Origin of the sequence: Janthinobacterium sp. NKUCC08_JDC (genome assembly GCF_019345575.1) — a bacterium.
Lineage (GTDB): Bacteria > Pseudomonadota > Gammaproteobacteria > Burkholderiales > Burkholderiaceae_D > Janthinobacterium > Janthinobacterium aestuarii.
Map to the genome: position 1 here is coordinate 1 of NZ_JAHKQW010000002.1, position 461,373 is coordinate 461,373.

The 461,373-nt window shown below is 63.0% G+C and carries 413 protein-coding genes, 4 tRNA genes and 2 pseudogenes (1 of these 419 only partly in view); 188 read left to right on the forward strand and 231 right to left on the reverse strand.

What is annotated here, in order from left to right:
- The 9 genes from KO538_RS06010 to KO538_RS06050 form a co-directional block, all read right to left on the reverse strand.
- The coding region (locus tag KO538_RS06010) for a bifunctional diguanylate cyclase/phosphodiesterase (protein ID WP_219327751.1) at positions 1–1,690 on the reverse strand (1,690 nt) is incomplete at its 3' end.
- Positions 1,691–1,858: 168 nt separating this feature from the next.
- Positions 1,859–3,487, reverse strand: coding sequence for a methyl-accepting chemotaxis protein (locus KO538_RS06015; protein ID WP_219327752.1), 1,629 nt, complete (start codon positions 3,485–3,487; stop codon positions 1,859–1,861).
- 231 nt (positions 3,488–3,718) lie between these two features.
- Positions 3,719–5,188 carry a xylulokinase gene (xylB, locus tag KO538_RS06020; RefSeq protein ID WP_219327753.1) on the reverse strand — a complete coding sequence of 490 codons (1,470 nt, stop codon included), beginning with the start codon at positions 5,186–5,188 and terminating at the stop codon, positions 3,719–3,721.
- 17 nt (positions 5,189–5,205) lie between these two features.
- Complete coding sequence (locus KO538_RS06025; RefSeq protein WP_046686044.1) at positions 5,206–6,096, reverse strand: AraC family transcriptional regulator; 891 nt, start codon at positions 6,094–6,096, stop codon at positions 5,206–5,208.
- A gap of 35 nt (positions 6,097–6,131) precedes the next feature.
- Positions 6,132–7,256, reverse strand: coding sequence for an ABC transporter ATP-binding protein (locus KO538_RS06030; protein WP_219327754.1), 1,125 nt, complete (start codon positions 7,254–7,256; stop codon positions 6,132–6,134).
- Positions 7,257–7,258: 2 nt separating this feature from the next.
- Complete coding sequence (locus tag KO538_RS06035) at positions 7,259–8,299, reverse strand: NAD(P)-dependent alcohol dehydrogenase (protein ID WP_219327755.1); 1,041 nt, start codon at positions 8,297–8,299, stop codon at positions 7,259–7,261.
- A gap of 11 nt (positions 8,300–8,310) precedes the next feature.
- Complete coding sequence (locus tag KO538_RS06040; RefSeq protein ID WP_034747914.1) at positions 8,311–9,129, reverse strand: carbohydrate ABC transporter permease; 819 nt, start codon at positions 9,127–9,129, stop codon at positions 8,311–8,313.
- 134 nt (positions 9,130–9,263) lie between these two features.
- Positions 9,264–10,154, reverse strand: coding sequence for a carbohydrate ABC transporter permease (locus tag KO538_RS06045; RefSeq protein WP_219327756.1), 891 nt, complete (start codon positions 10,152–10,154; stop codon positions 9,264–9,266).
- A 119-nt stretch (positions 10,155–10,273) separates the two neighbouring features.
- Entirely contained in the window at positions 10,274–11,545 is a 1,272-nt protein-coding gene (locus tag KO538_RS06050) for a sugar ABC transporter substrate-binding protein (protein WP_070301390.1), read from the reverse strand.
- 293 nt (positions 11,546–11,838) lie between these two features.
- Between KO538_RS06050 and KO538_RS06055 the strand changes: the two genes are divergently transcribed.
- The 8 genes and pseudogenes from KO538_RS06055 (at position 11,839) to KO538_RS06090 (ending at position 20,376) form a co-directional block, all read left to right on the forward strand.
- Complete coding sequence (locus KO538_RS06055) at positions 11,839–12,831, forward strand: sugar ABC transporter substrate-binding protein (protein ID WP_219327757.1); 993 nt, start codon at positions 11,839–11,841, stop codon at positions 12,829–12,831.
- Between the two features lie 96 nt (positions 12,832–12,927).
- Positions 12,928–13,887 (forward strand): ABC transporter permease, encoded by a 960-nt coding sequence (locus tag KO538_RS06060; RefSeq protein ID WP_257620198.1) that lies wholly within the window; start codon positions 12,928–12,930, stop codon positions 13,885–13,887.
- Positions 13,887–14,684, forward strand: coding sequence for an ATP-binding cassette domain-containing protein (locus KO538_RS06065; RefSeq protein ID WP_219327758.1), 798 nt, complete (start codon positions 13,887–13,889; stop codon positions 14,682–14,684). Before KO538_RS06060 ends, KO538_RS06065 begins: the two co-directional genes overlap by 1 nt.
- The gene (locus tag KO538_RS06070; protein WP_219327759.1) at positions 14,677–15,132 is read left to right on the forward strand and encodes an RbsD/FucU family protein; all 456 of its coding nucleotides are present in this window, start codon (positions 14,677–14,679) and stop codon (positions 15,130–15,132) included. Before KO538_RS06065 ends, KO538_RS06070 begins: the two co-directional genes overlap by 8 nt.
- A gap of 44 nt (positions 15,133–15,176) precedes the next feature.
- Entirely contained in the window at positions 15,177–17,804 is a 2,628-nt protein-coding gene (locus tag KO538_RS06075) for a glycoside hydrolase family 32 protein (RefSeq protein WP_219327760.1), read from the forward strand.
- A gap of 103 nt (positions 17,805–17,907) precedes the next feature.
- Positions 17,908–19,155, forward strand: a complete 1,248-nt coding sequence (locus tag KO538_RS06080; RefSeq protein ID WP_219327761.1) for an ROK family transcriptional regulator — start codon at positions 17,908–17,910, stop codon at positions 19,153–19,155.
- Between the two features lie 101 nt (positions 19,156–19,256).
- Positions 19,257–19,427: pseudogene (locus KO538_RS06085) on the forward strand (IS110 family transposase); the annotation flags it as partial.
- Positions 19,428–19,452: 25 nt separating this feature from the next.
- On the forward strand, positions 19,453–20,376 hold the full coding sequence (locus KO538_RS06090; RefSeq protein WP_219327762.1) for a hypothetical protein: 924 nt from the start codon (positions 19,453–19,455) through the stop codon (positions 20,374–20,376).
- Here the strand turns inward: KO538_RS06090 and KO538_RS06095 are convergent.
- From KO538_RS06095 to KO538_RS06105, 3 genes are read right to left on the reverse strand one after another with little or no spacing between them, the layout of a single operon-like run.
- Positions 20,373–20,897, reverse strand: coding sequence for a GNAT family N-acetyltransferase (locus KO538_RS06095; RefSeq protein ID WP_219327763.1), 525 nt, complete (start codon positions 20,895–20,897; stop codon positions 20,373–20,375). The two genes, KO538_RS06090 and KO538_RS06095, sit on opposite strands and share 4 nt — an antisense overlap.
- Positions 20,894–21,412, reverse strand: a complete 519-nt coding sequence (locus KO538_RS06100; RefSeq protein ID WP_034747283.1) for a GNAT family N-acetyltransferase — start codon at positions 21,410–21,412, stop codon at positions 20,894–20,896. The genes KO538_RS06095 and KO538_RS06100 overlap by 4 nt, the downstream gene beginning before the upstream one ends.
- A gap of 36 nt (positions 21,413–21,448) precedes the next feature.
- Positions 21,449–22,723, reverse strand: a complete 1,275-nt coding sequence (locus tag KO538_RS06105; protein WP_219327764.1) for an amidohydrolase family protein — start codon at positions 22,721–22,723, stop codon at positions 21,449–21,451.
- Between the two features lie 380 nt (positions 22,724–23,103).
- Here KO538_RS06105 and phaP point away from each other — a divergent pair, with 380 nt between their 5' ends.
- From phaP to KO538_RS06125, 4 genes are all read left to right on the forward strand, one after another.
- Complete coding sequence (gene phaP, locus KO538_RS06110; RefSeq protein ID WP_219327765.1) at positions 23,104–23,958, forward strand: phasin family protein; 855 nt, start codon at positions 23,104–23,106, stop codon at positions 23,956–23,958.
- Between the two features lie 166 nt (positions 23,959–24,124).
- On the forward strand, positions 24,125–25,876 hold the full coding sequence (locus tag KO538_RS06115) for an ABC transporter ATP-binding protein (protein WP_219327766.1): 1,752 nt from the start codon (positions 24,125–24,127) through the stop codon (positions 25,874–25,876).
- The gene (locus KO538_RS06120; RefSeq protein ID WP_219327767.1) at positions 25,866–27,674 is read left to right on the forward strand and encodes an ABC transporter ATP-binding protein; all 1,809 of its coding nucleotides are present in this window, start codon (positions 25,866–25,868) and stop codon (positions 27,672–27,674) included. Before KO538_RS06115 ends, KO538_RS06120 begins: the two co-directional genes overlap by 11 nt.
- Positions 27,675–27,857: 183 nt before the next feature.
- Positions 27,858–29,906: a GGDEF domain-containing protein gene (locus KO538_RS06125; RefSeq protein WP_257620199.1), complete on the forward strand. Its 2,049-nt coding sequence runs from the start codon at positions 27,858–27,860 to the stop codon at positions 29,904–29,906.
- A gap of 30 nt (positions 29,907–29,936) precedes the next feature.
- Here KO538_RS06125 and KO538_RS06130 read toward each other — a convergent pair whose 3' ends face one another.
- Positions 29,937–30,269, reverse strand: coding sequence for a hypothetical protein (locus KO538_RS06130; protein ID WP_034747273.1), 333 nt, complete (start codon positions 30,267–30,269; stop codon positions 29,937–29,939).
- Positions 30,270–30,406: 137 nt separating this feature from the next.
- Positions 30,407–31,678 carry a cytochrome-c peroxidase gene (locus tag KO538_RS06135; RefSeq protein WP_257620200.1) on the reverse strand — a complete coding sequence of 424 codons (1,272 nt, stop codon included), beginning with the start codon at positions 31,676–31,678 and terminating at the stop codon, positions 30,407–30,409.
- Between the two features lie 163 nt (positions 31,679–31,841).
- Between KO538_RS06135 and acpA the strand changes: the two genes are divergently transcribed.
- Positions 31,842–33,962, forward strand: a complete 2,121-nt coding sequence (gene acpA, locus KO538_RS06140; protein ID WP_219327769.1) for an acid phosphatase — start codon at positions 31,842–31,844, stop codon at positions 33,960–33,962.
- A gap of 66 nt (positions 33,963–34,028) precedes the next feature.
- Here the strand turns inward: acpA and KO538_RS06145 are convergent, their stop codons facing one another.
- A complete protein-coding gene (locus tag KO538_RS06145) occupies positions 34,029–34,922 on the reverse strand; it encodes a hypothetical protein (protein ID WP_070301378.1) in 894 nt (297 codons plus the stop codon).
- A 180-nt stretch (positions 34,923–35,102) separates the two neighbouring features.
- Here KO538_RS06145 and KO538_RS06150 point away from each other — a divergent pair, with 180 nt between their 5' ends.
- On the forward strand, positions 35,103–35,987 hold the full coding sequence (locus KO538_RS06150) for a hypothetical protein (protein ID WP_070301377.1): 885 nt from the start codon (positions 35,103–35,105) through the stop codon (positions 35,985–35,987).
- Positions 35,984–37,486 (forward strand): hypothetical protein, encoded by a 1,503-nt coding sequence (locus tag KO538_RS06155; protein WP_219327770.1) that lies wholly within the window; start codon positions 35,984–35,986, stop codon positions 37,484–37,486. Before KO538_RS06150 ends, KO538_RS06155 begins: the two co-directional genes overlap by 4 nt.
- Before the next feature lie 155 nt (positions 37,487–37,641).
- Here KO538_RS06155 and KO538_RS06160 read toward each other — a convergent pair whose 3' ends face one another.
- A complete protein-coding gene (locus KO538_RS06160) occupies positions 37,642–38,061 on the reverse strand; it encodes a hypothetical protein (protein WP_219328133.1) in 420 nt (139 codons plus the stop codon).
- A 291-nt stretch (positions 38,062–38,352) separates the two neighbouring features.
- Between KO538_RS06160 and KO538_RS06165 the strand changes: the two genes are divergently transcribed.
- Entirely contained in the window at positions 38,353–39,423 is a 1,071-nt protein-coding gene (locus KO538_RS06165) for a hypothetical protein (RefSeq protein ID WP_219327771.1), read from the forward strand.
- Here the strand turns inward: KO538_RS06165 and KO538_RS06170 are convergent.
- Complete coding sequence (locus KO538_RS06170) at positions 39,416–40,375, reverse strand: LysR family transcriptional regulator (protein WP_257620202.1); 960 nt, start codon at positions 40,373–40,375, stop codon at positions 39,416–39,418. The two genes, KO538_RS06165 and KO538_RS06170, sit on opposite strands and share 8 nt — an antisense overlap.
- A 109-nt stretch (positions 40,376–40,484) precedes the next feature.
- Between KO538_RS06170 and KO538_RS06175 the strand changes: the two genes are divergently transcribed.
- Together KO538_RS06175 and KO538_RS06180 are read left to right on the forward strand one after the other, a co-directional pair.
- Complete coding sequence (locus KO538_RS06175) at positions 40,485–41,324, forward strand: phytanoyl-CoA dioxygenase family protein (RefSeq protein ID WP_219327772.1); 840 nt, start codon at positions 40,485–40,487, stop codon at positions 41,322–41,324.
- On the forward strand, positions 41,324–42,145 hold the full coding sequence (locus tag KO538_RS06180; RefSeq protein WP_219327773.1) for a sugar phosphate isomerase/epimerase: 822 nt from the start codon (positions 41,324–41,326) through the stop codon (positions 42,143–42,145). Before KO538_RS06175 ends, KO538_RS06180 begins: the two co-directional genes overlap by 1 nt.
- Here the strand turns inward: KO538_RS06180 and KO538_RS06185 are convergent.
- Positions 42,142–43,059: a LysR family transcriptional regulator gene (locus KO538_RS06185; RefSeq protein ID WP_219327774.1), complete on the reverse strand. Its 918-nt coding sequence runs from the start codon at positions 43,057–43,059 to the stop codon at positions 42,142–42,144. The genes KO538_RS06180 and KO538_RS06185 overlap by 4 nt on opposite strands.
- Before the next feature lie 120 nt (positions 43,060–43,179).
- Between KO538_RS06185 and KO538_RS06190 the strand changes: the two genes are divergently transcribed.
- From KO538_RS06190 to KO538_RS06245, 12 genes are all read left to right on the forward strand, one after another.
- Positions 43,180–44,055 carry an oxidoreductase gene (locus KO538_RS06190; protein WP_219327775.1) on the forward strand — a complete coding sequence of 292 codons (876 nt, stop codon included), beginning with the start codon at positions 43,180–43,182 and terminating at the stop codon, positions 44,053–44,055.
- 21 nt (positions 44,056–44,076) lie between these two features.
- A complete protein-coding gene (locus KO538_RS06195; protein ID WP_219327776.1) occupies positions 44,077–44,538 on the forward strand; it encodes a MarR family winged helix-turn-helix transcriptional regulator in 462 nt (153 codons plus the stop codon).
- 165 nt (positions 44,539–44,703) lie between these two features.
- Positions 44,704–47,079 carry a M1 family metallopeptidase gene (locus KO538_RS06200; protein WP_219327777.1) on the forward strand — a complete coding sequence of 792 codons (2,376 nt, stop codon included), beginning with the start codon at positions 44,704–44,706 and terminating at the stop codon, positions 47,077–47,079.
- Positions 47,076–47,564: a DUF6702 family protein gene (locus KO538_RS06205; RefSeq protein WP_219327778.1), complete on the forward strand. Its 489-nt coding sequence runs from the start codon at positions 47,076–47,078 to the stop codon at positions 47,562–47,564. Before KO538_RS06200 ends, KO538_RS06205 begins: the two co-directional genes overlap by 4 nt.
- 21 nt (positions 47,565–47,585) lie before the next feature.
- A complete protein-coding gene (locus tag KO538_RS06210; protein ID WP_219327779.1) occupies positions 47,586–49,622 on the forward strand; it encodes a TonB-dependent receptor in 2,037 nt (678 codons plus the stop codon).
- 102 nt (positions 49,623–49,724) lie between these two features.
- The gene (locus KO538_RS06215; RefSeq protein ID WP_219327780.1) at positions 49,725–50,459 is read left to right on the forward strand and encodes a 2OG-Fe dioxygenase family protein; all 735 of its coding nucleotides are present in this window, start codon (positions 49,725–49,727) and stop codon (positions 50,457–50,459) included.
- Between the two features lie 142 nt (positions 50,460–50,601).
- A complete protein-coding gene (locus KO538_RS06220; protein ID WP_219327781.1) occupies positions 50,602–51,963 on the forward strand; it encodes a response regulator in 1,362 nt (453 codons plus the stop codon).
- A 264-nt stretch (positions 51,964–52,227) separates the two neighbouring features.
- On the forward strand, positions 52,228–52,956 hold the full coding sequence (locus KO538_RS06225; protein WP_219327782.1) for a CerR family C-terminal domain-containing protein: 729 nt from the start codon (positions 52,228–52,230) through the stop codon (positions 52,954–52,956).
- Positions 52,953–54,365: an efflux transporter outer membrane subunit gene (locus KO538_RS06230; protein ID WP_257620203.1), complete on the forward strand. Its 1,413-nt coding sequence runs from the start codon at positions 52,953–52,955 to the stop codon at positions 54,363–54,365. The genes KO538_RS06225 and KO538_RS06230 overlap by 4 nt, the downstream gene beginning before the upstream one ends.
- Before the next feature lie 12 nt (positions 54,366–54,377).
- Complete coding sequence (locus tag KO538_RS06235) at positions 54,378–55,544, forward strand: efflux RND transporter periplasmic adaptor subunit (RefSeq protein ID WP_219327783.1); 1,167 nt, start codon at positions 54,378–54,380, stop codon at positions 55,542–55,544.
- Positions 55,545–55,553: 9 nt separating this feature from the next.
- A complete protein-coding gene (locus KO538_RS06240) occupies positions 55,554–58,670 on the forward strand; it encodes an efflux RND transporter permease subunit (RefSeq protein WP_072455630.1) in 3,117 nt (1,038 codons plus the stop codon).
- A gap of 131 nt (positions 58,671–58,801) precedes the next feature.
- A complete protein-coding gene (locus tag KO538_RS06245) occupies positions 58,802–59,779 on the forward strand; it encodes a hypothetical protein (protein ID WP_219327784.1) in 978 nt (325 codons plus the stop codon).
- A gap of 39 nt (positions 59,780–59,818) precedes the next feature.
- Here the strand turns inward: KO538_RS06245 and KO538_RS06250 are convergent, their stop codons facing one another.
- The 9 genes from KO538_RS06250 to KO538_RS06290 form a co-directional block, all read right to left on the reverse strand.
- Entirely contained in the window at positions 59,819–60,559 is a 741-nt protein-coding gene (locus KO538_RS06250; RefSeq protein WP_034747202.1) for a tetratricopeptide repeat protein, read from the reverse strand.
- A 91-nt stretch (positions 60,560–60,650) separates the two neighbouring features.
- Positions 60,651–62,045: an efflux transporter outer membrane subunit gene (locus tag KO538_RS06255; RefSeq protein WP_219327785.1), complete on the reverse strand. Its 1,395-nt coding sequence runs from the start codon at positions 62,043–62,045 to the stop codon at positions 60,651–60,653.
- Positions 62,042–63,223: an HlyD family secretion protein gene (locus KO538_RS06260; protein WP_070301358.1), complete on the reverse strand. Its 1,182-nt coding sequence runs from the start codon at positions 63,221–63,223 to the stop codon at positions 62,042–62,044. The genes KO538_RS06255 and KO538_RS06260 overlap by 4 nt, the downstream gene beginning before the upstream one ends.
- Positions 63,210–64,904: an MFS transporter gene (locus KO538_RS06265; protein ID WP_219327786.1), complete on the reverse strand. Its 1,695-nt coding sequence runs from the start codon at positions 64,902–64,904 to the stop codon at positions 63,210–63,212. The genes KO538_RS06260 and KO538_RS06265 overlap by 14 nt, the downstream gene beginning before the upstream one ends.
- Before the next feature lie 197 nt (positions 64,905–65,101).
- Entirely contained in the window at positions 65,102–67,513 is a 2,412-nt protein-coding gene (locus KO538_RS06270) for a catalase (RefSeq protein ID WP_307788867.1), read from the reverse strand.
- Positions 67,514–67,761: 248 nt separating this feature from the next.
- Positions 67,762–68,115 (reverse strand): YqjD family protein, encoded by a 354-nt coding sequence (locus KO538_RS06275; RefSeq protein ID WP_219327787.1) that lies wholly within the window; start codon positions 68,113–68,115, stop codon positions 67,762–67,764.
- Positions 68,116–68,549: 434 nt separating this feature from the next.
- Positions 68,550–68,954 (reverse strand): energy transducer TonB, encoded by a 405-nt coding sequence (locus KO538_RS06280; protein ID WP_219327788.1) that lies wholly within the window; start codon positions 68,952–68,954, stop codon positions 68,550–68,552.
- 19 nt (positions 68,955–68,973) lie between these two features.
- Complete coding sequence (locus tag KO538_RS06285; RefSeq protein WP_219327789.1) at positions 68,974–69,360, reverse strand: hypothetical protein; 387 nt, start codon at positions 69,358–69,360, stop codon at positions 68,974–68,976.
- Positions 69,361–69,758: 398 nt separating this feature from the next.
- The gene (locus tag KO538_RS06290) at positions 69,759–70,178 is read right to left on the reverse strand and encodes a DoxX family protein (protein WP_217653682.1); all 420 of its coding nucleotides are present in this window, start codon (positions 70,176–70,178) and stop codon (positions 69,759–69,761) included.
- Positions 70,179–70,365: 187 nt separating this feature from the next.
- Between KO538_RS06290 and KO538_RS06295 the strand changes: the two genes are divergently transcribed.
- Positions 70,366–71,343 (forward strand): alpha/beta fold hydrolase, encoded by a 978-nt coding sequence (locus KO538_RS06295; protein ID WP_219327790.1) that lies wholly within the window; start codon positions 70,366–70,368, stop codon positions 71,341–71,343.
- Here the strand turns inward: KO538_RS06295 and KO538_RS06300 are convergent.
- Positions 71,333–71,518, reverse strand: a complete 186-nt coding sequence (locus KO538_RS06300; protein WP_219327791.1) for a hypothetical protein — start codon at positions 71,516–71,518, stop codon at positions 71,333–71,335. The two genes, KO538_RS06295 and KO538_RS06300, sit on opposite strands and share 11 nt — an antisense overlap.
- Between KO538_RS06300 and KO538_RS06305 the strand changes: the two genes are divergently transcribed.
- Both KO538_RS06305 and KO538_RS06310 read left to right on the forward strand, forming a co-directional pair.
- Positions 71,508–72,251 carry a sensor histidine kinase gene (locus KO538_RS06305; protein ID WP_219327792.1) on the forward strand — a complete coding sequence of 248 codons (744 nt, stop codon included), beginning with the start codon at positions 71,508–71,510 and terminating at the stop codon, positions 72,249–72,251. The two genes, KO538_RS06300 and KO538_RS06305, sit on opposite strands and share 11 nt — an antisense overlap.
- Positions 72,252–72,265: 14 nt before the next feature.
- On the forward strand, positions 72,266–72,907 hold the full coding sequence (locus KO538_RS06310; protein ID WP_219327793.1) for a response regulator transcription factor: 642 nt from the start codon (positions 72,266–72,268) through the stop codon (positions 72,905–72,907).
- A 44-nt stretch (positions 72,908–72,951) separates the two neighbouring features.
- Here KO538_RS06310 and KO538_RS06315 read toward each other — a convergent pair whose 3' ends face one another.
- Both KO538_RS06315 and KO538_RS06320 read right to left on the reverse strand, forming a co-directional pair.
- On the reverse strand, positions 72,952–73,230 hold the full coding sequence (locus tag KO538_RS06315; RefSeq protein WP_034747181.1) for a XapX domain-containing protein: 279 nt from the start codon (positions 73,228–73,230) through the stop codon (positions 72,952–72,954).
- A 73-nt stretch (positions 73,231–73,303) separates the two neighbouring features.
- Positions 73,304–73,990, reverse strand: coding sequence for a hydrolase (locus tag KO538_RS06320; RefSeq protein WP_034747885.1), 687 nt, complete (start codon positions 73,988–73,990; stop codon positions 73,304–73,306).
- Positions 73,991–74,200: 210 nt separating this feature from the next.
- Between KO538_RS06320 and KO538_RS06325 the strand changes: the two genes are divergently transcribed.
- A complete protein-coding gene (locus KO538_RS06325) occupies positions 74,201–74,833 on the forward strand; it encodes a response regulator transcription factor (RefSeq protein WP_070301487.1) in 633 nt (210 codons plus the stop codon).
- Here KO538_RS06325 and KO538_RS06330 read toward each other — a convergent pair.
- Together KO538_RS06330 and KO538_RS06335 are read right to left on the reverse strand one after the other, a co-directional pair.
- Positions 74,807–77,887, reverse strand: a complete 3,081-nt coding sequence (locus KO538_RS06330) for a sensor histidine kinase (RefSeq protein WP_219327794.1) — start codon at positions 77,885–77,887, stop codon at positions 74,807–74,809. The genes KO538_RS06325 and KO538_RS06330 overlap by 27 nt on opposite strands.
- Before the next feature lie 6 nt (positions 77,888–77,893).
- Positions 77,894–78,592 carry a YoaK family protein gene (locus KO538_RS06335; RefSeq protein ID WP_070301353.1) on the reverse strand — a complete coding sequence of 233 codons (699 nt, stop codon included), beginning with the start codon at positions 78,590–78,592 and terminating at the stop codon, positions 77,894–77,896.
- Positions 78,593–78,837: 245 nt separating this feature from the next.
- Between KO538_RS06335 and KO538_RS06340 the strand changes: the two genes are divergently transcribed.
- The 4 genes from KO538_RS06340 to KO538_RS06355 all read left to right on the forward strand — a co-directional run bounded on the left by KO538_RS06340 (position 78,838) and on the right by KO538_RS06355 (position 83,219).
- A complete protein-coding gene (locus KO538_RS06340; RefSeq protein ID WP_219327795.1) occupies positions 78,838–80,712 on the forward strand; it encodes an amidohydrolase in 1,875 nt (624 codons plus the stop codon).
- A 7-nt stretch (positions 80,713–80,719) separates the two neighbouring features.
- Positions 80,720–81,811, forward strand: coding sequence for a porin (locus KO538_RS06345; protein WP_219327796.1), 1,092 nt, complete (start codon positions 80,720–80,722; stop codon positions 81,809–81,811).
- A gap of 83 nt (positions 81,812–81,894) precedes the next feature.
- Positions 81,895–82,722 (forward strand): AraC family transcriptional regulator, encoded by an 828-nt coding sequence (locus KO538_RS06350; protein ID WP_219327797.1) that lies wholly within the window; start codon positions 81,895–81,897, stop codon positions 82,720–82,722.
- 77 nt (positions 82,723–82,799) lie between these two features.
- The gene (locus tag KO538_RS06355) at positions 82,800–83,219 is read left to right on the forward strand and encodes a cupin domain-containing protein (RefSeq protein WP_219327798.1); all 420 of its coding nucleotides are present in this window, start codon (positions 82,800–82,802) and stop codon (positions 83,217–83,219) included.
- Between the two features lie 68 nt (positions 83,220–83,287).
- Here the strand turns inward: KO538_RS06355 and KO538_RS06360 are convergent.
- The 3 genes from KO538_RS06360 to pepN form a co-directional block, all read right to left on the reverse strand.
- A tRNA-Thr gene (locus KO538_RS06360) sits at positions 83,288–83,363 on the reverse strand.
- Positions 83,364–83,480: 117 nt separating this feature from the next.
- A complete protein-coding gene (locus tag KO538_RS06365) occupies positions 83,481–84,482 on the reverse strand; it encodes a class 1 fructose-bisphosphatase (protein ID WP_034747152.1) in 1,002 nt (333 codons plus the stop codon).
- Between the two features lie 144 nt (positions 84,483–84,626).
- The gene (gene pepN, locus KO538_RS06370; protein WP_219327799.1) at positions 84,627–87,281 is read right to left on the reverse strand and encodes an aminopeptidase N; all 2,655 of its coding nucleotides are present in this window, start codon (positions 87,279–87,281) and stop codon (positions 84,627–84,629) included.
- A gap of 197 nt (positions 87,282–87,478) precedes the next feature.
- On the opposite strand from pepN, the gene KO538_RS06375 reads away from it, so the two are divergent.
- A complete protein-coding gene (locus KO538_RS06375) occupies positions 87,479–88,108 on the forward strand; it encodes a DUF4136 domain-containing protein (protein WP_219327800.1) in 630 nt (209 codons plus the stop codon).
- Between the two features lie 310 nt (positions 88,109–88,418).
- On the opposite strand, the gene KO538_RS06380 is transcribed toward KO538_RS06375, so the two are convergent.
- The 4 genes from KO538_RS06380 to KO538_RS06395 all read right to left on the reverse strand — a co-directional run bounded on the left by KO538_RS06380 (position 88,419) and on the right by KO538_RS06395 (position 93,512).
- Entirely contained in the window at positions 88,419–89,408 is a 990-nt protein-coding gene (locus tag KO538_RS06380; RefSeq protein ID WP_034747141.1) for a quinone oxidoreductase, read from the reverse strand.
- A 23-nt stretch (positions 89,409–89,431) separates the two neighbouring features.
- Complete coding sequence (locus tag KO538_RS06385; protein WP_092608131.1) at positions 89,432–89,821, reverse strand: methylglyoxal synthase; 390 nt, start codon at positions 89,819–89,821, stop codon at positions 89,432–89,434.
- A 28-nt stretch (positions 89,822–89,849) separates the two neighbouring features.
- Positions 89,850–90,770 carry a DMT family transporter gene (locus KO538_RS06390; RefSeq protein ID WP_034747136.1) on the reverse strand — a complete coding sequence of 307 codons (921 nt, stop codon included), beginning with the start codon at positions 90,768–90,770 and terminating at the stop codon, positions 89,850–89,852.
- Between the two features lie 258 nt (positions 90,771–91,028).
- A complete protein-coding gene (locus tag KO538_RS06395) occupies positions 91,029–93,512 on the reverse strand; it encodes an alkaline phosphatase (RefSeq protein ID WP_257620204.1) in 2,484 nt (827 codons plus the stop codon).
- A gap of 143 nt (positions 93,513–93,655) precedes the next feature.
- On the opposite strand from KO538_RS06395, the gene KO538_RS06400 reads away from it, so the two are divergent.
- From KO538_RS06400 to KO538_RS06455, 12 genes are all read left to right on the forward strand, one after another.
- Entirely contained in the window at positions 93,656–94,381 is a 726-nt protein-coding gene (locus tag KO538_RS06400) for a YebC/PmpR family DNA-binding transcriptional regulator (protein WP_034747129.1), read from the forward strand.
- 60 nt (positions 94,382–94,441) lie between these two features.
- Positions 94,442–95,710, forward strand: coding sequence for a phosphoribosylamine--glycine ligase (gene purD, locus KO538_RS06405; protein WP_046686096.1), 1,269 nt, complete (start codon positions 94,442–94,444; stop codon positions 95,708–95,710).
- 125 nt (positions 95,711–95,835) lie between these two features.
- Positions 95,836–96,609 carry a hypothetical protein gene (locus KO538_RS06410; protein WP_219327801.1) on the forward strand — a complete coding sequence of 258 codons (774 nt, stop codon included), beginning with the start codon at positions 95,836–95,838 and terminating at the stop codon, positions 96,607–96,609.
- Positions 96,610–96,679: 70 nt separating this feature from the next.
- Complete coding sequence (locus KO538_RS06415; RefSeq protein ID WP_219327802.1) at positions 96,680–98,230, forward strand: class I SAM-dependent methyltransferase; 1,551 nt, start codon at positions 96,680–96,682, stop codon at positions 98,228–98,230.
- Positions 98,231–98,337: 107 nt separating this feature from the next.
- Positions 98,338–99,252: an oxygen-dependent coproporphyrinogen oxidase gene (gene hemF, locus KO538_RS06420; protein ID WP_219327803.1), complete on the forward strand. Its 915-nt coding sequence runs from the start codon at positions 98,338–98,340 to the stop codon at positions 99,250–99,252.
- Positions 99,249–99,920 (forward strand): nicotinate-nucleotide adenylyltransferase, encoded by a 672-nt coding sequence (nadD, locus tag KO538_RS06425; protein WP_302622640.1) that lies wholly within the window; start codon positions 99,249–99,251, stop codon positions 99,918–99,920. Before hemF ends, nadD begins: the two co-directional genes overlap by 4 nt.
- Complete coding sequence (gene rsfS / locus KO538_RS06430; RefSeq protein WP_219327804.1) at positions 99,921–100,610, forward strand: ribosome silencing factor; 690 nt, start codon at positions 99,921–99,923, stop codon at positions 100,608–100,610.
- 6 nt (positions 100,611–100,616) lie between these two features.
- Positions 100,617–101,087 carry a 23S rRNA (pseudouridine(1915)-N(3))-methyltransferase RlmH gene (gene rlmH / locus KO538_RS06435; RefSeq protein WP_034747108.1) on the forward strand — a complete coding sequence of 157 codons (471 nt, stop codon included), beginning with the start codon at positions 100,617–100,619 and terminating at the stop codon, positions 101,085–101,087.
- An 8-nt stretch (positions 101,088–101,095) separates the two neighbouring features.
- Positions 101,096–101,716 carry a nucleoside triphosphate pyrophosphatase gene (locus KO538_RS06440; protein WP_219327805.1) on the forward strand — a complete coding sequence of 207 codons (621 nt, stop codon included), beginning with the start codon at positions 101,096–101,098 and terminating at the stop codon, positions 101,714–101,716.
- A 43-nt stretch (positions 101,717–101,759) separates the two neighbouring features.
- Positions 101,760–103,223 carry a ribonuclease G gene (gene rng / locus KO538_RS06445; RefSeq protein WP_034747098.1) on the forward strand — a complete coding sequence of 488 codons (1,464 nt, stop codon included), beginning with the start codon at positions 101,760–101,762 and terminating at the stop codon, positions 103,221–103,223.
- Positions 103,224–103,225: 2 nt separating this feature from the next.
- Positions 103,226–104,002 (forward strand): AraC family transcriptional regulator, encoded by a 777-nt coding sequence (locus KO538_RS06450; RefSeq protein ID WP_072455680.1) that lies wholly within the window; start codon positions 103,226–103,228, stop codon positions 104,000–104,002.
- A gap of 75 nt (positions 104,003–104,077) precedes the next feature.
- Entirely contained in the window at positions 104,078–104,701 is a 624-nt protein-coding gene (locus KO538_RS06455) for a LysE family translocator (RefSeq protein WP_219327806.1), read from the forward strand.
- Here the strand turns inward: KO538_RS06455 and KO538_RS06460 are convergent.
- The 3 genes from KO538_RS06460 to KO538_RS06470 all read right to left on the reverse strand — a co-directional run bounded on the left by KO538_RS06460 (position 104,677) and on the right by KO538_RS06470 (position 106,897).
- Entirely contained in the window at positions 104,677–105,216 is a 540-nt protein-coding gene (locus tag KO538_RS06460; RefSeq protein ID WP_230518487.1) for a hypothetical protein, read from the reverse strand. The genes KO538_RS06455 and KO538_RS06460 overlap by 25 nt on opposite strands.
- A 66-nt stretch (positions 105,217–105,282) precedes the next feature.
- A complete protein-coding gene (locus tag KO538_RS06465; protein ID WP_219327807.1) occupies positions 105,283–105,762 on the reverse strand; it encodes a hypothetical protein in 480 nt (159 codons plus the stop codon).
- Between the two features lie 109 nt (positions 105,763–105,871).
- On the reverse strand, positions 105,872–106,897 hold the full coding sequence (locus tag KO538_RS06470) for a LacI family DNA-binding transcriptional regulator (protein WP_219327808.1): 1,026 nt from the start codon (positions 106,895–106,897) through the stop codon (positions 105,872–105,874).
- Between the two features lie 207 nt (positions 106,898–107,104).
- Between KO538_RS06470 and KO538_RS06475 the strand changes: the two are divergent.
- The 4 genes and pseudogenes from KO538_RS06475 to KO538_RS06490 form a co-directional block, all read left to right on the forward strand.
- Positions 107,105–108,343, forward strand: a pseudogene (locus tag KO538_RS06475) (malic enzyme-like NAD(P)-binding protein); the annotation flags it as partial.
- Positions 108,344–108,595: 252 nt separating this feature from the next.
- A complete protein-coding gene (locus tag KO538_RS06480) occupies positions 108,596–109,807 on the forward strand; it encodes an O-antigen ligase (RefSeq protein ID WP_219327810.1) in 1,212 nt (403 codons plus the stop codon).
- A gap of 50 nt (positions 109,808–109,857) precedes the next feature.
- The gene (gene msbA / locus KO538_RS06485; protein WP_072455687.1) at positions 109,858–111,591 is read left to right on the forward strand and encodes a lipid A export permease/ATP-binding protein MsbA; all 1,734 of its coding nucleotides are present in this window, start codon (positions 109,858–109,860) and stop codon (positions 111,589–111,591) included.
- A gap of 35 nt (positions 111,592–111,626) precedes the next feature.
- Entirely contained in the window at positions 111,627–112,727 is a 1,101-nt protein-coding gene (locus tag KO538_RS06490; protein ID WP_070301322.1) for a glycosyltransferase family 9 protein, read from the forward strand.
- 15 nt (positions 112,728–112,742) lie between these two features.
- Here the strand turns inward: KO538_RS06490 and KO538_RS06495 are convergent, their stop codons facing one another.
- The 4 genes from KO538_RS06495 to KO538_RS06510 all read right to left on the reverse strand — a co-directional run bounded on the left by KO538_RS06495 (position 112,743) and on the right by KO538_RS06510 (position 117,127).
- On the reverse strand, positions 112,743–113,354 hold the full coding sequence (locus KO538_RS06495; protein ID WP_034747069.1) for a response regulator transcription factor: 612 nt from the start codon (positions 113,352–113,354) through the stop codon (positions 112,743–112,745).
- Positions 113,341–114,936, reverse strand: coding sequence for an ATP-binding protein (locus KO538_RS06500; RefSeq protein ID WP_219327811.1), 1,596 nt, complete (start codon positions 114,934–114,936; stop codon positions 113,341–113,343). Before KO538_RS06500 ends, KO538_RS06495 begins: the two co-directional genes overlap by 14 nt.
- A gap of 119 nt (positions 114,937–115,055) precedes the next feature.
- Entirely contained in the window at positions 115,056–116,444 is a 1,389-nt protein-coding gene (locus tag KO538_RS06505; RefSeq protein WP_219327812.1) for a HAMP domain-containing sensor histidine kinase, read from the reverse strand.
- Positions 116,441–117,127: a response regulator gene (locus KO538_RS06510; RefSeq protein WP_034747063.1), complete on the reverse strand. Its 687-nt coding sequence runs from the start codon at positions 117,125–117,127 to the stop codon at positions 116,441–116,443. The genes KO538_RS06505 and KO538_RS06510 overlap by 4 nt, the downstream gene beginning before the upstream one ends.
- Before the next feature lie 157 nt (positions 117,128–117,284).
- Between KO538_RS06510 and KO538_RS06515 the strand changes: the two genes are divergently transcribed.
- From KO538_RS06515 to KO538_RS06525, 3 genes are all read left to right on the forward strand, one after another.
- Positions 117,285–118,106, forward strand: coding sequence for a MipA/OmpV family protein (locus tag KO538_RS06515; protein ID WP_219327813.1), 822 nt, complete (start codon positions 117,285–117,287; stop codon positions 118,104–118,106).
- A gap of 142 nt (positions 118,107–118,248) precedes the next feature.
- The gene (locus KO538_RS06520; protein WP_219327814.1) at positions 118,249–119,250 is read left to right on the forward strand and encodes a VirK/YbjX family protein; all 1,002 of its coding nucleotides are present in this window, start codon (positions 118,249–118,251) and stop codon (positions 119,248–119,250) included.
- A 117-nt stretch (positions 119,251–119,367) separates the two neighbouring features.
- Positions 119,368–119,598, forward strand: coding sequence for a DUF6139 family protein (locus tag KO538_RS06525; protein WP_034747058.1), 231 nt, complete (start codon positions 119,368–119,370; stop codon positions 119,596–119,598).
- Between the two features lie 63 nt (positions 119,599–119,661).
- Here KO538_RS06525 and dnaE read toward each other — a convergent pair whose 3' ends face one another.
- Positions 119,662–123,201: a DNA polymerase III subunit alpha gene (gene dnaE, locus KO538_RS06530; protein WP_257620205.1), complete on the reverse strand. Its 3,540-nt coding sequence runs from the start codon at positions 123,199–123,201 to the stop codon at positions 119,662–119,664.
- Between the two features lie 137 nt (positions 123,202–123,338).
- Here dnaE and KO538_RS06535 point away from each other — a divergent pair, with 137 nt between their 5' ends.
- From KO538_RS06535 to KO538_RS06600, 14 genes are all read left to right on the forward strand, one after another.
- A complete protein-coding gene (locus tag KO538_RS06535; RefSeq protein WP_219327815.1) occupies positions 123,339–124,226 on the forward strand; it encodes a sulfurtransferase in 888 nt (295 codons plus the stop codon).
- 151 nt (positions 124,227–124,377) lie between these two features.
- Positions 124,378–125,739 carry an oligosaccharide repeat unit polymerase gene (locus KO538_RS06540; protein ID WP_219327816.1) on the forward strand — a complete coding sequence of 454 codons (1,362 nt, stop codon included), beginning with the start codon at positions 124,378–124,380 and terminating at the stop codon, positions 125,737–125,739.
- Positions 125,740–125,810: 71 nt separating this feature from the next.
- A complete protein-coding gene (locus tag KO538_RS29745) occupies positions 125,811–126,980 on the forward strand; it encodes a glycosyltransferase (protein ID WP_219327817.1) in 1,170 nt (389 codons plus the stop codon).
- Positions 126,980–128,176: a hypothetical protein gene (locus tag KO538_RS06550; RefSeq protein WP_219327818.1), complete on the forward strand. Its 1,197-nt coding sequence runs from the start codon at positions 126,980–126,982 to the stop codon at positions 128,174–128,176. The genes KO538_RS29745 and KO538_RS06550 overlap by 1 nt, the downstream gene beginning before the upstream one ends.
- A 406-nt stretch (positions 128,177–128,582) precedes the next feature.
- Positions 128,583–129,752: a glycosyltransferase gene (locus KO538_RS06555; RefSeq protein WP_219327819.1), complete on the forward strand. Its 1,170-nt coding sequence runs from the start codon at positions 128,583–128,585 to the stop codon at positions 129,750–129,752.
- A gap of 84 nt (positions 129,753–129,836) precedes the next feature.
- Entirely contained in the window at positions 129,837–130,871 is a 1,035-nt protein-coding gene (locus KO538_RS06560) for a polysaccharide biosynthesis protein (RefSeq protein WP_219327820.1), read from the forward strand.
- 4 nt (positions 130,872–130,875) lie between these two features.
- Positions 130,876–131,985: an NAD-dependent epimerase/dehydratase family protein gene (locus tag KO538_RS06565; protein WP_219327821.1), complete on the forward strand. Its 1,110-nt coding sequence runs from the start codon at positions 130,876–130,878 to the stop codon at positions 131,983–131,985.
- A 3-nt stretch (positions 131,986–131,988) separates the two neighbouring features.
- Entirely contained in the window at positions 131,989–133,119 is a 1,131-nt protein-coding gene (gene wecB / locus KO538_RS06570) for a non-hydrolyzing UDP-N-acetylglucosamine 2-epimerase (RefSeq protein WP_219327822.1), read from the forward strand.
- Positions 133,120–133,144: 25 nt separating this feature from the next.
- Positions 133,145–134,383 carry a glycosyltransferase family 4 protein gene (locus tag KO538_RS06575; RefSeq protein ID WP_257620206.1) on the forward strand — a complete coding sequence of 413 codons (1,239 nt, stop codon included), beginning with the start codon at positions 133,145–133,147 and terminating at the stop codon, positions 134,381–134,383.
- Between the two features lie 2 nt (positions 134,384–134,385).
- Positions 134,386–134,988: a sugar transferase gene (locus tag KO538_RS06580; protein WP_219327823.1), complete on the forward strand. Its 603-nt coding sequence runs from the start codon at positions 134,386–134,388 to the stop codon at positions 134,986–134,988.
- Positions 134,988–135,668 (forward strand): acetyltransferase, encoded by a 681-nt coding sequence (locus tag KO538_RS06585; RefSeq protein ID WP_219327824.1) that lies wholly within the window; start codon positions 134,988–134,990, stop codon positions 135,666–135,668. The genes KO538_RS06580 and KO538_RS06585 overlap by 1 nt, the downstream gene beginning before the upstream one ends.
- Before the next feature lie 4 nt (positions 135,669–135,672).
- Entirely contained in the window at positions 135,673–136,857 is a 1,185-nt protein-coding gene (locus tag KO538_RS06590) for a DegT/DnrJ/EryC1/StrS aminotransferase family protein (protein ID WP_219327825.1), read from the forward strand.
- A 97-nt stretch (positions 136,858–136,954) separates the two neighbouring features.
- Entirely contained in the window at positions 136,955–138,964 is a 2,010-nt protein-coding gene (locus tag KO538_RS06595; protein WP_219327826.1) for a nucleoside-diphosphate sugar epimerase/dehydratase, read from the forward strand.
- 188 nt (positions 138,965–139,152) lie between these two features.
- Positions 139,153–140,388 (forward strand): lipopolysaccharide biosynthesis protein, encoded by a 1,236-nt coding sequence (locus tag KO538_RS06600; RefSeq protein WP_219327827.1) that lies wholly within the window; start codon positions 139,153–139,155, stop codon positions 140,386–140,388.
- Positions 140,389–140,718: 330 nt separating this feature from the next.
- Here the strand turns inward: KO538_RS06600 and KO538_RS06605 are convergent, their stop codons facing one another.
- Positions 140,719–142,269: a DEAD/DEAH box helicase gene (locus KO538_RS06605; protein WP_219327828.1), complete on the reverse strand. Its 1,551-nt coding sequence runs from the start codon at positions 142,267–142,269 to the stop codon at positions 140,719–140,721.
- Positions 142,270–142,653: 384 nt separating this feature from the next.
- On the opposite strand from KO538_RS06605, the gene KO538_RS06610 reads away from it, so the two are divergent.
- Complete coding sequence (locus KO538_RS06610; RefSeq protein ID WP_083292492.1) at positions 142,654–142,872, forward strand: oxidoreductase-like domain-containing protein; 219 nt, start codon at positions 142,654–142,656, stop codon at positions 142,870–142,872.
- Between the two features lie 10 nt (positions 142,873–142,882).
- On the opposite strand, the gene KO538_RS06615 is transcribed toward KO538_RS06610, so the two are convergent.
- Positions 142,883–144,574: a methyl-accepting chemotaxis protein gene (locus tag KO538_RS06615; RefSeq protein WP_219327829.1), complete on the reverse strand. Its 1,692-nt coding sequence runs from the start codon at positions 144,572–144,574 to the stop codon at positions 142,883–142,885.
- 480 nt (positions 144,575–145,054) lie between these two features.
- Between KO538_RS06615 and KO538_RS06620 the strand changes: the two genes are divergently transcribed.
- The 7 genes from KO538_RS06620 (at position 145,055) to KO538_RS06650 (ending at position 149,651) form a co-directional block, all read left to right on the forward strand.
- On the forward strand, positions 145,055–145,774 hold the full coding sequence (locus KO538_RS06620) for a Crp/Fnr family transcriptional regulator (RefSeq protein ID WP_034747863.1): 720 nt from the start codon (positions 145,055–145,057) through the stop codon (positions 145,772–145,774).
- A gap of 70 nt (positions 145,775–145,844) precedes the next feature.
- Positions 145,845–146,450 carry a glutathione S-transferase gene (locus KO538_RS06625; protein WP_219327830.1) on the forward strand — a complete coding sequence of 202 codons (606 nt, stop codon included), beginning with the start codon at positions 145,845–145,847 and terminating at the stop codon, positions 146,448–146,450.
- 120 nt (positions 146,451–146,570) lie between these two features.
- Complete coding sequence (locus KO538_RS06630) at positions 146,571–147,062, forward strand: DUF4265 domain-containing protein (RefSeq protein ID WP_128142020.1); 492 nt, start codon at positions 146,571–146,573, stop codon at positions 147,060–147,062.
- Positions 147,063–147,325: 263 nt separating this feature from the next.
- Positions 147,326–147,718, forward strand: coding sequence for an STY0301 family protein (locus KO538_RS06635; protein ID WP_139143258.1), 393 nt, complete (start codon positions 147,326–147,328; stop codon positions 147,716–147,718).
- Between the two features lie 158 nt (positions 147,719–147,876).
- Positions 147,877–148,590, forward strand: coding sequence for a YjjG family noncanonical pyrimidine nucleotidase (locus tag KO538_RS06640; RefSeq protein WP_219327831.1), 714 nt, complete (start codon positions 147,877–147,879; stop codon positions 148,588–148,590).
- Between the two features lie 97 nt (positions 148,591–148,687).
- Complete coding sequence (locus KO538_RS06645; protein ID WP_219327832.1) at positions 148,688–148,897, forward strand: hypothetical protein; 210 nt, start codon at positions 148,688–148,690, stop codon at positions 148,895–148,897.
- Positions 148,898–149,246: 349 nt separating this feature from the next.
- Positions 149,247–149,651, forward strand: coding sequence for a hypothetical protein (locus KO538_RS06650; protein WP_176384216.1), 405 nt, complete (start codon positions 149,247–149,249; stop codon positions 149,649–149,651).
- Between the two features lie 46 nt (positions 149,652–149,697).
- Here KO538_RS06650 and KO538_RS06655 read toward each other — a convergent pair whose 3' ends face one another.
- The 3 genes from KO538_RS06655 to KO538_RS06665 are packed head-to-tail and all read right to left on the reverse strand — an operon-like array spanning position 149,698 to position 152,020.
- Complete coding sequence (locus tag KO538_RS06655; protein WP_219327833.1) at positions 149,698–151,260, reverse strand: IS66 family transposase; 1,563 nt, start codon at positions 151,258–151,260, stop codon at positions 149,698–149,700.
- Between the two features lie 29 nt (positions 151,261–151,289).
- Positions 151,290–151,637: an IS66 family insertion sequence element accessory protein TnpB gene (gene tnpB / locus KO538_RS06660; protein WP_219327834.1), complete on the reverse strand. Its 348-nt coding sequence runs from the start codon at positions 151,635–151,637 to the stop codon at positions 151,290–151,292.
- Positions 151,634–152,020, reverse strand: a complete 387-nt coding sequence (locus KO538_RS06665) for a transposase (protein ID WP_219327835.1) — start codon at positions 152,018–152,020, stop codon at positions 151,634–151,636. The genes tnpB and KO538_RS06665 overlap by 4 nt, the downstream gene beginning before the upstream one ends.
- A gap of 101 nt (positions 152,021–152,121) precedes the next feature.
- Here KO538_RS06665 and KO538_RS06670 point away from each other — a divergent pair, with 101 nt between their 5' ends.
- Complete coding sequence (locus KO538_RS06670; RefSeq protein ID WP_219327836.1) at positions 152,122–152,421, forward strand: DUF2726 domain-containing protein; 300 nt, start codon at positions 152,122–152,124, stop codon at positions 152,419–152,421.
- 16 nt (positions 152,422–152,437) lie between these two features.
- On the opposite strand, the gene KO538_RS06675 is transcribed toward KO538_RS06670, so the two are convergent.
- A complete protein-coding gene (locus tag KO538_RS06675) occupies positions 152,438–152,773 on the reverse strand; it encodes an FKBP-type peptidyl-prolyl cis-trans isomerase (protein ID WP_219327837.1) in 336 nt (111 codons plus the stop codon).
- 150 nt (positions 152,774–152,923) lie between these two features.
- On the opposite strand from KO538_RS06675, the gene KO538_RS06680 reads away from it, so the two are divergent.
- A complete protein-coding gene (locus KO538_RS06680; RefSeq protein ID WP_219327838.1) occupies positions 152,924–153,094 on the forward strand; it encodes a hypothetical protein in 171 nt (56 codons plus the stop codon).
- Positions 153,095–153,290: 196 nt separating this feature from the next.
- On the opposite strand, the gene KO538_RS06685 is transcribed toward KO538_RS06680, so the two are convergent.
- From KO538_RS06685 to KO538_RS06740, 12 genes are all read right to left on the reverse strand, one after another.
- Positions 153,291–154,247 (reverse strand): DUF4435 domain-containing protein, encoded by a 957-nt coding sequence (locus KO538_RS06685; RefSeq protein ID WP_219327839.1) that lies wholly within the window; start codon positions 154,245–154,247, stop codon positions 153,291–153,293.
- Positions 154,240–155,784: an AAA family ATPase gene (locus KO538_RS06690; RefSeq protein ID WP_219327840.1), complete on the reverse strand. Its 1,545-nt coding sequence runs from the start codon at positions 155,782–155,784 to the stop codon at positions 154,240–154,242. The genes KO538_RS06685 and KO538_RS06690 overlap by 8 nt, the downstream gene beginning before the upstream one ends.
- A 90-nt stretch (positions 155,785–155,874) precedes the next feature.
- Entirely contained in the window at positions 155,875–156,717 is an 843-nt protein-coding gene (locus KO538_RS06695) for a site-specific integrase (protein ID WP_257620207.1), read from the reverse strand.
- Between the two features lie 92 nt (positions 156,718–156,809).
- Positions 156,810–157,712: a hypothetical protein gene (locus KO538_RS06700; RefSeq protein ID WP_219327841.1), complete on the reverse strand. Its 903-nt coding sequence runs from the start codon at positions 157,710–157,712 to the stop codon at positions 156,810–156,812.
- 218 nt (positions 157,713–157,930) lie between these two features.
- A complete protein-coding gene (locus tag KO538_RS06705; protein WP_139248417.1) occupies positions 157,931–158,200 on the reverse strand; it encodes a hypothetical protein in 270 nt (89 codons plus the stop codon).
- A gap of 237 nt (positions 158,201–158,437) precedes the next feature.
- On the reverse strand, positions 158,438–159,760 hold the full coding sequence (locus tag KO538_RS06710) for a type II secretion system protein GspD (RefSeq protein ID WP_072455138.1): 1,323 nt from the start codon (positions 159,758–159,760) through the stop codon (positions 158,438–158,440).
- Positions 159,757–160,902 (reverse strand): zonular occludens toxin domain-containing protein, encoded by a 1,146-nt coding sequence (locus KO538_RS06715; protein WP_219327842.1) that lies wholly within the window; start codon positions 160,900–160,902, stop codon positions 159,757–159,759. Before KO538_RS06715 ends, KO538_RS06710 begins: the two co-directional genes overlap by 4 nt.
- 9 nt (positions 160,903–160,911) lie before the next feature.
- Positions 160,912–161,247 (reverse strand): hypothetical protein, encoded by a 336-nt coding sequence (locus tag KO538_RS06720; protein WP_139248416.1) that lies wholly within the window; start codon positions 161,245–161,247, stop codon positions 160,912–160,914.
- A 3-nt stretch (positions 161,248–161,250) separates the two neighbouring features.
- Entirely contained in the window at positions 161,251–162,558 is a 1,308-nt protein-coding gene (locus tag KO538_RS06725; RefSeq protein ID WP_219327843.1) for a hypothetical protein, read from the reverse strand.
- A gap of 55 nt (positions 162,559–162,613) precedes the next feature.
- Positions 162,614–162,829 (reverse strand): major coat protein, encoded by a 216-nt coding sequence (locus KO538_RS06730; protein ID WP_072455137.1) that lies wholly within the window; start codon positions 162,827–162,829, stop codon positions 162,614–162,616.
- A gap of 273 nt (positions 162,830–163,102) precedes the next feature.
- Positions 163,103–163,315, reverse strand: a complete 213-nt coding sequence (locus KO538_RS06735) for a hypothetical protein (RefSeq protein WP_139248415.1) — start codon at positions 163,313–163,315, stop codon at positions 163,103–163,105.
- 27 nt (positions 163,316–163,342) lie between these two features.
- Entirely contained in the window at positions 163,343–163,684 is a 342-nt protein-coding gene (locus KO538_RS06740; protein WP_254798541.1) for a hypothetical protein, read from the reverse strand.
- 98 nt (positions 163,685–163,782) lie between these two features.
- Between KO538_RS06740 and KO538_RS06745 the strand changes: the two genes are divergently transcribed.
- The gene (locus KO538_RS06745; protein WP_219327844.1) at positions 163,783–164,259 is read left to right on the forward strand and encodes a DUF2726 domain-containing protein; all 477 of its coding nucleotides are present in this window, start codon (positions 163,783–163,785) and stop codon (positions 164,257–164,259) included.
- Between the two features lie 334 nt (positions 164,260–164,593).
- Here KO538_RS06745 and KO538_RS06750 read toward each other — a convergent pair.
- The 7 genes from KO538_RS06750 to ybiB form a co-directional block, all read right to left on the reverse strand.
- Positions 164,594–164,672 (reverse strand) — tRNA-Ile (locus KO538_RS06750).
- 108 nt (positions 164,673–164,780) lie between these two features.
- Entirely contained in the window at positions 164,781–167,021 is a 2,241-nt protein-coding gene (gene rpoD / locus KO538_RS06755; RefSeq protein ID WP_034746980.1) for an RNA polymerase sigma factor RpoD, read from the reverse strand.
- 464 nt (positions 167,022–167,485) lie between these two features.
- Entirely contained in the window at positions 167,486–169,282 is a 1,797-nt protein-coding gene (gene dnaG / locus KO538_RS06760) for a DNA primase (protein ID WP_034746977.1), read from the reverse strand.
- Positions 169,283–169,411: 129 nt separating this feature from the next.
- Entirely contained in the window at positions 169,412–169,864 is a 453-nt protein-coding gene (locus KO538_RS06765) for a GatB/YqeY domain-containing protein (RefSeq protein WP_034746974.1), read from the reverse strand.
- A 190-nt stretch (positions 169,865–170,054) separates the two neighbouring features.
- Positions 170,055–170,267, reverse strand: coding sequence for a 30S ribosomal protein S21 (rpsU, locus tag KO538_RS06770; protein ID WP_008451879.1), 213 nt, complete (start codon positions 170,265–170,267; stop codon positions 170,055–170,057).
- A 183-nt stretch (positions 170,268–170,450) separates the two neighbouring features.
- Positions 170,451–171,665 carry an NAD(P)/FAD-dependent oxidoreductase gene (locus tag KO538_RS06775; RefSeq protein WP_219327845.1) on the reverse strand — a complete coding sequence of 405 codons (1,215 nt, stop codon included), beginning with the start codon at positions 171,663–171,665 and terminating at the stop codon, positions 170,451–170,453.
- Positions 171,666–171,721: 56 nt separating this feature from the next.
- A complete protein-coding gene (gene ybiB, locus KO538_RS06780; protein ID WP_219327846.1) occupies positions 171,722–172,714 on the reverse strand; it encodes a DNA-binding protein YbiB in 993 nt (330 codons plus the stop codon).
- 159 nt (positions 172,715–172,873) lie between these two features.
- Between ybiB and KO538_RS06785 the strand changes: the two genes are divergently transcribed.
- Together KO538_RS06785 and KO538_RS06790 are read left to right on the forward strand one after the other, a co-directional pair.
- A complete protein-coding gene (locus tag KO538_RS06785) occupies positions 172,874–173,551 on the forward strand; it encodes a hypothetical protein (RefSeq protein ID WP_219327847.1) in 678 nt (225 codons plus the stop codon).
- A 142-nt stretch (positions 173,552–173,693) separates the two neighbouring features.
- Positions 173,694–174,755 carry a 3-deoxy-7-phosphoheptulonate synthase gene (locus KO538_RS06790; protein ID WP_070254320.1) on the forward strand — a complete coding sequence of 354 codons (1,062 nt, stop codon included), beginning with the start codon at positions 173,694–173,696 and terminating at the stop codon, positions 174,753–174,755.
- 117 nt (positions 174,756–174,872) lie between these two features.
- On the opposite strand, the gene KO538_RS06795 is transcribed toward KO538_RS06790, so the two are convergent.
- Positions 174,873–175,280 (reverse strand): nitrite reductase (NAD(P)H) small subunit, encoded by a 408-nt coding sequence (locus tag KO538_RS06795; protein ID WP_219327848.1) that lies wholly within the window; start codon positions 175,278–175,280, stop codon positions 174,873–174,875.
- A 210-nt stretch (positions 175,281–175,490) separates the two neighbouring features.
- Between KO538_RS06795 and tsaD the strand changes: the two genes are divergently transcribed.
- Entirely contained in the window at positions 175,491–176,531 is a 1,041-nt protein-coding gene (gene tsaD, locus KO538_RS06800; RefSeq protein WP_219327849.1) for a tRNA (adenosine(37)-N6)-threonylcarbamoyltransferase complex transferase subunit TsaD, read from the forward strand.
- Here tsaD and eutC read toward each other — a convergent pair whose 3' ends face one another.
- The 21 genes from eutC to ybaK form a co-directional block, all read right to left on the reverse strand.
- Entirely contained in the window at positions 176,532–177,305 is a 774-nt protein-coding gene (gene eutC, locus KO538_RS06805) for an ethanolamine ammonia-lyase subunit EutC (RefSeq protein WP_219327850.1), read from the reverse strand.
- A gap of 8 nt (positions 177,306–177,313) precedes the next feature.
- Complete coding sequence (locus KO538_RS06810) at positions 177,314–178,702, reverse strand: ethanolamine ammonia-lyase subunit EutB (protein WP_219327851.1); 1,389 nt, start codon at positions 178,700–178,702, stop codon at positions 177,314–177,316.
- A gap of 35 nt (positions 178,703–178,737) precedes the next feature.
- Positions 178,738–180,201 (reverse strand): TIGR01777 family oxidoreductase, encoded by a 1,464-nt coding sequence (locus tag KO538_RS06815; protein ID WP_219327852.1) that lies wholly within the window; start codon positions 180,199–180,201, stop codon positions 178,738–178,740.
- Positions 180,198–180,839, reverse strand: a complete 642-nt coding sequence (locus KO538_RS06820) for a DUF4166 domain-containing protein (RefSeq protein ID WP_219327853.1) — start codon at positions 180,837–180,839, stop codon at positions 180,198–180,200. The genes KO538_RS06815 and KO538_RS06820 overlap by 4 nt, the downstream gene beginning before the upstream one ends.
- Complete coding sequence (locus KO538_RS06825) at positions 180,836–181,390, reverse strand: GbsR/MarR family transcriptional regulator (protein WP_034746943.1); 555 nt, start codon at positions 181,388–181,390, stop codon at positions 180,836–180,838. The genes KO538_RS06820 and KO538_RS06825 overlap by 4 nt, the downstream gene beginning before the upstream one ends.
- Before the next feature lie 67 nt (positions 181,391–181,457).
- Positions 181,458–182,576, reverse strand: a complete 1,119-nt coding sequence (locus tag KO538_RS06830; protein WP_374106832.1) for a fatty acid desaturase — start codon at positions 182,574–182,576, stop codon at positions 181,458–181,460.
- Positions 182,573–183,688 (reverse strand): sterol desaturase family protein, encoded by a 1,116-nt coding sequence (locus KO538_RS06835; RefSeq protein WP_219327855.1) that lies wholly within the window; start codon positions 183,686–183,688, stop codon positions 182,573–182,575. The genes KO538_RS06830 and KO538_RS06835 overlap by 4 nt, the downstream gene beginning before the upstream one ends.
- Positions 183,685–184,308, reverse strand: a complete 624-nt coding sequence (locus KO538_RS06840; protein ID WP_219327856.1) for a phosphatase PAP2 family protein — start codon at positions 184,306–184,308, stop codon at positions 183,685–183,687. The genes KO538_RS06835 and KO538_RS06840 overlap by 4 nt, the downstream gene beginning before the upstream one ends.
- Before the next feature lie 14 nt (positions 184,309–184,322).
- Positions 184,323–185,627 (reverse strand): F390 synthetase-related protein, encoded by a 1,305-nt coding sequence (locus KO538_RS06845; protein ID WP_219327857.1) that lies wholly within the window; start codon positions 185,625–185,627, stop codon positions 184,323–184,325.
- Positions 185,624–186,454: an MBL fold metallo-hydrolase gene (locus KO538_RS06850; RefSeq protein ID WP_219327858.1), complete on the reverse strand. Its 831-nt coding sequence runs from the start codon at positions 186,452–186,454 to the stop codon at positions 185,624–185,626. Before KO538_RS06850 ends, KO538_RS06845 begins: the two co-directional genes overlap by 4 nt.
- Complete coding sequence (locus tag KO538_RS06855; protein WP_219327859.1) at positions 186,447–187,484, reverse strand: NAD(P)-dependent oxidoreductase; 1,038 nt, start codon at positions 187,482–187,484, stop codon at positions 186,447–186,449. Before KO538_RS06855 ends, KO538_RS06850 begins: the two co-directional genes overlap by 8 nt.
- A 10-nt stretch (positions 187,485–187,494) precedes the next feature.
- Positions 187,495–188,475 (reverse strand): 3-oxoacyl-[acyl-carrier-protein] synthase III C-terminal domain-containing protein, encoded by a 981-nt coding sequence (locus KO538_RS06860; protein WP_139091182.1) that lies wholly within the window; start codon positions 188,473–188,475, stop codon positions 187,495–187,497.
- A 49-nt stretch (positions 188,476–188,524) separates the two neighbouring features.
- Positions 188,525–189,433 carry an ion transporter gene (locus KO538_RS06865; protein ID WP_070301274.1) on the reverse strand — a complete coding sequence of 303 codons (909 nt, stop codon included), beginning with the start codon at positions 189,431–189,433 and terminating at the stop codon, positions 188,525–188,527.
- An 80-nt stretch (positions 189,434–189,513) separates the two neighbouring features.
- Positions 189,514–191,265, reverse strand: coding sequence for a cation:proton antiporter (locus KO538_RS06870; RefSeq protein WP_034746925.1), 1,752 nt, complete (start codon positions 191,263–191,265; stop codon positions 189,514–189,516).
- 112 nt (positions 191,266–191,377) lie between these two features.
- Positions 191,378–192,610: a metal-dependent hydrolase gene (locus tag KO538_RS06875; RefSeq protein ID WP_070301273.1), complete on the reverse strand. Its 1,233-nt coding sequence runs from the start codon at positions 192,608–192,610 to the stop codon at positions 191,378–191,380.
- A gap of 102 nt (positions 192,611–192,712) precedes the next feature.
- A complete protein-coding gene (locus KO538_RS06880) occupies positions 192,713–194,374 on the reverse strand; it encodes a GDYXXLXY domain-containing protein (protein WP_219327860.1) in 1,662 nt (553 codons plus the stop codon).
- On the reverse strand, positions 194,371–195,330 hold the full coding sequence (locus KO538_RS06885; RefSeq protein WP_219327861.1) for a DUF2157 domain-containing protein: 960 nt from the start codon (positions 195,328–195,330) through the stop codon (positions 194,371–194,373). Before KO538_RS06885 ends, KO538_RS06880 begins: the two co-directional genes overlap by 4 nt.
- A gap of 39 nt (positions 195,331–195,369) precedes the next feature.
- Positions 195,370–195,660: a DUF427 domain-containing protein gene (locus tag KO538_RS06890; RefSeq protein ID WP_219327862.1), complete on the reverse strand. Its 291-nt coding sequence runs from the start codon at positions 195,658–195,660 to the stop codon at positions 195,370–195,372.
- Positions 195,661–195,730: 70 nt separating this feature from the next.
- Positions 195,731–196,390, reverse strand: a complete 660-nt coding sequence (locus KO538_RS06895) for a DsbA family oxidoreductase (RefSeq protein ID WP_219327863.1) — start codon at positions 196,388–196,390, stop codon at positions 195,731–195,733.
- An 89-nt stretch (positions 196,391–196,479) separates the two neighbouring features.
- Complete coding sequence (gene plsY, locus KO538_RS06900) at positions 196,480–197,124, reverse strand: glycerol-3-phosphate 1-O-acyltransferase PlsY (protein WP_257620208.1); 645 nt, start codon at positions 197,122–197,124, stop codon at positions 196,480–196,482.
- Between the two features lie 97 nt (positions 197,125–197,221).
- Entirely contained in the window at positions 197,222–197,713 is a 492-nt protein-coding gene (gene ybaK, locus KO538_RS06905; protein ID WP_219327864.1) for a Cys-tRNA(Pro) deacylase, read from the reverse strand.
- Positions 197,714–197,750: 37 nt separating this feature from the next.
- On the opposite strand from ybaK, the gene KO538_RS06910 reads away from it, so the two are divergent.
- Complete coding sequence (locus tag KO538_RS06910) at positions 197,751–198,722, forward strand: endonuclease/exonuclease/phosphatase family protein (protein WP_219327865.1); 972 nt, start codon at positions 197,751–197,753, stop codon at positions 198,720–198,722.
- Between the two features lie 8 nt (positions 198,723–198,730).
- Here the strand turns inward: KO538_RS06910 and KO538_RS06915 are convergent, their stop codons facing one another.
- On the reverse strand, positions 198,731–201,265 hold the full coding sequence (locus KO538_RS06915; protein ID WP_219327866.1) for an EAL domain-containing protein: 2,535 nt from the start codon (positions 201,263–201,265) through the stop codon (positions 198,731–198,733).
- 392 nt (positions 201,266–201,657) lie between these two features.
- On the opposite strand from KO538_RS06915, the gene KO538_RS06920 reads away from it, so the two are divergent.
- The 4 genes from KO538_RS06920 to KO538_RS06935 all read left to right on the forward strand — a co-directional run bounded on the left by KO538_RS06920 (position 201,658) and on the right by KO538_RS06935 (position 207,405).
- Positions 201,658–202,893 (forward strand): efflux RND transporter periplasmic adaptor subunit, encoded by a 1,236-nt coding sequence (locus KO538_RS06920; RefSeq protein ID WP_219327867.1) that lies wholly within the window; start codon positions 201,658–201,660, stop codon positions 202,891–202,893.
- A gap of 3 nt (positions 202,894–202,896) precedes the next feature.
- Positions 202,897–206,013 (forward strand): efflux RND transporter permease subunit, encoded by a 3,117-nt coding sequence (locus KO538_RS06925; RefSeq protein WP_219327868.1) that lies wholly within the window; start codon positions 202,897–202,899, stop codon positions 206,011–206,013.
- A 358-nt stretch (positions 206,014–206,371) separates the two neighbouring features.
- The gene (locus KO538_RS06930) at positions 206,372–207,094 is read left to right on the forward strand and encodes an MgtC/SapB family protein (protein WP_034779974.1); all 723 of its coding nucleotides are present in this window, start codon (positions 206,372–206,374) and stop codon (positions 207,092–207,094) included.
- 2 nt (positions 207,095–207,096) lie between these two features.
- The gene (locus KO538_RS06935; RefSeq protein WP_139143255.1) at positions 207,097–207,405 is read left to right on the forward strand and encodes a hypothetical protein; all 309 of its coding nucleotides are present in this window, start codon (positions 207,097–207,099) and stop codon (positions 207,403–207,405) included.
- On the opposite strand, the gene KO538_RS06940 is transcribed toward KO538_RS06935, so the two are convergent.
- A complete protein-coding gene (locus KO538_RS06940; protein WP_219327869.1) occupies positions 207,397–208,794 on the reverse strand; it encodes an ATP-binding protein in 1,398 nt (465 codons plus the stop codon). The two genes, KO538_RS06935 and KO538_RS06940, sit on opposite strands and share 9 nt — an antisense overlap.
- Entirely contained in the window at positions 208,787–209,467 is a 681-nt protein-coding gene (locus KO538_RS06945) for a response regulator transcription factor (protein WP_219327870.1), read from the reverse strand. Before KO538_RS06945 ends, KO538_RS06940 begins: the two co-directional genes overlap by 8 nt.
- A gap of 234 nt (positions 209,468–209,701) precedes the next feature.
- Here KO538_RS06945 and KO538_RS06950 point away from each other — a divergent pair, with 234 nt between their 5' ends.
- The 3 genes from KO538_RS06950 to KO538_RS06960 are packed head-to-tail and all read left to right on the forward strand — an operon-like array spanning position 209,702 to position 215,187.
- On the forward strand, positions 209,702–210,826 hold the full coding sequence (locus tag KO538_RS06950; RefSeq protein WP_219327871.1) for an efflux RND transporter periplasmic adaptor subunit: 1,125 nt from the start codon (positions 209,702–209,704) through the stop codon (positions 210,824–210,826).
- Complete coding sequence (locus tag KO538_RS06955) at positions 210,819–213,923, forward strand: efflux RND transporter permease subunit (protein WP_219327872.1); 3,105 nt, start codon at positions 210,819–210,821, stop codon at positions 213,921–213,923. Before KO538_RS06950 ends, KO538_RS06955 begins: the two co-directional genes overlap by 8 nt.
- Positions 213,910–215,187: a TolC family protein gene (locus tag KO538_RS06960; protein WP_219327873.1), complete on the forward strand. Its 1,278-nt coding sequence runs from the start codon at positions 213,910–213,912 to the stop codon at positions 215,185–215,187. The genes KO538_RS06955 and KO538_RS06960 overlap by 14 nt, the downstream gene beginning before the upstream one ends.
- Positions 215,188–215,256: 69 nt before the next feature.
- Here the strand turns inward: KO538_RS06960 and KO538_RS06965 are convergent, their stop codons facing one another.
- The 6 genes from KO538_RS06965 to KO538_RS06990 form a co-directional block, all read right to left on the reverse strand.
- Positions 215,257–215,454: a hypothetical protein gene (locus tag KO538_RS06965; RefSeq protein WP_070301258.1), complete on the reverse strand. Its 198-nt coding sequence runs from the start codon at positions 215,452–215,454 to the stop codon at positions 215,257–215,259.
- An 80-nt stretch (positions 215,455–215,534) separates the two neighbouring features.
- Positions 215,535–216,452, reverse strand: a complete 918-nt coding sequence (gene xerD, locus KO538_RS06970; protein ID WP_225242529.1) for a site-specific tyrosine recombinase XerD — start codon at positions 216,450–216,452, stop codon at positions 215,535–215,537.
- Positions 216,449–216,961 (reverse strand): methylated-DNA--[protein]-cysteine S-methyltransferase, encoded by a 513-nt coding sequence (locus tag KO538_RS06975; RefSeq protein ID WP_219327874.1) that lies wholly within the window; start codon positions 216,959–216,961, stop codon positions 216,449–216,451. Before KO538_RS06975 ends, xerD begins: the two co-directional genes overlap by 4 nt.
- A 425-nt stretch (positions 216,962–217,386) precedes the next feature.
- The gene (locus KO538_RS06980; RefSeq protein WP_070223052.1) at positions 217,387–218,667 is read right to left on the reverse strand and encodes a TRAP transporter large permease; all 1,281 of its coding nucleotides are present in this window, start codon (positions 218,665–218,667) and stop codon (positions 217,387–217,389) included.
- Entirely contained in the window at positions 218,664–219,236 is a 573-nt protein-coding gene (locus KO538_RS06985) for a TRAP transporter small permease (protein ID WP_034746865.1), read from the reverse strand. The genes KO538_RS06980 and KO538_RS06985 overlap by 4 nt, the downstream gene beginning before the upstream one ends.
- Positions 219,237–219,352: 116 nt before the next feature.
- Complete coding sequence (locus KO538_RS06990) at positions 219,353–220,345, reverse strand: TRAP transporter substrate-binding protein (protein WP_374106839.1); 993 nt, start codon at positions 220,343–220,345, stop codon at positions 219,353–219,355.
- 136 nt (positions 220,346–220,481) lie between these two features.
- Between KO538_RS06990 and KO538_RS06995 the strand changes: the two genes are divergently transcribed.
- Both KO538_RS06995 and KO538_RS07000 read left to right on the forward strand, forming a co-directional pair.
- Positions 220,482–222,494, forward strand: a complete 2,013-nt coding sequence (locus tag KO538_RS06995; protein WP_072455110.1) for a PAS domain S-box protein — start codon at positions 220,482–220,484, stop codon at positions 222,492–222,494.
- Positions 222,495–222,533: 39 nt separating this feature from the next.
- Entirely contained in the window at positions 222,534–223,118 is a 585-nt protein-coding gene (locus KO538_RS07000) for a response regulator transcription factor (RefSeq protein WP_070301256.1), read from the forward strand.
- Between the two features lie 168 nt (positions 223,119–223,286).
- Here the strand turns inward: KO538_RS07000 and KO538_RS07005 are convergent, their stop codons facing one another.
- From KO538_RS07005 to KO538_RS07015, 3 genes are all read right to left on the reverse strand, one after another.
- Positions 223,287–223,793 carry a carboxypeptidase-like regulatory domain-containing protein gene (locus KO538_RS07005; protein ID WP_072455108.1) on the reverse strand — a complete coding sequence of 169 codons (507 nt, stop codon included), beginning with the start codon at positions 223,791–223,793 and terminating at the stop codon, positions 223,287–223,289.
- 154 nt (positions 223,794–223,947) lie between these two features.
- Positions 223,948–224,775: a siderophore-interacting protein gene (locus tag KO538_RS07010; RefSeq protein WP_219327875.1), complete on the reverse strand. Its 828-nt coding sequence runs from the start codon at positions 224,773–224,775 to the stop codon at positions 223,948–223,950.
- 22 nt (positions 224,776–224,797) lie between these two features.
- Complete coding sequence (locus tag KO538_RS07015) at positions 224,798–225,346, reverse strand: PadR family transcriptional regulator (protein WP_219327876.1); 549 nt, start codon at positions 225,344–225,346, stop codon at positions 224,798–224,800.
- Between the two features lie 221 nt (positions 225,347–225,567).
- On the opposite strand from KO538_RS07015, the gene KO538_RS07020 reads away from it, so the two are divergent.
- Complete coding sequence (locus KO538_RS07020) at positions 225,568–225,945, forward strand: DUF3052 family protein (protein WP_219327877.1); 378 nt, start codon at positions 225,568–225,570, stop codon at positions 225,943–225,945.
- A 7-nt stretch (positions 225,946–225,952) separates the two neighbouring features.
- Here KO538_RS07020 and queG read toward each other — a convergent pair whose 3' ends face one another.
- Entirely contained in the window at positions 225,953–227,044 is a 1,092-nt protein-coding gene (gene queG / locus KO538_RS07025) for a tRNA epoxyqueuosine(34) reductase QueG (RefSeq protein WP_070301251.1), read from the reverse strand.
- 78 nt (positions 227,045–227,122) lie between these two features.
- Between queG and tsaE the strand changes: the two genes are divergently transcribed.
- Genes tsaE through KO538_RS07040 form a run of 3 tightly spaced genes read left to right on the forward strand, consistent with a single transcriptional unit; the run spans position 227,123 to position 229,823 of the window.
- On the forward strand, positions 227,123–227,611 hold the full coding sequence (gene tsaE, locus KO538_RS07030) for a tRNA (adenosine(37)-N6)-threonylcarbamoyltransferase complex ATPase subunit type 1 TsaE (RefSeq protein WP_034746843.1): 489 nt from the start codon (positions 227,123–227,125) through the stop codon (positions 227,609–227,611).
- Positions 227,575–228,972 (forward strand): N-acetylmuramoyl-L-alanine amidase, encoded by a 1,398-nt coding sequence (locus KO538_RS07035; RefSeq protein WP_070301249.1) that lies wholly within the window; start codon positions 227,575–227,577, stop codon positions 228,970–228,972. The genes tsaE and KO538_RS07035 overlap by 37 nt, the downstream gene beginning before the upstream one ends.
- 14 nt (positions 228,973–228,986) lie before the next feature.
- On the forward strand, positions 228,987–229,823 hold the full coding sequence (locus KO538_RS07040; RefSeq protein ID WP_219327878.1) for a D-hexose-6-phosphate mutarotase: 837 nt from the start codon (positions 228,987–228,989) through the stop codon (positions 229,821–229,823).
- On the opposite strand, the gene KO538_RS07045 is transcribed toward KO538_RS07040, so the two are convergent.
- Together KO538_RS07045 and KO538_RS07050 are read right to left on the reverse strand one after the other, a co-directional pair.
- A complete protein-coding gene (locus KO538_RS07045; protein ID WP_181878015.1) occupies positions 229,820–230,851 on the reverse strand; it encodes a carbonic anhydrase in 1,032 nt (343 codons plus the stop codon). The two genes, KO538_RS07040 and KO538_RS07045, sit on opposite strands and share 4 nt — an antisense overlap.
- A 157-nt stretch (positions 230,852–231,008) precedes the next feature.
- The gene (locus KO538_RS07050) at positions 231,009–231,659 is read right to left on the reverse strand and encodes a VTT domain-containing protein (RefSeq protein ID WP_034746831.1); all 651 of its coding nucleotides are present in this window, start codon (positions 231,657–231,659) and stop codon (positions 231,009–231,011) included.
- Between the two features lie 248 nt (positions 231,660–231,907).
- Between KO538_RS07050 and KO538_RS07055 the strand changes: the two genes are divergently transcribed.
- The 9 genes from KO538_RS07055 (at position 231,908) to KO538_RS07095 (ending at position 242,266) form a co-directional block, all read left to right on the forward strand.
- Positions 231,908–232,846, forward strand: a complete 939-nt coding sequence (locus KO538_RS07055; RefSeq protein WP_219327879.1) for a peptidylprolyl isomerase — start codon at positions 231,908–231,910, stop codon at positions 232,844–232,846.
- A 69-nt stretch (positions 232,847–232,915) separates the two neighbouring features.
- Positions 232,916–234,823: a DNA mismatch repair endonuclease MutL gene (gene mutL, locus KO538_RS07060; protein WP_219327880.1), complete on the forward strand. Its 1,908-nt coding sequence runs from the start codon at positions 232,916–232,918 to the stop codon at positions 234,821–234,823.
- 113 nt (positions 234,824–234,936) lie between these two features.
- The gene (gene miaA / locus KO538_RS07065) at positions 234,937–235,884 is read left to right on the forward strand and encodes a tRNA (adenosine(37)-N6)-dimethylallyltransferase MiaA (protein WP_219327881.1); all 948 of its coding nucleotides are present in this window, start codon (positions 234,937–234,939) and stop codon (positions 235,882–235,884) included.
- A 228-nt stretch (positions 235,885–236,112) separates the two neighbouring features.
- A tRNA-Met gene (locus KO538_RS07070) sits at positions 236,113–236,189 on the forward strand.
- Positions 236,190–236,248: 59 nt separating this feature from the next.
- Positions 236,249–236,325: transfer RNA gene (locus KO538_RS07075), tRNA-Met, on the forward strand.
- Between the two features lie 182 nt (positions 236,326–236,507).
- Positions 236,508–237,035: a sigma-70 family RNA polymerase sigma factor gene (locus KO538_RS07080; protein WP_219327882.1), complete on the forward strand. Its 528-nt coding sequence runs from the start codon at positions 236,508–236,510 to the stop codon at positions 237,033–237,035.
- Positions 237,032–238,018, forward strand: coding sequence for a FecR domain-containing protein (locus KO538_RS07085; protein ID WP_219327883.1), 987 nt, complete (start codon positions 237,032–237,034; stop codon positions 238,016–238,018). The genes KO538_RS07080 and KO538_RS07085 overlap by 4 nt, the downstream gene beginning before the upstream one ends.
- Positions 238,019–238,097: 79 nt before the next feature.
- Positions 238,098–240,578, forward strand: a complete 2,481-nt coding sequence (locus KO538_RS07090) for a TonB-dependent receptor (RefSeq protein ID WP_219327884.1) — start codon at positions 238,098–238,100, stop codon at positions 240,576–240,578.
- Positions 240,579–240,697: 119 nt separating this feature from the next.
- Positions 240,698–242,266, forward strand: coding sequence for a histidine phosphatase family protein (locus KO538_RS07095; RefSeq protein ID WP_257620209.1), 1,569 nt, complete (start codon positions 240,698–240,700; stop codon positions 242,264–242,266).
- A 60-nt stretch (positions 242,267–242,326) separates the two neighbouring features.
- Here KO538_RS07095 and KO538_RS07100 read toward each other — a convergent pair whose 3' ends face one another.
- From KO538_RS07100 to KO538_RS07130, 7 genes are all read right to left on the reverse strand, one after another.
- Positions 242,327–243,613 (reverse strand): MFS transporter, encoded by a 1,287-nt coding sequence (locus tag KO538_RS07100; protein ID WP_034746812.1) that lies wholly within the window; start codon positions 243,611–243,613, stop codon positions 242,327–242,329.
- A 575-nt stretch (positions 243,614–244,188) separates the two neighbouring features.
- Positions 244,189–244,509: a thioredoxin family protein gene (locus KO538_RS07105; RefSeq protein WP_034747840.1), complete on the reverse strand. Its 321-nt coding sequence runs from the start codon at positions 244,507–244,509 to the stop codon at positions 244,189–244,191.
- Between the two features lie 21 nt (positions 244,510–244,530).
- Complete coding sequence (locus KO538_RS07110) at positions 244,531–245,226, reverse strand: fumarylacetoacetate hydrolase family protein (protein ID WP_034746811.1); 696 nt, start codon at positions 245,224–245,226, stop codon at positions 244,531–244,533.
- A gap of 76 nt (positions 245,227–245,302) precedes the next feature.
- On the reverse strand, positions 245,303–246,598 hold the full coding sequence (locus KO538_RS07115; protein WP_219327885.1) for an MFS family transporter: 1,296 nt from the start codon (positions 246,596–246,598) through the stop codon (positions 245,303–245,305).
- Positions 246,599–246,751: 153 nt separating this feature from the next.
- Positions 246,752–247,954 carry a 3-oxoadipyl-CoA thiolase gene (gene pcaF / locus KO538_RS07120; RefSeq protein ID WP_219327886.1) on the reverse strand — a complete coding sequence of 401 codons (1,203 nt, stop codon included), beginning with the start codon at positions 247,952–247,954 and terminating at the stop codon, positions 246,752–246,754.
- A gap of 41 nt (positions 247,955–247,995) precedes the next feature.
- Positions 247,996–248,637: a 3-oxoacid CoA-transferase subunit B gene (locus KO538_RS07125; RefSeq protein WP_219327887.1), complete on the reverse strand. Its 642-nt coding sequence runs from the start codon at positions 248,635–248,637 to the stop codon at positions 247,996–247,998.
- Positions 248,638–248,647: 10 nt separating this feature from the next.
- Entirely contained in the window at positions 248,648–249,346 is a 699-nt protein-coding gene (locus KO538_RS07130; RefSeq protein ID WP_219327888.1) for a 3-oxoacid CoA-transferase subunit A, read from the reverse strand.
- 165 nt (positions 249,347–249,511) lie between these two features.
- Here KO538_RS07130 and KO538_RS07135 point away from each other — a divergent pair, with 165 nt between their 5' ends.
- The gene (locus KO538_RS07135) at positions 249,512–250,339 is read left to right on the forward strand and encodes an IclR family transcriptional regulator C-terminal domain-containing protein (RefSeq protein ID WP_219327889.1); all 828 of its coding nucleotides are present in this window, start codon (positions 249,512–249,514) and stop codon (positions 250,337–250,339) included.
- A 16-nt stretch (positions 250,340–250,355) separates the two neighbouring features.
- Here KO538_RS07135 and KO538_RS07140 read toward each other — a convergent pair whose 3' ends face one another.
- From KO538_RS07140 to KO538_RS07155, 4 genes are read right to left on the reverse strand one after another with little or no spacing between them, the layout of a single operon-like run.
- Complete coding sequence (locus KO538_RS07140) at positions 250,356–251,213, reverse strand: ChaN family lipoprotein (RefSeq protein WP_219327890.1); 858 nt, start codon at positions 251,211–251,213, stop codon at positions 250,356–250,358.
- A gap of 42 nt (positions 251,214–251,255) precedes the next feature.
- Complete coding sequence (locus tag KO538_RS07145; protein ID WP_219327891.1) at positions 251,256–251,687, reverse strand: YeeE/YedE family protein; 432 nt, start codon at positions 251,685–251,687, stop codon at positions 251,256–251,258.
- The gene (locus KO538_RS07150) at positions 251,684–252,109 is read right to left on the reverse strand and encodes a YeeE/YedE family protein (protein ID WP_219327892.1); all 426 of its coding nucleotides are present in this window, start codon (positions 252,107–252,109) and stop codon (positions 251,684–251,686) included. The genes KO538_RS07145 and KO538_RS07150 overlap by 4 nt, the downstream gene beginning before the upstream one ends.
- 7 nt (positions 252,110–252,116) lie before the next feature.
- Positions 252,117–252,470: a helix-turn-helix transcriptional regulator gene (locus tag KO538_RS07155; RefSeq protein WP_034746789.1), complete on the reverse strand. Its 354-nt coding sequence runs from the start codon at positions 252,468–252,470 to the stop codon at positions 252,117–252,119.
- 334 nt (positions 252,471–252,804) lie between these two features.
- Here KO538_RS07155 and KO538_RS07160 point away from each other — a divergent pair, with 334 nt between their 5' ends.
- Positions 252,805–253,212, forward strand: a complete 408-nt coding sequence (locus KO538_RS07160; protein ID WP_152546360.1) for a PEP-CTERM sorting domain-containing protein — start codon at positions 252,805–252,807, stop codon at positions 253,210–253,212.
- A gap of 70 nt (positions 253,213–253,282) precedes the next feature.
- Here the strand turns inward: KO538_RS07160 and KO538_RS07165 are convergent, their stop codons facing one another.
- The 4 genes from KO538_RS07165 to KO538_RS07180 are packed head-to-tail and all read right to left on the reverse strand — an operon-like array spanning position 253,283 to position 256,026.
- Positions 253,283–253,462, reverse strand: coding sequence for a hypothetical protein (locus KO538_RS07165; RefSeq protein ID WP_034746783.1), 180 nt, complete (start codon positions 253,460–253,462; stop codon positions 253,283–253,285).
- Positions 253,459–253,860: a DUF3224 domain-containing protein gene (locus KO538_RS07170; RefSeq protein ID WP_219327893.1), complete on the reverse strand. Its 402-nt coding sequence runs from the start codon at positions 253,858–253,860 to the stop codon at positions 253,459–253,461. Before KO538_RS07170 ends, KO538_RS07165 begins: the two co-directional genes overlap by 4 nt.
- Positions 253,860–254,447, reverse strand: coding sequence for a DUF1697 domain-containing protein (locus tag KO538_RS07175; protein WP_219327894.1), 588 nt, complete (start codon positions 254,445–254,447; stop codon positions 253,860–253,862). Before KO538_RS07175 ends, KO538_RS07170 begins: the two co-directional genes overlap by 1 nt.
- Positions 254,448–254,460: 13 nt before the next feature.
- Positions 254,461–256,026, reverse strand: coding sequence for a sensor histidine kinase (locus KO538_RS07180; RefSeq protein WP_219327895.1), 1,566 nt, complete (start codon positions 256,024–256,026; stop codon positions 254,461–254,463).
- Between the two features lie 207 nt (positions 256,027–256,233).
- Between KO538_RS07180 and KO538_RS07185 the strand changes: the two genes are divergently transcribed.
- Entirely contained in the window at positions 256,234–256,572 is a 339-nt protein-coding gene (locus tag KO538_RS07185; protein ID WP_257620210.1) for a hypothetical protein, read from the forward strand.
- Positions 256,569–257,414, forward strand: coding sequence for an HDOD domain-containing protein (locus tag KO538_RS07190; RefSeq protein WP_219327896.1), 846 nt, complete (start codon positions 256,569–256,571; stop codon positions 257,412–257,414). The genes KO538_RS07185 and KO538_RS07190 overlap by 4 nt, the downstream gene beginning before the upstream one ends.
- Positions 257,415–257,566: 152 nt before the next feature.
- Here the strand turns inward: KO538_RS07190 and KO538_RS07195 are convergent, their stop codons facing one another.
- Complete coding sequence (locus tag KO538_RS07195; protein ID WP_034746769.1) at positions 257,567–257,893, reverse strand: hypothetical protein; 327 nt, start codon at positions 257,891–257,893, stop codon at positions 257,567–257,569.
- Between the two features lie 662 nt (positions 257,894–258,555).
- On the opposite strand from KO538_RS07195, the gene miaB reads away from it, so the two are divergent.
- The 11 genes from miaB to KO538_RS07250 all read left to right on the forward strand — a co-directional run bounded on the left by miaB (position 258,556) and on the right by KO538_RS07250 (position 270,077).
- On the forward strand, positions 258,556–259,923 hold the full coding sequence (gene miaB / locus KO538_RS07200) for a tRNA (N6-isopentenyl adenosine(37)-C2)-methylthiotransferase MiaB (protein ID WP_128141956.1): 1,368 nt from the start codon (positions 258,556–258,558) through the stop codon (positions 259,921–259,923).
- On the forward strand, positions 259,920–260,984 hold the full coding sequence (locus tag KO538_RS07205; protein ID WP_034746759.1) for a PhoH family protein: 1,065 nt from the start codon (positions 259,920–259,922) through the stop codon (positions 260,982–260,984). Before miaB ends, KO538_RS07205 begins: the two co-directional genes overlap by 4 nt.
- The gene (gene ybeY / locus KO538_RS07210) at positions 260,968–261,438 is read left to right on the forward strand and encodes an rRNA maturation RNase YbeY (RefSeq protein WP_219327897.1); all 471 of its coding nucleotides are present in this window, start codon (positions 260,968–260,970) and stop codon (positions 261,436–261,438) included. The genes KO538_RS07205 and ybeY overlap by 17 nt, the downstream gene beginning before the upstream one ends.
- A gap of 104 nt (positions 261,439–261,542) precedes the next feature.
- Entirely contained in the window at positions 261,543–261,965 is a 423-nt protein-coding gene (locus KO538_RS07215) for a DUF4259 domain-containing protein (protein WP_219327898.1), read from the forward strand.
- Positions 261,966–262,082: 117 nt separating this feature from the next.
- On the forward strand, positions 262,083–262,961 hold the full coding sequence (locus KO538_RS07220) for an HlyC/CorC family transporter (protein ID WP_034746750.1): 879 nt from the start codon (positions 262,083–262,085) through the stop codon (positions 262,959–262,961).
- Positions 262,962–262,977: 16 nt separating this feature from the next.
- Positions 262,978–264,558 carry an apolipoprotein N-acyltransferase gene (lnt, locus tag KO538_RS07225; RefSeq protein WP_257620211.1) on the forward strand — a complete coding sequence of 527 codons (1,581 nt, stop codon included), beginning with the start codon at positions 262,978–262,980 and terminating at the stop codon, positions 264,556–264,558.
- Positions 264,559–264,705: 147 nt separating this feature from the next.
- A complete protein-coding gene (glyQ, locus tag KO538_RS07230; protein WP_034746745.1) occupies positions 264,706–265,623 on the forward strand; it encodes a glycine--tRNA ligase subunit alpha in 918 nt (305 codons plus the stop codon).
- 39 nt (positions 265,624–265,662) lie between these two features.
- Positions 265,663–267,765, forward strand: a complete 2,103-nt coding sequence (gene glyS / locus KO538_RS07235; RefSeq protein ID WP_219327899.1) for a glycine--tRNA ligase subunit beta — start codon at positions 265,663–265,665, stop codon at positions 267,763–267,765.
- Positions 267,765–268,352: a D-glycero-beta-D-manno-heptose 1,7-bisphosphate 7-phosphatase gene (gene gmhB, locus KO538_RS07240; protein ID WP_219327900.1), complete on the forward strand. Its 588-nt coding sequence runs from the start codon at positions 267,765–267,767 to the stop codon at positions 268,350–268,352. Before glyS ends, gmhB begins: the two co-directional genes overlap by 1 nt.
- 16 nt (positions 268,353–268,368) lie before the next feature.
- Complete coding sequence (locus tag KO538_RS07245; protein WP_034746739.1) at positions 268,369–269,109, forward strand: 1-acyl-sn-glycerol-3-phosphate acyltransferase; 741 nt, start codon at positions 268,369–268,371, stop codon at positions 269,107–269,109.
- A gap of 44 nt (positions 269,110–269,153) precedes the next feature.
- Positions 269,154–270,077, forward strand: coding sequence for a M48 family metallopeptidase (locus KO538_RS07250; RefSeq protein ID WP_070301222.1), 924 nt, complete (start codon positions 269,154–269,156; stop codon positions 270,075–270,077).
- A gap of 58 nt (positions 270,078–270,135) precedes the next feature.
- On the opposite strand, the gene waaA is transcribed toward KO538_RS07250, so the two are convergent.
- From waaA to KO538_RS07270, 4 genes are all read right to left on the reverse strand, one after another.
- Positions 270,136–271,410: a lipid IV(A) 3-deoxy-D-manno-octulosonic acid transferase gene (gene waaA, locus KO538_RS07255; protein WP_219327901.1), complete on the reverse strand. Its 1,275-nt coding sequence runs from the start codon at positions 271,408–271,410 to the stop codon at positions 270,136–270,138.
- Between the two features lie 18 nt (positions 271,411–271,428).
- The gene (waaC, locus tag KO538_RS07260; protein WP_070301220.1) at positions 271,429–272,451 is read right to left on the reverse strand and encodes a lipopolysaccharide heptosyltransferase I; all 1,023 of its coding nucleotides are present in this window, start codon (positions 272,449–272,451) and stop codon (positions 271,429–271,431) included.
- Between the two features lie 4 nt (positions 272,452–272,455).
- The gene (locus KO538_RS07265; protein ID WP_219327902.1) at positions 272,456–273,838 is read right to left on the reverse strand and encodes a phosphomannomutase/phosphoglucomutase; all 1,383 of its coding nucleotides are present in this window, start codon (positions 273,836–273,838) and stop codon (positions 272,456–272,458) included.
- A gap of 103 nt (positions 273,839–273,941) precedes the next feature.
- Positions 273,942–274,250 (reverse strand): H-NS family nucleoid-associated regulatory protein, encoded by a 309-nt coding sequence (locus tag KO538_RS07270; RefSeq protein ID WP_070301219.1) that lies wholly within the window; start codon positions 274,248–274,250, stop codon positions 273,942–273,944.
- Between the two features lie 181 nt (positions 274,251–274,431).
- On the opposite strand from KO538_RS07270, the gene KO538_RS29325 reads away from it, so the two are divergent.
- From KO538_RS29325 to KO538_RS07305, 8 genes are all read left to right on the forward strand, one after another.
- Complete coding sequence (locus KO538_RS29325; protein WP_257620212.1) at positions 274,432–274,566, forward strand: hypothetical protein; 135 nt, start codon at positions 274,432–274,434, stop codon at positions 274,564–274,566.
- Between the two features lie 124 nt (positions 274,567–274,690).
- Positions 274,691–275,530, forward strand: coding sequence for a symmetrical bis(5'-nucleosyl)-tetraphosphatase (locus tag KO538_RS07275; protein WP_219327903.1), 840 nt, complete (start codon positions 274,691–274,693; stop codon positions 275,528–275,530).
- 93 nt (positions 275,531–275,623) lie between these two features.
- On the forward strand, positions 275,624–276,544 hold the full coding sequence (locus tag KO538_RS07280) for an AraC family transcriptional regulator (protein WP_139090772.1): 921 nt from the start codon (positions 275,624–275,626) through the stop codon (positions 276,542–276,544).
- 129 nt (positions 276,545–276,673) lie between these two features.
- Positions 276,674–277,228, forward strand: a complete 555-nt coding sequence (locus KO538_RS07285; RefSeq protein WP_219327904.1) for a carboxymuconolactone decarboxylase family protein — start codon at positions 276,674–276,676, stop codon at positions 277,226–277,228.
- Between the two features lies 1 nt (position 277,229).
- Positions 277,230–278,315 (forward strand): acyl-CoA dehydrogenase family protein, encoded by a 1,086-nt coding sequence (locus tag KO538_RS07290; RefSeq protein ID WP_219327905.1) that lies wholly within the window; start codon positions 277,230–277,232, stop codon positions 278,313–278,315.
- Positions 278,312–279,106, forward strand: coding sequence for an ABC transporter ATP-binding protein (locus KO538_RS07295; protein WP_219327906.1), 795 nt, complete (start codon positions 278,312–278,314; stop codon positions 279,104–279,106). Before KO538_RS07290 ends, KO538_RS07295 begins: the two co-directional genes overlap by 4 nt.
- A 17-nt stretch (positions 279,107–279,123) precedes the next feature.
- Positions 279,124–280,368 (forward strand): ABC transporter substrate-binding protein, encoded by a 1,245-nt coding sequence (locus KO538_RS07300; protein ID WP_034746706.1) that lies wholly within the window; start codon positions 279,124–279,126, stop codon positions 280,366–280,368.
- Positions 280,369–280,370: 2 nt separating this feature from the next.
- Positions 280,371–281,135, forward strand: a complete 765-nt coding sequence (locus KO538_RS07305) for an ABC transporter permease (protein WP_035822080.1) — start codon at positions 280,371–280,373, stop codon at positions 281,133–281,135.
- Here the strand turns inward: KO538_RS07305 and KO538_RS07310 are convergent.
- From KO538_RS07310 to KO538_RS07335, 6 genes are all read right to left on the reverse strand, one after another.
- Positions 281,132–281,878, reverse strand: a complete 747-nt coding sequence (locus tag KO538_RS07310) for a 1-acyl-sn-glycerol-3-phosphate acyltransferase (protein ID WP_219327907.1) — start codon at positions 281,876–281,878, stop codon at positions 281,132–281,134. The genes KO538_RS07305 and KO538_RS07310 overlap by 4 nt on opposite strands.
- A 139-nt stretch (positions 281,879–282,017) precedes the next feature.
- Positions 282,018–283,319 (reverse strand): dihydroorotase, encoded by a 1,302-nt coding sequence (locus KO538_RS07315; protein WP_034746698.1) that lies wholly within the window; start codon positions 283,317–283,319, stop codon positions 282,018–282,020.
- 24 nt (positions 283,320–283,343) lie between these two features.
- Positions 283,344–284,309 (reverse strand): aspartate carbamoyltransferase catalytic subunit, encoded by a 966-nt coding sequence (locus tag KO538_RS07320; protein WP_034746695.1) that lies wholly within the window; start codon positions 284,307–284,309, stop codon positions 283,344–283,346.
- Positions 284,302–284,826 (reverse strand): bifunctional pyr operon transcriptional regulator/uracil phosphoribosyltransferase PyrR, encoded by a 525-nt coding sequence (gene pyrR / locus KO538_RS07325; RefSeq protein WP_034746692.1) that lies wholly within the window; start codon positions 284,824–284,826, stop codon positions 284,302–284,304. Before pyrR ends, KO538_RS07320 begins: the two co-directional genes overlap by 8 nt.
- A gap of 39 nt (positions 284,827–284,865) precedes the next feature.
- Positions 284,866–285,264 (reverse strand): Holliday junction resolvase RuvX, encoded by a 399-nt coding sequence (ruvX, locus tag KO538_RS07330; protein WP_257620213.1) that lies wholly within the window; start codon positions 285,262–285,264, stop codon positions 284,866–284,868.
- The gene (locus KO538_RS07335) at positions 285,261–285,863 is read right to left on the reverse strand and encodes a YqgE/AlgH family protein (protein ID WP_034746689.1); all 603 of its coding nucleotides are present in this window, start codon (positions 285,861–285,863) and stop codon (positions 285,261–285,263) included. The genes ruvX and KO538_RS07335 overlap by 4 nt, the downstream gene beginning before the upstream one ends.
- A 386-nt stretch (positions 285,864–286,249) precedes the next feature.
- Here KO538_RS07335 and KO538_RS07340 point away from each other — a divergent pair, with 386 nt between their 5' ends.
- Entirely contained in the window at positions 286,250–287,713 is a 1,464-nt protein-coding gene (locus KO538_RS07340; protein WP_219327908.1) for a deoxyribodipyrimidine photo-lyase, read from the forward strand.
- Between the two features lie 139 nt (positions 287,714–287,852).
- Here KO538_RS07340 and KO538_RS07345 read toward each other — a convergent pair whose 3' ends face one another.
- From KO538_RS07345 to KO538_RS07370, 6 genes are all read right to left on the reverse strand, one after another.
- Positions 287,853–293,129, reverse strand: a complete 5,277-nt coding sequence (locus tag KO538_RS07345; protein WP_219327909.1) for an Hpt domain-containing protein — start codon at positions 293,127–293,129, stop codon at positions 287,853–287,855.
- Positions 293,130–293,170: 41 nt separating this feature from the next.
- A complete protein-coding gene (locus tag KO538_RS07350; protein ID WP_219327910.1) occupies positions 293,171–295,408 on the reverse strand; it encodes a methyl-accepting chemotaxis protein in 2,238 nt (745 codons plus the stop codon).
- Complete coding sequence (locus KO538_RS07355) at positions 295,408–295,989, reverse strand: chemotaxis protein CheW (RefSeq protein ID WP_257620214.1); 582 nt, start codon at positions 295,987–295,989, stop codon at positions 295,408–295,410. Before KO538_RS07355 ends, KO538_RS07350 begins: the two co-directional genes overlap by 1 nt.
- A gap of 62 nt (positions 295,990–296,051) precedes the next feature.
- Positions 296,052–296,417 carry a response regulator transcription factor gene (locus tag KO538_RS07360; RefSeq protein WP_034746677.1) on the reverse strand — a complete coding sequence of 122 codons (366 nt, stop codon included), beginning with the start codon at positions 296,415–296,417 and terminating at the stop codon, positions 296,052–296,054.
- Between the two features lie 34 nt (positions 296,418–296,451).
- The gene (locus KO538_RS07365; protein WP_307788870.1) at positions 296,452–296,874 is read right to left on the reverse strand and encodes a response regulator; all 423 of its coding nucleotides are present in this window, start codon (positions 296,872–296,874) and stop codon (positions 296,452–296,454) included.
- 84 nt (positions 296,875–296,958) lie between these two features.
- On the reverse strand, positions 296,959–297,111 hold the full coding sequence (locus KO538_RS07370) for a rubredoxin (protein ID WP_010401308.1): 153 nt from the start codon (positions 297,109–297,111) through the stop codon (positions 296,959–296,961).
- 96 nt (positions 297,112–297,207) lie between these two features.
- Between KO538_RS07370 and KO538_RS07375 the strand changes: the two genes are divergently transcribed.
- Positions 297,208–298,065 carry a hydroxymethylpyrimidine/phosphomethylpyrimidine kinase gene (locus KO538_RS07375; protein ID WP_034746671.1) on the forward strand — a complete coding sequence of 286 codons (858 nt, stop codon included), beginning with the start codon at positions 297,208–297,210 and terminating at the stop codon, positions 298,063–298,065.
- 61 nt (positions 298,066–298,126) lie between these two features.
- Complete coding sequence (gene hemL, locus KO538_RS07380; protein ID WP_219327912.1) at positions 298,127–299,416, forward strand: glutamate-1-semialdehyde 2,1-aminomutase; 1,290 nt, start codon at positions 298,127–298,129, stop codon at positions 299,414–299,416.
- Positions 299,417–299,422: 6 nt separating this feature from the next.
- On the opposite strand, the gene KO538_RS07385 is transcribed toward hemL, so the two are convergent.
- The 9 genes from KO538_RS07385 to mpl form a co-directional block, all read right to left on the reverse strand.
- Complete coding sequence (locus KO538_RS07385) at positions 299,423–300,139, reverse strand: HAD family phosphatase (protein ID WP_070301206.1); 717 nt, start codon at positions 300,137–300,139, stop codon at positions 299,423–299,425.
- Positions 300,140–300,411: 272 nt separating this feature from the next.
- Complete coding sequence (gene corA, locus KO538_RS07390) at positions 300,412–301,377, reverse strand: magnesium/cobalt transporter CorA (RefSeq protein WP_034746658.1); 966 nt, start codon at positions 301,375–301,377, stop codon at positions 300,412–300,414.
- Between the two features lie 222 nt (positions 301,378–301,599).
- Positions 301,600–302,325 carry a monofunctional biosynthetic peptidoglycan transglycosylase gene (gene mtgA, locus KO538_RS07395; RefSeq protein WP_128141928.1) on the reverse strand — a complete coding sequence of 242 codons (726 nt, stop codon included), beginning with the start codon at positions 302,323–302,325 and terminating at the stop codon, positions 301,600–301,602.
- Complete coding sequence (gene aroE, locus KO538_RS07400; RefSeq protein ID WP_219327913.1) at positions 302,322–303,149, reverse strand: shikimate dehydrogenase; 828 nt, start codon at positions 303,147–303,149, stop codon at positions 302,322–302,324. Before aroE ends, mtgA begins: the two co-directional genes overlap by 4 nt.
- Positions 303,150–303,160: 11 nt before the next feature.
- The gene (locus KO538_RS07405; protein WP_219328147.1) at positions 303,161–304,018 is read right to left on the reverse strand and encodes an energy transducer TonB; all 858 of its coding nucleotides are present in this window, start codon (positions 304,016–304,018) and stop codon (positions 303,161–303,163) included.
- 138 nt (positions 304,019–304,156) lie between these two features.
- Positions 304,157–306,244, reverse strand: a complete 2,088-nt coding sequence (locus KO538_RS07410) for a ribonuclease catalytic domain-containing protein (RefSeq protein WP_219327914.1) — start codon at positions 306,242–306,244, stop codon at positions 304,157–304,159.
- Between the two features lie 2 nt (positions 306,245–306,246).
- Positions 306,247–306,861 carry a chorismate lyase gene (locus tag KO538_RS07415; protein ID WP_034746643.1) on the reverse strand — a complete coding sequence of 205 codons (615 nt, stop codon included), beginning with the start codon at positions 306,859–306,861 and terminating at the stop codon, positions 306,247–306,249.
- On the reverse strand, positions 306,858–307,442 hold the full coding sequence (locus KO538_RS07420) for a YqiA/YcfP family alpha/beta fold hydrolase (RefSeq protein ID WP_034746640.1): 585 nt from the start codon (positions 307,440–307,442) through the stop codon (positions 306,858–306,860). The genes KO538_RS07415 and KO538_RS07420 overlap by 4 nt, the downstream gene beginning before the upstream one ends.
- The gene (gene mpl, locus KO538_RS07425; RefSeq protein ID WP_080698410.1) at positions 307,439–308,815 is read right to left on the reverse strand and encodes a UDP-N-acetylmuramate:L-alanyl-gamma-D-glutamyl-meso-diaminopimelate ligase; all 1,377 of its coding nucleotides are present in this window, start codon (positions 308,813–308,815) and stop codon (positions 307,439–307,441) included. Before mpl ends, KO538_RS07420 begins: the two co-directional genes overlap by 4 nt.
- A 115-nt stretch (positions 308,816–308,930) precedes the next feature.
- Between mpl and KO538_RS07430 the strand changes: the two genes are divergently transcribed.
- From KO538_RS07430 to KO538_RS07465, 8 genes are all read left to right on the forward strand, one after another.
- Positions 308,931–309,569: a hypothetical protein gene (locus KO538_RS07430; RefSeq protein ID WP_072455056.1), complete on the forward strand. Its 639-nt coding sequence runs from the start codon at positions 308,931–308,933 to the stop codon at positions 309,567–309,569.
- Positions 309,570–309,588: 19 nt separating this feature from the next.
- The gene (locus tag KO538_RS07435) at positions 309,589–310,143 is read left to right on the forward strand and encodes a TlpA disulfide reductase family protein (protein WP_034746631.1); all 555 of its coding nucleotides are present in this window, start codon (positions 309,589–309,591) and stop codon (positions 310,141–310,143) included.
- An 82-nt stretch (positions 310,144–310,225) separates the two neighbouring features.
- The gene (gene aroQ / locus KO538_RS07440; RefSeq protein WP_034746628.1) at positions 310,226–310,663 is read left to right on the forward strand and encodes a type II 3-dehydroquinate dehydratase; all 438 of its coding nucleotides are present in this window, start codon (positions 310,226–310,228) and stop codon (positions 310,661–310,663) included.
- 91 nt (positions 310,664–310,754) lie between these two features.
- Positions 310,755–311,219, forward strand: a complete 465-nt coding sequence (gene accB, locus KO538_RS07445) for an acetyl-CoA carboxylase biotin carboxyl carrier protein (protein WP_046684231.1) — start codon at positions 310,755–310,757, stop codon at positions 311,217–311,219.
- A 101-nt stretch (positions 311,220–311,320) separates the two neighbouring features.
- Complete coding sequence (accC, locus tag KO538_RS07450) at positions 311,321–312,736, forward strand: acetyl-CoA carboxylase biotin carboxylase subunit (protein ID WP_034746622.1); 1,416 nt, start codon at positions 311,321–311,323, stop codon at positions 312,734–312,736.
- Positions 312,733–313,677, forward strand: a complete 945-nt coding sequence (prmA, locus tag KO538_RS07455; RefSeq protein ID WP_058048306.1) for a 50S ribosomal protein L11 methyltransferase — start codon at positions 312,733–312,735, stop codon at positions 313,675–313,677. Before accC ends, prmA begins: the two co-directional genes overlap by 4 nt.
- A gap of 8 nt (positions 313,678–313,685) precedes the next feature.
- Positions 313,686–314,927, forward strand: a complete 1,242-nt coding sequence (locus KO538_RS07460; RefSeq protein ID WP_219327915.1) for a DUF3426 domain-containing protein — start codon at positions 313,686–313,688, stop codon at positions 314,925–314,927.
- Between the two features lie 11 nt (positions 314,928–314,938).
- Entirely contained in the window at positions 314,939–315,877 is a 939-nt protein-coding gene (locus KO538_RS07465) for a carbohydrate kinase family protein (RefSeq protein ID WP_034746615.1), read from the forward strand.
- Positions 315,878–315,984: 107 nt separating this feature from the next.
- Here KO538_RS07465 and KO538_RS07470 read toward each other — a convergent pair whose 3' ends face one another.
- Positions 315,985–316,518 carry a YggT family protein gene (locus tag KO538_RS07470; protein ID WP_034746613.1) on the reverse strand — a complete coding sequence of 178 codons (534 nt, stop codon included), beginning with the start codon at positions 316,516–316,518 and terminating at the stop codon, positions 315,985–315,987.
- A gap of 253 nt (positions 316,519–316,771) precedes the next feature.
- Between KO538_RS07470 and KO538_RS07475 the strand changes: the two genes are divergently transcribed.
- Both KO538_RS07475 and KO538_RS07480 read left to right on the forward strand, forming a co-directional pair.
- Entirely contained in the window at positions 316,772–317,116 is a 345-nt protein-coding gene (locus tag KO538_RS07475; RefSeq protein WP_051990791.1) for a hypothetical protein, read from the forward strand.
- The gene (locus KO538_RS07480) at positions 317,101–317,907 is read left to right on the forward strand and encodes a hypothetical protein (protein WP_219327916.1); all 807 of its coding nucleotides are present in this window, start codon (positions 317,101–317,103) and stop codon (positions 317,905–317,907) included. Before KO538_RS07475 ends, KO538_RS07480 begins: the two co-directional genes overlap by 16 nt.
- A gap of 762 nt (positions 317,908–318,669) precedes the next feature.
- Here the strand turns inward: KO538_RS07480 and KO538_RS07485 are convergent.
- Positions 318,670–319,581: a LysR family transcriptional regulator gene (locus KO538_RS07485; RefSeq protein ID WP_219327917.1), complete on the reverse strand. Its 912-nt coding sequence runs from the start codon at positions 319,579–319,581 to the stop codon at positions 318,670–318,672.
- A gap of 121 nt (positions 319,582–319,702) precedes the next feature.
- Between KO538_RS07485 and KO538_RS07490 the strand changes: the two genes are divergently transcribed.
- Positions 319,703–320,032, forward strand: a complete 330-nt coding sequence (locus KO538_RS07490; protein WP_219327918.1) for a nuclear transport factor 2 family protein — start codon at positions 319,703–319,705, stop codon at positions 320,030–320,032.
- A gap of 147 nt (positions 320,033–320,179) precedes the next feature.
- On the opposite strand, the gene KO538_RS07495 is transcribed toward KO538_RS07490, so the two are convergent.
- The 7 genes from KO538_RS07495 to KO538_RS07525 all read right to left on the reverse strand — a co-directional run bounded on the left by KO538_RS07495 (position 320,180) and on the right by KO538_RS07525 (position 328,082).
- Entirely contained in the window at positions 320,180–321,331 is a 1,152-nt protein-coding gene (locus KO538_RS07495; RefSeq protein ID WP_034746600.1) for a ribonucleotide-diphosphate reductase subunit beta, read from the reverse strand.
- A 224-nt stretch (positions 321,332–321,555) separates the two neighbouring features.
- The gene (locus KO538_RS07500; RefSeq protein ID WP_034746597.1) at positions 321,556–324,507 is read right to left on the reverse strand and encodes a ribonucleoside-diphosphate reductase subunit alpha; all 2,952 of its coding nucleotides are present in this window, start codon (positions 324,505–324,507) and stop codon (positions 321,556–321,558) included.
- Positions 324,508–324,899: 392 nt separating this feature from the next.
- Positions 324,900–325,511 (reverse strand): 1,6-anhydro-N-acetylmuramyl-L-alanine amidase AmpD, encoded by a 612-nt coding sequence (gene ampD, locus KO538_RS07505; protein WP_034746594.1) that lies wholly within the window; start codon positions 325,509–325,511, stop codon positions 324,900–324,902.
- Positions 325,489–326,568, reverse strand: coding sequence for a sigma-54-dependent Fis family transcriptional regulator (locus KO538_RS07510; protein WP_051990789.1), 1,080 nt, complete (start codon positions 326,566–326,568; stop codon positions 325,489–325,491). The genes ampD and KO538_RS07510 overlap by 23 nt, the downstream gene beginning before the upstream one ends.
- A 119-nt stretch (positions 326,569–326,687) precedes the next feature.
- Complete coding sequence (locus tag KO538_RS07515) at positions 326,688–326,948, reverse strand: PP0621 family protein (protein WP_034746591.1); 261 nt, start codon at positions 326,946–326,948, stop codon at positions 326,688–326,690.
- Positions 326,945–327,748 (reverse strand): inner membrane protein YpjD, encoded by an 804-nt coding sequence (locus KO538_RS07520; RefSeq protein ID WP_034746588.1) that lies wholly within the window; start codon positions 327,746–327,748, stop codon positions 326,945–326,947. The genes KO538_RS07515 and KO538_RS07520 overlap by 4 nt, the downstream gene beginning before the upstream one ends.
- 34 nt (positions 327,749–327,782) lie before the next feature.
- A complete protein-coding gene (locus KO538_RS07525; protein ID WP_034746585.1) occupies positions 327,783–328,082 on the reverse strand; it encodes a hypothetical protein in 300 nt (99 codons plus the stop codon).
- Here KO538_RS07525 and KO538_RS07530 point away from each other — a divergent pair.
- Complete coding sequence (locus KO538_RS07530; RefSeq protein ID WP_034746582.1) at positions 328,081–328,620, forward strand: hypothetical protein; 540 nt, start codon at positions 328,081–328,083, stop codon at positions 328,618–328,620. The genes KO538_RS07525 and KO538_RS07530 overlap by 2 nt on opposite strands.
- 68 nt (positions 328,621–328,688) lie before the next feature.
- Here the strand turns inward: KO538_RS07530 and KO538_RS07535 are convergent, their stop codons facing one another.
- The 9 genes from KO538_RS07535 to KO538_RS07575 all read right to left on the reverse strand — a co-directional run bounded on the left by KO538_RS07535 (position 328,689) and on the right by KO538_RS07575 (position 339,321).
- Positions 328,689–329,672, reverse strand: coding sequence for an ABC transporter substrate-binding protein (locus tag KO538_RS07535; RefSeq protein ID WP_034746579.1), 984 nt, complete (start codon positions 329,670–329,672; stop codon positions 328,689–328,691).
- Between the two features lie 133 nt (positions 329,673–329,805).
- Positions 329,806–331,800 carry a MacB family efflux pump subunit gene (locus KO538_RS07540; RefSeq protein WP_219328148.1) on the reverse strand — a complete coding sequence of 665 codons (1,995 nt, stop codon included), beginning with the start codon at positions 331,798–331,800 and terminating at the stop codon, positions 329,806–329,808.
- Positions 331,801–331,805: 5 nt separating this feature from the next.
- Positions 331,806–332,993, reverse strand: coding sequence for an efflux RND transporter periplasmic adaptor subunit (locus tag KO538_RS07545; protein WP_219327919.1), 1,188 nt, complete (start codon positions 332,991–332,993; stop codon positions 331,806–331,808).
- Positions 332,994–333,084: 91 nt separating this feature from the next.
- On the reverse strand, positions 333,085–333,426 hold the full coding sequence (locus tag KO538_RS07550) for a DUF3325 domain-containing protein (protein WP_034746576.1): 342 nt from the start codon (positions 333,424–333,426) through the stop codon (positions 333,085–333,087).
- Positions 333,423–335,126 (reverse strand): PepSY domain-containing protein, encoded by a 1,704-nt coding sequence (locus KO538_RS07555; protein WP_219327920.1) that lies wholly within the window; start codon positions 335,124–335,126, stop codon positions 333,423–333,425. Before KO538_RS07555 ends, KO538_RS07550 begins: the two co-directional genes overlap by 4 nt.
- A complete protein-coding gene (locus KO538_RS07560; protein ID WP_080698408.1) occupies positions 335,123–335,404 on the reverse strand; it encodes a hypothetical protein in 282 nt (93 codons plus the stop codon). The genes KO538_RS07555 and KO538_RS07560 overlap by 4 nt, the downstream gene beginning before the upstream one ends.
- Before the next feature lie 110 nt (positions 335,405–335,514).
- Positions 335,515–337,713: a TonB-dependent siderophore receptor gene (locus KO538_RS07565; protein WP_219327921.1), complete on the reverse strand. Its 2,199-nt coding sequence runs from the start codon at positions 337,711–337,713 to the stop codon at positions 335,515–335,517.
- Between the two features lie 94 nt (positions 337,714–337,807).
- On the reverse strand, positions 337,808–338,815 hold the full coding sequence (locus KO538_RS07570; RefSeq protein ID WP_219327922.1) for a FecR domain-containing protein: 1,008 nt from the start codon (positions 338,813–338,815) through the stop codon (positions 337,808–337,810).
- On the reverse strand, positions 338,812–339,321 hold the full coding sequence (locus tag KO538_RS07575) for a sigma-70 family RNA polymerase sigma factor (RefSeq protein WP_219327923.1): 510 nt from the start codon (positions 339,319–339,321) through the stop codon (positions 338,812–338,814). Before KO538_RS07575 ends, KO538_RS07570 begins: the two co-directional genes overlap by 4 nt.
- Before the next feature lie 239 nt (positions 339,322–339,560).
- Between KO538_RS07575 and ffh the strand changes: the two genes are divergently transcribed.
- Together ffh and KO538_RS07585 are read left to right on the forward strand one after the other, a co-directional pair.
- Positions 339,561–340,928: a signal recognition particle protein gene (gene ffh / locus KO538_RS07580; RefSeq protein WP_034746567.1), complete on the forward strand. Its 1,368-nt coding sequence runs from the start codon at positions 339,561–339,563 to the stop codon at positions 340,926–340,928.
- Positions 340,929–341,359: 431 nt separating this feature from the next.
- Positions 341,360–341,755 carry an SWIB/MDM2 domain-containing protein gene (locus KO538_RS07585; RefSeq protein ID WP_071650146.1) on the forward strand — a complete coding sequence of 132 codons (396 nt, stop codon included), beginning with the start codon at positions 341,360–341,362 and terminating at the stop codon, positions 341,753–341,755.
- A 147-nt stretch (positions 341,756–341,902) separates the two neighbouring features.
- Here the strand turns inward: KO538_RS07585 and KO538_RS07590 are convergent, their stop codons facing one another.
- Both KO538_RS07590 and KO538_RS07595 read right to left on the reverse strand, forming a co-directional pair.
- Complete coding sequence (locus KO538_RS07590; RefSeq protein WP_219327924.1) at positions 341,903–342,520, reverse strand: lytic transglycosylase domain-containing protein; 618 nt, start codon at positions 342,518–342,520, stop codon at positions 341,903–341,905.
- Positions 342,517–344,256 (reverse strand): proline--tRNA ligase, encoded by a 1,740-nt coding sequence (locus tag KO538_RS07595; protein ID WP_219327925.1) that lies wholly within the window; start codon positions 344,254–344,256, stop codon positions 342,517–342,519. Before KO538_RS07595 ends, KO538_RS07590 begins: the two co-directional genes overlap by 4 nt.
- Positions 344,257–344,460: 204 nt before the next feature.
- Here KO538_RS07595 and KO538_RS07600 point away from each other — a divergent pair, with 204 nt between their 5' ends.
- Entirely contained in the window at positions 344,461–345,093 is a 633-nt protein-coding gene (locus KO538_RS07600) for an RNA pyrophosphohydrolase (RefSeq protein WP_219327926.1), read from the forward strand.
- A 100-nt stretch (positions 345,094–345,193) separates the two neighbouring features.
- On the opposite strand, the gene mqo is transcribed toward KO538_RS07600, so the two are convergent.
- Positions 345,194–346,792: a malate dehydrogenase (quinone) gene (mqo, locus tag KO538_RS07605; protein ID WP_257620215.1), complete on the reverse strand. Its 1,599-nt coding sequence runs from the start codon at positions 346,790–346,792 to the stop codon at positions 345,194–345,196.
- Between the two features lie 442 nt (positions 346,793–347,234).
- On the opposite strand from mqo, the gene KO538_RS07610 reads away from it, so the two are divergent.
- Complete coding sequence (locus tag KO538_RS07610; RefSeq protein WP_034746547.1) at positions 347,235–347,657, forward strand: DUF1841 family protein; 423 nt, start codon at positions 347,235–347,237, stop codon at positions 347,655–347,657.
- Here the strand turns inward: KO538_RS07610 and KO538_RS07615 are convergent.
- The 3 genes from KO538_RS07615 to nirK are packed head-to-tail and all read right to left on the reverse strand — an operon-like array spanning position 347,654 to position 352,136.
- The gene (locus KO538_RS07615) at positions 347,654–349,933 is read right to left on the reverse strand and encodes a nitric-oxide reductase large subunit (RefSeq protein WP_219327927.1); all 2,280 of its coding nucleotides are present in this window, start codon (positions 349,931–349,933) and stop codon (positions 347,654–347,656) included. The genes KO538_RS07610 and KO538_RS07615 overlap by 4 nt on opposite strands.
- Positions 349,934–349,947: 14 nt before the next feature.
- Positions 349,948–350,625, reverse strand: a complete 678-nt coding sequence (gene ytfE, locus KO538_RS07620) for an iron-sulfur cluster repair protein YtfE (RefSeq protein WP_219327928.1) — start codon at positions 350,623–350,625, stop codon at positions 349,948–349,950.
- A 26-nt stretch (positions 350,626–350,651) separates the two neighbouring features.
- Positions 350,652–352,136 carry a copper-containing nitrite reductase gene (gene nirK / locus KO538_RS07625; RefSeq protein WP_219327929.1) on the reverse strand — a complete coding sequence of 495 codons (1,485 nt, stop codon included), beginning with the start codon at positions 352,134–352,136 and terminating at the stop codon, positions 350,652–350,654.
- A gap of 150 nt (positions 352,137–352,286) precedes the next feature.
- Between nirK and norR the strand changes: the two genes are divergently transcribed.
- On the forward strand, positions 352,287–353,843 hold the full coding sequence (gene norR, locus KO538_RS07630; RefSeq protein ID WP_219327930.1) for a nitric oxide reductase transcriptional regulator NorR: 1,557 nt from the start codon (positions 352,287–352,289) through the stop codon (positions 353,841–353,843).
- A 14-nt stretch (positions 353,844–353,857) separates the two neighbouring features.
- Here norR and KO538_RS07635 read toward each other — a convergent pair whose 3' ends face one another.
- Positions 353,858–354,199, reverse strand: coding sequence for a cytochrome c (locus KO538_RS07635; protein ID WP_219327931.1), 342 nt, complete (start codon positions 354,197–354,199; stop codon positions 353,858–353,860).
- An 11-nt stretch (positions 354,200–354,210) separates the two neighbouring features.
- Positions 354,211–354,540 carry a cytochrome c gene (locus tag KO538_RS07640; protein WP_034746524.1) on the reverse strand — a complete coding sequence of 110 codons (330 nt, stop codon included), beginning with the start codon at positions 354,538–354,540 and terminating at the stop codon, positions 354,211–354,213.
- Between the two features lie 233 nt (positions 354,541–354,773).
- On the opposite strand from KO538_RS07640, the gene KO538_RS07645 reads away from it, so the two are divergent.
- The 5 genes from KO538_RS07645 (at position 354,774) to KO538_RS07665 (ending at position 360,086) form a co-directional block, all read left to right on the forward strand.
- Positions 354,774–355,643, forward strand: a complete 870-nt coding sequence (locus tag KO538_RS07645; protein WP_219327932.1) for a MoxR family ATPase — start codon at positions 354,774–354,776, stop codon at positions 355,641–355,643.
- Positions 355,644–355,652: 9 nt separating this feature from the next.
- Positions 355,653–356,291, forward strand: coding sequence for a GNAT family N-acetyltransferase (locus KO538_RS07650; RefSeq protein ID WP_034746520.1), 639 nt, complete (start codon positions 355,653–355,655; stop codon positions 356,289–356,291).
- A complete protein-coding gene (locus KO538_RS07655; protein ID WP_034746518.1) occupies positions 356,285–357,454 on the forward strand; it encodes a VWA domain-containing protein in 1,170 nt (389 codons plus the stop codon). The genes KO538_RS07650 and KO538_RS07655 overlap by 7 nt, the downstream gene beginning before the upstream one ends.
- A gap of 313 nt (positions 357,455–357,767) precedes the next feature.
- Entirely contained in the window at positions 357,768–358,955 is a 1,188-nt protein-coding gene (locus tag KO538_RS07660) for a cation:proton antiporter (protein ID WP_034746513.1), read from the forward strand.
- Positions 358,956–360,086, forward strand: coding sequence for a YbdK family carboxylate-amine ligase (locus KO538_RS07665; RefSeq protein WP_219327933.1), 1,131 nt, complete (start codon positions 358,956–358,958; stop codon positions 360,084–360,086).
- A gap of 274 nt (positions 360,087–360,360) precedes the next feature.
- Here KO538_RS07665 and KO538_RS07670 read toward each other — a convergent pair whose 3' ends face one another.
- A complete protein-coding gene (locus KO538_RS07670) occupies positions 360,361–361,440 on the reverse strand; it encodes an alginate lyase family protein (protein ID WP_219327934.1) in 1,080 nt (359 codons plus the stop codon).
- Entirely contained in the window at positions 361,437–362,444 is a 1,008-nt protein-coding gene (locus tag KO538_RS07675) for a gamma-glutamyl-gamma-aminobutyrate hydrolase family protein (protein WP_219327935.1), read from the reverse strand. Before KO538_RS07675 ends, KO538_RS07670 begins: the two co-directional genes overlap by 4 nt.
- Before the next feature lie 219 nt (positions 362,445–362,663).
- Between KO538_RS07675 and KO538_RS07680 the strand changes: the two genes are divergently transcribed.
- The 3 genes from KO538_RS07680 to KO538_RS07690 are packed head-to-tail and all read left to right on the forward strand — an operon-like array spanning position 362,664 to position 364,517.
- Positions 362,664–362,963, forward strand: a complete 300-nt coding sequence (locus KO538_RS07680; protein ID WP_257620216.1) for a hypothetical protein — start codon at positions 362,664–362,666, stop codon at positions 362,961–362,963.
- The gene (dapA, locus tag KO538_RS07685; protein ID WP_219327936.1) at positions 362,960–363,997 is read left to right on the forward strand and encodes a 4-hydroxy-tetrahydrodipicolinate synthase; all 1,038 of its coding nucleotides are present in this window, start codon (positions 362,960–362,962) and stop codon (positions 363,995–363,997) included. Before KO538_RS07680 ends, dapA begins: the two co-directional genes overlap by 4 nt.
- Positions 363,975–364,517 carry a ParA family protein gene (locus tag KO538_RS07690; RefSeq protein WP_219327937.1) on the forward strand — a complete coding sequence of 181 codons (543 nt, stop codon included), beginning with the start codon at positions 363,975–363,977 and terminating at the stop codon, positions 364,515–364,517. The genes dapA and KO538_RS07690 overlap by 23 nt, the downstream gene beginning before the upstream one ends.
- Before the next feature lie 198 nt (positions 364,518–364,715).
- Here the strand turns inward: KO538_RS07690 and KO538_RS07695 are convergent, their stop codons facing one another.
- The 7 genes from KO538_RS07695 to kdpF form a co-directional block, all read right to left on the reverse strand.
- Complete coding sequence (locus KO538_RS07695; protein ID WP_219327938.1) at positions 364,716–365,465, reverse strand: TorF family putative porin; 750 nt, start codon at positions 365,463–365,465, stop codon at positions 364,716–364,718.
- Positions 365,466–365,610: 145 nt separating this feature from the next.
- Positions 365,611–366,309, reverse strand: a complete 699-nt coding sequence (kdpE, locus tag KO538_RS07700; RefSeq protein ID WP_034746496.1) for a two-component system response regulator KdpE — start codon at positions 366,307–366,309, stop codon at positions 365,611–365,613.
- Positions 366,306–369,047, reverse strand: a complete 2,742-nt coding sequence (locus KO538_RS07705) for a DUF4118 domain-containing protein (protein WP_219327939.1) — start codon at positions 369,045–369,047, stop codon at positions 366,306–366,308. Before KO538_RS07705 ends, kdpE begins: the two co-directional genes overlap by 4 nt.
- A 76-nt stretch (positions 369,048–369,123) precedes the next feature.
- On the reverse strand, positions 369,124–369,699 hold the full coding sequence (kdpC, locus tag KO538_RS07710) for a potassium-transporting ATPase subunit KdpC (RefSeq protein ID WP_219327940.1): 576 nt from the start codon (positions 369,697–369,699) through the stop codon (positions 369,124–369,126).
- A 10-nt stretch (positions 369,700–369,709) separates the two neighbouring features.
- Positions 369,710–371,794: a potassium-transporting ATPase subunit KdpB gene (kdpB, locus tag KO538_RS07715; RefSeq protein WP_219327941.1), complete on the reverse strand. Its 2,085-nt coding sequence runs from the start codon at positions 371,792–371,794 to the stop codon at positions 369,710–369,712.
- A 9-nt stretch (positions 371,795–371,803) separates the two neighbouring features.
- The gene (gene kdpA, locus KO538_RS07720; protein WP_219327942.1) at positions 371,804–373,609 is read right to left on the reverse strand and encodes a potassium-transporting ATPase subunit KdpA; all 1,806 of its coding nucleotides are present in this window, start codon (positions 373,607–373,609) and stop codon (positions 371,804–371,806) included.
- Positions 373,609–373,698, reverse strand: coding sequence for a K(+)-transporting ATPase subunit F (gene kdpF, locus KO538_RS07725; protein WP_034746483.1), 90 nt, complete (start codon positions 373,696–373,698; stop codon positions 373,609–373,611). The genes kdpA and kdpF overlap by 1 nt, the downstream gene beginning before the upstream one ends.
- Before the next feature lie 462 nt (positions 373,699–374,160).
- On the opposite strand from kdpF, the gene KO538_RS07730 reads away from it, so the two are divergent.
- The 5 genes from KO538_RS07730 (at position 374,161) to KO538_RS07750 (ending at position 382,459) form a co-directional block, all read left to right on the forward strand.
- Positions 374,161–376,158 (forward strand): DNA topoisomerase IV subunit B, encoded by a 1,998-nt coding sequence (locus KO538_RS07730; protein ID WP_139090723.1) that lies wholly within the window; start codon positions 374,161–374,163, stop codon positions 376,156–376,158.
- Positions 376,158–377,867, forward strand: a complete 1,710-nt coding sequence (locus KO538_RS07735) for a molecular chaperone HscC (protein WP_070301169.1) — start codon at positions 376,158–376,160, stop codon at positions 377,865–377,867. The genes KO538_RS07730 and KO538_RS07735 overlap by 1 nt, the downstream gene beginning before the upstream one ends.
- A gap of 12 nt (positions 377,868–377,879) precedes the next feature.
- A complete protein-coding gene (locus KO538_RS07740) occupies positions 377,880–379,679 on the forward strand; it encodes a J domain-containing protein (protein WP_219327943.1) in 1,800 nt (599 codons plus the stop codon).
- 48 nt (positions 379,680–379,727) lie between these two features.
- Positions 379,728–382,082 carry a DNA topoisomerase IV subunit A gene (parC, locus tag KO538_RS07745; RefSeq protein ID WP_219327944.1) on the forward strand — a complete coding sequence of 785 codons (2,355 nt, stop codon included), beginning with the start codon at positions 379,728–379,730 and terminating at the stop codon, positions 382,080–382,082.
- A 188-nt stretch (positions 382,083–382,270) separates the two neighbouring features.
- A complete protein-coding gene (locus tag KO538_RS07750; RefSeq protein WP_034746472.1) occupies positions 382,271–382,459 on the forward strand; it encodes a helix-turn-helix transcriptional regulator in 189 nt (62 codons plus the stop codon).
- Here the strand turns inward: KO538_RS07750 and KO538_RS07755 are convergent.
- The 13 genes from KO538_RS07755 to KO538_RS07815 form a co-directional block, all read right to left on the reverse strand.
- Positions 382,456–382,803, reverse strand: coding sequence for a hypothetical protein (locus KO538_RS07755; protein WP_128141885.1), 348 nt, complete (start codon positions 382,801–382,803; stop codon positions 382,456–382,458). The genes KO538_RS07750 and KO538_RS07755 overlap by 4 nt on opposite strands.
- Positions 382,804–382,816: 13 nt before the next feature.
- Positions 382,817–385,114, reverse strand: coding sequence for a M43 family zinc metalloprotease (locus tag KO538_RS07760; protein WP_219327945.1), 2,298 nt, complete (start codon positions 385,112–385,114; stop codon positions 382,817–382,819).
- A gap of 164 nt (positions 385,115–385,278) precedes the next feature.
- Positions 385,279–385,755, reverse strand: coding sequence for a hypothetical protein (locus tag KO538_RS07765; RefSeq protein ID WP_072455019.1), 477 nt, complete (start codon positions 385,753–385,755; stop codon positions 385,279–385,281).
- A gap of 214 nt (positions 385,756–385,969) precedes the next feature.
- Positions 385,970–387,187 (reverse strand): acetate/propionate family kinase, encoded by a 1,218-nt coding sequence (locus KO538_RS07770; protein ID WP_219327946.1) that lies wholly within the window; start codon positions 387,185–387,187, stop codon positions 385,970–385,972.
- Positions 387,184–388,599, reverse strand: a complete 1,416-nt coding sequence (locus tag KO538_RS07775; RefSeq protein ID WP_219327947.1) for a bifunctional enoyl-CoA hydratase/phosphate acetyltransferase — start codon at positions 388,597–388,599, stop codon at positions 387,184–387,186. The genes KO538_RS07770 and KO538_RS07775 overlap by 4 nt, the downstream gene beginning before the upstream one ends.
- 9 nt (positions 388,600–388,608) lie before the next feature.
- Positions 388,609–390,873, reverse strand: coding sequence for a DUF3141 domain-containing protein (locus KO538_RS07780; protein WP_219327948.1), 2,265 nt, complete (start codon positions 390,871–390,873; stop codon positions 388,609–388,611).
- 47 nt (positions 390,874–390,920) lie between these two features.
- Entirely contained in the window at positions 390,921–392,045 is a 1,125-nt protein-coding gene (locus KO538_RS07785; RefSeq protein ID WP_219327949.1) for an ABC transporter permease, read from the reverse strand.
- 1 nt (position 392,046) lies between these two features.
- The gene (gene rbbA, locus KO538_RS07790) at positions 392,047–394,791 is read right to left on the reverse strand and encodes a ribosome-associated ATPase/putative transporter RbbA (RefSeq protein ID WP_219327950.1); all 2,745 of its coding nucleotides are present in this window, start codon (positions 394,789–394,791) and stop codon (positions 392,047–392,049) included.
- A gap of 2 nt (positions 394,792–394,793) precedes the next feature.
- Positions 394,794–395,867 (reverse strand): HlyD family secretion protein, encoded by a 1,074-nt coding sequence (locus KO538_RS07795; protein WP_219327951.1) that lies wholly within the window; start codon positions 395,865–395,867, stop codon positions 394,794–394,796.
- An 18-nt stretch (positions 395,868–395,885) separates the two neighbouring features.
- Positions 395,886–397,334 (reverse strand): efflux transporter outer membrane subunit, encoded by a 1,449-nt coding sequence (locus tag KO538_RS07800; RefSeq protein WP_219328151.1) that lies wholly within the window; start codon positions 397,332–397,334, stop codon positions 395,886–395,888.
- Between the two features lie 10 nt (positions 397,335–397,344).
- Complete coding sequence (fabI, locus tag KO538_RS07805; protein ID WP_219327952.1) at positions 397,345–398,127, reverse strand: enoyl-ACP reductase FabI; 783 nt, start codon at positions 398,125–398,127, stop codon at positions 397,345–397,347.
- On the reverse strand, positions 398,124–398,309 hold the full coding sequence (locus KO538_RS07810) for a hypothetical protein (protein WP_128141876.1): 186 nt from the start codon (positions 398,307–398,309) through the stop codon (positions 398,124–398,126). The genes fabI and KO538_RS07810 overlap by 4 nt, the downstream gene beginning before the upstream one ends.
- Positions 398,310–398,735: 426 nt before the next feature.
- Positions 398,736–400,178, reverse strand: a complete 1,443-nt coding sequence (locus KO538_RS07815) for an IgA Peptidase M64 (protein WP_219327953.1) — start codon at positions 400,176–400,178, stop codon at positions 398,736–398,738.
- Between the two features lie 195 nt (positions 400,179–400,373).
- Here KO538_RS07815 and KO538_RS07820 point away from each other — a divergent pair, with 195 nt between their 5' ends.
- Both KO538_RS07820 and KO538_RS07825 read left to right on the forward strand, forming a co-directional pair.
- Positions 400,374–400,976, forward strand: coding sequence for a TetR/AcrR family transcriptional regulator (locus KO538_RS07820; RefSeq protein ID WP_034746440.1), 603 nt, complete (start codon positions 400,374–400,376; stop codon positions 400,974–400,976).
- 8 nt (positions 400,977–400,984) lie between these two features.
- The gene (locus KO538_RS07825) at positions 400,985–402,181 is read left to right on the forward strand and encodes a DUF418 domain-containing protein (RefSeq protein ID WP_257620218.1); all 1,197 of its coding nucleotides are present in this window, start codon (positions 400,985–400,987) and stop codon (positions 402,179–402,181) included.
- Positions 402,182–402,189: 8 nt separating this feature from the next.
- Here the strand turns inward: KO538_RS07825 and KO538_RS07830 are convergent, their stop codons facing one another.
- The 3 genes from KO538_RS07830 to KO538_RS07840 form a co-directional block, all read right to left on the reverse strand.
- Positions 402,190–403,443: a cyanophycinase gene (locus tag KO538_RS07830; RefSeq protein WP_070301465.1), complete on the reverse strand. Its 1,254-nt coding sequence runs from the start codon at positions 403,441–403,443 to the stop codon at positions 402,190–402,192.
- A gap of 149 nt (positions 403,444–403,592) precedes the next feature.
- On the reverse strand, positions 403,593–406,382 hold the full coding sequence (locus tag KO538_RS07835; RefSeq protein WP_219327955.1) for a TonB-dependent receptor: 2,790 nt from the start codon (positions 406,380–406,382) through the stop codon (positions 403,593–403,595).
- Positions 406,383–406,415: 33 nt separating this feature from the next.
- Positions 406,416–407,378: a MurR/RpiR family transcriptional regulator gene (locus KO538_RS07840; RefSeq protein ID WP_219327956.1), complete on the reverse strand. Its 963-nt coding sequence runs from the start codon at positions 407,376–407,378 to the stop codon at positions 406,416–406,418.
- Between the two features lie 238 nt (positions 407,379–407,616).
- Here KO538_RS07840 and KO538_RS07845 point away from each other — a divergent pair, with 238 nt between their 5' ends.
- Positions 407,617–408,753, forward strand: coding sequence for a succinylglutamate desuccinylase/aspartoacylase family protein (locus tag KO538_RS07845; protein ID WP_219327957.1), 1,137 nt, complete (start codon positions 407,617–407,619; stop codon positions 408,751–408,753).
- A gap of 9 nt (positions 408,754–408,762) precedes the next feature.
- Positions 408,763–410,151 carry a YfcC family protein gene (locus tag KO538_RS07850; RefSeq protein ID WP_034746426.1) on the forward strand — a complete coding sequence of 463 codons (1,389 nt, stop codon included), beginning with the start codon at positions 408,763–408,765 and terminating at the stop codon, positions 410,149–410,151.
- 132 nt (positions 410,152–410,283) lie between these two features.
- On the opposite strand, the gene KO538_RS07855 is transcribed toward KO538_RS07850, so the two are convergent.
- Positions 410,284–411,234, reverse strand: a complete 951-nt coding sequence (locus KO538_RS07855) for a GSU2403 family nucleotidyltransferase fold protein (protein WP_219327958.1) — start codon at positions 411,232–411,234, stop codon at positions 410,284–410,286.
- A 344-nt stretch (positions 411,235–411,578) separates the two neighbouring features.
- Positions 411,579–411,785, reverse strand: a complete 207-nt coding sequence (locus tag KO538_RS07860; RefSeq protein WP_034746421.1) for a hypothetical protein — start codon at positions 411,783–411,785, stop codon at positions 411,579–411,581.
- Between the two features lie 265 nt (positions 411,786–412,050).
- Here KO538_RS07860 and argH point away from each other — a divergent pair, with 265 nt between their 5' ends.
- Positions 412,051–413,448 carry an argininosuccinate lyase gene (gene argH, locus KO538_RS07865; RefSeq protein WP_099376466.1) on the forward strand — a complete coding sequence of 466 codons (1,398 nt, stop codon included), beginning with the start codon at positions 412,051–412,053 and terminating at the stop codon, positions 413,446–413,448.
- Between the two features lie 58 nt (positions 413,449–413,506).
- On the opposite strand, the gene KO538_RS07870 is transcribed toward argH, so the two are convergent.
- Both KO538_RS07870 and KO538_RS07875 read right to left on the reverse strand, forming a co-directional pair.
- Positions 413,507–414,475, reverse strand: coding sequence for an IS1595 family transposase (locus KO538_RS07870; RefSeq protein ID WP_219327959.1), 969 nt, complete (start codon positions 414,473–414,475; stop codon positions 413,507–413,509).
- 93 nt (positions 414,476–414,568) lie between these two features.
- Complete coding sequence (locus tag KO538_RS07875) at positions 414,569–415,225, reverse strand: hypothetical protein (protein WP_219327960.1); 657 nt, start codon at positions 415,223–415,225, stop codon at positions 414,569–414,571.
- Between the two features lie 673 nt (positions 415,226–415,898).
- On the opposite strand from KO538_RS07875, the gene KO538_RS07880 reads away from it, so the two are divergent.
- The 12 genes from KO538_RS07880 to KO538_RS07935 all read left to right on the forward strand — a co-directional run bounded on the left by KO538_RS07880 (position 415,899) and on the right by KO538_RS07935 (position 428,581).
- Positions 415,899–418,430, forward strand: coding sequence for a M4 family metallopeptidase (locus KO538_RS07880; protein ID WP_219327961.1), 2,532 nt, complete (start codon positions 415,899–415,901; stop codon positions 418,428–418,430).
- A 248-nt stretch (positions 418,431–418,678) separates the two neighbouring features.
- Positions 418,679–419,875, forward strand: a complete 1,197-nt coding sequence (locus tag KO538_RS07885; protein ID WP_070301150.1) for a type II secretion system F family protein — start codon at positions 418,679–418,681, stop codon at positions 419,873–419,875.
- A gap of 10 nt (positions 419,876–419,885) precedes the next feature.
- Positions 419,886–421,583, forward strand: coding sequence for a GspE/PulE family protein (locus tag KO538_RS07890; protein ID WP_219327962.1), 1,698 nt, complete (start codon positions 419,886–419,888; stop codon positions 421,581–421,583).
- Complete coding sequence (locus KO538_RS07895; RefSeq protein ID WP_219327963.1) at positions 421,570–422,358, forward strand: hypothetical protein; 789 nt, start codon at positions 421,570–421,572, stop codon at positions 422,356–422,358. Before KO538_RS07890 ends, KO538_RS07895 begins: the two co-directional genes overlap by 14 nt.
- Positions 422,349–422,891, forward strand: coding sequence for a hypothetical protein (locus tag KO538_RS07900; protein WP_070301147.1), 543 nt, complete (start codon positions 422,349–422,351; stop codon positions 422,889–422,891). Before KO538_RS07895 ends, KO538_RS07900 begins: the two co-directional genes overlap by 10 nt.
- Complete coding sequence (gene pilO / locus KO538_RS07905; protein WP_219327964.1) at positions 422,879–423,499, forward strand: type 4a pilus biogenesis protein PilO; 621 nt, start codon at positions 422,879–422,881, stop codon at positions 423,497–423,499. Before KO538_RS07900 ends, pilO begins: the two co-directional genes overlap by 13 nt.
- The gene (locus KO538_RS07910) at positions 423,496–424,035 is read left to right on the forward strand and encodes a hypothetical protein (protein ID WP_219327965.1); all 540 of its coding nucleotides are present in this window, start codon (positions 423,496–423,498) and stop codon (positions 424,033–424,035) included. The genes pilO and KO538_RS07910 overlap by 4 nt, the downstream gene beginning before the upstream one ends.
- A gap of 17 nt (positions 424,036–424,052) precedes the next feature.
- Positions 424,053–425,933 carry a secretin and TonB N-terminal domain-containing protein gene (locus tag KO538_RS07915; protein WP_219327966.1) on the forward strand — a complete coding sequence of 627 codons (1,881 nt, stop codon included), beginning with the start codon at positions 424,053–424,055 and terminating at the stop codon, positions 425,931–425,933.
- A complete protein-coding gene (locus KO538_RS07920) occupies positions 425,930–426,400 on the forward strand; it encodes a type II secretion system protein (protein ID WP_268748768.1) in 471 nt (156 codons plus the stop codon). Before KO538_RS07915 ends, KO538_RS07920 begins: the two co-directional genes overlap by 4 nt.
- Before the next feature lie 5 nt (positions 426,401–426,405).
- A complete protein-coding gene (locus tag KO538_RS07925; protein ID WP_219327967.1) occupies positions 426,406–426,789 on the forward strand; it encodes a type IV pilin protein in 384 nt (127 codons plus the stop codon).
- Positions 426,776–427,312 (forward strand): type II secretion system protein, encoded by a 537-nt coding sequence (locus KO538_RS07930; protein WP_257620219.1) that lies wholly within the window; start codon positions 426,776–426,778, stop codon positions 427,310–427,312. Before KO538_RS07925 ends, KO538_RS07930 begins: the two co-directional genes overlap by 14 nt.
- Positions 427,313–427,357: 45 nt before the next feature.
- Positions 427,358–428,581 (forward strand): Xaa-Pro peptidase family protein, encoded by a 1,224-nt coding sequence (locus KO538_RS07935; protein WP_219327968.1) that lies wholly within the window; start codon positions 427,358–427,360, stop codon positions 428,579–428,581.
- A gap of 40 nt (positions 428,582–428,621) precedes the next feature.
- On the opposite strand, the gene KO538_RS07940 is transcribed toward KO538_RS07935, so the two are convergent.
- The 20 genes from KO538_RS07940 to paaA form a co-directional block, all read right to left on the reverse strand.
- Positions 428,622–430,190 carry a methyl-accepting chemotaxis protein gene (locus tag KO538_RS07940; protein ID WP_219327969.1) on the reverse strand — a complete coding sequence of 523 codons (1,569 nt, stop codon included), beginning with the start codon at positions 430,188–430,190 and terminating at the stop codon, positions 428,622–428,624.
- A gap of 59 nt (positions 430,191–430,249) precedes the next feature.
- Entirely contained in the window at positions 430,250–430,654 is a 405-nt protein-coding gene (locus tag KO538_RS07945) for a hypothetical protein (RefSeq protein ID WP_219327970.1), read from the reverse strand.
- Positions 430,655–430,664: 10 nt separating this feature from the next.
- Positions 430,665–431,927: a hypothetical protein gene (locus KO538_RS07950; RefSeq protein WP_219327971.1), complete on the reverse strand. Its 1,263-nt coding sequence runs from the start codon at positions 431,925–431,927 to the stop codon at positions 430,665–430,667.
- Between the two features lie 389 nt (positions 431,928–432,316).
- The gene (paaZ, locus tag KO538_RS07955; protein WP_219327972.1) at positions 432,317–434,368 is read right to left on the reverse strand and encodes a phenylacetic acid degradation bifunctional protein PaaZ; all 2,052 of its coding nucleotides are present in this window, start codon (positions 434,366–434,368) and stop codon (positions 432,317–432,319) included.
- Between the two features lie 81 nt (positions 434,369–434,449).
- Positions 434,450–435,064, reverse strand: a complete 615-nt coding sequence (gene paaY / locus KO538_RS07960; RefSeq protein ID WP_219327973.1) for a phenylacetic acid degradation protein PaaY — start codon at positions 435,062–435,064, stop codon at positions 434,450–434,452.
- Between the two features lie 77 nt (positions 435,065–435,141).
- A complete protein-coding gene (locus KO538_RS07965) occupies positions 435,142–435,873 on the reverse strand; it encodes an ABC transporter ATP-binding protein (protein ID WP_080698401.1) in 732 nt (243 codons plus the stop codon).
- Positions 435,873–436,628: an ABC transporter ATP-binding protein gene (locus KO538_RS07970; protein WP_072454989.1), complete on the reverse strand. Its 756-nt coding sequence runs from the start codon at positions 436,626–436,628 to the stop codon at positions 435,873–435,875. Before KO538_RS07970 ends, KO538_RS07965 begins: the two co-directional genes overlap by 1 nt.
- A 1-nt stretch (position 436,629) precedes the next feature.
- Positions 436,630–437,613 (reverse strand): branched-chain amino acid ABC transporter permease, encoded by a 984-nt coding sequence (locus KO538_RS07975; RefSeq protein ID WP_219327974.1) that lies wholly within the window; start codon positions 437,611–437,613, stop codon positions 436,630–436,632.
- Positions 437,610–438,488, reverse strand: coding sequence for a branched-chain amino acid ABC transporter permease (locus KO538_RS07980; protein ID WP_034780386.1), 879 nt, complete (start codon positions 438,486–438,488; stop codon positions 437,610–437,612). Before KO538_RS07980 ends, KO538_RS07975 begins: the two co-directional genes overlap by 4 nt.
- 85 nt (positions 438,489–438,573) lie before the next feature.
- Positions 438,574–439,725 carry an ABC transporter substrate-binding protein gene (locus KO538_RS07985; protein ID WP_219327975.1) on the reverse strand — a complete coding sequence of 384 codons (1,152 nt, stop codon included), beginning with the start codon at positions 439,723–439,725 and terminating at the stop codon, positions 438,574–438,576.
- Between the two features lie 79 nt (positions 439,726–439,804).
- Positions 439,805–441,010 carry a 3-oxoadipyl-CoA thiolase gene (pcaF, locus tag KO538_RS07990; protein WP_219327976.1) on the reverse strand — a complete coding sequence of 402 codons (1,206 nt, stop codon included), beginning with the start codon at positions 441,008–441,010 and terminating at the stop codon, positions 439,805–439,807.
- 22 nt (positions 441,011–441,032) lie between these two features.
- On the reverse strand, positions 441,033–442,361 hold the full coding sequence (gene paaK / locus KO538_RS07995; protein ID WP_034746368.1) for a phenylacetate--CoA ligase PaaK: 1,329 nt from the start codon (positions 442,359–442,361) through the stop codon (positions 441,033–441,035).
- A gap of 68 nt (positions 442,362–442,429) precedes the next feature.
- Positions 442,430–442,855 carry a hydroxyphenylacetyl-CoA thioesterase PaaI gene (gene paaI, locus KO538_RS08000; protein WP_374106833.1) on the reverse strand — a complete coding sequence of 142 codons (426 nt, stop codon included), beginning with the start codon at positions 442,853–442,855 and terminating at the stop codon, positions 442,430–442,432.
- 22 nt (positions 442,856–442,877) lie between these two features.
- On the reverse strand, positions 442,878–444,446 hold the full coding sequence (gene paaH / locus KO538_RS08005; protein ID WP_219327978.1) for a 3-hydroxyacyl-CoA dehydrogenase PaaH: 1,569 nt from the start codon (positions 444,444–444,446) through the stop codon (positions 442,878–442,880).
- Position 444,447: 1 nt separating this feature from the next.
- Positions 444,448–445,239, reverse strand: a complete 792-nt coding sequence (paaG, locus tag KO538_RS08010) for a 2-(1,2-epoxy-1,2-dihydrophenyl)acetyl-CoA isomerase PaaG (RefSeq protein ID WP_034746364.1) — start codon at positions 445,237–445,239, stop codon at positions 444,448–444,450.
- Between the two features lie 92 nt (positions 445,240–445,331).
- Positions 445,332–446,411, reverse strand: a complete 1,080-nt coding sequence (paaE, locus tag KO538_RS08015) for a 1,2-phenylacetyl-CoA epoxidase subunit PaaE (RefSeq protein WP_219327979.1) — start codon at positions 446,409–446,411, stop codon at positions 445,332–445,334.
- A gap of 40 nt (positions 446,412–446,451) precedes the next feature.
- Complete coding sequence (paaD, locus tag KO538_RS08020; protein WP_070301128.1) at positions 446,452–446,985, reverse strand: 1,2-phenylacetyl-CoA epoxidase subunit PaaD; 534 nt, start codon at positions 446,983–446,985, stop codon at positions 446,452–446,454.
- Entirely contained in the window at positions 446,985–447,737 is a 753-nt protein-coding gene (gene paaC / locus KO538_RS08025; protein WP_034746358.1) for a 1,2-phenylacetyl-CoA epoxidase subunit PaaC, read from the reverse strand. The genes paaD and paaC overlap by 1 nt, the downstream gene beginning before the upstream one ends.
- A gap of 14 nt (positions 447,738–447,751) precedes the next feature.
- Positions 447,752–448,036 (reverse strand): 1,2-phenylacetyl-CoA epoxidase subunit PaaB, encoded by a 285-nt coding sequence (gene paaB, locus KO538_RS08030; protein WP_034746356.1) that lies wholly within the window; start codon positions 448,034–448,036, stop codon positions 447,752–447,754.
- A 28-nt stretch (positions 448,037–448,064) separates the two neighbouring features.
- Positions 448,065–449,054, reverse strand: coding sequence for a 1,2-phenylacetyl-CoA epoxidase subunit PaaA (gene paaA, locus KO538_RS08035; protein WP_034746354.1), 990 nt, complete (start codon positions 449,052–449,054; stop codon positions 448,065–448,067).
- Positions 449,055–449,321: 267 nt separating this feature from the next.
- Between paaA and paaX the strand changes: the two genes are divergently transcribed.
- Positions 449,322–450,251, forward strand: a complete 930-nt coding sequence (paaX, locus tag KO538_RS08040; protein WP_219327980.1) for a phenylacetic acid degradation operon negative regulatory protein PaaX — start codon at positions 449,322–449,324, stop codon at positions 450,249–450,251.
- 110 nt (positions 450,252–450,361) lie between these two features.
- On the opposite strand, the gene KO538_RS08045 is transcribed toward paaX, so the two are convergent.
- Entirely contained in the window at positions 450,362–450,616 is a 255-nt protein-coding gene (locus KO538_RS08045; RefSeq protein ID WP_034746349.1) for a hypothetical protein, read from the reverse strand.
- A gap of 141 nt (positions 450,617–450,757) precedes the next feature.
- Between KO538_RS08045 and KO538_RS08050 the strand changes: the two genes are divergently transcribed.
- Entirely contained in the window at positions 450,758–451,882 is a 1,125-nt protein-coding gene (locus KO538_RS08050) for a M14-type cytosolic carboxypeptidase (RefSeq protein WP_219327981.1), read from the forward strand.
- 377 nt (positions 451,883–452,259) lie between these two features.
- Entirely contained in the window at positions 452,260–453,963 is a 1,704-nt protein-coding gene (locus KO538_RS08055) for a methyl-accepting chemotaxis protein (RefSeq protein WP_219327982.1), read from the forward strand.
- Between the two features lie 37 nt (positions 453,964–454,000).
- Here the strand turns inward: KO538_RS08055 and pmbA are convergent, their stop codons facing one another.
- Positions 454,001–455,353 carry a metalloprotease PmbA gene (gene pmbA, locus KO538_RS08060; protein WP_219327983.1) on the reverse strand — a complete coding sequence of 451 codons (1,353 nt, stop codon included), beginning with the start codon at positions 455,351–455,353 and terminating at the stop codon, positions 454,001–454,003.
- A 95-nt stretch (positions 455,354–455,448) separates the two neighbouring features.
- Here pmbA and yjgA point away from each other — a divergent pair, with 95 nt between their 5' ends.
- From yjgA to KO538_RS08075, 3 genes are all read left to right on the forward strand, one after another.
- Entirely contained in the window at positions 455,449–456,048 is a 600-nt protein-coding gene (gene yjgA / locus KO538_RS08065; RefSeq protein ID WP_034746337.1) for a ribosome biogenesis factor YjgA, read from the forward strand.
- 76 nt (positions 456,049–456,124) lie between these two features.
- Positions 456,125–456,754, forward strand: a complete 630-nt coding sequence (gene mog / locus KO538_RS08070; protein ID WP_219327984.1) for a molybdopterin adenylyltransferase — start codon at positions 456,125–456,127, stop codon at positions 456,752–456,754.
- Positions 456,751–457,419 (forward strand): alpha/beta hydrolase, encoded by a 669-nt coding sequence (locus KO538_RS08075; protein ID WP_219327985.1) that lies wholly within the window; start codon positions 456,751–456,753, stop codon positions 457,417–457,419. The genes mog and KO538_RS08075 overlap by 4 nt, the downstream gene beginning before the upstream one ends.
- Before the next feature lie 56 nt (positions 457,420–457,475).
- Here the strand turns inward: KO538_RS08075 and KO538_RS08080 are convergent, their stop codons facing one another.
- From KO538_RS08080 to KO538_RS08095, 4 genes are all read right to left on the reverse strand, one after another.
- Positions 457,476–459,029 carry a S1C family serine protease gene (locus KO538_RS08080; protein ID WP_257620221.1) on the reverse strand — a complete coding sequence of 518 codons (1,554 nt, stop codon included), beginning with the start codon at positions 459,027–459,029 and terminating at the stop codon, positions 457,476–457,478.
- A gap of 104 nt (positions 459,030–459,133) precedes the next feature.
- Positions 459,134–459,700 (reverse strand): carboxymuconolactone decarboxylase family protein, encoded by a 567-nt coding sequence (locus KO538_RS08085; protein WP_219327986.1) that lies wholly within the window; start codon positions 459,698–459,700, stop codon positions 459,134–459,136.
- The gene (locus KO538_RS08090; RefSeq protein WP_046684323.1) at positions 459,700–460,548 is read right to left on the reverse strand and encodes a fumarylacetoacetate hydrolase family protein; all 849 of its coding nucleotides are present in this window, start codon (positions 460,546–460,548) and stop codon (positions 459,700–459,702) included. The genes KO538_RS08085 and KO538_RS08090 overlap by 1 nt, the downstream gene beginning before the upstream one ends.
- Positions 460,493–461,373, reverse strand: partial view of an MFS transporter gene (locus tag KO538_RS08095; protein ID WP_219327987.1) — the 3' portion only. The gene runs 460 nt beyond the window's last position; 881 of the gene's 1,341 nt are visible here — the last part of the coding sequence; the start codon falls outside the window, past its right edge — the gene reads right to left on this strand; it ends in the stop codon at positions 460,493–460,495. The genes KO538_RS08090 and KO538_RS08095 overlap by 56 nt, the downstream gene beginning before the upstream one ends.

Sequence of the window (461,373 nt, forward strand, 5' to 3'; positions counted from 1 at the left end):
GCGCGCGCGTTGCCACCCCGGCGGGTTTGGGGCCGAGGCCCCGGGGGCCCCCCAGCCCCACGATGGCGCGCACCACGGCGCTATCGCCGCCCGGCTTGCCCAGGTCGTCGACGAAGCACTTTTCGATCTTCACAGCATCCGTGGGAAAGCGTTTCAGGTAAGTGAGCGAAGCGTCGCCCGTGCCGAAATCGCTGATGGCGATCGCCATGCCCAACTGGCGGAACTGGCGCAGTATCAGTTCGCAGTTCTGGTTGCTGTCGATCAGGATGCCGGCGGCGATTTCCAGTTCGATGCAATGGCCCGGCACGCCGGCCGCCTCGAGCGCGGCGGCGAAATTGCGCGCGATATCGCGCTGGTAGAACTGGCGCGCCGACAGGCTGACGGACACCGTCAGCATCTGCCCCTGCGCGATCCAGCTGCGCGCCTGCTCCACGGCCGTGGCCAGCACCCAGGCACCGACCGGCAGAATCAAGGCGCTTTCCTCGAGCACCGGCAAAAAGTCGAGCGGCATCATCAGGCCCAGTTCCGGATGCTTCCAGCGCAGCAGCGCCTTCACGCCCGTGATCCTGCGCGTCTTCAAGTCCATGCGCGGCTGGTAGTACAGCACGAATTCATTGCGTTCGAGCGCGTGGCGCAGGGCCGTCTCGAGGATGGTGCGCGAATACGACTGCGTCTGCATGCGCGGCGCATAGCGCTGGCAGGTACCGGGCGCGTGGCGCTTGGCCGCATACATGGCCAGGTCGGCCTTTTCAATCAGCGCATTGACGTCGTCATCGTCGTCCGGGTACAGGGCCACGCCCACGCTGGCCGCCACCGACAGGCTGTATTCGCCGATGACGAAGGGGGCGGCGATGGCGCGGACGATTTTCTCGGCTACCCGCTCGGCATCGTGCGCCGTGCGCAATTCCGTCAGCAGGATGATGAATTCGTCGCCGCCCTGGCGCGCCACCGTATCGACCTTGCGTACGCACTGCTGCACCCGTCGCGCGAACTCCGTCAGCACCTGGTCGCCCACGTCGTGCCCCAGGCTGTCGTTGATGGATTTGAAGCGGTCGATGTCGACGAACAGCACGGCCAGCAGCCCCTGGTGGCGGCGCGCGTAGGCGATGCCGTGCTCGAAGCGGATCTGGAAATGCAAACGGTTCGGCAAACCCGTCAAGCCGTCGTGGTGGGCGATGAATTCCAGCTGCTGCTCGGCGCGCCGGCGGGCCGACACATCGTGCAGCAGCAGCACCGCGCCGCCCTGCGCCAGCGGCGCGCAGCTGTACTGCACGTCGATGCGCTTGCCGTCGAGATGGCGCAGCAGCACGGCGCCGCGCGCCACTTCCAGCACTTCCTGCCGCGCCACGCAGTCGCGCACCTGGCGCGCCGCATCGATGGGCGTGCCATCATGAAAAAGCGGCAGCAGCTGCGTCACGGCCTGGCCCGGGCCATCGTCGCTCTGCAAGCCGCCCATGGCGCTGGCGCGGGGATTCAGGTACCGCACCACGCCATCGTGGTCGGTGCCGATGACGGCCGCCGGCAGCGCATGCAGCAGCGCCAGCGCATCTGCCATGCGTTGCGCCTGCGCCGCCTGCAGCACCACGCCCGTCGCATGGCGCATGCGCCACATGCGCGCCGCCCGCCACTGGCAGGCCAGCAGCACGGCGAGCACCATGGCCAGGCACAGCGCCAGCAGCAGCGCCGTCATGCGTCACCCGGCAGGCGGAAAGTACGGAACATGGTTTTCCTTTGCAACGTGCGCCATGCGGCCGGGCGCAGATACATGCTGAAAGGAAATAATATAAGAATTTTGGCGCGATATTTGCCTGATCGGGCGCCGCTTGACTGGCATCAAGCGGCGCGTGGCACGCCCGCTTCAGGCCAGCGACAGCGTCCGGGCCGGGGCGGCGCCCGCCGCTGCGGCCACGCCGGTCGTGCCGTGCAGCTTGAAGATGCTGACGGCGTCGGCCAGGCTGGCCGCCTGCTGCTGCAGCGCGTCCGCGGCGGCGGCGGCCTGCTCCACCAGGGCCGCGTTCTGCTGCGTCACGCCATCCATCTGGCTGATGGCGATGCTGATCTGCTCGATGCCGTCGCGCTGCTCCACGCTGGCCACGGCGATCTCGCCGATGATGGCGTTTACGCGCTGCACGCTGCTCACCACGTCATCCATCGTGCGCCCCGCCTGGCCGGCCAGCACGCTGCCCTCTTCCACCGTGCGCACGGATTCGCCGATCAGCTGCTTGATTTCCATGGCCGCCGCGGCCGAGCGGTGCGCCAGGCTGCGCACTTCCGTCGCCACTACGGCAAAGCCGCGCCCCTGCTCGCCCGCGCGCGCCGCTTCCACAGCCGCATTCAGGGCCAGGATATTCGTCTGGAAAGCGATGCCGTCGATGACGGCGATGATGTCGACGATACGCTTGGACGAAGCATTGATATGGCTCATGGTCTGCACCACCTGCGCCACGGCTGCGCCGCCGCGCTGCGCCACGTCGGACGCGCCGCCGGCCAGCTGGCGCGCCTGGTCGGCGTTGTCGTTATTCTGCCGCACGGTGGACGTCAGCTCGATCATCGAGGCGGCCGTTTCTTCCAGCGAACTGGCTTGTTCTTCCGTGCGCGAGGACAGGTCCATATTGCCGCTGGCGATTTCCGCCGAGGCCGTGGCGATGGCGTCCGTGCCGGTGCGCACCCGTCCCACGATGGCGGCCAGGTTGCCACTCATCGCTTTCAGGGCCCGCAGCAGGTCGCCGATTTCATCGCGGCTGCCATCGGCCACCACGGCGCGCAGGTCGCCGGCCGCCACTTGCTGGGCGATGCCGACAGCCGCACCCAGCGGCACCGTGATGCTGCGGATCAGCCACCACACGGTGACGCTGCCGACGACCAGGGTCACCAGCACGGTGGCCAGCATGGCGATGCTGGCGCTGCGGTGCGCGGCCGCGTCCTGCTCCTTCATCTGCGCCATCAGGCTGTGCGACTGTTTGCCGATGGTCGTCACGATGGCGTCGATCTGGCGCGTCGGTTCGCGGTCCATGCCCTTGACCAGCGCATCGACCACGTGGGCGCTGTCGGCGCGCGCGCCATCGAATTTTTGTAGGGCCGCCAGGTAGCTCACGCCCAGCGCATCGTGCGCCTGCAGCGCCTGCACCACGGGCGCCGTGTCGAGCCCCAGCGCCGCCATCATCGATTGCAGGCTTTTCAATTCCTTGCGCGTCTGCGCGCCGCTGGCGACAAACGCTTCACGGTAACGCTGGAAGGCGGCCGCATCGCCGCCGCGCAGCAAAATGTTTTTCCACTCCTGCACCTGGATCTTGAATTCCACCTGCGCGCTGCGCGCCGCATCGACCGCTTCCGTCAGGGCCACGGAGTGCTGCATGGCGTCCGCGCTGCGCGCACTGGCCGCGTCGAGCGCGCTCCAGCCACGCGCACCGACGAACACCAGCGCAAGAAAGAAGAAGGCGCCCAACAGACCGAGGCGGATGGAGATTTTCAGATTCGCGAGTTGCATGGGTTTCTCCCGGCGGCAAGAACAGGATGGCAACAAAGGCGCCGCCAAAACTATCCAATTCTCACCAATGGGGAAATCATGCGGTGCGCCCCGTGAAAAACCAAGTAACGCTTTCGTTAGAGAAACACTTTCAACATAGAAACAACAAATTACAAGGAAAGGTTGACTGCCTGGCCATAGTGACGCGCTCGCAGCATGGTCAGGCCGGCAATCTTGCCGGTCGCTTCAGCGCTACACCGCGGCCGCTCCCGCAAACTCCGCGCGCAGCAGCGGATACAAACGCCGGTAGCGCGCCAGCCGTTCGTCCAGCATGGCCGACGCTTGCGGCGCGATTGTCTCCTGCGCGGCCGGCCGCGTGCACACCTGCGCGGGCGGCAAGCCCGTCACGGCCATCTGCGCCAGGCGCGCAGCACCCATGGTGCCGCCAGCCGCGCCGTGGTCGTGACGCAGCACGTTCAAGCCCGAGGCATTCGCGCACAGCTGCGCCCAGAAGCGGCTGCGCGAACCGCCGCCCACGAACGACGCTTCTTCCAGCTGTGTGCCGGCGCTGCGCAGGGCCGCATTGCCGTCGGCCATGGCAAAGGCCACGCCTTCCATCACGCTGTACGCCAGCTCCGCGCGCCCGTGTTCCGTCGACAGGCCGAAAAACACGCCGCGCGCGGAAGCGTCGTTGTGCGGCGTGCGCTCGCCGCTCAAATACGGCAGGAAGACGGGCGCCGTGCGCGCCTCGACGTTTTCCGCCAGGTTGACCAATTCGCCGATGTCGCCCGACTGCGTCAGCCGCGCCACCCAGCTGAGGCTGGACGCGGCGCTGAGGATCACGCTCATCTGGTGCCAGCGCTCGGGCAGGCAATGGCAGAACGCGTGCACGCCCTGGCCCGGATTCGGTGCAAAACCGTCGCTGCCGGCAAACAGCACGCCGGACGTCCCCAGCGACAGCAGGCCGGCGCCCGGCTCCACCACGCCCAGGCCGACAGCCGCCGCCGCATTGTCGCCCGCGCCACCGGCCAGCAACACCGGGTGCGCGATGCCCCATTCCTGGCACAGCGAGGGCCGCACCTGCGCGGCGGCGGCGCTGCCTTCGACCAGGCGCGGCATGTGCTCGCGCGTCAAACCGGTGGCGGCCAGCATGCGCTCGGACCAGTCGCGTTTGGCCACGTCCAGCCACAGGGTGCCGGAAGCGTCGGACATGTCGGACACATACTCGCCCGTCAAGCGCAGGGCCACGTAATCCTTGGGCAGCAAGACCTTGGCCGTGGCGCGGAACAGCGATGGCTCGTACTTTTGCAGCCACAGCAGCTTGGGCGCCGTGAAGCCGGGCATGGCCTGGTTGCCCGTGATGGCGCGCGACTCGGGCACCAGCGCCTCGAGTTCCACGCATTCGGCAAAGGCGCGCGTGTCGTTCCACAGGATGGCTGCGCGCAGCACGTGCTGCTGCTTGTCGAGCAGGGTGGCGCCATGCATCTGGCCCGACAGGGCGATGCCGCGCAAGCCGGAAAACGCCACCGGCTGGGCGGCGCGGATGGCGGCGATGACGTCCAGGGTGGCGTGCCACCAGTCTTCGGGATTCTGTTCCGACCAGCCGGGATGGGGGCTGGACACGCGCAGGGTCACGCCGGCGCTGGCAACGATGGTTTGCGCGTCATCGGTGAGGATGGCCTTGACTTCGGAAGTGCCGATATCGATACCGAGATAAGTCATTTGATTCCAGAATAAAGTTAAGAATGGCCGTCGCCGGACGGATCGGGCATGTTCATCAGCAGGCAGGAACGGAACTTCGACGGCGACATCTGCTTGTGAGCCAAAAACTGGCGGTTGAAATTGGAAAGGTTGTTGAAGCCCGTGCGGTAGCAGATATCGGTGACCTTCATGTCCGTGTTCATCAGCAGCTCGCAAGCGAGCGCGATGCGCTCCTGGTTCACGTACTGGATGAACGAGGTGCCCGTATGCTTGCGGAAGAAACGCGTGAATTTCAAGGTATTCATTTCCGCCACGTCGGCCACGTCCTGCTCGCAAAAATCGAGCGTGATGTTCTGCTTGATATACGCCAGCACCAGGTTGATGGTCGACGACATGTAGCGGCCCGCCTGCGCCAAATAGGTGACGCTGGCCAGGGGTCGCCGCTCGCGGCACTCGCACAGCTCGCCGAACAGGCGCGTAAACAGTTCGACCCGGCGCAAGCCCTGCGCCGTCGTCAATTCCTTCATCAGCGGCACCAGGCGCAGGCCCAGCGCATCGGGAAATTGCAAGCCCCTGCCAGCCTCGCCCAGCAGGGCTTTCAGGGGCGCCATTTCAGGGAACAGCAGCGCACAGCGTTCGATGAAATCGCTGGAAAACTGCAGCACCAGGTCGCGCTCGGGCAGCACCACGCCTTCCGGCAATTCGCTGACCCAGTTATGCGGAAGGTTCGGCCCCGTCAGGATCAGATTGCCCGCCCCGTAGCTGCCGATATGGTCGCCAATGAAAAATTTGCCGTTTGACGTGATGATGAAGTGCAGTTCGTACTCGGGATGAAAATGCCATTTCGCCACCGTATGCGGAAAGCCGTGCGCCCACGCGCGAAACGATTCATGGATCGGTTTGTGGATCAGTTCCAGGTCAGGCGTCACGGCAGTTCCCTTGCGCGGTCTCGTTGCCAGCTATTCTAACCACTTACCTGGGCATTGAGCGCCAAAGCCAGACCGCTGTCGGCGTCAAACAGGTGCATGTGCTCTTCATCGAAGGCCAGCGCCAGGGTCTGGCCCACCTGCGCCGCGCTGTTGGCCGCGTTCGCCGGCAGCAGCGCCGACAGGCTCAGGGCGCCGCACTGGAAACTGATCAGCGCTTCGGCACCCAGCAGCTCGACCAGGTCGATCACGCACGCCAGGCCATGCGTGCCTGCCTGCTCCTGCGGCAGCGCCGCGCGCAAGTGATTCGGCCGCAAGCCGAACACCACGCGCGTGCCCTCGGCCAGCGCGGTGAAGCGGGGCGATATCAATGGCCAGCGGTAGCCGGCGCACACGAGCACCGTTTGCCAGCCATCCTTCTCGACGACGCCATCGATGAAGTTCATGGCAGGGGTGCCAATGAACCCTGCCGCGAACAGGGTGCGCGGATGGTTGTACAGTTCCGCCGGCGTGCCGATCTGCTCGATATGCCCGCCCTTCATCAGCACCACCCTGTCGGCCAGGGTCATGGCTTCGAGCTGGTCGTGCGTGACGTACAGGGTGGTGGTGCGCAGGCGGCGGTGCAGGCGCTTGATGTCGGCGCGCAGCTGCGCGCGCAGCTTGGCGTCCAGGTTCGACAGCGGTTCGTCGAACAGGAACACTTGCGGCGTCTTGATCATGGCGCGCGCAATGGCCGTGCGCTGCTGCTGGCCGCCCGACATGGCACGCGGCTTGCGTTCCAGCAGGCTGTCCAGGCTGAGAATGGCCGCCACTTCGCGCACACGGCGCTCGATCTCGTCGTTCGGCACCTTCAGGCGGCGCAGGCCGAAGGCGATGTTGTCGTACACCGTCATGTGCGGATACAGCGCGTAGTTCTGGAACACCATCGCCACGTTGCGCGCGCGGGGCGGCAAATCGTTGACGATGGCGCCGCCGATGTGCAGCTCGCCGCCGCTGATGTCTTCCAGGCCCGCGATCATGCGCAGCAAGGTCGATTTGCCGCAGCCCGATGGCCCCAGCAGGACGATGAATTCGCCGTCGGCTATCTCCAGGTCGAACGGCTGCAGCACGGCCGTCTTCTCGTCATAAGTCTTGTGCAGCTGCCTGCAGGCGATGTTTGCCATGATTAATCTCCTGCCAGTTCAATCTGGATCTTGACGTCGCGCGGATGGCCCTTGGCCGCTTCCTCGAACGCCTGCACACCGTCGGCAAAACCGAAGGTGCGCGAAATGAAGGGTTTGACGTCGATCTTGCCCGAAGCCAGCAAGGCGATGGCGCGCGGGAAGATGTTCGCGTAGCGGAAGACCGACTCGATGCGCACTTCCTTGGCCTGGATGGCGACAATATCGAAAGGGACGTTCTCGGGCGGCATACCGACCAGTACCAGGCAGCCGTTCGGGCACAGCAGGTCGACGATGTTGTCGTAGGCGCGCATACTGCCGCTGGCCTCGAAAACGATGTCGGCGCCCCAGCCATCCGTCAGTTCGCGCACCGTATCGGCCAGGCTGGCGTGGCGCACGTCGACCGTGGTCACGGCGGGATTGCCGGCGAACAGGGCCAGCTTTTCCGGCACCAGGTCGGCCAGGATCACGCGCGAGCAGCCGCCCGCCAGCGCGGCCAGCGCATTCATGGCACCGATGGTGCCGGCGCCGATTACCACGGCCACGTCGCCCGGCTTGATGGCCGCCTTCTTGGCCGCCTGCAGGCCGATGGCCAGCGGTTCAACGATGGCGCCTTCGCCGAAGCTGACGTTGTCGGGCAGCTTGAAGGTAAAGGCGGCCGGATGCACGACATACGGCGTGAGGCAGCCGTGGATCGGCGGCGTGGCCCAAAAGCGTACGGCGGGGTCCAGGTTGTACAGGCCGCGCATGGTGGCTGGCGAATCGAACTGCGGCACGCCCGGCTCCATGCAGACCCTGTCGCCCACCTTCAGGTGCGTCACCTCATCGCCCACTTCCGCCACCACGCCGGACGCCTCGTGGCCGAGCACCATCGGCGCTTCAACGGCGAAGGGGCCGATCTTGCCATGTTTGAAGTAGTGCACGTCGCTGCCGCAGATGCCCACGGTGTGAATCTTGATTTTCACGTCGCGCGGGCCGACGGCCAGCGGCAAATCGATATCGCGCAGGGTGATGGAATGCGCTTGTTCCAGTACGAGTGCTTGCATGATGGATTTCCTTATTTATGTTTGAGCATGGAGTTGAGCAGCCGTCCCAGGATGCCGACGAACAGCAGCGGCGGCAGCGCCAGCAGTACGGTGGAAGCGTTCACCACGCCCCACGGCACTTCCTGGCCCATCGAGGTAAAGGCCGACGCCACCACGGGCAGGGTCATGCTTTTCGACGAGGTGAGCGCCAGCGCGATCATCAGTTCATTCCAGACCAGCACGAAGCTGAAGACGATGCCGCCCATCAGGGTTTTCGACGCCACCGGCAGGGCCACGTACCAGAACACCTGGTAAGGGCCGTAGCCATCGAGCGCGGCCGCTTCCTCGATCTCTTTCGGGATGCGGGCAAACGCGGGAATCGACAGCCAGATGATGGTCGACAAGGTCACCAGCAGATAGGTCACCACCATCGACAGGCGCGAGTCGTACAGGCCCAGGTCGATCCAGATCGAGATCAAGGGAATGGCGACGGCGACAGGTGGCAAAAAGCGCAGCGACAGCAGGAAGAACTGGATATCCTTCTTGGCCGGGATCGGATAGCGGGCGATCGCATACGCGGCCGGCACGCCCAACACAGCCCCCAGCAGCACGGCGACGCCGACGATGGCCACGCTGTTGCCCAGTCCCGTCAGCACTTCGGGGCTGGCCAGCACCTGCTTGTAATTGGCCAGGGTCGGGCTGAAGAAAAAGCGCGGCACGGGCGTGACGATGTCCATCAGCTCCTTGAAGGAATTGAGCACGGCCCACAGGATGGGGAACAGCGCCACCAGGATAATCACGGTGGTAATGGCGGTGGTGGTGATGGCGCCAATGCCGCCCGGGGTGCGCAGCACCCTAAGACACCTGACAAAACCGTTGCGAGCAGATGTGAGTTGTGGCTGAGAAGCGGAGCTGTGCGCATGCACAGTGAGCATCGGAGGCCGCAAATCGCGCTGCGCAGTAGGTTTGGTTAGGGTGTTCTTAGTCAGTTTTCCCATTTGGCGACCCGCTTCCAGAGTAAGGTGAAGATGACAGTCGTGGCCAGCATCATCAGCACGGCCATGCTCGATGCGTACGACACCTTGCCCATCAGGCCGATGCCTTGCGCATACGCATACATGTCCAGGGTTTCGGTGGAGATGCCGGGGCCGCCCTTGGTCATCACGTAGATCAGGTCGAACGAACGCAGCGACTCGACCATCTTGATGAACACGAGGCTCATGATGGGTACCTTCAGCATGGGCAGCGCGATGTAGGCATACACCTGGAGCGTGCTGGCATAGTCGAGGCGCGCCGCTTCCAGCGGTTCGGCGGGCAGGGTTTCCAGCAGCTTCAGGATGACGGCGCCGAAGAACAGGCCCCACTGCCAGATGTCGACCAGCGCCACCGCGTACAGGGCCGTGGCGGGGTCGGACAGCAAGGCCGTGCCGCCCAGGCCCACGCATTCGAGCATCCAGTTGAGGATGCCCATCAACGGCGAATACATGAACTTCCAGATGAAGGCGGCCGACACGCGCGGCAGCAGCACGGGCACGATCAGGAGCAGCGCGATGATGTCACGCGTGCGTCCCTTGACTTTCTCGAACAGGAACACGGCCAGCAGCACGCCGACGATCAGCGAACCGGCCACGGTCACCACTTCCCAGATGGCCGACACCTGCACGGCATTGAGGAAGCGGCGGTCGCCGAACAGGCGGAGAAAATTGGCAAAGCCGACGTAATCGCTGTCGCTGTAGCGCAGCACGCGGTTTTGCAGGGCCAGGTTGATGGCGGCGATGCTGGGCACCAGGCCCAGTACCAGCAGGACCAGCAGCGGCAAAGTCAGGAAGACGGCCGGCAGCCAGGTGTGGCGTTTTTTATGGATGGAGTGTGGCATAGGATGGCTTTCAGACGTGAAGATGCAAGCGCTGGCTTTACCCCAAAAGCAAGAACTGGGGTCGGACCCGCCGGGTCTGACCCCAGATTTAAGCTAGCGGAGTCGTCGGCGATACGGGCTTACTGACGTTTCTTAGCCCGTTGCATCACTTCCGTCGCATACTCATTCGCCTCATCCAACGCGCTTTGCACGTCGCCGCGCGTGCCCGTAAACACTTCCTCCAAAACTACACCCAGGTTGTCGCCAATGTCCGGCCACTCGGGGCTAGGCCAGATGGTGACGCGCGAGACGGGCGTGGTGTCCGTCAGGCCCGCCTGGATCTGCGGCTTGACGTGCTTGCGGAAGTAGTCGCTGTTGATGGTGCTGGTGCGGTTATAGTCGCTGAAGACGTTGTCCTTCAGGCGCGCCTGCTCCTGCTCCTTGCCCGTGGCGAAGGCGATGAACTTGCCGGCCGCCTGGCGCGTGCATTCATCTTTCGCGCCCGTGGCGGAGATGGCCAGGCCGTGGCCATATGCGGCCGATGGCAGCGGCGCTGGCGGGCGCACATAGCCGACCTTGTCGACCACCGAGGATTTTTTCGGGTCTTCCATCCAGTCGGCAAACGGCGTCGACTCGATCATGAAGGCCACCTTGCCCGACCTGAACGCTTCGAGCGCGTTGCTCCAGTCGTAGGTGGCGCCGCCCGGCGGCGAATACTTGAACAGCTCGCGGTACAGGGTGGTGGCCTTGACGGCCTGCGGCGAATTGAAGGCGGGCACGCCGTTGTTTTCCCACTTGCCGCCGGCGGCCAGCATGAACGGCGCCCAGCGCCACACATTCATGCCCGAGCCGCGCTGGCCCCGCGCGGCCCAGCCATACACATTCGGCGGATTATTCATTTTCTTGACGGCGGCGACCAGTTCATCGAGCGTCTTCGGCACGGCGATGCCGGCTTTTTCCAGCAGGTCGCGGCGGTAGAACAGGAAATCGCTGCCGCCGATCAGGGGCGCGAAATACGCCACGCCCTTGTACGAGGCGACGGCGCGGCGGCCCGGCAGAAAGTCGTCGTAGTCGGCGTCCTTGGGCAGGTATTTGAGCAGCGGGACGACCCAGCCGGCCGTGGCGAATTCGGCCACGTTGGCTTCGTCGATGTAATAGATCTGGTAGGAGCCGGCCTTGGTGGAAGCATCGAGGCGGGCTTTCGAGCGGCGGTCGTTTTCGCCGAAATAGCTGATTTGTACCTTGGTGCCGCTTTTCTTTTCATACTCGGCGAGGGTCTTTTCCATCACCGTCAGGCCCAGGCTTTTTTGCGCCAGCACCTTGATCACGGGCACCGAGCAGCTTTGCGCCGAGGCGTCTGCAAACCCGGCGGACATGAGGGTGCCCCATGCAACAGCAGTCATGATTTTCATAACACGTCTCCATTTTTATAGTCCGGCGGTTTTCCACCGGTATGCCAACTATAAAAACAAAGTCCATCTGCCACCACTGCAAAAGCGGCGAGTTTTCAAATACTATTTTTCAGCAAAACGGCCTCCATGCCGGCCGCGATGGGCTGGTCTTTTTTACCACACACAATATATAAAGCCGCTTGATTTATTAATTAGCCGAGCGTATATTTGGCTCGGGCACCGCATTGACGGCCGCCCCCAGGCCGAGGCAATCGCCTCCCGGTAAAAAATAAATAGATTCTGGAGACAACACAATGAACGTCAAACAATGCATCGCACTGGCTGTCCTGACGGCAGCCGGCGGCGCCGCCATGGCCGAGGAAGCAATCGTCGGCCTGATCACCAAGACCGATACCAACCCCTTCTTCGTGAAGATGAAAGAAGGCGCGCAGCAACGCGCGAAACTGAAGGGCGCTAAGCTGTTGACGGCGGCCGGGCGCGCCGACGGCGACAACGCCGGCCAGGTGACGGCGATCGAGAACATGGTGGCCGCCGGTGCCAAGGCGATCATGATCACCCCGAGCGATTCGAAAGCCATCGTGCCCGCCATCAAGAAGGCGCGCGCGGCCGGCGTGCTGGTGATCGCCCTCGACAGCCCGACCGAGCCGCAGGACGCCACCGATGCGCTGTTCGCCACCGACAACTACAAGGCTGGCTTGCTGATCGGCCAATATGCGAAAGCCGCCTTCGCCGGCAAGCCCGTCAAGATCGCCATGCTGGACTTGTTCCCCGGCCATCCGGTGGGCATAGCCCGCCACAACGGTTTCCTGGCTGGCTTTGGAGCGCCGGGCATCAGCGCCAAGACGGTCGGGCCGGCGAAAACCGCCGACGTGGTGTGCATGGCCGACAGTTTCGGCGACCAGGGCAAGGGCCAGACGGCGATGGAAAACTGCCTGCAGAAAAATCCCGACATCAATCTGGTGTACACCATCAACGAGCCGGCCGCCGCCGGCGCCTACAAGGCACTCAAGGCCCTGGGCAAGGAAAAGAACGTGATGATCGTTTCGGTCGACGGCGGCTGCGCCGGCGTGCGCGACGTCAAGGCCGGCGTCATCGCGGCGACCTCGCAGCAGTATCCGCTGAACATGGCAGGCCTGGGCGTCGAAGCGGGCGTCGAGTACGCCAAGAACGGGAAGAAGGCCAGCGGCTACGTCGATACCGGCGTCACCCTGATCAGCGACAAGCAGCAAGCGGGCGTCGAGAGCCGCGACACGGCGTTCGGCCTGAACTCCTGCTGGGGTAAATAAATCCACGCAGGCGGCCACGTTCGGCAAGGCGATCTGCCTTGCCGGCGCGCGGCCGCCTGCGCGCCTCCTTTTTCCCCTCTTGAATATGGATAACAGATGCGTTCCACCGTTCCGACATTTATGCCGCCGCTCTCTAAACTGGGCCCGGTCATTGCCCTGCTCGCCGCCTGCGTCTTCTTTGCGTCGCAAAGCGACCGCTTCCTCAGCAGCCAGAATTTTTCCCTGATCTTGCAGCAAGTCATGGTCGTCGGCATCATCGCCATCGGCCAGACCCTGATCATCCTGACCGCCGGCATCGACCTGTCCTGCGGCATGGCCATGGCCCTGGGCTCGGTCATCATGACCAAATTCGCCGTCGACCTCGGCATGAACCCCTATCTCGCGATCGGGTGCGGCATTGCCGTCACCGTGCTGATCGGCTTTATCAACGGCGCGCTGGTGACCTCGATCAAGCTGCCGGCGTTTATCGTCACGCTGGGCACGATGAACATTGCCTTCGCCGTCACGCAGCTGTACTCGCAGGCCCAGACGGTCACCGGCCTGCCGGAAGCAATGGGATATTTCGGCAACACCTTCCAGCTCGGCCAGGCCACCTTCACCTACGGCACCGTGCTGATGCTGGGCATGTACGTGCTGACCTGGCTGTACTTGCGCGAGACCGCGCCCGGCCGCCATCTCTACGCGGTCGGCAACAATCCGGAAGCGGCCCGCCTGACCGGCATCGCCACGAATAAAGTCTTGTTGGGCGTCTACATGATCGCCGGGATGTGCTACGGCATCGCCGCGCTGATGTCGGTGGCGCGCATGGGCGTGGGCGACCCGCAGGGCGGCCAGACCGACAACCTCGACAGCATCACCGCCGTCGTGCTCGGCGGCACCAGCCTGTTCGGCGGGCGCGGCTCGATCATGGGCACGCTCGTCGGCGTGCTGATCGTCGGCGTGTTCCGCAACGGCCTGACCCTGATGGGCGTGTCCTCGGTGTACCAGATCCTGGTGACGGGCATCCTGGTCATCCTGGCCGTGGCCACCGATCAACTGACACACAAGAAAGGTTGATGAGCATGACGACGCATGTGCAACCGGTATTCCAGGCCCGCGGCCTGGTCAAGCGCTACGGCAGCGTGACCGCCCTCGACGGCACCGATTTTGACTTGTTACCGGGAGAAATACTCGCCGTGATCGGCGACAACGGCGCCGGCAAGTCCTCGCTGATCAAGGCCCTGTCGGGCGCCCTCGTCCCGGACGAAGGCGAGATGCTGCTCGATGGCAAGCCGATCCATCTGAAGTCACCAATCGACGCCCGCCGCTACGGTATCGAGACGGTGTACCAGGACCTGGCCGTGGCGCCGGCCATGACAATCGCCGAGAACCTGTTCCTCGGCCGTGAACTGCTGCGCAAGGGCATGTTGTCGCGCTTCCTGCGCTGCATCGACAAGAAGCAGATGCTGGCCGAGGCGGAAGCCCATATGCGCGACCTGAAAATCGGCATCCGTTCGATGAAGCAAGCCGTCGGCACCCTGTCTGGCGGCCAGCGCCAGGGCGTGGCCGTGGCGCGCAGCACGGCGTTTGCCAGGCATGTCGTGATTCTCGATGAACCAACCGCCGCACTCGGCGTAAAGGAGGGCAATATGGTACTGGAACTGATACGCAATGTGCGCGAGCGCGGCCTGCCGGTGATTTTGATCAGCCACAACATGCCGCACGTGTTCGAGATCGCCGACCGCATCCACGTGCAACGCCTGGGCAAGCGCGTCGCCGTCCTGAACCCCAAGCACATCAGCATGTCCGACACCGTGGCGGTCATGACGGGCGCGAAGAGCGCCGAAGAATTTCCGGAGGAAGCCCATGCTTAAGGGAATCGATCCGCTGCTCAGCCCGGAATTGCTGAAGATCCTGTGCGAAATGGGCCATGGCGAGGAAGTCGTGCTGGTCGACGCCAACTTCACCAGCCAGACTTTGGGCCAGGGCAAGCCGCTGGTGCGCCTGCCCGGCATCGACCTGCAGCGCGCCAGCGCGGCGCTGCTGTCGGTGTTTCCGCTCGACGCCATGGTGGAACAGCCGGTCGCCTTCATGAAGGTATGCAACACCGCCGACGGCTACCTGTCGGCGCTGCAGCGCGCCATGCTCGAGCAGATCACCGCCACCGGCGCCGCCACGCCCGAGCAATGCGAGGCGGTCGAGCGCTTCGCCTTCTACGAACGCGTCAAGGGCGCCTACGCCATCGTGCAGACCGGCGAAATGCAGCCGTACGCCAATTTCCTGTTCAAGAAAGGTGTGATCAGCGATCCGCTGGCGGGCTGAGGAGCGTGCAGCTGGCATAAAACATACAATATAAGGAGATAACCATGTCAAAGCACTTCCCTGTTCTCGCCTCTTGCCTTGCCACCCTGCTGGTGGGCTGCGGCAGCGATAGCGACAGCACCAGCGGGCCGCCCCAGTCCAGCCACCTGGAAACCTACCGCCCCCAGCTCTCGTACACCGCCGCAAAAAACTGGCTGAACGATCCCAACGGACTGGTCTACCACGACGGCGAATACCACCTGTTCTACCAGTACAACCCGAACGGCAATACCTGGGGCGACATGTCCTGGGGCCACGCCGTCAGCACCGACCTGCTGCACTGGAACGAGCTGCCCGTCGCCCTGACGGCGGAAAAAGACGCTGGCGGCAAGCTCACGCAAATGTTCTTCTCCGGCAGCGTGGTGGTCGACACCAACAATACCAGCGGCCTTGGCAGCACCGGCAAGCCTGCCATGGTGGCCATCTATACCAGTGTGTACCCGCAAGGAAAAACGCTGGCCAACGGACAGGTGCTCGCCCCCAACACCCAGTCCCAGTCCATCGCCTACAGCCTGGACCGGGGACGCACGTGGACGCAGTACGCCGCCAACCCGGTGATTGCCGCGCCACCGGCGCCGTTTGAAACCGAAGGGCAAAATTTCCGCGATCCAAAAGTCTTCTGGTATGCACCGGAGCAAAAATGGGTCATGGTTGCCGTGGCCTCGGAGAAGCACCAGGCGCTGCTGTTCTCGTCCAAAAACCTGCGCGACTGGACCTACATGAGCGCCTTTGGCCCGGCCAACGCGGTCGGTGGCATCTGGGAATGTCCCGACCTGTTCGAACTGCCCGTCGATGGCGACGCCAGCAAACGCAAATGGGTGATGAACATCAACATCAACCCCGGCTCGGTGGCCGGTGGTTCCGGGGCACATTATTTTGTGGGGAAATTCGACGGCACGCGCTTTGTGGCCGACGCCAACAGCGTGATCGACAAGAAGCCGCCCACGGGCACCGTCTACCAGGACTTTGAAGCGGCCAGCTTCGATGCCACCGGCTGGACCTCCACAGGCGACTTTGCCGGCAAGACGCCCGTGGCCCCCTCGCATGGCGTGGCCGACAACCAGGGCAGCCAGCTGCTCGACACCTACCGGCTGGGCAAGGATGACGGCGCCACGGGCACGCTCACCTCGCCCGCCTTTACCGTGTCCAGCAAGTACATCAATCTGATGGTCGGCGGCGGGCGCCATCCGCGCCTGGCCGGTGCGGGCGACGGCACGGTCCCTGCGGGAACCTTGCTGTTCCCGGGCGCCGGTTTTGAAGGCCCGGCCAATGCCACCTACGCCGACCTGGGCTGGACGCCCGCCGGCGACCTCGTGGGGCAAAAGGTTGCCACCGGAAGCGACGCCGACCGGCAAGCGGCAGCCGGCAAGCTGGGCGCGGGTGTGTTCAATTCCTTCTTCGGTGCCGGCGACACGCCCAAGGGCAGCCTGACATCGCCCACCTTCACCATTTCCAGGGCCTATATCAACTTCCTCGTCGGGGGCGGCAACCATCCCTATGACAGCCCGAATCCTGTGGCGGTAGTGCTCAAGGTCAACGGCAAGGTCGTGCGCAGCGCCACCGGGGCGGACTCCGAACTGAACTGGACAAACTGGGACGTGCGCGAGTTCGCCGGACAGCAGGCCCAGATCGTCATCATCGACGACAACGACGGCGCCTGGGGACACATCCTTGCCGACGTGTTCGAGGCATCGGACCAGCCGGCCAAGCCCGTCAGCGATGAAACGACGGTGAACCTGCTGGTGAACGGCCAGGTGGTAAAGAGCGCAACCGGCGCCAATGCCGAAACCCTGAACTGGCGCAGCTGGAACGTGGACGCCTACCGGGGCAAGAGCGCACAGATCCAGGTGGTGGACAACAACACGGGCGGCTGGGGCCATATCCTGGTCGACCATATCGTCTTTTCAGACAGCGCCAAGGAAGAGGCCAACTGGCTCGACTACGGCGCCGACTTCTATGCCGCCGTGACCTGGAACGGCATACTCGATGGCAAGCGCATCGGCCTGGGCTGGATGAGCAACTGGGACTACGCCGGCAACACGCCCACCACCCCATGGCGCAGCGCGCAGACCTTCGCCCGGGAATTCACGCTGCGCACCATAGCCGGCCAGGTGCGGCTGGTGCAGCAGCCGGTGGACAACTTCAGCACACTGCGCAGCAAAGCGCTGTACAGCGCCCAGGACCGTTCCGTGGCCGCCGGCGTGCAAGCACTCGATATCGCCCCCGTCCCGGGTCAGGCCCTGGACATCGTGGCCAAATTCCAGCCGGGCAGTGCCACCGGTTTTGGCCTGAAGGTGCGCACCGGCACGAATGGCGAAGAAACCGTCATCGGCTATGACGCGGTAGCGGGCGAGGTCTACATCGACCGCAGCAAATCGGGCGACGCCAACTTCAACGCCAGCTTTGCCGCCCGCCATACCGCCCCGCTGCCGCTGCGCACCGGCACGGTGGACCTGCGCATCGTGGTCGATACCTCGTCGGTAATGGTATTTGCGGGCAACGAGGTGGTGTTGACCGACCAGATCTTTCCGCAACCGTCCAGCAACGGTGTCGCGCTGTTCGCCGTGGGCGGCGCGGCAACACTGAAAGAGCTGACCATCTGGCCTTTGAAGTCGATCTGGGCCAAGCGCTAAAGCTGCACGGAAGCTCCAGCCATCTGGAGCTTCACTGGCGGGGCGGTGGATATGTAATAAAATGTCCTTCTTTTACGCCTGTAGAAACCGGACCCGCCCCGCCATGTCAGACAGCTTTACCGAAGAGGCGTGCGCGCCGCAAGCAGCCATCGACGATGTTCCATGGCTGCAGCCGCGCGGCTCGAACCAGATGGGCATGAGCCAGTTCAACGAGCGGGTGGTGCTGCAGGCCGTACGCTTGCACGGCAGCATGCCGAAGGCCGACCTGGCCCGGCTGACCAATCTGAGCACGCAAACGGTTTCCCTGATCATCAACCGCCTGCTGGACGACGGCCTGGTCAGCAAGCGCGCGCCCGTGCGCGGCAAGGTCGGCCAGCCGTCGGTGCCCATCATGCTCAATCCGGACGGCGCCTTCTCGATCGGCATCAAGATCGGCCGGCGCAGCCTCGACGTGTTGCTGGTCGATTTCGTCGGCAAGACGCGCGAGCGCCTGTCGTTCCCCTACTCCTTTCCCGTCCCCGACACCGTGTTCGGCCAGATCGAGTCGGCGCTGAAAAGCATGGCCGTGCTGCTGGGACCGAAGTTGCTGCCGCGCCTGTGCGGCGTCGGCATCGCCGCGCCGCTGGGCTTGGGCGGCTGGCAGAATCTGCTCGAGATGGCGCCGGAGCAGGCCAACGCGTGGGACAGCATCGACATCGGCCAGCGCGTGCAGGCGATGACGGCGTTGCCGGTCGAGTTCGCCAAGGATACGGCCGCCGCCTGCGTCGCCGAGCTGGTGCTGGGGCGCGGGCGCAGCATCAAGAACTTCCTGTACATCTTCGTCGACATCTTCATCGGTGGCGGCCTGGTCATCAACAGCCATTTGCACAGCGGCCTGCACGGCAACGCCGGCGCGGTCGGCTCCTTGCCGCTCGGCATGGCCACGGCCGGCGCCAGGAACCCGCCGGGCCAGTTGCTGGGCGACGCTTCCCTGTTCAACCTCGAGCAGTTGTACACCCTGGCCGGGCTGGACCCGGCCGCCGCCCACGACGGGCGCGCGCTGCAGGAACCGTTCGTCACGCACACCGCGGCCTGGCTCGACGACGCGGCGCGGGCCATCGCGCTGAGCATCACCAGCGCCACCTGCCTGCTCGACCTGGAGGGGGTGATTATCGACGGCTCCTTCGACCGCGGCCTGCTCGAACAATTGCTGGCCCAGGTCGAGCGCGCGCTGGAATGCTATAGCTGGGAGGGCATCGCCCGGCCGCAGGTGCTCGGCGGCACCGTCGGCTCCGACGCGCGCGCCGTTGGCGGCGCCTTCCTGCCGCTGTACGCGCATTTCGCGCCGGACCGCGACCTGTTTCTCAAGTAAATGTTCTAATGGACCGGACGCCCTCCTTCAAACGGTATTGAGGTGCCCAAACAGGGGGCGTATCCGGCTCCAAACGAAAGAAGCGGCTACCATGAAGATGGAAGCTGATGGCGCCGCAATTCGTCAAGCCGCACGTCAAGACGAACAATGCTGCCGATGCGCAAGCGATCTGCGAAGCGGTGACCCGGCCCGGCATGCGGTTTGTACCGATCAAGACGGACGCGGTGCTGTCACGCCACCGAGTCCGTCAAGGTTTCGTGAAAGCAAGAACTTAATTACTCATATCAGGAGACCAACATGAACTCTCGAGACCCGCGATTCAGCGGACTCAGCATTGGTACCGGAGTCGTTCGCTACTCAGACCTCGGCTATTTGATTACCACGGACGACCTCTCTATCAGCGAGGGTTACACTGGTTCGTTACTGATTTCTCTGGATTGTGGAACCTGGGGCGCCGGCACAGTGCCATGGCTCGCCTGTTCCGGAACAGTCTGCCATGTGCCGGCCGAACGTTACCTGGCGCTGGGGACCGATGGGTCAGTAGAAGCCAGTGGTGGCGGCACTGTACTGGAAGAATCCATTGCCAGCTGCGGCGCAGACCCCAAAAAACGCGGCCCGCTGCGTGAAATCCGCGGCATCGCCAACGGTCGGGCCTATGCCGTGGGCACCTGCCGGCAGGCCTATGTGCGCGAAGGCGAAGACCAGTGGAAATGCATCGACCAGAGCGCCCAGGTCGGCGACACCCCGATCACCGACACCAGCTTCGAATCCATCGATGGCTACAGCGAACAGGAAATCTACACCGTCGGCTGGGAAGGCGAAATCTGGCAATACGACGGCGCCCTCTTCACCCGGCAGAACAGCCCGACCCAGCTCGCTCTCCACAAGGTTCGCTGCGCACCCGATGGCTTTGTCTACGCCTGCGGACAGCTGGGCACCTTGCTACGCGGACGCCATGACCAATGGGAAATGATCGAACATGAAAGCACGCAGGAAGACCTCTGGGGCATGGAGGTGTTCAATGGACAGCTTTATGTGTCTTCCACCCATTGCGTCTACCGGCTCGAGGACGGCAAGCTCAAGCCCGTCGACTTCGGCGACGACGTGCCGCTGACCTGTTATCACCTGAGCGCGGCCGACGGCATCATGTGGTCCATCGGAGCCAAGGATGTCATGCAGTTCGATGGTTCGACTTGGACGCGATGCCTGAGAATTGACTAAGAAAAACTCTTGCGATAGATATTGATGTCCTTGCCGACGATGGGCTGGCGCGAAAAGCGTTCGAAGCGCAAACCGAGCTTGTTGATCAAGTTGATCGAAGGCTGGTTCTGCGGCGACACGAGGCCATACACGGCCGGCAGGCACAGCACGTCGCGCGCATGGCGCAGCACGCTAGCTGCAGCCTCCCAGGCCAGGCCCTGGCCGCAATACGCGGGCAGCAGCGCGTAGCCGATGTCGGGACCCGGCATGGTGGCGCGCTTGATCAGGCCGCACATGCCGATCGCCACGTTGTCAGCGCGGTGCTCGACGATATAGAAAGAGTAGCCGAGTTCCTGCTGCTGCGCGATCGGGCCCGTTTCCAGCGCCGCGCGCGCCGCGTCCACGGTATGGATCTGACGGTCGCCGATGGTCGCCAGCCAGGTCGGCTCGTTCACCAGCCCGAGGAAAAACGCCCCATCATCGACGCTGGCGGTACGCAGGCGCAGGCGGGGCGTCTCGATCACGGTGACGGCGCCGCTCATGCCGGCCACTGCATCGGGTCGGTCAGCAGCTGGTACATCACGTAGGCGTCGACATAGCCGAGCTGCGCGTGGCGGTAGGCCAGCGGCAAGGTGGCGACCACCGTGAAGCCCAGTTTTTTCCACAAGGTGACGGCGGCCAGATTGGTGCTAACGACGAAGTTGAACTGCATCGCCAGGTAGCCCGCGCGGCGCGCTTCTTCCATGCAGTGCACGCCCAGCAGGCGGCCCACGCCCACGCCCTGCGCGGCCGGGTCGACCATGAACGAGGCATTGGCCACGTGCGATCCATGGCCAGGCTGGTTCGCCACCAACTTGTACATGCCCAGCAGGCGCTCCGTGCCCATGGTGGCGACAAAGCTTTGTACGCCGGGGCCGAACCAGTAGGCGTGGCATGCTTCGCGCGTGGTATCGGCGGGGAAGGAATACGTGTCGCCGCCGGCCACCAAGGTCTGGAAGATCGGCCACATGGCGTCGAAATCGGCTTCGCTGGCCGGGCGGATATCAATTTCTTTCAAGTCGGTGCTCCCGATAACAAGTGATGGCTGATTGTATCAGCGGCCCAGGCGGAAGTTCACGCTGTCCGGACGCCCCGGCAGGTGCAGGCGCGATTGCGCGCGCGGCGCTTCGCTGACGATTTTCCCGCGCCGCAGCACCAGGCGCCGCGCCGCGCGCAGGCGCAGCGCTTCCACGGTACTGCCGCAATCGAGGATCAGCAAATCCGCATGGCAGCCGGGCGCAATGCCGTAGCCATCGAGGCCCAGGATGCGCGCCGGCGTTTCCGTCACGGCCAGGAAGCAGTCGTGCATCGCTTGCTGGCCCGTCATCTGCGCCACGTGCAAACCCATGTGCGCCACTTCCAGCATGTCGCCCGAACCGAGGCTGTACCACGGGTCCATCACGCAGTCGTGGCCAAAGGCGACGGGGATGCCGGCGGCCAGCATCTCGGGCACGCGCGTCATGCCGCGCCGCTTCGGATACGTATCGTGGCGCGCCTGCAAGGTGATGTTGATGAGGGGATTGGCGATGGCCGCCACGCCCGCCTCGCGGATCAGCGGCAGCAGTTTGCTCACATAATAATTGTCCATCGAATGCATGGACGTCAGGTGCGATCCCGTCACCCTGCCCTGCATGCCAAGGCGCTGGCTGTGGAAGGCCAGGGTTTCGATGTGGCGCGACAGCGGGTCGTCCGACTCGTCGCAATGCATGTCGACCATCAGGCCACGTTCGCAGGCGAATTCGCACAGCAGGCGCACGGATTCCGCGCCGTCCGCCATGGTGCGCTCGAAATGCGGGATGCCGCCCACCACGTCGACGCCCATGGCGATGGCCCGCCTCAGATTGTCGAAGGCGCCAGGACTGCGCAAGATGCCGTCCTGCGGGAACGCCACCAGCTGCAAATCGAGATACGGCGCCACCTGCCGCTTGACGTCGAGCAGCGCTTCGACGGCCAGCAGGCGCGGGTCGCAGATATCGACATGCGAACGGATGGCCAGCAAGCCGCGCGCCACGGCCCAGTCGCAATACTGCAGGGCGCGGTCCACCAGCGCCTGCTGCGTCAATTGCGGCTTCAGCTCGCCCCACAGGGCGATGCCTTCGAGCAGGGTGCCGGACGCGTTCACGCGCGGCAAGCCATAGCTGAGCGTGGCGTCCATGTGGAAGTGGGCGTCGACGAACGGCGGCGTGACGAGGTCGCCCTCGGCGTCGATCTCTTGCGCGCCCGTCACGGGCAAGGCGGTGCCGACGGCGGCGATGCGGCCGCCCTCGATGGCGATATCGATGGCGCGGCGCCCGTCGGGCAGGCTGGCATTGCGGATGACAAGGTCCATGCGGACACTCCTTCGGTTGACTACGGTACCTGGTGTTTCGAGTGCATTGCCATCGTATCTTTTCAAGCATGTTGCAGTGCAAGAATAAAGTCACTGGCAAAAGCGTAGCCATAGATTCCCTGACAACGCTTTGCGCACGCGCAAACTTACCGCAAATGCTGCCAGGCGCATGAATGGAGCCGGCACGCGGTACACGCCCTTGAGAAAATAGCTTTCAACTAACTCGAATCACCGCTAGAATATTCATATTGCGTTGCATCATAAAAAGTCTATGATCAGCTGTTTAGCACGCTACCTACTTTACAAAACGCGGCCAACTCTGGTTTTCGGGATTTTGCAGAGCGTTTTGCCAGCATTTTAATCCGTACAAAGGAGTAAATATGTTTCCGCTTCCTGAACAATTTTCCAGCGCCGCCAAGTCGCAACTGGAAAGCCAGCTGCAAATCTTCAGCACCCTCACCAGCAAAGTCTTTGAAAGCGCCGAGAAAATCATCGCGCTGAACCTGAACGCCGGCAAGGCCGCCATCTCGCAGACGGCGGAAACGGCGCAGCAGCTACTGGTAACGCAGGACCCGCGCGACTTCTTCAGCTACAGCACCAGCCAGGCGCAACCGAACATCGAAAGCGTGCTGGCCTACAGCCGCCAGCTGTTCGGCATCGCCTCGAGCACCCAGGCGGAATTGCTGGCTTCGGCCAAGGCCCGCCTCGACGAAGCCGCGCCTGTCGCCGCACCCGCTCCTGCCGCAGCCAAGCCTGCGCTGGCAGCTGTACCTGCGCCTGCCGCTGTGCCTGCACCATCGCCAGCGCCAGCAGCGGCACCAGCGCCCGTTGCCGCCAAGCCTGCCGAAGTAGCCAAGCCTGCCGCCGCGCCGGCGGCCAAACCAGAAGCAGCGCCTGCCAAGGCTGCCGAGAAAGCCGCCGACAAGCCAGCCGTGAAAGCGGTGGAAGCCAAGCCGGCGGCCAAACCGGCAGCCAAGCCGGAAGCGGCCAAGCCCGCACAGGCGCACACCGCCGCAGCACCGGCGAAAGCCGCCGCACCAGCACCGGCCAAGCCTGCCGCAAAACCATTTCCTTCGAGCAAACCGGCCAGCGCCGCCGGCAAGACCGTGGCCAAGGCCGCCGTCAAGCACGCGCCTGCCCCAGCCGCCAAGCCGGCAGCCAAGGCCGCGCCCAAAGGCACGCCATCGAAACAGCTCGACATGCTGGGCGGCGCTAAAGGCAGCGGCCGCAAGTAAGCCTCGCGCGCACCACCGACGCAGCAAAACAACGGGCTACGGCCCGTTTTTTGCGTGCCCGTCCACAGCGCGCTTTTCCGCCTTGTTGTATCCTACGCGTACTTTCCGTCCGCGTGCCCGCCCTTCCGCCCCGCGACACCCCATTACTACAAAACAAAAGGTAACCATGAGTTTATCGAGGCTCATCGCCGGCTTCGTGCGTCAGCATTGGCCGGCGTATGCCGCCGCTGCCGTCATGCTGACAGGCGTGGCAACACTGACCGTCTGGATCCCGCGCCGCGTGGGCGCCATCATCGACGCACTGGCCGCGCACCGCATGACGGCGGCCGAACTGTGGCTTGAGCTGCTGACCCTGCTCGCCGTCGGCGTCGTCATCTACTTCCTGCGCGTGGGCTGGCGCATCACCCTGTTCAAGGCCGCCTACCAGCTGGGCGTGATGCTGCGCACGCGCTTCTACACGCGCATGTCGCAGCAGGGCGCGTCGTTCTACCAGAACCAGCGCACGGGCGACCTGATGGCGCTGGCGACGAACGACATCGACGCCATCGAAATGGCCGCCGGCGAAGCCATGCTGGCCGGCTTCGACGGCACTTTGACCCTGCTGATGGTGCTCGGCATCATGCTGCTGGGCGTGGACTGGCGCTTGGCCTGCATCGCCCTCTTGCCTTTCCCGCTGATGGGACTGGCCTTCTGGCGCATCTCGAGCCATATCCACACGGCGTCGACGGATTCGCTGAAACGCTTTTCCGCGCTGAACGACCATGTGCAAGAGTCCTTGTCGGGCGTGCGCACCTTGCGCGCGCTGGGCCTGGAAGAGCGCAGCAGCAAGCAGTTTTCCACGCTGGCCGGCCACGCAGCCAACGCCAGCCTGACGGCGCAGCGCTGGGAAGCGGCGTACGAACCGGCCGTCGGCCTGACCCTGACGGCCGCCACGGCGCTGACCCTGGGCCTGGGCGGCTACCTCGTGTGGCAAGACCAGCTGACCATCGGCGCGCTGACAAGCTTTTCCATGTACCTGGGCCAGCTGATCTGGCCCATGTTCGCCGCCGGCTGGGTGCTCTCGCTGATCGAACGGGGCCGCGCCGCCTGGCAGCGCTTGCAGCCGATGCTCGATGCGCCGCTGGCCATCGACGACCACGGCACCATCGCCACGCTCACGCCCGGCCCCCTGCAATTGCAGGACGTCGGCTTTGCCTACGCGGGCCAGACGGCGCCGGCCCTGTCCGGCATCTCGCTGCGTTTGCAGCCGGGCCAGACCCTGGGCTTGGTGGGCCCGACGGGCAGCGGCAAGTCGACCCTGCTGCGCGTGCTGCTGCGCCAGGTGACGCCGCAATCAGGCCAAGCCACGTGGAATGGCCAGCCGCTCGACGCCTACACCCTGCATGCGCTGCGCGCTGCCATCAGCTGGGTGCCGCAGGAATCGTTCCTGTTCTCCGCCACCATCGCCGACAATATCGCCCTGGCCCGCCCCGGCGCCACGCGCGAGGAAGTGGAACGGGCGGCGCAGCTGGCCGACATCCATGCCGATATTTTGCAGTTCCCCGATGGCTATCAGACGCACGTGGGCGAGAAAGGCATCACCCTGTCCGGCGGCCAGCGCCAGCGCGTGGCGATTGCACGGGCTCTCCTGGCCGACAACGGCTTGCTGCTATTGGATGATGCGCTGTCCGCCGTCGACACGGGCACGGAAACGCGCATCCTGCAGCACCTGGAAGAACTGCGCGCGCGCCGACCTGAGCGCAGCGCCATCATCGCCAGCCACCGCCTGAGCGCCGTCGTCAACGCGGACCTGATCCTGGTACTGCGCGATGGCCACGTCACGGAAACGGGCAACCACGACGCGCTGATGCAGCGCGACGGCTGGTATGCCAGCCAGTGGCGCTATCAACAACTGGAGGCCAGCCTCGATGCCATCTAAGACAGTACAAACAGATACAGCCACCCAATCCGTGCGCCGCCAGGCCGCGCAAGCGATCGGCCTGCTGCGCCGCGCCGCCGCGCCCGACCTGCGCCATTTGTATTGGGCCACGTTCTGGCTGATCATCGCCGCCGCCCTCGAAGTGACGGGGCCGATCCTGGGCAAGGCCCTGATCGACCAGCACCTGCTGCCGCGCCACCTCGACTGGACGCGCATGTCATTGCTGCTGGGCGGCTGCCTGCTGACGGGCTGGGTCGCGTCCGGCCTGCGCTATCTGCAGCTGGTGCGCCTGTCCGGCCTGGCCATGCGCTCGGTGCAGCGCCTGCGCGAAACCGTCTACCAGCACGTGCTGCGCCTGCCGATGAGTTTTTTCGACCGCGCCATCACGGGGCAGCTGGTCAGCCGCGTCACCAACGACACGGAAGCCGTGAAATCGCTGTACGTGCAGGTGCTGTTCGTCATCCTCGACAGCTCCATCGTTTTGGTCGGTACCATGGCCGCCATGGCTTTCCTCGACTGGCGCTTGATGCTGATCGTGCTGGCCCTGCTGCCGGCCGTGCTGGTCATCGTCTTCCTGTACCAGCGCTGGAGCGCGCCGGCCGTCACGCGCGCGCGCGCCCTGCGCAGCGAGATCAACGGGCAGATCGCCGAATCGATCGGCGGCATGAGCGTGCTGCAGGCGAATAACGCGGAAAAGCGCTTCGGTGCCCGCTTCACGGGCATCAACCAGGACCACTACACGGCGCGCATGCAGGAATTGCGCGCCAACGCCTGGCTGCTGCGCCCCGCGCTCGACATGCTCAATATCGTGCTGCTGGCCGTCGTCATCTTCAGCTTCGGCCGGCGCGAGATGGGCGCCGTGGAAGTGGGCGTGCTGTATGCGTTCATCAGCTACATCGCGCGCGTGATCGAACCGCTGATCCAGATCACCATGCAGTTCAGCCAGCTGCAGCAGTCGGTGGTGGCCACGGCGCGCGTCTCGGCCCTGCTCGACGAAGCACAGGCGCTCGAACATGCGCAGGGGCGGGAAACTCCGGCCCTGCGGCAGGCGCAAACGGGCAGCGAACTGCCCGCCGTCGACATCAGGAAGCTGACGTTCGCCTACGTGGAAAACCAGCCCGTGCTGCACGACCTGTCGCTGACGATACCGCAAGGCGCTTTCTTCGGCATCGTCGGCCACACGGGCAGCGGCAAGTCGACCCTGCTGTCGCTGCTGCTGCGCTTTTACCCCGTCACGCAGGGCAGCATCGCCATCAATGGCGTCGCCCTCGACAGCATCGACAACGAGCACTTCCGCGCCGACGTGGGCCTGGTGCCGCAAGACCCGTTCCTGCTGGCCGCCTCGGCGCGCGAAAACATCGACATGGGCCGCGGCTACACGCAGGCACAGATCGAGACGGCCGCGCGCGCCGCGCATGCGCACGACTTCATCGCGGCGCTGGAACACGGCTACGACACGCCGCTGGGCGAAGGCGGCTCGCGCCTGTCGTCGGGGCAAAAGCAGCTGATCGCCATTGCCCGCGCGCTGGCCGGCCAGCCGCGCATCTTGCTGCTGGACGAAGCGACGTCGCGCATCGATAGCCAGACGGAGCAGATCGTGCAGCTGGCCCTCAACGAATTGCGCGGCAAGGTCACCATCATCGCCATCGCCCACCGCCTGTCGACCATCCGCGAAGCCGACCGTATCATCGTGCTCAATCACGGCCGCATCACGGAAGCGGGGCCGCACGACGCCCTGATGCAGATCGAAGGCGGCCTGTACCAGCGCCTGTACCTGCTGCAGCAGCTGGCCCAGTAGTAGCGCCGTGTCAATGCCGGCCGTGTGCACTTTCGCAAATTTCTGCGGTGCGCATGATATTTCTTGATTGCAACAGAATATAATCTGTTACAGACAGGTGGTCATTGCGGGAGCGGGACGTTGGCAGGCAGACAGAGACGGGCATCATGGCGAAAGGCGCATTGGCTGCTGGTATTGGCCTGCATGCTGCCGCCTGCCGCGCACGCCCAGGCCGGCAGCAACCTCGAGGAGTATCTGACCGCCGTGCGCGACGATGGCCGCTTCGTGCCCGCGCGCGCCCTGCAGCGCCTGCAAGAAGTCGAAACGCAGGCGCGCAGCGCTCCCTTGCCCGTACGCGCGGAATTCCTGACCCAACTGAGCCACGCCCGCATGCGCCTGGGGCAGAACGATATCGCCATGCAGCTGGCCGAAGAGCTGATCGCCTACGCCCGCCAGAACAAGAGCGACGTGGCGCTGGCGAAGGGCATGCTCAACAAGGCCTACATCACGTTTGCCCGGAACGAGCGCCGCGCCTCGCACCTGCTGGCCTTTGAAGCGGAAAAGATCGCCAACCGCACGGACGACCTGCCCGTGCGCGTGCAGGCGACCATCAGCGCAGGCCAATCGTGGGCCGAGGAAGGCAATTTCCCGTTTGCGCTGGCCAAGCTGCAGGCGGCCGTCGACCTGGCGCGCCAGAGCAAATCCCCGTCCAGCCTGGCCGCCGCCCTGAACGCCCTCACCTTGCTGTACACGCAGATGCGCGAATACGACAAGGGTTTCGAGGTGCTCGACGAATTGCTGGCCGTGTCCAGCACCCTGGCGTCGCCGGGCCGCATGGCGCAGGCGAAGAATACGGAGTACGGGCTGGCGCTCGACGCGCGGCAGCCGCGGAGGGGCCAGCGCGCCCTGCTGGCGGCCCTGACGCTGGAACGCCAGCTGGGCGCGCGCGGCATGGTGGCCGTCACCCTCGTCAATCTGTCGGACAGCTACCTGAAGGAAGACGACTACGGGCAAACCTTGCGCTACGCGAATGAAGCCATCACGGCGGCGCGCCTCGTCAACGATGAACAGGTGGAAGCGACGGCGCGGCTCAATATCGGCCAGGCGCTGATCGGCCAGGGACGGTTGCAGGAAGGCAAGCAAAGCGTGGCCACGGGTCTGGCCTACTACGAACGCACGGCCAACCAGCCGGAAATGCAGGCCGTGTTACTGGAATACGGCATGGCGCTGGAAAAGGCGGGCGACCTGCGCGGCGCCGTCACGGCGTACCACCGCGAGCGCGGCATTTCCAACCAGCTGTTCGAAAAGCAGAGGCAAAAGGCCGTGTACGAATTGCAAGAAAAGTATGAGGCGGAAAAGAAACAGCGCCAGATCGAACTGCTGAGCCGCGAAAATCAGCTGAAGAGCACGGAAATCGACAACCGCCGCCTGCAGCAGCGCGTGTGGTGGCTGCTGGCGCTGGTACTGGCCATGGCGTCCGCCATCGTCGGCTTGCTATACCGCAAGGTGCGCCACGCGAATGTGCAGCTGAAGGTGAAAAACCAGGAACTCAAGCGCCAGAGTTCGCGCGACCCGCTGACGGCCCTGTACAACCGCCGCCATTTCCAGGAATTCATGCGCAGCCATGCGGGCAAGCCGCAGCCATCCTATGCCGGCGGCGATGTCGTGGGCGCGCTGTTCCTGCTCGATGTCGACCATTTCAAGCATATCAACGACGGCTACGGCCATGCGGCGGGCGACCTCGTGCTGACGACGATCGCCGAAACCTTGCACGACGTGTTGCGCGAAACGGACATGATCGTGCGCTGGGGCGGCGAGGAATTCCTCGCCTTCCTGCCGGCCGTCGCGCGCGACGGGCTCGACGACATCGCACGGCGCATCCTCAACGGCATGGCGGCGCAAAGCATCGACTACCAGGGGCAGGCCATCCAGGTTCACGTGTCCGTCGGCTTTGCGCCTTATCCGCTGGCGCCGCTGGGACGGCCCCTCACGTGGGAGCGCAGCGTCAACCTGATCGACATGGCGCTGTACCTGGCCAAGGCGCACGGGCGCAACCGGGCGTATGGCTTGCGCGGTTTTCGGCAGGTGGAAAAAACGACACTGGAAGCGGTGGAGCAAGACCTGGAACGCGCATGGCGCGACGGCTTTGTCGATTTGAGCGTGGTGCTGGGGGGAACGGACGGGATGGACAAGACAGGGACGGCCGTATCAGACGGCCAGGCCAAAGGCGTCGCCGCAGCCGCCATCACCTGACGGCAGCTGCGGGGCGCGCTGATGACGTGCTTACTTGTGCGCGGCGTCCTGCATCTTTTCGCCGGCTTTTTCCACTTTCTTGCCCACGGCATCAGCCGCTTCGCTCATTTTCTTGTCGGCGTCAGCAGCGACCTGGTCCATCTTGGCGCCCGTATCGGCAGCGGCCTGGCTCACGGCAGCGTCGGCCTTGGTAGCGGCGTCCTTGATGTCGGCTTCAGCCTTGGCGGCGGCCGCATCGATCTTCTGGCCAGCCTGTTCCGCAGGACCGGCGGCGGCGACATCATCCTTCTTCTGGCAGGCAGCCAGTGCCACAACCATCATGCCGGCGGCGCACACGGTCATCCAATTTTTGCTTGCTTTCATGGTATTCCCTTTCATTGTTATCAAAAGACACAGATCAGTTCGCAATATACACCTGCCTAAAATTTTCTAGCGTGCGCTAACGCACATAAAAACAGGCTTTTGTGGCGTAGTTGTAAGCAATGGTATCTTGATATCTTTTAGCCATGTTTTCCCTGTGCCGGGCGAGGTTCCCGATAGCCATCCGTCAGGGTGTGCAGGAAGGCGATCACGTCGGCGATCTCCCTGTCGTTCAGCGCTGGCGCTTGGCCCGGCTGGCGGTCGAACGGCGCTTCCACGTTCACGTTCGCCGCCAGGCCGGGCGGCAGGTCGTCGTATTTGCGCACCTTGCCGTTCTTATCCACCGGATACCATTTTTGCGGCGCCGTATCGCGCTGCACGTAAAAGCGCAGCACCTGCTCCAGGCTGGTAAAGCTGCCGTTGTGGAAGAACACCTTGCGCAGGGCGACGTTGCGCAGGGACGGCGTCTTGAAGCTGCCGCAGTACTCCTTATGTTCCATCAAGTCGGTGCGGTCCGGACCGCACAAGCCCATGTCGAAGTACGCGGGGTCCGCGTTGACAGGCAGCTTGCCATTGCGCGGCACACCGATATTGATCAAGCCGTAATCGGTAAACTGGGGAAAGGCGCCGCCGGAAGTAATCTGGCTGATATGGCAGGACGCGCAATTGCCCTTGAGCTCATCGTTGAACAGGGCCAGGCCGCGCGCTTCCTGCGGACTCAAAACGGCCTGCTTGCGCAGCACGGCGTCGTACTTGCTCGTATATGGATAGAAGTCCAACGGGCTTTCCTGGAACACTTCCAGCGACATCAACGCCCAGCGCAGCGCCTGGCCCGGCTGCGCGAAGATATCCGCGCCATACGTCTGGCGGAACTGCGCCGCCAGGGGGCCGGCCTGCAATTTGGCGACGACGGCGGCCGCATCGCGGTTGCCCATTTCGCGTTTGGAGAGCAAGGGCGCCAGCGCCTGCTCGTGGCCGGACTGGGCGCGGCCATCCCAGTTGCGCCCGCCCGTGGGCCCCGCGTCGACGCTGTCATCGCCATCGTCGTCGTGATAGTGCTCGGTGAAGGCGGGCGCCGTCTGCAGGTAGCGCAGCGAGGGCGCGGCGCGCGTGCCCGCATCTTTTAACTCTGGTCCCCCCAGCTGCACCGCCAAGCCATTCGGCGGGCCATACGCGTGCTCGGGACTGTGGCAGCTGGCGCACGACATTTTTCCTGAGACAGACAGGCTGGGCTCGAAAAACATGGCCCGTCCCATGGCCGTCATCTGGGCCACGGAAGGCTGGCGTTGCAGGGTGGGCGCGTAGGCGCCCGACAGATAGGCGGGCTTGGCGACGGCTTCTTTTTGCGGCGTGGGCTGGCAGGCGGAAAGCGCGCAAATGGCAAGCAGCAAGGTGGAGTTCGTTTTCATCATGGGCTGGCAGCGTAGCAATGGCATGTGACAGCTGCGTGACAAAACCCTGCAAAACCTAATGTATCAAGTCCGTACATTACGTCATGTAACAGGCGCTGACATGTCACGCAGCTGACATATTGGCTGCCTAGCATGCGACGTTTTCCACCCAAAAGGCATGCACATGAAACCGCACTCCCGCCCCGTCTTACGTCCCCTGCCTATCCTGCTGTCGCTGGGCCTGGCCGCCTGCGGCAGCAACTATGCGATCACGCCCAGCACCACGGGCCAGGTGATCGGCAGCTACTATGAAAACGCCCAGGTATGCCTGGAAAGCGCCAGCGCCAAACTCACGTGCGACAGCGCCTCCAGCCCCGTGCGCACGGCCGCCGACGGCAGCTACACCTTGGACGGCCAGGGCGCCGTGCTGGTGACCATCGGCACGGACGCCATCCGCCATGAAGTCGTCGGCGACGCAGGCACCAAGGTCACGCAAAAACTGCTGCTGCGCGCCCCCGCCGGGCACAGCGCCTTCGTCAGCGCCCTGTCGACGGAACTGGCGCAAGTCATGGATGGCAATGGCGGCGACTTTGCATCCGCCAGCGGCAAGCTGGCCGCGCGCATCGGCGTGTCCGAAGCGGGCCTGGCGTCGGACTTCAACAAGGCCAGCGGCGACGAGCTGGCGAAACTGAAGGCGGAAAACGCCAGCGTGACGGCCTTGATCGCCAGCGCCAGCGCGCAGGCAGCGCCCGCCGATGCGCTGACCGCACTGAATAGCAGCTTGGCGCTGAACAATATCCAGACCATCGTCGTCATCTATGCGGAAAACCGCGGCTTCGACAACCTGTACGGCCTGTTCCCGGGCGCGAACGGCGTACCGGGCGTCAACCCCACGTCAAGCGCCGCCTATGTGCCGCAGAAAGACATCGACGGCAGCACCCTGCCCGTGCTGCCACCCACCTGGGGCGGCATGACGGCGGCCGGCCAGAGCACCGTCATCACGCAGGCGCAATCGGCCAACCTGCCCAACAAGCCATTCCAGATCGACGACGCCAGCAGCCCGCTGTACCTGCCGCAATCGGTGATCACGCGCGACCTCGTGCACCGCTTCTACAACAACCAGATGCAGATCAACGGCGGCGCCAACGATAAGTTCGCCGCCTATTCCGACGCGGGCGGCCTGTCGATGGGCTATTACGACGGCAGCAAGATGCAGCTGTGGGACATCGCGAAACAATATGCGCTGGCCGACAACCTGTTCATCGGCGCCTTCGGCGGCTCCTTCCTCACGCACCAGTACCTGATCTGCGCCTGCGCGCCCACCTACCCGAACGCCGACACTTCGGTGGCGAAAGGCTCGATCGCCAAGATCGACGTCGACGCCAACGGCAACTTTGTGCGCCTGACGCCATCCGCCACGGCGCCAAGCACGGTCTTGAACGGGGCGCCCGCCTATGCCAACGATGGCGCGCTGACGCCGGCCGACAGCACGGGCATGTTCTACGCCGTCAATACCATGCAGCCGCCGTTCCAGCCCAGCAGCAACGCGCCCGCCTCGGGCGACAGCAGCAAGCTGTATGCGGACACGGGCAAGGCCAATACGCTGCCGCCGCAAACGCAGACGAATATCGGCGACCTGCTGTCTGGCAAGAACATCGACTGGGCCTGGTATGCGGGCGCCTGGAAGGACACGACGACCCTGGCCACGGCCAGCGCGCGCGCCAGCAGCTTCCCGAATCCGCCCAACTTCCAGTTCCACCACCAGCCGTTTAACTATTTTGCCAACATGGACCCGGTAAAGGCGCCCGCCTACCGCGCCGCCCACCTGCGCGACTTCGACAGCCAGTTCCTGGCCGACGCGGGTGCCGGCAAGTTGCCGCCCGTGACCTTCTACAAGCCGCAGGGCAATTTGAACCAGCACCCGGGCTACGCCAGCGTGGCCGACGGCGACGCGCACATCGCCAGCGTCATCGCCCAGCTGAAGAAAAGTCCGCAGTGGAAGAACATGCTGGTCATCGTCACCTACGATGAGAACGGCGGCTTTTATGACCACGCGGCGCCGCCGAAGGGCGACCGCTGGGGTCCAGGCACGCGCGTGCCGGCCATCCTTGTCTCGCCGTACGTGAAAAAGGGCTTGGTTGACCATACGCAATACGATTCAGCCTCGATCCTGCGCGCCATCACGCACCGCTTCGCCCTGCCCGTGCTCGATGGCTTGAGCACGCGCGACAAGGCACTGGTGGCCAATGGCGGCAAGCCGATGGGCGACTTCAGCGCCGCGCTGGCGCTGGTGCCGCAAGAGTAAGACTGAGTAAGGCTGAAAAAATTCGCCCGCCCGGTTTGACCGCGGCGGGCGTTTTACCTGTTGGCGCTACTGGCCGGGTGACGCATCGAGCAGCGAGCGTTCGAGCAATTGCGACAGCGCTGTGCGCAGCGCCTGCGTGCGTGCCGCCAGTTCCGGCCGCTTGTAGCGCTCGGCGGCGATCAGGCTGTTTTCCAGGCAGACGCGGTCGCCCCTGGCAAGGCAGGCGTCGGCCAGATCGAGCTGGGCGCTCGCCTGCGCCACTTTCACCTTGGCGTCGAGTTCCAGGGTGTCGGGATCGTCGCCCCAGCGTTTCACGTAGATGGCCAGGCGCGTGGCGGCCAGATCCGGCTTGCCCGCATCGAGCGCCTGCTTGACGCTGTCTTGCAGCGCCGTCCACGCCTGCGCCCGCTGCTGTTGCTTCTCGCAAGTAGCGGCAGACTTGGTGATGCTCGCCTGCAAGCGCTTGATGTGGGCGGCGGGCGCCTTGGCGCTTTTCAGCACGGCCAGCGCGCTGCGCGCCCCATCGAGGTCGCACTGCGCCGCCAGCGCAGTGGCGGCCTCGACCTGTTCCGCCACGCTGGCCGGCTTGTCGGCGGGCTTGTTATAAAACCAGATACCGGTCAGCACCACCGCCGCCGCAATCCATGTGCGCAAGCGCACGGGCGGGCGCGGCGGCGGCACCGAACCCTTGCCGGCAGGCTTGGCGGGCGGCGCCTTGACCGGCGCGGCAGGCGCTGGCGGCAAGGGTACTGGAGGGACAGGCTTGGGAGCAGGCGCGGCAGCGGGCTGCGGCGCGGGCTGCGGCATGGGAATGGGCGGAGCTACGGGCACCGGGGGCGGCGCCACTGCCTTCTCCAGAACAGGCGCTTGCGCCACCTGGCGCGCGCCGCAAAACGGGCAATGCGCCACGCGCAGCGGCAAGGGTTGGCCGCACGCGGCGTTGATGCAAACGTCATTCACTGTTTCAAGCACATTCCAACCTTTTTCTGGAGTCATTCCACTGCGTTCTGCCGCAATATTACCTTACGCAAGCATCACAACGGCGCACCCGCACCGTGTTCCACGGCCTTGATACCGATCAAAAAGCATCGGCCACCGCAGCCTAAGCTGGAAGCACCGGCCAAGGACAAGGAGAACGCCATGCCAGCCCACCTGATCATCGAAGACGGCCAGCCCTGGTGGGACAGCGCCGATATCTGGGTCGTGCCGGGCACTGATCCGAATGGCCCGCCCGGTGCGCCCATCGCCGGCACCAGCAATTACCTGTGGGGCCGCGTGCACAACACGGGCAACAGCGCCTCGAACGGCGTGCGCGTGGATTTTTACTGGGCCGATCCTTCCGGCCAGATCGCCGTCGGCGCCGCCACGCAGGTCGGTTCCGCGTTTGCGGACTTGCCGCCCGGCGCCACGCAGGAAGTGCTGTGTCTGGTGCCGTGGATCCCCGTCATCGTCAATGGCGGCCACGAATGCCTGCTGGCCGTGGCCCATGGCCCGGGCGACGTCAACCCGCTGCCCGATCCCCTTCCCAACGGCTTTCCCTTCCAGCCCAAGCAGCACGAGCAGATCGCCCAGCGCAATGTCACCGTGGTGCTGGCGGCAAGACGCGCGCAATTGCTGAGCATCGCGGTGGCGGCCCTGCCCCGTGCGACGAAAAAAGTGGAGCTGCAGATTGAATATGGCGGCGAGCTGCCCGAGCGCCTGCTGGCCACCCTGGGGCTGGAGCGGTGGCAGCCGGCCAGGGACGCACGCCTGGTAGCGGGCCTGGTGCGCACGCCCCATTGCAATGGCGATGCGCCCGGTGAGCAAAAGCTTGTGCTGGAAGTGCCGCGCGGCCAGGCGCAGGCCGTGTACCTGAGCGTGCGCGCCGAAGCCTTGCCGCCACGCCAGTATGCGCTGCTGCGCGTGCTGGAAACGCGCGACGGCAAGGTCATGGGTGGCGTTACGTATGTCGTCACCGATCTCGAGAACGAGCAAGCTCAAGAGCCCGCGCAAGAACAGCACAGCCCCGAGGAGCAAGCATCATGAGCGATACCCCCCTGCAGGTGCTGACGCGGCCGTTCGCGATCGAGCCCGTCACCAATATCATGCTGCCCGATGGCATCTTCGACAATGCCATCTATGGCTTGCGCATCGCCGCCCACGTCACCAATATGTCCGGCAGCGCCCTGACGAATGTCACCGTGTACCTGGAAAGCGTGGGCGACCCCGGCATCGTTCCCGTGGCGCACACCTTTTTCTTTGCCAGCATTCCCGCCGGCGCGGCCATGCTGGTCATGTGGGATGCCGACTTCCAGCATGCGGCGCCCGGCAAGCGCCTGGTCAGCTTCGTCGCCAAGGCGGACGGCCACACGCCGCACCGCTCGATCCAGCAAATCTTCGTGTCGCAGACGCGCTTCGACAGCGCCACCAACACCTACACGTGCACGGTCGAGGAAGGCACGCTGGAACTGTCCAAGCCGCAAGGCCACCTGCCGGGCAAGCGCTGGGGCAGCACGGGCACGGATGGGAAGGAGTGCCGCTGCCCGCCCGGCCTGGGGCCCATCGTGCCGACCGGCATGACCCTCGTCTGGACGCCGAACCCCGCCTACGCGGGCACGCACGGAGACTTGCCGTTTTCCGATCCGTGGTGGAAGGTGCTCGCCATCATCATTGCCATCATCGCCGCATTGGTGGCCATCATTGCCGCCGCGCTCGGTTCGGGCAAGGCCAGCTTCAGCGTGGGCGGCACCTTCGAGGAAACCGATCCCAGCGTCGATTGCTGCTCGCTCGAAGGGGCCGGCTCGGGCCAGCCCGAATTCACGGTGGCGGGCGTGGCCTCGGCCATCGCCTCGGGCGCCATCGCCGTCGCCTGCTCCGATATCGCGGATCCGTTCTGGCGTGGCCAGGAAGCAACACCACCGGCCGCCGGCGAACTGACCCTGGCCGAGCGCGTGGTGGCGAAATGGGTGTTGCCGGAAGCGCCGAACGCGGGCTTGCCTTACACGGCCGACATCAGCTGGGAATATCAGCGTTTCACGACGGGCGCCACCTATCAGCATGCCGTCACCGAAACGCAAGTCAACATCCACGTGGCGGGGCCCGTGGAGACGGATACGCCCGCCGTCGTGCAGGCCTACGAACCGTTGTGGATACGCGCCAGCTTCAAGCGCGACAATGGTAATGTCTTCCGCGGCACGGAACTGTACGCCTTCGTGCTATTCCAGGCGCCGCAAGGCCTGTATTTCGCCGAATCGCTGACCGACGACGGCCTGGGCTTCGACCCGGGCGCCAACGATGGCGTCTACGCAGGCAGCCTGGACTTGAAGCGCGCTTACCGCACCCTGCTGCAATATGATCAAAAGGTCTATGGCACGTGGCGAGTCTTCGTCTTCGCCCAGGACGTCAACCTGACCAAGCCCGGCACGCCGCCCGAAATCGCCGCCCAGCACATCGGCGGCATGTTCGTCGCCAGCGCCATCGAAATCACCTTCGACGACACCCTGCCCTGCCCGCTCAAGGCGCAGGCGAATATCGTCGTGGTGTAGTAAGAAGCGAGGTCAGGCGTAGGTCGCGTAGGTCGGATTAGCGGGGCAAAGCCCCGCGTAATCCGACAATATTGTTGGCACCGCGCGCACGCGAAAGGCAACAGAGGAAGTATCCTGGGGCAGGCAACATCTCCCCGGCCTCGTATCAGCCACCCTTACACCTTGACGCTTTCAGCCTTGGCAATGACCGTGCGCGGAATAATATCCGTCGCCGGGCAAGTATCCATCGCCTCCGAATACGCGAGCCAGCGTTGCAGGCTTTCCATGCGGCGAATCGTGATGCCCTTGCCATTGATGTAGCCGATCTGCTCGAAATTGGCGGGGCTGGTGGTCAGTTTCGACACGGTGGGCGCATTGTCAACCAGGCGGTCGTAGGCCTTGCGCGCCTTGTGCTCCCACTTGGCCAGCACGGGGTCGTCAAAGCGGTTGCTTTCAAAATACACGGTGATGGTGCGGTCGTGGTTGGCAAAGCCGACGATGGCCGCACCCTTGCGTATGGTCAACAGGACATCTTCCTTGACGCCCGTGACGGGAACGAAGACGGCGGCGCGCCCATCCGTATCCGGCCGCTCCATGGGAATATCTTGTCCGATTATGCTCATCGCATCACACTCTTAGTTCTGGCTTGTCAGCCTGTTGTATTGATATGATTCTGTGGAACCGCGCCGGGCGCAAACGGGCTCTACCGCTGCTTCCCGCTCTGTCCAAGCTCGCCGTCAAGCGGTTTATCAATAATACATTGCCGTGTGGCACTACACAAGATCACCCGCGCCACAGGCAAGCGGCCCTACGCCCGATGGCGAATGGCGGCGCCCGCGGCAATCGCCTTATAATGCCGTGTTTACTTCACGTCCCCCCTTCGCACCATGACGCTTCCCGAGAATGACACCAGCCGGCTCGACGCCATCAGCGCCGCCGCCACCGAAGTGGCCGCGCAAAACGTGGCCGACGTGCTGGCCATGGCCATCTGCCACCGCCCGGACGAACCGTCCCTGATCGTCTGCGACAAGCGCAGCTGGCTCAACGTCGTGCTGACGGAAGCGTATCGCCAGGCCTTGCCGGACGCGGCCTTCATCGATTTCGACGAGGTCACGCCGGAGGCCGTACTGGCCGCGTTTGCCGACCTGCCGGCCGGCAGCCTCGTCGTGCTGATCCAGTCGACCAGCTTCCGCCTGGAAGCGTTCCGCATCCGCATCGAGTTGTTCAAGCGGGGCCTGAAAGTGATCGAGCACGTGCATCTGTCGCGCATGCCCGGCGTGCAGGGGCTGCACTACATCGCCTCGCTGGCCTACGACCCCGCCTACTACCGGGGTGTAGGCCACGCCTTGAAAGCGCGCATCGACGGGGCCCGCCACGGCATGGTCGACAGCGGCGGCGAGCAGCTGGTCTTCGCCTCGCCATTCGAGCGTGCCAAGCTCAATATCGGCGACTACAGCGGCATGAACAATATCGGCGGTCAGTTCCCGCTGGGCGAAGTATTCACGGAAGCGCAGGACCTGGAAGCAGTGAACGGGCGCGTGCGCATCTTTGTTTTCGGCGACACGCACTTCATGGTCAACCGTCCCGACACGCCGATCACCCTGATCATCGACAAGGGCAGAGTCACGGGCACGGAAAACGCCACGCCGGAATTTACCGCCATGCTGGAGATCATCCGCGCGCACGAAGGCGAAGTGTGGGTGCGCGAACTGGGTTTCGGCATGAACCGCGCCTTTTCGCGCGAACAGCTGGTCAACGACATCGGCACGTATGAGCGCATGTGCGGCATCCATCTGTCGCTGGGCGCCAAGCACGGCGTCTACACGAAACCCCAATTCAAGCGCAAGGATGCGCGCTACCACGTCGACATCTTCGCCGTCACCGAGGCCGTCTATCTCGACGACGAGCGCGTGTACGCCGATGGCGCGTGGACGGTGGAACCGGTCGCCTTCAGCTGAAAAAACCCGCCGCTTCCAGCTCGCGGTCCCATGGCGGCACGGGCTGGTATTCGGCCACGAGGAAATCGATCAGCGCGCGCACCTTGGGCGACGGCTGGCGGCTGGCCGGATACAGGGCGCTCAAGTGATTCAGGGGCAGCTCCCAGTCCGTCAGCACGGGCACCAGACTGCCATCGAGCAGATTGCGCCAGGCGAGGAAGGTGGTGCTGTAGACAATGCCAAGCCCCCGCTGCGCCGCCTGGTGCAGCACCAGCCCGTTATTCGCCGTAAAACCCGCCTGCACGCGCACGCTCACTTCTTCGCGCGACTTGCCTTCTCCACGCTGGAAATGCCAGTTCGTGCCATCGGTCAGGTGGCTGAAATGCAGGCACTGGTGCTGCAACAGCTCTTGCGGCGTCTGCGGCACGCCCCATTGCGCCAGGTAGGCGGGACTGGCGCACAGCACGGCGCGGCACGGCGCCAGCGGACGCATGGCCAGCGCGCTGCTGTCCGGGATGCCGCCCACGCGGATGGTCAAATCAAAACCGTGGCGTATCGGGTCGAGCAGTGCATCGTCGACAAACAATTCAGCTTGCACCTGCGGGTGCAGCAAACTGAAACGGGCGACGGCGTCGGCCAGCCACGCGCTGCCGAAACTCGACGGCGCCTGGATGCGCAGCGGCCCGGCCAGCTCCGCCCCCGCTCCCGCCTGCGCCACGTGCGCCACCATGCGCGCCGCTTCCTGCGCCTGGCTGACGGTGGCCATGCACGGCGCCAGATAGGCGCGGCCCGCGTCCGTCAGACTCACTTCGCGCGTGGAGCGGTGCAGCAGGCGCGCATGCAGGCGTTCTTCCAGCTGCATGATGGTCTTGCTGACCATGGCCCGCGTCAGGCCCAGGCGCTGCCCGGCCAGCGTGAAGCTGCGCTGGCGCGCCACCTCGACAAAGATTTCCATCGCTTTTAATTGATCCATATCAAATATTGTCTGTGTTTTGGCGACAATCTGTCAACCGCTGGGCAATTGTTTGCCGCCCTCGCCCATCCTACAATGGCGCTTTCCACTGACTTCAGGAGCCGCCGCCATGCTAACGATCGAACAACAAGAACAGTATCAACGCGACGGCTACATCATCCTGCCCGGTTTCAAGGGTGCGGACGACATCGCCGCCCTGCGCGCGCGTGCCGAGCAGATTGTCAACGAATTCGATCCCAGCCTGAGTCAATCCATCTTCACCACGCGCGACCAGGCGAAGAACACCAACGATTATTTCCTCGCGTCCGACAACACCATCCGCTGCTTCTTTGAGGAAGAAGCGTTCGGTCCGGACGGCCAGTTGAAGCAGGCCAAATCGCTGTCGATCAACAAGATCGGCCACGCCATGCACGACCTGGACCCCGTCTTCCGCGCTTTTTCGGCCGATCCGAAACTGGCCGAAGTGGCGCGCGACCTGGGCCTGGCGGACGCGCAGGTGTGGCAATCGATGTATATCTTCAAGCAGCCCGGCATCGGCGGCGAAGTGCGCTGGCACCAGGACGCCACGTATTTCGAGACCACGCCGATCAGCGTGACCACGTTCTGGTTCGCGCTGGAAGACGCGACCCTGGAAAACGGCTGCCTGTGGGCGGAACCGGGCGGCCACCGCGGCCCTCTGCGCGAACGCTTCATCCGCAACGGCGACCAGGTGCGCGTGGAAAAACTCGATGCCATGCCGTGGCCCGACGACAGCACGGCCGTGCCGCTGGAAGTGAAGGCGGGCGCCCTCGTCTGCTTCCACGGCTTGCTGCCCCATTACAGCGCGCCGAACCGCTCGCCCGTGTCGCGCCACGCCTACACCTTGCACGCCACCGACAGCCGGACGCAATACGCGGCCCACAACTGGATCCAGCGCGACGACGCCTTCCCCGTGCGGGGCTTCGTCTGATGCGCATCGACGTCTTCGCCGCCCACTGGGGTAATAACGACCTGCCGCCCGACGTCTTCATCGACAGGGTAGCGGCGGCCGGCTTCGACGGCATCGAGATGTCGCTGCCGCTGGACGCCGCCCTGCGCGAGGAATGGACGGACCGCATCGCCAAGGCAGGGCTGCAGCTGATCGCCGCGCAGTGGGAAACCGTGTTCCACAGCGACTTCGAACTGCACCGCGCCGCTCTCGCCGAGCTGCTGGAAAACGCCTGCCTGGCGCGCCCCGTGCTGGTCAACACCCACACAGGCAAGGATTTTTATACGCAGGCGCAAAACGCAGAACTGCTCGACCTGGCCGCCGCCATCTCGGCCAGGCACGGCGTGCCCATCGTGCATGAAATCCACCGCAGCCGCTTTTCCGGCCACCCGATGCTGCTGCTGCCGTATCTGCAGCAGTATCCGGAGCTGCCCTTGACGGCCGACCTGTCGCACTGGTGCTGCGCCTGCGAATCGCTGCTGGAAGACCAGCCGCACACGCTGGCGCAAGTGCTGCCGCTGGTGCGCCACGTGCATGCGCGCGTGGGCCATGCGCAGGGGCCGCAAGTAGCCGACTTCCGCGCGCCGGAAGCGAAACCTGCGCTCGACGCCCACCTGGCGTGGTGGGATGCCATCGTCGCCTTGCGCCGCGCGGCCGGCGCCGAACGCATGACGTTCACGCCGGAATTCGGCCCCGCGCCGTACACGCAAACCTTGCCGTGGACGCAGCAGCCCGTGAGCGACGCGTGGGAACAGAATGTCGCGATGCTGCAGCTTTTACGCCAGCGCTATCCGGCGGATTAAGGAAACTGCGCAAAATTGGCCTGCACGAAATCGATGAAGGTGCGCAGCGGCGCTGGCAGATGGCGCCGGCCCGCATAGTATAAAAACGGGCCGGGAAAGGGCATCGCCCAGTCTTCCAGCACGGGCTGCAGCTGGCCCGCATCGATATATGGCTGCAGCCACTCTTCAAACAGATAGACGAGGCCATGGCCGGCGATGGCCATGCTGACCGCAAAATCGGCCGCCGTCGGCGTGACGATCACGGGGCCGTCCGGCTCCACGCTCACTTTTTGCCCGTCCCGCTCGAACTCCCACGGTGGAACCGCGCCACTGAGGAATTTCCCCAGCAGGCAGGCATGCCGCAGCAGGTCGCGCGGATGCACGGGCACGCCGCGCTGCGCCAGGTAGGACGGTGAGCCCGCCACCGCGAAGCGCTGCGTGCGCGGGCCGATGGGGATGGCGATCATGTCCTGCTCCAGCCGTTCGCCATAGCGGATGCCCGCGTCGCAGCCGCTGGCGACGACATCGACAAAATTATTATCGACCACCAGCTCGACCCTGATCTGCGGATAGGCGCGCAGGAACTGGTCGACCATGGGCTGCAAGAAGAAGCGCGCCGCGTTGACCGGCACGTTCAGGCGCAAGGTGCCGCGCGGGCTGTCGCGCAAGTCGTTCAGCACATCGAGCGCGCTGCTCACTTCATCGAGCGCCGGGCGCAAACGCGTCAGCAGCAGCGCACCGGCCGCCGTCGGCGTCACGCTGCGCGTCGTGCGTTCCAGCAGGCGGATGCCCAGCTGCTGTTCCAGCCGCCGCAACGCTTCGCTCATGGCGGACGCGGACTGCCCGCTGGCCCGCGCGGCCTGGCGAAAACCGTGGTGCCGGGCCACTAGGGCAAAAGCGGACAAATCGGCCATGGAAGGATTGTCTGCATGCATGAGTAGCGCTTTCATTGTGCGTAAATGAGTACAGCCTGTGCCGGATTGACCCGATTATCATACAGCGCAATCGGCCTTACGATGGCTGCTCCCTTACTCGACCATCACACAGGAGCTGCCATGCACACGTATTCCGCCGCCCGCGACCAATTCACGCCCGCCCATTGCGACATCGTATTCAACCGCCTCGGCTACGGCGCCATGCAACTGGCCGGCCCGCACGTCTGGGGGCCGCCGAAAGACCGCGCCGCCGCCGTCGCCGTGCTGCGCGAGGCCATCGAACTGGGCGTCAACCATATCGACACGTCGGATTTTTACGGCCCGCACGTCACCAACCAGATCATCCGCGAAGCGCTGCATCCCTACCGCGGCGGCTTGACCATCGTCACCAAGATCGGCTTCATGCGCGGCGCCGACCAGTCCTGGCTGCCGGCCGCGTCGCCACAGCAGCTGCGCGACGCCGTGCACGACAACCTGCGCAACCTGGGCCTGGACGTGCTCGACGTGGTCAACCTGCGCGCACCGGGCATGGCTGGCCCGGACGGCTCGTCGCTTGCCGGGCCGCTGGCCACCTTGGTGCAGCTGCAGCGCGAAGGCCTGGTGCGCCATATCGGCCTGTCCAATGTCGATGCGGCCCAGGTGGCCGAGGCACAGCGCATCAGCCCCATCGTCTGCGTGCAGAACCACTACAACCTGGCGTACCGCGCGGACGATGCGCTGATCGACTCCCTGGCCGCGCAAGGCATCGCCTATGTGCCGTTCTTCCCCCTCGGCGGCTTTTCGCCGCTGCAGTCCGATACCTTGAACCAGGCGGCGGCCGCCCTGCAAGCCACGCCGATGCAGGTGGCGCTGGCCTGGCTGCTGCAGCGCGCGCCGAACATGCTGGTCATTCCCGGCACCTCGTCGGTGGCGCATCTGCGTGAAAACGTCGCGGCCGGCGCGCTCAGGCTCGATGCACAGGCGCTGGCGGCATTGAGGTCGCTTGCAACTAAGTAGCGCACTATATATACTGTGCCCATGGATACCACTACCACTACCAACCCCTTGCACCAGGTGCCGCGCCTGGACGGCCAGCTGTGCTTTGCGCTGTACTCGACCTCGCTTGCCATGAACAAGCTGTACCGCAAGCTGCTGCGCAAGCTCGGCCTCACCTATTCGCAATACCTGGTGATGATGGTGTTGTGGGAGCGCGACGGCTTGACGGTGTCGGAAGTGGGCGAGCGCCTGTTCCTCGACTCGGCCACCCTGACGCCCTTGCTCAAGCGCATGGAACAATCGGGCTTGCTCACGCGCACGCGCGCAGCCAGCGACGAGCGCCAGGTCATCATTTCCCTCACGCCGCAGGGCGACCAGCTGCGCCACGAGGCGGCCCTGCTGCCAGAGGCCATCCTGGCGGCCAGCCACTGCAGCGTGGAGCAGGTTGTGGACATGAAACAACAGCTGAACCAGTTGCGCGACAGCCTGATGAAAAGTGAGTGAAAGCGCCGCTTTCCCGAGCAAAATCAGGCAAAACATCACCCTGACAGCGCCACGCAAAAGCTGGCGCGAAATCCGCCTTTCTTTATTACAAATCGATACATGGATGGCCCCACCCTGCGTATAGAATAGTTGCCACTATTTCCTTACAACAACATCAGGGTGATCATGCGCATACTTTTCGGCTCCGTCGCTTCGCTGGCTCTGTGCTTTACCGTATCGGCCTTTGCCGCCGAGCCATTCGACGACAAGTTCCGCCAGCTCGAAGAAGTGCTGCCCACCCCGAATACCTACCGCACCGCCTCCGGCGCGCCAGGCCACGCCTACTGGCAGCAGCGCGCCGACTACACGATCCGCGCCACCCTCGATGAAGCCAAACGCGAGATCACCGGCAGCGGCACCATCACTTATCACAACCAGTCGCCCGACACACTCGGCTACCTGTGGGTGCAGCTGGACCAGAATATCTACAAGCCCGATTCCGACGCGCGCCGCATGGCCACGGCGCCCTCGCGCCAGGCGTGGGCCAAGACGGCGGGCGAAGACACGATGAAATTCGAAGGCTTGCGCGGCATCCTCGCGCGCGGCGACTTCCAGGGCGGCTTCCATATCCGCCGCTTGACGGGCGCCGATGGCCAGCCTTTGAAGTACGTTATCAACCGCACCATGATGCGCATCGACCTGCCGCAGCCCTTGAAACCGGGCCAGGATTTCGTTTTCCAGATCGACTGGGATTACCGCATCAATGAACAGAAGGTGCTGGGCGGGCGCGCCGGCTATGAAGTCTTCGACGACAAGAACGCCCTGTTCGAAGTGGCGCAGTGGTTCCCCCGCATGGCGGCCTATTACGACGCGGCCGGCTGGCAGCACAAGCAGTTCCTCGGCTCGGGCGAATTCACGCTGGAATTCGGCGACTACGACGTGCAGCTGACGGTGCCCGCCGACCATATCGTCGCCGCCACGGGCCAGCTGCAAAATCCGCAGGACGTGCTGTCTGCCGCGCAGCGCGAGCGCCTGGAAAAAGCGCGCGGCAGCGACAAGCCCGTCGTCATCGTCACGCAAAAGGAAGCGGAAGCGGCCGAGAAATCCGTCAGCCGCGCGCAAAAGACGTGGCACTTCAAGGCGGCCAACGTGCGCGACTTCGCCTGGGCCTCGAGCCGCAAGTTCATCTGGGATGCACAGGGCTACAAGAAGGGCGGCAGCGACGTGATGGCCATGTCCTACTATCCGAAAGAGGGCAATCCGCTGTGGGAAAAGTACAGCACGCAAGCCATCGTGCACACGATCGAGCAGTATAACAAGTACAGCATCGACTATCCGTACCCGACGGCCATTTCCGTCAACGGCCCCGTGGGCGGCATGGAGTATCCGATGATCTCGTTCAACGGCCCCCGTCCGGTGAAAGACAAGAAGACGGGCGAGCTGACCTACTCGAAGCGCACCAAGTATGGCCTGATCGGCGTGATCATCCACGAGGTGGGCCACAACTACTACCCGATGATCATCAACTCGGACGAGCGCCAGTGGACGTGGATGGATGAAGGCCTCAACACCTTCGTGCAATACCTGGCGCAGCAGGCGTGGGAAGAGAACTATCCGGCCTCGCGCGGCGAACCGCGCGAGATCGTCGACTACATGCGCAGCCGCGACCAGGTACCGATCATGACCAATTCCGAATCCCTGCTGCAGTTCGGTAACAACGCCTACGCCAAGCCGGCGGCGGGCCTGAACATCTTGCGCGAAACCATCCTCGGGCGCGAACTGTTCGACTACGCGTTCAAGGAATATGCGCAACGCTGGAAGTTCAAGCGTCCCACGCCGGCCGACTTTTTCCGCACCATGGAGGACGCTTCGGGCACGGACCTCGACTGGTTCTGGCGCGGCTGGTTCTATACGACCGACCCGGTCGACATCAGCATCGACGGCATCAGCAAATACGGCGTGAGCTCAAAAGATCCAGCCACGGAAAAAGCGTGGAAAAAGGCGCAGAAAGAGGCCCAGCCGGAATCCGTCACGAGCCGCGCCAACAAGGGCATGCCGCGCCGCATCGATGCGCATCCGGAGCTCAAAGATTTCTACAACCAGCACGACGATTTCACGGTGACCAACAAAGACCGCAACGCCTACGCCGAAGCGCTGGCCACCCTGGAACCGTGGGAAAAGGACTTGCTGAAACAGGGCAAGCATTTGTACCTGGTCGACCTGTCGAACGTGGGCGGCATGGTCATGCCCCTGATCCTCGAGATCGAACTGAAAAGCGGCAAGAAATACGTCGAGCGCGTGCCGGCCGAAGTGTGGCGCTACTCGCCGAAGAAAATCACCAAGGTCGTCATCACGGACGAGCCGATGGTGGGTCTGGTGCAAGACCCGTACTGGGAAACGGCCGACATCGACACGAGCAACAATAGCTGGCCGCGCAAGATCACGCCATCGCGCCTGGAGCTGTTCAAGAGCGAGAAGTCGCCCAAGGATAACCTGATGCGCGATTTCCATACGCCGCTGAAAGGCCACAACGGCGGCGCGTCCAAGGGCGACGAGGCATGAAGTGCTGGCGCGCGCTGGGCGCTGCCTTGCTGGCCTGCGCCAGCATGGCGGCCGGCGCCCACAACTTCCACATGGGTATCGCCGACATCAGTTACAACGCGGCCAGCGGCAGCACGGAAGTGGTGCACACCTACACGGGCCACGACGTCGAGGCACTGCTGACGAACCTGTACCAGCGCCAGTTCGACCTGGGCCAGGAAGACAGCGAAGCGGCGCTGCGCCGCTATGTGGAAAAACAGTTTTACCTCGTGGGGCCGGATGGCAAACGCTTGCGCCTGAACTGGGTCGGCATGAAGGTCAACGCCGACAATGTGGTCATCTTCCAGGAGCTCGAACGCACGCGCCTGGCCCCCGCCACGCGCATCCACAACCAGTTGCTGATCGACTTCCTGCCCAGCCAGCGCAATACCCTCAACGTGCAGGACAGCGGCGCCATCCAGACGCTGATTTTCGACCGCCAGAACACGGAACTGCCGATCCGCTAAGGCCCGCCCCCTATTACATCCATGACGCCACGCTCTCTTCCCCTGCTCCTCGCCGCCCTGTTTTCAGCCACCGCCGCCCACGCCGACGACATCTTCCAGCGCGTGCTGATCGACGGTTCGCGCCTGAACCAGCTGGGCGTGGCCGATTCGGCCAACGCGGGCAGCGTCACGCAACAGCAGCTCGATGCGCGCACCAGCTACCGGCCCGGCGAATTGCTCGAAGCCGTGCCGGGACTGATCGTCAGCCAGCATAGCGGCGAAGGCAAGGCCAACCAGTTCTACCTGCGCGGTTTCAACCTCGATCATGGCACGGACTTGCGCACCACCGTCGACGAGATGCCTGTCAACCAGCGCAGCCATGGCCACGGGCAGGGCTGGACGGACCTGAACTTTCTGATCCCCGAACTGGCCATGCGCCTCGATTACAAAAAGGGGCCGTATTCGGCGGCCCAAGGCGATTTCTCCTCGGCGGGCGCGGCGTCCGTCGTCTACGCGAACCGCCTGACGCAGGGCATCGCCAGCGTGGGCGTCGGGCAAAACGGCTTTCGCCGTGCCCTGCTGGCCGATACGCTCGATGCGGGCGACGGCAGCCTGCTGTACGCGCTCGAAGCGCAGCGCAACGACGGCCCGTTCACGCAGCCGGACCGCTACCGCAAGCGCAATGGCGTGCTGCGCTACAGCGAAGGCTATGCCAACAACGGCTTCAACGTCACGGCCATGGCGTATGACGCCAGCTGGAACGCCACCGACCAGATTCCGCTGCGCGCCGTGCAGGAAGGCACCCTGGGCCGCTTCGACGCCATCGATGCCAGCGACGGCGGCAAGGCCCAGCGCTACAGCCTGTCGGGCGCCTGGCGCCAGACGACGGACGACATGTCGTCCAAAGTCAGCGCGTATGTGATCGCCAACCGCCTGGCCCTGTTCTCGAATTTTACGTATGCGATGGACGACCCCGATAGCGGCGACCAGTTCGCCCAGCCCGACCGGCGCGTGACGGCCGGCCTCCACGCCAGCCACACCTGGCACCGCCACACGGACAGGGGCAGCAGCGACACCACCATCGGCCTGCAGCTACAGAACGACAATATCCACAATGGCCTGTACAACACGCGGCAGCGCCAGACCGTGTCGACCACGCGGCAAGACCATATTGTCGAATCGAGCATCGGCGTGTATGGCGAAAACAGCACGCGCTGGTCGCGCTGGCTGCGCACCGTGGCCGGCCTGCGCGCGGACGCCTACCGCTTCGACGTACGCAGCGACCGGGCCGCCAATTCGGGCAAGGCCAGCGACCATTTGTTCAGCCCCAGCCTGAGCGTGATCGCCGGACCGTGGCGCGATACGGAAGCGTATATCAACATTGGCAATGGGTTTCATAGCAACGACGCGCGCGGCACGACGATCACGGTCGACCCGAAGACGGGCGAAGCGGCCGACAAGGTCACGCCGCTGGTGCGCTCGCGCGGACTGGAACTGGGCTTGCGCAGCGCCGCCATCGCCGGCCTGCAAACGTCGCTGTCGCTGTACCGGCTGGACTTCGATTCCGAGCTGCTGTTTATCGGCGACGCGGGCGCCACCGAGGCGGGCCGCCCCAGCCGCCGCTACGGCATCGAATTTTCCAGCTACTACAAGGCGGCCAGATGGCTGTCGCTGGACCTGGACCTCGCGTATGCGCGCGCACGCTCGCGCGGCAGCGACCCGGCGGGCGACTTCATCCCCGGCGCCATCGAAGGCGTGGCCCAGCTGGCCATGACGGTGACGCCGCCAGGGCCGTGGTCGGGCTCCTTGCGCCTGCGCTACTTCGGTCCGCGCCCGCTGGTGGAAGACAACAGCGTGCGCTCGTCGGCCAGCGTGGGCTTGAACGGGCGCATCGCCTACCAGATCGACAAGACCTTGCGCGTGGAGGTCGAAGGCTACAACCTGGCCAACCGGCGCGACTCGGCCATCGACTACTACTATGCCTCGCGCCTGCCCGGCGAGGCGCAGCCCGTCGACGACATCCACTTCCATCCGGTGGAATCGCGCTCACTGCGCCTGACCCTGGTAAAGAATTTTTAAGTAAACAAGAATAATTCTTATCGGACTGCACAGGAAACGCCGCGAAGTCGTAGAATGCCAGGCTGGATAAACTGAGACAGGCCGCGTTGCGGCCGCACCGCCATGAGCACTTCCGCACCGATCTTTACCGACCCGTCCCACGTCAAGGAAGCCTTGCGCGATGACGGCTATGCCGTCCTGCGCCCGCAGGACGTGGCCTCGCTGGCCGGCTGCCCGCTGGACGCATTGCGCGCGCTGGAAGGGAGCTGGAATACCCTGGCGCTGGACAATTACCTGAAGGATGGCGGCCGCTATCGCCGCCGGCGCCACTCGTGCTTCGTGCAGGATGGCGAACGCCTGACGCAGACGGCGCACCGTCCGCACTGGCAACCGGTGGAATACAACGCCCTGCACGGCGGCATGCACCGCCTGTTCGAACCGGTCGAAGCGGCTATCGTCGCGCAAGCGGCCTGGCAGCAGTTGATTCGCGCGCTCGGTGACGTCTGCTCGCAAGTCAAGGGCAGCCAGCCGTGGTTCATCGAAGCGCACCAGTTCCGCATCGATACGACCGACGGCATCGGCCGCCCCACGCCGGAAGGCGCGCACCGCGATGGCGTCGATTTCGTCGCCGTGCTGCTGATCGGGCGCGAACAGGTCAAGGGCGGCGAGACGCGCATCTTCGAAGCGGATGGCCCCAACGGCAAGCGTTTTACCCTGACCGAGCCGTGGTCGCTGCTGCTGCTCGACGACGCTGCCGTCATCCACGAATCGACGCCGATACAGCCCGTCGGCGAGCACGGCCACCGCGACACCCTCGTGCTGACCTATCGCGCAGGCCAGTTCCAGGGCGAAAACTGACAGGCGGCCACAGCATTGCCTGTGGCCAAAATAGTTACTTGGAAGTTACTTTTGCAGACCTAAATCCGATATAGTCATACGATGTCGATATTGCGCGCTCACGGCGCCCAGCATCACCACACTGAAATCCTAGGAGAGGTCTGTGGACTCCAACAACCAAATCAAGCCTGACGAAATCGAGATCCTGATCGTCGAGGACAGCCCGACCCAGGCGGAGCGCTTGCGCCGCCTGATCCAGTCGCTGCACTACAACGCGCGCGTGGCGGCGAATGGCCAGCTGGCCCTGGCCGCCATCCGCGAGCGCAAGCCGCACCTGGTGCTGTCCGATATCGTCATGCCTGAAATGAATGGCTACGACCTGTGCCGCGCCATCAAGTCCGATCCGACCCTGCGCGACATCCCCGTGATCCTCGTCACCTCGCTCAACGATCCGAAGGACATCATCCGCGGCATCGAGTGCGGTGCCGACAATTTCATCCGCAAGCCCTACGCGGAAGACTACCTGCTCAACCGCATCAGCCACATGCTGATGAACCAGAAGCTGCGCAAGAACCAGAACGTGGAAATCGGCATCGCCCTGTACCTGGGCGACCAGAAGCATTTCATCAATGCGGAACGCCAGCAAATCCTCGACCTGCTGATCTCCACGTATGAACAGGCGGTGCAGGTCAACGGCGAACTGCAGGCGCGCGAACGCCAGGTGATCGAGCTGAACATGCGCCTGGCGCACCATGCGGCCGAACTGGAAACCATCAACCGCGAAATCGCCCTGAAAAACCTGGAGCTGGCCGAAGCGAGCCGCATGAAGTCCGCCTTCATCGCCAATATGTCGCATGAACTGCGCACGCCGCTCAACGCCATCATCGGATTCACGGGCGCGCTGCTGATGAAACTGCCCGGCCCCCTGACGTCGGACCAGGACAAGCAGCTGAACACCATCCGCGCCAGCGCGCGCCATCTGCTCTCGCTGATCAACGACATCCTCGACGTGGCCAAGATCGAGGCGGGCAAGCTGACCCTGTCGATAGAACCCGTGCACTGCCAGGAACTGATGGCCGACGTGGCCGACACCCTGCGTCCCCTGGCCCAGCAAAAAGGCCTGGCGCTGGAACTCGAACTGGGCGAGCCGGGCCAATCTCCCGCCATCATCGACACGGACCGCCGCGCACTGACACAGATCCTCATCAACCTGCTCAACAACGCCATCAAGTTCACGGAACAGGGCACGGTGCGCATCAGCCTGGCCCAGCGCGACGAAGACGGCGTGCTGGTGACGGAAATGAGCATCGCCGACAGCGGCGCCGGCATCAAGGAAGAAGACCAGGCCAAGCTGTTCCAGGCCTTCTCGCAGCTCGATTCCACCTCCACGCGCCACGTGGAAGGCGCGGGACTGGGCCTGTACCTGTGCCAGAACCTGGCCAACGCCATCGGCGGCGCCCTGTTCTTCAACAGCGACTACGGCTCGGGCAGCACGTTTACCTTGGCCCTGCGCAGCAAGACCTGAGCTTCTGTGCGCCGCAGCATGGAATACGGGCTTTTTGCCATCGAAAAGAGGCCGATACAGTAGTTCTACGGTATTGCACTGCACCATTTTCAGCGCTATAGTAGAACTGTCTCCTCCAATTCGTTCTCCGAACATTGGATTCAGCCCGCGAATACAACCGCGGGCTTTTTTTTGCCTGCGTTTTTCATTATCTTCATCCTTTCTTAACTAAATCAACCGGCTTAGTTATATCAATCGTTTGAGATATATGATTAAATCTCCGGCATGATTGAAAAAAACGCCATCCCCACTTTCCATGCCGACGACGGGCGCAAGCCCCGCTCCGACGGCGAGCAGTCGCGCGAGCGGCTGCTGCATAGCGCCATCCGCCTGTTTGCCGAGCAAGGCTACGCCAAGACGTCCACGCGCGAGCTGGCGCAGGCGGCCGGCACCAACGCCGCCGCCATCAGCTATTATTTTGGCGACAAGGCGGGACTGTACCGCGCCGCCTTTGCGCAGCAGTCAGCGGACCCGCAAGACAATATCGCCCTGTACGAGCAACCGCATTTCACCTTGCGCCAAAGCCTGCAAGGCTTCTATGCGCAATTGCTCGCTCCCATGCAGCAGGGCGACATCGCGCGCGACTGCATGCGCCTGTGGTGCCGCGAAATGCTCGAACCGACGGGCCTGTGGACGCGCGAAATCGACCAGAACATCCGCCCCGAACACGAAGCGCTCACGCGCGTGCTGGCGCGCCACCTGGGCGCGCCCGACAACAGCGACGACATGCACCGGCTGGCGTTTTCCATCGCTTCGCTGGCTCTGCAGCACATGGTGGGCACCGAGGTGCTGCACACCTTGCGCCCGCAACTGCTGGAATCGCCGCATGCGATCGACACCTGGCTCGCGCGCCTGACCGACTATGCGCTGGCTATGGCCGACGTGGAGCGACGGCGCCTGGCCACTCCGCCCTCCTCCTCTACCACTCAACGACAAGCAGAAGGACCAGCATGACGACTATTCGATGCACCGTTCAACGTGCCCTGGCCGCCAGCATCGTGCTGGCGCTGGGCGGTTGCGCCCTGCAAGGGCCGCCCGCAGCGGTGGCCGCCAGCGCGCCCGCGCAGTGGCAGGCGCCGCTGCCGCATAACGGCAAGCTGACGGACCTGGCCAGCTGGTGGCAGGGCCAGGGCGACAGCCTGCTGGTGGAATTGATCAGCGACGCGCAACAGGTCAGCCCGACCATCGCCGCCGCCGGCACGCGCATCGTGCAGGCACGCGCGGACCGCATCGCCAGCGGCGCCGCGCTGGCGCCCATCTTGGACGCGACGGGCAGCGTGGTACGCACCAGCCAGCAATCGGCACAGCCCAGCGGCACCACCTCGCAGGCCGCCTTGCAGGCGTCGTGGGAAATCGACGTGTTCGGCGCCAACCGCGCCACGCGCGACGCGGCCCAGGAGCGCTACGACAGCGCCCGAGCGGGATGGCATGAAGCCCGCGTCTCGGTGGCCGCCGAAGTGGCGAACCAGTACTACGCCTTGCGCACCTGCCAGCAATTGCAGGCCGTGTCCGAACAGGATGCCGTCTCGCGCCGCGACTCGGCGCGCCTGACGGAACTGAGCGCCGGCGCCGGCTTCCAGCCGCCCGCCAATGCGGCGCTGGCACGCGCCAGCGCCGCCGAAGGCGCCAGCCGCGCCATCGAACAGCGCGCCGCCTGCGACGTGAATATCAAGGCGCTGGTGGCCCTGTCGGCCATGCCGGAAGCGTCGCTGCGCGAGAAGCTGGCGGCCAGCCCCGCCATCCTGCCCTCGCCCGTGGCGATTGCGGAACTGCCGGCGCAAACCCTGGGCCAGCGCCCAGACATCTACAGCGCCGAACGCGAAGTGGCGGCCGCCAGCTTCGAAGTACGCGGTGCGCAGGCGCAGCGCTATCCCCGCCTGAGCCTGGCCGGCTCCATCGGCAAGGGCAATATCCGCGCCGGCGGCACCAGCATCACGGCCAGCACCTGGAGCATCGGCCCGCTGGCCGTCAGCCTGCCCATCTTCGACGGCGGCACCCGCCGCGCGCAGATCGATGCGGCCACGGCGCGCTACGACGAAGCCGTGGTGAAATACCGCGCCGGCGTGCGCCAGGCCGTGCGCGAAGTGGAAGAAGCATTGGTCAACCTGGCCAGCACGGACGAGCGCAGCAGCCATGCGAAAACGGCACTGGAAGGCTACCGCGTGTCGTTTGTCGCCACGGAAGACCGCTACAAGAATGGCCTGGCCAGCCTGATCGAACTGGAAGACGCGCGCCGCACGCGCCTGGCCGCTGAAAATACGGTGGTCAACCTCGAGCGCGAACGCAGCGCCGCCTGGGTGGCGCTGTACCGCGCCGCCGGCGGCGGCTGGACCAGCAGCGCCATCGCCAACAACGCCCCCTGACGGATACACAACATGAAAAAAATGACCTTGAAACCGATGGCGCTCGTCCTGGCCGCCCTTTGCGTGATGCTGGGTGCGGGCGTGGCCCTGTACTCCCCTTCCTCCACGGCGGCCGACGACGCCAAGGATAAAAACGCGGCGCAAAAACCGGCGCTCACCGTCACCACGGCCAAGCCGCAGACGGCCAGCCTGCCCATCAAGCTGAAGGCCAACGGCAACGTGGCCGCCTGGCAGGAAGCCGTCATCGGCAGCGAATCGAACGGCTTGCGTCTGACCGACGTGCGCGTGAACGTGGGCGACGTCGTGCGCGCCGGCCAGGTGCTGGCCGTGTTCTCGAACGACACGGTGAACGCCGACGTGGCGCAGGCCAAGGCAGCCGTGCTGGAAGCGCAAGCCAATGCGGCGGAAGCGGCCGCCAACGCGCAGCGCGCCCGCTCGCTGCAAAGCACGGGCGCCATCAGCGCGCAGCAGATCAGCCAGTACCTGACGGCCGAGCAGACGGCCAACGCGCGCATCGCGTCCGCCAAGGCGCAGCTGGCGTCGCAGCAGCTGCGCCTGAAATACACGCAGGTGGCGGCGCCTGACAGCGGCATCATCTCTTCGCGTTCGGCCACCGTCGGTTCCGTCGTGGGCGCCGGCACGGAACTGTTCCGCATGATCCGCCAGGGCCGCCTCGAATGGCGCGCCGAAGTGACGGCCACCGAGCTGCTGAATCTGAAACCAGGCACCCTGGCGCAAGTGAAGGCGGCCAACGGCAGCGTCTTGACAGGCAAGGTGCGCATGATCGCTCCTACCGTCGATCCGCAGACGCGTTCCGCCCTCGTGTACGTGGACCTGCCTGCCGGCACGGGCAGCAATGCGCCGTTCAAGGCCGGCATGTACGCCAGCGGCGAATTCGAACTCGGCACCTCGGGCGCGCTGACCGTGCCACAGCAGGCGATCGCCGTGCGCGATGGTTTCAGCTATGTCTTCCGCCTGAATCCCGACCAGCGGGTCAGCCAGATCAAGGTGCAGGCCGGACGGCGCCTGAGCGACCGCATTGAAATCCTTGGTGGCATCACGGCCGACACGACGATTGTCGTCAGCGGCGCAGGCTTCCTCAATGACGGCGACCTGGTACGCAATGTACAGGCTCCGCCAGCGGCCAAGGCTGCCGTAGCACCGGCCGCGAAAAAGTAAGGAGAGGCCATGAATTTTTCCTCCCTCTCGATCAAGAACCCGATCCCGGCCATCATGCTGTTCGCGCTGCTGACCCTGGCCGGCCTGCTGGCCTACAAGGCCAATCCGGTGCAGGATTTCCCCGACATCGAACTGCCCATCGTCACCGTCAGCGCCGTGCTGCCCGGCGCCGCGCCAGCCCAGCTGGAAACGGAAGTGGCGCGCAAGATCGAAGACTCCGTCGCCACCCTGCAAGGCGTGAAAAACATCTACACCAAGGTGCTCGATGGCGTCGTCACGGTGACCGTCGAATTCATCCTGGAAAAGCAGATCGCCGAAGCCGTCAACGATGTACGCGACGCGGTCGCGCGCGTCAAGGCGGACATGCCGGCAGAGCTGCGCGACCCCACCGTCACCAAGGCTTCCACGGCAGGCAGGGTCGTGCTGACCTTTATCGCCACGGCGAAGCCGGGCGTGGACAACCCGCTCGACGCTCCCGACCTGTCGTGGTTCGTCGACAACACGGTGGCCAAGCGCCTCTTGACCGTGCCCGGCGTGGGTGCCGTCACCAGAGTCGGTGGCGTCTATCGCGAGATCCAGGTGGAACTCGACGAGGCGCGCATGGCCGCATTGAAAGTGTCGGCCCTCGACGTGTCACGCCAGCTGCGCCTGGTGCAGCGCGAAGCGCCTGGCGGCAGGGGCGACATCAGCGGCGCCGAGCAGTCGGTGCGCACCATCGCCACAGTGAAAACGGCCGATGAACTGTCGCGCGTGGAAGTGCCGCTGCCGGACGGGCGCCATGTGCGCCTGGACCAGGTCGCCACCGTGCGCGACACCATCGCCGAACCGCGCGCACTGGCCGAGCAGGATGGCAAGACGGTCGTCGCCTTTGAAGTGTTCCGCACCAAGGGCGCCAGCGAAGTGGCTGTCGCCAAGGGCGCGCGCGACGCCATCGCCGACCTGCAGAAGGAAAACCCGAACGTGGTGCTGCAGCAGTCGATCGACAATGCCTTCCCCGTCGAGGAAAACTTCGACGGCTCGATGGAGCTGCTGTACGAAGGCGCGCTGCTGGCCGTGCTGGTGGTGTGGTGGTTCCTGCGCGACTGGCGCGCCACCCTGGTGGCCGCCGCCGCCCTGCCCCTGTCCGTGATGCCCGCCTTCCTCGGCATCTACTGGTTCGGCTACACGCTCAATACCGTCACCCTGCTGTCGCTGGCCCTGGTCGTCGGCGTGCTGGTCGACGACGCCATCGTGGAAATCGAAAACATCGAGCGCCATCTGCGCATGGGCAAGTCGCCGATGGAAGCGGCCATGGAAGCGGCCGACGAAATCGGCATGGCGGTCATCGCCACCACTTTCGCGCTGGTAGCCGTGTTCCTGCCGACGGCCTTCATGAGCGGCATTCCCGGCCTGTTCTTCAAGCAGTTCGGCTGGACGGCCGTGCTGGCCGTGCTGGCGTCCCTGGTGGTGGCGCGGCTGCTCACGCCGATGATGGCGGCCTATATCCTGAAACCGCTGCCGCACAAGGAAGAGCAGGATGGCTGGCTGATGACGCGCTACCTGACGGTCATGCGCTGGTGCCTGAACCATCGCGGCATCACGGCCATCGCCGCGGCCCTGTTCTTTGTCGGCGCCATTGCGCTCGTGCCGCTGCTGCCGACTGGTTTCGTGCCGGCCGCCGACCGTGCGCAGACGCAGATCAACCTGGAACTGCCACCCGGCTCCACCCTGGGCGAAACGCAGGCCGTGGCAGCCCTGGCGCGCGATGCGGCCATGCGCACACCGGGCATCGAGGGTGTCTTCAGTTCGATCGGCGGCGGCTCCAGCGGCGACGCCTTCGCCCCCGGCGCCGCGGCCGAGGCGCGCCGCGCCGTGCTGACCCTGACCACCGTGCACCGCACGGAGCGCAAGGAATCGATGGCGGACCTGGAAACGCAGCTGCGCCAGAAGCTCGATACCATCCCCGGCGCCCGCTTCACGGTGGGACCGCCCGACACGGGCGTCAAGATGCAGCTGGTGCTGCGCTCGGAAGACCCGGTGGCGCTGATGGCCGCGGCGCAAAAGGTCGAGCGCGAACTGCGTGGCTTGAAAGGCATCGGCAACGTCAATTCCAGCGCCTCGCTGGTGCGCCCGGAAATCATCGTGCGTCCCGATTTCGCCAAGGCGGCCGACCTGGGCGTGACGGCTGCAGCCATCGGCGAGACCGTGCGCGTGGCCACGGCCGGCGACTACGACACGGACCTGACGAAAATGAACCTGCCCGAGCGGCAAGTGCCGATCCGCGTCAAGCTGCCCAACAGCGTGCGCGCAGACCTGGCAGCCATCGAGCGCCTGACCGTGCCCGGCAAGAATGGTCCCGTGCGCCTGGCGAACGTGGCCACGGTGACGATGGAAAGCGGCCCGGCGCAGATTGACCGCCTGAACCGCAGCCGCAACGTGACCCTCGACGTGGAACTCGGTTCGCGCACCCTGGGCGAACTGAATGAAGAGGCGCGCGCGCTGCCGTCGATGAAGAATTTGCCGCCATCCGTGAAGATCGCCGAACTGGGCGACGCGCAGGAAATGGCCTCGCTGTTCGCCAGCTTCGGCCTGGCCATGCTGATCGGCGTGCTGTGCATCTACTGCGTGCTGGTGCTGCTGTTCAAGGACTTCATGCAGCCGGTGACCATCCTGGCGGCGTTGCCGCTGTCGATCGGCGGCGCCTTCGTGGCGCTCCTGATCACGGGCAGCGCCCTGTCGATGCCGTCGATGATCGGCCTGATCATGCTGATGGGGATCGTCACCAAGAACTCGATCCTGCTGGTCGACTATGCGATCCTGGCGCGCCAGGCTGGCATGAACCGCTTCGATGCGCTGGTCGACGCCTGCCACAAGCGCAGCCGCCCCATCCTGATGACGACCATCGCCATGGGTGCCGGCATGATGCCGCTGGCGCTGGGCTGGGGCGCCGACCCCAGCTTCCGTTCGCCGATGGCCATTACCGTCATCGGCGGCCTGATCACGTCAACCCTGTTGAGCCTGCTGGTGGTGCCGGCCGTGTTCACCTACATCGACGATCTCGAGCACCTGCTCAAGCGCGGCATGGCGAAACTGCGCCGCCAGAAGGCGCCGCTGCGGCGCGATGACAAGGTGGCGCTGGAAAAATAAGCGCCACGGCAAATTGCAAAATCGCCCCGTGCGGGCAAGGAAACGAGGGACCGGCCGCCAGGCCGCGCTCCCTCGCTTTCATCTATCTGGCATACTGCGCCCATTCTCCATGAACGCAATCTGCCCTGCCTATGAATTACCGCACCCCGCTCGTCCTGCTGATGGCATCCGCGCTGCTCGGCGCCTGCTCGGACAAGACCGCCCCCGCCAGCGCCGACCTGGCAGCTGACGTGGTCACCGAAGTCCCCGCTGCCGCTGCCGCAGCAGACACCGCATCGGCCGAACACGTGCCGCCGCCATCCGCCACCGCACCGAGGACGGAAGCGATGAACACGCCCCAGGCACGCGAGCGTGAAGTGGGCATGATGCGCGCCGTCTTCGGCAAGGACTACCGCAGCGACAGCGAAGATGCGCTGGCCGACCTGCCTGATCCCGATAACCACATCGACAAGCTCAGTTACGTGGTCAGTGCCGTCAGCCACAAGCTGCTGCCCGATGGCAGCGCCATCCTGGTGGCGAATGCGGAAACGGCCAACACGGAAGGCACGGCCGAATCGGCGCATGCTTCGCCGGGGCTGCTGAATGTCTTTTTCCTGGCGCCCAAGGGCCAGCCGGAAGACGGCCAGTGGCAAGTCGTGAAACGCCTGGAAAACATCGCCGCCCTGGGTTCGTCGGGGCAGCTCGGAGAAGTCCACTGGGTGATGCTGGGCGCGAACAAGCCGGGACTGGCGATCCGCCATGGCTATACGGGCCAGGGCTACACCATCACGCAACTGGCCCTGTTTGAAATCGGCGACGGCAAGGTCACCTCACTCGATGGCGCCATCGACCTGTATTCGGACAATATGGGCGCCTGCGGGCCCGAGACGGACGAGTGCTGGATGGTCAAGGGGAACTGGCGCTTCGCGCCGGCGCGCAATGGCGGCGCCTATGATGACTTGCTGATCGATTTCAAGGGCGCCTCCGAGAAGATCAAGCCTGGCGTCACGGTCAAGCCCGACGAAGACCCGCCGCGCATCGCCACGCCCCTGAACAACCACGCGCGCTACGGCTTCGATGGCAAGGGATATAAACTGATTGAAGGGAAGAACACGGTGCCGGGCGTCTAATGGGGTCAGACCCGCCGGGTCTGACCCCACGTAAGCCAGCTACTTGCGCGCCGCTTCCAGGCGCGCCAGCAGCGGCGCATACATGGCACGCGTATGGCTGCTCCAGCGGGCCATAGCGCTGTCGATATCGAGCAGCAGGCGTTCCGACAATACCTTGTCGCCCTGCCGCAGCGCCCAGATCGCGCACTCCGCGCGGCACTCGAAGCTGTTGTAGCGCGTCAGCGCATCGTCGAATTCCGCCTTTGCTTCCACCTGGCGCCCGCTTTGCGCCAGCGCGCGCGCCGTCAGCAGGGACACCATCTCGGGACGGAAATGCATATCCGTGCGGCGGATGAATTCGAGGTGCGTCAAGGCCTCGGCGCCCCGTTCGCACTCCAGGTAGGCACGCGCCGCACCGAGGCGAATTTCCAGGTCCGATGCAAAAGCTCCCTGCAGGCAGGCTTCGTACGTCGATGCCGCTTCCTTTGCATTGCCCGCTTCGAGCTGCGCGCTGGCCAGACGCATCTGGTTTTGCGCCGTCGGCGTGTACTCAAAGGCCGCTTTCGCCTCGCGCAATTCGCGGTTCGGATCGAGTACCTGCACGGCCACCGACGCAACCTTGCGCGCGCCTTGCGGCAGGCGCGAATTGGGCAGGTAGATGGCGAAGAAATACACCACGCTGCCCAGCAGCGGGAACATGAATAAGATGAGCAGCCAGTACAGCTGCTGCCCGTTGCGCACCACGTGGATCGCAAAAAATACCGCGATCAGGATGTGGATGCCTATGCCAAAAATCGTCATGCTGCGACCTCGTTCGTGATGGGAGCAGCCGGCACCATGCCGCCGCTTTCCCTGCTCAGAATATTACACTGGCCGCGCCGTGCACACGCGCCTATTGCGCCTTGGCCGACCAGCCGCCGCCCATGGCGCGGTACAGGTCGACCGAGGCGACGAGGATGCGCGTCTTCAGCTGCAGCAGCCCCACGTCGGCGCTGTACAGGGTGCGCTGGGCGTCGAGTTCTTCCAGGTAGGAGGCGTAGCCGTTGCGGTAGCGGTTGTGCGCGATGCGCAAAGTGTCGGCCGCCGTGGCGCGGCGCGCATCGTTTTCCACGGCTTGCTGCCGCAGCCGGTAGATGGCGCCCAGGCTGTTCTCCGTTTCGGCGAAGGCATTGCGCACCACGTTTTCATATGTGTACACGAGCTGGTCGCGCTGGGCGCCCGCCGCATCCGTCTGCGCCTGCACCCGGCCGCCATCGAACAGGGGGCCGGCCGCCAGCGCCGTCAGGCGCCACAGGGCGGTCGGTGCATGCAGAAAATCGGTCAGGGTCGTGGCTTGCCCGCCGCCGACGGCCGTCAGCTTGAACGAGGGCAGCAGCTGGTCGCGCGTGGCGGCCAGGCTGGCGTTGGCGGCCGCCAGGTTGTGTTCCGCACGCGCGATGTCGGGCCGCCGGCGCAGCAATTCGGATGGCAGTCCGGCCGGCACGTCGGGCGCCGCCAGCTCGGCCAGCGGCAAGCCGCGCGCGATGGGACCGGGATTGCCGCCGACGAGGATGGCCAGCGCGTTTTCCTGTTCGAAGATCTGCCGCTGCAGCTGCGGCACCTGTTCGGCCGCCGCATGGTATTCCGATTGCGCCTGCAGCCATTCCAGGCGCGAGCTGTAGCCCACTTCGAACTGCTTGCGCGCCAGCTCGCGCGACTGTTCCCGCAGCTGCAGGGTCGATTGCGTGAGCGCCAGCTGCGCGTCGAGTCCCCGCAGATTCAGGTAAGCGGTCGCCACGCTGGCGGCGATCGACAGGGCCGCCGCATCGAGGCTCGCCTGCTCGGCGCGGTAGCTCTCGCCCGCCGCATCGCTCAGGCTCGCCAGCCGGCCCCACACATCGATCTCATAACTGGCCTGCAGTTCCGCCTGGAAGACATTCGTCACATACGGCTTGCCGCTGGACGCCAGGGTGCGCGTACGCGTGGGCGAACCGTCGAAGGCGAGGCTGGGTGCGCGGTTGGCGTCGGCCTGCGCCAGGCGCGCGCGGTATTCCTGCAAGCGGGCGCGCGCCACGCGCAAGTCGCCATTGCGCGCCAGCGCCTCGCCCACCAGGTCACTCAAGACCGGGTCGCCAAAGGCTTGCCACCACAACTGCTCGACATGGGCCTCGGTCGCCGCAGGCGCACCGGCCGCTTGCGCGCGCCAGCCGGATGGCAGCTGCAGTGCCGACGCAGGCTGCGGTGGCGCGTTGGCGGCGCAACCGGCCAGCGCCAGCGCGCCGGCCATCAGCAGGAAACGGCGCTTCATGGCTTGGCCTTCTTCGGCGGCGGTGGCGGCGCCGGATTGTCCGCCGAGTCGTTCAGCACGGCAGACGTATCGACGCTGACCACCACCGACATGCCGGGCACGAGCCGGCGCGCATTCGCCTGCCCCGGATCGATGCGGATACGCACGGGAATGCGCTGGGCGATTTTAAGGTAGTTGCCCGTCGCGTTATCGGCCGGCAGCACGGAAAACTCGGAACCGGTGGCCGGCGAAATGCGCTCCACCTGGCCCGTCAGCACGGCGCCGTCGAGCGCGTCGACGTGGAAAGTGGCGCTTTGCCCTTCCTGCACGCCGTTCATCTGCGTTTCCTTGAAATTGGCGATCACCCACATCTGTCGCGGCACCAGCGCCATCAGCTGCGCGCCCGAATTCACGTATGCGCCCTGGCGCACCGTCACCTGGCCCAGTTGGCCATCGGATGGCGCCACGATGCGCGTGTTATCGAGGTCGATCTTGGCCGCCTTGACGGCCGCCTGCGCATTGGCCACGGCCGCTTCCAGCGCCTGTTTGTTGACCACCACGCTATGCACGCTTTGCTGGGCGATGTCGAGATTGGCGCGCGCCTGCGCCAGCGCCGCCGCCATCTGCGCCTGCGTGGCGCGCGACTGGTCATGTTCGCGCTGCGACAGCGAGCCATCGGCCACCAGCTGTTCCACGCGATTGAGGTCGGCGCTGGCCTTGCGCGCCTGCGCTTCCGCATTCGCCATCACGGCCTCGCTGACGGAAATGCCCGCCTGTGCGCTGGCCTTTTGCTGCGCCCAGTTCGACAGCGCCGCCTGCTGCGCGGCCAGCTGGGCCTGCGCCTGCTCGTAGCGCTGCTGGTAGATGCGGTCGTCGATACGCACCAGCAGCTGGCCTTCCTTGACGTCCATGAAATCCTGCACCGTCACTTCCACCACATAGCCCGACAGCTGTGTGCCGATGATGGTCACCTGTCCGCGCACGGTGGCGTTTTCCGTCGTCACGATGGGACTCGTGAACGGCGGCAGACGCCACGCGTACAGCACGATCAGCACGCCCACCAGGGCCACGGCGGCAAAGGCCAGCGCGGACAGCCACTGGTGGCGCCGGTCCGGCTGCGCCGTGGAAGTGGTTGGCGCCGGCGTGGTCGCGGCTGCGGGCGTTGTCGGTGCTGGTGGCGGAGTATTATTTTCTGTCATTGCTCGGTTCCGAATTGGTAATGGGGACGATGGCCATGGCCGTCTGCGCATCGCGCACGGGGCCGACCAGGCGGCGCGCGCCGGTGGTGATGCGGGTCCAGGACTGGCTGACCAGCATCCAGATCAGGGTGGCAATGGCGACGCCGGCGATCATCAAAAAAACGTCGTTATAGGCCAGCACATTGGCTTCGCGCGTGGCGATGGCGCCCAGGCGCGCCACGCCCTGGGCGCTGCGCAAGGCGGGGTCCATCAGCACGCCGCCATAGCTTGCGGCACCCGACTGCACGCGCGCCGCCACCTGCGGATCCAGCATGCTCAGGTGCTCGACCAGGTAGCTGGAATGGTATTTTTCGCGCGCCGTCTGGATGGTGCCGACGATGGCCGCACCGAGCAGACCGCCCAGGTTCTGCGTCATGGTAAACATCACGGAAAAGCTCACGAGGTTGCGCGGTTCGGCGATCACGGCGCCCATGCCCGCCACCATCGTGGGACCGAGAAAATACGTGCCGCCAAAGGCCAGCAGGAACTGGCTTACATACATGTTGACGGGGCGCGTCTGGCTGGTGGCGTGCGCGTCGATCAGGGCGCCGGCAGCGATCAGCAGCAGCGCGAACATCAGCGAGCGGTTCAGGGTGGCCGGATTGATCGTCAGCGCGCTGACCACCAGGCCCGCCACGCTGCCCAGCAGCACCACGACGAACAGGTTCTGCATCTGGTCCGTGTTCAGGCCCAGCGCCTGCAGAAAGCCGACGGCGCCCGTCGATTCGGACAGCACGATGCGAAACAGCAGCACCGATAAAAACAGCTTGGCGATCTTGCCCGTCGTGAGCCAGCGCGTGTTAAGCAGCGGGCGCGCGCGGTTATGTTCGATGGCCAGCGAGGCGGCGATCAGCACGATGGAGCACGCCAGGCACACGCCCACCCACTCCGACTCCATCCACCACGCCGTGCGCCCCTGCGCCAGCACGGCGCACAGCAGCGCCACGCCGGGCGCGAACAGGATGAAGGTGAGGAAATCGAGCGGCTCGAACGTCTGCACCCGGTCGCCGGGCGGCAGCTTCAGGGCCAGCACGCAGCCCAGCGCCAGCAGGGCCAGTCCCAGTTCGAACAGGTACAAGCCGTGCCATTCGCCGATCTGCAGCAGTTCGGAAGTAAAAATGCGCGCCAGGGGCAGCGCCAGCTGGGCAAAACCCAGGCCCAGTACCACGCCCTTCAGGCGGTGCCGTGCGGGAAACGCCTGCAAGGTGTAGTACAGCCCCAGCACCCCAAGCGCGCCGCCCACCATGCCATGCGCGGCGCGCACGGCGATCGCCGACGGCAAGGTATTGGCATACAAGTGGGCGAACGTCACCAGCGCATACAGCACCAGGAACGCTTCCGTAAACAGGCGCAGGCCGAACTGCTGGCGGAACTTCACCAGCAGCAGATTCATGGAAACGATGGTCATCACATAGGCGGCCGGCAGCCACTGCATCTGGTAGGCATAGGCGGCCAGCGAACCTTGCAGGTTCAGCAAATTGGCCGTCACCAGGCCGTTGCCCAGTCCCCCCGTCAGCGCGACGATCAGGCCGACGATGAAATACGCGACACGCTTGGGCGTCGAATGTTCGGGCATCGATGGCGACCCGGGCAAGGTCGGGCGTTCGCCCGGCCCCCAGGTGCGAGGTGTGTACTTGTCCATGCGGTAATCGCGATCCGGTTTGCTGAAGCCGTTCCTTGCTGCTGTTATAGAAATAGTTGCAAATGAACAGTTCTAGTCAGCAGCATATCACCGCGGGACGTTTTTATTGTTTACATTGTTGCAGGGCGTTGCGCACGAAACGCAAACAGGGTATGCAGCGGGGCCGGCGGATCCGGCCCCTGTGCAGACGCAGTCACTCACACCCGCGGCGGATCCGTCTCGCGCGCAAACGCCCGGTGCGCGGCCAGCGCTTTCTTGAACGCAGCCACGGCTTTCGCTAGGTCGCCGGAAGGCGCGACGATGATGGCGGGATCGGGTTTGCCGTCGGGCAGGGTCACCGGCACGCCCGCCTTGTCCAGCAAGTCCTTGCCAACGCCGATAGCCAGCATCGGCTTGCAGTGGCGGTATTGCAGGCGCAGGAAGTCGAGCGCGTTGGCGTCGCTGCCCAGCTGCTGCACGGCGCCCTGGCCGTCGGGCACCACGACGGCGTCGAACAATACCCCCGGCCCTGCTTCGAGCGAGATTTCCACGTCCAGCGGCGCGCCGCCGCTCGTATCGACTTTGCCCAGGTGGCTGCCTACCAAGCGCGGCGCGGCGCCATCGGCCAGCAGCGAGGCATAGATGCTGCGCACCTGCGCGCCATCGCTGCCCGGCCCCACCAGGATTGCCACGCGCCGGGTATGGATGCCCGTCTTGCCAGGGCGGAAAAAGAGCGACAGGGCTGGCGATGGCGGATACGCGGGCAGCGGATCCAGGGAAGCGCGCGGCATGACGGGCGGTAGCGCCAGGCCCAGGCCATCGGCCAGGCGCTGCGCCAGGGTCTCGTCGACATTGCGCAGCATGGCGACGATGCGCTGGCGGATGGCCACCGTCTGCACCTTGCTCAGTTCAAAGCGGAACGCATGCACAATGTGCTCTTGTTCGATAGGCGTCTGGCTGATCCAGAACAGGCGCGCCTGTCCATAATGCTCGGCGAACTTCTCGGGCTTGCCGCGTACCTTGTCGCCTTCGGCGGACGCAGGAAAACTGTTGAAACCCTTGGTGCCCGCCTGAAACGGACAGCCGCCCGCCAGCGAGTTCGGTTCATACGCGACACGGCCCCGGTTGATGGCCTGGCGGTGCATGCCGTCGCGCTGGTTGTTATGCACGGGCGCCAGCGGCGCATTGATGGGAATCTCGTGGAAATTCGGACCGCCCAAGCGCGTCAGCTGGGTATCGACATAGGAATGGATACGCCCCTGCAGCAGCGGGTCGTTACTGAAATCGATGCCGGGCACGATGTGCGCCGTACAGAAGGCCACCTGCTCCGTCTCGGCAAAAAAATTGTCGGGATTGCGGTTCAGGACCATTTTTCCGACGGGGATCAGAGGGACGACTTCTTCGGGAATCAGCTTGGTCGGGTCGAGCACGTCGAAGGGAAACGCTTCCGCCTGCGCTTCCGTGAAAACCTGGAAGGACAGCTCGTATTCGGGATACTCGCCACACTCGATGGCTTCCCACAGGTCGCGCCGGTGGAAGTCGGAATCGGCGCCGCTGATCTTGACGGCCTCGTCCCACACGAGCGAATGCGTGCCGGCCATCGGCGACCAGTGGAATTTGCAGAACACGGACTGGCCCTTGGCATTGACGAGGCGGAAGGTGTGCACGCCGAAGCCCTGCATCATCCGGTAACTGCGCGGGATGGCGCGGTCCGACATGACCCACATCAGCATGTGCGTGATTTCCGGCGACAGCGACGCAAAATCCCAGAAGGTGTCGTGCGCGCTGGCCGCCTGCGGCATGCCGTGGTGCGGCTCGGGCTTGACGGCGTGCACCACGTCGGGGAATTTCATCGCATCCTGGATGAAGAAGACGGGGATGTTATTGCCTACCAAATCCCAGTTGCCCTCGTCCGTATAAAACTTCACGGCGAAGCCGCGCACGTCGCGCGCCGTATCGGTCGAACCGCGTTCGCCGGCCACCGTGGAAAAGCGCACGAAGACGGGCGTGCGCTTGCCCGCCTTGGCGAACGGCGCGGCGCGCGTCAGCTTGCTTTGTTCCTTGTAGCATTCGAAATAGCCGTGGGCGGCCGAACCGCGCGCATGCACGACGCGCTCGGGGATGCGTTCATGGTCGAAATGCGTGAGCTTTTCACGCAGGATGAAATCTTCCATCAGGGTGGGGCCGCGCAAGCCCGCCTTCAAGGAATTCTGATTGTCGCCCACGGGCACGCCCTGGTTCGTCGTCAGCACGCAGCCGCTGTCGTCGCTGCGGGCGTGATCCAGCGAGCTATTCAGCGCATTGTCACCCAGCGCGGGCTGGCCATCGCCCGTCTTAGGAGACGCTGTCGTTTCTCCCGTGGTGCTGGCCGTGGCCAGCGGTTCGCCCGTTGCCACATGCACGCCTTCGACCGGTGTGCGCGCCGCGTCGCCATACTGGCCATCTTCCTTGGGATTGACCGCCATGGCGGCGGACAACTGCTGGCCGGCGGCCGTCTTTTGCAGCAGCGCACGGGTCACGTCATTGTCCGCGCCCAGGCTGTGCGGCGCATTGCTGTCGGATGGGCCGGACATGCTGCTCAATACGGAACCGGCACCGTCCGTGGACGGCGTTTTCTTGTTGGTAGCCATTACATCTCCTGTGAGTAGTCTGCCCCGGGAAGTAACGCTACAACTCCCTCATTCAGCGCACGAACAGGGCAATCAAAATAATGATGGGAATAGGTATGCCGATCAACCACAACAAAATGGAGCGCATCATCACTCTCCTTTACTGCTTGCTACTACTTTGTACCTTGTGCGCGTGGGCGCCGGCCCGCCCCGCCATGACGGCGAAGGGAACAGCGCCCACGACAGTACCTTCCAGGAAGGCGCAGAACTTATCTACGCGAACCCAGCAATTTCGACAGGCCATAACCGGCCGCTGCCGCGATCAGCAGGGACACGGCCGGGCGTTCGCGCACATAACCGCGGCCCGTTTCGCCGGCACGCTGGCAGGCGGCACCCAATTGCTTGCCGCGTGCCATCAGGCGTTCGGAAGCCTTGTTGACGCTGTCGCTGACCTGGCCGAGGCGTTCACCCACCTGGTCCACGCTGTCATGGGCGCGCGTGGCCACCTTGTCGGCCAGGGGCTGGGCCTGGCTTGCCACCTTGTCGATGGTACGGTGCAAATCCTGGCGAGTATCCTGGGCGGTGCCATTCATATCGGAGCTGGTTTTTTCAATCGCGTTCATGATGGTTTCCTTTAACAGTGAATAATTTCAACCATGCTCGATGCCGTGACCGAATCATGATTCTCCTCGCTTCGGGGAAAAAGAAGCGGCTAAACGCTGCCGGGCTGAGCCATATCAAACAGTGGATCAGCAGCAAGCTGTTGGCACTACCTTAACTGCGTCCGCCCCGCGCCACCGTGCGCTGCCACACCTTGAAGCGCAGACTTAAATGCCTGTCAGAAATAACAATCCCCGCCGGCCTGGTGGGGCGGGCGGGGATGGAGGTGAGTTTGGCAGGCCTGGCCGGCGTGCGCAGCGAAGAGAACGCGTGTTGTGATCCGCATCGTCCTCACCGGCACCAGTCACACGCGCAACGACGGCATCCATCGAAGAAAGAAACCACGGTGCGAACGGCTGCTTCCTATAGCAAGGACGATGGGCCAGGCGTTCCGATATCAGAAACCTGTCTCTTCAAGACTCCATACATATTGGATATAGGACCAAGCCTCAACCGTTTTTCCATCGATGACGGCAGGTTCAAATCGACATTTAGACAAGGAAATCAACGCAGCATCATCCAAATCCGCATTGCCGCTTGATTTTTTCACCTTGGCATCCAAAACCATTCCGTTGACGCCTATCAAAAAGCTCAAAGTGACTGTGCCTTCTGCTTGTTTAAGCTGCGCGGCACGCGGGTAAACTGGTTTCCGGCAACTTGCGCCAATGCTGCCATCGATGCTGGAAGCCTGCTGGCCAAATCCTGTGTCTTTAACAAATTGCGCATTTGCAGGCAGGTTAACGACCCAGCAGGCGCCCCCGGAAACCACCGCTAGCAAAATTTTAAAAAATGGCGTTGACATTGATATAAACCCTTGCCTGTCAAGGTTGCAGGGGAGTGGCAGCGTGCGTCAGACGACGTGGCCGAAGCAAGATGGCTCGAGAAATGACGTGGACCCTGCCGCTAAAATTGAGCTGTTCAACTTGACGAATGACCCGCGTTAAATCCTGTTCGGATGTTACGCCATCGAATTGAATTTCTATCTCAACGCTTCCATGGCTGGTGCTGGAATTGACTTGCGCTACGCGCTCGAGCTTGTAAAAAGACTGTTCAAGCGGAGTCGTGATGAGAGTCATCAACTGCTCGGGCAAACTTTCGCTGACGTTGTACTGAACGGATACGACAGGGGCGCACGGCTGACTTGCGCCAGCGGCTGCAGCGGCGGCAAAGAGCGCCGCGGCCATCGGAAAGAAGGATTTCGACGACACGGTGCACCTCTTCTTATCAAGATAAAAACCACACCATCTGCTCCTGGTAACCAACAACGGTTACTTGCCAGGCAGGCTTTCAGGGAGTTTTTTGGTCGGTTTTCTTCCCTGGCCATATGGCCGAGCATATACCACAAAACACGCCTACAAAGACGGCACGGTGCCAGTCGAATGCATGCGTATCGCTCATCAGGCCTGTATAGAGAAGGCTGCCCGTGGCGGTCCCCAAAGTGGTGATTACAAATGTCTTCATGGTCCGCCAACTCCCATTCATTGAAATAAAGCCCGACGAAATGACAACGGCACCTGAATATTGTATCCAGATAAACGGCATCGTGGCATTAAAAATAAGAAATTATATTTGGACCATGAAACTGGTATGCATGCCAATACCTGAGTCAAGCACGCAGGCGCAACCGCGCATCGAGCGAATAGCGTCCAGCGCCGCTGATGGCAATGGTGCCAAAGACGATGATCAGCAGCCAGCCGAACTGGCCGTCGGCGATGCTCCAGTCCGGGTGCACGAGCAGCATGGACACGCCCAGCAGGAACAGCAATGGCAGGCAGGCCAGGCGTGTCAGCAAGCCGGCGGCGACCAGCAGCGGGCAGACAATTTCCGCGAACAGGGCGCAGTACAGGGTGACGGCGCGGCCCAGGTGCAGCGGGTCGTCGATGTGCGCCAGTTCATCGGAAAAATGCAGCAGCTTGGGCAGCCCGTGCACGTGCAGCACCAGCAGCGCGCCCGTCAGGCGCGCAAACAGCATACCCGCATCGGGTAAAAAGGGGCCGGCCAGCGCCGCCATCCAGTTTTTCTTCATGATCGCTCCAGTGGGAAAGCCAGTCGGCGCGGCGCGCCGCTGCCAGCCATCATAGGCAGGCGGACACGTGGGCGCGACTGGTCTTTTGGCAGAGGCGCCGGCGCGCGCGAAGGCCTAAACTGGCCGATGCCATCACTGGTCCAGGCCGTAACCGGCCTCCCTCCCCCATCCCCGAAGGAAATGCATCATGTCGAAGAAAATCGAAGCCGAAGAAGTCACTTCCCGCCGCAAGCTGCTCGTCAGCGTCGCCGGTGTCGCCGCCGGTGCGGGCCTGCTGGCCGCCGGTGGCGCCAGCGCCGCCGCCAAGCCTGCCGCTGCCGCCACCGCACCGGGCAAGCTCACCGTCAACAGCGTCACCGTCAAGGACGGCACCGTCATCCACTTCAAGGACTGGGGCACGGGCACGCCCGTCGTCTTCAGTCACGGCTGGCCATTGCAGGGCGACGCCTGGGAAGACCAGATGATGTTCCTGGCCAGCCACGGCTACCGCGTGATCGCGCATGACCGCCGCGGCCACGGCCTGTCCAGCCAGCCATGGCAGGGCAATGACATGGATACCTACGCCGACGACCTGGCCACCCTGCTCGACGCGCTCGACATCAAGGGCGCGACCCTGGTCGGCCATTCGACGGGCGGCGGCGAAGTGGCGCGCTATATCGGCCGCCATGGCGAAAAACGCGTGGCCAAGGCCGTGCTGGTGGGCGCCGTGCCGCCGCAGATGGTCAAGTCGGACACCAATCCGGGCGGCTTGCCGATGTCCGTGTTTGACGGCATCCGCGCCGGCGTGCTGGCCGACCGTTCGCAATTCTTCAAGGACCTGACCGTGCCGTTCTTCGGCGCCAACCGTCCCGGCAACAAAGTGTCGCAAGGCATGCGCGACACCTTCTGGCTGCAGGGCATGCAGTGCGGCATCAAGAACGCCTACGATTGCATCAAGCAATTTTCCGAGACGGACTTCACGGCCGACCTGAAGAAAATCTCCGTGCCGACCCTGGTCGTGCACGGAGGCGACGACCAGATCGTGCCGATCGACGCTTCCGGCAAGGCCGCGGCCAAGCTCATCAAGAACGCCAAGCTGGTCATCTATGAAGGTGCGCCGCACGGCTTGCCGGCCACCCACAAGGACCGCCTGAACGAAGACTTGCTGGCCTTTATCAAGTCCTGATCCGTTCTTCGCTCCCCGCACCGCCGGCCTGCCCGGCGGTGTTTATCGCCTCCGCCGCATAAAAAAACCGCCCGCCTCCCCCATTCGTATAACTGCCTTGCCTGACGGCGCGTGCATACTTGTTGCAATGCGGCATACGCCGCGACAGCGACAGGAGCACGGCGATGGCCAGCATGCATTATTTCCCTCAGAAGCAAGACGCCGGCCTGGCGCACGCGCAGCACATGGGCGGCATGGACGGCATGGGTGAATTTGCCGCATCGGTCGCGCACGAGGTGCGCCAGCCGCTGGCGGCCATCGCGCTCAATGCCGATGCCGCCTTGCGCTGGCTCGACCACGATCCGCCCCGCCTCGACGAGGCGCGCGCGGCGCTGGCCCTGGTCGCCAGCGCCGGCAGCCATGCCAGCGCCGTGCTGCGCAGCGTGCATGGCCTGGCCTGCAAGACGCCGGGCAGCCACGATCATTTTGTGGCCGACGACGCTGTGCAGGATCTGCTGCCGCTGCTGCGCGCACCGCTGCAACGCCACGCCATCCACCTGGAAACGCAACTGGCACCTGGCCGCCCGCTGCTGCACGCCGACCCGGTGCAATTCCGCCAAGTCCTCCTGAACCTGCTGATGAACGCCATCGAAGCCCTGCAGGGCGCCAGCGGCAGGCCGCGCACGGTGCTGCTGTCCTCGCGCCTCGATGGGGGCGTGCAGCATTTCAGCATCGCCGACAATGGCGCCGGCATCGCGCCGCAGGCAGCCGGCCGCCTGTACGACGCCCTGTATTCCAGCAAGCCGGACGGCATGGGCATGGGCCTGGCCATCTGCCGCCGCATCGTCGACGCGCATGGCGGGCGCCTGTGGCATGCGCCCGGCGCACCCCACGGCAGCGTCTTCCACTTCACCCTGCCAGCGTTATGAGGACAACCATGGACATGACCACGCCTCCGGCCGATCCGCCGATTACCCTCTTGATCGCCGACGACCACCCGCTGATCCTGGCCGGCCTGGCTTCGCTGATCGCATCACTGCCTGGACTGCGCCTGCTGGGCCAGGCCGGCACGGGCCTCGCCGCCGTGGAGCTGTACCGGGAGCTGCGGCCCGACGTGGTGCTGATGGATTTGAACATGCCGGAGATGCATGGCATCGAGGCGATCGAGCGCATCTGCGCAGACGACGCGCAAGCGAAGATCGTCATCCTCACCAGCTACCAGGGCGAGGACAGCGTGCACCGGGCCTTGCGCGTCGGCGCGCGCGGCTACCTGCTGAAGGATTCCGGCTTCCTGCAACTGACGCAGTGCATCCGCCAGGTGGCCGCCGGCAGGCACTACCTGCCGCCGGAACTGGCGGCGCAGCAGGCCAGCCGCATCGACGCGAACCGCCTGTCGAAACGCGAGCACGACATCCTGCTGCACCTGTCCGCAGGCAAGAGCAACAAGATGATCGCGCGCAGCGCCGGCATCGAGGTGGGCACCGTCAAATTCCACGTGAATAATATTTTGACCAAGCTCAACGTATCAAGCCGCACCGAGGCGGCCACGGTGGCCGCCCGGCGCGGCTTGCTGGGCGCGTTCTAGCTGCCGGGAAACGGGGTCAGACCCGTCGGGTCTGACCCCAGCATTTACGCTGCATCATCATCCAACTTTGCCGCGGCCTTGGCCAGCGTTGGCTTGGCTTCCACGCCGCTGATCTTCGGCACGCATTCACTGCGCAGCCACGATACCGTCACGGCTTCGCCCGCCATCAGGCGCTTGACGCTGGGGACGATCTGTTCGCCGATCAGCATGCCCAGCAGGCCGATCAGGGCAATGGCTGGCGGCGCCGGCGAGCGCACCTGCAAGACGGCGTAGATGATGCCAACCAACAAGCCCACGGCCAGCGAAATCACATATAACTTCATGGCGCATTCCTTTCGATGAAAAAAAACGCCGCGCGCGGTCAGGCGCGCGGCGCATGGCATAGCCGCGCGGCGATTACTTGGCCGGCACCGGCGCCAGGGTCGTGTGTTCGCCATGGATGCGCTGCGGCGCCTTGTGCACCATCGTGTAGGCGTAGTCGACGCCCATGCCGTAGGCGCCCGAGTGTTCGCGCACGATGGCCATGACGGCGTCATAGGTTGCCTTGTGCGCCCAGTCGCGCTGCCATTCCAGCAGCACCTGCTGCCACGTCACCGGCACCACGCCTGCCTGGATCATGCGCTGCATGGCGTAGTCGTGCGCTTCCTTCGAGGTGCCGCCCGAGGCATCGGCCACCATGTAGATTTCGTAGTCGCCTTCGAGCATCGCGCACAGGGCGAAGCTGTTGTTGCACACTTCCGTCCACAGGCCCGACACGACGACTTTCTTCTTGCCGTTGGCGGCCAGTGCATCGCGCACCTTCTGGTCATCCCACGAATTCATCGAGCTGCGCTCGAGGATATCCTTGCCGGGGAAGACGTCGAGCAGTTCCGGGTAGGTGTGGCCCGAGAAGCTTTCCGTTTCCACCGTGGTGATGATGGTGGGGATGTTGAACACCTTGGCGGCCTTGGCCAGGCCCACGGTATTGTTTTTCAGCGCCTGGCGGTCCATCGACTGCACGCCGAACGCCATTTGCGGCTGCTGGTCGATGAAGATGATCTGGCAATTGTCGGGGGTAAGGACTTCCAGTTTCGGATTGGTCATGATGTCATCCATGAAGGTTGGGGTTGAGTGGGTACTGCCGTGCATCGTATGCCTGGCGGCGCGCCCGCACCACTATCTAAATATAGGCTGGCATGTTGATTGCCTCTGGGAAATAGCTCCTACAGGAGGGCGGGCGCTGCGGTAAAATACCTTTTGCTTACCATGTTCCGACGACTCTTGATCGATAACTCTTCTTTGCCAGACAACATCATGCGCAGCGATACGGCACCGATACGCGTCCTCATCGCCGACGACCACCAGTTGCTGCTCGACGGCATCGCGGCCCTGCTGCGCGCCTTTCCCGGCGTGGTACTGGTGGGCCAGGCGACCGATGGCCAGCAGGCGGCACAACAATTTGACGCGCTGCTGCCCGATGTCACGCTGATGGATTTGCAGATGCCGGTCATGAGCGGCCTCGACGCGATCGGCGCCATCCGCACGCGCCATCCGCAGGCGCGCATCATCGTGCTGACCACCTACAAGGGCGACACGCAAGTGCTGCGCGCCATCCGCGCGGGCGCCTGCGGCTATGTGCTGAAAAGCGCGCTGCGCCACGAATTGCTGGCGGCGATACAGAACGTGCACGCGGGGCGGCGCCACATCACGCCCGAGATCGAGGCGGAGCTGGCGCTGTATGCGTGCAGCGACGTGCTGTCGAACCGCGAACTGGACGTACTCAAGCAGGTCGCGCAAGGCAATTCCAACCGCGAAACGGGTGCCCTGCTGCAGATCAAGGAAGAAACCGTCAAGGCGCACATGAGCACCATCCTGGCCAAGCTGGGCGCCAGGGACCGCACCCACGCCGTCACCATCGCGCTACGGCGCGGCATCCTCGACGCCTGAGCGGCGCCAGCGCTGCCACCAGCGGCGCAGCGGGCCCTGCGCCACCGGCCAGGCGCGGCGCGCCGGCACCCGCAGGTGCCACTGCGTGCCGCCCCCGTCGCGCCCGCCCACCGACAGACGCGCGCCGAGCCTGGCGGCGCGCTCGCGCATGCCGGGCATGCCCCAGTGTCCGGGAATCTGTCCATTGGCCGCCACCACGGGCGGCAAGCCCTGGCCATCATCGCGCACGAGCAGTTCAATGCCGCCGCACGCATAGCGCACCGCCACCTCGACCACCTGCGCGCGCGCATGCTGGAAGGCATTGCGCAGCGCTTCGCTGGCGATGCGGTAGATTTCGTGCGCGGCGCGCGCATGCAGCATGCGCGGCTCGCCTTCCTCCGCATAGCGGAACACGATGCCGTGCTGCGCCGCCAGCCGTTCGCCTTCGCGCTGCAGGATAGCGCTCCAGCGCGCGCCGGCATCGTCGCCGGCGCGCAAGTCGTGCACGTGGTCGCGTCCTTCGCCCAGCATGCGGTCGGCGTCGTCGAGCGCGCGCAGCATGGCGGCGCGCGCGGGATCATCCTCGGCGATGGCCATGCTGGCATTGTGAAAGTGCAGAATCATCGCCTGCGTGCCCTGCAGCAGAGTATCGTGCAGTTCGCGCGCGATGCGTTCGCGCTCGGCCTGCTGCGCCTCCATCCGCGCCTGCAGGCGCGCGGCGTGCTGGCCCAGACGCCAGCGGCAAACGCCATACGCGGCCGCCAGCAGCGCCGCCGCGCACAGGCTGCGGAACCACCAGGTCTGGTAAAAGGCGGGCAACACGCGGAACGGCAATTGCGCCACCGCGCTGGCCACGCCATCGCCATTGACGGCCATCACCTGGAAGCGGTAGCTGCCCGGCCCCAGGCCCGTGTATTGCGCCTGGCGCCGCTCGTCCGCATGCTGCCAGTCCCTGTCATACCCTTCCAGCCGGTAGCGGAAGCGCAGGCGCGACGGCGCGCCCAGGCTGCTGGCGTTGTAGGCGAACTGCACGTCGCGCGTGCCGGCCGGCAGGCGCTCATAATCGGCGGCAGCGATGTTCTCGCCATCGACCATCAATGCGCCGATCTCGGCCTGCGGCGCCGGCAGCGGCGGCGCCGGCTGGCGCGGGTCGATCCAGAAGGTCGCGCTCTGGCGCGAAAACCAGATCCTGCCATCATCCGCTTCGGCAATCGAGTCGTTATGCAGCAAACTCATTTTGCCGTTCAAGCCATCGGCGCCATCGTACAACTGCGCCTGCATGGGATGCGACGGATCGCGCAGGGCCTGCGCCACCTCGGCGGCGGCCACACGCACGGCGCCATTGCCCGTATTGAGCCACAGGCTGCCGTCGCGCGCGCGCAGCATGCCGACCACGCCATCGAAAACGCCGGGCGCCGCCGCGCGCAGCGGCACGAAGCGCCCGCCGCGCCATAGCGCCAGGCCATGCTGGCCGCCCGCCAGCAGCTGGCCGCCCGTCTCCAGCAGCGCGGGCACCTTGCCCAAGTCCAGGCCCTGTGCGGGACCATAGCTGGCCAGCCGCCCGTCCTCAAGCACGGCCACGCTGCCGTCCGGATAGGACAGCCACAGGCGGCCCGCCGCATCGGCCAGCAGCGCCAGCGGCACCTTGCGCCCGCCCTCGGGCAAGGCCGGTTCGCGCCGCCATGCGCCGTCGGCGTACTGGAACACGCCGGCGCCGCTGAAAATCGCCCACAGGCTGCCGTCAGGCGCGTTCACGGCCATGCGCACCCGTTTCAAGGCGGCCGCTTCCGGCGGATAGGCAATCGTCTCGAGCACGCGGCCATCGTCGCCATCGAGCCGCAGCAGGCCGGCGCGGGTGCCCACGCGAATGCCGCCCGGCGCCGCCATGATGGCCGTGATCGGCCCCAGCGCGGGCGCGCGCAAGACCTTGCCGTCGGGCGCCGCCAGCATCAGCGGCGCATCGCCTTCGCGCGACAGCCACATGCGCCCGCCGGTGCCGGGCGACAGCTGCTGCGCGCGGAAGGTTTCGGGCGCCTCGGGTCCCGCGCGCGCGCTGAGGATCACGGGCGCGGCCTGGCGAAAGCGGTCCAGGCCCGCATACGTGGCAACCCAGACATTGCCTTCATTGTCGTCGCACAGGGAACCGATCAGCACATTGCTCAAGCCGTCGCGGGGCAGGAACGATTCCGTGTCGCTGCTGATGCCCAGCTGTTGCAGCTCTAGCGCGCCGGCGCTGCGCGTGCGGTGCAGGCCGAACTGGCTGTCGAACCACAAGGTGCCCTGGCGGTCGACCAGCATGCTGCCGCTGGTGCCGCTCGTATCGCGGTAGATCCAGCGATGGTCGAGCTGGTCGTAGCGCTCGAGCGAGTCGATGATGCGGATGCCGCGCAGCTCCAGCAGATACAGGCGGCCGTCCGGTCCCTGCTGCGGCGGCGCGCGCAAGTCGAGGCGGCCCACAGGCGGCGCAAAGCGCGCCTGGCCCGGCTGCCAGATAAACAGGCCCCTTTCGCTGAACACGCCCAGCCTGCCGTCGCGGTCCGCGAACACGGCCGAGGCTTTTTGCGCCGTGTAGCCCTGCGCCGGCCCCATCGCCTGCCAGCGCCGGCCGTCGAAGCGCGACACCCCGGCCACGCCGGCGGCCCACACGGCGCCCGTGGCGTCGATGGCAAAACCCCAGATGGAACCGGGCCGCACGCCCTGCGCCTCGCCGTAATTGCGCACCACGCCATCCCTGACATGGCTGATGCCGCCCACTTGCCAGCCCACCCACATGCCGCCGTCGGCCGCGCGCTTGAGGGCCAGGGTCACCGTATCGGGAAACGCGCCCTGGCGCGCGCGCAAGGGCGCGAAACGCAGGCCGTCAAAACGCACGAGGCCCGAATGAGTGCCCAGCCACAGGAAGCCGTCGCCCCCTTGGGCGATGACGCTGATATCGTCCGGTGCGCCATCCCTGGACGTCCAGCTGGTGTGCTGCAGCTGGTGGATGCCGCGCGCCGCGTCGATGGCCAGCCCGGGCGGGCTGAACAGCAGCAGCAAGGGCAGCCAGCACAGCGCGGCCAGGACGGGCAGGCGCACGGCCGGTCAGGCGGCAGGCACGGCCGCGTGGCCGCTGCGGTGCTGCACGATGATCAGGCCGGCGAGCAGCAGCAAGGGCACGGCCAGCGCCACGAAGCCGAAAGCCAGGTAGGCAAAGGCGGCGGCGATGGCGCCCAGGGCGAAGGCTGCCAGCGGCCAGAAGAACTTGCCGCAGCGCGCATGGGTGGCGGCATCGGCCGCGCCGCGCAGCACGTCGACGGTGTCGATGACGATCTGCGTCACGTTCCCCGTCATCATGGAAGTGGGCGCCAGGTGCGCCAGCAGCAGCCGGCTGGTGGCGCTGTGCACGCCCATGGCGGCCGTGCCCAGCAAGCCCGCCGCCATGGCCATGGAACTGACGTCCTTGCCGATCGGTTCGGCCAGGATGCCAAACACCATGAAGCCGGCCAGCAAGGCCCACTGCAGCAGCATGGCCAGCGTCAGCGACGGGCCGGCGCGGCGCTCGACGGCCAGCACCATCAGGCGCGTGACGGCCACGCCGGCGATAAAGGCGGGAAAAGCGAGAAACTTCAGCAGGATGGAGGCGCGCGATGCGTCCGCCAGGGCGGCGCCGATCAGCACGAAGTTGCCCGTGACATGGGCCGTAAACAGGCCAAACAGGGCAATAAAACCCAGGGTATCGACATACCCGGCTAAAAATCCCAGGCTGGTGCCGAACAAGCGGCTGTGTGGTGGCTGATCCATCGAATGACTCCTGATACCGTGCAATGCACTAAAAAACAAAAAACGCGCCAGGGAAGCGCCCCGGCGCCACTGCCTGCATGGTAAGCCATGCGGCCGGCCTGCGCCCCCGCCATTCGGCCAGTGCGGCCCGCTTCACCTGATCTTTTGGCCCGTGTTCAAGCGCGGAATGCCAGCTACACTGGCCGACGTGACTTTCGCGCCGCGCACGCCGGCCCTCCCCCGCACCGCAACCATGGAGCTGCACCATGCCAGAACACACCCTCCCCGCCGCCGCACCCTTGATACTGCTCAATGGCTGCTTCCATACCGTCGACAAAAGCTGCCCGCAAGCGAGCGCGGTGGCCATCGCCGACGGCAAATTCCTCGCCGTGGGCGACGCAGACGACGTCATGCGCCACCGCGCGCCCGACAGCCGCGTGATCGACCTCGGTGGCCGCACCGTGATTCCCGGCCTGAACGACTCGCACCTGCACCTGATCCGCGGCGGCTTGAACTACAACCTGGAATTGCGCTGGGAAGGCGTGCCGTCGCTGGCCGACGCCCTGCGCATGCTGAAAGAGCAAGCCTTGCGCACGCCGAACCCGCAGTGGGTGCGCGTCGTCGGCGGCTGGAACGAATTCCAGTTCGCAGAAAAGCGCATGCCGACTCTGGACGAGATCAACGCGGCCGCACCGCACACCCCCGTCTTCATCCTGCACCTGTACGACCGCGCCCTGCTGAACCGCGCCGCCCTGCGCGTGGTCGGCTACGATAAAAATACGCCGAACCCGCCCGGCGGCGAAATCGTGCGCGACGCGGCCGGCAACCCCACGGGCATGCTGATCGCGCGTCCGAACGCCATGATTTTATATGCGACCCTGGCCAAGGGTCCAACCCTGCCGCGCGAATTGCAAGTCAATTCCACGCGCCAGTTCATGCGCGAACTGAACCGCCTGGGCCTGACCAGCGCCATCGACGCGGGCGGCGGCTTCCAGAATTATCCGGAAGACTACGCGGTGGTCGAGGAACTGGCGCAAAAAGAGCAGCTGACGATACGCATCGCCTACAACCTGTTCACGCAAAACAAGGGCGCGGAACTGCAAGACTTCCAGAAGTGGACGGAGATGGTCACGCCGGGCCAGGGCGACGATTACTACCGTCATAACGGCGCCGGCGAAATGCTCGTGTTTTCCGCCGCAGACTTCGAGGATTTCCTAGAGCCGCGCCCGGACCTGGCGCCCGGCATGGACGACGAACTGGAAAAGGTCGTGCGCCACCTGGTGTCGAAACGCTGGCCCTTCCGCCTGCACGCCACCTACGATGAATCAATCGAGCGCATGCTGACGGTGTTTGAAAAGGTCAACCGCGATATCCCGTTCGATGGCCTGCACTGGATGTTCGACCACTGCGAAACCATCACGCCGAAAAACATCGACCGGGTCAAGGCGCTGGGCGGCGGCATCGCCATTCAGCACCGCATGGCCTTCCAGGGCGAATATTTTGTCGACCGCTACGGCGCGGAAGCGGCCAAGGCCACGCCGCCCATCGCCCGCATGCTTGCCTCTGGCGTGCCCGTGGGCGGCGGCACGGACGCCACCCGGGTCGCCAGCTACAACCCGTGGACGGCGCTGTACTGGCTGGTGTCGGGCCGCACGGTGGGCGGCTTGCGCCTGTACGACGCGGGCAGCCGTTTGTCGCGCGACACGGCGCTGGAACTGTGGACGGCGGGCAGCGCCTGGTTCTCCAGCGAGCAAGGCAAGAAGGGCCGCATCCAGGAAGGCATGCTGGCCGACCTGGCCGTGCTGAGCGCGGATTTCTTCAGCATCGATGAAGAGGCGATCAAGTCGATTGAGTCCGTGCTCACCATCGTCGGCGGCAAGATCGTCTACGGCCAGGCGGAATTTACCAAGCTGGCGCCGCCTGCCATTCCCGTGCTGCCCGATTGGTCGCCCGTGAAAAACGTGGCCGGCCACTACCGCGCCGCGCCGCCGCAAAAAACCAGCGTCATACAGCAGCACCAGTGCCAGGGCGCCTGCGGCGTGCATGCCCACGCCCACGACGTGGCGCGCAAGAGTTCCGTACCCGTGTCCAGCCACTCCGGCTTCTGGGGCGCGCTGGGGTGCAGCTGCTTTGCGTTCTGAGGTGCGTATGGCGCGCGTGTTTTCATGCGCCGCCGGTGCCTTGGCACTGGCGGCGGCCCTGCCCGCTACGGCACAGGAAAATGTGCAGCTGTACGGCCGCCTGAACGTGGCGCTCGAAGCGCTGCGCTCGTCCGGTAGCGGCGACAGCGTGCAGCGCCTGTCCAACAACCGCTCGGTACTCGGTGTTCGCGGCAGCGAAGACCTGGGCGGCGGCTGGCAGGCGCTGTTCCAGGTCGAGGGCACCCTGTCGCCTGACACGGGCGCGGGTTCCATTGCCGCGCGCGACACGCGCGTCGGCATTGCCGGCCCGTGGGGCACGCTGTTTGCCGGTAACTGGACCCTGCCCTACAACAGCGCCACCTCGGCGCTCGACCCGTTCTACCCCACCACGGCGGGCTACATGAGCTTGATGGGCAATGGCGCGGGCGCCACCGAAAACAATACCAGCAACGCATATTCGTTCGACCGGCGCCAGCAGAACAGCGTCCATTACTGGACGCCGCAGTGGCAGGGCTGGTCGCTGCGCGTGGCGCGCGGCATGGCGGAAGAACGGCCGGCCAACGGTGCGCATCCGTCACTGACGTCGGCCGCCCTGCTCTACGACAGTGGCGACCTGTACGCCAGCCTGGCGCATGAAGAGCACCACGACTACCAGGGACGGGGCTTGAGCGACCGTGGCAGCAAGCTGGCCATCGCGTGGCGGATCGACAGCGCCACGCAACTGGCGTTAGCCTTGGAAAGCCTGCGCTATGCCACAGCGACGGGAGAGCTGCGCCGGCGCACGGTGTATGCCTCCGCCACGCGCCAGTTCGGCCGCCATGGCTTGCGTGTCGGCCTGGCCCACGCGCAAAGCGCCACCGGCAGCGCGCTGGAAACCATCGGCACCGTGCGCGCGGGAGCCGGCACGGGCGCCACCCACGCCACCATCGGCTACGACTACCAGCTGTCGAAACGCAGCAGCCTGTTTGCCTACTACACGCGGCTGGCCAACGGCCGCAACGGCATCGCCGGCTTTGCCATCAACAGCCTCGGACGCGAAACAGGTGCTGCAGGCGCCACCCTGTCGGGCGTGGCGCTGGGCATCAAGCACAACTTCTGAGGCACGGTTTTCATGGACAGCCCTGCGCGCGGCGCGTACAGTCTTCGTTCCGCAACCAGGGCAGGCATCTGCGAACAGACACCATGAAGCGAGCATCAGCGCCGGCGCTTGGCGACTGGGTCAAGTGCGCCGAACCGGTACAGGGAATCGAACGCATCGAGGCGTGGTTCCAGGGCAAGGCCTATGCCATGCACCGCCACGATACCTACGCCATCGGCCGCACGCTGGCCGGCGTGCAGCGTTTCAGCTACCGCCGCGGCCAGCGCGACAGCCTGCCCGGCAATACCATGATCCTGCATCCCGACGAGGCGCACGATGGCCAGGCGGGTACCGACGCCGGCTTCCGTTACCGCATGCTGTATATCGAACCGGCGTTGTTCCAGGACGTGCTGGGCGGCCGCGCGCTGCCCTTCATCGAAGGTGGCGTGTCGACCGATCCCCGCCTGGCGACAGCCACCTGCGCCTTGCTGCCGCACGACGGCCATCCGCTCGAAGCGCTGGAGCAGAGCGAGGCGCTGGCCGAACTGGCGCATGCGCTGGCGGCGGCGGCCGGCACGCCGGCGCAGCGTCCAAAAGGCGACTTCCTGGCGGCGCGGCGCGCGCGCGACTACTTGCAGGCGCACTGCACGCGCGCCGTCACCCTGGAGGAACTGGAAGCGGCAACGGGACGCGACCGCTGGAGCCTGTCGCACGACTTTCGCGTGTTTTATGGCACCAGCCCATACCGCTATCTGACGATGCGGCGTCTGGAGATGGTGCGGTGCCTGCTCTTGGGTGGCGCCACGCTCGCCTCGGCCGCCATGGCGGCAGGCTTTGCCGACCAGAGCCACATGACGCGGCATTTCCTGAAAACCCATGGAATCACCCCCGGCCGCTGGCTGCGCTATGCTGGCGGCGCCAGCACACGCTGAAAACACCCACGATCGTTCAATACGGCCGGCAAGCACCTGCGTATTCTGGCTGCATCGCCACTTGAACGGAGCACAGCATGCCAGACACTACCATTACCACCACCACGCGCGGCCAGGGCCAATCCATCGACCTGGCAGGCAAGATCGACCTGATCGACGGGCACTGGCAACCGCGCGTCATCGCCGAAATGAACGACTACCAATTCAAGGTCGTCAAGGTACTGGGCGAATTCCAGTGGCACCGGCACGCCGACACGGATGAAACCTTCATCGTGCTGGACGGCGAATTGCGCATCGCCGTGCGCGGCCCTGGCTATGCGGAAGGACACGCCATCGTGCTGACTGCCGGCCAGCTGGCCGTGGTGCCCAAGGGTGTCGAACACAAGCCGTGCGCCCTTGCCGAAACGAGGCTGCTGCTGATCGAACCGCGCGGCGTGGTCAACACGGGCGACGGCGGCGCGGGCGAACGCACGGTGGAGAACGACCAGTGGATCTGAAACAGGAAAGCGACAAATAACAAAAAACCCGCTGACTTTTGCAAGTAAGCGGGTTTTCTGATGAAACTTGGTGCCGTTGGCCGGAATCGAACTGGCGACCTTCACATTACGAATGTGCTGCTCTACCAACTGAGCTACAACGGCGAAGACCCACATTCTACAAACAATGCACAAAATTTGCTAGTGTCAACGCGAACTTTTTTGCATTTTTTTAGCGGCCTGGCTGCGCGCCGCTAAAAATCGTGGAAAAGTGCGGTTTTTTTACTCAGCGTGGTAGGCCGTGACGCGGGCCACTTCGTCTTTCGAACCGAGGAAGACGGGCACGCGCTGGTGCAGCTTGTGCGGGGCGATGTCCATGATGCGCTGCTGGCCGTCGGTGGCCGCGCCGCCCGCTTGCTCGACGATGAAGGCCATCGGGTTCGCTTCGTACATCAGGCGCAGCTTGCCCGGCATCGACGTGTCACGCAGGTCGGCCGGGTACATGAAGATGCCGCCGCGGTTCAGGATGCGGTGCACGTCAGCCACCATCGAGGCGATCCAGCGCATGTTGAAATTGGTGCCGCGCGGGCCAGTGTCGCCGGCCAGCAGTTCGTCGACATAGCGCTTCACGGGCGGATGCCAGTGGCGCGCGTTCGACATGTTGATGGCGAATTCCTTCGTCGTCGGCGGAATCTGCATATTGCTTTGCGTGAGGACCCACGAACCCATTTCGCGGTCCAGGGTGAAGCAGTTCACGCCATTGCCGAAGGTCAGCACCAGCATGGTTTGCGGGCCGTACACGGCGTAGCCGGCCGCCACTTGCTTGCTGCCTGCCTGCATGAAGTCCTGCTCGGTCGGCTGACCCATGCCGTCCGGCGCTTTCAGCACGGAGAAGATGGTGCCGATCGAGACGTTGACGTCGATGTTCGACGAACCATCGAGTGGATCGAACAGCAGCATGTATTCGCCCTTCGGATAGCGGTTCGGGATCGGGTGGATCGATTCCATCTCTTCTGACGCCATGGCCGCCAGGTGGCCGCCCCATTCGTTCGCTTCGAGCAGGATCTCGTTGGAGATGATGTCGAGTTTTTTCTGTACTTCGCCCTGCACGTTTTCCGTGTCGGCCGTGCCCAGCACTTCGCCCAGCGCACCCTTGCCGACGGCGTGGCTGATGGTCTTGCAGGCGCGCGCGACGACTTCGATCAGCAGGCGCAGTTCGGCCGGAATGCTGTTGTTCGAGCGCTGCTCTTCAACCAGGTATTGCGTAAGACTGATGCGTTTCATGAAACCCCTTCGTTAGTTTTAAATACGTCTCGTTCGGTGCCTGTCGGCTTACGCGCCCCTGGCGCTAAGCCGACCTACAAAATGATGAATGCCCATGCATGCGCGTAGGTCGGATTAGCCCGCAGGGCGTAATCCGACGTGCAATCAATTGGCCAATGCCTTGCTGACCACTTCCATCACGTCATTCGACAAACTGGCCTGGCCGGCGACTTTTTCCAGCGCGTCGCGCATGGAGCCTTGCAGCGCGGGCACGTAACGGCGCCAGCGGTCCATCGAGCGCGCGAGGCGGGCAGCCACTTGCGGGTTCAGGGCGTCGAGCGCGATGACCTGCTCGGCCCAGAAGGCGTAGCCGCTGCCGTCCTGTGCATGGAACTGCGATGGATTGCCGTTGGTGAAATTGAAGATCAGGCTGCGCGCGCGGTTCGGATTTTTCAAGGTGAAGGCCGGATGCGTCATTAACTGGCGCACGGCTTGCACATCGGTCGTGGGCGCGGCCGCCTGCATGGCGAACCACTTGTCGACCACCAGCGCTTCGTTCTCGAAATCGCTATAGAAGCTGGTCAAAGCCGCCTGCGCATGCGGCTGCGAGCCGGAATGAATCAGCGCCGCCAGCGCTGCTGCCCGGTCCGTCATGTTGCCGGCATTGTCGAACTGCCGCCGCGCCAGGTCCAGCTCCGCCGCTTTAGGCGCGATCAGCAGATACGACAGGGCCAGGTTTTTCAGCGCGCGCTTGCCGGCCGACAGGGCGTCCGGGCTGTACTCGCCCGGCGTCTGGTTGGCGTGGTACTGCGCCAGCAATTCAGGCTTCAGGGCTGCCGCGATGGTGCGGCGCATGAACTGGCGCGCCGCGTGGATCGCTTGCGGGTCGACTTGCGCCATGCGCTCGGCGATGATGGTTTCCGACGGCAGGATCAGGGCCAGCTCGCGGAAGGCGGGATCGAGCGTGTCGTCGGCCAGCAAGGCGCGCTGCGCTGCAATGAAGGTGTCGTCCAGCGCCAGGGTCTCGCCGGCGGCGACGGCGCCCGTCAGTTTCAGCAGCCGCTCCATGGCCAGGCGCTGGCCCGCTTCCCATCGGTTGACGGGATCGCTGTCGTGGCGGAACAGGTGCAGCAGTTCCGCGTCGGTATAGCCGTATTCGAGCACCACGGGCGCGGAAAAATCGCGCAGCAGCGATGGCACAGGTTCTTCCGCCACGTTCGTGAAGCGGAAAGTCTGCGACGCCTGCGTCAATTCCAGCACGACGCTGGTGGCGCCATTGGCTGCCACGCCATCGACGTGCAGCGGCAGGTCGCGGCCATCGGCAGCCAGCAAGCCGACGGTGACGGGAATGTGGAACGGCAGTTTCTTCGCCTGGCCCGGCGTGGCGGGACAGCTTTGCGCCAGGGTCAGCTCGAACGTCCGGCTGGCCGTGTCATAGCGCGTGGAGGCTTTTACTATCGGCGTGCCGGCCTGGCTGTACCAGCGCTCGAATTGCGTGAAGTCGCGGCCATTCGCATCGGCCATGGCGGCACGGAAATCGTCGCACTGGACGGCCTGGCCATCGTGGCGCTCAAAATACAGGTCCATGCCCTTGCGGAAACCGTCGCGGCTCACGAGGGTCTGGTACATGCGCACCACTTCGGCGCCCTTCTCGTAGATGGTGACCGTATAAAAGTTATTGATCTCGACAAAGGAGTCGGGACGCACGGGATGGGCCATCGGGCCCGCATCTTCAGGGAACTGCGCCTGGCGCAGGGTGCGCACCTGGTCGATGCGCGTGACCGCGCGGCCCGTGTCCGTGCCGATCATGTCGGCCGAGAATTCCTGGTCGCGGAACACCGTCAAGCCTTCCTTCAGCGACAGCTGGAACCAGTCGCGGCACGTCACGCGGTTGCCGGTCCAGTTGTGGAAGTATTCATGGCCCACCACCGCTTCGATGCCCGCGTAATCGACGTCGGTCGCCACGCGCGAATTGGCCAGCACATACTTGGTATTGAAAATATTCAGGCCCTTGTTTTCCATGGCGCCCATGTTGAAGTCGCCCACGGCAACGATCATGAAGCGGTCCAGGTCCAGCTCCAGGCCAAAGCGTTCCTCGTCCCAGCGGATCGAGTTTTTCAGCGACTGCATGGCGTAGTCGGTCTTATCGAGGTTGCCGTCTTCCACCCACACTTGCAGCAGCACTTCGCGGCCCGACTTCAGGATATAGCACTCTTCCTGGCACACCAGACGCGCGGCGACGAGGGCAAACAGGTACGATGGCTTCTTGAACGGATCTTCCCACTTGGCGTAATGGCGGCCGTCGCCCAGGTCGCCCTCTTCGATCAGGTTGCCATTCGATAGCAGCACCGGATATTGTTCCTTGTCGGCGCGCAGCATGACCGTGTACTTGGCCATCACGTCCGGACGGTCCGGGAAGAAGGTGATGCGGCGGAAGCCTTCCGCTTCGCACTGCGTGAAGAAATTATGGTTCGATACGTACAGGCCCGACAGCGACGTGTTGTCCTGCGGCGCCAGCACGGTCTCGATATCGAGCAGCACCTCGTCCGGCGCCTTGGGGATGGTCAGCATGCCGGCCGTCAGCTTGTACTGCGACGGCTTCAGCACCTTGCCATTCAGGCGTACCATCACCAGTTCGATATGTTCGCCGTGCAATTCAATGCTGCGGCTGGCGCTGGCCGGGTTGTGGCGCATATGGATCCGGCTCGCCACCACTGTGCGGGCGGGATCAAGATCGAAACCAAGTTCGACGCTGTCGACCAGGAAGCTGGGCGGCGTGTAATCTTTGCGGTAAATCGTCTGAGGGCTGTCTGTGCGCATAGGGATTTGGGTGGGAGCGGAGGCAAAAGCCTATTTTACCAACACCAGCCCCCGATAGTCGCGATTCAGCTCAGGAATGTTGGATTCCCTTACACGCCGACATGCTCGGTAACATTCTGTAATAATGAATAGAAACAAATAGAACTATTCTTATAATACTAAGCGATGAATTGTGTCTACTATCAGGAGGTCATGCAATGAAACGTTATCTCACCATCATGATGGCCGCATTGACCGTGTTGCTGACCGGATGCGCCACCACCATACGCAGCGATGTCACCGTCTTTCATGAGTGGCCTGCGCAATTACAGGACAAATCGTATGCGTTTGAAGCGCCAGCGGCGGAAAACGACACGCTGGAATACCGCAGCTACCAGAACCTGGTGCGCGCGGAACTGGCCAAGCACGGCTTTGGCGAAGCTTCCGGCCCTGCGGCAGCCAATTTGCGCGTGGCGATGCATTTCTCCACCGTCGACTATCCTGAGCGCGTGCTGCAAGCCACCGATCCATTCTGGTATGGTCCAGGCTACTGGCCTGGCCGCTATGGCTACCGCTACGGCGCATGGCCAGGCTATGGCCGCTTCGGCTACAACCCCTACTGGTATGGTCCGCTGGACCTCGAAGAAAGCGTGCGCCATAAATACGAGCGCGAACTGCGCATCACGATCAATGACCGCAACGGCAAGAAACTGTACGACGTGACCGTGCAATCGACCAGCAACAAGCGCGCCACGTCGCAAGTGATGCCGGCCATGGTGGCGAGCGCCTTTGCCGACTTCCCCGGCCAGAGCGGCGTACCCAGGAAAGTCGAAGTCAAGGTGGACTGAGAGCGCCAGCCAAAACCTACTGCGCGTCGCGATCTACGGCCTGCGATGCTCACTGTACCTTCGTACAGTTGCGCTTCTCGACCGCAGCTCCCTTCCGCTCGCTACGGTTTTGTCAGGCGCGGAAAGTCTGAAGTATGCTTAAAAAAACCCGGCTTGTGCATTGCTGCATCAGCCGGGTTTTTCATGTCTGCATTTCATTCCTAAGAATAATACGCCTCGGCCGCAAAGGTCAGCGCGCCGATCAGGGCGACGGCCAATAACAGCACGATCAGCAGGCGGCCAAATTTCGGCGTGCCGTCATTGCCGCCGCTCATGGCACGATGATGGTCGAGCCCGTCGTCTTGCGCGCTTCCAGGTCCGTGTGCGCCTGGGCGATATTATCCAGACTGTAGCGCTGGTTGATCTCGATCTGCACTTCACCGCTACTGACGACGCCGAACAGCGAGGTCGCCATCTCTTCCAGGTTCGTGCGGTTCGATGCATAGCTGAACAGGGCCGGACGCGTGAGGAACAGCGAGCCGCGCGAGGCCAGTTCGCCGAGGGTAAACGCGGGCACGGGACCGGACGCGTTGCCGAAGCTGACCATCATGCCCAGCGGCGCCAGGCAGTCGAGCGAGCCCGTAAACGTATCCTTGCCGATGGAATCGTAAACCACCGAGACTCCCTTGCCGCCCGTGATTTCGCGCACGCGCTCGACGAAGTTTTCCGTGTTGTAGTTGATGACGTGGGCCGCGCCGTGCGCCTTGGCCAGCGCCACCTTTTCATCGGAACCGGCCGTGCCGATCAGGTTCACGCCCAGCACTTTCGCCCACTGGCAGGCGATCAGGCCCACGCCGCCCGCAGCCGCGTGGAACAGGATGGTGTCGCCCGCCTTCAGGGCCACCGTGCGGTGGAACAGGTATTGCACCGTCAAGCCTTGCAGCATCATGGCGGCGGCCGTGTCGAAAGCGATGCGCTCGGGCAGCACCAGCAGCAGGGCCGCCGGCAGGTTGCGCTGCTGCGCATACGCGCCATTGATGCGCGCCGCATACGCCACCCGGTCGCCGACCTTCACTTCCGTGACACCCTCGCCCACCGCCTCGACGATGCCCGCACCCTCGACGCCGAGGCCATTGGGCAGCGGCTGCGGGTACAAGCCCGTGCGGAAATACACGTCGATGAAATTGAGGCCGATGGCCTCGTGCCTGACGCGCGCCTCGCCGGGACCGGGCGGCGGCAGTTCCACGTCCACATATTCCATCACTTCCGGGCCGCCCGTGCGCTGCACACGGATGGCTTTGGTGGTAATCGTTGCACTCATGCTCATCTCCTTGTCTGGGTGAATCAGGCGGCCGCGTTGGCCCGCGCCTGCAGTTGCGACAGCACCAGGTGCGCCGACGACAGATTTGTCGCGCACGCCACGTTGTGCACGTCACAGGCGCGCACCAGCGCATTGATGTCCGGCTCATGCGGCTGCGGCGTCATCGGGTCGCGCAGGAAGATCACGCAATCGATCAAGCCTTCCACCAGCAGGGAACCGATCTGCAAGTCACCGCCGAACGGGCCCGAATGCTTGCGCTCGACTGCCAGCCCCAGCTCGTTGATCAGACGCCCGCCCGTGGTGCCCGTGGCCGACAGTTCGCAGCCCTTCAAAAAATCCAGGTATTCGCCCGCCAGGGTAATCATGTCATCTTTTTTCTTGTCGTGGGCAATCAGGGCGATGCGTGTTTTCATGGTGAGGACTTTTCAGTGGGTGGATGAATTATTTCTTTTTCGACAGCAAGTAAATACCGGCCAATACCAGGCTGGTGCCCGCCAGTTGCCAGTTGGTGATCGGTTCATCGAGAATCATGGCGCCCAGGAACAGGGTCGACACGGGGCCGATCATGCCCGCTTGCGAAGCGACGGGCGCGCCGATGCGCTCGACGGCAATCATCGTCATGAAGACGGGCATCACCGTGCAAAAGATGCCATTCAGCAATGACAAACCATACACGGGCATGGGCTGGATCAGCAGTTCGACGGGGCGCAGGATGAAGAATTGGGCGATGCAGGCAAAGCTGGCCACGCACATCGCGTAGGAAACGAGCCGCATCGAGCCGATGCGTTTCACCAATTCACCCGATCCCAGCAGATACACGGCATACGAGCAGGCCGAGCCCAGCACCAAAGTGGAACCCAGCGCCACATTGCTGGCGCCGCCCTGCAAGTCATGCACGAACACCAGCACGATGCCGCAGTAGGACGTGAACAAGGCCAGCCACTGCAAGCGGCTGATGCTCTGCTTGAAGTACACGGTGGTAATCAGGAGCACAAACGTGGGTGTGAGGAACAGGATCAATCGCTCGAGTCCCACGGAAATGTATTGCAGGCCCAGGAAATCCAGGTAGCTGGACAGGTAGTAGCCGACGAGGCCCAGCCCGACGAGGCGCAGCCGGTCGCTGTTTGATAACGGCGGCTCCGTGCGCATCTTCCACCAGGCGATGACGGCGAACACGGGCAGCGAAAAAATCATCCTGAAGGCGATCAGGGTGACGGCGTCGATCTGGTAGCGGTACAGCAGCTTGGCGACGATGGCCTTGGTGGAAAACAGCACCGCCCCGCCCACGGCGATGGCCAGGCCACCGAGGTAGACGGAACGGGGAAGCGATGCAGGGGTTGCTTGCGGGGAACTGGAGCTCATGCCCAGATTGTAATGGCAAAAGCGAAAGGAAGCTGCAATGCCCATGCCGGTGGCGTAGGTCGGGTTAGCCCAAAGGGCGTAACCCGACAACAGCCACATAGCAAGCAAAGACCACCAGCCGCGCCAACCATGTTGTCGGATTACGCGCGGCTTTGCCGCGCTAATCCGACCTACGTCTACAACGCCTATGCCGTTGGCGCAGTGGCGTAGGTCGGGTTAGCCCAAAGGGCGTAACCCGACAACATCCCAGTGCAGCATTTAGGAGACGACTACCGCCGCCGCACCCGCCGTCACGGTCGCCGTCGTCACCCGTGCAATCACGTTCGCCGGCGCCGCCGTGCCGATCAGTTTATTCACCTGCTTGAACTGCGCCACCAGCTTGCCTGGTGTCAAAGTCACCACCGTGTAGCCTTGCGCATCCGTGTTCAGATGCTTGATCCACGGGTTGTTGCCCAGGCCGGACAATTGCTGCGCCAGGCCCAGCAGGGTCGTGCTGAAGTCAGTGCTCGCTTTCAAGCCAGCCTGCACGGCAGCGACCGTCGCGTCCAGTTGCGCTTCCGGAACGCCCTTGGCGGCCAGGGCGCCGCGCAACTGCACGCGCAATTGCTCGAGCAGGCTGTCGACGGTGGGCGCTGCCTTGCCCATGGTGTAGTCGAGCAGGTTGACGTCGAGATTGACCGTGCCCAGGCCCGTAACGGGAATGGCCAGCGGGTAGCTGACGAGGGTGCCGATATCGCCCATGCTGCCGGCGGCCGACTTCAGGTAGCTGAAGAAGGAGTCCGAGCTGACGCCGGCCGACACCAGGTCCACCATGACGGGCGTGCCGCCGCCTGCCGCGTCGAAATCGTCGCTGACGGTGCCCGCAAAAAACGAGTGGATATCGCCGGTCAGCGCCACCACGTTGCCGATGGCATTGGTTTTCAGGTGCGACATCAGGTTCTTGCGCTCGCTGTTGTAGCCATCCCACTGGTCGCAATTGAGCAGGAAGCGCGTGAAGAACGGCGCCAGCGCCGCTTGCTGGCCCGATGCGGCGACAAAGCTCGATCCGGCGCCCTTGGCCTGCACGTCGGGCTTGATCCAGCCAAAGGCGATCACTTGCGCGGCGGCGGCCGGCGAAGCGCTGTTGTAGGCGGCCACCGTGATGCCGGCCTGAACCGCGCTCAAGCCGGCGCCCACGGCAGCGGCGCCCTGGGCGCTGGCGTTCGCTGCCGCGCCGGCAATGGCCATGGCCGCCGCCTGCGCCACGTTTTGCGCCGCGCCCGCCGTGGAAGCTGCCACGATGGCGGACGCCAGCGGCACGCTGCCGCCCACCAAAGGAAGGGTGCTGGCGATGGCCTGGCCCACCTTGCTCATGGCGCTCAACGCCAGCAAGGTGGCGATCGCATCCGTGCCATTCAAGCCCATGCGCAGCAAGGACACTTCATTGCCCCACAGTTTCCAGGTCGAGGTCGCCGCCTTCATCTTGCTTTTCCACCAGTCGCGCTGCGTGCTGCCCAGCATGCCGACAGCGGCCAGCGGGTCGGCGCCAGCCTTGGTGGCGGCCGCCATTTTCTGCCCTTCCACGCTGTCGAACAGCGCTTGCGGCACCAGGTAGCGGCTGCCGATGCTGCCCAGCGGCTTGCCCGTGGCCGGGTTGATGGTCGACTCGGCGATCGCATGGTCGGCGCGGTACAGGCGCTCGTCCGTCATCACCAGCTGCATCAGTTTGCCGAACCGGAAATCGCGGTAGATCTGGATATTCTGGAACGTGGTCGCGGCGCTATCGAACGTGACGTCGGCCGGCATGTATTCGAACCACGCCTGGTTGGCGCTGCGGCGGCGGGCCGGCTGGTGCAGATCGGAGCCGTCGGCGGCCACGATGCCTTCGTAGGTGGAGGCGTCCTGCCAGGCGTCGTCCGTGAATTCATGGTCGTCCCAGATGGCGATGAAGGCAAAGCGCTCGTGCACGGCCTGCAGGCGCGCATCGGTGCGGTATTTCTTGTACAGGTAGCGGTAATCGGCCACGGTGGTCGCGTATTTGGCGCCGGACGCGCCGCTTTTGAAGGTGCCGTCGGGCAGTTTCAGCTGGTCGTGGCGGCTTTCCACGGCGCCGCTCTGGAACGCTTCGCCCACCGTTTCATAGATGTAGTCGCCCAGGTGGACGATGAAATCGAGGCTTTCATTGGCGGCGATGTGCGACAGCGCACCCCAGTGGTTGATGCTCCAGTCCTGGCACGTCAGGTAGGCGAACTGCAGCTGCGCCACGTCGGCCGTGGCGGCGGGCGCCGTCTTGAAGCGGCCCACGTTCGAGCGCACGTCGCCGGCGATGAACTGGTAAAAATACACCTGGCCCGGCTGCAAGCCCGTCACCTTGTGGCGCAAGGTATTGTCGAAATCGGCTTTCAGGGGCAATTTCGCGTCGACGATGGGCGTGCCCGCCAGGGCCGTGTTGCTGCCCAGGGCGGCCGTATTGTCGCTGGCGCTGACGATCAGGCGCACGGCAACGTCGGACTTGCCGGCAACGGCGGGCGCGACGGCGTCGAAACTGGCGGGCACGACGCGCGTCCACAGCATGGCGCTGTCGGCGCGCGGGTCGCCCGACGCGACGCTTTGCGGGAATTTCCAGTCGCCGCCCGAAGCGAGCGGCACGCCAGGATCGCTGTAATCGGTACTGCCGCAGGCGGCCAGGCCGGCGGTGGCCACGGAGACGGTAATGAAGCCGCCCAATTTCAGAAATTGCCGCCTGTCCATTTGACTTGCCATGATGTCGCGCCCTCGATATGGTGAAAGCGCGTCACTTTAGCAACAGATTATGTCATCCTGATGACGGGGCCATGCCGCTTGCCAGGGGGCCGATATGCTAAAATGTCGGCCACAATTGAACACCCGTCTAAGGAAGATTCGACATGGCAGGACATAGCAAATGGGCCAATATCAAGCATAAAAAGGCTGCCACCGATGCCAAGCGCGGCAAAATCTGGACGCGCCTGATCAAGGAAATCACGGTTGCGGCCCGCATGGGCGGCGCCGACGCCATCACCAATCCGCGCCTGCGCCTGGCCGTCGACAAGGCGGCTGACGCCAATATGCCAAAAGACAACGTCCAGCGCGCGATCAACCGCGGCAGCGGCGGCGTCGATGGCGCCAACTACGAAGAAGTGCGCTACGAAGGCTATGGCGTGGGCGGCGCGGCCGTCATCGTCGAATGCATGACCGACAACAAGGTGCGCACGGTGGCCGAAGTCCGCAACGCCTTCAACAAGAACGGCGGCAACATGGGCAACGAAGGCTCCGTCGCCTTCATGTTCCAGCACTGCGGCCAGCTGCTGTTCGCGCCGGGCACCGACGAAGACAAGCTGATGGAAGCGGCCTTGGAAGCAGGCGCCGACGACGTCATCGCCGATGAAGAAGGCGGCTTCGAAGTAGTGACCCCCGTGCACGATTTCGCCACCGTCAAGGAAGCGCTGGAAGCGGCCGGCTTCAAGGCCGAAGTGGCCGAAGTCATCATGAAACCGGCGACGGAAACCGTGTACTCGGGCGACGACGCCATCAAGATGCAAAAGCTGATCGACGCGCTGGAACTGCTGGACGACGTGCAGGAAGTGTTTACCAACGCGCTGATAGAGAATTAATCACTCTGTACTCAAGGGCGGCACCGCCGCCCTGCAACCCACATTGAACGAACGGTCCCTATGAAAATTCTGGTAGTCGGCTCTGGCGGCCGCGAACACGCCCTGGCCTGGAAACTGGCCCAGTCCGAACGCATACAGATGGTGTATGTCGCGCCGGGCAACGGCGGCACCGCGCGCGATGCGCGCCTGGTCAATCTCGACATCAGCGACCCGCAATTGCTGGCCGACTTCGTTCAGCAGGAACACATCGGCCTGACGGTCGTCGGCCCGGAAGTGCCGCTGGCAGCGGGCATCGTCAACCTGTTCCGCTCGCGCGGCCTGAAAATCTTCGGCCCGACCAAGGAAGCGGCGCAGCTGGAATCGTCGAAGGACTTCGCCAAGGCTTTCATGCAGCGCCACGGCATCCCGACGGCCGCCTACCAGACGTTCTCCGACGTCGCTCCCGCGCATGCCTACATCGACGCCATGGGCGCGCCCATCGTCATCAAGGCCGACGGCCTGGCCGCCGGCAAGGGCGTCGTCGTTGCCATGACTCTGGAAGAAGCGCACCAGGCGGTCGACATGATGCTGTCCGATAACCAGTTCGGCGACGCCGGCGCGCGCATCGTCATCGAGGAATTCCTCGCCGGCGAAGAAGCGAGCTTCATCGTCATGTGCGACGGCAAGAACATCCTGCCGCTGGCCACCAGCCAGGATCACAAGCGCCTGAAGGACCACGACCAGGGTCCGAACACGGGCGGCATGGGCGCGTATTCGCCAGCGCCGATCGTCACGCCGGCCATGCATGCGCGCGTCATGCGCGAGATCATCGTGCCGACCATCCAGGGCATGGCCAAGGATGGCATCACGTTCACGGGCTTCCTGTACGCGGGCCTGATGATCGACGACAAGGGCACGCCGAAGACGCTGGAATTCAACTGCCGCATGGGCGACCCGGAAACGCAGCCGATCATGGCGCGCCTGAAAACCGATCTGGTCACCGTCATGGAACACGCCGTCAACGGCACCTTGGACGCCGTGGAACTGGAATGGGACCGCCGCACGGCCGTTGGCGTCGTCATGGCCGCCGCCGGCTACCCGGACGATCCTGTCAAGGGTACGGCGATCGGCGACATCCCGGCCGAAACGCCGGACTCCGTCACCTTCCATGCGGGCACCCGCATCGACGGCGAACGCCTGGTCACCAATGGCGGGCGCGTGCTGTGCGTGGTCGGCCTGGGCGACAGCATCAAGATGGCGCAGAAGCAGGCGTATGAAACCGTGGAAAAAATCCATTTCGACGGCGCGCAATACCGCCGCGACATCGGCTGGCGCGGCCTGAAACACTGATCAGCCCTTTAGCGGCAAACGGCGGGGCCGGCGCGGAAGTCATCCGCCCCGGCCCCGTTTTAATTGGCGCGCCGGGAAAACGGGCTTTGCGCTAAGATTTTGCCTTTCAGACAAAACTGCCGCCCATGCCCAGCCCCAGCCACATTCATCCCTCACTCGCCCAGGCACGCCAGCTCGGTCTGATCACGGACGATGAACTCGACGACGCCATCGCCGAACTGGAGATCATCGAACTGCAGCGCAAGCATAACGAGGAAGAAGGCATCGACGTGCCGGAACTTGCCGCTGGCGCGGGGCTTGTCGACACCCTGGCATGGCTGCTGCTCACGGACCTGCTGCCACAGGACGACTTTTTGCAGCGGGTGCGCGACCTGCCGCGCCAGCAACTGGCCGCCGACGCGCTGCGGCAAGTCAACCGCCAAGCCATCGACACCCTGTACGACGAAGACCTGATCGACCAGTGGCAGCGCGACGCCGCGCACGCCCGCTTGCCGGCGGACCGCCTGCTCGCCTCGCCGGTCGCCGCCCTGCGCGACATGCTACGGCAAGGCACCTTGTCCGCGCCCCAATTCGAGGCGCTGCGCCTGCGCACCCGCCAGCGCGGCTCGGAACTGGGCCGCATCATCGTCGATGGCGCCGCGCAGCGGGCTCACCGCCCCGCGTATGCGCGCCCGGTGACATGGGTGATGCCAGCACTGCTGCTGGTGGTGGTATTGGCCGTTGCCGGCCGCGCCATCGTGTCCCGGCAGGCTCCCGCCACCATCGCCGAGCAGGGCGTCGAACGGCCTGAGCTGCAGCAGAACGCCGCGCACGCCGTCGAAAGCGCGCGCCTGCCCGGCGCCGGGCCGGACCTGTCCATCACCGTCGTGCAGGACGGCGCCACGCCGCCGGCGCCTTGAACCACAACGCACTTCCCGCGCAGGCGGCCATGATGGCATACTGCCGTTTTGCCACCAATGCGGGGAAGCCATGGCCTGGAATGAAGGATACGTGTCGGATATCGAGTACACCAACGGTTTTTACAGCGACCTGAGTCCGCATCACCTCAATTTCAGCTGCATCCTCAACGGCGTCGAACCGGTGCCCCTGGACCAGCCCTACACCTACTTTGAACTGGGCTTCGGCCGCGGCCAGACGCTCAATGTCCTGGCGGCCGCCAATGCCAACGGCCGGTTCTACGGCAACGATTTCAATCCGGCCCATGTCGCTGGCGCACGCGCCCTGGCGGCCAAGGCCCAGTCGAGCAATCTGACCCTGCTGGAAAACAGCTTTGAAGAATTGGCCCAGGGCCACGTGCCCGATCTGCCGCAGTTCGACTTCATTACCCTGCACGGCATCTACACCTGGGTCAACCGCGAGAATCGCCAGCATATCGTCGACTTCATCGCCCGCTACCTGAAACCGGGCGGCATCGTTTCGCTCAGCTATAACGCCATGCCTGGCTGGAGTTCCGCCCTGCCCCTGCAGCGCCTGCTGCTGGAGTTTGCCGCCAGCTTCCCCGGCCGCAGCGACTTGCAGATGCAGGCTGGCATCGCCTACGTGCAGCAGCTGCAGAACCTGCAGGCCGGCTACATCGCAGACAATCCCGCACTCGCGCCGCGCCTCAATGCGCTCATCAACAGCGATCCCCATTACAGCGTGCATGAATACCTGAACCAGAACTGGGAGCCGTTGTACCACACGGACGTGATGCGCGATGTGGCGCGCGCCAAGCTCGATTTTGCCGGCTCCGCCGACCTGCCTTTTGCCTTTCCCGCGCTGTATCTGAACGCCGACCAGCAAGCCACCATCGACTTGCTGCCCGACGCCGCCATGCGCGAAATGATGAAGGATTATTTTCTCAATACCAGCTTCCGCAAGGATGTGCTGGTGCGGGGCGCGCGCCGCATGGGGGCCGTGCGCCAGGCCGAGTGCCTCGCCAGCGTGCACCTGGCCATGCTGGTGCCGCGTGAAAAAATGGCCTTTACCTTCCAGACCAAGGCGGGCGTCGTGACAGGAAACGAGCAGGTCTACGGCGCCGTCTGCGATGCGCTGGCGACCGGCCCGCATAGTCTGGCCGACCTGGCCGCACTGCCCTCCTTGCCCGGACAGAGCGTGCAAAGCCTGGCGGAGGTGGCGGCCATGCTGGTCACCGGCAGCCAGGTCGTGATGTATTTCCCGGCTGGGGCGCAGGACGGCAGCGGCGACGCGGCCGCGCGCCGCCTGAACCAGGCCATCGGCGCGCAGCTGCGCTACGGCGACGGCAATCGTGTCCTGTGTTCGCCATTGGCAGGCAGCGGCATCGACACGGAATTCATCGACCGGCTGCTGTTTTCGCTGCTCATCCAGGAAGGGGAACAGCCGGATCTGGCCACCTTGCAGGCACAGGCGGCCAGCGCCATGGCGCACTGCGGGCGCCGCCTGCTCAATGAGGGCGCGGCATGCGACGACGAGGCGGCGCACCAGCAGCTGCTCAACGCAGCCATCGAGGAATTCCTGCGTGAGAAACTGCCTGTGCTGCAGCAGTTGCGCATGCTGTAAGGGGCGCTGGCCGCAAAACCACAGCGCCAGCGCCGCCCTATCACAAAAACGCGTAACAGGGTACAATCCGTCCTTACTTTTTTATTTCGGCCTCGTCGGCCCACGCGATGTCGTCAACTCCCTCCCCTTCGGCCGTCAAGGCTTATTTGCTCGATTTGCAAAGCCGTATCGTGCAGGCGCTCGAAGCGCAGGACGGCAAGCCCTTCCTGACCGATACCTGGCAGCGCCCCGAGGGCGGCGGCGGCATTTCGCGGCTGATCGAGGAAGGCAATGTGTTCGAGCGTGGCGGCGTGAATTTTTCGCACGTCACCGGCGCCGCGCTGCCTCCGTCGGCAGCGGCCGCGCGCCCTGAACTCGGTGGCAAGGCATGGGAAGCGATGGGCGTGTCGCTGGTGCTGCATCCGCGCAATCCCTACGCGCCCACGGTGCACATGAATGTACGGTTCTTCACCACCGTGAATGCCGATGGCGCACCCGTATGGTGGTTCGGCGGCGGCATGGATTTGACGCCGTATTACGGCGACGTGGACGACGTGAAGCATTTCCACCAGGTGTGCCACGATGCGCTGGCGCCGTTTGGCGACGAGCTGCATCCGAAATTCAAACAGTGGTGCGACGATTATTTCTACCTGAAGCACCGGCGCGAAGCGCGCGGCGCCGGCGGGATCTTCTTCGACGACTTCAACGCCTTGGGCTTTGACGGCAGTTTCGCCATGATGCGCAGCGCCGGCGACGCCTTCATCGAGGCCTATGTGCCGATCGTGGCGCGCCGCAAGGACACGCCGTACGGCGAACGCGAACGCGATTTCCAGTGCTACCGGCGCGGACGCTATGTCGAGTTCAACCTGGTGTTCGACCGAGGCACCCTGTTCGGCCTGCAGTCGGGCGGACGCACCGAGGCGATCCTGATGTCGATGCCGCCCGTGGTCAAGTGGCGCTACGACTGGCACCCGGAAGCGGGCAGTCCGGAAGCGGCGTTGTATACTGACTTCCTCGTGCATCGCGACTGGCTGCAGGCGTGACCGACGGTAGTACGGCGTGCGTGGCGCTGCTCGGCGGCAGCTACGATCCGGTGCATATGGGCCATGTCGCGCTGGGCACGCATTTTTCCAGCCTGCTGCACGCCGATGAACTGCGCGTGATACCGGCGGGCGCGCCCTGGCAAAAGGGTAGCCTGGGCGCCACCGGCCAGCAGCGCGCCGAGATGGCCGGCCTGGCCTTTGCCGGCCTGCCCCTGCCCGTGGTGATCGACCGCCAGGAAATCGAGCGCAGCGAACATGGCCAGGCCAGCTACACCATCGATACCTTGCGCCAGGTACGCGCCGAGCTGGGACCGCGCGCTTCCATCGTTTTCCTGATGGGCGCCGACCAGCTGCAGCGGCTCGCGACATGGCGCGAATGGCAGCAATTATTTGAATACGCGCATATCTGCGTCGCGGCCCGCCCCGGCTTCGCGCTGAATGACACAGCAGTACCGCAAGTGGTCGCCGACGAATTTTCGCGCCGCCTGGGGTCTCTGGAAAGCATCCGCAACACGCCGCACGGTCTGACTTATCTGGCACAGGACTTCGCGGTGGATATCTCCGCCACCGAAATACGTGCGGCATTACAACGGGGGAATCGGGCAAACTCGCTTGTTTCCCCGCTAGTGCTAGACTATATTGAACAACATAATTTATACAAAAGCTAAATGGACATCAAAAAACTGCAAACCCTCGTCGTTGACGCCCTTGAAGACGTCAAAGGCCAAGACATCGCCGTCTTCGAAACGAGTCACCTGACCAGCCTGTTCGACCGCATCGCGATCGTCTCCGGCACCTCGAACCGTCAAACCAAGGCGCTGGCCGCCTCGGTACGCGACAAGGTCAAGGATGCCGGCGGCCAGATCATCGGCATGGAAGGCGAGGAGACCGGTGAATGGGTGCTGGTCGATCTGGGCGACATGATCGTCCACATCATGCAAGCGCCTATCCGCGCCTACTACCGCCTGGAAGAAATCTGGGGCGACACGCCGGTCAAGCTGGGCGCCGCCAAGCGCGCGCCGAAAAAAGCCGCCGGCGACGAGCCGAAAAAGGTCAGCGGCCATCTGGCGGCAAGCAAGGCCAATGTGGAAGCTTCGCCCGTGATCGAGAAAAAGACACCGGCGAAGAAAGCCACGGCCGCTACCGCCGCAAAGAAAGCCCCGGCGAAAAAAGCCACCGCTTCCAAAGCTGTCGGCAAGACCGTGAAAGTCGCGCCAACCAAGACCGAAGCGGCTGCCGTGAAAGCACTGAAAGCGCTGCCAGAGAAAAAAGTACGCGCCCCACGCGCGGCCAAGCCGGCAGCCGATGCTGCACCGACAAAAACCGTGATCAAGCGTATCAAAAAAGTCGAAGCGTAAGCCTCGATGCAGCTCATCATCGCTGCGGTCGGCCATAAAATGCCGGCCTGGATAGAGACGGGCTTCGCGGAATACGCGAAGCGCATGCCGCCGGAATTGCGCATCGTGCTGAAAGAAATCAAGCCGGTGGAGCGTTCCGGCAGCAAGACCGCCGCCACGGCGATGGCGCTCGAACGCGAACGCATCGAAGCCGTCCTGCCCAAGGGCGTGCGCATCATCGCCCTCGACGAACGCGGCAAGGACCTGACCAGCGTCGGCCTGTCGCAGCAATTGATGGCGTGGCAGCAGGATGGCCGTGATACGGCTTTCCTGATCGGCGGCGCCGACGGCCTCGATCCGCAACTCAAGGCACGTGCCGAAGGCATGCTGCGCATTTCCAGCATGACCCTGCCGCACGGCGTGGTGCGCGTGATCCTCGCCGAGCAGCTCTACCGCGCCTGGTCGATCACGCAAAACCACCCCTATCACCGCGTCTGAACTCCTCCATGAAAACGGCTGATCACAAGATCTACCTCGCTTCCAAAAGCCCGCGCCGGCGCGAACTGCTGCGTCAGATCGGCGTCGATTTCGAATTGCTGCTGCTGCGCAGCGACGGCCCGCGCGGCGCCGACGTCACCGAGGAAGTCCTCCCCGGCGAATCGGCGCTCGACTATGTCGCCCGCGTGTCGAATGAAAAAGCCGCCTTCGCGTGGGACCTCGTGCGCCGCCGCCACCTGACCCCGCGTCCCGTACTGGCGGCCGACACCACCGTCACCATCGACGGCGCCATCCTCGGCAAACCGGCCGACCGCGCCGAAGCAGTGGCCATGCTGGAGCAGCTGTCGGGCCGCACGCACGAGGTACTCACCTCGATCGCCGTGCACTACAAAAACTTCGCCGAGCAGCGCACGCAGGTATCGCAAGTGCGCTTCGGCGTGCTCTCGCCCGCCTCGATCGCCGCCTACTGCGCCACGCCGGAACCGTACGACAAGGCCGGCGCCTACGGCATCCAGGGCAGCGCCGCCCTGTTCGTCGAGCATATCGAAGGCAGCCATTCCGGCATCATGGGCCTGCCCCTGTACGAGACGGCGCAATTGCTGCGTGAAGCAGGTTTGCCCCTGCCCTGATCCCGGGTATGATGTCATTCGTTGCCTCCACTCCCGCGCCTCCATGAACGAAGACATCCTGATCAATATCACGCCGCAAGAAACGCGCGTCGCTCTCATCCTGCAGGGCGCCGTGCAGGAATTGCACATCGAGCGCACGCTCACGCGCGGCCTGGCCGGCAATGTGTATTCCGGCAAAGTGGTGCGCGTATTGCCGGGCATGCAGTCGGCCTTCATCGACATCGGCCTGGAGCGCGCCGCCTTCCTGCACGTGGCCGACATCTGGGAAGCACGCGGCCACGACGGCCAGAACGCCACGCCGGCGCCGATTGAAAAAATTCTCTTTGACGGCCAGGTGCTGACGGTGCAGGTGATCAAGGACCCGATCGGCACCAAGGGCGCGCGCCTGTCGACGCAGATTTCCATCGCCGGGCGCATGCTGGTCTACCTGCCGCAAGACAAGCACATCGGCATCTCGCAGAAGATCGAGAAGGAAGCGGAGCGTGAGCAGTTGCGCGTGCGCCTGCAAAGCCTGCTGCCGCCCGATGAAAAGGGCGGCTACATCGTGCGTACCATGGCCGAGGACGCTTCCGACGCGGACCTGAAGGCGGACGTCGACTACCTGAGAAAAACCTGGAGCACCATCACGCACGGCGCGCGCACGCGCCCCGCCACCAGCCTGCTGCATCAGGACTTGAGCCTGGCGCAGCGTGTGCTGCGCGACTTCGTCGGCGATGAAACGGCCACCATCCAGGTCGATTCGCGCGAAAACTATGTGAAATTGCGCGAATTCGCGGAGATCTACACGCCCAGCGAACTGACACGCTTGCAGCACTACACGGGCGAGCGCCCGCTGTTCGACCTGTATGGCGTGGAAGAAGAGATCCTGCGCGCGCTGGGCCGCAGGGTCGACCTGAAATCGGGCGGCTATCTGATCGTCGATCAGACGGAAGCGATGACCACCATCGACGTCAACACGGGTGGTTTCGTCGGCGGGCGCAATTTTGCCGACACGATTTTCAAGACCAACCTGGAAGCGGCGCACGCGATCGCGCGCCAGCTGCGCCTGCGCAACCTGGGCGGCATCATCATCCTCGACTTCATCGACATGGACAATGCCGAGCACCGCAACGCCGTGCTGGCCGAGCTCAAACGCACCTTGTCGCGCGACCGCACCAAGGTTTCGGTGAGCAATTTCTCCCCGCTGGGCCTGGTGGAAATGACGCGCAAGCGCACGCGCGAATCGCTGGCGCACATCCTGTGCGAACCGTGCCCCGCCTGCGCCGGCAAGGGACAAGTCAAGACGTCGCGCACCATCTGCTATGAAATCCTGCGCGAACTGCTGCGCGAGGCAAAACAGTTCAACCCGCGCGAATTTCGCATCCTCGCGTCGCAGGAAGTCGTGGATTTGTTCCTCGAAGAAGAATCGCAGCACCTGGCCATGCTCGGTGATTTCATTGGCAAGAAGATTTCGCTACAGGTGGAGAATGCCTACCACCAGGAGCAGTACGACGTCATCCTGATGTAGCCATGCCGGGCACCACCGCCTTCTGGCGCGACCCGGCTCTGCCCCACGTGGAAAGCCGGCGCGCCTGCCACAGCCGGGCGTGCTACAAGCCGCACAGTCATCCCACGTTTTCCATCGGCGCCGTCGACGCTGGTGGCAGCGTCTTTACGGGCAGCCAGGACGGCCAGGCCGTGCTCGCCAATGGCAGCCTGGTGCTGGTGCCGGCCGGCTGCGTACATGCCTGCAATCCCCTGCCTGACGCCCTGTGGAGCTACCAGATGCTGCATCTCGATGCACAGTGGCTGCAGGCACACGCGCCGGCGCTCGATGGCGACACGGCGACGGTGCTGCACTGCCCGCTGCTGTATGCGCAGTTTTGCGCCATGAATGCGCTGCTGTTTTCCACGGCCGGTGCGGCGGAGAAAGATGCGGCGCTGCTGGCGTTCCTGGACGCTTGCGCCAGCGCCCGTGCAGACTTGCTGCCTTCGGAACGCAAGCCCGTGCCGCAACGGCTGGCGCCCGTGCTCGCAACGCTGCAGGCGCGACCCTCGGCCAGCCTGCGGCAACTGGCGCAAGTGGCGGGCCTGAGCCCGTATCAATTGATCCGCGCCTTTCGCGCCGCCACGGGCATGACGCCGCATGCCTACCAGTTGAACGCGCACGTGAACCGCGCGCGCAGCCGCTTGCAGGCGGGGACGGCGTTGGCGCAACTGGCGCATGAGCTGGGCTTTGCCGACCAGAGCCATTTTCAGCGCGTGTTCAAAGCCCATACGGGCATCACGCCGGGACGCTACCGCTAAGCTGCAATTTTCTTCAATACAGGCCGCCGCCTGCCCCTGCATACTCGCGCTTCGCCATTGCCCGAGCCAACTCCCATGCAGGATTTCCTCTTCATCGCCGCCGCCCACTTTCTGTCCTTGCTGTCGCCCGGCCCCGATTTTTTCCTGATCGCGCGCACCTCGCTGGCCCTCGGCTGGCGCGCCGCCGCCGGCACGTGCGTGGGCATTACCGTGGCCAATGCCGTGTTTATCGTGGCGGCGTTTGGCGGACTGTCGGTCCTGAAGGCGGGCAGTACGGCATTCATGGTGGTGCGGCTGGCGGGATGCGCCTATCTGCTGTATCTGGGCTGGCTGTTCCTGCGCCATGCGGGCAAGAGCAGCCTGGAAGCCGCGCCCGCCACCGGCAAGGCGCGCTGGCGCGGCGGTATGGTGGTGGGGTTTGTTTCCGCCATCCTGAATCCGAAGAATGCGCTGTTCTACGTCAGCCTGGCCACCGTGCTGGCCGCCAGGCAAACGAGCCCCGCTGCGATGGCGGCGTATGGCGCGTGGATGGTCTTTGCCGTGCTGGCGTGGGATATGGCGGTGGCGCTGGCCATCGGCAGCAGCGTCCTGCGGCAGCGCTTTGCCCGCGCGCTGCCGTTGCTGGAACGGCTGTCGGGCGTGATGCTGATTGCGTTGGCGATAGGGCTACTGGTTCAGGCCGGCAGCGGATCCAGGTAAAACACGGCATACACTTTCAAGGGCGTCGTTTCCGTGGCTTTTTCCGAGCGCACGACGGAGCAGTCGTCGGCGGCCAGGCTGCGCCAGTTCTGAATGCCGGCCTTGGCGAACATGGCGTGCGCGGGGGCATTCGCGGCCAAGTCCAGCACCAGGCAGGCATTGCGCGGGCCGGCGCCGTAGTTGACGGCGCGGATCTCGATACCGAAGGTCGTCATCCATGGTTCCCACAAGCCTTTTTCCTTGCCGGCCGCCATGCGGTCGAGCATCTCGCCAAAGGTCAAACCTTTCTTGACGGTATCGCGCAGTGCTTGCAACGATGGCGCCAGGCGGGGATCGGGCTGCTTGTTACCGGCGCGGATCTCGGCGATCGCCTTCAATTCCTTGATGATGGCTGCATCGCGCTCCGTGTAGTCGCGCATGCGTGCGTAAAACTCGGCGTCGAGGAAGGGATTGACGGTCAGCTTGGCGACGCCCTCTTCGCGGCGTTTTGGGGAAGGCGTGTTGGTTTTGGTCATGGCGGTAGAGGGCAAGAGAAACGATGAGGGGCGCCAGTTTAACATCATGGCGCATCGGCGGCGGCGTTAGCGCCGCTTTAATGTTCCGCCTGGCGGGTGCGGGGCGGCCACCGCGGTGCGCGCGACAGGCCGCATGAAGCCGCGCCGTGGCCCGAACAGGAAGACGGCGCCCGCATACAGTCCCGCCAGGGGGAAGCGCACCTCCCTGAGCAACTGCTGGAAAATGGCGATCGACTGCGCGCGGGTGACGGGAATGTCGGCGCGCCACTGGCACAGCACGTCATGTACGAGGCTGGCATGATAGGTCGCCGGCAAGCCCAGGTGCTGCGCGCCATCGGGCGTGCCCACATAAAACAGGCCGAACACGCTGATACAGGGCGAACAGCCATCCCAGGCATAGCCGGCGCAGATGCGGATCGCCGATTCGCGGATGGTGACCCACTCGTTTTCAAACTCTATGCCGTCGAGCAAGGGCGAACAATAGCCATAGTCGCTGTCCAGCGCATAACGCCAAGCGTTGCCGGACATGCCGAAGTTCTTCGGCATCAGCGGCCTCCCTGCTGTGCTTGCTTGGCTCTCGTCTGCATGGCGTTGCCTTGATCATTATCAATATCAAGATTTAAACATACTCGGCAGAAAGAAGGGCAAGAAGGTGTCAGGCGCGCGGCGCGGCCGTCGATTCGCGCACCACCAGTTCGGGTTTCAGGCGCACGTCAAGCACCGGGGAATCGGGCGAGGCTATCGTTTGCAGGATCAACCGGGCCGCTTCCGTACCGATGCCGTGATGGCGGATGCGGATGGTGGTCAGGGGCGGACGGATCATGTCCATGTAGGGCATGTCGTTGTGGCCCACGACGGAAATATCTTCGGGGCAGCTCAAGCCCAGTTCGCGGATGGCGTCGTAGCAACCGAGGGCCACCAGGTCGCTGCCCGTCACCACGGCCGTCGTTTGCGGCGAATGGCGCAGCAGTTCCAGCAACGCTTCCTTGCCGCATTCGCGCGAATAGCCGCTGCTTTCAAAGACGAACGCTTGCGAGGGAGCGAGTTCGCTGGCCTGGATGGCGGCCAGGAAACCGAGGCGGCGCACGTGGCCGGTGGACAAGTTTTCCGGGCCCGCGATGTGCGCGATATGACGGTGGCCCAGCGCCAGCAAGTGCTCGACGGCCAGGCGCATGCCGACCACGTCGTCGCTGACGACGCAGGACGCCACGCCGTTTTCATCGCTGCGGTTGACAGTCACGACAGGCACATTCTGGTCGATGCACATCTTGATGACGGGATCGTCGCGGCGCGCCGTGGCCAGGATCAGGCCATCGACCTGCTGCCCCAGCAGGCGATTGATGACGAACAGCTGTTCTTCCTCGTCGGCGCCCACATTGGCGACGATGGCCAGGTAGCCATGCTTGCGCAAGCCTTCTTCGATGCCCAGCAGAATCGGTGGGAAAACCGCGTTGGTAATGTCGGGCAAGACCACGCCGATGATGCGCGACTTGCGCGTAACCAAGGTGGAGGCGGCGCGGTTGGGCCGGTAACCGAGCCGGCCCGCCTCGGCCAGCACGCGCGCGGCCACCTCGGCGCTGACCATTTGCCGCGTTGCCGGGTTCATCACGCGCGATACGGTGGAAAAGTGTACGCCGCTGGCCCGCGCAACGTCACTTAAGGTGGGGTTCTTGTTTGTCATGGGCTTCCCGGATCGCAATACCGTGATTTTATCGCAAAAAATGCCCATTCCGTCAAAAACCGAGCAAACGCTTGCATTGAAATAATGCCGCTGGCCAAAGCGGTTTTGTTACGCTTAAGTACAATCCAGCCTTGACAGCGTGCAAACGCTTGCATACCATGGCTCGGACTTACCACTCGGGCCATGCATGCCCTTCCCAGAATTCCTATGTCTACTTCGCACAGCAAGCACGCCGAACAGAACGGCGAAACCTTCAACCTGAAAGAAGCCGCCCTCGCCTATCACGCGGAACCCCGCGCAGGCAAGATTTCCGTGACGCCCACCAAACCGCTGGGCGACGCCCGCGCCCTGACCCTGGCGTACTCGCCGGGCGTGGCCTTCGCCTGCGAAGCCATCGTGGAAGATCCGCGCACGGCCGGTATCTACACATCGCGCAGCAACCTGGTGGCCGTGATCACCAACGGCACGGCCGTGCTGGGCCTGGGCGATATCGGTCCGCTGGCCAGCAAACCGGTCATGGAAGGCAAGGCTTGCCTGTTCAAGCAGTTCGCCGACGTCGACGTGTTCGACATCGAACTGGCCGAGAACGATCCCGACCTGTTCATCGACACCGTGGTGCGCATGGAGCCGACCTTCGGCGGCATCAACCTGGAAGACATCAAGGCGCCAGACTGCTTCTACATCGAACAGCAATTGCGCAAGCGCATGAACATTCCCGTCTTCCACGACGACCAGCACGGCACGGCCATCATCGTCGCGGCCGGCATCCTGAATGGCCTGGAACTGGTGGGCAAGGATATCGGCAACGTCAAGGTAGCCGTGTCGGGCGCGGGCGCGGCTTCGATCGCCTGCCTGGACCTGCTCGTCTCGCTGGGCCTGAACAAGTCGCTGCTGAAAGTGTGCGACAGCCAGGGCGTGATCTACCCGGGCCGCGATGCCAATATGGAAGAGAACAAGGCGCGCTACGCGAACGACACGAGCGACCGCGACCTGGCCGAAGCCATGGCCGGCGCCGACATCTTCATCGGCGTCTCGAAGGGCGGCGTGGTCAGCGCGCAAATGGTCGAATCGATGGCCGCCAAGCCGTTGATCTTCGCCCTGGCCAATCCGCATCCGGAAATCGCCCCGGAAAAAGTGCACGCCGTGCGCGACGACGCCATCGTCGCCACGGGCCGCTCGGATTACCCGAACCAGATCAACAACGTGCTGTGCTTCCCGTACATCTTCCGCGGCGCGCTCGACGTGGGCGCCACCACCATCAACGAAGAAATGAAGCTGGCCTGCGTGCGCGCCATCGCCGCGCTGGCCAAGGAGCCGCTGCCGGGCCACGAGAGCAGCGCCCTGACGCCGCTGCAACTGATCCCGTCGCCGTTCGACGAACGTCTGCGCAGCTGGGTCGCGCCTGCCGTATCGCAAGCGGCCATCGCCACCGGCGTCGCCACGCGCGTGCCAGCCACCGCCTGAGACGTATGACAGGTCTTGCGACCTTAGCAAAATAACAGCAAGTTACCATTGCTTACAAAAAAACCATGGCTAAAAACCATGGTTTTTTTCATTCTTCCCCTTGAGACTGCTTAAATAGTTATCGAAGAGCAAATTCCCCCGCGGGCGTTTTTGCAGTCACCTTCGATTACAATGACGCCTACTTTATGTTGCTACAGTTGCCATAATGGCGACACGTGCGTTACCAAGGATATTATGCTCGGCCTGACCTCTGTTTGTGTTTTTCTCTTTTCGGCATTGGCGCTGGCTGTCAACAGCGGATATTCCCTTGGCGCGCTGGTGCTGCTGCTGGCCAGCAGCTGGCTGCTGTGGAAACGCCCCCGTCTGAACCTGCAGCGCCGCGATTATCTGCTGCTGGGCACACTGCTGCTGTACTTCGCCATCTTTACCGCCAATATGCTGTACCACAGCGATCCGGCACGCGAACTCGACATGCCATTGCGGGCATTGCTGGCGGTGCCCGTGCTGCTGCTGCTGATTGCGTATCCGCCGCGGCCAGAGGCTTGGTGGAGCGGTTTGGCAATCGGTGCTATCGCGGGCGCGGCGCTGGCCTTCCATCAGTTCCATCCAAATATCCCCATCCGCCCGCAAGCGGCAACAAGCAATCCCATCCATTACGGTAATGTCAGCATGTTATTTGGCTTGATGTCACTATGCGGCCTGGAATGGGCCCGCACGCAGCGTCAGCGGCTCGCATGGATTCTCCTGTTGTTGGCCGGTTGCCTGGCCGGAATCTTCGGTTCTATTCTGAGCGGCAGCCGTGGTGGCTGGATTGCCATGCCGGTCTGCCTGATTATTTTGGCGCTACAGCATGCCAGAATTCATGGGAAGCGTTATTTTATTATTACGCTAACGCTGCTGGTCGGCTTGATCGTAGCCGCCTACAACATGCCGCATTCGCCGATACACCAGCGCGCAGCCATCGCTGTATCCGAACTGGAAAAATTTGAAGATACCGGCAATGTCGATACGTCGGTGGGCCAACGGATCGAGATGTGGCGCACCGCGCTGGATATGTCGTCACAAAACATATTGTTGGGCATCGGCCGTACTGGCTACCTTTCACAAAAACAGGTGCTGGTGGACGAAGGCAAGATGAGCAAGGGCGTCGGCGAGTATACCAATGCCCATAACGACTATATTGACGCGCTGGTCAAGCGTGGCATCACCGGTCTGCTGACACTGCTGGTACTCTTCCTCGTTCCTTTGGCCCTGTTTGCCCGCGCCCTGCGCCAGAGTGTCCCCGCAGCCCAGCCTTATGCACTGGCCGGCGTGGTGCTGTGCACTAGCTACATAATCTTTGGTCTGACGACGAGCTCGCTTACCCTGAATATCGGCATCATCATGCTGGTCTTTCCGATGGTGATACTGTGGGCCATGCTGCGCCAGCAAGAGCGCACCGCTTGAACTTGTTTTCCGCCTGACCGTTTTTGCTGTCCCTGCAAGGAACCATATCGATGCTCACGCCCGACCTGAAGCGCCTCACCGCGCTGCACGCGCCCTATAAGAAACACCTGGCCCTGGCCCTGTTGGCGATGGTCGTCACGGCGGCCACGGAGCCGCTGCTGCCGTATGCGCTCAAGTTGCTGCTCGACAATGGTTTTGGCGGCAAGGTGAGTTTTTCCTTCTGGCTCGTGCCGTTGATCGTCATCGGCATCTTTGCCATGCGCGGCGCCTCGACGTTTGCCAGCAGCTACCTGATGAGCTATGTCTCCACGCGCATCCTCAACGAATTGCGGAGCCGGATGTTTGCCAGCATGCTGAACTTGCCCATCGACTTCTACAACACGCACACGGTGGGCAAAGTCATCAACTCCATCATGTTTGAAGTGCAGCAGATCATCGAGATGGTGACCAAGGTGTTTACTTCGATCGTACGCTCCTCGCTCACGGTGCTGGGCCTGCTGGCGTGGCTGCTGTACCTGAACTGGGCACTGACCCTGGTGACCCTGGTGCTGCTGCCCGTGCTGACCATCGTCGTGCGCACGACGGGCAAGCGCCTGAAAAAACTCAACCGCGACTCGCTGGCCGTCAATGCCGAGCTGACCCAGGTCATCGAGGAAACCACGCGCGCCCAGCAAGTGATCAAGATCTTCGGCGGCCAGACCTACGAGAAAGCCCGTTTCGAAGAACGCGCCGAACAATTGCGCCGCTACAGCATGCGCATGACGACGACCTTTTCCGCCACCGTGCCCATCACGCAGGTAATCACGGCCGCGGCCGTGGCCCTGGTCATCGTGATGGCCCTGTTCCAGTCGGAACAGGGGCAAATCACGGTCGGCGGCTTCGTTTCCTTCATCACGGCCATGCTGATGCTGCTGACGCCCTTGAAGCAGCTGGCCGAAGTCAACGGCCCCCTGCAGCGCGGCATGGCCGCCGCCGAGGAAGTCTTCCAGCTGATCGACAAGACACCGGAACGCACGGGCGGCAAGCCGCTCGCTGGCCGCAGCAACGGCCGCATCGAGTTCAAGGACGTGAGCTTCGCCTACCCCGGACATCCGGAGCCGGCCCTGCAACATATCGACCTGAGTATCGCGCCCGGACAAACGGTCGCCTTTGTGGGCATGTCCGGCGGCGGCAAATCGACGCTGGTCAGCCTCCTGCCCGGCTTTTACTCGGCCAGCAGCGGTGAAATCTTGCTCGATGGACAGAATATCGATACCATCGCCCTGACTAGCCTGCGCAGCCAGATCGCCATGGTCAGCCAGCAGGTGGTGTTGTTCGACGATACCCTGGCCGCCAACATCGCGTATGGCGATGCGGCCCCGGACCGGCAGCGCGTCGAAGCGGCCGCCGCGGCCGCCTTTCTGTCGGACGTCATCGACGGTTTGCCCGACGGCCTGGAAACGCGCCTGGGCGATAACGGTTCGCGCCTGTCCGGCGGCCAGCGCCAGCGCGTGGCCATCGCCCGCGCGATCTACAAGGATGCGCCCATCCTGATCCTCGATGAAGCCACCTCGGCACTGGATACGGAGGCGGAACGGGCCGTGCAAGCGGCACTGGAGCACCTTATGCAAGGAAAAACCACCTTAGTTATTGCTCATCGGCTATCAACAATTGAACGTGCGGACCGTATCGTGGTATTGTCACATGGGAAAATAATGGAAACCGGCAGTCACCAGCAATTATTGGATGCCAACGGCGCGTATGCCAATCTGCATCGCCTGCAATTTTCCCAGCAAGTGGTATGACACCATCGAATGAATACCTGAAATCGTACTGATACATGACGCCTTTGATTCCCGCCGAACTTCTACAAAAGTCGGAGAAAATTCTGTTCATCGCCCATCTGGCGCTGGGAGACTTTACCTACCTGCAAAACGGTTTCCGCGCCTTTGCCGCGGCTTACCCGCATATCCAGATCCATCTGTGGGTCGACGAAGTACGGCGCACGTCCGACGCCAAACAATGGGAAAGCTTGCGCACCTATTCGCTGTACGACTGGGTCGAACAGTCGGGCCTGTTTTCCAAGGTATACCGCAAGACCTACAGCCCCGCGCTGTACGAAGAGTCACTGCGCGAAGCCAAGGCGGAGCACTATCCTGTGGTCGTGTCGCTGGCCCACGTACGGCCGCAGCAATATGCGGACCTTGCCCGCGCAATCAGCCCACACGGGCTCGTGATCGGTACGCGCAAGCCGTTCAGTCCGCTTCGCCCCTGGCATTATCTGGCGTACCGCAAGATCGATGCCGTGCTGGCCTCGTATGCGGGACAGGATGCCGGCGAACACCATATCAGCAGCGTGTATGCGGACTGGTTCCATCAATTGACGGGACTCGACATTCCCGTGGCCGAACGCTATCCCTTCGTGCACATTCCCGAGCAAGCGCTGCAGCAGGCGCAGGAGCAACTGGCCAGCTGGGGCTTTGCCCCGCGCCAGGGTCCGCTCGTGCTCTTGAATCCGTTTGCCAAGTCGCACAAGCGTGGCTGGCCCCTGGAACGCATTGCCGAGCTGATCGCGCGCATGCAAGCAATGCCGAAGTGGAAAAATGCCTGCTTCCTGATCAATGCCATGCCGCAGGAATTGGCCAAGGTGAATGCCGTCGTGCAGGCGCACAACTTGCCGCGCACGCAAGCCTTCAGTGCCGTCGACAATTTTTTCCAGCTGCCGGCCATGCTGGCGCAATGCGACCTGATTATTTCGGTGGAAACATCGATCATGCATCTGGCGAACGCCGTGCATGTGCCCGTGGTGGCATTGATGCGCAAGAAGAATCCCGAATGGGCTCCCTTCGACAGCGCCAACAGCACCGTCATCACGGTGGCACGGCGCAGCGACTGGGTCAAGGCGATTTCAAGCGATCAGGTATTGCAGACCATCGCCTAGAGAACGCTTCAGCGGCTAACCGGTGCCCAGCATACTGATGCGCACCAGGTCGGCCACATTATCGACGCCCAGCTTGTCCATCAGGCGCGCCTTGTGCACTTCCACTGTGCGCACGGAAATCCCCAGCGCCGGGGCGATATCGCGGTTGTGCTGGCCCGTTACCACCAGTTGCATCACTTCGCGCTCGCGCGGCGTCAAGGCGCGCAGCAAGGCCAGCCCGTCCACCTGGCGCTGCAACTGGCCGCGCGCATGCGCCTCGTGCGAAAACGCTTCATCGATGGCGGCCAGCAGCTTGTCGTGATCAAATGGTTTTTCCAGGAAATCGCTGGCTTGCGCCTTGAAGGCCTGGCGTGCCAGCGCCACGTCGCCGTGCCCCGTGATGATGATGATGGGCAGCAGGCATCTGCGCTCCAGCAAGCGGCGCTGCAGGCTCAGGCCATCCATGCCCGACATGCGGATATCGATCAGCAGACAGCCGGCCCACTCGGGCCGCCAGCTGTGCAGGAAATCCTCGCCGCAGGAAAACAGGGCCGTGCGGTAGCCGCGTATGCCCAACAGCAAACCCAGCGCATCGCGCACGGCGGGATCGTCGTCCACGATAAACACCGTCAAATTACTTGTCACCATACTCTCCCGTAGTGCCTGCACTGGCGTGCGCCAAGGGCAGGATAAAACGAAACATGCCATGCTTGCCCACTTCGGCCCAGAGCTGGCCGCCATGCGCTTCGACGATGCTGCGGCTGAGCACCAGGCCCAGCCCCAGGCCGCTGGCCTTGGTCGAAACGAACGGTTCGAACAGGCGCGCGGCCAGGCTGCTGGAAATGCCGGGCCCGCTATCTTCCACGGACAGGCGCAGCCGGCCGCCCTCTAGCGGCTCGGCCGAGACCGTGATGCGGCGCTGGCCGCGCGGCTGGCCCATCACCGCATCCTGTGCATTGGCCAGCAGGTTACGCAATACCAGTTCGATTTGCAGGCGGTCCGCGTTGACGGCCAGCGGCGACGGCGGCGCCAGCGCCAGCTCGATACCGTGTTCATGGAACAGCGGCGTGAACTGGCGTGCCAGGCCCTCGATCAGCTCACTCGCCCGCACCGCCTCGAGCTGCATCGCGCCCGTGCGGAAAAAGTCGCGCAGGCGGCGCACCACGTCCGCAGCCCGTCCCGATTCGACGATCATGTGCCCGATGGCGCCTTGCAGCAAGGCGCCGCTCTCGCCCCGTTCCAGCAGGTATTCACACGCCTTGCCATAGGTCGACAAGGCCGTCAGCGGCTGGTTCAGCTCGTGCGCCAGGGCGGCCGCCATTTCGCCGGCGGCGGCCAGGCGCAGCGTGTGTTTCAGTTCGTCGGCCACTTGCCGCATTTCATCGACGACGATACCGATAAAAAAGCCCACCAGCGCCAGCACGGCGTCGAGCAACTGCAATTCATAAAACTGGATATCGACGGCATGCGTCCATTTCACCAGGGTGATGATGCATAGCTGCAATACAAACACGGCCAGCATGGCGCCATGCAAGCCCTGGCGCGAGGCGGCCCAGATCACGGGAAGAAACAGGAAGTAGAAATGCTTGTATTCGGAACGCACGATGGAGCCGAAGAGGCTCCACAGCACGAAGCTGGCCAGGGCCAGGTAAGCCAGGGTTTCCCAGCGCCAGACGGCGGCATGCAGGCGCTCACGCCCGCGCTCGCTGAACAGCACCCAGATCAGCGGCATCGACACCAGCATGCCGACCGTGTCGCCGATGCCGAAACGCCAGACGGCCGTGCCCCATTCACCGGCCGGTATGCGCCCCGTGAGCGACAGCAATGAAATATAGCCGAGCGCATTGAGCGCGGTGCCCAGCAGCACGATGAGGACCCAGGCGCTCAGGCGGCGCCGGTTGTCAAAGATGTCGCTGCTGCTGAAACTGCGGCGCAGGACTGCGCCGATTCCACCATAGCCGAGCACCAGCCACGCCGAACAGAGCAAGGTCAGGGGCAGGCCTGCCGGCATGCCGCGCACCAGCACCTCGCCGGCCACCAGGGCGATGAACCATGGCAGCGCCGCCTTGCGGCCATGGATCAGCCAAAACACGAGGCCCAGCGCGGGATCGGGATTCCACGGGGTAATGTTCAGCCCGTACATCGGGTCGATATACGTGGCCCAGTCAAACAGCAGATACAGGCCGACAAAGACGGGATACGGCAGGTAGCGGGACAGGAATGGACGCATAACGGTGTTTTTTTAACTGTCCCGCATTATGCATCGCAAGCGTGCGCCACGCCATGCCATCTTGCGTTATATGCACATGAAATAATTTTCATGCAATATCGCAAGACCCGTCAACGCAATCAGGCCACGGCCAAGGGCAAGCGCACCTCCACCAGCAAGCCCAGGCCGCCGTTACCGCTGTGCAGCTGAATCGTGCCGCCATGCTGGCGCACGACGGAAGCGACGATGGACAAGCCCAGGCCACTGCCTGGCTGCACCTGCTGCGGGGCGCGGAAAAAGCGGTCGAACACGCGCTCATACAGCGCCGGCGCGATGCCCGGTCCCTGGTCCGCCACATGCAACACGGCCTGGCCTCGTTCCGCATGCAGCGACACCGTCACGCTGCTGCCGCGCGGGCTGTACTTGATGGCGTTTTCCACCAGGTTGTCGATCAGCGAAACGAGGCTCTCGCGCTGTCCTGGCACGCTGAGCGAGACGCTGGCTTGCAACTCAAGCTCGATATCGCCCGCCTGGGCCAGTCCGGACAGGGCCGCCAGGCGGTCTTGCAGCAAGGTATCGAGCGCCTGCCGCCGCGGCAACTCGCCCGCGCCCGCCTGCACTTCGCTGCGCGTCAGCTGCAGCAGCTGGCCCACCAGGCGCGCGGCCCGGTTGCCGCTATTCAAGATACCGTCCAGCAGCTCTTGCTGGCGCGCATCATGTACCTGGCCCTGCAAGGCCTCGACATTCACGCGCATGGCAGCCAGAGGCGTGCGCAGCTCATGCGTGGCATCGGCGATGAAGCTGCGTTCGCGCGCGGCGCTGGCGTCGACCCGCTGCAGCAGTGCATTGATATTGTCGACCAGTGCCGCCAGTTCGCCATGCGGCGGCTTGAACGCCAGCGGCCGCAAATCCTGCGGCCCGCGCGCCGCCACCTCCTGCGCCAGCTTGCGCCACGGTCGCATGGCAAGGCGGATCGAGAGCCAGGCCGGCACCAGCAGGAACGGCAGACTGATCAGCAACGGCAGCAGGTAGTAACCGCGTGAATTGATCGTGATGAACAATTGCCATGCGCCTCCCGCTTCCAGCACCGTCACGCGCGTGTTGCCCTCGGCCAGGCTGCGGCTGCGCCAGGCCTGGCCCTTGATGTACACCACTTCCATCTGCTCCGGGCCGGCGCTGCGGATACCGCTGGGCGCATCGGGCGACTTGTAGACCAGCTTGCCTTCGCGCCAGACCAGGATGCGCGGCGCCAGTTCCGGCACCTGTCCCGTTTCAAACTCTTCGCGCAAGGCTTCGTCGATGGCGCGCAAGCTTTGTTCCTGGCGCTGCGGCTGCTCAGCCAGGTTATCGGCCACGCTGATAATGGCGTGCAGGACGCCGCGGCTCACATTGCTCGCTTCGTCCGCCCCCTCGACCATCACATACGCCACGGCCAGGCTCCACACCATGGTCAGCATCAGCATTTGCGCCATCATCAGGCGGCGCACCAGGGTAGGCCGGCGCAGCATGGCCCAGAAACGCCCCATCATGCGCCAGCACCTGGCGCGGTGGAAGGTTCGCCCTGCTGGTCGATGACATAGCCGACGCCGCGCACGGTACGGATATACCCTTCGCCTATCTTGCGGCGCAGGTTGCCCATGTGCACATCGAGGGTATTGCTGGCATTGGCCAGCCCGCCGGGCAGGATATGTTCTTCCAGCACGCGGCGCGTGATGACCCGGTTGGCGCGCATCAGCAAGGTCTTCAGCAGCGCATATTCACTGGCGGTAAGTTCCACAGGCCGGCCATGCACGCTGACACGGCGCGTGGGTACCTGCAGCAGCAGGCCGCGCAACTCAATGGTGTCGCCGTCAAAGCCATAGCTGCGGCGCGCCAGCGCGCGCACGCGCGACAGCAGCTCGGCCAGCACGAAGGGCTTGACCAGGTAATCGTCGGCGCCGCCGTCCAGGCCGCGCAAGCGCTGTTCCAGCGTGTCGCGGGCGCTGAGGATCAGCACGGGCAGGCGAGCCGCGCGCAGCCGGGCCAGCAAATCGAGGCCATCGCCATCGGGCAAGCCCAGGTCCAGCAGCACCAGCTCGCAACTGTCGTGCTCGATGCTGCGCGCCGCATCCTCGAGGCTGCGCACCCAGACCACTTGCATGCCCTGGTCGCGCAAGGCGATCCGCACGCCGTTGCCCAGGTCCATATCGTCTTCAATCAGCAGTATCTTCATGGTCAGTATTAAACCACCGCAAGCTGAAGAAAGGGTAAAGACGCGCTCTTCATGCAATCTTAATAAAAGGCTCATTTTTCCTTCATGGCAAGGACAGATACTGTCCGCAGTCAATCGAGCCACTCCGGACTCGGTTCTCCACCTGACGGAAAACTCCATGCACGCATCTACAACCTTGTTGACCTCGCTGGCGCTGGCCTGCGGCCTGAGCTTGAATCCCCTGGCTGCCGCGGCGGCCGAACCAGCTGCGGAAAATGTCTTCACCATCGGCGGCGGTGTTGCCGCCGTGTCCAGCTATTCCGGCGCCGACAAGCTGTCGGCCTCGCCGCTGATCATTCTCGATTACGCCATGGCCAATGGCCTGTTCTTCAGCACGTCGCGCGGCATCGGCTATGGCGGCCAGGCAGGCCCCCTCAGCTACAGCGCGGCGCTGGGCTACCGCGGCAACCGCGAAGACCACAAACGCAATGGCGCCAACGGCTGGGGCGGCAGCGATTATCTGAAGGGCATGGGCGAAGTCAAGGGCAACGCCAGCGCCCTGCTCAGCGTGGGCTATTCGCCATTGCCGGGCCTGTCGCTGAGCGTGTCGAGCGACATTCCCCTGTCGAACCGCGAAAACGGTGCGAACGTGCATTTCGAAGCGACGGGCCAGGTCTACGGCAGGTCCGATGCCAAGGGCATGCAGAAGGATAGCGTAACCATCGGCGGCCAGTTGGCCTGGGGCGAGCGCAAATACGTGCAGACCATGTATGGCGTCACGGCCACCCAGGCCGCGAACACCTCGTTCAAGCAATATACGCCCAAGGCCGGTTTCTATGAAGCGCAAGCCACCGTCAACTGGGAGCACCGCTTCGATGCGCGCTGGGGTATCAATACCCTGGTCGGCGTCGAGAGCCGCCTGGGCGACGCGGCCAAGAGCCCCATCGTGCAGCGCAAGACCTCGCCAATCGGCGCCGTGTATGTCACCTACCGCTATTAAAACAGGGCTGGCATAAGGGGAACCCGTACGCTGTTTCGCCAATTTACAGGAGGAGATGGCGTGCATAAGATGACATGGTTTTCCGACCATGACCATCCCTCCCATGCATGCGGCACGCCTTGCCTTGTAACTCCACGCCACGATGATGCCAACTATTACCCTGTCTGACGGCTTGATGGCGATGCCGAGCGGCATGCGCCGCTGGCGCGAACTGCTCAAGCTGCATCTGCGCGCCCGCGTGCAGCAGCGCCAGACCCGCCGCTGGCTACAACTGCTGAACTCGCATCCGGCGTTTCATGATCTGGTACAAGCCTATCCGCACATGATCCACAAGGTCTACCGCCCGTACCTGAGCCTGACCTTGAATTGCCAGCAGCGCGTGGAGTTGCTGGCCGAGCACTACCATTTCATCTTGCAGCAGGGCTGGGGCAAGCTGATGAGCCAAGCGGCGCACGGACCCGTACGCCTGGGCACGGTGGCGGGCAAGTCGGGCGCGCCCTACCATTTGCAACTGTGTTCGCTGCATCCGATGGACCGCGAAGGCGAGATGGTGCTGCAGCTGATGCATGACGACGACGTGCTGTATTCGATCGCCTTTTCCTTCTTCGGCAGCCAGCTGCGCGCCACCCTGGGCATGCGCATCGGCTGCCTGCAAGGCCCGAAGGGCGAGGACAGCGCGCACCGCGTGCGCGAGGCAACGCGCGACTTGCACGGCATGCGTCCCAAGACCCTGATGGTGCGCCTGGTGCGCCAGCTGGGATACGAACACGGCTGCCGCAAGATGCTGCTTGTCGGCAATATCAACCGCGCCGTGCACCATTCCGCCAAGAAAGGCCGTCTGTTCGCCGACTACAATGCGCTATGGCAAGAACTGGGCGCGCAAGTGCGCCAGGATGGCGATTTTGAATTAGCGTGCGAAAACCTGCCCTTGCCTGCGCTGCAAGACATTCCTTCCAAAAAACGCTCGGAAGCACGCAAGCGCCACGAACTGACGCTGGCCATGATCGCCAGCCTGCGCAGCGGCCTCGACGCCCATCGCAGCCCGCTGCAAGCCGCCACCGCAGGCGCGGTTGCCGCCGCCGGCGAGGTGCGGCAATCGGCCATGCTCGGCGAAGACGACGACTACGCTTCCGCCATCGCCTGAGCTCCCCTGCTCCTGCGGCACACGCTACAACCCGTGCACGGCACAATCCTGTTACGCTAGCGCTATCGGCATGCACTGCGGTGCACCGGTTCCCCCAACGCTTACTAGGAGGCATTCATGCGCGTAGACATCTACCGCCGGGCTGAGCACGACGGCATTTTTTCCTACCTCGCCGTGCCGGAAGGAAAGCTCATTCCGGAAGAAGTGACCAATACCGACTGGCAGCTCGAAACACGCGCCAGCGAAGTAGCCGACGATGCCGAGATCTTGCCCGACTACCATATCGAACAGCCGCACCAGCAGATCGCCGCCAAAGGCTATGCGATCACGGGCCTGAAAGACATGTAAACGAAAAAAGCCAAACCAGCATGTCTGCGGTTTGGCTTTGTTGTATGCGCCAGACGGTGCCGGTCAGTATTCGACCGCCACCTCTTGTGCGCCCAGCATTTGCTCGAGCGCCATCTGCAACTCATCCGATGGCGCCACTTTCCACTCATCACCAAACTGCAGCACGCAACTGACGCCTTGCGGGCTGACCCGCGCGGCAATCGGCAAGCCCGTCTCGGCGCGGTGCGGCATGATCACGTCGCGGATGCGCTTGGCGTCCAGGGTGGCCGGCAAGGTCAGGCCCAGCTGGCGGCCATACTGCACGCGCGCGGCGATGATGTCGAAGGCGCTCTCGGCCGTGATACGCAAGCCGCCCGAAAAACGGTCTTCCGACACCTTGCCCACGACGGCCAGGAATTCATCTTCCTTGAAGATTTTCCTGTTCGAGTCGAACAGTTCGCCATACACCGTCACTTCCACCGTGCCGCTCTTGTCGTCCAGGGTGACGATGAGGATCTTGCCGCGTTGCGTCATCTGCGTACGCAAACCCGTGATGACGCCGGCCATCATGCGCGGTTCGCGCGACGGCGACAGTTCCGACAATTTCGTGCGCGCAAAGCGGCGCGCCTCGGGCGCATACGAATCGAACAGGTGGCCGGACAAATAGAAGCCCAGCGCGATCTTTTCTTCCGTCAATCGCTGTTTATCGGTCCACTCGGGCACTTTGACGTACTCGGGCGGCGCCACCATGTCGCTGTCGTCGCCGCCGAACAGGCTCACCTGGTTGGCCGCCTTGGCGGCCTGGTCGGCGCATTCCATGGCGAACGCGACGGATGCGAGCAGGATGGCGCGGTCGACCTTCAGGCAATCGAAGGCGCCGCTGCGGATCAGCGACTCGATGGTGCGACGGTTGATCTGCTTCTTGTCCACGCGCTTGCAGAAGTCGAACAGGCTCGTGAACGGCCCGCCCGCCTCGCGCGCGGCGATGATGGCTTCGATGGCGTTCTGACCCGAGCCCTTCACGGCGCCCAGGCCATAGCGGATCTGCGTGACTTTCTTGCCGCTCACGGACGGCGCCGCGCCGCTCGGCGTGAAGCGGTAATCGGATTCGTTGATATCCGGCGGCAACAAGGTCAGCTTGCAGATTTCCAGCGAGTCTTCCACCAGGATCTTGATCTTGTCCGTGTCATCCATGGCCAGCGACAAGTTGGCGGCCATGAAGGCGGCCGTGTGGTGCGCTTTCAGGTAAGCCGTGTGATACGACAGCAAGGCGTAGGCGGCGGCGTGCGATTTGTTGAAACCGTAGCCGGCGAACTTTTCCATCAAGTCGAAGATCTCGTCGGCCTTTTCCGCCGTCAAGCCATCTTTTGCCGCACCGGCGCGGAAGATCTCGCGGTGCTCGGCCATCTCTTCGGCCTTCTTCTTACCCATGGCGCGGCGCAGCATATCGGCGCCGCCCAGCGAGTAGCCGCCGACGATCTGCGCCATCTGCATCACCTGCTCCTGATACACCATGATGCCGTAGGTTTCGGACAGAATCGATTCCGTGCGCGGATCGGGATAATCGAAACGTTCGCCGTGCTTGCGCTTGCAGAAGTCGGGAATCAGGTCCATCGGGCCAGGACGATACAAGGCCACGAGCGCAATAATGTCTTCGAAACGGTCGGGACGCGCATCTTTCAGCATGCCCTGCATGCCGCGCGACTCAAGCTGGAACACGGCCACGGTCTTGGCCTTGGTCAGCAAGTCGTACGACGGCTTGTCGTTCAGCGGCAAGGTGGCCAGATCAAAATTGGCTTGCGCGGGATCGAGCTGCTTGATGTAGCGCACGGCGCGGTCGAGGATAGTCAGCGTGGTCAGACCCAAGAAGTCGAACTTCACGAGGCCTACGGCCTCCACGTCATCCTTGTCGTACTGCGACACAACGCCGGAATCGCCGCCCTGCGTGTACAGCGGGCAGAAATCCGTCAGCTTGCCGGGAGCAATCAACACGCCCCCCGCGTGCATGCCGATATTGCGCGTGATGCCTTCGACTTGCTGCGCCAGGTCCAGCAGCTGCTTGACCTCTTCCTCGTTTTCCAGGCGCTCCTTGAGCAGCGGTTCTTCCTCGATGGCGTCGGCGATCGACACGGGTTTGCCCGGCTTGAACGGGATCAGCTTCGAGATGCCGTCGCAGAAGTTATAGCCGAAATCCATCACGCGGCCCACGTCGCGGATCGCGCCCTTGGCCGCCATGGTACCGAAGGTGGCGATCTGCGAGACGGCCTCCTTGCCATACAAATCCTTGACGTGCTGGATGACCCGGTCGCGCCCTTCCTGGCAAAAGTCGATATCGAAGTCGGGCATCGAGACGCGTTCGGGATTCAAAAAGCGCTCGAACAGCAAGTTGTACTGCAATGGATCAAGGTCGGTAATGAGCAGCGAATACGCGACCAGCGAACCCGCGCCCGAACCGCGGCCCGGACCGACGGGCACGCCGTTTTCTTTGGCCCACTGGATAAACTCGGCCACAATGAGGAAGTAGCCGGGGAATTTCATGTTGCAAATCGTATCCGTCTCGAATTTCAGGCGCGACTCGTAGCGCGGACGCTCCTTTTCACGGCGCTCGGGATCGGGATACAACTGCAACAAACGCTTTTCCAGGCCCGCTTGCGATTCGGCGACGAGGAACTGGTCGATCGTCATGCCGTCCGGCGTGGGGAAGTTCGGCAACTGCGGCTTGCCCAGGGTCAAGGTCAAATTGCAGCGCTTGGCGATTTCCACGGAATTGGCCAGCGCAGCCGGCAAGTCGGCGAACAGTTCCGCCATGTCGGCCTGCGACAGGAAGCGCTGGCTGTCATTAAACCGTTTCACGCGCTTGGCGTTGGCCAGCATTTCGCCTTCGGCGATACAGGTCCTGGCTTCGTGGGCAATAAATTCTTCAGGGGAAATGAATTGCACGGGATGCGTGGCCACCACGGGCAAGCCCAGCTTGGCCGCCAGCGCCACCGCATGGCGCACCTGCGCTTCCTGGTTGGCCTGGCCGCCGCGCTGGATTTCGATATAGAAATGCCCGGGGAAAATCTCGGCCCAGCGCTGCGCGTTGCGCTCGGCCAGGGCCAGGTTGCCATTCTCGATGGCGGTACCGACATCGCCGAAGTGCGCGCCGGACAGCACGATCAAGCCATTGGCCGCGCTTTCGCCCGGGTACAGGTCGTAGGTATTCGTCGCCAGCGCCTGCAGCCACTCGATGCGCAACTCGGCGCGGCCCTTGTACTGGTTCGTCAGCCAGGCCGTCGACAGCAGTTCGCACAGCTGCAGATAGCCCATGCGGTTCTTCGCCAGCAACAGCAAGCGCGACGGTTTTTCGCGGTTATCGTCATTCGTGATCCACACGTCGACGCCGACGATGGGCTTGATGCCCTTGCCACGCGCTTCCTTGTAGAACTTGACCATGCCAAACAGGTTCGACAGGTCGGTGACGGCCAGCGCCACCTGCTTGTCCTTCGCCGCCGCCTTGACGACGTCGTCGATGCGCACCAAGCCATCGACGATCGAGTACTCCGAGTGCACGCGCAAATGGACGAAAGCAGGACCGGGCTGCATCGCTTGCTGTGAACCTGCCGGAGCGCCGGCCTCTTGCATTACCATTTCCATTCTGTGTACCGTTTCGTGCAAAATTCAATGGGGTCTATTCTACCGCGTCGCGCGTACGGACCGGGTATCCTGCCAGGCCTGTCGGGCTTATAATATCGGCTGTTCAGTCTAAGCCGATCGCCATCATGCAAGCCATCACCCCAGCAACACCCGCCGTTTCCGCCGCCGCCAGCCCGCTGGCCGCCACGTTTGTCAATATCGCCGCGTATAAATTCATCACGCTCGACGATACGGAAGCCATGCGCCCCTTGTATCAGGAGCAATGCCTGGCGCTGGAGCTGAAGGGCACGATCCTGCTGACGCCGGAAGGCATCAACATGTTCCTGTCGGGTACGCGCGAGCATATCGACAGCTTCCTCGCCTGGGTGCGCAGCGATGAGCGTCTGGCCGATCTGGAATGGAAGGAAAGCTTGTCGAACGAGCAATCGCACAAGCGCATGCTGGTCAAGCTGAAAAAAGAAATCATCACCATGCGCATGCCGCTGATCAAGCCGGAACTGGGCCGCGCCCCGTCCGTCGACGCGCACACGCTCAAGCGCTGGTTGGACGCCGGCGTCGACGATACGGGCAAACCCGTGGTCATGATGGAAACGCGCAACGCCTTTGAAGTGGACGTGGGCACGTTCAACAACACGCTCGATTACCGGATCGACAAGTTTACGGAATTCCCGGCCGTGGCCGCCGCCCACAAGGACGAGCTGGAAGGCAAGACCGTCGTCACCTTCTGCACGGGCGGCATCCGCTGCGAAAAGGCCGCGATCCACATGAAGGAAATCGGCTACGACAGCGTGTACCAGCTCGACGGCGGCATCCTCAAGTATTTCGAAGAAGTGGGCGGCGAGCACTACACGGGCGACTGCTTCGTGTTCGACTACCGCACGGCCCTGAACCCGAAACTGGAACCGACGGAAACAGTGCAATGTTTCGTCTGCCGCGCCGTCGTCACCCCGCGCCAGCAACTGGCGCCGGAATATGTGTATGAGGTGTCTTGCCCGCATTGCTATAAGAAATAGAGTATTGAAATATTTTGTTATGCTTCGGTCCAAGACTCATCAACCACCACTTCAAACGTATTGAAGTCATCAGCGCTGAAGCAAGCATGTCATAGGTACCGCCAAGAGCAGCGCCAGCCACCGTGCGATTAACGCAGTCAGAAATAATCATATGAAAACTTCGTCCATCCCAGCCTCACCGATGCCAGTCGGGCTTGGGAAAAATATTCGCACAATACACCGTGGTGCGCGGCGCATCGCCTCCCCATTATTGCTCCTGATAATTTTAATGCAATTAACAACAATTGCTTTATATTACTTTGGCCCGATCGATTATAAGAACATAAAATATGAGGTGGCCGGCTGGATATTGTATTATTTATTCATGCTATTGCTTGGATCATTTTTTGCCAGAAATTTTTATCTAAAAAACAAGTCAGACCTTCCGGGTGAATTCATTGCCAGAAGGAGGAAATTTGTTTTACATTCATTTCTTTTTTCAATGCTTTTCATATTGCCAACCTTTTATGGACGGGTTGGCGGATTTCATTTGGCCGGATCGCTCGGAGAACAATACGCGATGGCAGCGGCGTATAGTGCCGCAAACCAGAGCATCGTTGAATACGTTCGAATGTTTTTTTCCGTCTATCTCTTCGGTTTTTTCCCAACATATCTGTACTTCTATGACAAACTATCACCCAAGCTAAAAAAAATAGGCTTGGTCGTCAGCGTATTAAATTTATTGCTAGCAGTCTTTACTGGCGTAAATAAATACCTGTTCGATTATGCGTTGATTGGCATTGCGATATTCATGTTGAAATATGCAATAAAAAGAAAGAAGAATTACGCCAAGATTTTCTTTTCCGCATGCATATTGGGCGTGGTTTTTTCCGTACTACTATACTTCTTCGCCCTTGGTCAGGCCAGCCGGGAAGGGTCACCTTCGATCAAAGGCATCGATCCAAAAATGGATTCAGTTGCAGCATACAACCTGGATGATGGTTTGTTTCTAATGGGTTATTCCGCCCTGACATCCTATCTCACCCAAGGCTATCGCATTTTTGACATGTCGCTTGACGAAAAATTTGTCTGGACCTATGGCATAGGAAATTCCACATTCCTTTCCAGGCAAGCTGATAAAGTATTAGGCACCAATATCGGGGATCTAACCTATCCGGCAAGATTGGAATACCGAGGGACCGATCGCTATATTAATTGGTCCACATTTTATCTGTGGTGGGTGTCTGACCTTGGTTATCTTGGCGTAGGAATACTAACTTTCCTGGCGGGTTTCCTTTTCCGCATTTCCGAAAATACCGTCTTCAAGACCAGTGATCATGAAGCGCTCATCATCTATGCATATCTCACCATCGGTTTTTTTTACTTGTCCGCGAATAATCAGCTCTTTCAATCCGGCGAAACCGCCGTCGGCTTTTTCTATCTGATGATTAAAATCATGCTGACAAAAAAAATAAGCATATTACCGAGCGGACGACGGGCTGAACAAATCCACGCCAAGCCTTGCATAGCTTGATCATGTTCTCGTGATTATCCCCAGCATTGCTGACGGCAGCAGTAACTTTAACGATAAAAAGGGTATTCCCAGTGGCAGAACCGTTTTCCCAGAAAAATAAAACCGTAAACAAACCTGGTAGAACTTTGTTTATTGGAAATTTAACCTACGATAAAAGACTCTCTGGGCAAGCATACTCGGAAGCCGCGAATCAAGTGCAAATGGAAATTCTTCAGGGTTTGCAACTGGACGAGGCCAAAGCTGCAGTCCAAAGCGCAGCCATGGTACCCATGCCAGCCTTCCCAAATGGAAAGCTAATTTCCAGAAAAAAAACTGAAGATAATGTCACTTACTTGCCATTCTTCAATCTTCCCATCATCAAGCATTTTTCTTACGCACTTGGCCTGCTGCTTTTCATTTTCACCCAAAGGCCAGAGAAAATATTCGTCTACAATAGCTATTTTTTTCAAAATATCGCGCTTTATCTATACAAATTTTTTTTTCGCAGCTCAAAAGTTGCTATTTTTGTCCAGGATGTATTACCTGCTGGAAAAGGGATGCGCTCCTTGCAAACCATGCTGGATCGCTACTCCTTAAAGCTCCTATCGAAGTTTGATCTGATTCTTCCCATCAGCCATTCCATAATTGATGACTTCAATATCCGCACACCGTCCATACTTATCCAGGGCGGTTTGACGGACAACATCATCAGTCTATTCAGTGATAACACAACATACACTGACAAAAAAAGACGCGCGGTTTTTGCCGGCGCACTCGAAGAATACAACGGTATAGGAATTCTGCTAAAACAATGGGCGGATCAGAACCCCGGCGTGGAACTACATATATTCGGCAAAGGCACTCTTGCAAAGCTGTGCCAGGAATATAGCGAGGAAAATTCACAGATCATTTATCATGGTTTTTCCAGCCATGCCGACATTCAAAAATTCATCGCGCAATCGACATATGTCTTCGTGCTACGTTATGACATTGGCATTGAAACAAAATATTTCTTCCCATCCAAATTTTGGGAGTCGATGGCCAGCGACGCGGTAGTACTCTGCAATGAATTTTCAAACTTCCCAGACGATTTGAAGCAATACTGTATGCTGTTGACCGAGGATCTTTCAAATCTACAGGCATCGCTTGCCAACGCACCATCTTCAGCGGCAATAGCAACGATCAAAAAACGTCAACAACACATGCTCCAGAATCATACGTGGAAATCACATATGAAAAAAATCATCCAATACTTAAAATAATGAAGAAGATCTGGCGCGACCCGTATTTTTTGGGAATATTCTATTCCCTTCTATCGATGGCTGTGACATTATCGATCAATGTACTGCTATATCCAATTTACTGGAAAATATTAAGCAAACCAGATTTCGTCACATGGTTTTCCGTTTTTGAGCTGAGTCAATTTTTCCTTCTTCTTGACATAGGTTTTTCCCAGAACTTCATCAAGAATAATGCGACAGGAAATCCAGATTCCATCGAGAAAAACTACCATCGCCTGCGCGGTACATTACTGCTGGTTGCTCTGTTTGCGCTATTAATCCAGCTACCAACCTTTTTCTTTACAACGGAAATAGGCTCGCTGCAGAACTTTTTCCCATATTTCCTGCTAGCTCTCTCAACCGCAATCACCCTCTGGTCCTATGCCGAGACGGCGGCGTTGCGCGTTTTTCTGAGTTTTCAGACCATTTACATCATCAACATTGCAAGCAGCCTGGTATTTCTTGGCATTGTGCTATTTTTCAAGGAGTATGGCATTTATGCCATCGCTATCGGAAGTTTTATCAGAGCTGTTCTGCAAAATGTGGCACAGACCTTGGCCTTATCCTTCCGCCTGCGTATCACCATGAAACTCGTCATGGTTTTTGAAAGTACCATGTCGGCGTTTTTCATGAACTCCGCATATCTTCTGCTTTTCGCTTTCGATGCGATCATTTTTTCAAAGATCGGAATCAAGCCGGACGCGGTCTCGTCATACATGATGAATCGCAAACTCTATGACATATTGCGAGGAGTTTTTGACGTCGCCATGAACATCGTGGCAGTACGCTTGGCAAACAAACGCTCTGCCCGCCTGACGATCGGCAGTAGTACCGTAATCATCATCCTTTTCGGCTCGGCACTCATATTCAGTCCACAAATATACAAACTGGTATTCGGCCAAGACGCCTACAATGGCAATCTTTCTCTTGTGCTAGCTCTGGCAGGTGCCTCCGCATCAATTTTCAGGTTCTATCAAACATCATTGTTCATGTCTAATGCGACATACAGCATTCTATTACTGCTGATAGGCACGATAATTGCAAAATTAATATCTATTATTTCTTTGTATTTCACGGCTTTTCGTGTCGATATTTTCTATTATCTGCAAACCATACTCGTTATCGCCAGCATCTTCGCCGTCGCCTTGCACAACCGCGGCAAAACAATACACACCTGATGCGCAATGACGAGGGGAGCGTGCAAAGAAATATGCAAAGTCTGGGGTACGCCTTCAGTTGTACGCTATCGCAGCTCCCCTCCTGCCATGCTTGGATGCATACACAAAAATTATCAAGTATGAAATATTCCCAGCAAGGTTAGCACTAAAGCAAACGTGGCCCGTATTTTCGTAACTCTCCATGGCGCGCAACATATATAATAAGCGGATGCTCAAAAATGGCGCCTATCGCACACGCGGTCATCATCGGCTTTACCCTCTCCTTCACCACGCATCTTGATCCCGATTATTGGTTGCAGCGTGTTCAAGCAGCCGTCCACGAGTAGTGTTTGATGCAATCAGTCCCCTCAAAGATTGCGCTTCACGCAGTCTATGAAATTTCCATAAAGTACATTATATTAAGAATATGAAAATACTTACCTTTATTCACTTTTACTTACCTGGTTACAAGTCTGGCGGCCCCCTCAAGACGATTGAGAACATGGTTGAGCAACTCGACACGCTTGATTTTTTGATTGTGACCAGTGATCGTGATTTAGGTGATAGCGTTCCTTATGAAGGCGTTCGCATGAACGCCTGGAACAAGATTGGCAACTCGACGGTTTTTTACATTTCCGGCGTCAACAGCAAAATAGGCAAATTCCTGAAATTTATTAAAGTAATAAAAGAAACAGAATATGATGTGGTTTACTTTAATAGTTTTTTTGATGCAACATTTACTTTTTTACCATTGCTTGCGTTGAATTTTTGCTTGCTAAACAAGAAACCCATCATCATCGCGCCAAGGGGAGAATTTTCCGCCGGGGCAATATCTCTCAAGCGCTGGAAGAAAGTGCCTTACTTGTATATTATTGCCAAGTTAGGGCTATTGAAAAATGTGACCTGGCATGCCTCGACGGAGAACGAAGTCCGGGATATCAAGCATATTTACGGAAAATATGATGCCGCCGTGCGGAATGGCAATAACATCCGTATCGCAGCGGACGTGAGCCCGCCGCCACCTGCCATGGTCCACCAAAAACCTGACAATCCCGTCTTCAAGATTATCTTTCTTTCAAGGATTTCGCCAAAGAAGAATCTTGCATACCTGCTGTCATGCTTGGCCAAAGTTGCCACACCGATACAATTCAATATCTACGGCCCCGTGGAAGACCGCGCATACTGGGCCGAATGCAAAGCATTGATGGAGGCACTTCCCGCCCACATAACTGCCACCTATTGCGGACCCAGGGCTCCTTCCGAAGTGCCGGCATTGATGCGTGAACATGATTTATTTTTCTTCCCCACCTTGGGCGAAAACTTCGGGCATGTGATCATCGAGGCGCTCTCGGCCGGCACGCCCGTGCTCATTAGTGACCAAACGCCTTGGGCCAGTGATGCGGATGGGGCCTGCATCACTCTGCCCTTAGAAAATCAGCAACAATTCGTAACAGCGATTGATGAGCATGCGAAAAAAAATTACACTACCAGAAGGCAGATTTCGAATGCGGCATTAAAACTGGCAGTTACTTTCACAAATAATGAATTGACCTTGCAGGACAATCTTAATTTATTTCAGCACGCAAAGGCAGCTTGACATTGCAGTCGCTGCCTTTCAATTATTGCACAAAAATGCAATAAACATATTTTACTTAATATTTTAATTTCGTTTGGAGATGTTATGTTTTCTGGCAAGACACTGTTAATCACGGGCGGCACAGGCTCCTTCGGCAATGCGGTACTTGAGCGTTTTTTGAATACCGATATCGAAGAAATCCGTATTTTTAGCCGTGACGAAAAAAAACAGGACGACATGCGCAAAAAATACCTCAGCCCCAAACTGAAGTTTTATATTGGCGATGTGCGAGACTTCAACAGTGTGCTGAATGCCACGCGCGGCGTCGATTATATTTTCCATGCTGCTGCGCTGAAGCAGGTTCCTTCCTGTGAATTTCATCCGATGGAGGCCGTCAAGACCAATATTCTCGGTACCGACAATCTGCTTGAAGCAGCGATACAGAACAGTGTGCGGCGAGTGGTATGTCTGAGCACGGACAAGGCAGCCTATCCGATCAATGCCATGGGCATCTCCAAAGCCATGATGGAAAAAGTCATGGTTGCCAAGTCGCGCAATCTTGACGATGCCAAGACAGTCATTTGCGGCACTCGCTATGGCAATGTGATGGCCTCGCGTGGTTCCGTCATTCCGCTATTCGTCGAACAGGTCCGCGCAGGCCAGCCGATTACGATTACCGATCCGGAAATGACTCGCTTCATGATGACCTTGGGCGATGCTGTCGACCTGGTGCTGTATGCATTTGAGCATGGTACGAATGGCGACATGTTTGTACAAAAAGCGCCCGCTGCCACAGTAGAAGTACTGGTGCGCGCCCTGCTCGCCATCCTTGAAAAACCGGATCATCAGGTAAATATCATCGGTACCCGCCATGGCGAAAAATTATATGAAACGTTGTTGAGCCGCGAAGAAATGGCCGCTGCCGGTGACCTGGGTGAATATTTCCGTGTACCGCCCGATCTGCGCGACTTAAATTACGGAAAATTTGTCGAACAAGGCGAGCAAAAAATCTCCAATTGCGACGATTACAATTCACACAATACCGAGCGCCTGGATCAGGCCGGCATGCAAAAGCTGCTGATGAAGCTTGACTTCATTCAGGCAATTGTTCGCGGTGAGCAACCAACAGCAGAAGGTTAAGGTCATGAAGGTTTTAGTCACCGGCGCGCAAGGTTTCATCGGCAAAAATTTGATGATACACCTGCGTGAACGCAGCACTATCGAAGTGTTGACCTTCATTAATGGCGAGTCACTCTCTTCGCTAGGCGAAAAAGCGCTGCAGGCAGATTTCATTTTTCATCTGGCGGGAATCAATCGTCCTCAGAATGACGCCGAGTTCGTTGCAGGAAACACCGACCTGACCCAGGCATTGTGCAATACATTGCAGGCCGCTGGACGCGCTACGCCTGTCTTGTACACCTCATCGAGCCAGGCGACGCGCGACAATGCCTATGGCAACAGCAAGCGTGGCGCGGAGCAGGCATTACAGGCCTTCAGTACCGCCACCGGTGCCGCCGTGCACATCTACCGTTTGCCGAATGTATTCGGGAAGTGGTGCAAGCCCAACTACAATTCGGCTGTGGCGACTTTTTGCCACAATATTGCGCAAGGTCTGCCGATTCAAATCAACGATCCTGCCTTCATACTCGATCTGGTGTATATCGATGATGTGATTGCCGAGTTCTTGAGGGCGATGGAAGGCAAACAAGCTGGACAAGAAGCATACGCACAGGTACTGCCAGCCTACCGCATCAGTGTGGGCGATCTGGCAAAGCAACTGCAGCGCTTCAAGGATAGCCGTGCCAACATGGTCACAGAGGCGGTTGGCACAGGACTGACCCGGGCGCTGTATTCCACTTTCATCACATATTTCACGCCAGAGCAATTCTCCTATCCTTTGGTCAAGCACCAGGATCCGCGTGGGGTATTTGTTGAAATGTTAAAGACGCCCGATGCCGGCCAGTTCTCTTTCTTTACGGCCCATCCTGGCATCACCCGCGGCGGCCATTACCACCATACCAAGACCGAGAAATTTCTCGTCATCAAAGGAACAGCGCGGTTCGGCTTCCGCCATATCGAAAGTGACGTGACGCACCAGCTTTGCACCTGCGCGGAGACGCCGCAAGTCGTGGAAACCATTCCAGGCTGGTCGCATGACATTACGAATATCGGTGAAGATGAAATGATCGTCATGCTGTGGGCGAATGAAATCTTCGACCGTCAGCATCCCGATACCATTACTTACAAAGTGTAAAACATGAAAAAATTAAAAGTCATGACTGTGGTCGGTACACGGCCGGAAATTATTCGCCTTTCCCGCGTGCTGGCCAAACTGGATCAACATTGCGATCATGTTATCGTACATACAGGCCAGAATTACGATTATGAGCTCAATGAAATTTTTTTCCAGGATCTGGAAGTCCGGCGCCCTGATCACTTCCTGAATGCGGCCGGAGCGAATGCCGCCGAAACCATAGGCAAGATCATCATCGCAGTCGATGCAGTCATGGATCAGGTCCAGCCAGATGCCGTACTGATCCTGGGTGACACGAACAGCTGCCTGGCAGCGATTCCCGCCAAACGCCGCAAAATTCCAATTTTTCATATGGAAGCGGGAAACCGCTGCTTCGACCAGCGCGTGCCAGAAGAAACCAATCGCAAGATCGTCGACCATACTGCCGATATCAACCTCACCTACAGTGACATCGCGCGCGAGTATCTGCTACGCGAAGGCTTGCTGCCGGACCGCATCATCAAGACCGGTAGCCCCATGTACGAAGTGCTGCATCACTACAAGGCCGGCATCGACGCGTCAGACGTGCTGGCACGGCTGCAATTGAACGCTGGCGGCTATTTCGTTGTCAGCGCGCATCGCGAAGAGAATATCGACTCCGATGTCAATTTCGCCAAACTGGTGGATGTACTGAATACGGTGGCGGAACACTATCAATTGCCGGTTATCGTCTCGACCCATCCTCGCACGCAAAAGCGTATCGACGCCAAGGGTATCGTCTTTCATCCTCTCGTGCGCCTGCTCAAGCCGCTGGGCTTCAAAGACTATGTACACCTGCAGGCGCGCGCCCGCGCGGTCCTCTCCGACAGCGGTACCATTACCGAGGAATCGTCGATTCTCAATTTCCCGGCCCTGAATATTCGCGAGGCCCATGAGCGCCCGGAAGGCATGGAAGAGGCAGCAGTGATGATGACAGGACTGGAAGCGGCGCGCATCCTGCAAGGCTTGGCTATTCTGGAAACACAGGCCCGTGGCGACGTACGCGACTTGCGCCTGATCTCCGACTACAGCATGCCCAATGTATCGGACAAGGTAGTGCGCATCATCCATAGCTATACCGATTACGTCAATCGCGTAGTCTGGAAAAAAGCCTGAGCAATTGCCGAAAATAGGAATTACATTGCGCATTCTCTTGTTAACACAGTGGTTTGACCCCGAGCCCACCGCCAAAGGCATGCTGTTCGCACGCCAATTGCGTGAGCTTGGGCATGAAGTCGAGGTCATCACCGGATTTCCAAACTACCCTGAAGGTCGTATCTACCCAGGTTACCGCCAGTCGTGGCGCCAACGCGAAGTCATCGATGGTGTGCAACTGGTGCGCGTGCCGCTGTACGCCAGCCACGATAGTTCGGCAGTAAAAAGGTTGTTGAATTATTTCAGCTTTGCTCTGACATCATGCCTGTATGGTATCTTCATGTCCCGCAAGGCCGACGTGATTTATGTCTATCATCCGCCAATGACAGTCGGCCTGTCGGGCGCCCTGATCGGCTGGCTGCGGCGTACACCCTTCGTCTACGACGTGCAGGATTTGTGGCCCGACACCCTCCGGGCAACCGGCATGATAGGCAATGCACGCGCATTGAAAATCGTCGGTGCGGTCTGCAACTGGATTTACCGTCGCGCCAGCCATATCGTCGTGCTGTCGCCAGGCTTTCGCAGTTTGCTGGCAGAACGTGGTGTTCCTGCGGAAAAAATATCTCTGATCTATAACTGGTGCGACGAAACGACATTGCGTGCCCCCACCACGGCCACCGGCGACCTGTCCTTCCTAGATGACCGCTTTAACGTGGTTTTTGCTGGCAACATGGGCAAGGCGCAAGCCTTGCAGGCCGTGCTCGCGGCTGCGGCGTTAGTCGCGCGCCAAGACAAGCGTGTGCAATTTGTATTCGTTGGCGGTGGAACCGAAGTGTCGACGCTCCAGCAACAGTGTGCCAGTTCGAACCTTGAGAATGTAAGGTTCGTGCCACGCATGCCAATGGAACAAGTCGGACAGCTGCTAGCGCGCGCCGATGCATTATTAGTGCATCTGCGCGATGATCCGCTCTTCGCCATCACTATTCCGTCCAAGACTCAGGCATATCTTGCCGTGGGCAAGCCGATCATCATGGCCGTACGCGGCGATGCCGCCAATATGGTACGCCAAGCCGGAGCAGGCCTGGAAGCCGAACCGGAAAACCCGGCCTCAATCGCGCAGGCAGTGTTGAGCCTTGCCAGCATGTCCTTGCCACAACGGGAAGCCATGGGTCAGCAAGCCATGCAATATTATCGCGACCATCTCTCCTTGCAAGTCGGCGTGAGCGCTTTCATTAAAGTTTTTACGCAAGTATTGCCCTCAAATAAGCGCAGGAGCCAGGGATAGATATGGTAAAAAGACTATTCGACATAGCAGTGGCAACGCTGTTGCTGATACTGACCTTGCCGTTGCTACTGTTAGTGGCCGTGCTCGTGCGCCTGTTTCTCGGTGCTCCCGTACTCTTCTCCCAGGTTCGCCCTGGCCTCCACGGTCAGCCCTTCACGGTTCACAAGTTTCGCAGCATGAACGACCGCAAGGACGAACAGGGCAAATTATTGTCCGATGATGCACGGCTCACCTCCTTCGGTTTGTTCTTGCGGCGCAGCAGCCTGGATGAATTACCTCAACTTTTCAACGTATTGATGGGGGACATCAGCCTGGTGGGGCCTCGGCCACTGCTGATGGATTATCTGCCGCTGTACTCACCAGAACAGGCACGACGCCATCTTGTGCGGCCTGGCATCACCGGCTGGGCTCAGGTCAATGGCCGCAATGCCATCAGCTGGGAGCGGAAATTTGAACTCGATGTCTGGTATGTCGATCACCAATCATTCTGGCTAGACATGAAAATACTGGCCCTGACAGCGAAAAAGGTACTGATCAAAGAAGGTATCAGCGCACAGGGCGTCGAGACAATGCCGCGATTTTACGGTTCAGACAAGGATAAATAATGAAACAAAACGTGGTGATTTTTGGCTGCGGCGGCTTCGCCCGCGAAGTACATCAAATTATCGAGGACATCAATACCGCTGCAGGTAATGAGTTCCCACTCAATTTTCTCGGTTTCTTGGATGGCAATGCATCCTTGCATGGTACCGAGGTGCATGGCTATCCCGTATTGGGCGGCCTGGAGTGGCTGGATCAGCCGCACGCCGCACCTGTGCACATCAGCGTGGCAGTCGCAAACTGTGCCGCCCGGAAGAAGATCGTGAGCGCCATCGAAACTGGCGGCAAAGCGGCATTTCTGCAGCTGGTCCATCCACGCGCCTGGGTTGGTAATCGCGTCGTTATTGGTGAGGGCGCGATCATTTGCGCCGGCGCCCTGGTGACCACCGACATCGAGCTTGGCCGACATGTCATCATCAATATCGGCGCCACCGTAGGACATGATGCTCGCATTGACGACTTTGTCACCGTTGCTCCCTCCGTGAATGTATCCGGCGCTGTGCTGGTTGGCCCTGGCTGCGACCTGGGCACCGGCAGCGCGATTATTCAAGGAAAAACCATTGGCGCTTGGTCTGTGGTCGGTGCTGGCGCCGTGGTCGTCAAGGACGTCGATCCCAACGTCACCGTCGTCGGCTCACCTGCCAAAATCATCAAAACCCGCCAGCCCGGCTGGCATCAGGAATAAAAACATGACACTTACGATAGCCCGCCCGGCCCCATGGCCTGTGTATCCCGAAGATGAAATCGCAGCCGCGACTGATATCTTGCGTTCTGGCAAAGTTAATTACTGGACTGGCGATGCCGGCCGCGCATTCGAGCGTGAATATGCCGCCTATGTCGGTAGCAAACATGCTGTTGCCGTTGCCAACGGCACCGTGGCGCTGGAATTGGCCCTGTACGCATTGGGCATTGGTGCAGGCGATGAAGTCATCACGACCAGCCGCACCTATATCGCCTCGGCCAGCTGCGCAGTCATGCGTGGCGCGCTGCCAGTGATCGTCGATGTGGACCGCACCACCCAGAACATCTCGCCAGAGGCCATTCGCCTGGCCATTACACCACGTACCAAAGCCATTTTGGTCGTTCACCTGGCAGGCTGGCCATGTGACATGGATCCGATCATGGCTTTGGCCGAGGAGTTTAACCTCAAGGTCATTGAGGATTGCGCGCAGGCGCATGGCGCCACCTACAAAGGGCGCCAGGTAGGGTCGATAGGGCATGCTGCAGCTTTTTCATTTTGCCAGGACAAGATTATTTCGACCGGCGGTGAAGGTGGGATGATGACCACCAGTGACGATACCGTCTGGGAAAAAGCCTGGGCCTACAAGGATATTGGACGCAGTTACGATGCGGTATACCGGCGTGAACATCCACCGGGTTTTCGCTGGCTGACCGAAACCTTCGGCACCAACTGGCGCTTGACGGAAGTGCAATCGGCAATAGGCCGTTTGCAATTGAGCAAGCTGGATGAGTGGGTCGCCGCACGTCGGCACCATGCAGCAATTCTGACCGAGGTGTTTTCCAGCATTCCAGCGGTGCGCCTGACCTTGCCGCCCGCAGGCATTGGCCACGCTTACTATAAATATTACGCCTTTGTAGAAACGGAACACCTGGCACCCGGCTGGAACCGTGACCGTCTTATCGAGGAGCTGAATGCGGCTGGCGTTCCCTGTTTTTCCGGCTCATGCAGTGAAATTCATCTTGAGAAGGCATTCGATACCTTGCCAGTCAAAATACCGCCCGTACACGTCCCCGTCGCGCATGAACTGGGACAGACAAGCTTGATGTTCCTGGTTCATCCAACACTGACTGCCGAGTACCTGGATCAGGTATGCGCAGTGATACGCAAGGTATTCGCACAAGCAAGCGCCTAACGTTCACGCATAACAGGCGGATTTCTTGACTGGCATCCGCACAAATTCGCTCTTGCCCGCGCAATGCGTTGTGTTTTTTTTAGATGAGTAATAATTAATGAATTCTTTATTGAATTTTTCGCGCTGGCAAAAGCAGATCGTCGCAGTCATGGTCGATATGTTTTTTTTACCGTTGACTTTTTGCATCAGTGTTTTGTTGCGTTTTGACGATCTCAGTTTTGCCCTGTTTAAGCCATATTTATGGCTGATCGTGGCAGCACCACTCATCTCAATTCCAATCTTTATCCGCCTGGGACTATACCGTGCGGTAGTTCGCTATATCGACTACAAAATTGCTTATGTCGTCCTGACCGGGGTCACCCTGTCCGTTGTCTTGCTCCTGGCAATAACCGCATTGACCACCGGATTCAATGGCATATCCCGCGGCGTATTCGGTATTTATTGGGTCAATGCCATCCTGTATGTGGCAGCAAGCCGCTTCATGGCCAGAGCATACTTCACGCACATCAGCAGAGCGAGCCACGGTATCGCCGTCGCCATCTACGGCGCGGGTTCCTCCGGCAGCCAATTGGCACAAGCGCTGTCGAACGGCGGAGAATATCGTCCGGTTGTTTTTATCGATGACAAAAAGGAATTGCAAGGTGCAACGCTCGCCGGTATCCGTGTCTATTCCCCCACGGCGCTGCCAGACCTGATTGCAAGCAAAGCGATCCGCAAGATATTGGTGGCAATGCCTTCACTGTCGCAAGCCCAGCATCGACGCATACTCGATACCCTGGAACCACTGAAAATCAAGACCCTCATTACCGCGCCCATTAAAAGCCTGGTAAACGGGGTGGCACGCGTGCAGGATATCCGCGAAATCGAGATTGAAGATCTGCTGGGACGCGACGCGGCGGAAGCGGATCAAGATCTGATGGCAATGTGCATTCTGGGAAAAACCGTGCTGGTTACAGGTGCCGGCGGCTCGATCGGTTCGGAATTGTGCCGGCAAGTCTTGCGCCAGCGGCCGACCCGTCTGATCTTGCTGGAAATGTCCGAATTTGCCCTGTATTCGATTGAACAAGAATTGCAGGCGTTGAGAAAAATGCTGGATGTCGAGGCGGAGATTATTCCCTTCCTTGGATCGGTGCTGGAAACGGATAAGTGCGAACGGATCTTACGGACGTTTAACGTCGAGATGATTTATCACGCAGCCGCATACAAGCATGTTCCGCTCGTTGAACATAACCCCATCGAAGGGGTGCGCAACAATGTCTTCGGCACGCTTAGTATTGCCCAGGCAGCAATGGCCGCAGGCACCAAATGCCTGATGCTCATTTCGACGGACAAAGCAGTACGTCCGACCAATGTCATGGGAACAACCAAGCGCCTCGCTGAACTGATCTTGCAAGCGTTCGCACGTGAGCAAAACACAACACGATTTTGCATGGTTCGCTTTGGCAATGTGCTGGGCTCTTCCGGCTCGGTAGTACCGCTGTTTCACAAACAAATCAAGGCTGGCGGACCAATTACCCTGACCCATCCGGAAATCACGCGTTACTTCATGACCATTCCCGAGGCAGCGCAACTGGTATTACAAGCTGGTGCGATGGGTGTCGGTGGCGACGTGTTCGTACTTGACATGGGCGAACCGGTAAAGATCATGGATCTGGCCGAACGCATGGTTCACCTTAGCGGCCTGGAAGTCAAAAGCAAGTCTACTCCCGATGGCATTGAAATCGTTCAGGTCGGCTTGCGCCCTGGCGAAAAGCTATATGAGGAATTACTCATCGGCGACAATGTTCAAGGTACCGAACATCCGTTGATCATGCGTGCCGAGGAGTCGGAAGTTCCGTGGACGGAATTACAATCGCTGCTTTCTGAAATGGATAAGGCCTGCACGCTTTTCAATTATGAAGAAGTGCGTACCTTGCTGATGCGTGCGGTAAAAGAATATATGCCGCAATGCGGTATCGAGGACCTGATATGGGCTGAAAAAAACCGTACCCAGCTCACCGCATCGTCACACCCGCCATTGCAGGACACGAAGTATTTGTCGACAAATCCGACCGCCATAGGCACTACGGAGCGGGCTGAGTATATGAACGACAAAGGCCCGAACTAAAGCGCGCCCCCTACTTTGCATCCCCCCCAGAAAGGTTACAAGGTAGCGAGAGCAGGACATTTTTAAGGAGTTGCGACTTCTAAAGTGCTCACACTACGACTTGCCTTGCAGTCCCAATTTGAAATTATATTGCCGACCGAAAACGGCCTTGATGAATTAAGATATTCATCTTCTTACTAAAGAAAACTATGGAAAATTCGAAAGACACACAGGACATTAATGAATATATCGATGACGGATTCAATCTCACCGATTTTCTGGCTAGCTTGTGGCATGCACGCCGCTTAATCATCTGCGTTACGGTAGCGACCTCGGTGATCGGTGTTGGTTCGGCGTTATATTCCTCCAGCTACAAGAGCGAAGGCTTCTTCCAGTTCGGCGGCAAGATTCCGGCGCAAGAAATGCTAAAAGACAAAGACAAAGATAAAATTCTGCCCAGTGGTATAGCGATCCCCGATTTCAAACGCTATGCCGCAGCCCTCAACACGAATGAACGCTTTTCTCAATTCGTACGCCAGAACAACATGCAAAATAACCCCGACGCCATGCGTTTGCATCGGGATTTCGCCTCGCGCGAAGGCATCACCAGCCGGATTGAACCAGTCTATCCATTTACCAAACTCGATGCCAAAGAACTTGGCGTCGACAATACCGAAGGCAACAATAATGTCATCGGCTTGCGTATCAATTATGCCGCCAAGAAGCCCGAGGATGCGCAACGCACGGTGGCATTGCTTGGCCGTTACACCATGGATACGATCGTCTATCTGATTTACTCGGATATGCTGCGCTTCAAACGTGCAGAGATTTCGTCGAAGATCATCAAGCTGGACAATGACATCATCCTGAGCAAGGAAAAGCTGGAAAAAACCATGCGGAAGGGCGAGGACTTGAGAAAGATCGTCTCGCGCTATCCCGATGCCGCCAACCAGTCCGCACGTCAAGTGATTTCCGTTACCGAAGACAATGCGCGTTTTTTGTCGCCAGTTAGCCAGTTGATGAGTACCGAAGTGGAAACCAGCGAAATCAAGGAAGACATTTACAAGGCTCAACGCGAGAAACAGCAAAACCTCCTGTTACTTGAATACTACGATGGTGCCAAGATCTTGACTGATGGCTCAAAATCAGGCGAAGCTATCCTGCACGCGCTGGAACCACTCAAGACAGCTGTCTTCAAAAGCAAGAATATGGCGGATGATGCAGTTCAGGAAATTTACAATCGGATCTCCATTGAAAACCAAAATGCAGTCAATCTCTACCTTGAGAAAAGCCGTTTCATTGCTGGCCCTAGCCTGCCAGAAAATCGCTCGGCACGTTTGACCATCACTTTGGCCCTAAGCATACTTGCTGGCTTGGCATTATCTATCTTCTTTGTCACCGTACGTAACTGGTCCCGCAATAACATCCTCAAATTACGAGGCTAAGAGGGTGTAGGCAAAGTCACTACCAAAGCTGTGGCAGGCTATTTCGAAGGGAGCGAAGCATGCCATGGCAACGAAACGTTCACTCGACGGTACTACGTCGCCAAGCAATGCCGGCGGCAGGCCGCCAGCGTTAAATCCTGAGCATATCGCAGTTTTGCACAATGACATGATGAAGTGTGCATGTGCATGTGCATTGCAACCGCCGCGATCTTGTCAATGCGTGTCTCCTACGTACAGAAACCCCGAAAGTTGACAGCAACTTTCGGGGTTTCTCTCAGTTCAAGCCTTTTATTTTTATAGCGCACAAGCAGGGCAACTTGCCGTATCGTATTACTGCTTCAGCAACCCACCCAACAACGCTGCCACCTTCTGCTTCGGCTTGGCTGCGGCAGGCGCCATGCTGGCGGCAGCGGGAGCGGCTGCTTTGGCGGGCTCATATGGCTTCAGGAACCAGGGATCGGCCTTCTCGCGGCGGGCGCCAGGACCAAAGGCGGGACGCGCACCGCGCTCGGCGGAACGGCTGTCGCGGCTCTCGCCGGCATGGCGGCTCTCCGGGGCGCGTGCGGGACGCGCCTCGCCACCTTCGGTGCGGCGCGGTGGGCGGCGCTCGCTGTCGCTGCTGCGGGCAGGAGCGGGATTGAAGCCCGTCAATTCGCCGCGCTTGATGCTTTGCTTGATGAGTTTCTCGATATCGGCCAGCAAGCGCTCGTCTTTATCCGAGTAGATCGAGATGGCGTCGCCCGAGGCGCCGGCACGGCCCGTGCGGCCGATACGGTGCACATAGTCTTCCGCGTTGTACGGCAAGTCGAAGTTGATGACGCAAGGCAGGTCGGAAATATCCAGGCCGCGCGCCGCCACGTCGGTGGCCACCAGCACGTCGATCTCGCCCTTCTTGAACGCTTCCAGCGCCGCCATGCGTTCCTGCTGGCTCTTGTCGCCGTGAATCGCCGTGGCGCTCATGCCTTCCTGCTCCAGCACGCGGGCCAGGCGCGAAGCGCCAATCTTGGTGTTCGAGAAGACGATGACCTGCTTCAGGTCGCGTTGGCGTAGCAGATGGGCGACCAGGGCATGCTTCTGGTCTTCCGTGACCTTGTAGACCACTTGCGTGACCTTGTCGGCCGTCTGATTGCTGCGCGCCACTTCGATCGTCAGCGGATCGTTGAGGAAGGTGGCGGCCAGTTTCTTGATTTCTGGAGAGAACGTGGCCGAGAACATCAGGTTCTGGCGCTGCTTCGGCAGCAAGTTGATGATGCGTTGCAAGTCCGGCAAAAAGCCCATGTCCAGCATGCGGTCCGCTTCATCCATGACCAGCATCTGTACTTGGCTCAGGCTGATGTTCTTTTGCTCGATATGGTCGAGCAGGCGGCCTGGCGTGGCGATGACGATTTCCACGCCGCCGCGCAGGATGACGGTTTGCGGCTTCATGTCCATGCCGCCGAAGACGACGGTCGAACGCAGCGGCGTGTGCTGGGCGTAGGCCTTGACGTTTTCGGCCACCTGCACCGCCAGTTCACGCGTCGGCGTGAGGATCAGCGCACGCACCGGGTGGCGTGCCGGCGACATGCTGCTGCTGGCATGCGCCATCAGCAACTGGATGATCGGCAAGGAAAAACCGGCTGTCTTGCCGGTGCCCGTTTGCGCGGCACCCATCACATCGCGGCCTTGCAGCACGACGGGAATCGCTTGTTCCTGGATCGGTGTCGGATGGGTGTAGCCCTGGTCGGTCAGTGCGCGCTGGATTTCAGGCGCGAGGCCGAAGTCGGCAAAGGTCAGGCTGGGAGCAGCGGATGCGGCAGGTGCTGGTGCAGGCGCAGCGGCGACGGGCGCCGCTTCAGGGGCAATCGCCGGGCTGGGCGTAGGAGTCGATTCGGTTTCAGACATAAATTTTCTGGTGTGCCTCCGCACTGCGGAAGCCATGCTTTCTCAATAAACAACATTTCGGGGCACAGGCAGCTCCGTCTTGCAAGCCATGGATCATTGTTCTTGCGGCACCTCTGTGCTCCGGGACATGCTGGATGGCGTATGCGGGAGCGTCGAAGAGATGTGCTGCGATGGCGGCGGAGATCGCGCCGGCGGAACATCGCGCGCAGAAGATACAATATCAGTGCTGTAAACGATACCCTAATTCACCGCAACTGTACACGGAAACCGTGATTTTTGAGCAAAAAGCATTCCAGCAATGGCCTGCGGGAATGCCGTATGATGCCGTATGATGCCGTTCCAATGCCTGCTCCGATCCCTGCCGCTCCATCCCCTGCCCTCACCATGTCCACCCCGCCCTTAGCCCACGATCCGCAACCGCAGCCACCCAGCAAACCGGGCAATGACGAGTGCTGCCATAGCGGTTGCACCTTTTGCGTGCTGGAAATGTACCAGGAAGACCTGGCCGCCTACGAAGAGGCCCTGAGGGCCTGGCAACAGCGCCAGCAAGCCGCTGCCGCGCCCGCGGCCCCAGGCGTCAAGAAGCCGCGCAAGCGCGCTTGACTTCATTCACTTAAAAGCTTTCCCACTCATCGACTGGTGCCGCGCGACGCGCCGTGCTGGCCAGTTGACGCGGCGCCGGTGCCGGCGTCACGGTTGCCGGCGTCTTGACGGTGACGGTGACGGGTGCGCGCGGCCGGTTCGCGGCGGCGCTGGCCACGTCAAGCTTGAAGACGCTGACGACGGCGCTCAGGCTGGCAGCCTGTTCCTGCATCGATTCGGCTGCCGCGGCCGCCTCTTCCACCAGGGCCGCATTTTGCTGCGTCACCTGGTCCATCTGGGCGATGGCCTGGTTAACTTGCTCAATACCGGCGCTCTGCTCGCTGCTGGCGGCCGTGATCTCGCTCATGATGTCCGTCACGCGGGTGATGCTGGCAACGATGTCATCCATCGTGCGGCCCGCCTGGTCCACCAGTTTCGAGCCCGCCTCGACTTTCTCGACCGAATCGCCGATCAGGACCTTGATATCCTTGGCTGCCGCGGCCGAGCGTTGCGCCAGGTTGCGCACTTCCGTGGCCACGACGGCAAAGCCGCGCCCCTGCTCACCCGCACGCGCCGCCTCGACGGCCGCATTCAGGGCCAGGATATTGGTCTGGAAAGCAATGCCGTCGATGACGGCGATGATGTCGACAATCTTGCGCGACGATTCGTTGATCGACGCCATCGTGCCCACCACTTCGCCGACGACCTTGCCGCCCTCGATGGCGATGCTCGACGAGGTCTGCGCCATGGTGTTGGCCTGGCGCGCATTGTCCGCATTCTGCTTCACGGTCGACGTCAGCTCTTCCATCGACGAAGCTGTTTCTTCCAGCGAACTGGCCTGCTCTTCCGTGCGCGACGACAGATCCTGGTTGCCGGCCGCGATCTGGCTCGACGCCGTGGCGATGGTATCGGTGCCGCTGCGTACCTGGCCCACCAGCTTTTGCAGGCTGGCATTCATGTCTTTCAGGGCCTGCATCAACTGCCCCGTTTCGTCTTGCGATTGCACAACGATCTGTGCGGTCAGATCGCCAGCGGCCACCTGGCGCGCCACGCCGACGGCCTCGATCAGCGGACGCGCCACGCTGCGCGCCACCCACAGCGCCAGCAACATGCCGATGACGACGATACCTACCACCAAGCCGATCAGGCTGGCGCGCGAGGCCGCATAGGTTGCATCGGCGCTGGCGCTCGAGCGCACGCCGCCGTCCGTGTTAATCGACACCAGTTTATCGAGGGCCGCCATCATGTCCGTCATGACCTTGGCCGACGGCCCCACAGCCAGCGCGCGCGCCTCTTCCTTTTTCATCTCGCGCGACAGGCTCAGCATGGTTGCATGCAGACGCATGAATTCATCGTTGAGCGCCAGGAAGCGCTCGAACACTTCCTTCTCGCCCGCTGCGGAAATCAGGCTTCGGTACTTGTCGGCATCGGCCTTCAACTTGGCCTGGGTTTCCGTCATGCGCGTTTCGTTCTGCGCCATGTCGGCATCCTGCGCGGCCAGCATGTGCGCCAGCTCCCAGCGGCGGAAATCGCTGACATCGCTGCGCATATTCATGGCCGTCAGCACGCTGGGCATCCAGTTGTCGGACAGGTCGGTCGACGCGGTATTGATGCGCGCCATGGACAAGATCGCCGACACGCCCAAGGCCGCCGTCAACAGCAGCACGCCGCCAAACGACAAGATCAGCTTGGTGGCAATTTTCAAATCAAAAAACCATTTCATGCGTTGCTTTCCTTCATTAAACAAACGGGACAAAGTGAGCAGTGATGGAGAGCAAGTTCATACCGGCACACAAATCGAATTTCCGCAATGCAACATTTTATCACCGTCGTACTGCAGCGCAGAGTGGTTTGATCGCGACATACGGCCAAAGTTCGCGCATAGCGGGCAGCACGGCATTTTTTGCCCAAACACGTTTGTTTCCACAAGGAAAAATACAGTAGCAGGCGTAGGAGTCGGATGACACGAGGCAATGTTCCTAGCCTACATAAGCACGTCGGCTCATCCGATGCCCGCCGGCGCCCCCTGGTTCTATAGTGGATACAAGATTCAGCACAACGCTAGCAAGCCATAAAAGCAGCGCCATCCAACAAAATCAGAAGACGAGGCCCTACCATGTACAAAGCTTATAGCAACCTGACACCAGCAACGAATGCCCACGCAGCCGCCCAGCACAACTGGCAAGCCGCGCCCGCCACACCGATGATCAGCATCACGGGTGCGCAACAGAACGAATTGCTGCGCGCCTTGTCGCGCGCCGATCTGGAGCGCCTGTTTTGCCAATTGGAATTGGTCGCTTTGCCTGCCGGCAAGCACCTGTTCGATTGCGGCGGCAAGATTGAATACACGTACTTCCCCACCAACGCCATCGTTTCTCTGCTGTATGTGATGGAAGACGGCGCCACCACCGAGATCGCCGTCGTTGGCCGCGAAGGCGTGGCCGGCGTGGTGCTGTACGAAGCCGAGCGCGCCACCTGCACCGCCATCGTGCAAACGGCCGGCTACGGCTACCGCCTGAAAACGGCCTTCCTGCGCGAAGTGTTCAATGAAGGCGGCGCCCTGGCGCAATTACTGATGCGCTACACCAGCGCCATGTTTGCGCAAATGGCGCAGAACGTGGTGGGCGGCCGCCATTGCAGCATCGAACAAAAACTGTGCCGCTGGCTGCTGGACCGCCTCGACCGTTCGCTGTCGAACGAGCTGAAGGTAACGCAAGACACCATGGCCAACATGCTGGGCGTGCGCCGCGAAAGCATCACCGTCACAGCCCGCAAGCTGCAGGACGAAGGCTTGATCCAGTACCGCCGCGGCACGGTCGAAGTACTCGACCGCGAAGGCCTGGAAGCGGCCGCCGGCAATTGCTACAAGGCAGCCCGCGCCGGTTTCGAACAATTCCGCAGCGGCATCAGCGCACACAATTAAGCACCATGCTGGCAAACGGGCAGGCAAGCGGGTATCGTAGACACTCCCGCTGACTTCCCGGAGACTGGCCATGAAACTGATCGGCATGCTCGACTCGCCCTATGTGCGCAGGGTCGCCATCTGTTTGCAACTGCAGGGCATTAACTACGAGCACTTGCCGCTGTCCGTGTTCCGCAACATGGATGCCGTGCGCGAGATCAACCCCGTCATCAAGGTACCGACCCTGGTCCTGGACGACGGGCAAGTGCTGATGGATTCCACCTTGATCCTGCACTATCTGTCGCTGCTGCGCCCCGCCACCTCCATCCCTGACCTCGCCAACAGCGTGCGCGCACTGCGCTTGACAGGCTTGGCGCTGGCCGCCTATGAAAAAGCTGTACAAATCGTCTATGAGCGCAAGCTGCGTCCGCTCGACAAGCAGCACGCGCCGTGGCTGGAACGGGTCAGCATGCAATTGCACGCCGCGTGGAACCTGCTGGAACAGGAATGCGCGCGCCTGCCTCTGCCTGGCGAGACGGGCACCATCGACCAGGCGGGCGTGACCATCGCCGTCGGCTGGAGCTTCGCCCAGCTGGAAACGCCCGATATCGTCAAACCGGCCGACTACCCGGCCATCCACGCCTACACGCGCTCGGCGGAAACCCTGCCTGCCTTCCTGGCCACGCCGCCAGTCTGAACCACCGGGCGAACTGCCTGCGGCAGGTGCGGCCCCAGCAGGCACGCACCCGGTACAATATTGGTATTCCCCTATCTGGCGCGCCCAACAGCGCGGCGCGCCGGCACCATGAAAGAATGAATGGAAGACATCAATTGCGAAGGCTTGCCGCACATCCGCGTACTGGCAGGCGAAAACACCGACGGCCCCGTGTATGAGACCCTGCCGGCACGCCAGATCGACGAGCACGTCTACGAACTGCTGGCCTCGCCCGGCCTGACCCTGAACCTGGCACGCGGCGACATCGTCAGCATCGCCGACCCGCTCGCCCCCGCCGAAGTATTAAAACGCGGCGGCAACTTCTGCATCCAGATCTACGCCGACGACGTGTCGCAAGAGGCAGTGGACCAGCTCGAACGCGACGTGCAAAGCCAGCTGGGCGGCACCATGGACGGCCAGTACAAGGGCAACCTCACCTTCAGCGTGCCGGGGCATCACGGCATCTACAACGTCAACGGTCCCTTCGACGCCTTCCGCGAAGCGACGGGCGTGGAGTGGTACTTCGCCAACATCTACGTCAACCTCGATGACGACGATGATGAAACCTTGCTCAACTGGTGGGTGGATATGTAAGGTTGCCCGTGCGCCAGGCGGGGCCATAACACACGTCAATGCGTCGTATTGCCCTGGCGCACATCAAGATACCGGCCCGCATCTTGCGTACGCTCTCTCTACCGTCAACCACAGAGAGAAACGCTATGCCCTACATTGCGCGTGCCGACTATGCAAAGCAAAAAGAGATCGTAGGAAATGGCGAATGCGTCACCCTCGCCAGGCACCTCACTGGCGCCCGTGCCTCGTCGCTTTGATCGCCCCGAAATCTATTCGGTGGTCGAATGAAGCCGCTCGCACTGCTGGCATTGGCTATCGCGGTCACGACGATGCAGCCAACTGCAGCAGCCCCTTTTTCTTGCCCGCAAGCAGCTCCATTGACCTGGGACCTGCCAGCCGCCAGGCTCGACAGCGTGCGCGTGCTGTCCTATCCGGCGAATCAGCCGCCAGCGAACGGCGCCGCCTTGCCTATCCTGGCACCAGACAGGGAGTGGACACGAGCCGGCACCTTGTATCAACGCTGGAATATCAATTTCGATGCCCCCCACTATCTGTTTCAAGTGGACTGCCTGTATGCCGGTACCGAACGCTACCTGCGCTTGGATTTGCCGGGAGTCAAACAGTGCACCTCAGCTATCCAACAGCGAACGAAAATAATAAGTTTTCAGTGCAAATAGTACGCTGGGCCGAATTTCTCATGCATGCTCATGGGAAAAAACGGAGTGCGTGTGACAAGTCTGGCAGCGGTCGTGGTGGATCGCCAGCGCAGGGCACGGCAAACCGAACTCATCGCTACGTGCTACGATGCAAGACAAGTTCCTTTCAATGACACGCCATGAAATACAAGCTATTCCTGTTTGACCTCGACGATACCCTGCTCGACTTCCGGGCCTCCGAAAAACGCTCGTTCCTGCACACCATGCACGAACTGGGCTTGCGCGACAACATCGACGCGCTGTTTTCCCAATACCAGGCGATCAACGTCGACCTGTGGAGACGTTTCGAAACGGGTGACGTGACCAAAGATTTCCTGAAAGTGGAGCGCTTCCGCAAGACGTTTGCGCTGAACGGCATCGCCATCGATCCGGAACTGGCCAGCCGTTTATATCTGGACTCCCTGCCGGACACGGTCGTGCTCATCGATGGCGCCAAAGAAGTGTGTGAAATGCTGTCGCGTATCGGCGAAGTGGGCATCATCACCAACGGCGTCGACTCCATCCAGAACCGCCGCATCGCCGCCTCCGGCCTGAGCGACTACATCTCCTTCGTCGCCACCTCCGAAGCGTGCGGCCATGCCAAGCCGGACGTGCGCTTCTTCGAATACGCCGCCAACATGGCGCGCGCATTCAGCAAGGATACGACCATCATCATCGGCGACCGCCTGGACGCCGACATCCTGGGCGCCAACCGCTACGGCATAGCCAGCTGCTGGTTCAACCCGGACAGCATGGCCAATACCTCGGCCGCCATTCCCACCTATGAAGTGGCCAGCCTGCATGACATCGTGCCGGCGCTGGACGTGATACCGGTGAACTTGAAACAGGCTTGATCGCCAACAAGCGCACCACCTGAAATACGCTGGCAGCGGCACGAAAACGCGCCGCTACTCGCGTACCATCAGGACTCGTCCATATTGGTGCCAGCTTATGCCTTCCTACACCGTCCTGCTCGCCATCGCGGCCTTGATCCTGTTCTTTGCCATGCTGGTCACGCGTCAGGCGGCCAAGTCCCGCAGGCCATTGAAGCTGCAAAGAAAGCCCGTCATGACGGCGCGCGAGCAGCAGATGTACCATCTGCTGCAGACGGCCTTGCCGGAATGCAGTAAGCGTCTTCCCAGCGCCGTCTGGACTGCCTGACCACCGTCATCCATGATCGAATTTTGGCACAACATTTGTGCCCACAAATTATGATTATGGACACAAATTTTCAACCGATCATTTCGACGAATACGCGCGGCCATTCTCGGCAGCACTCGTTGGAGTTCAAGCGCGCGTTGGTGGCGTTGTCGCTCGAACCGGGCGTCTTGGTCGCTGGCATCGCGCGAACACGGCGTTCAGCTGGCGCAGCCTCTATCAACAAGGACGCTTCGGCGTGCCTGCGTTGATGCGCGACGATGGCCTCTTGTTGGGTAAGCGTCTTCGCAGCACCGTCTCTACTGCTTGGGGCATAATTGGATATCGATTTCAAAATTCACGTTGAGGGAAAATGACAAAACCAGATCGATCTGATGATGATGATTTTTACGACCAGGGCTTTGATAGAAAAGGCTTCGTGTCGGTTTGGGCGGGCAAGATTGAACCACGGCTTGAATCTGAGATCGACGTATTGCAAGACCTTTGTGGCGTCGGATATTACCGACTCAGCGATCAAGAAGGGAACAATTTCGATTTTGAAGAGGTGCCGTTGCAAGCGTTGCTTAAGGACGTTTCCTACTCCAAATCATTTACGGACAATGTTCTACAGGCCGCCGAAAAAAAAGGGGTTTTCCAAGCGCGTTGGGTAGTTCTGCAGTACGATTTTCACTATGATCCTACAAAGGTTACGCGCCAGATTGCAGACGACCCAATATTTATTGGTGCATTTCCTTTTACGACCGAAGACGAAAAGTAAAACGGCTGTCGAAGTTGGCGCCACACCTTTGGAAAGCGCTGTGTTTTCAAGAAGCTGCCAACTGTTCGGCACAATGCCATGGCAGGAACTCGTCAACACGGTTGACGGGATGATCGGCGATGTGGGCTAGCACATGGCGTAACCAAGCCTCGGCGTCGACACCGTTCAGCTTGGCCGTCCCGATCAGCGAGTAGATGGCGGCAGCGCGTTCGCCGCCTGTGCCGGCGCCAGCAAACAGGTAGTTGCGGCGACCGATGGCCACCCCACGCAGAGCGCGTTCTGCGGCGGAGTTGTCGATCTCGATTTGGCCGTCATCGCAGTAGCGCGCCAGCGCGGGCCAAAGATTGAGTGCGTACAGGATTGCCGCCGACGTATCGGACTTGCGTGAGAGCTTCTCAAGCATGCCTCGGAACCATCGTTCCATGTCTTCGATCAGCGGCTTAGCCTTGGCTTGTCGTACCTGCTGTCGCTCGCTCGGTGGCTTGCCACGGATCTTCGCTTCGATCACGTACAGTTCGCCGATGCGGCGTAAGGCTTCGGTCGTCAGTTCGGAAGGTCTGGCTTCGTGCAAGTCGTAGAATTTTCGCCGCGCGTGCGCCCAGCAGGCTGCTTCCTGGATCGTACCATCCTCGTAAAGCGCGTTGAAGCCGGCGTAGGCATCGGCTTGCAGCACGCCTTCGAATTTGGCCAAGTGATTCTGCGGATGGATGCCCTTGCGGTCGGGCGTGTAGGCAAACCAGACCGCTGGCGGTGTCGTATCGCCGGCTGGCCGGTCGTCGCGCACGTAGGTCCATAGACGCGCGGTTTTGATTTTACCGTTACCGGGCGCCAGCACCGGGATCGGGGTATCGTCGGCGTGCAGCTTCGATGCCGCCAGCACATGGCGCCGCACGGCGTCGACCAACGGACGCAGCAATGCGCTGGCCGCGCCGACCCAACTCGCCAGCAACGCACGATCCAAGTCAACGCCTTCGCGGGCGTAAATGACGGACTGGCGATACAGCGGAAGATGATCGGCGAACTTGGCCACCAGGATGTGCGCGAGCAGGCCGGGGCCGGCTATGCCGCGCTCGATTGGACGGCTTGGCGCCGGCGCCTGGACGATGGCGTCGCAGCAGGCGCACGCCAGTTTGGGGCGCACATGACGGATCACGCGGAAGCTGGCCGGCACGAACTCCAGTTGCTCGGCCACGTCCTCGCCCAGCGGCCGCAGGCCGCCACCGCAGGCCGGGCAAGCATCGGCGGGCGCATAGACCTTCTCGTCTCGTGGCAAATGATCGGGCAAAGGACGGCGCACCGACTTCTTGCGCGGTGCCTGGTCGGCCGCCGGCATCTCGCGCGCCGTCTCGGCCTCGTCGGCCTGCAGGTCTTCCAGTTGCAACTCCAGCTGCTCGATTTGATGATCCAGTTTTTCCGACTTGCGGCCGAACTGCATGCGCCGCAATTTGGCGATCTGCAGCTTGAGGTGCTCGATCTCGACGGCGCGCGTGTTCAGTTGTTCGGCCATGCAGGCCAGTTGCTCGTCCCGCTCTTGCAGCAGACGCTCGCTGGCCAACAGCAATGCCTTCAAGGCATCGATATCGTTGGGAAGGTCGGCTGGGCTGAGCATGCGCCAAGTTTACGCGAGGCTTATGACGTTTACAAGGCCGACGTCGGCTTCCAGGTGCGTTCCGGCCGTCGCCAATCTATGCCTTCGAGCAGCATCGACAGCTGCGCTTGCGTCAGCGCCACAGAACCGTTGGTCGCTTGCGGCCAGATGAAGCGGCCCCGCTCAAGCCGTTTGGCCAGTAGACACAGGCCATCGCCGCTCCACCACAGTAATTTGATGAGGTCGCCGCGCCGGCCTCGGAATACAAACACATGGCCGCTGAATGGATCTTCCTTCAGCGCCGTCTGTACTTTCGCCGCCAGGCCATTGAAGCCGGAACGCATGTCGGTGCTTCCGGCGGCAAGCCAAACCTTTGTACCAGCGGGCAGACCGATCATCGCAGCACCCGATCTAACACCTGCGCCAATATGGTCGCATTGGGCTGGCCTTCGATCCGCACGCGGACCTCGCCCAACTCAAGCACGATAACGCCGTCGGCATCGGAGCTGGTGTTGCTTGGTGCAGGCGCTGTTGGCGCCAGCACCACCGGCAACAGGCCATCATCTCGTACCGACGCAGGTACGCCAAGGCGTCCTTGTTGATATAGTCGGCGCCAGCTAAAGACCTGATTGGCATTCACGCAGTGCTCACGCGCGATGCGCGCGACCGAGGCGCCAGGCTCCAGCGACAGCGCCACCAAGGCACGCTTGAACTCCAATGGATGCTGACGATAGTGACCACGTGCATTCGTGGAAATGATCGGTTGAAAATTTGTGTCCATAATCCAAAATTGTGGGCACAAATACCGTGCCAAAATTCGATCATGGATGACGCTGGTCAGGCAGTCCAGACGGTGCTAGGAAGACGCTTACGGAATGCACGGTGCTGGCCCAAGTGGCGTTTTCCGCGCTGGTGACGGCAAAAGGATGGGCAAACAGAAACCGTTTCGACCGCAAGGTGGCCGATTTTGTGCTGTGCAGCCAGCAACTGCACGTCATCGCCGTGATCGAGCTCGATGACCGCAGCCATGCAGGCCGAGAACGCCAGGACAGGGAGCGCGACGCCATGCTCAGGCTAGCCGGCTATGTGACCTTGCGCTATGCAAACTTTCCCACCCAGCAGGCGCTGCGCGCCGACATCGAGCAACTGCTGCTGAAAAAAGCCGGCGTCGTATCTGCCTGATGACACCATCCAGGCATCAATCGCGCGTCAGCACTTCCAGCAATTCAATCTCGAAGATCAAATTGGAATGCGGCGGAATCAACCCCACCTGCCGCTCGCCATACGCCAGCGCCGCCGGCACCCACAGCTTGCGCTTGCCGCCGACCTGCATGCCGTTCAGTCCCAGAATCCAGCCTTGGATGACCTTGTTATTGCTCAACACACAGCGAAAAGGCTCGCCCCGCTTGTGCGACGAGTCAAACTCCGTCCCATCTTCCAGCCAGCCCCGGTAATGCGCAGTCACCAGCGCGCCGCGCGCCGCCGCCTTGCCATCACCCACCACGATATCGTCAATCCTCACTTCAGCCGTCATCTCGTTTCATCCTTCATCAATCGCTATGCCGCGATTGTACGACAGCACGAAAAAAGCCCCGGCAGTCACCTGTCGGGGCTCGTTCTATTCTTGCTAAATTCTGGTGGGCCTCCCGTGAGTCGAACACGGCACCAACGGATTATGAGACCCATGCGTCATCAAGCAAATCGAAAATTTCCACAAAAAATATCATTTCACCAACAAATCGAGCTGACTATTTCGTGGCAACAACTAGACGCCACCGAACGGGTCCCTGCTCTGGACTATGTTGGTGATGATTTTGCGGAGGTAACGGATGAGAAAAAGTTGATACTTCATTAACTCCACAGCCTTCGCAACGGTAGATACCACTGTAAGGAGTAGCAGTCCCAGGAGCATAAAACTGATCGAATGCAGAATGATCAGAATTGATCAGAAAACTCTGATATTTAAAAATAGCCATGAATTTTCACTATAAGGTAAGCCAAGGCCGCGACAACACAATGTTGTCACAGAGACACCGAAACTTGTATAAAAGCTATGCCGCCTCTCTTTCGCATCGAGTCAAAAATTCACCCAACCCGCATGGAGGTAGAGACTTCGCAGCCAAACTATCGAGCGTAGGCGAAGCCGCCCGCGCCTCAGAGAAGTTCATTATGCCAGAAAAATGGTCAGATTCTTCAGCGTTCCGCTCAAAGCAAACGCGCTGGAGCCACCTCATCAAGAAGATGTAAGCAAATTTACCTCTATACCGTTGAGTTGGAGTCAAAGCTTCAAACTCTTCGCGGTAACCCTCCAACTCCTCATCTGTCAGCGGTCGCACTGCTCCGATTGCACTAAACACTGATACATCACAACGCGTTACCTCATCGATTCTTACCTCTACTAGCCGATTGACACTCCCTGTTGGAGTCGCATCAATTCCAATCCTTCTAACAGCAAACAGGTAATGATTATGTTCCTTAGTCACATTCAAAAATTGAGAATAAGCTTTAGAAAACAAATCCACTATAGAACGACGTATTTTTGGTTCAGAATGACAATGTACTTCATGCTTAAGAACTTCATCGACGACACTTTCGCACACAAGATAATTTTCAATCGAATACTGATCCGTCATAAAAATTCTATCTGTCGCTTCGGAGCCCTGCAAGTCATCAAAATCTCTATCAACAAAAAAATACACTTGCTTATCTAGGCCATTTAGATCGCGTTCAAGTATTCCCTTCAACTGCAGAACAAAAAATTTTCCGTTACAAAGAAAATGCTCATAAATCAACCCTGGAGAAAGCTTCCTAATCCAATGCGAATACACTGTCTTATCATCATTCCCTTCAAACGCAAACACAAAACCATCAGGAAGATGTGAACGAAGAGTTACGAATCTTGCCTTCAAAACAGCAGGCTCACCTTTAGAATCTTTCATTCTCTTCAGGTATGCGTCATTCTGATCTTGTAAAATCAAATCCTTTTCCTGCTCTACATCACTACTCATAAGATTCCTCCGCCTCAGAAGGACCTATATCAGAGGACACAACATTATCTATTTTCGTATAGAGAGCACGAGCATAAGGCTCCAAATCATTGTCAAAAATAAAAGGAGAATGAGTTATAGCAATAACTTGAGCACAATTAGGGGCATTAATTACATCAGGCAAAATTCTTTTTTGCCAATCAATAGAAAGCGACAATTCAGGTTCATCTATAAGTATAATTTTTTTTCCGGAATAAAGATAAAGCCGAGCAAATAACGAAATCATCTGCTTCTCCCCCGACGATAAAGCATCTAAATTTATCGGCTTTTTTGTAATCATACTTTTAACACTGACGCTCAAATTTTGGCGATCAAGCGTCAATACTTTTCCATCCTCGACAAAACTAGGACTGCTTCCCTCCCCCTCAGGAAGACGTGTACTCTCATCCTCTGAGGATAAATAATTATTACAATTCCGAATAAACTCCTCAACAACACGCTCAATGTCTTTTGTAGTCTCAATTACGTTATGCAACTTACTTAAATAATAAGTCAAAAACTTATTTGATTCAGTTGGTATATCATTCACTCCACCATATATTTTATCAATATCTGGCACCATTACATGATCAACAACAGGATATACACCTCGCGTATCCGACAATCTGGAAAAGAACAAATTTAATGCTTCTTTTGTTGGCCTTCTTTGCACAACGGCATCATCTTTATCAAATACGCCATTTATTAATTCATTTATAATATTTGCGCTAGCTTCTCTATAACCCTGATTTGACTTGGAAAGTATTTCTTGATTGAGAGAAAATAACTTATCCGAAATATCAGATATACCAAACTGAATATCAGAACCAAATATACTACGCCCAGAAATACCTAAGCGAGAATTAACGCTTTTCTTTCTACCACTACGAGTAGTGGCATCACTTCCTTCCTTATTTAACGGCAACTCAATACGCCTATAAGTCGGGAGATAAACAACCTCAATGCCTTTTAACACAGCACCTATAACATCACTAATTTTATCAATATTAGCATTTCTACCTCTGAGAGACTCAATAGCCCTATCACAGACTCTCACTGCTTCCCTCATGCTATAACCAATTCCTCTCAAAACCTTATCAAAAACTGGATTTTCGTTTAATTCGCCACGCTTACGCAAATGAATATACTCATTATCTAAAAAGTCAACGAATGCAGAAGGGTCAATACTAAATCTACTAGAGGACTTAAAAATTTCCGCATTACCGGAAAATTGAGACATTGAGGCAATATCAGAAGCAAGTAAAATCAACTCTTCCTCATGATCCTTCAACTTACAAACAATTCTATCGAAAGCTAAATCTTGGAGACGAGAAAATTGTCGGGTTAAAAATGAATCTAAGACACCCAGCAGTGTAGTTTTTCCCGATCCGTTTTTTGCAATTAGAACCGTCGCAGCATATTTTGAGAAAAGACTTATTGTTCTATAACCATAAAGTCCTTCTATTGTGAATTTCTCAACAATTGATGGGGCTGCACTTGACACTATTTCCTCATTCATAATTTAATTCTCATATAAAAACAGCACAACTCCAAATTGACATAAAATGCATTCAATCGACTATATTGCATTGCTAAATGATTCAATACACTAAAAATCATTATCTAAAATTAATGAAGGGAGATTGCAAGAGTAAACAGAAAGATGTTCGGCAGAAAAATGTGCGTACCGCCTAACCATTTGCGGACTTTCCCAGCCGCCAAGTTCCTGCAAGACATTCAAAGGTGTGCCATTTTGAACATGCCAACTTGCCCAAGTATGCCGAAGATCATGCCACCGAAAGTCAGCGATATCCGCACTCTTTAATGCATTTTTCCAAGCTGAATTATTAATTCGCGCAATAGAATCCCCTTTTAAAGCAAATACGAATCTCGGATTCCTTCCAACCCGCAAAGCCAAAACTCGCATGGCGTCAGCATTAAGAGGAACTGGAATTGCCCTACGACTCTTTGATTGATCAGGATGTACCCAAGCAAGACCCCGCAACAAATCCACTTGCTCCCATTGCAGACCGGTCACGTTGGATTTTCGCAATCCAGTAGCAAGTGAAAATGCCGCCATCTCAGCTAAGTGTGCAGGTAATTCCTCAAGCAGCCTTTGCGCTTGATCATATGTAAGATAACGGACCCGCCGCGTTGGCTCTCTCAACAAACGCACTCTTGGTACCGAAAAAGACCATTCCCACTCAAGCACCGCACGTCTCAATATAGATCGCAAAAGTGCGAGCATTCTGTTGACTGTACCATTTGCAACACCACTTTGCACTTTTTTCAACGTAAGTGCATCTACGACTGTGCGGTTTATGTGATGCAAAGGCATGCCAGACAAATGGGGCTCCAGCCATTTCAGAATGCATAAATCCGAGTGAAATGACGCCTTATCAGCCTTCTCCAACACCCAACGCCCAACTGCATCATCCCAAGTTTTATACATGACACCATCCACCGGAAAAACCAACTGCGACGACTCCGAAACTCCCATAGCCAGGCGACTCCAAATGTTGCATTGAATAAACTATACAACATTCAAAACGGACACTCATGCACATCATTGGGTAGGCCCGGAGCGGTCGCAAGGTAGACGACGCCAAGGCCGTTGTTACACCAAGTCTGCAAACCATCCATACAATGCCCCTCAATCGCACGAAAAGCGGCCTGTGCGGCACCAAGCATTGACGTGCAGCCCAACAAACGCCATGAGTGGACTTCCGGCACCACAATGCCCTTAGAGCGGAAGTAGCGCTTCTGATCGAGCGCCCTGCACTGCATTTCTTTGCCGCAGTACTTGGCAATGTAGCTGGCGATCTTGTGCGCACCAGTAACGCCAAAGCCGAAGCGATGCGGATCACGGACATTGACCTGCCCCATCTGTTCACCGTTCGGCCCACGGCCCAAGACGCTTTGCCAGATCGAGCGCAGGAGCGCGTACATTTGTCGACCTGCGACCGCCACATGGAAGTGCAGCGCGCCGCGCTCTTGCTCCTCGATGACGGCGACATAGTGAAATTGCTTGTGCTTGCCGAGCTTGCGGCAGAATGCTTTCCAGTGCTTGAGTGCTGTCTCACGATCCACCATATTTTCTCGATACGTCAGCGTGACCATGCGATCAGCGCCGATCTGTTTGCAGCAGTGTTTTACGTTCTTCTTCGCACGGCGGCCAGCATCATCATCGTTTGCCTCGCGGTTCTCGGACTCGCCACGCTTGGCCTTCGTTTTGAGCAGCCTAGCCGGGCCTACAAAGTGCCGTTCCTTAGTTACTGTCACCTCACACTGCCCATCCGGAAAAACGCGCTTACGGGCCGTATAGTTGTCATTCCACGTGTTCTTGATCCCATCATCGTCCCACCACTCCGGGCGATGTTGCGCAGATGGCTCTATAGGCGAGAAATCAATTGACGCTAAAGCGTTTTCATAATCTAATTCGGTCATTCGGTAGTCCTGTAACGGCAGGTTTATCGAAGGCCCCGGGCATTTAGTAGATGCCTGGGGCTTTTTTTTGTCCATCAAAAACTGGTCTGAAATCCTGTACTGTCCATGCCCGTAACTGCGATTTCTACTGCTGTGTTCTTAAGTGTCCCTAATACAAGTTTAGCGGCGCTTCGCGCCGCCACCCGCGCTGCGCGCAGATAGCGGCACCAAGCTTTCCGCTACCGTTTGCGCAGCAATTGCTGACGCAATAATTTCTCTATCACCTGATCCGGCGTAATGTCCTTGAAGCGGATATACGCCTTCAATCCTTCCAGCACCTGCGCATCTACATGTACCGTCAAAAATGCCTTGCCATCGTCACGCAAGCGATCCCTACGCTCTTTTTGCCGCTGTGCACTGGTCTTTGCCGCACCAGTTGCCGGACGCCCCCTGCCGCGTTTAATCGGGCCGAGCAGATCAATCATCTTGTCATCCTCAAGCTGTTTCATGTGCATACTTTCAAAACGGTTTTTCAGAGTGGGCCGTACTGGCCAACGTGCAGCGACACGGTACTGAGCGAGGCAACGGACTACCCGCTAAAACTTTGAAAACGTGTCGCTCCTCGCTCCGATGCGCACAGGCCATCTGGCGCCATTACTTCAAAATCAACCGCCGACTTCGATATGCCCTCAAAGATTTTGCCCTTCGGGCCGCTTGTGCAGCCATCCCGGAATTAATGTGACAAGTCACCGTTTTTCTGACGTACGCGGAACCTGCGCGCTCAAGATCAGCACCAGATCGGTATGCAGCTTCGTCCCTGATCGAGCAGCCCACGAAGATGGCAGAAACGAAAAGCCAGAGGAGCTATCCACGGTTTGCGCATCGTTCAGACCACCGATCAACAGCACCTCACCGTCGTTCACGGTCACGGCTGTTTTGACCTGGCGTTTGATCAACGTGGGCGATCCCGTCACGCCGCTGGCCGTTGGCTTAAAACTGGAAATTTGTCCATCGATGGCGAGATTGATTTTTCCGCTACCGAGTATCTTGGGCAGCACGTCGACAATGACGCCGGAAGGCCGATAGACGATGTTCTGCACGCTGTTGCCGGAATTGTCTTTACCAGTGCTGGCAATCGTCGGCGTTTCATCGCCCACCGTCAGCACCATCTTTTGATAGTCGTCACCCACGATCCGGCTGTTCGATACCTGTTTGAAACGGCCATCGGTATTGAGCGCATCGATCACCAGCTGAAAATTTGTTCCGCGTAAGCTGATCGCAGACGCCGAATTGACGCTCCCCAACGATGCACCGAACTTAGCGCCTAGCACACTGGCCATGATGGAAATGCCGCGGCCCGAGCTGGCGTTATCCGTGACCTCGACCCACGACGCCGACACATCAACCATACGCGGCAACTGATCGAGCGCACCGAGCAAGATGCGCATCTTGTTTAACTCCGACACGCTGCCGGTCAGCACAATTTGATTGCCAGCCGCAACTGCACTACGGGGGCCAAATGCAGCAGCTACAACCTGCACCAAAAAATCAGCCGAACGGCCAGCCGGCGCGTATACCTCGGACTCATCATCACGGCGCCGGCCGGAGGTATTACCTGCGCCACCACTGGCATACCCACCGTCAAAATATCCCTCGTCTGGTTTAAGCCTGTTCAGCGGCGCAAACAAGGCTGCAGCAGACGACGACACGCTTTGTGTAGTGACCTCAGGTGGAGGCGACACGACCGGAGCTTGCGCAAAGCGTGAAGACTGCGCAGCACGCAGGTAGTACACACCGTCGCGCAACTCAGACGAGATACCCTGATCAGCAAGTACGCCTTCAATAAAAACAGGCAATTGCTGGGGCGTCAGCGACCGCACAGAAACCGAAATTTTGCGATCCAACGCCAGCGCATCCGGCGCAATCACAAAATCGCGCTCGAGAAGATTTTTGTACGTCGCCTGCGCAAATGCCACCAGCGGAGCAGAGGACAAATTGATGGCGATGGGCTGGTTATTTGCCATCGCCAAGCAAGGCGAAAGCAACAGGAACAAGAGCCATTTTTTCATGCGACACCTCGCACCCACAAGTCCGGCTCAATCTGCGCTATCCAGCCGCCATCCACGAAGCGGAAGCGCAACGCCTGTATCACGCGCCCGTCAGACAAACTGACAATATATTTATGCCCCTGATTCATGTAGCCGACGCCTGTAATCGTCTTCGAATAAACAAATTCCTCATTTTTCTGCACAACCTCATGTGCAAAAAATGAGCCGCCGAAGTGGTATCCAAAAACACCGAGGGCAGCGCCCAACAGCAGCGAACAGAATAGAAATTTAGACATATGTTTGTGTGGTGGCTTAGGAGGAAGCGCCCTGCGGCGCAACAGTGACAAGGCAGCAGGCGTAGCCTGCAATGGCCCGATGAAATCGGGAGGAACACCCGCCACGGCAGATAGGTGCCATGCCGACAGCAAGGAATGCGTGCCATGGGGATAGCTATCAGAAAAGACTTGCGTGGTGTTATAGGCATTGTTCAAATCATCGCCACGGAAATACCAACGATCCGCCACCAGCCCGTCAGGAGAGGCACCCAAACGCACGACACCGATATGCAAGCGGGGCATGCTGCCTGACGATGCGCCAGCCGTCATTAACGCAATGGCAGGGCTCAGAAGCGGCACTTTCATACGATCAAGACGATTCAGCCGCACGACATACTCTAGAAGCGATTCGCGCAACTGCTTATCGACCTGACTGATGTTCTGCATGATGAAAAAAATGTCCCAGCCATACTTCCGCGCATGGATGGCCCATTCCAGCATTTCCGCCCTGCCCTTGTCCTGAAAATTGCGCGTATTGAGCCAGGAACCGCACTCATCGAGAATGAGCGCGCCATTGTGGTGTTCATCAAATCCCGGCAACAACTTTGGCGATGGCGCAATGGCCGTGATACCAGCGCGGCCATACTGCAAAATTGGCTCAAACTGGATGAACCTGTTTCCGCTACCGACCATGTACAGATCGACCGCTGACGGCTTGTCTGGCACACGTATGACCACGCTTTTATCCGTCGATGGCATCAAGTGCTCAAGGAAGACGTCACAATTCGTCGCCACCCTCTTACCTTCACGTAGGTAACGCCTGATCTGGTCAATTGCCGCCTTACCCTTGCCGCTACCGAGCTTGCCTGTGATTGCGTAAACAGCCATATCAACCGCCTATTTAACAACAATGTTCAGGCTTTTTTTCTGAAACACGTAAATCTGGCAGCAAAGCCATACCGTGACGTAACAAGAAGCAGCCGCCATAGTTGTAGAGTTAAAAGCAATGCCAAGACCAACGGCAAAACTTGGATGCGAATTAGAAATACCGGCAATACCCTGCGCGCACACACCGCGAGCGCATGATCCCATTGCAGTTATAACCACAGCGAAGAACCCCAACATAACCAGCACTGCGGATAGACGAAAAGCCTTTTCAAGCACCATAAATCTACCAAAGAAACTAATCAAAAAAGTGACAATGGATACAAGTAAATTTCCGAGGAGTGGCATGATTTAAGCCTTAGAAGCAGATGCAACTTGTTGAACGGAGCCAATCACGGCGAAGAAACAAATAACACCAGAAATAAATTTTGCAAATATTTCGACATACGTACAGATATTTACTTGATATGCCGCCCCAGTTATAGGGTTAGATACAGTTGGATTTGAACAAGTAGCCGTATTGATCTGCGGAAACCAATCGCCATACATTAATTTCTCTTGCACAAGTGAGCCTATTTGATCCAGTCCACTTTTATTTGCCGACTTAATCTCATCAAGCCATACATCACCCGGCTTTGTATCTAGAGTGGGAGTGCCAGATTCATCGATACGGCATGGGGATTGACCAGGAGCGCCGCAAGGCTGCTTGACAGACCCCGTATCGGTACCTGTTCCTGTTCCTGTTCCTGTTCCTGTTCCTGTGCCGGTACCGGTGCCTGTTCCGGTGCCTGTTCCGGTGCCGGTGCCGGTGCCGGTGCCGGTGCCGGTGCCTGTTCCGGTGCCTGTTCCGGTGCCTGTTCCGGTGCCGGTTCCTGTGCCGGTGCCGGTGCCGGTGCCGGTTCCTGTGCCGGTGCCGGTGCCGGTGCCTGTGCCGGTGCCTGTGCCGGTGCCTGTGCCTGTGCCTGTTCCGGTGCCGGTGCCGGTGCCCGTTCCCGGATTATTGGGATCAGGAGTCTCCGTGCCAGTACCGCTACCATCGCCCGGCCCTACCGAACCATTAAATGGCGGCACATCGGTAGGATCAGCCCAAATTGAGCATTTTTGGCTTGTTTCTTCCATGGCCAAGTTGCAGCTAACCAATGCCAAATTGGGAGAAACAGTACGAGAATCATTGCAAGCGGAAACCGACGTAGTACGAGCTACACAGCCCTCAATGCAAACTTTATAATTTTTCGCATCGCCATCCGACATAATTGCTTGTTTCAGTACAGGCGGAGTAATTTGCCAATAACCTGTTGCAACCTTATAAGACCCAAGCGCATCACCGTCATTGCATTTGAATCTTTCGCATCGCTGGCCGATCGGCTTATCTAAATTGGTATTAAAACGCTTTAAATCACACTCTTCATACGGATGGCCAATTTGGGCAGCATTACCAGTTGAAAACCTGACGGTGTAATTGCCGCCACTATCCGGACCATCACAACTAACTAATTTCGAAGGATCTGAATACGTTTTTTTTACAGCCTCCAAAAAACCAGCACAATCTGGCGAAGATACGACATACCGCGTAGACCCATTGGTAAAAATAATTGTTCCGGCATATGAAGGAGCCATAACGACGAGCAGCATCACAAGAAAACTTAAAATGACAGGCATTGCGGCCTCCTCAAAAAAAAAGGCGACCGAAGTCGCCCGTACCACAGAGCCGGACTTAGCCAGCCTTCGAGAATGCCTTTTTCATCATCTTGATACCCCAGAAACCACCGGCGACCAAGACGGCAACCGCGAACGCTGCCGAGATGTAGGTAGTGGCCGTGGCGGACAATGCAGTGATCGCGGCAACACCTTGATCGTCAGCAGCCGACGCACCAGCCGAAACAGCCACAGCACCTACCAGAGCCAAACCACGCAGAATATTTTTGTTCATGTTCAAGTCCTTAAAATTTGGCCTACGAGTACGATTGACGACGGCCACGCGCCAAAAGAGAGCTAATCCAAAATTTCGATAGAGCGCCGGATAATTCGCTGTATCGAGCCAGCGGCATACCCAATACCAAACGCACCCAAGGCATAGCCAACGACAGCGGCGATAGTCATTATTTGTGCTCCAAAAAACGGGCAATAACGTACTTGGCCAGATACACGCCGCAGACAAACAGGCCAGCCAAAAACAGAACGGGCCAGAGATTTTTAAGCAGCATCATCGTTGCGCCCCCGCTATCCAGCCGAGGACAAAAATAACGACCAAAATCACCGGCAAAAACATATCCTGTAACTCCTGTTGAGCAGCCTGCGCCTCAGCGTATTCACGACCGGTTTGCATGACCCAAGTGCAAGCATTGGGATCATTACGAAAAGGAACAGGAATGTACGGAGAAAGTCCCGGCGTACGAGGCGTCGTGGTGACGGACATTCCTTCAACGCAGACAGGCATAGAAAATTACGCGGAAGTTTGTTGAGCAGGATTCGCCTTAGCGGCAGGGGCCACGACAGCAGATTTTGCTTGCGATGCGGCGGAAGTTGGAGTGATGGAAAAGACCTGCGCACCGACACGCTTGTCTTGCGAGATCGATACTTCAAATTCGACCTCATACATGCCCGGCTGAGTGTCTTTGAAGCGCTCCGGCAAGACCAGTTCACCGATTAACGGCTCGATGACGCCGGTATCGCGGTTTGGCTTGTGAACGATGCATTGCGCCATGCGCATATCGTAGTCATTGCCGGTTTTTTTCGAACGGCCAGCCACTTGGGTGACATGCAAAATTTGGATAGTGTTTTTCATTTTCTTCTCTCTTTAGTAGATTTGCCCGCTAGAGCAATGGAGCACGGCTGTGCTATGGTTTTAACAACTTCACCAACAATGAAACTACCTAAAAACCTATGAGCCAACTTCAATTTTTCGTCGTCGCTATGGCGATCATTTTTATCGTCACCAGCCTCGTAAATGAAAAACGCAAGAAGCCAACGGGGCCATTAACACTGAAGCGAAAACAGCTACTGACAAACCGCGAACAGCAAATGTTTTCCGTGCTGTCTTCGGCCCTCCCTGAATGCATCGTGCTTGCTCAGGTCTCGTTTTCCGCGCTTGTGACTGCCGAAGGCTGGCAATCCCGAAATCGCTTCAACCGAAAAGTGGCCGACTTCGTTTTATGCAGCAAACAAATGAACGTCATCGCAGTGATCGAGCTAGATGACCGCAGCCACATTGGCCGAGAGCATCACGACCGTGAGCGAGACGCCATGCTCAAACAGGCCGGATACACCACCATTCGATATCCGAGCATTCCAACAACAGAACAGATACGACGTGATATCGAAGACCAGCTAATGGCAATGCATAACGCTCGATATGGTTGACGGCAGACGCATCTGTGCTATCGTTAACTTCGTCCAATCGGACAAATTAAAATGTCCGTTCGGACTAACTAAGTGCGATATTAATGTCCATTTGGACTAATTGCAAATGAGAAAATACTATGGAATATCAGGAATTGATAGCAAGAGCGTTGCAAGGTAGAAAAGTGCTGCCTGTAGCGAAGGCGTGGGGCGTGCCTCAGAAGACACTGGATCGCTATGTGAATGGAGAGAGAGTGCCCGACTTCCATACGACTATAAAAATCATTGAAGAGTCGGGCGTCCCTGCAGACGAGGTAGTGCGGATCATAGCTGCCCATGAGCAGCTACGTAAAAATGGTGGGCCTCCCGTGAGTCGAACACGGCACCAACGGATTATGAGTCCGCTGCTCTAACCAAGCATGAGCTAGAGGCCCGGGGACTGCGGTGTGGCGGCGCTGTTGATGCCCGCCTCGCGCGGCCGTTTTGGAAACGGACACGCGAGGATAGGGGTATCAGGGGCGCACGTCAAGCCCTATTGGCTTCTAGTTGCCTTCCAAGAAGCTTTTCAGCTTGTCGGAGCGCGACGGGTGGCGCAGCTTGCGCAGCGCCTTGGCTTCGATCTGGCGGATGCGCTCGCGCGTCACGTCAAATTGCTTGCCCACTTCTTCCAGCGTGTGGTCGGTGGACATCTCGATGCCGAAACGCATGCGCAGCACTTTGGCTTCGCGTGGCGTCAGGGAGTCGAGCACATCCTTGACCACGCCCCGCATGGACGCATGCAGGGCCGCGTCCGCCGGCGCCAGGGTGTTGTTGTCCTCGATGAAGTCGCCCAGGTGCGAATCGTCGTCGTCGCCGATCGGCGTTTCCATCGAGATCGGTTCCTTGGCGATTTTCATGATCTTGCGGATCTTGTCCTCGGGCATTTCCATCTTGATCGCCAGGGTGGCCGGATCGGGTTCCGCGCCCGTTTCCTGCAGGATCTGGCGGGAAATCCGGTTCATCTTGTTGATCGTCTCGATCATGTGCACGGGAATACGGATCGTGCGCGCCTGGTCGGCGATCGAGCGCGTGATGGCCTGGCGAATCCACCAGGTCGCATACGTGGAGAACTTGTAGCCGCGGCGGTACTCGAACTTGTCGACGGCCTTCATCAGGCCGATATTGCCTTCCTGGATCAGGTCGAGGAATTGCAGGCCGCGGTTCGTGTATTTCTTGGCGATCGAAATCACCAGGCGCAAGTTGGCCTCCGTCATTTCGCGCTTGGCCTTGCGCGCCTTCATTTCACCGGCCGCCATCTGGCGGTTGATGTTGCGCAAGTCCGGCAGCGGCAAGACGACCCTCGCCTGCAGGTCGATCAGGCGCTGCTGCAGTTCCTTGACGGTCGGAATGTTGCGGCCCAGGATGGCGCTGTACGCGTGTCCTGCGTTGACTTCGCCATCGACCCAGTCGAGATTGGTTTCATTGCCCGGGAAAACCTTGATGAAGTGGGCGCGCGGCATGCCGCAGCGGTTCACGGCCACGTCGAGGATCTGTTTCTCGATATGGCGCACTTCGTCAACCTGGCCGCGCAGGGTGTCGCAGAGCTTTTCCACGACCTTGGCCGTGAAGCGGATGCCCAGCAACTCTTGCGAAATGGCTTCCTGCGCCTTGGCGTACGGTTTCGAGTTGTAGCCTTCTTTTTCGAAGGCGCGGCGCATCTTGTCGAACTGCTGTGAAATGATGGCGAATTTTTCCAGCGCCGTGCGTTTCAGGGTTTCCAGCTGCTCGGCCGAGAAACCGGCGGCGCCCGAAGCGCTCGCTTCTTCTTCCTCTTCTTCTTCCTCTTCTTCCGCTTCGCCTTCTTCCTCGTCTTCTTCGACGGGCGCGGCCACGACAGGGGCGGCGGCGACCGGTTCGTTTTCATCGACGAGGCCGTCGACGATTTCGTCGATCTTGATCTCTTCGTTGGCGATGCGGTCGGCGGCGGCGATGATCTCGGCGATCGTCACGGGGCAGGCGGAAATGGCCTGGATCATGTCTTTCAAGCCATCTTCGATGCGCTTGGCAATCTCGATCTCGCCTTCGCGCGTCAGCAGCTCGACCGAGCCCATCTCACGCATATACATGCGCACGGGGTCGGTGGTGCGGCCGAAGTCGGAGTCGACGGTCGACAATGCGGCCTCGGCTGCCGCTTCCGCCTCGTCGTCGCTGGTGACGACGGCAACGTTATCGGACAACAACAACGTTTCCGCATCGGGCGCGTGCTCGTAGACGGCGATGCCCATGTCATTGAAGGTACCGATGATGCCTTCGATGGCTTCCGGATCGACGATGTTTTCAGGCAAGTGATCGTTGATTTCCGCGTAGGTCAGGAAACCGCGTTCCTTGCCGAACTTGATCAGGGTCTTGAGTTTCTGGCGCCGGCGCTCAAGTTCTTCCTCGCTCGCTTCCGTATCGGACGAGAACGCATCTTTCAGCAGCGCGCGCTCTTTCGCCTTGCGGTCCTTGGCCTTGGCCTTGTCGACGGCCTTCAGTTCGGCCCGCTCGACGGCGTTCAGGGCGGCGACTTCATCATTTTCTGGCTGGAATTCTTTAGGCTTGCGGCCGCGGCGGCCTGGCACTTTTACCGACGGCAAGACATAACCGGACGTATCGATCGCGGCCAGGGTGGCGGCGTCGGTGGTCTGGCTGACCACAGGCGCGCTGGTGACGCGCGCTTCTGGCCGGTCGAGCGCCTTTTCGGCTTTCGTGGTAACTTTAGTGGGCTTTGCAGCCGCTTTGGATTCGGGTTTCTTGATTGGCACAGGCGCTTTCGATTACACAACGACTTGCTTTACGGTGGATTAGGATAAAGTTTGCTGCCAGTTCCCTGTCTACCTGCGGGAACCACCATCTTCGAACCTGCCGACTACGCAAATTCGACACTGTTACGTTACTTACACCTCATCGGCCACGATCCGCGGGAAGCGCAGCAATTCCTGTCCACCGGCTGTTGCCAGCCGCCTCGGCAAAAATTCCTGCATCGACCGCGTTGGGAGCGAGAGCCTGGCGCGGCTTGCCAGCGTCTGCGAGCCTTGCCCGCAACGCCGAAAGCGCCTGTTGGCCCTGGCTGCCGACACGATCCACCGCGCCGATCAAGAGCCTAACTTACTGAAAACAAATACTATTTACGAAACAGAACTAGCTTGCCAAAGCACACAATACTTAGCATTTAATTATAGCACGCGAAAAATGTTTTTCCAGTGCGCGCCATACCCTCAGAGCAAGGTTAGCGATTCACCAACTCGGCATCGCGCTCACGTTCCAGCGCCCCCTGCTCCTGCATGATTTCGCGGTAGCGTACACCAATTTTCTCCGATGGCAAACCCGACGCAAACAATTGCTGCAATTCCGCCTTCAATGCATTCAATTTGATCTCGCGGATGGTGCTCACCAGCCACGACAATTCGCTGTCGTAATCGGATTCCGTGCCGGCCGCGATCTCGCCGATGATCTCGTCGTATTCGCTGCCCAGCTCCTTCAACTGCTGCGCCAGCGCGGCAAAACTGCCGTGCTCGCCCAACGCCTGGCCCACGGCCACCAGCTGCCCCAGGCTGTGCGCCGCATCGGGCCCCAAGTGCTGGAAGGCGGCCAGGGCGGCCTCGTCGATGCGCATCGTCAGCGGCGGATGCGCCACCAGCATGCGCATGATCTTCAATTCCAGCCCGACAGGCACGGGACGTCCCGATTTCGGCGGCGCCCGGTGCGCCACGGCAACAGGCTTGGCCAGCTCGAACAGGGCTTCGATCTCGGCCGGCGTGGACTGCGTCAGCTGCGCCAGGCCGCGCACGATCTGCAGGCGCAGCGACGACGGCGCCATCAGCTGCAGCAGCGGCTTGGCGTCGAACTGCACGCGGGCGCGCCCTTCAGGTTCCGACAGATCATGCTCGCCCGACACTTCTTTCAGCAAAAATTGCGACAGCGGCATGGCTTCGTGCACTTGCTGTTCAAACCCCTCGGCGCCGAATTCGCGGATATAACTGTCCGGATCGTGTTCCGAGGGCAGGAACAGGAATTTGATCGTTTTATTGTCCGACACGTGGGCCAGACTCGCTTCCAGCGCGCGGCGGGCGGCGCGGCGGCCGGCCTTGTCGCCGTCGAAGCTGAAAATCACGTTATCGGTCTGGCGCAGCAGTTTTTGCACGTGGGTCGGCGTGCACGCCGTGCCCAGGGTCGCCACCGCCTGCGGGAAACCCATCTGCGCCAGCGCCACCACGTCCATATAACCCTCCGTCACCAGCACGTAGCCGGCGTCGCGGATAGCCTGGCGCGCCTCGAACAGACCATATAGTTCGAAACCCTTGGAAAACAAGGGGGTTTCCGGCGAGTTCAGGTATTTCGGTTCGCCATGGTCGAGCACGCGGCCGCCAAAGGCGATCACTTGCCCTTTGGTATTGCGGATCGGGAACATGATGCGTTCGCGGAAACGGTCATAGCGCTTGCGGTTGTTGCCTTCTTCATCGACCTTGTCGATCACGAGGCCGGCCTCGGCCAGGGCCACCACGTCGTATTCAGGGAAGACGGAGCGCAGATTGTCCCAGCCGCCGGGCGCAAAACCCATGCCGAAGCGAGCGGCCACTTCGCCCGTCAAGCCCCGGTTCTTCAGGTAGGCGATGGCTTCGGGCGCATGGCGCAATTGCCCGCGGTAATAATCGCACGCCTGCGTCATGGCGTCGGACAAGGCCAGGCTCTGCGCCTGGATCTGCGCGCGCTGGGCTGGCGGAATCTTGTCGTCCGCTTCCGGCACGACCATGCCCACGTTCTGCGCCAGGTCCTTGACGGCGTCGACAAAGCCCATGCCCGAGTACTCGATCAGGAAGCCGATCGAGGTGCCATGCGCGCCACAGCCGAAGCAGTGATAGAACTGCTTGGTGGGGCTGACGGTAAAGCTGGGCGACTTTTCACTGTGGAACGGGCACAAGCCCATGAAATTGGCGCCACCTTTTTTCAGTTGCACATAGCGCCCCACGACATCGACGATATCGACGCGGTTGAGCAAATCGGAAATGAAGGATTGAGGTATCACTGGCTAGGGCGGGTCTTGTTATAGGTCAGACTATACTACCGCACGTGGCCTGAGGTTGAGCCAGGTCAACGTGTGGGCTGTTAACAGGCTGCCAGCGCGACGGCTGGCAGCCCTTGCTACTATTGTTGCTTACGCTGCCGGCGTCAAGGCTTTCTTGACCAGAGCGGACACCACCGTCATGTCGGCGCGGCCAGCCAGCTTCGGCTTGACGATGGCCATGACCTTGCCCATGTCTTGCGGACCGGCGGCGCCAGAGGCGGCCACGGCGGCAGCCACTTCGGCCGCCACTTCTTCGTCCGACAGGCCGGCAGGCATGTAACCCGTCAGGTGTACCAGCTCGGCTTTTTCGATGTCGGCCAGGTCGGCGCGGCCACCGGCTTCGAACTGGGTGATCGAATCCTTGCGCTGCTTGATCATCTTTTCCACGATGGCCGTCACGTGGGCATCCGTCAGTTCGATGCGCTCGTCGACTTCCTTGCGCTTGATTTCCGCCAGCAACAGGCGAATCGTGCCCAGCTTGCCCGCTTCCTTGGCACGCATGGCGTTTTTCATGTCTTCGGTAATTTGTTCTTTCAAGCTCATGGCAATCCTCGTTGGTCAGTAGGTGGGTGCTCGTGCGCGGCTACCATCAGCGGGCCACAAAAGCGAAAACCCGCTGCGGCGAACCGGAGCGGGTATGCGACTCATCTGAAGTATCACTCCAGGCGAATCAAAACAAAACCCGTGGCGAACAATGCGCCGAACTACCCGGGTTGGTTCTGACTGAACAGTCTTAGAATAATTTTTTCGGCAGTTGTTGGCTGCGGATGCGTTTGTAATGACGCTTGACAGCAGCTGCCAGCTTGCGCTTGCGCTCAGCTGTTGGCTTTTCGTAGAATTCGCGAGCGCGCAATTCGGTCAGCAGACCCGTTTTTTCGATGGTGCGTTTGAAGCGACGCATTGCGACTTCGAACGGCTCGTTTTCTTTAAGGCGAATAGTGGTCATGTAAAATTCAAACCGTTGAGGTGGTGTATAGGAAGAGATAGATAGTAGCAGCTTTTATTCGGAAAGGGAAGCCCCTCCCCCACTTGCGTGCGGCATGCAGCCTGCTATCGCTGCCGGAATGTGGCGTAAACCACGCACCGGGGTGGGCGCACCGGGCGCCAGAACCCCATCTTACAGAGTAGCTTACTGCAAGGCAATACCTGCCGCCACGCCCGAAGCCCAGGCCCACTGGAAGTTGTAGCCGCCCAGCCAGCCCGTCACGTCGACCGACTCGCCGATGAAATACAGGCCCGGCACCTTATTGGCCATCATGGTCTGCTGCGACAACTCGCGCGTATCGATGCCGCCGCGCGTCACTTCGGCCTTGCGGTAGCCTTCGGAACCGTTCGGCACGATGGACCAGGCATTGATGGCCAGCCCCAGCTTGCGCAGCTGCGCATCGGGCATGTCGGCGATGCGCGCATCCGGCGCTAGGCCGTTGACGGCCAGCAAACAGTCGGCCAGGCGCTGCGGCAGCCATTGGGCGACGATATTGCCCAGTTGCTTCTTCAAAGTACCCTTGCCTTCGATCAAGGTCTGCGCCACGTCCACTTCCGGCAGCAGGTTGATGACGATGGGCTCGCCTGGCAGCCAGTAGCTGGAAATCTGCAGAATTGCCGGACCCGACAGGCCACGGTGCGTGAACAGCAAGTCTTCGCGGAAACGCGCGCCCGTCGCCTTGCGGCCTTTCAGGCTACCCGTTTCCACGTCCACTTCCAAGGCGATACCGGACAATTCCGCGAACGGCGCCCAGCTGGCTGCATCGAACGTCAGCGGCACGAGGGCCGGACGCGGCTCGACCATCGTCAAGTCGAATTGTTTGGCGATGCGGTAGGCAAAATCCGTGGCACCGATCTTCGGGATCGACAGGCCGCCCGTGGCGATGACGATGCTGGCCGTCTCGATGTCGCCGCTATCGGTCTGCAGCACGAAGCCGCCATCCGCTTGCTGGACAACATTGTCGATCTTGCACGGCATGCGCCAGTGCACGCCGCCAGCGGCGCACTCGTCCTTGAGCATGTCGATGATCTGCTCGGCCGATTCATTGCAAAACAGCTGGCCCTTGTGCTTCTCGTGGTAGCCGATCCGGTATTTTTTCACGAGCGCGAGGAAATCCTGCGGCGTGTAGCGCGACAGCGCGCTCTTGCAGAAATGCGGGTTTTCCGAGAGGAAGTTCTGCGGGGTGGCGTTGATATTGGTGAAATTACACCGTCCACCACCGGAGATGCGGATCTTTTCGGCCAGCTTGGCCGCGTGATCGATCAACACCACGCGCTTGCCCTGCTGGGCGGCCATAGCCGCACACATCATGCCGGCCGCGCCCGCGCCGATCACTGCCACATCAAATTGTTTTGCCATAAGAATTCCGGTCACCGCTGATTACAAAGACGCCATTGTAAACTGCGGCGACGCGGCTAGCGCGGCCGTGCCGCAATCTGTCGCGATGCCGTCAAGCATTGCGCCACCTGCTCGGCGATCGACGGCGGCACGGGCACCTCGCCGCGCAGCACGGCCGCGATCCAGGACGCCGTGGTGGCCGCATCGCGCTCGGCCGGCAAATGCGGCAACTCTTCCACGAGCAACTGCTTTTCCACCAGCACCGTGCGTTCCACGCCATGGAACCAGTCGATCTGCTGCGCCTTGTTGGCGTTGGCCACCGTCTCGCCCTCCGTGCCACGCATGAGGAAAGCGTCGCCGCGCGCGGGATCAGAGGCGGTGAGGAAATATTCGCCGAGCATTTCCAGATATTCCGGATGCGTGTACGACACCAGACGCAGGGCAGGACAGGCGAACGGCTGCATGATTTTCACCAGGGTATGCGTGGAATTGCGCACGCCCAGCACGCGCCGCAGCGACAGCATCCAGGCCAGGCGCGGCGCCAGGGCCTCGATGGACAGGAAGGCGGCCTCCCCGCGCGCCATGGCGGCCTCGGCTTGCGCGTGGTCCGTGGAAGCGGGCACGCCCAGCGCGGCCAGCACTTCGGCCGTCGTGATGCGGCCCGGGTCGCTGGTCACGCCATGCACGAGCACGGGTGCGCCCGCGCGCGCCAGCAGCAGCGCCAGCAAGGCCGTCAGGTTGGCCATCTTGCGCGCGCCGTTGTAGCTGGGAATGATGATCGGGGCAAATTCACCGGCCGGTGCGGCCAGCGGGGCAAATGAGGCTTCGGCAGCGTCGAGAAAGCCGGCGATCTCGTCCACAGACTCGCCCTTGATGCGCATCGATAACAAAATCCCGCCCAGCTCCAGGTCCGACACGCGGCCCTCGAGCATGGCGCGGTACAGGGCGCAGGCGTCGTCACGCGTCATGCTGCGCGCGCCGTTCTTGCCGCGTCCTATTTCCTTGATGAAACGTGCTGCGGGGAATGGCTCACCGGCCACATCGGTATGGGGTATGGAAACAGTCGTCATGGCGCCAGCTTACACGGATTTTTCCCCTTGCAGACGGGCACGCAGGCGGCTTAGGCGACTATGCAACAGTCTTTCAAGCTCTTTTTTGAATGAATCCGCATCGCGGCTGCATCCAAACGCGCCACCGCTGCGTATAAGACTGCACAGGGGGGACTCATCATGGAACACGCGATCAAACGGGAAACGGCCTTCGTCGGCATCGAAACGAGCAAGCTGCTGCTGAAAGCCGTGCTGCTCTCGGGTAACGAAGTGCTGTGCAAAGTGCTTGAAAACGACGTGGCCGGCTACCGCTGGCTGCGCAGCTGGCTGCAAAGGAACGACGTGCCCGTCATCGGCTTGCGCGTCTGCATGCGCCTCGATATGCCGTACAGCGAGGCGCCAGCCCGCATGCTGGCCGACATGGGCATGGTGGTTTGCGATGCCCAGCCCGCGCAACTGAACGACTATCTGCGCGACCAGGGCTTGCCCGATGACGCGGCGCACAGCGCCGTGGTGCTGGCCAACTACTGTGCGCACAGGCGCCTCGCGCGCTGGACGCCGCCCTCGCCCGCCTACGTGGAATTGCGCCTGTGGCTGCGCCGCCTGCACGCCATCGAAGGCGTGCGCCAGCAGGAATCGGCGCGCCTGAATGTGCATCTGCAGGCTGGCCAGCATGCGCTGCACGCCTTGCTGCGCCAGCAGATCGCCTGCCTCGACGCGCAGATACGCCAGCACGAAAGCGCCATCCTCGAGCATGTGAAGCGCCATCCCGGCCTGCCCCGGCCGCCCGAGCTGGCCGGCAACTACCAGCGCATCGCCCGCTACAGCGTTGGCGCCAGCCTGGCCGGCGGCCATTGAACGCACAGGGCCGGCAGCGTGCCGGCCCTGCCATAAAAACAACTGAACCATTGCCGTTTTGGCCCCATCCCCGCCGCCAGGCCGCATTTCCGCTACACTATTGCCTCTTAAAGAACGCAATCGCGAAAGCCGAGCCAGAATCATGAATACGCCAGACATCGAAAATATCAACGTCACCTCTTTCGCGCCCATGCCGACACCGGCCGAACTGCACGCCAAGCTGCCCCTGTCGGAGAGCGCCTTCGACACCGTCAGCCGCGGCCGCGAAGCGCTGCGCAACATCATCGACCGCAAGGACCAGCGCCTGTTCGTCGTCGTCGGCCCATGCTCGATCCACGACCCCGTCGCCGGCCTCGATTACGCGCGCCGCCTGAAAGCGCTGCAAGAGGAAGTCAAGGACACGATGCTGCTGGTGATGCGCGTGTATTTCGAAAAACCGCGTACCACCACGGGCTGGAAAGGCTATATCAACGACCCGTACATGGACGATTCGTTCAAGGTCAACGAAGGCATGGAAAAGGCGCGCCAGTTCCTGCTCGACGTGTGCGAACTGGGCCTGCCCACCGCCACCGAGGCGCTGGACCCGATCTCGCCGCAATACCTGGGCGACCTGATCGCCTGGACCGCCATCGGCGCGCGCACGACGGAATCGCAGACGCACCGCGAAATGTCGTCGGGCCTGTCGACGCCAGTCGGCTTCAAGAACGGCACCGATGGCGACATCAGCATTGCGGTGAACGCGATTTTGTCGTCGGCGCATCCGCACTCCTTCCTGGGCATCAATGGCGAAGGCAACGTCGCCATCGTGCGCACGCGCGGCAACGCGTACGGCCACGTCGTGCTGCGCGGCGGCGACGGCCGTCCGAACTACGATTCGGTGTCGATCGCCATCGCCGAACAGGCGCTGGCCAAGGCCAAGCTGCCGGCCAACCTGGTGGTCGACTGCTCGCACGCGAACAGCTACAAGAAGCCGGAACTGCAACCGCTGGTGATGGCCGACGTGGTCAACCAGATCCGCCAGGGCAACCGCTCGCTGGTGGGCGTGATGATCGAATCGAACATCGTTGGCGGCAACCAGAAGATCCCGCAAGACCTGTCGCAACTGACCTACGGCTGCTCCGTCACCGACGGCTGCATCGACTGGGACACGACGGCGACCATGCTGCGCGATGCGCATGCGCATCTCGTCAATCGCCCGGCGTAAAATATTACGGCCAACAATGTTGTCGGATTACGGCCCTGTGGGTCTAATCCGACCTACTCGACCGGCCGTAGGTCGGCTTAGCGCACAGCGCGCAAGCCGACACCACCACGAGGCATATCATGCCATCTGCACATGCGGCAGCAGCGCAAACGAGCCGGCCAGCGCCTGCTCGGCCTTGCTGGCCGGGACATTGAGCTCCTTCAAGTCCAGGTAGATGCGCCCGTCCAGGATGCGCACGGCATACATACGCGCCATGCCCTGCACGGGCGCCACCAGGCGGCCCGAATCGAGCTCGATGATCCAGCTGCTCTTCGGCCCCATCAGGTTTTTCTCCATCAGCACCCCATGCGCGAGCGGGCCGCCCAGGCAAGGCACTGTGTCGAGCAGCGCGTACACCATATCGTCAGCCGCGCGAAACAGCGCCACGCCCGGCAAATCCTGCCACGCCAGCCCCCGCTGCACCATGCGCGCGCCCGCCAGCGGCATGTCCTTCAGGCGGCAAATCATTTTCCATTGTTCTGGCATCGCTAGCTCCCTCGAGAAAGGTACACGCTTGCATAAGCAAGAGCGGTGCCAGTGCCGGCACAGGCGGGGAATGGCCAAAATCCAGGGAAAAATGGCACCGCGCCGCACTGCGCAAGTGCACACTGCCGCCGAAATGGTGCGCCTGCCGCACGGTGGACTGCCCGGCTTTCCTTTACAATGGTGGATTACTCCTCCCTATTTAACACCTTCATGATTGTTCTTGGCGTCGAATCCTCCTGTGACGAAACCGGCCTGGCCTTGTACGACACGCAACGCGGCCTGCTGTCGCACGCCCTCTATTCGCAAGTCGCCATGCACGAGCAATATGGCGGCGTGGTGCCGGAACTGGCGTCGCGCGACCATATCCGCCGCGCCATCCCGCTGCTCGAAGAAACCTTGACCAAGGCCGGGATCACCCTGCCCGAGATTGACGCCATCGCCTACACGCAAGGTCCAGGCCTGGCCGGCGCGCTGCTGGTCGGCTCCTCCGTTGCCTGCAGCCTGGGCCTGGCCATCAACAAGCCGGTGCTGGGCATTCACCATCTGGAAGGCCATCTGCTGTCGCCCTTGCTGGCATCCGAGCCGCCGGAATTCCCGTTCATCGCCCTGCTGGTGTCGGGCGGCCACACGCAGCTGATGCGCGTCGATGGCGTGGGCCAGTACACGATGCTGGGCGAAACGCTGGACGATGCTGCCGGCGAAGCGTTCGACAAGTCGGCCAAGCTGCTGGGACTCGGTTATCCGGGTGGCCCCGCCATTTCGCGCCTGGCGGAATTTGGCGACCCGCTCGCGTATAAACTGCCACGCCCCATGCTGCATTCGAAGGATTTCAATTTCAGCTTTTCCGGCCTGAAGACGGCCGTGCTGACGGTGGTGAAAAACCATGAAGAAAAAGTCATCGCGAATATCTGCGAACAGGACAAGGCGAACATCGCGCGCGGCTTCGTCGACGCCATCGTCGACGTGCTGACGGCCAAATGCGTGTCGGCCCTCAAGCACACGGGTTTGAAACGCCTGGTGATCGCCGGCGGCGTGGGCGCCAACGCGCAGTTGCGCGCCTCGCTCAACGCAGCGGCCGCCAAGAAGCGCTTCAAAGTGTATTACCCGGAGCTGGAATTCTGTACCGACAACGGCGCCATGATCGCCTTTGCCGGCGCCATGCGCCTGCAGATCAACCCCGACGCCGCCAAGCACGATTACTCGTTCAACGTGCGCCCGCGCTGGCCGCTGGACGAAATCCGCGAAGTCTGATCATTCCAGCAGGAAGTTGCGCGCCCCCGCCAGGGCCGCGCCCTCTTCCACCGTTTCATCCTTCAATGCCACGCCCGACAACTGCCGGCTGAACGCCTGCGACAGCAAATAGTGCAGCCGGTATGCCGCCTGCGCATACGCCAGCCCCTCGGGACGCACGTTCGAAATGCAGTTGCGGCGCTCGTCCAGCAAGCCCACTGCAGGTGCCCACGTCAGGTACAGGCCCAGGCTGTCCGGAGAAGTCAAGCCGGGCCGCTCGCCGATCAGCACCAGCACGGCGCGCGCCTGCAATAATTCCCCCACCTCGTCGCCGACAGCTACCCTTCCCTGCGCCACAATGTGCAGCGACGACAGCGTCCACGTCTCCAGCGCCAGCCGTTCGCGCAGGGCGGCCAGGAACGGTGCCGCGTGGCGCTGCACGGCCAGCGCCGACAGGCCATCGGCCGCCACCAGCGCCAGGTCAACTCCCGTGGCAGCGGTGGCCAGCCGCGCCCGTGAGCCCTCGTCGAGCCGGCGCCCCAGGTCGGGCCGTTGCAGATAGTCGGCGCGCGTGGCGGCCGCGCTGTGCAGCTGCACGCAGTCTTGCCCCTGCGCGGCCAGGACGCGCGCCAGGCCCTCGCCATCGAGCGCCAGATACACGGCGTCGCGCGCCTGCGCGTGGGCCAGCTGGAACGCCAACTGCGCCTTGGTCGGCACGCTGACGCCACGGCGCCCGAGCGCGATGCGCGCCGCCGTATGCGCGCGCAGGGCCTGCCAAGGGTTGGTTTCGTCCATGCGCCCTCCTAGTCGTCCAGGCGCAGCAGGGCCGCCTGGAAAGCCGGCGCCAGCGCTTCGCTCAAGCGGCCCTGCACATCCGTGATCCGCATGCGCGCCAGCCAGGCTTCGAATTCCGGCGCAGGGCGCAAGCCCAGCACTCGGCGCGCATACAGGGCGTCGTGGAACGAGGTGCTCTGGTAGCCGAGCATGATGTCGTCCGCGCCCGGCACGCCCATGATGAAGTTGCAGCCGGCCACGCCCAGCATGGTCAGCAAGGCATCCATGTCGTCCTGGTCCGCTTCCGCATGGTTGGTGTAGCACACGTCGCAGCCCATGGGCAGACCAAGCAGCTTGGCGCAGAAATGGTCTTCCAGCCCCGCGCGCATGATCTGCTTGCCGTCGTACAGATATTCGGGGCCGATGAAGCCGACGACGGAATTGACCAGCAGCGGCTGATACGCGCGCGCCACCGCATACGCGCGTGCCTCGCACGTCTGCTGGTCCATGCCGTGGTGGGCGCCGGCCGACAGCGCGCTGCCCTGCCCCGTTTCGAAATACATGGCGTTGTTGCCCACCGTGCCGCGCCCCAGCGACAGGGCCGCCGCCCGCCCCTCGGCCAGCAGCGCCAGGTCGATGCCGAAGCTGCGGTTGGCCGCCTGCGTACCCGCCACCGACTGGAACACGAGGTCGACGGGCGCGCCGCGGCGTATCGCCTCGATGGTATTGGTGATGTGCGTGAGCACGCATGACTGCGTGGGAATCCGGTACTGGTCGATGACGGCGTCGAGCAGGTGCAGCAGCGAGACCACCTGTGCCACATTGTCGGTGGCCGGATTGATGCCGATCACGGCGTCGCCGCTGCCCAGCAGCAGGCCATCGACGACGGAGGCGGCAATGCCTGTGGCGTCGTCCGTCGGGTGGTTCGGCTGCAGCCGCGTGGACAAACGGTTTTCCAGGCCCAGGGTATTGCGAAAGGCCGTGACGACCCGGCACTTGCGGGCCACCAGCACCAGGTCCTGCAAGCGCATGATTTTTGAGACGGCGGCCGCCATTTCCGGTGTGATGCCGGCGGCCACTTGCGACAGCGTTTGCGTATCCGTCGCGTCATCGAGCAGCCAGTCGCGAAAGTCGCCCACGCACAGGTGCGCAATGGAGGCAAAGGCGGACCGGTCATGACTATCGATGATCAGGCGCGTGACTTCATCGTCTTCATACGGCACCAGCGCCTCGCTGAGGAAGAGCGGCAGCGGCACGTCCGCCAGCGCCAGCTGCGCCGCCACCCGCTCGCGCGCGCTGACGGCCGCCACACCGGCCAGCACGTCGCCCGAACGCAGCGGCGTGGCCTTGGCCAGCAACTCCTTCAGGCTGGCGAACGCATAGGTATGGCTGTCTATCGTATGGCTGAAGCGGGGCATGGTTCGGTTCCTCCGATACCCCATTCTACGCCAGGCTACAGGCTGCGCAGCGCCCCTTCCAGCTGCGGATGACGGAAGACAAAGCCGTCGGCCAGCAAGCGGCGCGGCGCGACCCTTTGGCCTTCGACCAGCAAATCGGCCTGCTCGCCCAGCAAGGCTTGCATGACGAAGGCCGGCGTGGGCATGAAGCTGGGGCGGTGCAGCACGGCGCCCGCCACCTGGGCGAAGCGGCGCTGCGCTATGGCTTCCGGCGCGCAGAAGTTGTATGCGCCACTGACTGCCTGCTCTTCGCTGCGGCGCGCCAGATGGGCGATGCCGAGGATCACGTCGCGCACATGCACCCACGTGACCCATTGCCTGCCGCTGCCCAGCGGGCCGCCCACGCCAAAGCGGACCGGCAAGAGCATCTGCGGCAGCGAACCCTGGTGGCCAAAGACGAGGCCAAAGCGCATGCAGCCCACCTGCACGCCAAATTTCTCCGCCTGGCGCGCGGCCGCTTCCCACTCCTGGCACAGCTGCGACATGAAGATGGCTTGCGGTGTGCTCTCCTCCGTCAATTCCGTGTCGTCGCCCTGCGGCTGCACGCCGTAGTAGCCGATGGCCGACGCCGACAGCAGCACCCGCGGCTTGTGCTGCGCGCGGGCGATCCACGCCACCAGTGCCTGCGTCAGCGCGACGCGGCTGCGGCGCAAGGCGGCCTTGCGTGCATCCGTCCAGCGCCGCCCGACGATGCGCGCGCCGGCCAGGTTGACGACCATGTCGATACGCTGCGCATCCCCCAATTCGTCGAACGACTGGATACAGCGCACCTGGCCATCAAAGGTCCACGCGGCCTGCTTCGGCTGGCGCGTCAGCACCGTCACGGCATGGCCGTCGGCCAGCAAGGCGGCAACCAGCTGCTGGCCGATGAAACCCGTGGCGCCCGTCACCAGCACGGATTGTGACGTGCTGGCAAAGCGCAGGGGCCCCTCTTGCTCTGCCGTCTCTTGCACCTTGCGCCGTCCCAGCTGCCAAACGGCATACGCGTCGCGCAGGCCGGACAAGCCCACGCCCACGCCGCACAGGGCGAGGAAGACGCTGAGCCAGCCATACGGCTGCCACACGAGGGCCGTCGGCAAGGTCGCCCATTCGCTGCTGTTCAGGGCCAGCAGGGCGATGAAAGCGCCCGCGTTAATCGCCAGCACCGTGTGCGTAACCCGCTCCGTGGCGGGCAAGAGGCGCGTCCGGTCCTCGACGACGAAGTCCCACAGGGTCAGCACGATTTCCACGCCAAAGACGATCACCAGCACCCAGGCCCAGGCGCCATGCCACTCCCAGGCCGCCAGGCCCACGAACAGCAGGCCGTAGATCAGGGCGCGCGTCGCGTGGATCGTCAGCTCCAGGCGCGCCGATGCCTTTTGCGGCAGCGCCTCCGTAATTTCATGGTGGTAGATGGTGTCGAAGGCGCCCAGGCAGCCTTGCGCCGCCATCAGTTGCAGGGCCAGCAGATGCGTATTCATGGTGTCTCCTTCATTTCCGGTGCGGCCGATTCGCGGAACACGCCCGCCTGCGTGAACGTGGTGCCGAACAGCGCGTGGCGAATCTCGATGCGGATGTTGAACTGCTGCGGCGTTTCATTGCGGTGGCACAGAAAGGTTTTTCCGGGCGTGAGCACGCCGGGCAGCGGCAGGCGCCAGCCGAAAAGATCCCAAAAATAGCCGTCGCTGGTAAAGTGGAGATTGCCGTCTTCCACGTGCAGCACCAGCTTCATGCCCAGGCCCATGCCCACGTATTCGAGCACTTCGCCCTTCGCGCTTTCCGCCATATAGGAGGTAAAGCGGATCGGCGCGCGCCCGTGCAGGCGGTAGGTGCGCTGCTTGAAGATGAAGGGGCAGCCGGGGCGCGAATAGACTTCGATATCGACGGGGAAATCGTGATCGTCATGCGGGATCAGGGCGCCGTCAATGAAGGGGCGCGTCAGCCAGCCGAGGAATTTTCCCAGGCGCGAGCTGGTGAGTTCACTGAGCTCACCCCGGTAATACAGGGGCTGGCCCGGCGCGGGATTTTTCTCGAAGCGGCGGCGGATATCGGGGTGCAGGGTCAGCCATTGCGCGCCCATCACCTTCTTGAACAGTTCTCCTTCCGAAGGGCCGTTCATGATTTTGCGCGCTTGCCAGGTTTGTCTTCCGGGCTGAGGAACTTGGCCACCTTGCCGCCCATGGACAGCATACGCTGCAAGGTCGCCGGCGGCAGGTTTTTATAGTCGCTGTAGGTGCTGCTGAGCATTTCCAGAAAGGCCAGCACTTCGCCCATGCGCTCGAGCGTGGCCGGTGGAATGGCCGCATCGTGCTCGCCCTCGATCGCGCATTCGCGCAGCACCGTCAGGGTGGGATCGATCTCGCGCCGCTTGCGCTCCTCCATGATGACGCGGAAGATTTCCCACACATCCTGCAGGGCGACGAAGTGGTCGCGCCGGTCCCCCATCACGTGCGTACTGCGCGCCAGGCCCCAGCTTTGCAATTCCTTCAGGCTGTTGCTGACGTTCGAGCGGGCCACGTTCAGGCTGGCCGCGATGTCTTCCGCCGTCAGCGGTTCATTGGCCAGGAACAGCAGCGCGTGGATTTGCGCCACCGTGCGGTTGACGCCCCAGCGCGTGCCCATTTCGCCCCAGTGCAAAATGTACTTCTGCGTGGTCGGACTCAGTTCCATGATTTTCTCTAATTTCTGTCGTTACAGAAATGTAAGACGGAACGGAAACCGAGTCAAGCACGATTCGTCAGGTGCGAGTGGGCGGCTGGCCCATGGCGCGCAGGAATTGCTGCTGCGACTCTTGCAGCTGGCCGTAACCGAGTTCGCGGTAGACGAGGCCATGGCGCGGCGCCAGTTCGGCCAGGATGCGCGCCAGCGCCGGGTAGTGGCGGTGATTCCAGGTGGGGAACAGGTGGTGCGTGAGGTGCAGGTTCAAGCCGCCCAGCCAATAGCCTAGCCAGCGCAGCGCGCGCGGTTTCGGCGTCCAGTCGCAGGCCGTATAAAACGTGTGCTGGTACCAGTCGTGCGGCAAGGTGCCGTCCGCGCCCGGCTGGAAAAATTCCACTTCGGCCCAGTGCGTGCCGAGGATCAGCGCCACCAGCGCGCACGAGGCGATCATCTGGCCCAGGAAATACGCGCCCAGCACCGCGCCCCAACCTATTCCATGCTGCTGCAGCACCCACATGGGCAGCGCCAGCACCAGCGCCACGTGGCCCAGCTTCCAGCCGAGGAACGACAGCCAGCCGCGCCAGCCCTGCAAGCGGCTATGCGCGGCCACGGGTGTCTTGCCGAAGCGGTCCAGCCAGTCGCCATACCAGTTCAGATACGGCAGCGACAAGGCCGCCACCACGGGCCAGTACAGGTATTGATAGCGGTACTGGGGCGACCAGCTTTGGTACGGCGTCTGGCGCAGGAAGGGGTTCGGCTCCGTGTCGAGGTCATAGCCTTCCACGTTCGCATACGTGTGATGGAAGTGCACGTGGCGGATGGTCCAGAAATCCGTGTCCACGCCCACGGGCAAGCCCACCAGGCGGATCAGCACGCGGTTCAGGAATCCCTGGCGGAAGACGGCGCTGTGGGCCGCGTCGTGCAGGGTATTCATGGCCAGCGCCATGGCCGCGACCAGGCAAGCGACGTAGCTGGCGACAAACGGCCAGGTGCTGCCGGCGTTCAAGGCCAGCGCATACAGCCCCACCGTCAGCGCAGCCAGGAACACGGTTTTCGCATGCAGGCGCGCGTCGCCGAAGCGGTGTTTTCCTTCATCCGCCAGGTAGGCGTCGGCGCGGGCGCGCAATTCGCGGCGGAAGGCGGATTCGCGGGCGGACTGGAAGCGCAGCGGCGGCAGCGAAGGCACAGGCTGCGTCACGCGCGCGTCCCCGCTGCCGCCGGCCACCACAGGCGGCGCGCGCCATCGAGGCCATGCGCCAGCAGCGCGGCCAGGAAGACCATGCCCCACACGTCGCGCACGCCATACCAGCCCATATACAGGGCCGGCATGGCCAGCGCGATGGCGACCCAGGCGATGGCGCCCCAGCGGCGCGCATCCGACAGGCCGCCCAGCGCCAGGGTGCCGCCGAAGATCAGCGCGAACAGGATCGCCTGCTGCGCGCCGGCCAGCACCGCTTCGTGGTTGACGTAATAGATCACGAGGCCAAACAGGATTACGCCGCCGGTGCCGATAAACAGCTCGGGAACGTGGAAGGTGCCGCGCGACTGCCAGTGGGGGAACCGCGCGCGCAGCCATGTAAATAGTTTGCCGTTGCTGGCCAGCAGCGGGTTGTGCGTGGGTGTCATGCCCTTCACGCCATAGCGCATTTCCACGCCCTCGAGTTCGGGCTGGAAGCTGCCGAACAGCCTGTCCCACAGCAGCAGGGTGCCGCCGAAATTGCGGTTGATGTAGCGTTTATCGGTGCCGTGATGCACGCGGTGGTGCGAGGGCGTGACCATGAAACGATCGAGGATGCCGGACTTGTTCACCAGCGCATTGTGGTTATAGAACTGCACCGTGTAATGCAGCGACGAGACGACAAGGAAGATTTCCAGCGGCACGCCCAGCACGGCCAGGATGGCGATGAAGGGGAAATTCGTCAGCGACGAATACCAGGAATTGCGCACGCCCAGCGACAGGTTGAAATGCTCGCCCTGGTGGTGCACCACGTGCACGGCCCACAGCAAAGGAATCTTGTGGTGCAGCCGGTGCATCCAGTAAAAGCACAGGTCCCAGGCAAAAAAAGCGAATATCCATTGCGCCACCACGGGCCACTGGTCGACGATGTGCAGGTTCACATGGCGCAGCAGCAGAGCGAAGGCCGCCACTTCCACGCCGCGGAACACCCACATCAGGATGTGGCCGGAATTGAGATTGAAGATCACGTCCTTCCACGGCACGGGCGTCTTGCGTACCCATTTGAGTATCAGCAGTTCGGCCAGCACGAAGGCCAGCATGATCAGGAACGACAGGGCAAATGGATTCATCATGGTGCGGTTTTGATGGAAACGGCGCGGCGGGCAGCCAAGGATACCTGCATTTTCGCCAGCATGCCGCCAGCGATGCCGACAAACAGGCCGGCGGCCAGGTCGATGCTCACGTGCCGGCGCAGCGCGATGATGGCGTAGCAGATGGCCACGCCCAGCACCAGGGCCAGCGCGGAACGAACCAGGTGGCGTTTGTCGCACAGGGCCCATACGCACAGCAGGGTCAGGGCGCCGTGCAGCGACGGCAGGCAGTTTTGCGTGGAATCCGCCGCCTGCAGCATGCGCAGCGCCTGCGTGCTCCACGCGTTGCCCTCGCCCACGGGCGGGTAGGCGAGCGTGGTCGGATACAGCAGGAAGACCACCCCGCACAGGACGGCGGAAAGCGCCATGGCGCGCGCCAGCCAGCGCACGCGGGCCGCATCGGCCGCCAGGTAGGCGTACGGGATCAGGATGAAGAAGGACAGGTACAGCCAGATGGCAGAGTCGCTGTAGGGGATGGCGCGGTCGATGGCCGTTTCGGGCAAGAGTACCCCCTGCCCTTGCAGCAAATCGCTGGAAAAATACACGAGGCCGACGCTGCCCCAGCCGGCCAGCAAGTGCAGCAGGCGGGAATACAGCGTCATGGTGTCTACAGATTTCATGCGGTGGCAAGACGCCGGATGCGGCGCCGTTTCATGGTGGGGTCAAAAGGAGGCAGTTCGCCGCTCGTCGTCCAGGCCAGGCTATCGACAGCCACGCCCAGGCCCTGCAGCACCGTTGCCAGGTGCGCGCGCAGGGCGGCCAGGCCGGCATCGTCCAGCGCCGCATGCAGCTGCAAGGCGCTATCGCCCGACTGCAACAGGCGGTAATCGGCGTCCGGCGGCAAGGCTTGCGCGAACGCGCGCGTCAGCACGTCGGCAAACACGGCGACCGGTTCACCGCCGTTCGCCGATGGCAAGGATGGCAAGAACAACATATCGTCGCAGCGCCCTTCGATGCCATCGATGGCGCGCGTGGCGCGGCCGCACGGGCATGGCGTGGCGCGCGCGATCAGGATATCGTCCAGGCGGTAGCGCACGATGGGCTGCGTGATGCGCGTAAAGTCCGTAATCACGGGTACGAAGCGGCGTTGTTCCGCATCGAGCCACTGCGGCTCGATGTGCACGTATTCTTCGTTCAAATGCAGCACGCCGTGTTCGCAGCTGCTGGCAAGGAAACCCTCGGTGGCCTGGTAGATTTCATGCACGGCGCCAAACGCCTGCACGATCAGTGCGCGGTCCTGCGCTTCCAGTACTTCGGCCACGGAGATGACTTTTTTCGGCGCCAGCGCGAGGCTGCCGTCGATGACGCGCAGGGCCAGCTGGCGCAGTACCTGGGCCGGCGCGACGATGACGGATGGCCGGTATTGCGCCAGCCGCGCGCACAGTGCGTCGAACGGTTCGAACAGATCGTAAAACGCAAAGGTCAGCCACGGCGAACGCACGGCCGTGTACAGATTGCTGTTCGCGCGCAGGAACAGCGCGACTCTTTCGCCGGAAAACAGGCCGTCGGGCAGCGCCTTGGCCAGCATCACGCCCGCCCATTGGGCTTTTTCGCGGGGGCTGACGGTAAACACGGCGCGCCGCGACGAGGTACCCGACGACAGGCCGACCGTGATGTCGCCGACAGCCGGCGTGAAGTCGCGGCTATGCTCGGCCGCCATGGCCGCATCCATCGCCTGCGCCAAAGTCACCCCTTGCGTGTTCATGGCGTCGAAATGCTCGAGCATCAGCTCCTTGTTCATGGTCGGCCAGGCATCGAGCGGCAAGTTGCGGTATGGGGCAAAGTAGCGGCTGCGCGCGCACAGCACATCGATGAAACGGGCCAGCTGCCGCTGCTGGTAGGCGGCCAGCTGCGTGCGGTCCGCAAAGCGCAGGCGGCGCGTGCGCCAGTACGACAGCAACAGCCAGACGATACGCTTCACGGGCGGCCCGCCACGGCAATGTAGTCGACCGTATCTTCGTGCGTGATGCGGATCTGCGCATTGCCCGAGCGGTGCAGCTGGTGCAGCCGGTTCAGGGTGGCGTAGTACGGCGCGCGCTTGTGCTGGATGATGAACGACAGTTCCGAGGGGCCGCGCAGTTGCTGGAAGCTTTCCGGCACCCAGGCCGCGTCCGACGCCAGCAAGGTCCAGCCACCATCCTGCAGCACGAAGGCGCCCAGATGGCCGATGGCGTGGCCGGGCAAGTCGACGATGTAGATCTCGCCCGTGCCGCTGACGTCGCGCCCGTGCGTGAATGGCAGCAGGGCCGCCGGCAGGGCCGTTTCGGGCACGCTTTCCACGAAATCCAGGCGGTCGGCGATATCGTTCGGCAGCAGCTCGGGCACGAAGGCCTGGCGCACGGCGGCCACGCCGGACAGGCCGCGCACGGCGTCCCAACCGGTTTGGGACGCCATCAGGCGCGCGCCGGGAAAGTCGCGCATGCCGGCGATATGGTCGGCGTGGAAGTGCGACAGCAGCAGGGTGTGGATGTCGCCGGGCGATACGCCATGCGCGCGCAGCTGGCCCTGCAGCGACTCGTTCTCGTCGAAGAAAATCGGCGTCACCCACGCATACATGCGGTACACGCCTTTCGACGTGGCGGCGCGGAAGTGTTCGGCGTAACCGGTGTCCCACAGGTACAGGCCCGCGCGCGTCTCGATCAGGTAGGCGCGCGACGGGAAGCAGCGGCTGGCCAGCCCGCTGCCTTTCAGGACCATGCACGAAGGATGGGTGCAATGGCCGACGCGAAACGCGGTGATGCTAGCCATTGCGCTCCTTGCCCACCTTGTGCGCCGCCGCTTCCTGGCGCATCCACTGCGCCGTGCGGGCGATGCCGTCCTGCAGGCTGACGATGGGGCGGTAGCCGAGCACCTTGCGCGCCTTGGCGTTATCGAGCGTCATGTCGAAACTGAGCGCGCCGATGCTGTAGGGCGTCAGCGATGGCTCGCGGCGCGTGAAGCGCGAGGCGAACTGCATCAGGCGCGCCACCACCGCCAGCACGCGGTAAGGCACGCTGACGATCTCGAACGGCTGCTGCAGATGGTCGCAGAACAGGGTGCGCAAAATGTCGCACAAGCGCGCCGGTTCGCCATTCGTGATGTTGAAGGCGGCGCCCGAAGCGATGGTCTTGTGCACGGTGGCCAGCCACATCGCATGCACGACGTTGTCGACATAGGTGACGTCGATGGTGGCCGCGCCGCCATTGGGCAACGGCAGCTTGCCGCCGCGCTCCTGCAGCACCCTCGCCAGGCGCGGAATCAGGACCTGGTCGTGCGGGCCGAAGATGGCGCGTGGTCGCAGGATCACGCACGTCATGCCGCGCTGGCGGTCGACGCACTCCTGCACCAGTTTTTCCGCCATCGCCTTGCTGCGCGCGTAGGCGTTGACGAAGGCGTCGGGACGGAAGCTTTCCGGCACCTCGTAGCGGTTGCGGTAGTCGAAATAGATGGCCGGCGTGGAGATGTGCACGAAGCGCGCCACGTGCAGGCTGGCGGCCGCGCGCAGCAGCTGGGCCGTGGCCGTGACATTGGCGGCGATGAAGTCGCGTTCCGCGCCCCATGGCGACGACAGCGCGGCGCAGTGCCAGACGGTGTCCATGCCGCGCACGAGTTCGTCGACCTGGCGCGGCGTGGCCTGCGCCAGGTCGAGCGCGACGAATTGCGCGCCCATGCGTTCGAGTTCGCGGCCCACGGCGGCGTTGCGGCCCGTGGCGCGCACTTCCACGCCCTGCGCCAGCAGAGTGCGCACGGCATTGCGCCCCAGCCCGCCCGTCGCTCCCGTGACCAGTATCCGCCTCATCGCCCCACCTTCACAGGTCAAGTATCATGCCGCCGATGGTCAGGCCAGCGGCCGTGCCCATCATCAGCAAACGCTGGCCTGCCACGGCCCGCCCCGTCATCACCGCCTCGTGCAGGGCGGTGGGCAAGGACGCGGCCACCTGGTTGCCATGCGTTTCAAAGATCTTGATGATTTTAGCATCGGGAACGTCGAGGATGCGCGCCGCATGCGCGAGGCCCAGCGGGCTGGCCTGGTGTGGCACGACCACGTCGACTTTATCCAGTCCCGCGCCCGATTCGGCCATCAATTCTGCGAGGAAATCCGGCATCACCTTGACGGCCAGGCGGAACACGGCCTTGCCATCCATGCGGAACAGGTAGTCGCCCGGTTCGCAGCCGTTGCGCGGGTTGCGCTCGGTGCCGCCGCCGCGGATTTCGCAGTAGCGCCGCCCTTCCGGATACGTGCCCATCTTGTAGGCGCGGATGCCAGCGCTGCCGTCGCCCCGCTCGACGATGACGGCGGCGGCGCCGTCGCCAAAGATCATCGACGCTTCCGGCTCGCTCCAGTCGACCCCGCGCGACGCGAGGTCGGACGAGACGATGGCGATGCGCCGATAGGCGCCGCCGGCCAGCATGGACGCGGCCACGCGGAAGGCAGCCATGAAACTGAGGCAGCTGGCGTTGACATCGAAGCTTTGCGTGCCAGGCGGCAAGCCCGCATGTTCGGCCACGAAGCAGGCCGTGTTCGGCAACGCCTGCTCGGGCACGCCGCAGGCGCAGATCAGAAGATCGATGTCGGCCGGACGCAGGCTGGCATTCTTCAGCGCATCGAGCAGGGCGGCGGCGCCCAGCTGGCTTTGCGACTCATCGGGCGCGGCGACAAAGCGCGACAGCACGCCGCTCTTGCGCAAGGTGTAGCCGGCCGGATGGCCCAGTTTCAGGTCCAGGCTGGCGGAGGTAACGCTGTGCGACGGCACGGCTTTGCCCGTCGCGATCAGGCGAACTGGAATCATGTTGGCCTTAAAAAAGTAAAGTAAATACGGTGGATGAAGGATTCAGGCGCTAATCGCGTGCCAGCGGCGGCAATGCGACACCGCAGTTCTTGCAGAAATTGGCATCGTCATCGAGCCCTTCTTTCAGGCACGTGGGGCAGGTACGCGTGGTGACCAGCTTGGAACTGCGCTGTACCGTCATCTCGGCGCTGATAATGCCGGTAGGCACTGCCAGGATGCCCCAGCCCAGCAACATCATCAACGAGGCGATGGTGCGCCCGATGTCGGTCTTCGGCGTGATATCGCCGAAACCCACCGTGGTCATGGTGCTGATGGCCCAGTATATCGACGTGGGGATACTGCTGAAACCGTTTTCCGGCCCTTCCACCACATACATCACTGTGCCCAGCAGAAAGACCACCATCATGACGAACGACAGGAAGATGAGGATCTTGCGCCGGCTGGCCAGCAAGGCCCGCCCCAGCACCGTGTATTCATGCACATACGACGTGAGCTTGAGGATACGGAACATGCGCAGCAGGCGCAAAATGCGCACGTCGATCAGTACGTGCGCGCCCGGCAACAGCAAGCCGATGTAGGTTGGCACGATGGCCAGCAAGTCGATAACGCCGAAGAAACTCTTGGCGTAGCGCACCGGATGCTGCAGGCACGCCAGGCGGGCGAAGTATTCGATGGTGAATAAGATCGTGAAAAACCATTCGAGCGCCGTCAGCCAGGTGCCATAGCGCTCGGCCACGGAGGCGACACTGCTGAGCACGACCACCGTCACGCTGATCAGGATGGCGGCGATCAGCAGCAAATCGAAGGCGCGGCCCGTGCGCGTTTCCGCCTCGAAGATAACGGTGTACACCTTCTCGCGCCAGCCCCGCTCGGGCTTGCCAAATTTTTGCTGCGTTTCCTGCGCCGCCAGCTGCTGCGGCGTCAGGGGCGCCGCTCCGCTTTTCGTCGCGGCTTTCATGTGGTTGATGTGCTCATATACTATTATTGTATAGATAATTGACAAAGCACGGCGACACGCACTGTTGCGCTACGGCAGCACTACGACAGCTTTTTCGCCAGCAGCACGGCATTGCGTCGGTCGCGCTCGGCTTGCACGATGTCCGTCGTGCGCGCTTCCGACAGGCCCACCTCGTGCAATACCGTGGCCGTCAGCTGCAGCGCCGACTCCAGCGCCTCGGGCACGACCAGGGTGGCGCCCGCCAGTATCAGGGCCACGGCATGCGCCTCGTCACGGGCCCGCGCATACACGGGCAGCTGCGGATATTCGCGGCGGATCGATTTCACGGCATGCAGCACGGAGGCCGCATGGTCCATCGTCAGCACGACGGCGGCAGCCCGGTCCGCATTCACCTTTTGCAACAGTTCCGCGCGCGACGCATCGCCGAAATACACGGGGAAACCGCGCGGATGCAGGGTCGTCACCAGGCGCGCGTCGTTTTCAATCGCCACATACGCGATATCCTGCTCCGTCAGCACCTTGGCCAGCAACTGCCCCACCCGGCCGAAACCGGCGATGATGACGGTGCTGCCCTGCGGCGGCAGCGCGCCATGCGCCAGGTCGGCCAGCTGATGGTGGTGGCGCTGTTCCCACCAGTTGCCGAACGCGCGGGCCGCCTTGGCCAAGGCCGGCGTGGCAAACAGGCTCAGGCCCACCACCAGCATGACGAACTGCGCCACCTGCGGGCCGATCAGTTTGGTACCGAGCGCATACGCGACGACGATGAAGGCGAATTCGCCGCCCTGCCCCAGCAGCACGCCCGTTTCCACGGCGCGCCCCCAGTGAAAGCCGCCGATGCGGAAAATCACGCTGATGACCAAGGTCTTCAGCGCAAACAGGCTCAGCACGGCCAAGGGAATCAGCACGGGCGACTTGAGGATTTCACGCACGTCGATCTGCATGCCCACGGACATGAAGAACAGCCCCATCAGCAAGCCCTTGAAGGGCTCGATCGTCACTTCCACTTCGTGGCGAAATTCCGTTTCCGCCAGCAGCAGGCCGGCCAGCAAGGCGCCCAGCGCCATCGACAGGCCCGCCAGATACGTCAGGCCGGCGATGCCCAGGGTACTGAGCAAGGTCAGGGCCATGAACACGTCGGGCTGGTGCTTCTTGACAAAGAACTGGAACAGCGGGCGGATCACGCGGCGTCCCAGCAGATAGATCAGCAGGATGGCACCCGCCGATTTCACGGCCGCAAAGCTGAGCAGATACGCCAGGTCGTCGCTGCGCCCGCTGGCGAAGACGTCGATCAGGATGAACAGCGGCACCACCATCAAATCCTGGAACATCAAGATGGAAAAGCCCGCCTGCCCGGCCGGCGTCTGCAAGGAACGCTGATCGGTCAGCAACTGCATCACGACGGCCGTCGACGACAGCGACAGCACCAGGCCCAGCACGATGGACGCTTCCAGCGACAGGCCAAAATAATACGCCACGCCGCCGATCAGGCAAGCGCTGACGGCCACCTGCCCCACGCCCGCGCCGAACACCCAGCGCCGCAGCGCCCACAGCCGTTCCGTCGACAGCTCCAGGCCGATCATGAACATCAAGAACATCACGCCCAGCTCGGCCAGGCCGCTCACCTGCTCGGCCCGCACGAACGAGAAATACGTCAGCCACGTAAAATCGCCGGCCCACAGGCCGAAGCCGAACGGGCCGAACAGGGCGCCCACGGCCAGGAAGCCCAGCACCTGGTTGACCTTCAGGCGTTGCAATAGCGGGATAAAAATCCCGGCCAGGGCGAGAAACAGCAGGGTTTCTCGCAAATACGGTAAGGCGTGCTGCTCTTCCAAAATAGTCCTAACTTAATGATATCCATGCCGAATTGGCAATTATTGCATGCTGGGTCGTGGCAAAACAGGCGCACCCGCGATATTTTTTGCCTAAAAGCAACACAGCCGTTCTCTATTTCGGCGGCGCCAGCATGTCCGCGCGGGGACGGTCCCAGCCCGGCACGTAGGCGGGGCATGGCCGGCTGCGGAACTGTTGCAATTCGACCGTGGTGAAATTGGGCTGCATGCCAGGATTGAAACGCACGTCCGTCAGCTTGTCGGCATTCAATCTGGGCATGCGCGCAAAGCGGAACCAGGCGTCCACATAGCAATTGTCTTCCTGCAAGGCGCGCAAGGCGGCCAGGCTGCCCGCCGCCCGGGCGGACACGGCGATGCCGGGCGCCAGTTGCTGCTCCTTCTTGCCCGTCTCGGCCAGCCCGGCCGGGCAGGCGGCGGGCGCCAGCGATGCGGGCAGCAGGCTCAGGGTGCCGCGCCGCAGGGTGTACACGTCCGTCTTGCTGTCGAGCGAGACATAGATCCAGCACAGCGGATTGCTGGGGAAGGCCGTCATCGACACGTCCCACACGCGCGTGCCGGGATCGAGCCGCTGCACGGCCGCCTCGATGCGCGTACGGCCGAGGGCCGACGCCACGCCCTGCGTACCGATGAAGGTGGCGGCCAGCGCGAAAGCCAGCAGCAATGGACCGCGTCCCCGTTCGCCGGCCCGTCCCTGCAGCACGGCCAGGATCACGCCCAGCCCCAGCAGCACGGCCAGCGAGGCGGGCGCCAGATAGGTTTTATAGGTGAAGAAACACAGGGCCGCCGCCAGCCCCGCCAGCAGCACGCTTTTGACGATGCCATAGCGCAAGGACATGATCACTGGCACGCCCAGCAGCACCCAGAACATCGGTTCGACAATGAAGACCATGTCGCCATACAGCCAGCGGCTGTCAAACGGATAGAACGGGTGCAAGCCATAGGAATTGAGGAAATCCATGCTCATGTGCAAGCAGAATCCCAGCAGCAGGCAAGCGGCCAGACCGATGCGGGCGGGCACGCTTTCCTTCAGCAGACGGCGCGCGCCCGGCCATAACAGCCACAGCAAGGCCAGCAAGAGCAGCGCCTGGGGCAAGGCCAGCAGCAAGGTGTGCGTGTGGCCACGGTGGTGCAGCATGTAGCCGAAGGGGCGTGGCAACAACTTGGTCAGCACCAGGTCGAGATCGGGCGCGTTGCTGGCAAACCATGCTGTAAAGAGAAACAGCGCACGCCGGGTGCGCTGTGCGGGGGCTTGCGGCTCGGGCGGCAGGCTGCGGTGTACCAGTTCGCCGACCCCGAGGCCGATGACCGAATGCGTAATATTATCCATCGGGCAATTTTACAGGATGCGGCCACCCCAAGAGCAAAGGCTGGGGTCGTACCCTCAGGTTACGACCCCGGATTCTGCCATTGGGTTTGTTCAATCAAGCGGCTACAGCGCCTGTAAATCTTCCCCGCGCATGCCCACCAGCAAGGCGCGGCCATCGGGCAGCACGCGGAACTCGCCATAGCGCGCCTTTTCCCAGCGCGCCGCTTCGCCTTCCTTGAAGAACCAGGCATCGCTGACCAGCACCCAGTTCCCATCCTTCGGCGTCAGCTCGAGCAGGAATTCGCCGGGTGCCAGCGCTTCTTTGGTGTACGGGCGCAGCAGTTCCGCCACGCCGCGCGCATCGCGCCTGGCCACGACAAACGGCCGGCCGGGCGCCCGCTCCACGCTGGCCAACGTGCTCAGCACGCCAAGGTTGACGAAATTGAGGCGCATGTAGTCGCCCTGCATCAGCGAGCGGGGATCGACGGGTTCCAGCGCCACGAAGATTGCTTCCCCCTTGGCAATCAGCTGCTCTTTTTGCCAGATGCCGCCATTGGCGACGAACAACACCAGCAGCAATCCGCCCAGCACGCCCAGGCGCAAGAAGCGGCGTTCGACCGCCACGCCCGCCGGTTTGCTTTCCACCAGGTGCAGCACGGCGCCGCGCGTGGCCAGCCACGACAGGGCGCACAGCACGGCGCCCGCTATCGCCAGCAGCGCCGCCTTGCTGGCCAGCGGCCAGGCCAGTTGGTAATAAAAGCTGCCGATGATCCACGCCGCCGCCAGCGCGGCTGCCACGGCCACGCGCGAACGCCCGCTCGTCACGCAATACGCAAGGATCAGCAGCACCGGACCCAGCGCCGGCATGAACCACGCCAGCACGATCAGCACCAGCGCCACGCCGATGGCGGGCAACTGGCGCAATGCGGGCCAGCGCCACCCCGTCCAGGCAGCGGCCGCCACGGCCAGCACGAGCGACACGCCATTCAAGGCCTGCGCATACCAGGCAATACCCTGATGCCGGGTCACTTCGCGCGCCACTTCGCCGGCAAAGCCACCGCCCAAGGCACCGCCCAGCATGAAGGTCATGCCCGACCAGAAGACCAGCCCCAGCAAGATCGCCAATACCCACCCCGTCGACAGCGATTCCAGGAAAGCGGCGACGGGCGCGCCGCGGCCATCATTGAACGCTTGCTTCTGCAGCCAGTGGGCGGCCAGCCACAGTGCCAGGGCCAGCATCCAGGCGAAATACAGTTGCGTGGGGTCGTTCTCGAAAATCCAGTCGCGCGTGCTATCGACGATGCCCAGCCCCAGCAAGCCGCAGGCGACCAGTCCCAGCAGCACGCGCAGCCAGTCGCGCGGCAAGGCGGCGGCCACCACCAGGCACGCCAGGCACAGCAGCAGCGACGCCGTCTGCGTGGAATAGTCGCGATACAGGGCATAGCCGAGCAAGCCGCCGCCCACGAGCAGACAGGGCACGGCCAGTTGCTCGACAAACAGCGCCACGCCGCGCGTGCGGATCAGCAGCACGGCCACCACCAGCACGATGGCGGCCACAACATACGCGCCGGGACCGTGGCGCACGATGCTTTCCAGGCCCACGCCCAGCGCAATCATCAGGGGAATGGCGGCCAGCCAGGCGCCGAAGGCCGTCATCAGCACCAGCGGCCACGGCCGAACATCCTGCACGGGGCGGGTGGCGTTGGGCGGCAGCAGGCCGGCGCGCGTGGCGTCGTCGATCAAGGTGGCGAGCGCATCGGTTCGTTGAGTATTGATATTGCTCATGCCGCCTCCCGGCGCGTGCGCCACAGTATGCCTTGCACGGTCAGCGCCAGCAGCACGGCGGCCAGCAAGCCCAGCACGGTCAGCGCGCCGACGCCGTCGCCATGGCCGTTGAACAGCACGTGCGTCAGGCCGCCCACCAGCAAGGTGTTGATACCGAGCGCCACGGCGCTCAGGCCGAACACGTCAAAGAACCGGCCCGTGGCCAGCAGGACGCCGGCGACGAGCAGCAAGCCCAGTCCGGCCCAGTACGGCGACTCGATCTCATTGCCGAACAGGGCGCTGACGGCCGTGCCCGTGATGAGGATGGTGGCCAGCACCAGGCCCAGGCGCAGGGCCCAGCTGCCCGCGCCCGTCCAGCGCGCCAGCAGGGGGGAGACAAACGCACAGGCAAGCAGCACGGCCAGCCAGCCGCTGAGGAAAATGCTCAGGTCGGACGAATCGATGCGCCAGCTATGGCGCACATGGGCCTGCATCCACAGCGTGACGGCCGTCGACAGTACCAGCATCCACGGCGTCCACAGCACATCGCTGCGCGCGACAAAACACAGGGGCAAGGCCAGCACGGCCCACAGGGCGAACAGCTGCCACGGATCGGCGCCCGTCTGGTACGTCTGGCCGAAATACGCGAACAGGCCGCCGATGGCCAGCAAGGCCAGCAGCAACAAGGGAACGCGCGCCTTGGGCACGGCAAACGCGCCCACGCAGGCGGCGGCAAACATGCCTTGCAGCAGGGCAAAGCGGCCCATGCGGCCGAAGTCTTCCCAATTGGCGGCCACCCAGCAGATCAGGCCCATGCCCAGCAAGGCGGCGCCCAGCACGGCCACGCCGCGCGGCAGCCAGTGGGCCAGGCGCGCCGGTTCGCGCTGGAAACCGGCCACTTCCTGCAACTGCCTGGTTTGTTGGGCATCGAGCGCATGGGCCGAGGCGAGTTGGTACACGGCGAGGCGTAAATCCATCGTCTGCTTTCTATTGATTTTTAGTATGGAAAGAAAGTGTCAGCGCTCGACGCTGACGCCGCGCCAGAAGGCGACGTGGCCAGCAATTTGCTTGGCGGCATCCTTGGGCTGGGGGTAATACCAGGCCGCGTTGGCATTGACCTGGCCGTCGACGACGAGGTCGTAATAGCTGGCCGTGCCCTTCCACGGGCAGATGCTCGTGTGGCTGCTGGGACGCAGGTAGTCCTGCGTCACGGCCGACAAAGGAAAATATATATTGTTTTCAACGACTTGCACCTGCGCATCGGTCGCTTGCGCGATGACGGCGCCATTCCAGCGGGCTGTTGGCATTTGGCTATCCTCCTTCACTGCGGAGTGTAGCCGAAATTAACCGTCATGGCGCGCGCCATTGGCGCCTCGTTCAGGCGCCGGCGATGATCTGGCGCAAGGCTTGCTCGAACACTTCAGGCGGCTGGCCGCCGGAAATCAAATGGCGCTCGTTGATGATGACGGCCGGCACCGAGTTGATGCCGTTCTGCTGGTAGAACTGTTCCTGCGCGCGCACCTCGTCCGCATAGGCGTTCGATGCCAGCACTTCGGCCGCTTTCACGGTGTCGAGCCCCACCTTGCCGGCCACGGCCAGCAGCACCTCGTGCGACGATGGGTCCTGCCCTTGCGTGAAGTAGGCATCGAACAGCGCCATCTTGAGTTCCTTCTGGCGCCCTTCCAGGGCGGCCCAGTGCAGCAGACGGTGGGCATCAAACGTGTTGTAGATGCGGCCACGCTTGTCCATGGCGAAGGTAAAGCCCAGCTGTTCGCCGCGCGCGCGGATCGCTTCGCGCGATTGCGCCATCTGTTCCGGCGTGGAACCGTATTTGCGGGCGATGTGTTCGCCGATATCCTCGCCTTCGGGCGGCATGTTGGCGTTCAGCTCGAAAGGCTGGAAGTGGATGTCGGCCTGGACGGTGTCTTGCAGCTTGGCCAGTGCCTGCTCCAGCGATTTCAGGCCGACCACGCACCAGGGGCAGGAAACGTCGGAAACGAAATCGATACGGACGGGAGTGGGAGTGGAAACAGTCATGGTGGGCAGCCTTTGCGCGGGTCGGTGGCGGCCGCACCGCGCGGCGCCGCAAGGTTGGGGTCAGACCCGGCGGGTCTGACCCCGGCATTTTACTTTTTCTTGGCGGGCGCCTTAGCCGCATCCTTCTTGCCGCCGATCTTGCTTTCCTTGCCAGAGAGCAAATTCGCGATGTTCTGGCTGTGGCGGTAAGCGAGCAGCACGCTCATAACGATGACGGACAGCAAGATGGGATCGACGCCGAACAGCAAGCCATAGTAAAACGGCGCGAACAGGGCCGCCACCAGGGCTGCCAGCGAGGAATAGCGGAATGCGTAGGCGATGATCAGCCACGTGGCCAGGGTTGCCAGGCCCAGCCATGGATTGATGCCCAGCAGCACGCCGAGCGCCGTCGCCACGCCCTTGCCGCCGACGAAGCGGAAGAACACGGGCCACAAATGGCCGAGGAAGACGGCGATGGCCACCAGGGCCACGGCCATGTCGCCCACGCCCAGCGCGCCGGCAAAATGGTCGGCCAGGAACACGGCCAGCCAGCCCTTGGCGCCATCGCCCAGCAGGGTCATGATGGCCGCGCCCTTGTTGCCGCTGCGCAGCACGTTGGTGGCGCCCGGATTTTTCGAGCCATAGGTGCGCGGGTCGGCAATGCCGTAGACCTTGCTCATCACCACGGCAAACGATATCGAGCCGAGCAAGTAAGCGGCCACTGTCATTGCCACGGTTGTGATTACTGGATTCATTTCTTCCCTTTATTGTGTTTATTACACCAGCATCGAGGCTGGCGCAGCAGAATATACACCAGCGCCCAGTCCAAGGACAGGGCGGGGACTGGTTTTCTTAATCCTGCAAGGCGCACTGCACCGGCTTGGCTTTCAATAAATCCACGAGTACCTGCGGCGCCAGCGAGACGAGAAAACCGCGCCGCCCGCCATTGATGTAGATGCGCGGCAATTCCAGGATCGATTGCTCCACGTACACGGGCATGGCTTTCTTCGTGCCGAACGGCGAGGTGCCGCCGATCATGTAGCCGGAATGGCGCTGCGCCACGTCGGGCTTGCACGGCTCGACGGATTTGCAGCCGATGGAGCGCGCCAGGTTCTTGGTCGACACCTTGCAATCGCCATGCATGAGCACGATCATCGGCTTGGCCGCCTCGTCCTGCATCACCAGGGTCTTGATCACATCGTGCTCGGGCACGCCAAGTTCGCGCGCCGACACGCTGGTGCCGCCGTGCTCTTCGTACGGATACGGGTGTTCTTCGAAGGAAACTTGATGCTTGCGCAGCAACTGCGTCGCCTGGGTTTCGGAAATATGCTCTTTTTTAGCCATGCGTGATACGCTGATCGTTCAGTGAGGAGTGCTAATTATGCAGGAAGAAATCCGCTTTGCCACATTCAATGTCTGCAACCTTGCCCCCGCCGGGGCGAAATTGTATGACAACCTGGAACCGTTGAGCCCGGCGCAATACGCAGCCAAGGCGGAGTGGACGGCGCGGCAGATCGACCTGCTCGACGCCGACGTGATCGGCTTCCAGGAAATTTTCTCGCAAGCGGCCCTGCGCGACGTGCTGTCGCGCACGCGCCATTACCGCGAAGCCACCATGGCCGGCTACGATGCGATGGACCCTGCCGGACGCATGCTGCCCACGGTGGCGCTCGTGTCGCGCCTGCCCCTGGTGGGCGCCGGTGTGGCCTGGTCGGATTTCCCCGCCGGTGTGACCATATCCTCAGATGACAACGCCTGCCGCTTCGCCCGCGCGCCCTTGCACGTGCAGGTCATCTTGCCTGGCGGACAGCTCACGGATGTGGTCGTCGTGCATTTGAAATCGCGCCGGCCCGACTACCGCCATGGCGACGGCAACGATGCGGCCGCCTACGCGCTGGCCAACCTGCGCTCGCTGCAGCGGCGCGGCGCGGAAGCCGTGGCCCTGCGCGTGCTGGCAAGCGAACTGGGCCATAGCGGCCGTCCCCGCATCGTGCTGGGCGACTTCAACGACATCGCCAATGCCGTCACGACGGCCATCGTCATGGGCGCCGGCGCGCCGTGCGAACCGCATGGTGACATGCCGGAAATGCGCGCGCGCCTGTACGACGCCAACGCCATCCAGCTGCGCCAGGATGCCTTGCGCCACGTGGGCTACACGAATATCCACGACAGCGCCTACATGACGATCGACCACATCCTCGTGTCCGAACATTTTCATCCGGCCTCGCCGCGCGCCATCGGCGTGCTGCAGGAAGTGACTTATCTCAACGATCATTTGCTGCTGGGCCTGCCGCACGCATCCGACCATGGCCAGGTGCTGGCGCGCATCAAGCTGCTGGGAAATATCCATTAACTCAGTCACTAATGTAGTAACTTCCCCATAGCACTGCCTTCGACTTGCGCGCTGGCAAAGCGCCCCTGGTATTGCTGGCAGCCCTGCCCCCGCAGATACGCGAGTTGCTGCGCCGTTTCCACGCCTTCGGCGATCACCGTCAATTGCAGCTCGCGCGCCATGGCGATGATGGTGGCGGCCACGGCCGTGTCGGACTCGCCCGCCGCGCCGTCCGCGGCGGCGGGCAGGAACGAGGGGTCGATCTTGAGTTTGTCCACCGGGTAATGGCGCAGATTGGCCAGGCGCGAATAGCCGGTGCCGAAATCGTCGATGGCCAGTCTGGCGCCCAGCGCGCGCAGCTGCGCCAGCACGCCGGCCAGGCGTGCGCCGCCCTTCATCAGCAACGATTCCGTCACTTCCAGTTCCAGGCTGGCGGCAGGCAAACCGGACACGGCCAGCGCTTCTTGTACGCTAAGCAATAAATTATTATGCAGGCATTGCGCCGGCGACAGATTCACGGCCACTCTCCAGGCATGGCCCGCATCGTGCCAGGCGCGTGCGCGCAGGCAGGCGTGGCGCAGCACCCAGTTACCGATCGACACCATCAAGCCGCATTCCTCGGCCACGGCGATGAAGCGCTCGGGCGGCAGCACGCCCAGTTGCGGGTGGCGCCAGCGCAGCAGCGCTTCGGCGCCGAGGATCTGCCCGCTGGCAACATCGAGCGCGGGCTGGAACTCGAGCACGAATTCATCGCGGCCCAAGGCTTCGCGCAAGCCCTGCTCCAGGCTGGCCCGCTCGACGATTTGCGCATTCATTTCGGCATTGAAAAACTGGAAATTGTTACGCCCGTTCTCCTTCGCGTGATACATGGCGATGTCGGCGTTGTGCACGAGGGTATCGATGCCGTCGCCATCGCTGGGAAAGATGGCCACGCCGATCGAGGTCGACACGTGCAGTTCATATTCGCCCAGCTGGTACACCTGCGTCACGGCATGCAGCAGGCTGGCCGCCACGTGGGCCACCTGGTCGATGCCGCCCACCTCGGCCAGGATGATGACGAATTCGTCGCCGCCATGCCGGCTGACCGTGTCGACGCCGCGCACGCAGCGCACGAGGCGCCGCGCCACTTCCTTGAGCAGCAAGTCACCCACGTGGTGGCCCATGCTGTCGTTGATGTGCTTGAAGTGGTCGAGGTCCAGGTACAGGATGGCCAGCATGCTCAGCTTGCGCCGCGCGGCCGCCAGCGCCAGCGACAGCCGGTCCAGCAGCAGCACGCGGTTCGGCAAATCGGTGAGGAAATCGTGCTCGGCCAGGTGGCGCGTGTGTTCCTCGTTCTTCTTGCGCTCGCTGATATCGCTGAGGATGGCCAGGTAATTGCTCAATTGCCCCTGCGGGTCGCGGATGGCCGTCAGCGAAAGCCAGGCCGGGTAGCGCCCGCCCGCCTTGCGCTGGCCCAGGATGTCGCCTTGCCAATAGCCGTTCGCCTCGACCTCATCCCACACATGGTCGAAAAACGCGGGCGCGTCCGGCTCCACGCCGTGCAACACAAAAGGCTTGCCCAACATATCGTCCAGGCTGTAGCCGCTGATCTCGCTGTACGCAGGATTCATGCTGACGACGCGCTGCTGCGGATCCATCACGACGATGGCTTCGCGCGCATGTTCGACCACCTGTGCCGACAGGTACAGGGCCCGCTCGGCCAGTTTGCGCGAAGAAATATCGCGGATCACGGCATAAAACAGATAGGTGTGGTCGAGCGTGACGGACGTGAGCAGCACTTCGCCCCAGAACAGCTCGCCGGTGCACGTCTGATAGCGCCAGTCGTAGCGGCAGTTGCCGTCGGCATGGGCTTGCGCCGCCAGCTGCGTGCCGCGCAACGAGGACAATGCGCCATCGGGCTGGCGCAAGGGCGAAAAGTCGCTGAGGCGGCGCCCCAGCAGCCGTGGCCGGTCTTCGCATTGAAACAGGGCAATGGCGGCAGGATTCGCTTCGGCGATATGTTCGTCGCGCAGCAGCAGGATGGCGTCGGCCGATTTCTCGTACAACTGGCGGAAATTGTCGCCCATTAGCAACAAGGCGCCCTGCGCGGCGCCGTCGTGGCCGCCGGCCGTGATATCGACATCGACACAGACCACTTGCCGCACACGCCCGGATTGGATGACGGGAAACACGGTGGAGCAGATGCAGCGCGGCGCGGCTCCGTCGGCAGCGAGCTTCCACAGGCGCGTACTGCGCGCCTTGCCGCTTTCCCACACGGCTGTCAGTTCGCCCGCCGCCGCCTCGGCCACGCTGGCGGCGCAGGGCAGCGCGGCGGCCACTGTGGCCCACGGCTGGCCCAGCGCCAATTCGGCCGCCACGCCATACAGGCGCGCCGCGCCAGCGCTCCAGTAGCGCACCATGCCGTCGCGGTCGATGCCGCGCACGGCCAGGCCGGGCGCCTGTTCGATGGCGGCAACGATGATCGACAGCAAATCGAGCGCCTTGCCGGCCGGCCCCGCCTGCGGTTCGGCCGCGGCCAGCAAACGGCCCGGCGACGGGGCGGCTCCGGCAATCCGATCAGACATCAGGCCCCCTGTGGCGCGGCCGCGCGGCAACCGGCGGGCGTATGGCCTGTCCGGTGGCGCAACCATCCCGACCATTCTTGCGCGCCGGCGAATCGGCTTCTTGAGGATGCGCAAGCATCGTGACGCGCATGGCGCGCATGCTGGCCGTGGTCTCCGGTCGCCGTTTTTTGCATTCCAGCCCCGATTTTGTGCAATCTGTCGCATGGCGATGGCGGCCCGGCTTGAATCTTCCTAAAGTGGCAACATGCGCATCGCCGTGAACGGGCGCAGCGGCAGGCGTGCTGTCTGCGGCCGCCACGGTGATGCGCTACCCGAATTCCCCCGGCCTGCCGCAGGCCGGCCGCACCGAGACCTGGCGCCGAACCCCTGCGCCGCTCCTGACTAAAAAACCTATGAAAAACGAGACCCTGCCCCCCGCCTCCCCCCTTGCCGCCACGCGCCGCCGGCGCTGGCGCACGCCCGTCTTGATCTTCGTCGTGCTGGGCCTGGCCGGCGGCGGCTGGACGGTGATGCAATCGAAGCAGCAAGCCGCCAAGGCGGCCGAGCAGCAGGCGAGCAAGAAGGAGCAGGAAAAGACGCCCGTGCATGAACTGGCGCAGGGCGACGTCGCCGCCATCGATGCGCGCGCCCTCAGTATCAGCCTGCCCCTGTCCGGCTCGCTGGCGCCCGTGACCCAGGCCACCATCAAGGCCAAGGTTTCCGGCGTGATCGAGGCAACGACCTTGCAGGAAGGCCAGCACGTAGCCAATGGGCAAATCCTCGTGCGCCTGGATGCGGCCGACCAGCGCGCCCGCCTGACGCAGCAGCAAGCCATGCTCGACGAAGCGCAGGCGCGCCTGTCGATGGCCAGCAAGAATGAAGCGAACAGCCAGGCGCTGCTCAAGCAAAAATACATTTCGCAGACGGCTTACGACACGACGCAAAACTCCGTCGACCTGGCGCGCGCCAACGTCAAGTCCGCCGCCGCCATGCTCGACATCGCCCGCATCGCGCTGGCCGACACGGTGATACGCGCACCGATGGCCGGCATCGTCAGCAAGCGCCACCTGCAGGCCGGCGAAAAAGTCTCGCCCGACATGCCCGTCTACACCATCGTCAACCTGGCCCAGCTGACCCTGGAAGCACCCGTGCCCAGCGCGGAAATCCCCCGCATCAAGCTGGGCCAGGACGTGCACTTCAAGGTCGACGGCTTCGGCGCGCGCGACTTCGCCGGCAAGGTCACGCGCATCAACCCCACCACCGAGAGCGGCTCGCGCGCCATGCTCGTCTACATCGCCGTCGACAATGGCGATGGCGCGCTGCGCGGCGGCATGTTCGCCAAGGGCAGCATCGTCACCGAGCGCTCGCCCGTGGCGCCGCTCGTGCCCCTGACGGCCGTGCGCAATGAAAAACAGGGCCCCGTCGTGTATGCGCTGGTCAACAACAAGGTCGTCGCCCAGCCCGTCACCCTGGGCTTGCGCAATGAAGATGAAGGCTATGCGGAAGTGACATCGGGCCTGGTGCCGGGCGCGAAAGTCATCGTCGCCAAGCTCGATGGCGTGAAACCTGGCCACGGCGTGACCTTCGCCGCGCCCGCCGCCGCTCCCGCTCCCGCCGCGCCGGCAGCCGTGCTGGCACGGAAGGACTGAGCCATGTGGATGACCAAAGTCAGTATTCAAAATCCCGTCTTCGCCACCATGGTCATGGTGGCGCTGGTAGTACTGGGCATCTTCTCCTACCGTGGCCTGGGCGTGGAGAGCATGCCCAGCGTGCAGTTCCCGTTCGCCGCCATTGAAGTGAACTACCCGGGCGCCTCGCCCGAAGCCGTGGAAAACGACATCACGCGCCCCATCGAGGACGCCGTCAACACCGTCAGCGGCATCAAGACCATCCGTGCCAACTCGTGGGAAGGACGCGCCGGCGTCTACCTGGAATTCGAGCTGTCGACGAATATGGACAAGGCCATGCAGGACTTGCGCGACAAGGTGGCCCTGGTGCGCCCGCGCTTCCCGAAAGAAGCCAAGGACCCGTTCATCGCCCGCGCCGAGGGCGACAACGAGCGCCCCATCGCCACCATCGTGCTGACCTCCACCGGACATGACCTGCGCGCGCTGTCGACCATGACGGAGCAGATCATCAGCAAGCGCTTCCAGGGCGTGGCCGGCGTGGGGCAAGTCAAGCTGCGCGGCTTGCGCGCGCGCCAGATCCTCATCAGCATGAAGCCGATCGAGCTCAATGCCCAGGGCATCGGCGTCGATGAAGTGATCCGCGCCATCCAGGCCACGAATACGAATTTGCCGGCCGGCTCCATCAGCCATGGCGCGGCCGAGCAATTGGTGCGCGTGGAAGGCAAGATCAAGGATGCGCGCGAATTCGGCAAGATCATCGTTGCGCGCCGCGCCGTCGGCCCCGTCTACCTGGACCAGGTAGCCACCGTCATCGATGGCGAGCAGGAAGAACTGTCGATCTCGCGCATGAACGGCCAGCAGGCCGTGACCATGGAAATCACCAAGGTGCAGGATGCCAACGTAGTCGAAGTGGGCACCGGCATCCTGAAAGTGGCGGCCGACCTGCAAAAGACCTTGCCGCCCGATATCACCCTGCGCGTGCTCGACGACGAATCGGAACGCGTGCAAAGCCAGCTCAATAACGTCAAGCGCACCATCATCGAAGGCGCCGTGCTGACCATGGTGATCGTCTTCCTGTTCCTGCATTCGTGGCGCTCGACCATCATCACGGGCTTGACCCTGCCGATCTCCGTGCTGGCCAGCTTCATCGCCATGAAGGCTTTCGGCTTCACCCTGAACTTTTTGACGCTGATGGCGCTGTCCCTGTGCATCGGCCTGTTGATCGATGACGCCATCGTCGTGCGCGAAAACATCGTGCGCCACCTGGGCATGGGCAAGAACCACTACAAGGCGGCCAACGACGGCACCAATGAAATCGGCCTGGCCGTGATGGCCACCACGTTCGCCATCGTCGCCGTATTCGTCCCCGTCGCCTTCATGGACGGCATCATCGGCCGCTTCTTCCTGCAGTTCGGTATCACCGTGGCGGTCGCCGTGCTCGTGTCGCTGTTCGTCAGCTTCACGCTCGACCCCATGCTGTCGTCCGTCTGGCGCGACCCCGTCAAGGACCGCTTCAAATACGTGCCGTGGCTGGGCCGCTTCATGGCCTGGATCGAGACGGGCATCGACCGTCTGCACGTCTGGTATGGCAAGGTGCTGGCCCTGGCCCTGCGCTGGCGCAAGACGACACTGGCCACGGCCGTGGCCCTGTTCACGGGCAGCCTGATGCTCGTGCCCATGATCGGCGGCGAGATGTTCCCCGAGACGGACCAGGGCTGGGTCAACCTGCGCTTCAAGACGCCCGTCGGCTCCAGCCTCGAATATACGGATAGCAAAGTGCGCCAGATCGAAACGGCCCTGAAGGAATTCCCCGAGATCGACAGCCTGGTGGCCAATATCGGCACGCCCGATGGACGCAATGCGGCCGAGGTGAACCTGAAGCTGACGGACATCAAGACGCACAAGCGCCGCTCGCAGCAGGAACTGGAAAAACTGATCCGCGAGCGCCTGGCGCCGATTGCCGGCATCACCCTGTCCGTCGGCCAGCGTCCCATCTTCATCGCCATCCTCGGCACGGACGAAGGCAAGCTCGATGCGGTGGCGCACACGCTGATGGACAAGATGCGCAACATCAAGGGCCTGGCCGACATGGAATACAGCCAGGAAGGCGCCAATCCGTCGACCACCGTGAAGATCAATAACGAACTGGCCAGCGACCTGGGATTGTCGGTGCAGCAGATCGGCAATGCCCTGCGCCCGTTTGTCGCCGGCGACACGGTCAGCCACTGGCTGGCGTCCGACGGACAGAACTACGACGTCAACGTGCAGCTGCCCAAGTCGGGCCGGCAAAAGGTGGCCGACCTGGCCGACCTGTCGCTGGCGTCGAGCAAGCTTGACGCGAACGGCAAGCCCGTCATGATTCCGCTGCGCCAGGTGGTCGACTTCGTGCCGTCATCGAGCCCGCAAGTGCTCAAACGCCAGGCCTTGCAGCGCCGCGTCGCGATCTATGCGGGCGTGCAGGGCCGTCCCGCCGGCGACGTCGACGCCGATGTGCAAAAGGCGATGCAATCGATCGACCTGCCGCCGGGCGTGCGCTTCGACGTGGCCGGCAATGCGCAGCAGATGGCCGAAACCATGGGCGGCGCGATGATGGCGCTGGGGATCGCCGTGATCTTCATCTACCTGGTGCTGGCCTCGCAATTCGGCAGCTTTTTGCAGCCGATCGCTATCATGGTGTCCTTGCCGCTCTCCTTGATCGGCGTGCTGGCTGCATTGCTCATTACGGGCAGCACCTTGAACATCTTCTCCGTGATCGGCTTCATCATGCTCATGGGCCTCGTCACCAAGAATGCGATTCTGCTGGTCGACTTCACCAACCAGCGCCAGCGCGAAGGTCTGGGGCAGTTCGAGGCGCTGATGGAAGCGGGCCAAGTGCGGCTGCGCCCCATCCTGATGACGACCCTGGCGATGGTCTTCGGCATGCTGCCGATGGCCATCGGCATGGGCGACGGCGGCGAATCGCAGGCGCCGATGGGCCGCGCCGTCATCGGCGGCGTGATCACTTCGACCTTGCTGACCCTGGTGGTGGTGCCCGTCGCCTACACCTACCTCGATAGCCTGGGCAAGCGCGCCGCGCGCTTCTTTGGCGGCGGCGAGCATGCCCACGCCGATGCCGACGACGCCAAGGCACACGCCCACTGATCCACCGGTCGCCTTCACCGTCCCCGCATTGGCGGGGACGACGCGGCGGCTTCCTGAAGAGAGCTTCAGTTGACCAAAGCAGCCCCACTGGCTAGACTGTCCCCGTTATCAATGATATGGAGTGACTCGTGGGTGCTTGTTCCAGTGACAGTAGTCGATTGACCATCGGCGATCGGCCTTAGGCAAGACGCGCGCATTCCGCCCGCCTTGCCCTCGGCAAGGTGCGGTTTTACCAGCGGCAGTATTCTCTCGCCGCCACTTCCCCCTCTTCGTTCCACCGTTGTCGTCTGCTGCCCCAATCCGGGCGGATAGTCTTCGCCTTATGCACTCGCCTGTTCCTCCCCAGCCGGGAGAAATAATGGTGGTATTTGACTTTGCGCTGCGCGTTGCCGCGGCATTGACCCTGGGCGCCATGATCGGCGCCGAACGCCAGCTGCGCCAGCGCATGGCGGGCCTGCGCACGAACGCGCTGGTGTCCGTCGGCGCCTCGCTGTTCGTGATGGTTTCCGTGCTCGAAGGCGATGCCTCTGGCCATATGCGCATCGCCGCGCAGGTGGTGTCAGGCATCGGCTTTCTGGGCGCCGGCGTCATCATGCGCGAAGGCATGACGGTGCGAGGCTTGAACACGGCCGCCACCCTGTGGTGCTCGGCCGCCATCGGCATCCTGTGCGGCCTGGGGTTTGCGCTGGAAGCGGCCATCGGCACGGGCTTCGTGCTGATCGCCAACCTCGTGCTGCGCCACCTGGCGCAGCGCATCAACGCGCACGGCAGCGAAGCGGGCATCGAGACGGAAAGCATCTACCGCGTGACGGCCGTATGCGAGGCGGAGCAGGAAGTCCAGGTGCGCAAGCTGATGCTGCGTTTGATCAGCGGCATGCCGGCCCTGATGCTGCAATCCTTGCACAGCGAGGATGCCGCGCACGCGGGACGCATCGAAGTGCGGGCCGACTTGCTCACGCCCCTGTCCAGCCTGGGATTGCTGGAGCAGATCGTCAGCCAGGTGAGCCTGGAAGGCAGCGTCTCGGCCGTGCGCTGGGCGCTCGTCAACAACGCGGAATTTGTCGCAGAACGGGGAGTGTGATGATGAAAAAATTCTTACATTGGTTTGCCAGACGCGGTCCCGTCGTGGCCACCTATCGCCTGACCGTCACCTGCCCTGCGGCGCAAGCCGACCATGTCGTGCGCCTGCTGCTGGCCGAACTGAAAGGCGCGGGCCTGGCGCCGTCGCAAATGCTGCGCAGCTGGGACGAAGCCAGACAGGTGGTGCAGCTGATCGCCACGGTGCTGTGCCAGGCCGTGCAGCGCGCCGTGCTGGTGCGCTTCGTCAACCGCGCCGGCGCCTGGCCGCAAGTGCGGCAAGTGCGCTGGGAAGGTGTCGCGTCCTCAATCTGACGCCGGCAGCCGCATGAGGAACAGCGCGCCGCCTTGCGGGCGGTTTTGCGCCTCGATACTGCCGCCGTACGCGTGCACGATGGCTTGCGACAGGGCCAGGCCAAGGCCGAAACCGGGCGCCTCGCCCGCGCGCGCCTGCGCGCCCCGGTAAAAGCGCTCGAACAGATGCGGCAAGTCTTCCACGCCGATGCCCGGCCCCGTATCGGCCACGCCGACAATCGCATGCGCGCCATCGCGCGCCACATGCACGGCGATGACGCTGTCGGGCGGCGAAAACTTGACGGCGTTATCGAGCAGATTGGCCAGCACCAGATCCACGGGACCGGCCGCCACGCGCGCCTGCACGGCCACACTGTCATCGAAGACGATGCGGATGCCGCGCTGCGCCGCCGCCTTTTCCAGGCGCTGCGCGGCCGCCCGCACGAGGGGATTGAGCGCGATGGTTTCCACGGCATTGCGCTCCTGGCCCACGTCCAGGCGCGTGAGCATCAACAGTTCTTCCACCAGGGTCGTCAGGCGCTGCACCTCATCGAGGCAGGACGCCAGCGCGTCGACATATTCGGGCGCTTCGCGTGGGCGGCGCAGGGTGATTTCGATTTCCGTGCGCAAGCGCGACAGGGGTGAACGCAATTCGTGCGAGGCGTCGGCCGTGAAGCGGCGCTGCGCATCGTAGCCGTCCTCCAGGCGGTCCAGCATCGCGTTCAGGGTATCGACCAGGCGGCCGATCTCGTCTTGCGTGCCGGGATGGGGCAGGCGCTGGTGCAGGCTGGCTTCACCGATCGAATGGGCCTGGTCCACCACGTCGTCGATGGCGCCCAGCACGCGGCGCGTGAGCATTTCGCCGGCCAGCCCCACGGCCGCCAGCAAGGCCAGCGCCATGGCGCCAAACAGCACGGTGGCCGCGGCAAGCACGTGGTTGGTGTCGTCGAGCGAACCGGCCACCTGCACGGCCAGGCCCGCGCCGGACGAGGGCACGGGGATCGACACCATGCGCAGCGGCTCTTCGCCGAACTTGGGCAGGGTCTCGAAGACGGTCTCGCCGGCCGCCAGGCGCGCCAGCAGGGCGGACGGCGCGGGCAGCTGCGCCGCCTCCAGGTTGCGGCTGCGGGCCAGCACGCGGCCTTCGCCATCGATGATCTGCACCAGGCGGTCGAGCCGTGTCAACGACGGCGGCGCCAGTCCCGGCGCCACCTCGTGCACCTGCACGGGCTGGCGCGGCGCGGCCGGCAGCATGGCCATTTCCGTCTCGCCCAGCGCCAGCAGGGCCGCATCGAGCTGGCCGTGCACGGCGCGCGACAGGCCCCAGTAGCCGGCCAGCGCCGTGCAGGCGACGATGGCGAGGATGACGGCCAGGTGCACCAGCAACAATCGTTTGCGAAAGCTAGCCACCGTTGTTTTCCGCCAGACGGAAACCGCGTCCGCGCACCGTGTGGATCAAGGGCGGCAAACCCGGCGCATCCACTTTTCCCCGCAGGTTGCGCACGTGGACGTCGATCAGGTTATCGATGCCGATCAGGTCCGCCTGCCATATCTGCTCGGCCAGGCGCGCGCGGCTGACCACCTCGCCCGCCTGGCGCAGCAGGATCAACAGAATCGCGTATTCCTTGGGTGTCAGCACCAGAGACGCGCCGGCCCGCGTGGCCTGATGGCTGACGGGATCGAGCGTCAAATCGGCCAGCGCCAGCACCAGCGGGCGGCTGATGTCGGAGCGGCGCAGCAAGGCGCGGATGCGCGCCAGCAGCTCCTCGAATTCGAACGGCTTGGTCAGGTAATCGTCGGCGCCCGTGTTCAGGCCCGCCACCCGGTCGGCCGTGGCGTCGCGCGCCGTGAGCATCAGCACGGGCGTCTGGATGCCGCGCGTGCGCAGGTCGCGGCAAAAGTCGATGCCCTGCTTGCCCGGCAACATCCAGTCCAGCACGATCGCATCGTAGTCGACGGCGTAGCTTTCATCCTCGCCCTCTTCCGCGCTGTGCGCCACATCGACGACAAAACCTTCTTCCTGCAAGCCGCGGGCCAGCAGACGCGCCGCCTTGCGGTCGTCTTCCACCAGGAGGATTCTCATGCCTGCCTTTCGCGTCGCGCCTTGTTTTCCATGCTGGCATTTTACCGCGCCGCAGCGTGCGCACACGGAACCTGAAGAATGATTCAGGCGTTCTTGGGCGCTTCTTCAGGAGCACATTGCTATGCTTTCCCGGCGCTGTAGTGACGCTGCCTGCGCCACCTGCGCCCCTCTCTTGCCCGCCTGGGCACGGCATCCACGCATGCCCCATCACCATCAATAACAAGGAAACACGGGATGAACACGACCACCCGCAACGCCCTGGGCGCCAGCTGCGCCCTCGCTCTCGCCTGTTCGGCCCTGGCCGGCTGCGCCAAGCCGACAGCGGCAGCCACGCCGCCCCCCCAGGCCATGCACCTGGATGATGGCAGCATCGCCGTCGACAAGATGTCGCCGCTGCGCCAGCGCCTGCAGATCGCGCCCGTACAGGAACAGGAGATCGCCACGCAGACGCAGGCGCCCGGCAGCATCGAGGCGATGCCGGAAAAGCTGGTGAAAATCACGCCGCCGCTGGCCGGGCGCATCACGCGCTTGCAGCGCGCGCTGGGCGACAGCGTGAAGGCGGGAGACCCGCTGTTCACGCTCGATTCGGCGGAACTGAGCGCCGCCTACGCGGACGACAGCAAGGCCAAGTCCATCCTGCTGCAGGCGCGCCAGGAACTCGAGCGCCAGAAGACGCTGTTCGATGCGGAAATCGCCGCGCGCAAGGAGTACGAAGCGGCCCAGGCAGCCTACGACCAGGCCGGCAGCGACGCCCGGGCCAGCGCCGACAAGCTGGCCCAGTACGGCGCCGGCGCGCGCGGCACCCGCCGCGACTATGTGCTGCGTTCACCGATCGCCGGCACCGTGATCGCCATGGAAGGCGCCCAGGGCGGCTACTGGAACGATATCAACGCCCCCGTCATGACGGTGGCAGATCTCTCCACCGTGTGGCTGTCGGCCAATGTGGCCGAGCGGGACCTGGCGCAGGTGGCCGTGGGCCAAGCGACCCGCATCACCGTCGACGCCTGGCCCGGCAAGGCTTTCGAGGGCAAGGTCGCGTATGTCGGCGCCGTGCTCGATCCCGAAACGCGCACGGTGAAGGTGCGCGTGGCCATCGACAACCGCGCCGGCGCCTTCAAGCCGGGCATGTTCGCCCACGCGGGATTTGCCGGCGCCAGCCGCCGCGCCCTGCTCGTGCCGGCCGCCGCCGTCCTGCAAAGCGGACCATCGACGCGCGTGATGGTGGAGCGCAGCCCGCTGCATTTCGAACCGCGCACGGTGCAGGTGGGCGCCAGCCATGGCGAGCAAGTGGAAATCGTCTCGGGCTTGCGCGCGGGTGAACGCATCGTCGTCAAGGAAGGAGTGCTGCTCAATGATTGACCGTTTCATCGCCACCTGCTGCCAGCGGCGCGGCATCGTCTGGCTCGTGCTGCTGTTCGTTGCCGCCTATGGCGTCTATTGCTGGAAGCAGCTGCCCATCGAAGCCTATCCCGACATCGCCGACGTCACCTCGCAAATCGTCACGCAGGTGCCGGGACTGGGCGCCGAGGAAATCGAGCAGCAGATCACGATTCCCCTCGAACGCGCGCTGCTGGGCACACCGGGCATGCACGTGCTGCGCACGCGCAGCCTGTTCGCGCTGTCCTTGATCACCGTGGTGTTCGAAGATGGCAGCGACGGCTACTTCACACGCGAGCGGCTGCAGGAGCGCCTGGCCAGCGTGAACCTGCCCTACGATGCCAAGCCGGGGCTCGATCCCTATACCTCGCCCACGGGCGAGATCTTCCGCTACACGCTGGAATCGACAACACGCTCGCTGCGCGAACTGTCCGAGCTGCAGTTCTGGACCGTGATCCCCCGCTTGCAGCAGGTGCGCGGCGTGGCGGACGTCAGCAATTTCGGCGGTCTGACGACGCAGTTCATGCTGGAACTCGATCCCGCAAAGCTGGACAGCTACGGCTTCTCGCTGGCGCAGGTCAAGGACGCCATCAATGCCAACAACATCAGCGGCGGCGGCAGCGTGATCGACCGCGGCCAGCAATCGTACGTGGTGCGCGGCGTGGGCTTGCTCCATACGCTAGCCGACATGGGCAACGTCGTCGTCAGCAGCAAGGATGGCGTGCCCGTGCTGGTGAAGGACCTGGGCAAGCTTGCTTACGGCAACGTGGAACGGCGCGGCATCCTCGGCAAGGACAGCAACCCCGACACCATCGAAGGCATCACCCTGCTGCTCAAGGATTTCAATCCGTCCGAAGCGCTGGCCGGCATCCATGCGGCCGTGGACGACTTGAACGACCATGTGCTGCCGAAGGACGTCAAGGTCGTGCCCTACCTGGACCGCAGCTCGCTGATCGACGCCACCCTGCACACGGTGGGATTTACCTTGGGCGAAGGCATGCTGCTCGTCGCCCTCGTGCTGCTGCTGTACCTGGGCAGCCCCCGCGCGGCCGCCATCGTCGCGCTGACGATTCCGCTGGCCCTGCTGATCGCCTTTATCTTCATGCACCATTTTAGGATTCCCGCCAATTTGCTGTCCTTGGGGGCGATCGACTTCGGCATCCTCGTCGATGGTTCCGTGGTGGTACTGGAAAACATGCTGCGCCGCCGCGAACGGGATCAGGAGCGGCCCCTCAGCCTGCAGGACGCCATCGACGCGACCCTGCAAGTGGCGCGTCCCATCATGTTCGGCATGGCCGTCATCATCGCCGCCTATCTGCCCCTGTTCGCTTTCCAGCGCATCGAATACAAGCTGTTTTCGCCGATGGCGTATGCGGTGGGCGCGGCGCTCGTAGGTGCGCTGGTGGTGGCGCTGGTGCTGATCCCGGGCCTGGCCTGGCTGGCCTTGCGCAAGCCGCGCCGTACCTTCCACAACCGCGTGCTGGACACGCTGGCGGGCGCGTATGGCCGCTTCCTCGAACGCATGGTGGGCAGCAAGCGCTGGGTGGCGATGGTGTGCGCAGGATCGCTCGCAGCGCTTGCCATCCTGGGCGGCAGCATCGGGCGCGACTTTTTACCGTACCTCGATGAGGGCTCCTTGTGGCTGCAGGTGCAGATGCCGCCCGGGATCACCCTCGACAAGGCGTCCGAAATGGCCAGCGAACTGCGGCGCGCCGCGCTGGAATTCCCGGAAGTGTCGACCATCGTCACGCAAACGGGACGCAACGACGACGGCACCGATTACTGGACGCCGTCGCACATCGAGGCGAGCGTAGGACTGCATCCGTACAAAAGCTGGAAGTCGGGCATGAGCAAGCAGCAGCTGATCGCGAAAATGAATGCACGCTTCGCCCGCATGCCGGGCATCACCGTGGCCTTCATGCAGCCGATGATCGATGGCGTGCAGGATAAATTGTCGGGCGCCCACAGCGACCTGACGGTGAAAATCTTCGGCAATGACCTCGATGAAGTGCGCGCCATCGCCGGCAAGGTAGCCAATGTCCTGAAGACTGTCCCCGGCGCCTCCGACGTGGCCGTGGACGTCGAGCCGCCCTTGCCCAACCTGAAGGTGGAGCTGGACCGCGCCAAGGCGGCCCGCTACGGCATCAACGCGGCCGACGTGGCCGACCTGATTTCCACCGGCATCGGCGGCGCGCCCATCGGCCAGGTGTATGTGGGCGAGAAAAGCTACGACATCGCCGTACGCTTCCCGCCCGCCACGCGCTCCAGCCCGGACGCCATCGCCAGCCTGAAGCTCACGGCCGCCAACGGTGCGAAGGTGCCGCTGGCGCAGGTAGCCACCATCAGCACCACCTCGGGCGAAAGCGTGATCGTGCGTGAAATGGGACGGCGCCACATCATCGTGCGCCTCAACGCCCGCGGGCGCGACCTGGCCGGCTTCCTGGCCGAAGCGCGCCCGCTGGTGGCGCAAACCGTAGCAGGCGAGCACCAGCGCATCAGCGTCGAATGGGGCGGCCAGTTCGAAAACCTGCAGCGCGCGCAAAGCCGTTTGGCGCTGATCCTGCCGATGACCCTGGGCGCCATGTTCCTGCTGCTGTTTGGCCAGTTCCGCAACCTGCGCCAGCCCGCGCTGGTCTTGCTGGCCGTGCCGCTGGCCATGCTGGGCGGCCTGGCCGCGCTGCATTTGCGCGGCATGACCTTGAATGTATCGAGCGCCGTCGGCTTCATCGCCCTGTTCGGCGTGGCCGTCCTGAATGCCGTGCTGATGCTGGCGCAGATCAACCGCTTGCGCAGTGAGGAGGGCAAGAGCTTGCGCGACGCCGTGCTCGAAGGCGCGCGCGACCGCATGCGCCCCGTGCTGATGACGGCCACCGTGGCCGCCCTGGGCCTGACGCCGGCCATGCTGGCGACGGGCCTGGGCAGCGATGTGCAGCGCCCGCTGGCCACCGTCGTCGTGGGCGGCCTGGTGACGGCCACCGCCCTCACCCTGCTGCTGTTGCCGGCCCTGTATTACCTGATCGAGGCGCACCTGCAAAAACGCCAGACGCATACCGAAGGAGAGACCCATGACACGTTTTAATGTACTGGTGGCGGCCTGGCTGATCGCGCCCGGCGCCTTTGCCACGCCCTTGAGCTTTGACACTTACCTGTCCGCCGTGGAAAACCACAGCCTGGAACTGCGGGCGCAGCAGGAAGGCATCGTCTCGGCCAAGGCCGGCATCGGCATCGCCGGCCTGCGTCCCGATCCCGAGTTCACTCTGGGTGCCACGCGCGAAACCGTGCGCAACGCCGAACACCGTCCCGTCACGTGGAACCCGGCCATCAGCATGGCCATCGAGACGGGCGGCAAGCGCGCCGCGCGGTTAAAAGCGGCGCACAGCAGTGTCGCGCTGGCCGAGGAAACGGTGGCCGGCTTCAAGAGCGAGCTGTATCACACGGCCGCCACCGCGTTCACGGAAGCGTGCCGCACGCGCGACGTCGCAGCGCGCAAGGAGCAGACCATGGCGGCCTTGTCGAAAGTGGTCGAGGCGAACGCCGTGCGGCGCAAGGCGGGCGACGTGGGCGGCATCGAGCTGCTGCAGTCGCGCGTGGAACGCGACCAGTTCCAGGCCGAGCTGGCGCAGGCGCGCAGCGAGGCGGACAGCGCCATGTTGAATTTGTCGCCGCCCCTGGGGCGCCAGTTCGATGCGCTGTTTCCGGACGCGCAGCTGGCCTGCGACTTCGCTGTATACGAAGACAAGGATGCCAGGGTGCTGGTGCCGCAAGCGCTCGAGGCCCGCAGCGACGTGCGCATCGCCCGCGCCACCGTGGACAATCTGCGCGACGGCGCGGCCCTCGTGCGCGCCAACCGCGCCGTCGACCCGACCGTGACCGTGGGCCTGGCCGCCGCGCGCGGCTACCATGACGGCATCGATGGCAGCGGCAATCCCGTTGAAGGCGCGGCCCGCTCGCGCGCACTGTCCATCTCGCTGGCCATTCCCATCCCCCTGTCGCGGCGCGACACGGGCGACATCGTGCAGGCGGAATCAAGTGTCACGCAGGCGATGCTGGCCTTGCGCCAGGCGGAACTGACGGCGGAAACGCAGGTGCGCACGGCGCAGCGGCAATTGCGTGCGGCGCAGGACAGGCTGGCGCGCTACCGCGACGGCGTGCTGGTCGATGCGCAAAAGGTGGTCGATGGCATGCGCCTGTCTTACGTCAAAGGCAATGCGTCGCTGCTGGAATGGCTGGCGGCGCAGCGTTCGGCCGATGAAGCGTACCAGGGCTATGTGCAGGCGCGCGCCGATGCGGCCATCGCCAGCACGCAGCTGCAACTGGCGATCGGCCAGCGGCCGAGCTTGTAGCGGGGAGAAAGTAGAACGAGGAGATACCGGCGCGGCGATGGTGCCGCACCGGTCGTCAAGCATGGGGAATTACTGGGGCTGGGCAGGCGCGTCGGTAGCGTCGTCCGCATCGTCCGCTTCGGGCTCTTCACCCTCGGCACCCTCTTCACCTTCGGCCGGCTTCGGATTGTTCTTCGCTTCCAGCTTGCGCCTGGCTTTTTCCTCGGCTTTCTTCTTCTTTTCCAGCTCTTTTTGCCGTTTTTCGTATTGGAAATTTGTCTTGGCCATTTACTACCTCTTTAGTTTTTAGATGTTACAGATAAGCATATAAGGCACATTATGACGTAGTTGGAGCAAACACCAAATGTTTAGCCGCGCGGATGATGCTGCGCATGCAGCAGTTTCAGCCGTTCGCGGGCCACATGCGTGTAAATCTGCGTGGTGGAAATATCGGAGTGTCCCAGTAACAATTGCACAACACGCAAGTCCGCCCCATGGTTGAGCAAATGGGTGGCGAACGCATGGCGCAGCGTGTGCGGCGACAGCGGCGCCGTGATGCCGGCGCTCAGCGCATGTTTCTTGATGATGACCCAGAACATTTGCCGCGTCATGGCGCCCCCGCGCCGCGTGACGAACAGCGCGTCGTCCATTTGCCCGTCGAGGATGATGCCGCGCGCCTCCTTCAGGTAGCGCTCGATCCACAGCCGCGCCTGTTCACCGAACGGCACCAGCCGCGTCTTGCTGCCCTTGCCCGTGATGCGCAGCACGCCATCGTTGAGGCTCAGTTCCACGGATTTCAAGTCCACCAGTTCCGACACGCGCAAGCCGCTCGCATACATGAGTTCGAGCATGGTGCGCTCGCGCAGGCCCAGCGGCGTGCTCACGTCGGGCGCCGCCAGCAAGGCTTCCACCTGCGCTTCGCTCAGGGTATGCACGAAGCGCGCGGGCTGCTTGGCCGAGACCATCTTCAGACACGGGTCGGCGGCGATATGCTTGTGCCGCAGGGCCAGCTGGTAAAACCGCTTGAGCACGGACAGGCGCCGGTTCGACGACGTGGCCTTGCTCTCGTCGTGGCGGGCAGCGAAATACGCCTCGATGTCGGCCGTGGAGACTTCGTACAGGCCCTCGCGCCCGGGCCGCGCCACTTCCAGCCAGCGCGCAAACAGCCGCATGTCGCGCCGGTAGGCATCGAGCGAGTTTTTCGACAAGCCGTCTTCCAGCCACAGGCTGTCGCAGAATTCATCGATCAGGGTGGCGTTGTCGGGCGCCAGCAGGCTGTTCATCATCGTGCTGACCACCCCATGCCCGCCACGCCCTCATGCGCCAGCAGCCAGCGCTTGACGCCCAGGTGGAAACCCGTCGCATCGTCGTGATGGGCAAAGCCGCCCAGGCCGCCAGCGGCCGTGACCCGGTGGCAGGGGATCACCACGGGAAACCAGTTGGCGCCGCAAGCCTGGCCCACGGCGCGCGGTGCCGAGCCGATCAGGCGCGCCACGTCGCCATACGTGCGCACCTGGCCGCGCGCAATGCCGCTGATCGCCGTCCACACCCGTTGCTGATAGGCGCTGCCCGAAGCGGCCAGTGGCAAGTCGAAGACGTAATCGGGATCGCGGAAATAGCGCGCCAGTTGCTGGCAGGCCCGCTCGGAGACGGCATCCTGCGCGTCTTTCTCGTCAAAGTGCGGCGGCAGATAGACCAGTTCGCATACCTGGCCATCCTGCGCTCGCACGCCCATGGCGCCGAATGGCGCGGCCACGATGGCGCTGAACAGTTCACTACCCTGTTGTTTTTTCATCTGCTGATCATTATTCAAGTGTGGCATATATGCAACCTGCCGGCGCGGGAAACGGCGCCACGGGAATTATGCACCGACTTTGGGCGTGCCGGCGGACGTTTCCTGCGCACGAAAAAAAAGCGCACCAGTCGGTGCGCTTCAAATATTGCTTCACGTTCCCGGTCGTTTGGGTCCGCCGGTGCCGGCTTGTGGCCGCAGACAGCTATGACTCAACAACTTCTGTGAAACGTGTGTCTCCTCAATATATCCCCGGTATCAATACCGTTTTTATAGACCACTCCCCCACTAACCTTGTTGCCAATTCTGTATTTCAGCCTTGCTACCGGGGCGCATATGCATATACGTGTTCCCCCTTAAGGCTGCCCATCATAGCGCATTTATTCGGCCGTATCGACTTTTTTTGCACCATGACGGGGACAACTGTTTTAGTTGTAAATTAAATTTGGCAGCCACAGCGAGATTTGTGGTACGTAGGTGATCAAGCCCAGGAAGGCCAGCATCGTCAGCAGCCATGGCATCACGGCCACGGTCAGCTCCGAAATGCCCATCTTCGTGATGCCGGACGCCACGTACAGGTTCAAGCCCACGGGCGGATGGCACATGCCCACTTCCATGTTGACCACGATCAGGATGCCGAAGTGCACGGGATCGATGCCCAGCTTCATGGCGACGGGGAACAGAATCGGCGCCATGATCAGCACGATGGACGACGGTTCCATGACATTACCAGCCAACAACAGCAGCACGTTGACCACCAGCAGGAAGCTGATCACGCCCAGGCCCTTGCCCGTGATCCACTCGGCCATCGCTTGCGGGATGTTTTCACTGGTCATCAGGAACGAGAACAGCACGGCATTCGTGATGATGTACAACAGCATCGCCGACATGGCGGCCGAATCGAGCAAGACCTTGCCCACTTGCTTGATCTTCAAGTCCTTGTAGACAAAGACGGCGATGATGAAGGCGTACACGGCAGCCATGGCGGCCGCTTCCGTCGGCGTGAAGGCGCCCGAATAGATGCCGCCCATGACGATGACGATCAGCAGCAAGCCCCAGGCGCTCTTCTTGAACGTGACGAAGCGCTCGCCCCAGCTGGCCTTCTGCATGCGCGGATAGTTGTGCTTGCGCGCCAAAAACCACGTGGTCAGGCCCAGCAGCATGGCCAGCATCATGCCGGGAATCACGCCCGCCATGAACAGTTTACCGACCGAGGTATTCGTGCTGACGGAATACATCACCATCACGATCGATGGCGGTATCAGAATGCCCAGCGCGCCCGAGGTGGTGATGACGCCGGCGCCGAAACCGCGCGGATAGCCCTGCTTGACCATGGCCGGCAGGATGATGGAGCCGATCGCCACCACGGTGGCGGGGCTGGAACCGGACACGGCCGCAAACAGCGCGCACGCCATCACGCCGGCCAGCGCCAGGCCGCCATGCCAGTGACCGACCATGGAGCTGGCGAAGTTGATCATGCGCCGCGCCACCCCGCCATGCGTGAGGAAGTTGCCGGCCAAAATGAAGAACGGGATGGCCATGATCTCGAATTTCTCGATGCCCGTGAAAATCTTCAGGGCCACCGATTCGATGGGCACGCTGGTCATGGTAAACAGGAACGTCAGTACCGTCAGGCCCAGCGAAATGGAAATCGGCATGCCGGTCAGCATCAGCGCCAGCAGCAACACAAAAATGATCAGCGCGTTCATGCCTTGGCTCCTTTTTCTTCAGCCGTCAGTTCGTCTTCCAGCCCCTCGACATGCGAGTGGTCGTGTTTCGGCAAGGCGCCCGTCTTGATGAAATGCACCATCACTTGCAGGAAGCGGAAGCACATCAGGTAGGAACCGAGCGGCACGGCCAGATACACCAGCCACATGGGGATTTCCATGTCGGCAGAGGTCTGGTCCGTGTGGCCGATCGACCACACGAAGCTGGCACCCAGGGTCCCCACGATGCCCGTAAACAGGGCGCCGGCGCCCAGGCCGAAGACGATGAAGCGGTCGCGCCAGCGCGGGTTCATGCGGTTGATCAGCACATCGACGCCCACGTGGATGCCCGTGCGCACGCCATATGCGGCGCCGAACTTGGCCATCCAGACGAACATGTAGATACACAGTTCCTGGGCCCAGCTGGTATTGATTTGAATCAGGAAGTCTTGCAGGCCCGGTATCGGCAGGCCCGCCAGGTAGCGGTGCACGACCGCAACGAAGATGATGAAGGTGGCCGCGCCCATCAGGGTCGCGATCAGCCACTCTTCCAGGTGATCCAGAAATTTCATGGTGGACTTTCAAAGAATGCGGGTACGCTGGCACCCGCGCAGGACGCGCAGGTGCCGTTGCTGCAGAAAGACAGGAATATCCCTGACAGCCGCGCCGGGTGGCGCGGCCAGCGCGCTTACTTCGCGCTTTCCTTGTTGATGGCCGAGATCAGATCCTTGCCGATGCGCGCTTCCATGGCCTTCTGCACGGGCGCCAGCGCCTTGCGCCACTCGGCCTGTTCCTGCACCGTCAGCGTATAGATCTGCGTCTTGCCCGCTTTCTTGATGGCGTCGAGGGCCTGGTCGTTGTCGCGCTGGGCGATGGCTTTTTCAAACGTCGTCGCCTCGCGCATGGCTTTTTCCAGCTGGCCGCGGATATCGGGCGGCAAGCCATCCCAGAATTTCTTGTTGACGATGACGGCATAGCCCAGGTAGCCGTGGTTCGACACGGTCACGTGCTTTTGCACTTCATGCATCTTTTGCGTGTACATATTCGATGGCGGATTTTCCGTGCCGTCGACGACGCCCGTCTGCAGCGCCTGATACACTTCCGAGAAGGCCAGCACTTGCGGATTGGCGCCCAGCGCGCGCATCTGCGCGTCAAGTACCTTCGACGACTGGATGCGCATTTTCAGGCCCTTGAAGTCGGCCGGCATGTGCAGCGGCTTGTTGGCCGACATCACCTTGAAGCCGTTGTCCCAGTAGGCCAGGCCCGTGATACCCTTGGGTTCCAGTTTTTTCAGCAGGCTCTTGCCGATTTCGCCTTCGGTGACGTTGTACAGCGCCGTCTTGGTGGGGAAGATGTAGGGCAGGTCGAATGCTTCGAATTCCTTCACGCCCAGCGGGCCGAACTTGGCCAGCGACGGCGCCAGCATCTGCACGGCGCCCAGCTGCAACGCTTCGAGTTCTTCCTTGTCCTTGTACAGCTGGCTGTTCGGGTACAGTTCGATCTTGACCTTGCCGTTCGTGGCTTTTTCGGCCAGCTGCTTGAAGCGCTCGGCGGCCTGGCCTTTCGGCGTGTCGGTCGCCACGACGTGGCTGAATTTGATGACGATGGGGGCTTGCGCGTAAGCGTGGACGCCGGCGGTGGCGCCGATGGCCGCGCACAGCGCGACGAACATGGTTTTCATCTGCATTTTTGTCTCCTGAGTGGTTTTTAAAAAAACTTTATTATTTGTCTACTTGAATATTGTGCCAAAGAAACTGCTTCGGCTATTGTGGTTAACCACAATAGCCGGTTCCCGATAAGCCGCTACCCTGCCAGCCATGCCGACTCCCCCCACCCTTGCGCGCCGCTTCAAGCTATCGAGCCCGATGCGCTGGCTGCTGCCCGTCATCCTGCTGCTGCTGTTCCTGTCCATCCTGTTCTGGCTGCCCTGGCAGGCGCGCCAGATGGAGAGCAACGAGCGCCAGGAGCAGCTGATCGCCGATACGCTGTGGGTGGAGCAGACCATCCGCTTCCAGCTGGCGCGCAACGAGGAAAGCCTGTTCAACCTGGGCGTGGACATCGCCAGCGGCTCGCTGGGCGCGGAAAAAGTGCACGAACGGCTGCAGCAGATGTTGCGCAATGGCCGCGAATTGCAGCGCGTGCTGTGGCTTGACACCAGCGGCAAGGTGCTGGCCACCAGCGACAACAGTCTGCCGCACGCGCTGTCGTTTTCGCCGGCCTCGCTGACGGCGGCCGACAATGCGCGCCGTTTGCACCGGGGCCAGTATGCCCAGCCTTCGCAGCAGACGGGCTTTCCCGACGCGCCGCCGGGCGCCATGCTGATGGATTACCACCAGCCCCTGTTCGATGGCCAGCGCTATGTGGGCAGTCTGGTCGCCACCTACCAGATCAGCAGCCTGCTCGATGAAATGGTGCCGTGGTGGTTCGCCCAGGATAACCAGATTTCGCTGATCGACCGCGACGACAAGGTGCTGGCGCGGCGCGCCGCCGCCGGCCCCGGTCACGGCGTGTACACGCACAAGCGCGCGCTCGACGTGCCCGGCGCCAGCATCACCCTGTTTACCGACAGCGTGAAAAGCCAGCCCAAGCTGCTGCCCAATCTGCTGGTCGGCTCCGTCATCGCCCTGTCGCTGGGTTTGCTGTGGAGCTTGCTGGCCCTGTGGCGGCATATTTCACGCCGCCTGGTGGCCGAAGGCGCGCTGCGCCAGCAGATGCTGTTTCGCACGGCGATGGAAAACTCGCTGGTGACGGGCATGCGCGCGCGCGACCTGGAAGGCAGGGTCACCTACGTGAATCCCGCGTTTTGCCAGATCGTCGGCTATCCGCCCGAGGAAATCCTCGGGCGCCTGCCGCCCATGCCCTACTGGGTACCCGAAGCGCTGGAGGAATACCAGCAGCGCTTCGTCAAGGCCCTGGCCGGCAATCCCACGCCGCAGTTCGAAACCTATTTCCAGCGCCCGGACGGCACGCGCGTGCCCGTGCTGATCTTCGAGGCGCCCCTGGTGGACAAGAATGGCCAGCAGACGGGATGGATGGGATCCGTGCTCGACATCTCGGACCGCAAGCGGGTCGAGGAACTCAATCGCCAGCAGCAGGAAAAGCTGCAAACGAGCTCGCGCCTGGCCACCATGGGCGAGCTGGCGTCGATGCTGGCGCACGAATTGAACCAGCCGCTGGCGGCCATTTCCAGCTACACGACGGGCGCCTTGAATTTGATCCGCCGCGCCATCGACCATGACGCCCCCGTCGATCCGGGCACCTTGAAGCCGGCGCTGGAACAGGCCAGCGCGCAGGCGCAGCGGGCCGGCCAGATCATCCGCAGCGTGCACGATTTCGTGCGCAAGAGCGAGCCGCAGCGCCAGGATATCGCCATCCGCACCCTGATCGACGGCATCCGCGCGCTGATCGACCTGCAGGCGCGCAAATACTATGTCACCATCCAGGAAGAGCTGCCGCCGGACCTGCCGCTGCTGCGCGCCGATCCCGTGATGATCGAACAAGTGCTGCTGAACCTGACGCGCAACGCCATCGAGGCCATGCAGGATGCGGCGCCGGGACGGCGTATCATGCGCCTGCGGGCCAGCCACGACGCGCAGCAGGGCATGGTGACGGTGGACGTGATCGACCATGGCCATGGCATTCCCCAGGACGTGGCCGAGCGGCTGTTTTCGCCGTTTTTCTCGACCAAGTCCGAAGGCATGGGCATGGGCCTGAACATCTGCCGCACCGCCATCGAATTTCACGGCGGCGCGCTGACCTTCGGCGCCAACCCCGCTGGCGGAACGATCTTTACCTTCAGCGTGCCGGCCGCGCCAAGCGCGCCGCACTAACGAATAACTAATAACGCATAACGACAAGCCGGAGACCCCATGCTACACATCATCGACGACGAAGAGGTCGTACGCGACTCCCTGTCCTGGCTGGCCGCCTCGCGCAGCATCGAGGCGCGCAGCTACGCCAGTGCCCAGCAATTTCTCGATAGCCTCGATGGCAACTTCGACGCCGCCGGCGACTGCGTGCTGCTCGACGTGCGCATGCCCGACATGAACGGCATCGCCATGTTCGACCAGCTGGTCAAGCGCGACCTGACGGCGCGCCTGCCCGTGATCTTCCTCACCGGCCACGGCGACGTGCCGATGGCCGTCGACAGCCTGAAACGGGGCGCCTTCGATTTCTTTGAAAAACCGTTCAACGACAATGACCTGATGGACCGCGTGCAGCAAGGCCTGGCCAACTCGCGCCAGGCGGGCGAACTGGCCGCCGTGCACGCGCGCCTGGCCACGCTGTCGACGCGCGAACGCGAAGTGCTGGACCTGATTTTGGCGGGCAAGATGAACAAGGTGGTGGCCGACAAGCTGGGCATCAGCATGCGCACCGTGGAAGTCCACCGCGCGCATATCTTCGACAAGATGCAGGTCAAGACAGCGGTGGAGCTGGCGGGGTTGTTGAAATGATGACGCTGATGTTGGATTACGCGACGCTGACGCGCCGCTAATTCAACCTACATTGCAATGCAGGTCGGCGTAGGCGTAGGTCTTCTTAGCGCGCAGCGCGTAAGCCGACACCACCACTCAAGACGAAGGTAAAGCGGGCGCGGTTGTTGGCGACAACGGAAACGGGGCTTACCGCGTCAGCATGACCGTCGAGACCTTGCCATCCGCCACCGTCACTTCGGAGGTCAGCGTGCCGCCCTGCTTGCTTTCGACGGGCGTGAAGGCGCCCGGATAGAACACCGACCACGTCACGTTGGTGGTGACGTAATAGGTGCCATCGGGGACTTCCGTAAATTCGAACCGGCCGTCGCTGTCGGCCATGGTCGTGCGGTCATAGTCGCGGATCTTCGGGCTGACGGTGCCGACCACCTGACGCTTGTACAGCGAGGCAGGCAGCATGGCCAGCTTGCGGGCATACTCCGTCTTCGGACGCAAAGTGACCTTCTCGCCACCGGCCTTCTTGAATTCGCCGCCCTTGGTCTTCATGAAGGCCTGGCCCTTGACACCGCCAGTACCGGTTTTTTGCAAGGCGTCATATTCCGCCTGCTGGAATTCCGGCATGACAACGGGTGGACGCGGCGTCGAGCATCCCATCAGCACTGCGGCCAGCACGCTCAAAGACAGTAATTTCAACATTTCCCCCTTGAATATTATTTCTATAAAAAAATATTATATGCAATTGGAAAGTTAAAAACCAGGCAATCGTCTCATGCGCGAAGCGGGCCGCTGGCTGGCGCGGCACATCAGGCGTAGGTCGGCTTAGCGCGCAGCGCGTAAGCCGACACCACCATCACTCATCGTGATGTTCATGATGCTCGGCCGCCCCATGCTTCCAGTAACTGGCCACATGCAGATGCTGCTTCGGCACCCCGCCTTCAATAAAGTGCCCGCGCAAGCCCTGCACCTGCGCATGCTCGCACGCCACCCACACATAGCCGTCGCCCTCTGACGGCAGCTTGACCTGACGCAGCGCGTCCAGCAGCAGCGGTCCCTTGCGGCCATTGCGCGCGACCCAGCGCACCTCCAGCTGCGCCGCGCAATCGAGCGCGATCTGCTCGCCGTCTTCGACGATCTCGATCACGGCAATGGCCCACGCCGTGGCCGGCAGCTGCTCCAGGCGGCGGGCGATGGCCGGCAAGGCCGTCTGGTCGCCCACCAGCACATACCAGTCGAAGTCGAGCGGCACCAGCATCGAGCCGCGCGGACCGCCCACGCCCAGGGTCTGGCCCGGCTGCGCTTGCGCCGCCCAGCTGGCCGCAGGGCCGTCGCCATGCAGCACGAAGTCGATTTCCAGCTCGCGCCGCGCGGCGTCGTAGCGGCGCGGCGTGTAGTTGCGGGCGATGGGGCGCGCGCCTTGCGCGTACTGGATGGGATTCGGGCCATTGCCCAGCACGGGGAACACGGGAGTAGTCTGCCCCGGGGCGGGGAAGAACAGTTTCACGTGGTCGTCGTGCGCCGGCGAGACAAAGCCATCGAGGTCGCCGCCCGCCAGCGTGATGCGGCGCATGTGCGGCGTGATCTGTTCGGTGCGCACGACGGTGAGCACGCGCAGTTTCAAGTCATGCCGCACGCGTTCGATGGCGTGCGGGCGTGGCGCTGTAGTTGATACAGTAGTCATTGGGTATCCTTGTAAAGTGGGCTCAGTGGCCGTCGACGATGGCGTTCGCCGCCTGTTCCAGCACGGCGGAGACGCGCTCGGCTTCCGCGTCGCTCCAATTGGTCTTGTTCAGCAGCAGCGCATGCTTCAAGGTGTGCATGGCCTGGTGCACGCGCTCGGGCAAGGCCTTGCGCGCCTGGACGCGGGCAAACATGTCGAGGCGGGCCAGGATGCCGTCGACCTGGGCGCGGTTCTCGTCGAGATATGCGCGGCCCAGGTCCGTGATCGTGTAGAGCTTCTTGCCGCTGGCGCTTTCGGACGACGTCACGTGGTCCTGCTCTTCCAGCAGGGTCAAGGTGGGATAGACGGCGCCCGGGCTGGGGGCGTACGCGCCGCCGCAACGCTCTTCGATGGCCTTGATGATTTCATAGCCATGGCGGGGGCTGATTTCAATCAGCGCCAGCACGATCAGCGGCAGGTCGCCGCGGCCGAAGACGCGCTCGGCCCGTTCGCCACGTCCGCCGCGCCCGCCAGGACCACCGCCGATGCCGTCACCGCGCTCGTCGAAGCCGCGCGGGCCGCGGCCATGCATGGAGTATTCGTGGCGATGCTCGCCATGATGGTGGTGGTGATGCTGGCCGCAATGGCCGTGATGATGATGGCCGCCGTGGCCGTGTTCTGTATGGTGTGAGTTTCTCATGTTTTCTCTTTAAAGATATATCGTTAGTAGGTATCGCTATTTTATAACGATATATCGATAAGTCAAGGAAAAATTTGTTATGCTCGTCTTTTCCCACTCCACACGCCGATGCCATGCCTGACAAAACCGCCGTTGACAAAATGTATGTGAAAAATGCCACGGCCCTGGCCGTGCTCAATGACGGCGGCGAGCATGAGCAATTGCTGGCGCAGTTGCCGGCCGAGCGGGTGGTACGGGAAGGTCAAAATGCCGACTGGATACTGCTGTTCGCGCGCAGCCGCGCGGAACTGGAGCAGTTCCTGCCGGCGGCGCAAGCGCGCCTGGCGCCGGGCGGCGCCGTCTGGGTGGCGTACCGCAAGGGTGGAATCAAAGCGGGCAGCGATATCCACCGCGACGATATTCGCCTGTATGCACAGGAATCAGGGCTCGACAGCGTGGCGATGGTCGCCATCGACGCGGACTGGTCGGCGCTGCGCCTGAAGCAGGTGTAAGGACGGTCTAGGCGATGCCGTGCAAGGCCAGCGCCCATTCGACGTGTTCGCGCACGATGGCCGACGGGTGCTCGCGGCGCGACAGCAAGGCCGCGACGATGTCGGCCTGGCCTTTGGCCTTGGCGGCCGCATTGCCCATGCCGACGGCCAGGTTGCGCAGCCAGCGCTCGTGGCCGATGCGGCGGATCGCGCTGCCTTCCATGCGGCGGTTGAATTCCTCTTCCGTCCAGGCGAACAGCTCCACCATGCCGGCGCTGCCCAGGCTGTGGCGCTCGTCGAAGTCCGGCACGACGGCGCGCTGGGCGAACTTGTTCCACGGGCAGACGGTCTGGCAATCGTCGCAGCCATACACCTTGTTGCCGATCAGGGGGCGCATCTCGACGGGAATGGCGCCCTTCAATTCGATGGTCAGATACGAGATGCAGCGGCGCGCGTCGAGCTGGTACGGCCCGAGGATGGCTTGCGTCGGGCACACCGTGATGCACGCCGAGCACTGGCCGCAGCGCGGGGTCTCCGGCGGGTCGACGGGCAGCGGCACGTCGATGAGGATCTCGCCGAGGAAAAAGAAGGAGCCGCCCTGGCGGTTGATCAGCAAGGTGTGCTTGCCGCGCCAGCCCAATCCCCCTTTTTGCGCCAGCTCGACTTCCATCACGGGCGCCGAATCGCTGAAGACGCGGTAGCCGAAGTCGCCGATCTCGCCCTTGATGCGGTCGGCCAGCTGCTGCAGGCGCGAACGCATCACCTTGTGATAATCGCGGCCGCGCGCGTACACGGAGATCACGGCCGCTTCGGGATCGGCGTCGCGCGCCGCCTCGCGTTCGCGCCAGTCCGGTCCCAGCGCCGGCGGCAGATAATTCATGCGGGCGCTGATGGCGCGCACCGTGCCCGGCACCAGTTCGGCCGGGCGCGCGCGCTTCATGCCGTGGCTGGCCATGTAATCCATTTCGCCGTGATACCCTGCATCGAGCCAGGCTTGCAAGGGCGCTTCCATGTGCGACAGGTCGACGTCGGCGATGCGCACCTCGGCAAAACCCAGCTCGCGCCCCCATTCCTTGATGGTGCGCGCCAGGACGGCGAGATCGGTGACGGTGGCGGACATAAGGGACTTTACGGAAAACGGCAGGCGCGCGGGCGGTTACAATGACAGCAGCCTCCATTTTATGCGATACCGAAGATAATGACCGAACACTTCAAAGCCCACCTCCACGACGAAGCCGGCACCGCCGCGCTGGGCGCCGCGCTGGCGCGCGCGCTGGCGCCGGGCCTGGCGATCTACCTGCACGGCGACCTCGGTGCCGGCAAGACGGCCCTCACGCGCGCCCTGCTGCACGCGGCCGGCCATGCGGGCCACGTGAAAAGCCCCACCTACACCTTGTCCGAACCGTACACGGTGCAGCTCGATGGCCAGCGCGTCAACGTCATCCACTTCGACCTGTACCGCATGGGCAGCGCCGAGGAATTCCTCGATGCAGGCTTTCGCGAAGACTTCGACGGCCGCAATATCTGCATCGTCGAATGGCCGGAGAAAGCCGAACCGGTACTGCCGCCGGCCGACCTGAATATTTATTTGAACGTTGCGGGTACAGGACGTGATGTAGAATTGCAAGCGTCTTCTGAATTGGGTCTGTCATGCCTTCACCGTCTCAAATTCGCCCCGAACCTTTGATCTCCTCGCCCATCACCCGGCGCACGGTACTCAAGGCCGGCGGCACCCTGCTGTTGTCCGTGTTCGCGCCCATGTCGGCGATGGCGGCGCAAATTCTCGCCGTGCGCGTCTGGCCGGCCGAGGACTACACACGCGTCACCCTGGAAAACGACAGCATCCTCAAGGCGACCCACTTCATCGTCAAGGATCCGGAACGGCTGGTGGTCGACATCGAGGGGCTGGAACTCAATCCCACCTTGAAGGGCCTGGTGGCGAAGATCCAGTCGAACGACCCGTACATCAAGCAGGTGCGCGTGGGCCAGAACCGGCCCAACGTCGTGCGCCTGGTGTTCGACCTGAAAGAGGAAGTCACGCCGCAGCTGTTTACCCTGCCGCCGGCCGGCTCCTATAACCACCGCTTGATCTTCGACCTGTATCCCGTGCGCGAACCGGACCTGATCGCGCAGATGATCGAAAAGGGCGACTGGTCGAGCGACCCGGCCAAGCCACCGATGGCCGACACGCACACACCGCCGCCCGCGCTGCCCCTGCCCGAAAGCGGCAAGCCGCCCGTGGCCACCGTCACGCCGGCAACGCCGATCGTGCCGCCCGTGCCCGACGTGCGTCCGGAACAGCGCCCCGAAGCGCGCCCCCTGCCTGGCCAGAAAGTGGTGCGCATGATTACCATCGCCCTCGATCCCGGCCACGGCGGCGAAGACCCGGGCGCCATGGGCAGCCGGGGCAGCCGCGAAAAAGACGTGGTACTGGCCATCGCCAAGCGCCTCAAGACCAAGCTGGAACTGCAGCCGAACATGCGCGTCATGCTTACGCGCGACGCCGACTTCTTCGTCCCGCTGGGCATGCGCGTGGAAAAAGCGCGCAAGGTGCAGGCCGACCTGTTCGTCTCCATCCACGCCGACGCCTTCATCCAGCCGACGGCGCGCGGTTCGTCCGTCTTCGTGCTGTCCGAAAAGGGCGCTACCTCGACGGCCGCGCGGTGGCTGGCCAACAAGGAAAACCAGGCCGACCTGATCGGCGGCGTGAACGTGAAAAACCACGACAAGCAGCTGGCCAGCGTGCTGCTCGACCTGTCGACGACGGCGCAGATCAATGACAGCATGAAGCTGGGCAAGGCCGTGCTGCGTGAAATCGGCGGCATCAACCGCCTGCACAAGGGTTCCGTCGAACAGGCCGGCTTCGCCGTGCTCAAAGCGCCGGACATCCCTTCCATCCTGATCGAGACGGCTTTTATTTCGAATCCGGAAGAGGAAGCCAAGCTGACCGACAACGGCTATCAGGACCAGATGGCCGACGCCATCGTCACGGGCATCAAGAATTACTTTGCGAAGAATCCGCCGCTGGCGAAAAGCCGCCTGACCTGACATGAAAGCCTAGCATGAGCGAGAGTATCTTTGGCGAGCTGCCGGCCGTGACCATCCGCGCGGCCGATGGTGCGCAGGCGACCGTCACCCTGTACGGCGGCCACCTGGTCTCGTGGCAGACCAGCGATGGCCAGGAGCGCCTGTTCTGCAGCCGCGATTCCGCCCTCGACGGCAGCCGCGCCATCCGCGGTGGCGTACCCGTGATCTTTCCCCAGTTCGGCGCGCGCGGCACGGGCATGCGCCACAGCTTTGCGCGCGTGGCGACGTGGCAGCTGGAATCGAGCGGCGACACCGATGGCGCCGCGTGGGCGCAGTTTGTCCTGACCCAGGCCGACTTGCCCGAAGCGATCGCCGCCAGCTGGCCCTGGGCCTTCACCCTGCGCCTGCGCGTGGCCGTCAAGGCGCAGGCGCTGGAACTGGACCTGTCCGTGCACAACACGGGCGAGCAGGCGTTTCCGTTTTCGGCCGCCCTGCATACGTATTTTTCGATTGATGATTTGAGCGAAGCGCGCATCAAAGGCTTGCAGCGCGTGCGCTATTCGGACGAGACGCCGCAGGATGCCCTGCAGGCGGAAGAAGTGCTGCAATTTTCGGACAAGCTCGACCGCATCTACTACCAGCTGCCGGGCGCCTTGAGCCTGCAGTCTGGCCGCCATACCCTGCGCCTGGAGCAGCAGGGCTTTACGGACGCCGTCGTGTGGAACCCGGGCGCGCAAGACGCGGCCGCCCTGCCCGACCTGGCCGACGACGAGCAGCCGCGCTTCATCTGCATCGAACCTGCCCTGATCCAGCCCGATACGCTGGCCGCCGGCGCCGACTGGACGGGCCGCCAGCGCCTTGAGTTTATTTAATTCGATTCCTTGATGATGCGGCCATTGGTCGGCTGAACCGGGCGCGCATTCAAGGGATACAGGCGGCTGAACAGCGCCATCTGCGCCGGCGATGCCTGCACCGGCTGCTTCATCACCATCCACAGCACGCCTTCGCTGCAAGGCGGCTCCGTCATCGATCCCATATACGTGTAGTAATCGCGCCGCGCCGGCAGCATTTCGGCCGGGTCGAGCAGGATGGTCGGCTGCATGGTCTCGAATTTTTCCAGCGGCAGGTTGTTCCACACGGTCTGGATGGTCGCTTGCGGCGCACCGCGTTCGAGCAGCAGCGCCAGCACGGCTTGCCGGCCTTCCGCGTCGCGGTGCACGAGGTGCACCACCATCTCGAAGGCCTTGCCATTGATACGCTCTTCGGACGGGCGGTGGAAATGGAATTGCTGCAGCTCGAACATGCGGTTCTGCACCGTGATGTAATTGCCGCCGCTCACGCCCACCTGCACCGTGTGGCCATTGTCGACCACATTGAACGACGACGGGCGGTAGTCAAAGCTGATCTGCTCGAGCTCCACCTTCATGCCATCGCGGATATCGATCGGCGACTGGCGGCTGCCATTGCCGCACTTGCCCCAGTCGACGTTGATCTTGCTCCAGTTGGCCGGGCCGCTGTCGCCCTCGTACGACCAGTGCGTGCCGCGCGCCACGGGCGGCGGTGGCGGCGGCGCGGCCTTCACCACGGCGGCGCGCTTGGCGCGGGCGGCGGCGCGGGCCGCCTGGGTGGCGCGCATTTCCGCCAGGCGCGCGGCGATGCGTTCGGACAGGTCGACTTCGGCCGCTTCCTCCTTTTCGCGCGCCGTGGGCGCGACGACGACAGGCGCCTTGGCCTCCTTGCCCTTCACCGATTCGGTCAGGGTTTTCATGGCGGCCGCGCGCGCCGACGCCGACATGGGCGCGGATGCGGTGGCGCTCGCCGGGGCGGGGGCATCTTTGGCGCTTGCCATGGCCGTCATCACGGCAAGGCTGCAAGCTAACAGGGCGCTCAAATGTCGCATGGAAATCCAGAAAGTGAGAATACCTTCTGGTTTACGGCTGTAAAGCAACAAAACTTGAATCAGGGCAGGAGCAAAACAGAAGTACCGAAGAGAAAACGGGATCCAGGGCCAGCTGCGGACGGCGCCGCAGCATGCTTGCCCTGGATCTTTGCAGCAATTACGCCGACTTGCCGACCATGCGCTTGTAGAGTTTCCACATGCCGCCCAGTACCACCGGCACGACGGCGGCGCCGACACCGATCAGCACGATCAAGGTCAGATGGTCGCGGATCCACGGGATATTGCCGAAGAAGTAGCCGGCCGTGACCAGACCGACCACCCACAACAGGGCGCCCGTGATGTTGTACATCTGGAAGCGCACATGCGTCATGTCGGAAATGCCAGCCACGAACGGGGCGAAGGTGCGCACCACCGGCACGAAACGGGCCAGGATGATGGTCTTGCCACCGTGCTTTTCAAAGAATTCATGCGTGCGGCGCATGGCGTCCTTGTTGATCCAGCGGTAATCGTGGGTAAACACCCTCTGTCCGATGGCCTCGCCTATCCAGTAATTGAGCGTATTGCCCGTGATGGCCGCCGTGACGAGCAGGAAGATCAGCAAGCCCAGGTGCATCTGTCCCGTCGCGCAAAACGCGCCGGCGATAAACAGCAAGGTATCTCCAGGGAAGAAAAACAGCACCACGAGGCCTGTCTCGCAAAAAATAATGGCGAACAGCACCGCATACACGAGGGTGCCGTACTGCTCGATCAAGATACCCAACGTCTTGTCGACATGCACGATCATGTCGAGGAATTGCACAAAATCCATATATTTTTCCCTAAAGGTAGCGGCGGAATCATACACCACCCGGCCCGCGCAACGGCAGTCCCCGGGCCGATATTTCTGGATTAATTCTCCGGCGCCCTTGCGCGTGTGGCAATTTAAGTAAAGGTTAAGGAAACACCATATCGGCAGGCAACTCTCAGGATTACGGTATGCAATGTTTTTACGACGAAATATTGCCATTCCGGTATACACTTTCTGCACGACGCAACCCGCGTCGACCAGGAGAAAACATGTATCGACACCCACTGAGCGGCCTGACCATGGCCACCGTACTGGGCCTTGCACAGCTGGCTGCCCACGCGGCGCCCGTCCAGATCAAGGCGCCCGCCGAACTGCCCGCCAAGGCGACCTTGGCCGACGTGATCAAGGCCTCGAAGCCGTCCGACTGGCGTCCGCTGGACCCGGACAACACCCTGTACCTGGACATTCCCGCCGGCCGCGTGGTGATCGAACTGGCACCGGACTTCGCGCCCAAGCACGTGGCCAATATCAAGGCCCTGGTGGCGGGACAGTATTACGACGGCCTGGCCATCACGCGCGCGCAGGACAACTGGGTGGCGCAGTGGGGCGATCCGAACGAGAAGAATCCCAAGCCGATCCAGCATGCGCAGCGCACCCTGCCCGGCGAATTCACGGTACCGCTGAAAAATATCAAGAGCTTCACGCGCCTGCCGGACGTCGACGGCTATGCGCCGCAAGTGGGCCATTCAAACGGTTTCCCGTCCGCGCGCGATCCGAAAACGGGCACGGCCTGGCTCACGCATTGCTATGCCACCGTGGGCGTGGGCCGCGACAGCGCCAGCGACAGCGGCGGCGGCACGGAACTGTACGCCGTCATCGGCCAGTCGCCGCGCCACCTGGACCGCGACATCACCGTCGTCGGCAGGGTCGTCTCCGGCATGCCATTGCTGTCCACCCTGCCGCGCGGCACGGGACCCATGGGCTTTTATGACAGCCCCGAGAAAAACGTGCCGATCAAGGCCATCCGCCTGGCCGCCAGCGTGCCGCCCGAGCAGCGCAGCAAGCTGGAAGTGATGCGCACCGACAGCGCCGCCTACCAGGCCGTACTGGAAGCCCAGCGTCACCGCGGCGGCCCGTGGAGCAAGGTCACGGCCGGCCACGTCGACGTGTGCAATGCGCCGATACCGGTGCGGGAGGTGGGGAAGTAGGCCAACTTTTAGCCCAAGAGCAAGGGCTGGGGTCAGACCCGACGGGTCTGACCCCGGTATAATTGGCGCATGAACGCTCCCATTACGCCCCACCGCCCGATCCAGGCCCTGCCTGACCAGTTGATTTCGCAAATCGCCGCCGGCGAGGTGGTCGAGCGGCCATCGGCCGTCGTCAAGGAACTGCTGGAAAACGCGCTCGACTCGGGCGCCACGCAGATCACGGTGCGGCTGGAAGAAGGGGGCGTGAAACGCATCGCCATTACCGACAACGGCCGCGGAATCGACAAGGATCAGCTACCGCTGGCCCTGGCGCGCCACGCCACGTCGAAGATCGCCTCGCTGCACGACCTGGAAAACGTGGGCACCCTGGGCTTTCGCGGCGAGGCGCTGGCCTCGATCGCCTCGGTGGCCGCCGTCACCGTGACCTCGCGCACGATGGATGCGGCCCATGCGTGGGAAATCGTCGGCTCGCACAATGGCAGCGTCTCGCCGTCGTCGGGCGCGCACGGCACCACGGTCGACGTGCAGGACCTGTATTTCAATACGCCCGCGCGGCGAAAATTCCTCAAATCCGAGCAGACGGAATACGGCCACTGCGCCGAAGTCGTGCGCCGCATCGCGCTGGCGCGGCCCGACGTGTCGTTCTCGCTGTCGCACAATGGCCGCACCATCGACCAGTGGAATATCAGCGAACTGGCCAAGCGCAGCGCGCACATCCTCGGCAATGACTTCGCCGAAGCGCGCCTGGCGCTGGACGAATCGGCCGGCAGCCTGCGCATACACGGCTTTGCCGGCTTGCCGACGGCATCGAAGGCGCGCGCCGATGGCCAGTTCTTTTATGTCAACGGGCGCTTCGTGCGCGACAAGCTGCTGGTGCACGCCGTGCGCATGGCCTACCAGGACGTGCTGCATGGCGACCGTTTTCCATCGTACGTGCTGGCGCTCGACCTCGACCCGGCCCTGGTCGACGTCAACGTGCACCCGTCGAAGATCGAAGTGCGCTTCCGCGACAGCCGTTCCGTGCACCAGTTCGTCTTCCACGCCGTGCAGCGCGCGCTGGCGCAGACGTCGGCCACAGCGTTTGGCAGCGTGCCGGCGCCTTTGCCAGCTGCTTCCAGCCTGGGCGGCGATACCGCCAGCGCGGGCTTGGGTGGCCCCGGCATCTGGCGCCGCGAGCAGACGCAAACGTCGTTCGGCGCGCAATTCACGAATACCTTTGCGCCCGCCTCGCCCGGCGCGAACCTTCCCTTCTTTGCCGACGCGCCGGGCGTGGCCCAGGACACGGCGGCCTATGGCGCCCTGTTCGGCGGCGGTGCTGCATCCTCGCCGATCACGCAGGTGGAGCCGTACATCGCCTCGCCCGAAGCGATGGCGCGCGAAGAGTATCCGCTGGGCTTTGCCCTGGCCCAGCTGCATGGCATCTACATCCTGGCACAGAACACCAAGGGCCTGGTGCTGGTCGACATGCATGCGGCGCACGAGCGCATCCTGTACGAGCAGCTGAAAAACGCGCTGCAGGCGCAGGTCTCCGGCCAGGACATGCAGGTGCAATCCTTGCTGATCCCCGTCACCTTCTATGCGGACGCCATCGAAGTATCGACGGCGAATGAAAACCAGGACACATTGAAAGCGCTGGGCTTCGATATCGCGGCCCTGTCGCCCACCACGCTGGCCGTGCGCAGCGTGCCGACCCTGCTCAAAAACGCGGACGCGCAAACCTTGGCGCGCGACGTGCTGCGCGACGTGCGCGAATACGGCGGCTCGCGCGTGCTGATCGAGCGCCAGAACGAATTGCTGGGCACCCTGGCCTGCCACACGGCCGTGCGCGCCAACCGGATCTTGTCGGTGCAGGAAATGAACGCCCTGCTGCGCCAGATGGAAAGCACGGAACGCGCCGACCAATGCAACCATGGCCGGCCCACGTGGGTGCAGGTCGAGATCAACGCGCTCGATAAACTGTTCCTGCGCGGCCAGTAGACAATAGAGACAGTAGGTCGGATTAGCGCAGCGTAATCCGACACTGCAGCGGCGGCATCACGTCGGATTACGCTTGCGCTAATCCGACCTACGCATCACCTTAAAGAATCAATATGCTAAACACCCCACACCTCCCCCTGGCCGTCGCCATCATGGGCCCCACGGCCAGCGGCAAGACGGCCAGTGCGCTGGCCATCGCGCAAGCGATTCCGTCCGAGATCATCTCCGTCGATTCCGCCCTCGTCTACCGCGGCATGGATATTGGCACGGCCAAGCCGTCGAAGGAAGAACTGGCCCAGGTACCGCATCATCTGATCGACATCATCGACCCGCTGGACGCCTATTCCGTGGCGCAGTTCCGCAACGATACCCTGCGCCTGGTAAGCGAAATTTCCGCGCGCGGTAAGCTGCCGCTGCTCGTCGGCGGCACCATGTTGTACTTCAAGGGCCTGGCCGATGGCCTCGACGATCTGCCCGGCGCCGATCCTGTGCTGCGCGCCCAGCTGGAAGAGGACGCGGCCGCCATCGGCTGGCCCGCCATGCATGCGCGTCTGGCGCAGCAAGATCCCGTCACGGCAGCGCGCCTGGCGCCGCAGGACGCGCAGCGCATCGGCCGCGCGCTGGAAATCATCGCCCTGTCCGGCCAGCCCATGTCAGCCCTGCTGGACCGCCGCGAAAAGACCGTGCTGCCGTTTCAATTGCAATCGTTCGCGCTGGAACCGTCGGACCGCGCCGTGCTGCACGCGCGCATTGCCGCGCGTTTCGACCTGATGCTGAAAAACGACGCCCTGCTCGATGAAGTGGATGGGTTGCGCCGGCGCGGCGACCTGCACCCGGGCCTGCCGTCGATGCGCTGCGTGGGCTACCGCCAGGCATGGGACTACCTCGATGGCCGCATCGACCGCGCCGCCTTGCGCGAGACGGGCATCATCGCCACGCGCCAGCTTGCCAAGCGACAGCTGACCTGGTTACGCTCGATGCCGGAACGCATCGTCATCGATTGCCTGGGCGCTGATCCGGCCTCGGCCATGCTGGCACAAATTGTCCCTTTGCTGAAATAAGCGTCGCCACACAACAACTAGCCAAGCGCTAGGCTCGACTTAGGCTACGCTCAATGTCGGAACGCATCGTCATCGATTGCCTGGGCCCTGATCCGGCCTCGTCCATGCTGGCGCAGATCCAGCCGTTATTGAAATAATCATGCCTGCGCCGGCGCGTGAAAAAACCGCACATTTTTTTGCGTCGGCATTGACAAGGAATTGGGAAGACTGGATAATGCTCGGCTGTTGGGTGATATAGCTCAGTTGGTTAGAGCACAGCATTCATAATGCTGGGGTCGGTGGTTCAAGTCCACCTATCACCACCAAAGAACATCGATCAGGTTTCCCCTGGTCAAAACGAGCATCCGGTCTGACCGGTCTGTTTGGTGATATAGCTCAGTTGGTTAGAGCACAGCATTCATAATGCTGGGGTCGGTGGTTCAAGTCCACCTATCACCACCAAGAATTTGCAGTATGAAGAACCCGCCCCTGCCCCGTGCAGCGGCGGGTTTTTTCATTTCCGGCAGCACCACGCATGCGGCCTGCGCGCAACACCAGCCCCATCCACATGCAATCGGGGATTGTGACAAGTCGCCTCTGCCGCTTACAATGAGAATAATTCTCATTTATATTATTCATCCCCCATGTCCGCCATCCAGCCCAGCCTGCAACAGCAAGTGCACACGCTCTACAGCGAGCATCACGGCTGGCTGGTGGGCTGGCTGCGCAAGAAACTCAGCTGCCCGCATGGCGCGGCCGACGTGGCGCAAGACACTTTTTTACGCATCATCGCCTCGCGCGACGCCCTGTTCGGCATGCGCGAGCCGCGCGCCTATCTGTCGACGACGGCGAAGCGCTTGCTGCTCGACCGCGCGCGCCGGCAAGTACTCGAACGCAGCTACCTGGCGGAACTGGCCCTGCTGGCCGACAGCCTGCCCGGTGCGCCCTCGCCGGACGAGATCCTGATGGCCGTACAGGCGCTCGGGCAGATCGCCACGGCGCTGGACGGAGTATCCGCCAAGGCGCGCGACGCCTTTTTGCTGCACTACCTGGAAGAGCAGCCGCAGGCCGCCGTCGCCGCGCAGCTGAACGTCTCCACGCGCATGGTGCAAAAATACCTGGTGCAAGCCTTGCTGGCCTGCCGCCACGCCTGCCCGGCCATGGCGGCATGAGCGGCACGCGCACCGATATCGCCGCCGAGCAGGCCGCCCGCTGGATCGTGCAGCTGAGCGCCGACGACCCGGCCGAGCGCGACATGGCGCGGGCCGGCTTCGCCGCGTGGAAGGCGGCCGATCCGCTGCACGCGACAGTGGCCGCCGGCATGGAAAACCTGCTGCGTCAATTGCATGCCGTGCGCGAGCCGGCCGGCGGCGACCATCGCCCCGCGCGCGCCGCCCTGGCCGCCATCGCGCCCAAGCGCCAGCGTCTGCGCCAACTGGCCGCCGCCAGCGCCGTGGCCGTGCTGGTACTGACCGGCGCGCTGGTCCTCGGCGAGCGCCCCGCCTACCTGCTGGCCGACCTGCGCAGCCCCACGGGGCAATGGCAGACGCACACCCTGGCCGATGGCAGCCGCCTGACCCTGGCCGGCGGCAGCGCCGTCAACGTGCGCTTCAATGCGGGCGAACGGCATGTGGAGCTGGTGCAGGGCGACATCCTCGTCGATGTGGCCAAGGATGCGCAACGCCCCTTCATCGTCGACAGCAAGCAGGCGGCGATCCGTGCGCTGGGCACGCGCTTTGCCGTGCGCAGGGAAGACGACGCCACCATCCTGAGCATGCTGGAATCCAAGGTGCTGGCGCAGGTGCCGCAGCATCGGGCCGTCGTGGTGCAGGCAGGCCAGCGCACGCGCATCACCGACGATGGCGTCGGGCCACTGACCAGCATCGATGCGGCCAGCGTGCAGCAAGCGTGGCGCGCGCACCAGCTGGTGGTCGACGACTTGCCGCTGGCCGACGTGCTCGACGAGCTGGCGCGCCACCGTCACGGCCAGCTGCATTACGACCGCGCGCAGATCGCCGGCATCCGCGTGGCGGCCGTGCTGCCGCTGGACGACACGGACAAGGCGCTGCAGCTGCTGATCGACAATTTCCCGCAGCTGCGCATCCGCATGCTGACGCGCTACCTGGTGATGGTGGACGCCCCCGCCAAAAAGTAAATATTTTTTGCGTTCGCGGTTCCACTTTGCGCATCTCGTGCGTCAAGGCAGCTGAGATCAATCAAAAAAGGCTGTCACCATGTCCGCTCGTATCCTTACCGTTTCCTCGCCGCGCGCGCTGCGCACGCGGCTCCATCCTCTGGCCCTGGCCGCCCTGCTGCTCGCTGGCGCTGGCATGCACGTCCAGGCAGCCGCCCAGGCGCAGGCCAGCCTTGCCACCGCCAGCTACGCCATCCCCGCCGGTCCGCTGGCCGCCGCCCTGAACCGCTATGCGCAGCAGGCGGGCGTGTCCATCGTCATCGACGCGTCCAAGGTGCAGGGACTGCAGACGGCCGGCCTGCAGGGCAGCTACGCCATCGACGACGGCTTTGCCGTGCTGCTGCGCGGCAGCGGCTATGCCATCGGCAAGACGGCAACCGGCTATGTGCTGGTGGCCGCGCCGGCATCCGCGCCCACGGCAGCGGCAAGCGCCGCCTCGGCGGCCGAGCGCACCATGCCCTCGATTACCATCGTCGGCCAGGCCGAGCAAGGCGCCACCACGGAAGGCAGCGGCTCCTACACGGCGCGCAAGATCACCCTCGGCAAGGGCGAGCAATCGATGAAGGACATGCCGCAATCGGTCAGCGTGCTGACGCGCCAGCGCCTGGACGACCAGGGCATCACGGACTTGCGCGAAGCCGTCAACAACGTCACGGGCGTGGTGGGCGTGCATGGCGTGGGCGCGGGCGTGGTGATCACCTCGCGCGGCTTCCAGATCGACCAGTGGCAGTACGACGGCGTGCCGATCGACCGCAACACCTATGCGCTGGGTAACTGGGGCCAGGAAAACATGGTCATCTACGACCGCCTGGAAGTGCTGCGCGGCGCATCGAGCCTGCTCGAAGGCACGGGCAGCCCGGGCGGCTCCGTCAACCTGGTGCGCAAGCGCCCGCTGGCCACGCGCCAGGTCGCACTCACGGGCCGCGCCGGTTCGTGGGACCACTACGGCGCACAGCTCGACGTCAGCACGCCGCTGAATGCGGAAGGCACTTTGCGTGGGCGCGCCATCATTGATGAAGACGACAGCCATTCCTTCATCGACCAGGTGTGGAGCAAGAACCACACCGTGTATGCGGCGCTCGACTACGACCTCGGCCCCGCCACCACCGTGGGCCTGGCCGTGAGCAACGTCAACGGGCGCGGCCGCCCGATGTTCATCGGCCTGGCGCGCTACGCCGACGGCAGCGAACTGGGATTGCCCCGCTCGACCTATACGGGCGCCGACTGGAACCGCAGCAAGGTGGAACAAACCACCGTCAACCTGGACCTCGAGCACCACTTCAACAGCCGGTGGACCTTCAAGACGGCCGCGCTGGGCGTCAATGAACGCACCAATTCGACCCACCAGCGCATGGCCGGCACCATCAAGGCCGATGGCAGCGGTTCCATGTACGGCGACTTCTCCACCGATTTCAAGAACCAGAAGCGCGGCATCGACGCCTTCGTGCGCGGCAAATTCGATGGCCTGGGCATCGCGCAGGAAGTCGTCATGGGCGCCAGCTATGTGAAGTTCCACTCCGACGACCGCTATGCGCGCGCCTGGACGCAAGGCGCGCAGATCTTCAATATCAACCACCACCGTCCATGGCAGGACTTCGACACCATCGCCGCGCGCGGCGTGAGCTCCAGCAGCACCTACGACATGCGCCAGAAAGGCCTGTACGGCACCTGGAACGGCCAGCTGACCAGCAACCTGAAAGCGCTGCTGGGCGGGCGTTTCAGCTGGTATGACTTCGAGTATGCGCCCAAGGGCGGCACGGCGGACAGCACCAGGGTCACGGCCAAGTTCACGCCATCGGCGGCCCTGATGTATGCGCTGACGCCGCAATGGTCCACTTACGCCAGCTATGCGGGCGTGTTCCAGCCGCAGACGAACCGCAACGCGGCGGGCCAGGTCCTGAAACCGGTCACGGGCGACAGCTATGAAGCTGGCGTCAAGGGCGAGCTGCTGGACGGCAAAGTCAACACCTCGCTGGCCGTCTTCCGCTACGAGCACAAGGACCGCGCCGTCAACGACTACGCCGCCGGTTTCGCCTGCGACGGCTGGTACTGCTCGCGCGCCTCGGGCAAGGTGCGCAGCCAGGGCCTGGAAGCGGAAGTGTCCGGCGAAGTGGCGCGCGGCCTGCAGCTGTCGGCCGGCTATGCCTACACGACGACGACCTACCTCGACGACCCGGACAACAAGGGCGAGGTCTTCTCGACGTGGACGCCCAAGCACATGCTGCGCCTGTGGTCCGGCTATACCCTGCCCGACGAGTGGAGCAAGTTCAGCGTCGGCGCCGGCGTGAACATGCAAAGCCACACGCTGGACTTCGGCCGCTCGTTCGACGTGGCCGGCTTCTCGCTGTGGAACGCGCGCCTGGCCTGGCAAGCCACGCCGCAGCTGTCGCTGGCCGTCAACGTCAACAACCTGTTCGACAAGCGCTACGTGATCCCGTCGTATAACGACACGGGCGGCAATAACCACTTCGGCGACCCGCGCAACGTGCAGCTGACCCTGAAGTACACGCCGAAGTGGTAGGCTGACGCGCTGCGCTGACAGCACAGGCGGGCCGGCATTCAGCCGTGCCCGCCTTTTTTTCCGCTTTTTTTCGTTCAGTGCTAGGCTGGCGTACGAGAAATATTCACCACGAAAAAACCATGCCCTTACTGCTACCCCTGTCCAGCATTGCGCTGACCCTTGCCCTGTACGCCAGTCCCGTCCTGGCCATCGAAGGCCATTACCAAACCAAGACGCCATATGCGCCGCAGCAGGACCCGGCCACCTATGCCGCGCCACCGGCCGGCTTCCAGCCCATCTACACGCAACTGGTGGCGCGCCACGGATCGCGCGGCTTGACCGGCATGAAGAGCGACGCGGCCCTGTATGCGATGTGGCAGCAGGCCGCCGCGCAGGATGCGCTCACGCCGTTGGGGCGCGAACTGGGTCCCGACATCCTGGCCCTGATGAAGGCCAACGCGCTGCTTGGTTATGGCGTGGCCGGCATCGAGAAACCCGGCTACGGCAATCTGTCGCAGACGGGCATCGAGGAACATCGGCAGCTGGCCGTGCGCATGCTGGCGCGCCTGCCCGCCCTGTTTGCACAAGTGGGCCAGGACGCGGCCACGGCGCCGCGCCAGCTCGTCACCATCGATTCCGGCGTGGACCGCGCGCGCGACAGCGCCCGCTTTTTCACGCAGTCGCTGCTCGAGCACGCGCCCGCGCTGGCGCCCTTGCTCTACCTGCCGCCCGCGCCGGCGCCGTATCCGCAGGGACGCAAGGCGGTACCGCAAGCGGATGGCGTCAACCGTTTCCTGCTGTACGCGCACAAGCTGGCGCCGCGGACGGATCTTGTCGCCGATCGCGCCAACCCGTATTACGCCACCTACGCCGCCAGCCAGGCCTACCAGTACTATGAGAGAACCAAGCAGCTGCACGCGCTGATGGATGCTCCCGCCAGGCTGCCTGCGGCGGCTGCGCATGCGCGCCACGTGCTCGAACGCCTGTTTGCACCCGCCTTCCTCGACCAGCTCGAGCGCGGCGCCGCCAGCTATGCGGACACGGGCAGCTACACCTTCACCAGCGCGGACGGCCAGCTCACGCGCACCATGACGGGCAGCGGCAAGACCGCCATCCGCAGCCTGAATGCGGCCGCGACAAAACTATATGAACTGTATGCGATCGCCGCCGGCATGCGCCATGAAGTGCCGGCCGATTTCAGCCGCTACATGCCCGCCGAGGATGCGCGCTACTACGCCGATATCGCCGACCACGAGGATTTTTACCAGAAAGGACCGGGCAGCACGACCAGCGCAGGCGTGACCTGGCGCTTCGCGCTGGCCTTGCGCGACGATTTTTTCAAGGAAGTCGATGCCCTGGCCAGCGGCGATGTGCGCCACGCGGCCAAGCTGCGCTTCACGCACGCCGAAATGATCATCCCGCTCGTTTCGGCCATGGGCTTGAAAGAGGCGCTGGCGCCGCTGCCGGCATCGGCCAGCGACGGCCATGACGGCCCTCGATGGCGCGGCCAGAGCATCTCGCCGCTGGCGGCCAACATGCAGTGGGATGTCTACCGCAACGGCGCAGGACAACTGATCGTACGCCTGCTGTACAACGAAAAGGAAACCGATTTCCAGGCCGCTTGCGACGGCGCGCGCATCGCGCCCGGCAGCGTCTTCTACGACTATGCGGGACTGAAAGCCTGCTACGGCCACGTGGCAACGCCGTAGACACAAAAAAAGCCGCCAGCTTACGCAACTGGCGGCTTTCGAGCATCGTGTAGCAAGCAGCTACTGCCAGGCTTCCTTGCCCGCGCGCGGCTTGCCCACCATCAGCAGCGCGCCCAGGGTCAGCACGGCCGCCAGCGACAGGTAGTAGCCGACGTATTGCAAGCCGTAGTTGGTGGCCAGCCAGGTGGCGATGTACGGCGCCAGCGAGGCACCGAGGATGCCGGCCAGGTTGAACGTCAGCGAAGCGCCCGTGTAGCGCACTTCGGGCGGGAACAGCTCGGACAACATCGTGCCCAGCGGTCCGTAGGTCATGCCCATCAGGCCCAGGCCGACGGCCATGAAGACGGTCACTTCCCACGTCACGCCCGAACCGAACATCGGCGCGAGCACCAGGCCGAAGATGGCGATGGCGACAGAGACCCAGATCAGGGTGGCACGGCGGCCGCGGCGGTCGGCCAGCACGGCCGAGAATGGAATCGTCAGCGCGAAGAACAGCACGGCAAACAGCTGCACGATGAGGAATTCCTTGCGCGTGAAGCCCAGCTTGGTCGTGCCCCAGCTCAGCGCGAACACCGTCATCAGATAGAACAGCACAAAGGTGGCCAGGGCGATGATGGTGCCCAGGAACAGCATGCGGCCATGCTGGCGGAACACGGTGGCCACCGGCAGTTTGACGACTTCGTTCTTGTCGATGACTTTCTGGAAGTCCGGCGTTTCCGTGATCTTCAGTCGCACGTACAGGCCGACGATGACCAGCAGCGCGCTGGCCAGGAAGGGGATGCGCCAGCCGTAGCTGAAGAACTGTTCATCGGTCATGGTTTCGCTCAGCAGCAGGAAGATACCGCCCGACAGGAAGAAGCCGATCGGCGCGCCCAGCTGCGGGAACATGCCGTACCAGGCGCGTTTGCCCGGTGGCGCGTTTTCCGTGGCCAGCAGCACCGCGCCGCCCCACTCGCCGCCCAGGCCCAGGCCCTGGCCGAAACGGCACAGCGCCAGCAGCAGCGGCGCCAGGGTGCCGATGGCGGCATACGTCGGCAGCAAGCCGATGATGACGGTCGAGATACCCATGGTCAGCAAGGCTGCGACCAGGGTGGCCTTGCGGCCGATACGGTCGCCGAAGTGGCCGAACACGGCCGAACCGATGGGGCGGGCGAAGAAGGCGATGGCGAACGTGGCCAGCGACTGCAGCACGGCGGCCGACGGATCGCCGGCGGGGAAGAACAGTTTCGGGAACACCAGCACGGCGGCGGTGGCGTAGATATAAAAGTCGAAGAACTCGATGGTGGTGCCGATCAGGCTGGCGAACAGCACCGTGCCGGGGGAATTTTTCTTGGGGGGGGTGCTCATTTACTGCGCTCCTTGGGGAGGGTGTCTAAAGGCCATTCTCTGGATGTTTTTTCAGGCAGCAGCACAGCACGTTGTCTAGGCGCGCGGTTCACATATCATAGCTGTGCTCGGGCGTAATTGCTGCGAATTTGCTATTAAATTCGCAAACAAATTCCACGCCGCAACACGCCGTTGTTAACGGCAGACAACGGTGTACCAACGCGCGCTATCGCGCCGTGATCAGTGCTGATTTAGAGAAACAACGGTCGTGCGCCATCCGGTTACCCGGGGCGCGGCAGGAAAGGCGTCAGGGGGTGGGCGACGTGTATCAGGCCCGGCGTATCGCCAGGCATTCCGTACCAGACCCGCGCGTCGGCATCGCGGCATCGGTCATTTGTGGTGAGTCCTTGCCTGCGGCCCCTCCGGGTGGAGCGGGCCGGCGATGATCGCGCTGCATCACTCAGGATGCGGTTGATCTTGCTGTAAGCGGCTTATGATACGCGCAGTGGTGCGGTGCGGCAAGAAGTTGTGATGGAGCATGTGCGGTGGTGTCGGCTTACGCTGCGCTAAGCCGACCTACGCCAACCTACGCCGATCTACGCATCAATCAATGCAAAAGCCTGTTCAATTTCGCGGCTGTCGAGCGGGCGCACGAGGCGGGCCACTTCCTGGCCATCCTTGAGGAAAATCAAGGTCGGCCACAGCTTCACCCGGAACGCGCGCCCCAGGACGCGGCCGGGGCCGTCTTCCACGCGGATATGCGGCACCCCGGGGTGCTGCGCAAACGCGGCGGCCAGCGGCGCCTGGGTGGCGCGGCAGTGACCGCACCAGCCCGTGCCGAATTCCAGCAAGGCCGGCCCGGTCAAGGCGTCGATCTCGGCGCGCGTCGGTTGTGTTACGGAATACGTGTCGTTCATCATGTCAGTCTCCTTGAGAACTTAGACCACTTTCACGCGCAAGGTGCCCAGGCCATCGATGGCGCCCACCAGCTCGTCGCCGCGCTGCACGGCCGCCACGCCGGCCGGCGTACCCGTGTAGATCAGATCGCCCGGCTGCAAAGTGAAATAGGTCGACAGGTCGGCGATGGTTTCAGCCACGTTCCAGATCAGCATGTCGATGGTGCTTGCCTGGCGCAGCTCGCCGTTCACGTGCAGGGTGATGGCGGCATGGTTGACGTCGCCCGCCTGCGCGGCCGGGGTGATGGAGCCGATGGGCGCCGAGTGCTCGAAAGCCTTGCCCGTGTCCCATGGACGGCCCAGTTTTTTCGCCGCGCCCTGCACGTCGCGGCGCGTCATATCCAGGCCGATCGCATAGCCCCACACGTGGCTCAGCGCATCGGCCACGCCGATGTCGCTGCCGCCCTTGCCGATGGCCACCACCAGTTCCATCTCGTGCTGGAAATCCTGCGTCTGCGCCGGATACGGCAGTTCGCCCGTCGTGCCGGCAGGCACGGGCAGCACGGCGTCATTTGGTTTCATGAAGAAAAACGGCGCCTCGCGGCCCGTGTGGCCCATTTCCTTGGCGTGGTCGACGTAGTTGCGGCCCACGCAATAGATGCGGTGGACGGGAAAGCTGTCGGCGCTGCCCGTGACGGGAACGCTGGGCTGGATCGGTGCGGGAATGACATACGACATGAAAACTCCTGATCGGCACGATAAAAAGGCGGTGATGAAAAAGGGACACCGCAGTGTCCCTCATTTTACGACAACGTTACTTCAGCAGTCCCGAGCGGCTCGGGTCCGGCATGCGGATAGCAACGATGAAGGAAATCAGGCACATGACGGTCACGTACCAATAGAAATACTCTTCCACGTGCCAGGCCTTGAACTGCAGCGCCACGTACTCAGCCGAACCGCCGAACATGGCGTTGGCGACCGCATACGACAGGCCCACGCCCAGCGCGCGCACTTCGACGGGGAACATTTCCGCCTTGATCAAGCCGCTGATCGACGTGTAGAAACTGATGATGGCCAGCGCAATGACGATCAGGCCAAACGCCGCGTACGGGCTGGTGATGTCTTTCAGGGCATGCATGATGGGCAGCACGCACAAGGTGGCCAGGCCACCGAAGAACAGCATCGAGGTGCGGCGGCCGATGCGGTCGGACAAGGCGCCGAACACCGGTTGCAGAATCATGTAGACGAGCAGAGCGCAGGTCATGACGGCGCTGGCCGTCTTGGTATCCATGCCGGCCGTGTTGACCAGGTATTTCTGCATGTAGGTGGTAAACGTGTAGAACACAAGCGAGCCGCCGGCCGTAAAGCCCAGCACCGTGATGAAGGCGCGCTTGTGCTTGAGCAAGCCGCGCAAGCTGCCCGCATCCTTGTCCTTGCGCTCGCTGGCGGTAGTCGTTTCCGTCAGGGATTTACGCAGGTTCAGCGACACGAGGGCCGCCAGGGCGCCAAAGACGAACGGAATGCGCCAGCCCCAGGCACGCAGCTCTTCCAGGGTCAGCAGTTGCTGCAAGACCACCAGCACCAGCAAGGCCAGCAATTGGCCGCCGATCAGGGTCACGTACTGGAACGAGGCGAAGAAGCCGCGCTTGCCCGACTCCGACACTTCGCTCATGTAGGTGGCGCTGGTGCCGTATTCGCCGCCCACGGACAGGCCCTGGAACAGACGCGCCACGAGCAGCAGGAACGGCGCGAAGGCGCCGATGGTGTCATAGGTCGGCATGACGGCGATCATCAACGAGCCGCCGCACATCATCAGCACGGAAATCATCATCGACTGGCGGCGGCCGTATTTGTCGGCGATGCGGCCGAACAGCCAGCCCCCCACGGGACGCATGAGGAAGCCGGCGGCGAAGATGCCGGCCGTCTGCAGCAGCTGCGTCGTCGGGTTACCGGAGGGGAAGAAGGCGTGCGAGAAGTACAGCGCGCAGAACGAGTAAATGTAGAAGTCGAACCATTCGACCAGGTTACCGGAGGAAGCGCCAATGATGGCCTTGATGCGCTGCTGGGAAGTCAGCTGCGCAACGTCATGCGGAGTATCGTGGGATGTCATATCAGTCTTTTTGTTCGTGTGAAAAAGCCAACGCCAGCCCGGTTGCCCGGACTGGTTTTGCATCATACGCCCTTGATCAGAGTCAAAAAGCCGCCCGGCATACGGGTTAATACGTATCGCCGGCAACTATTTTTCGCCTGCGGGCGTGTGGAATCAGACCCGTTCCAGCACCAATGCAATACCCTGCCCCACGCCGATGCACATGCTGCAGAGCGCATAGCGGCCGCCCGTGCGGTGTAGCTGGTTGACGGCCGTCATGGCCAGGCGCGCACCGGAGGCACCCAGCGGGTGGCCGAGGGCGATGGCGCCGCCGTTCGGATTGACGCGCGCATCGTCGTCGGGTAAACCCAGCTGGCGCAGCACGGCCAGGCCCTGGGCGGCAAACGCTTCGTTCAGTTCGATGACGTCGAAGTCGGCCAGGGTCAAACCCGTCATGGCCAGCACTTTCAGGGTGGCGGGCGCGGGGCCGATGCCCATGATGCGCGGCGCCACGCCGGCCGTCGCCATGGCCACGACACGGGCCCGCGGTGTCAGGCCAAAACGGGCCGCGTTCGCCTCGTCGGCCAGCAGCAGCGCCGCCGCGCCATCGTTGACGCCCGAGGCGTTGCCGGCGGTAATCGTGCCGTCCGCGCGCACGACAGGCTTCAATTTGGCCAGGGTGTCCAGCGTGGTGGCGCGCGGGTGCTCGTCACGGACAACGACGATGGGATCGCCTTTCTTTTGCGCGATGCTGACGGGACAGATTTCACTGTCGAACACGCCCGCCTGCTGCGCCGCCAGCGCCTTGACCTGGCTGGCCAGCGCGAACGCATCCTGGTCCGCGCGGCTGATACCGAATTCGGACGCCACGTTTTCCGCCGTTTCCGGCATCGAATCGACACCGTACTGCGCCTTCATCAACGGATTGATGAAGCGCCAGCCGATGGTCGTGTCTTCCATTTTCATGCCGCGCGAAAAAGCGCTGTCGGCCTTGCCCATGACGAATGGCGCGCGGCTCATGCTTTCCACGCCGCCGGCAATCATCAATCCCGCTTCGCCGCTCTTGATAAAGCGGGCGGCGCTGCCGATGGCGTCCAGGCCCGAGCCGCACAGGCGGTTCAGGGTGGCGCCCGGCACGCTGTCGGGCAAGCCGGCCAGCAGGGCGGCCATGCGCGCCACGTTGCGGTTGTCCTCGCCCGCCTGGTTGGCGCAGCCGTACAGCACGTCGGTAACGGCAGTCCAGTCCACGTCGGGATTGCGCGCCATCAAGGCACGGATGGGCACGGCGCCCAGGTCGTCGGCGCGCACGCCGGCAAGTCCGCCGCCATAGCGGCCAAACGGCGTACGCTGGGCGTCGCAGATATAAGCGTGAGTCATGTTCTTTCCTCCAAGAAAGTCGTTTGCGTATTGATGGTGAATTAACGTCCGTCCGTCAGCGGCACGGCCGTCAACGCTTGCAGCTGTTCAAAACTCAAGCCATCGACCAGTTCGACCACCACGGCCCCGGTGGGCGACAAATCGAGCACGGCCAGGTCGCTATAGATGCGGCTGACGCACCCGATACCCGTGAGCGGATAGGTGCAGGCCTGCACCAGCTTGCTTTCACCGGTCTTGGTCAGCAATTCCATCATGACCCAGGTTTTTTTCGCGCCGATGGCCAGGTCCATGGCCCCGCCCACGGCGGGAATGGCGTCGGGCGCGCCCGTGTGCCAGTTGGCCAGGTCGCCCGTGGCGGACACTTGAAACGCGCCCAGCACGCAAATGTCGAGGTGGCCGCCACGCATCATGGCGAAGCTGTCGGCATGGTGAAAATAGCTGCCACCGGGCAGCAGGGTGACGGGCTGCTTGCCTGCGTTGATCAGGTCGTAGTCTTCCTCGCCGGGCGCCGGTGCGGGGCCCATGCCGATCACGCCGTTTTCGCTGTGCAGGATGATGTCCGCGCCAGCCGGCAAGTGGTTCGCCACCAGGGTCGGCAAGCCGATACCGAGGTTGACGACGCTGCCTTCATGGATGTCGGCCGCCACACGGGCCGCCATCTGGTCTCGATCCCATTTGTTCATTTGATACTCCTCAGGCTGCTTTGAAGCCGGCGGGGCCGGTGGCAGTGCGCGGCACTTGCACGATGCGCTGCACGAACAGGCCCGGCGTGACGACGTGCTCGGGGTCGATGCTGCCCAAGTCAAGCACCTCGTGCACGGAAGCAATGCTGACCTTGGCGGCCATGGCCATGATCGGGCCGAAGTTGCGCGCCGTCTTGCGGTAAGTCAGGTTGCCCCAGCGGTCGCCCTGCTCCGCCTTGATCAGCGCGAAATCGGCGTGGATCGGCGACTCGAACACATACATGCGGCCATCGATCTCGCGCGTTTCCTTGCCCTTGGCCAAGTCCGTGCCATAACCGGTCGGCGTAAAAAAGCCGCCGATGCCGGCGCCGGCGGCGCGGATGCGCTCGGCCAGATTCCCCTGCGGCACCAGTTCCAGCTCCAGCTTGCCCGCGCGGTACAGGGCGTCGAACACGTGCGAATCGGCCTGGCGCGGGAACGAGCAGATGATCTTGCGCACTTGCCCGTTTTTCAGCAGGGCGGCCAGGCCCGTGTCGCCATTGCCCGCATTGTTGTTGACGATGACGAGGTCGCGCGCGCCCTGGGCGATCAAGCCGTCGATCAGCTCGGCCGGCTGGCCCGCGCCGCCAAAGCCGCCAATCATGACGGTGGCGCCATCGTGGATATCGGCCAGCGCATCAAGCACGCTGGAACGCAGTTTGTCGATCATTGCGGTCTCCTCCCAGTCAAACCCATCGGTCATTTGTTCGCATAAAGAACAAATATTCGTATTTAGAACTTATTCGTGAGAATATGCCTGATCGAGGCGCTTGTCAATTTGCCGTTTTCGCCAGCGCCATGGCTATAATTGCCACCTTGACCAATTGGAATTGCCATGACCGCACGCAGCAGCACCTCCGTTCCCGCCGAAGAAATCCCTGATGCCGACGGCGCGCCCCGCCCCGGCGACAGCTATGTGCAATCGTTCGCGCGGGGCCTGGCCGTGCTGCGCAGCTTTGGCGCGGACGCGCCGCAGCAGACCTTGAGCGAAGTGGCGGAACGGGCGCAGCTGACGCGCGCCGGCGCGCGGCGCATCCTGCACACCTTGCTGCATCTCGGTTATGTGGAAGCGGATGGGCGGCTGTTCCGTTTGACGCCGAAGGTACTCGACCTCGGCTACGCCTACCTGTCGTCACTGCCCGTGTGGACGCAGGCGCAGCCGCTGCTGGAAGAATTGATGCAGACCTTGCGCCAGTCGTGCTCGGCCACAGTGCTCGACGGCGACGACATCGTGTATGTCGTGCGCCTGTCCGCGCACCGCACCATGTCGATCAACCTGGGCATCGGCAGCCGCCTGCCCGCCTACTGCACCTCGATGGGCAGAGTGTTGCTATCGGGCCTGACGCCGGACGTGCTGCGCGAACGGCTGTCGAAGATGGCGCTGCTGAAAATCACGCCGGCGACCAAGGTCGATATCGACGCCTTGATGGAAGAGATTGCGCAAGTGCGGCGCCAGGGCTGGTGCCTGGTGCAGGAAGAGCTGGAACAGGGCTTGATCGCCTTGGCCGCCCCCGTGTTCGACCGGGCCGGCAAGGTGGTGGCGGCGATCAACGTGAGCGGCCAGACGGCGGGGCCGTCCGTGGCGCACCTGCTGGAACACAGCTTGCCGAAACTGCTCGATACGGCAAGCCGGGTCAGCGCCCTGGTGCGGGTGCAGCAGTAGGCTTATTTCTTGAACCTTATTTCTTGAACTTGGCGCAAGGGTCCGGGCGCGGCTGCGCCGGCATTGTTTGCGTCAGGTCGAACGTGCCCTTGTAGCCGGTGGTACCCTGCTCCAGGTAGCCGATGCTGCGCACGTTCAGTTGCGGGTCGGCCAGCTTCAGCCAGCGGGGCACACCGATATCCTTGCGCACATGTTCATTGCCGGCGATCAGCACCACGTCGCGCGGCGCCTGGTCGCGGATCAGCTTGGCCATCCAGATATCGCGCGCCACTTGCGCGTTGACGACGCCGCCCACCATCATGTCGGGCAGCATATTGCAGCGGGCCGCCTGCACTTCCTTCTTTTGCCCTTCCAGGATATCGGCCGGCACGGGCGCGGCCAGGTACGTGGCCACCATGGCGGGCGGCATCGACCACTGGATGCCGTCGCGCACGATGCGCGAGGCATCGGCCGGCGACAAATTGCCGGCGACCAAGGTCAGCTGGTAGCTGATGACGAGGTCCAGCACGGGACGGTACACGCTCCAGTCCCAGCGCGGCTGTTCCATCACGCGGATGATGCAATCGGGGTCGGCGCATTCGCGCGCGGCGCGCGTCAGCAAGGCCTGGTTTTCGCGGTCGAACTGCTCCATGACGATCACGGGACGCCAGCCGGCCGCCAGCCGGCGGCGCAATTCCTCGACCCGCAGGCGCTGGCCTTGCGCATTGTCAGGGACTTCACCGAGCAGCAGCACTTGCGGATTGGGCAAGGCGTCAGCCACGGGCGGGGGTGGGGGCGGCGCTTCCTTCTTCAGCAGGCTGCCGCAGGCGGCCAGCGCCAGCATGCTGCACAGCAGGGCGGCGCGCGCGCCGGCACGGAAAATCACGGTTGTCATGTAAGCGGTATCCAAAGTGGCGATGCGCCAGATTGTACCGTCTCAGGCCGGCGCGGGCAGCTTGCGGCGCTCCAGCACTTCAAACACGGCCATGCCTGCCAGCATGGCGCCGGCAAACATCCACGCCTTCGGCTGGCCCGCCAGCAGCGACACGAGGGCGGGACCGGGACAGAAACCGGCGATGCCCCAGCCCGCGCCAAAGGCCAGGCTGCCCAGCAGCAAGCGCCGGTCGATGCGCCGCGATGCCGGCAACTGCATGGGCTCGCCCAGCAGCGACCTGATTCTCCGCCGCGCCAGCCAGAAGGCCGGCAAGGCCACGCCGATGGCGCCGCCCATCACCAGCGCCAGCGACGGATCCCAGGCGCCGGCCAGGTCGAGGAAAGCGAGCACCTTGGCCGGATTGGACATGCCGGAGACGATCAGGCCCAGGCCAAAGACAAGGCCGCTTAACAGGGAAAGAATCAGTTTATTCATAGGTGGCGCAACAGATAGACGGTGAGGAAACCGGCCGCCATGAAGACACACGTGGCCGCCAGCGAACGCGGGGACAGGCGCGACAGGCCGCACACGCCGTGGCCGCTGGTGCAGCCGGCGCCATAGCGCACTCCCACGCCCACCAGCAAGCCCGCCACGATCAGGGCGGGCGTGCCCGCGTCGATCTGCACAGGCGGCAAGGCTTGCCACAGCTGGTACAGCAAGGGCGTGCCGATCAGGCCGGCAAGAAAGGCGATACGCCAGCCCAGGTCGCCGCTGCGCGGGCGCAGCAAGCCGCCGACAATGCCGCTGATGCCGGCGATGCGGCCATTGAACAGGATCAATAGCGCAGCCGCCAGGCCGATCAGCATGCCGCCGGCCAGCGAGGCCCACGGCGTGAAGTGCTGCCAGGCTATGGTCATGGCGGGGTCAGTCCGCTTCGTCGTTGAACGGGGCGCGCGGCGCGCAAAATTGCGCGTACAGCACTTGCAGCACGGCCAGCACGGGCGCGCTGGCGACGCGGTAATAAATCTGCTTACCATCACGCCGCGTAGCCACCAGCATCTCTTCGCGCAGCACGCCCAGCTGCTGCGACAGGGTCGGCTGGCCGATGCCCACTTTTTGCTCGAGGTCGCTGACGCAATGTTCACCCTGCGACAGCTGGCACAGCAGCATCAAGCGGTCGGCATTGCCCATGGCCTTGAGCAGCGAGCTGGCCTTGTAGGCCGAGCCACGCATGGCGTCGAGGTTGTATTCGGCGTGTTGTGTTGCGACTGTCTCCATCTTGCCCTCCCACAGGCGGTCATGTTGAATAGCGTGCGATAAACAATATACTAATCAATATATTGTTTTCGTGCTGGCGATTCGCACAAAAAAACAACAGTGTTTTTTCGCCGATAGCGTACTTATGCAAAGTGTGCGGCAGCGATCACGTTTACGCTATCAAAATGACAAATATTCGTAATAAAGAGGAAATAAGCGTATCAAAATTGTCACGATCTATGCTGTAATGGGAGAACAGCAGAAAAACCATGATACGCCCCCGTACAGGCGAATTGTCCGTCCATGCGCTAGCCGGTTTCGGCTGCGCCGCACGGTGAACAACAGGGAGAGCACGATGAGAATCTATCAGTCGCTATGCATGGCCTTGCTGGCGCTGTCGGCCAGCACATGGAGCATGGCGGCAATCAGCGACACGACAGCCGGCAAGCTGCACGAAGCCGGCGAACGCGTGATGATCGATGAAAGCATCAGCTTGAATAATAATCCCGGCTGGGAAACGCCGGACTTGCCGTATGCACGCCTGCTGGCCAGCAGCAGCGCGACGGCGGCACCGCACTGGAGCACCAGTGGCGCGCGCCATGTGGCCCTGGCGCCGCCGAGGCCCATGACGGCCGCACCCGCACAGCAAGCCAACGTGCCGGCCCCCGTGCCCGAAGCGAGCATGTACTCGATGTTGCTGGTGGGATTGGGCCTGGTGGCCTTGAGCCTGCACGGCGAAAAACAGGAAAAATTCGATAACTGACGGCGCCTGCACTGGCAAGGCGCTGCTGAAGAACATTCCGCCTGGTGCGGAATGTTTTGTTATGGCGCCATCATTTGTCGAGCAGGCGGCAGACCCGTTCGATATTTCCCACGGGAATACCCGACTTCAGGGCGCGCGCGATGCAGCCCGCCTTGTCCGGGCCCGAGGCGGAAATGAGCACGAAGGCCGTCACCACCACGCTGATGGCGACGAGGACAATCAGGACACCCTTGACGATATCCCAGTTCATTGCGTCTCAACAATGTCATACGTGAAATCATAATAATGCTTGCCGTCCTCGATGCGGATGGCCAGGCTGCCCATGAGTCCTTGCAACTGCTCCGTCCCCGTATCGGGCACCACCGTCACCGACAAGGCGGGCGCGCCGCGCGTCATCGTGCCGCTGTGCTGCAAATAAAAACTGCCGCGGCGTCCGTCCAGAGTACCCTCCACCCGTTCCAGCGCCACATAGCCTGCCGAGCCGCTCACGCTGGCGCGCGCGCTCAGCATCTCGCCCTGCGCGCTGGCCTCGAGCGCGCCGTGGTAGCGCTTGTCGAGCGACAAGCGTCCCAGTCCCGATTGCGCGGCCGTGTCCGACAAGGTTTCCGGGGTGATGGTGACGTCGAAGGTACCGGTAATGGAAGGCATCATTGCTCCTTGGAAAATGAAGATGTGGCTGGCGCATCGGGTTCGCTCAGCAGCGCATGCAGTTTTTGCATGGTGGCCCAGTTGCGCGAGGTGACGCCGTCGCCCAGCAGCACGCCCAGCGCCGCCACCACCTTGCTGGCCAGCACGCCATCGGGACACCACGCATATGCGGCCCAGCGCCCCAACGCCAGCGCTTCGGGCTGCCACGGCTGCTGCAAGAGCGGCGCCAGGCGCTGGATGTCGGCCGGATTGTTCAGCACCAGGGTCAGCAGACGGGCCGCATCGGCCGCCGGCGCCAGGGTGTTTTGTTCGACCAGCTCGGCAAACTGGCTGGCCGACAGCACCGTCACCCTGGCCGCCACGCCCAGTTTCAGCACCAGCGCTTCCTCGATGCGGGCAGCGGCCTCGGCTGGCGCCACCTTGCCGCCGTCATACACGACGTTTCCGCTGTTGAGCACGGTGCGCACCTGCGCAAAACCCAGGTCGCCCAGCAGCTTGCGCAGGTCGGCCATGGCCACGCGCTTTGCGCGGCCCACATTAATCCCGCGCAACAGCGCCACTTGCTGACTGTTTTCTATCTGTGCCATGCTGTCTCCTTGCCTATGCCTGGCTGCTGGTGCTTTCCGGCAACGGCGTCACCGTGGGCAGGCGCAGCAGGAACGTCGCACCCTGCCCCAAGGTGCTGCTGACCGTGATGGTGCCGCCAAACTGCTTGGCAATCAAGTTGAACACGATATTCAAGCCCAGTCCCGTGCCGCCCTGCCCGCGCCGCGTGGTGACAAACGGGTCGAACACGCGGTCGAGCATGTCGGGCGCGATGCCGCGGCCGTTGTCGCGCACCTGCATGGCGATCGCGTCGCCATCGCGGCGCACGCCGATATGGATATTGCCGGCCGTGTCCGCATCAAACGCGTGCTCGACGCAGTTCAACACCAGGTTGGTCAGCACCTGCGCCAGCGCGCCCGGATAGCTGTCGAGCATGATGTCGGGCGGGCAGTCGATATCGATGCTGATGCGCGTCTTTTTCAGGGTCGGCTGCAGGCTCGAGATCACCTCGCCGATATAGTCGCGCAATTCGAACAAACGGCGCGCCTCGCTGACCTGGTCGACGGCGATCTGCTTGAAGCTGTGGATCAGATGGGCGGCGCGGTAGGCATTGTTCATGATCAGCCGCGCGCTTTCGCCGGCCGTTTCCAGGTAGCGCACGATGTCGGTCTTCTTCACGCTGCCGCCGGCCACGGCCGCGCTGATGTCATCGGTGGCTTCCTTCAGCACCGAGGCGCTGGTCAGCGCGATGCCGACCGGGGTGTTGATTTCATGCGCCACGCCGGCCACCAGGCTGCCCAGCGAAGCGAGGCGCTCCGATTGCAGCAACGATTCCTGCGTGCGGCGCAGCTCGTCCATGGCCTGCGCCGTTGCCTGCTGCGAACGGCGCGCCATGTCTTCCGCCTCGCGGCTGCCCTCGATGATGGACTTGAGCTTGCGCTGCACGGCATTGAAGCCGCGGATCACGTCGCCCAGTTCGTCGCGACGGTTTTCCGGCAGCTCTTCGACCTCGTCGCTGCCGCGCGTGGCCAGGTCGAACAAGCCGTCGCGCAACTGTTTCAGCGGCTCGAAGACGATGCGCAGACTCAGCGCCAGGGCGCCCACGAGGATGATGTCCAGCAGCAACACTTCCAGCACCTTGCGCCGCACTTCGGCATGCAGGGCCGCATCGATCTGCGCGCGGCTGAAATTGACGATGACCTTGCCGACGATCACCGGCTTGCCGCCTGTGGCCGCCGCCACGGCGTCGCGGAACACCAGCGGCGCCTCGACGGGCGTGCCGCCCATGGCCATGTCGGCGCTCAAAGGCACCAGGGTGCCGCCCGCGTCGCGCACCTCGCCCGCGAACAGGCCGACCGAGGCGTCGTAGACGCGGATGCCAACCAGTTCCGGCGGCAGCATTTCAGCCGCGACGATGCTGTCGACCTTGGATTTATCGAGGTCCCACAGGGCGGAGGGCAAGCTCGTCTGCAAGCGCGTCAGCACGCCGCTGCGCAGGCGCGCGCTGCCCGATTCGAGTTCTTGGCTCAGTGTATATTGGGTATAGCTGCCGGAAATGCCCAGCACCAAGGTGACGATCACGACAAAAAGCAGGGTCAGCCGGACTTGGATACTCGCCATCAATCAACACTCCCCGGGCCAGGCCTGCCGCCGGCCCGCGGCGCGGGCGCAGATACGTCGGCAATACAAGGGCCTGAATCAAATGTACGGTATGACATGCTTATTGGCAAGATTTACAGTATTTCCACTTTCGATAGGGACTTTGATGCAGGTTGAGACATTGCGGCATGGCAATGGTAATATCCCGCAATCATCTAAGGAGTCGTCATGGCGGTCACGCATCAACATCTACCCCTGGAACAAGTTCGTCCCGGCATGATCTTGTCGGATGTCTTGCTCGATGCGCATGGACAAGTGCTGTTGCCGCAAGGCGCCGTATTGACGGAAAACATGCTGGCCCTGATGCCGCGCCACAACATCGACATGCTGCCGATCCAGGCGCCGCCCCCTACTCCGGAAGCAATCGCCGCGCAGCAGGCGGCCGACAGCGAACGGCTGGCCTACCTGTTCCGCAAGCATGATCCCGACGATCCCCTGGACGCGGCCACCACCTTGTTGCGCAGCTATGTCACGGCGTACCGCCTGGGCACGGGAGAGTCCGCATGAGCACGCAACTGACGCTCGACGATATCGTCGCCCACCTCGATGACCTGCCTTCGCTGCCCGCCGTCGTCATGGAGTTGCTCAACAGCATCGACCAGGAAGATGTCGATATTTCCGTGCTGGCCAAAAAAGTGTCGTACGACCAGGCATTGACGGCGAAAACCCTGCGCCTGGCCAATTCATCCCACTATGGCTTGCAAGTGAAGGCCACCACCATCCAGCAGGCGATCACTTATCTGGGCTTCCAGACGACGCGCAGCCTGATCACGTCGGCCGCCATCACCGGTTGCTTCCCGGAAGGTCTCTGCCCCGGTTTCGACGACAAGGCCTTCTGGCGCCATTCGGTGGCGACGGCCGCCTGCGCCAAAGTGCTGGCGCGGCAGATCCGCTTCAACCAGGATTACGCGTTCACGGCCGGCTTGCTGCACAACATCGGCCGCTTGGTGCTGGTCAGCAGCTTTCCCGCCCACTACGCGCAAGTCATCGCGCACCAGGCCGCGCACGATTGCAGCCTGCTCGAAGCGGAACAGGCCGTGCTGGGCGTGGACCATGTGCAGGCGGGCGTGGCCCTGGCCGAACACTGGAATTTTTCCGACACCATGCGCCTGGCGCTGGGCAACTATCTGCAGCCGGAAACGCCAGGGGCAGGCTTTCTTGCATCGCTGATCCACGTGGCCAACGCGATTGTTTGCGCGCTCGACCTGGCGCAGGCGGGCGACGACATGGTGCCGCGCGTCTCGCCGGTGGCCTGGGATGCGCTGGGCTTGGGCGAAGACGCGTATCTGCAGCTGTTCCGCGAGACGGAACTGCGCTACGATGAAATCACCTCGGCACTGCTGAGCTAAGCAATGTCCTCACAACGCCGCAAACGCAAACGGCCCTCGCTGCGAAGCGAAAGCCGTTAGGGGTATGACGGTACGTCCATGCTGCCCGGTCCACGCCAGCCTGTTGCCGCCAGCAGCTACGCAAGCGGCACAGTCAGCGTACAACCGCCACATCAGTGCGCGTAATTCGATTCTTGCGCATCGCCGCGGTCTTCCGCTTTTGGACGGCCCTGGGCGTCGGACAGACGGTACTTGGTGCGGCGGTCGCCCATCAAGTCGCGCAGGTCGCGGATGCTCATGCCCGTTACTTCGTGCATGCGGATCAGCAGCGAGGCGCCGACCGGCAAGCGGTGGTGGCGGATCTTGCTGATGACCGGTGGCGCCACTTCAAGCAGACGCGACAGGGCTGCATCGTTCTTCAGCTGCATCTTGCTCAGCAGAATATCCAGCAGGTGGTTCGGGTTGTAACTCTCTTGCGATGCTAATGCATGATGTGCCATGATTTTTCCTCGTCTGGTGAATGTAGAAAATAATGCCGATACGAACTTAAGGCTGGCTTAGAGTGTTTAAATAAACGTCTTGCCCACTGATTCAGCCTTCCCCCGCCCTTCCTCCTTATCGCACTGCCCGCACAGGACTCGCACAGCCACGCCCAGCCAACGTACGCAACTTGCCGCGTGAGTAAACAGCACTGCAATCCACCAAAATGAATTGCATATAAGACAATATACTAGCCCAAACACGCGGCATCTGCGCCTCGCGCAAACTTCCTGATTGTTAAATATCAATCAAGCTGCTGGTTGGCTTGGCAACGATGCTATTTCAACACATTAGGATGCCAGCGGGCGCACACAAGGCTTTGCAGCAACTTGTTACAAATCAATGGTGACGTACGGCAATAAATGCTTTTGAGCATCACGACACATGGCGGCATATACAAGCGGCAACCTTGTCGGCAAGGTCAGCACGACATGGCCCGTGCCCGCGATTTACGCTAAACTATGGCCTGAACTTGCAGCGAGCCTGCCACCGGGCAGCCAGAGGCGCCCGGCCGGTCATCCACCGCCTCCCGCCCCGAGCGGCGCACGGCGCAAGCCGCCTGCCCAGCTTATTTTCCGCCACACTTATTTGCAGCCACATTTACCGATAAGCGCCTGACTCCATGCAGAAAAAAGTATTCATTAAAACCTTCGGCTGCCAGATGAACGAGTACGACTCGGACAAGATGGCCGACGTGCTGGGCGCCTCCGATGGCCTGGTGCGCACCGACACGCCGGAAGACGCCGATGTGATCCTGCTCAATACCTGCTCCGTGCGCGAAAAGGCGCAGGAAAAAGTGTTTTCCGACCTGGGCCGGCTGCGCGAGCTGAAACTGGCCAAGCCGCACCTGTTGATCGGCGTGGGCGGTTGCGTGGCGTCGCAGGAAGGCGACGCCATCGTCAAGCGCGCGCCGTATGTCGACATGGTCTTCGGCCCGCAAACCCTGCACCGCCTGCCGCAGATGATCGAATTGCGCCGCGCCAGCGGCGATGCGCAAGTGGACATCAGCTTCCCGGAAATCGAAAAGTTCGACCACATGCCGCCAGCCAAGGTGGAAGGCGCTTCGGCGTTCGTCTCCATCATGGAAGGCTGCAGCAAATACTGCAGCTACTGCGTCGTGCCCTACACGCGCGGCGAGGAAGTGTCGCGCCGCTTCGAGGACGTACTGACGGAAGTGGCGGGCCTGGCCGCCCAGGGCGTCAAGGAAATCACCCTGCTGGGGCAAAACGTGAACGCCTACCGGGGCGCGATGGAAGGCGGCGAGATCGCCGACTTCGCCCTGCTGCTCGAATACGTGGCCGACATTCCCGGCATCGAACGCATGCGCTTCGTCACCAGCCACCCGAAGGAATTCACGCAGCGCCTGATCGACGCCTACGCGAAGATCCCGCAGCTGGTCGACCATTTATATCTGCCGGCGCAGCATGGCTCCGACAAGATCCTCGGCGCCATGAAGCGCGGCTACACGGGCCTCGAATACAAGTCCATCATCCGCCGCATCCGCGCCGTGCGCCCGAACATGGCCATTTCGTCCGACTTCATCGTCGGTTTCCCCGGCGAGACGCAAGCCGACTTCGACGCCATGATGAAGCTGATCGCGGACGTGGGCTTCGACAACAGCTACAGCTTCATCTTCAGCAAGCGCCCCGGCACGCCGGCCGCCAGCCTGGAAGACGACACGCCGCACGAGGTGAAACTGGCCCGCTTGCAGCAGCTGCAGGCGGCCATCGACGCCAACACTCGCAAGTACAGCCTGGCCATGGTAGGCACGGTGCAAACCATCCTCGTCGAAGGCCGTTCCAAAAAGGACACCGATGACAGTGAACTGCAAGGCCGCACCGAGAACAACCGCGTGGTCAACTTCGACGCCGGCCCGGACGCGCTGCAGCTGGTCGGCCAGCTGGTCGACGTGCGCATCACCGAAAGCCATTCCTACACCCTGCGCGGCGAATTGGTCGCCAGCGCCCCCGCATTGAAAAGAGCCAGTTGAAAACCAAAGCCCCGATACAGCCGCATTACTTCATCCCCGAGCCGCTCGATAACACGCGCCTGGCGCACCTGTGCGGACCGCTCGATGAAAACCTGCGCCAGATTTCCGCCGCCCTCGACGTGACGATTTTCCGCCGCGGCGAGAAATTCATCGTCGGCGGCAGCAATGCCGAACGCGCCGTGGAAATCCTCGAGCAGTTCTACGCCATCGCCAACAAGGTCGTGCCGCTCGAAGAAGTGCAGCTGGCCCTGGTGGAACAGCGCGCGGGCCTGTCCGCCGCCTCCGAACACCACGCCAACGCGCCCGCCAGCACCTTTGTCGAACCGGACATCGCCAGCCCCGTGCTGAAAACACGGCGCTCCGACCTGCGCGGGCGCACGCCGCACCAGATCGCCTACCTGCGCGACATCCTCGAACACGACATCAGCTTCGGCGTCGGTCCTGCCGGCACGGGCAAAACCTATCTGGCCGTCGCCTGCGCCGTCGACGCGCTCGAAAGGGACGCCGTCAAGCGCATCATTTTGACGCGCCCCGCCGTCGAAGCGGGCGAGCGTCTGGGCTTCTTGCCGGGCGACCTGGCGCAAAAGGTCGACCCGTATCTGCGTCCCCTGTACGACGCGCTGTACGATTTGCTCGGTTTTGACCGCACGCAGAAGCTGTTCGAGAAACAGGTGATCGAGATCGCCCCGCTGGCCTATATGCGCGGACGCACCTTGAACCACGCCTTCGTCATCCTCGATGAAGCGCAAAACACCACCGTCGAACAGATGAAGATGTTCTTGACGCGCATCGGCTTTGGCAGCAAGGCCGTGGTGACGGGCGACGTGACGCAAGTCGACCTGCACAAGAGCCAGACGAGCGGCTTGATCGACGCAGTGCACGTGTTGAAAGACGTGCGCGGCATCGGCTTCACGCAATTTAACAGCACCGACGTGGTGCGCCATCCGCTCGTCGCACGCATCGTCGACGCCTATGAAACGGCGCAGGCGGCCAATGCCGATGCCGCCCACTTGCCCTCCTTATTGAAACCAGCTGCCGCCAAAAATGTCCGAAAAAAATAAACTGTCCCTGTCCGTGCAATACCCGGACACCCGCTTGGAAGCCCTGATCACGCGCCCGAAAGTGCGCCGCTGGGTCAAGGCGGCCCTGTTCGCGCCAGCCGAATTCACGATCCGCTTCGTCGACGCGGACGAAGGCCGCACCCTGAACCGCGACTACCGCGAAAAGGACTACGCCACCAACGTGCTGACGTTCGCCTACAACGAAGGCGAAGAACTGGGCGACGACGAGCCGACGCGCGCCGACATCATCCTGTGCACGGACGTGCTGGAAAAGGAAGCGGCGGAACAAAAGAAAAGCGTGGAAGAGCACACGGCCCATTTGATCGTCCACGGCGTGCTGCATGCGCAAGGCTACGACCACATGGATGACGAGGAAGCCACCGAGATGGAAGGCCTGGAAACGGACATCCTCGCCAAGCTGGGGATTGCCGATCCCTACGCGGACCAAAAATAAACCGCGTAGGTCGGGGTAGGTCGGGTTAGGCGGCACGCCGTAACCCGACAACACCCCACATGCCACAATAGCACCATCAACCACACACGCAACAAGGACACACTATGGGCACTTGGGCCACCGACGCCTTCGGCAACGACTACGCCATGGATTGGGCGCAGGACTTGCACGAATATAAAACCCTGGAACTGGTCGAGACGACGCTCGACAACGTCATCGACAGCCAGGAAGCGGAGCTGGAAGCGCCGTTCGCCGCCGAAGCGCTGGCCGCGCTGGACGTGATCGCGCGCCTCCTGGGCAAGCCGGGAGAAAACGACCCGGCCACCGCGGAAGTGGACGAATGGGTGGCCGCCTGCAAGAAGAAGGTGACGCCACCGCTGCTGGAAAAAGCGCGCCTGACCTTCGAGCGCATCACGGCCGAATCGTCGGAACTGCGCCAGCTGTGGCAAGACAGCGAGCATTTCGCCGACTGGCAGGCCGACGTGGCGGCCTTGCGCGCGCGCGTGCTGGGCCCGGAAGCGGCGTAAAACATCGCGCAACGGCGCACTTCAACGTATTAAATTTACATCAAAAGCGGGGAAATCCGGTATGGCCCCACTTTTGGTGTATCCTATATCCCTTCGCAACAACGGCTCACGCCTCCTATGCCCGAGCACCCTAGTGGCGTCAGAACTGACGTCAAGCCCCACCGGTCACTGTTTGAACGCCTGACCGCACTCATTTCCCCCGAGCCAGAGAACCGTGCAGAATTGCTCGAAGTTCTACACGATGCGCATGAACGCAAGCTGATCGACGCCGACGCCCTGTCGATGATCGAAGGCGTGTTCCAGGTATCGGATCTCTGCGCGCGCGACATCATGATTCCCCGTTCGCAAATGGATGTCATCGACATCAGCAAGCCGATCGAGGAGTGGATGCCGGAAGTCCTGTCGACCGCCCACTCGCGCTTCCCCGCGATCGAAGGCGAACGCGACAAGGTCATCGGCATCCTGCTGGCGAAAGACTTGCTGCGTTATTACGCAGAAGAGACTTTCGACGTGCGCGACATGCTGCGCCCCGCCATCTTCATCCCCGAATCGAAACGCCTGAATGTGCTGCTGCGCGATTTCCGCGCCAACCACAATCACATGGCCATCGTCGTCGATGAATACAGCGGCGTCGCCGGCCTGATCACCATCGAAGACGTGCTGGAACAGATCGTCGGCGACATCGAGGATGAATACGACTTCGACGAAGCCGAGGACAATATCCTCTCGCTCAAGGAAGGCCAGTTCGGCCCCCGCTGGCGTGTCAAGGCGCTGACCGAAATCGAACAGTTCAACGAAGAAGTGGGCAGCCATCTGGTCGACGACGACGTCGACACCATCGGCGGCCTCGTGTCGAAGTACCTGGGCCGCATGGCGCACAAGGGCGATATTTTCGACCTCGGTAATCTGCGCTTCGAGGTACTGCGCGCCGATGCGCGCCAGGTGCACGTGCTGCTCGTCGAGCGCCTGCCCAACGTGCCGGAACTGGAACTCTGACATGCGCGTGCTGTAAATGCGTTTCAGACGCGTCGATCCCAACGCCCCCGCCAAACCGCCCCGCAGCACGTGGGCGCGCATGCTGACTGCCGCCATCGCCGGCGCCGTCGCGGTGCTGGCGTTCGCCCCTTTCGGCTACTGGCCGCTGCAAATCCTCAGCCTGGGCGTGCTGTTCTACCAGGTGCTGCGCGCATCGAACGTCAAGGCCGGCGCGCTGATCGGCTGGGCCTACGGCTTCGGCTGGTGCGCGGCCGGCACGCACTGGCTGTATATCTCCATGCACCGCTATGGCGATATGGCCGCACCGATCGCCGCCATCGCCGTGGCCTTGCTGGCCCTCCTGATGGCCATTTACGTGGCCCTGGCCATGGGCGCGGCCGCCTGGCTGCGCCAGCGCTGGGTGCTGTCCCTGCCCGCCATGACCTTGCTGATATTGCCCGCCACGTGGACCCTGTTCGAATGGACGCGCGGCTGGCTGTTTACGGGTTTCCCGTGGCTGGCCACCGGCTACGCCCACAATACCAGCCCGCTGGGCGGCTTTGCCCCCATCATCGGCTCGTATGGCCTGGGCTGGCTGGCGGCGCTGTCCGCCGGCGCCCTGCTCTTGCTGACGCACCGCACGCGCTGGTTTGCGCTGGGCGGCGTCATCGCGCTGTACGCGGCCGGCATCGGCTTGCAGTACGTGGCGTGGACCCACCCTGTCGGACGCCCGATCACCGTGCGCCTGCTGCAAGGGAACGTGCCGCAGCAGCAGAAATTCGACCCCGGCTTCGTGCTGGGCGCCCTGCAGATGTACCAGAGCGCCATCACCAGCGCGCCGGCCGACCTGATCGCCACACCGGAAACGGCCGTCACCGTGCTGCCGCACCAGCTGCCGCCAGGCTATCTAGATAGCCTGGGCACCTATGCACAGCAGACGGGCAGCACGATTTTGGTCGGCATGCCCGTGCTCGACGAGCAGCAGCGCTTCTACAATGCGGCCGTAGGCATCACGCCCAACGGCACGCCGGGACCGTACTACCAGTACCGCAAGCACCATCTGGTGCCGTTCGGCGAATTCGTGCCGCCCGGCCTGCACTGGTTTGTCGCCATGATGGCCATCCCGCTGGGCGACATGGGCCGCGGCGCGGAAGTACAAGCGCCTTTGCCCGTGCGCGACCAGCTGGTGCTGCCGAATATCTGCTACGAAGACTTGTTTGGCGAGGAAATCGCCGGCCAGCTGGCCAGCGCCCACCGCCATGGCAAGCAGTCGGCGTCCGTGCTGCTCAATATCTCGAACCTGGCCTGGTTTGGCGACTCGATCGCCATCCCGCAGCATCTGCAGATTTCGCAGATGCGCAGCCTGGAAACGGGCCGCCCGATGCTGCGCTCGACGAACACGGGCGCCACCGCAGTCATCGACGGCAAGGGCGTCGTGCAAAGCCTGCTGCCGCCGGAACAGCAAGCCACGCTGGCGGCCAAGGTGCAAGGCATGGGCGGCATGACGCCATACATTCTGTACGGCAATAAACTGGTGCTGGCCCTGGCCGCGCTGGCCCTGCTGACAGCCTTCCTGCTGTCGCGCGCCGCCCGCCGTGGCCGCGCCGCGCAGCAATAAGCGGCCGATATTGCCCGAAGAGTCACAGTGGGCCCGTAAAAACCGCTAAAATTAGCAAAACCCCGGCCCGGACGCGCTGCCAAGCATGCGTCCGGGCTTCAAGCAAACCTTAACAAAGCGCAGCCTCCCGCGCGGCGAACTCATACGATGCTCACATTTCAACAAATTATCCTGACCTTGCAAACCTATTGGGACAAGCAAGGTTGCGCCCTGCTCCAGCCTTACGACATGGAAGTCGGCGCCGGCACTTTCCACACCGGCACCTTCCTGCGCGCGATCGGCCCGGAACCTTGGCGCGCCGCGTATGTGCAGCCGTCGCGCCGCCCGAAAGATGGCCGCTATGGCGAAAACCCGAACCGCATGCAGCATTATTACCAGTACCAGGTGGTGTTGAAGCCGGCGCCGGAAAACATCCTCGACCTGTATCTGGGTTCGCTGGCCGCGCTGGGCCTGGACTTGAAGCAGAATGACGTGCGCTTCGTCGAAGACGACTGGGAAAGCCCGACCCTGGGCGCCTGGGGCCTGGGCTGGGAAGTCTGGCTGAACGGCATGGAAGTGACCCAATTTACCTACTTCCAACAAGTGGGCGGCCTCGATTGCAAGCCCGTGCTGGGCGAAATCACCTACGGCATCGAACGCCTGGCCATGTATCTGCAAGGCGTGGAAAACGTGTATGACCTGGTATGGACGGAGTGGGAAGAGAACGGCACTACGAAAAAACTGACCTACGGCGACGTCTTCCACCAGAACGAAGTGGAGCAATCGACCTACAACTTCGAGCACGCGAATACGGACCTGCTGTTCGAACAGTTCGGCAACTACGAAGCGGAAGCGAAGCGTTTGATCGAGCTGCAACTGACCCTGCCCGCCTACGAGAAAATCATGAAAGCGTCGCACAGCTTCAACATGTTAGATGCGCGTGGCGCCATCTCGGTGACGGAACGCGCCGCCTACATCGGCCGCGTGCGCACCCTGTCGCGCCTGGTGGCGCAAGCGTATTACGACTCGCGCGAACGCCTCGGTTTCCCGATGCTGCCCGCCGCAGACCAACCCGCCGCCGCTTGATCGCCTAGCTCATACACCGCCGTACCAGACAAGAACACCATGAACCAAACACTGCTCATCGAACTGCTGACCGAAGAACTGCCGCCGAAAGCGCTGGCCAAACTGGGCGCCGCCTTCACGGCCGGCATCGTCAACGGCCTGAAAGCGCGCGACTTCCTCGAAGCCGACAGCGTCGCCACCAGCTACGCCTCGCCGCGCCGCCTGGCCGTCTCCATCACCAACGTGCGCGAAGTCTCGCCCGACAAATCGATCCGCGAAAAAGTCCTGCCCGTCTCCGTGGCGCTGGACGCGAACGGCAACGGCACGCCGCCGCTGGCCAAGAAACTGGCCGCGCTGGGCTTCCCCGACCTGACGGTGGCCGAGCTGGAACGCGCCGCCGACGGCAAGGCTGAAAGCTTCTTCTACACGTACACGGCGCCAGGCAGCCAGCTCGCCGCCGGCGCGCAAGCTGCGTTGACCGAATCGGCCGCCAAGCTGCCGATTCCAAAACTGATGAGCTATCAGCGCCCGGACGGCACCACCGTGCAATTCGTGCGCCCTGCCCACAGCCTGATCGCCCTGCACGGCATCAATATCCTGCCGCTGACCCTGCTGGGCTTGACGGCCGGCCGCACCACCCTGGGCCACCGCTTCCTGACCGACGGCGAACCGATCGCCATCGCGCACGCGGAAAACTACGCGCCATCGCTGATCCTCAACGCCAGCGTCATCGCCAGCAACGAAGAACGCAAGGAACGCATCCGCGCCCAGCTGCTGGACAAGGCCGGCGCCGACCAGGTGCTGATGCCCGAAGCGCTGCTCGACGAAGTCACCGCCCTGGTCGAATGGCCGGTCGTGTATGAATGCCACTTCGAGGAAGAATTCCTGGCCGTGCCGCAGGAATGCCTGATCCTCACCATGCAGACGAACCAGAAGTATTTCGCGCTGACCGACAGCGAAGGCAAGCTGCGCTCGCGCTTCCTGATCGTCTCGAACATCGAGACGGACACGCCCGAGCACATCATCGGCGGCAACGAGCGCGTCGTGCGTCCGCGCCTGTCCGACGCCAAGTTCTTCTTCGAGCAGGACAAGAAGAAAACCCTGGCATCGCGCCTGCCACTGCTGGCCAACGTCGTCTACCACAACAAGCTGGGTACGCAAGCAGCACGCACAGAGCGCGTCAAGTCGCTGGCTGGCGCCATCGCCGCCAAATTGGACTACGACGTGGCACTGGCCGAACGGGGCGCCCTGCTGGCCAAGGCCGATCTGCTGACCGACATGGTGGGCGAATTCCCCGAACTGCAAGGCATCATGGGCACGTACTACGCGCGCCATGACGGCGAGCCGGAAGAAGTGGCCTTGGCCGCCTCCGAACACTACCAGCCGCGCTTTGCCGGCGACGCCCTGCCGTCCACCGCCACCGGCACCGCCGTGGCCCTGGCCGACAAGCTGGAAACCCTGGTCGGCATCTGGGCCATCGGCCTGGCGCCGACGGGCGACAAGGACCCGTTCGCGCTGCGCCGCCATGCGCTGGGCGTGCTGCGCATGCTGCTGGAAAAACGCTTGCCATTGTCGATCCAGGGCTTGCTGGCGGATGCGGCAGCGCAGTTCGCAGCGGTGCCCGGCTTCAAGGACCCGGTCGCGGACGTCACCACCTTCATGCTGGACCGCCTGCGCGGCATCCTGCGCGAGCGCGGCTTCTCGCCGAATGAAATCGAAGCCGTCGTGGCACAGAATCCGGACCGCCTGGACGACATCGTGCAGCGCCTGGAAGCCGTGCAGGCGTTTGCCGCACTGCCGGAAAGCGCCTCGCTGGCAGCTGCCAACAAGCGCATCACGAACATCCTGAAAAAGAACGAGGAAGCCGTCAGCCAGGTTGCCGCCGGCGGCGTCAACGTGGCGCTGCTGCAGGACGAAGCGGAGAAAAAACTGGCCTCCGCCGTCTCGCGCGTGCAGCCGGAAGTCGACGCGGCCTTTGCCAAGGGCGACTTCACCAGCACCCTGCAAACGCTGGCGCAGCTGCGCGACGACGTCGATGGCTTCTTCAACGACGTGATGGTGATGGCCGAGGATGTCGCCCTGCGCAACAACCGCCTGGCCTTGCTCTCGTCTTTGCACGGCATGATGAACCGCGTGGCCGATATTTCCAAGCTGGCGGCATAATGGGTACTCCGGCGCTGAAACTGATTATTCTCGACCGCGACGGCGTCATTAATCATGACTCGCCGGACTTCATCAAGTCGCCGGCCGAATGGCTGCCGATCCCCGGCTCGCTCGAAGCGATCGCCCGCCTGAACCAGGCTGGCTATCGCGTGGTGATCGCCTCGAACCAGTCGGGCATCGCGCGCGAATACTTCGACATGACGGTGCTGAACGCGATCCACCAGAAGATGCACACGCTGGCGCAGCAGGTGGGCGCCGATATCGACGCTATCTTCTTTTGCCCGCACGCGGGCGCGGACAATTGCGACTGCCGCAAACCGAAACCGGGCATGTTCCATGAAATCTCGCAGCGCTACAACACCAGCCTGAAAGGCGTGCCCACGGTCGGCGATTCGCTGCGCGACCTGCAGGCCGGTTTCATCAGCGGCTGCCTGCCCTACCTGGTATTGACGGGCAAGGGCGAAAAAACCAACGAGACGGGTGGCCTGCCGCCTGGCACCCAGGTCTTCCCCGACCTGGCGGCCGTGGTCAGCCACCTGCTCAAGGCGCCAGCGGCACCGGCGCCCACCGTGGCATTCAGTATCTAATTTTCGGAGAACCGCATTGCGTAATATTTCCCTGTTCCTGCGATCACTGCTGTTCATGATCATCATGATCGTGGCCACCATCGTCTGGGCCTGCGTGTGCTTTTTTGCCGCGCCATTGAGCTACAACAAGCGCTATTGGGTCACCTCGCGCTGGAACGTGTTTATCCTGTGGTGCGCCAAGGTCATTTGCGGCATCCGCTATGAAGTCAAGGGCGCCGAGAACTTCCCCGACGCGCCGGCCATCGTGCTGTCGAAGCACCAGTCGGCATGGGAAACCATCTTTTTGCTTCCCAGCCTGCCACGTCCGCTCGTGTATGTGTTCAAGAAGGAGATTTTGTACATCCCCTTCTTCGGCTGGGCCATGGCGCTGCTGCGCATGATCCCCATCGACCGCAAGCAGGGCAAGCATGCGTTCAAGAGCGTCGTCGCGCATGGCAAGCGCCGGCTGGCCGATGGCCAATGGATTATCATGTTCCCTGAAGGGACCCGCATTCCCGTGGGCCAGGCGGGCAAGTACAAGAGCGGCGGCACGCGTCTGGCCATTGCCACGGGTGCCGTGGTGGTGCCGATTGCGCACAATTCAGGCGAGTGCTGGCCCAAGCAGTCATTCCTCAAACGCCCGGGACTGATCACCGTCTCGATAGGCAAACCGATTTCGCCGGAAGGGCAAACCCCGGACAGCATGATGCAACAGGTGGAAAATTGGATAGAATCAGAAATGCGCGTCATTTCGCCTCACGCCTACAACGCTGGCTAGACGGCATCAGCGCGGTCATTCAGGAGCCGACACTGCGCCAGCAGATGAAGACCATCAAGGTCGGCGACCAGCAACTGGATTTGTTCGCGCATGACGTCTCGACCAGCACGCCCCCGGCGGTGCGCCCCACGGCACCGCCAGCGCCGCCCGTGGCGCCACCGGTAGTGGCGCCCGCGCCGCCCATCGTTCGTCCTGCCCCGCCTCCCCTGCCTTCTCCGCCACGCACCGCCGATGGCCCGCCATTGCGCCAGCTGCAGCTGGGCAGCCACCTCGTCGAATTCGCCCTGCGCCGCTCCACACGCCGTTCCATCGGCTTCATGATCGACGATAACGGCTTGCGCGTCACGGCACCCAAGCGCGTCACCCTGGCCGAAATCGACAACGCCATCCGCGCCAAGCAAGGCTGGATCGTCTCGAAGCTGCTGGAACGGGGCGAGCGCAAGGTGCAGCGCCAGCAGCGCCCGCCCGTGGCCTGGGTCGATGGCGCCGTGCTGCCCTACCTCGGTGGCGAGATCACCTTGCGATTGCACCAGGCGCCGCGCCACCGCGCCAGCTTCCAGCGCGAGACGAATGAGCTGCACGTATGGGTCACGCCCACGGGCAGCGAGCAGCAATTGAAGGAAAAAGTGAAAGGCTGGTTCCAGCACGAAGCGCGCCAGCTGTTCGAGGCGCGCCTGGACGTCTATGCGGACAAGCTGGGCGTGCGCTACGATTCGCTGTCGCTATCGTCGGCCGGCACGCGTTGGGGCAGCTGCACCATCGAGCGCAAGATCCGCCTGAACTGGCGTTTGATCCACTTCGCCCTGCCGCTGATCGACTACGTGGTGGCGCACGAGCTGTCGCACCTGCTGGAAATGAACCACAGCCCCCGCTTCTGGGCCACTGTGGAATCGATTTATCCCGATTATGACGGCGCCAAGCAGGCGCTCAGAAAGCGCTCGCAGGAGTTGCCTGTGCTGTTCACGTAGGCGCTTGTCGGATTACGCTCTACGAGCTAATCCGACGCCATTGTTGGCCGCGCGCCCATCACGGCAGCAAAGGCTTGATGGCCGCGATGGTACGCGGCGTGGCCCCCCGGTGCTGGTTGGCAAACGCCAGCGCTTTTTCTCCCATCAACGATAAACGCGACGGATCCTGCAGCAAGGCCGACGCCTGCGCCATCAGTGCATCGGCGTCCGCCACCAGCGCGGCGCCGCCGGACGTAATCGCCTGCTCGGTGACCAGCGCGAAATTGAAGGTGTGGGGACCGATCAGCACGGGCTTGCCCAGCGCCGCCGGCTCGATCAGGTTTTGCCCGCCCAGCGGCAGCAGGCTGCCACCGACGAAGGCGCAATCGCAGGCCGCGTAATACGCAAACATCTCGCCCATCGAATCGCCCAGCAGCACTTGCGTGTCGGCAGCAACGGCATCGTCCCGCGCCAGGCCGGACCTGCGCTGCACTGTCAGGCCCTGCGCCGCGATCAATTTTTCCACCTCGTCGAAGCGCTGCGGATGGCGCGGCACGATCAGCAGCAGCGCATGCGCGGGCAGGCCCGAGCGGATATACGCATCGAGGATCAGCTGCTCTTCCCCTTCGCGCGTGCTGGCGCACAGCAGCACGGGACGCTGGCCGATGGCTGCGCGCAGCGCCGCCCCCGTCGCCAGGGCAGCCTCGGGCACAACGACGTCGAACTTGATGCTGCCCGTGACGACGACGTCCCGCACGCCCAGCTGGCGCACGCGATCGGCGTCGTCCTGCGTCTGCGCCGCCACCAGGGTGATGCCGCGCGCCGCGTCGGCAATGAGTTTGCCCAGTCGCTGCGCCTTGCCCAGCGAGCGCTGCGACAGGCGCGCATTGGCCAGCACCACGGGCACTTTGTAGCGATTGCATTGGTGGATCAGATTCGGCCACACTTCCGTCTCCATCAGGATGCAGATGCGCGGCGCGAAATGGCGGATGAAACGGGCCGGCATGGCGCCCGTGTCGTAGGGCAGATAGCTTTGCACGAGGCGCGCGCCGTGTTTGGCGAACAGGGATTTACCCGTGGCGCGCCCCGTCGGCGTCATGTGTGTGAGGACGATGCGGCACGCGGGCCAGGCGGCCAGCAGCGCATCGATCAGCGGCTCGGCCGCGCGCGTCTCGCCGACGGAGACGGCGTGCAGCCAGATGGTGTTTGTAGCAGACGCCGGCTGGCGCCCGTAAAAGCCCAGGCGCTCGCCCCAGTGCTGGCGGTAGCCGGGTTCCTGGCGTCCGCGCAGCCACAGCCGCGCCAGCACCAGGGGCAAGGCCAGCCACCAGGCGAGGGTATAAAGAAGTCGCATGTTTATTGAATGTTAAAGTCAGGCGGGAGGATAGTCTGCCAGCAGGCGCCGTGCCGCGGCCAGCACGTCCGGCACGCCGGGCGGCGCGCCCTTGTCGCCCAGGTTGATGATTTTCGGCGACCAGTTGCCTTCCGTTTTCCACAGCGGCGAATCGGCATAGATTTCCACCGTCGGGCGCACGAAGGCGGCCGCAATGTGCGTCAGGCCCGTGTCGACGCCGACCACCAGCGCCGCATGGCGCGCCAGCAGGGTGGCGTCGCCCATCGATAGTTTCGGCAGCAGGCGCGCGTTCGGCAGGCCGGCCGCCAGCACTTCCGCTTCCGCCTTTTCCTTGGGCGAACCCCAGGGCAGCAAAATCGGCATCGGTGCCAGTGCCTGGCCCAGGGCGATCCAGTTTTCCGGTGCCCATTTCTTGGCGTCGCGCGCCGTGCCGTGGAAATACACGCAGTAGGGCGCTTCGCCCATCCAGTCCGGGCGCGGCTCGCTACGCGACACTTCCGGCAAGCCGAAATCGGCCGGCGTGTCGACCGTGTAGCCGAGCGCCGCGGCGGCCACCAGGCGGCCGCGCGCTACCGCATGTGTGCGCGGGTCGAGCGGAATGCTTTTCGTGTGAAAAATGCGCGAGATGCCTTCGTAGCCCGAGCCTTCGCTGCCATTGGCCAGACCGACCTTCTGTCCGCCCGGCGCCAGGCGCGCGGCGCCCATGATGATGCCCGTCTTGAGCAAGCCCTGGGTATCGAACACATAATCGTAGTGCGTCTGGCGCAGGCTGCGGAAGAAGGCGGCGATTTCCGCGCGCGTCTCTTTCTTGCCCAGGCTCTTGCGCCAGCGCCGCAGCGCGAACGGGAAGATGGTATTCACACGCGGGTTCAGGCGCACCAGGCTGGTGTAGCCCTCTTCGACCACCCAATCGATGGTCGCGTTCGGGAAATGGCGGGCGATGTCCGCCACCATCGGCAGGTTATGCAGCACATCGCCCAGCGAAGACACCCGCACCAGCAGGAGTTTCAAGGGCGCCTGTGCGCCAGGTTGACCGGCCATGCTGTCAGAACGGCAGGACGGCGTCAGGCTTGGCGGCCAGGATCACGCTCTTGAACTGGCCCTGGATGCGCGCCAGCGCTGCCGGCGTTTCCGCTTCGAAGCGCATGACGATCACCGGCGTGGTGTTCGACGAACGGGCCAGGCCGAAGCCGTCCGCGTATTCCACGCGCAAGCCGTCGATGGTGATGATCTGTTCATTGCCGGGGAAGACGGCGTCGCGGCGCAGCATGTCCATCAGCGCGACGTTCTCGCCTTCCTTCAGTTCCAGGTGCAGTTCCGGCGTGCTGTCGGACTGCGGCAGGGAGTTCAGCAAGCTCGAGGGATCCGCTTCGCGCGTGAGGATTTCCAGCAGGCGCGCGGCCGAATACAGGCCGTCGTCGAAACCGTACCAGCGGTCCTTGAAGAAGATATGGCCGCTCATTTCGCCGCCCAGCGGTGCACCCGTTTCGCGCAGCTTGGCTTTTACCAGCGAGTGGCCCGTCTTGTACATCAGCGGCACGCCGCCATGCTTGCTGATCCACGGCGCCAGGTGGCGCGTGCATTTGACGTCGTACAAAATCTGCGCGCCAGGGTGGCGGGTCAGCACGTCGGCGGCGAACAGCATCATCTGGCGGTCAGGGTAGATGATCTGGCCATCCTTGGTGACCACGCCCAGGCGATCGCCGTCGCCGTCGAAGGCGATGCCGATTTCCGCATCCGTCTCGGCCAGGCAGCGGATCAGGTCTTGCAGGTTTTCCGGATGCGCCGGGTCCGGATGGTGGTTCGGGAAATTGCCATCGACTTCGCAGAACAGTTCGATGACTTCGCAGCCCATGCCGCGGAACAGGTCGCCCGCGAATGCGCCGGCCACGCCATTGCCGCAATCGACGGCGATCTTGATCGGGCGCGCCAGCTTGACGTCGCCCAGAATGCGCTCGAGGTAGGCGGCGCGGATATCGTGCGTGGCATAGCTACCCGGCGTGGCGCTGGCGCTGCCGTCGTGCGCGACGATGCTGTGGTACAGCGCCTGGATCGCTTCGCCGTGGATCGCTTCGCCGGCCAGCACCATCTTGAAGCCGTTGTAGTCGGGTGGATTGTGGCTGCCCGTGACCATGATGCCGGAGCGCGTATCGAGCACATTCGTGCCGAAGTAGACCATCGGCGTGGCCACCACGCCCAGGTCGATCACGTCGACGCCTGCCGCTTGCAAGCCCTGCGCCAGCGCCGCCGTCAATTCCGGTCCCGACAAACGGCCATCGCGGCCGATCACGACCCGCTGCTCGCCCTTGGCCAGGGCGGCCTGGCCAAATGCCTGGCCGATCTTGTGCGCCACGCTGGCATCGAGGGTTTTAGCGATGATGCCGCGAATATCGTAGGCCTTGAAGATCGTTCTGGACAATGGAAGCATGGTGTGGGCGGTATAAGTAAGGGGCGAATAAGGAATAAATAGGGAGCCTGGCAAGGTGCAGCGTACGGCTGCCAGCTTGCTACTGCGCCAAGAGTATACCGAATTATACGCGCAGCAGATCGATCGACTTGCCCGACTCCACCCACTGCCTGACCCACAGCGGCTGGCGGCCGCGGCCTGTCCATTGTTCAGCGGTATTGTCAGGATGGCGATAACGTACCGCGACTTTGCCCGTGCGCGGGTGCAAACCATCGAGTATCAGCTGTTTCAGCGGAATGCCCGCCTGCTGCGCGATGGCCATGATCTGTTCGCGCGCCTTGTTCAAGTCTTCGCGCTCGCGGCTGTTCAATTCCTGTTTGACATTATCTTCCAGTTTGCGCAATTCCAGCATCGTCATCGTAGACAGATCCATTCGTACATCCTTTATATTAATTTAAATAATAAAATCACCTGGAATATACTACATTGCATAAACATTTGCGCACCATTGCATAATCCGTCGTCAATTGAATCACGGCTCCCGGTTTATTTAGCGGCCCAACATTAAGATTAAATGAAGAATATAACGGAAGCGCGCATGGAGGTGAATAAACATGAATGAAATGGCATTCCGGCATGCCGGCAAGGCTGGCGTGGCGCGGCGATTCATTCCGGCAGCCGTGCCGGCGGATTATGAGCAGTATATGACCGCAGGGAATGCGGCCAAATCAAATCCCCATCCGGCATAATCGGCACCGGCTTTTTTCTTCCCGCCCGCCATGCGCGCAATCAGTCATCTGCCGGCAATGTCCCAACATCAAAGGGCAGGCATGCTTATAATGCAGGCGCGTAGTCCACTTCACCCCGGCACATATGAAAACTTATTTTATCGGCGATCTGCAAGGCTGCCATGACCAAACCGTCGCACTGATCGAACGGATCCAAACGGCGGCGGATGGCCCGTACCGCCTGCTGTTCGCGGGCGACTTGATCAATCGTGGCCCCGCCTCGCTGGCCACCTTGCGCCACATTCATGCGCTGGCGCGGCAGGGCCTGGCCGACAGCGTCCTGGGCAACCATGACTTGCACCTGCTGGCCGTGGCCAACGGCATCCGGCCCGAGCATGCGTCCGACACCCTCGCCGAAATCCTTGATGCGCCCGACCGCGACGAGTTGATCGACTGGCTGCGCCAGCGGCCACTGGCACTGGAACACGACGGCCATGTGCTCGTGCATGCGGGTTTGCTGCCGCAATGGAGCGCGGCCCAGGCCCTGTCCCTGAGCGGGGAAGTGTCCAGCATGCTGCGCAGCGATGATTGGGTGGCGTTCCTGCGCACCATGTACGGCAACGAGCCGGCCGCCTGGCGCGACGACCTGCAGGGAGCCGACCGGCTGCGCTGCATCGTCAACGCCATGACGCGGCTGCGCTTTTGCACGCCGGACGGCGTGATGGACTTCAAGATGAAGGAAAGCGGCAGCCCGCCGCCAGGTTCCGGCCTATTGCCCTGGTTCGACGTGCCGGACCGGCGCAGCGCCGGCGACACCATCGTCTTCGGCCACTGGTCGGCGCTGGGACTGCAATTGCGTCCGCACCTGATCGGCCTCGACAGCGGCTGCGTGTGGGGCGGAAAACTGTCGGCCGTGTGCCTGGAAGACCGCTCGCTGCTGCAGGTCGACTGCCCCACGTACCAGCAGCACAGCGGCAAACGCTAAGTGGCAAGCGCGGCGCGCATATGCTTAATCGAAATCGGTCGTTGGCCTTGCCGCGCCTGGCCCGTATGATGGAGCTTTTGCCTTTGCCATCCCATGCACCCTGATACCGACAGACTGGCGCGCTGGCTGCTCGGCAGCCTGGAACTCGATACCGCCGTCCTGCATGTGGGCCAGTACTGCGGCCGCTGGCGCGCCTCCACGGCGGGCCGGGAACTGGGCAGCTTTCACCTGGTGCTCGATGGCCACTGCTATCTTCACCTCGATGGCGCGGCGCCGATCGCGCTCGGCCCGCGCGACGGCGTCTTCCTGCTGCGCGACTTGCCGCATTTTCTCAGCCCCCACAGCGACCCGCTGCAGGCGGTCAGCGCGCAAGCGATGCTGCCGCTGCAAACGCCCACGGAGCAGCCGGCGACGGCGCTGGCTTGCGGCTTCTTTCAATTTCGCGGCGCCCTCTCCGCGCTGATCGTCGACTCGTTTCCGCCGTATCTGCTGATACGCGGCGACGCGCCCGCCTTCAGCGCCGCCGCCGCGCTGTTCGACCTGATCCTGGCGGAGGCCGGCGGCGATCCGGAGCAGCCGTCGCCGCTGATCGCGCGCCTGGTCGAGCTGCTGTTCTTTTACCTGATCCGCCACGTGGCGCAGGGCGAGCAAGTGGCGGCCGGCTTGCTGTCGCTGCTGCACCAGCCCGCATTTTCGCCACTGCTCGAACGCATGCTCGACGCGCCCGCCGACGACTGGTCGATCGAGAACATGGCCAAGGCGGCGTGCATGTCGCGCGCCAGCTTCTGCAAGCATTTCGCCAGCGCCAGCGGCCACTCGCCGGCCCAGTTCCTGCTCCTGCTGCGCATGAAGATCGCCGCGCGCCGGCTGCACGACGGCGTTTCCGTCGAACGCGCGGCCGAACTGGTGGGCTACCGCTCGCACGCCGCCTTTACGCGCGCCTTCAAACGGGTCACGGGCGAGCAGCCGGGCGCCTACCGGCGCGACCAGAGATTGCGGCAGCTGGCCAGCTAAGCGCCTGCCGAAATCAAGGATCGCACAATCGCAGACGAACGAGCACAAAAGGACGACGCTGACGTCTGTTGCGTGCACGGCATGGCCGATATAATGGCCGGGTGACTTACTAACTTAGCAAGGTACCCCATGTCCCGTCTGACGCTGCACACTCTCGATACCGCCCCGGCCGATAGCCGCCCCTTCGTGGAAAAGGCCATCGCCAACAATGGCTTCCTGCCCAACCTGATCGGCGTTCTGGCCAATGCCCCGCTGGCACTGGAAACCTATCTGACCGTCTCCGGCATCAATGCGCGCGCCAGCCTGACGTTAATGGAACGCGAAGTGGTGCAGATCACGGCCGCGCGCATCCATGGCTGCGATTTCTGCATCGCCGGCCATAGCGCCATCTCGCTGAAAAAAGCGGGCCAGACGCCCGACACGGTACGCGCCCTGCAGCACGGCCAGCCGACGAACGACGCCAAGCTGGACGCCATCGCCGCCTTCGCCACGGCAGTCATCGCCACGCGCGGCGCCGTCAGCGACGTGGAATATCAAGCCTTCCTGGCCGCCGGCTACAACGAGCAGCAGGCGCTGGAAGTCGTGCTGGGCATCAGCCTGGCCACCCTGTGCAATTTCTCCAACAGCCTGGCCGGCACGCCCGTCAATCCGCAATTGACGCCCTACCTGCCTGGCGCCGTCTGACATGGCGAACCTCACTCACTGGCTGCACATGCATGCCGACCAGCTCGACCAATCGCCGGAGCTGGCTGAAACCGTATTACCGGCCCTCGCTGGCGACAAGCTGCTGGCTATCGGCGTGCCGCAAGAACACGGCGGCGCGGGCGGCGGCGTGCGCGACGCCATCGACGCCATCGCCAAAGTGGCCGAGCAATCGGTGACGGCGGCCTTTGTCTTCTGGGGCCAGCGCTGCTTTATCGAATTCCTGCTGCAAAGCGAAAACCGCGCGCTGGCCGAACGCCGCCTGCCCGCCCTGCTGGCCGGCACGCAGGCAGGCGCCAGCGGTTTGTCGAACGCCATGAAATTCTTGTCCGGCATCGAGCAGCTGCAAATCACGGGCGCGCGCCACGATGACGGCTTGCTCGTCGACGGCGGCCTGGCGTGGGTGACGAACTTGCGCAAGGCGGGCTTTGTCGCGGCGGCAGCAGTGGCGCCGGACGACGGCGCGCCACCCGTCATCATCGCCTTCGACAGCGGCACGGCGGGTGTCAAGCGCAGCGACGACCTGGACCTGATCGCCCTGCGCGGCAGCAATACGGCCTCCGTCAAGCTGGCGCAGGTGCACATCCCCGCCGCGGACATCATCAGCGACAATGCGCCAGCCTGGCTGCCGCAGGTGCGCCCGGCTTTTCTGGGCATGCAGTGCGGCCTGTCGATCGGCCTGACGCGCGCCAGCCTGGCCAAAGCGGCGCAGATTTCCGCCGGTTCGCGCAACCAGCTCACGCCACGCATCGAAGCGCTGCAAGCGACTCTGGAGGCAGCTGTCGCCACCCTGCTGGCCGGCGTGCACGATGGCCGCTTCAAGACGCAGGCACCAGCCATGTTCCGCCTGCGCATACAGCTGGCCGATGTGCTGCAGCAGGCCCTGATGCTGGAACTGCAAGCGATGGGCGGACGCGCCTACCTGAACGCCGAACAGCATGGCTTTGCCCGCCGCTGGCGCGAATCGTCGTTCATCCCCATCGTCACCCCCAGCCTGACGCAATTGCAGGCGGCCTTGCAGCTGTTCGACAGCCAGCAGGCGGCCAAGGCGGCGGGAGCGCAGGCATGAGCGTTGCCGATTGGGCCTTGCAGGCGCAGGATCTGAGCTTCTCGTATGCTGGCGCCGCGCCCGTGTTCCAGCACGTCTCGCTCGGTGTGCGCAAGCGCGAAATCGTCTGCCTGCTGGGCGGCAGCGGCTGCGGCAAATCGAGCCTGCTGCGCGTGCTGGCCGGCTTGCAGCCGCCATCCACGGGCGAGATTCAGTTCCTCGACGCTCCCATGCGCGAACCGGACCCGCGCAGCGCCCTCGTCTTCCAGCAGGCCAGCCTCTTGCCTTGGCTGAACGTCACGGGCAATGCCGGCTTCGGCCTGGACTTCAAGCACCAGCCCAAGCTCACGCGCGAGGCGCACCAGGCGCGCGTGGCGCAAGCCATCGAAGCGGTGGGCTTGAAGGGCCGCGAAAAGCTGTATCCGTCCGCCCTGTCGGGCGGCATGGCGCAGCGCGTGGCCTTAGCCCGTGCGCTGGCGCGCGAGCCGGAACTGCTGTTCGCCGACGAACCGTTTTCCGCGCTCGACGCCATCACGCGCGCCGAGATGCAGTCGCTGCTGGTCGACGTGGTGCACCGCTGGCACACGGCCGTGCTGCTCGTCACGCACGATATCGACGAAGCGATCCTCGTGGCCGACCGCATCTTGCTGATGGGCGGCAAGCCGGGCAACATCGTGCGCGAATGGCCCGTCTCCATCAGCCAGCCACGCATCGGCCACAGCGCCGACGTCATCGCCCTCAAGATGGACATCCTCGACGCCCTGCAGGCGCTGCAAAAGCAGGATCAAGCGCCCGCCTTTGCTCCCAATTAATCGACCGGAACATTCCCATGACATTCGAAGACCACAACAAACCCCTGCACATCTGCGCCTCGTCCGATTGCGACTGCGGCCTGACGCGGCGCGACTTCCTGCGCATGTCGGCACTGGCCACGGCCAGCGTTGCTTCGCCCCTGCTGTTCGCCGGCGACGCCATGGCCCAGCAGGGCCCGAAAGGCGACGACCAGCCCGTGAAAATCGGCTACCTGCCCATCACCGACGCCACCCCGCTGCTCGTCGCCCACGCCCGCAAGCTGTTTGAAGCGGAAGGCTTGCAGGCGGAAACGCCGCGCTTGTTCCGCAGCTGGGCGCAGATCATCGAAGCCTTCGTCGCCGGCCAGGTCAACGTGATTCACCTGCTGTCGCCGGCCACCCTGTGGGTGCGCTACGGCGCCAAGTTCCCCGCAAAGGTCGTCGCCTGGAACCACGTCAACGGGTCCGCGCTGACGGTGGCCAACGAGATCAACAAGGTTTCCGACCTGGGCGGACGCACGGTCGCGATCCCGTTCTGGTACTCGATCCACAACATCCTGCTGCAGCAGATTCTGTCCTCGAATGGCTTGACGCCGGTCACGCGCGCGCGCAACGCGGCCATCAAGCCGAATGAAGTCAACCTGATCGTGCTGGCGCCGGCCGAAATGGTCTCGGCCCTGGCCAGCAAGTCGATCGCCGGCTACATCGTGGCCGAACCGTTCAATGCGGCGGCGGAAAACGCCGGCATCGGCAAGATCCTGCGCTTCTCTGGCGACGTGTGGAAGAACCACGCGTGCTGCGTCACCTTCCTGTCCGAGCGCGACATCAACACGCGTCCGGAATGGGCGCAAAAGGTCACCAATGCCATCGTCAAGGCGCAGCTGTGGACGCGCACGAACCAAGTCGACACGGCCAAGCTGCTGTCGAACGTGGGCGAGCACCGCTACACGCCGCATCCGCTGCAGGTGCTGACCAAGGTGCTGGCCACCACCGATTACGCCGGCTACGAAAAGCAGGGCCTGATCGTGCACAAGAACTGGCAGCAGCGCCGCATCGACTTCCAGCCGTATCCGTTTGCCTCGTACACGGAAGAACTGGTGCGCGCCATCGGCCGTACCAAGGTCGAAGGCGATACGCGCTTCCTGGCCAACCTCGATCCGAAGTTCGCCGCGCGCGACCTGGTCGATGACCGCTTCGTGCGCAAGGCCATCACGGCGGTCGGCGGCCCTGCCGCCTTCGGCTTGCCGGCCAACCTGCTGCGCAGCGAAACCGTGGCGGTCTGACAATGGCGAGCAAGTTGTTCACGAAGTTCGGCCTGCCCCTCGTGGGGCTGGCCTGTGCCTTGCTGCTGTGGTCGATGGGCGTGACGGCGCTGGAGAAATCCACGCCCATCGCCACCGCTTTTGCGCCCTTGCCCACGGCGCTGGCGTTCCAGGAGATGGTGGGCGGCGCGGATATCTGGCTGCACGTGGTCCTGAGCCTGCAACGGGTGGCCGTGGGCCTGGGACTGGCCATCGTCATCGGCGTGCCGCTCGGTGTGCTGGTGGCCATGTCGAAGAGCTTTTCCGGCGCGGCCATGCCGCTGTTCCAGCTGCTGCGCATGATTTCGCCGCTGTCGTGGATGCCGATTGCCGTGATGGTGCTCGGCGTCGGTGATGCGCCCGTATACTTCCTGCTGGCGTTTGCGGCCGTCTGGCCGATTTTGCTCAATACGGCGGCCGGCGTGGCACGGCTCGATCCGAACTGGCTGCTGCTGGCGCGCAGCCTGTCGGCCACGCGCAGCGAAATCGTCTTCAAAGTGATTTTGCCGGGCATCACGGCCGATATTCTGACGGGCGTGCGCCTGGCCATCGGCATCATCTGGATCGTGCTGGTGCCGGCGGAAATGCTGGGTGTATCGGCGGGCCTCGGCTACTTCATCCTTGATACGCGCGACCGCCTCGCGTATTCGGAGCTGATGGCCGCCATCGTGCTGATCGGGATTTTAGGCTTTATCCTCGACTATCTGGCCCGCGCCGCGCATGCGCGCTGGCTGCATGTGAAGAATTAAGCGGCCGTCTCCAGCGGCAGCGTAGCGGCCACGGCCGCCTGCGTTGCCGCCGCCAGTTCGCGGCGGTGCGCGTCCAGCGTCGCCACTGGCGCCAGGCAGGTCAGGCGCGCCGTGATGGGCGGGCCGCTCAAGATCGCCACCATGCTTTGCGCAAAGCTCATGTCGCCGATGAAATCGACGGCGTGATGCAAGGCCCCCTTGTCATCCACATACACGAGCGCAAACGGCTGCACCGGCACTTGCGCGTCGATGGCAGCCTCGAACAGATTGGCGTGGAACGGCAGGATCTGCCCTTGCGCGGCGGTCGTCCCTTCTGGGAAGAACGCGATGCGCTCGCCCGCCGTCAATTTATCCACCAGACCCTGGAAGATCAAGCGCAGATCGCGCTTGCTGCCCCGCGAAATGAAGATGGTGCCTGCGCGTCCCGCCAGCCAGCCGAGGATCGGCCAGGCGCGGATTTCCGCCTTGGCGACGAAACGGCACGGGTGGACGGCATTGATGACGAAGATGTCGAGCCACGAAACGTGGTTCGCCACCACCATCGCATGGTCGAGGGCCGGCACGCTGTCGGCCGGCTGCGCCACGTGCACGCCGCAAATGTCGAGCAGCTGCGTCGACCAGCGGCGGATGCGCCGGTTGCGTCCCTCCAGGTCCAGCCAGGGAAAGAGCACGGCGCTCTTGGCCATGCCGCAGCCCAGGTGAATGGCAATGCGCGCGAGGCGGTAGGTAAGCAGAAGTTTCAAATGACACCAGATAAAGAAGCAAACCCACAGCAAATTCTGGGGTCAGACCCGGCGGGGGAATCCGCCCCAATGGGGCGAATTCCGCTCCTGAAAGGACTGACCCGGGCAGTATGCTGGAGTTTCACTCCAGTACAAAAAATTAACGCTGAAACGCCACCTGTCCGGCAACGATGGTCGCCTTGACGATGCCGCTCAACTCATAGCCGAGGAAAGGCGTGTGCTTGCCCTGGCTGGCCAGCGATGCCGACGACACGGTCCAGCGCGCGGCGGGATCGAAGACGCAGATGTCGGCCGCTTCGCCCACGGCCAGGCTGCCGGCCGGGATGCCGGCGACACGGGCCGCGTCGGACGTGACCTTGGCCACGGCGCGCGCCAGCGGACGTGCACCCGCTTGCGGCTGCTCCAGTGCGTAGTCGTCGGCCCATTTCAGGGCCAGCGACAGCAGCAGTTCCAGGCCCGTGGCGCCGGGCGACGCTTCGCCGAACGGCAGCAGTTTTTCATCGTCATCGACGGGCGTATGGTCCGAGCACATGGCGTCAACCGTGCCATCGAACAGGCCGGCGCGGATCGCATCGCGGTCGCGCTGGCTGCGGAACGGCGGCGTGACCCTGGCGTTCGGATCGAAAAAGCCGATGTCGGCGTCCGTCAGGTGCACATGGTGCACGCCCACGTCGCAGGTGACGGGAAGACCTTCGGCTTTGGCCGCGCGGATCAGTTCCAGGCCCGCCGCCGACGAGATGCGGCACAGGTGCACGCGCGCGCGGCTGGCGCGCATCAGTTCGAAAATCGTGTGCAGGGCGATGGTTTCGGACATCACGGGCACGCCGGACAAGCCCAGGCGCGACGCCAGCGGGCCGCTGTGGGCGATGCCGCCACGGCCGATGTGCGGGTCTTGCGGGCGCAGCCAGACCGTGTAGCCGAAGGTGTTCGCGTACTGCATGGCGCGCAGCAGCACGGTCGTGTCTTCGATCGGCTCCTCCGCCTGCGCGAAGCCGATGCAGCCCGCTTCCGTCAGTTCCGCCATTTCCGTCAGCGACTTGCCCTTCAAGCCCATGGTCAGTGCGCCCAGCGGATGCACGTGGGCCTTGTTCTGCGTCTTGGCGCGGTATTTCAGCATCTCCACCAGGCCCGGCTCGTCCAGCACGGGATCGGTGTCGGGCGGGCAGACCAGGCTCGTGACGCCGCCTTGCAGCGCCGCCTGCAGTTCCGATTCCAGGGTCGCCTTGTATTCGTAGCCCGGCTCGCGCAGGCGCGCGGACAGGTCGACCAGGCCGGGGGAAACCACCAGGCCGGCCGCGTCGAACGTCGTGTCGGCCTTGAAGCCGGCCGGGGCGCTGCCCACGGCCAGCACCTTGCCATCGGCGATAAACAGGTCTTGCAAGCCATCGATGCCGTTGGCAGGGTCGATCAGGTGGCCGTTCTTGATATGTAGTGTCGTCATGCTCGCTTACTCGTCCTTGGGCTATCAGCCCTGATTACCAGCCAAAATACTCATCACCGCCATGCGCACGGCGATACCGAACGTCACCTGCGGCAAGATCACCGCCTGCGGACCGTCGGCCACGGCCGAATCGATTTCCACGCCGCGGTTCATCGGGCCCGGATGCATGACGATGGCGTCCGGTTTCGCCAGCGCCAGGCGCTCGGGCGTCAAGCCGTAGCTCTTGAAATATTCCTGCGCCGACGGCAGCAGCGCGCCGCTCATGCGTTCATTTTGCAGGCGCAGCATGATGATCACATCGACGCCTTTCAAGCCTTCATCCATGTTGGTGAAGGTGCGTACGCCCATCTGTTCCAGGCCGCCCGGCAGCAAGGTGTGCGGGCCGATGGCGCGCACTTCCGGCACGCCCAGAGTGGTCAGCGCGTGGATGTCGGAACGGGCCACGCGGCTGTGCAAAATGTCGCCCACGATGGCCACCGTCAGGTTGGTGAAATCCTTCTTGTAGTGGCGGATCGTGTACATGTCGAGCAAGCCCTGGGTCGGGTGCGCATGGCGTCCGTCGCCCGCGTTGACGACGTGGACGTGCGGCTGCTTGGTGTCGATCAGGTGCTTGGCGATCAGGTAGGGCGCGCCCGACTGCGCGTGGCGCACGACGAACATGTCGGCATGCATGGCCGACAGGTTGTCGATGGTGTCGAGCAGCGACTCGCCCTTGCTGGCCGACGAGGCCTGGATGTTCAGGTTGATGACGTCGGCCGACAGGCGCTTCGAGGCGATCTCGAAGGTGGTGCGGGTGCGCGTGGAGTTTTCAAAGAACAGGTTGAAAACGCTTTTGCCGCGCATCAGCGGCACCTTTTTCACGTCGCGGTCGGAAATGCCGACGAACGAGGAAGCCGTGTCGAGAATGTGGTTGACGATAGACTTCGGCAAGCCTTCAATCGTCAGCAGATGTTGCAGTTCGCCGTGTTTATTCAGTTGCGGATTAAGCATGGTGGGTATCTATGGTGAGCGTGAATTTTCCATCGTCGGCTTGCTTCAGGACCAGGGCCTGGCCCGGCGGCACGGCAGTGAAGGCGGCCACGAAATCGGCGGCCACCGGCAACTGGCGTTCGCCGCGGTCGACCAGGGCGGCCAGCATGATCTTGGCCGGGCGGCCATAGTCGAACAATTCATTGATGGCCGCGCGCGTCGTGCGGCCCGTGTACAGCACGTCGTCGACCAGCAGGATGGTGGCGCCGGCCACGTCAAAGCTGATCTGCGTCGGCTTGACGTCCGCATGCAGGCCCTTCTGGGCGAAGTCGTCGCGGTAGAACGAGACGTCGAGCACGCCCAGGCGGTCGAGCAGATTCAGGTCGCGCGCCAGGCGTTCGGCCAGCCAGGCGCCGCCCGAATGGATGCCGACGATGGCCACGTTGGGGATGCCCGCCAGGCCGCTTTGCACTTGCTGCAGCAAGACCCCGTACAGGGCCTCGGCGTCGAGTTGGGATGGATTCGTAGGATGCGGCATAGAGTTCTTAATCATTCAGGGAGGGAGTCTAGGGTCAGATTAATAATTCGCGTCGAAATACTGTTGCAGGATGATGGCGGCGGCGCGGTCGTCGATGACTTCGCCGCGCTTGGCGGCGATGACGGCCGAGGAATAGCGCTCGTCGACCAGCTCCACGGGCAGGTTGAAGCGGCCATGCATCTGGTTGGCGAAACGGCGGCAGCGCGCGCTCATCTCGTGTTCCGTGCCATCGGGATGGCTGGGCAAGCCCACCACGATGCGGCTGGCGCCCCACTCCTTGATCAGGCTATCGATGGCGGCAAACTTCGGCTCGTTCGCCGTGGCCGTGATCACGCTGAGCGGTTTGGCCTGGCAAATCATGGTATTGCCGATGGCCACGCCGATGCGTTTCAAGCCGAAATCGAAGGCGAGGATGGTGTCGATGGCGTCACCGCTCATGCGTGTCCGGCTTCCGATGCCAGCATGAGAGGATCGATACCGAGCAGCTTGATGGCCGCCACGTAGCGCTGCTCGATGGGGAAATCGAACAGGATGTCGGCAGAGGCGCCCACCGTCAGCCAGCCGTTGCGGCCGATCTCGTCTTCCAGCTGGCCCGGGCTCCAGCCCGAGTAGCCGATCGAGACGAGCATGCGCTCGGGACCATCGCCCTTGGCGACGGCTTCGAGCACGTCGATCGAGGTGGTAAACGCCACCTCATCGGTCACCGTCAGCGACGAGGAATAGCGCGCGCCCGGCGTATGCAGCACGAAGCCGCGGTCGTCCTGCACGGGGCCGCCGAACATGATCGGTTCATTGATGATGGGTGTGTCGCTGCCGGCCGCCAGTTTCAGATCGATGCGGTCGAACAGCACTTCCATGGTCATGTCGGTGGGCTTGTTGATGACGACGCCGAGCACGCCGTTTTCATTGTGTTCACACACGTACACGACCGTGCCGCCGAAGATCGGATCTTGCATGGCCGGCATCGCAATGAGGAAATGGTTGGCCAGATTCAAGGTGGAGGAACCGGTCGCGGCCGGTTCTCCCACACCCTGCATCAGACGATGTCCTGGTAGAGTCTGGTCGATTTTACTCTTTTTCATACGCGATGCTCTCTCTGTGGGCTTGCTGGCAAGTCTCGCTTACCCCGCTATCGTACGCCTGGCGCAAGCTGCCGCGAATCTTGGGCGGCGCGCACCGTGGTGCCAGGCGTTATTCTTGTTATCTTATAAATTAATAATCAATTCGCTTTGCCTGCCGGCGCATTTCAATGCCAATTGTAAAATTGATTGCAAAATCGCTGTCGCACATAAAGTACCGCGAACATACCCGGTAGTTTACACTGAATTGCCGCCGCAGCGACGCCAAAGGCGCGACGCGAGCGGCCATAAAGCCCTGTTGGCGGCAAAAAATCGCCTATCTTTGACCCTGAACACGCGAAATAATGACAATCAAGACTTCCCTGGTGTGGTTCCGGCGCGATCTGCGCGCGTTTGACCATGCTGCACTGCATCACGCCCTGCGCCAGAGTCAGGCCGTGCATTGCGTCTTCGTCTACGACACCGCCATCCTGGCGGCGCTGCCGCGCCGAGACCGGCGGGTCGACTTCATCCATGCCAGCGTGGCCGAGCTGGCCGCCGAGCTGCGCCAGCTCGGCGGCGACCTGATCGTGCTGCATGCGGACGCGGCCGAAGCCATCCCGCGCCTGGCCGCCGAATTGAACGCCGACGCCGTCTTTGCCAACCACGACTACGAGCCGCAAGCGATCGCCCGCGACGCCACCGTGGCCGCCGCGCTCACGCATGACGCACGCCTGTGGTTCAGCTTCAAGGACCAGGTGATCTTTGAAAAGGACGAGGTGCTGACCTTGTCGGCCAAGCCGTACACCGTCTACACGCCGTACAAGAATGCCTGGCTGAAGAAAATGCGCGCGGAACCCGCCTGCCTGGCGCCGTTCGATATCGAGCCGCATGCGGCCAGCCTGGCGCCGCCGCGCGCCGGCACGCCCGCGCCCCTGCCCACCTTGGACGAACTAGGTTTCGAGGCCAGCAACCTGGCCGAACTGGCCATCCCCACCGGCATGTCGGGCGCCAGCCAACTGTTCGAGGATTTCCTGCCGCGCGTGGACCGCTATGACGTGGCGCGCGATTTTCCCGCCCTGAAGGGACCGTCGTATTTGTCCATGCATCTGCGCTTCGGCACCGTCTCGCTGCGCTACCTGGTCCGCACCATCGTCGACCTGATGGACCGGGGCGGTGGCGGCGATGGCGCGCCCGTGTGGCTGGCAGAACTGATCTGGCGCGATTTCTACGCCATGATTTTGTACCAGAATCCGCACGTGGAAGGCGGTGCCTTCAAACCGGCCTACGATGCCATCGCCTGGGAAACGGGGCCTGACGCCGTTGCCGCGTTTGCCGCCTGGTGCGAAGGGCGCACCGGCTATCCGCTGGTGGACGCGGCCATGGCGCAGCTGAACCAGACGGGCTATATGCACAACCGCCTGCGCATGGTCACGGCCTGTTTTTTGATCAAGGACCTGGGTATCGACTGGCGCCGCGGCGAAGCGTATTTCGCGCTGCACCTGAACGACTTCGACCTGGCCTCGAACAACGGCGGCTGGCAATGGGCTTCGTCGTCGGGCTGCGACGCGCAGCCCTACTTCCGCATCTTCAACCCCATTACACAGTCGGAAAAATTCGATGCCAGCGGGCGCTTCATCCGCCGCTACCTGCCGCAGTTGAAGGCGCTGGGCGACAAGGAAATCCACGCGCCCTGGCTGGTGCCGCGCATGCTGCTCGATCAAAAAAACATCGTGCTGGGACGCGATTATCCGGAACCGCTGGTGCAGCACGACGAGGCGCGCAAGGAGACCCTGGAGCGTTATGCCGTGGTGAAGGTGGTGGCGTAATCGGGCCCGTGGTGACGTCGGGTTACGCGCTTTGCGCTAACCCGACCTACCCGACATACACCGTCGGTCAACAGACGTAGGTCGGATTAGCGGGGCAAAGCCGCGCGTAATCCGACAACATTGTTGGCATTGGCGCCGGTTACGCCACGCCGTTGCCCAATAACCGCCCCACCTCCGCCAGCAATTCCGCCTCCTGGAACGGCTTGCCGAAATACGCATTCACGCCCAGCTCGAACGCGTGCGCGCGGTGCTTGTCGGCGCTGCGCGAGGTGATCATGATGACGGGGATGGCGCGCGTCTTGTCGTCGCTGCGCACATTGCGCGTCAAATCAAAACCATCCATGCGCGGCATTTCCACGTCGACCAGCAGCAGGGCCGGCATGGCGGCCGGTTCCAGCGCATGCAGCTGTTCCAGCGCATCGAGGCCATCCTTGGCCAGCAGCACCTGGTAGCCTTCGCGCTCGAACAGGCGCTGCATCACGCGGCGCACCGTCAGCGAATCGTCGACCACCATCACGCGCACGGCTGGCGTGGCCAGCGCGCTGGAAGCGGCATGCTGCTCGCTGCTGGCCAGCGCATACTGCGACAGCAGTTCCGGATGATGTTCCAAGTGCTGCGCCAGCGCCACAGGGTTCAGGATCAGCACGATATCGCCCGTGCCCAGCACCGTGGCGCCGGCGATGCCCGGCATGCGCGCCAGTTGCGGGCCCACGTGCTTGACCACGACTTCGCGGTTGCCCACCACGTCATCGACCTGCAGCGCCAGCCTGTCATTGCCATTTCGCAGCAGGAGCACGGGCGCATAACGCTGCGTGGCCTGCGCCGCCGGCGTCTCGCCCAGCATGGCCGACAGGTGGTGCAGCGCCAGCGACTGTCCGTGCGACTCGATGCGTCCGGCCGCCCGCACCTGCTCCAGCTGTTCGCCTTTCAGGTGCAGCACCTGCTCCACCAGCACCGATGGCAAGGCATACGTCCTGCCGTTCGCCGCCAGCAGCACCACTTGCGTGACGGCCAGGGTCAGCGGCAGGTGAATGGTGAAGCGCATGCCCAGGCCAGCCTGCGTCAGCGTTTCCACGCGCCCGCCCAGGGCCAGCGCTTCGGAGCGCACGATGTCCATGCCAAAACCGCGACCGGCCAGTTCCGTCAGGCTGTCGGCGGTGGAAAAACCGGGCGTGAAAATCAGTTCGGCCGCCTGCGCGTCGGTCAATGGCGCATCCGTCGCCACCAGGCCGGCGCCGTGCGCCTTGGCGCGGATGCGTTCCAGGTCCAGGCCCGCGCCATCGTCGGAAAAGGCGATCGCCACTTCATTGCCCTGCTGGCTGACCTGCACCAGCAGCTCGCCCGTCTCGCTCTTGCCTGCGGCCAGGCGCGCGTCGCGCGGCTCGACGCCATGCACGATGGCGTTGCGCAGCAAATGCTCGAAGGGCGCGGCCATGCGTTCGAGCACGCTGCGGTCGATTTCCACGCCACCGCCGCGGATGTCGAGGTTGACGCGCTTGTCGACTTCCTTGGCGCTTTGCCGCGCCACGCGGAACAGCCGTTCGGCGATGCTGGCAAACGGCACCATCCGTATCTGCATCAGGTCGCGCTGCAGCTCGCGCGTCAGGCGTGCCTGCAGCACCAGGTCGTCCGTCACCGCATCGACGCTGTGACTGAGGTTTTCATGGAACGACGCCACGTCGTTGACGCTTTCGGCCATCATGCGCGTAAGTTCCTGCAGGCGCGTAAAGCGGTCGAATTCGAGCGGGTCGAATTCGCGCTCGCTGCCGACGGCCATGCGCGAGGCGATCTGCGATTCGGCCTGCATTTCCACTTCGCGCAGCTGGCGCCGCAAGCGCGTCAGGTTGTCGGAAAACTCGGACAGCGAAGCGCCGAGCACGCCCACTTCATTTTCCATTTTGGAACGCGTGATCGACACTTCGCCAGCCTGGTTGACCAGGCGGTCGAGGATATCGGCGCGCACGCGCACCAGCGCCGCCTTCGGTTCGGCGGGCGGCGTGTCTTCCATGCCCGGCAAGGGCAGCAACGGTTGCTGCAGCTGCTCGAACAAGTGCAGCGCATGGTCGTAATGGGCCAGCAATTCCTCGAAGGCCTGCGGCGTGGCGGTGCCCGCGTGCAGCATGTTTTCGATGTGCGTCTCGATTTCATGCGCATGCTGGCCCAGGCGCATGGCGCCGGCCATGCGCGCGCTGCCCTTGACCGTATGCAGGGTACGCAACAGCATCTGCGCCTGGCCGCTGTCGTGCGGCTGCTGCTGCCAGCTGCGCAGCGCCTCGCCGATCTGCGGCAGCAGGTCGGCGCCCTCTTCCAGGAAGACGGACAAGAGATCGAGGTCGAGTTCATCGCTGATGCCGGCGCTGGCCGCCAGCAGCGCGGCCGCATCGGCCGGCATGATGGCGGGCGCCGGCGCTTCCGGCGCCGCGTATTCCAACGGCGGTGCGTGTTCGAAACCGGCGTCGAACAGGTCGTCGCTGGCGCCAGTGTCCTGCGCCGGCGCGTCGATAACCTCCGGCTGCAGCGCATCGGCGACGATGCTTGCATACGTCGCTTCGAACAGCGTCTCGAGCTGCGGCACCGGGACTTCAGCGACCGGCTCGACAGGCCGCGCCGGCGCGCCGACGATGCTGGCGTAAGCTTCCGCAAACAGGGCGTCGAGCCGCTCTTCCTTGCTCTCGCCGGGAGGCGCCGTCAAGGCGCGCCACAAGGTGTTGAGCGCTTCGATCATGTCCGGCTGCGTTGGCGCCAGGTCGCCCAGCGCGAATGCCTGCAGCATTTGCCCGATGCGCTGCGTGGCCTGTTCCAGCACGTCGTGCTGTTCGGCGCGCAAGCCGGCCAGCGGCGGCACTACCGTTTCGATGACCGTTTCCAGCGCGTGCACCAGGTCGCGCAGTGACTGGAAGCCGACCGTGCCGGACGTCCCCGCCAGGGTATGCACGGCTTGCAGCGCCTCAGCGCTGACGGCGCGCTGTTCATGGCGCCATTCGCCGAAGTCGCGCGTGAGCACGCGCAATAATTCATCCGTCTCGGCCAGGTAGATGTTGTACAAGGGAAGACTGATGCGCAGTTCGCCCACGTGCTTGAGGTGATCGTCCGGCGCTTCGTGGAGCGTGGGCGCCGTGGCCAGGGGCAGTCCGATCACATTGCCATTGCTGGCCACGGGCGCGGCCGATGCCGGGCGAGGCTTGCGCAGTTCGAACGGTCCGCCTTCGCGCACGCGCTCGGCCGCCATCAGCAGCATGCCGGCCTCGCGCTCGCGCCCCGCGCCGCCTTCCAGTTCGGCCACCCATTCGCTGAGCTGGTACCAGCCGTAATTGAGCAAGGTAAACAAGTCGTCGCTGACGGGGCGCGCCTCGGCCAGCCAGGTATTCATGACGCGTTCGATGGCGCCGGCCGCTTCGGCAAACTGCGCCAGGCCGATCATGCGGCTGCTGCCTTTCAGGGTATGGAACGAGCGGCGCAGCATGGCCAGGTGGTCGCCGCTGGCGGCCTGCTCGCGCGGCAAAGCCAAGGTGGTGTCGATGAAGGCCAGCACTTCGCGCGCTTCGGCGATGAAGATGTCGAGCATCTCCGCGTCGACATCGGTCACCGCCGGCACAGCATCCATGCCGGCGGGCGCAGCGGGCGCCAGTGCCTGGTCGAGTAAGGGCACGGGGCCGGCGGCGGCGACTTTTTCAAATGGCAAGGCGCGGAAGGTGCCGGCGGCCGCATCGAAATGGAAACGCCCGCTGGCCGCCTGCGCGTTGCGGCCCAGCATATCGGCAAAAAATCCCAGCGCGCTGACATTTTGCGCGATCTCGTCGAGCGCCTCGGCGCGCGCCTCCGCATTGGCATCCGCCTTGGCGTCGGCACCGGCCAGCTGCCGCACGGCCGCATCGACCTGCAGCACGGCGGCGCGCGCATCTTCCTGTTCCAGCCCGGCCAGCTGCTGCTGCAACTGCTCCAGCACGGGCGCGACGCCATCGAGCGCGCCCGCCGTCCCCGCACCCACCGCATCCGCGTAATACGCGTTGAGCACCTTTTCCACCTGGCGCAAGCCCGTCTTCATTTCCTCGGCGAGCGCGGCCACCGTCTGGCCCTGTTCGATCTGGCGCGACAGCTCGCCCGCCGTGACGGGCGGCGGCGCTTCTCCAGCCAGCAGCGCCTGCAGGCGCGCGGCGATGGTTTCCGCGTTGCCCGCGAAATCGTCGGGCAAGCGGCGCAGCTGCTCCAGGCCCGTGTCGGCAAACAGCAGCGCCATGCCGATTTCATTTTCCAGGGCCGCGCTGCGCCCGCTGGCAACGGCTTGCCGCGCCACGGCCGCGCATTCGCGCAGAAGGCGAGCCAGAGCCGGCTGCTTCAAGGTCTCCACATGCGCCGCCACCTGTTGCAGCGCCTCGTCGAAATCCGTGCCCAGGGCTGGATCGAGGTCGGCTTGCGCCAGGCGGCTCCAGCTGGCGCGCGCCTGCGCCAGGGCCGCGCGGGCACCTTGCAAGGCGTCCTGGTCGACCTGGCCGTAGCGCCGCGCTTCCACGTCGGCCGGCAGCATGCCTTCCAGGGCGAAAGCGTCGCGCAACTGGCGTGCCTCCGGCGTCGGCTCGCGTGCGGCGGCGATGAAGAACAGGGCGTCGCGCAGCATCGCTTCGGGCAGGCTGGCCGTTCCCTGCGCCAGGCGGCGCAATTGCAGGTTGATCAGGCCGAACAGCTGCTTGACGTTGAGCGTGCCCATGCCCTCGCCGCTGGCCGCCAGTCCCGCAAACGCCTGCATGGCGAACCAGAAGGTGCGCGCGGGCGCGTCCTGCTGCGCGTCGGCCACCAGGGTCAAGGTGGCGTGCAAGTCGCCAACATGCTGGCGCCGCGCCGCGTCATCCTGCGCCTTCAGGAAGGGCAGTAAAGACTTTTCAAAGCGCCCGCGCCAGGCCGGGTACTCGGGCACCGGGGGCGATTCCGCCAGCGCGATGGCGTGCCCTTCCAGCGTCGACGCTGGCGGGAAAAACAGGTCGGCCGGGTGGATGCGCTCGGCGCCCAGCATGGTTTGCAGGTCGCGGTAATAGGGGAACAAACGCGCCGGCTGCGGCGGCGTGCCGGCCACCAGGTCTTCCAAGTATTCGCTCAAGGCTTGATACAGTTCGGCGACGACTTGCGCATGGTCCAGCGTGTATTCGAGGCTCCCGTCGCGAAAGCGCGCCAGTGCCTGTTCCGCAGCGTCCGTCAGCAGGCTGGCGCCGGCCACGTCCACCATCACCAGCGCGCCATGCGCCTGGTGCAAGTGCGAGCGCGCATGCTGCAGCGCCGTGGCGCGTTCTTCGCGCTCGCGGCCACCCGCTTCGAACAGGGCTGTTTTCGAGCGGCCCAGCGCTTCGCGGATTTCCACCATCACCCACGACAAAGGCTCGCTGTCGAACGGCTTGGACTGCTGTGGACTATCTGGTGTGCTCATGCATGCCTCGGTAAAGAATTCGCCCTGGACTGGCGCGGCGTTCAGGCGGCGACGCGGAAGCGCGACACCGAGTTTTTCAGTTCCTGCGCCAGCATCGACAACTTGTGGATCGACTGCGCCGTTTGCTGCGTGCCGTCCTGGGTCTGCTCCGTCACGCTCAGGATATGCTGGATATTCAAGGCCACGCCGCTGGCCGAACCGGCCTGCGTGCCGGTGGCGAACGAAATGCCCTGGATCAGTTCGGCCAGGTGTTTCGACACCTGGCTGATGTCGTTCAAGGCCGCGCCGGCCGCGTCGGACAGGCGCGCGCCCTCGACCACGCCTTGCGTGGACGTTTCCATCGCCCGCGTCGCATCCTGCGTATCGGCCTGGATGGTGCGCACCAGCGCACCGATCTGCTTGGCGGCGGCGGCCGAGCGTTCGGCCAGGCGCTGCACTTCCTCGGCCACGACGGAAAAGCCGCGCCCCGCCTCGCCGGCCGATGCGGCCTGGATGGCGGCGTTCAGCGCCAGCACGTTGGTCTGCTCGGTGATGTCGGAAATGAGCTCGGTGATTTCGCCGATTTCCTGCGACGATTCGCCCAGGCGTTTGATGCGCTTGGACGTATCCTGGATCTGCTCGCGGATTTCATGCATGCCCTTGATGGCGTTTTCCACGGCCGTCGAACCCTGCTGCGCCGCCGCCACCGATTGGCGCGCCACGTCGGCCGAGACGCTGGCCGACTTCGACACGTCGGTAATCGCATTGGCCATCTTGACGACGGTGGCGCTGACGCCCTGGATTTCGCGCGACTGCTGCTGCGACGCGATCAGCAGCTTGCTCGAGATGCTTTGCGCCTGCGTCGAGGCGCGGTTGACCTGTTCGGCTGTCGCCGTGACCCGCCCCACCAGGCCGCGCAATTCCTCGACCGTGTAGTTGACGGAATCGGCGATGGCGCCCGTGATGTCTTCCGACACGGTGGCCTGCACCGTCAGGTCGCCGTCGGCGACCTTCTGCAATTCGTTCATCAGGCGCAGGATGGCCGCCTGGTTCTGCTCATTCCTGGCCTTCGCCACTTCCTCTTTCTCCTGCGACTGCAGGCGCCGGATTTCCGCTTCCTGGCGCCGCCGCTCGGCGTCGCGCGTGCGGTTGACGGAGTCCTGCAGCAGCACCCTGCCGATGCCGGCCGCCGCGATCAGGGTCAGCAACACGCCGCCGACCATCATCCAGAAGGCGATGCCCAGGGTTTCCTGGTTCGCGTGGTACATCTGCTGCAGCAGAGTCAAGCGCTGGCGCAGGTCTTCGTTCTCGTTGAAGATCAGCTGTTCGGCGCTTTTCGCCGAACTGAATTTATCCAGGCGGTCGAGTATCGAGGAGACCAGCTTCTGGTACGTGTCGAAACTGGCTTTCAGCGCCACCATCCGGTCGCGCAGTTCGGCGTCGCGCGTGGGCGCCAGCTGCAGCGACACGCTGCCATTGAGCAGGCCTTCGACGGCGGTGCGGAAATACGTCGTGTCGCGCCCCAGCGAAAACGCCGTTTCCGAGCTGATGCTGCCCGACGAGAGGAACTCGCTGGCGCTGCGGCTCATGCGCTGGCTCAGCATCATCAGGCGGCCGATGACGGCCAGGTCGCGCGCATTGCCGCCGCGCTGCACCTTCAGGGCCGCGATTTCCTCGGTCTGCGCCAGCAGCGCCGGCGACAGCGCGTTCAATTGCTGCAAGGTCTTGTCGAATTCGCCCAGCTCCGGCTTCAGGCGCAAGATGGTGCTGGCCGCGCGGTCGCTGCTGGCCCATTTTTTACGCGCGTCGCCCACCGCCGCCAGCAGGGCGGCACGCGACTCGCCGATATCGCGGCCGTGATACGTTCCGCCGCGCAGCATCAGGCGGAAATCCTGGTTCAGTTCATTGCGGCTTTCCTCGAGCTGGCGGAACGCTTCCGGATTGCCCTGCACGGCGTTCGGCGCGGCCTTGCCGATGCGCTGCGAATGCATCAGCGCATCGCTGGCCAGCTGCGTCTGCGCCGAGGCGATATTGCCGCTGCGCGTGTTCAGCCCCACGAACAGCAGGCTGGCGGCCAGGCTCAGGGCCATCACCGTCGACAGGATGCTCAATTGTTTTTGCAGCGGAAAATGGCCGATCAGCGGCAGCCGCAAGTCGCTGACCGGCGCGCTGGCCAGCGACTTGCGCCGTCCCAGCGCATCGCGCAGGCGCAGCGGCAGGTCGGCCGCCGATGCCGGCTCGCCGGGCGCGTGCTCCGCTTCGGGCATGCCAGCGGCCAGGATGGGAGAATTGGCGCCCATCAGCCAACATCCTTGTGGACGGCAAGGCCGCCAAAGCCGGCATCGAGGAAGCGTTCCGATTGCGCCAGCTGCGCCAGGTCCAGGCGCAGCCACTGCTGCCCCTCGCTGTCGCGCAGCGCCTGCGCCGCCCACGATGGGAGCACACTCTGCGCCGCATCCTGAACGGGCACCGATTGCATCGCGCGCAGCTGGCGCAAGCCCAGTACGCGCTCGACCAGCAGTGCGCAATTGAGGCCCAGACGCGGAGAAAACGTGATGATGCGGCAGTGATTGCCGGGCGTGCAAGCCGGTTCGCCCATGTAGCGGGCCAGGTCGACGACCCCCGTCAGGCGTCCGCGCATGGCCGCCAGGCCCAGGTACCAGTCCTGCGCCAGCGGCACGCCCTGGATCTGCACACCGGCGGCAATGACGATTTCACCGAGCTGCGTCAGGTCGAGCAGGCATGGCCGGCCACCGAGCATCACGCCCAGTTCCTTGCGCGCCGCCAGCGCACCGCTGCGCGCGGCCTGTATCCGCTCGATCAATTGCAGCTGATACTGGCGCAAGCGCCCCTGCCGCGCGCCCGTCTCGAAAGATGGCATGGCGGCAGCGGCAGGCGGAAAGGCCGCTGTAGGCACGCCGTGACCTGGCATCGTGTGCATGCTCAGGAAAGCGCGGCGATCTTGGCCAGCAGCTCGGCTTCCACCACCGGCTTGACCAGGTAATCGCGCGCGCCCTGGCGCAAGCCCCAGATGCGATCCGTTTCCTGGCTCTTGCTCGAGCAGATAATCACCGGCACGTCCTGCAGTTCCGGATCGCGGGCGATGGCGCGCGTGATCTGGAAGCCATTCGCACCGGGCATCACCACGTCCATCAGGATCAGGTCGGGCCTGGCCTGCTTCAGCTGCGCCAGCGCGTCGGCGCCGTCCTGCGCCGTGAGGACGGCATAACCGGCACGCACCAGCATCTCGCTCAGGTAGTAGCGTTCTGTCGGCGAGTCATCGACGATCAGAATTGTGTGTATGGCCATCTGCTTCCTTGCTGCGTTGTCAATCAATAAATCACTACTCAAAATGCCCGGCCAGGTGCAGCCGCACGGCCTCCAGCAGCGCCTCGCGCGCCAGCGGCTTGACCAGGCAGGCGCTGGCGCCTGCCATGGCGCCGCGCGCGCGGTCGAACAAACCTTCCTTCGACGACAGCATCAGCACCGGCGTGGCGTGATACGCGGCGCTGGCCTTGATCAGCGCGCAGGTGCGGTAGCCGTCCAGGCGCGGCATCACGATGTCGCACACGATCAGCGCCGGCTGGCAGTCGGCGATCTTGGCCAGGGCCTCGAAGCCGTTTTCCGCCACCACCACGCGATAGCCGGCCTCGCCGAGTATCTTCGCGGCCGCGCTGCGTATCGTCGCGCTGTCGTCGATGACGAGTATCGTGACGCTCACGCACATGGCATCGGATGGCGTCTCGGGCAAAAAAGGACGCGTCATGTGATTATTCGACAATTTTTCATACCATAGCACAGGCAGCCGCGATACCTGTGTGCGGCAGCGGCATCCCGTGGGCCTGATTGATTACAGCGCGACCATCTCGAAATCGTCCTTGCGCGCGCCGCATTCAGGGCAGGTCCAGTTCATCGGAACATCGGCCCAACGCGTGCCGGGAGCGATGTCTTCGTCGGGCAAGCCGGCCGCTTCATCATAAACCCAGCCGCAAATAAGACACATCCACGTTTGGAATTGCTGCGTTGTTTCGTTGCTACTCACGTTCTGCCACCCTTCAATCAAGTAAAATGCTGAATTAGGTATCTTAATCTACCCGCCGTGCAAAACCAAACTTCTCCCCTCATATTAAGCTTCGGCGTGTCCGATCCGGTCGGCGCGATCGGTATCCAGGCCGACCTGGCCACCTTTTCAGCCTTCGGCTGCCACGGCCTGTCCGTCACCACGGGCCTCTTGATCAGCGATACGGCCCGCGTGGAAGACGTGCAGGCGGTCGACCCGGACTGGGTTTCAGACCAGGCGCGCGTGCTGCTGGAAGACATGTCCGTGGCCGCCATCAAGATCGGCGCGCTGGGCAGCGTGGAAAACGTCACGGCCATCGCCGAAATCGTCTCCGACTATCCGGACGTGCCACTGATCCTCGATCCATTCATTTCGGCGCTGCCGGAACAGGGCATGGACGACGAAGACATCCTCACGGCCGTGCGCCAGCTCCTGATCCCGCAAACGACACTGCTGGTGCTCTCGCCGGTGGAACTGGAACGCCTGGCCGAGACCTGGCGCGACGCCGATCCGGACGACACCCTGCAAAACGACGTCGACTACCTGGTGGCCCTGGGCTGCGAATACGTGCTCGTCACCGGCATGCCGGCCGACGCCAGCAAGTCCGGCACGGCCGAAGGCAAGTTGCGCGCCAATACCCTGTTCGGCGAAGACGGCGTGGTGCGCCACGACGAATGGCAGCATCTGCCCGGCATCTTCAACGGCGCCGGCAGCACCCTGTCGGCGGCGGCCACCGCCCTGCTGGCCCTGGCGGAAAACGAAGACGACGTGCCGCAGGTGGTCGTGGCGGCGCAGGAATTCACGGCCGGCGCGCTGGCCCACGCGCAGCGCCACGGCATGGGCAAGCTGGTGCCGAACCGGCTGTTCCGGCAGCAGCGCCAGCGCGGCGCCCAATAATTCTGTAGACCAGACAGACCAGACGACACAGACAACGATCCACTTTCAAGGCACGATTATCATGACGACGACTTCACAGAACGACATCCTGTTTGCCCGCGCACAAAAAACCACGCCAGGCGGCGTCAATTCGCCCGTGCGCGCCTTCCGCTCCGTCGGTGGCACGCCGCGCTTCATCACGCGCGCCAAAGGCCCCTACTTCTGGGATGCGGATGGCAAGCGCTATATCGACTACATCGGCTCCTGGGGCCCGGCCATCGTCGGCCACGCCCACCCGGACGTGGTGAAAGCGGTGCAGGATGCGGCCGCGCTGGGCCTGTCGTTCGGCGCGCCGACGGAAGGCGAAGTGCTGATGGCCGAGGAAATCACGCGTTTGGTACCGTCGATCGAGCAGGTGCGCCTGGTGTCGTCGGGCACGGAAGCGACCATGAGCGCCCTGCGCCTGGCGCGCGGCGCCACGGGACGCGACAAGATCGTCAAGTTCGAAGGCTGCTACCACGGCCACGCCGATTCGCTGCTGGTGAAAGCGGGCAGCGGCCTGCTCACCTTCGGCAACCCGACGTCGGCCGGCGTGCCGGAAGACTTCGTCAAGCACACGCTGGTGCTCGACTATAACAACGTCGAGCAGCTGAAAGACGCCTTCGACAGCTTCGGCGCGGACATCGCCTGCGTCATCGTCGAACCGGTGGCCGGCAATATGAACCTGGTGAAAGCCACGCCGGAATTCCTGCAGGCGATGCGCGAGCTGTGCACGCAGCACGGCGCCCTGCTCATTTTCGATGAAGTCATGTGCGGCTTGCGCGTGGCCCTGGGCGGCGCGCAGGCGCTGTACGGCATCAAGCCGGACCTGACGGCGCTGGGCAAGGTGATCGGCGGCGGCATGCCGGTGGCGGCCTTCGGCGGCAGTGCGGCGCTGATGCACAACATGGCGCCGCTGGGCGCCGTCTACCAGGCCGGTACCTTGTCGGGCAACCCGGTCGCCGTGGCGGCCGGCATGGCCACCTTGAAACTGATCCAGCAGCCAGGCTTCTACGAGCAGCTGGGCGCCACGGCCAAGCGCCTGGCCGAAGGCCTGACCGCCGCAGCCAAAGAAGCCGGCGTGGTCTTCTGCGCCGACTACATCGGCGGCATGTTCGGCATTTATTTCAGCGAAACGCCACCGACCAGCTATGCGGAAATGATGGCCGGCGACCGCAGCAAGTTCAACGCCTTCTTCCACGCCATGCTCGACGAAGGCGTGTACTTCGCGCCCGCCGCCTTCGAAGCGGGTTTCGTCTCGGCGCAGCACGACGATGCCGTCATCGACGCCACCATCGCCGCCGCGCGCAAGGTGTTTGCTAAGTTAGCCTAAACGCAGTCAGACAGTCGCGGTGTCCATCACCGCGGCCACCAGCGCCGGCAAACTGGCCATGTCGCTGAACACGACATGCGCGCCGGCCGCCTTCAGACGCGCTTCCTGGCCGGGCGCGATATGCCCGCCGCCGATGAATCCCAATACCGTCATGCCCGCCGCCACGGCGGCCGTCACGCCCGTGACGCTGTCTTCCAGCACCAGGCACTGGCTTGGCGGCACGCCAAAGGCGGCTGCCGCCGCCAGGTAGACGCCCGGATGTGGCTTGGCGTGGCCAACCAGGTCCGGCGTGAACACGCGCTTGTCGAACAGCGGCGCCATGCCAGTGCGCTCGAGCGCCGACAGCACGCGCGCGCTGACGCTGTTCGAAGCGACGGCCTTAGGCAGCGGAATGGCGGCCAGCGCCTGCGCCACGCCGGGCACGGCGCGCAATTGCGCGTCGCAAGCCGCATCGACGGCGTTGCCGATGGCCATAATCTCGTCGGCCGGCAATTGCGGCAAGCCCAGTTCCTTGTAGATATCCTGCATCAGCGGCACAAGGCGCTGGCCCAGGCGCGGCTCGATCAAGCCTTGCAGGGTGACGCCCTCGGGCAGGTTCGGCAGGCGCGGCCCCAGCAACTCCAGCAGCGCTTGCAGGGCCACGGCTTCACTGTCGATCAGCACGCCATCGCAGTCGCTGATCAGATGGGTAAAGCGCGGTGGGGTGGTGGCGGTATCAGGCATGGACTCTCCAGAAATCAATAGTGACGGGAAATGCGGCAGCCAGCCGGCCAAGGCCGGCATCGTAACGATCATAGGTGGAACAGGCAGACGCTACCACGCAGAAAATGTCTGAATGACGATACTTTTCTGCACAGCAGGCGGCAGGCATCAATCGGCAAATAACAATACCAATTCAATACCACGCAATACCAGTGATTATCGCCGATTTTTGAAATTGCTGCGCTCGTGCTGAAACCGGGGCGCGGAGCACCCCGGCGATGCTGCGATACGGCTTATTTCAGCCAGCCGCGGTGGCGGAAGTACAGGAACGGTGCGATGGCGCTGGTGATCATCAAGCCCCAGGCCCATGGATAGCCGAACGACCATTCCAGTTCCGGCATCAGCTTGAAGTTCATGCCGTACACGCTGGCGATCAGGGTTGGCGGCAGGAAGGCCACGCTGGCCACCGAGAAGATCTTGATGATCTTGTTCTGGTTGATGTTGATGAAACCGACGGTGGCATCCATCAGGAAGTTGATCTTGTCGAACAGGAAAGACGTATGGCCATCGAGCGATTCGATGTCGCGCAAAATCTGCCGCGCTTCCTCGAACTGCTCGGAATTCAATAAGCGGCCGCGCATCAGAAAACTCACGGCGCGGCGCGTATCCATCATGTTGCGGCGGATACGGCCATTCAAATCTTCCTCATGGGCAATCGCATTCAGCGCTTCGGCCGCGTGCGCATCGGTAAATTCCTTTTGCAGCACGCGCGTGCTGACTTCTTCCAGGTTCTGGTAGATGCCTTCGAGCACGTCGGCCGAATACTCGGCATCGGTGGCGTACAGGTCGAGCAGCACGTCCATGTAGTCGGCAATCGAGCCTGGCCGCGAACGGGCGCGCATGCGCACCAGGCGGAACACGGGCAAGTCGTCCGTATGCATGGAAAACAAAATCTTGCGGGCCAGGATGAAAGCCACGGTGATGACGCGCGAGGGGCCGTCGTCCTCTTCGCGCAGGAAGTCCGTGCGCAGGTGCAAGTCGCCGTTTTCCGCTTCGTAATAGCGGGCCGACGCTTCGATATCCTTGACTTCGTCTTCGCCCGGCAGGGTGACGTTGTAGATGGCCTTGACCCAGGCCCGTTCGTCATCGGTGGGGTCGGTCAGGTCGACCCACACCGGTTCGGCATTTTCGAGGTCTGCGCGGCTGTCGATCGGCACCTGGTTGAGCCGGCCATTCTGTAATACAAAGACATTGATCATGCGCGCTCTCAGCCGGATGTGGGGTTATCGTGATGTGCTGGCGCTGGCGCCAAAAATGAAAACAGCGCAAGTGTACCCGCAAAGGCCTTTTCACGACCACCCCCGGCACCGCTTTTTCACGGAAAAAGTGCGGCGTTGCACCAAGCGGGGACGATTAAGATGCTGCGCCGCAATAGTGCCAATCAGGCAGCTTTAACTTTATGAAAAGAAAGCCCGCTGCCATCAAGGCAATTCCGCCGCCCCCATGCGGCGCAGGATCACGCCCGTGCGCCGGTTCAGGTAACCCGTATCGCGGTGACGGTCGTAAAAGCGGGGATTCGGCAGCATCACGGCCAGTTTCGCCGCCTGTCCCGCGCTCAGGCCCGCCGCGCTGACCCGGTAATAGTGGCGCGCGGCCGCTTCGGCGCCAAAGGTGCCCGTGCCAAACTCCACCACGTTCAGATAAATCTCGAAAATGCGCTCCTTTTCCATCAGGTTTTCCAGCATATACGTGATGATCAATTCCTGCCCCTTGCGCACATAGCTGCGCGAACCGGACAGGAACAGATTCTTCGCCAGCTGCTGCGTGATGGTGGAGCCGCCCGCCACGACCTTCTGCTTCTTGCTATTCTTTTCATATGCCTTTTGCAAGGCTTCCCAATCCACGCCTTCGTGCTCGGAGAAATTCGCGTCTTCCGATGCGATGATGGCCCGTTTCAGGTTGTTCGAGATGCGGTTGTACGGCACCCACGTGTGCTTGATCGTGGCCTTGGGATTTTTGTCCTGCAAGACAGACAACTGTTCGCGCATGAAGGCCGTGCTGGACGGGTTATGGTCGACCCACCACCAGATTTGCAGGAAGAAATACAGTTGCACGACGATAAAGGCCAGCACGGGGACGATGAACAGCCACTTGATCCAGCCGTAGCGGCCACCGCTTTTGCGGGCGCCCTTCTTGCCGGCGCTCACAGGGCACTGCGCAGTTGCGCCAGCAAGTCCTGCGTCTGCGGCCGCACGCCACGCCACACGTAAAACGCTTCAGCCGCCTGCTCCACGAGCATGCCCAGGCCGTCGCGCACCTGCGCGCCATGCTGTACGGCAAAGTCCATGAAGACGGTGGGCTGGGCGCCGTACATCATGTCCAGCGCCAGGGTATGGCTACCGAAGATACCGGGTGGCATGGGCGGCAAGTCGCCCGCCAGGCTGGCCGAGGTGGCGTTGATGACGATATCGAAGACGCCATCGGGCTGCGCGAAACCGCCGGCGCGCAGCTGGCCGGGGTGCGCCAGCGCATCGGCAAACTGCGCCACCAGCGCCTCGGCCGTGGCCACGGTGCGGTTGGCAATGAAGATTTCCTGCGGCCCCTGTTCCAGCAAGGGTAGCACGACGCCGCGCGCGGCACCGCCCGCCCCCAGCAGCAGGACGCGCTTGCCGGCGACACTCACGCCCGCGTTGCGCACGATGTCCGCCACCAGGCCCGCGCCATCGGTATTGTCGCCAAGAATAGTGTCGCCATCAAAACGCAGGGTATTGACAGCGCCGGCCGCGTGCGCGCGCGGTGTCAGCTCGGTGGCCAGCGCACACGCATCGAGCTTGAAGGGCACCGTCACGTTCGCGCCCTTGCCACCCTCGGCGGCAAACGTCCGGGCCGCCAGGGCAAAGCCGTCGAGCGGCGCCAGCCGGCGGTCATAGACGATGGGCTCGCCCGTCTGCAGGGCAAACGCGGCGTGGATCAGGGGGGACTTGCTGTGGGCGATGGGATTGCCGAAGACACAATATTGATCGGGATTCATTGCTTGCTTGTTCAATTGCTGCCGCCAGTCAGGTTAGCTTCCATTTTTTCTTCGCGCGTAAATTTGAAGCGGGTAATCACCACCCACAGGTCATCCTTGTCACTCGACAACATGTTCGGTGGAAAACGGCCAAACGGCGCCGCGCGGCGCACGATGGCCAGGGCCGCCGCATCGAGCGCCGGGTTGCCCGAGCTTTTCTCCACGCGGGCGCCGCCTTCCTTCTGGTAAATCGTGCCGTCCTGAAAGATGGGGATGTAGACGACCAGTTCGCCATACATCTTGCGGCCATTCTTTTGCGGGAAATTCAGAGTGCCAATTTCCTCGATGCGCTTTTGCAAGGTCTTGTAATACATGGCATAGCCGACCTCTTGCGTGCTGGGCGTAATGAAGGTCTTGCGCGGGCGCTTGTTCTGATCTTCCACGGTCTGGCTGATCTCGGCCGCCATGCGGGCGATGGCCTTGCTGCTTTCCATCAAGTCCGAGCCGGTGGCCAGAGGATTGGGCTTGTCTTTTTCCGTGACGGGCGCGGCGCTGTAAGGCGTGGGCCTGGCCGCCTGCGTCAGCAATTCCTGCTGTTTTTGTTCCAGTTCGACGATGCGCCGGGCGCTGGCCTTGACGCTGTCGCCCTCTTCCACCTTGCGCATGTCGGGCAAGGGCGACTTGGCGCGGCCCTTGTCGGCTTGTCCGCCACCATCAAGGTTGGCTTGCGCCAGGGCATCGGCCTTCAGCGGCTTGTTCGCATGCTTGGCGTTGACCAGGATCACTTCCAGGCCGGGGTCGGTGGCGACGGCCCGCTGCGGCGCCGGGGCGACAAAATGCATCGCCAGCAAGGCGCCGTGGGCCAGCAGCGATACCGCCACGGCTATCATCAGGAAACGATTCTCTCGGAAAGACTTCACGCGCAACCCAGTTCGCAACAAACACACCATACAAGATGGCTGAATTCTACGTCAAAGGGCGGTGCCGGCAACAATTTTCAGCACCGCCTTTGTAGCCTGACTGGCGCCTTATTTGACCTCGGGCTCGCTGACCACGTCTTCGCTGGCCAGTTCCGCCACTTCCGCATCGGCGTCGCTGAGCTGGTTCGCCGCTTCCGGCGGAGCTTCCGCTGCCACGTCGCCTTCATCGGCCACGTCGTCGCCCGACTCTTCCTCGTAGTCGAGCTCGGCATCGGCCGCCGCATCGGGTACGGCGGCGATTTCCAGCAGGCGCGCTTCGATGCTCAGGTCGACTTCATCCCAGCGCAGCAAGTCCAGTTTCACCTGGGCGCCGCGCGCCACCGATGGCATGCCCGGCAACTTGATGACCAGTGGAATGTCGACCAGGCGCAGGATTTCGTCTTTCAGGACGACGGCATCGACCTGGCGCGCGTTTTCCTGGTGCAACCAGCGCAAGCACCAGTAGCGTTCCATGTTCGACTGGAAATCGCCATACGCGGCGTACGCGGCGTCAAACGCTGAAACGATGGCGAACAGATTCGCGTCGCGCGGCTTGAACGGGGCCACCAGCGGCGCCGTCACGCCATGCTCGGCGCAGGCGATGATTTGCCACTGGTTCACCAGGTCCGTATAGCGGCGCAGTGGCGAAGTGCTCCACGCATATTGATCCACGCCCAGGCCCTGGTGCGGCGCCGCATGGGTAACCATGCGCACCTGCATCTTTGCCGCCCAGCTATTGCCGCTGCCGCCCCCCTGGCTGCGATAGATGCCCGGCACGCCATGGTCGTGCAGCATCTTGCCCCACGTGCTGTTGGCAAAAATCATCAGCTCGGCGACGATCTTGTCGAGCGGCGCGCCACGCTTGCGGCGCGCCACGGTGACGATGTCATTTTCCACATAGAAGTTGAAATCGACACGGTTATTCTGTTCCGGCTTCAAGCCAAACGCTTCGCGCTTCTTCATGCGGCCCTGTTCCAGCTGCTGCGCCCATTGCCACAGCACGGCAAAATCGGCCTTGTGCGGATACTCGCCTTCGCCGCTGGCCAGGGTTTCCTCGTTGACCAGGTCGTCGAGCTGGTTATGGCGCAAATTGCTGGCGATCGGCACCAGCTCGGCGCGCGTCTGCGTGCTGACCACGGCCCAGTCCGCTTTCGGATCCAGGGTCGCATACAGCGACAGGGCCGGGCACGTCGTGCCTTCCGCCAGGGTAAATGCGTTGACGATTTCGTCGGGCAGCATGGTGATCTTGTCGCCCGGCATGTAGACGGTCGACATGCGCTGGCGCGCCATCTTGTCGATCACGTCTTCCGGACGGATGCCCAGGCCCGGCGCGGCGATGTGGATACCCACTTTCACGGTGCCATCGGGCAAGGGCTGCACGGAGAAGGCATCGTCGATCTCGGTCGTGGTCACGTCGTCGATCGAGAAGGCGGCCACGTCGGCCAGCGGCAGCTTGGCCGTCACGGACGGCACGGGCACGCTCGGGAAACCGGCGCCTTTCGGGAAGTTTTCGAACAGGAATTTCGACAGGTGCAAGTCTTTCGGGGAAGCAATACCACCGACGGCCAGCATCAGCCGCGGCGGCGTCGTGTGCAATTCCGTGCACGCCGCTTCCAGCGCCTTGTATTCAATCGTGTTCTTGTCCGGCTTGAACAGCAGTTGCAGCACCATGGGCTGCATCGAGGCGGGCAAGCGGTTCTGTTTCAGCTCTTCCACATAGCCTGCCTGCACCAGCGCCTGCTGCTTTTTCTTTTCGATACCGGCCAGGGCCGCCTTCAGCGATGCTTCCGGCGCCGCCTTGTAGCGGCCACGGCCCTTCTTGTAGAAATACACGGGCGCCGAATGCAGGGCCAGGATCAGGCCGGCCGCTTCCGGCGGCAACGGTGCGTGGCCAAAATACTCGGCGCCCAGCTCGGCAAAGCCGAACTCGTCTTCGCCCGCCACTTCCCACAGGAAATCGAGATCGATCTCGGCGGCAACCGCCTTGGCCTGTTCCAGCAGCTCGGCCGGGGCCGGCTTTTCATACTGCAGCAGCACGTCCTTGACCTTGACCTTGGTGCGCTTGCCGCTGGCCATTTCGACCTGGTACGCTTCACCCGCTTGCGACAGGACCGTGCCGACCTTGAAATCGCCGGATTCTTCAAAAAATAGATTCATTGTTATGCTTTGTTTATTAATGTGTCGGTTGCAACGGTGCGAGTGACGGACATCAACTCCAGCACCGCCGGCAAAAATACTTCAGTTACCAGCAGCAATCCCTGGTGACGCTGATACAGGCAGCGGCGGGCAAAAAACAGCGCCTGAGCGTCGGCGCGCCGCCCTTCCCGCGCCAGCGCCGCCTGCGCCCGCTGCACCAGCGGGTGGCCGGCGCGCAAGCGGGCAAATTCCAGTTCGCCGCGGCGCACCATGCGGTCGCCAAACAGGGTCGTGCCCAGCGAACGCTCGCCCAGCGCGGAAAACAAGGGCCAGTCCGTGGCCGTCGCCTGCATGGGCACGACGGTATGGCCAAACACGGCCGGTCTGTCATCACAACGCAACAGCACTTCACGTTCCCACACGCGGCCCGCGCGGTGCAAACCAATGATGGCAGCCTCGTCGCTCAAGCAACGTGCCGTTTCCTGATGCAAACATTGCACGCGAAATGCCTGGCTATGCGCTTTCAGCTTGGCCGTCAGCGAACCGCCGCCCGTGAGCCAGTGGCGCAAGGCCGGCGGCGCATTGACGGCATTTACGTGCGCATGCCATTGCGCCTGCCGCAGCGAACCCGGCCTCACTGGGCAGCGTCCGCATCGATGCCGCAAAAGGCCAGCACGGGCGCCACATAATCGGCAAATTCGCTGATGCCATGGTCGCTGCCGTCGATGACCAACTGCCGCGCCCCCTGATAATGCGCCACCATGTCGCGGTAGTCGAGCACTTCATCGCCGGTGGCGGCAATCAGGAAATAACGTTGCGGCTCAGTAATTTTCTCTACGGCAAACGTGCGCAGCTCGTCGATGTACTCGCGCTTGAACTCGAACGGCTTGTCCGAATGGAATTCCGTCGTCACGCCCACATGCTGTTCCAAGTCGATCAGGGGAACGATGGCAGGATTGAGCAATACGGCGCGGCAACCGAGCTGCTCGGCCAGCCAGGTGGCGTAATAGCCGCCCAGCGAGGAGCCGATTATCGTCAGCTCGGCCGCCGCCACGTCCTTGACCAGCGACAGGGCCAGCTCAATCGCCAGTTTCGGCGAAGCCGGCAATTGCGGGCACAGCCACTGTGCTTCGCGGCCCAGCGCCTGCATCTGCGCGGCCAGCAGGCGCGACTTCATCGACAGGGGCGACGAGCGGAATCCATGCAGGTACAGAATCATCGGCCCAGGGCCTCCAGCAATTTCTGGTGCACGCCGCCAAAGCCGCCATTGCTCATGACCACGATCTGGTCGCCGGGACGCGCGCTGGCCGCCACGGCCGCCACCAGGGTATCGATGTCTTCGTAGGCGCTGGCAATCTTGCCCAGCGGCGCCAGCGCGTCGCCCAGGCTCCAACCCAGCGCTTGCTGGCTGCCGAAACCGAAGACGAGGTCCGCATCCTTGAGACTGCCCGGCAGCGCATCTTTCATGGCGCCCAGCTTCATCGTGTTCGAGCGCGGCTCCAGCACGGCCAGGATGCGGGTGCCGCTGCCTACCTTCTGGCGCAGGCCGCCCACGGTGGTAGCTATGGCCGTCGGGTGGTGCGCGAAATCGTCGTACACGGTGATGTCGTTGACGACGCCGCGCACTTCCATGCGGCGCTTGACGCTCTCGAACGTGGCCAGCGAGGCGCACGCCTGGGCTATCGGTACGCCCACGTGGCGCGCGGCGGCGATGGCCGCCAGCGCATTGCTGCGGTTGTGCTTGCCCGTGAGCGCCCACGCCACATGGCCTTCCTGCTTGCCATTGAAGAACACGTCGAAGCTGCCATCGGCCTGTTCTTGCAGTTGCCAGTTGGCATCTTGACCAAAACTTTCCTTTTCGCTCCAGCAACCGCGCGCCAGCACGCGCTGCAGCGATGCTTCATCGCCGTTGAACACGAGACGGCCAATGCCGGGCACGGTGCGCACCAGGTGGTGGAATTGCGTCTCGATCGCGTGCAGATCGGGGAAGATGTCGGCGTGATCATATTCCAGGTTATTCATGATGGCCGTCTTCGCGTGGTAATGCACGAACTTGCTGCGCTTGTCGAAGAAGGCCGTGTCGTATTCGTCCGCTTCGATGACGAAGAAGTCCGATTCGGCGCTCTTGCCGTCGATTGTGCCGCTGAGGCGGGCGGAAATGCCAAAGTTCATCGGCACGCCGCCGATCAGGAAGCCTGGCGCGTAGCCCGCATCTTCAAGTATCCAGGCCAGCATGGCCGACGTGGTCGTCTTGCCATGCGTGCCGGCCACGGCCAGTACCCACTTGTTGCGCAAGATATGTTCGCCGATCCATTGCGGGCCGGACACATACGGCAGGCTGCGGTTGAGGATCTCTTCCACCAGCGGGTTGCCGCGCGAGACCACATTGCCAATCACATACAAATCCGGGTTCAGCTTGGTCTGTTCCGGATCGAAACCCTGGATCAGTTCGATTCCCTGCGATTCCAGCTGGGTGCTCATCGGCGGATACACGTTGGCATCGCAACCGGTAACTTTATGGCCGGCTTCCTTGGCCAGGACAGCCAGGCCGCCCATGAAGGTACCGCAAATGCCGAGAATATGAATATGCATGTGATCAGTGCGAAAGGCGCACGCTTAAGTAAGTAAGACGGTGAGATAAAAAACAGCAAGTGCAGGATTTTACCTGACGCCATGACTTTTTCCGCTTCGGAGTATCATCTCGCTCATGACGAACGATGCATTTGACGATAGCGCGCAGTTGCGCCTGGAAATCGCCGCCGCTGCCGCGCGCCTCGTGGCGCAGGACGGGGCCGACTATGGCAGCGCCAAGCGCAAGGCGGCGCGGCAAGTCCTGGGCGACGCGCCGAACCGGCCCAACATCCTGCCCGACAACGACATGATCGAGGAGCAGGTGCGGCAATACAATGCCCTGTTCCTGGCCGACAGCCAGCCGGCGCGGCTGTTCCAGCTGCGCACGATCGCGCTGCAGGTGATGGAAGCGTTGCAACAATTTCATCCCCTGCTCAGCGGTCCCGTGCTCAATGGCACGGCCGGCCCGCACGACGAGATCTATTTGCAGCTGTTTGCCGAGAGCGCCAAGGAAATCCACATCTTCCTGCTGAATAAAAATGTCGTGCTCGACATGTCGGAAAGCCCGCATTTCAAGGGGGCGCGTTATGATGCGGTCGAGACCGCCAGTTTCTTGTGGAAAAACGAAGGCGTGCACGCGGCCATGTATGAGCTCGACGATATGCGCGGCGCGCTGAAAGCCAAGGCGGATGGCAAGGTGCTGCGCACCGACATCGCCGGGCTGCGCAGCCTGCTGGCCGCCAGCCTCGCCGATGGTATGCCGGCTGCCGACTAACATTGATATAGATAAAGTTATGACAAAAAAGAATTGGATCGCGTGCGCCATCGTGGCGCTGATGTTTGGTGGCATGGGCGCTTACGTCGGTTTGAGCAAGGAAAAAGCCAAAGCAGCAGGGCCGCTGACGACCACCATCGCGCCGGGCGCGACGGGTCCCGTCACCGAGCTGTATGCGCTGTCCCTGCCGGACGCGGCCGGCGCCACGCAAGCGTTGTCGCAATGGAAAGGCAAGAATGTGCTGGTCAATTTCTGGGCGCCATGGTGCCCGCCTTGCGTGGAAGAAATGCCGGAGTTATCCGAAGTGCAAGGCCACTATGCGGCGAAAAACCTGCAGGTGATCGGCATCGGCATCGATTCGGCCAGCAATATTGCCACCTTTGCCAGCAAGTTCAAGATCGCCTATCCCGTGTATGTCTCCGGCATGAGCGGTACCGACCTGTCGCGCCATTTTGGCAATGCCACGGGCGGTTTGCCCTTCACGGTGCTGATCGGCGCCGATGGCGAAGTCAAAAAGACCTATCTTGGCCGCTTGAAATTTGATCAATTGCGCGCCGATCTGGATAAATTGTAAATTCGGAGCGTGCTTTTTTCTCTTGCCAATGCGTATCTTTGGCGGCAAAATGCGGAACTTTCGCTAAAACGGTCTTCCATACATGGCAAAAAACCTCCTTCTGCTCAACGGTCCCAACCTGAATTTGCTGGGAACGCGCGAGCCTGAGGTCTACGGCGCCAGCACCTTGGCCGATATCGAACAGGCAGCAATGGCGCAAGCCATGGCGGCCGGCGCCGACCTGGTCTGCTTTCAAAGCAACCACGAAGGCGCGCTGATCGACCGCATCCATGCCGCGCGAGCGGAAGGGATCGATGCCATCGTCATCAATCCGGGCGGCCTGACCCATACCAGCGTTGCCTTGCGCGATGCGCTGGCCGGGGTCGCCATCCCGTTCGTGGAAGTCCATATCTCGAATATTTATCAACGCGAGACGTTTCGACATCACTCATTTCTCAGCGCGATCGCGCAGGGGACGATCTGCGGGCTGGGTATCGATGGATATCGGTTTGCCATCGACTTTGCGCTTAAAAAACGTTAATCTACGCGATCTGCACGCATTTAGCGCGGCGATAGGTTCTTGGACATCACCGCATCACTCAAAAAACAAACTACATTCCTAGGGGTTTTACATGGATCTACGAAAACTCAAGACCTTGATCGACCTGGTCGCCGAATCGGATATCGCAGAGCTGGAAGTTACCGAAGGCGAAAGCAAGGTTCGCATCGTCAAATCGTCGGCCATGCCGCAAAACCAGATGGTCATGATGCAGCCGCAAGGCATGCAAGCCCAGTACCAGCCAGCCGCGCCAGCCGCCGCTCCCGCTGCGGCAGCCGCCGTCGTGGTCGCCGCCGAGCCAACGGGCTATGTGGTCAAGTCGCCGATGGTCGGCACCTTCTACCGCTCGTCCGCTCCTGGCAGCGCCGCCTATGTTGAAGTGGGCTCGACCGTCAAGGAAGGTGATACCCTGTGCATCATCGAAGCGATGAAGCTCCTGAATGAAATCGACTCCGACAAAGCCGGTGTCGTGACCCAGATCCTGGTCGAAAACGGCCAACCGGTCGAATTCGGTCAACCCTTGTTTGTGATCGGCTAAAACCCAGTCCACACGGCCGGCAACGGCCGTTTGCAGTTTTAGCCCCTCACACTTGTTGTTTCGCCGGCTCGCCGGCTCTCACAGACATACGCGAACCTACCATGTTTGAAAAAATCCTGATTGCCAACCGTGGTGAAATTGCCCTCCGTATTCAGCGCGCCTGCCGCGAAATGGGCATTAAAACGGTTGTAGTCCACTCCGAAGCCGACAAGGACGCGAAATACGTCAAGCTGGCCGACGAATCCGTTTGTATCGGCCCGGCACAGTCGTCCCTGAGCTACCTGAACATGCCCGCCATCATCAGCGCCGCTGAAGTGACGGATGCGCAAGCGATTCACCCAGGCTATGGCTTCCTGTCGGAAAATGCCGACTTTGCCGAACGCGTCGAGAAATCGGGCTTCGTCTTCATCGGCCCCCGCTCCGAATCGATCCGTTTGATGGGCGATAAAGTATCGGCCAAGCAAACCATGATCAAGGCTGGCGTACCGTGCGTCCCGGGCTCGGAAGGCGCGTTGCCCGACGATCCAAAAGCGATCGTGCAAATTGCCCGCAAAATCGGCTACCCGGTCATCATCAAGGCCGCCGGTGGCGGTGGCGGACGCGGCATGCGCGTCGTGCATACGGAAGCTGCCCTGATCAACGCCGTGGCGATGACCAAGACGGAAGCCGGCACGGCTTTCGGCAACCCTGAAGTGTATATGGAGAAGTACCTGGAAAATCCGCGCCACGTGGAAATCCAGATCCTCGCCGACGAACACAAGAACGCCGTCTGGCTGGGCGAGCGCGACTGCTCCATGCAGCGCCGCCACCAGAAAGTGATCGAAGAAGCACCAGCGCCGGGCATCCCGCGCAAGCTGATCGAGAAAATTGGCGACCGTTGCGCCGAAGCCTGCCGCAAGATCGGCTACCGCGGCGCCGGCACGTTTGAGTTCCTGTACGAAAACGGCGAGTTCTATTTCATTGAAATGAATACCCGCGTGCAAGTGGAACATCCGGTGACCGAGATGATCACCGGCATCGACATCGTGCAAGAACAGATCCGCATCGCCGCCGGCGAAAAACTGCGTTTCCGCCAGCGCGACGTCTTGCTGTCGGGCCACGCCATCGAGTGCCGCATCAACGCCGAAGATCCATTCAAGTTCACGCCATCGCCAGGCAAGATCGTGTCGTGGCATGCACCGGGTGGCCCTGGCATCCGCGTCGATTCGCACGCCTACGCCGGCTACTACGTGCCGCCGCACTACGACTCGATGATCGGCAAAGTGATCGCTTACGGCGCCACGCGCGAGCAAGCGATCCGCCGCATGCAGATCGCCCTGTCCGAAATGGTGGTCGAAGGCATCAACACGAACATCGCCCTGCACCGCGAACTGATGATCGACGCGCGCTTCATCGAAGGCGGCACCAATATTCACTATCTGGAACAGAAACTGGCCGACATGCCGGATCTGGGCAAGAACCTGAATGGCGGCAGCCCCAGCATCGCCAAGAAGTCCGAAATCAAGGCGGGCGCATGAGCTGGACGGAAATCGTCATCGAAATCGCCCGTGACAACGCCGAGGCCATGTCCGACGCGTTGATGGAAGCGGGCGCCCTGTCGGTGTCGGTGGAAGACGCCGATGAAGGCACGGATGCCGAGCAGCCCCTGTTTGGCGAGCCCGGCATGGAACCGAAGGAAGCGGCGTGGGAACGCAGCCGCGTGGTGGCGCTGACCGACGTCGACGCCGACCAGGCCGCCATCGTGGCCGCCGCAGCCCAGGCTGTCGGCATGACGGAAGTGCCCGCCTTTACCATGCGCCCCGTGGAAGAGCAGGACTGGGTGCGCCTGACCCAATCGCAATTCGCACCGATTCACATCGGCAAGAATATCTGGGTCGTGCCCAGCTGGCACGAGGCACCGGATCCTGACGGTCTGATCCTGGAACTGGACCCTGGCCTCGCCTTCGGCACGGGCAGCCATCCGACCACGCGTTTGTGCATGGAGTGGCTGGAAGCCAATCCTGCTCCAGGCAAGACCGTGCTCGACTACGGTTGCGGTTCCGGCATCCTGGCCATGGTGGCCAAGAAACTGGGCGCACAAACGGTGGCCGGCGTCGACATCGACCCGCAGGCGATCGAATCGGCGCGCGACAATGCCGAACGCAACCAGTGCGACATCGAATATTTCTTGCCAGACACGTTTGCCACGTCGGCACACGCCACGGCCAAGTTTGACATCGTCGTCGCCAACATCCTGTCGAGCCCATTGAAGCTGATGGCGCCGATGCTGTCGGGCCGTGTCGCCGATGGCGGCGCGCTGATCCTGTCCGGCGTGCTGGCACGCCAGGCCGAAGAAGTGGCCGCTGCGTACGCACCGTTCATCGAGCTCGGTGTGTGGGCCGAGCAAGACGGCTGGGTGGCGCTGCATGGCCGCCTGGGCAGCACGCAAGCGCCTGCGCCCCGCGCGGAAGGTGCATAAGCACAGCAATGGCCCTCGCCACCAAATGCCCCCATTGCAACACGATATTTCGGGTCGCTGCTGACCAATTGAAGTTACGTGGGGGCATCGTACGCTGTGGCACGTGCAGAGAAGTGTTTGACGGCAATGCCGCGCTGGTCGATCCAGCTGCGGCATCGCCGTTTTTAACATCGGCCCCCGGCACTGCCGCCCCGCTGCCAGACAGTTACCCTGCCGACAACAGCCTGCCGTCCGCCACGGACGACGAACCCATCTATTCCCTCGACTTCGACACTTCGTTCGACCCGTTCGGCATCTTGCCGGAAACGGCGCAGCTCAAGGACGATGAAGACGATGGCGAGCACATCGAGCTGGACCTCGACGTGGCCCTGCCCGAAGAGGTACCGGCCGCCACACCACTCGACATACCGCTCGATATACCTGAACCTGAAGAAACACCGGCGGAACTGCCCGAACAGCCCCTGCCCCAGCCGATGGCGCCTTTCAAGCGCCGCCAGGTCGATGACGTGCCCGCCTTCGCCACGTATTTGCGCGACAGCCGCCGCGAACCGAACCTGGAAGCAGCGGCAGCCCCAATAGTCCCAGCCGAAAAAGTCAGCCTGGACAAGCCCGCGCCCGCGCGCCGTGAACCGACGCTGGCCGACCACTCGTTCGAAGCGCTGCCCGCCGCCCACGTCGCGCCGGAACCAGCCGAAGAGCAGGAAGAACCTGTCCTGCCGCCAGCCGACGACGAGCCGGCCTTTGTGACCTTGGGACGGCGCCGCGAACAGAGCGGCAAGGCCTTGCGCATGGCCATGGCCGCCGGCTCGGCAGTACTGCTTTTGCTGCTATTCCTGCAAGTAATGACCACCTTCCGCAACCCGCTGGCGGCGCAATTTCCGCAGTGGAAGCCAACCCTGGTCGCGCTGTGCAAGCTCAGCGGCTGCCAGGTCGACTTGCCGGCGCAGATCGAGGCGCTGGCCATCGAGCAAGGCGAGTTGCAGACCTTGAAGGACCACACCTTTTCGTATGTCTCGCTGCTGCGCAACCAGAGCCGCAGCGTGCAAGCCTGGCCCAGCATCGAACTGATCCTCAACGACGCCAACGACAAGCCCGTCCTGCGCCGCGTGATCGCGCCGCGCGACTACCTGCCAGCCAATATCGACGTGAGCAAGGGCTTTGCGGCGCGCTCGGAACAAACCATCAAACTGTATTTTGCATTAGACCAGCTCACGGCGTCTGGCTACCATATCGCCATCTTTTACCCTTAACAGACACTATCATGACCAAAACATCGCTGATCTGCGGCTCGCTTGCCACCGACACCATCATGCAATTCCCCGGCCGCTTCGGCGAATCGCTGCTGGCCGACCAGTTGCACAAGGTGAACGTGTCCTTCCTCGTGCCCACCATGCGCACGGAGTTCGGCGGCTGCTCGGGCAACATCGCCTACAGCCTGAAAATGCTGGGCGGCGACCCGCGCATCGTCGGCGTCATGGGGCAAGACAGCGCCGCCTACCTGGAGCGCCTGCAAAAGCTGGGCATTTCCACCGCCAACATCCTGATCAAGGCCGACAGCTACAACGCACAGTGCTTCGTCACGGCCGACGCGGACAATAACCAGATCAACGCCTTCCACCCGGGCGCCATGTCGTTTGCACATGAAAACCCGATCGCCAACGCAGGCCCGGCCAAGGTCGCCATCATTTCGCCGGACGGCGACCAGGGCATGCTCAAGCACGCCGCCGACCTGGCCGAGCTGGGCATCCCCTTCATGTTCGACCCGGGCCAGCAGTTGCCACGTTTCAATGGCGAACAGTTGATCGACTTCATCAACAAAGCCACGTATGTGTCGGCCAACGATTATGAAATGGAAATGTTGATGGAACGCACGGGATTGACCCTGCCGGACATCGCCAGCCGCCTGGAAGCGCTGATCGTCACGCGCGGTGAAAAAGGGTCGGAAATCTATACGGACGGCAAGCGCATCGACATTCCTGTCGTGACCGCCAAGGAAGTGCTGGACCCGACCGGCTGCGGCGATGCCTACCGTGCAGGCTTGCTGTTCGGCATCACCAACGACCTGGGCTGGGAAACCAGCGGCCGTCTGGCCAGCCTGCTGGGCGCCATCAAGATCGCCACCCAGGGCGCGCAAAACCACGTGTTTACGCCAGAGAGCATCGCCGACCAGTTCGAAGCGGCGTTCGGTTACCGCTATTAATATGCAGGTCGGATGTGCGCGGCGCGGCCGCGCGTCATCCGGCAACATCATTGGCATGGCAAGTGCTGATGCCGGGTTACGCTACGCTAACCCGACCTACGCCACCATCATCGCACCACAATAATCATCCCCACCAGCACTTGCGCGATCTGCAACAGGATCAGCGCGACCAGCAACGACAAATCCAGACTGCCGATCAACGGCACGACCTTGCGGATCGGACGCAGCAGCGGCTCGTTCAGGGCCCGCACGAACGGCGCCAGCGGCGCATGCGGGTTGACCCAGCTGAAGATGGCTTCGATGATCAGCAGGGCCATGAAACCGTAGAGTATCCATTGCAGGAAGCGTTGCAGCGACTTGAGCAGCACCACTTCGACGGGATAGCCGGAAATAAACAGCACCGAGCTGGCCAGCAGCACGATCAGGAAGGCGCCGATCAGGCTGGCCCAGTCATACCCGCCCACGCCCGGCACCACGCGGCGCAGGGGGCGCACCAGCCAGTCGGACAATTGAAACGTGAATTGCGCCACCGACGAGGGCGGCCGCACGCGCACCGCCTGCATCCAGAAGCGCAGCAGCAACACGCCGCCCAGCAAGGTAGCGATGGTATCAACGATCAATGTAAGGATAACGATCAGCACGACTAATTCTCCAAAAAAAAACCGCTGTGTGATTGAGTCACACAGCGGCGTGTTGCCTCATCCAGGCACCCGTATCGTTGAAATTACGATGGGCGGGTGCTGGTTGGGAATGGCCAGGCTGCAGCCGGTGCCAACACGGTTTTTGCTACAGGTGCGATAGGTGCCGATGGCTTGGCGACAGGAGCTGCCTTCTTCGGTGCGGCCTTTTTAGGCGCGGCCTTCTTGGCGGCTGGCTTGGCGGCCACGGCGGCTGGTGCCGCTGGAGCTGCTGCCGGCGCTGCTGCTGGTGCGGCTGCCACGACTGGCGCTGCGGCTGGCTTGGCGGCAGGTTTCGCTGCTGCTTTTGCTGCCGGCTTGGCGGCTGGCTTTGCTGCAGGCTTGGCGGCTGGCTTCGCTGCAGCTTTTGCTGCTGGCTTGGCTGCCGGTTTTGCTGCGACCTTGGCAGCAGGTTTCGCTGCTGGCTTGGCTGCCGCTTTGGCTGCTGGCTTCGCTGCTACCTTGGCTGCTGGCTTCGCTGCTGCCTTTGCCGCTGGCTTCGCTGCTGCTTTTGCTGCCGGCTTCGCTGCTACCTTGGCCGCTGGCTTGGCTGCCGCCTTAGTTGCTGGCTTGGCTGCTACCTTGGCTGCCGGCTTGGCTGCCGCTTTGGCCGCTGGCTTCGCTGCAGCTTTTGCTGCTGGCTTGGCTGCCGCTTTGGCTGCTGGCTTCGCTGCTGCCTTGGCGACGACTTTTTTCGCTGCTGGCTTGGCTGCCGCTTTGGCGGCCGGTTTCGCTGCTGCCTTGGCTGCAGGTTTCGCTGCGGCTTTTTTCACTGCTGGCTTGGCGGCAGCTTTTGCTGCCGGCTTCGCTGCTGCTTTGGCGGCCGGCTTGGCTGCCGGTTTTGCTGCGGCTTTTTTCGCTGCTGGCTTGACTGCCGCCTTGGCGGCCGGTTTGGCTGCTGCCTTAGCGGCTGGTTTCGCTGCGGCTTTTTTCACTGCTGGCTTGGCTGCTGCTTTGGCGGCTGGTTTTGCTGCGGCTTTTGCCGCTGGCTTGGCGGCCGGTTTGGCTGCGGCTTTTTTCGCGACAGGCTTGGCTGCTGCCTTGGCGGCCGGTTTCGCTACGGCTTTCGCTGCTGGCTTGGCTGCCGGCTTGGCGGCCGGTTTCGCTGCTGCCTTGGCCGCTGGTTTCGCTGCGGCTTTCGCTACTGGCTTGGCAGCCACTTTTGCTGCAGGCTTGGCTGCGGCTTTGGCGGCTGGTTTTGCTACTGGTTTCGCTGCGGCTTTGGCAGCTGGTTTAGCGGCAACCGTCTTCGCTGCGGCTGCCGGCTTCTTCGCGGCAGGAGCAGCCTTGGCGGCTGGTTTCTTTACTTCTGATTTCTTAGCGGCTGTTGCCATTTGTCTCTCCTTCATCTGAGATGAGAAATTTAAGCTACAAGATTTAAACCCGTCCGACCCACCACAGGGATAGGCCAGGCGAATTATTCATCGGCGCAAACGGTCGTTTGCGCTAATGAATTCGGCACCAGCTGAACTGCTGCAACTCCTCACGTTTGCAGCACTTCAGCCATCGTCGGTGCCACCCTGCTTTATCTCGCAGCTGGTGGCAAAGTCTGAATTCGGTCATTCGTTTTCGATGCCGTGCGTTTTTTCGCTCCTCGCATCGCGCTCGCCACAACACCGATGCGTCAAATAAAAAACCGCCATGCCTGAAAAAATTCGGGCACGGCGGCAGACGAAAACGGTGTGGTTTTGTGCATATCCGTGTAAATCTGTATCCCTGTTTTGCGAGGTTTTTCCGCTACCGCGCTGGTTAAAAAACCCCGCATTCTAACGCTCGCATTTGCAATCTCATAAAGTACACGAAAACCTTGTCAATGCGCAACCGGCACGACACGTTTTCGTCCGCTTTTTTGCACGATACGCGTGCTATCGCACAATCGCGCGGCAAATGCCGCCGCCAGCGTGTGCGGAAACGATATTTACACCCCGCCCCGCGCGCATTGGCGCCATCAAAAAAATGCGTCGCGGCGTGCGCGATGCGGCAAAAAAATGGCCGCACTTTTCTGCGCCGCCGCGCCACTGCGCGCCATGAAAAAGCAGTGCGAAAAAAACGCGGCAGGCGATGCCTCAGCCGGTCTCCAGGATGATGGCGGCAGGCTGGAAAAAGCAGGCGAGGCTAGCGCGTGTCGCCGGAAGACGCAGGCCGGGAAAGCGCCAGCGCCGTATCGATGAAGGCGCGCAGTTTTGGCTGGCTTTGGGTACGCGCGGGAAAATACAGGAACAATCCGCTCGTCGGCGGCACGTAGTTTTCCAGCACCCGCAGCAAGCTGCCGCTGGCCAGGTCAGCTTCGATTTCCACGTCGGGCATATACGCCAGGCCCAGACCCGAGCGCGCGAAATCGGCGATCAGCGTGGTGTCATTGACGACCAGGGGCGCGCCGGTTTCCACCAGAAACTCCTCGCCATCGCGCATGAAGCGCCAGCGGTGCAAGGCACCGGAAGTGTGGAAGCGGTAGGCCAGCGTATCGTGGCGCATCAGGTCTTCCGGAATCAGCGGCCGCCCTTTCCGCTCGAAGTAGCCGGGCGCGCCAACCACGGACCAGCGCAAGTCGCCCGTCAGGCGCACGGCCACCATCTCCTGCTCCACCGACTGTCCCAGGCGGATGCCCGCATCGTAACCATGCGCCAGCAGATCGACGGCGCCATCGTCGAGCGACAGGTCGATGGTCACGTCAGGATAGCTGCCGCGAAAACGCGGTATCAATGCGCGCATCACCAGCGCGCGCGGCACCGTCAGCCGCAAATGGCCGGCGGGCCGGTCGCGAAACATGGTCAGCGCGGCGAAGGCGTCATCGATCTGCCGGGTGGCGCCGGCCAGGCTGGCGTACAGGCCCGCGCCGGCTTCGGTGAAGGCGACATTGCGCGTATTGCGCTTGAAGAGCAGCACGCCATGCTGGCGCTCCATCACCTTGACCGCCTTGCTGACGGCCGTCACCGTCACGCCAAGCTGCAGTGCCGCGGCGCTGAAACTTTTGCGCTCGGCGACCGCGAGAAAGGTACGGATGCCATCGAGAGAGTTAGTTTTCATGCGCGATCACGCCGCCAATAATGAACCTGAAGTGTAAAGCCTATCCCCCCTGCTCTACTATTTCTCTGCAATTGAAGGCCATATGATGGTCGCTCCCTACTCTCCATTGAAAGGAAGCACCATGTCTCTCCTCATGCCGGCCATCGTCGGCGACTACTTTAGCGCCGACAAGCATCACGATAGCAAGGCCGTGGCGCAGTGCTTCACCGCCGATGGCGTCGTTCACGACGAAGGCCGGTCCCACGCGGGCCATGCCGCCATCCAGGCCTGGAAAGAAGCTGGCAGCCAGCAGTACGGCGCCACCGTCAGCCCCATCGCGGCCGACACCCAGGGCGCGCGCTGCGTGGTCACCGGCAGCGTCAGCGGCAGTTTCCCCGGCAGCCCGCTGGCGCTGCGCTTTGTCTTCACGCTCGCCGGCAACCGCATCCAGGCCCTGGAGATCGGCGCATGAATACCGATTTCAAGGACAAGCGCGTGCTGATCACGGGCCGTACCATCCCGACCGTGTGAGCCCGTTCAATAAGCTCGCCAGATAGCAAAAGGCCCCGCATTTGCGAGGCCTTTGTTACATACATGACTTGTGACGCTATCGGCTGGCTTATTCCCAGTTCAGCGCGCCGCCGGTCTGGTATTCCGTCACGCGCGTCTCGAAGAAGTTGCGTTCCTTCTTCATGTCGATCATTTCGCTCATCCACGGGAATGGATTTTCTTCCTGGGCGAACAGCGGCTCGATGCCGATCTGCTGCGCGCGGCGGTTGGCGATGAAGCGCAAATAGCCCTTGAACATCGGCGCGTTCAGACCCAGCACGCCGCGCGGCATGGTGTCTTCCGCGTATGCGTATTCCAGTTCCACGGCCTGCATGAACAACACTTTAATCTCTTCGCGGAATTCGGCCGTCCACAGCTGCGGGTTTTCCATCTTGATCGTGTTGATCAAGTCGATGCCGAAGTTGCAGTGCATCGATTCGTCGCGCAGGATGTACTGATACTGTTCCGCCGCGCCCATCATCTTGTTCTGGCGGCCCAGCGCCAGGATCTGCGTGAAGCCGACGTAGAAGAACAAGCCTTCCATCAGGCAGGCAAACACGATCAGGGATTTGAGCAGCTTCTGGTCGTTTTCCACCGTGCCGGTGACGAACGCAGGGTCGGTCAGGGTGTTGATGAACGGGATCAGGAATTCATCCTTGTCGCGGATCGACTTGACTTCGTTGTAGGCGTTGAAGATCTCGCCTTCGTCCAGGCCCAGCGATTCGACGATGTACTGGTAGGCGTGCGTGTGGATCGCTTCCTCGAACGCCTGGCGCAGCAGGTACTGGCGGCACTCGGGCGCCGTGATGTGGCGGTAGGTGCCCAGCACGATATTGTTGGCGGCCAGCGAGTCGGCCGTCACGAAGAAGCCCAGGTTGCGCTTGACCAGGCGGCGCTCGTCGTCCGTCAGGCCGTTCGGATTCTTCCACAGCTCGATATCGCGCTGCATGTTCACTTCCTGCGGCATCCAGTGGTTGGCGCAGCCGGCCAGGTATTTGTCCCACGCCCATTTGTACTTGAACGGCACCAGCTGGTTGACGTCCGTCTTGCCGTTGATGATGCGCTTGTCGTCGGCATTCACGCGGCGCGCCACTTGCTCGGCGTTCGCTTCGGACGGCTCGGCACCTGCCGGCAGGTTCAATTCGGTATTTCCCAATGGCGCTTGCTGCGCCGGACGCGGCACAGCTGCCGACGTGGTTTCATCATCCCAGGACAACGACATATTCTTCTTCCTTTCCATGCCGGCGAGCCGGCGATCCGCAACAGGCCCGTTGAATCGGACAATGCGGATATTGACAACATTGAATCAGCTCAGACGCTCTGGGCTGACAACTTTAAATTTTTTAAAAACCGTCACGAGCAAGCCCGATATCGGGTCGAGTAGCGCAGCCGTACTTTAGTACGGTGAGCAACACAGAACCCGAGAGGGGGCTGCGCAGCAGGTTTTTACTGGCAGGCTTCGCACTCTTCGAAACCGTCATCACCTGGGCGCAGGTAGCAGGCTTCGCCATCGGCGTCGTCCGCTGCCGCCGCCACCACTGGCGCCACGGCCACCGCTGCTGCCGCCACGACCGCTGCCTGGGCGCTTTGCGCGCTGGCCGACATGCCGCCGTCGACTGCCACGGCGTTCAGGGCGCCCGTCTTGGAGGTCGATTTCTCCATGTGGGTAGCGGCGATGGTACGCAGGTAGTAGGTGGTTTTCAGGCCACGCAGCCATGCCAGCTTGTAGGTTTCGTCCAGTTTCTTGCCCGATGCGCCAGCCATATAGATGTTCAACGACTGGGCCTGGTCGATCCACTTCTGGCGACGCGAAGCCGCTTCCACCAGCCAGCTTGGCGACACTTCGAAGGCCGTGGCGTAGATGTCGCGCAGGTCTTGCGGGATGCGGTCGATCTTCACCAGCGAGCCGTCGAAGTACTTCAGGTCGGAGATCATGACTTCATCCCACAGGTCGCGCGCCTTCAGGTCGCGCACCAGGTAGCCGTTGATCTCGGTGAATTCGCCCGACAGGTTCGATTTCACGTACAGGTTCTGGAACGTCGGCTCGATACAGGCCGACACGCCGATGATGTTCGAAATTGTCGCCGTCGGGGCGATCGCCACGCAATTCGAGTTGCGCATGCCGAACTTGGCGATGCGTTCGCGCACCGGGGTCCAGTCCATGGCCGACGAGGAATCGACTTCCAGGTAGCCGCCGCGCTCTTCGGCCAGCAGTTTGACCGAATCCTGCGGCAGGATGCCGCGGTCCCACAGCGAACCGGCGTACGATTCATAGCGGCCGCGCTCTTCGGCCAGTTCCGTCGACGCCAGGTAGGCGTAGTAGCAGACGGCTTCCATCGAGGTGTCGGCAAACGATACGGCGGCGTCCGAGGCGAACGGCACGCGCATCATGTGCAGGCAGTCCTGGAAGCCCATCACGCCCATGCCGACCGGACGGTGGCGCATGTTCGAATTGCGCGCCTTGTCGACGGCGTAGTAGTTGATGTCGATGACGTTGTCGAGCATGCGCATGGCGGTGCGGATGGTCTTGGCCAGCTTGACGTGATCGAGCTTGCCTTCCTTCATGTGCGCCGGCATGTTGACGGAACCGAGGTTGCAGACGGCGATTTCGTCAGGGCCCGTGTTCAGCGTGATTTCCGTGCACAAGTTCGAGCTGTGGACGACGCCGACGTGCGACTGCGGGCTGCGGATGTTGCAAGGATCCTTGAACGTGATCCATGGGTGGCCCGTTTCAAACAGCATCGACAGCATCTTGCGCCACAGGTCCAGCGCGGCGATCTTTTTGAAGACGCGGATTTCGCCGGCGGCGGCCTTGGCTTCATAGCCCAGGTAAGCCTGTTCAAAAGCCTTGCCGACCTTGTCGTGCAGGTCTGGCGTGTCCGATGGCGAGAACAGGGTCCAGTCGCCTTTTTCCATGACGCGCTTCATGAACATGTCGGGAATCCAGTTCGCCGTGTTCATGTCGTGCGTGCGGCGGCGGTCGTCGCCCGTGTTCTTGCGCAGGTCGAGGAATTCCTCGATGTCCATGTGCCAGGTTTCCAGGTAGGCGCAGACAGCGCCCTTGCGTTTGCCGCCCTGGTTGACTGCCACGGCCGTGTCGTTGACCACTTTCAGGAACGGTACCACGCCTTGCGACTTGCCGTTGGTGCCCTTGATGTGGGCGCCCAGGGCGCGCACTGGCGTCCAGTCGTTGCCCAGGCCGCCGGCGAACTTGGCCAGCAGCGCATTATCCTTGATGGCGTCGTAGATGCCTTCGAGGTCATCGGAGACGGTGCTCAGGTAGCACGACGACAGCTGCGAGCGCAGGGTGCCCGAATTGAACAGGGTCGGCGTCGAGCTCATGAAGTCGAACGAGGACAGCAGGCTGTAGAACTCGATGGCGCGTGCTTCGCGGTCCGCTTCGTTCAGCGCAAGGCCCATGGCCACGCGCATGTAGAACGCCTGCGGCATTTCGATGCGCACGTCCTGGATGTGCAGGAAGTAGCGGTCGTACAGGGTTTGCAGGCCGATGTAACCGAACTGCAAGTCGCGGTCGGCGACGATGGCTTTGGCCAGGCGCTCCAGGTCGAAACTGGCGAGTACCGGGTTCAGCAGCTCAGCGGCGATACCCTTGGCAATGTATTGCGGGAAATACGTCAGGTATTCGGCGGCAGCGGCCGCTTGCGGCACTTCCTTGCCGAACACTTCCTTGCGCACCGTGTGCAGCAGGATGCGGGCCGTGACCTGGCTGTAGGCCGGATCTTTTTCCATCAGCGCGCGCGCCGCCAGGATGGCCGACTTGTGCAGCTCTTCGACAGGCACGCCGTCGTACAGGTTTTTCACGGTTTCAGCCAGGATGGCGTCGGCATCGACGTGCTTTTCCAGGCCGGCGCAGGCGGCGTTGATCAGGTCGCGCACTTCCTGCATGTCCAGCAGGCGGCGCACGCCGTTGTCGGTGACGTTCAGCTGGGGCGCGGTCACTTGCGCGGACGCGCCTTGCGCTTCCTTCTGCAGGCGGCGCTCTTCCATGTGCTTGGCGCGGTACAGCACGTAGGCACGCGCCACGTCGTGCTCGCCCGAACGCATCAGCGACAGTTCCACCTGGTCTTGCACGTCTTCGATATGGAAGGTGCCGCCGCCCGGATGGCGGCGCACCAGCGCGGCGACGACGCCGTCGGTCAGCTGTTCCACCAGTTCGCGGATGCGTGCCGAGGCTGCGCCCTGGCCGCCGTTAACGGCCAAAAACGCCTTGGTCATGGCGATCGCGATCTTCGAAGGCTCAAATGCCACCACTGCGCCGTTGCGGCGGATGATGCGATAGTCGCCCAATGCCGCGCCCGTGCTCGCCACGCTGTTGGCCGCGCCTGGCGCTGGCGATACTGGCGTTGGATGGATGGAAATATCTTGTGGTGATTGCATTGAAGCTCCCGTTGTCAGCTAAAGTCAGCCTGCAGTTTTGCTGCCGCGTGTGTTGTTGAATAGAACGCCCGATGGTCAGGGTTTCTTCAGGTATTTGTTGCTAAATAGTAAATTCTTAATGCATAAAACAGAGTCAGAAGCCATATCGCCACACCGTACTGCCCGGCTGGCGCGAAACACGATCAAGGGTGATAAACCGCCAGTTCCAGTGCTTTATCAGCAATCCGGGTAGCTTTGACAATAATTCTGAAAACGTCTGTGATGGCACTAGATATAGTCTTTACATCCAACTTCTGCACTAATTGTAGTACCCATCGGAGGGTGATGCAATAGTTTTCCGGCATCCGCCGGCGTAATTTTTTGTATTTTCATATACGATTTCGGTTGACTTTTCAGGGTGTGGATGGAAAGCCCAATCCCCGCGAAGTAAGCGCTAACGCAGGCTGCCCTTGCAAGGTTTCCAGCCAGCATTTTTGATAAAAATGCCAGTCAAAAAACGGCCCCGGATCCGTCTTCCTCCCCGGCGCGATATGCTCGTGGCCGCGCACCTGCGACAGCCCGTAGCGCGCCACCAGCGCCGCCGTCAGCGCCGCCAGCACATGGTATTGCCGCCGCTGGAAGGGCACATCGTCCGCGCCTTCCATTTCGATACCGATGGAATAGCCATTGCACTGCGGGCGTCCTTCGAACATGGACGCGCCCGCATGCCAGGCACGTTGATCAGTAGAAACATATTGCAACAACGCACCATCGCGCCGCACAAAAAAGTGTGCCGACACCTGCAAGCCACGCAGGTCGGCGAAAGAAGGATCGGCATTATAATCTACCCGGCCCGTAAACAAGTCCGACACATGCGGCCCGCCAAAGTGGCCGCCCGGCAAGCTGATGTTATGGATCACCAGCAAGTCGACTTGTGCACCGTCCGGGCGCGCATCGTGGTGCGGCGAGTCATAGCGCAGCGCGCCGTCGCACCAGCCGTCTTCATCTATCGTCCATACGCTCATCAAGTAAAGCTTCCTGTATCGTCAATTTCTGCATGCGGTAACGCAACTGGCGCACGCTCAAGCCCAGCTGGCCCGCCGCCCGTGCGCGGTGGTAGCGCGCCTGCACCAGCGCCAGCATGATCATGTCGCGCTCGGCCTGGCGCAAATACACGTCGAGCGGCAGGACGGGGGCCACGCCATGCGCCGCCATGCCGGGCAGGCACAGTTGCCGTTCCGGCAAGGCCGGCAATGCCGGCGCCGCCCGCAAAGGCATAGTACCCGCCGTGGATGGCAAGGCCAGCCCGTCGAGCGCGATCACGCCGCCGTCGGCAAACGCCAGCGCCCGCTCCAGCACGTTTTCCAGTTCGCGCACATTGCCGGGAAACGCATACGCACCCAGGGCCGCAAGCACCGGCGGCGCCAGGCTCACGGTCCGGCGTGGCGACAGGCGCGCGAGGATCACCTCACATAATACCTGCAGATCGCCGCGCCGCTCGCGCAGCGGAGGCAACGCCAGCTCGATCACGTTGAGCCGGTAAAACAGGTCCTGGCGGAACGTGCCGGCGGCCACGCCGCGCGCCAGGCCATGCTGGCTCGCGCACAGGATGCGCACGTCGACGGCTTCGTCATTACTGCCGCCCAGCTTGCGCACGCGGCGCTCCTGCAGCACGCGCAACAGCTTTACCTGCATGGCCAGCGGCAGGTCGTCGACTTCATCGAGCAACAGGCTGCCGCCATGGGCCGCCTGGAACAAACCCTGGCGTTCGTGCCGCGCGCCCGTATAAGCGCCCGGGCGGCAGCCGAAGAATTCCGCTTCCATCAGCGCTTCGGGAATGGCGCCGCAGTTGACGGCGATAAACGGGAAGCTGGCGCGCGCGCCCTGGGCATGGATGGCGCGCGCCGCCAGTTCCTTGCCCGTGCCCGATTCGCCGCGGATGGCCACCGGCGCGCCACAGCGGGCGATGCGGCCGATCTGCGCGCGCAGCGCCTGCATGGGCAGCGAGTTGCCGCTCAGTTGCGGCGCCGGCGGCATGCCGGTGGCGGTCACGGTATCCGGACCAGGATTGGGACGGGACATGGAAGCGCGCCTTTCCGCAATGGCGGCGACGAACCGCCTCATGCAGATGCTACGCCGGACGGAGGCCGGAGGACGTTACGATACGGATGAGCAACGCGAGCGCACCTGCGGGCTTGCCCTTACAAGGTGGCGTGCGCGTGGCTGCAGTAATCGTGGCCCTTGGCCTGCACGTTTTCGGAGGCCGGGTAGTACACGCCGCAGTGGGCGCAGCACAGCATCAGCTCGGCATCAGGCAATTCCTGCGGCCGGCCGGGCGGCGCAAACGGGTTCGGCTGCTGTTGTTGCTGCGCGCGGGCGCGCTGCTGCATGCCACGGATCTTGCTGCGGATCGCAAACAGCACCAGGAACACCAGCGCCAGCCAGAATAAAACACGTGTCATGCGAATCCTCGGTGTAAAACCACTTCCAGTACAAAACGGCTGCCGACATAGGCCAGCAGCAAGGTGGCGAAACCGGCCAGGGTAAAGCTCAGGGCCGTCTTGCCGCGCCAGCCGCGAAAGCGCCGGCCTGCCAGCAGCGAGGCAAACAGCAGCCACGACAGCATGGTAAACACGGATTTGTGATCCCAGTTGAGCGCCTTGCCAAACAGTTGCTCAGAAAACACGATGCCCGACAGCACGGTCAGGCTGAGCAAAATAAAACCCAGGCCGATCATGCGGAACAGCAGCTTTTCCATCGTCAGCAGGGCTGGCAGCTGGTCCAGCGCCGTGCCGATGAAGCCGCGGCTTTCGCTGCGCGTATGCAGACGCGATTCCTGCAGCGCCATCAGCACGGCGTGAAAGGCGGCAATCGTCAGGGTGCTGTAGGCGAGCACGGCCACGGCAATATGCCAGCCGAAAATGGCCGACTTGCCTTCCATGCTGACCTGGCTGCCGGGAAAGGCCCAAGCCAGGCCAATGGCGAGAACGGCGCTGGGCATGACCATGCGGCGCAGTCCGTCCAGGCTGAAATTGCGGTTCTCTATCCAGTAGGCGCCCACCGAGACCCACAGCGCGGCCGACAGCATGGCGGAAAAACCGAAGCGCAAGGTGCCCGGCGCCATCAGGTCGAACCACAGGGTGGCGGCGTGCGCCAGCCAGGCGACGCCGGTCAGGCCGGCGATGAGCCGGGCACGGGACGAGGGAAGCACCGCGCACGCCGCATATAACAGGGCGGCGATGAAAAAGAAATAGATCTGCATAGTTTAAGTTTACACCATAGCCGGCAAGCGCGATTCAAGCGACAGTATGGGCTGCAGGCAATTCGCCGCCAGCCGACACCGCAAGCCTGCCATGATATCGCGCCTCGGGCGCGGCGGGGTGGCGCACCCTCAAGATTTTGGCAATCTTTCCTGCGGCGCACTGCCGCCGCGTCACGGCCACGTTGCCATCTGGATGAGCCAGCCCTATAATTATGTCCATAGAGCAACAATCTTTCACTTTTCGCCACTCGCCCACCACCGCCATGTTTTCTTTCAAAAAAATTTCCTGGACCTGTCTCCTGCTGGCCGCCTGCACCGTATTAAGCGGTTGCATGAAAGATGCGCCTTCCCAATCCACATACGAGGAGTATTTCCGCACGTCCATCCAAAGCTATGACCTGTACAAGGAGTACTTCGACATTGCAAAGCTGGAAAAGCTGAACGGCTGGAAAGAGAACGAACAGTACGAAATCAAGGGCTCGGCCGTGCTGCGCGCCAAGGTGGGCTACCTGGAATTGCTGGCCGACGTGGCCGACAAGCTCGAAACGCAGGCAAAGACGGACGGCTCCGTGGGCATGACCATGGGCCTGGGCCTGATGGCGCGCGGCATGGGCGGAGAGAACAAGGTCTTCCGCGACTTCTGGGTGCAGCAGCAGGAAAAGAAGGCGATTCCCGCGCCGCTGCTGGCGCGCCAGGCGGCGATGACGGCCGAGCGTTTCGACAACCTGATGCAATGGTCGGACCAGCTCGTGCAAGACAATTACGGCGCCATCATCAGCCGCCAGCTGAAGAAAGGCGATGAGCTGACCCGCATCTACACGCTGAGCTTCCGCCAGACGGAGAAGGGCTGGATGGGTTTTAACGCCCGCTAAGGCCCTCCTTCCATAAAAAAACCTCCGCGCCATCGCTGGTGCGGAGGTTTTTTTCATGGCTGCCTGATTTACTTCACGTTCAGGCTCTTTTTCGCCTGCTCCAGCAAGTCCGTCTTGACCCAGTCCTTGGCCACGGGCGGCTTCGTCATGCGGCCCACGCCCGTCTTCACCATCACATCGGTGGTGATCTGGATATGCTCGGGCGAGATGTCGTACGAATACGGCGAATTGCTGATTGCGTCGTCGAAGTCATCCTTCGTGATCTGGCCGCGGAACACGACTTCGCGCACATATTTTTCCGCCGTCGCCTTGTTGTCGATAAAGGTCTTGGTCGCTTCGACGAAACAGCGCATGAATTTTTCCGCCACGGGACGGCGTTCCTTGTAGAACTTTTCCGTCATCACCATGGTCCGCACGGGCTCGCCGATCGGCGTGTCGTACGGTTTGATGACCTCGGTGCCGAAACCCTTGTTGATCGCCTGCGACGATTGCGGCTCGGACTGCATCATGGCGTCGATATTCTTGCCCATCAGCGCCTGGTTCAAGTCGGCGTAGGCGAGGAATACCAGTTGCACATCCTTGCCCTTGGTTTCCGAGTACGTCAGGCCCGCTTGCGACAGCTCGGCCAGCAGCAGCACTTCCTGGATGCCGCCGCGCGTCACGCCCACGCGCTTGCCCTTCAACTCCTTGACGCTGGTGATCTTTTGCCCCGCCCCGCCCACCAGGCGCGCGCCGCCCTTGGCAAAACCGGCCACCACGTAGATCGGGGCACCGCCGGCGCGGCCGGAAATGGCCGCTTCGGACGCCGTCGCGCCCACGTCCAGCTCGCCCGCGATAATTGCCTGCATCACGTCGAGGCCCTTGGCGAAGATATGCTCTTCGACCTTGATGCCGCACTTGGGCGCGATTTCCTTGATGTACGACACGGCGCCGTAATGGGCGAATTTCAAATTGCCCAGGCGCACGACTTCCTGCGCCTGCACGGCGCCCATGCCGAAGGCCAGCATGAGGGCGGCGGCGATACCGGTCTTCAGGGTTGATTTTTTCTGCATCGGGTTCTCCTGTGGTGGTTGGTGTGTGCCCGCAAGGGCACGCGAAACACTGCTTTTATTATCAGGAGATAGTACCGCGTGTTAGAGCCAGGGCAACATTTTTTTGCCGACAGCCACGCTGCCGGCGTTGTTATTACTGTCCCGCCAGTGCCACCACCGGATCGAGTCCCGACGCCTTGCGCGCCGGCATGAAGCCAAACACCAGCCCCGTCACCACGGCGCAGGCAAACGCGCCGGCGATGGCGCTCAGGGAAAAGATCACCGGCACGTCCCACACCAGCAGCAAGCCGGCCACCGTCACGCCGACCACGATGCCGGCCACGCCGCCCACCACCGACACCAGCACGGCTTCGGTGAGGAACTGGCGCAGGATGTCCCGCCGGCGCGCACCCGTCGCCATGCGGATGCCGATTTCGCGCGTGCGCTCGCGCACCGTCATCAGCATCACGTTCATGACGCCGATGCCGCCCACCACCAGCGAAACGGCCGCGATCAGGCTGAGCATCATGGTCATGTTGTCCTGCGTCTTGGCTTCGGCGGCGATCGACGCGGCCGCGTTGCTGATGCCGTAGTCGCGGATGCGGTGGCGCTCGAACATGGTGGCGTCGACCGCCGCCTCCACCTCCGTCACGCGCTTGACGTCGTCCACCGCCATCACCGTGTAGGTGGGCTCGCGCTGGCCGAAGACGCGGATGCCGGCCGTGGAAAACGGCAGCAGCAGCACGTCGTCTTCATCCTTCTCGCCCGTCAGCGCGCCTTTCGCGCTCATCACGCCGATCACCTGGAACGGCACGTTGCCGATCAGGATGCTCTGCCCCACGGGGTTGGGTACGTCGGGCATCAGCTTTTCCGCCAGGTGCGCACCCAGCACGGCCACGGTCGCCATCTCGCGCTCGTCTTCCTCGGTAAAGAAGCCGCCCTTGGCCACGGGCCAGGTCTGGATTTGCGGCAGGGCTGGTCCCGTGCCGCGCACATAGGTCTGCACGTCGAGGTTGCCGTGGCGTATCACCTTGTTGCCCGTGACATTCGGCAGCACGTGGGAAATGCCCGGCACGTCCTTGAGCGCATCGAGGTCGGCCAGGGTGATGCTGCGTCCCGGGATGCGCGAGCTTTCGCCGCGCGACGCCATGTACAGCAGATTCGAGCCGAACGCGCCCAGTTGCGCCATCACTTGCTGGCGCGTGCCCAGGCCGATGGCCAGCATGACGATCACGGAAGCGACGCCGATGACGATGCCGAGCAAGGTCAAGCCCGTGCGGAAGCGGTTGATCCACAGCACGCGCCAGGCCGCGCGGGCCGCATCGAGCAACTCCGTGCCCAGCGACGCGCCCGTGTCGTGGGCGGCGCGCGACATGTCCAGCGGCGGCAGGGCCGTCGACGTGGCGGGAATGGCGATGGCGCCCGAGTCTTCGACGATTTCGCCATCGCTGATCTCGATCACGCGGCGCGCCTGAGCCGCCACCTTGCGGTCATGCGTAATGAGGATGATGGTGTGGCCCGCATCGGCCAGTTCGCCCAGCAGGGCCATGACTTCGGCGCCGCTGCTGCTATCTAACGCCCCCGTCGGCTCATCGGCGAGGATGATGCGCCCGCCATTCATCAGGGCGCGCGCGATCGACACGCGCTGCTGCTGCCCGCCCGACAATTGGTTCGGCCGGTGATCCAAACGTTCACCGAGGCCCAGGCGCTTGAGCAGCGCTTCCGAGCGCGCATGGCGGGCCGCTGCCGGCATGCCCGCGTACAGGGCCGGCACTTCCACGTTTTCGCGCGCCGATTCCGTGGCGATCAGGTGATACCCCTGGAAGACGAAGCCGAACGCTTCGCGCCGCAGCCACGCCAGTTCATCGGGGTTCAGGCTGGCCACGTCCTGGCCGGCGAAGCGGTACGTGCCGTCGCTGGGGCGGTCCAGGCACCCGAGCAAATGCATCAGGGTCGACTTGCCGGAACCGGAGGCGCCGACGATGGCGACGAATTCGCCGGCGCCGATAGCCAAGGTCAGGCCGCGCAGCACTTCCACGGCCGGCGCGCCATCGTGGCCGCCGTAGCGCTTGCGGATACCCTCCAGTTCAATCAGTGGCGCCGGCTGGCCAGATTCTCCGGGTTGCCCCAGCGACGCGGCCTCGCTCATCGCGCTCACAGCTGGAACCTGCTGGCGCCGCTGCTGGATGGCTGCTCGCCCGTGACCAGCAATTCGCCTTCGCGCAAGCCTTGCAGCACTTCCGCGCTGAGGCGGTTGCGCACGCCGACGGTGACGGCGCGCGTATCGACCTTGCCATCCGCATCCATCACGCGGGCTGTGAACTGCCCCGGCTTGGCGCCTTCTTCCGTCGACGGTTTCAGGGCCGGCAAGGGCACGGCCAGCACATTGTTGGCCGCCGCCGTGACGAACACCACTTGCGCCGTCATCTGCGGCATCAGTTCGCCATCGGCGTTATCGACGTCGAACAGCACTGTATACAAGATCACCTTGCTGGTCGACGGCGCCAGGGCCGTGCCTGCGGTGGAACCGCCGGGTACCGGCGGCGCGGGCAGCACTTGCCGCACCTTGCCGCTCCAGCGCCGCTGGTCGCCGCCCAGGGTCGTGAAGTACACGGGCATGTCCGGGCGCACGCGGCGCACGTCCGCTTCCGACACTTCCGTCCATACCGTCATGGCCGACAGGTCGGCGATGCGCAGGATGTTCGGCGTCTGGTACGTGGCGTTCAGGGTTTGCCCTTCCTTCGCGTCCAGGCCCACCACCTTGCCGGCCATCGGCGCGTAGATGCGCGTGTAACCGAGGCGCGCCTCGTCCGCCTTCAGGCTGGCCTGGGTCTGGTCGATCTGCGCCTTCAGGTGGTCGATCTTGGCGCCGGCCGAGGCCAGCGTGGCTTCGGCCGTTTCCAGGTCGGCCAAGGGGGTCGAATCGAACTTGGCCATCTGCTTCTGGCGCACGTGCTGCTGGCCCGCCAGGCGGTGCTGCGCCTGCTGGTCGGCCAGCTGCGCGCGCAAGCCCGCCAGCGCGGCGCGGCCTGCGTCGACCGTGGCTTGCTGCACGCTGGGGTCGATCTCGGCCAGCAGCTGGCCTTTATCGACGTCGCTGCCCGGCTGCACGTGCAAACGCGTGATCTGGCCCGACACCTGCGCGCCCACGTCGACATAGGTTTGCGGCTGCAGGGTGCCGATGGCCGTGACGCTCGCTTCGATATTGCCGCGCTTGACGGGCGCCGTGTCGAACACGGTGCTCGGGCCGCGCGTGGCCCACAGTGCGCCGGCGCCGAACAGCGCCAGCAAGACCACGCCGCCCAGGATGCGGGCGCGGCGGGAAGGCAGGCGGGCCGCCATCAGGCAGCCGCTTTCAATATAGTCACAACATCAATCGGTGTCGCCAAACGTGGAAAGTGCATCGGTCTATCCTTGAAAATGGCGGTGAATATCACCGCAGGAACGTCACAAGACCTGCCAGCGCGGCGACGGCTGCCAGCAGGGAACTACGAAACAGCAAGCGGGGCGCATACGGCAGCAACAGGGCCACCAGCAGCGCGCCGGCTGATATGAAACCAAGCCAGGCGACGACGCCGACGGTCGCGCTCCAGCCGGCCACGCAGGGCCAGATGGCCAGCGCCAGCAGGACCGCGCCGGCCAGCTGCAGCGCGCGCCGCACGTTCGGCGCCGCATCCCTGCCCCAGACCTGGCCATGGTGGCGGTCCATCGCCAAGGAGAGGCTGGCCATGCCCGCATACGACAGGCCCAGCGCGCACAGGATGGTAGGGATCATGACTGTCCTTCCGTATTAATTTGCAGACTGGCCGTGGGCGCGGCGCTTTCCCTGGCGGCGGCCTTGCTGGCCGGTTTTTCCTTGCGCTTGTGGACTTTCCACGCGCCCCAGGCGGCCAGCAGGCCAAAGGCCATGCTGCCCAGTTCCACGCCGGCACTTTCCCAGTCGCCGCGCGCGATCTGCGCCGCCAGACTGTCGCCCGTGCTCAGTACATTGAGCACGGGCAGCAGCAGGCACAGGGCCGCCAGCAAGCCCAGTTGCTCGATCCACGCGCGCTTTTCCGCGCGCAGGCAGGCGTGCACCAGCATCACAAACCACACGCCGAAGAAGGCGCGCAATTCCCAGCCGGCGCGGTGCTCGACGCCGACGGGAATCAGGCGGTTGGCCCACAGGAAGCCCACGCAGGCGATGGACAGGCCGGCAATCGCCGCCACGTTCAGGCAGGCGACGGTGCGGTACACGCGCTGCGTATAGGCGCCGAACTCGCCGCCGGACTTCTGGCGGCGCTTGACCATGAACAGGATGGCGCCCGTGCCCATCATGGCCGTGCCGGCCAGGCCGCAGAAGAAGTACAGCCAGCGCATCGGCGTACCGCCAAAGCCCACCATGTGCAGGTTCGACATGACGGCGCGCGTCAGGCCCGCGCCGCCCGTATCCGACTCGCCGGGACGGCGCATGGCGACCTGCTCACCGGTGGACAGCGCATAGCAAGCCCTGCCCGTGTTGGCGCTGATGCGTTCCATCGTGTCCGTCTCTTCATTCCAGCCGTACATGCACACGCGCATGGAGGCGTCGTTCGGGTTGTCCAATACCACGGCGCGGATTTCCTGGCCGATGGCCTGCTCGGCGCGCAGCGCGTACGGTTCCAGCGCGGGAATGGCCAGCGGCTGGCCTGTCTTCGCGGGCTTGCCCACATCGTTCCAGTCGGCCAGGAAGGCCTTCTTGGCGTTGTCCATGCCGTATTGCGCCACCACGGGGGCCGGCACGTAGTCATCACTGAAGAACGCCAGGCCCGTGTAGGCGATCATGAACTGGAACGGCAAGGTCAGCACGGCCACCGCGTTGTGCGCGTCGAGCCACGAACGCTGGCCCTTGGCCGGGCGGAAGGTGAAGAAATCCTTGAAGATGCGCTTGTGCGTGATAACGCCGCTCACCAGCGCCACCAGCATGATCATGGTGGTGATGGCGACGATCCACACGCCGATGCGTCCCGCGTGCAGCTCGTAGTGAAAATCGACGAAATGGTGGCCGCCGATGGTTTCGCGCTGCGTTGCCTCGCGCGCATGTTCGATGACGGCGCCCGTCAGCGGATCGAGGTCCGCCGAGCCATAGCCGCCGGCGGGCTGGAACCAGTAGGCGGACAGGCCGTGGCCGGGACGCTGCACGGGCCAGATTTCCCACATGTCCGCCTTCGGGTGTTCCTTCGCCATGAAGTCGAGCGCCAGTTCCAGGCGGTGCCCACGGTCCGTGACCTTCGGCAGCGGCGGATCGTTCGCATGCGCCGCCTCTTCCAGTGCATGTTCGGGTGTCATCCAGTGGGTGATCGGCTCGTCGAAGACGGCCAGGGTGCCGGTCAGGAAAATGGCGAACAGCAGCCAGGAAATCCACAGGCCGCTCCACGTATGCAGCCAGGCCATGGCCTGGCGCAAGCCGCCCTGCTGCGGCGTTTTCACCACTTTGTCTACCTTGACGGCATTCATGCGGCACCCCGCGACAGCAGCAGGCCGATGCCGCCGCAGGCGATGGCCGGCAGCAGCATGCCGAGCCAGGCGCGGCGCAAGTCCTGCACGGCAAAGACCCAGATCACGGCGCAGGTATAGACGACGAAGGCGCTCAGGGTAGCCGTCAGCACGGCTTCGGCGCGCGACAGCGGCAGCACGGCCGCCAGCAGCACGGCCACGCCGGACGTCAATGCATAGCCGCCAAAGATGGCGGCGAGCACGCGCGAGAACAACATCATGTGGGCCGATTTCATCATCGCGGCGCTCCCTGTGGCATACGCTGGCTCACACCGTCGCGGGCCAGATTCAACTGCACTTCCATAAGCCATGCATCCTTCATCAAGATAGATCATTCAAAAGCGGTTATTTACAGTTTGTAGTTCAAGGTCAGCATCAGGTTGCGCGGCGCTCCCACCATGTTGCCGAAGACATCGGAATAGATGCTCTGGTAATAGTGCTTGTCGAGCGCATTGTTCACGTTCAGGCGCAGCTCGGCGCGGCTGTCGATCTGCCACGCCGCGTTCAAGCCCACGATCGCGTAGCGGCCCTGGCGCAGATGGTAGGTGCCGTCGTTTGATTCGGTCGCGCCCTGGCCGTACACGGAAGCGCCGACGCGCCAGCCCTGCGCCGCGCCGGACAGGCGGTAGCTGGTGGCCAGCTTGAGCTGCTGGCGCGGATAGCGGCTGTTGAAATCCTTGCCGATATTGGCCGGATCGCTGTCGCGCTTGAATTGCGCCTTCACATAGGTAAAACCGGCCGACAGCTGCCAGTCGGGCGTCAGCGCGCCCGCCACGTCCAGCTCCACGCCTTCGCTGCGCACTTCGCCCGACGCGCGCTGGCAATAGCCCCACGTGCTGCCCGGGCAGGGGTTCGGGCCGGCAAGGTCGTCCACGCCGCGGTTTTGCTGGCGGATCTGGAACACGGCCGCGCTGGCATTGAGGGCGCCGCCGAAGTATTCGCCCTTCACGCCCGCTTCATAGTTGGTGCCGCTGATCGGCTTCAATGGCTGCGCATGGGCGTCGGTGGCCGCCTGCGGCTGGAAGATTTCGGTCCAGCTGGCGTACACGGAATGCTGCTTGTCGAGGTCATACACGACACCGGCGTACGGCGTGAATTCGCGCGCCACCGAGTAGCCGGCATCGTCCTTGTACCAGCTCACGCGCCCGCCCAGCACCAGCGACAGCGGGTCGGCCAGGCGCATGCGCGTGCCCGCATACACGCCGCTTTGCTCGGTGATGCTGGCCGTGCGCCACTGCGCGTAGTTGATGACGGGACGCGCCACGCTGCCCGCATCCCAGTTGAACGGGTCGAGCACCGGCGCCGCCGCGCCCCAGCTGTACGGCGCCCAGCCACCATAGCTGTTTTTCGACGAACGGCGGTGGCTGGCGCCGACGGTCAGCTCGTGCTCGCGGCCGAACAGGCTGTAGCTGCCGCTCGCATACGCGTCATAGCTGGTATTGGCCAGCTCGGCGCGGTAGCTTTGCGAATTGAAGCGCAGGGTGTCGCCACGGCGGTTGATGCCGGAAAACGTCGTGTCGATCTCGGGCGTCTTGCGCGTGGCTGCCAGCTTGGCTTTCCAGCCATTGGCGAAGCGGTGCTCCAGTTCGGCGAAGATGGTTTTATCCGTCTGGCGCCAGTCATCGAAGTCGCTGCCCAGGTAAGTGGAACGGGGCAAATTCAAAAAGCGGCCGTCTGCGGCCGTTACCACGCCCGTCGAGACGCCGTCGTTGTCCGTCTTGCGGTAGTGGGCGCCCACCGTCAAGGTGGTGTCGGGGCGCAGGTCCGCTTCGATGATGCCATACAGCTGGTGGTTGCGGCCATGCAGCACGTCGACAAAATCCTTCTTGTCCTGCACCGTCACGACGACGCGCCCGCGCAGGGTCTTCGCTTCGTTGAGCGCGTTGGCCGCATCGGCTTCCAGGCGGTAGTTGCTCCAGCTGCCCACGCTGGCCGAGAATGACGCTTGCGGCGTGGCCGTCGGACGCTTGCGCACCATGTTGATGGCCGCGCTGGGCGTGCCGCTGCCCGTCATCAAGCCCGTGGCGCCACGCACCACCTCGATGCGGTCATAGATGGCCAGGTCGTCATTGTCGCCATTGAAGGTGCCGTTCGCGCCCAGGCTGGTAGGCAAGCCATCGAACAGGATGTTGTCGATTGGAAAGCCGCGTGCGCTGAAACTGCCCGAATCGCCCGTAAAGTTGCCCTTTTGCATGACCAGCCCCGTGATCGACTGCACGGCGTCGTCCAGGGTCGTGATGCCCAGGTCGTCGATCTGCTGGCGCGTCAGCACGCTGACCGATTGCGGCGTTTCGCGCAGCGACAGGTTCAGCTTGGTTGCCGTATTGCTCACGCCCGTCGTGTACGAGCCGCTGCCTTCCGTTGTCGCATCGCGCCCCGCCGTGACGGACACGCCGAGCATGGTCTGTTCGGCGGCGGGGGTGGCTGGCGCCTGCTGCGCGATGGCCGGCAGGCTGGCGGCCAGGCACAGGACCGCAGCCGCTTGCGCCAGCGGACGCAATGCGCAGTGATGAGATGGCAAACTGACAAAATTCAAAGCGTGAGACATGCAAGTTCCTGATAGTAGTGGCGTCATCAGACGGTGAAAAACAGGCGCCCTACTCTGTAGGTGCCGCGAAAACGAAAAACGGGCAGCCGGATGGCTAAATATTTTTTAATGACATGGCCGGTTCGACCGTCACCCAGTAGCGCGTGCGGCTGCGCACCTGCACGGGCAGGGAATTGGGCAGCATGTTCAAAATGCGCTCCGTGTCGGCCAGCGGGAACACGCCCGACAGGCGCAGCTGGGCCACTTGCGGCGCGCAGTCGATCACGCCGGGGCGGTAGCGGGCCAGGTCGGCCAGGAAATCGCCCAAGGTCACGTCGTCGACGATCAACTGCCCGCGCGACCAGGCGTCCGCATACGCACCGATGGCGTGCGGCGCGTCCAGCGCATGGCGGGAAAATGCCACGCCGTGCCCGGCCTCCAGCAGCAGGGGTGCGCCGCCGCCGTCGCGGGGACGGATTTCAACGGCGCTGTCAAACACGTCCACGGTGCTGTAGTCATCTTGCTGGCGCACGGCAAAGCGCGTGCCCAGCGCGCGCACCATGCCTTCGCGCGTGGCCACCACCAAAGGCGCGCCGCTGCCGGCGCCATGGCCGCTGGTGACGAGGATTTCGCCGGCCAGCAGCTCGATCAGGCGGCGGCTGGCATCGAAACGCACGTTCACGGCCGATCCCGTATTCAGGCTGAGCACACTGCCATCGTCCAGCGCCACCTCGCGCCGCTCGCCCGTGGCCGTGCGGTAGTCGGCGCGCAGGACGCGCACGCCATCCCAGGCATCCGTCTGCGCGGCCAGCATGCCGCCGCCGGCCGCCACGCCCAGCCACGCCAGCAACTGGCGCCGCTTGCCGTTGACGGCTTTCTGCTGCGTGCCGGCCAGCGCCTGCGCGGCCGCACCGCGGTGCAAGCCGTTGAAGCGCTGCGACACGGCTTCGATATGCCGCCAGGCCCGCTCATGTTCCGGATCCGCCTCGCGCCAGCGCTGCCAGGCGGCCTGTTGCGCCGAATCCATCTCGCCCGACATCAGCATGGTCAGCCACTCGGCCGCCTGCTGCTGCACGTCCTCGCGGATGGCCGCCGCAGCAGCAGCATTGCCCACCTTGCTCATGCCGGCAGCGAGAAAAACACCTGGCGGTTGGCGCGCGTCAGGTATTGCTTGACCGAGCTGGCCGAGACGTTCAGGCGCGCGGCGATCTCGGCATAGCTGAGCCCTTCCAGTTGCGCCAGCAGGAACGCCGTGCGCACGGGCGCGGGCAAGCCAGCCAGGGCCTGGTCGATTTCCTGCAAGGCTTCCAGCGCCAGCAGCCGCTCTTCCGGCGCGGGCGCCACTTCGGGCGGCAGGCAGGCCAGCGCTTCCAGATAGGCGTCTTCCAGCACTTGCCGGCGGTGGCGGTGCGCCACCAGGCGGCGTGCGATGGTGGCCAGGAAAGGCCGCGCTTCACGGATCTGCAGCGCGGCATCGGCCGTCAGCACGCTGACGAAGGTGTCTTGCGCCAGGTCCGCCGCCTCGCCCGCATTGCCCAGCTTATGCCGCAGCCAGCCCTGCAGCCAGCCGTGATGGCTGCTGTAGAGCGCGTGCAGGTCTTGTTGCTGTGCAAAATCGGCGGCCGACATGGCATCCCTTTCCGCCCGGGCGTGCGGCGCCCGAGAATGTAAATAAGAATTATTCTCATTTTAACCGCGTTCCTGCCATTCATGCAATCGCGGCATTGCCAGAAATACCAAGTAATTCAAACGCCGGCCAACCGCCAGGCGGTGCAGCGCGGGACCGCCAGCCACCCGTGATGGGGTAAAATGGCGCCCATCGTCCGGCTTTCGCCGCCCACTCCCAAGCTTTTCATTGCAGGTTCATCATGCTAGATAATCTCACCCAACGGCTTGCCAAAGTCGTCAAGACCATGCGCGGCGAGGCGCGCCTGACCGAAGCGAACACCGCCGACATGCTGCGCGAAGTGCGCCTGGCGCTGCTCGAAGCCGACGTCGCCCTACCCGCCGTGCGCGAATTCATCGCCAAAGTCAAAGAAAAAGCCATGGGCGAGGATGTCATTTCCTCGCTCACGCCGGGCCAGGCCCTGGTGGGCGTGGTGCAGCGCGAGCTGGCCGCCCTGATGGGCGCCGACCTGGGACCGGAAGCGTCGCAGATCAGCTTTGCGCAGCAGCCGCCCGCCATCATCCTGATGGCCGGTCTGCAGGGTGTGGGTAAAACCACCACCGTCGGCAAGCTGGCGAAGTACCTGAAGGAAGAAAAGAAGAAGAAAGTGCTGACCGTCTCGGCCGACGTGTACCGTCCCGCCGCGATCGCCCAGCTGCAATCGGTCACCGCCCAGGTGGGCGCCGACTTCTTCCCGTCCACCAGCACGGACAAGCCGGTCGATATCGCCCTGGCCGCGCTGGACTGGGCGAAAAAGCATTACCACGACGTGCTGATCATCGATACGGCGGGCCGTCTCGGTATCGACGAAGAGATGATGCGCGAAATCGCCGCCGTCCACGGCGCCGTGAAACCGATCGAAACCCTGTTTGTCGTCGACGCCATGCTGGGCCAGGACGCCATCAACACGGCGAAAGCCTTCAATGATGCCCTGCCGCTGACCGGTATCGTGCTGACCAAGCTCGATGGCGATGCGCGCGGCGGTGCGGCCCTGTCCGTGCGCCACATCACGGGCAAACCGATCAAGTTTGCCGGTGTCTCGGAAAAACTCGACGGCCTGGAAGCGTTCGACCCGACCCGCATGGCCAACCGCATCCTGGGCATGGGCGACATCCTCGCCCTGGTGGAAGAAGCGCGCAAGGGCGTCGACAGCAAGGCGGCGGCCGACCTGGCGCAGAAGATCAAGGTCGGCGGCAAGTTCGACATGAACGACTTCAAGGCGCAACTGGGCCAGATGAAGAAAATGGGCGGCATGGCCAACCTGATGGACAAGCTGCCGGCCCAGTTCCAGCAGGCGGCAGGCGGCAAGAACATGGATCAAGCCGATAAACAGGTGCGCCGCATGTGCGGCATCATCGACTCGATGACGCCGCAGGAACGCGCCAAACCTGAACTGATCAAGGCCACGCGCAAGCGCCGCATCGCCGCCGGCGCCGGCGTGCAAGTGCAGGAAGTAAACCGCATGCTGACGCAATTCGAGCAAATGCAGACGATGATGAAGAAATTGTCGGGCGGCGGCATGATGAAGATGATGCGCAGTATGAAAGGCATGATGCCTGGCATGAGGTAAGGCTTCAAAATCCGCTGCGCGGTGGTCTTTGCGGCCGGCGATGCTCACCGTACTTTAGTACGGTTGCGCTTCTCGGCCACAATTACCATCCGCTCGCTATGATTTTGAAGGCCTTTTTTACGCCGCGTGAGACGTAGTTCAAGTCAAAAAACATCGTTCTAAATAGTGCCGGATTGCATTTTCATGTGTCCGGCATCCTTTCTTCCCTCCCTCCGCAGCGCCCCTCCCCGCATAGCCAGCAACCATGCCATTTACGGGCAAAAACGCCGTTCTGCGCTCCCAAGCGGTGCGCCCGGGCGACAGCATTGCCATTTCCCTGCTTTTTCCTCGTGAAAACGTGAAAAACACTTGCATACTAGGTAAATCCACACCAATATTAGCCGTGCGATTAATTGCGCAATTTCCCATGTGTTTGTTAAGGAGGCTCGAAGATGGCAACAGCCAAAAAAACCCCAGTAGCAGCGCCAGCCAAAGCAGCAGCAGCCAAGCCTGCAGCCGCCAAGAAAGCAGCACCCGCAGCCAAGGCAGCAGCTAAACCAGCAGCGGCGAAGAAAGCGGCAGCACCGGCAACACCACGCAAGCCAAACGCAGCATTCATGAAAGCAATGACGCCATCGAAAGATCTGGCCGCCGTTGTTGGCGCAGCACCACTGCCGCGCACGGAAGTGACCAAAAAGGTATGGGATTACATCAAAAAACTCGATCTGCAAGATCCGGCCAACCGCCGCATGATCAATGCGGACGACAAGCTGAAAGCAGTTTTCGGCGGCAAAGCCCAAGTCTCCATGTTTGAAATGACCAAACTGATCTCCGATCATTTGAAATAATCAGATACGCACAGGGCGTCTACGCCGTGTGAGTGCCCCGCCGCTTTACTGCGAGCGGGGCATTTTTTTGGGCATTTTGGGGTCAGACCCTCAACACCGTTAACACAGAGCTCTGCGCCAACGCTGCCGGGGGTCTGACCCCAGCCTTCATTTGAATTCCCACTGCTTCCAAGCCGCCCGCACGGCATTCGGATACTCGGCCCTGCCCCGGCTGCCGTTGTACCGCCCCAGCGCCAGGTATAAATCACCCTTTTCCATATCCAGGTACATGCGCAGGATCGCGCAGCCGTAGCGCAGATTCGTCTGCATATGAAACAGCTTGCTGCGGTCATGGTCGCCGATGACGCCCGTCCAGAATGGCATCACTTGCATGTAGCCGCGCGCGCCAGCTAGCGAGACGGCGTATTTGCGGTAGGCCGACTCCACCTGAATCAGGCCCAGCACGAGGGCCGGCTCCAGGCCCGCGCGGCGCGATTCGTACCATACGGTTTCCAGGAATTCCGTGCGCAGCTGGGCGTCCGGCAGCTTGCGCTGCAGGCGCGACGACATCTGCGCCAGCCATTGCTGGTAGCGCTGCAAGTCGGCGGGCGTGGCAAATTTGGGTTGCGGCGGGCGTTCGTCGCGGATCGCGTGCGACAGGGCCAAACGGACGGAGTCGGCCAGCGCCTCTTCCTTCTGGTTGCCGGCCTGCGCCGGAGAGACGCAGGCCAGACAGGCGGCCAGCGCGAGCGCGCCAGCCGTCTTGCTTACGGATAGACGCTTCACTGCGCCATTTGGCCCTGGATGAAGGCGACGATCTCTTCCGGCGCCACGCCGGTCGCTTCCGCGTCGCGGCGGCCCTGGTATTCCAGCTTGCCTTCTTTCAGGCCGCGCTCGCCGATGACGATGCGGTGCGGCACGCCGATCAGCTCCCAGTCGGCGAACATGGCGCCTGGACGCAAGCCGCGGTCGTCGACGATGACGTCCACGCCAGCGCCTTGCAGGGCCGCGTACAGCTTCTCCGTCTCTTCCTTGACCAGTTCGCTGCGGTCCATGCCCATCGGGCACAGCACGACCTCGAATGGCGCGATCGACGCGGGCCAGATGATGCCCTTGTCGTCGAAGTTCTGTTCGATGGCGGCGCCCAGGATGCGCGTCACGCCGATGCCGTAGCAACCCATCTGCAGCGGCGCAGGTTTGCCGTTTTCATCGAGGAAGGTGGCTTTCATGCTTTCCGAGTACGCCGTACCCAACTGGAACACGTGGCCCACTTCGATGCCGCGCTCGATCGCCAGTGCGCCCTGGCCGTCCGGCGAAGCGTCGCCGGCGACGACATTGCGCAAGTCGGCCACGATGGCAGGCTCGGCCACGTCGCGGCCCCAGTTGGCGCCCGTGTAGTGGAAACCGGCGTCATTCGCGCCGCACACGAAGTCGCTCATGTGGGCGACCGTGCGGTCCGCCACCACGGTGACGGGCGCTTTGGTGCCGATCGGGCCCAGGTAGCCGGGAATCGTGCCGTAGACTTCCAGGATTTCCGCTTCCGTCGAGAAACGGTGACCGGCCAGGCCGGCAACCTTGCCCACCTTGATCTCGTTCAATTCATGGTCGCCGCGCAGCAGCAGCATGAAATGCTGTTTCGTGACTTTCTCGTCCTTGCCCGTCGTTTCCACGGTCAGGGCGATCGTTTTCACGGTGCGCGACAGCTCGATACCGAGCAGGGTAGCCACGGTTTCGCACTTGACGGTGTCCGGCGTGGCCGTTTTCGTCAGTGCCTGGGCGGCGGCCGGGCGCTCGCCCGCTGGCGGCAGCGCTTCGGCCGCTTCCATGTTGGCCGCGTAGTCGGACGTCGGGCAGTACACGAGCGCGTCTTCGCCCGTGTGGGCGATGACGTGGAATTCGTGCGAACCGGAACCGCCGATGGCGCCGTTATCGGCTGCCACGGCGCGGAATTTCAGGCCGAAACGCGTGAAGATGCGCGTGTAGGCGTCAAACATGACCTTGTACGACGCTTGCATGCCGGCCAGGTCGCGGTCGAACGAGTACGCGTCCTTCATCGTGAATTCGCGGCCGCGCATCAGGCCGAAGCGTGGGCGGCGCTCGTCGCGGAACTTGGTCTGGATATGATAAAAATTCAACGGCAACTGGCGGTAGGACTTGATTTCCGTGCGCACGACGTCCGTGATGACTTCTTCCGACGTCGGCTGGATCGCGTATTCGCGGCCGTGGCGGTCTTTCACGCGCATCAGTTCGTCGCCCATCTTGGTCCAGCGGCCCGTCTCTTGCCACAGTTCGGCTGGCTGCACGAGCGGCATCAGCAGTTCGATACCGGCGGCTTTGTTCATCTCGTCACGGATGATGGCTTCCACCTTGCGGATCACGCGCAAGCCCATCGGCATGTAGGTATAGATGCCGGAACCGAGGCGTTTGATCATGCCTGCACGCATCATCAATTGGTGGCTGACGATTTCCGCGTCAGAAGGTGCATCTTTAAGTGTGGAAATAAAAAAACGGGAGGCGCGCATAACGGTGAATTCTTTTTAAAAAGAGAGGGTTATAATCAACCTAATTTTAAAGGATTAGCTGGCTGATGCGTCCATACTTTACACAAATGCGCTCAATTGGTGCGATTCCGGCGCTTTTCGCACCCCGAAAAGGTCACCGGCTTGCGAAGTTGTGGGTAATTATGTAAAAAAGGACGCTCTGTCGCAGAAAGTTTGAGGTGCATTATGCTCGACCGTGAAGGGTTTCGGCCCAACGTCGGCATCATCCTGCTAAACGCCCAGAACGAGGTGTGGTGGGGCAAGCGGGTGCGCGAGCACTCATGGCAGTTTCCGCAAGGCGGTATCAAATATGGCGAAACACCGGAACAAGCCATGTTTCGCGAACTTGAAGAGGAAATCGGACTCAGACAGGAACACGTCAAAATTGTCGGCCGCACCCGCGACTGGCTGCGCTATGAAGTGCCAGACCACTTCATCAAGCGCGAGATTCGCGGCCATTACCGTGGCCAGAAGCAGATTTGGTTTCTGCTGAGAATGTGCGCGCGCGATAACGACGTCAATCTGCGCCTGACCGACCATCCCGAGTTCGACGCCTGGCGCTGGCATGAATACTGGGTCCCGCTCGATGTCGTCATTGAATTTAAACGCGATGTGTACCAGCGCGCCTTGCAGGAGCTGTCCCGCTTCCTGACCTGGCCCGTGCATGGCAACGCACAGCAAGCGCACCGCCACACGTCGCGCTACCTGCGCCAGCCCCATGCGCCACGGGCACAGGACGGTACGGCTGTGGCCAAGCCTTGCGACGGCATTACCGCCGAAGGGTGTACGCCGGAGCTGATTCTGCCGGGCAAGGAGTAGTCCGCCGCAATGAACGCACTCTCCCACGCAAAAGGGGCAGCCTGAACAGGCTGCCCCTTTTTTCATGCCGGCAGGAAACTCCCCTGCCGGTCAGGCTGACTTAGTTTGCCGCAGGTGCCGGCGCAGCGGCGGGAACATCCAGGGTGATGGCTTTGAGGCCCAGGATATTGCTGCTGTAGTGGCGGATCTTGTTGGCCAGGGCCGGGTCGTTGTTCAGCTTTTGACCGTACGACGGCACCATTTCCACCATCCTCGCTTGCCACTCCGGCGTGGCCAGGCGGCTCTTGAATGCCGTTTGCAGCACCTTGATCATGATCGGCGGCGCGGTCGAAGCGCCTGGCGAGGCGCCCAGCAGGGCGACGATGCTGCCATCGGCGGCGCCGACGACTTCCGTGCCGAACTGCAGCAAGCCGCCTTTGACAGGGTCATCCTTGACGATCTGCACGCGCTGACCGGCGTTTTGCAGGGTCCAGTCTTCCATCTTGGCGTTCGGCAGGTATTCGCGCAGGGTCTTCAAACGGTCTTCCGGCGAGTTCATGACCTGTTCCACCAGGTATTTCGTCAGCGGAATATTGTCGTAGCCGGCTTGCAGCATCGGTTTTACATTGCCCGTGCCGATCGAGGCAGGCAAGTCGATCCACGAACCGTTTTTCAGGAACTTGGTCGAGAAGGTGGCAAACGGGCCAAACAGCAGGGCTTTCTTGCCATCGATGATGCGCGTGTCCAGATGCGGCACGGACATCGGCGGCGAACCGACGGATGCCTTGCCGTAGACCTTGGCCGCATGCGCCGCCACCAGTTCCGGATTGGTCGTCACCAGCCATTGGCCGCCGACCGGCACGCCGCCGTAGCCCTTGGCTTCAGGAATGCCCGATTTTTCCAGCAGCGGCAGCGAACCGCCGCCGGCGCCGATGAAGACGAACTTGGCGCGCATGGTCTTTTCCTTGCCTGCGTTCAAGTCTTTCACCGTCACGTTCCACACGCCATCGGCGCCGCGCTGGATGTCTTCCACCTGGTGGCGCAGGTGCAGGACCATGCCGTGGCTGTCCGTCAGGTATTTCACGAGACCGCGCGTGAGGTTGCCGAAATTGACGTCGGTACCGATTTCCATGCGCGTCGCGGCCACTTTCTGGCCCTTGTCACGGCCTTGCATGACGAGCGGCGCCCACTGCTCGATCTGCGCCTGGTCTTCCGAGAACAGCATGCCCTTGAACAGGTTTTCCTTTTGCAGCGCGGCATAGCGCTTCTTCAAAAAGGAAATATTGTCGTCGCCCCACACAAATGCCATGTGCGGCACATTGTTGATGAAGGTTTGCGGCGCGCCCAGGTGCTTGTTGGCGACCTGATAGGCCCAGAATTGCTTGGAAATTTCGAATTGCTCGTTGATGGCAACGGCTTTCTTGGTCTCGATGCTGCCATCGGCCGCTTCCGGCGTGTAGTTCAGTTCCGCAAACGCCGAGTGGCCCGTGCCTGCGTTGTTCATCGCGTCCGAGCTTTCGGCGGCCACGGAATCGAGGCGCTCGACCATTTCCATCGTCAGCGACGGATCGAGTTCCTTGAGCATGCTGCCCAGGGTGGCGCTCATGGTGCCGGCGCCGATCAGCAGCACGTCGACCGGTTTTTCGGACGAGGCCGGAGGGGTCTTGTTACATGCCGCCAGGATCAGGCACGACATCAAAAGTAATAGCGATTTACGCATACGTAACTCCGTTTATGAATACTGAAGGATGATTCTTGCGCGCCACCGTGACGGCACCATCGCTGTATGGAATGCAAACAGCCAGCCAGCCGGAACGCCAGGGCGGCCGGACAGCTCGATGTCGATGGTGATAGGCATGCTGCCGCGCTCCGGGATAAACCAGGAGCAAGTTCTGGTGGCAAAGGTGCGGGCAATGGAAGCACGGAGTGACAACAAAATCGTCATCGTGTCCAGAGCAAATATCAAGAGCGGCGATTTTATCACCGTTATTTGGCGCCGCCGGGCCATGGCGGTAGTGGATAATACTTACTGCAGGGTATTAAATTTCGGTGACTATCGGGTCATGAAAGCGGGCGCCAGACGGCAAAAAGGGCATCCTCGATGCCCTTCGTTGACGTACGCGGTACAATGCCGGCTGCCCTTTAGCCATAGCCATTCAGCCATGTTCAACCCTTCTTCCGACGACGTGCGCCGCTTCTTTTGCGACACCTTGCGCAAGCACCGCGCCCATGAAATCCTCACGCCGATGGAAGCCATCGCGCTCGACTGGATACTTGAACACCCCGAGTATGAAAACGAGCTCTCCGACGTCGAAGCGGCGCTGGCGCGCGACTACTCCGTCGAAGGGGGCCAGGCCAACCCCTTCCTGCACCTGTCCATGCATCTGTCGATCACGGAGCAGGTCCAGGTGGACCAGCCGCGCGGCATCCGCCCGGCCGTCCAGCAGCTGACCCAGCGCCTCGATTCGGCCCATGCCGCCCAGCACGAAGTGATGGAATGCCTGGGCCAGATGATCTGGGCTTCGCAGCGCTCGGGTTTGCCGCCGGATACAGAAGCCTACATAGACTGCGTGCGCCGCCGTTAGCCGGGCTGCACCGCCTGCGGCTGCAGTACAGGCGCTTTCGGCGCCTTGCCCATCAACCCCAGCACCACCTGCAGCGCCATGGCGATGGCGCCGCCGATGAAGACCACGTCGCCAAAGGTGCGTATCCAGCGCAGGTTCTGCAGCAGCGGCTGCTGCATGAACGCTTCGCTGCGCGCATACCACAGGCCTTCCGTCACGCTGGCGTGGAACTGGATGATGCCTATCGGCAGCAAGCTGGTAAAGATCATCAGCACCAGGCCCACATTCAAGCCCCAGAACGCCGTCTTCATCAAGGCAGGGCTGAAGCGGTAGTCGGGACGCAGATAGCGCAGCACCAGCAAGGTAAAGCCCAGCGCCAGGAAACCGTACACGCCGAACAGCGCAGCATGTGCATGCACGGGGGTCGTGTTCAAGCCCTGGATGTAGTACAGGGCGACGGGTGGATTGATCATGAAGCCCAGCACGCCAGCGCCCAGCATGTTCCAGAAGGCGACGGCGACAAAGCACATCAGCGGCCAGCGCAGGTTTTCCATCCATGGCGCGCGTTCCTTCAGACGCCAGTTTTCCCACGCTTCGTGTCCCAGCACGATCAGCGGCACCACTTCCAGCGCGCTGAAGCTCGCGCCGATGGCCATCACGGGCGTAGTGGTGCCGGCGAAGTACAGGTGGTGGAAGGTGCCGGGTATCCCGCCCAGCATGAACAGCGAGGCAGAGGCCAGGCTGGCCGCCGTGGCCATGCGCACCGACACCAGGCCCAGGGTCGAGAAGATGAAGGCCAGCGCCGTCGTGGCGAACACTTCAAAGAAACCTTCCACCCACAGATGCACCACCCACCAGCGCCAGTACTCCATCACGGACAAGTGCGTGCGTTCGCCGTAGAACAGGCCGGCGCCGTAGAACAGGCCGATGGCGCCCACGGATGCGGTCAACAGCGCCAGCAAATTCTTGTCGCCGCCCGGCTTGCGCAGGGCCGGCACGACGCCGCGCAGCATCAGCACGAGCCACAGCAGGATGCCGATGTATTTACCGATCTGCCACAAGCGTCCCAGGTCCACATATTCATAACCCTGGTGACCGAGCCAGAAATTCCACTCGGGCGGCATCACTTGCGCGATGGCCAGGTAGTTGCCGATGAAGGAGCCGACAACGACGGCGACGAGGGCCCAGAACAGCACGTCGACACCGAGGCGCTGCCACTTGGGGTCCTTGCCGCCATTGATCAGGGGCGCGAGGAACAGGCCGGCGGCCAGGAAGCCGGTGGCGATCCAGAACAGCGCGGCCTGGATATGCCAGGTGCGCGTGAGCGCATACGGGAACCAGCGCGACACGTCGATGCCGTAGAACTGCTGCCCTTCCACCGTGTAGTGCGCCGTGAAGCCGCCGATGAAGACCTGGAAGATGAACAGCGCCACGACCAGGAACAGGTATTTCCCCAGTCCCCGCTGCGAAGGCGTCAGCGCGAAAGTGGTGAGCGGATCGCGCGGACCGGCCGCCGGCAGCGCTTCGTCATGGTCGCGCAAGAAGGCCCAGCCCCAGACGAGGAAGCCCACGCCGGCCAGCAGCACCACCACGCTGGCAACCGACCAGACGAGGTTTTCGCCGCTGGGCTGGTTGCCGATCAGCGGTTCATGTGGCCAGTTGTTCGTATAGGTCACTTTCTGGCCAGGACGCTCGGTGGCGGCGGCCCACGCCGTCCAGAAGAAGAACTGCGTCATCTTCGCGCGCCGCTCGGCGCTGGGCAGGGTGTTTTCCTTCATGGCGAAGTGTTCGCGGCTTTTTTGCAGCGCCGGCGCGTCGGAGAACAGCTGGTCGTAATAATGCGCCGTGTTGGCGATCGCTTGCACGCGGCGCGGCGACAGGCGCAGCACTTGCGCATCATCGGTGCGGTTGCCGCGGTATTCAAGCTTGAGCGCTTCGCGCAGCGCCGCCTGCGCGGGGCCGTCGAGGGCCGCGTACGCCTTGCCATGCTGCTCTTGCGCGGCCAGTTCCAGCCAGGCCGTCAGTTCGCGGTGCAGCCAGTCGGCCGTCCAGTCGGGCGCCTGGTAGGCGCCGTGGCCCCAGATGGAGCCGAGCTGCATGCCGCCAACCGATTGCCAGGCCGTCTGGCCGTCGAGGATGCCCTCGCGGTCGAACAGTTGCCGGCCATCCTGCGCCAGCACCTGCGCGGGGATGGGCGGCGCCTGCCGGTACACTTCGGCGCCGTAGTAGCCGAGCAGCGAAAACGTCACGATCAGCACACCGATCAGGGTGAACCAGAGTTTTTTGTAGGGACCCATGGGTCTTTCCTTTGTCAGTGCACCACGGCCGGCGCAAAGCGCTCGAACAGGATATTGTTTTCAGTATGGATGTGCGCCATCAGGTCTTCGCGGAAGGTGCGCAAGCCCGTGTACAGCGCGCGCCAGGTGGTGCAGGCGCCGGCCGGCGCGGTGATGTCGTTCGTCATTTCCTCCATCGCGCGCAAGGCCACGCCATGGTCGTCGTGCTCCATGCGCATCACGTTGATGGGCGCGCCGGCCCGTGGGCCCTGGCCGCGCACGATCATGGGGAACAGCACGTCTTCTTCCTTGCGCATATGGCTTTCCAGTTCCTGCGCCATGGCCGACAGGTGTTCCGCCAGCCCGTGCGGACAGTCGGCGCGGTCGCCATGCACCTGCTCGACCTTGCGCGCCAGGCGTATCAGCTCGGGCAGCTGCTCGCGGTGCACGGCGTGGTAGCGCGACAGGATGTGTTCCACCAGCTCGGTGGCCGAGGCTTCCTGCCAGTCACGCTCGCCGCTGGCGTCAGTCCGTTCTGCCAGCACTTGCAGTTCCTTGACGATGGGCGCCGTGTCCACGCCGGCCGCTTCGGCCGCCGCGCGCAGGGTCTTGTTGCCGCCGCAGCAGAAATCCAGGCGGTGCGCATCGAACAGGCGCGTGGCGCCGGGGATGCGGCGGGCCAGCTGGCCCAGGGATTGGTCGATCATTTCCATAATGGTTCCTTGAGGATGAATGGGGTTTATTGACGGGCGCCGGCGTGGTAGACGCCGGGCACGGGTTCGCCAGTCACTTCCAGCACGCCCACGGCGCCCTTGCCGGCGCGCGACAGCGCATGGTCGACCAGCAGATAGCTGCCAGGATGCTGTACCTTGAGTTCGACGATGGTCGCGCCGCCCGGTGCCACAAGCGTCGTTTGCACGTCGTGTTTCGGGCTGCTGATCGAGCCTTCGCTGTACACCTTGTCGAAGATCTCGCCGATGATGTGGAACGATGAAATCTTGTTCGGGCCGCCGACGCCGAAATAGATGCGCACCGTCTCGCCGACTTTCGCCTGCAGTTTGTGCGTCTTGCTCAGGGCGCCCACTTCGCCGTTGAAGACGTAGTAGTCGGGCAGCTCATTGGCCATTTTTTCCAGGTTCGCTTCCTGGTGCACGGGTGCGCCATGCGGACGGCCCGTGTACATCTCGCCCTGCATCACGTAATACTCGCGGTCGACTTTTGACAGGCCGCCTTCCGGTTCGACCAGGATCATGCCGTACATGCCGGCCGCGATATGCTGCGGCACCAGCGGCGTGGCGCAGTGGTACACATACAGGCCCGGATTGAGCGCCTTGAAAGTGACGGTTTTTTCCTGCCCTGGCGCCACCTGCGTGTGCTGTCCGCCGCCATGGCCGCCCGTCACGGCGTGCAGGTCGATCGAGTGGATCATCTTGCTGTCCTTGGCGTTGAACAGGGTCAGCTCCACCGTGTCGCCCACCTTCGCGCGCAGCATGGGGCCGGGCACTTGCCGGTTGAAGGTCCAGTAGGTAAAACTGGTGCCGTCATCGAGCTTGCCCGGCAATTCCACCGTCTCCATCCGGTATTTCAGGGTTTGCGGCGCGCGCGCGCCGATGGCGGTCGGCACGGAGGCCGGATTGGCCGCCACGCTGACGGCCGAGGGATCGGGACCGCGCATCGGCGATGGCGCGGGCGTGTACAGGGCCAGCGCGGCGGCCTGGCTCGATTCGCTGGCAGCGCTGCCGGCGCCAGCGGCCTTCGGTGCCGCCGTCTCGGCCAGCGAAGTGCCGCTCACTTCCAGCTTGCCTTCCATGCCGATCTGGCGGTGGCCGGGGATCGAGCAGTAATAGGTGAACGTGCCGGCGCGCGTGACCTTGAAGCGCACGGTGGTGCTGCCGCTGTTGGCGCTGAACTTGGCCGATGCGACGTTCAGTTCCGGGATCAGCAGATCGTGCTCGGCGCCTTCGCCGCTTTTCAGCACCAGTTCCACCGTGTCGCCCACCTTGGCCGACAGCACGGGGTTGACCTGGCCCTTGGCGTCGATGAACACCATCTTGCCGTCGACGATATTGGTTTGCAGTTCATAGCGCTTGACCGCGGCGGCGGCCGGTTTGGCGGCGGTGGCGGCGGCGCTGGCAGGGAGGCTCACCTGGGCTTGCACGGACAGGGGCATGGCCAGTACGCAGACGGCGGCGGCAATGGCGCGGAGGGAGGGAGTCGTTTTCATCAAGCTTTCCTTGGTCTTGTATGCCGGTTCGGCACTCTTACCTAGGCAATCCGTGTGCCAGGAAAAACTTGTTTTAAATCAACGATTTGAAAAATGCAGGGTCGATATGACCCTGTTCAAGCATGGTCCGTTGTACCCTGCATGGTACTTATGACCACCACTGCCACCCACCTGCTGTTACTCACCGACCTGGTCGCCGACCTGCCCGTGGCCGTGCGCCTGCAGCGCCTCGTCGGCAGCCTGCGCGCCCACTTCGGCTGCGAGGCCGTGGCCTTGCTGAAAATCGATGGCGAGCATCTGCGCCCCGTGGCGATGGCCGGCCTGGCCAACGACGCGCTGGGACGCCGCTTCGCCGTCGCCGGCCATCCGCGCCTGGCCGCCATCCTGCAGCGGCGCGGCGTGCTGTGCTTCCATCACGACAGCTCGCTGCCCGATCCCTACGATGGCCTGATCGCCGAGCGGGCCGGCGAGCCGCTGCCCGTGCATGACTGCATGGGCATGGCGCTGGACCTGGAAGGCGAACGCTGGGGCGTGATCACGCTCGACGCGCTGCAGGTGGGCACCTTCGATACGCAGGCACAGCGCGACCTGGGCGAACTGGCCTGCGCCATCGAAGCGGCCGTGCGCGTGACGCGCCTGGAGACGGAAATCCGCGCCTTGCGCCTGTCGGGCGGCGCCATGCTGGCCGATGCCCAAGCGCCGCGCGAGGAACACGATTTCGTGGGCCAGAGCAGCGCCATCACGCACTTGCTGCACGAATTGCAGGTGGTCGCCGATTCCGAACTGCCCGTGCTGCTGCTGGGAGAGACGGGCGTCGGCAAGGAATTGTGCGCGCACCGCCTGCACCGGCTGTCGCGCCGCGCGGGCAAGCCTTTGATCCACGTCAATTGCGCGGCCTTGCCCGAGTCCCTGGCCGAAAGCGAATTGTTTGGCCATGTGCGCGGTGCGTTTTCCGGCGCCGTCAGCGACCGGCCCGGGCGCTTCGAGGCGGCCGAAGGGGGCACCCTGTTTCTCGATGAAGTGGGGGAATTGCCATTGTCGATACAGGCCAAGCTGCTGCGCACCTTGCAAAATGGCGAAATCCAGCGCCTGGGCGCGGACCGGCCGCGCCGGGTCAACGTGCGCGTGATCGCCGCCACCAACCGCAGCCTGCGCGAACACGTGCGCGACGGCTCGTTCCGCGCCGACCTGTACCACCGTTTATCCGTGTATCCCGTGCCGATTCCGCCGCTGCGCGAGCGGGGCAATGACGTGCTGCTGCTGGCCGGGGGTTTCCTGGAACTGAACCGCGCGCGCCTGGGCTTGCGCAGCCTGCGCCTGTCCGCCGCGGCGGAAAACGCCTTGTGCCACTACCGCTGGCCGGGCAATGTGCGCGAACTGGAACATGTGATCAGCCGGGCCGCACTGAAAGCCGTGATACGCGGCGCTGACCGCAAGGACATCGTGACCCTGGAAACGGATATGCTCGACCTCGATGCGCTGGAAGCGCCGGCCGGCACGGACGCGCTGCCGCTGGCGCCAGCCGCATGCGGCACACCGGCGGCGCCGCTGCTATCGATGCATCAGATCGTGGAAGCGAGCCAGCGCCAGGCCATCCGGCAGGCGCTGGTCCTGCATCAGGATAACTGGGCCGCTGCGGCACGCCAGTTGGGACTGGACGCCAGCAACTTGCACAAGCTGGCGCGCCGCGTCGGCCTGAAAGCCTGAGCCGGCGTTACCGCTCAGCGATGAGTGACCAGGCTGCTCGGCAAGCTGTGCAGGTAAGCGGCCAGGTCCTTGATGTCCTGGTTGCTCAGCGGTTTCACCTGGCCCGTCATGATGGCGTTGTTGCGGCCGTTGGCCTTGTCGCCCCGTTTATACGCGATCAGCGCATGTTCCAGGTAATCCTTGTGCTGGCCCGCCAGTTTCGGGTACGACGGGTCGATGGGCGAACTGTAATCCTTGCCGTGGCAGGTGGCGCAGCTGTATTTTTCGGCCAAGGCCTTGCCCGTGTTGATATTGCCGGCGGCGCTGGCGGAAAACGAGACGGTGGCGCAAACGAGGGCGGCGAGTAGTTTTTTCATCAGGCTGGTCCTCAGTTCGTCTTGGCTTGTTGCGCATAATACGCGGCGACATCGGCGATATCTTGGTCCGACAGGCTGCTGGCGATGCCCTTCATGCTGGGGTGCTTGCGGTCGCCCTTCTTGTAGGCTTGCAGCGCATTCTCGATATATTTTGCCGGCTGGCCGCCGATCATCGGCACCTGGAATACTTCAGGGAAGGTTGCCTTGTAACCGGGAATGCCGTGGCAGCCGATACACATTTCCACCTTGGCAGGGGCTGCCTTGGCGTTTCCTACAATGTCAGCCGCTGTGACGGCATTTGCTATGCCGGCAAGCACGAGAAGTGCAAATATTTTTTTCATAGTGGCAATGTGAACAAAGGTAATCGGAGAAACGCCAGAGCTGGTTTTTTTTGATTTTATGTGTTGACAATTAAGGTTGCCAATTAATCTGCTGCTTGCCGATTCTAGCCAAGATATTCTTGCAAGTCCACCTATAAAACCCGCATTGTAGGCACGCAGGCACAGGCCGTCCGCGTGACGCTGGGCCACAGTTCTGTTTATACTCACCATTTCCCCACTTTGGCAGACCGCTCATGCAAGCACAGCACACCCAGCAAGGCCAACGCTTCGAAGGTTCCGACAGCTATGTCGCCACCGTCGACCTGAAACTGGCCGTGAATGCGGCGCTGACCCTGCAACGCCCGCTGCTGATCAAGGGAGAACCGGGCACGGGCAAGACCATGCTGGCCGAGGAAGTGGCCGCCGCGCTGAACATGCCGCTGATGCAATGGCATATCAAATCGACCACCAAGGCGCAGCAGGGCCTGTACGAATACGACGCCGTCTCGCGCCTGCGCGATTCGCAGCTCGGCGACGAGCGCGTGCGCGACATCCAGAACTACATCGTCAAGGGCGTGCTGTGGCAGGCCTTCACGGCGCCCGAACCGGTGGTGCTCTTGATCGATGAAATCGACAAGGCCGACATCGAATTCCCGAACGACCTGCTGCGCGAACTGGACCGCATGGAATTCTATGTGTATGAAACGCGCGAAATGGTCACGGCGCGCCACCGTCCGCTCGTCATCATCACATCGAACAACGAGAAGGAATTGCCGGACGCCTTTTTGCGCCGCTGCTTCTTCCACTACATCAAATTCCCGGACAAGGACACGATGGAGCAGATCGTCGCCGTCCACTACCCGCACCTGAAACAGGAATTGCTGGCGCAGGCGCTGCAAACCTTCTATGAAGTGCGCGACGTGCCGGGCCTGAAGAAAAAACCGTCGACGTCGGAATTCCTCGACTGGCTGAAACTCCTGCTGGCCGAGGACATCCCGGCCGAAGCCTTGCGCAGCAAGGACAACAAGGCCGTCGTGCCGCCGCTGCACGGGGCGCTGCTAAAAAACGAGCAGGACGTGCACCTGTTCGAGCGCCTGATGTTCATGTCGCGCACCAACCGCTAAGGAGCGCCGGTGAACGACATCAGCCCCGACAAGGTCTTCGTCCCCCTGGAACTGCACGGCATCCGCCTCGAAGCGCTGGCGCCGCACCATGCGGCCGGCCTGCGCGCGGCGGCCATGGATGGCGAACTGTGGAATCTGCGCGTCACCTCCGTGCCTGAGCCGGATCAGGTGGACCAGTACATTTTCAAGGGCATCGAGATGCGCCCCACGCGCTTCGCCTTTGCCGTCGTCGACGCGGCCAGCGGCGAGGTGCTCGGCACCACCAGCTACCACGACGTGGTGCCGGCCATCGGGCGCCTGGAAATCGGCTACACCTGGTATGCGAAGCGCTGCCAGCGCAGCCACGTCAACACCACCTGCAAATTGCTGCTGCTGGCGCACGCCTTCGACACGCTCGGCTGCGCGCTGGTGGGCCTGCGCACCGATAATTTCAACCACGCCTCGCAGGCGGCCATCGAACGCCTGGGCGCGAAAAAGGATGGCGTGCTGCGCCACCATGCGCTGCGCCGCGACGGCACCGTGCGCGACACCGTCATGTACAGCATCACGCGCGGCGAGTGGCCCGAGATTGCCGCCCATCTGCGCTACAAGCTGGCGCAGCGCCCCATCGCCGCACTGCCCCGTGCGGGAGAGCGGTCGCCATGCTGATCGATTTCTTCTTCACGCTCAAGGATGCGAAGATTCCCGTCTCGATCAAGGAATTTTTGACCTTGCTCGAGGCGCTGCAAAAGAACGTCATCGACGCCTCGATGGATGATTTTTACTATCTGTCGCGCCTGACCCTGGTCAAGGATGAAGCCCATTTCGACAAGTTCGACCGCGCATTTGCCCAGTACTTCAAGGGCGTCAACGCGGCCTTCGACACGAACGCGGCGATTCCGCTCGACTGGCTGCTCAAGCGCATGCAGCGCGAGCTGTCCGAGGAGCAGAAGGCGCAGCTGGAAAAATTCGGCTACGACAAGCTGATGGACCGCCTGAACGAACTGCTGAAGGAGCAGAAGGAGCGCCACGAAGGCGGCAGCAAGTGGATAGGCACGGGTGGCACGTCGCCGTTCGGCAATGGCGGCACGAATCCGGAAGGCATCCGTATCGGCGGCAAGGGCGGCAACCGCACGGCCGTGAAAGTGTGGGAAGCGCGCAGCTACAAGGATTACGACGGCGAGCGCGAACTGGGCACGCGCAACATCAAGGTGGCGCTACGCCGCCTGCGCAAGTTCGCGCGCGAAGGCGCGGAAGACGAACTGGCGCTGGACGCCACCATTGCCGCCACGGCGAACAACGCGGGCTACCTCGACATCAGGATGCGGCCCGAGCGCAAGAACCGCATCAAGGTGCTGATGCTGTTGGATGTGGGCGGCAGCATGGACGACCATATCGAGCGCACCGAGGAACTGTTCTCGGCGGCGAAGACGGAATTCAAGAACATGGAGTTCTTTTACTTCCATAACTGCGTCTACGACTATTTGTGGAAGAACAACCGGCGCCGCAACGCCGAGCGTTTTCCCACCTGGGACGTGCTGCGCAAATACCCGCCCGACACCAAACTGATCTTCGTCGGCGACGCCACCATGAGTCCCTATGAAATCCTGCAGCCGGGCGGCAGCGTCGAATACAACAACGAGGAAGCGGGGTCGACGTGGCTGGCGCGCTTTACCCAGGCGTTCCCGAAATTCATCTGGCTCAATCCAGAGTCCGAGGGCTTGTGGCAGTACCGCCAGTCGATCGGCGTGATGCGGCAGTTGATGAACAACCGCATGTTCCCCCTGTCGATCGACGGGCTGGAGCGGGGCATGCGCCTGCTCAGTAAATAAAAGCGCCTAACAAAAAGTCCATGGCGGCAGGGGGCCGCCATGCCGTACACTGCGACACGGCACTACCGTGCGGAGCATCTCCGCCGCGGGCGGGTACCATACGCTGATACCAGTCCTGCCCTACCCTGCTGCATCCTGTGCGCGGCCGCCATGGCCGCGACACTGTTCGATTGCGCACATCGTGCGCGCCTTCTGCTCCGGTAGAATCGGCGCATCGCTCTGCGCAAACAATGCACCATCGCTGCACCACGACATTGCCGCGCCAGCCCCCGTGCTGCCGGCCGGTGCCAGCGCCATTTTCAAAGGAATGAGCATGCAAAGTCTGATCTCGATCGCCGCCGACCTGTCCTGGCCGTTCGCCATTACCCTGGCCTGGGTAGTGGGCGAATTCGGCCACCGCTGGACGGGCCTGCCGCGCATCAGTTTTTACGGCGTGATCGGCTTCGTCCTCGCGCAGACGCAGGTCGGCATCCTGCCGCAGACGGACGCCGGCCCCATGCTGGTGCTCGCCGACGTGGCCTTCGGCCTGATCCTGTTCGAGGTAGGCTACCGCATCAACCTGCGCTGGCTGAAGAACAACCCGTGGATCGCCGTCACGGGCCTGGTCGAGTCCCTGCTGACCTTTACCGTCGTCTACTTCATCGGCATCGAATTCGGCAGCACTTCGATGACGGCGCTGCTGCTTGCGTCGCTGGCCATGTCCACCTCGCCGGCCACCATCATGCGCGTCATCAACGAGGAACGCAGCTCGGGCCAGGTCACGGAACGCATCGTCCACCTCACGGCCTTGAATTGCGTGCTGGCCGTCTTCACGTTCAACATCATCGTCGGCTTCTGGATGTTCCAGAGCTCCACCGATTTGATCGAGGCGAGCAGCAGCAGCGCCGCCGTGCTGGCCGCCTCGGTTGCCGCCGGCACCGTCTTCGGCATCGTCGTGCCGGCCATGCTGCGCCGCCTGGGCAATATGGCGCAGGACGCCACTGTGGCGTTCGCGCTGTCGGTGATGCTGCTCGTCGCCCTGACCTACACCACCAGCCTGTCGCCGCTGCTGGCCACGCTCACCTTCGGCCTGGTGGCGCGCCACCGCCGTGTCGCCTTCAGCCAGGCGCAGCGCAATTTCGGCGCCATGGGCGAGCTGCTGACGGTGCTGCTGTTCGTGTATGCCGCCTCGACCCTGGAATGGGCCAGCGTGACGGCCGGCGCAGGCCTGGCCCTGGCCGTCGTCGGCGGACGCTTGCTGACGAAGGTCGCCGGCGTGGCCGCGTTTTCGCACGTGAGCGGCATTTCCTGGCGCAAGGGCGTGCTGACGGGCGTGGCGCTGACGCCCGTTTCCGTCTTCATCATCCTGCTGCTCGAACACGCGCGCCAGCACGGCGTGAACTTCGGCGACGAATTGAACGCCCTGGCCGCCATCACCCTGGGCCTGGAACTGGTCGGCCCCGTGCTGGTGCAGCGCGTGCTGATGCTGGCCAAAGAAACCCATGAAATCAAGGAGCGCTAAATGCCGCTGGAACCCTTTGGCCAATCGGCCGCGCTGACCTTCGGCGTCGAACTCGAACTGCAACTGGTGAACCTGTCGGACTATGACTTGACGGCCGCCAGCCCCGACCTGCTGCATCTGCTGAATAAAAAACCGTTCCCCGGCAACGTCACGCCGGAAATCACCGAGAGCATGATCGAGATTAACTCGAGCGTGCACACGCATCACGGCCCCCTGCTGGAGCAATTGCAGGAAATCCGCGATACCTTGATCACGGCCGGCGACAAGCTCAATATCGGCATCGCGGGCGGCGGCACGCACCCGTTCCAGCAATGGTCGTCGCAAAAGATCTTTTCCAAGCCCCGCTTCCAGGAGATTTCGGAGCTGTACGGCTACCTGGCCAAGCAGTTCACCATCTTCGGCCAGCACGTGCACATCGGCTGCGCCTCGGGCGACGACGCCATGTTTTTGCTGCATTCGCTGAACCGCTACATCCCCCATTTCATCGCCCTGTCGGCTTCCTCGCCCTACGTGCAGGGGCGCGACACCCTGTTCGACTCGGCCCGCCTGAACTCCGTGTTCGCGTTTCCCATGAGCGGGCGCGCGCCGTTCACCCTGAGCTGGGACCAGTTCTCCAACGAGTATTTCGCCAAGATGGAGAACACGGGCATCATCAAGAGCATGAAGGACTTTTACTGGGATATCCGTCCCAAGCCGGAATTCGGCACCATCGAACTGCGCGTGTGCGACACGCCGCTGACGGTGGAGCGTGCCGCTGCGCTGGCCGCCTACCTGCAGGCCCTGTGCCGCTACCTGCTCGAACGCAAGGAGGTGCCGCCGGTCGAAGACGATTACCTCGTATATAACTACAACCGTTTCCAGGCTTGCCGCTTCGGCCTCGATGGCGCCATCACGCATCCGAAAACCTACGAGACGATGTCGCTGCGCGAAGACATCATGACGACGCTGCGCAAGATGGAACCGCACGCCGAGGCGCTGGGCAGCACGCCGGCCCTGAAACACCTGTCGGACGTGGCCAAGCAATGGAGCGACGCCCAATACCTGCGCAAGCAGCACAGCTTGCAGGGCAGCGCCGAGGGCATGGTCGATTCGGCTATCCGATGTTTTCGCGGTGAGCCGATGAACTACTGACGCCGCCCAAGCGTAATCCGACTGGCGCCGCCAACAATGTTGTCGGATTACGCTCCTTCGGACCTAATCCGACCTACCCGCTTTTACCCCGACAACGCATGAATTACTGATGTTGCTCAGCCTAGGACCGTAGGTCGGATTAGCGGCATAGCCGCGTAATCCGACAACATTGCGAGCGCGGGATAAAAAATACATGACGGGCCTTGGCCTGTTCCAGACGGGCTTTTACGGCGAACCGCGCAATGTGATGTTCACCGTGCGCACGAAGTTTTAATCAGTTGCCGTACAGCGCCAGCGCCCAGGCTGGCGGACGCAATTCCAGCGCCAGGGACAGGTAAGCGGGATCGAAGCGCGCCGCCAGCAAATACACATTGGCGGCGCCCTTCGGTTCCCAATTCCCCGTAAAGCCCTTTTCGCCGGCCGCCACGCGCTTGCGATCGAAGGGCACGGCGCTTTTCGCGAATTCCTCGTGCGTCTTTTTGCCCTGCGCATACGGTGCCAGCCAGGCCAGCGCCTCGGCAAGGCGCTTCGCTTCCGGCGCGCCATACCAGTCGTCGCCATGCGCCTGCGCCATCAGCGCCGTCGTCAGCAGCGGCTCCAGGCTGTAGGTGGTGTAATGGAGGGCGTCGCGCTGCTCGAAGTCGAAGGGCACGCCGCCGGCGCCGATATTGCGCGGCACGTGCGCCAGGAAGCGCTCCTTCGCGCGCGCGATCAGCAAGGCGTCGCCCGTGACATACGCGGCGGCCGTGCCGATCTTGATGCGGTGGCTGTGCCAGTTGTTGCGCGCCGTGGACGGGCCGCCCACCTTGATGGGATCACTCAGATACCCGTTCGCCAGGGTGCGGCAAAACGCCTGCACCTGCTCGCGCTCGACGCCGTTCAAGCGTTCCTGTACCAGGTCAAAGCCCATCAGCAGGCTGGCCAGCTCCGTCTCGTCCACGGGACTGAATGAGGGCTGATAACTGCCGCTCCAGGCCAGCAGCAGCTGGCGCGCCGCCTCGAAATGCGCCATCTCGCCAGACAGCCGCCAGGCCAGGGCCTGCAAGCGCGCCTGGCGCCAGTCTTCCTGCGCCTGCTGGCTGGTCTCGCGCCCGCCCTCGCCCTTCAGCAAGCCGCCCGTGCGCACTTCGGCCATCAGATGCACGGGCCGCGCCGCATCCTTGCGCGCCGCCTTGAGCACCTGTTCGGCGATGGCCGGCGCCACCTTCGCCTTGAGCATGCGGGCCCGCGCGGCGGAGGTCAAGGCAAACGCCAGCGGGCCGTCGTGCGGACGCGGCGCCGCGCGCAAGCCCGCCAGGGGCAGCGCCAGCAGGCCGGCCAGTACCATGCGCCGGCGCATCAGGTGCGTACTCAAAACCGCGTCTCCCGCGCCGCGCGCAAGAAATTATCGAGGATAGGCGTGCAATCGAGCAGCTCGACGCCGCCCGCCGAATGGAATTCCGGGTGCCACTGCAAGCCCATGACGAAGCGCGCCCGCTGGTAGCGGATGGCTTCGACGATGTTGTCCCCTTGCGAATACGCTTCCACGGTGACGTCGCGCCCCAGGTCCTTGACCGACTGGTGGTGGATGGAATTGACGAGCGCCTCGCCCGCCTTCGGGAACATGCCCGCCAGCGACGAGCCTTTCGGGAAGACGATGGTGTGGCGGTGACGGTCATACAGGTCGTTGACGTGCGAGGCGGCGCCTTCCACGTCCGAAGCGATGTCCTGGTACAGGGTGCCGCCAAAGCCCACGTTGATCAGTTGGCAGCCGCGGCAAATGCCCAGCACGGGTTTGCCCGCGTCGACGAATTCGTGCAGCAGTTCCAGTTCGTACAGGTCGCGCGCGCGGTCGCCGTTCCATTCGGGCCGCGTGGCTGCCTCGGAATACGTCTGCGGCGAGACGTCGGCGCCCCCCTGCAGCACCAGGCCGTCGAGGTGGCGCGCATAGTGGCGCAGGGTGATGTTACTCGGGTGTAGCTGGCCGCTCGTATTGACGGTCGGGATCATGAACACCAGCACGTCGCGCGACATGACCCACTGCGCGATCGACTCTTCCAGGTATTGCAGGTTCTTGCTGCGCAGGCCAGTGGCGCCCGGCTCGGGGTGGAAAATGCGTGCCGAGATGCCGATGCGCAGGGTGCGCCGCATGAAATCGCGGCTGGCCTTGTCACGCATGGAGCGGTAGCGCGACGAGATCACCCGCCAGGCCAGCGCCAGTGGCGTATCGTTATCCTTCAGGTAGCGGGGGGCGGCGTCGCGCGCGCGGTGCTCGTCATCGGGTGCCCGGCGGCCGACCCGGTCGGGCCGCGCCGGTGCTGGCTCTGGCGGCGCTGGGTCGGTGGACGGGGGCTGCTGGGGATCTTTTTCGTCTGACATGGCGGGGCTGACTGAAAGCGGAGAACGGTTTCAATATAAACCCCTGCCTTCAAAAGCACGATTCAATTTTGTAACAAAAGCATACCTGCGGGGCGTCCACGCAACACGCCGGCGGCAAACGCATACGCCCCGTTTACGCCGGCGGCCCCGCTTTTTAGAGAATCTTTACGCCCCCGCTGCTAATCTTGAACGTACCTCAACCACCGCTGCAAAGCCACCATGGAACCCCATTCACGCCTGTCCGCACATCAAGCCCTGCCCCACCGCCACCCGCGCCTGCCCACTTTCCTCATGCATATCACGGTCGACAAAGCCTGCCTGGCCGAGCTGCGCCACCTGGTCGTCAGGACGTGCGGCGGCATGCTGTCGTTCATGCGCGTCGAGGCGGTCGACCACGCCGAGCGCATGAAAGTCTGGCTGTGCGTGACGGAACCGGCCCTGCGCCTGACGATGGACGCCGTCATGCGCCTGCTGCCGGCGGCGGAATTTGGCCGCATCAGCCAGGGGAAATCGCTATGAACCAGTATTCCTGCGAGCAGGCGATGTCCTCGATGCGCATCACCACGCACTTCCAGGGCATCTGGGTGCCGATGGTCACGCCCTTCCGGGATGACGACGGCGACATCGACTTCGACGCGGCCCAGCAGCTCGCGTGCGAGCTGGCCGCCAGCGGCATCGACGGCCTCGTGGTGTGCGGCACCACGGGCGAAGCGGCCATGCTGAGCGCCGCCGAACAGACCATGCTGTTAGACAGCGTGCTCGAAGCCGTCGGTCCACGCTTCCCCGTCGTGATGGGAATAGGCGGCAGCGATACGCGCAATGTCGTCGCCACGGTTCAGCGCTACAACGACCATCCGCTGGCCGGTCTGCTGGTCTCCGCCCCCGCCTATGTGCGCCCGTCGCAGGAGGGCATCGTGCGCCACTTCCAGGCCATCGCCGGCGCCACCGACCAGTCCATCGTGCTGTACAACGTGCCGGCCCGCACGGGCGTCAATATCGAACCGCAGACGGCCGCCCTGCTGGCGCGCGACTCGCACTTCGTCGCCATCAAGGAAGCGGGCGGCAAGCTGCAGCAGCTGGGCGAACTGCTGCTCGACACGCGCCTGGACGTGCTGTGCGGCGACGATGCCCTGCTGCTGGCCAGCCTGTCCATGGGCGGCCACGGCGCCATGTCGGCCGCCGCCCAGGTGCGCCCCGACCTGTATGCGCAGCTGTACCACCTCGTCAGGCAGGGCCGCCACGGCGCCGCCGGCGCCCTGTTCAAGACCATGCTGCCCGTCATCCGCCTGCTGTTTGCCGAACCGAATCCCGCTCCCGTCAAAGCAGCGCTGGCCATACAGGGCAAGGTGCGCAACGCCTTGCGCCTGCCGATGACGCCGATGTCTTCCGCCGGCCAGGCCGCCCTGGCAGCGGCACTCGAGCCCCTGCTGGAACTGCCCGTATGGACGGCCAGCGACAGGGATGCGCCGCGCGAAGGCTGCCTGCTGCAGCTGGTTTCCCCTGCCAACATCATGCCAGCCGTGCGCCAAGATGATCATCGCCATCACGGATGAACGCGGAGGGATGGAGAAATCCATCGTGGCCGGGCGGCTGGCCGCGTCGCGCGCGCTGGCCGGGCGCAAGGTATTGCTGCTCGACGCCGATCCGCGCCAGGGCGCCATGGCGCAGGCGAGGAATATGCACGACGGCGCCATGCACGGCAGCCTGACGCGGCCGCGCCTGATGGCGCGCGCCATCAGCGCCAAGGGTTTGCAGCCGGAGCTGGAACACCTGGTGCACTGCTACCACGATATCGTCATCGACAGCGAAGGCCGCGACTCCATGGGCAGCCGTTCGGCCCTGGTCGCCGCGCGCGTACTGGTGGTGCCGCTCGACGGTGTCGTCGACGCCGCCGCGCAATCAGGCCTGGCGCGTCGCATCGCACATGCGCGCAGCATCAATCCGGACCTGCGCGTGCTGCTGGCAACGGACACGCAAGCGGCGCCCGCCCATGCCTTGGCCGCGCAGATCCCGGCCGCCCGCGTGGTCAGCCTGGGGCAGTTGTACTGCGCCGTTTTCAACCTGCCCGCCTAGAGCACCTAACATAAGCTACTGCGCGTCGCGATTTGCGGCCTCCGATGCTCACTGACTCGGCGTCCCCGTACCTTCGCACAGCTGCGCGTCTCAGGCCAACGGGAGCGCCGAGCCTCACTGCCGCTCGCTACGGTTCTGTTAGGCGCTCTTAAGCACGTAACAAAAGGCGGCGCATGCGCCGCCTCTCTTCTTTGTCAATTAAAACGTCTTGCTGACCGTCAGCTGCAGCGCCGTCTTGCCCATGAATTTGCCATTCACGGGCGAGGCATAGGCCGATTTGCCCGCGTTCGTGCCGATCACGGCCAGCGCGCCCGAAACAATGCCGAAGTCGCGCGTGACGCCCACTTTCCAGTCCGTATAGCTCGATGCATCATTGTTCTTGACCTTCTGGTGGCCCGCGTGCAGGTTGCCGGTCCAGCCGTTCGTCAGATCGATATTCGCGCCGATGTCCAGGTAGCCGCTGTTCTTGCTGTTGACGATGCCGAACAGGTTCGAGACGGCGTGCGAATACTTGACGTAGGCAGGGCCATACGACAGCTGGCCGTAGACTTCCTGCGTGTCCGCGTCGGCCAGGCCGGCGACGTGCTTCAAGCCGTTGTCCGCATACACATAGGCGAGCACGCCCACGTCATAGCCAACATCGCTACCCAACTGGCCGCGCTTGCCCGCATACAGGTCCACTTCCACGTCGCCGCTGCCGCCCGCGTCCTTGGTCCACTTGATGGTGGAGGCCCAGGCGCCCGCGTACAGGCCAGTGGGGTTGTTGACATAGTCGACGCCGCCCTGCAGCGCCGGTTTCAAGCGCGTCTGCGAGATGCCGCGGTAACGGTAGTCGGATACGCCGGCCACGTTGAAGCTCACTTCATTATCGGGCTTGGCCTCGTCCGCGTGGGCCAGGCTGCCCGTCAAGGCTGTGGCGACGGCAAGTGCAAGTAGCATTTTGTTCATGGTTGTTCTTCTTCATCGGTGGTATGGGCCTTTGCCAACATGGCGCAGCTGGCCCGCCGCTGCAAAAAATCGCTGCAAAAATTTTAAGTAAAGCGTCCCCCTGGCGCGCGCGGCGCCTGTTTTCAAACAGGGGATATAAAGTTGGCTAGAGCGGCAGCAGCAGCCGGTAGCCGACGGCCGTTTCCGTCAGCAGGTACTGCGGCTGGGCCGGATCGGCTTCCAGCTTCTGGCGCAGATGGCCCATGTAGATGCGCAGGTAATGGCCGTTTTCGCTGTTCGACGGCCCCCACACTTCACGCAGCAGTTGCGGATTGGTGACCACCCTGCCCGCGTTTTTCACCAGCACGGACAGCAAGCGGAATTCCGTCGGTGTCATGTGCACCAGCTGCTTGTTGCGCGTGACCAGGCGGTCCTTCAGGTCGACGCGCACGTCGCCGAACTGCACCACGCCATCGTCGCTGGCGGCGGGCTGGCGCTGTCGGCGCAAGGTGGCGCGCACGCGGGCCAGCAATTCGCCCACGCCGAACGGCTTGGTCAGATAATCGTCGGCGCCCGCGTCGAGCGCGCGGATCTTGTCCTGCTCGTCGACCCGCGCCGACAGCACGATGATGGGCACGGCCGACCATTTGCGGATGTCGGCGATGAAATCGATGCCATCACCATCGGGCAGTCCCAGGTCCAGCACGATCAGGTCGGGCCGGCGCGTGCCCGCATCGATCAAGCCCCGCTGCATGGTGGCCGATTCGAAAATCTGCCAGCCCTCGTCTTCCAGCGCGGCGCGCACGAAGCGGCGGATTTGCGGCTCATCCTCGACCAGCAAGGCGGTGGCGGAAGGTTCGTTCATATTGGTTTTCCTGTTTCATGGTCGTTGGCGTCATCGAACTCGAGCTCGGGCGGCGCCGGCGGCGTTCCCAGCGGCAGGCTGAAGACGATGGCGGCCCCCTGTCCCGGCGCGTGCGGCTGCGCGTGGATGGTGCCGCCGTGGGCTTCGACGATGGCGCGGCAAATGGCCAGCCCCAGGCCGACACCCGGCTTGTTCGATTCGCGTTCGCCACGCGTAAATTTTTCAAAGATGGCTTCTTCGCGGCCGGGCGGCAAACCCGGGCCGTTGTCAAACACCGTCACCTGCAAAAACTGGCCGTGCACCCCGGCCGCGACCGTGATAGTGCTGCCTGGCGGCGTGTACTTGGCCGCGTTTTCCAGCAGGTTGCACAGCACGCGTTCGACCAGCACGGCGTCGTAGCGCACCAGCGGCAAGTCTGGCGCCAGCTGCGTCTGCACGGCATGCTGCTGCAATTGCGGACCGCTGGCGCGCAGCGCGCTGCCCACCACTTCTTCCAGCGCCTGCCATTGCAGGTTCAGGCGCACCTGGCCACTCTCGATGCGCGCCATGTCCAGCAAGTTCGCCACCAGGGCGCTCATGCGCACGGTTTCGGACTGCAGCGAGCGCGCCATGTCCAGCTGTGCGGGCGACAGCGCGGGCCGCGACAGGGCCAGCGATTCGGCCAGGCCCACCAGCGATGTCAAGGGCGTGCGCAAATCGTGCGACAGGGCCGCCAGCAGCGAATTGCGCAGCCGCTCGGACTCCATCTGCAGCAGCGCGCCCTGGGCCACGTCGATGTAGTGCACGCGCTCGAGGGCGATGGCCGCCAGCGCGGCAAAGGTATCGAGGTGCTGGCGCTGTTCCGGCACCAGCAGCCAGCGTCCGCGCTGCGCGCCCTCGAGCGGCAACAGCGCCAGCACGCCGCGCGTGCGCATCGGTGCGATCAGCGGCAGGTAGAAAATGGGCGACGCCGGCAAGGTGTCGGTACCCGTGCCTGCCGCCTGCGCATGGTCGAAGGCCCACTGGGCGATGCCGATATCGAGCGCCTCGCCGCCGTTCGCAGCTTGCAAGCTGCCTTCGTCATCGGGCAGCAGCAAGGTGGCACGTGCGCGGAAAGCCCGTTCGATGGCGCTTTTCGTGATGTCGAAAATCTGCTCCGTCTGCAGCACGCCGGACAACTCGCGCGAAAATTCGTACAAGGCGCGGGCGCGCGCTTCGCGGTGCGAGGCCACGCGCGCCTGGAAGCGCAGGCCGGCCGTCAGGTGGCCCGTGATCAGGCCCACGGCCAGCATCACGCCAAACGTGATCACATACTGGAAGTCGCCCACGGCAAACGAGAAACGGGGCGGCACGAAGATGAAATCGAAGCTGGCCACGCCCACCAGGCTGGCCAGCGCCGCCGGCCCGCGCCCCAGGCGCACGGCCACCAGCACCACCGTCAGCAGGGACAGCATGGCGATATTGGCCAGGTCAAGATAAGGCTGTAATGGAACCGAGGCGAGGGCCGTGGCCAGGCTGACGCCGGCGGCCACGATGTAGCGCCAATGGCGCGAGGACCGGCGCGGCGCTTCCGCATCGTCGCCGCTTGCGCGCCGGGGCGCCGCATCGGCTGGCGGCAAGCCCACCTCGATCAGATCGATATCGGGCGCCAGACTGGCCATGCGCGCGGCCGGCGGCGCCTGCCACAGGCGCGCCAGCACACCAGCGCGGCCACGGCCCACGATGACTTTGGAGATATTCGCGCTGCGCGCATACTCGACCACGGCGCCGGCGATGTCGGCGGACGGCACAATGGCCGTGCGCGCGCCCAGGTCCTGCGCCAGTTTCAGGGTTTTCAAAATACGTTCGCGCTGGCCCGCCGGCAGGCGCTGCAAACGCGGCGTTTCCACGTACAGCGCATGCCATTCCGCATTCAGCTGGCTGGCCAGGCGCGCCGTGCTGCGGATTACGTGTTCGCCCCCCGCGTGCGGTCCCACGCAGGCCAGCAGCGCGGCGCCCGTCTTCCATACGGGGTTGATCGATTTCTCGACGCGGTAAGCCTGCACGTCGTCCTGCACCCGGTCCGCCGTGCGGCGCAAGGCCAGTTCGCGCAGGGCGATCAGATTGCCCTTGCGGAAAAAATGCTGCGACGCCCGCTCGGCCTGCAACGGCTGATACACCTTGCCCTGCTTCAGGCGGCGCAGCAGTTCATCGGCGGGGATATCGACGAGCACCACTTCATCGGCGCGGTCGAATACCGTGTCGGGCAAGGTTTCGGCCACGCGCACGCCAGTGATCCCCCCCACCACGTCATTGAGGCTTTCCAGGTGCTGCACGTTGACGGTCGACAGCACGTCGATGCCGGCCGCCAGCAATTCCTCGACATCCTGCCAGCGCTTCGGATGGCGCGAGCCGGCCACGTTCGAGTGGGCCAGTTCATCCATCAGTATCAAAGACGGCGCGCGGCGCAGCGCTTCATCGAGGTCGAACTCGTACAGGGTCTTGCCCCGGTACTCGATGGCCTTCAGGGGCAGCACGGGCAGCCCGTCAAGCTGAGCGGCCGTATCCTGGCGCCCATGCGTCTCCACCACGCCCACCAGCACGTCCTGGCCATCGGCCAGCAATTTGCGCGCGGCCGCCAGCATCGCATACGTCTTGCCGACGCCGGCCGAGGCGCCAAAATAGATGCGCAGCCGGCCGCGCGCGGCTTTCTTTTCCTGCGCCTGCACTTGCGCCAGCAGGGCATCAGGGTCGGGGCGTTGGCTGTCGTTGGGGAGCATGGGCATCTTTTAATTGTCGATTAGCCCAAGAACAAGGGCTGGGGTCAGACCCGACGGGTCTGACCCCGGTATCATCTTACTTTGCCATCGCATCGAGCGCCAGATTCAGTTCCAGGACATTCACGCGCGGTTCGCCGAAAAAGCCGATATATGCGGTTTTCTGCACCTTGGCGATGGCGTTTTCCACCTGCGCCAGCGGCATGGCACGCACGCGGGCCACGCGCGGCGCCTGATATAAGGCGCCGGCCAGACTGATTTCCGGATCCAGGCCGCTGCCCGACGCCGTTACCAGGTCGACGGGAATCGGATTGCGGTTGCCCGGGTCGGCTTCCTTCAGGGCGGCGATGCGCGCCTTGACGGCGTCCGCCAGGGCCGGATTGGTCGGCCCCTGGTTCGAGCCGCCCGAACCGGCGCCGTTATTCGCCATCGGCGCGGTGGCCGATGGACGGCCCCAGAAGTACTTGGGCGACGTGAAGGACTGGCCGATCAGGGTCGAGCCGACGGGTTTTCCGCCACGCTCGACGATGCTGCCGTTGACTTCATCGCTGAAAGCCAGCTGGCCGATGCCGGCCGTGGCGAATGGATAGACGACGCCGCAGATCACGGTCAGCGCGGCAAACAGGACCAGGGCGGGACGTACGATGGTGCTCATGATGGTTCCTTTAGACTAAATTGAGTGCGGACAGCAGCATGTCGATCAGCTTGATGCCGATGAAGGGCAGGACAATGCCGCCCAGGCCATAGATCAGCAGATTGCGGCGCAACAGGCTGGCCGCGCCGATGGCCCGGTATTGCACGCCTTTCAGGGCCAGCGGAATCAGCACGACGATGATCAGGGCATTGAAGATCACGGCCGACATGATGGCCGAGGCGGGGCTGGCCAGGTGCATGATGTCCAGCGCCTTCAGCTGTGGATAGGTGCCCACGAAGGCGGCCGGGATGATGGCGAAGTACTTGGCGATGTCGTTCGAAATCGAGAACGTCGTCAGCGAGCCGCGCGTCATCAGCATCTGCTTGCCGATTTCAACGATTTCCAGCAGCTTGGTCGGATTTGAATCGAGGTCGACCATATTGCCCGCTTCCTTGGCCGCCTGCGTGCCCGAATTCATGGCCACGGCCACGTCGGCCTGTGCCAGCGCCGGCGCATCGTTGGTGCCGTCGCCCGTCATCGCCACCAGGCGGCCTTCGGACTGGTAGCTGCGGATCAGTTTGAGCTTGTCTTCCGGCGTCGCTTCGGCGAGGAAATCATCCACGCCCGCCTCGGCCGCAATCGCGGCAGCCGTCAGCTTGTTGTCGCCCGTGATCATGACGGTCTTGATGCCCATGCGGCGCAATTCCGCGAAGCGCTCCTTGATGCCGCCCTTGACGATATCCTTGAGCTCCACGGCGCCCATGACACGGCCATCGTCGACCACCACCAGCGGCGTGCTGCCGCGGCGCGCGATATCGTCGACGGCGCGCGCCACTTCATCGGGATACGGCTGGCCCAGCGCTTCCACATACTTTTTCATGGAATCGGCCGCGCCCTTGCGCAACTGGCGCACCTGCTGTTCGCCCGCGATATCGACGCCGCTCATGCGCGTTTGCGCCGTGAAGGGCACGAAGGTAGCGTGCAGGCTGGCCATTTCGCGTTCGCGGATGTTGAACTTCTGCTTGGCCAGCACGACGATGCTGCGCCCTTCCGGCGTTTCATCGGCCAGCGAGGCCAGCTGCGCCGCGTCGGCCAGCTGCTGCTCCGTCACGCCGGGCGCAGGCACGAAGCTCGACGCCTGGCGGTTGCCCAGGGTGATGGTGCCCGTTTTATCGAGCAGCAGCACGTCCACGTCGCCGGCCGCTTCCACGGCGCGACCCGACGTGGCGATCACATTGGCCTGCATCATGCGGCTCATGCCGGCCACGCCGATGGCGGACAGCAAACCGCCGATGGTGGTCGGAATCAGGCACACGAGCAGCGCGATCAGCACCGTGATCGTCACCGGCGTGCCACTGCCGGCCGCCGCCACGGAAAACAGCGAATACGGCAGCAGGGTCACGGTGACGATCAGGAAGACGATCGACAGGGCCACGAGCAGAATCGTCAGGGCGATCTCGTTCGGCGTCTTCTGGCGCTTGGCGCCTTCGACCATGGCGATCATGCGGTCGATGAAGGCTTCACCGGGGTTGACGGAAACGCGCACCAGCAGCCAGTCCGACAGCACGCGGGTGCCGCCCGTGACGGCGGAAAAGTCGCCGCCCGATTCGCGGATAACGGGCGCCGATTCGCCCGTGATGGCGCTTTCATCGACGGAAGCCACGCCGGCCGTCACTTCGCCGTCGGCGGGAATCACGTCGCCGGCTTCGACCAGCACCGTCATGCCCTTGCGCAGGTCGGTGGCCGGCGTGGGCAGCCAGGAGGTGCCGTATTTCGGCGTTTGCATTTTCTTTGCCATCACCGTTTGCTTCAGGGCGCGCAGCGAGGCCGCCTGCGCCTTGCTGCGGCCTTCGGCTAGCGCTTCGGCGAAGTTCGCGAACAGCACGGTAAACCACAGCCACACGGCGACGGCGACGATGAAGCCGAATGGCGCTTCACCCTGGCCGTCGCTGATCCCGGCCTGGGTCGCCAGCAGGCTCGTGATGATGCTGCCCACGTAGACAACGAACATCACGGGGCTGCGCCACTGCGTGCGGGGGTCGAGTTTTTTGAACGCATCGACGACGGCGGGGCCAATCAGTGCGGAATCGAACAAAGTCAGGCTTGTGCGTGACATGGTAGCCTCTTATTTGATGAAAAGTTGCAGGTGTTCGACGATCGGGCCCAAGGCCAGCGCGGGAACGTAATTCAATACACCGACGAGGACGACGACACCGATCAGCAGACCGATGAACATGGGGCCGTGCGTGGGCATGGTGCCGGCATTGGCCGACAGGCGCTGCTTGGCCGCCAGCGAACCGGCCACCGCCAGCACGGGCACGATCACGCCGAAGCGGCCGAACCACATGGCGATCGCCAGCATCACGTTGTAGAACGGCGTGTTGGCAGACAGGCCGGCAAACGCGCTGCCGTTGTTGTTGGCGGCCGACGTGAAGGCGTACAGGATTTCGGAGAAACCGTGCGCGCCCGGGTTGGCCACGCCGATCTTGCCCGGTTCGACCATCACGGCGATCGCCGTGCCCGTCAGCACCAGGGCTGGCGTGATCAGGATGGCCAGCGAGACCATCTTCATTTCATAGGCCTGGATTTTCTTGCCCAGGTATTCAGGCGTGCGGCCTATCATCAGGCCGGCGATGAAGACAGCCAGGATGGCGAACATCAGCATGCCGTACAGGCCCGTGCCCACGCCGCCGAAAATCACTTCGCCGAACTGCATCAGCAGCAGCGGCACCATCCCGCCCAAAGGCATGTACGAGTCGTGCATGGAATTGACGGCGCCGCACGATGCGGCCGTCGTCACCGCCGCGAACAGGGTCGAGGAGCTAATGCCGAAGCGCGTTTCCTTGCCTTCCATATTGCCGCCCGATTGCAGGCTGCTGGCCTGCTGGTCCACGCCCAGCGCTTGCAAGGATGGATTGGCTTGCTGCTCGGCGCTCATCACGCCGGCCGTCATGAGGACGAAGATCAGTGTCATGGCGGCCAGCACGGCCCAGCCCTGGCGCAGGTCGCCCACCATGCGGCCGAAGGTGAAGCACAGGCCGGCGGGAATGATGAAGATGGCCAGCATCTGCAGGAAGTTCGACAGCACGGTCGGGTTTTCATACGGGTGCGAGGAATTGGCGTTGAAGAAGCCGCCGCCATTCGTGCCCAGCAGCTTGATCGATTCCTGCGACGCGACGGGACCCATGGCGATCGTCTGCGTCGTCGCCACTTGCGCTTCCATCACAGGCTTGCCGGCCGCATCCAGCACGGGCTGGCCGTCGGCCGTCATTTTCGGCGTTTCATACGCCACGTGGTCGAGCAGGGTCACTTCCTTGTAGGCGGAAAAATTCTGGATCATGCCTTCGCCCATGAAGACGACGGACAGGGCCAGCGACAACGGCAGCAGGATGTACAGGGTCGAGCGCACGAGGTCGACCCAGAAATTGCCGATCGATTTGCCCGAGCGCGAGGCGAAGCCGCGCACCAGCGCGAAGATCACGGCGATGCCGGTGGCCGCCGAAAAGAAGTTCTGGCCTGCCATGCCCAGCATCTGGGTCAGGTAGCTCATGGTCTGTTCGCCGCCATAGCCCTGCCAGTTGGTATTGGCGACGAAGCTGACGGTGGTATTGAACGAGGAATCGGGGCTGACGGCGCCCAGGCCCTGTGGATTCAACGGTAAAAAGCCCTGCAGGCGCTGCAGGCCGTAGACGAAGACGGCGCCCACGGTATTGAAGACGATCAGGGCGATGGCATAGCTTTTCCAGCCCATGGCCTTGTCGGCGGGCAGGCCGGACCAGCGGTACAGCAGGTTTTCCAGCTTTTGCAGCCAGCCCAGGCCGCGCACGGGCGCATCGCCGGCCACCTTGGCCATGTACAGGCCCAGCGGATAGCCGGCGGCCAGCAGCACGGCCAGGAAAGCCACCAATAACAGTATCGATTGCGTCGTCATCACAGTTCCTCCGCCTTCAGCAGCGCCACCAGCAGGTAGACGAGCAAACCAGCCGAGACGACGGCGCCCAGCACATAAAACGCGTTCATTTGACGCTCCCTAATTTGTCGCAGGCGACGGCGAAGCCGGCCGCCAGGACGAAAAACACGGCAATCAAGCCGAGATACACGAGATCCATTCCCACCCTCATTCAGGTTTGTTTTGATAGTGAGCAGATTAGCCAAAAGGGTCTAAAAAATTCGTAAAGACTGGGGAGGCGCATGTAAACAAGATGTAAAAACGGGGGCTTTACCACATAAAATCCATCACAATTGGCGCAAAACCACGCGCGCGGCGCACTGTTGTTGCCTTGGAGTAGCGCTATTGCCCGCCGATCAAGATAGAATGCGCGAGCGTCCGCACAAGGACGCCTGGCCTGCCGCACTGCCCTCCCCCAGTGACGCTGGACGGGATATACTGTATATTCATACAGTTATCGCCGCCGCTGTCATTGCGCCCGCAGTGCCCTGACCTGGCGTTCCAACCACTGTCTTTACTTAGCTTGAACACGTATGGCCACTAAAAAACCAGCATCCGACTACAGCGAATCATCCATCCGTGTCCTGAAAGGACTGGAACCCGTCAAGCAGCGCCCGGGGATGTACACCCGCACTGAAAATCCGCTGCACATCATTCAGGAAGTGATCGACAATGCCTCCGACGAGGCGTTGGGCGGTCATTGCACGCACATCGCCGTCACGCAAAACACGGATGGCAGCATCACCGTCGAAGACAATGGCCGCGGCATTCCCGTCGGCCTGCACCCGGAAGAAGGCGTGCCGACCGTGGAAATCGTGTTTACAAGGCTGCACGCGGGCGGCAAGTTCGACAAGGGTTCAGGCGGCGCCTACGCGTTCTCGGGCGGTCTGCACGGCGTCGGCGTGTCCGTCACCAATGCGCTGTCGACGCGCCTGGAAATCACCGTCTGGCGCAAGGAAAGCGACGGCAACGGCTTGCACCACATGGTGTTTGCGAATGGCGATGTGATCGAGCCCTTGAATTCCCGCCCCGCCCCGCGCGACGGCAAGAAGTCCGGCACGCGCGTCACGGCCTGGCCCGATGCAAAATACTTTGATTCGCCGAACATCTCGCAAACGGAGCTGCAACGCCTGCTGCGCTCGAAAGCCGTGCTGCTGCCGGGCGTCACCGTCACACTCACCAACGCAAAAACGGGCGACACGCAAACGTGGCAGTACGCGGAAGGCTTGCGCGGCTACCTGACCGAAACGCTGGCGCAGGTATCGAATGGCGAAACCCTGATTCCCCTGTTCGAGGGCGCGCAATACGCGGGTCCGGACTCGGAAGGCTTTGCCGAAGGCGAAGGCGCGGCGTGGGTGGTGGCGTGGACGGAAGAAGGCGCCATCGTGCGTGAATCGTACGTCAACCTGATTCCCACCTCGAATGGCGGCACGCACGAATCGGGCTTGCGCGACGGCCTGTTCGGCGCCGTGAAAAACTTCGTCGAGATGCACTCGCTGCTGCCGAAAGGCGTGAAGCTGCTGCCGGAAGACGTGTTCGCGCGCGCCTCGTTCGTGTTGTCGGCGAAAGTGCTGGACCCGCAATTCCAGGGCCAGATCAAGGAGCGCCTGAACTCGCGCGACGCCGTGCGCCTCGTGTCGACCTTCACCAAGCCGCCGCTGGAACTGTGGCTGAACCAGCACGTCGACTACGGCAAGAAGCTGGCCGAACTGGTGATCAAGCAGGCGCAGTCGCGCCAGCGCTCGCTGCAAAAAGTGGAAAAGAAAAAATCGTCGGGCGTCGCCGTCTTGCCGGGCAAACTGACCGACTGCGAATCGTCGGACATCGCGCGCAATGAACTGTTCCTCGTCGAGGGCGATTCGGCGGGCGGTTCGGCCAAGATGGGCCGCGACAAGGAATTCCAGGCGATTCTGCCCCTGCGCGGCAAGGTCTTGAACTCGTGGGAAACGGACCGCGACCGCCTGTTCGCCAATAACGAGATCCACGATATCGCCGTGGCCATCGGCGTCGACCCGCACAACGTGGGCGATACACCCGACCTGTCCGGCCTACGCTACGGCAAGATCTGCATCCTGTCCGATGCGGACGTGGATGGCTCGCACATCCAGGTACTGCTGCTGACCTTGTTCTTCAAGCACTTCCCGGTCCTGATCAACAAGGGCCACATCTGCATCGCCCGCCCGCCTTTGTACCGGGTCGATGCGCCCGCGCGCGGCAAGAAGCCAATCCAGAAAATCTATGCGCTCGACGACGGCGAACTGGTGGCCATCGAAGACAAGCTGCGCAAGGAAGGCGTGAAACAGGGCGCCTGGTCGATCTCGCGCTTCAAGGGCCTGGGCGAGATGAACGCCGAGCAGCTGTGGGAAACGACGATGAATCCGGACACGCGCCGTTTGCTGCCCGTCACGCTCGGTGAAGTCGATCACATGGCTTCGGCCTTGCGCTTCAATATGTTGATGGGCAAGGGCGAAGCGGCAGGACGCCGCGCCTGGATCGAAGAACACGGCAATGAGGCGGAGGCGGATATCTGATGATCATCGGCATCGACCTGGGCACTACCAACAGCCTGGTCGCCATCTGGCGCGACGGCAAGGCTTCCATCATCCCGAATGCGCTCGGCGAGCACCTGACGCCGTCGTGCGTGAGCATCGATGACGACGGCACCGTGCTGGTGGGCCGCGCCGCGCGCGAGCGCCTGCAGACGCACCCGCAGCTGACGGCGGCCGTCTTCAAGCGCTACATGGGCAGCGAGAAGAAGATCACCCTCGGCACGCAGCAATTCCGGCCGGAAGAACTGTCGTCGATGGTGCTGCGCGCGCTGAAGGAAGATGCCGAAGCCTTCCTCGGCCACAAGGTCGAGGAAGCCATCATCACCGTGCCCGCGTATTTCAGCGATGCGCAGCGCAAAGCCACCCGCATCGCCGGCCAGCTGGCGGGCTTGCGCGTGGAGCGCCTGCTCAACGAGCCGACGGCCGCCGCGCTGGCCTACGGCATCCGCGACAAGGAACAGGAAAGCAAATTTCTCGTCTTCGACCTGGGCGGCGGCACGTTCGACGTGTCGATTCTCGAATTGTTCGAAGGCGTGATGGAGGTGCGCGCATCGGCCGGCGACAATTTCCTCGGCGGCGAAGACTTCGTTACCGTGCTGGTCGACGCCTTCCTGGAAGGCAGCGGCCTGCGCGACGCCGTCGGCAGCCGCCTGCTCGACCCGCGCCAGCAGCAGTTGCTGCGCGATGAGGCCGAGCGCGTCAAGCGCCTGCTGTCGGAGCAGCCGTCCGTGCGCATGGCTACGCGCTACCAGGACAAGGAATACAGCTGGGAGATCGGCGAAGACAAGCTGGCGCAATTGTGCGAGCCGCTGCTGGCTCGCCTGCGCCTGCCCGTGGAACGGGCGCTGCGCGACGCCACCATCCGCGCTGCGGAATTGAATGAAGTGGTGCTGGCCGGCGGCGCCACGCGCATGCCGCTGGTGCGCAAACTCGTGTCGCGCATGTTCGGCCGCTTCCCCGCCATCCACCTGGACCCGGACGAAGCCGTGGCGCTGGGCGCCGCCGTGCAGGCGGGCCTGAAAATGCGCGACGCGGCCCTCGACGAAGTGGTCATGACGGATGTGGCGCCATACTCGCTCGGCATTTCCATTTCGCGCCAGGTCGGTGCGAACCAGTATGAAGGCGGCCATTACCTGCCCATCATCGAGCGCAATTCCGTGGTGCCCGTCTCGCGCACGGAAAACATCACCACCATCTACGACAACCAGAAGGAAATCAACGTGGCGATCTTCCAGGGCGAGTCGCGCCTGGTGGCCGACAACGTCTTCCTCGGCAAGATCAGCTTCCCGATCCCCGCGAAAAAAGCGGGCGAGATCGGCATCGACGTGCGCTTCACCTATGACATCAGCGGCGTGCTGGAAGCGGAAGTGACGGTACTGGCCACGCAGGAACGCCACAAGATGATTATCAGCGACAACGCGGGCGTGATGACGCCGGAGCAGATCGAGCAGCGCTTTGCGGAACTGGCCGACCTGAAGATCCACCCGCGCGAGCAGCTGGAAAACCGCACCCTGGTCACACGCGCCGACCGCCTGTACGAACAGTCGCTGGGCGACGTGCGCCAGTACCTGGCTGCGCACACGGCCAACTTCCAGGCCGCGCTGGAAACGCAGGACCCGAACACCATCCGCAAGGCCCGCCAGGCATTGGATGACGTGTTGCGCCAGGTCGAGAGCGAGAGCTTCCTGTAAATGGACGGCGGCATGGACAAGGGACAGCGCAGCCTGTGGGCAATCCTGGGCACGGAGCCGACCGGCGACGAACGCGCCCTCAAGCGCGCGTATGCGAAGCGCCTGAAGGTGACGCGTCCCGAAGACGATCCTGCAGCCTTCCAGGAGCTGCGCGACGCATATGAATACGCGCTGCGCCATGCGCACCTGTTTGCCGAGGAATTTCCGGAACCGCAAGAGGTCAAAGCGCCAGAAGCGCCGGCCATCGAAGCGGCCGAGCTGTGGGGCGTCATCGACGAACCCGCGCAGGAAGCGCAGGAGCCGCCTGCGGAACTGTGGGGCGTCATTGCCCGGGAGCCCGCACCGCCGCAGGAACTATGGGGTGTGGTCGCCATCGATCCGGCACAGGAAGCGGCCAGCCTGTGGCAGGCATTCCTGGAACAGTCGCGGCATGCGGATGCCAGCGAGGTACTGGCCGGCATCCTGCAGGACGACGCCATGCTCAACCTCGACGTGCGCGAGGAATTCGACCTGTGCGCGCTGCGCTATTGCGCCAGCGCCGGCTATGACCTGGCGCTGCGCCAGGCCCTGTTCGAGCAACTGGGCTGGGACCGCGATTTTTCCTACCTGGCGCGCAGCCATGGGGATCTGGTGCGCAGCGCCGTGCAGCGCTACCGGGCCGACCGCTCGTTCGCCCACTTCAGCGACAACCGCGACAGCTACCCGGGCCTGGGCTGCATCATGTCGCAGCAGTCGCCTTCGGCCTACGCGCGCCAGCTGTTCGACCAAAAATTTACGCTGCAGCTGCGCGAACTGCTGCAAACGATACGCTGGCAGCACGGCGAGATGCTCGCTTACAAACTCGATACGGACTTGTTCGAACGGTGGGAACACGCCGTCCATGCGAAGCGCTACTTCAAGCAGACGGCACTGGCCTCGGGCGGCCTCGGTTTCGTGCTGCACTTCATGCTCGCGGGCGTGCTCGATGCGGCCGGCTTCAAGCTCGGCGACATGGCGGCCTATGCCAGCCTGCTGGGCTTCCAGGCGCTGGCCTTTTCCCTGCTGGCCATGCATGCCTTGCGCTGGCCGGCGCCCCTGTTCGCGCGCCTGGAAGCAATGCAAGAAGCGCTGCAGGAACGCCTGCCCGCGCTGTGGCAGCGGCCCGGCTTGCGGCAACTGGGCTGGATCGCGCCCTACATCGTGCTGGCACTGCTGCTGTTCCTGCCCGAGCGCAGCGACACCATGCGCCTCGTTACCGCGACCGGCTTGTGCGCGTCCGCCCTGCTCGCGTATGCGATGAACCGCCAGCTGCTGCATGGCATGCTGCTGCTCCTGTGCCTGGGCCTGTCGCTGTTCGCGGCCATGTTCATGAGTGGCAAAGGCCCGGCGGCGCTGGCCATCGGCGATGCCATGCCGATGCTGTTTTGCCTGGCAGCGCTGTCCCTGCGCTGCGCCACCGGCCTGTATGGCGATTGCGGCTTCCCCGAGGCGCTCTTGCCCCGCCTGCGCGCCGCATGGCTGATCGGCTGCGCGGGCTTGCTGTCCTTGCTGTATGTGCAGCAGCTGCCAGCCGCCCTCGTCGGCGCCGCGCTGTATGCCTGGTCGTGCGCCGGCTTGCTGTTTTCCCCCACCGATTTCAAATGGAAGACGATCTGGCCGGTGGTGCTGGTGCCGTCCCTCGCCAGCGTCGTGCTGGCCGGCCACGCCCCGGCCATCCGCGCCATGCCGATGATGCATCACAGCGTCGAACTGGCCCTGGCCGTGCTGTATCTGACCTTGCGCTATATGTATCTGACGTACGGCAAGTCCTTTTCCAAATCCGGGCTGTCATAATCAGCCCCACGAATTCAACCGCAACCACTCAACACCGAAACAAGCGCCATGTCCACACAAACGAATTTATTTGACGATGCCCAGCCTGAGCCGATCGAGCCGGATGAACCGGTATTCGACGGCGAAGCGCTGACCCTGTCCACCTTTGCCGAGCGCGCCTATCTCGATTACGCCATCTCCGTCGTCAAGGGCCGCGCCCTGCCCGACGTGTGCGACGGCCAAAAGCCCGTGCAGCGCCGCATCCTGTATGCGATGAACGAGCTGGGCCTGAACTCCACGGCGAAGCCGCGCAAATCGGCGGCCGTGGTCGGCGACGTGCTCGGTAAATTGCATCCGCACGGCGACCAGTCCGTGTACGACGCGCTCGTGCGCATGGCGCAGGATTTCTCGCTGCGCTACCCGCTGATCGACGGCCAGGGCAATTTCGGCTCGCGCGACGGCGACGGTGCTGCGGCCATGCGTTACACGGAAGCGCGTCTGACGCCGATCGCCAAGCTGCTGATGGATGAAATCGGCATGGGCACGGTGGACTTCCAGCCCAACTACGACGGTTCGACGGAAGAACCGAAACTGCTGCCGGCGCGCCTGCCCATGGTGCTGCTGAACGGCGCCTCCGGCATCGCCGTAGGCCTGGCGACGGAAATCCCGTCGCACAACCTGGCCGAAGTGGCGAAAGCGGCCGTCGCCATGATCCGCGATCCGAAGATGACGCACGCCGAGCTGATGGCCATCATTCCCGGCCCCGACTTCCCCGGCGGCGGCCAGATCATCACGCCGCCATCGCAAATCCAGGACATGTACGCGAGCGGCCGTGGCAGCATGAAGGTGCGCGCGCGCTGGAAGATCGAAGAGCTGGCGCGCGGCCAGTGGCAAGCCGTCGTGACGGAACTGCCGCCGGGCACCTCGTCGCAAAAAGTGCTGGAAGAAATCGAGGAGCTGACGAATCCGAAGATCAAACTGGGCAAGAAGGCGCTGTCGCCGGACCAGGTGGCCCTGAAAGCGCTGATCCTCAATTCGCTCGACACCATCCGCGACGAATCGGGCCGCGCCGCTCCCGTGCGCCTCGTATTCGAGCCGAAGTCGAAGAACCAGGACCAGACGGAATTCATGCTGATGCTGCTGGCGCATACGTCGCTGGAATCGTCGACCTCGATCAACCTGGTGATGATAGGCGGCGACGGCCGTCCGCGCCAGAAAGGCCTGGGCGACATCCTGCGCGAGTGGATCGACTTCCGCTTCGAGACCGTCACGCGCCGCACCGGCTATAAACTGGGCAAGGTCAAGGACCGCATCCATATCCTGGAAGGGCGCGAAGCGATCCTGCTCAATATCGACAAGGTGATCCAGATCATCCGCAATTCGGATGAACCGAAGGCGGCCCTGATCGACGCGTTCAACCTGTCCGAACGCCAGGCCGACGACATCCTGGAAATCCGTCTGCGCCAGCTGGCGCGCCTGGAAACGATCAAGATCCAGCAGGAGCTGGCCGAGCTGCGCAGGGAAGAAAAGTCGCTGCAGGACCTGCTCGACAACCCGGGTTCGATGAAGCGCGCCATCATCCGCGAAATCGAAGCGGACGCCAAGCAGTTCGGCGACGCGCGCCGCACCCTGATCGAGGAAGCGCAGAAAGCCGTGGCGGAACAGAAAGTCGTCGATGAACCGGTCACCGTCATCATTTCGGAAAAAGGCTGGGTGCGCGCGCGTACCGGCATCGGCCACGATGCGGCGCAATTCACGTTCAAGGCCGGTGACAGCCTGCATGGCGCCTTCGAGTGCCGCACGGTCGACACCCTGCTGGGCTTTGGCAACAACGGCAAGATTTACTCGGTTCCCGTTTCGGCGCTGCCCAACGCGCGCGGCGACGGTGTGCCGATCACGACCTTGTGCGACCTGAGCGGCGGTACCCCGGGCAATGCCGTGCGCATCTTGCACTACTTTGCGGGCAATGGCGCCACCAATTTGCTGCTGGCGTCGAGCGCCGGCTACGGCTTCATCGCCAAGGCGGGCGACATGGTCAGCCGTCTGAAAGGCGGCAAGGCCTTCATCACCCTCGATGACGGCGACGTGCCGCTCGAACCGAAAGTCATCGCCGAAGCGGCCAGCGCCCTGGCCTGCCTGACGGAAGGCGCGCGCTTGCTCGTGTTCGGCCTCGATGAAATGAAGACCCTGTCCAAGGGCGGCACGGGCGTCAAGCTGATCGACCTCGATGCCAAGGACAAGCTGCTGGCCGTGCAGCCGATCACCCAGCGCGGCGTGGTCGTCTCCGGCATCGGCCGGGCGTCGAAACCGCAGGATGCGTCGCTGGGCGCCACGGCCCTGGCCGACCACTTCGGCAAGCGCGCCAAGAAAGGCAAGGCGCTGGCGGCCAAGCTGAAACCGGTGTCGATGGCGGCCATCGGCTGATCACCATCGCGCTACACGAAAAGACAGGTTCGCCTGTCTTTTTTTTTCGCCTATCGCAGCGTATCGAAGCAGGAAAAATAGTTTTACAGATACGCCCCGTGCTCTCGTTATCCCTGCAGGCATGCCACCGGCATGCCGCCCACGGACAGGAGAACAGCGATGACAAACAACGTTTCAGGCAGGCCGCCATGCAGCGTTTGACACCGGCCGAGCGGCTGGTGGCGGCCATGGCGGCCGAAGGTCTGCCCTACAAAAGCATCGCCAGGGAACTGGGCAAGTCGCCGGCCACCGTGCGCAACCAGCTGCACGCGATTTATCAGAAGCTGGACGTGGGCAACCGCACGGCGCTTGCGCACAAGCTGCGCGGCCAGCCTTAGCGCCGCGCCAGGCGCAGCACGTCGGGCGTCGCTTCGACGATATCGATCACGTCCTGCGCCCCGGCGCCATCACCGAGCGCATAACGGCCCATGCCCAGGGGTACGAGCCGGGTCACGGGGCCGGCGCGGGGCCGGTCGTCGGGGCCGGGCGCCATCGGCGTCAAGGTCGCCGCCCCTTGCGCCATGGCGCCGGCGGGCGCGCCGAATTCCAGCACCTTGCGCCCCTTGCGGCTGGGAGGAAAGACAAACGTGGCCGTGGGCCGGTACACCTCGATGCCGTCCGCATCCTCCTCGAACGAGTGCGTCCAGCTGCCGCTGGGCAGTGCCGTTGTCATGCCATGCATGGCGATCCCTCCCTCAGAAGCACGATACCACGCCGCCCAGGTTTTCATAGCCCGTCACGGAGGGCGACCAGGCCGTGCCGTTCCAAGCCTTGTGGAACAGCGCGCCATTCGTGCCCGTGACAAACACGTCGAGGCGGTCCGACGCCCAGGCCGTGGCGCGCGGACGCGAAGTACACACGCCGCCCAGGTTGTCAAAGCCGCTCAGGGAAGGCGACCAGGCCGTGCCATTCCAGGCCTTGTGATACAGGGCGCTGTCCGTGCCGATGACGAACAGGTCGAGCCGGTCCGGCGCCCACGACACGGCTTCCACCTCGCCCACGCAGATACCGCCCAGCCGTTCGAAACCATCGTTGGAAGGCCCCCATTTCGACCCATCCCACCACTTGTGGTACAGCGCGCCATCGGTGCCCGTGACGAAGACGTCGAGACGGTCCGGCCCCCATGCCACGGCCTTCGGCGACGAGGTGCAGATGCCGCCCAGCCGTTCATAGCCCGTCAGCGACGGTCCCCAGGCCGTGCCGTCCCACCACTTGTGGTACAGGGCCCGGTCCATGCCGACGACGAAGACATCGAGGCGGTTCGGCCCCCAGGCCACAGCTTCCGGCTGGCCCAGGCAGATGCCGCCCATGGCTTCGTACCCGGTCAGCGACGGCCCCCAGGCGGACCCGTTCCACCATTTGTGATACAGGCCGCGGTCCGTGCCGACGACAAACACGTCGAGGCGGTTCGGCCCCCAGGCCACGGCGCGCGGGTCGCCCACGCACAGGCCGCCCATCGCTTCATAGCCGGTCAGCGACGGTCCCCAGGCCGTGCCGTTCCACCACTTGTGGAACAAGCCGCTGTCGGTGCCCGTGACGAACACGTCGAGCCGGTTCGGCCCCCACGACACCACTTGCGGCGCACTGGTGCAGATGCCGCCCTGGGCTTCATAGCCGCTGACGGACGGCGCCCAGGCCGTGCCATTCCAGGCCTTGTGATACAGGGCGCGGTCCATGCCAACGACGAAGACATCGAGGCGGCTTGCCCCCCAGGCCACGACGGACGAGGAGCTCTGGCGCGGCGTGGCGCCCGTACCTGCGCCCCCCGTGCCGATGCTGGCGCGCGGGCCATCGAGGCAAGCCTGCATGCGCGCCACCTGGCCCGCCGTGAACATGAACATGGCGGGATCGTCGACATAATCCATGTAGTTCATGAACATGTCGCCATTCGGTCCGTTATTGCACGACACCTGGGGAAACGAAGGCTGGCCCGTGTTCGGCCCGCCCTGGTTCGGCGTGTCGGCCACGTTGTCCGTGCCCGAGCATCCGGTGCCGTCGTCGCCCCAGATATGGTTCAAATTCAGCCAGTGGCCGATTTCATGCGTTGCCGTGCGCCCCAGGTGGAACGGCGGCGCCGCCGTGCCCATCGTACCAAAGGCCGATTGCAGGATCACCACGCCATCGGTGGCGGCCGGGCCGCCGGGAAACTGCGCGTAACCGAGCAAGCCGCCACCCAACTGGCATACCCAGATATTGAGGTAACTGTCGGCCGGCCAGGCATCCATGCCACCCGTCGCCTGCGACTTGACGGCATCGTCCGCGCCAAACGAGGCTACCGTCGTCTGGCGCCGCTCGATGCCGCTGGTGGCCGCGCCATGCGGATCGGTCGTGGCCAGCGCAAACTCCACGCGCGCATCGGCCGTCAACGGCAGGAATGGCGCCGGCGTGCTGTTGACATCGGGGTTGACGCGCCGGAAGTCGCGATTGAGCACATCGATCTGGCTGGCGATCTGCGCATCCGAGATATTCTGCTCGGCCGTATTCCACACCACGTGCACCACCACCGGAATGTGCGTCACGCCGGAACGCCCGGCAATGCTGGCGTCGCCCTCGTACAGTCCCGCCAGGTTTTCAATATCGGCGCGCACGTTCGCGTACGCCGGATCTTCGGTGAGCAGGCGGCGATGCACGTCCATCGTGGCGCAGGTGCGCTTCTGCGGAGTGCCGCCCCCCTGCCCGCCGCCCTGTCCTCCATCACCGCCCATGCCGCCACCATCGCCTCCCATGCCGCCGCCAACGCCCACCTGCATGCAGCTGGCGCCCGCCATGCCCTGCGATGGCTGCTGCATGCCGCCGCCCGGCATGGCACCGGCATACACGGCTGCCGCGCCCTGGGTGAGCGCCGCCTGGTCCGCGTATGACACGCCCAGGCGCGGCCCCGGCATGGCATCCGCCGCCTGGGCATCGGCCTGCACATCGCCCTCGACCGGCATGGCTGGCATGTCTTCGGCCGAACTGGTGGCCGGCGTTTTTTTCGTTTTAGCGGTGCTCATGATGTCTCCTTCGTCTATTTGCCAATTCACTATGGCACGGCGAAAAGAGGAGCACTTGCGCGAGATCAAGACTGGCAAGCGGTGCCAGGCAAAAGTGGCGGACGAAAAAAAAGACAGCCGAAGCTGTCTTTTTGGCTTGCAGGCCGTGGCCTGCAAACGGTGCATTACTTGGCGGCGGCGGCCTTGACTTCAGCGTCGGCCTTGGCCTTGGCTTCTTCCGTCTTGGTGGCGGCGATGGCTTTATCCTGGTTCGCTTCCACTTTTTCCTTGGCGACCTTGGCGTCCGCTTTCACGGCGGTTTTACCCGCTTTCGCATCGGCCTTGGCGGCAGCCTTGTCAGCCTTGGCCTGCGCCTTCATCTTGTCTTCCGGATCGGCATCGACCACTTTGTCGTGGGCCTTGGCCTTGGTTTTGTTCGCCTTGTGCTGGGCGTCGGCTTTCTTTTCGTCGGCCTTCATTTCGGCCTTGGCGACGTTGGCGTCAGCCTTGGCATCGACTTTGGCTTCCTTGTTGGCAGCCTTGTTGATGTCATGCTGCGCAGACGCCTGGGCGCTGGCAACGGCTGGGGTCACTGGCGACGTTTGCGCGATGGCAGCGGTGGCAAACAGGGTAGCGATCAGGGTGGCGAGTAATTTGTTCATGATGAGACCTTTCAATATGGTTTAATTTTATTCTTACTAAAGGCGGGCAAAATGTTCAAAATTTGCCAGGCATCGCGCTGTTTCTTGATGTAGCGCAATGGCATGACTTCATAGTAAAGATATCCGGCAAACCACACAGTGCGTTAGCGCACTCAACGGAAAATATGTGCAAATCAGCAAATTTCCCATTGGGTGCGATGCAGGTCTCAGTTCCTCATGCGCCCACGGCCAGCGCCGCGTGGCGGGCAGCCACCCATTCCTCGTTGGCCGGCTCCACGCCCACGACAATGCGGCTGGCATCGGTGGAGATACGGCTGGCATTGCGCGCATTGGCCTCCCCGTCGAGCACGGGGCCGATAAACCCCAGCTCGTCGCAGATGCGCTGGCGCAGCTCAGCGCTGTGTTCGCCGATACCGGCCGTAAACACCAGCATGTCCAACCCACCGAGCACGGCCGTCAGGGCGCCGATCTCGCGCACGATGCGGCGGATATATAAAGCCAGCGCGGCGCGGATGCGCTCGCCCGTGGCATCCTGCCGGTCCTGCTGCGCCAGCAAGACCGGCGGGTCGGCCGACACGCCCGATACGCCCAGCAAGCCCGACTCGTGGTACAGCACGTGCGCCACTTTTTCCAGCGACAGTTTTTCGATCTCCATCAGGTAGATCACGGCGCCCGGATCGAGCGAACCGCAGCGCGTGCCCATCATCAGGCCATCGAGCGCCGAAAAGCCCATGGTGGTGGCCACGCTGTGCAAATTCTCCATCGCGCACAGGCTGGCGCCGCTGCCCAAGTGAGCCACGATGACCTTGCCGCGCGCGACGGCGCCAAAACGCTGCTCCAGCACCAGCGACTGGTATTCGTATGACAGGCCGTGGAAACCGTAGCGACGCAAGCCCCGCTCCCACGCATCGTAAGGCAGGGCCAGCATCTGCTCGACCTGCGGCACCGTGTGGTGGAAGGCCGTGTCGAAGCACGCCACCTGGGCGATGTCGGGCCGCGATTCGAGCAGCACTTCGATGGCTTCCAGCGCGAACGGCTGGTGCAGGGGCGCGAGCGGCACATAACTTTTCAGGTCGGCCAGCACGGCAAAATCGATGCGCACGGGGGCGAAATACTTGCTGCCGCCATGCACCACGCGGTGCGCCACGGCGCGCAAGGGGCGCCCGTCCAGCTGCGCCACCACTTGTGCGCGGATGTATTCGAGCGCCGCATGATGCGGCTGCTGCGGATCGAGCTGCAGGGCGACGGCAGGCAGGCCGCCGGCGCGGTAGGTGGCGTTTTCGCGGCCGATGCCTTCGACCTTGCCGCTCCATTGCGCCTGCTGCGGCAGCACGCCGCCCGCCTGCTCAAACAGGGCGAACTTGATGCTCGACGAACCGCAATTGAGCACGAGGATCAGGGCGCCATCGGCATGTGTGATTGGTGCGTTCATGGCGGCGTGCTCCGGTAATGGTTGGCCAGCATCACGGCGATGGCGCACGAGGCGATGCGGCTGGCGCGCGAGTCGGCGCGGCTGGTGAGGATGACGGGAATTTTCGCGCCCAGCACGATGCCGGCGCTGTCCGCGTCGCCCATGTATTCGAGCTGCTTGGCCAGCATGTTGCCGCTTTCCAGGTCGGGCACCAGCAGGATATCGGCGCGGCCCGCCACTTCCGAGACGATGCCCTTGACGGTGGCGGCGGCGATCGACACGGCATTGTCAAAAGCCAGCGGGCCATCGAGGATGGCGCCCGTGATCTGGCCACGGTCGGCCATCTTGCACAGGGCGGCCGCGTCCAGGGTGGCGGGCATGTCCGCATTCACCGTTTCCACGGCAGCCAGGATGGCCACGCGCGGACAGGCCACGCCGATCACGTGGGCCAGGTCAATGGCGTTGCGCACGATGTCGGCCTTCATGGCCAGGTTGGGCGCGATATTGATGGCCGCATCCGTGATGATGAAGGGACGCGGATACGCGGGCGTCTGCATCAGGAAGCAGTGGCTGATGCGCCGCTTGGTGCGCAGCCCGGCGCTGGCCGACAGCACGGCCGACATCAGTTCATCCGTGTGCAGGCTGCCCTTCATCAAGGCTTCCACTTCGCCCTTGCCCGCCAGTTCGGCACCGCGCGCGGCGGCCGCATGGCTATGCTCGACATCCTCGATGGCGATACCTTCCAGGCTCAGGCCAGCCTCCAACGCCACCGCTTCCAGGCGCGCGCGCGGCGCCACCAGCACGGGCGTGATCAGGCCGGCCGCATGCGCGTCGAGCGCGCCGGACAGACTCAGTTCATCGCAAGGGTGGATCACGGCCACCCTGATCGGTCCCAGAGTGCGCGCGTGCTCGAGCAGGCGCCGCGTGCCGTCGCCGTTATGCAGGCGCACTTCGGGCAAGGTGGCGCGCGCCCGCTCGATCTGCTCGGCGGGTGCGATCACCTGCGCCTCGCCCTCAAGCACCACGGCGCCAAGCTGGTTGACGCAGCGGCAAGCCAGCGTCACGTGGCGGCTGCGCGGCTCGAGCGCCGTGACGGTGACGCTGATGGCCAGGGTATCGCCCACGCGCACCGGTTGCAAAAAGCGCAGAGTCTGCCCCGTGTAGACGGTGCCGGCGCCGGGCAGGCGCGTGCCCAGCACGGCGGAAATGAGGGACGCGCCCCACATGCCGTGGGCGATCACGCCCTGGTAGCGGGTGGCGGCGGCAAATTCCGTATCGAGGTGCTGCGGGTTGTCATCGCCCGACATCACCGCGAACAGGGCGATATCGTCCATGCTCAGGGTGCGCGTGATGCTGGCCGTGTCGCCGATGGCGATCTGGTCGAAGGTGCGGTTGCGTACGATATTCAAATCATCGTCTTGGGAAGTAGTCATCGTGGTCTTCTATACAGGGGTAATGTGTTTGGCCGGTTTGGCTTTCGGGCCGACAGCGGATGTGCGCGCGTCCGGCGGCAGCGCCTTCGCCTGTGCCTTGACCGCGCGGTCGAAAACATCGAGCATCTGCTGCAGGCTCGCTTCCTCGTCCGGCGTCGGCGCCTCGGGCACTTGCAGCACTTGCTGCAGCCACTCGGCCAGCGCACCGATGTCGTCAGGGTCGGCGCGCGACAGCAAGGCCGGCAAGGCGGTGATGGCCGCATCGAAATCATGCAGCATCAGGCGTGCCTGCTGGCGCACGATACCGCGGAACTCCTCCATGCCGACGTCCTGCCGGTATTGCGGCTTGATCAGTTTGAGGGCCAGGTTGACCCTGCGCTCGTCGGCGATCATGCGGAAGCGGTAGATATAGAACAGCGCGCGCACGGCCGCTTCCACCAGGCCGCCCCGCTGCATGTCCTCGTCCATCTTGCGCGTTTCGCAGCGCACGTATTCGCAATGCTCGGGCGAGATGCCGGGATGGGGACGCGGCGGCGTCGTATCGCCGATGGCCTGTCCCGTCAGCGCCTGCACCAGCGGCGAACCGTACACCAGGTCGAAGGTGGTTTCCTGTACCGTATCGCGCCAGTCGCGCCAGCCGTTCAAGCCGGCCGTGATGGCGCCGGAGATCGCTTCCTGCATGGCCAGCAGCGGATTGTCGGGCGCTACCGGCTGGCGGTGGGCGCGCACTTTTTCCGCCTCCCTGGCCACCAGCCTGGCCAGCGGATTGTGGTCGGTCCAGCGCTCGTACGACACGCGCAGCGGGTGTGCCAGCTGCAGGAAGCGCGCCGTCTGCGGCGTGACCATGGCGCGCACCCACGGCTGCGCAAACGTGCGGTACAGGGCCAGGTTCACTTCGGACACGCGCGCGGCGGCGGCGAATTTGCGGTCGTTTTCCACGCTCGGCTGCACGATGGCGCGCACGTCGTCGATGCCGCGGTGCTCGACCTGCAGCACGTAGTCGCCGCTGGCCAGGTCGGCGTTCGGGGTGTCGGGCGTCTTGTCGACGATCCGCGCTTCGTAGATACCGGCCGGCAGCAGGTTGATCAAGTCGATATTGCTGGCGAATTTCTGGTGTTCCTTGTGCCCCACCTTGGCCGATACAAAGATGCCCAGGTGGCCGATGCTGTCATGCACGGCGTAGACGATGGTCTGGTCGTGCATCAGCACGTCCTTGTCGTCGCGGTACAGGTCCGTGATCCAGCCCAGCGCCTGCGGCGGCGGCGTGATGTTGTCGCCATTCGAGCAGAACACGACGATGGGCGAACGGATATTGCGCAAGTCCAGGCGTACGCCGTCGGAAGTGATCAATTCGGCCGTGGCCAGGCGGTTGCCGATGAACAGATTGTCGACGATGTACTGCATCTCGACGTCGTTGAGGAAGACGTGGCCGCCCCAGTATTTTTCAAATTCCAGGTAACGGGGCGCTTCCGTATCAATGTTCGCGTACAAGTTGTACTGCTTGCTCCACAGCGTGTTGGCCGGGTTGAGCTTCTCGAAATTTTGCACCAGGCTGGCGCCGTCGAAGCGGCCGTTGCCCAGGTCGCCCGCCAGCGCCGTGGCCCAGCTGCCGCCCATCAGGCCGCCCGCGTAGCGCATCGGATTGCGGCCATGCCAGCCGGCCCAGTACGAGACGGGCGCGCCTGCCACGATGATGGGACCGAACAATTCCGGGCGCATGGCCGCCGTCATGAGGATTTGCCAGCCCGCCTGGCAATTGCCGATGACGACGGGTTTCCCCTCGCTGTGCGGATGCAGGGCGATGACTTTTTCCAGGAAGGCCGCCTCGGCGTGCATCACGTCTTCCACCGTCTGTCCCGGCACGGGATCGGGCAGGAAGCCGATGAAGTAGCATGGATGGCCTGCGCGCAGGGCCACGCCGATCTCGCTCTCGGCCTTGAAGCCGCCGATGCCGGGACCATGGCCGGCGCGCGGATCGACGACGACGAAGGGCCGCTTCGATGGATCAGGTTCGGGCGCATCGGGCGTCAGGATGCGCGCCAGGCCGTAGTTGACGGGACGCGCCAGTTCCAGGCCCGACATCACCAGTTCGGCGGGGAAGTCGAGCACGTTCGGCACTTCCTCGGCCATGTGTTCCTGGTACTGGTTGCCGCGCCGGCGCATCACGTCCGCGTACAGCACGATGCGCTGCCACGAATCGCGCGCATAGTCGCCCAGCACGCCCAGCGACGGCAAGCCGCCGGTGGAGAAAAATGGTGCAGCTTCGGTTTTCATGGCTATCCTTTTCATGCAAAAAACGCCGGACCATTCCGGCGCGGGAGCTACGCCATCTGGCTGATGGTCTTGCGAAAACGGGCAAGGGCAAACGTGAACAGGGCCGTGCCGATGGCCAGCAGGGCCAGGAACGGTTTCCACACCACGTCGATGCCGGCGCCCCGGTACAGGATCGCCTGGCTCAATTCGACGAAATGCGTGGTCGGGGCGATCAGCATGATGTTCTGCACCAGTTCAGGCATGCTTTCGCGCGGCGTGCTGCCGCCCGAAAGCATCTGCAGCGGCAGCAGCACGAGGATCAAGAGCATGCCGAACTGCGGCATGCTGCGCGCCACGGTGGCGAGGAAAATACCCATCGACGTGGTGGCGAACAGGTGCAGCGCGGCGCCGCACAGGAACAGCGCGATCGAGCCTTCGATGGGCACGTGCAGCATGCCGCGCACCACGAGGTTCAGCGACAAGGCGGCGGCCAGCAGCACCACGAGGCCCATCGACCATACCTTGCCCAGCATGATTTCGGCAGGCGTCACGGGCATCACCAGCAAGTGCTCGATGGTGCCGTGTTCGCGCTCGCGGATCAGCGCCGCGCCCGTCAAAATGATCGACAGCATCGTCACCTGGTTGATGAGCTCCATCAGCGAGCCAAACCAGGCCTGGCTCAGCGACGGGTTGAAGCGCGCGCGCATCACCAGCTCCACGGGCGAGACGGTTGCGCCCCGGTAGCGCTTGGCGAATTCCGATATCTCGCCGGCGACGATCTGCTGGATGTAGCCGCTGCCGCTGAAGGCCTGGCTCATGCGCGTGGCGTCCACGTTCAGCTGCAGTTCCGCCTGGCGCCCGCCCAGTACGTCGGCCTGCAGCTTGGGCGGAATCGTCAGCACGAAGGTGCACTGGCCCGCGTCGAGGCCCGCGTCAACCTGGCTCTGATTGATCATGGCCGGCGGCGTGAACTGGGGCGGAAAAAAGGCCGAGGCGATGCGTCCGGACAGCGGCGAGCCATCCTCGTCGACGATGGCGATCGACGCCATGTGCAGGGTTTCCGGCTTGGCCGTGGCGGCCACGTAGATCGCCAAAGTAAACGTGTAGAGGATCAGGATCAGCATCATCGGGTCGCGGATCAGGCTCCAGATTTCCTTCACGCCCAGGCGGTAGATGTTTTCAAGGTGGCGCATATCAGCTCTCCTGCTTCTTCAGCAGCGCCACGGTCACGCCGAGGATCACGGGGATGGCGATGATCAATGGCCAGAACGAGGCGTGCAGGTCGCCCAGTCCCAGCGCCTTGTTGAACACGCCGCGGCTGATATTGAGCATGTGCGTGGCCGGGTACATCAGGCCGATGGCCTTGCCCACGCCTTCCATCGACGAAACGGGATTGAGCAGGCCTGAAAACTGGATGGCCGGGATCATGGTGCCGATCATGGTCACGAACAGCGCCGCGATCTGGCTGCGCGTAAACGTCGAGGCGAACAGGCCGATGCCGGTAGCGCAGATATTGAAGATGAAGGTGGCGCCGATCAGGGTCGCCAAGCTGCCCTTGACCGGCACGCCGAAGGCGGTCACCGCCAGCAGCGCCATGAGAAGGAAGTTGAACATGGCCAGCACGACGTAGGGCACCTGCTTGCCAAGCAAGAATTCCAGGCGCGTGACGGGCGTCACGTACAGGTTGATGATGGAACCCAGTTCCTTTTCGCGCACGACGGACAGCGCCGCCAGCATGGCCGGCAGCATCAGCAGCAGCAAGGGAATCACGGCCGGCACCATGGCGGGCAGGCTTTTCACGTCGGGGTTGTAGCGGTAGCGCGTCTGGATGGCGACGGGGTTGCTCATCGTGATGCCATAGCGGTGCAAGGCCTGGTCGGCCAGCCACAGCTGATGCATGCCCTGCACGTAGCCTTGCACGGTTTCCGCGCGCATCGGCATGGCGCCGTCGATCCACGCGCCCACCTGGGCAGGAGCGCCGCGCTGCACGTCGCGCGCGAAGCCGGGCGGGATCTCGATGGCCAGCGACAGTTCGCCGCTACGCATGCGCTTGTCGATATCGGCATAGTCGCGCAGCGGTGCTCTCTCGATAAAATAGCGCGAGCCGGCCAGGTTGTTCGTGTAATTATGGCTCAACGTGGTCTGGTCGTGGTCGAGCACCGCGTAACTCAAGTCTTCCACATCGAGGCTGATGCCGAAGCCGATGACGAACAGCAGCAGCACGGAGCCGCCCAGCGCCAGGGTCAGGCGCACGGGATCGCGGCGCAATTCCAAAGTTTCGCGCCACATGTAGCTGAGCATGCGGCCCAGGCTGAAACGGCTGCGCCTACGCTCCTGTTGCGGTGCGACCGCTTCCGCCTTCTGCACGGGCGCCTCGCTTTCCTGCGCCGCCGGCGCCGTGCCGCCGCCCGCCTCTTCCAGGTAGGCGATGAAAGCCGCTTCCAGCGAGGGCGCGCCCTTCTTGCGCACCAGTTCGGCCGGCGCATCGCTGACCAGCACTTTCCCCGCATGCATCAGCGAGATACGGTCGCAGCGCTCGGCCTCGTTCATGAAGTGGGTGGAAATGAAGATGGTGACGTGGTCGCGCCGCGCCAGCTCGATCATCAGGCGCCAGAAATTGTCGCGCGCGATCGGGTCAACGCCGGACGTCGGTTCGTCGAGGATCAGCATTTCCGGCTTGTGCACCATGGCCACTGCCAAGGACAACCGCTGGCGTATGCCCAGCGGCAGGCTATCGGGCAAGTCGTCCATCACAGCGCGCAAGTCGAAGCGCTGCGCCATCTCGTCGATGCGCGCAGGTATCTCGCCCTCTGGCACGTGGAACAGGCGCGCGTGCAGCACGAGGTTCTGGCGTACCGTCAGTTCGCTGTACAGCGAGAACGCCTGCGACATGTAGCCGACCCGGCGGCGCGTATCGATGTCGCTGGAATCGACCTGCTTGCCGAATAGCCAGGCCTTGCCCTCGGTCGCCGGCAGCAAGCCCGTGAGCATCTTCATGGTGGTCGACTTGCCGCAGCCGTTCGAGCCCAGAAAGCCGAAGATTTCGCCGCGGCCGATGCGGAAATTCACATGGTCGACGGCCGTAAAATCGCCGAAGCGCATGGTCAGGTCCTGCGCCTCGATGGCGACGTCCTGCGCGCTGGCGGCATCGAGCGGCGTGATGACGACGGGCTGGTGGCCCGCGCGCTTCGCTTCGGGCAGCAGCTTGATGAAGGCCGCTTCCAGGTTGCCGCTGTCCGTGCGCGCCAGCAGTTCGGCCGGCGTGCCCGTATCGAGCACCTTGCCGTCATCCATGGCCACCAGCCAATCGAAGCGCTGCGCCTCGTCCATGTAGGCCGTGGCCACCATCACGCTCATTTGCGGGCGCTGCACGCGGATGCCGGCGATCAGGTCCCAGAACTGGGCGCGCGCCAGCGGATCGACGCCGGTGGTCGGCTCGTCGAGAATCAGCAGGTCGGGATCGTGGATCAGCGCGCAGCACAGGCCCAGCTTCTGCTTCATGCCGCCCGACAGCTTGCCCGCCGGGCGCGCAAGGAACGGCTGCAAGCCCGTGCTGCGGGTCAGCTGGTCGATGCGGCGGCGGCGCTCGGCCGCGTCGTGGCCGAACAGACGCGCGAAAAACTGCAGGTTTTCCTCGACCGACAGGGTCGGATACAGATTCTTGCCCAGGCCTTGCGGCATGTAGGCGATGCGCGGGCAGACGTCGTCGCGGTGGCGCGCATCGCGCATGTCGCCGCCCAGCGCCATCACTGTGCCCTGCTGCACGGCGCGCGCGCCGGCCACCAGCGACAGCAAACTCGATTTGCCCACACCATCGGGGCCGATCAAGCCCACCATGCGACCGGCCGGCACATCGAGGTCAATGCCGTCCAGCGCCACCGTCTTGCCGTAATGCTGGCTGACGCCGCGAATGCTGACGACAGAATTGTTCACGTCCATGGTCACTGCGGGACCTTCGCCGTCAATTCAGCGGGCCAGGCCTGCTTGTTATCGAGACGCACCCAGGCCACGCCGGGCAAGCCCACTTTCACCAGCGCCAGATGCTTTTGCAGCAGCTCCCGGCTGATCTGCGCTTTCACGCGGAACATCAGCTTCTGGCGTTCGCTGGCCGTTTCCACGGTTTTTGGCGTGAACTGCGCGCTGGCGGCGACAAACGAGATCGTCGCGGGAATCACGTACTGGGGTGCCGCGTCGAGGATGATGCGCACTTCGCCGCCCAGCGCCACCTTGCCGGCCGCCGTCTCGGGCAGGAAGAAAGTCATGTAGACGTCCGACAGGTCGACCAGGTTGAGCACCTTGCCGCCGCCGGCCAGCACTTCGCCCTGCTGCGCCACCAGGTATTGCACGCGGCCGTCGCGCGGCGCCGCCAGCTGGCCATCGGCCAGGTCGGCATCGATGCGCGCCGTCGTCGCCTCGGCCGCCACGACGGCGGAACGCGAGCCGACCACCTGCGCCTTGGCCGCGTCGATGGCCGCCTGCGCCGCCGTCACCTGCGCCCTGGCCGCATTCAGGGCGGCGGCCACGCTGCGCACGCGGGCGCGGTCGTCATCGAGTTCCTGCACCGAGGACGCGCCTTCTTTGGACAGGGTTTCGGAACGGGCCAGGCGGCGCTTGGCCGCATCGAGTTCGCTTTCGCGCTGCGCCACCATGGCCAGCGCGGCCGCCTTGTCGCTCTCGCGCACGGCCACCTGCGCCTGCGCGCCGACCACCGCATCGGATGCCTGCTGCTGGCGCGCGCGCGCCTCGTCGCGCTGGGCCGCCAGCGAGTCCACCTGCATGGTGGCCAGCGGCTGGCCCGCCTTGACGAAGTCGCCTTCGCGCACGAGGATCTCCTTGACCCGGCCGGCCAGCTTGGTGGCGACGTCGATTTCCGTCGCTTCGATGCGGCCATTGCCGCTGACAAAACCTTCGCCAGGACCGGTGGGACGCATTTTTTGCCAGGCCACATAGCCCAGCACGAGAACGGCCACGACGAGCGCCGCGGGGATGAGTTTTTTCTTCAGTTGAGCATTCATGGTATCGGGGCGATCAAATTAGTGGGTGGAAGCGGCGGCGGCGGCGACGGGCGCGCCGCCGCCCAGGGCCGCATACAGGCTGACTTGGCTCGAGAGCAGAGCGCGGCGCGTCTGCACCAGCTGCTGCTCCACCGTCAGCAGGTCGCGCTGCGCGTCGAGCACCTCCAGGTAGGGCGCGGCGCCATTGTCGTAGCGCAGCTTGGCCAGGCGTGCCCGTTCGCTCTGCGCGGCCAACGTCGTCTTGCCGATGTCAACCTGCAGCGCCAGCCAGCGCCGGTTCGACAGCGCGTCGGCCACTTCGCGGAACGCGCCCTGCACGCTCTTTTCGTAATTGGCCACGGCCACGTCGCGGCGCACCTCGGCCAGTTCCATATTGGCGCGCAAACGGCCCGCGTCAAAGATCGGCAGCACCAGGCGCGGCGCGAGATTCCAGGCGCCGCTGCCCGAGTCGAACAAACCGTTCAATTCCGCGCTGGCCGTGCCGTAGGCGGCCGTCAGTGAAATCGTCGGGAAGAAGGCGGCGCGCGCGGCGCCGATATTGGCTTGCGCGGCACGCAACTGGTGTTCGGCCGCGATCAGGTCGGGGCGCTGCGTGAGCAAGGCCGAGGGCAAGCCCGCATGCAGCGGCTGCAGCACGTTGGCGTCGTCGAAGCGGCGCACCTCAGCAGCCACCGGCGTCAGATCGACGGGGCCGCCCACTAGCTGGGCCAGCGCGTGCGCCTGCACGGCGCGCGCCTGTTCCAGCTGGGCCGACAGCGAGAGGGCCTGGCTAAGCAGGGTTTCCACCTGCGTCAGGTCCAGCTTGGAAATCGATCCCACTTCAAAACGGCGGGTGAAGATGCGCAGCGATTCGGCGCGGCTGTCGACCGTGGCGCGCGCCAGTTCCACCCTTTCGTCGAGTTCGCGCAAGCCCAGGTAGCCATTGGCCACCTGCGCGACGAGGGCCACGCCGACGGCGCGGCGCGCCTCGTCGCTGGCCAGCAGGGTTTGCAGCGCGCTGTCTTTCAGGCTGCGCACCCTGCCCCAGAAATCGAGTTCCCAGGCGCTCACGTTCAAGCCCGCCTGGTACTGCGCGCTGGTCATGGCGCGGCCCGTCGGACTCAGATCATCTGGCACGCGTGCGCGGCTGCCCGAGGCGCCCAGCGCGATGGTGGGAAATTGCTCCGCGCGCTGGATGCCATACGCGGCGCGCGCCTCTTCCACGCGCAGGGCGGCAATCCGGATGTCGCGGTTGCTGGCCAGCGCCTGCGCAATGAGCGCCTGCAGGCGCGGGTCGGCAAAGTAGCTTTGCCAGGCGACGTCGGGCGCGTGCGCGCCGGCCGGATCGGTTTCCGGATACTGCGCCGCCACGGGCAGCGGCGGTGGCGCATACGGCGGCGCCATCGAGGCGCAGCCGGCCAGGGCCAGCGTGGCTGCCAGGGCGGCCAGCATGGCGCGGTGTGGCAAGGTAAAAACAGCCATGGTCATCATCTTCCAGTCAATTCAGAATGTTGTAGCCGCCATCGACGTACAGGGTGCCGCCCGTGATGGCACGCGCGCCGTCGCCGGCGAGGAAGGCGCACAGCGCGCCCACGTCCTCGATGGTGGCCAGGCGGCGCATGGGCGAACGTTCGATGGCGTCGGCCATCAGGCGGTCGAAATGGGCGATGCCGGAAGCGGCCCGCGTTTCCAGTGGCCCCGGCGAAATGGCGTTGACTCTGATGCCTTGCGGGCCCAGTTCGGCGGCCAGGTAACGCACGGACGCTTCCAGCGCCGCCTTCACGGGCCCCATCAGGCCGTAGTCGGCGATGACTTCCTCGGCGCCCAGATAACTCATGGTCATCAAGCTGCCGCCGTCCGGCATCAGCGGTTCGGCCAGTTTCGCCATGCGCATGAAGGAGTGGCAGGAGACATCCATCGCCTGCGCAAAACCGTCGGCGGAACTGTCCGTCACGCGACCATGCAAATCGTGTTTCGGCGCATAGGCGATGGAATGGACGACGAAGTCGATGCGTCCCCATTGCCGTTCGATCTGCGCGAACAGCGCCTCCAATTGACCCGGCACGGCCACGTCGAGCGGCGCCATGATCGACGCCTGCACTTGCTGCGCCAGCGGTTCCACGTGCGTTCTCGCCTTGTCATTGAGCCAGGTGATGGCCAGTTCCGCGCCGGCCGCGCGCAGGGCGCTGGCACAGCCCCAGGCGATGCTTTGCGCGTTGGCGATGCCCACCACTAGGCCCCGCTTGCCCTGCAAAGGCAGCTGCTGCAAGGGGGCCGTCATGCCGGGACTGGACGCAGGGCGGGCCACGGCGTGGCCGCATGCACGCTACGCACGGCGCCGGCGCGCATGGCGGCGGCGCACATGGCCAGGGTAACGCCGCCAGCACGCGCATACGGCAAGGCAATCGGAGTGTGGGGATGGAGGGTACTGCACGCGTCAGGCGCGGGGGTCTGCATCTTCATGAATCGGCTTCCGTCACTGAAATTCGAGGCCGGCACCAGTGCATTCTCGGGGAACTGGTACAGGGCGAAAATTACTCTACAGCATTTAGATACGTGATTCGCGATGAGTCCGGTCCGCATGCTTATCGTTTTGAGCTAGGTCAACTATAAGTGCGATTGCGGCAATGCAACATTGATATACATCAAATTCTACATCAATATTATTTAAATGAACTAATTGACAAGCAAGCGAATCGCAGTGCTTGTTTGACAACATCGTGGGGCTGGCGCACAGAAAATCGGCCGCACAAAAAGAAGGGGGATTGCCTGGGAAACAAGCGGTGGGGCGACTTGGCGCGCGGCGCCAGGCGGGAAGCGGGAAAAATCAGGGCCATGCTATTGCGATGCAACATGGCCCCATGCACTACTGAAATGACAGGAGCGGCCTTATTTGCCTGGCGCCGGGGCAGGACGCGAATACAAATCGATGATGGTGCTGATGCCATCCTGGCATACGGAGCAGAACGTCTCGCTGCGGTCGAACATGATGCACTGCATCTCGGGCCGGTAATAGCCGGACGATTCGTAGTGCGCGCCTTCGAAGGCGCCCACCGCATGGCGCTGCGGCGCCTTCGAGAACAGCTGCTGCGTGTACGCCAGGTCGGCCTTGAACAAGGTGCTCATTTCGCTTTCCGGGCGGTTGGCCGCGCGCAAAGCCGCGCGCTGCTTCTGGTATTCGCGCGCATGGCTGTCGTACGCCTCCTTCGGCCATGGCGTCGGCAGCGGCGTGCCCGCCTTCACATGGTTTTTCCATTTCAGCTTGGCCGGATCGCGCAGCGCCGTGGCGTTCGGTTCCCACGGTTCCTGGCGCTCGCCATTCGATTGATAGGCCACGGGCGAAGTGTAGTACTCGTCGGCCAGGCCGGCGAAATGGTGGCCGAATTCGTGCACGAACAGGTAGTTGGCCCAGTCGCTGTTGGCCGCCGCCGTGCTGAACTGGCCGAAGATGCCGCCACCGCCGTAGGTATCGTTATTGACGAGGATTTCGATGAATTCATACGGCGCGTACTGCGCCAGGTCGCGCAATGCGCGGTTGTCCGTCGTCAGCACGTAACGCTCGCTGCCGAAGATATCGTAGCGCGTGCCCAAGGGCGACGCATGATGCACGCCCGTCGAAGGACGCGACACGCCCGACTCCAGCGTCGGCACGGCCATGGCCCACACATTGAAGTCATTGGCCCGCTCGCGGAACGGCGACACCGTGAAAAGATGCTCGGCCAATTTGCGCGCCGTCGCTTCGAACTTGGCCATTTCGGCCGCCGTATAGCCATCGCCCATGATCAAGAGGTCGACCTTGTCGCTGGAAGGTCCACTGATGCGGATCGGGATCGGCTTGACGGGCGCCGGCGGCTGCTTGCGTATCACGTCCTGCGCCGCCGGATCAACGTCCGTGCTCCACACAATGGAAAACAGGCCGCGCTCGTCGCGCTTGAGGATGCGCACGCGCACGGGCTGCTCGGGCTGCGGGAAGCGCACGGATTCCTGGAACGCGCGCGTGGTGGTTTTCGCTTCATCCGTGCTGGCCCATTCGCCGAAGATGGTGGAAAAACCGCGCGAATACAGCACCTTGCCCGACTTGATGTCGACCACTTCCAGCATATTGTTGCCGCGGTTGCTGTCATCGATGGGGCGCGCCAGGTTGCCCGCCCATGGCAGGGGCTCGACCAGCACGCGCTCGACCGCATAATGCTCGCCCAGCGCATTGCCGCTGTGCTGGTAATCGAGGCGCATGGTGGCCGGCTGGGCGGCACTGGCCGCTTGCGCGGCAGGGGCGATGCCGGCGGCCAGCGCCAGCGCGCAAAGGAAGGATCGAATCGGGGTCTGCTGCATGTCATTCCTAAAACGGTAGAAAAACAGGTGAAGGGATCGGTTTTCCAAACAATCGGCGGGCCTGCCGGCAGGCGCGGGGAAAACCGCTGCGGCACATTGTAGCGACAGGAAGCGGACGTGCAAAGCGGCCAGCTTGACCCGGCAAGGCAATCGGTTTATATTAGACTGACCAGTCGATTAATTAAAGGTAAGTCCATGCGCACCATCGATCCAGATAAACACGCGGCACGCCGCGACGCCATTCTCGCCGCCGCGCGCCACTGCTTCGCGCACAAGGGCTTTCACCAGACCAGCACCGCCGCCATCTGTGCGCAGGCGGGCATGAGCCCCGGCAACCTGTTTCATTACTTCCCCACCAAGCAAGCGATCATCGCCGCCATCGTCGACCAGGAGGGCAGCGAGACGGCCGCCTATTTCGCGGGCGTGCAAGGCAGTGCCGATGCCTACGGCGCCCTGCTCGACTTCATGGACGTGGTGCTGGCGCTGGCGGCCGACGCGGACTTTGCGGGACTGGCGCTGGACATCGCCGCCGAGGCGATGCGCGATACGGACATCGCGGCCAGGGTGGCGCGCAACGACGCCAGCCTGCGCGGCGGCGTGCAAACCTTGCTCGAAGAGGCGGCCGCGCAGGGCCAGGTCGACGCCGCGCTGGACCCCGCGCAAACGGCCGGCTGGATCGCCGCACTGATCGATGGCATCTTCAACCGGGTCGCCGTCGATCCCGATTACGCGCCGCTGGCGCAGCGGGCAAGCCTGCACCTGTTATTGGCGCGCTTCCTGCGCCCTGCCCTGGCATGAGCGCCGCCATGAGCAGCTCACCGAGTACGCCGCCCGCGCGCATCGCCGACGTCGACGCCCTGCGCGGCTGCGCCCTGTTCGGCATTTTGGTCGTCAATATCGGCGCCTTCGCCACGCCCTGGTTCGGCCTGGGTCTGACCGATCCCGCCTTTCACGGCGGCGTGGACCGCGCCACGCACTTCCTCGTCGCCCTGCTGTTCGAAACCAAGTTCTACCTGCTGTTTTCCTTTTTGTTCGGCTACAGCTTCACCTTGCAGTTGCAGGCGGCAGCGCGTGCCGGTGCGCCATTCGTGCCGCGCATGCTGCGCCGGCAAGCGGGCCTGTGGCTGATCGGCGCCCTGCACGCCGTGTTCCTGTTTCATGGCGACATACTGACCACCTATGCTCTGCTGGGCATCGTGCTGCTGGCGCTGCACCGCTGCGGCGAACGCCAGGCACTGTCCCTGGCGCTGGTGCTCGTCGCCGTCTGCGTCGCATTCTGGGCAGGCATGGCCTGGCTGCAAAGCCTGCAGCCGCCGGGCGACGCCGCGCAGCTGGCCGTGGCGATGGCGCAAAAGGCGGCAAGCGCGCTGGCCGCCTACCGCGCCACGCCAGCCGCCGTCGTCCATCAGCACCTGCGCGAACTCAATGACATCTGGCTCGTCCTGCTGCTGGTGCAGGCCCCGTGTGCGCTGGCCATGTTCCTGTGCGGCCTGGCCGCCGGCAAGCGCGAGATGCTGCTGCATGCGAGCGACTATCTGCCGCTGCGCGGCCGCCTGCTGCGGGCCGGCACGCTGGCGGGATTGCCCGGCGCCGCCTTCTATGCGTGGACCTCCGTGTATGGCGACAGCCAGGCATGGCAGGTGGCGGGACTGGCCGTGGGACTGGCCACCGCTCCGCTGCTGGCGGGCGCCTACCTGGCATTAGCCCTATCTCTGTTCGAGCGTCTGCGCGACGGCACGCTGTTTGCGCTGCTGGCCGATACAGGCCGCATGGCCCTGTCGAACTACCTGCTGCAGTCGGCCATCTGCGCCGTGCTGTTCCTCGCGTATGGCGCGCGGCTGATGGGCAGCGTCTCGCCTCTCGGTGCCCTGGCGCTGGCCGCCATCATCTTTGGCGCGCAGCTGCCATTGAGCCGCTGGTGGCTGCGCGGCCACGCTTATGGCCCTGTCGAGTGGCTGCTGCGGGCCCTGACGGTCGCCGCGTGGCCGCGCTGGCGGCGCTAACGCGCCACTTACTTGTAGCGGTACAGGGGCTGGCGCAGCTGGATCGGGCGGATATCGAGGCGCAGCTTCAGCACCGAGTACGCTTCCGCCTCGGTCGAGCTGTAGCCGACGCTGTTGACGGTTTTACTGAAGCGGAACTCGAAGCCCAGGTCCGGGTACGGGTCGCGCGGATTGCCGAAGGCGATGCCGATGGCTTCCTGCTGGGCGTTGTCGATCAAATTGCCCATCAGGTCCAGCACGGCGTTATTGCCGAGGATATCGTTGGTAAACACAGGTTCGCGCATGTCGGGCTGGTTCGGATCGAGCTTGTTGTCGGCCTTGTCCGGCGACGGCGTAAACACGCGCGTGACAAGATTGAATTTGTCGCCACGGTCCAGATAGCTGATGGCCGCGTTGCTGATATTGAAATTTTTCACACCACGGTCGCTGATGGCGCCCGACAGGTCGATCAGCAGGGCGCCGCTGTAGCCGATGACTTCCACGTCGCGCATGGCGTCGACCACCATGGCGCTGTTTTCATCAATGCCCAGCCCCAGGTGATAGCCTTTTTTCAGCATCACGGGAATCATGCGGGCAAAACGCCCACGCACCAGCAGATGCTGGTCGACGAACACGTCGCTGCCGATGAAGCCCAGGCCCGGCGCGATCTCGCGGCCATCCGTCACGCCCATCTTGAGCATGTCGAGCACGGGTTTGGCATCGTAGAACATGGTCGTGCTCATGATGGCCGCGCCGGCGCTGGAACCGGCGATCACGCCGCCGTTGCGGTAGACCGACCAGATGGCTTCCAGCGCGGCCGTGCGGCTGCCGTCCGGGCGCAGCAGGGCTTGCGTGATGCGCCCCTGGTCGCCGCCGGCAAAATAGATGCCGGTGGCCGACTTGATCTGCGTGACGATGGCAGGGTCTTCGGCCGCCTTGCGGTAATCGCGATTGGCCAGCTTGACGGCCAGCGGCACGAAAAAGGCCTCGGCGCCATATTGATTGAGTTTCTTGATGATGTTTTCACCGGATTTTTCCGGGTTCATCGCGGCCGACGCCAGCACGGCGATGCGCGCGCCCGGCCCGCCCGACAGCTTGACGATACGTTGCCAGACTTCGGCATTGTCGGCGCGCAGGCCGCCGCCGATGATGACGAGAGTGCCCTGCGGCGCGCTGCCGATGGCACTGCCGGCCGGCGCCGCCACGGCATGGACGCTGCACAATGCCAGCACGAACAGCAGCGCGGCGCGGAAGGTGTGGTACAGGCTTGAAGATGATTTCATGGTGCCTTTCGAATACAAGAAAAGTGGTGCGCACTTGTCGATACCGGCGCGCGCCCTTGCTGCCAAACTGCTGCTTGCAACCCAACTCCACCGAACGACGATACTACCTGCCGCATATGACAGCGTTGTTGCGGCATCCCCGACTTTTTTTACTTGAAGCTGTAATTGGCGCTCGCATAGAAGCGCCGGCCGCGCGGGTCCGTGTAGCTGGGATCATAGCCGGACAGGAAAAAATAGGCCTGGTTCGAGTATGGCGGACTGGTATTGAACAGATTCTGTATGCCCGCGCGCAGCTTGAACTGCTGGCTGACCGCATAGGCCGCCGACATGTCCCACAAGGTGTACGCCTTCACCCGGTTCGGCTTGACCACGCTGCCGTCATCGATGTTGATGGCCGAGTTCTGATCCCGGTAGCCGCTCGAATACGTGTTCGACAGGCTGGCCGAATACGGGCCGCTATCCCAATCGAGGGTGATCGTGTGGCGCCAGCGCTGCACCACGCCGTCCGTGACGAAGCGATTGAGATTGCTGATGAAATCGTCGCCGGGACTGGTCTGGATTTTTGAGCCCAGCACATACGTGCCGCTCAGGTGGCCGCCAAAGCGTCCCCACGCCGTTTGCACGCCATGCAGGTCTGCCGTGATATCGATGCCCGCAGCTTTTTGCGCACCGCGGTTTTCCTTGCGCAGCTCGATATAGTCGATTTCATTGTCCTCGTTGCGGTGCACGAGGTTGCCGTACTTGGCCAGGTTCCCGAGGATGATGTCGTCGCCGATTTCGCTGATCAGGTTCGTGCGCCTGATGTTCCAGTAATCGGCACTGAAGGTCCAGTGCTGGCTCGGTTCGAGCACCAGGCCCACCGAGAACTGGCGGCTGCGTTCCGGTCTCAGCTTGTCGTTGCTGTAGCGGCGCGTATCCCAGTCTTGCGCACAATCGGCATAATTGTTGTCGACGGTGGCGCACAGCACGGGATCGGGTAGGGTCGCCGTACTGCTGTAGACGGTGGGACGGTGCAAGTCCGACATCGACGGCGCGCGGAAGCCCTTGCCGGCCGAAGCGCGCAGCAGCACCTGCTTGCTGGGCATGTAGGTCAGGCCGACCTTGGGACTGAGGGCGCCGCCCACCTGCTCGTAATGGTCGTAGCGGCCTGACAACTGCGCCTGCCATTGCCTGGTCAACGGCAGCAGCAATTCGCCGTAGACGGCTTGTACATTGCGGCTGTCGCTGGTACCCCTGCCGCCTTCCGGCGCCGCATCGTTGCTGATGTTGTCGCTCATGAGCAGCGCCGATGGACGGAACTCGGTGCGTTCGCGCCGCACTTCGCCGCCCACGGCCAGCGCCATGTCGCCGCCGCCCATGGGCATCAAGGCGCGCGACACCTTGAAATCGAGCGAGTCCATGACGCCGCGCGCATGGCGCACCTCGTCGTCGACCTGGATGCTGTCGAGCAGCGCCCGGCCTTTCGCGCTGGAGGGCCCGAAGGGATTGATGTCGCCGGCCGCGATCCCTGCCTGCAGCTTGTCGTACAAGACATAGCCGTGGGTATCGCGGTCCTTCACCACATTGACGCTGTGATTGAAGCCCACGTCGTAATCCCAGCCGGCGAGCGTGCCGGTGGCGCCCACGACGTAGCGCTGGCTCTCGCTGGTCAGCTGGCTGGTGCGCATGCCCGCCTCGTTCAGCCGCATGCGCAGTTCCAGTTCGCGCTCCACCTGCTTGCCATCTTCATCAATCAGCGTGTCGAAACCCGCATTGGCCAGCTGCGGCACCTTGCTGTAATCGAGGTAGCCGATCACGCGCGCCGACGACCCCACGTAATGGCTGCGCGAGCGGCTCAGCGCCACTTCCGCATACAGCTGGTGAACGTTATTCAATTTCAGCACGCCGCGCGTGAGCAGGTTCTGCTTGTCCGTCTTCGGATACAGCTCCGTGTCGCCCATATAGTTATAGGTACAGGCATCGACGCCACCCGTGCCCGCCGGCAGGTACAAATTGGCCGGCGGCGCGCAGTTCGGAATGCCAAAATTGATCTGGCGGTTGGTGATCGGCTGGCCATTGAGCGGGAAGCCGTTGTCCTGCAGGTGCTCGCGCTGGGCGCTGGACAGGCGGATATTCGCCGGGCTGGTAAAGTTCGACAGCAAATGCCCGAGGCGCTGCGGAATCTGCAGGTTCGGGATGAACTTGCGCTGCGAGGAGCGCAGGCCGTCCGTTTTTTGCAGGTCTACCACGGCAAAGATATTGTAGCCATCCGCCGCCAGGTCGCCCGTGCCGGCCGTGATGCTGGCCGTGCGCTTGCCCGCGCCCCCTTCATCGGTGCGGCTGCCGTAGACGTTCAGCTCCACGCCCTGGTAATCCTTGCGCGTAATGAAATTGATGACGCCGCCGATGGCGTCCGTGCCGTACAGGGCCGATGCGCCATCGAGCAGCACTTCCACGCGCTGCAGGGCGGCGGCCGGGATGTTGTTCAGGTCCACGCCCGCATCGTCGCCGGGCGAGGCAAAGTTGGCCATGCGCCGGCCATTGAGCAGCACCAGGGTCGACGAAGTGCCCACGCCGCGCAGGTTGGCGCTGTTGAAGCCGCGCTGGTCGCCGCCCACGTTGATGCTGGCGCCGTCCGTCAGGCCGCCCACGTTGGCCGACACGCGCGCCATCAGCTCGGCCGCCGTCGTCACGCCTGCCTTTTCGATTGCGGCGCGCGTGATGATCTGCACGGGCAGCGCCGTTTCCGATTCCAGGCGCTTGATGGCCGACCCCGTGATCTCCACGCGCTGCATTTTTTTCGGCGCAGGTTCTGTCTCCTGCTCCTGCTCCTGCGCCTGCGCACCATTGCCCAGCATGCCCAGCGCCGCCGTCACGCTCAGGGCGCCCAGCGCCACGCGCACGCCTTGCGCCAGCACCGACTCGCGTGGCAAGGCGCCGTCCTGTCTTTTCATCTGCATTGTCACTCTCCCCCTGATGTTGATGTCTGATTTTTATAATGATTTTGGGACTGCCTTGCGCTGCTTCGCCGCTGTTTTTCGTGGGCCCTGCACGCCATGTTCGCCGCCATACAGATAGGCGGCGATGACGTCGCTCAAGCGGGCCGCTTTTTCTACGTTCTTTTTGTTCGATACCATCAGCGCCACGGCCAGCGCCTCGATCATGGCCAGCGCCGTGCTGGCGCTGCTGGGCAGGACAGGATGCGTGCTTTGCGCGTACAGCGCGTGGTCGGCCAGTTCGGCCAGCGGCGACGCGGGCGAGTCGGTGAGCGCCACGATGCAGGCGCCGCGGTCGCGCGCGAAGCTGGCCAGGCCGATGCAGTCGAGCGTATAGCGGGGAAACGCGATCACCACCAGCACGTCGTGCGCCGTCAGGTTGACCAGGTGGCCGGCCGCTACTTCCGAGCCGCCGATGCCCACCACTTCCACCACATGCGGGCAAAACGGTTGCAGGTGCTGCACCAGCATGCCCGCCAGGTTGGCCGACAGGCCAAAACCCATCACATACACCACCCTGGCGCGCGTCAGTCGGCGCACCACGGCCTGCATGGCGGGCGGCGACAGGGCATCGGACGTGGCGGCGATATTCGCGGCCGCATATTCCAGGCTTTGCGTGATGGGCGAGGTGGCGCGCGCGCGCCGTTCTATCGTGCGGCGCAGTTTGTCGACCGGCTGCAACAGCGATTGCAGGGTTTCGGCCATGGCGCCGCGCATGGCAGAATAATTCTTCTGGCCGATATCGCGTGCGAAGCGGCTGATGGTGGCCGTCGACACCTGGCAGCTGTCGGCCAGTTCCTCGATGCCCAGCGCCGTCACGCGCATCTGGTTGCGCAGCAGGTAATCGGCGATCTGCCGCTGCGAAGCCGAGCCGCCAGCCAGCACGTGCAGCAGCGCCTGCCCCAGCGGCGATTGCGCGAACGCGGCATCGGGCGACGCCAGCGTGGTGGCAAATGGCATGGGGGCGTTGCTTCTGGCAGGACTGGCGGATGCTCTCATATCACTGGCGGCCTGTATTCTTGGGCACTGCGGATCACTGGCGGAAGGCGAAATCGGGTCGCTGGAACTTACTGTACTCATATCAAAAAGAAAACTCAACAAATATTTGTAAAAGGATTTTCATTGATTTACTTCGTGAAAATATTGCTACATAATCGACCGGAATCCATCAACCATGCACCTTTCCGGGGCGCCCACCATGCAAGTACAACAGCATCCCATCTCCACCGCGCACGCCAGCATGTCCTGCCAATTGAGCAGCTTCCACTTCGGCGCCGCGGCCGCCACTAGCCGCAGCGGCAAGAAGGTGTATATCCAGGCGGCCCTGCACGCGGACGAGGTGCCGGGCATGCTGGTGTCGCAATTTTTGCGCCGCGAACTGCTGGCGCTGGAAGCGGCCGGCAAGATCCACGGCGAAATCATCCTGGTGCCGGCTGCCAACCCGATCGGCCTGGCGCAAGCCATCCATGGCGCGCCGTTCGGCCGCTTCGACCTGACCACCGGCATCAACTTCAACCGCGCCTACCGCCACGTGGCCGATGAACTGAAAACCACGCTGGCTGGCCAGCTGGGACAGGATGCGCAAGCCAACGTGGCGCTGATACGCGAGCACGCGCGCGCCGCCATCGCCGCCTGGCGGCCGGGCACGGATGCGGAAACCTTGAAGAAAACCCTGCTGGGCATGGCCATCGACGCCGACATCGTGCTCGACCTGCACTGCGATAACGAGGCCGCACTGCACATCTATACGGGCACGCCGCTGGCGGCGCAGATCGCGCCCCTGTCCGCGCTCCTGGGCGCGCGCGCCGTGCTGCTGGAACTGGCGGCCGGCGAAGAGCCTTTCGACGAAGCCTGCAGCCGCTTGTGGTGGGATCTCGATGCGCACTTCGGCGGCCGCTATCCGATTCCCGCCGCCTGCCTGTCGACCACCGTCGAACTGCGCGGCGAAGTGGAAGTGAGCTACCCCCTGGCCGAACGCGACGCCGCCGCCCTGCTGCGTTTTCTCGCCATCGAGGGCGTGCTGGAGATCGATGGTGCAGGCGACAACCTGCCCGCGCCGCAATGCGAGCCGACGCCGCTGGCCGGCGTGGAGCCGATCCTCGCGCCGCATCACGGTGTGCTGGTCTACCTGCGCGAAATGGGCGAGGTGCTGGCCGCCGGCGATGCGGTGGCCGACCTGATCGACCCCGTCAGCGGCGAGACGACGACCTTGCGCTGCACGGTCGCCGGTGTCTTTTTTGCGCGCAGCGCCCACCGCCACGTCCTGCGCGGCATGAACGTCGGCAAGGTCGCCGGAGCCGTCGCCTACCGCGGCGGCAGCCTGCTGAGCCAATAAGTGACACCCATGAGAAAATTCAAGCTCCCCAATACCTTCGTCCTGCTGTGCGGCATCCTGGCCATGATCGCTGTGGCCACGTGGCTGGTGCCGGGCGGGAAATTCGACACCCAGCTGGTGAACGGCAAGCAGTTGATCATCCCCGGCACGTTTCACTATGTCGACAACAAGCCGCAAGGCCTGGCCGCGCTGATGATGGCGCCCATCAAGGGCTTCGTCGACGCCAGCCTGATCATCGGCTTCGTGCTGATCGTCGGCGGCGCCTTCGCCGTGCTGCAAAAAACGGAAGCCTTCGATTCGCTGATCAAGGCCATCGCCAAGGCGCACACCAGTTCGCGCTTCGTGCGCGCCGCCATCATCCCCGTCTTTTTCACCATGTTCTCGCTGGGAGGCGCCACCTTCGGCATGAACGAGGAAGCGATCCCCTTCATCCTGATCTTCGTGCCGCTGGCCCTGGCCCTGGGCTATGACACCATCACGGGCGTGTCGATTCCCTTCATCGGCTCGCAGGTGGGCTTTTCCGCCGCCTTTTTGAACCCGTTCAACGTCGGCATCGCGCAAGGTATCGCGGGCGTGCCGATCTTTTCCGGCATCGGCTATCGCCTGATAGTGTGGGCCATCGCCACAGCGGTCAGCATCGTGTTCTTGATGTGGTACGCGGCGCGCATCAAGCGCCATCCGGAGAAAAGCCCGACCTACCTGCTCGATATCGAGAAGCGCAGCGAGCACTCGATGGACCTGGACAGCTTTGCCGGCATGACGCGCACGCACCGCGCCGTGCTGTGGATCTTCATGGCGACCTTGCTGACGATGGTCGTCGGCGTCGTCAAGTACGACTGGTTCATCGATGAAATCGCCGCCCTGTTCCTGGTGATGGCCATCGTCGTCGGCCTGGTTGGCCGGCTCGACATGGATAGCCTGGTGGCGTCGTTCGTGCAGGGTGCGCGCGACATGGTCAGCGTGGCGCTGGTCATCGCGCTGGCGCGCGGCACCATGATCCTGGCGCGCGATGCGCAGATTATCGACACCATGCTGCATGCATTGACGCCGCTGGTGGCCTCGTCGAGCCCCGTCTTCGCCGCGCAAAAGATGTTCTTCATGCAGTCGGTGATCAACTTCTTCATCCATTCCGGCAGCGGCCAGGCGGCGCTGACCATGCCCATCATGGCGCCGCTGGCCGATCTGGTGGGCGTGACGCGCCAGACGGCCATTCTGGCCTTCCAGTTCGGCGAATTCACCACGCCGATGATCCCCACGTCCGGCATCACCGTCGGCGTGCTGGCGCTGGCGCGCGTACCGTGGATCACGTGGGCCAAGTGGATGATCCCGCTGCAGCTGATCTACCTGGTGCTGGCGCTGCTGCTATTGATTCCGCCCTGCCTGATGCACTGGCAGTAAAACGGAACACGCCATTGGCCAATGCCGATGGCGAGTTGAAAAATGCTGTGAATGGCCCACCGTCTCCACCGGATTGCGATGATCAGCGTCGATGCCAGACGCCCTGCCCTACTGCGCGCATACACTGCCAACTCAGTTCTGGCTCCACTGCGGTAGGTACTCTTGCACAACATCCTCGACTGAACTCGCCTGCAGTGCATCGCGGCGACGCTTGAGCGGATCGCGCTCAGGCAATGCACTCATCCATTGTTTGAAACGGACAAAGGCCATCGGCTCGAGCGTATTCATCCTGGCCATAGCACCGTTGGTGGCGACGATGACCGCAGAGAATTGCGCTGAATCGAGCAACTCCTGGGCACGCGGTGCTTGCGCCACCCAGAAATCGTCGTCCTCATCGCTTAAGCGAATGGGATGCGGATCATCACCGACCTGCACGCGGCGGATAATATCCACTTCGAATCCATCTTTATTGACGGCGGTATATTTCTGCGCGTCCCGGATCCGGAACGTCGGGTCCACTTTCTGAAGCACGCCCAGCATGGAAACGTCAACTTTGCTCAAGGCGGTAGCGAATGCGACGCGTTTTCGTACATCCCACAGCAGATCAATATCGCGTGTTGCTACCGCATCGTCTTCAAAGGTCATGCCGGCAGCCGATTCATAGGCATACAGCGCGTGCGTACCAACCACGCGAAAGTGCTCACCGAGCCTGGTAGCCGCCAGGCGGTTCAAAATATCCACAATAATCGGCGCGACGCGTCCAACGCGAAGTGCACGGTTCATGCGTTTATGCTTGAGCAATGAAGCCTTCAGACCATCTCGCCGCTCGACAGCCATTTCCTTTCTCTGACGGAAACTGGCGTACATTGCTTCCGTTTCCGGCGAGCGCCGCCCCAGACTTTTCTCACTGCCGGAGGCACTGGTACGTACCAGATAGGCATCGTCAGGCGCTGAGGCAGGCCCCTTATGCCAATACATACCCCCTCGCACTTTGGCGGCCTCGGCAAGAGCATCTTCATAGGCCTCAAAAGTGGCGACCGCATCAATATATTGTCGCGTGGCGTCGGCAGGCCGTTCTCGCATGACTAGGCTCCTCGGTACATTTATCTATTTTTTGATTTTATGCCGAAAAAATATAATAATCAATTACTTACAAATAAATATTCGGGTGTTGATATTTTATAGAACCTGAAAAGAACACTAGCACCAGAACACAAGCGATGGTTGATCGCACGCTGCACGGATGCCAACGGGATGCCCATGCCACCGAGCCGTGCAGATGGTACTAGGGGACAATGCTCGCTGTATTGACGTTGCTGTCACGTGGGCTGGCAAGAAGCGGGGTGACTGCCGATGATGCTGTATTGCTGAAGCTGATGGCGCTACTGGTATGGCTTACTGATACTGCAGACAATGCATGGCCGCGCTTACAGGGCGGCTTTTTCTTCGGCATTCAAACGCTTGGCGCTGACGTACACGGTGTGCATGGTGGCCTGATCGGCGCTGGCGACAAGGGCGGCGGAAGCGGCTGGAGCGGCACGGAACTTCGGCACGGCGGCGGTGGCCAGGCTGGTGGCAGCGGCGACGGCGATGATGGCAACGAAGATGGCTTCCATGTTTTTGGCGATGTTCATGATGGTGTCCTTTGGGTGGCTGGTTGTGTGCTGCGATGATTGAACTGTAGGCCGATCCCCCCTGAACTGCCATCGGATTGCGACCAAACGCACGATTTGCGGGACAGAATACAAACAGCCCGGATGAAACGCGCAACGGGCCATCGCCGTGGCATTTGACGCTTGCCGGCCCCATTCCTGGCCATTTCAGCGCCTTGCAAGCCCCTAAAAGCCCTACCGCCGGCCAACCTTGTTTATAATCGCCGTACACTAAAGGACTTCTTTCATGACTGATCAATTCTCCAAAAAGGGCGAAGCCTGGTCGGCCCGGTTTTCCGAACCGGTCTCGGACCTCGTCAAGCGCTACACAGCTTCTGTATTTTTTGACAAGCGCCTGGCGCTGTTCGACATCGAAGGTTCGCTGGCCCATGCGGAAATGCTGCATGCGCAAGCCATCATCAGCCCGGCCGACTACGCGGAAATCCAGCGCGGCATGGCGCAAATCTCGCAGGAAATCGCCGCCGGCCAGTTCGAATGGCTGCTGGACCTGGAAGACGTCCACCTGAATATTGAAAAACGCCTGACCGAACTGGTAGGCGATGCGGGCAAGCGATTGCACACGGGCCGTTCGCGCAACGACCAGGTGGCCACCGACATCCGCCTGTATGTGCGCTCCGCCATCGATGACATCACCGCCCTGCTGGCGACCTTCCGCAGCGCGCTGACGGACCTGGCCGAGCAGCATGCCGACACCATCATGCCGGGCTTTACCCACATGCAGGTAGCCCAGCCGATCACCTTCGGCCACCACATGCTGGCGTATGTCGAAATGTTCGGCCGCGATGCCGAACGCATGGCCGACTGCCGCAAGCGCGTCAACCGCCTGCCGCTGGGCGCCGCCGCCCTGGCCGGCACCACCTTCCCGATCGACCGCCTGCGCGTGGCAAAAACGCTGGGCTTTGACGACGTGTGCCACAACTCGCTCGACGCCGTGTCGGACCGCGACTTCGCCATCGAATTTTGCGCCGCCTCCGCCGTGCTGATGATGCACGTGTCGCGCATGGCCGAAGAACTGGTGATCTGGATGAGCCCACGCATCGGCTTCATCGACATCGCCGACCGCTTCTGCACCGGCTCGTCGATCATGCCGCAAAAGAAAAACCCGGACGTGCCGGAACTGGCGCGTGGCAAGACGGGCCGCGTCTACGGTCACCTGACTGGCCTCTTGACCCTGATGAAAGGCCAACCGCTGGCCTACAACAAGGACAACCAGGAAGACAAGGAACCGCTGTTCGACACCGTCGACACCGTCATTGACACCTTGCGCATCTTCGCCGATATGGCTGGCGGCATCACGGTGAAACCGGAAGCGATGCGCGCGGCCGCCCTGCAAGGCTACGCGACGGCGACCGACCTGGCAGACTACCTGGTCAAGAAGGGCTTGCCGTTCCGCGACGCCCATGAAGCAGTGGCCCTGGCCGTGCGCGCCTGCGTCGACGCCGGCTGCGACCTGGCCGACCTGTCGCTCGAGCAGCTGCGCGCGTTTTCCCCGTTGACGGACGAAGACGTGTTTGCCGTGCTGACCCTGGAAGGCTCCGTTGCCGCGCGTGACCACGTGGGCGGCACCGCGCCACGCCAGGTACGCGCCGCAATCGCCCGCGTGCGTACGCAGCTGGAAAAATAAACGGCGCCTGCGCCTTCGGACGCCCCGCTGCATCGCTGCAGCGGGGCGTTTTTCATGGCTATGTCACCGTCAGGTGTGGAAAAGCTCCCAGCGTTGCCTTCAATAATGTTTCTGGCGAACGGATGCGCCCGGCGTCGAGTATCCAGCGCCAGCCCAGGTAGTTCGGCAGGTAGCGCGTCGCGACGCCATGAAAGGGACCCAGCCATTGCCGCAGTCGGCTGTGATAGGCGTTGACGTTCTGCACATGGGCGGCACCCTGCACACGGATGCTGACGCGCAAGTTAACAGCCTGATGACTGATGCCCGATTCTCGAGCGAAGGCCAGGTAGGCGGCATGGCCGTCGGTGACCAGCAAGATGTCCTTGTCGATGACGGGCAACAGGCAATGATGCAGCTGCGCTTTCGTCAACGTTCCTTTGCCCGTGACGAAATCGAGGGTTTGTCCCGTGCGGTCGCGGGCCACCAGGATGCAGACCTGTTCATTGGAAATGCCGCGCTTGTGGGCATGGCCGCCCCGGCAGCGGGCCGGACGCATCAGATGCCGCGATCCCTTTTCCGATTCCAGCACATACAATTCGTCCGCTTCGGTAATACCATGCAGTCGATGGGGCCGGTCTGTCTTTGCCAGTGATAAGAAACGGTGACGCCAGCGGAACGTGGTGTTGCGGTGTACGCCCAGCTGTAACGCCGCCTTGCGCACGGAATCGGATGCCAGAAGGCAATCGGCGTAGTCGAGCCACAACGATTTATGCCGCAATCGGGCCAGCGGCGTGCCGGTCAGCGCATTGAAGGTGCGGCCGCATGGCACGCAACGATAACGCTGCAGTCCGTGTGCATGGCCGTGCCGGTGAGCATGGTTGCTATTGCAGGCAGGACAGTGCAATCGCTGCCGGGCCACGCTTTCGACCAATGCCACGATGACGTCTTGCGATGCGACCCCGCGCAGCAGGGTGATGCCCGCCAGGCGCTGGCGGCGGCTCAATTCGACGAACTGGGCGATGAACGTTTTCCATTGGGCTGGCTGCATGGAAGGCTCCCGTTTGTCTGGTATACATAGTCAGACAGCAGGGACACAGGAAGATTCCTGGAGTTCCCCTACTTAGCGGAGACAGAGCCTTTTTCATTGGGCGACGATTTTCGACAGCACGGAAAAAGCCGCCCCCGTCTGCGACGCTTCCAGCAGCAAAGTCAGCTCCGTATACGTGCAGATGATGTTGATCAAATTGATGCGCTCCCACGCCAGGCGCTTGAGGATGGCGTGATACACGCCCGGCGTGTAGCAGGTCTCTGGCGCCAGGTGCAGGGTCACGGCCGTCACCCGCTCCAGGCGCGCCAGTTCCTGCTCTTCGCCGAACACCTCTTCCACCAGCGCATGCAGCGAACGGCTGCAGATCACCATCACCTCGTTGACGCCGCGCGTCACGGTAATGAAGGTGCCGCGCTGGGGTGCGGCCAGCGCCAGCAACTGGCGCTGGCAGTCATAGGTCTGGTCGGAATAGCGGTAGGTAAAAATCATCAATTCGCTGCGTGTGGAGAGCTCTCCCGCGCGGTGCGCCAGCACGATCTCGCCGCTTTTCTGCTGCGGCATCCGTTCGGCCAGCCGGCGCAGCGCCATCACCACGGCGGCCTGCCCCACCGGTTTCCACAAGTCGTTCTGCAATTGCGGCTGCAGCTGGCGCGCCAGTTCCGACAGGTTCAGCAAGCCACGGCCCAATCCCTCGCTGAGAAAGGCCGATTCCATCACGATCTGTTCCACTTTGGTCGCTATCGAAAGCATAGTTCTTCGGGCCGGTGATTCCGGTGCACGCACCAGGAGCCGGCAACCCTTCCTGAAAAAAGGATGCACTGCGCCAGCGGCCACGCCGGGCGGCGCGGTCGGACTCGCGGAAAAGGTCCCCCTCGCGGGGAAAGAGCCGGCTGGCGGCGGCTAGGAAGGCGGATGCAGCATGAATGCCGCTCCAGAGGGGAAATGGCTGAAACCCACAGCAGAAAACAGAACTGACGTCATGTGAAACTCCCGATTTTTTTCCCGATGCGCTGTATCTGGACGCGGTCATTGCCGCGTGCGCTTTTTTTGTCTTCGCGTGGTCCGCAGGAAACAACGCGAAGAGCTAGTGTAGATCGCAACATTTAGAAAAGGCAACAGTGTTTTTCCAACAGAACGCTCCATTAGGGGAAGTAGTCCATAACAAAAGTTGCAGCTTGTGGTAGATCAAACTTTCCAACGATGCGACGCCGACAAATGTTCAATTCTTAACAAAAAATCGCGGAGTGACCCATTTCTTGAATTTTTTGACATGGCGATCTCGACAAGTTTAGTGTCCCCCTACCCGGCGTCATGCCACCACAAAACGGCAGGCTATCCGCCCGCCGCCAGGCACGCCGGGGTGGCCATCAGGCATTGCGGCCAGCTCATTCACCATTTCCTTAACCGATACCCTGGAGCAGAAATGAATTTACGTTTGACAATAGTTGCCGCATCCATCGCCGCCCTGCCGCTGATGGCCACCACGGCAGACGCCGCCACGCCGCTGCCACAGACCCTGATGGCCGCCCCGGTCGCCCTGGCTTCTCCACAAGAGACCGCCAGTCTGGTCAACAAGCTGGCCGCACAGGCCCGCAGCCGTGGCCTGAATACCGAACATGGCTTTGCCGTCGGCGCCCAGCATCCTGGCGTCAGCGGCACGCGCGTGAGCCGCGTACAGCACACCTACAAGGGCTTGCCCGTCTTCGGTTCCGAAACGGTCGTGGTCAGCAACAGCGCCGGCGACATCGTCAGCGAATCCGTGTCGGACCGCGCGTCCGGCCTCGGTAGCGGCGGCGTCAATTCCGTCACCCGCAGCGCCACCACCGATATCGACACCACGCCCGCCATCAGCGCGGCAGCCGCCATCGCCGCCGCCGTGAATAACATCGGCGTGCGGGCCGTCGACCACGTGCCGCCGCATGCCCAGTTGCTGATCTATCCCGTCATGAAAACCGTGCGCGTGGCCGGCGCCGAGAACAAGTCGGAAGCCGCGCTGAACGCCCTCGACGTGCAGGACGTGGTCGACCACTACGAGCTGGCCTACCTGGTGCAGACGCGCATGATCAGCGGTAACAAGCCGGTCTACTACGACACCGTCGTCAGCGCCAAGGATGGTCGCATCCTGCGTCAATGGAAAGCCCTGAAAACCGTGGCCGGCATCGGCAACAGCCAGTACAACGGCCAAGTGCCGCTCAACACCACGCTCACGGGCAGCACCTACACCATGAAGGACCCGAGCCGCGGCACGGGCGGCAGCTTCGGCGGCATGGCCATCACGAATGCCAACCACGGCACCAGTTCGGGCAGCGTGTACAGCAGCACCAGCAATACCTGGGGCGACGGACAGCAATACATCAACGGCGGCAGCACCACCAACGCCAACGGCCAGACGGCGGCCGTGAACGCGATGTGGGGCTTGATGAATACCTACGACACGCACAAGAATGTGCTGGGCTGGTCCAGCCTGGACGGCAACAACACGGCCACCCACATCGCCGCCCACGTCAACACGGCCTACGACAACGCCTACTACGACAGCAGCTGCAAGTGCATGTACATCGGCGACGGCGGCAGCTCGTTCAACAACCTCGGTTCCATCGACGTGATCGGCCACGAAATGGGCCACGGCATCACGGACGCCACCTCGGGCCTGATCTACTCGCAGGAGTCGGGCGGCTTGAACGAATCGAGCTCGGACATCGCCGGCGAAATGGTGGAAGCGTATGCGCGCGCCGGCGGCACGGGCACCATGATTCCCAACACGGGCAACGATTGGATGACGGGCAAGGAAATCGCCAAGAATGGCCAGCCGCTGCGCTGGCTGTACAAGCCAAGCAAGGATGGCAGCAGCCCGAATGCGTGGAGCAGCACCATCAAGAACCTCGACGTCCACTACAGCAGCGGCCCGAACAACCGCATGTTCTACTTCCTGTCGCAAGGTTCGAACTCCACGTCCAGCAGCGACTACTACAGCTCCTACCTGAACAAAAGCCCGCTGGCCATGACCGGTATCGGCAGCGACAAGGCTTACCGCATCTGGTTCAAGGCAGCCACCACCAAGTTCACCTCGTCGACCAACTACGCCGACGCGCGCAACAAGGTGCTGCAGGCAGCCGAGGAACTGTATGGCGTGGGCAGCACCGAGGCGACCGCCGTCAAGCGCGCATATGCGGCCATCAACGTGGGCGCCGACGTCGATGAATCGACGACGGGCGGCGCGGTGACGATCACCAGCCAGCCGGCCAGCATCACCGTCGCACCGGGCGCCACCGCCTCGTTCGCCGTGGGCGCGGGCGGCGGCACGGCACCGTACACCTACAAGTGGTTCCGCAACGGCGCCGTGATCAGTGGCGCCACGTCGCCGGCCTACAGCTTCACGGCCGTAGCGGCCGACAGCGGCGCCGTCTTCAAGGCCACGGTGACGGATTCCTCGTCGCCCGCCGTGACGGCCACGTCGAACAACGCCACCCTGACGGTCGGCACGAGCAGCGCCACCGAGCGCGTGACGAACGGCGGCTTCGAGTCCGGCGCCACGGGCTGGAGCGGCACTACGGGCGCCATCGGCACCTTCACGGGCCAAACCGCGTACGAAGGCACGAAGTACGCCTGGCTGGGCGGCAATGGCACCACGGCCAGCGAATCGCTGACGCAAAGCGTGGCCATTCCGGCCGCCGCCACGTCCGCCAGCTTGAGCTTCGCGCTGCATATCGACACGGCAGAAACGGGCAGCACCGTGTACGACAAGCTGGTCGTCACCGTGAAGAACAGCGCCGGTACGGTGCTGGGCACCCTGGCCTCGTATTCGAACGTGAACAAGGCCGCCGGCTACCAGATCCGCACCTTCGACCTGATCGCCTACAAGGGCCAGACCGTGCAGATCTCGTTTGCCGCGACCGAGGATGCATCGCTGCAAACCTCGTTCGTGATCGACAAGGTCAGCCTGGTTACCCAGTAAGCGGCTGAATTGCGGGCAAGCCATCGATACAAGGCTTGCCCGCACGGCACGATTGATTTCCTGGCAATTCCAGTCTACCCTGAGGCAGTGATTGCCTCTTGCCTGCTGCCGGTACCCGCGACGAATTGAACTTTTTTTGGATTGTTCCTGACCGATGCCTACTTCGACCTTGTCCGCACGCGCTGTCCCCTTTTCACATCACCCCATTTTCACGCCCCAGGCCATCACCATGCTCGCCTGAGCCGACGATGCAGTTCCACCTCCAGGTGCAGGGCCCGGCGGGCAGCCAGGCGCTGGCCATCGACGCCGCCAGCGAGGCCGAGGCGATCCGCGCGGCCGTGCGCGGCGGCTGGCGCGTGCTGGCCGTCGACGCTGGCGCCACGTCAGACACGGGCGCCGCGGCGCTGCGTCCCGGCAAGCAGGGCCTGCCCCTGCTGCAATTCAGCCAGGAGCTGCTGGCCCTGCTCGAAGCGGGCCTGAACCTGGGCGAGGCCATGGCCACCCTGCACAACAAGGAAACGCGCGCGGGCGCCAAGGCCACCCTGGCCGCCATCGTGCTCACCCTACAGCAGGGCCTAAGCTTTTCCGACACCCTGGCCGGTTTTCCCGACATCTTCCCCGACATTTACATCGCCACCGTGCACGCGGCCGAACGCTCGGGCAACCTGCCCGAGGCGCTGGCGCGCTTCGTCGCCTACCAGCTGCAGTTCGACGCCATCCGCAAAAAACTCATTTCCGCCGCCATCTATCCGTGCATGCTGCTCGTCGTCGGCGGCCTCGTGACCCTGTTCCTGCTCGGCTACGTAGTGCCCAAGTTCAGCGTCGTCTACGAAAGCTCGGGCCGCGAGATCCCGTGGATGTCGCAAATGCTGCTCGGCTTTGGCCAGACCCTGGCCGCGCATCCGCTGCTGTGCGCCGGCGCGCTGGCTGCCGTGGTCGGCGCCGTGGTCTTCGGCATCGCCAACCGCGCCATGCGCATGGCGCTGGTGCTGCGCCTCTTGCGCCTGCCCGTGCTGGCAGCAAAGGCGGCGGAATTCCGCCTGGCCCGCTTCTACCGTGCCCTCAGCCTGCTGCTGCACGCCGGCATCCCGCTGCACAAGGCGCTGGCCATGGTCGGCCCCATGCTGCTGCCGGCGCAGCAGGAGCAGCTGGCGCAGGCGCGCCGCGCGGTGCAGGAAGGCATGCCGTTTTCCACCGCCTTGGAACAGGCCGGCATGGCCACGCCGGTGGCGCAATCGCTGCTGAAAGTGGGAGAGAACACGGGCCGACTGGGCGACATGCTGGAACGCTCGGCCAAGTTCCACGACGAGGAATTCGCCCGCTGGGTGGACTGGGCGTCGCGCCTGCTCGAACCGCTCTTGATGACCATCATCGGCGTCGTCATCGGCGGCGTGGTGGTGCTGATGTACATGCCGATCTTTGAACTGGCCGGGAGCTTATCGTGAGGAGCATGCCATGAACGCACGCGACGAAGAACGGGCCGTGCTCGATGCCCCCATGCTGCGGCGCGCCCACGCCAGCGCGCTGGAACAGGGCCGCCCGCAGATGGCCGTGCTGCAGGAAACGGCGGCCCTGCCGCCCGAAGTCTTTTTGCGCCAGCTGGCCGCCCTGTTCCGCTACCCGGCCTGGACGATGGCCGAGCTGCAGGCCGCCTTGCCCGCCTTTGGCCTGCTGCCCTACACGGATTGCGCCCAGCGCGACTGCGTGCTGCTGCAGCCTGGCGTTCCCGGCGCGCCGCCCGTGCTCGTCATCGGCAACCCGTTTGCCGAAGACTTGCTGCAGTGGGCCGACTTCGCCCTGTCCACACCGTTTACGGTGGCGCTGGCGCACCCGGACGACCTGGCCGCCTATCTGCTGCAGCAGGAAAGCGTGCAGCAGGCGATGCAGGAAATGCAGCATGGGGACGATGTGCCTGGCCTGGACCAGAGCATCGAAGACATCTCGCTGATCCGCATCAGCGAGGACAGCAGCCCGGTGGTCAAACTGGTGAATTCCACCATCTACGACGCCCTGAAATTCCAGGCCAGCGACATCCACCTCGAATGCGACGTGGCCAGCCTGGTCATCAAATACCGCGTCGACGGCGTGCTGGTGCAGGCGGGCCAGGTGCAGGGGCTGGCGATGGCCGAGCAGATCATCTCGCGCATCAAGGTCATGGCCGATCTCGACATCGCCGAGCGGCGCGTCCCGCAGGATGGCCGCTTCAAGGTGCGTGTAAAAGGGGTGGAGATCGATTTTCGCGTTTCCATCATGCCCAATATCTTTGGCGAAGACGCCGTATTGCGCCTGCTGGACCGGCGCGCGCTGACGGAGGCGGCGCAGGCGCTGCGCCTGGAAAGCCTGGGTTTGAACGAGGACGCCATCGAGCAGATCCGCCGCCTGGCCGCCAAGCCCCACGGCATGCTGCTGGTGACGGGACCCACGGGTTCCGGCAAGACCACCACCCTGTACGCGGCCATCACGGAAATCAACACGGGGCGCGACAAGATCGTCACCATTGAAGACCCCGTCGAATATCGCTTGCCGCGCGTGCTGCAGATCCCCGTCAACGAAAAGAAGGGACTGACGTTCGCGCGCGGCCTGCGTTCCATCCTGCGCCACGACCCCGACAAGATCATGATCGGCGAAATCCGCGACGATGAAACGGCGCAGATCGCCGTGCAGGCCGCGCTCACGGGCCACCTGGTGTTTACCACCGTGCACGCGAACAACGTCTTTGATGTGGTCGGCCGCTTCCTGCACATGGGCGTCGATGCCTACAGCTTTGCGGCCGCCCTGAACGGCATCGTGGCGCAGCGCCTGCTGCGCCTCAATTGCGCCCATTGCGCCGTCGACGCCAGCGCCGAAGTGCTGGCCGATGCGCAGCAGTTGCGCGACAGCGGCCTGGCCCTGCATCAGGTGCAGGACTGGCAGTTCATGGCCGGCAAGGGTTGCGGCCACTGCCGCGGCACCGGCTACAAGGGACGCAAGGCCGTCGCCGAAGTCTTGATGCTCAGCGACGCGATGCGCGAAATGATCTGCACACGCGCCCCCCTGAGCCAGATGAAGGAAGAAGCGGCACGCAACGGCTTTCGCCTGGCGCGCGAAGCGGGCCTGGATCTGGTGCGGCGCGGGGAAACCACTTTAGCGGAGCTCAATCGTGTCACTTATTGAACACCTTGCCCGCGCCACCGTGTGCCTGCACCTGGCGCCGCACGGGCTGCACGGCGTGCTGCGCCGCGCCGGCCGTCCCGTGGCGGACAGCGCCTTCCACCTGTCCATTGCGAATCCCGACGCCAGCTGGGAAGTGGCGCTGGCCGCCCTGCGTGGCTGGCTCGAACAGCATAGTGAAAAAAAACTGCCGCTGGCCGTCAGCCTGGCCAGCCGCTGGTGCGCCATGCAAGTGGTGCCGTGGAGCGGCGCCCTGCTCGACCGGGCCAGCGCGCAGCGCTTCCTGCATAGCCAGTTCGCCGCCGTCTACGGCGATGGCGCGCGCGCCTGGCGCCTGGCCGCCGACGACGCGCCCTATGGCAAGCCGCGCCTGGCCTGCGGCATCGATGCGGCCCTGCTGCAAGGCGTGCAGGATGCGGCAGCCGCGCATGGCCGGCGCTGCCTGTCCATCGAACCGATCGCCGGACCGGCCTGGCGCAGCATCGCCGGTGCCAAGCCCGACGCCTTCGCCCTGGTGGAAGCGGGACGGCTGCTGCTGGCAACGGCGAGCGGCGGGCGCATCACGGCCCTGCACAGCCAGTCCTGCGCCGCGGACTGGGGCGATGAACTGGACCGGGCCTGGCGGCGCTGGAACTTGCGTGCGCCACAGCTTGACGCCATCGACCAGGTGGCGTTGATCGACTTGAGCGGCGTGCCGCAAACGAACGTGCCGGAACGCTTCGTGCCCGTCGCCGTGGCCAGCGGCGCCCACCTGATGCGGGAGGCCGCATGGGCCTGAGCCGCCTGGAGTTCCTGCCGCCTGGAGCGGCGCAAACCTTCAAGGGCTGGCGCCTGGCCCTGTGCCTGGCGGGCGGCTTGATGCTGCTGCCGGCCGCCGTGTACTGGCTGGTGCAGACGCAGGAAACGCGGCGCCTGGAAGCGCAACTGGCGCAGCTGCAGCCCGCGCGTCCCGAGCGCGCGCCCCTGTCGGCGAGCCAGCAGCGCGAACGCGACCTCGAACTGAAACAGGTGGCTGCCGCCGTGCGCCAGCTTAACCTGCCCGTCACCCGCCTGGTCAAGACGGTGCAGGCGCCGCGCGACGTGCGCGTGGCCCTGCTGGGGCTGGACCTGAACGCGCAGCAGGGACAGGATGGCGCCAGCGTCCTGAAGATCGCCGCCGAAGCGGAAACGCCGCAGGACATGCTCAATTACCTGGCCTTCCTGAACCAGCAACCGATGTTCAGCTCCGTGTATCTGCTCAAGCACGAGATGAACGCGAACACTCCGGAACACCCTTACCGTTTTCAGCTGGAGGCGCAATGGCGGCAATAAAACCCGTGTTAAAAGCCGGCACGCCCGTGGCCCGCGCGCGTCTGCAGCTGCACGTGCCTCCGCGGCTGGCGTGGGAAGCCGCGCGTCTGTGGCGCATGCTGGGCTGGCCCAGCGCCATCGGTGCGGCCTGTCTGGCGCTGGCCGCTTTCGCCGTGCAGCAGGGCGATGCATTGGCCGGACGCCAGCAGCAATTGCGCGCGCAGCTGGCCATGATGGCGAAACAGGCGGCGCTGCCGTCGGCACCCGTCACGCTCGATGCGGATGCCGACAGCCTGGCCGCCTTTCACGCCTACCTGCCCGCGCATGACAGCATTCCCGACCAGTTGAAAGCCTTGCTGGAAGTGGCGCAAAAGAGCGGCGTCACCCTGGCCAAGGCCGACTACAAGCCGCAGGAAGACGGCAACACGGCCTTTTTGCGCTACCAGATCACCCTGCCCGTCAAGGCCGAATACGCGCAGCTGCAAACCTTTATCGTCGACGCCCTGCAGGCGCTGCCCACCCTGACCTTGGACTCCGTGCTCTTCAAGCGCGAGCAGATCGAGGCGGGCGAGATCGACGCGCGCATCCAGTTCATCCTGCTGGTGAAGAAGGCGGAGGTGCGCCGATGAAAAAAGCCGTACTGGGAGGCGCCGCCGTGGCGACCTTGCTGGCCGCCCTGTTCGCGCCCGAGGATGAAGGCAGCATCGTGGGACCGGCCACGGCCACCACGCGCCAGGTGGAGCGGGTGGCGCCAGCTCCCATCGCTGCCGCCACTGCAACTCCGCAAACCAATCGCGCGCTGGCCATCGAACCGCGCCGGGGACTCGACGACGAGGAAGCGGCCAGCCTGTTCGCCAAGCAAAGCTGGCAGCCGGAGACGCCGAAAAAAATCATGCTCGACCAGCAGGCGGCCCAGGCCGCGCTGCCCGCAGCCCGCGTGGATGCGAACGCGCCGCCACCGCTGCCCTTTCAATTCCTCGGCCGCTTTGTCGACGAAGGCAAGGCGGCCTACTTCCTGCAAGCGGGTGAACGCAATGTCGTGGCGCGCCCCGGCGACACGCTCGAAGAGCGTTACCGCTTCGACGGCGTGGTGCAGGGCGCCCTGCAATTTACCTATCTGCCGCTCAACCTGAAACAGACACTCGCCGTAGGGGACCTCAATTGAAACGATGCGCCGCACGTATGTCTCGTAATCTCATCACCCTGCTGCCGGTGCTGTCCCTGCTGGCCGCCTGCGCCGGCAACCAGGCCTATAACGATGGCCAGGCCATGCTGGGCGCGGGGCGCACGGAACAGGGACTGGCCCTGCTGGAACAGGCGGCGCAGGCCGAACCGACCAACGCCAAGTACCGCATCGCCGTCACCAACGGCAGGATGCGCGCGCTGAACAATCTGAATGGCCGCGCCGAGGCGCTGCGCCAGCAGGGCAAGCTGCCCGAAGCACAGGCGCTGTACCAGCAGGCCTCGGCGCTGGACACCAGCAACGACGTGGCGCAGCGGGGCCTGGCCGGCGTGGCGCAGGATGAACGGCACCGCAAGCTGGTGCAGGAAGCGCAGGCCAGCTACCTGCGTGGTGGCGAAGCGAATGTCGCACAGGCGCAGGAAGCCTTGCGCCAGGTGCTGCAGGAACGCCCCGCGCAGCGCGAGGCGCTGGCCCTGAAAAGCCGCATCGGCGAAGCGCAGTCGAAAAGCCTGCCGGCCGGCGGCAAGCTGGCGGCCGCCTACAGGAAACCCGTCACCCTCGAGTTTCGCGACGCGCCGCTGCGCTCCGTGTTCGATTTCATCAGCAAGGTGTCGGGCCTGAACTTCGTCTTCGACAAGGAAGTCGACCCGGCCCTGCGCGCCACGATCTCCGTGCGCGACACCAGCATCGAAGAGGCGATCGCCATGCTGCTGGGAGCGAACCAGCTGGAACAAAGCGTCACCAGCGACAAATCGATCACGATCTATCCGAACACGCCGCAAAAGGTGAAGGATTACCAGCAGCTCGTCGTGCGCACTTTTTTCCTCGCCAATGCCGACGTCAAGACGGTGGCGTTTTCCATCAAGACCCTGCTCAAGGCCAAGGACGTCGTCACCGATGAACGCCTGGGCATCATCATGTTGCGCGATACGCCGGAAATGGTGCGCATGGCCGAGCGCATCATCAACGTGCAAGACCTGGCCGATCCGGAAGTGATGCTGGAAGTCGAGGTGCTGGAAGTCAAGCGCACGCGCCTGATGGAGCTGGGCGTGCGCTGGCCGGACCAGGCCAGCCTGACACTGGCCGGCGTCGCAGGCAGCACGGGAGGCCTGGGCGGCCTGAAAGTGGCGGACCTGCACCGCATCAATGGCGACAATATCAACCTGGGCATCGGCGGCGTCACCCTGAACGCCAACAAGACGGACAGCGACAGCAATATCCTCGCCAACCCGCGCATCCGCGTGCGCAACAAGGAAAAAGCCAAGATCCTCATCGGCGACCGCGTTCCCGTCATCACCGTCACGACGAATAACGGCGTCAGTTCCGACAGCGTCAACTACATCGACGTGGGCCTGAAACTCGACGTGGAACCAAACGTCTACCTGGACGACGAAGTAGCCATCAAGATCAACCTGGAAGTATCGAACGTCGTCAAGGAAGTGATCAGCAAGACGGGCACGCAGGCATACCAGATCGGCACGCGCAGCGCGTCCACCGTGTTGCGCCTGAAGGATGGCGAGACGCAGGTGCTGGCGGGCCTGATCAGCGACGAGGACCGTGGCACGGCTAACAAGGTGCCGGGCGTGGGCGAACTGCCCGTGCTGAACCGCCTGTTCGGCAGCCAGAAGGACGACGCCATGCGCAGCGAGATCGTGCTGTCGATCACGCCGCGCCTGCTGCGCAGCATCCGCCGCCCGGACCTGATGACGGCCGAATTCAACTCGGGCACCGAGGCATCCGTGGGCGGCCGCGCCAGCGTGGGCGGCTCTCCCGAGGCGATCGCCGCGCCCGAGCAGGCCGCGCCACGCGCCGGCTCGCCCATGACGGGCGGCGACGAGGCGCCTGCGGCTGGCGAAAAATCAGGCAAGGGTGGCCAGTGAAACCAAGGGGATTTACCTTCATCGAGCTGATGATCACCCTGGCCATCATGGCGACCCTGGCCACGGTGGCCGTGCCGATGGCGCAGGTGGCCTTGCAACGGGCGAAGGAGCAGCAGTTGCGCAGCGCCCTGATCGAGATGCGCGAAGCGATCGATGCCTACAAGCGCGCTTCGGACAATGGCCGCATCAAGCTGTCGCTGGGCGCCTCCGGCTATCCGAAAAAACTCGAGGAACTGGTCGAGGGCGTGCCCGACCAGCGCAGCCCTTCCAAGCAAAACATCTATTTCCTTCGCCGCTTGCCGCGCGACCCGTTCCAGCCCAGGGAAGAAGGCAGCGCCGCCGACAGCTGGAGCAAGCGCGCCTATGCCTCGCCGCCCGACAACCCCAGCGAAGGCGAAGACGTGTTCGACGTCGCCTCGCGCTCGACCAAGGCAGGCCTGAACGGCGTGCCGCTCAATCAATGGTGAACCCGATGCCTGCCTCCTCTCTACGCCGCGGCTTTACCCTGGTCGAACTGCTGGTGGTGCTGGCGATCATCTCGCTGCTGCTGACGATCGCCATCCCCCGCTATTTCAGTTCCGTGGAAAAATCGAAGGAAGTCGCGCTGAAGGAAAACCTGCAAGTACTCAGGAGCGGCCTCGATAAATACTATGCCGACAAGGGCGAGTATCCGGCCGTGCTGGCCGACCTGGTGACCCACCATTATTTCCGCAGCGTGCCGCTCGACCCCGTCACGGAGTCCGCCGTCACCTGGCAGCTGATCCCTTCGCCCAATGGCGAGATCGGCGGCGTGGCAGACGTGCGCAGCGGCGCCAAGGGCAAGACGCGCGAGGGCATCCCCTTTGAGCAGCTCTAGTTTTCAACGCCGCGCACAGGGCTTCGCGTATATCTGGACCCTGATGCTGGTGGCCTTCATGGGCGTGGGCCTGGTACTGGCCAGCGAATTGCATGCCACGGCCGCGCGGCGCGACAAGGAGCGCGAGCTGCTTTTCATCGGCCATGAATTCCGCAATGCGCTGGGCCGCTACTACGACAGCACGCCGGGCGACGGGCGGCCCCGCTATCCATTGACCCTGCAGGAACTGCTGCGCGACCCGCGCTTCGCCAACGCCCGGCGTCATCTACGCCGCGTGTATGCGGATCCCGTCACGGGCAAGGCGGAATGGGGTGTGCTGCGGCAGGAGGGACGCATCGTCGGCATCCATTCGCTGTCGCCGCAGTTGCCCATCAAGCAGGACAATTTTCTCGATGAAGACGCGAGCCTGCGCCGCAAGCAGCGCTATGCGGACTGGCACTTCACGTATCCGCACGACCTGGTGCTGGCCCCGCCCGATGCGGCCGGCGGCGCGCCCGGGCTCAAGCCGAAAGGCGCGAACTGATATCATGCCCGCATTCCATATTCAGCATCGAGCAAAGGAGCAGGCATGAGCATAGGTGGCACTTCCATCGAACAGGCATTGGCATCGCTGTCCGACATGACGGGCGGCATGGTCGCCATCGGCAAGGACGAACATGCGCAACGCATCGCCAGGGCACAGGCGTTCATGCGCCAGCAGGGCATCGCCGCGATCTACCTGAACGCGGGCGCCAACCTCACCTATTTCACGGGCACCAAATGGTATGCCAGCGAACGCATGGTGGGCGCCATCCTGCCGGCCAGCGGCGACATCGAATACATCGCTCCCGCGTTCGAGGAAAGCACCTTGCAAGGCTTCATGCTCATTGAAGGCCGTGTCAATTGCTGGGAAGAGCATGAAAGCCCGTACCAGCTGTTCGTCGACGTGCTGGCGCGCATGGGGATAGCGCAGGATGCGGCCGCGCCGCCGCGCGTGGGCATCTGCGAAAGCGCCGCCTTCTTCATCTACGACGGCATCAAGCCGCTGGCCCCCGGCTATGCGCTGGAAAACGCGCGCGCCGTCACGGCCTACTGCCGCAGCCGCAAGTCTCCGGCGGAAATCGCCCTGATGCAGCGCGTGATGGACATGACCCTGGCCGTGCACGTGGCCACGGCCAGCATGCTGTACGAAGGCATCACGACAGTGGAAGTGGAAGAATTCATCCAGCGCGCGCACCGCAAGGTCGGCGCGCCCCGCTCGTATTTCTGCATCGTGCTGTTCGGCGAGGCGACGGCCTATCCGCATGGCGTCAACTACGTGCAAACCCTGAAAGCGGGCGACACGGTACTGATCGACACGGGTTGCCAGGTGATGAACTACATCTCCGACATCACGCGCACCTATGTGTTTGGCGCCATCAGCGAACGCCAGCGCAGCGTGTGGAACAGCGAAAAGGCCGCGCAGGCCGCCGCATTCGCCGCCGCCCAACTGGGCGTGCCCTGCGGTGACGTCGACCGCGCCGCGCGCGTGTCGCTGGAAGCCGATGGCTACGGTCCCGGCTACAAGCTGCCGGGCCTGCCGCACCGCACGGGCCACGGCATCGGCCTCGATATCCACGAGTGGCCCTACCTGGTGGGCAACGACACCACGCCGCTCGACGTGGGCATGTGCTTCTCGAACGAACCGATGATCTGCATCCCCGGCGAATTCGGCATCCGCCACGAAGACCATTTTTACATGACGGAAAACGGTCCGCGCTGGTTCACGCAGCCCGCGCACAGCATTGATGATCCGTTCGGGCTGCGGGCCTAGCTTGACGCCCTTATGTTGGATTACGCTGCGCTAATCCAACCTACGTCTTCGCCAACGCCAACGGCCGTGGCACGGGCATGCTGGACAAACCGCCCTGCGCCAGCTTGAACACGGCCAGCGCCGTGCCCAGCTGCACGGCCTGCTCCTGCAGCGATTCGGCCGCCGCCGACGCTTCTTCCACCAGCGCGGAGTTTTGCTGCGTCATCTGGTCCATGCTGCCGATGGCCACGCCGATGTCGCCGATGCCGGCACTTTGCGCCTGGCTCGCGGCGCTGATGTCAGCCATGATGTCGGCCACCTTTTTCACGGAATCGACGATCTGGCCCATGGTCAGCCCCGCCTCGTCGACCAGCTTCGAACCGACGTTCACCTTGGCCACCGAGTCGCCGATCAGTTGCTTGATCTCGCGCGCCGCTGCCGCGCTGCGCTGCGCCAGGCTGCGCACTTCGGACGCCACCACGGCAAAGCCGCGTCCCTGCTCTCCGGCGCGCGCCGCTTCCACGGCCGCGTTCAAGGCCAGGATGTTCGTCTGGAAGGCGATGCCGTCGATGACGCCGATGATGTCGACGATGCGTTTCGAGGAATCGTTGATCTCGCCCATGGTGGTGACCACCTGGCTGACCACTTGCCCGCCCTTCACGGCCACCGACGATGCCGACACCACCAGTTCGTGCGCCTGGCCCGCGTTGGCGGCGTTGTCGCGCACGGTGGAAGTCAGACTGTCCATGCTGCGCGCTGTCTGATCCAGGCTGCCTGCCTGCGATTCCGTGCGCGCCGCCAGGTCCGCATTGCCCTGAGCGATTTCCGCGCTGGCCACCTGGATGGTTTCAGCCGACGCCTTGATACCGGACACCATGCCGGCCAGCCGGCCGCGCATCTCCTTCAGCGCCGCCAGCAGGCTGTCCTGGTCGCCCGCCTCGGTCACAATTTGCATCGAGAGGTCGCCATCGGCCACTGCGCGCGCGATCTGGCGCGCATATTCGGGCTCGCCGCCCAGCTGCTGCCAGATGGCGCGCACGACGAAATGCGAGACGGCCACCAGGCAGACGATGACGGCCAGCGCCACGGCGATGCTGGTATTGAGCGCATTGCGCACATTGGCCGCGCTGCGCTCGATGCCCTGCTTGAACTGCAATTGCGCCTGTTCATTGGTCTTGGCCAGGTCCGTGTTGAGGACCGCCAGCGCGCCCTGCATGCGCGCCACGGTCGCTTGCGGGTCGCCCTCTTCCATTTCCAGCATGATGCGCGCCGCGCTCAGTGCCGGTGCATAGTAGGCATCGAATTCCTTGGCCAGGCGCTGGCCCTGCTCGCGCTGGCCGGGAATCGCCGCAAAGGCGGCCAGTTTTTCACGCAGCTTGACGGCCTGGCCGCCGACTTGCCCGATGCGCTCCTTGTCGCCTTCGCTGACGGCGTCGCGCAGGGCGTCACCCACGGCGGCCACGTCCAGGGTCAGCGACTTCGCCATGTCGAGCACGGGATAGTCGGCGCTTTCGGTAGCGTGGATGGAATTGAGCGTGGCCGTGGACAGATAGGCGCTGACGGCCAGCCCCAGCCCGAAAATCACGGCCGAGACGACAGGCAGCGCCCATATCTTGCGTTTGATGCTCATTGCTGTCTCCTGATGGTATGTGTACCGGGCCGCCGCATGGCGGGCGGCCCGGGCCGGCTTTACGGCGCCGTCAGCACCACTTTGACGCTGGCGTCGACGGCGCTCTTTTCGATATAGCCGATGGCTTTCGGATCGGCGGCTACGGCCTTCTTCACGTCGGCGCTATTGGCCACTTCCTTCGGCAAGGTGGCCTTGCCCGTGAAGACCAGCTTGGACCACAGGGCCTTCGCCTGCGACGGTTCCTTGTCCGTCACCTTCTTGTAGAACTCGGCGCGCACGGGAGCGCTTTCCGGCTGGTCGATCGGCGTCATTGCCGTCGATTTGCCGAGGAAAAATTGCGACACCTGTTCGTTCGTCATGGCGCCGGCGGCGCTCTTAGCATTGACCACCACGACCACTTCGGCCATGGCGGGAACAGCGGTCGACAGCGCCAGCAAGGCAGCCGCAAAAATATGGGGTTTCATGCGGCGCTCCTTAGAAAACGAAATCGATGGCGGCGGCAGCCACCGTGACGGGGCCATGGAAGCCTGGCTTGGCTTGCACGAACAGGCCCGGGCCGTTCTTCGGCTTGATGCGGTCGATCTGCACTTTCAGCGCGGCCGAACGGTGGAAATCCCAGCGCACGCCGATGCTGTCCGTCGATTGCTCGAGCTGGTTGCGCATGGTGGCCAGGGTGTCGACACCGGCCGACAGCGCGCGCAGGGTCGGCGTGCAGGCGGCCGGATAACCGGCCGGGCAGGATGCGGGCACGGTGTTGTTCACTCGGCCATCGGCTTTCAGGCTGGCGTGGCTGTAGTAGGGCAAAAAGGCGCCGATGCGGTAGCCGCCCATCACGTACCACGAGGTGCTGTCGCTGACGTAGCTGTCCGTCTTGCGCTTCGCATATTCGGACTGCACCAGCACATTGTTCCAGTCCAGGCCCAGGCCCACGGACGTGAATGACGCCTTCTTGTCCTTGACTTCCAGCGCATCGGCCAGAGCGCCCAGCTGGGCGATCCTGTAGCCGCTGCCGGCCGCGCGCAAGCTGTCCATCAGGGTATTCAAGCTGGGCGAATCGTTGATCGTCAGCTTGGTCTCGGCACGGCCGAAGCGCACGGTGACGGGGCCATGTTCGGCCACGACGTTGAGGGCCACGATGGACTTGCCTTCCACCTGCACGGTCGAAGCGGGGCCCGTGGCCAGGGTGGCCTTGGTGCGGCCCAGCGCCAGCTGTGTGGTGATGCTGGTGTCGCCCGCGCTGAACTGGTAGGTGCCGTCGATGCCGTCAATACTGTTGAGGGGAACCTGCGAATACATTTCGCCGGGTGGACGCAGCATGGTGTTGGCATAGCCGACGTTACGGTAATCGGAAATCATGAAGACGGGCAGACCCATGCGGCCGACGCGCACGCTGAAGCTGTCCGACACCTTGGCCTTGGCGAAGGCCCACGCCAGTTCGGCGCCGAAATCATCCTCGCCATCCTTGCGCGCCAGGCCCTGCACGGTGGCCGACAGCCACGGGTTGACGGTGACATTGGCCTGCAAGCCCAGGTTGGAATCGACGCCCGTGCGGGCAGTGCGGCCGGCGCCGGCCGCCTGGTTCGGGCGCGCGAACTGCGCGCTGTCGGTATCGGCCATGGTCAGGGCGGCACTGCCGTAACCGCTGATCTTGACCGCGGGGCCGGTGGGCTCTTCGGCATAGGCATGGCTGATGGCCAGGGGCATGGCCATCAGGAAAATCAGGACGTGTTTATTCATAGTAATTAAATACCCGTAGCGGTGAACGTGGAGTTGGGCTCGAGGTCGATGGCTCACCGGCCGTAAAAGGCCGGGTCCGTTTTTTTCGCGCCGCCATCGCTTCGAGGAAGCGTGCATGGCGGCGTGACCAGTGAGTAAAACCATGCTACAGAGAAAAGGTTTTACGTTGGAAAGTTTTCTTGAGGCAATGAACGAATTCACCTCTTTTCACGGAAAAAGCACGCGTTCTAGAGGGGTTTATCTAAATAGCACGCCGTGCAAAACCACACTTACGCTATGTTTTTCATACACTTATGGATAATTCAAGACGAAAAGAACCGCGATAAAAAAAGCGCCGCCCGCGCGAAGATCGCGGGCGGCGCCATTCACACCAGTGCTGCAGCAGAAGCTTATTCGCGCTTCGACACCAGGGTCAGGATGTCATAGCTGGCCACCAGTTCCTCGTTCTGGTTCGTCACCTGCACGTCCCACGCGACCACGCCCTGGCCCACGCCAAAGACGTCCTTGCGGTTGCGGTCGACCTTGCGCTTGCACGTCAGGCGGGCGCGGATGGTGTCGCCAATCGCCACCGGCGCGACGAAGCGCAGGTTGTCCAGACCATAGTTGGCCAGCACGGGACCGACACCGGGCGAGACGAACAGGCCGGCGGCGGCCGACAGCACGAAATAGCCGTGGGCGATGCGCTTGCCGAACTGCGATTCCTTGGCCGCGATTTCGTCGAAGTGCATGTAGAAGAAGTCGCCCGAGATGCCGCCGAAGGCGACGATGTCCGCTTCGCTGACGGTGCGGCGGTGCGTGAGCAGCGAGTCGCCCGTCTTCAAGTCCTCGAAGTGCTTGCGGAACGGGTGGATCGGGCTTTCGTTGACGTCCGCGCCGCGCACATATTCACCGGTGATGGCCGCCAGCATCGTCGGCGAGCCTTGCACGGCCGCCCGTTGCAGGTAATGGCGCACGGCGCGCACGCCGCCCAGCTCTTCGCCGCCGCCCGCGCGGCCAGGGCCGCCGTGCTTCAGTTGCGGCAAGGGCGAGCCATGGCCCGTCGAATCGACGGAAGCGACGCGCTCGAGCACGTGCACGCGGCCATGCGTGGCCGCCACTTGCGGCACCACGCGCGCGGCGATCTTCGGATCGCGCGTCACCAGGGTGCTCACCAGGCTGCCCTTGCCGCGCGCGGCCAGGGCCAGCGCTTCGTCGATATCGTGGTAACCCATCATGGTGCTGACAGGGCCGAACGCTTCCACGTCGTGCACGGCGTCGTTGCCGAAGGCGTCGCGGCACATCAGCAAGGTCGGCGAGAAGAAGCTGCCGTCCTGCGCGCCATCACCGAGCGGATTGAAACCGTCGGCCGCGCCGAACACCACTTCATTACCCTGCGACAGGGTGGCGACACGTTCGGCCACGTCGTTCTGCTGCTCTTTCGACGCCAGCGCGCCCATGCGCACGCCTTCGATGGACGGATCGCCCACCACCACCTTGGCCAGGCGCTCGCGCAGGCGCGTGCCGACGGCGTCCATCAGGTGCTCGGGCACGATGATGCGGCGAATCGCCGTGCACTTCTGGCCCGACTTGCCCGTCATCTCGCGCACGACTTCCTTGACGAACAGGTCGAATTCCACATCGTCTGGCGTGACGTCCGGTGCCAGGATGGCGCAATTGAGCGAATCGGCTTCGCCGTTGAAGGGCACGGACTGAGCAATCAGGTTGGGATTGGTGCGCAACTTGGCGGCCGTCGCGGCCGAACCCGTGAATGTCACGAAATCCTGGCCGTTCAGGCGGTCCAGCAAGTCGCCCGTGGAGCCGATCACCAGCTGCAAACTGCCGGCCGGCAGCAAGCCCGATTCATGCATCATGCGCACGACGGCCTGCGTCAGATAGCTCGTCGCCGTGGCCGGCTTGGCGATGCAGGGCATGGCCGCCAGGAAGCTGGGCGCGAATTTTTCCAGCAAGCCCCAGATGGGGAAGTTGAAGGCGTTGATATGCACGGCCAGGCCGCCGCGCGGCACCAGGATGTGCGTGCCGGCGAAACCGCCTTTTTTACCAAGCGCGATGGCCGGACCTTCGTGCAGTACGTTCGACGACGGCAGCTCGTTGCTGCCCATGCTGGCGTAGGCGAACAGGGTGCCCGTGCCGCCTTCGATATCGACCCAGCTGTCGGCGCGCGTGGCGCCCGACAGGTGCGAGATCGCGTACAGCTCTTCCTTGCGCTCGACCAGGTACAGGGCCAGCGCCTTCAGGCGCGCGGCGCGCTGCTGGAAGTCCAGCGCCATCAGGCCCGGCACGCCCGTCTTGCGCGCATAGGTGACGGCTTCGTCGAAGTCGATCTTTTCCGCATGCGTGTGATAGATGACGCGGTTGTTCAAGGCGCTGTGCAGGGGCACGGCGGCGCTTTCGCCCAGCCAGCGGCCGGCGATCAGACTTTGCAGGGTGGATATTTGAGCCATTTTTTCTCCATAATTGATGTTGGCGGTGGCGTCGGATTACGCGGGGCTTGGCCCCGCTAATCCGACCTACGCCCATATTGCTTACTGCGCCGCTGCGTTCTTGTGCAGGTGCAGCGGCAAGGCGGATTCGAAATTCAGGCGCTGGCGGTTCGCCTCGACTTGCGTCAGGGCTTCCACTTCGCGCATCGTCTGCATGGAGCGCACGGCCAGTTCGTGGTACTGGCCCGTGCCCGAGCTTTTCCATTTGATTTCATCGTCGGTCAGTGCGCGGATGATCTTGGCGGGCGTGCCGACGACCATGCTGCGCGGCGCGACGATCATGCCCGCCTTGACGAAACTCATGGCGGCGACGATGGATTCCTCGCCGATGACGGCGTTATCCATCACCACGGCGTTCATGCCGACGAGCGCATTGCGACCGATGCGGCAGCCGTGCAGCACGGCGCCGTGGCCGACATGGCCGTCGACTTCGACCACCGTGTCGCAGCCGGGAAAGCCGTGCATGACGCACGTGTCCTGCAGGTTGGCACCTTCTTCCAGGATCAGGCGGCCGAAGTCGCCGCGGATCGAGGCCAGCGGGCCAATATAGCAGCGCGGCCCGATGATCACGTCGCCGATCAGCACCGCCGACGGGTGCACGTAGGCGCTGGGGTGGACGACGGGGGTGACGCCGTTGATTTCGTAGACTTTGACCATATTGCTCTCCAAAACATTATTGCCAGCCGTAGCGGCTGATGTCGGATTACGCGCAAGCGCTAATCCGACCTACGTCATCACATACCCAAGTAGGCGCTCTGCACCTGCTCGTTATGCAGCAATTCAGGACCGGGCCCGGACAAGGTGATGGCGCCCGTCTCGATCACATAGCCCACGTCGGCAATCGACAGGGCCGCATGCGCGTTCTGCTCGACGAGGAAGATGGTGATGCCCTGGTCGCGCAGTTCGGCCACGATGCGGAAGATTTCCGCGATCAGGAGCGGCGCCAGGCCCATGCTCGGTTCATCGAGCAGCAGCAGTTGCGGACGGCCCATCAGCGCGCGCGCCATGGCCAGCATCTGCTGCTGTCCGCCCGATAGCGTCCCGGCCAGCAGCAGGCGCTTTTCCTTGAGGATCGGGAACAGGCCGTACATGCGCTCCATGTCACCGGCCACGTCTTGCGGCGGACGTGTAAACGCGCCGAGGCGCAGGTTGTCTTCCACCGTCATGGGGCCGAACACTTGGCGCCCTTCCGGCACCTGGCAGATGCCGCTGCGCACGCGCTTGTCGGCGCTCATGCGGCTGACGTCCTGGCCGGCGAAGGTGATGCTGCCGGCGCTGATCGGCTGCACGCCGGAGATCGCCCGCAGCAGGGTCGTCTTGCCGGCGCCATTCGCACCCACCAGCGCCACCAGCTGGCCCTGGCGCACTTGCAGGTCGATGCCGTGCAGGGCCTGGATGCGGCCGTAATGGCTGGTCAAGCCGGCGATATCGAGCACCAGCGGTGCCTGGGGTTTTTCCATCTTCATCATGCCGCCACTCCCAGATAGGCCGCCACCACGTCGGGGTTTGCGCGCACTTCGGCGGCGGTCCCTTCGGCCAGCTTCTTGCCATAGTCGAGCACCAGGATATGGTCCGACAGATTCATCACCAGTTTCATGTCATGCTCGACCAGCACCACCGTTACGCCCGATTGCGCCACCTTGCGGATCAGGGCTTCGATCTCGCCCGTCTCCGTGTGGTTCAAGCCGGCCGCAGGTTCATCGAGCAGCAGCACTTTCGGCTTGGCCGCCAGTGCGCGGGCGATTTCCAGGCGTTTTAATGCGCCATACGACATCTGCCCCGCCTCGTCATCGACATGCCGGCCCACGCCGACGAATTCCATCAGGCCCGCCGCTTCATCGCGGCAGGCCGCATCGGCGCGGCGCACGGATGGCAAACGCAGCATGGAAGCGAACAGGTTCTGGTTCAGGCGCAGGTGCGCGCCCACCATCACGTTGTCGATGGCCGTCATGTTCATGCACACTTGCAGGTTCTGGAAGGTGCGGCTCATGCCGCGCCGCGCCAGCGCATCGGGCGACATGGCGGCCACGTTCTCGCCATTGAGCAAAATCTCGCCCTTTGTTGGCGTGTAGACGCCGGTGATCAGGTTGAACAGAGTCGTCTTGCCTGCGCCGTTCGGCCCGATCACGGAGTGGATATTGCCTTCCTTGACCGTAAAACTGACGTCCTGCACCGCGTGCACGCCGCCGAAGCTCTTGCTCAGCTTGTTAATTGTCAGCATCTCAGACCTCCTGTGCAGATTTAGGCGGTGCTTTCGGCGTGGCTGCCTGCTTGCGCGAACGGCTGGCCAGGCTCGGCACCAGGCCTTTCGGCATGAAGATCATGGTGGCCATCAGGATCACGCCAAACACCACCGTTTCCCAGCCTTCAAAACTGGACAGCAGCTGCGGCAGAATCGTCAGCAGTGCCGCACCGATGATGGAACCGAAGATCGACGCCATGCCGCCCACCACCACCATCGTCACCAGCTCGATCGAGTGGAAGAAGCCGGCCAGGTTGGGTGTGATGAAACCGATGTAATGGGCGCTGATGCTGCCCGCAATGCTGGCAATGACGGCCGACAGCACGAACACGCGCACCTTGAAGCGGGTCGTATCGACGCCGACGACGCGGGCCGCCACTTCCGAACCGTGAATCGCTTGCAGCGCGCGGCCGACGGGCGAGTCGATCAGGTTCAGGGCCAGCCAGGTGACCAGCAACAGCAGCACGGCGCACACCAGGTACCACGATTTTTCACCGGCGATCTCCAGGCCGGCGACACCGAAGGCGGACACGCCGATGCCGTCCGGGCCACCCGTCCACTGCGTCTCGTTGTTGATGACGATGGAAATGATGATGCCCAGGCCCAGGGTGGCCATGGCCAGCGTATGACCCTTGAGCTTCAGCACGGGGCGGGCCAGCAGCAGCGCCAGCAGGCCCGTGGCGACGGCGCCGGCGGCCAGCGCGGCCAGCGGCGGCCAGCCGTAGTGCGTGGTCAGCACGGCCGACGCATACGCGCCCAGGCCATAGAAACCCGCGTGACCGAGGCTGATCTGGCCCGTGTAGCCCATCAGCAGATTGAGGCCAATGACGACGATGGCGTTCAGCGCAATGCGGATCGCCACGTCATAGTAGAACGCGTTGGTGAGGAACAGAGGCAGGATGGCCAGGATCAGCGCCAGCACCAGCAGGCCGCCATGGCGCGAGCGGGTAAATAAATTCTTCATACACGCTCCGAATTTTTAGCGCCAAACAAGCCTTGCGGCAGGAAGAACAGGATCAGCAGGATCAGCACGAAAGGCACCGCATCTTTGTAGGCCGACGAGATGTAGCCAGCCGTCATGGCTTCGGCGATGCCGAGGATCAGGCCACCGGCAATCGCGCCCGCGCCGCCACCGAGGCCGCCCAATACAGCGGCGACAAAGCCTTTCAGGCCCAGCATGATGCCCGCGTCATACGAGGTATACGTGATCGGTGCGACGAGGATGCCGCCGGCAGCGCCCAGCAGGGCCGACAGGCCGAACGAGAACAGCAGTACCTTGCGCGTGTTGATGCCCACCAGTTGCGCGGCCAGCTTGTTGTGCGAGGTGGCCAGCATGGCCTTGCCCATCAGGGTGCGGCCGAAGAACCAGCCCAGCACCAGCACGATGACGACCGTCACGCCCAGCACCCACAGGCTTTGCGGCAGCAGGCTGGCGCCCAAAAATTCGATCGGCGCATCGCCGGAAAACGCTGGCAGTGAGTGCGTATCCTTGCCCAGCCAGATTTGCACAAGGCCGCGCAGCACGAGCGAGGCGCCGATGGTGATGATCAACAGCGTGATGACCTGCGCGTTCTGCGCCGGCTCGATCACGGTTTTTTCCATCAGCAGGCCAACGATACCGGTGGCGATGACGGCCAGGATGATGGCCAGCGGCAGCGGCACGCCGGCGGCCGACATCACGGCGGCCAGCATCCCGCCCAGCATGATGAATTCGCCTTGCGCGAAGTTGATCACCCCGCTGGTGTTGTAGATGATGGTAAAGCCCAGCGCAGCCAGCGCATAGGCGGAACCGACCGTCATCCCGGAATACAGAAATTGTAGAAATTGTGCGACTTCCATGGTGTCTCCAATATGTTCGGCGATGCGCGGGCCGTCTTCGAGGGCGGCCTCGCGCAGGTACTTCTGGCTTACCTTGTTTCGAACATCACTTCGACAATTGCCATTCGCCGTTCTTCACTTCGACCATGCGGAACGCCGACAGGTCCAGGCCCATGTGGTCTTTGGCCGACATGTTGAAGACACCGGTGGTGCCCACAAAACCCTTGGTCGATTCCAGCGCCGCGCGCACTTTTTCGCGGTCCGTGCCGCCGGCGCGCTTGATGGCGTCGACCGACAGGTTCAGGGCGTCGAGCGCATAGCCGCCGAAGGTCGACGGATCGATCTTGTAGCGGTCTTTATACGTCTTGTCGTAGCCGACGACGACGGCCTTCTGGCCGTCGCTGTCCGGCAGCATGGCACCGATCAACAGGGCTGGCGTTGGCAGGCGCACGCCTTCGGCGGACTTGCCCGACAGTTTCAGGTATTCGTCCGACGCCACGCCATGCGACTGGTACAGCGGCAGCGCGGCCATGCCCAGCTGGCCATAGTTCTTGGTCACAACGGCCGGCCCCTGGCCCAGGCCGAAAACGAAGACGGCTTGCACACCCTTGGTGTTCTTGATGCGCGTGAGCTGCGCCGTGATGTCGGTATCTTTCGGGCCGTAGGTTTCATCGGCCACCAGGGTGATGCCGTATTTGGAGGCGACAATTTGCGATTCCTTGCGGCCCGAGGCGCCAAAGCCGCTCGTTTCCGACAGCAGGCCCACCTTGCTGATGCCGCGTTTCTTCATGTCCTCGAACACCTTCTCGGCCGCCATGCGGTCCGTATGCGGTGTCTTGAAGACCCATTTCTTGACCGGGTCGATGATCACCACGGCGCCCGCCAGCGAGATGAACGGCATGCTGGCGCGCTCCACCAGCGGCGCCATTGCCATCGTCGCACCGGTGGTCGTGCCGCCGATCAGCACATCGACCTTGTCGGACTCGATCAAACGCTTGGTAAAGCCGTTGGCCTTGGCCGCATCGCTGCCGTCGTCGTAATGCACGAGTTCCAGCTTGCGTCCCAGGACGCCGCCGGCCGCATTGATCTTCTCGATGTACAGCTGCAGGGTTTTCAGTTCAGGGTCGCCCAGGAAGGCGGCAGGGCCCGTGACGGACAGCACGGAACCGATCTTGATGTTCTCGGCCGCATACGCACCCGCTGCGGACATGGCCAGCACGCCGGCGATCAGGGTTTTCTTGAAGATATTGGCAATCATTATGGTCTCCACCAGGTTGGCACTACGGTCAATTATGGTCGGCGCTTTTCTTACAAGCCTGCGCCTTTTGTTTTCATTTTTATACGCGTTCAATCACGACAGCAATACCCTGACCCACGCCGATGCACATGGTGCACAGCGCATAGCGCCCGCCCGTGCGTTCCAGCTGGTTCAGCGCGGCCATCACCAGGCGCGCGCCCGATGCGCCCAGCGGGTGGCCGATGGCGATCGCGCCGCCATTCGGATTCACGTGGGCCGCATCGTCAGCCAGACCCAGGTCGCGCGTAACGGCCAGCGCCTGCGCCGCAAACGCCTCATTGAGTTCGATAACGTCCATCTGCTCGATGGTCAATCCCGTCTGCGCCAGCACCTTGCGCGTCGCGGGCGATGGGCCAAAACCCATGATGCGGGGCGCCAGGCCAGCCGTGGCCATGCCCAGCACTTTTGCGCGCGGCGTCAGCTTGTATTTGTCGACGGCGGCGGCGGACGCCAGCAGGATGGCGCAAGCGCCGTCGTTCAAGCCCGAGGCATTACCGGCCGTGACGGTGCCGTCAGCCTTGACGACGCCCTTGAGCTTTGCCAGCATCTCGATCGAGGTATCGGGACGCGGATGTTCGTCGCTGGTGACCATCTTCGGATCACCCTTTTTCTGCGGCACGGCGACGGGCACGATTTCGCGCTCGAACACGCCGGCAGCATGGGCGGCGGCCCAGCGCTGCTGGCTGCGCAAGGCCAGCGCATCCTGGTCGGCGCGGCTGATGCCAAATTCCACGGCTACGTTTTCCGCCGTTTCCGGCATGGTGTCGATGCCGTACTGCGCCTTCATCTTGCCGTTCACAAAACGCCAGCCCAGGGTCGTGTCCTCGATTTTCGCCGCGCGCGAAAACGCGCTGTCGGCCTTGCCCATCACGAACGGCGCGCGCGTCATGCTTTCCACGCCGCCGGCGATGATCAGTTCCGCCTCGCCCGCCTTGATGGAACGGGCAGCCATGCCCACGGCATCCAGGCTGGAGCCGCACAGGCGGTTGATGGTATTGGCCGGTACGGCCGCCGGCAAGCCGGCCAGCAGCGCGGCCATGCGGCCCACGTTGCGGTTGTCTTCGCCCGCCTGGTTGGCGCAGCCGTAGAACACGTCGTCGATGGCGGACCAGTCGACGGACGGGTTGCGGGCGATCAGCGCCGCGATCGGCAGCGCGCCCAGGTCGTCCGCGCGTACGCTGGACAGCGCGCCGCCGTAGCGGCCAAACGGGGTACGTACGGCGTCACAGATAAAGGCTTCGTTCATGTCTGCTTCCTTGTTCGGGCTATCAGGAGAAAATCTTCGGGCGCTGGTCGACCACGCGGCGGGCCTTGCCCGTCAAGGTGCGCTCGATGCCGGCGGCGGCCACCAGGCGCACGCGGGTGCTCACGCCCACGTGGGTCTTGATGCGGTGTTCCAGTTCGCGCGCCAGCGCGTCCGTTTCGCTGGCCGAGATAGTGGCGGTCAGGTCGATACGCAGCTCGGCGATCACTTCCAGTTTGTCGAGGTGGCCGTCGCGCGTTACCACCAGCTGGTATTGCGGCGCCAGACGCGGCATCTTGAGGATCAGCTCTTCAATCTGCGTGGGGAAGACGTTCACGCCGCGGATGATCAGCATGTCGTCGGAACGGCCCGTGATCTTGCCGATGCGGCGCATCGAGCGCGACGTCGGCGGCAGCAAACGGGTCAGGTCGCGCGTGCGGTAGCGGATGATGGGCAGCGCTTCTTTCGACAGCGAGGTAAACACCAGTTCGCCCTCTTCGCCGTCCGGCAGCACTTCGCCCGTTTCCGGATCGATGATCTCCGGGTAGAAATGGTCTTCCCAGATGACGGGACCGTCCTTGCTTTCGATGCATTCGGATGCCACGCCAGGGCCCATCACTTCGGACAGGCCATAGATATCGACGGCGTCGATGCCGGCGCGCGCTTCGATCTCCGAACGCATGGCGTCCGTCCACGGCTCGGCGCCGAAGATGCCCACCTTCAGCGACGATTCCGCCGGGTCCAGGCCCTGGCGCGTGAATTCCTCGATGATGTTGAGCATGTACGATGGCGTGACCATGATGATCGAAGGCTTGAAATCCTGGATCAGCTGCACCTGCTTTTCCGTCTGCCCGCCCGACATCGGGATGACCGTGCAGCCCAAACGCTCGGCGCCATAATGCGCGCCCAGGCCGCCCGTGAACAGGCCGTAGCCGTAGGAGATATGCACCATGTCGCCGGCGCGCCCGCCGCCGGCACGGATCGAACGCGCCACCACGTTGGCCCAGGTATCGATGTCGTTCTGCGTGTAGCCGACCACCGTGGCCTTGCCCGTGGTGCCGCTCGACGCGTGGATGCGCACCACTTGCTCGCGCGGCACGGCGAACAGGCCGAACGGGTAATTGTCGCGCAAGACCTTCTTATCGGTGAACGGGAATTTGGCCAGGTCCGCCAGGGATTTGAGGTCGTCCGGATGCACGCCCGCTTCGTCAAAAGCGGCGCGGTAATGGGGCACGTTGTCATACGCGTGCTTGAGCGTCCATTTCATGCGTTCGAGCTGCAGCGCCTGCAGTTCATCCTTGCTGGCGCGCTCGATCGGCTCGAGGTCATTCGGGGAAGGCGTACGTTGGACCATCATTGTCTCCTGAATCGTTACTATCACTGTGTAATTGCTACTGGCAGTTCAAACCTGCTCTTGTCACTTCAATTGCTGATCACTTCACCGGCCACGCGGATCGACTTGCCGCGGAAGAGCGCAATGGCGCGGCCTTCCTGATTGCTGACCTTCACGTCATAGACGCCGCTCTTGCCGGCCAGCGCCTGCTCGACGGCATGCGCCGTCAGCACGTCGCCTTCGCGGCCCGGCGCCAGGTAGTCGATGGTGCAGCCAGCGCCCACGGTATTCATGTTGTAGCTGTTGCAGGCAAAGGCGAAGGCGCTGTCGGCCAGGGCGAAGATAAAACCGCCGTGGCAGGTCTGGTGGCCGTTGAGCATGTCGGCGCGCACCGTCATCGTCATGCGCGCATGGCCGGGACCCACGCCGGCCAGGGCGATGCCCATGGCGGCGGTGGCGTTATCGCGCGACAGCATCGAGGCGGCGGCCGCTTCGGCCAGGGCTTGCGCGGTCATGTTGTGGTCCTTATTTGACATATCATTCGGCATGAAACGGTACTCCATTGGCGAGTTTGCGGCGCAGCAGCGGCGAGACCCGGTAGCGGTCTTCGCCATAGCCCAGCGCCAGGTGCTGCAATACGTTCACGATGTGCTGGACGCCGACGGCATCGGCCCAGGCCAGCGGTCCGCGCGGATAGTTGACGCCCTTCTGCATGGCGATATCGACGGCGGCCACCGTGCATACGCCCTGGTTGACGGCGTCGGCCGCTTCGTTGGCCAGCATGGCGACCGTGCGCATGACGGCCAGGCCAGGCACGTCGTCCAGGCGCGTGACGATGAAACCGGCCGCCTGGAACAGGCCGACGACGGCCGCGTAGGCGGCGTCGCTGCACTGGTCGGCACGGGCCACGGCGATGCGTTTGGCACCGGCGTAATCGAGCGCCAGGTCGAACAGCACCGTATCCGGATGCTGGTTGTCGTGCGCGCGCTGGGTGGCGCTGCGGCCATCGGTGAGGTAAATCGCGGCGCCATGGCAATGCAGGGCCGGCGCTTCGTCGTGCGATTGCCCTTCCTGCGTCACGCGGCGGCTGACGGTGGTACCGGCCTGCTCCAGCCGCTGCACCAGGCTGTGAATGATGCCGCTGTGGCCACGGCCATCGCCGCCGATGGCGGCCGACAGGGCGACGAATTCCGGTGTCGGCTGCGCGCCTTCCGCCTGCGCCACAAGCGCGCTGGCGCCTTCGCCATACGGGTAAAAGCCGCGGCCCGATTTGCGGCCGAGGAAACCGGCGTTGACCATTTCCTGCTGCAGCACGGATGGCGTGAAGCGCGGGTCGTTGAAATAGGCGCCGAACACGGATTGGGTGACGGAGAAATTCACGTCGTGGCCAATCAGGTCCATCAATTCGAAGGGCCCCATGCGGAAACCGCCCGCTTCGCGCAGCACCGCGTCGATGGTGGCGGCGTCGCCCGCCTGCTCGTTCAGCAGGCGCCAGCCTTCCGCGTAAAACGGACGGGCGACTCTGTTGACGATGAAACCGGGTGTCGATTTCGCATGCACGGGATTCTTGCCCCAGGCGATCGACGTATCGTAGACGGTGGCGGCCACCTGCTCGCTGGTGGCCAGGCCACTGATCACTTCGACCAGCGCCATCAGGGGCACGGGATTAAAGAAATGCATGCCGACCAGGCGTTCCGGGCGGCGCAGCTTGGCGGCAATCGCCGTGACGGAAATCGACGACGTGTTCGTCGCCAGGATGCAGTCGTCGCCGACCAGCGCTTCGAGTTCGGCGAACAGGCCGCGCTTGACGTCGAGGTTTTCCACGATGGCTTCCACCACCAGGGCGCAATCGCTCACATCGGCCAGGCTGCCAGCCGCCTGCAGGCGCGCCGTGGCGGCCGTGGCTTCGTCTGCCGTCATGCGCCCCTTCTCGGCCAGCTTCGCGTACATCTTGCCGATGTCGAGCAAGGCCTTGCTGACGGCTTCCGCGCGCGTATCGTACAGTTTGACGCGGTAGCCGGCGGCGGCCGCCACCTGCGCGATGCCGGCGCCCATGGCGCCGCTGCCGATGACGGCGACGATACTGTTGTTGTCCAGAGCTGCCATATCAATGTCCCTTGAATTGCGGTGCGCGCTTTTCCATGAAGGCGGCCACGCCTTCGCGGTAATCGTCGCTGTTACCGAGATCGCTCATCATGCGCGCTTCCAGCGCCAGCTGCTGCGGCAAGGTATTGGCGCCGCTGGCGGCCAGCGCCTGCTTGGTGTAGGCCAGGCCCTTGGTCGGCGCCGTGGAAAAGTGCACGGCCAGCTTGCGCGTTTCCTGCGCCAGTTCTGCATCCTCGACGCATTTCCAGATCAGGCCCCAGTCTTCCGCTTTTTCCGCCGTCAGTTTTTCACCGAGCATGGCCAGTCCCATGGCGCGCGCCGAACCGATCAAACGTGGCAGGAAGAAGGTGCCGCCCGTGTCCGGGATCAGGCCCAGCTTGCAGAACACTTCGACGAAACTGGCCGACTTGCCGGCGATGACGATGTCGCAGGCCAGCGCCAGGTTGGCGCCCGCGCCGGCGGCCACGCCGTTGACGGCGCAGATCACGGGCATGGGCAAAGCCTTCAAGGCCAGCACCAGCGGCGCATAATTCTTTTCCACGGATTCGCCGAGGTCCACGCCCTTCGAACCCGGCTCCACGGCGCGGTCGGACAAATCCTGGCCCGCGCAAAAACCGCGGCCCGCGCCCGTCAGCACGAAGACGCGCACGGTGCTGTCCGCATTGACTTTCGCAATCGCGTCGCGCACTTCCTCGTGCATGGCTTGGGTGAAGCTATTCAGTTTGTCGGGACGGTTCAGGGTGAGCGTCGCGATGCCCTGCTCGATGGTGAAGAGGATGTTTTGGTAGGTCATGGCGTGTCTCGTCTACGTTTATTTTTAACCCAGGTGCCAGTGCCGGGGTCAGACCTTAAGGTCCGACCCCAGATGTTGTTTGGGGTCTGCGTTTACTCTGCCTGGTCGAAATCGACAATCACCTTGTCGGTGACAGGAAAACTCTGGCAGCTGAGGACAAAACCGCGCGCCACTTCGTAGTCTTCCAGCGCGTAGTTGACGTCCATTTCGACCTTGCCGTCGAGGATCTTGCAGCGGCAGGTCGAGCATACGCCGCCCTTGCACGAGTAGCGCATGTCCAGCCCGGCGCGCAGGCCCGCGTCGAGGATGGATTCCTTGTCCTTGTCCATCGTGAAGGTGGTGTGGTTGCCGTCCATGATGACGGTCACTTCCGTTTCCTGCACGGCGTCGGCGGCCAACTGGGCGCGCGGCTTGTGGGCATTTTTAGGGATGCTGGCGGCGAACAGTTCGATCTTGATGTTCTGCTTGGGCATGCCGGCCGCCTGCAGGGCGGCGGAGACGCCCAGCATCATGTCTTCCGGGCCGCAGATAAACGCATTGTCGTAGTCTTCGACCTTGATCCAGTGCTGCAGGAATTGCTCGCATTTTTCCTGGGTGATGCGGCCGTTGAACAATTCGATGTCCTGCTGCTCGCGGCTCATCACGTACACGAGGTTCAGACGCTCGAGGTAGACATCCTTCAAGTCCGTCAATTCTTCCTTGAAGATGACGGACGACGAGGCGCGGTTACCGTAGAACAAAGTGAAGCGGCTCAGGGGTTCCGTCAGCAGGGTCGTCTTGATGATGGAGAGGATGGGCGTGATGCCGCTGCCTGCCGCAAAGGCCAGGTAGTGCTTGCGGTTGACGCAATCGAGCGGCACGTTGAAATGGCCCATGGGCGGCATCACTTCGATGGTGGCGCCGGCTTTCAGGGTGTCGTTCGCCCAAGTAGAGAAAGCGCCGCCGGGCGTGCGCTTGATGGCCACGCGCAGAGTGCCGTCCTGCACCGCCGAACAGATCGAATACGAGCGGCGCACGTCTTCCGCATTGATATTGGCGCGCAGGGTCAGGTGCTGGCCCTGCTGGAAACGGAACTGCTGCTGCAGCTCGGCAGGCACGTCGAACGTGACGGCGATGGTGTCGCGCGTTTCGTTGCGCACGTTGGCCACGGACAGCGGATAAAATTTACTCATGCTTCATCTCCAGTTTCTTCGGAACGTGTGCCTGATTTTTTTAGTGGCACTTGAAGTAGTCAAACGGTTCTCGGCAATCGATGCATTTGTACAGGGCCTTGCACGGCGTGGAGCCGAACTGGCTGGTCAGCTGCGTGTGCGTCGAGCCGCAGTTCGGGCAGATCACGTCCAGCTTGGGCATCGCCTGGCGCTTGACGCCACCACGCAAACCGCTGATGTCGATCACCTGCTGCTGCGGCGGGGCGATGCCATAGCCTTTCAGCTTGGCCTTGCCCGATTCGCTCATCCAATCGGTCGTCCACGCGGGCGCCAGCTGGTTCACCAAGGTCACCTTGGCCACGCCATGGCTGCGCAAGGCCTCCGTGACGGCGTCGGCGATCACCTGCATGGCCGGACAGCCCGAATACGTGGGCGTGATCGTCACGATGCACGCATCGCTATCCGTGACTTCGACGGCGCGCACGATGCCCAGGTCCACCACCGAAATGACGGGGATTTCCGGGTCCGGCACGTCGCCGAGCCAGGCCCAGACCTGGGCGGCGTCCAGCGCCGTGGCGCCAGCGACCGTGTTCATTACCACTCCGCCCCGGGATAGGCGCGCTGCAGGAACTGCATCTCGGCCAGGATGAAACCCAGGTGTTCCGTGTGCGTGCCCTGCTTGCCGCCTTTTTGCATCCAGGCGTCGGGCGCCGGCATGGTCAAGGTGGCTTCGGCGAAGATCTCGGCCACGTGTTCGAGGAAAGCCCGGCGCAGCACGTCCGATGGCGGCGCGATGCCGGCGGCGACCATGGCCTGGTCGACGGCGTCGTACGTGAACATCTCGCCCGTGTACATCCACAGCTTGTCGGCGGCGGCCTGCGTCTTCGCGTGGCTGTCGGCCGTGCCATCGCCGAGGCGCACGATCAGGTCGCCGCTACGGCGCAAGTGATAAGTCACTTCCTTGATCGACTTTTGCGCCACTTCGACGATGCGTGCATCCGCCGATTTCGTCAGTTCCAGCAGCTGGAAGTAATGCCAGCTGTCGAAAAAGAACTGGCGCATCATGGTGTCGGCGTAATTGCCGTTCGGCTGTTCGGCCAGCAGGCAGTTCTTGAAGTCGTGGGCGTCGCGCAAAAAGGCGATGTCGTCCTCGTCGCGGCCCGCGTTTTCCAGTTCGGCCGCATAGCTGAACCACAAGCGCGTCTGGCCCAGCAAGTCCAGCGCCACATTGGTCAGCGCCATGTCTTCTTCCAGCGCCGGCCCCTTGCCGCACAGCTGCGACAGCTGCTGGCTGAGGATCAGGGCGTTATCGCCCAGGCGCAAGAGGTAATTGACCTTGTCATCCATTGCAGGCGCTCCCATCACAGGTTCTTGACTTCTTCCGGCATCGGGAAGAAGGTGGGATGGCGGTACACCTTGCTGTTCGACGGTTCGAACAGGGCGCCCTTGTCGCCGGGGCTGCTGGCGACGATATCGGCCGCGCGCACCACCCAGATGCTCACGCCTTCATTGCGGCGCGTGTAGACGTCGCGCGCATGGTTGACCGCCATGGTGGCGTCGGACGCGTGCAGGCTGCCCACATGCTTGTGCGCCAGGCCGTGCTGGCTGCGGATGAAAACTTCCCACAATGGCCATTCTTTGCTCATGTTGCTATCCCCTATCTGTCTTATGTATTTACGCTGCCGCTTTGTTAGCAGCTTGCTTGTCTGCATACGCGACCAAGGCATCGCGGAACCATGCGCCGTCTTCGTACGCTTTCACGCGCGTTTGCAGGCGTTCGCGGTTGCACGGGCCATTGCCCTTCAGGACGTTGTTGAACTCGGACCAGTCGATCTCGCCGAATTCATAGTGGCCCGTCTCCGCATTGAACTTCAGGTCGGGATCGGGCACGGTCAAGCCCAGGTATTCGATTTGCGGCACGGTCTGGTCGACCATGCGCTGGCGCAGTTCATCGTTCGAAAACAGCTTGATACGCCATTGCGCCGACTGGGCGCTGTTGACGGAGGCGGCGTCCGACGGGCCGAACATCATCAGGGATGGCCACCACCAGCGGTTCAGCGCATCCTGCGCCATGGCTTTCTGCTCGGGCGTGCCCTTGCACAGCGACATCATGATGTCGTAGCCCTGGCGCGCATGGAACGATTCTTCCTTGCACACGCGAATCATGGCGCGCGCATATGGACCGTATGAGCAGCGGCACAGGGGAATCTGGTTGATGATGGCGGAGCCGTCAACGAGCCAGCCGATGGCGCCCATGTCGGCCCACGACAGGGTCGGATAATTGAAGATGCTCGAATACTTGGCTTTGCCCGAGTGCAAGGCTGCCAGCAAGTCGTCGCGCGACACGCCTAACGTTTCCGCTGCGCTATACAGGTACAGGCCGTGGCCCGCTTCGTCCTGGATCTTCGCCAGCAGGATGGACTTGCGTTTCAGGGTCGGGGCGCGCGTGACCCAGTTACCTTCGGGCAACTGGCCGACGATTTCCGAGTGTGCGTGCTGCGAAATCTGGCGGATCAGGGTCTTGCGGTAGGCGTCCGGCATCCAGTCCTTGGCCTCGATCTTGATACCTTCGTCGATGCGCGCCTGGAAAGCGCGCTCTTCCTGGCCCATATCGTCGAGGGAACGGACGTTCTTGAGGCCGGTTTCAACCATTTGTGCGTACATGATGTGTCTCCCATGTCTTTGATTTTGCGCAGCAACGCGGTGCGATAAACAGATAATACGATACAAAAAACGATTTGCATACACTTGATATGAATCATTTTAAAAAATCGTATCTTGTGCCGCTTTTTTGTGCGTATGATATTGCTTATGAGAAAACACCATAAAGCGCCACCAGCGCTTCCGGCAAATTATTGCCGCGCTACCCGCGCAGCCAAGTAAACTGCTGCTTTTATTGATTCGACCGCAACACGGCCAGACCGGAACCACATGAAGAACACCCGCTGCACGGCATGGATAGCCGATTTCCTGGAAAGCGACCCACCGCGCTCGAAGTCCCTGGTGATGACCATCTTTGGCGACGCCATCGTGCCGCGCGGCGGCGCCATCTGGCTGGGCAGCCTGATCGAACTGCTGGCGCCATTCGGCGTCAATGACCGGCTATTGCGCACCAGCGTGTTCCGCCTGGCGCAGGAAGGCTGGCTCAGCTCGCAACGCGACGGCCGCCGCAGCGCCTATACGATACGCCCGGAGGCGCTGGCCCGCTTCGAACGCGCCTACCGCCGCATCTATGCGCCACTGGTCGTGCATTGGGATGGCAGCTGGACCCTGGTGATCGGGCCGGCCGGCAGCATCGGCGCCGCCGAGCGGGGAGCGCTGCGCAAGGAATTATTGTGGGCCGGCTATGGCTTGATTTCTCCCGGCATCTTTGGCCACCCGGCCAGCAATGCGGAAGCGCTCGAAGATATCCTCGTGCGCAACGAGGTGCAGGGCAAGCTGTACGTCTGCCACACCACGGAATTGCCGAGTGTGAGCACGCGCCCCCTGCGCGACATGGTGGGCGACTGCTGGGACTTGTCGGAAGTGATGGCCGGCTACGAAAAATTCATCGCCAGCTTCCAGCCCCTGCTGACCCTGCTGCAGGAAGAACCCGTGTTCGACGCGGAGCAGGCGTTCGTCATCCGCTCGCTGCTGACGCACGCCTACCGCCGCGTGCAGTTGCACGACCCGCAACTGCCCGTCGAACTGCTGCCCGAACCGTGGCCCGGCACGCAAGCGTATGCGCTGGCGCGCGACCTGTACCGCATCACGTATGCACCTGCAGAGGAACATATCCTGGCGACATTGCGGCGCGAGGATGCGCAGGCGCCGGACGTCGAGCCGTGGTTCTACGAACGATTTGGCGGACTGAACACCTGAGAAAACGTCCATGGCGGCGTTGCAGGGCCTGGGCGTACATTCGTACTGCCTGCGGCCCTGCGCCTTGCCCTGAACATTTTTCAGGCGTTCAGGAATAAGTCACTACCTGCTCACTGCTTTACCGCCACTTGCTTCGCCCCTGCCAGCAAATCCTGCCCCAGCTTTTCCAGCGCGTTGGCCTGCACCAGCATGGTGTCGAGGATGGCGACGTTGAACGTGTATTCGGCCGGCGTCGTATAGCCGGGGAAACGTATGATGCGCAGCAATTCCTGCAAGGTCGTGCCCTTGCCCAGATGCGCCAGGGCGTCGCTGAGGGCGCTGACTTTCTTTTCCAGTTCGCGTATGTGTTTGCCGTTGTCATCCATGATGATCTCCCCATGTTGGAGCTTCCACGTTAGCAAAGCATGTCCGTCATCGTTTGCGCCAGCACAAAGGCACGGGTAAAACGGGTATCATCGGGCCATTGCACACGATGCAAAACCCATACGTTTTTATCAGGAACACTCATGACCATTAAAATCAGCCAGCAATTTGACGCCGGCGCGATCGAGGTGCTGCGCGCCGACGATGCCCAATCCATCGAGCTGAACATCCGCAAGGATTCCCACGCCGACATCACGCAGTGGTTTTACTTCCGCCTGCAAGGCGCGCAAGGCGAGGCGTGCACGATCCGCTTCATGAACGCAGGCAAGTCGGCCTACCCGGACGGCTGGAAAGATTACCAGGCCGTCGCCAGCTACGACCGCGAAACCTGGTTCCGCGTGCCGACCAGCTTTGACGGCACCGTGATGACGATCGAACATACGCCCGAAGAAGAAAGCGTGTACTACGCCTACTTCGAGCCGTATCCATGGGACCGCCACCTGGCCCTGATCGACAGCGCGCAAGCGTCGCCGCTGGTGCACTTGATCGACCTGGGCAGCACCGTCGAAGGCCGCGACATGAATCTGCTGGTCGTCGGCGACGCCGATGCCGAGAAAAAAGTCTGGGTCATCGCGCGCCAGCATCCCGGTGAAACGATGGCCGAATGGTTTGTCGAAGGCATGCTCGAAGCTTTGCTGGACCAGGCCAATCCGTTTGCCCGCCAGTGCCTGCAGGACGCCGTCTTCTACGTGGTGCCGAACATGAACCCGGACGGTTCCGTGCATGGCAACCTGCGCACCAACGCGGCCGGCGCCAACCTGAACCGCGAATGGATGACGCCGACGATGGAGCGCAGCCCGGAAGTATTCCTGGTGAAACAGAAAATGCATGAAATCGGCTGCGACCTGTTCCTCGACGTGCATGGCGACGAAGGTTTGCCTTACGTCTTCGTGGCCGGCAGCGATGCGCTGGAAAATTTCACGCCAGCACAAAAGGCCGAGCAAGACCGCTTCATCGCCGACTTCAAGGTGGCCAGCCCCGACTTCCAGGATGAGCACGGCTACGAAGACGGCCCGTTCACGCCGGAAGTGCTGACCATGGGTTCGCCCCATATCACGCACGCTTTCGGCTGCCTGTCGCTGACCCTGGAATTGCCGTTCAAGGACAATGCCAACGATCCCGACCCGCAAACGGGCTGGAGCGGCGCCCGCAGCGCCGCCCTGGGTGCGGCCGTGCTGCAGCCTATCCTGTCCACCTTGCGCGCCTGAACGCCAGGGCCAGACCGGCCCGCTTGATCCCATGCCCCGCTCGCCGGGGCATTTTTTTTGCCCGCGCGGCAAGCGTTGCTGGCCCGGTGATTTTTTGCGCGAACATCTTGCCTGTCAGAAATTATCGTCCTACACTGGACAACAAAATCGGACCGTGCCCTTCTGCGCGGCCCCTCAAGAATACGCCGCTGGCCACCTCGCCGGCGCCCTGCACTGCGCATCCATGGCATTGCCCTTGACATCACGGCCCCATACCTGCCGAGCTAGCTCTCTGTAACGCACACTGACCGCATCAGCATCGTCACGGACGGACGCCGCCTGTCCGCAGGACGATGCCCAGCGCACGCTTTCCGCTTTCCGCCGAGGATGAATAGCCTATGTCCAAGCTTAAAATCAGTACCCGCCTGGCCTTCAGTTTCGGCCTGATCATTGTCCTGCTTATCATGGTGGCATTTGTTTCCATCACCCGCATCCGCAATATCAATGCCTCGACGGAAAAAATCCTCAACGACCGCTATGTCAAGGTCATGCTGTCCAATGCGATACAGTCCGAGGTCAATATCCAGGCTCGCCTCCTGAGCATCGCCATCATCGGCGCCAACGATGCCGATGAAGTCAGCAGTTCCGTGGCCAAGGTACAGGCGTCCGTCAAAAAGAACGTGGAACTGCTAGCGCGCCTGAAAGGCCTGGTCAACACGCCCAAGGGGCTGGAGCTGTTCCAGGCCGTGGCGAACGGCCACGAAGGCTATGGCAAGACGCGCGATGCGAATATCAAGCTGTTACAAGAAGGCAAATCGGAAACGGCGGGCATTTTCCTGCTGACGCAGCTGCGTTATCCGCAAGAAAAATTCCTGACGGCACTGGCGGCCATGGCCAGCTTCCAGGAATCGCTGATGGAAAGCGAAGGCAAGCAAGCCGGCGCCGATGGGCGCATGGCCATCATCCTGAGCCTGTCCCTGTCGATCGCCGCGACGGCCATTGCCATCGCGCTGGCCATCCTGATCAGCCGTTCCATCAGCCGCCCCATAGCCGAAGCCGTCAAGGTGGCGCAACGGGTGGCTGCCGGCGACTTGTCGGTCACCATCGACGCGCGCGGCAACGATGAAACAGGCCTGCTGCTGCGGGCCTTGAAAGAGATGAATGACAATCTGCAAGGCATCGTGGCGCGCGTGCGCCATGGCACGGATGCCATCGCCCACGGCTCGCGTGAAATCGCCTCCGGCAATATGGACCTGTCGTCGCGCACGGAACAGCAAGCCAGCTCGCTGGAAGAAACGGCCTCGTCGATGGAGGAACTGACGTCCACCGTCAAGCAGAATGGCGAAAACGCGCGCCAGGCCAACCAGATGGCGCAATTGGCCTCCAGCGTGGCCAGCAAGGGCGGCCAGGTGGTGGCCGAAGTGATCACGACCATGGATTCCATCAATGCCTCGTCGAAGAAAATCGCCGACATCATCGGTGTCATCGACGGCATTGCCTTTCAGACCAATATCCTGGCCCTGAATGCGGCCGTGGAAGCGGCCAGGGCGGGCGAGCAGGGACGGGGTTTTGCCGTGGTCGCCACGGAAGTGCGCAACCTGGCCCACCGCTCCGCCTCCGCCGCCAAGGAAATCAAGATCCTCATCGACGACTCCGTGCACCAAGTCAACCTCGGCAGCAGCCTCGTGAACCAGGCGGGCAGCACCATGGAAGAGATCGTCAGCAGCGTGCGGCGCGTCACGGACATCATGGCCGAGATCACGTCCGCCAGCAACGAGCAGGAAACGGGCATTGAACAGATCAACCAGGCCATCACGGAAATGGATGCCGTGACACAACAAAATGCGGCCCTCGTGGAAGAGGCCGCCGCCGCGTCCGAAGCCCTGCAGGATCAGGCGGGCATCCTGGCCGAAGCCGTCAGCGTGTTCAAGCTCGACGGCACGCAGGCGCTGCCGCCGGCGCAGGTGCAAGCCATCCGCGCTCCGGCACGCGCGCCAGCCAAGCCGTCCGCCGCGCCACGCGTCACGGCAGCGCCCGCGAGGAAAGCAGGCAAGGCGGGCACCCTGGCCGTGGTCGCCGATGCCGAGTGGGAACAGTACTAAGGCAGGACCTGCCGCAAGGCATACATCAGCCTGCGCCTCAGCCGCCCGCCACCACCATGCTCTCGATGAGGATGGACCCCGTCTCTTTGGTGCCGCGGCGCAAGGCGTCGGCGCCCACGGCCACGATGTTGCGCAGCATGTCTTTCATGTTGCCGGCAATGGTGATTTCTTCCACCGGGTATTGGATAACGCCGTTTTCGACCCAGAAACCGGAGGCGCCGCGCGAATAGTCGCCCGTCACGTAATTGGTTCCTTGCCCCATCAGTTCCGTCACCAGCAAGCCCGTGCCCAGCTTTTTCAGCATGGCGACAAAATCGTCGCTGGCGGCCGTCAGCTTGGAGGTCAGGTACAGATTGTGCGAACCGCCCGCGTTGCCCGTCGTCTGCATGCCCAGCTTGCGGGCCGTGTAAGTCGACAGGAAATAGCCTTGCACCAGGCCATCCTTGACGACGTCGCGGCTGACGGTTTTCACGCCCTCTTCATCGAACGGCGCCGAACCGACGCCGCCGATCACGTGCGGGTCTTCGAAGATCTGCACATGCGACGGCAGCACTTGCGTGCCCAGCGAGTCGTTCAGAAACGTGGACTTGCGGTACAGGGCGCCGCCCGAGGTCGCTTGCACATAGGTACCGAGCAAACCGGCCGCCAGCGGCGCCTCGAACAGCACGGGGCAAGTACGCGTGCCGAGTTTACGCGCATTCAGGCGCGACAGGGCGCGCTCGGCGGCGTAGCGGCCGATGGCTTCCGGGCTCGACATTTTGGACGCGTCGCGCACGGATGAATACCAGTCGTCGCGCTGCATCTTGGCGCCCTTGCCGGCGATGGGCGCCACGGACAGGGTGTGGCGCGAAAACGGGTAGCCGCCGATGAAGCCGCGCGAATTGGCGGACACAAAGTGCGATTGCTGCACGTGCACGCTGGCGCCCTCGCTGTTGGTGATGCGCGGGTCGACGGCGAACGCGGCCGCTTCGGCCCGCTGGGCCAGTGCGACGGCTTCCTCGGTGGAAATGAGCCACGGATAGAACAGTTGCAAGTCGCGGGGGGACATTTCCAGCATGTCCGCGTCGGCCAGGCCCGCGCAATCGTCCTCGGCCGTGAAGCGGGCGATGTTGTAGGCCGCGTCCACCGTGGCGCGCAGGGCGGACGGCGAAAAGTCGGAGGTGCTGGCATTGCCGCGCTTCTTGCCGACAAACACGGTCACGCCCATGCCCTTGTCCTTGTTTTGCTCGATCGTCTCGATCTTGCCTTTTCGTACAGAAACGGACAGGCCACCGCCTTCGCTGACTTCGACGGCAGCGTCGGTGCCGCCCGCTTCCCGCGCAAAAGACAACACATCACGGGCCAGTTGCTGCAATTGCTCTTGACTATGGGTAAATACGGAGTCGTTCATGCGCTGTTTTCTTCGGAAAGCCGCTAAAAAGGTTATCATAGCAGTCGTTTACAGTTTACAGGAGCGGTCCACAAGTCCTCTCCCGCCTTTATATCATGCCAAATCCAAACCGGGGAGCTTGCGGCTTCCAATCGACCGAATTCGAACAGGAATATGAACGTCCGTCGAAATCGGAACTCAAACGCCAGATGACCGTCCTGCAAAAGCTGGGCGAAGAACTCGTCAATGAAGCACGCGACCGCGTCAAGCGCGTCCCGATGCCGGAAGACGTGCGCGACGCCATTCTCGAATGCCAGCAAATCAAGGACCACGAAGGCCGCCGCCGCCAGCTGCAATACGTGGGCAAGAAGATGCGCACCCTGGATGAAGAAGAAGTTGCCGCCATCCAACGCACCATCGATAGCTGGAAAGGCTTGTCGAAAGCCGACACGGCCAATATGCACGCGATGGAACGCCGCCGCGACAAGCTGTTGACGGATGACAAGGCGTTGACCGTCTTGCTGTCGGAAAACCCGGAACTGGACGTGCAGCACCTGCGCACCCTGATCCGCAATGCCCGCAAGGAGCAAGCCGAGAACAAGCCGCCAAAAGCCTACCGCGAAATCTTCCAGATCTTGAAAGAGATCGCCAAGAAGAAAAACGGCGGCAAGAAAGATGCCGACGAAGATGACGTTGAAGGCGAAGACGACGAGTAAAAAACTGGGGTCTGACCCCAGCATTGACGAAAAACCGGGATCAGCCCGGTTTTTTTACGACATAGACAGGTGCCCCATGACCACGATAGAAGACGAATTGATTATCGGCCTCGTGTCGATCTCGGACCGCGCCAGCGGCGGCGTATATGAAGACCTGGGCATCCCGGCCCTGGAAAGCTGGCTGTCCGCCGCCATCCGCACGCCTTTCCGCCTGGAAAAGCGTTTGATCCCGGACGAACGTTCGCAGATTGAAAACACCCTGATCGACATGGTCGACCTGAGCCACTGCCATCTGATCCTGACGACGGGTGGCACGGGACCGGCGCGGCGCGACGTCACGCCGGACGCCACCTTGTCCGTCGGGACCAAGGAAATGCCCGGTTTCGGCGAACAGATGCGCCAGATCAGCCTGCAATTCGTGCCGACGGCGATCCTGTCGCGCCAGGTGGCCGTGATCCGCGAAACGCCCGAGCGCGCCGCCCTGATCATGAACTTGCCGGGCCAGCCGAAAGCCATCAAGGAAACCCTGGAAGGCTTGAAAGACACTGACGGCAAACAACTGGTCAACGGCATCTTTGCCGCCGTGCCATATTGCATCGACCTCATCGGTGGTCCCTACATGGAAACCGATCCGGCCATCTGCAAGGCCTTCCGTCCCAAATCGGCGCTGCGTCCGGCGCAACCATTACCAGAGGAAAACACATGAGCAACTTGCTGGAAACCATAGAACTCGACAGCGCACCGAATCCTACCGTCGCCATCATCTGGATGCACGGCCTGGGCGCCGACGGCAACGACTTCGTGCCCCTGGTGAAAGAACTCGATTTGCGCGGCTGCCCCGCCATCCGCTTCATTTTCCCCAGCGCCGGCACCATGCCCGTCACCATCAACAACGGTTATGTGATGCGCGCCTGGTACGACATCCTCGTGAACGACCTCGTGCGCCGCGAAGATGAGGCCGGCTTGCGCGCCTCGCAGGCGCAGATCGAAGCGCTGATCGCGCGCGAAAAGGCGCGCGGCATTCCCGCCAGCCGCATCATCCTGGCAGGCTTCTCGCAGGGCTGCGCCATGACCTTGCAAACGGGCTTGCGCCACGCGGAACCGCTGGCCGGCCTGATGTGCCTGTCCGGCTATCTGCCGCTGGCCGACAAGACGGCGGCCGAGCGCACGCCGGCAAGCCTGCAAACGCCGGTCTTCATGGCGCACGGCACGGCCGACCCCGTGGTGCCGGTCGGCCGCGCACAGCAGTCGCGTGACTTGCTCACCGGCATGGGTTACAAGGTGGAGTGGCACGAGTACATGATGCAGCACTCGCTGTGCCAGGAAGAAATCGACGCCATCGGCGCGTGGCTGAAAAAAGTGCTGGCCTAAAATAAAACAGGCGCGGTGTGCGCCGCGCCTGCTGTCTTGTGAAACGCCGGGAACGATCAGTTCGCCGGCGTTTTTTCATTCCAGATTTTCAGCATGTCGGGCGATGCTTCCGAGCGGATGCCGTTGTCCGTCAGTATCGATTCCGTCGCCGCCAGCATGTCCTTGCGGGGCACGACGACCATTTCCGCATCGCGCTGCTGGAAGCGAAAGGTCAGCAAGTCATCGGTCTGGTCGCGCAGCAAGGCCACCAGATGCGCCAGGCTGCGCACGCGCACGCCATTGACTGAATCGACGACCGAGAAGAAACGGGTGCTGTAGCCATTCATCAGCTTGTGCGGGAAGAATGGCGCGGCGATCACCACCAGCTCGTCGCGCTCGCTATCGGGCGCATCGCCGCGCCGCGTGGCCAGCGGATTGCCGGCAAACGCCATGCCGCCCAATATTGCCGGGTTGCCATTCGGCGCTGCCATGAATTCCGTGGTGGCGCGCGAAAACACCATCGGACCGAAGATGAAATAGGACGGGTAATTGCCCTGCAGACCGGCGATCAGCATCGGATGCGCGGCCGAGACGGGTACCTTGATTTTCAGGGGTGCGCCCTGGCGCACCACCGTCAACGGCAATTCGCCGTCTTTCGCCAGCTGCTGTACCCGGTACTGGAAGCGCACGCGGCTGTTGGCATTCAGCTTGACCATGCCCTGATTGTCGATGGGAAAATCGCCGATATGCGTGATGACATCCCATTCCTTGAGCGGATAGGCCGCATCCTTGCTGGCCGGCGACATCACGACGGCGCCCTCGACGCCTTTCGCCAGCTTCAGATAGGTACGCAGCGCGGGATTTTCCAGCGTTTGCGTCACATCGCGCATGGCCGGCTTGCCCTTGGGCGCGCCACTTTCCTGATCGTGCAGGAACAGCTCGATTTCCTCGTTGGGGATGATGTAGCCGATGTTTTGCGCATTGAGCATGCCCGCAAAGGCCAGGCCGATCATCTTGTCGCCGGCAATCACGGGACCGCCGCTATTGCCCGGATTGATGGCCGCATCGATCTGGATGCGCAGGCCGGAGACGGGGAAGTTGTAGCGCACGAATTCGATGCGCGAGACGATGCCCTTGGTGATCGACAGCGACGTGCCGCCCGTCGGATAACCGTACGCCAGCACGGCATCGCGCACGTCGGGCAACACATTGGCGCGCGGCACGGCTTTGTGGCTGGCGAAAAAACTGTCGTCGTCGATTTTCAGCAAAGCCAGGTCCATGCCGCGCGAGATGGCCAGCACGGTCGCCGGGATCTTGTCGCCGGCGCCGTTGGCCTGGATCTGTACCTGGCTGGCATAGCCGACCACGTGCGCATTGGTGAGGATGCGGCGGCCTTCGATGACAACGCCGGAGCCCGTCACCTCTTGCGGCGCGGCCTTGCTCCACGGCTTGTACGGATCAGGCCCGCGCAGGGTGGAAAACACCTTGACGACGGAGTTTTCCAGGGCGGAAGCGCTGGCGCTGGCGGCCGTCTCGGCGGCAAGCGCACGCACCGTCATCAAGGGGCAAAAAGAAAGGGCCAGCGCCAGGAAGGCGCGGCCCATCAGGGTGAAGCACGGACGAGTTTTCATTGAGCTTGTTGGCAATGGAAGGGAAGTAAAATTATATATTGAATAATTGCAACTTCATTACACTTTGTCCATCTTTGCCGAAGAACTCCTCTAAACTCATCTCATCAGGCGGGCATGGGCGGCACGCCCAATGCCGGCACGGCCGTCTGCGCCCCATTCATCACCATGGCCAGGAAGGTGTAGTAGCCATTGATGCCCATCAAGTCGACCACGCCGTGCTCGCCAAACAGGGCCAGCGCCCGCGCATACGTGGCGTCGCTGATCCGCTTGTTCTGCTGCAACTCGATGCAAAAGTCGTGCACGGCTTGCTCATCGTCTTTCAGGGCAAGCGGTACGCGCCGTTCAGCAATGGCGTCCACGGCCGCTTGCGCGATGCCGTTCTGCACGGCCAGCGGCGCGTGGATGGCCCACTCGACTTGCTGGTCCCACTGGCGCGCCGTCACGAGGATCGCCAGTTCCGACAGGCGCGTGCCGATGGCGCTGCGGTAGCGCAGGTATTCACCCATGCGCTGCGCCGTTTCCATCAGCTCGGGGCTGCGGATCAACGGCACGAAGGGGCCGTACAGCGCCCCGCGCGGGCCGTCGATGATGGCTTGCGCTGCCGCGCGCTGCTGCGGGTCCAGCTGGTCCAGCGGCAACGCGGGCAAACGGTCGATATCGCTACCGGCCATCAGGCGGTCCAGGCGACCACGTCCTGCTGCTGTTCTCCGAGGCCGGCGATACCCAGGCGCATGCTGTCGCCTTTTTTGAGGAAGCGCTGCGGCTTGCGGCCCTGGCCCACGCCCGGCGGCGTGCCCGTGGCGATGACGTCGCCCGGTTCCAGGGTCATGAATTGCGACAAATAGCTGACGATCTGCGCCACCGTGAAGATCATGGTTTGCGTATTGCCGGTCTGCATGCGCTTGCCGTTGACTTCCAGGTACAGGTCCAGGTCCTGCTCGTCGATGACTTCATCGCGCGTCACCAGCCACGGGCCGACGGGGCCGAAGGTGTCGCAGCCCTTGCCCTTGTCCCACTGGCCGCCCCGTTCCAGCTGGAACGAGCGTTCGGAAATGTCGTTGACGACGCAATAGCCGGCCACGTATTTCAGGGCGTCCTCTTCGCTCACGTATTGCGCGCGCGTGCCGATGACCACGCCCAGTTCCACTTCCCAATCCGTCTTTTTCGAGCCTTTTGGCAACACGACATTGTCGTCCGGGCCATTCAGGCAAGTAATGGCCTTCATGAAGACGATGGGTTCCGCGGGGATAGCCATGCCGGACTCGGCTGCGTGATCCGCATAATTGAGGCCGATGCCGATGAACTTGCCGACTTTCGCCAGCGGCACGCCGAAGCGTGGATTGCCGCGCACCAAAGGCAAGGTCTTTTCGTCGAGCTTGGCCAGCTTGCGCAGGGCCTTGTCGGACAGTTGTGCGCCGTCAATATCGGCAATCACGCCGGACAGGTCGCGCAGTTTGCCTTCTTCATCGATCAGGCCCGGTTTTTCCTTGCCTGGACGTCCATAACGAACGAGTTTCATAGTCTTCCTTGGAGTTGATCATTGCCGCTGTGCAGGCTGCCATTTTACCGGATGGCCCGGCACGCCTGTAGCGGCCAATGAAAAACATCGCAAGTCCCGGCAGTTGCAAGGCCGCCAGCACACCAAACGCCGCCTGGTAGGCCTGCGGCGGATACTGCTGCTGGCTGTTCAGGGGCCAGCAGCCGAGGATCAGGCCAAAGCCCGCCTGCACCAGGAAGGCGCCCGTGAAAATGAGCAAATTGAGGCACGTGGCCGCCCTGCCCGTCAGGCTGGCCGGCATGCTTTGCGCGACGATCGCATACTCAAGGCCCGTCACCGTGCCCAGCAAGGTAAACAGCACGGACAGCAAAGGCAGGCTGGGCACCACATTGCAGGCCATCGCCACTTGCACGGCGACAAACAGGACGATGCCGGCGGCCGCCACTTGCATCGGTTCAATCGCGCGCCGCCCGGCCCATTCCGTGAGCATGCCCATGCCGATGGCGCCGAAGATGACGGCCGCCATGCCCAGGTACAACAAATACGCGACGTTGTCGTCAGACAAGCCGCCCACGTCGGCCAGCCAGCGGCCTATCCACAAGCCTTGCATGCCAAAGAACACCGTGTGCGGCAGCAGGATCAGCGCGATGGTGCGGCGAAAGCCGGGATCGCGGTACACGCTCCAGACACTGACCTTGCTCTTGGCCGCGGCAGGCGCAGGCAGGGCCGGCGACAGCAGGCGGATCAGCAAGGCTATGGCCAGCGCCGCCAGCGCCAGGCCCAGGAACACGCCGCGCCAATCCGTGTAGTGCAGGGCCAGCTTGACGGGCATGGTGGCCGTGGCCG

What these genes read in the sequence shown, in the direction of transcription:
- KO538_RS06015 (WP_219327752.1), bottom strand. Translation starts at nt 3,487, where the DNA reads ATGCAACTCGCGAATCTGAAAATCTCCATCCGCCTCGGTCTGTTGGGC.
- xylB (WP_219327753.1), bottom strand. Translation starts at nt 5,188, where the DNA reads ATGACTTATCTCGGTATCGATATCGGCACTTCCGAAGTCAAGGCCATC.
- KO538_RS06030 (WP_219327754.1), bottom strand. Translation starts at nt 7,256, where the DNA reads ATGGCAAACATCGCCTGCAGGCAGCTGCACAAGACTTATGACGAGAAG.
- KO538_RS06035 (WP_219327755.1), bottom strand. Translation starts at nt 8,299, where the DNA reads ATGCAAGCACTCGTACTGGAACAAGCGCATTCCATCACCCTGCGCGAT.
- KO538_RS06045 (WP_219327756.1), bottom strand. Translation starts at nt 10,154, where the DNA reads ATGCCACACTCCATCCATAAAAAACGCCACACCTGGCTGCCGGCCGTC.
- KO538_RS06050 (WP_070301390.1), bottom strand. Translation starts at nt 11,545, where the DNA reads ATGAAAATCATGACTGCTGTTGCATGGGGCACCCTCATGTCCGCCGGG.
- KO538_RS06055 (WP_219327757.1), top strand. Translation starts at nt 11,839, where the DNA reads ATGAACGTCAAACAATGCATCGCACTGGCTGTCCTGACGGCAGCCGGC.
- KO538_RS06060 (WP_257620198.1), top strand. Translation starts at nt 12,928, where the DNA reads ATGCGTTCCACCGTTCCGACATTTATGCCGCCGCTCTCTAAACTGGGC.
- KO538_RS06065 (WP_219327758.1), top strand. Translation starts at nt 13,887, where the DNA reads ATGAGCATGACGACGCATGTGCAACCGGTATTCCAGGCCCGCGGCCTG.
- KO538_RS06070 (WP_219327759.1), top strand. Translation starts at nt 14,677, where the DNA reads ATGCTTAAGGGAATCGATCCGCTGCTCAGCCCGGAATTGCTGAAGATC.
- KO538_RS06075 (WP_219327760.1), top strand. Translation starts at nt 15,177, where the DNA reads ATGTCAAAGCACTTCCCTGTTCTCGCCTCTTGCCTTGCCACCCTGCTG.
- KO538_RS06080 (WP_219327761.1), top strand. Translation starts at nt 17,908, where the DNA reads ATGTCAGACAGCTTTACCGAAGAGGCGTGCGCGCCGCAAGCAGCCATC.
- KO538_RS06090 (WP_219327762.1), top strand. Translation starts at nt 19,453, where the DNA reads ATGAACTCTCGAGACCCGCGATTCAGCGGACTCAGCATTGGTACCGGA.
- KO538_RS06095 (WP_219327763.1), bottom strand. Translation starts at nt 20,897, where the DNA reads ATGAGCGGCGCCGTCACCGTGATCGAGACGCCCCGCCTGCGCCTGCGT.
- KO538_RS06105 (WP_219327764.1), bottom strand. Translation starts at nt 22,723, where the DNA reads ATGGACCTTGTCATCCGCAATGCCAGCCTGCCCGACGGGCGCCGCGCC.
- phaP (WP_219327765.1), top strand. Translation starts at nt 23,104, where the DNA reads ATGTTTCCGCTTCCTGAACAATTTTCCAGCGCCGCCAAGTCGCAACTG.
- KO538_RS06115 (WP_219327766.1), top strand. Translation starts at nt 24,125, where the DNA reads ATGAGTTTATCGAGGCTCATCGCCGGCTTCGTGCGTCAGCATTGGCCG.
- KO538_RS06120 (WP_219327767.1), top strand. Translation starts at nt 25,866, where the DNA reads ATGCCATCTAAGACAGTACAAACAGATACAGCCACCCAATCCGTGCGC.
- KO538_RS06125 (WP_257620199.1), top strand. Translation starts at nt 27,858, where the DNA reads ATGCTGCCGCCTGCCGCGCACGCCCAGGCCGGCAGCAACCTCGAGGAG.
- KO538_RS06130 (WP_034747273.1), bottom strand. Translation starts at nt 30,269, where the DNA reads ATGAAAGCAAGCAAAAATTGGATGACCGTGTGCGCCGCCGGCATGATG.
- KO538_RS06135 (WP_257620200.1), bottom strand. Translation starts at nt 31,678, where the DNA reads ATGATGAAAACGAACTCCACCTTGCTGCTTGCCATTTGCGCGCTTTCC.
- acpA (WP_219327769.1), top strand. Translation starts at nt 31,842, where the DNA reads ATGAAACCGCACTCCCGCCCCGTCTTACGTCCCCTGCCTATCCTGCTG.
- KO538_RS06150 (WP_070301377.1), top strand. Translation starts at nt 35,103, where the DNA reads ATGCCAGCCCACCTGATCATCGAAGACGGCCAGCCCTGGTGGGACAGC.
- KO538_RS06155 (WP_219327770.1), top strand. Translation starts at nt 35,984, where the DNA reads ATGAGCGATACCCCCCTGCAGGTGCTGACGCGGCCGTTCGCGATCGAG.
- KO538_RS06160 (WP_219328133.1), bottom strand. Translation starts at nt 38,061, where the DNA reads ATGGAGCGGCCGGATACGGATGGGCGCGCCGCCGTCTTCGTTCCCGTC.
- KO538_RS06165 (WP_219327771.1), top strand. Translation starts at nt 38,353, where the DNA reads ATGACGCTTCCCGAGAATGACACCAGCCGGCTCGACGCCATCAGCGCC.
- KO538_RS06170 (WP_257620202.1), bottom strand. Translation starts at nt 40,375, where the DNA reads ATGGATCAATTAAAAGCGATGGAAATCTTTGTCGAGGTGGCGCGCCAG.
- KO538_RS06175 (WP_219327772.1), top strand. Translation starts at nt 40,485, where the DNA reads ATGCTAACGATCGAACAACAAGAACAGTATCAACGCGACGGCTACATC.
- KO538_RS06180 (WP_219327773.1), top strand. Translation starts at nt 41,324, where the DNA reads ATGCGCATCGACGTCTTCGCCGCCCACTGGGGTAATAACGACCTGCCG.
- KO538_RS06185 (WP_219327774.1), bottom strand. Translation starts at nt 43,059, where the DNA reads ATGCATGCAGACAATCCTTCCATGGCCGATTTGTCCGCTTTTGCCCTA.
- KO538_RS06190 (WP_219327775.1), top strand. Translation starts at nt 43,180, where the DNA reads ATGCACACGTATTCCGCCGCCCGCGACCAATTCACGCCCGCCCATTGC.
- KO538_RS06195 (WP_219327776.1), top strand. Translation starts at nt 44,077, where the DNA reads ATGGATACCACTACCACTACCAACCCCTTGCACCAGGTGCCGCGCCTG.
- KO538_RS06200 (WP_219327777.1), top strand. Translation starts at nt 44,704, where the DNA reads ATGCGCATACTTTTCGGCTCCGTCGCTTCGCTGGCTCTGTGCTTTACC.
- KO538_RS06205 (WP_219327778.1), top strand. Translation starts at nt 47,076, where the DNA reads ATGAAGTGCTGGCGCGCGCTGGGCGCTGCCTTGCTGGCCTGCGCCAGC.
- KO538_RS06210 (WP_219327779.1), top strand. Translation starts at nt 47,586, where the DNA reads ATGACGCCACGCTCTCTTCCCCTGCTCCTCGCCGCCCTGTTTTCAGCC.
- KO538_RS06215 (WP_219327780.1), top strand. Translation starts at nt 49,725, where the DNA reads ATGAGCACTTCCGCACCGATCTTTACCGACCCGTCCCACGTCAAGGAA.
- KO538_RS06225 (WP_219327782.1), top strand. Translation starts at nt 52,228, where the DNA reads ATGATTGAAAAAAACGCCATCCCCACTTTCCATGCCGACGACGGGCGC.
- KO538_RS06230 (WP_257620203.1), top strand. Translation starts at nt 52,953, where the DNA reads ATGACGACTATTCGATGCACCGTTCAACGTGCCCTGGCCGCCAGCATC.
- KO538_RS06235 (WP_219327783.1), top strand. Translation starts at nt 54,378, where the DNA reads ATGAAAAAAATGACCTTGAAACCGATGGCGCTCGTCCTGGCCGCCCTT.
- KO538_RS06240 (WP_072455630.1), top strand. Translation starts at nt 55,554, where the DNA reads ATGAATTTTTCCTCCCTCTCGATCAAGAACCCGATCCCGGCCATCATG.
- KO538_RS06245 (WP_219327784.1), top strand. Translation starts at nt 58,802, where the DNA reads ATGAATTACCGCACCCCGCTCGTCCTGCTGATGGCATCCGCGCTGCTC.
- KO538_RS06250 (WP_034747202.1), bottom strand. Translation starts at nt 60,559, where the DNA reads ATGACGATTTTTGGCATAGGCATCCACATCCTGATCGCGGTATTTTTT.
- KO538_RS06255 (WP_219327785.1), bottom strand. Translation starts at nt 62,045, where the DNA reads ATGAAGCGCCGTTTCCTGCTGATGGCCGGCGCGCTGGCGCTGGCCGGT.
- KO538_RS06260 (WP_070301358.1), bottom strand. Translation starts at nt 63,223, where the DNA reads ATGACAGAAAATAATACTCCGCCACCAGCACCGACAACGCCCGCAGCC.
- KO538_RS06265 (WP_219327786.1), bottom strand. Translation starts at nt 64,904, where the DNA reads ATGGACAAGTACACACCTCGCACCTGGGGGCCGGGCGAACGCCCGACC.
- KO538_RS06270 (WP_307788867.1), bottom strand. Translation starts at nt 67,513, where the DNA reads ATGGCTACCAACAAGAAAACGCCGTCCACGGACGGTGCCGGTTCCGTA.
- KO538_RS06275 (WP_219327787.1), bottom strand. Translation starts at nt 68,115, where the DNA reads ATGAACGCGATTGAAAAAACCAGCTCCGATATGAATGGCACCGCCCAG.
- KO538_RS06280 (WP_219327788.1), bottom strand. Translation starts at nt 68,954, where the DNA reads ATGTCAACGCCATTTTTTAAAATTTTGCTAGCGGTGGTTTCCGGGGGC.
- KO538_RS06290 (WP_217653682.1), bottom strand. Translation starts at nt 70,178, where the DNA reads ATGAAGAAAAACTGGATGGCGGCGCTGGCCGGCCCCTTTTTACCCGAT.
- KO538_RS06295 (WP_219327790.1), top strand. Translation starts at nt 70,366, where the DNA reads ATGTCGAAGAAAATCGAAGCCGAAGAAGTCACTTCCCGCCGCAAGCTG.
- KO538_RS06305 (WP_219327792.1), top strand. Translation starts at nt 71,508, where the DNA reads ATGGCCAGCATGCATTATTTCCCTCAGAAGCAAGACGCCGGCCTGGCG.
- KO538_RS06300 (WP_219327791.1), bottom strand. Translation starts at nt 71,518, where the DNA reads ATGCTGGCCATCGCCGTGCTCCTGTCGCTGTCGCGGCGTATGCCGCAT.
- KO538_RS06310 (WP_219327793.1), top strand. Translation starts at nt 72,266, where the DNA reads ATGACCACGCCTCCGGCCGATCCGCCGATTACCCTCTTGATCGCCGAC.
- KO538_RS06315 (WP_034747181.1), bottom strand. Translation starts at nt 73,230, where the DNA reads ATGAAGTTATATGTGATTTCGCTGGCCGTGGGCTTGTTGGTTGGCATC.
- KO538_RS06320 (WP_034747885.1), bottom strand. Translation starts at nt 73,990, where the DNA reads ATGACCAATCCGAAACTGGAAGTCCTTACCCCCGACAATTGCCAGATC.
- KO538_RS06325 (WP_070301487.1), top strand. Translation starts at nt 74,201, where the DNA reads ATGCGCAGCGATACGGCACCGATACGCGTCCTCATCGCCGACGACCAC.
- KO538_RS06335 (WP_070301353.1), bottom strand. Translation starts at nt 78,592, where the DNA reads ATGGATCAGCCACCACACAGCCGCTTGTTCGGCACCAGCCTGGGATTT.
- KO538_RS06340 (WP_219327795.1), top strand. Translation starts at nt 78,838, where the DNA reads ATGCCAGAACACACCCTCCCCGCCGCCGCACCCTTGATACTGCTCAAT.
- KO538_RS06345 (WP_219327796.1), top strand. Translation starts at nt 80,720, where the DNA reads ATGGCGCGCGTGTTTTCATGCGCCGCCGGTGCCTTGGCACTGGCGGCG.
- KO538_RS06350 (WP_219327797.1), top strand. Translation starts at nt 81,895, where the DNA reads ATGAAGCGAGCATCAGCGCCGGCGCTTGGCGACTGGGTCAAGTGCGCC.
- KO538_RS06355 (WP_219327798.1), top strand. Translation starts at nt 82,800, where the DNA reads ATGCCAGACACTACCATTACCACCACCACGCGCGGCCAGGGCCAATCC.
- KO538_RS06365 (WP_034747152.1), bottom strand. Translation starts at nt 84,482, where the DNA reads ATGAAACGCATCAGTCTTACGCAATACCTGGTTGAAGAGCAGCGCTCG.
- pepN (WP_219327799.1), bottom strand. Translation starts at nt 87,281, where the DNA reads ATGCGCACAGACAGCCCTCAGACGATTTACCGCAAAGATTACACGCCG.
- KO538_RS06375 (WP_219327800.1), top strand. Translation starts at nt 87,479, where the DNA reads ATGAAACGTTATCTCACCATCATGATGGCCGCATTGACCGTGTTGCTG.
- KO538_RS06380 (WP_034747141.1), bottom strand. Translation starts at nt 89,408, where the DNA reads ATGAGTGCAACGATTACCACCAAAGCCATCCGTGTGCAGCGCACGGGC.
- KO538_RS06385 (WP_092608131.1), bottom strand. Translation starts at nt 89,821, where the DNA reads ATGAAAACACGCATCGCCCTGATTGCCCACGACAAGAAAAAAGATGAC.
- KO538_RS06390 (WP_034747136.1), bottom strand. Translation starts at nt 90,770, where the DNA reads ATGAGCTCCAGTTCCCCGCAAGCAACCCCTGCATCGCTTCCCCGTTCC.
- KO538_RS06395 (WP_257620204.1), bottom strand. Translation starts at nt 93,512, where the DNA reads ATGGCAAGTCAAATGGACAGGCGGCAATTTCTGAAATTGGGCGGCTTC.
- KO538_RS06400 (WP_034747129.1), top strand. Translation starts at nt 93,656, where the DNA reads ATGGCAGGACATAGCAAATGGGCCAATATCAAGCATAAAAAGGCTGCC.
- purD (WP_046686096.1), top strand. Translation starts at nt 94,442, where the DNA reads ATGAAAATTCTGGTAGTCGGCTCTGGCGGCCGCGAACACGCCCTGGCC.
- KO538_RS06410 (WP_219327801.1), top strand. Translation starts at nt 95,836, where the DNA reads ATGCCCAGCCCCAGCCACATTCATCCCTCACTCGCCCAGGCACGCCAG.
- KO538_RS06415 (WP_219327802.1), top strand. Translation starts at nt 96,680, where the DNA reads ATGGCCTGGAATGAAGGATACGTGTCGGATATCGAGTACACCAACGGT.
- hemF (WP_219327803.1), top strand. Translation starts at nt 98,338, where the DNA reads ATGTCGTCAACTCCCTCCCCTTCGGCCGTCAAGGCTTATTTGCTCGAT.
- rsfS (WP_219327804.1), top strand. Translation starts at nt 99,921, where the DNA reads ATGGACATCAAAAAACTGCAAACCCTCGTCGTTGACGCCCTTGAAGAC.
- rlmH (WP_034747108.1), top strand. Translation starts at nt 100,617, where the DNA reads ATGCAGCTCATCATCGCTGCGGTCGGCCATAAAATGCCGGCCTGGATA.
- KO538_RS06440 (WP_219327805.1), top strand. Translation starts at nt 101,096, where the DNA reads ATGAAAACGGCTGATCACAAGATCTACCTCGCTTCCAAAAGCCCGCGC.
- rng (WP_034747098.1), top strand. Translation starts at nt 101,760, where the DNA reads ATGAACGAAGACATCCTGATCAATATCACGCCGCAAGAAACGCGCGTC.
- KO538_RS06450 (WP_072455680.1), top strand. Translation starts at nt 103,226, where the DNA reads ATGCCGGGCACCACCGCCTTCTGGCGCGACCCGGCTCTGCCCCACGTG.
- KO538_RS06455 (WP_219327806.1), top strand. Translation starts at nt 104,078, where the DNA reads ATGCAGGATTTCCTCTTCATCGCCGCCGCCCACTTTCTGTCCTTGCTG.
- KO538_RS06460 (WP_230518487.1), bottom strand. Translation starts at nt 105,216, where the DNA reads ATGACCAAAACCAACACGCCTTCCCCAAAACGCCGCGAAGAGGGCGTC.
- KO538_RS06465 (WP_219327807.1), bottom strand. Translation starts at nt 105,762, where the DNA reads ATGCCGAAGAACTTCGGCATGTCCGGCAACGCTTGGCGTTATGCGCTG.
- KO538_RS06470 (WP_219327808.1), bottom strand. Translation starts at nt 106,897, where the DNA reads ATGACAAACAAGAACCCCACCTTAAGTGACGTTGCGCGGGCCAGCGGC.
- KO538_RS06480 (WP_219327810.1), top strand. Translation starts at nt 108,596, where the DNA reads ATGCTCGGCCTGACCTCTGTTTGTGTTTTTCTCTTTTCGGCATTGGCG.
- msbA (WP_072455687.1), top strand. Translation starts at nt 109,858, where the DNA reads ATGCTCACGCCCGACCTGAAGCGCCTCACCGCGCTGCACGCGCCCTAT.
- KO538_RS06490 (WP_070301322.1), top strand. Translation starts at nt 111,627, where the DNA reads ATGACGCCTTTGATTCCCGCCGAACTTCTACAAAAGTCGGAGAAAATT.
- KO538_RS06495 (WP_034747069.1), bottom strand. Translation starts at nt 113,354, where the DNA reads ATGGTGACAAGTAATTTGACGGTGTTTATCGTGGACGACGATCCCGCC.
- KO538_RS06500 (WP_219327811.1), bottom strand. Translation starts at nt 114,936, where the DNA reads ATGCGTCCATTCCTGTCCCGCTACCTGCCGTATCCCGTCTTTGTCGGC.
- KO538_RS06505 (WP_219327812.1), bottom strand. Translation starts at nt 116,444, where the DNA reads ATGATGGGGCGTTTCTGGGCCATGCTGCGCCGGCCTACCCTGGTGCGC.
- KO538_RS06510 (WP_034747063.1), bottom strand. Translation starts at nt 117,127, where the DNA reads ATGAAGATACTGCTGATTGAAGACGATATGGACCTGGGCAACGGCGTG.
- KO538_RS06515 (WP_219327813.1), top strand. Translation starts at nt 117,285, where the DNA reads ATGCACGCATCTACAACCTTGTTGACCTCGCTGGCGCTGGCCTGCGGC.
- KO538_RS06520 (WP_219327814.1), top strand. Translation starts at nt 118,249, where the DNA reads ATGATGCCAACTATTACCCTGTCTGACGGCTTGATGGCGATGCCGAGC.
- KO538_RS06525 (WP_034747058.1), top strand. Translation starts at nt 119,368, where the DNA reads ATGCGCGTAGACATCTACCGCCGGGCTGAGCACGACGGCATTTTTTCC.
- dnaE (WP_257620205.1), bottom strand. Translation starts at nt 123,201, where the DNA reads ATGCAAGAGGCCGGCGCTCCGGCAGGTTCACAGCAAGCGATGCAGCCC.
- KO538_RS06535 (WP_219327815.1), top strand. Translation starts at nt 123,339, where the DNA reads ATGCAAGCCATCACCCCAGCAACACCCGCCGTTTCCGCCGCCGCCAGC.
- KO538_RS06540 (WP_219327816.1), top strand. Translation starts at nt 124,378, where the DNA reads ATGAAAACTTCGTCCATCCCAGCCTCACCGATGCCAGTCGGGCTTGGG.
- KO538_RS06550 (WP_219327818.1), top strand. Translation starts at nt 126,980, where the DNA reads ATGAAGAAGATCTGGCGCGACCCGTATTTTTTGGGAATATTCTATTCC.
- KO538_RS06555 (WP_219327819.1), top strand. Translation starts at nt 128,583, where the DNA reads ATGAAAATACTTACCTTTATTCACTTTTACTTACCTGGTTACAAGTCT.
- KO538_RS06560 (WP_219327820.1), top strand. Translation starts at nt 129,837, where the DNA reads ATGTTTTCTGGCAAGACACTGTTAATCACGGGCGGCACAGGCTCCTTC.
- KO538_RS06565 (WP_219327821.1), top strand. Translation starts at nt 130,876, where the DNA reads ATGAAGGTTTTAGTCACCGGCGCGCAAGGTTTCATCGGCAAAAATTTG.
- wecB (WP_219327822.1), top strand. Translation starts at nt 131,989, where the DNA reads ATGAAAAAATTAAAAGTCATGACTGTGGTCGGTACACGGCCGGAAATT.
- KO538_RS06580 (WP_219327823.1), top strand. Translation starts at nt 134,386, where the DNA reads ATGGTAAAAAGACTATTCGACATAGCAGTGGCAACGCTGTTGCTGATA.
- KO538_RS06585 (WP_219327824.1), top strand. Translation starts at nt 134,988, where the DNA reads ATGAAACAAAACGTGGTGATTTTTGGCTGCGGCGGCTTCGCCCGCGAA.
- KO538_RS06590 (WP_219327825.1), top strand. Translation starts at nt 135,673, where the DNA reads ATGACACTTACGATAGCCCGCCCGGCCCCATGGCCTGTGTATCCCGAA.
- KO538_RS06595 (WP_219327826.1), top strand. Translation starts at nt 136,955, where the DNA reads ATGAATTCTTTATTGAATTTTTCGCGCTGGCAAAAGCAGATCGTCGCA.
- KO538_RS06600 (WP_219327827.1), top strand. Translation starts at nt 139,153, where the DNA reads ATGGAAAATTCGAAAGACACACAGGACATTAATGAATATATCGATGAC.
- KO538_RS06605 (WP_219327828.1), bottom strand. Translation starts at nt 142,269, where the DNA reads ATGTCTGAAACCGAATCGACTCCTACGCCCAGCCCGGCGATTGCCCCT.
- KO538_RS06610 (WP_083292492.1), top strand. Translation starts at nt 142,654, where the DNA reads ATGTCCACCCCGCCCTTAGCCCACGATCCGCAACCGCAGCCACCCAGC.
- KO538_RS06615 (WP_219327829.1), bottom strand. Translation starts at nt 144,574, where the DNA reads ATGAAATGGTTTTTTGATTTGAAAATTGCCACCAAGCTGATCTTGTCG.
- KO538_RS06620 (WP_034747863.1), top strand. Translation starts at nt 145,055, where the DNA reads ATGATCAGCATCACGGGTGCGCAACAGAACGAATTGCTGCGCGCCTTG.
- KO538_RS06625 (WP_219327830.1), top strand. Translation starts at nt 145,845, where the DNA reads ATGAAACTGATCGGCATGCTCGACTCGCCCTATGTGCGCAGGGTCGCC.
- KO538_RS06630 (WP_128142020.1), top strand. Translation starts at nt 146,571, where the DNA reads ATGGAAGACATCAATTGCGAAGGCTTGCCGCACATCCGCGTACTGGCA.
- KO538_RS06635 (WP_139143258.1), top strand. Translation starts at nt 147,326, where the DNA reads ATGAAGCCGCTCGCACTGCTGGCATTGGCTATCGCGGTCACGACGATG.
- KO538_RS06640 (WP_219327831.1), top strand. Translation starts at nt 147,877, where the DNA reads ATGAAATACAAGCTATTCCTGTTTGACCTCGACGATACCCTGCTCGAC.
- KO538_RS06645 (WP_219327832.1), top strand. Translation starts at nt 148,688, where the DNA reads ATGCCTTCCTACACCGTCCTGCTCGCCATCGCGGCCTTGATCCTGTTC.
- KO538_RS06650 (WP_176384216.1), top strand. Translation starts at nt 149,247, where the DNA reads ATGACAAAACCAGATCGATCTGATGATGATGATTTTTACGACCAGGGC.
- KO538_RS06655 (WP_219327833.1), bottom strand. Translation starts at nt 151,260, where the DNA reads ATGCTCAGCCCAGCCGACCTTCCCAACGATATCGATGCCTTGAAGGCA.
- tnpB (WP_219327834.1), bottom strand. Translation starts at nt 151,637, where the DNA reads ATGATCGGTCTGCCCGCTGGTACAAAGGTTTGGCTTGCCGCCGGAAGC.
- KO538_RS06665 (WP_219327835.1), bottom strand. Translation starts at nt 152,020, where the DNA reads ATGGACACAAATTTTCAACCGATCATTTCCACGAATGCACGTGGTCAC.
- KO538_RS06675 (WP_219327837.1), bottom strand. Translation starts at nt 152,773, where the DNA reads ATGACGGCTGAAGTGAGGATTGACGATATCGTGGTGGGTGATGGCAAG.
- KO538_RS06680 (WP_219327838.1), top strand. Translation starts at nt 152,924, where the DNA reads ATGCGTCATCAAGCAAATCGAAAATTTCCACAAAAAATATCATTTCAC.
- KO538_RS06685 (WP_219327839.1), bottom strand. Translation starts at nt 154,247, where the DNA reads ATGAGTAGTGATGTAGAGCAGGAAAAGGATTTGATTTTACAAGATCAG.
- KO538_RS06690 (WP_219327840.1), bottom strand. Translation starts at nt 155,784, where the DNA reads ATGAATGAGGAAATAGTGTCAAGTGCAGCCCCATCAATTGTTGAGAAA.
- KO538_RS06695 (WP_257620207.1), bottom strand. Translation starts at nt 156,717, where the DNA reads ATGTATAAAACTTGGGATGATGCAGTTGGGCGTTGGGTGTTGGAGAAG.
- KO538_RS06700 (WP_219327841.1), bottom strand. Translation starts at nt 157,712, where the DNA reads ATGACCGAATTAGATTATGAAAACGCTTTAGCGTCAATTGATTTCTCG.
- KO538_RS06705 (WP_139248417.1), bottom strand. Translation starts at nt 158,200, where the DNA reads ATGAAACAGCTTGAGGATGACAAGATGATTGATCTGCTCGGCCCGATT.
- KO538_RS06710 (WP_072455138.1), bottom strand. Translation starts at nt 159,760, where the DNA reads ATGAAAAAATGGCTCTTGTTCCTGTTGCTTTCGCCTTGCTTGGCGATG.
- KO538_RS06715 (WP_219327842.1), bottom strand. Translation starts at nt 160,902, where the DNA reads ATGGCTGTTTACGCAATCACAGGCAAGCTCGGTAGCGGCAAGGGTAAG.
- KO538_RS06720 (WP_139248416.1), bottom strand. Translation starts at nt 161,247, where the DNA reads ATGCCACTCCTCGGAAATTTACTTGTATCCATTGTCACTTTTTTGATT.
- KO538_RS06725 (WP_219327843.1), bottom strand. Translation starts at nt 162,558, where the DNA reads ATGCCTGTCATTTTAAGTTTTCTTGTGATGCTGCTCGTCGTTATGGCT.
- KO538_RS06730 (WP_072455137.1), bottom strand. Translation starts at nt 162,829, where the DNA reads ATGAACAAAAATATTCTGCGTGGTTTGGCTCTGGTAGGTGCTGTGGCT.
- KO538_RS06735 (WP_139248415.1), bottom strand. Translation starts at nt 163,315, where the DNA reads ATGTCCGTCACCACGACGCCTCGTACGCCGGGACTTTCTCCGTACATT.
- KO538_RS06740 (WP_254798541.1), bottom strand. Translation starts at nt 163,684, where the DNA reads ATGAAAAACACTATCCAAATTTTGCATGTCACCCAAGTGGCTGGCCGT.
- KO538_RS06745 (WP_219327844.1), top strand. Translation starts at nt 163,783, where the DNA reads ATGAGCCAACTTCAATTTTTCGTCGTCGCTATGGCGATCATTTTTATC.
- KO538_RS06765 (WP_034746974.1), bottom strand. Translation starts at nt 169,864, where the DNA reads ATGAGCTTGAAAGAACAAATTACCGAAGACATGAAAAACGCCATGCGT.
- rpsU (WP_008451879.1), bottom strand. Translation starts at nt 170,267, where the DNA reads ATGACCACTATTCGCCTTAAAGAAAACGAGCCGTTCGAAGTCGCAATG.
- KO538_RS06775 (WP_219327845.1), bottom strand. Translation starts at nt 171,665, where the DNA reads ATGGCAAAACAATTTGATGTGGCAGTGATCGGCGCGGGCGCGGCCGGC.
- ybiB (WP_219327846.1), bottom strand. Translation starts at nt 172,714, where the DNA reads ATGACGACTGTTTCCATACCCCATACCGATGTGGCCGGTGAGCCATTC.
- KO538_RS06785 (WP_219327847.1), top strand. Translation starts at nt 172,874, where the DNA reads ATGGAACACGCGATCAAACGGGAAACGGCCTTCGTCGGCATCGAAACG.
- KO538_RS06790 (WP_070254320.1), top strand. Translation starts at nt 173,694, where the DNA reads ATGAATACGCCAGACATCGAAAATATCAACGTCACCTCTTTCGCGCCC.
- KO538_RS06795 (WP_219327848.1), bottom strand. Translation starts at nt 175,280, where the DNA reads ATGCCAGAACAATGGAAAATGATTTGCCGCCTGAAGGACATGCCGCTG.
- tsaD (WP_219327849.1), top strand. Translation starts at nt 175,491, where the DNA reads ATGATTGTTCTTGGCGTCGAATCCTCCTGTGACGAAACCGGCCTGGCC.
- eutC (WP_219327850.1), bottom strand. Translation starts at nt 177,305, where the DNA reads ATGGACGAAACCAACCCTTGGCAGGCCCTGCGCGCGCATACGGCGGCG.
- KO538_RS06810 (WP_219327851.1), bottom strand. Translation starts at nt 178,702, where the DNA reads ATGCCCCGCTTCAGCCATACGATAGACAGCCATACCTATGCGTTCGCC.
- KO538_RS06815 (WP_219327852.1), bottom strand. Translation starts at nt 180,201, where the DNA reads ATGAATACGCATCTGCTGGCCCTGCAACTGATGGCGGCGCAAGGCTGC.
- KO538_RS06820 (WP_219327853.1), bottom strand. Translation starts at nt 180,839, where the DNA reads ATGAACGGCCCTTCGGAAGGAGAACTGTTCAAGAAGGTGATGGGCGCG.
- KO538_RS06825 (WP_034746943.1), bottom strand. Translation starts at nt 181,390, where the DNA reads ATGGAACTGAGTCCGACCACGCAGAAGTACATTTTGCACTGGGGCGAA.
- KO538_RS06835 (WP_219327855.1), bottom strand. Translation starts at nt 183,688, where the DNA reads ATGATGAATCCATTTGCCCTGTCGTTCCTGATCATGCTGGCCTTCGTG.
- KO538_RS06840 (WP_219327856.1), bottom strand. Translation starts at nt 184,308, where the DNA reads ATGACGCTGTATTCCCGCCTGCTGCACTTGCTGGCCGGCTGGGGCAGC.
- KO538_RS06850 (WP_219327858.1), bottom strand. Translation starts at nt 186,454, where the DNA reads ATGGCTAGCATCACCGCGTTTCGCGTCGGCCATTGCACCCATCCTTCG.
- KO538_RS06855 (WP_219327859.1), bottom strand. Translation starts at nt 187,484, where the DNA reads ATGAGGCGGATACTGGTCACGGGAGCGACGGGCGGGCTGGGGCGCAAT.
- KO538_RS06860 (WP_139091182.1), bottom strand. Translation starts at nt 188,475, where the DNA reads ATGATTCCAGTTCGCCTGATCGCGACGGGCAAAGCCGTGCCGTCGCAC.
- KO538_RS06865 (WP_070301274.1), bottom strand. Translation starts at nt 189,433, where the DNA reads ATGAAAGCCGCGACGAAAAGCGGAGCGGCGCCCCTGACGCCGCAGCAG.
- KO538_RS06875 (WP_070301273.1), bottom strand. Translation starts at nt 192,610, where the DNA reads ATGGATAATATTACGCATTCGGTCATCGGCCTCGGGGTCGGCGAACTG.
- KO538_RS06880 (WP_219327860.1), bottom strand. Translation starts at nt 194,374, where the DNA reads ATGAGCAATATCAATACTCAACGAACCGATGCGCTCGCCACCTTGATC.
- KO538_RS06885 (WP_219327861.1), bottom strand. Translation starts at nt 195,330, where the DNA reads ATGGATTTACGCCTCGCCGTGTACCAACTCGCCTCGGCCCATGCGCTC.
- KO538_RS06890 (WP_219327862.1), bottom strand. Translation starts at nt 195,660, where the DNA reads ATGCCAACAGCCCGCTGGAATGGCGCCGTCATCGCGCAAGCGACCGAT.
- KO538_RS06895 (WP_219327863.1), bottom strand. Translation starts at nt 196,390, where the DNA reads ATGACTGTTTCCACTCCCACTCCCGTCCGTATCGATTTCGTTTCCGAC.
- plsY (WP_257620208.1), bottom strand. Translation starts at nt 197,124, where the DNA reads ATGAATCCAGTAATCACAACCGTGGCAATGACAGTGGCCGCTTACTTG.
- ybaK (WP_219327864.1), bottom strand. Translation starts at nt 197,713, where the DNA reads ATGGCTAAAAAAGAGCATATTTCCGAAACCCAGGCGACGCAGTTGCTG.
- KO538_RS06910 (WP_219327865.1), top strand. Translation starts at nt 197,751, where the DNA reads ATGCAGGAAGAAATCCGCTTTGCCACATTCAATGTCTGCAACCTTGCC.
- KO538_RS06915 (WP_219327866.1), bottom strand. Translation starts at nt 201,265, where the DNA reads ATGTCTGATCGGATTGCCGGAGCCGCCCCGTCGCCGGGCCGTTTGCTG.
- KO538_RS06920 (WP_219327867.1), top strand. Translation starts at nt 201,658, where the DNA reads ATGAAAAACGAGACCCTGCCCCCCGCCTCCCCCCTTGCCGCCACGCGC.
- KO538_RS06925 (WP_219327868.1), top strand. Translation starts at nt 202,897, where the DNA reads ATGTGGATGACCAAAGTCAGTATTCAAAATCCCGTCTTCGCCACCATG.
- KO538_RS06930 (WP_034779974.1), top strand. Translation starts at nt 206,372, where the DNA reads ATGGTGGTATTTGACTTTGCGCTGCGCGTTGCCGCGGCATTGACCCTG.
- KO538_RS06935 (WP_139143255.1), top strand. Translation starts at nt 207,097, where the DNA reads ATGAAAAAATTCTTACATTGGTTTGCCAGACGCGGTCCCGTCGTGGCC.
- KO538_RS06945 (WP_219327870.1), bottom strand. Translation starts at nt 209,467, where the DNA reads ATGAGAATCCTCCTGGTGGAAGACGACCGCAAGGCGGCGCGTCTGCTG.
- KO538_RS06950 (WP_219327871.1), top strand. Translation starts at nt 209,702, where the DNA reads ATGAACACGACCACCCGCAACGCCCTGGGCGCCAGCTGCGCCCTCGCT.
- KO538_RS06955 (WP_219327872.1), top strand. Translation starts at nt 210,819, where the DNA reads ATGATTGACCGTTTCATCGCCACCTGCTGCCAGCGGCGCGGCATCGTC.
- KO538_RS06960 (WP_219327873.1), top strand. Translation starts at nt 213,910, where the DNA reads ATGACACGTTTTAATGTACTGGTGGCGGCCTGGCTGATCGCGCCCGGC.
- KO538_RS06965 (WP_070301258.1), bottom strand. Translation starts at nt 215,454, where the DNA reads ATGGCCAAGACAAATTTCCAATACGAAAAACGGCAAAAAGAGCTGGAA.
- xerD (WP_225242529.1), bottom strand. Translation starts at nt 216,452, where the DNA reads ATGATGAACAGCCTGCTGGCGCCCGACAACGCCACCCTGATCGATGAA.
- KO538_RS06975 (WP_219327874.1), bottom strand. Translation starts at nt 216,961, where the DNA reads ATGAAAAAACAACAGGGTAGTGAACTGTTCAGCGCCATCGTGGCCGCG.
- KO538_RS06980 (WP_070223052.1), bottom strand. Translation starts at nt 218,667, where the DNA reads ATGAACGCGCTGATCATTTTTGTGTTGCTGCTGGCGCTGATGCTGACC.
- KO538_RS06985 (WP_034746865.1), bottom strand. Translation starts at nt 219,236, where the DNA reads ATGAAATTTCTGGATCACCTGGAAGAGTGGCTGATCGCGACCCTGATG.
- KO538_RS06990 (WP_374106839.1), bottom strand. Translation starts at nt 220,345, where the DNA reads ATGAAAACCATGTTCGTCGCGCTGTGCGCGGCCATCGGCGCCACCGCC.
- KO538_RS06995 (WP_072455110.1), top strand. Translation starts at nt 220,482, where the DNA reads ATGCCGACTCCCCCCACCCTTGCGCGCCGCTTCAAGCTATCGAGCCCG.
- KO538_RS07000 (WP_070301256.1), top strand. Translation starts at nt 222,534, where the DNA reads ATGCTACACATCATCGACGACGAAGAGGTCGTACGCGACTCCCTGTCC.
- KO538_RS07005 (WP_072455108.1), bottom strand. Translation starts at nt 223,793, where the DNA reads ATGTTGAAATTACTGTCTTTGAGCGTGCTGGCCGCAGTGCTGATGGGA.
- KO538_RS07010 (WP_219327875.1), bottom strand. Translation starts at nt 224,775, where the DNA reads ATGACTACTGTATCAACTACAGCGCCACGCCCGCACGCCATCGAACGC.
- KO538_RS07015 (WP_219327876.1), bottom strand. Translation starts at nt 225,346, where the DNA reads ATGCATGGCCGCGGCCCGCGCGGCTTCGACGAGCGCGGTGACGGCATC.
- KO538_RS07020 (WP_219327877.1), top strand. Translation starts at nt 225,568, where the DNA reads ATGCCTGACAAAACCGCCGTTGACAAAATGTATGTGAAAAATGCCACG.
- queG (WP_070301251.1), bottom strand. Translation starts at nt 227,044, where the DNA reads ATGTCCGCCACCGTCACCGATCTCGCCGTCCTGGCGCGCACCATCAAG.
- tsaE (WP_034746843.1), top strand. Translation starts at nt 227,123, where the DNA reads ATGACCGAACACTTCAAAGCCCACCTCCACGACGAAGCCGGCACCGCC.
- KO538_RS07035 (WP_070301249.1), top strand. Translation starts at nt 227,575, where the DNA reads ATGCCTTCACCGTCTCAAATTCGCCCCGAACCTTTGATCTCCTCGCCC.
- KO538_RS07040 (WP_219327878.1), top strand. Translation starts at nt 228,987, where the DNA reads ATGAGCGAGAGTATCTTTGGCGAGCTGCCGGCCGTGACCATCCGCGCG.
- KO538_RS07045 (WP_181878015.1), bottom strand. Translation starts at nt 230,851, where the DNA reads ATGCGACATTTGAGCGCCCTGTTAGCTTGCAGCCTTGCCGTGATGACG.
- KO538_RS07050 (WP_034746831.1), bottom strand. Translation starts at nt 231,659, where the DNA reads ATGGATTTTGTGCAATTCCTCGACATGATCGTGCATGTCGACAAGACG.
- KO538_RS07055 (WP_219327879.1), top strand. Translation starts at nt 231,908, where the DNA reads ATGTATCGACACCCACTGAGCGGCCTGACCATGGCCACCGTACTGGGC.
- mutL (WP_219327880.1), top strand. Translation starts at nt 232,916, where the DNA reads ATGAACGCTCCCATTACGCCCCACCGCCCGATCCAGGCCCTGCCTGAC.
- miaA (WP_219327881.1), top strand. Translation starts at nt 234,937, where the DNA reads ATGCTAAACACCCCACACCTCCCCCTGGCCGTCGCCATCATGGGCCCC.
- KO538_RS07080 (WP_219327882.1), top strand. Translation starts at nt 236,508, where the DNA reads ATGTCCGCCATCCAGCCCAGCCTGCAACAGCAAGTGCACACGCTCTAC.
- KO538_RS07085 (WP_219327883.1), top strand. Translation starts at nt 237,032, where the DNA reads ATGAGCGGCACGCGCACCGATATCGCCGCCGAGCAGGCCGCCCGCTGG.
- KO538_RS07090 (WP_219327884.1), top strand. Translation starts at nt 238,098, where the DNA reads ATGTCCGCTCGTATCCTTACCGTTTCCTCGCCGCGCGCGCTGCGCACG.
- KO538_RS07095 (WP_257620209.1), top strand. Translation starts at nt 240,698, where the DNA reads ATGCCCTTACTGCTACCCCTGTCCAGCATTGCGCTGACCCTTGCCCTG.
- KO538_RS07100 (WP_034746812.1), bottom strand. Translation starts at nt 243,613, where the DNA reads ATGAGCACCCCCCCCAAGAAAAATTCCCCCGGCACGGTGCTGTTCGCC.
- KO538_RS07105 (WP_034747840.1), bottom strand. Translation starts at nt 244,509, where the DNA reads ATGAACGACACGTATTCCGTAACACAACCGACGCGCGCCGAGATCGAC.
- KO538_RS07110 (WP_034746811.1), bottom strand. Translation starts at nt 245,226, where the DNA reads ATGTCGTATGTCATTCCCGCACCGATCCAGCCCAGCGTTCCCGTCACG.
- KO538_RS07115 (WP_219327885.1), bottom strand. Translation starts at nt 246,598, where the DNA reads ATGACATCCCACGATACTCCGCATGACGTTGCGCAGCTGACTTCCCAG.
- pcaF (WP_219327886.1), bottom strand. Translation starts at nt 247,954, where the DNA reads ATGACTCACGCTTATATCTGCGACGCCCAGCGTACGCCGTTTGGCCGC.
- KO538_RS07125 (WP_219327887.1), bottom strand. Translation starts at nt 248,637, where the DNA reads ATGAACAAATGGGATCGAGACCAGATGGCGGCCCGTGTGGCGGCCGAC.
- KO538_RS07130 (WP_219327888.1), bottom strand. Translation starts at nt 249,346, where the DNA reads ATGATCGACAAACTGCGTTCCAGCGTGCTTGATGCGCTGGCCGATATC.
- KO538_RS07135 (WP_219327889.1), top strand. Translation starts at nt 249,512, where the DNA reads ATGACCGCACGCAGCAGCACCTCCGTTCCCGCCGAAGAAATCCCTGAT.
- KO538_RS07140 (WP_219327890.1), bottom strand. Translation starts at nt 251,213, where the DNA reads ATGACAACCGTGATTTTCCGTGCCGGCGCGCGCGCCGCCCTGCTGTGC.
- KO538_RS07145 (WP_219327891.1), bottom strand. Translation starts at nt 251,687, where the DNA reads ATGAATAAACTGATTCTTTCCCTGTTAAGCGGCCTTGTCTTTGGCCTG.
- KO538_RS07150 (WP_219327892.1), bottom strand. Translation starts at nt 252,109, where the DNA reads ATGACCATAGCCTGGCAGCACTTCACGCCGTGGGCCTCGCTGGCCGGC.
- KO538_RS07155 (WP_034746789.1), bottom strand. Translation starts at nt 252,470, where the DNA reads ATGGAGACAGTCGCAACACAACACGCCGAATACAACCTCGACGCCATG.
- KO538_RS07160 (WP_152546360.1), top strand. Translation starts at nt 252,805, where the DNA reads ATGAGAATCTATCAGTCGCTATGCATGGCCTTGCTGGCGCTGTCGGCC.
- KO538_RS07165 (WP_034746783.1), bottom strand. Translation starts at nt 253,462, where the DNA reads ATGAACTGGGATATCGTCAAGGGTGTCCTGATTGTCCTCGTCGCCATC.
- KO538_RS07170 (WP_219327893.1), bottom strand. Translation starts at nt 253,860, where the DNA reads ATGCCTTCCATTACCGGTACCTTCGACGTCACCATCACCCCGGAAACC.
- KO538_RS07175 (WP_219327894.1), bottom strand. Translation starts at nt 254,447, where the DNA reads ATGGCACAGATAGAAAACAGTCAGCAAGTGGCGCTGTTGCGCGGGATT.
- KO538_RS07180 (WP_219327895.1), bottom strand. Translation starts at nt 256,026, where the DNA reads ATGGCGAGTATCCAAGTCCGGCTGACCCTGCTTTTTGTCGTGATCGTC.
- KO538_RS07185 (WP_257620210.1), top strand. Translation starts at nt 256,234, where the DNA reads ATGGCGGTCACGCATCAACATCTACCCCTGGAACAAGTTCGTCCCGGC.
- KO538_RS07190 (WP_219327896.1), top strand. Translation starts at nt 256,569, where the DNA reads ATGAGCACGCAACTGACGCTCGACGATATCGTCGCCCACCTCGATGAC.
- KO538_RS07195 (WP_034746769.1), bottom strand. Translation starts at nt 257,893, where the DNA reads ATGGCACATCATGCATTAGCATCGCAAGAGAGTTACAACCCGAACCAC.
- miaB (WP_128141956.1), top strand. Translation starts at nt 258,556, where the DNA reads ATGCAGAAAAAAGTATTCATTAAAACCTTCGGCTGCCAGATGAACGAG.
- ybeY (WP_219327897.1), top strand. Translation starts at nt 260,968, where the DNA reads ATGTCCGAAAAAAATAAACTGTCCCTGTCCGTGCAATACCCGGACACC.
- KO538_RS07215 (WP_219327898.1), top strand. Translation starts at nt 261,543, where the DNA reads ATGGGCACTTGGGCCACCGACGCCTTCGGCAACGACTACGCCATGGAT.
- KO538_RS07220 (WP_034746750.1), top strand. Translation starts at nt 262,083, where the DNA reads ATGCCCGAGCACCCTAGTGGCGTCAGAACTGACGTCAAGCCCCACCGG.
- lnt (WP_257620211.1), top strand. Translation starts at nt 262,978, where the DNA reads ATGCGTTTCAGACGCGTCGATCCCAACGCCCCCGCCAAACCGCCCCGC.
- glyQ (WP_034746745.1), top strand. Translation starts at nt 264,706, where the DNA reads ATGCTCACATTTCAACAAATTATCCTGACCTTGCAAACCTATTGGGAC.
- glyS (WP_219327899.1), top strand. Translation starts at nt 265,663, where the DNA reads ATGAACCAAACACTGCTCATCGAACTGCTGACCGAAGAACTGCCGCCG.
- gmhB (WP_219327900.1), top strand. Translation starts at nt 267,765, where the DNA reads ATGGGTACTCCGGCGCTGAAACTGATTATTCTCGACCGCGACGGCGTC.
- KO538_RS07250 (WP_070301222.1), top strand. Translation starts at nt 269,154, where the DNA reads ATGAAGACCATCAAGGTCGGCGACCAGCAACTGGATTTGTTCGCGCAT.
- waaA (WP_219327901.1), bottom strand. Translation starts at nt 271,410, where the DNA reads ATGCGACTTCTTTATACCCTCGCCTGGTGGCTGGCCTTGCCCCTGGTG.
- waaC (WP_070301220.1), bottom strand. Translation starts at nt 272,451, where the DNA reads ATGGCCGGTCAACCTGGCGCACAGGCGCCCTTGAAACTCCTGCTGGTG.
- KO538_RS07265 (WP_219327902.1), bottom strand. Translation starts at nt 273,838, where the DNA reads ATGCTTCCATTGTCCAGAACGATCTTCAAGGCCTACGATATTCGCGGC.
- KO538_RS07270 (WP_070301219.1), bottom strand. Translation starts at nt 274,250, where the DNA reads ATGGATCTGTCTACGATGACGATGCTGGAATTGCGCAAACTGGAAGAT.
- KO538_RS29325 (WP_257620212.1), top strand. Translation starts at nt 274,432, where the DNA reads ATGAATGAAATGGCATTCCGGCATGCCGGCAAGGCTGGCGTGGCGCGG.
- KO538_RS07275 (WP_219327903.1), top strand. Translation starts at nt 274,691, where the DNA reads ATGAAAACTTATTTTATCGGCGATCTGCAAGGCTGCCATGACCAAACC.
- KO538_RS07280 (WP_139090772.1), top strand. Translation starts at nt 275,624, where the DNA reads ATGCACCCTGATACCGACAGACTGGCGCGCTGGCTGCTCGGCAGCCTG.
- KO538_RS07285 (WP_219327904.1), top strand. Translation starts at nt 276,674, where the DNA reads ATGTCCCGTCTGACGCTGCACACTCTCGATACCGCCCCGGCCGATAGC.
- KO538_RS07290 (WP_219327905.1), top strand. Translation starts at nt 277,230, where the DNA reads ATGGCGAACCTCACTCACTGGCTGCACATGCATGCCGACCAGCTCGAC.
- KO538_RS07295 (WP_219327906.1), top strand. Translation starts at nt 278,312, where the DNA reads ATGAGCGTTGCCGATTGGGCCTTGCAGGCGCAGGATCTGAGCTTCTCG.
- KO538_RS07300 (WP_034746706.1), top strand. Translation starts at nt 279,124, where the DNA reads ATGACATTCGAAGACCACAACAAACCCCTGCACATCTGCGCCTCGTCC.
- KO538_RS07305 (WP_035822080.1), top strand. Translation starts at nt 280,371, where the DNA reads ATGGCGAGCAAGTTGTTCACGAAGTTCGGCCTGCCCCTCGTGGGGCTG.
- KO538_RS07315 (WP_034746698.1), bottom strand. Translation starts at nt 283,319, where the DNA reads ATGACGACACTACATATCAAGAACGGCCACCTGATCGACCCTGCCAAC.
- KO538_RS07320 (WP_034746695.1), bottom strand. Translation starts at nt 284,309, where the DNA reads ATGCTTAATCCGCAACTGAATAAACACGGCGAACTGCAACATCTGCTG.
- pyrR (WP_034746692.1), bottom strand. Translation starts at nt 284,826, where the DNA reads ATGCCGCATCCTACGAATCCATCCCAACTCGACGCCGAGGCCCTGTAC.
- ruvX (WP_257620213.1), bottom strand. Translation starts at nt 285,264, where the DNA reads ATGAGCGGTGACGCCATCGACACCATCCTCGCCTTCGATTTCGGCTTG.
- KO538_RS07335 (WP_034746689.1), bottom strand. Translation starts at nt 285,863, where the DNA reads ATGCAGGGTGTGGGAGAACCGGCCGCGACCGGTTCCTCCACCTTGAAT.
- KO538_RS07340 (WP_219327908.1), top strand. Translation starts at nt 286,250, where the DNA reads ATGACAATCAAGACTTCCCTGGTGTGGTTCCGGCGCGATCTGCGCGCG.
- KO538_RS07345 (WP_219327909.1), bottom strand. Translation starts at nt 293,129, where the DNA reads ATGAGCACACCAGATAGTCCACAGCAGTCCAAGCCGTTCGACAGCGAG.
- KO538_RS07350 (WP_219327910.1), bottom strand. Translation starts at nt 295,408, where the DNA reads ATGGGCGCCAATTCTCCCATCCTGGCCGCTGGCATGCCCGAAGCGGAG.
- KO538_RS07355 (WP_257620214.1), bottom strand. Translation starts at nt 295,989, where the DNA reads ATGCCATCTTTCGAGACGGGCGCGCGGCAGGGGCGCTTGCGCCAGTAT.
- KO538_RS07360 (WP_034746677.1), bottom strand. Translation starts at nt 296,417, where the DNA reads ATGGCCATACACACAATTCTGATCGTCGATGACTCGCCGACAGAACGC.
- KO538_RS07365 (WP_307788870.1), bottom strand. Translation starts at nt 296,874, where the DNA reads ATGACGCGTCCTTTTTTGCCCGAGACGCCATCCGATGCCATGTGCGTG.
- KO538_RS07370 (WP_010401308.1), bottom strand. Translation starts at nt 297,111, where the DNA reads ATGTGTCTTATTTGCGGCTGGGTTTATGATGAAGCGGCCGGCTTGCCC.
- hemL (WP_219327912.1), top strand. Translation starts at nt 298,127, where the DNA reads ATGACGACGACTTCACAGAACGACATCCTGTTTGCCCGCGCACAAAAA.
- KO538_RS07385 (WP_070301206.1), bottom strand. Translation starts at nt 300,139, where the DNA reads ATGCCTGATACCGCCACCACCCCACCGCGCTTTACCCATCTGATCAGC.
- corA (WP_034746658.1), bottom strand. Translation starts at nt 301,377, where the DNA reads ATGATCAATGTCTTTGTATTACAGAATGGCCGGCTCAACCAGGTGCCG.
- aroE (WP_219327913.1), bottom strand. Translation starts at nt 303,149, where the DNA reads ATGAATCCCGATCAATATTGTGTCTTCGGCAATCCCATCGCCCACAGC.
- KO538_RS07405 (WP_219328147.1), bottom strand. Translation starts at nt 304,018, where the DNA reads ATGATAGCCGTGGCGGTATCGCTGCTGGCCCACGGCGCCTTGCTGGCG.
- KO538_RS07410 (WP_219327914.1), bottom strand. Translation starts at nt 306,244, where the DNA reads ATGAATCTATTTTTTGAAGAATCCGGCGATTTCAAGGTCGGCACGGTC.
- KO538_RS07420 (WP_034746640.1), bottom strand. Translation starts at nt 307,442, where the DNA reads ATGATTCTGTACCTGCATGGATTCCGCTCGTCGCCCCTGTCGATGAAG.
- mpl (WP_080698410.1), bottom strand. Translation starts at nt 308,815, where the DNA reads ATGCATATTCATATTCTCGGCATTTGCGGTACCTTCATGGGCGGCCTG.
- KO538_RS07430 (WP_072455056.1), top strand. Translation starts at nt 308,931, where the DNA reads ATGACGAACGATGCATTTGACGATAGCGCGCAGTTGCGCCTGGAAATC.
- KO538_RS07435 (WP_034746631.1), top strand. Translation starts at nt 309,589, where the DNA reads ATGACAAAAAAGAATTGGATCGCGTGCGCCATCGTGGCGCTGATGTTT.
- aroQ (WP_034746628.1), top strand. Translation starts at nt 310,226, where the DNA reads ATGGCAAAAAACCTCCTTCTGCTCAACGGTCCCAACCTGAATTTGCTG.
- accB (WP_046684231.1), top strand. Translation starts at nt 310,755, where the DNA reads ATGGATCTACGAAAACTCAAGACCTTGATCGACCTGGTCGCCGAATCG.
- accC (WP_034746622.1), top strand. Translation starts at nt 311,321, where the DNA reads ATGTTTGAAAAAATCCTGATTGCCAACCGTGGTGAAATTGCCCTCCGT.
- prmA (WP_058048306.1), top strand. Translation starts at nt 312,733, where the DNA reads ATGAGCTGGACGGAAATCGTCATCGAAATCGCCCGTGACAACGCCGAG.
- KO538_RS07460 (WP_219327915.1), top strand. Translation starts at nt 313,686, where the DNA reads ATGGCCCTCGCCACCAAATGCCCCCATTGCAACACGATATTTCGGGTC.
- KO538_RS07465 (WP_034746615.1), top strand. Translation starts at nt 314,939, where the DNA reads ATGACCAAAACATCGCTGATCTGCGGCTCGCTTGCCACCGACACCATC.
- KO538_RS07485 (WP_219327917.1), bottom strand. Translation starts at nt 319,581, where the DNA reads ATGAAAACTAACTCTCTCGATGGCATCCGTACCTTTCTCGCGGTCGCC.
- KO538_RS07490 (WP_219327918.1), top strand. Translation starts at nt 319,703, where the DNA reads ATGTCTCTCCTCATGCCGGCCATCGTCGGCGACTACTTTAGCGCCGAC.
- KO538_RS07495 (WP_034746600.1), bottom strand. Translation starts at nt 321,331, where the DNA reads ATGTCGTTGTCCTGGGATGATGAAACCACGTCGGCAGCTGTGCCGCGT.
- KO538_RS07500 (WP_034746597.1), bottom strand. Translation starts at nt 324,507, where the DNA reads ATGCAATCACCACAAGATATTTCCATCCATCCAACGCCAGTATCGCCA.
- ampD (WP_034746594.1), bottom strand. Translation starts at nt 325,511, where the DNA reads ATGAGCGTATGGACGATAGATGAAGACGGCTGGTGCGACGGCGCGCTG.
- KO538_RS07510 (WP_051990789.1), bottom strand. Translation starts at nt 326,568, where the DNA reads ATGTCCCGTCCCAATCCTGGTCCGGATACCGTGACCGCCACCGGCATG.
- KO538_RS07515 (WP_034746591.1), bottom strand. Translation starts at nt 326,948, where the DNA reads ATGACACGTGTTTTATTCTGGCTGGCGCTGGTGTTCCTGGTGCTGTTT.
- KO538_RS07520 (WP_034746588.1), bottom strand. Translation starts at nt 327,748, where the DNA reads ATGCAGATCTATTTCTTTTTCATCGCCGCCCTGTTATATGCGGCGTGC.
- KO538_RS07530 (WP_034746582.1), top strand. Translation starts at nt 328,081, where the DNA reads ATGAAAGATGCGCCTTCCCAATCCACATACGAGGAGTATTTCCGCACG.
- KO538_RS07525 (WP_034746585.1), bottom strand. Translation starts at nt 328,082, where the DNA reads ATGCAACCGCTTAATACGGTGCAGGCGGCCAGCAGGAGACAGGTCCAG.
- KO538_RS07535 (WP_034746579.1), bottom strand. Translation starts at nt 329,672, where the DNA reads ATGCAGAAAAAATCAACCCTGAAGACCGGTATCGCCGCCGCCCTCATG.
- KO538_RS07540 (WP_219328148.1), bottom strand. Translation starts at nt 331,800, where the DNA reads ATGAGCGAGGCCGCGTCGCTGGGGCAACCCGGAGAATCTGGCCAGCCG.
- KO538_RS07545 (WP_219327919.1), bottom strand. Translation starts at nt 332,993, where the DNA reads ATGGCGGCCCGCCTGCCTTCCCGCCGCGCCCGCATCCTGGGCGGCGTG.
- KO538_RS07550 (WP_034746576.1), bottom strand. Translation starts at nt 333,426, where the DNA reads ATGATCCCTACCATCCTGTGCGCGCTGGGCCTGTCGTATGCGGGCATG.
- KO538_RS07555 (WP_219327920.1), bottom strand. Translation starts at nt 335,126, where the DNA reads ATGAATGCCGTCAAGGTAGACAAAGTGGTGAAAACGCCGCAGCAGGGC.
- KO538_RS07560 (WP_080698408.1), bottom strand. Translation starts at nt 335,404, where the DNA reads ATGATGAAATCGGCCCACATGATGTTGTTCTCGCGCGTGCTCGCCGCC.
- KO538_RS07565 (WP_219327921.1), bottom strand. Translation starts at nt 337,713, where the DNA reads ATGTCTCACGCTTTGAATTTTGTCAGTTTGCCATCTCATCACTGCGCA.
- KO538_RS07570 (WP_219327922.1), bottom strand. Translation starts at nt 338,815, where the DNA reads ATGAGCAAGGTGGGCAATGCTGCTGCTGCGGCGGCCATCCGCGAGGAC.
- KO538_RS07575 (WP_219327923.1), bottom strand. Translation starts at nt 339,321, where the DNA reads ATGTCGGCCGCCGATTTTGCACAGCAACAAGACCTGCACGCGCTCTAC.
- ffh (WP_034746567.1), top strand. Translation starts at nt 339,561, where the DNA reads ATGCTAGATAATCTCACCCAACGGCTTGCCAAAGTCGTCAAGACCATG.
- KO538_RS07585 (WP_071650146.1), top strand. Translation starts at nt 341,360, where the DNA reads ATGGCAACAGCCAAAAAAACCCCAGTAGCAGCGCCAGCCAAAGCAGCA.
- KO538_RS07595 (WP_219327925.1), bottom strand. Translation starts at nt 344,256, where the DNA reads ATGCGCGCCTCCCGTTTTTTTATTTCCACACTTAAAGATGCACCTTCT.
- KO538_RS07600 (WP_219327926.1), top strand. Translation starts at nt 344,461, where the DNA reads ATGCTCGACCGTGAAGGGTTTCGGCCCAACGTCGGCATCATCCTGCTA.
- mqo (WP_257620215.1), bottom strand. Translation starts at nt 346,792, where the DNA reads ATGCGTAAATCGCTATTACTTTTGATGTCGTGCCTGATCCTGGCGGCA.
- KO538_RS07610 (WP_034746547.1), top strand. Translation starts at nt 347,235, where the DNA reads ATGTTCAACCCTTCTTCCGACGACGTGCGCCGCTTCTTTTGCGACACC.
- KO538_RS07615 (WP_219327927.1), bottom strand. Translation starts at nt 349,933, where the DNA reads ATGGGTCCCTACAAAAAACTCTGGTTCACCCTGATCGGTGTGCTGATC.
- ytfE (WP_219327928.1), bottom strand. Translation starts at nt 350,625, where the DNA reads ATGGAAATGATCGACCAATCCCTGGGCCAGCTGGCCCGCCGCATCCCC.
- nirK (WP_219327929.1), bottom strand. Translation starts at nt 352,136, where the DNA reads ATGAAAACGACTCCCTCCCTCCGCGCCATTGCCGCCGCCGTCTGCGTA.
- norR (WP_219327930.1), top strand. Translation starts at nt 352,287, where the DNA reads ATGACCACCACTGCCACCCACCTGCTGTTACTCACCGACCTGGTCGCC.
- KO538_RS07635 (WP_219327931.1), bottom strand. Translation starts at nt 354,199, where the DNA reads ATGAAAAAACTACTCGCCGCCCTCGTTTGCGCCACCGTCTCGTTTTCC.
- KO538_RS07640 (WP_034746524.1), bottom strand. Translation starts at nt 354,540, where the DNA reads ATGAAAAAAATATTTGCACTTCTCGTGCTTGCCGGCATAGCAAATGCC.
- KO538_RS07645 (WP_219327932.1), top strand. Translation starts at nt 354,774, where the DNA reads ATGCAAGCACAGCACACCCAGCAAGGCCAACGCTTCGAAGGTTCCGAC.
- KO538_RS07655 (WP_034746518.1), top strand. Translation starts at nt 356,285, where the DNA reads ATGCTGATCGATTTCTTCTTCACGCTCAAGGATGCGAAGATTCCCGTC.
- KO538_RS07660 (WP_034746513.1), top strand. Translation starts at nt 357,768, where the DNA reads ATGCAAAGTCTGATCTCGATCGCCGCCGACCTGTCCTGGCCGTTCGCC.
- KO538_RS07665 (WP_219327933.1), top strand. Translation starts at nt 358,956, where the DNA reads ATGCCGCTGGAACCCTTTGGCCAATCGGCCGCGCTGACCTTCGGCGTC.
- KO538_RS07675 (WP_219327935.1), bottom strand. Translation starts at nt 362,444, where the DNA reads ATGTCAGACGAAAAAGATCCCCAGCAGCCCCCGTCCACCGACCCAGCG.
- KO538_RS07680 (WP_257620216.1), top strand. Translation starts at nt 362,664, where the DNA reads ATGGAACCCCATTCACGCCTGTCCGCACATCAAGCCCTGCCCCACCGC.
- dapA (WP_219327936.1), top strand. Translation starts at nt 362,960, where the DNA reads ATGAACCAGTATTCCTGCGAGCAGGCGATGTCCTCGATGCGCATCACC.
- KO538_RS07690 (WP_219327937.1), top strand. Translation starts at nt 363,975, where the DNA reads ATGATCATCGCCATCACGGATGAACGCGGAGGGATGGAGAAATCCATC.
- KO538_RS07695 (WP_219327938.1), bottom strand. Translation starts at nt 365,465, where the DNA reads ATGAACAAAATGCTACTTGCACTTGCCGTCGCCACAGCCTTGACGGGC.
- kdpE (WP_034746496.1), bottom strand. Translation starts at nt 366,309, where the DNA reads ATGAACGAACCTTCCGCCACCGCCTTGCTGGTCGAGGATGAGCCGCAA.
- KO538_RS07705 (WP_219327939.1), bottom strand. Translation starts at nt 369,047, where the DNA reads ATGCTCCCCAACGACAGCCAACGCCCCGACCCTGATGCCCTGCTGGCG.
- kdpC (WP_219327940.1), bottom strand. Translation starts at nt 369,699, where the DNA reads ATGAGCACCATCGTACGTCCCGCCCTGGTCCTGTTTGCCGCGCTGACC.
- kdpB (WP_219327941.1), bottom strand. Translation starts at nt 371,794, where the DNA reads ATGTCACGCACAAGCCTGACTTTGTTCGATTCCGCACTGATTGGCCCC.
- kdpA (WP_219327942.1), bottom strand. Translation starts at nt 373,609, where the DNA reads ATGACGACGCAATCGATACTGTTATTGGTGGCTTTCCTGGCCGTGCTG.
- kdpF (WP_034746483.1), bottom strand. Translation starts at nt 373,698, where the DNA reads ATGAACGCGTTTTATGTGCTGGGCGCCGTCGTCTCGGCTGGTTTGCTC.
- KO538_RS07730 (WP_139090723.1), top strand. Translation starts at nt 374,161, where the DNA reads ATGGCCACTAAAAAACCAGCATCCGACTACAGCGAATCATCCATCCGT.
- KO538_RS07735 (WP_070301169.1), top strand. Translation starts at nt 376,158, where the DNA reads ATGATCATCGGCATCGACCTGGGCACTACCAACAGCCTGGTCGCCATC.
- KO538_RS07740 (WP_219327943.1), top strand. Translation starts at nt 377,880, where the DNA reads ATGGACAAGGGACAGCGCAGCCTGTGGGCAATCCTGGGCACGGAGCCG.
- parC (WP_219327944.1), top strand. Translation starts at nt 379,728, where the DNA reads ATGTCCACACAAACGAATTTATTTGACGATGCCCAGCCTGAGCCGATC.
- KO538_RS07750 (WP_034746472.1), top strand. Translation starts at nt 382,271, where the DNA reads ATGCAGCGTTTGACACCGGCCGAGCGGCTGGTGGCGGCCATGGCGGCC.
- KO538_RS07755 (WP_128141885.1), bottom strand. Translation starts at nt 382,803, where the DNA reads ATGCATGGCATGACAACGGCACTGCCCAGCGGCAGCTGGACGCACTCG.
- KO538_RS07760 (WP_219327945.1), bottom strand. Translation starts at nt 385,114, where the DNA reads ATGAGCACCGCTAAAACGAAAAAAACGCCGGCCACCAGTTCGGCCGAA.
- KO538_RS07765 (WP_072455019.1), bottom strand. Translation starts at nt 385,755, where the DNA reads ATGAACAAATTACTCGCCACCCTGATCGCTACCCTGTTTGCCACCGCT.
- KO538_RS07770 (WP_219327946.1), bottom strand. Translation starts at nt 387,187, where the DNA reads ATGAACGCACCAATCACACATGCCGATGGCGCCCTGATCCTCGTGCTC.
- KO538_RS07775 (WP_219327947.1), bottom strand. Translation starts at nt 388,599, where the DNA reads ATGACTACTTCCCAAGACGATGATTTGAATATCGTACGCAACCGCACC.
- KO538_RS07780 (WP_219327948.1), bottom strand. Translation starts at nt 390,873, where the DNA reads ATGAAAACCGAAGCTGCACCATTTTTCTCCACCGGCGGCTTGCCGTCG.
- KO538_RS07785 (WP_219327949.1), bottom strand. Translation starts at nt 392,045, where the DNA reads ATGCGCCACCTTGAAAACATCTACCGCCTGGGCGTGAAGGAAATCTGG.
- rbbA (WP_219327950.1), bottom strand. Translation starts at nt 394,791, where the DNA reads ATGGACGTGAACAATTCTGTCGTCAGCATTCGCGGCGTCAGCCAGCAT.
- KO538_RS07795 (WP_219327951.1), bottom strand. Translation starts at nt 395,867, where the DNA reads ATGAATGCTCAACTGAAGAAAAAACTCATCCCCGCGGCGCTCGTCGTG.
- KO538_RS07800 (WP_219328151.1), bottom strand. Translation starts at nt 397,334, where the DNA reads ATGACCATGGCTGTTTTTACCTTGCCACACCGCGCCATGCTGGCCGCC.
- fabI (WP_219327952.1), bottom strand. Translation starts at nt 398,127, where the DNA reads ATGACGGCCCCCTTGCAGCAGCTGCCTTTGCAGGGCAAGCGGGGCCTA.
- KO538_RS07810 (WP_128141876.1), bottom strand. Translation starts at nt 398,309, where the DNA reads ATGAAGATGCAGACCCCCGCGCCTGACGCGTGCAGTACCCTCCATCCC.
- KO538_RS07815 (WP_219327953.1), bottom strand. Translation starts at nt 400,178, where the DNA reads ATGCAGCAGACCCCGATTCGATCCTTCCTTTGCGCGCTGGCGCTGGCC.
- KO538_RS07820 (WP_034746440.1), top strand. Translation starts at nt 400,374, where the DNA reads ATGCGCACCATCGATCCAGATAAACACGCGGCACGCCGCGACGCCATT.
- KO538_RS07825 (WP_257620218.1), top strand. Translation starts at nt 400,985, where the DNA reads ATGAGCAGCTCACCGAGTACGCCGCCCGCGCGCATCGCCGACGTCGAC.
- KO538_RS07830 (WP_070301465.1), bottom strand. Translation starts at nt 403,443, where the DNA reads ATGAAATCATCTTCAAGCCTGTACCACACCTTCCGCGCCGCGCTGCTG.
- KO538_RS07835 (WP_219327955.1), bottom strand. Translation starts at nt 406,382, where the DNA reads ATGCAGATGAAAAGACAGGACGGCGCCTTGCCACGCGAGTCGGTGCTG.
- KO538_RS07840 (WP_219327956.1), bottom strand. Translation starts at nt 407,378, where the DNA reads ATGCCATTTGCCACCACGCTGGCGTCGCCCGATGCCGCGTTCGCGCAA.
- KO538_RS07845 (WP_219327957.1), top strand. Translation starts at nt 407,617, where the DNA reads ATGCAAGTACAACAGCATCCCATCTCCACCGCGCACGCCAGCATGTCC.
- KO538_RS07850 (WP_034746426.1), top strand. Translation starts at nt 408,763, where the DNA reads ATGAGAAAATTCAAGCTCCCCAATACCTTCGTCCTGCTGTGCGGCATC.
- KO538_RS07855 (WP_219327958.1), bottom strand. Translation starts at nt 411,234, where the DNA reads ATGCGAGAACGGCCTGCCGACGCCACGCGACAATATATTGATGCGGTC.
- KO538_RS07860 (WP_034746421.1), bottom strand. Translation starts at nt 411,785, where the DNA reads ATGAACATCGCCAAAAACATGGAAGCCATCTTCGTTGCCATCATCGCC.
- argH (WP_099376466.1), top strand. Translation starts at nt 412,051, where the DNA reads ATGACTGATCAATTCTCCAAAAAGGGCGAAGCCTGGTCGGCCCGGTTT.
- KO538_RS07870 (WP_219327959.1), bottom strand. Translation starts at nt 414,475, where the DNA reads ATGCAGCCAGCCCAATGGAAAACGTTCATCGCCCAGTTCGTCGAATTG.
- KO538_RS07875 (WP_219327960.1), bottom strand. Translation starts at nt 415,225, where the DNA reads ATGCTTTCGATAGCGACCAAAGTGGAACAGATCGTGATGGAATCGGCC.
- KO538_RS07880 (WP_219327961.1), top strand. Translation starts at nt 415,899, where the DNA reads ATGAATTTACGTTTGACAATAGTTGCCGCATCCATCGCCGCCCTGCCG.
- KO538_RS07885 (WP_070301150.1), top strand. Translation starts at nt 418,679, where the DNA reads ATGCAGTTCCACCTCCAGGTGCAGGGCCCGGCGGGCAGCCAGGCGCTG.
- KO538_RS07890 (WP_219327962.1), top strand. Translation starts at nt 419,886, where the DNA reads ATGAACGCACGCGACGAAGAACGGGCCGTGCTCGATGCCCCCATGCTG.
- KO538_RS07900 (WP_070301147.1), top strand. Translation starts at nt 422,349, where the DNA reads ATGGGCCTGAGCCGCCTGGAGTTCCTGCCGCCTGGAGCGGCGCAAACC.
- pilO (WP_219327964.1), top strand. Translation starts at nt 422,879, where the DNA reads ATGGCGGCAATAAAACCCGTGTTAAAAGCCGGCACGCCCGTGGCCCGC.
- KO538_RS07910 (WP_219327965.1), top strand. Translation starts at nt 423,496, where the DNA reads ATGAAAAAAGCCGTACTGGGAGGCGCCGCCGTGGCGACCTTGCTGGCC.
- KO538_RS07915 (WP_219327966.1), top strand. Translation starts at nt 424,053, where the DNA reads ATGTCTCGTAATCTCATCACCCTGCTGCCGGTGCTGTCCCTGCTGGCC.
- KO538_RS07925 (WP_219327967.1), top strand. Translation starts at nt 426,406, where the DNA reads ATGCCTGCCTCCTCTCTACGCCGCGGCTTTACCCTGGTCGAACTGCTG.
- KO538_RS07935 (WP_219327968.1), top strand. Translation starts at nt 427,358, where the DNA reads ATGAGCATAGGTGGCACTTCCATCGAACAGGCATTGGCATCGCTGTCC.
- KO538_RS07940 (WP_219327969.1), bottom strand. Translation starts at nt 430,190, where the DNA reads ATGAGCATCAAACGCAAGATATGGGCGCTGCCTGTCGTCTCGGCCGTG.
- KO538_RS07945 (WP_219327970.1), bottom strand. Translation starts at nt 430,654, where the DNA reads ATGAAACCCCATATTTTTGCGGCTGCCTTGCTGGCGCTGTCGACCGCT.
- KO538_RS07950 (WP_219327971.1), bottom strand. Translation starts at nt 431,927, where the DNA reads ATGAATAAACACGTCCTGATTTTCCTGATGGCCATGCCCCTGGCCATC.
- paaZ (WP_219327972.1), bottom strand. Translation starts at nt 434,368, where the DNA reads ATGGCTCAAATATCCACCCTGCAAAGTCTGATCGCCGGCCGCTGGCTG.
- paaY (WP_219327973.1), bottom strand. Translation starts at nt 435,064, where the DNA reads ATGGTCAAAGTCTACGAAATCAACGGCGTCACCCCCGTCGTCCACCCC.
- KO538_RS07965 (WP_080698401.1), bottom strand. Translation starts at nt 435,873, where the DNA reads ATGAAGATGGAAAAACCCCAGGCACCGCTGGTGCTCGATATCGCCGGC.
- KO538_RS07970 (WP_072454989.1), bottom strand. Translation starts at nt 436,628, where the DNA reads ATGCTGACAATTAACAAGCTGAGCAAGAGCTTCGGCGGCGTGCACGCG.
- KO538_RS07975 (WP_219327974.1), bottom strand. Translation starts at nt 437,613, where the DNA reads ATGAAGAATTTATTTACCCGCTCGCGCCATGGCGGCCTGCTGGTGCTG.
- KO538_RS07980 (WP_034780386.1), bottom strand. Translation starts at nt 438,488, where the DNA reads ATGGAAGTCGCACAATTTCTACAATTTCTGTATTCCGGGATGACGGTC.
- KO538_RS07985 (WP_219327975.1), bottom strand. Translation starts at nt 439,725, where the DNA reads ATGATTGCCAATATCTTCAAGAAAACCCTGATCGCCGGCGTGCTGGCC.
- pcaF (WP_219327976.1), bottom strand. Translation starts at nt 441,010, where the DNA reads ATGAACGAAGCCTTTATCTGTGACGCCGTACGTACCCCGTTTGGCCGC.
- paaK (WP_034746368.1), bottom strand. Translation starts at nt 442,361, where the DNA reads ATGGTCCAACGTACGCCTTCCCCGAATGACCTCGAGCCGATCGAGCGC.
- paaI (WP_374106833.1), bottom strand. Translation starts at nt 442,855, where the DNA reads ATGACCGCGCAAGCCCTGGCCGAAGCGGCCGCCGCCTCGATGCTGTCG.
- paaH (WP_219327978.1), bottom strand. Translation starts at nt 444,446, where the DNA reads ATGGCAGCTCTGGACAACAACAGTATCGTCGCCGTCATCGGCAGCGGC.
- paaG (WP_034746364.1), bottom strand. Translation starts at nt 445,239, where the DNA reads ATGACCTACCAAAACATCCTCTTCACCATCGAGCAGGGCATCGCGACG.
- paaE (WP_219327979.1), bottom strand. Translation starts at nt 446,411, where the DNA reads ATGAGTAAATTTTATCCGCTGTCCGTGGCCAACGTGCGCAACGAAACG.
- paaD (WP_070301128.1), bottom strand. Translation starts at nt 446,985, where the DNA reads ATGAACACGGTCGCTGGCGCCACGGCGCTGGACGCCGCCCAGGTCTGG.
- paaC (WP_034746358.1), bottom strand. Translation starts at nt 447,737, where the DNA reads ATGGATGACAAGGTCAATTACCTCTTGCGCCTGGGCGATAACGCCCTG.
- paaB (WP_034746356.1), bottom strand. Translation starts at nt 448,036, where the DNA reads ATGAGCAAAGAATGGCCATTGTGGGAAGTTTTCATCCGCAGCCAGCAC.
- paaA (WP_034746354.1), bottom strand. Translation starts at nt 449,054, where the DNA reads ATGTACGCACAAATGGTTGAAACCGGCCTCAAGAACGTCCGTTCCCTC.
- paaX (WP_219327980.1), top strand. Translation starts at nt 449,322, where the DNA reads ATGAAGAACACCCGCTGCACGGCATGGATAGCCGATTTCCTGGAAAGC.
- KO538_RS08045 (WP_034746349.1), bottom strand. Translation starts at nt 450,616, where the DNA reads ATGGATGACAACGGCAAACACATACGCGAACTGGAAAAGAAAGTCAGC.
- KO538_RS08050 (WP_219327981.1), top strand. Translation starts at nt 450,758, where the DNA reads ATGACCATTAAAATCAGCCAGCAATTTGACGCCGGCGCGATCGAGGTG.
- KO538_RS08055 (WP_219327982.1), top strand. Translation starts at nt 452,260, where the DNA reads ATGTCCAAGCTTAAAATCAGTACCCGCCTGGCCTTCAGTTTCGGCCTG.
- pmbA (WP_219327983.1), bottom strand. Translation starts at nt 455,353, where the DNA reads ATGAACGACTCCGTATTTACCCATAGTCAAGAGCAATTGCAGCAACTG.
- yjgA (WP_034746337.1), top strand. Translation starts at nt 455,449, where the DNA reads ATGCCAAATCCAAACCGGGGAGCTTGCGGCTTCCAATCGACCGAATTC.
- mog (WP_219327984.1), top strand. Translation starts at nt 456,125, where the DNA reads ATGACCACGATAGAAGACGAATTGATTATCGGCCTCGTGTCGATCTCG.
- KO538_RS08075 (WP_219327985.1), top strand. Translation starts at nt 456,751, where the DNA reads ATGAGCAACTTGCTGGAAACCATAGAACTCGACAGCGCACCGAATCCT.
- KO538_RS08080 (WP_257620221.1), bottom strand. Translation starts at nt 459,029, where the DNA reads ATGAAAACTCGTCCGTGCTTCACCCTGATGGGCCGCGCCTTCCTGGCG.
- KO538_RS08085 (WP_219327986.1), bottom strand. Translation starts at nt 459,700, where the DNA reads ATGGCCGGTAGCGATATCGACCGTTTGCCCGCGTTGCCGCTGGACCAG.
- KO538_RS08090 (WP_046684323.1), bottom strand. Translation starts at nt 460,548, where the DNA reads ATGAAACTCGTTCGTTATGGACGTCCAGGCAAGGAAAAACCGGGCCTG.